A 461,373-nucleotide genomic window follows, 5' to 3' on the forward strand; every position below is an offset into this window, starting at 1 on the left:
CAGAAAAATTAATCCGTACTCCAGTCGGAATATAACCTGGGTTTGTGATCCTTTGAGCTTGGAGGGCAAAAAGAGGAAAAAAAGGTAACCCCAGACTTAAAGTAAAGATCAAAATGAAAAGGAATTTGGACATTCCGGTGCTATACCCTAATCTTCTGTGACACGAATTAGAACATATTATCCATTTTCAATGGTTTTTTTATCAAGAAAATTTTTTTTGAAGTTTTTTTGCATTTTCTTTTCTCCATAGATCACTAATTTATTTTCTGTACTTAGCACTCATAGCTCAACGGCTAGAGCATCGGTCTTCGGAACCGAGGGTTGGGGGTTCGAATCCCTCTGGGTGCACATTATTTTGCTTCTCTACAGGGTTTTTTTCTATCTTCTTCTCTTGAAATTTGAGATTTTTTATCTGTTCCTTCTTGTCTGGCAAACCATAGCAAGGCTGATTATCCGACCGATTCCGCCTCCATTCCAATCTCAGATTTGATCAATTTCTAGAGATAAGTCTTTCCCATCACAGTGCATTTCCTCCCATAGTTCACCAGCAGATAGTCGGCCGTATTGTAGTTGGTCGAAAAAGATTTGCTGATATTCAGCAGCTAAGAAGATCTCGAAATCAAGGAGCACTACTTGTGGTTAGAAGCAATGATTGACAAGGCACTTTAATTCGACTGAAGTAGCATTTGTAAGCTTTCTTGCAAGTAAAATCAAACTAGAGCTTTTCAAAGAGGGATATCGAAAGGATGCCTATTTTTGCTTTTGAGAAAAGAAATCTCCTCCATTTCCACTATAAATCATATATTTGTTCCAAGATTATGAAACATTTTCATAATCCATCATTTTCTTTATTCGGGGAATATGTCGTCCTCCCTCAAAAGGGGTTTCAAGAAAAATTTTTACAATTTTGAGAGCCATTTCTTCGGGGATAAGTCTTTCTCCAATAGCAATTGCATTGGCATCATTGTGGAGTCTGCCTAATTTTGCAGACTCTTCATTAAAACAATAGGCACACCGAATCCCTTTAACCTTGTTTGCAACCATGGCTTCACCGTTTCCTGAACCCCCAAAAACTATCGCTCTGTCAGCTTTACCTTGAGCAACAAGCAACGCTGCAGGTCTTATGTAATCAGGATAATCAACAGGGGGCTCAGGAGCAAATGTCCCACAGTCTATCACTTCAAGACAAGATTCTTCTAAAAACTTTTTGACCTTTTCCTTGTAATGAAACCCAGCATGATCAGATCCTAGCGCAATTTTCATAATTCTATCATGGGAAAATTACTGCAATTAAGTCAAGTCATTCCCATACTGTATGGAATATACCTTGCGAGTCGACTCTTTCATAAGTATGCGAACCGAAATAATCTCGTTGCAATTGAATGAGGTTTGCGGGTAATCTCCCACAACGAAAGCCATCAAAGTAGCTAAGTGTGGAAAGAAAAGCATAAATGGGAAGTTCAGAGCTAAGGGATAAAGAACAGAATTTTCTAAGAGAAGAAACAAGGTTTTTTTCTTTGATTTCTTGAGAGATAGAAGGATCTAACAAGAGGTTAGAAAGATTTGGGTTTTTGCTGAAAGCCATCCGGCTTTTTTCTAGGAACTTTGATCGGATTATACAGCCCCCCCTCCAGATTTTGGCAACTTTTTCCAACTCTATTCCAAATTCGTAATTTTTTGATGCTTCTCTCAATAGGGAAAATCCCTGGGCGTAAGTACAGATAATTCCTAAAAAAAGAGCCTTTTTCAGCTCTTGGGCAATCGATTGATGGACGGTCGGTTCTAAAACGGGAGGAGAAGAATGGGTGTCAAATTGATTATTAAATTCTTTACGCTCTTCAACTCGAGAAGAAAGATTTCTCATTACAACCGCAGCATCAATAGTAGGGGTAGGAATTTGTAGTTTGAGAGCTTCTTCTGATGTCCATGCACCGGTGCCAAGCTGCCTAGCGACATCTAAGACTTTATTTAACAAAAGATCATCGGTCTTATCATCCTTTTTCCTTAAAATAGGGACTGTTATTTCAATCAGGTATCCACTCAGTTCCTCTTTAGACCACTGTTCAAATAAATCTGAAATTTGTTTTTCATTCCATTGTAGAACCTTGTGTGCAAAATCATAACATTCTGCTATGAGTTCCATGATCCCGTATTCTATGCCGTTATGAACCATTTTGACATAATGGCCTGCAGAACCTCTCCCCATATAATCGACACAAGGTTCTCCATCAGCTTTTGCCGATATGGCTTCAAGCATAGGTTTTAATATTTCATAAGCTTCTCTATCTCCTCCAACCATCAAGCTTGGCCCGTGTCTTGCTCCACTTTCCCCTCCTGAAGTCCCCATTCCAATAAAGAAGATTTTTTTATCCTTAAGTTGTTTTTGACGTCTCTCTGTATCTTGGTAGAAAGAGTTGCCGCCATCTATAAGAATGTCGCCCTCTTTAAGAAGAGGGAGAAGTTCTTGAATAACCTGATCAACGGGCTGTCCGGCAGGGACAAAAAACAAAATTTTTTTTGGGCTTTCAAGAGAGTGGACAAATTCTTCAAGCGAATCAAAAGATGAAGCCACTCCTTGAGATTCTTCTTTTAGTGCTCTTACTTTTGAATTATCCCTGTCGTATCCGGAAATCTTATAACCATGATCAATGAGATTTAACCCAAGATTTCTGCCCATTACACCCAAGCCGATTATTCCCAGAGGATTTTTTTCCATTCCTTTTCTCGCTTGTTTTGGATAAAAAGTTTTTTCTTATATCTATAAAAAGACTCATGAAGTTTAAGTTGCGTTTAAAAGCCAAAATAGACTGGTTCTTTGTTTTTATGATTTAAATGAACGACTGCCTCAGCTTTGAAACGCTCCATGAACTTCTTTTGGAATACAGCCAGTAGACAGTCAGTTGCAAGAAAAGTCAAGATTTGATGAGATTTTCGAGTTGCGCTATTTCATCTCTAATTGTAGCTGCTTCTTCATAATTTTCTTGAGCGACTGCCTTTTTCAAATCTTCTTGAAGGCGCTTGATTTTAGACTGGTAAAACTGAGCTTTTGCAAACTTCTTTGGAGTTTTCCCCTTATGCACTACTCCTTTGTGCATATCTTTGAGTATGGTTTCAATGATTTCAGAAAAAGTTTGATAGCAAGCTGGACAGCCCAGTCGACCTGTTTTCTTGAAATCTGTTTGAGTAAATCCACATTGAGGACAACTCAGCTCTCCTTCGTGAGCGAGAGGTTTAGATGAATCTTCTCCTAGTAGCATATCCGTAAGGGAGAAGGCCATTGAATCGGATATGCCTTTTTCCTTGGCGCATTTTTCACAAAGATCGATCTTCTGCATTTTTTCGCCCACAATTTGGGTCAGATGAACAGTAGCTACTTCATTACAAAAAGCGCATTTCATAATAGTAGATAATATCTTAAAAATTGTTTATAAAAAAGAGACAAAAATTCAAATCTTCACTATAAACATACCTAAATTTAGAAGAGTTAAAAACTTTTCCTCTAACTCGGATAAATTTCAACACCCGTTCTTTGGGTAAGCTCCCTGAATTTTTTTATAAGCAAAAGAGTTATCTCCCCAGGTAATCTTTTACCGATTGATCTTCCATCGACTTCAATGACGGGAGCAATTTCAGCACCGGTTCCGGTAATAAAAACTTCTTCCGATGTCCAGATATCATAAAGTATCATTTCTTTTTCTTCCGTTTTTAGGCCAAGCTCTTTAGACAGTCTGAGTATTGTTTCCCGAGTTATACCAGGCAATAATCCGGCTGATAGGGGAGGAGTCATGACTGTCGAGTTTTTAATGATAAAGATGTTTTCAGAAGTACATTCGGTGATTTGGTCAAGTTGGTTAAGCATCAGCCCTTCATCGGCTCCAGAAAGGTTGGCTTCAATTTTTGCAAGAATTTTGTTGAGATAATTGAGGGATTTTATCGCTGGACTGACGGAAGAATGAGAAGGAATGCGAGTGGATACGGTTCTGATTTTTAAGCCTTGTTGATAAATTTTGGGATTGTAGAGAGAAATCTTGTCGGCGATAATAAAAATGGTGGGTTTGTGACAGTGTAAAGGATTAAGCCCAAGATCACCTACCCCCCGAGTAACCACGACTCGGATATAACCATCTTCTATTTCATTTTGCCTACATGTTTCAAGAATGGCTTCCGAGCATTCCTGAGGGGATAGAGGAATAGATAGGTTTATGGCTTTTGCGGAATAAAAAAGTCTTTCAATATGTCGTTCCAAGAGGAATACTCTTCGGTTATAAGCCCTTATTCCTTCAAATACTCCATCTCCATAGAGAAGTCCATGGTCGAAGACTGAAATTTTAGCTTCTTCTTTTGGATAAAAAAGACCATCAATATAAATTTTCATGACAACTTTCCTCGTTTAAATTTCTTGTTTAGAACGTTAGAGATTATTTCGCATAGCTGTTGGTTAGTTTGAAATATTACTTTCAATTTCAGTCAGTTTTCCATTGCTGAGCAGCAGTTGTTTATCTCCCAAACAAGCAATTTCTTTTTCATGAGTTACAAGAATGAGGGTTTTGTTTTTTTCTTTTTGAATGGAGAGCAGAAGATTAACAATCTGCTTTCCCGTTTCTTCATCAAGGTTGCCGGTAGGTTCATCAGCGAGGATTATCGAAGGATCGTTTCTTAAGGCTCGAGCTATAGCTACCCTTTGTTGTTCACCTCCTGAAAGCTCGTTTGGTCGATGATGAATTCTTTTTTCAAGGCCAACGGCTTCTAAAAGTTCGGTTGCCTTTTTCCTATCCCCTTTTCCAAGAATTAAAGCGGGAAGATCCACATTTTCCAACGCTGAAAGTTCAGGCAGTAAGTAATACGATTGGAAAACAAATCCAACGGTTTCCGCTCTCCATCTTGCGAGTGTCTTGGAAGAAAACTGGGATATATTTTGACCACGGAACAGGATTATACCCTTATCAGGTTTTTCCAAGCCTCCAAGAAGCTGAAGCAATGTCGTTTTCCCGGATCCTGATGCCCCTTGGATAGTTATAAAAAGACCTTCTTCGAATCGGACATAAAGCTTAGAAAAGACTTCAATACGACTCGATCCAAGAACATAAGACTTGTTGATCGCATGAGCTTCCAGGACATAATCATTCATAACGAAGAGCTTTAGACGGGGTCAGTTTGGCTGCATTCATTGCTGGAATCCATGCAGCCAACACACAAATACTCATAGCACCGAAGCTAATCCCAGCAATGAGAAGAGGATCTATTTCCATAGGTATTTTTGCGAAATGATACACATCAGCTGAAAAAAGGTCTATGCCTAAATGCCTACCAATAAAATCCCTGAAACTATTTCTATAATAAAGAGCCAGACTTGCTATAATGAGTCCTAAAAAAGTTCCACAGATCCCGACGATCAGTCCATGCAGAATAAAGATGGAAAGGACTTGATCGTCTCTGGCTCCAAGGGCTTTAAGAAGGCCGATCTCTTTGCTTTTCTGGACAGTAATGGTGATTAATGTGCTGCATAAACCAAAAGCGGCAACAATGATGATGAAAAAGAGGATGAAAGTCATGGCTATGCGTTCGATGGCTATGGCTGAAAAAAGGGGTTTATTCTGATCTATCCATGTTAGGGCTTCTATGGGGGGAAGAAGCCGGAGGTTTAGTCGTTCTTTGACTTTAGTTGCGGCAAGGGGATTTTTTATTCGGATAGAAATACCATGAACCCCGTTGCCAAGGCTATAGAGATATTGCGCATTGGCTAAGGAAGTTATAAAGTAGCTTGAATCATATTCATAGAGGCCTGTTCGAAAAATCCCTGTAATGGTAAATTCAGAAGGTAAAATAGTTGTTTGTTTGCCTTTTTGAAAGTTGTCTCTAAAAGCTTGAAAATGCCTGGGAGCATAAATAAGGACCTTGTCTCCCAAATAAGCGTCACTGTGTTTTGCCCATTCTTCTCCAACTATGACTGATTCTCCTTCCAAATCATAACTGCCAGCAATAAGAAACTTTTTTATCGGTATAACTTTTTCCTCCATATCAAGGTTTATTCCACGCAAAATCGGTGTCGTAATTCGACTTGCATATTCAACCATTACGGGTCCACTTACAAATGGAGCAGCGCCTGTCACAAGGGGGTCTTTTTCAGCTAAATCTATTAAGTTTTGAGGACGAGTAAGAATTTCCCCATTAGAAATAATTAAATGGGCATTGAATCCAATTATCTTCTTTTCAAGCTCATGGCTAAATCCAGCCATGACAGAAAGAACTATGACCAGTACGGCTACTCCAAGGCTAACTCCCAGTACGGACAGTAGGGTAATGACCGAAACAAAACTTCTTCTGGGTCTCAAATAACGAAGGGCTAGAAAAAGACTGAAAGGCAAAGGCATAGCTCCTTTTTTTTGTTATGAAAAAAAATATAGGATTGATTTATTTTTTCTCTAATCCTTTTCTAAGGACATTCGCTTTATTCAGCAATTCAAGAAGAGCTTTTTCATCTCCAGTTTGCAAAATTTCTAAGGCTTCTTCAAAATCCATGATGAATTTTTTCCCCGCTTCACATATGGATTGACGATTAGTCAGAAGGATCGATTTCCATAAATTTGGACAACCTGAAGCGATCCGAGTTATATCTCTGAACCCGGGTCCAGCTAGAGCCAAGCTTTTCAAGCTGACCGATTTCATGAGTACGGCTGATAAAAGATGAGGCAAATGGCTAATTTCAGAAACAAGGGCATCATGTTCTTCAGCTGAGAGGTTGATGGTTTTTGATCCAAGCTTTTCCCAGAGAGTTTTGACACAGTGGAGTGTTTCGGAACAAGCATGGAGTCCTGGAGTAAGGATAGTTATTGATCCATCAAATAGTTTGCTATTTGAAGACTCAAATCCAGACTTTTCACTTCCAGCCATGGGGTGACTGCCTATCCATTCTACTTTATCAGCTAAAATCGATTGGAATAATCTGATCACTTCCTTTTTTATGCTGGTAACATCGGTAACTATGGTTTCAGGTCCCAGATAATCCTTTATCTCAAGCAAGATAGATTCTAAGACTTCAAAAGGAACACAGAGAATGACTAGGTCTGATCCTTCAACAGAAAGGCCAAAATGATTATAAAGGTTAGCCTTTAATCCTGATTTTGTTAAAAGATTCAATTCATCATCCCTTGCTCCAATCGCAAGGTTTTTACATAGGGCTCTTTCTATGCAGGCTTTAGCAATTGAGCCTCCAATCAGTCCTGGTCCAATAACAGTGATTTTGTTTAAAGGGAAAAGCTTTGCTTTCACTTCGATTTTATGTTTTTGAGGGAATATAGAGCCACAGGAAGCTCTTCTAAAAGCCGTGAAAGCTGATCAGCCGTTCCAATTGTTATCCTTATCCATTCGGCTAATCCATAACTTTTCATGGGTCTGATGATAATTCCTTTTTTAAGGAGCTCATGGAAAATAAAATCTCCATCCCCCACATGAACAAGGATAAAGTTGGCACTTGAAGGAATAAAGCGTAGCCCTAACTGGCAAAAGGCCTCTTCTAGCCTTTTTTTGCCCTCTTCAGTGATTTTTAAAGTGGACAGCTTGTGCTGGTTGTCTTCTAGGCTAGCTCTGGCGGCTAGCTGGGCAAGACTGTTTGTATTAAAAGGCTGCCTAGCTCTTTCTAAGAAGCAGCAAACACTCTTTGAAGCCACCCCATAACCTATCCTTAAGCCTGCTAAGCCATACATCTTTGAAAAAGTGCGCAAGATAACAATGTTTTCTTTTTGTTTAACAAAGGAAAGGGTCTGAGGTGGGTCAGCAACAAAATCGATGTAAGCCTCGTCTAGGGCAACAACCACTTCACCCGGTACTTTATCTAAAAATTCGTACAATTCTTCGTTGGGAACTCTTGTCCCCGTAGGATTATTAGGATTGGCGATAAAAATAAGTTTGGTTTTGGGGCTGATTGCATTTAGAATCGCTTTAAGATCATGATTAAAAGCGCAGTCTTCGACTTCTTTAAAACGAACCCCAAAGAGTTCTGCCATCAATTTGTAGACTGCAAAGGCATATTTAGAAAAAAGGACTTCATCTTCATCACTCGTTGCGAACACATGGAACAGAAGCTCAATAATTTCGTTTGATCCGTTCCCTATAACAATATTTTCTACTCCAATATCCAGATGGCTAGCTAGAGCTTTTTTGAGGTAATAGCCGTTACCATCAGGATAAAGATGGATCTGGCGAAGATATTTTGTAAGGGCATTTAACGCAAGTGGGGATGGACCAAGAGGGTTTTCATTAGATGCTAGTTTTATAATTTGGGAAGGACTGAAACCATACTCTCTTGCAAGCTCCTCGATCGGTTTGCCTGGTTCATAAGGAACGAGCTTTTGAAGAGAAGGATTGATCTGAGATAGAATTTTGTTTGTCATTGTTTTGTGTGTTCCTCATCAAAAGATTGATTGCCCGTTTTTCTTCGTCATTGCTACATCATTTATTCTGAGTGAGATCAACAATATCTTTTCTCAACCGTTGAGAGAAAGTATACTTATTTAGCATGTTGAAGGATATTTCTCAAGAAGACTTCAACATTAACTCTTTTGGGAGTTCTGTTTTAGCTCTTGTATACGGAGTATTTCAAAGAGCTGTAGGGTAAATTTCTCGATCATGTTCAATGCTTGGCTAGGAGGAAGCCGGTCGACATCGGCAATTTGCCAAAAAAGACATCTCTTTTCCCATCCTGGATAAAGCTTTCTTAGGGCTTCCTTATGTTCCTCTTCTCGAAGAGCGATCCTTAAAGAAGCCTTTTCGAGGTCTTTAATAGTGAGCTGAATGGGATCTGTTCCAGCAAGATGTAATGGGATGTTTTTTCCAATGAGTGCTTCCTTGACATAAGGAGAAAGAAATCCAGGGACTTTCGATGCGGCTATTCCCCTTGAAAAGGCTTCCCATGGGAGAGAGCATCGAAGTGCATAGAAATTGAAAAGAGCTTGGGCAAAACGACTCCTATAAATATTTCCAGTACATATAAATAAAATTAATTTTTTTTGCATCGCTATTCTTATTAAAAAAGTTAAAAAAAAGAAGAAAAGATGACTCCTAAAAAGTATTCCTTCTTTTTTCTTGATAGAATAATTTTTTTTAATTTAGTTTAATTGGTATGGCGCAGACAAAAACACTGACTTTCAACTCCCCTATCGAAGGTGATGTTGTCGTTACTCGACTGGATGCAGCAATTAATTGGATGAGAAAAAATTCGTTATGGCCAATGCCTATGGGGTTAGCTTGCTGTGCCATCGAATTAATGGCATCGGCATGTGCACGATTTGATATTTCACGGTTTGGTGCAGAAGTCATGCGATTTTCTCCTAGACAGTGCGATGTTATGATTGTTGCAGGAACGGTGACCTATAAAATGGCTTATTCAGTAAAAAGAATATACGAGCAGATGCCTGATCCAAAGTGGGTAATATCGATGGGGGCGTGTGCATCAAGTGGGGGAATGTATAGGAGTTATTCTGTCCTGCAGGGTATCGATCAACTTATTCCTGTTGATGTCTATGTTTCTGGCTGTCCACCTCGACCAGAAGCTCTGCTTGATGCTTTGATCAAGCTTCAGGAAAAAATTGATAGGGAAGCTTCTTTACGTCATTTAAAACAGCCTACGGCATAAGAAATTTATAAGGGAAGGGGAACAATTGTTAATATTATGCCAGTTTTATCTTTACCTTTAGCAGAAGAATTACAGAAGGTTTTTAATATTAAGCTGTTGGAAGTTAAAGAGTTTAGGGGAGAGTGGACCCTGACGATTGATTTATCTGTCATTCAACAGGTTGCTAGGTATTTAAAAGAAGAAAAGGGGTTTGATCTTCTTCTCGATATTTCCGGAGTCGATCATTGGGGTGAAGAACCCAGGTTTGAAGTGGTATATCATTTTTATAATTTGCAAAAGGCCACTCTTTTAAGAATTAAGGGCAGGGTCACTGAATCCAATCCCATTGTCCCCACTCTGTCTTTTATCTATCCCACGGCTAATTGGCATGAAAGGGAAGCCTACGATATGTTTGGTATTATTTTCGAAGGACATCCCGATTTGCGTCGAATTCTGATGTGGGAGGGCTATCCTTATTTTCCTCTAAGAAAAGACTTTCCTGTAGAAGGGAAGGAAACGGATCAAAGTCCTGTTGCCTTTGCCAAGGCCGCTCCCTTGGATGGAGGACCTTTTGTAGCTCGTCCAGCAGCACTTAGCGTTGAGAGGGAGCCAAGGGCCATTGAAAATGAAGAACTTTTAGAGGAACTTGAAGAGTTGAAAGAACAAGAAAATCTGACTCTACCTTATAAAGAAAAGGAATAATATGGCTGAGAGTTTGACCAAAGAAGTTCGAATTGAAGTTCCAGATACAGCTGAGCTTCTAAGAAGGGCCGAAGAAGTTTCCGGAGCTCCTGAAGGGGAAAGACTTATTCTCAACATGGGACCTTCCCATCCGAGTACTCACGGTGTGTTTCAGCTTATACTTGAAATGGATGGGGAGATTATCACAAAGGCTATTCCTGAAGTTGGTTACTTGCACAGGGGGGATGAGAAGATAGCCGAAAATATGCAGTACAATCAATTTGTTCCGTATACCGACAGGTTGGACTATCTTGCCCCTCTTGCTAATAATGTGGTTTATGCTTGTGCTGTAGAAAAACTGTTGGGATGGGACATTCCTCCACGTGCGAAAGTAATCCGGGTTATTTGTGCTGAAATTGCAAGAATTTCCTCACACTTGATGGGGCTTGGGGCTTATGCCATGGATTGTGGAGCGGTCTCCGTATTCTTGTACACTTTTACGGAAAGAGAAAAAATCTATTCTCTAATTGAAGAACTTACGGGAGCTCGTTTTACAACAACTTATACTAGAATAGGGGGATTAACAAGAGACATTCCTCCAGGATGGACAGAAAAACTCAAGGATTTTATCAAACAATTCTTGCCCAAAATCGATGAAATTGAAGGGCTATTAACGAAAAACAAGATATTTGTAGACCGGACGCAAAATATTGGGATCATCACTAAAGAAGATGCGATCGACTATGGGCTGACTGGACCAAACTTGAGGGGCAGTGGAGTAGATCATGACTTAAGGAAAAAGAATCCTTATCTGGGGTATGAAAAATATGATTTTGAAGTTCCCCTAGGTAGTGTTGGAGATTGCTTTGATAGATATCTTGTGAGGATAGAGGAGATGAGGCAAAGTTGTAGGATATTAGAACAAGCCTTGGCCGATATTCCTACAGGACCTATCGCTGTGGATGAACCTAGAGGATATCTTCCTCCCAAGTCTTCGGTTTTAACGAAGATGGAAGAGCTCATACAACACTTTATTATTGTTACCCAGGGAGTCGATGCACCCCCCGGAGAAGTGTATTTTGGAGGGGAAAATCCCAAAGGGGAGCTGGGCTTTTATATTGTAAGTAAAGGAGGAGGTGTCCCTTACCGGTTAAAAATACATTCTCCTTCATTTGTAAATTTAAGCATATTGCCCAAAATCCTTCCTGGCCATCTTTTAAGCGATATCGTAGCCATTCTTGGAAGTCTAGATTTTGTGATGGGAGAATGCGACAGATAGAAAGAAGAAGGTTATTTTACTATTAAAAGGTTACTTTGCTTTCAGGAAGATAACAAAACAAAATGAATACGGTTGAGAAAGAACTACCCCAATTAGATCAAGAATTCATCGATGAGGTTAATAAAATAATAAGCCAATATCCAGTTTCCAAAAGGAGTGCTTCTCTGCCTTTACTTCATTTATGGCAGGAACACTTTGGCTATGTGTCTAAAGAGGCTGTGGAATGGATCGCCCAAAAATTGGAATTAGAACCCATAGCTGTTGAAGAAATTGCAACCTTTTATCCTATGATTCGTCATAGGCCACTTGGAAAATACCAATTTAAAGTATGTCGGACCCTTTCTTGTGCCTTGGCTGGGAGCTACCAGCTTTTCGAACATATCAAGAAAAGCTGCAATGCTTGTAATGAAGTGGATCATAATATTTATCAGAGCTCGGATGGTCAATTTTCGGTTGAATTTGTCGAATGTCTTGCCGCTTGTGGAAATGCTCCCGTAATGATGATCAATGAAGAGGAATGGATGAATGTCACCAAAGACAAAATTAATGAGATACTTCCGGAGTTAAGCAAGAAACAAAATTAAGAGGAGTTTTGCCCATGTCTTTTAAGCCTGAATATCGACTCATTCTTAAATATGCAGATGAACCTGGTTATACTGTAGATATAGATTGCTATTTGCGCCATGGTGGATACCAGGTTTTAAAAAAAGCCTTAACTTTGGATCCAGCATTTATAGTTCAAGAAGTCAAAAAGTCGGGTTTAAGAGGCAGGGGTGGAGCAGGATTTCCCACGGGTGTAAAATGGGGGTTCATCAATCATGAGAAAAACACAAAACCGGTTTATTTGCTTTGCAATGCCGATGAATCCGAACCGGGTACCTTTAAGGATAGGCAGATCATCTATAAAGATCCCCATCAGCTTATCGAGGGCATGATCATCAGTGCTTATGCTAACCGGGCACACCTGGGATATATATATATCAGGGGTGAATTTGCAAAAGGAGCTAAAATTTTAGAACAAGCGCTTGCTGAGGCTCGAGAAAGAAATTTTCTGGGTAAAAATATCCTCGGTAGCGGTTACGATTTGGAGATTTATGTTTTTCGAGGAGCCGGAGCTTATATATGTGGCGAAGAAACGGGGTTGATAGAATCTTTGGAAGGCAAAAGAGCTTATCCGAGAATAAAGCCCCCCTATTTTCCAGCTGTGTTAGGATTATATATGTGTCCAACCATCGTTAATAATGTGGAAACACTTTGCCATGTAAAACATATAGTAGATATGGGTGGAGAAGCCTTTGCGAAAATAGGAACGCCTAACAATACGGGAACAAGGATATGGTGTGTGAGTGGCGATGTAAATAGACCTGGATATTATGAGTATCCCTGTGGAGCGATCACTTTCGGTGAGCTTATTTACGAGGTATGCGGGGGCATTCGAAACGGCAACAAGCTTAAAGCGGTGATTCCAGGCGGTTCTTCGGCTAAAGTATTGCGAGCTGACATAAAGTATAAGATTCCAAGAAAAAAAGCCGATGGTTCAACTGAAATAGTGGAGATGGGTTTAGAGGATATTCCTTTGGATTTTGATACCGTAGCTGCCACAGGTTCTATGTCAGGATCAGGAGGTATCATAGTCATGGATGATACTCGTGACATGGTAGAGTGTTTAAGAAATATAGCTGAGTTTTATGCCCATGAGTCCTGCGGTCAGTGTACTCCTTGTAGGGAAGGTTCTCTGTGGATGAAAAAAATCCTGGATAGAATATGTAGGGGTAATGGCAGAAAAGAAGATAGCAAACTTCTTCTCGATGTGGCTAATCATATCGCAGGAAGAACGATTTGTGCTTTTGGAGAAGCCTGTTCTTGGCCCGTTCAGAGTTTTGTGGAGCTATTTGAAGAAGAATTTGTCGCAAAAGCAAAGAAAGAGGATTCGATGGAAATTTTAGAGCCTGTAGAGGGATGAATTTCTTGATAGGTTTAGGAGAGGGAAAAAAAGAATATAAGTTATGAGTGCTTTGATCAAAAATCCATTTAATCATGATTTGCCTGCTGCGGATACTCCTCTTGTTAATGTTCAACTTGATGGACAGTGGGTTAAGGTTCCCAAGGGACTAAATGTGATCGAGGTTGCCAAGCGCTTTGGCAAGTTTATCCCTCATTATTGTTATCATCCCAAACTTTCTATAGCAGGTAATTGTCGAATGTGCCTTTTCGAGATGGGTGTCCCTAAATTGGATGCTCAACGCAAGCCTGTTTTGGATGAGAAAGGCATGCCTGTGATTAGTTGGCTTCCTAGACCTCAAATCGCTTGCGCTACTCAGGCTACAGAAGGGATGGCTATCAAGACCAGCTCGGCGCTGACTACTGATTGTCAAGAGGGAGTGACAGAATTTCTGCTTATCAACCATCCTTTGGATTGTCCTATATGTGATCAGGCTGGGGAATGCCGGTTGCAGGAATATTCCTATGATTTTGGAAAAGGAAGAAGCCGCTTTGTTGAACAAAAAGTTAAGAAACCTAAACGGGTTGAGCTTGGACCCCGAATCATGCTCGATGATGAGAGATGCATTCTTTGTTCAAGGTGTATCCGTTTTGCCAGGGAAATAGCTAAACAAGATGTTATTGGTTTTGTTAACCGTGGGAGTTATTCGACATTGACTGTCTATCCGGATAGACCTTTTGACAGTAACTATTCACTGAACACTGTGGATATATGCCCGGTAGGAGCATTAACGAGTAAAGATTTCCGCTTTCAGATGAGGGTTTGGTTTTTAAGGGAAACCAAGAGTATATGTACGAGTTGTGCAACAGGTTGTAATGTGATTATCGGTAGCAGGGAAAATGTTGTTTACAGGCTAACTCCAAGAGTAAACGAAGAAGTGAATTCACATTGGATGTGTGACCAGGGAAGGTTAAATTTTCATTATATTCATAGCAAAAAAAGGGTTGTTGAACCGGCTTCTCATCTCAATGGCTCTTTGTTTCCCCTGGAGTGGAACGAAGCAGTAAGAACGGTTGCTCAAAGACTCAAGGAATTTTCTCCACGGCAGATCGCCTTTTTAGTCTCAGCAAGGCTTAGCTGTGAAGAACTTTATCTTGTGAAAAAGCTTATAGAACTTTTAGGAAAAGGCGAGGAAATATTTTCAGAAGTTGTTCCTAGAAAAGGAGTAGCTGATTCGTTGCTCAGAAGCGAAGATCTTAATCCCAATACGCTTGGAACCGTTTGTCTAGGAATTGGTAAAAGAGGAGAAAAGTTAGCTGAATTGCAGGAGAAGATTCGAACAAAAGAGATAAAATGTCTGTTTGCTATTCACGAAAATCCCGAGGAATGTGGAATACCAGAAGACCTTTTATCCTCTCTTTCATTTTACGTTTGGCAAGGGTTGATTCCAGGATCCGCTATCCATACTGCCCATATTCTTTTAGCGGGTGCGAGCTTTGCTGAAAAAAGTGGTACAATGATCAATGTTGCGGGAAGACTTCAAAAACTTCATAAAGCAATATTATGTCCTGGAAGGGCCAGGGAAGATTGGAGAATCTTGAGGGATCTGCTCTTGGTAGCGGGCTATAAAGATAAGTTTTTCGAAGAAATTGCTCAAGTCTATACGGAAATGTCCAAGGAGATTGAAGCCTTTGGAGGTATTTCCTGGATAGATATAGGGGATCAAGGAATCGATTTAAGTCAAAAATTCAAAGTTTAATTCTTTTATTACAACAAAGGCAAGCAGTTATGGATATTTCGATAACAGTTTTTATTGTCAGTACAGTTGTTAAAATTGCTCTGGTTGTGGCCGTTTTATTAGGAATAGTAGCTTATACGGTTTTAGCTGAGAGGAAAATTTGTGCTGCAATACAGGATAGAGTGGGACCTAATCGGGTCGGACTTCCTTTTTTAAAAAGCCATCTCTGGGGGTTAGGACAACCCATAGCAGACGCCTTTAAACTCATGCTTAAAGAACAATTCGTTCCTGGGGTCGTAAAAAAATTTTATTATTCCTTGGCTCCCTTTTTTGTAATCGTTCCTCCTTTAATAATAATCGGATTTATCCCCTTTGCTTCAATTGATCCGGTAACGATTTCTTCTTTAAAAATTGTTATTCCTCAACCTGGCGTTATTATCAATGCGGGAACAGGGGTTCTTTGGGCATTTGCCATCAGTTCACTGAGCGTTTATGGGATTGTTCTTGCGGGCTGGGCTTCTAATTCGAAATATGCTTTTCTGGGAGGTATACGTTCTACTGCCCAGATGATTTCTTACGAAGTCGCTTTGGGGTTCTCGATCATTCCGGTCTTTCTTTTGACGGGCAGTTTGAATTTTTCGGAAATCGTAAAATATCAGATTGAGCATGGCTGGTTACTTTTTCCTTTTTTAGGGAAACATCCTGATCTTCGACTTTTTGTTTTTTGGCCATTTCTTTTTATTTCTTTTTTGATATTCATGGTGTCTTTGTTTGCTGAAACTAACCGTGCTCCATTTGATCTCCCAGAAAGTGAACAAGAACTTGTTGCAGGGTATAATACCGAATATGGAGGCATGAAATTTGGTATGTTTTTTTTAGGAGAATATGCAGCGATGATAGCAGCAAGTTCTTTAATCATTACTTTATTTCTCGGGGGATGGAGCCTGCCTTTAGGGTTTTTATCAGAGGGTAAAAGTCTTGGAATTATCTTGCTTCAAGCCCTTGTGTTTTTGTTGAAAATACTTGTTTTTTTGTTTCTTTTCATATGGATTCGTTGGACCCTACCTCGTTTTAGGTACGATCAACTCATGAATCTTGGCTGGAAGATTTTTCTCCCCCTTGCTACTGTTAATATTGGCTGTGTAGCCATTCTTTTAGCTTTGATTAAAACCCCATAAATATTCCCTTATTTTGGATTTAAAGAAAAGATTGGAAAAGGAAAAGAGAACAAACGGAGATATTTTGTGTAAATTTTTAAGGTTTTAGAATATTTTTGTTTGATAGAGGCTAAAAACCTCATTTTTTTTCTTGAATTAAATGAGGTTTTTAGAAACTTTTGCTTTCGTTTTTTTTGTATTAAAAAAATTAAAAACTGGAGGATCTTTTAGAATTGGCTCCGAATGAGTTTATAAATAAACTTCCCGAAGTGGCTCCACTTACGCTTCTCGAAAGAGCATGGATAAGTGGATTTTTGGCCGGCATCATGGAATATACAAAGGCGGGAGCACCTCTTCCTTCTATTCCCAAATGGGCCCCTCTTTCAGAAACGGCTCGACAGTGGGCTGAACAGTTTATATCCAATTTGCTTGTCTTCCCTTCTTTTAAACAAGAAGAAAAGGAGCAAAGCTTATCTATTCCTCAAACAACAATTAGAATATTTTATGGAAGTCAGACAGGAAACGCCGAAGAACTGGCAAAGAGGATGGGAAGAAAGCTTCAATCCGTTAATTTTCCAGTAACGGTTATGGATCTTGCTGATTATAAAAAGGTCGATTTAACAAAAGAATCTTATGCTTTGTTTTGTGTGAGTACTTTTGGTGAAGGAGAACCTCCAGACAATGCTAGGGAGTTCTGGGAGTTTTTGTCGTCTCCTGAAGCTCCTCGATTGGAAAATCTTAAATATGCCCTTTTGGCTTTAGGGGATTCAGCCTATCCTGATTTTTGTCAAGCGGGAAAGAATATAGACAAGAGATTGGAAGAGTTGGGGGCTCAAAGAATCTTTCCCAGGATTGATTGCGATGTGGATTACGAAGAGTCGGCAACAAAATGGATAGAAAATGTTTTCGAAATATTACCACGCACTTTGCAGCTTCCCACGCAAGAGGATAGCCTCATTAGGGAATTAAAGGAGGAAAGTCCAAAAATTTTAACTTTTCAGCAAACGCTTTCTCCAAAAATACCACATCCTCCCCATACCAAACAAAACCCTTTTCCTTCCAGGGTATTAGAAAACAGACGATTAACCTTGATGGGGTCTGAGAAAGAGACCAGGCATATAGAACTTTCCCTTGAAGGATCGGAACTCTGTTATCTCCCTGGTGATGCGGTGGGAATATATCCAACCAATTGGCCTGTACTCGTTCAGGAAATTATAGAAACTTTAGGTTATACGGGAGAAGAAATCGTTCCTACTCCCAATGGAGAAAACGTTCCATTGCGAGAGGCTCTATATCGGTATTACGAGATAAATTCCATACTTGATGACTTTCCTAAAAAAGGGATTGGTGCTGTTGAACTGGTTAAAAACTTAAGATCCCTTTCTCCAAGATATTATTCTATTGCTTCCAGTCCAAAGGTTTATGAGATGGAAATCCATCTTACAGTCGTAGTTGTTAGATACATTCAGCATGGTCGTTGGAGAAGGGGGGTATGCTCAAACTTTCTTGCGGAAGCAACCCCTAAAGTGCCTATTCCTATCTTTATTCGTCCCAATCCTAATTTTCGTCTTCCTTCCGATCCCTCAACCCCTATAATTATGATTGGCCCAGGAACTGGGGTTGCTCCTTTTAGGGCTTTCCTTCAGGAGAGAGCGGCTACAGGGGCGAAAGGAAAAAATTGGCTTTTCTTTGGTGAACAGCACCGTTCTACAGATTTCTTTTATCAAGAGGAGTTAGAAAATTATCTTAAAGAGGGAATATTAACCCATCTCGATACGGCATTTTCACGTGATCAGTCCTATAAAATATATGTTCAGCATCGTATGCTGGAGAAAGCCCAAGATATTTGGTCATGGCTTCAGGAAGGAGCTTATATTTATGTATGTGGAGATGCTCATAGGATGGCTAAGGATGTTGATATTGCTCTTCATCAGATTTGCGAAACGGCGGGAGGGCTTTCTAAAGAAAAAGCTCAAGAGTATATCCAAAACTTGCGTTCTTCCAAAAGATATTTGCGGGATGTTTATTAAAAAATAAGCAAAAACAACTTCATTGCTTGCTTTGGTTCACGATAAGAGGAGGGTTAGGAAAAGCAAGATAGAGAGGGGGAAGATCCCATAAGCTCTGAAGCCTTGCATAATCAGGTGTAGAAAGGATAACGATTTTAGGCTTTGAAGGATAGGAGATCCATCGGATTAGATCGACTAACTTTTCTTTTTCCATGGCCACGCAACCCGAAGTAGGTGTGTGTTCTCCATATCTTTCATGGATAAATATGGCACTACCTAAGCCAGGCTTAGAGTCAGGATAGTTATGCTCTATGAAGATCATCCATTCTAAATGAGGATCTTCAATACGTAGTCTTTGTTTTTCAAACCATTCAGGGGGAGAAGAACTGTCTTTGATAGTAACGAGGTGGTTGTAATTATCGAGAGCGGGATCTTCGATCCAAGCATCGAGGGGACTCTTTTTGTGATACAAAGGCCATTGGGCTCCTGAAGGTAGCTCGTCGTCAATTCCCATAATTAGACCTAAATTGAAAATCCCTGCGGGGGTTTTCCCATCTCCTTCTTTTTTATGTTCTCCTTCCTGTGGTTCATGCAATCCCTTCCCCCAGGTCAAGCCGTTCTTGCCTATGAGAATAGGAATAAAGTCTGAATCAGGGTTCCACTGCCCTCCTTCTCCGATTCTTTGAAATAGTTTCATATAGCCTTCGCAAGCACTTGAAGAAGGAACAACAACAGTAATGAGTTGTTGTAAGGGTACTTTTTTCTGGAACATCTTTTCAATCTTATCGGCAAGATATAAAAGAAAAAGAGAAAAAATCAGGAATAATACTAAAAAGGTAGTGCCAAAAATTAAAGTCGAGCTTTTTGATTCGTTTTGCATAAGCTTTAGGTAATGAAAATCTTCAATGGGAGATATTGTCCTTGTGATGGAGTGAAGAAATGATCATAGCTTGACTTTGACTATTGTTTAGGTTTACACTTATAGAAAAGCCTGAGTAACTTATGCTTACAAAAATTGGGGGAGGCTTAGGGTCATTAGTTCTAGTTATATTATCTTATTTAACTCTATCTCAAACTTATCATTCCCATCAGTTGCAGAAGGCAAAAAACGAATTTTCTTCAGTTTTTGCTTCTTCTTTGACTTCTCTTCCTCAAGATTCTGAACAACAAAGTAGGATGAGTCAAGTTCAAGGTCTTTTATCTGATCCTACTCATGCATCTGAGTCTACTATTTTACAATTACAGATGGCCGCTTCCAATTCAAAAGGCTATGCCCAGTCCATCCGTAGAGTTGTTGATCAAATCCGGATGAAGCAAAATGAAATTGCTTCACGTTACCATGTTAACCCCGATGACATCATTGCCGTTCCTCAAGCTCTGAAGCTTGAACAACTGACAAGCACTGCTGATGGAGCTGATCAGTTTGCTCAGTTTGTCGAAGCCCAGATTCCTCTTGTTCAAAAAGCGATTAGTCAAGGCAGAAGGGGAGAAAATCAACCCTCTGCTAATGAGCAATCCGAAAAAAATGCATCTAATGGTGTGTTTCGGGGATCTACAGCTGCCTCTTATTCTTCTTATCCTCCTTCTTATAATCCCTACTGGTATCCTCCTTATTGGGCGTATCCTCCTTGGATTTATGGTCCTTATTGGTGGGCTCCCCTGTGGTACCCATGGTATGGGTGGGGTTGGGGATGGGGTCTAGGATTAGGCTTTGGTTTTTGGGGAGGAGGCTTTGGAGTAGGGTTTGGTTTTGGTTATCCTATATTGCCTGGAATTTCCTTAGGGTTCTTTTTTGGAAGACCTTGGTGGGGAGCTCCATGGTATTCTGTTAGCTCTTTTAATAGAACAACAATCATCAATAACAATACCTTTATCAATAGGAATATCATGTCTTCGACAAACAATTTCAGGAATTTTGGTTCAAATACTTCTTTTGCTAATGGATTCAATAGATTTGGAGGACAAAACACATGGGCTGCTCATAATTTTGGACAAACCAATAAAACGGGAGCTTTCCAAAGGAATTTTGGAACACAACCCTATAATTCTTTAAGAAATTATTCTTCTGGCTCGCATTTTTCTCAATCTCCACTCTCTTCATCGAGATCTGCGGCTTCAGCTTTTCACCAGGGAGCTTCTGTGGGAAAATGGGGTGGATCAACTCCTGGTCGATGGGGTGGGGTTCCTTTTCAAAGAGGGCCAGCTTTTCATGGTTATCCAGGATATAGAGGGCAAACTGGAGGTTTTCATGGTGGAGCCGGCTTTCATGGTGGTGGAGGGTTTCATGGCGGAGGTGGATTTCATGGTGGAGGGGGGTTCCATAGATGATAAGGCCAAAAAAGAATCCATTTTCATATTTAATACGGTATTTTTCCCTTTTTTTCGAAACAACATAAAACGGCTATTTTCCTCTTGTAAGCTCATTATCTTTTAGAGTTCAAACCCCGAAGCTTTTGCCATTAGCCATAAGAAAGAAAAGACAGAAATTGCCTTTAAATTGCAATAAAAGGATGGCTTTGCTTAAAGAAGCTAAGGGTAGTAGCGATTATCCCCATTCTCTATATTGCAAGGATAAATGAGAGTTTTATCGGGTTCGGTTATCTTTTTTTCTTTCGGATAAAGTAGTTTTATGAACCGGAATTGAAAATCCAAACCATAATGACCAGCTTTCTTTTTCAGCTCCTTTTTTTTGAGAGCAATGGGTGCAAGCTTTTGGCTCATTTTGTTTGTTTGGGTTAAAGTTGGCTAATGGAGTACTCTCTTCTATGTCAAGGTTGTGCGTTTTAGACATCGGCTTTTTTTTGTGAACTTTATCTTTGGCAGCTGAGATGATTTTTTTCGCTGTATTTGAAGTTTCAGCAATTTTTTGTTGAGATTGGGGCTCATTATTAAAGATGGGGTTTGGTTCGGTCTTTTTGCTTGGAGGATCTTCGGTGTGCTCGGTTTCGTTCTTTGAAAAATTTTTTTCAATGGGGTTGATTGTTTGTTCCTTGGCTTGCTCTATGGGTTCTTTTAATTTAAAGGGTTGGAAAAATTCGTATATTTCTTTAGCCCAACGGAATAGATTTGTAAGGCAAGAATGCAGAGAGCTGGCTCCTTCAGCAATTGTTTTCCAATTGATAAGCCCGTTGTCAAAGTCTATTTTTTTATTGATGTGCCAAAGAGGATGGAATTGAGCATTGAGATGGTAATTTCCGCCTTCAGTTGCTGTTATTTTAACCTGAAAATGTTTATAATCCATGGGTCTTCCTTTTTTATGTTATAAAAAAGGTGAGTCGATCAGACATGATGGATCAAAGATAATTTTTATAACGGATAAAAGAATACGATTTTAAGCTTAATTTTTTCAATGGATGTCGATTTGGATAGGGAACTGAAACTTTTTTCGAATTTAAAGACTAAACAGCCCATTTTCTTTTTGGTTGGATCTACGGGTATAGGAAAAACTGAGATTGCGCATCGCATTGCCGATGAATTAGGGCTGTCTCTATTGGCCCTGGATTCAATGCAGGTTTATAGAAAACTCGATATAGGAACAGCGAAACCCTCCACAAGCGAACAGATTCGTTATAGATATGGAGGGATAGATCTTGTTGATTGGAAAGAGTCTTTTAATGCCTTTCTCTATATCCAAGCAGTTCGTGATTATTTAAATAAAGAGTTAAACCATACTCATGGAGTTCTTGCGGTTGGCGGATGTGGGTTATATTTTAGGGCATTGACCAGTGGACTCTGTAATGCTCCTCCAGCCAATTTATACCTGAGAGCAGAACTCGAGAAATTGGATAGAAATGCGTTACTTGAAATGCTAATAAAGATAGATCCCTTGGCTGCATCTTCTATAGATTGTTCGAATCCAAGAAGAATAATACGGGCGATAGAAGTAAAAAAAAGTTCGGGTATTTCCTTAATCCAATGGCAACAACTGACTACTTCCCCTGTCATTTCTCCCTCTCTTGCTTTCTGGATAGATCGTCCTAAGCCAGAAGTAGAAACAAGACTGCGTAATAGAATTAGAAAAATGTTTGATGAGGGATGGGAAAAAGAGACTTTGATGTTACTTGAGGAAGGGGGGATAGAAGCGGTAGAAAAATGCAAGGCTATTGGGTATAAGCTAATAGGCCGTTTCTTGCTTCGAAAAGAAAAAAATAGAAAAGAACTTGAAGAGGAGATATGTCGACAACAACTGGCCTATGGGAAAAGACAAAAGACTTGGTTCAAAAAAGAGCCTTCTTTACGTTATTGCCTTTTAAAAAATAAAGAAGAGGAGTATCGTTTTATTAAAAGTTGTATAATAAAAATAAATTATTTTATTCAGGGAAATAGACAAAATGCTTTTCCGGAATAGAGGACAAGAAAAAAGAAACATTTTTAACTCTGGAGCATGATTTCTGCAATAGTAGAGAAAAAACAGGAAAGGGGAATGCTTGTTGGGCTGGATAGGGGTGAGAAAGATTTTGAAGAATCTCTTAAGGAATTAGACCAGTTAGCTTCTTCTGCAGGAGGAGTAATTATTGAAAAGCATATTCAGAAGCTGCCCTTTCCAACAGCTCCTTATTTCATTGGTAAAGGGAAAGCTCTTGAGTTTGCAGCTATTTGCAAACAAAAGGAATTATCTTTTGTGCTTTTCAATGAGGAGCTTTCTCCTATTCAATGTAGAAACTTAAATACCCTTTTTGGTTGTAAGGTATTAGATAGAACACAACTCATTTTAGATATATTTGCCCAAAGGGCTAAAACAAGGGAGGGAAAACTTCAAATAGAGTTAGCCCAACTTCTTTACCTTCTTCCCCGATTAACTCGGTTATGGACGCACCTCTCCCGTCAGACAGGAGGTATTGGCACACGTGGACCTGGAGAAACTCAGCTTGAAGTAGATAGGCGACGCATACAGGAAAGGATACATAGACTCAAAAAAGAACTGGAGGAAGTAAAAAAGACTCGGTTCATCCAGCGAAAGAGGAGACAAAAATTCCCTTGGCCTACAGCATGTCTTGTGGGCTATACCAATGCAGGGAAATCCACTTTGTTTAACCGTCTTACTCATTCTCATGTTTTAGTTGAGGATAAGCTTTTTGCCACTTTGGATCCTACAATAAGACTTTTTGAATTCTCTGGGGGTCAAAAAATATTTTTATCTGATACCGTGGGGTTTATTCAAAAATTACCCTATCATCTCATTGAATCTTTTAAAGCTACCTTGGAAGAAGTCAAAGAAGCTGACTTATTGATTCATCTTGTAGATGCTTCTCATCCCTTGGCTGAAAACCAGATTAACGAGGTGAACAAGGTGCTGGAACAGATAGGTGCAATCAATAAACCGATCATTTTGGTGTGGAATAAAATCGATTTGGTGTATTCAGATGGGTTAGTTAAAAGGAGGATGGAGGAGTATCCAGGGTGTGTTCCGATTTCGGCGGCAACAGGTGAAGGATGTGAAAACCTGTTGGTTAAAATAGAAGAGTGGTTAAAAACAAAAAGGCGGTTTTTTTCTTTAAAATTGCCTATGGATAGAACAGATATTGTTGCAAAATTACATCGCATGGGTTCTGGAATTGTAACCAATTATCAATCAGATGGGATATGGGTTAATGGTTGGATTCCTCATTCGATGTTTTCATCTTTAGAACAGTTTAATATAACCGTTGAAGGTTGACCGTATGGCTGAAAGGCATAAAGATCTTTTGGATCTTCATAGAGAAGTTTTAAACTGTGGAGTTACATTCATAGTCTATGATCCATCCAACAGCAATTGTTAGCGCTAAGGCAGAAATTGGCAAAAATGTATCTATTGGTCCATGGGTAACTGTTGAAGAAGGCTGTATTATTGGTGACGAATCCGAGATTAGAGCGCATGCAGTGATAATGACAGGCAGCACTATTGGACACAGGAACCAGATCGGGTATGGAGCCATTATTGGAGCTGAACCCCAGGATGTTTCTTTTAAGGGAGCTAGCTCTTTTGTGTCTATCGGTAATGATAATATTATCCGAGAATATGTGACTATCCACCGAGGTTCGGCTGAATCATCGATCACAAGAATTGGCAATGGTTGTTTTTTGATGGCAGGAAGTCATGTTGCACATAATTGCCTTTTGGAAGATGAAGTTGTGCTTGTCAATAATGTTCTGCTTGCTGGCTATGTTCATGTTGAAAGGAAAGCCTTTTTGGGAGGAGCAGCGGTTGTGCATCAGCGTGTAAGGATAGGGGAGTTAACCATGACTCGTGGACAGACCCGTATTGGCAAAGACCTCCCTCCTTATTTCATGGCTGTAGATACCAATGAAGTTTCTGGAATCAATAGAGTGGGCTTAAAAAGGGCAGGAATAACCGAAGAAATAAGAAGGAAAATTGAAAAGGCTTATAAGATTCTTTATTTTGAAGGCCTTAATGTCTCACAAGCTTTAGAAAAGATTGAAAAGATTAGCGATTGTCCAGAGATTAAAAAGCTTGTTGCTTTCATCCGCGCTACAAAAAGAGGAATCTGTTTAGCCAGAAGAAAAAATGCAAATGCGAATATCACTGAAGAATGAATTTTTAACAGGTTCTTTTATATGAGGGCTCTTGGTTTGAGAAACTTCTGGTTTGTCAGAAAATTACCTAGCCCGGTTCATTGGGTAGCTTTTTCTAAGTCTTACTTTGATTAGGACAGTGTTTTGAGGTTCTTTTAGAGCCAATTTTATCTTTTTTGTAGATAAGTCTTCTTTTTTAGGGTTTTGATTGGCTTAATAAAGAAGGAAAGAAACGTATAGGTTTAAAACTGAAGAATAGAATAACAGGGAAAAGGGAAGAGTCTTTCTCTGCCTTTTAAATGAGACAACTCGGCAAGAAACCCAAGTTCCATCAAGTTTCCACCGCATTTTTCTACAAGCAACGCTGCGGTATGTGCAGTATTGCCCGTGGCTAAAACATCATCGACAATCAATATACTTTCTCCTTTGTTTATGGCATCCTGGTGGATGGTAAGGGTTTCTTCACCATATTCGTTTTTGTAACTCAGTTCATAGGTTTTATAGGGTAATTTTCCTTTCTTACGAATGGGAATAATACCAACTCCAAGAGCATGAGCGAGCGCCCCTGCAAAAATAAATCCCCGGGCATCGATTGCAGCTATTTTATCGATCTTTTTCTTTTGATAACGAGAAATGAATATAGTCAATATCAGCCTGAAAAACTGTCCCTCTCCAATAACGGGTGTAATATCCTTGAACATTACACCGGGACGGGGAAAATCAGGAATAGTCCTAATTTTTTCCTTTAATCTTTCAATAGAGCTACTTAAAACAAAGGTCATCGAAAGGAACTTTTTCTCTTACTTTTAGTTTATTCAGTCTTTAAGGGTTGTTTACTCGAGAAACGGTTCTTTCCTTTTTCTTGTTTTTCTAGCTCTTTTCGAATTTTTCGTAAAGCAATATTTTGAAGTTGCCTGATTCTTTCACGGGTTACATGAAATTCCTTACCGATTTCTTCCAAAGTCATTTGTTCGTTTCCTTCCAAACCAAATCTGAGGCTTAATATTTTTCTCTCCCTCTCATCAAGCTTTGGGAGCAATTCCATGATGGTATTTTTGAGATTCTGATCAAGAACTGATTGGTCTGGACTTGTAGCAGACTCATCTTTAACGAGTTCCCCTAAAGAAGTCCCGTCTTCTTCTTCACCAACGGTAGCATCAAGGGAAGCCGGTCTTATTGCAATCGTTCTTAATTCGGCGACTTTAGTTGTGGACATGCCCAGTTCTTCAGCAAGTTCTTCATCGGTTGGATCTCTCCCAAGAATTTCAGAGAGCTGCATAGCCACCCTTCTCATCTTGGCTATCTTGTCTACCAGGTGAACAGGGAGTCGAATCGTCTTGCTTTGATTGGCTAATGCCCTTTTAATTGACTGTTTGATCCACCATGCCGCATATGTGCTGAGTTTTCCTCCTTTCGAAGGATCAAACCGGTCTACAGCCTTCATAAGACCAATGTTACCTTCAGAAATTAAGTCTGGAAGAGGAAGGCCGCTATTGGCATAGTCATGAGCAATTTTAACAACAAGACGTAAGTTGGCTTGGATCATTTGGCGCCTTGCCTCTTGATCGCCCTGTTGTATTCTTTTAGCCAATTCCACTTCTTTTTCCTTTGTTAGAAGCGGAATTTGACTTATTTCTCTTAAATAAAGTTTGAGAGCAGAATCGTTGTTATCCATTTCTTATTATTGATACGCTTAGAATTATCGAAAAGTTGAGAATGTAAATTTGAAAAAATTAGGGAATAACTTTCGTTATTTCACGGAAACAAATAAATATAAGACAAACAAGATAATTCGTTTTTACCTTAAAATATTAACTTTATAGAATGAATCAAGAAAAACTTTAAAAATTTTAATGGTTAAATTATACCTCCGGCAAATTTTTTAGCTTGTTCTACAAGAGCGGTACTGAGATATCTTTCACCCGTGCTTGCGGCTATAGCGACAATTAATTTTCCTTTGTTTTCTTTTCGTTTTGCAATTTCCAAAGCGGCAAAAACAGTAGCTCCGGAAGAAATGCCTACCAATATTCCCTCTTCAGAAGCAAGCCTTTGTGCCGTGGTGATTGCGTCTTGGTCAGAAACAGTAAACACTTCATCAATAATGTTGATATTCAAATTCTTGGGGACAAATCCTGCTCCAATGCCTTGAATTTTATGGGGTCCTGGTTTCAAGGGTTCTCCTCGAAGAGTTTGAGAAATAACTGGAGAGGCGGAAGGTTCTACGGCAACTGAATATAACGAAGGTTTTCTTTTTTTAATGACCTCGCTGACCCCAGTAATTGTTCCTCCTGTTCCCACTCCTGCAACAAAAATATCGACTTTGCCGTTTGTATCATTCCAAATTTCTTCAGCCGTAGTTTTCCTATGAATTTCAGGATTTGCAGGGTTTTCAAATTGTTGAGGGATCCAACTCCGATCGATCTTAGATGCAATTTCCATCGCTTTCTCTACTGCCCCTCTCATTCCTTGCTGTGCGGGAGTCAGTATGAGTCGAGCACCAAGAAGAGCTAAAAGAGTCCGTCGTTCTATGCTCATGCTTTCAGGCATGGTCAAAATGAGAGGATATCCTTTTGCTGCAGCCACAAAGGCAAGGGCAATGCCAGTATTGCCCGAAGTGGGTTCGATGATGGTCGTCTTCGAATCGATTTTCCCTTCTCTCTCTGCTTGTTCAATCATCGCAATACCAATGCGATCCTTAACGCTACTTAAGGGATTGAAAAACTCGCATTTTACAACCACTTCGGCTTCAAGGCCCAAAGTCATTTTGTTCAAGCGGACAAGGGGGGTTCTCCCAATCGTCTGGATAATAGAGGGGAAAATGAGCATAGAAATTCTCCACTAATATAATAGACTAGCTATAGTCAAGAAAAATTATAATCAAAAAGAAAATATTATCAATAGGCTCTTTTTCAATCGATTTATATTAAACAGAAAAATGAAAATAGCGTTGTTGAGTGACATTCATGGAAATCTAGAGGCTTTAGAATCGGTTCTTGAAGAGATATTAGATAAAAGAATAGATAAGATTATATGTCTTGGAGATATTGTTGGGTATGGAGCCGACCCTTCCTTTTGCTTGCAAAAAATAAGAGAGCATGCCGATACTATCTTGCAAGGTAATCATGATTATTACTGTTCTTTACCCCAATTGTCAGAAAATATTGTAAATAGACTTAATCCCATTGCTCTTGATGCTATAGAGTTCACAAGGAAAGTGCTTTCAGAAGATGAAAAACGTTTTTTAATCTCTCTTCCTTTGATCTGGGAAAATAAAGACTTAATGGCTACTCATTCCAATTTTTGTGATCCCCAAAGTTGGCAGTATGTTTTATCCAGCGAAGAAGCCAGTGAAAATTTTAAAGCGGGTTCTTTCCGTATTGGATTTCTGGGACATACCCACATTGTTTCTTTGTTTGTACAAAATGGGGCTTCTAGAGTCTTCCAATTCCACTTCAAAAGACTATTTCTTAAAAAAAATCTTCGTTTTTTACTTAATGTGGGTAGTGTGGGTCAACCTCGAGACGGTGACCCTAGAGCGGCATTCGTTGTTTATGATACTGAAAATGACGAGGCGCAGGTTTGCAGGATAGCTTATGATATTGAAAAATCGGCTCTGAAGATTAAGAATGCCGGTTTGCCTCTACAATTAGCTGAGAGGCTTAAATGGGGAGTGTGAAATCTTTCAGCCTATAGCGATAGACCACTAAAAGGTGAAAATATTGATTATCAAGTTGAGTTCATTTGGGGATATCATACAGTGTTTTCCTGTTGCTAGCGGACTGGCAAAAAAATTTCCTGCTGCTCAAATTGATTGGGTCGCCTATGAGAATTATAAGGAGTTGCTAAAATACCAACAGGCTATTCACCACATTCATACACTTCCTCATTATGCTTCGACAGGAATACTCTCGTCAATATCTTGCTTAACAAGGCTGCTCTACAAGATCAAAGAAGAAGACTACGATATTGTTTTGGATCTTCAGGGCCTTTTTCGAAGTGGGATAATTTGTGGGTTAAGTGGAGCGAAAAGGAAAATAGGATCATGGAATGCTCGAGAAGGCTCAATCTTTTTTTACAAAGAAAGAATCATGCCTCCTCCCCCTCCAGCTCAAGAAAGATATTTAGAATTTTTGCGTTATCTTGCGATAGAGCCTGATCCCTATGATTTTGGATTGCCGGTTTTTCCCCAAATCTTAAATATAAAAAACTATGTGGTCATCCATCCTTATTCTCGTTGGAGATCAAAAATATGGCCATGGAGAAATTACTTAGAGTTGACCGTAAGATTACCCCAATACCAGTTTGTTTTTATTGGGATAGGACCTTGGTTCCCGATTAATGCACCCAATTGTCTAGATTATCGAGGAGAAATTCCATTAAGTATGCTCATGGCAATCATTGGCAATGCCCAAGCAACGATTAGCGGAGATTCAGGTCCTGCGCATCTTTCAGCAGCTCTAGGATGTCCAACCCTAGTTTTGTTTGGCCCCACAGATGCTTCAGAAGCACGTCCCATTGGGAAAAAAGTTATCGTCGTACAAAGCGAGGCCTCTTGTTCTCCCTGTTGGCATAATATATGCTTAAACAAAAAATATCCAATGTGTTGTTTATCAGAGATATCGGTTGAAAAAATTATAAAAAAATTAATGATTCTAATTGAAAATTAATAATTACATGAATGATATGATATATTAATTTTACTTGACATGATAAATTATTTTAAAATATTTAGACTTTAAAAAGGTTATATTATGAAATCCTCTCATGTAGATCAATTCCCCAGGAAAAATAAGGAATGGACTGAAGCGGTGGTCATTGAAGAAATCAAAAAATGGCATGAGGCGGGTAAACCTCTATTTTCTCATTACATGAGGAAGCATTATCAAGAATTGCTCGCTGCAGCTGTTCGGTATTTTGGAAACTGGGGAAAGGCAGTTAATGCTGCGGGTCTTTCTTATGATGAGATTCGCCGTTATCGAGCATGGTCGAAAGAAAAGATTATCCAGATGATTCAGCAACTTTATCGTCAGGGTACCGATCTCTCTTTTAGAGCAATGATGCTTGGAGAATATGCACCGATGGTCTATGCGGCAATACGGCCAAATTACTTTGGAAGTTGGAAGAACGCTCTTCTTGCAGCAGGACTTGCTCCTGAGGATATTTATAGGTATAAAACTTGGAAAAATGAAAATATCCTGGAAGAGATTAGGAGATTGTATAATAAGGGAGCGGATTTAAGTTCCAAGCAGATGGAAAAAAATGCAAGCTCCTTGATTGCTATAGCGAGGCGGAGATTTGGCAGTTGGTCTGCTGCCATTGAACAAGCGGGGCTTAATTATGATGCCATCCGTAACCGTAAGAGATGGTCTAAGGAACTGATCATTCAAGGAATAAGATCTTTAAAAGATCAAGGGATACCTTTAACAAGTACACGGATTAGGGAAGTGGATCCCTCACTCTTTGCCGCAGCTTGTAAGAAAAGATTTTTTGGGAGTTGGAAAAAAGCAGTTCAAAGTGCTTTGGCTTAGTTAGTTGCTCTCTTTAAAAAAATGTTTCGTTTTTGCCTGACTGTGGAGTGAGCAAAAGAAGGTAAAACTCTTGCAATTTTGTTTTTATTGAGAAAATATTGCTTTTCCACAATAAAAGTTGAAAAGTATTTTTTACCTTCTTCTGTTTTTTTCATTTCTTTTTAATGCTTATTCTGCAGAAGTTTCACAGTCCGCAAAAATTCATCTGAAACTCAAAGTAGCTACCCGTAATGACCCTCCGTTTTCCTTTAGGGGTGGTGATGGAGAGTGGGAAGGAATAGCGGTAGATTTATGGAGGAAAATCACCACCGATTTAGCTATTCCCTTTGAATTTGTCGAGCAACCCCCGGATCAAGAAATTATGATCCGCAGTTTACTCAATCGAAAAGTAGATGTTATTGTTACCGGCATAGGTGTTGAAAATAATCTTTTACAGAAAATCGCTTTTAGTTATCCTTTTCTGTCTTCTGGTTTAGGAGTGGCTTATCGGTCAACCCCTGTTAGTTCCCTGCAAGCCATATACCGTTTTATGCTCAGTTCAGAGTTTTTTGCTGTGATTTGTGGCATAACTTTTTTAACTTTTATTGCGGGGTTTTTTGTCTGGATTTTTGAAAGGAAAAAAAATCCCCATTTTGGAGGTAGCTTTATTCATGGAATTGGAAACTCTTTTTGGTGGGCTGCGGTAACCATGACAACAATCGGCTATGGAGATAAAGTCCCAAGAACGGTGGGAGGAAGGACTGTTGCCATGGTTTGGATGTTTGTTGGCGTTGTGCTTCTCTCTTTTTTTACAGCATGGATTACGGCGGGGGTGGCTTTGGAAAAAGTTAGCTTGGATATAGTTAAGCTTAAAGATCTTTCACAGATTCGGGTGGCTACTGTTAAAGATTCATTAGGGAATTATTATCTAAGAAAAAGACATATTCGAGCTATACTCTTTAACGATTTGAGAGATGCCCTTGAAGCTGTCAAAGAGAAAAAAGCTGATGCAGTCCTATCCGAAGTCGAAGAGATGCGTTATCTTATTCAAAAAAGCTTTGGAGGAGAGTTGGAAGTTTCTGAAAAGACTTTTGCAAGAATAGATTATGCCTTTGCCTTTCGACACGGAGATGAACTTACCCAGAAAGTCAATGAATGGATTATTACACATCTCAATGAGTTGAAAAATTATGTGTCTGCCCTAAATCTAGGAAATAAAAGATAAGTAAGTGATATTTTTTCTTCTCATTTCCTTATTAAACACGATTCCTATAAGAAAGCCCTTGTCTTCTAAAATGAATGAGAAAAAAGCTAAAATGGATTTGTCTATCCTGGAATTTTTTGATTTTCTCCTCATCTTTCTAAACTTCGATACGCAGAGAAAACAATGCGAAATCTAATTTAAGAAGAGAAGAACGACTCGCCCTTGATAGGGTCTTTTTAAAAGAGTCGAATACAGGCAAGAACAATAATAAAGAAAAAACCATTCAAGACGATTCCAATGATGCAAGAAGGGCGCAAGTATTCTTTTGAAGAAAAGCTGATTCCACCAAAAAGAATGCCAAAAAAATTAGCAACCAGTCCAAGAAATGTAAAAAAACCGATCAATGCTGAACTAAATTCTGTTTCACTTCCACTAGCCCTAAGAATTAATTCACTAAAACCTATAACTATCCAATAAAGCAGGCTTACAATAGCTATGAGAAGACTTGTTCTTCGACTCCAATGGCCTAAATTGCCCAAGGATTTTTTTAAGGCTTCCTCCATGATAGTTACATAAACAAAATAAGATATTATGCAAGAGCATAAATCATTAAAAAAAATATTTTGTGAGATAAACCTTATAGATTAAGAGCAACCTCCTTCTTCAAATACTTCAGTAGAGATAGCTGCAAAATCCAATTCTGCTTTTCCATGATTTAATGCTGAAAGGAACCGTCTATAAACAATATCTAAAAAAGGCATTGGACTGAGATAGGATTGAACAAGATCTCGAACCAATGTAGCATCTTTAAATCCTAGTTTTAATGTAAATCCAGGCTCAGAAAAAGATTTTTGGCACAAGAGTTGACCATAATTTTCATATAAGGGAGAACGAAACAAAGCCTGGTTTACAGCAGAAAGCAACTCCTGGGGAGCAATTTGAGCCTTTTGTGCTATGCAAAAGCTTTCTGCTAAGGCTTCAACAACAGTCATGATCAAAAAATTTCCAAGAATTTTTACAATGTTAGCCTTGATGGTTTCCTCGCCAAGATTGGAATAGCCCCTTCCTAAAGCTTGAAAGATAGGATGGCATCGTCTTACAGCTTCAAGAGGTCCTGCGGTCACAATCCAGAGCTCTTTTTTAGCAGCAGCTTCAGGCCTGCCAAATACGGGGGCAGAAACCAGAATCTGATTTTTTGGAGCATGCAGGTTTTGAATAGCCACAATGGTGCGAGGGCTAACCGTACTCATGGAAAGATGGATTGCCCCTTCTTTTAAGCCATTAATTAGGCCATCGACTCTTCCAGTGACTTCTAACAACGCTTCGTCGTTAGCAACCATTGTGATGACGATATCGCAACCCTCTGCTGCCTCTCTGGGACTTGAACAGATTTTTGCACCCATGGAGACAAGGGGTTCTGCTTTATGATGGGTTCTGTTGTAAATCGAAAGTGCTTTCCCAGAAGTTAAGAGATTTTGTGCCATGGGAAATCCCATTTTTCCAATTCCAATAAATCCAATTTTCATGACGGATATTAAATTTTCATGTATGTTAAAAAAAAGTTAAGCATTAAATAAAATTCGTTTTTTTATTATATCTTTTTTTTTTAGCGTTATCTCTTTGGGAAAGAATGAATAAAAACTTTTTTATTTTTAAAATGACATGGTATTATATCTGCTTTGTGCTTCTCAAACATGAAACTTATTTTGGAATAGAGGGTTATTCTTTAAAAGATAAATTATTCGGGTTATGCTCTGGTTAGTCAAAGTTGCTCTTCGAAAACCCTATACGGTAGCCGTAATGGCGGCATTGATATTTGTATTGGGGCTTTTGACCATAGAAACCACCCCTACGGATATTTTTCCTGATATCGATATTCCTGTTGTCAATGTAGTGTGGTTTTATCAAGGGTTGACTCCTGAAGACATGACCAATTTCATTACTACTTTCAGTGAGTTTAACCTTTCCCAATACGTTGATAATGTGGCTCGAATGGAGTCGAGAACCTATTATGGGCTAAATGTGATTAGAATGTATTTTCAGCCTGGAGTTCCTATTGATCTTGCCGTATCTGAAGCGGTTTCCATTTGCCAGACGGTCATAAAGAGAATGCCTCTGGGGACAACCCCTCCCTATGTTTTGCGTTATTCTGCGGCTGAAGTTCCCGTCATTCAGCTTGCTGTAAGTGGGAAAACAAAATCGAATGCAGATCTTTTTGATTACACGTGGTATATCTTTAGGAGAGAGTTGGCAACGATAAGAGGTGCTACATTCCCCCCTCCTTGGGGAGGAACGGCTCGATTTATTCGAGTTGATGCTTATCCCGATCAACTTTTGGCAAGAGGAATTACCGCTCAAGAATTAATGGAAGTCATTAATAATCAAATTCTAGACTATGCTTCTGGTGATATCAAGATTGGGGATCGGGATTATTTGGTTACCGTGAATAATGTCCCTACCGATGTCAAGGAAATGAATGAGATACCTATAAAGAAAGTGAACGGACAGATCGTGTATATGCATGATCTTGGCTATGTGAGAGATGGTGGGGCGGTGCAATGGAATTTTGCTCGGTATAACGGAGTGCCTGCAGTTATTATGCCTCTTTTAAAGAATGGAATGGCATCAACATTGGAATTAGTAGCCAATTTGAGAAAACTTCTTCCTGTCGCTAAAGCTTCGGCTCCTGAAGGCATAGAAATCCAGGAGTTGATGGATCAATCGCTCTTTGTTCGTGCTTCTGTTGAAGGTGTAGTTAAGGAAGGTTTGATTGCTGCTGGTCTTACGGGGGTGATGATCCTTGTTTTTTTGGGCAGCTGGAGATCTACCTTAATTGTTTTGACTTCCATTCCATTGTGCATTCTTGTTGCTCTTTTTATTCTTAGTCGGATGGGCAATACCATTAACATTATGACGTTGGGCGGTCTTGCCCTTGCCGTAGGTATCCTTGTTGATGATGCGACGGTCGAAGTTGAAAATATCCATAGGAACCATGGAATGGGCAAGCCCCTTATCCAGGCTATTCTTGATGGAGCGCAGCAAATTGCCAATGCCGCATTCGTAGCAACTCTTTCAATATGTATCGTTTTTACATCTGTGATTTTCTTGGAGGGACCACCAAAGTATCTATTTACTCCTATGGCTTTGGGTGTCGTGTTTTCTATGCTTTTTTCCTACTTTCTATCAAGAACTCTTGTGCCCACCATGGCTAATATGCTTATTCGGCAAGAAGAAATTATCGAGCATAAAAGAAAAATAGAAGGGAAAGCCCCCTCCCGCTTTATGCAGTTTCATCACTGGTTTATGGATCGGTTTGAGCAGTTTAGAGACCATTACGGAGAACTTTTGCGTTGGTGCTTGCAACATAAAGGGACTGTTTTCCTGTTGTTTGGAATCTTAGGCTTGGCTTCATTCATTGCTTTACCGTTGGTTGGAGAAAATTTTTTCCCACCTGTAGATGCAGGAAAGTTTAGGCTACATGTCTTTGCTCCTCCTGGTACTAGGCTTGAAACAACAGAAAGAATTTTTAGTGAAATTGAAGAATATATCAAGAAAGACATTGTTCCTGAAGAGGAAATAGAGTCAATTGTTGATCTAGGAGGCCTCCCTTTTTGGTTTCCTGCGGGTATGGCATTTGGTGATTATATTAATGAAGGCACATTTGATGGAGAGATATTAGTATCACTTAAAGAAGATCATCATCCTACCTCGATCTATATAAAGAAAATAAGGGAAAAGTTGCCAAAACAATTCCCTGGTTGTGAGTTCTTTTTCCAGCCTCCCGACATGGTAAATCAAATTCTAAATTTTGGTTCCGCTGCTCCTATAGACATCCAAGTTGTAGGTAAGGATCCTGGAATTACTTCGAAATTTGCACAAGAAATACAGAAAAGAGTAAAAAAGATCAAGGGAGCTGCTGATGTTATTATATACCAGAAAAAACAACCCTATCTTCATTTAAAAATAGACCGGGTTCGAGCACTTGATTTTGGACTGAATCAACGAGAGATCGCTAATAACATTCTGAATCAATTAAGTTCAAGTTATGTTGTTGCTCCTAATTATTGGGCAGACCCCAAAACAACAATCAATTATCCTTTAGTCATTCAGACCCCTCAACATCTTATAGATAGTCACAACTCCCTGCTGAACATCAACTTGCATCCTATTAGGGAAACATACTCTGATCTTTTAGCCGCACGTGAAGAAACCCAGCTTTTAAGCAATGTCGTTACGGTTGAGCATAAGCAGAAAGCTGCTGTCATTAGCCATTATAATGTTAAACCTATTTATAATGTCTTCGTTAATGTCCAAGGTAGGGATTTAGGAGGAGTGGTTAGCGAAGTTCAGAAAATTGTAAACGATGTTAAAAAGAAACTGCCACCCGCTTATGAAATTCATATTCGTGGACAAGCTGAAAGTATGCAAAATGCTTTTGGTCGATTAGGTCTTGGAATTGTTTTCGCAATTCTTATGGTTTATTTTCTTTTAGTCGTCAATTTCCAAGGTTGGGTAGATCCTTTTATTATTCTTATGGCACTGCCTGCGGGATTTTGTGGAGTGATTTGGATGCTTTATCTTACGGGTACTACTTTTAGTGTACCTTCTCTTATGGGAATAATCATGACCGTTGGTGTAGCCACTTCGAATAGTATTTTGCTCATTACATTTGCTAATGAAGAGATGAGAAATGGAGCAGATGCGGTTACGGCCGCATGGATGGCGGGCAAGATAAGATTAAGGCCGGTTCTGATGACAGCGGGCGCAATGATTATTGGTATGTTACCCATGTCTTTAGGACTGGGTGAGGGTGGTGAACAAAATGCCCCTTTGGGAAGAGCGGTTATCGGGGGAATGATTTTTGCTACCGTTGGCACTCTCTTTTTTGTTCCTGTAGTATTCAGCATAATTCGGGGAAAGAAAGTATCTCATATAGCCTAGACAAATATTAAAATGCATTGAATATGAGTAATAAGGAGTTAAAGGTGGGTTCGAAAATAAAAACTATAAAAAATGGAATATGGGCTAGATTGCACCGCATTCTTGAAAGGAACAAAAGCGGGAACACGAGGGGCGGTATGAATAGCCGAAGGGAAATGAAAGAGATCTCCTCTTCTACAATTTCTCCTCCTCCACCCATTGAACCTCCACCTATTAAACCAAAAGAAAAGTTTAAACAAATCTTAAAGAAAATAAAAAAGGGACCAGCTTTTATTGCTTTATCTTTTGGAGCTATTCTTTTGGCCCTTTTGCTTATTGGGCTTATTCCCAGGATACATAATCAGCTTGTTCTTAAGAGGTTTGTCGCAATAGCCAATGAAATTCCTGTATCGGTTATAAAGCCAAAATTGGCCCCGCCTGTGACCGATTTGAGGCTTCCAGGAACAGCTAGAGGCTACTTTGAAACGCCTATATGGGCTAGAGTCAACGGATATATAAAAAATTGGTGGGTAGATATTGGTGATGAAGTAAAAGAGGGACAACTCATGGCTGTCATTGATGCACCAGATATTGATCGACAAGTCGTAGAAATGGAAGGTGTGCTCAAATCTGCCGAAGCTAACCTAGAAATTGCTCGGATATCGCTCGATAGATGGAAAGAACTGATAAAAACTCGCGCTGTATCTCAACAACAACTTGATGAAAGACAAGCGGCTTATGATGCAGCTCTTGCACGAGTCAATGCTTCAAGAGGTCAATATGAGCATTGGAAAGAACTCCAAAATTTTGAAAAAATATATGCTCCTTTCAGCGGTATTGTAACAGCGAGAAATATTGATATAGGAACGCTCGTTTCGTTGGGAAGTGATAAAGGAGTTAGAGAGCTTTATCGAATTTCAGTCACTGATGTGATGAGAGTCTATGTAGCCGTACCTCAGAATTATGCTCCACAAATTCAACTTGGAACATGGGCAGATATAACGGCCTCTGAATTTCCTGGAAAAATCTTTAAAGGATTAGTGGTAAGGACAGCCAAAGCGGTAGACCCCCTGTCCCGAACGCTGTTAACTGAAGTGGATGTAGGCAACCCTAAGGGAGAAATTATCGTTAATATGTATGTGGATGTTACCTTTCATTTACCTAGAAATCAAGAAACTTTCTTGGTACCTGTGAATGCTGTAATTGATAGGGCAGATGGCAATTATGTTCTTACTGTTGATGAGAATAATATAGTTCATTATAACAAGGTTGAGTTAGGCAAAGATTTAGGTCAATATATTGAAATACCTTTCGGTCTTTCTAAAGATCAAAAAATTGTGTTAAATCCACCTGAAATTCTTGAAGAAGGAAGTAAAGTAGTTGTTGTAGCTGACCTTTCTCAGCCCAAGCCAGATAAAAAAAGGGAAAAACAACTTTTACAAAAAGGCAAGCTTGCACATGAATGAAGAACGAGAACTCAACGCCAACCTGCATAAGGATTCTTCAATAGAGATTCAAGGGGGCGGAGTAACAGCTTCAGAAGTACCCGTTGAATTCTTAACTATAGAATCCCCAGGAAGAAATTGGATCTTCCCTTATTCGAGAATCCTTTTTGCCCATACAGATACCGAAGGGAGTAGGTTTTTTCTTAGGACCATAAGCCATGATATTTGGATAAATGGGCAAAATCTTAATAAAGCTATTTATTTGATCCAACAGGGAAAGTTGATGGATGTCAGAAAAGGGTACAATGAGAATGGAAAGGTGGATTCTATTGAAGTGATGGAGAATCCTGGGGGGATGTTTGCTTGAAAGCTCTCAAGGTTGACTATAGCCTTTCTAAGGGTTTTCTGCTTTAAAAGATGGGTTAATAACGACTTTTTTTTTGTAGCCTAGTTTAGTCAACCATGTCCTAATATAATTTGTGAAAATCAAGCTTACGGTCAGATTTGCATCAGATCAGCTCTAGAACTACCCTTATGGTCGGGAAAAGCGGGAAAGCTACCCGTGCCGTGTCGATCAACTCCTCATAGACACGGAAATAGTCAATGTCTAAAAGCAACTCAGAAAAGGCCTATCCAACTGCCCGTTCCCAGCGTCGGTCAGGAATTGGACGGCTTAGATCAGCAAAACGGTTCCTCTTGCTCAATTCAGGAATGTATGGAGGTTTTACCACCCTTGCTGTCAATAAAAAGGGATCCAGACTCAATGGACTTAAGGAGATGAATGCATCAGCTGACTAGAAAGGGCTTATCAGAGTGTTCGAATATGCTGAGGCCAGTTGCATCCACCGATTCGCATTGACGGTTATGCCTGGCTTAAGCCGAAAGCAGACGGCTGAAGCAAGTGTCATTCTGATCAGTAGCTTGGAAAAGACTCAAAGTTGTATGCTCCGCTCAAATAAAGTTTGGAGGCTTCTGCAAAAAGCCTCAATCTGGGCTTCCAAAGAATGTGGGCAAGGATATAAAATGGGTTTTGCTGAAGCCATTTCGACAAGCAAAAATAGACGGCAAAACCGGTTGGCCTAATGCCAACAAGGCTCTTGGCTAGTAAGGAAAGGGTTGTCTAAGGTTGGAGGAATGGCTATTTTATAGTGTTCTTTTTATTTGTTGATATGGACATGGCTCAAAAAGATCAAAAAAATCTTCACAGTATTAATCATAAAGAGAAGATAGCCGTTATAGGTGCAGGAGCCATTGGCCTATTTTATGGGGGACTTTTAGCAAAGTCAGGATATAATGTTCACTTTTTAATGAGGAAGGATCTGGATCTAGTAAAAGAAAGGGGACTTATTATTGAATGGGGGAAAGAAACATTCCATCTTTATCCTGTTCAAGCTTTCTCCTCGACACCTCAGATTGGCCCATGTAAATGGGTCATTATCGCTTTGAAAAGTTCTGCCAATGACGTTCTTCTTGAATTGTTACCTCCGTTACTTTCTCCTGAAACGGTTCTTGTTTGCTTTCAAAATGGAATTGATAATGAAAAGTGGCTTTATGAGAACTTCGGGCCAAGGGTAGTCATTGGAGGCATATTGTTTGTATGCATCAACCGTACCGGGCCAGGGAAGGTTACCAATTTTGGTTTTGGTAAAGTAGAACTTGGACAGTTTAATTCGTTGCCTGGTAAAGAAGTAAACGAGTTTGAATCCATGCTTCGTAACGCGGGCATTGAAACAGAAAAAGTCAACTCATTGGAAGAGGCTCGTTGGAAGAAACTGGTGTGGAATATTCCTTTTAATGGTTTATCTGTCGCTGCCGGGGGAATAGATGTGGCTGAAATTTTAGCTCGACCTGAACTTGAGCGTGCCACTCGAGAATTAATGGAGGAAATTATCAATGCGGCTAGAGCAATGGGATATGCCATTAACCATGATTTTATTGAATTACAACTCACAAAAACGAGGAAAATGGGTAATTATAAACCCTCAAGTCTATTTGATTATTTTGAAAAGAGGCCCTTAGAAATAGAGGCGATATGGGGTAGGCCTCTTAAGAAGGCCAGAGAAAAGGGGATCAATTTACCTAAGCTCCAGTTGCTTTATGCTCTTCTCGATTCGTTGAATAGCAGGATGTAATTCTTTCTAAGAGATCATTCAAAATTTATGTTTTTAAACAGAAATCAGTTTAAAAAAAGGATAAAACAATTAGTTTTTCTCTCTTTGGTTTTATTTCCGGCTTGTGGTTACATGAGAAAAACAGACAAGCCCAATCTTGATCTTTCCATTCATCCTTATCTAGACTATTATCCCGATAAAGATGTTCCTAACGAAGAGCTTCCCATCATATTAAGAGAAAGGAAAAAAGCTGTCTCTGTTTTGCCTCCTGTCCTTCAAATTGTAAATAGGGAACATAAGGAGCTGACAATCGAAAAAATTAGAGTTGATGGGTTGGAAACGGATTTTTTATGTCATCCAACCTATAACTTGGCTAATCCCTACAAAAAAATAAAGGTGTTACCTATGAAAATGGATTATGGGGATATATTAAAAGTATCGCTTATAGGATACAAAGGCAATATTGGCAAAATAGAAATCATTACTAATCAAGGGAAATGGGAATATTTCGTAGCTAAAAATAAATGAGGCATCCCATAATTGCAAGGGGGAGGTTTATGAATTAACCGCCCCCCTTTTTTTTAAACTGTTGATTCAACTTGGGATTGGGAAGAAGAATCAATGGGAGATCGTTTAGGAGTGAAGATCAACATTCCCTCCCTAGCATCGACCTCGACTATTGTAGATTCCGCAAATTTCCCTTTGAGTAACTCTTCGGCAATAGCATTTTCAACATATTTTTCTACTGCTCTTCTCAAAGGTCTTGCTCCATAAGCAGGCTCATATCCCTTTTCAATCAAGAAATCGATCGCCGCTTCAGTCAGTTGTATGCTCAATTTTTTACTTTTCAGTCTTTCTGCAACCTTATTAACCTCTAATTGCACGATTTTGACCATGTCTTCTTTACTCAAAGATCTGAAGACTATAATATCATCCACCCTATTTAAAAACTCGGGCTTGAAAGTCCTTTTTACCGTTTCCATCATTCTTTCTTTCATCTGCTCATAGGAAACTTCGTCTTGCTTGGCACGAAATCCAAGAACTCCGGGCTTGAGTCCCATTTCAGCACCCACATTAGAAGTCATGATAATGATGGTATTTCTGAAGTCTATTCTTCTACCTAAGCTATCTGTAACAATCCCATCTTCCAGAATTTGCAAGAGTATATTCCAGACATCTGGATGTGCTTTTTCAATCTCGTCAAAAAGAACCACCGAATACGGCCTACGACGGATTTTCTCGGTAAGCTGTCCTCCCTCCTCATAGCCAACATAACCGGGAGGAGAACCTATGAGTCGAGAAACATTAAACTTTTCCATGTATTCACTCATGTCGATCTGGATAAGGGCATCGGGGCTTCCGAATACATATTCGGCTAACGTCTTTGCCAGCATGGTTTTGCCCACCCCAGTTGGGCCGAGGAATATGAAAGAACCTATTGGTCTTTTAGGATCTTTCAGATCAGCTCTCGACCGTTGTAAGGCTCGACTCAAAGCCTCTATGGCCTCATCTTGTCCAATGACTCTTTTCCTTAACTCCGCACCCACATTAAGAAATTTACTCTGATCGTTCTCAGTGATTCGAGTAATAGGAATGCCCGTCCACTTGGAAACGATCTGCATCATGTCATCTTCAGTAATGGTCGTTTCTTTTTCGTCTCTACGCTTTTTCCACTCGGCAATTTTCTGTTCAAGTTTCTCTTTCAACTCCCTTTCTTTATCTCTTAAGGCCGCTGCCTTTTCGAAATTTTGAGCCTTTATACACTCATCTTTTTTGGCCCTGATTGAAGCGAGCTCGTTTTCGAGATCTTTCAGTTCGGCAGGCCTCATTGTAGCAGCTATTCTAGCCCTCGCACCCGCTTCATCCATAATATCGATAGCTTTATCGGGCAGAAACCTTCCGGTAAGATACCTGTCCGAAAGACGCACAGCGGTGTCAATGGCTTGATCGGTAAACTTGGCCTTGTGATGTAATTCATATTTGGCTTTAAGCCCATGGAGGATCTGGATAGTTTCTTCTACACTTGGCGCTTCTACAAGAACAGTTTGGAACCTTCTTTCCAAAGCGGCATCTTTTTCTATATATTTGCGATACTCAGAAAGGGTAGTCGCTCCAATGCATTGAAGTTCTCCTCTGGATAATGCAGGTTTAATGATATTAGAAGCATCCATAGCCCCTTCTGCTGATCCAGCTCCAACAATGGTATGGAGTTCATCTATAAAAAGGATAATGTTTTTTGCCTTCCGGATCTCCTCCATAACCGCTTTAATTCTCTCTTCAAACTGCCCCCTATACTTGGTTCCAGCAACCATCAAGGCAAGATCCAGAGTAATGATTTTTTTGTCTCTTAATAGATCGGGAACATTTTCATTGGCGATTTCTTGGGCAAGTCCTTCCACAATCGCAGTTTTGCCCACCCCTGCTTCCCCAATAAGCACAGGATTGTTTTTAGTCCTCCGGCAAAGGATCTGCATGACCCGCTCAATCTCATTTTTTCTCCCTATAACCGGATCAAGTTCTCCACGCCTGGCCAGTTCAGTTAAATCCCTACCGAATGCTTTTAATGCGGGAGTTTTAACCTCTTTTTTTGTGGCTGTTTCAGTTGTTCCAGCAAAAGCGGGTTCAGGATTTTCCTCTTCACCACTGGAAGAAAAATTGGGATCCAGCTCTTTCAAAATTTCATTTCTTACTCTTTCAAGATCGATATCAAGATTCTTCAAAATGGTCGCTGCTACCCCTTCTCCTTCACGGAGCAGCCCTAAAAGAATATGTTCAGTGCCCACATAACTATGGTTCAAAGCTTTCGCTTCTTTGCCCGCCAGAGCTAAGACTTTTTTTACCCGCGGTGTGTAGGGAATAGGTGTAATGGGTTTTCCTTCAGAAGGCACAGAAGATATCTTTTTTTCTATCTCGACACGTACCGTTTCTAGATCCACTCCAAGTTTTTGAAGAACATTAATGGCTACTCCTTGGGCCAGTTTAATTAGGCCAAGCAAAAGATGCTCAGTCCCTACATGATTATGCCCAAATCTTTCTGCCTCTTGCCTTGCAAGTGCCAGAACTTGTTGTGCTCTAGGAGTGAAGTTTGTCATTTGAGATAGCCTCCTGCGTTAATGATGAAATGGAAATTGTAAATGCCTAGTATCTGGAGAAGGAAAATTTTTAAATCTTTCTCTCAGAAAATCTGCCCTCAATTCATCTCTTTCTTCAGACGTTAGTTTTTTCTCATAAGCCATTTGCAAATGAGCCGGCTGAATCTTTATCAAACACTCATCAATTATCATTCTATTATTTTCAGGAAACATGCCTAAATCGATGCCAAGACGGACAACAGATAAAAGATTTAATGTCTCCTTAGAAGATATTATATACGAATTTTGCAGAATGCCAAATGCCCTACTTACCTGGTCCAAGATAAATTTTGGTTTTTCCTGTAAAAGTTTTTGTCTCGCATTTTCTTCATGCTGTATAATTTGAGTAATAACTTTGTGGAGTCTTTCCAGGATTTCTTCTTCACTTTCCCCAAGAGTCATTTGATTGGATATCTGAAACAAATTGCCCAAAGCCTCAGTTCCTTCTCCAAAAAGTCCACGCACAGCCAAACCAATTCGATTGACCGCTTTAACAATCTGACTGATCTGTTCACTTAAAACAAGGGCAGGCAGATGCATCATCGCAGATACCCTTAAACCAGTACCTACATTTGTAGGACAGGCTGTCAAATAACCAATTTTGGGGAAAAAAGCAAACTCGAGCTTTTCATCAAGTTCATCATCAATCTTTTCAGCAAGCTTCCAAGCTGCTTTGAGTTGTAAACCAGATTTAAAAGTCTGTATTCGAAGGTGATCCTCCTCATTAATCATTATGGAAACGGATCGAGAAGAATTAATGGCTACCCCACTTCCCGTGTTTTTTGCAGCATGTTCTCTGCTGATGAGATGCTCCTCGACAAGAACCTGTTTTTCCAGGGGAGAAAACCGATCCATTGAATCAATGATCGCTGCGGGCTTCATCTCGGCAAGAGAAGAGACTTCCGGAAGAGCGATAGATAATATTCTAATCCTTTCGTTTTTTCTTGCCCAACCTGGAAAGGGGAAACGGTTTAAATTTCTTGCAATACGTACTCTACTGGAGACAACTATCTTGTTATTACCTTCCCCAGACTGAAGCCACTCGCTCGGAGAGGAGATTAAAGAGTTTATTTTCACTTCACAATAAATTAATGAAAATATTGGAATTTCGCAATAACATCAACAACGTTTTATATCCATAGCAAGGGAAAAAGCTTATTTTTTCCCTGTTCTTATTGAGACCGAGGCACCGTGAGCGTCAAGAGATTCGATCCGGGCAAAGGTTTCTAATAAGGGAGAAACTCTTAGAAGACTCTTTTTTGAATATTCAACAACGCTCGTTTTCCTATAGAACTGGGAGGTGGTCAATCCGCTGAAAGACTTTGCTGCCCCGCCTGTAGGAAGAGTATGGCTGGGACCTGCCAGAAAATCACCCGCAGCAATTGCAGAGTATGGGCCAAGATATATCGCTCCACAATTTTTAAATTGATTTAGATATTTTTTGGCGGAGGGTATTTGCAAGCTGAGATGCTCGGGAGCAAAATCATTAATCAACTCTATGCCTTCTTCAATAGAGCGAACCTGAACAAAGTAGGAATGATTGCTGAGTACTTCTTTTAGAATTTGTTGCCTTTGCAAGGAAGGAAGCTGTCTTTTGATTGCATCGATGACAGATTGCAATAGAGAACTTTCAGGGCTGACAAATAGAGTTTTACTGGATGGACCATGTTCTGCCTGGGCAAGAAGATCTGCAGCAATGAAGTCTGCATTTGAAGGGCCTGCAGCAAATACCGCAACCTCGCTGGGTCCGGGTAACAGATCGATTGCAACAGCTCCTACAACCTGCCTTTTAGCTTCAACAACATAGGCATTGCCTGGTCCAAATATCTTTTCCACTTTGGGAATACTCTCCGTTCCATAGGCTAGTGCTCCTATAGCCTGAATTCCTCCTATACTATAGATTTCGGTAGCTCCCGAATAGGCAATTGCGAAATGAAGAACAGCATTAACAGGTGGGGGACTACAAACGACTATTTCTTTGACTCCGGCTGCCTTGGCAAAACACACTGTCATCAAAGCAGTGGAAACCAGGGGAGCTGTCCCTCCTGGAACATATACCCCTATTCTTCTAAAAGGATTATATAATTCTCCAACCCTAGCCCCTTCCTTATTGGTTATACTCCAGCTTTTGGGCCTATTTGCTCTTGCAAAAAGACTGATATTCTTTTTAGCCCAGCGAAGTGCATCAACGACCTCTTTTGAAGGTTGGGCTACTGTTTCGGTAATCCTGAATGACCCGGGGGGTATCGATTGTTTGTCGTAGAGTTCAGTGTATTTGCTTAGCGCTTTATCTCCAGTCTGAAGAATTTCTTCGAGAACTACCTTTACTTTTTGTTCGATTTCCTTCGGTGGGAGATAGACTCGACAAAGCGCTTTTTTTTCTTCCTCCCAATGTGGATCGCTGAAACGAAATATTTTAAAATCGATCATTCCCATTCAATGGTTGCGGGGGGTTTAGAAGAAATATCGTAAACAACCCGGTTAACGCCTTCAACTTCATTTATAATTTTGTTTGAAATTGTAGATAAAAGCTCTGGGGGTAACTTAACCCAGTCTGCAGTCATACCATCAACACTTTCTACCGCTCTTATTGCTACTGTATACTCATAGGTTCTTTTGTCTCCCATGACCCCAACAGATCTTACAGGCAAAAGAACAGCAAAAGCTTGCCATATTTTTTCATAAAAACCCGCCTTTTTTATTTCCTCGATAACTATTGCATCAGCTTGGCGCAGAATCCGTAGATTTTGTTCCTTAATTGGGGCAAGACAGCGTACGGCCAGACCTGGACCAGGAAAAGGATGACGATAGAGCAGTTCGTGAGGCAGTCCAAGAAGTGTACCTACTTTTCTGACTTCGTCTTTAAAGAGGTATCGGAGTGGTTCGATGAGCTTAAAAGGAATCTTTTTAGGTAATCCTCCAACATTGTGATGACTCTTGATTAAGGCTGCTCCTTTTCTTCCCGATCCTGCACTTTCAATAATATCTGGATAAAGCGTGCCCTGGGCCAAAAATTTAGCTTCACCAATATCCTGGGCAGCTTTTTCGAATACACGAATAAAAAGATTGCCAATAATCTTCCTTTTTCTTTCTGGATCAGCAACATTTTTAAGCCGGTCCAGGAATTGTTGGGAAGCATCAAAAAGGTGTATTTTTAAACCAAGACTTTGCTGCAAAAGTTTTATGATGGTCTCGGCTTCATTTTGACGGAGCAGGCCTGTATCGACAAAAAGAGGATAGAGTCTTTCTCCAACAGCTTTATGCACAAGAGCAGCGGTCACCGAGGAATCTACTCCTCCGCTTATACCCAAAATTACTCTTTCTTTTCCTACTTTTTGTCTTATTTCTTCAATGTTTTCTTCAATAAATGATCCTAGATTCCAGTTGGCTTCAGCATGACAGATTTCGAAAAGAAAATTTGCAAGAATCTTATCCCCATGCTCCGTATGGGTAACTTCCGGGTGAAACTGAAGACCATATATATTTTTCTTGAAATTGCAGGCAGCAGCATGAGGTTCGTCAGCTGTAAAAGCGATGACTTCAAAATCTTTTGGCAATATACTTACTCTATCTCCGTGACTATTCCAGACGGTGAAATGAGCGGGTAGACCTTCAAACAAGGCCGAATTTTTAATTATGGAAAGAGAAGAACGACCATATTCTCCTTTCCCTCCTTTTTCTACTTTTCCTCCAAAACAAGAGGCTATCCATTGATAACCGTAGCAGATTCCTAATATAGGGACGCCTATTTCAAATATTTTTTTGTCTATAGAAGGTGATTGTTCTTCAAGAATACTTGATGGTCCTCCCGAAAGGATAATACCGGAAGGAGATAGACCGAGCAATTCTTGATAAGAGCTTTCCCATGAAAGGATTATAGAGAATACTCCTAGATCCCTAATTCGACGAGCGATAAGTTGGGTATATTGTGAACCAAAATCGATGATTGCTATACATCCCTTTTCAGGAAGGAGTCTTGGTTTTCTCATTATTTATTCGTCTTAGTCTACTTTATCTAAGAAAAAGGGAGTTGTTATAGTTAATGATTTCCTTCAAAATAAGCATCTTGTCTTTTGGTCTATCTTTTAATTGATGAACTTCTTGTTTATAAAGTCGGGATAATTTTTATCGGCCCATCCCGACGGATTGGATCATTTGAAATAGCTTGCCTTCGGATTGGATACTGGGTGCAATAATGATTTCGGTTTCCTGAAACTGTCTTATATTCGCTGCTCCAACATTACCCATCGAAGTTGCAAGAGCACCAACAAGATTTTGAGAACCGTCATCAACAGTAGCTGGTCCATAAAGAATCTGGGAAAGGGGTCCAGAAATACCCATGCGGATTAAGGTTCCGCGAGGCAAATTGGCATGTGGAGTAGCCATCCCCCAATGACATCCTTTTCCTGGTGCTTCTTCTGCCCGAGCAAAAGCGGATCCAATCATGACCGCATCCGCTCCACAAGCTATAGCTTTACAAAGATCTCCTCCCCTGCGCATGCCCCCATCAGTAATTATAGGAACATAACGACCTGTTTTTTTAAAATAGCTATCCCTTGCTGCTGCAGCATCAACCGTAGCCGTCACCTGCGGTACTCCAATGCCAAGAACTCCCCTGGAGGTGCAAGCAGCTCCAGGGCCAACCCCGATTAAAACTCCGCATACCCCACAGTCCATCAGTTCAAGAACTACATTGTAGGTAACCGCATTGCCAACCAGAACAGGAATGCGCATCTTTTTACAGAATTCTTTTAAATCAAGAGTCTTATACTGAGAGGAAATATGTCTGACTGTGCTGACCGTAGATTGAACTACATAAAGGTCGGCTCCAGCTTCCTGTGCTATATATCCGTAGGTTTCGGCTTTCTGCGGTATGGAGGAAACAGCCGCAAGGGCATTTGCCTTTTTGAGTTCTTCAATTCTTAAAGCAATAAGTTTTTCTTGAACTGGAGCAGAGTAGATTTTTTGCAGCAATTCGGTGACCTTACTCTGATCGCATTTGATGATTTCCTCGATAACTTCTTGAGGCTTTTCGTAACGCGTCTGTATTCCTTCCAAGTTGATAACTCCAATGCCTCCAAGCCGGTTCATTTCGATACAAAATTTGGGATCAGTCACCCCATCCATCGCACTGGCAAGAATGGGAATTTTAAGTTTTAGAGTTTTGCCTGAAGGATGTGTAATTTCAAAGCTAGTGTCTACCTCTTCTGGATTGATTGTAATCTCTCCGGGAACCAAGGAAATTTCATCAAAACCATAACAGACTCTTGCTTTTCGATTCCTTCCTATCCACATACCCATTTTATGACCTCCGGTAATAAAAATTAAACTCCAATTTCAATATTTTGAATAGCATTACATTTTGGACAGCGTAATGTAATTTGTCCGGGTTCAATTTCAATTCTTTCTTTACAGAACCGACAAATAAAAATGCGCCGCTTCTCTAAGCGACGCCTCTTAAGATAATAAAAAAGCCATAAAATAAAAATAAAAGCAAGTGAAAGAGTTGAATAGAAAAAAAAAGATTCAGGTAAGGTAATGCGCATCATGGAACAACCCCCTTTTGACTTTCAAAATTATTACTATAGCTCCAGAATATTTTAATCTTTCCCCATATTTTTCTTCTATTCAGGGGGTCTGCAAAAAATCGAAGCTTACGAGCTTCAGTCACCGCCAAAAGATCCGCTTGCTCATTGCCACAACTCTCCTCAAGAAGGACATGATCGACTATTCCTTCTGGATCAACAGAAATAACGAGTGTTGTTGTTCGAGCCTCTGACAAAAGATTCGTGCTTATTTGGGGAAGTTTCCAAGAAGAAATAAGCCTAGATTTTAAGATTTCATCAAAGAGAGCGACTGATTGTTTAGCTATTTTGGGGAGAAACTTTGAAAAAGAGGGTCTTTCTTGAGGCAAAGGGAAGAAAATTTTTGCCGATTCATTAAGAGTAGGTTCTGTTGTTTTATAAAAAACAATTTCTTTTTCAATGGGAATGGATATAGGGCTTGGAGTAGTGTTATTTAAAGGGAAAGATAAGGGTTGGATCATCGTCAATCTTTTATTGGATGGTCTCTTGGGATGAATCAATGAAGCCGGATCCCTGTATTTTAAAAGAAAATTTATCCTATTTTTTAGAGAAGAATCGATAAGGGCAGAATGGGAAGAAAAGATATAAACCCTACTACGGGGAATAGGTTCAACTAAAGGGGGTACATAAGTGACCTTACAAAAGAGAAGAAAAAAAAGGTGAAAGAAAAAGGAAAAACCGATCCAAAATAAAACAGATGAACTCTTAATGTTAAGAAGCTGGGGAAAGTTTTTCCCTTCTAAATTAGTGTTCTCCATCGGGTTGGGTAGCGAGTAAGACTGAAAAGTTTTGAGCCAAAAAAAGATTAGTCAGTTCAATAATATAAGCTTGAGGAACTTCTTTGTCAGCCTTGATGATAACCATTTGGTTAGGATGTTGGGATGCTAAAAGAGGAACCATTTTTTTTAACTCTTCAAGACTTACTTCTTGATCGTTAATGTAAAAAAGAGCAGATCGTTTTGTTGTCAAGTCCGATGAAGAGTCTTTTTTCTCGGGTTCAAGGAAAACGGATACAATCAAGTTGCTTAAAGGAACACTGATTCCAAAAGGACTTTTAGGCAATTCAACGACTATCCCAGGGAGAGTGACAAATGAAGAACCCAGTAAAAAGAAAAAAAGCAGCAAAAGAACAACATTGACAAGAGGCACAGCGTTAATTGTGCCTGTCATAGGGTTCAGTCTTGGGCGTAATTTCATGATTCGGATCTACTTCCTCGAAAGCTTGGTTATTTTGCCACCTGTATTCAATAATGGAATGGATTAATTCTGTGGAAACTCTTTCAATGTCTCCAAGGATGCTAGAAATTCGAGTAACTAAAAAATTATAGGCGATTTGAGTCGGGATGGCAACAGATATCCCCGCTGCCGTACTGACCAATGCCATCCATATCCCGGAAGCTAAATCAGTTACAGACACGGCACCAGAAGCCCTGTTCATTGCCAAAAAAGCTTCAATCATCCCATTTACAGTTCCTAGAAGACCCAAAAGGGGACTGATTGATGCGATAGTCGATAGGATAGGCAGATGTGCTTCTAGCTTTGGGATTTCAAGTTGTGCTGCATTTTGTGCCGCTTCTCTTAATTCGGATATAGGTAGATAATGAAACAGTATGATTTGCCGGATGACTCTTCCTATTGGGCCATGGAAAGAAGAAGATCTGAGGAGAGCTTCATCGAAGTTGCCTTTGAAAATTAAATTTTTAATTCCAGAAACAATTTCTTCAACATGCAACTCAGATCTCCTGTAGGTAATAAGCCTTTCAAGAAATACGCCTAAGGCAATGATGCTGCAAAAAAGGATCGGCCACATGATTAGTCCCCCTTTATATACTATGTCAAAAAGAGACATAGCTTCGGGGACAACCCGCGGATTCTGTTTAGCGGCTAAAAAGAGTTGATCAAGGAAGAAGGGGACAGCATTCATTGGCTTTCATAATGATTTTTATTATCAAAGTTTTCATTCCCTACTTAATTCATCGCTTCAGATCAGAAAAAATCATCAGATTATCATGATATTTCCTTATAATTTTTACCAGATAAAAGACTTGGTTTGTGCTACAATGGTATTGTTTCTTAACACTGAAAATCTCCAGGCAAAAACAGTGCCATTAGTAAAATAAACATCCCCAATCACCTTGAAAATCGAATCGATAGCCCCATGAGCTTTCGGATAATAAATGGATTGTGACCATGTTTGTTCTTTCGTATTCAGTTGTCTATATTCGAACCTAGCCGTAAGAGCTTCCGCTTTCCCTCCTTTTTTCCATGCGAAGATATAAATTTGACCTGCTCGCGCACGAAAATCTGAAGGCGTGATTGCTCCCCAGTTCCAGTAAGCTCTTTCAAATATCAATGATTGCAAGCCTCCGGCTTTAAGTTTTTTATCATTAAGAATTTCCAATACTTTAATAATTTTAATATGTTTATCGGGAACATAGTTTTCTTGCCCATTTTTGGATTCAATTTCTTGTTCCCCAAAGCAAACAGAAGAATAGACAAAAAAACAAAGGAGCAGGCAAAGAAAGAAATATTTAAGCAGGCTAGAGAAAAGCATAGGAAAAGAAAAAAGTCAATTATTTCTTATGTTATAATGTTAGGAGGATCTGTCGATAATTTTTGTGCTTTTTCTTTGTTATATCCAAAACCATCGACAACGATACAAAACTCTCCTTTTAATTTTATTTCTTGAAGATGGGTCAATAGCTCTTTAGGTTTTCCTCTGAAAACTTCCTCAAATTTTTTTGTCATTTCTTTAGCAATACAAAGTGGACAATCCGGAATAATCGCTTGAGCATCTTCCAAGGAAGAGAGAAGCCGGTGTGGAGATTCGAAATATACAGAGCTATACGGCCTTGTCGTCGCTTCTATCCATTCGGCTCGTCTTGCTTTCGATTTAACCGGTAAAAATCCACCGAAGTAAAAAGGCGTTGTCCGAAATCCCGATAAAACTAGAGCTTGTAAAACAGCAGAAGGACCTGGGACAACTTCAAATGGAATCTGTTTTTCAATGCATTTTTTAATCAATCTTTCTCCAGGGTCAGAAATGCATGGCATTCCTGCTTCAGAGACCAGAGCAACCCTTTTCCCATTAAGAAGAGACTCCATAAGCTTCAAGGCTTTTCTCTCCTCATTTATTTTATTATAAGTAAAAAGAGGTTTTTTAATTTCCCATTTCTGCAGCAAAATATGGGTCTTTCGGGTATCTTCAGCAGCAACCAGATCAACTTCTTTTAAAGTTCTTAACGCCCTATGAGTTATATCTTCCAGGTTCCCTATGGGTGTGGCTACGACAAAAAGCCTACCGATAAGATCCGTATGGTTGTTTTTTAGCTTCACCATTATAAAACATTTTTTTTAAGAATACAGTTGTGTTTTGTAATATAATAAATGAAAAACTTTTCCTAAACTCTTTTATTCATGCATTTCCTTTGATGTTGCGGGGAAGAAAAGATAAAAATTTTATTTTTTTATTGTTTTTGTTTAATTCTTTAGATGAGAAGAGGGCTTGTGGCGGAACTGGCAGACGCGCTAGACTTAGGATCTAGTGGGTAACACCGTGCGGGTTCAAATCCCGCCAAGCCCATAGAATTTTCTTGCTTTATCCTATCTTTTGTGAGGCTTTAGTTGCTTAAAGAATAATAATATTGTTGAAAAAAATTAAATTCTTTTTCTTTTTCCTTTAGATAAGCTGCAACAAGCTTTCTACTCTCTCTGAGTAAATTTACTAGACTTGACGCTTTTGGCACAAACTTGTTCTATTGTCATTAATGAGCGAAAACGAAGAGCTTTATAAAGAAATACAAAGGCTGAGCCAAAAGCATTTTTCATCCTGTGCTTCTTTTTACCAAAAAGGTCATATCTTAACGAATCTCGAAGATCTAGAAAAGACATTTCAAGACATTCCGCTTCAGAAGGGGATGAAAGCCCTGGACATAGCTACTGGTAATGGGTATACAGCATTTTTTCTTGCTAGGCATGGACTTGAGGTTACAGCCTGTGATATCACTGAAAAAATGTTGGAAGGAGCAATGAAAGGGGCAGCTGCAGAAGGGCTTCATATCCAATTTCGTATCCATAGCGCAGAAAAACTGCCTTATCCTGATGGCTCTTTTGATTTGGTGACATGCAGGTATGCGGCTCATCATTTTGCCGATCAGAAAGCTTTTGTGAGGGAGTCTTCCAGGGTTCTTAAAAAAGATGGGCTTTTTGTTCTTATCGATGGAACAGTCCCCAATGGTGAACAGGAAGCCTATGATTGGTTGGATAAAGTCGAAAAGTTAAGGGATTTTAGTCATGTTGGATATAGATTTGAAAGCGAATGGAAATCGTATTGTCTTGAGTCGGGATTAGTACCTTTAAAAAGTCTTTTTATTCCCTTTAAACAGGATGATATTGAGTGGTATTTCCAATCTGGAGGGACTTCTGAGGAAAACCAAAAAAAAATATATGAAATGGTTAAGAAAGCTTCTCAAAATGCAAAGAGAGTTTTAAAAATCGGGTGGGAAGAGGGAAGACCGGTATGGTGGTGGATTAAACTCTGTCTGGTTGCCCGGAAAGCTTTTTAACATTAAGGAAAATTGGGAAGGATGTTTTTAAAAATTCTTCCAGGAACCTGTCTTTGAATCTCTTTTTCAATTCCTTTTTGTAATATTCCCTGAACAGCATTATTTAGGCGCGGAGAAAAATCTTCATGGAGATCATTGAGGGTTCCAGAAAGATGAATTTCTGTCCAAAAATATCCTCCTTCTCCAGGATTAAACAATTTCCCTCCTAATCCAGGGAGCCTAGGGATCCAGTCAGCTCGAATGCCGAGCATCAATATTCCTGAAACCTTTTGTCCAACCAGAGTAATCCATCCAGTCATTTTCATGGTCTCTTCAGATTGCCAATCAATGTTGTGCAGTTTAATGGTATTAGGCTCTAATGTTACGGCGTTGCGTGCTACGCTAAGGGGGATATCTTCAAGTCGATTAAGTTTTAAAAAAGAATCAAGGTTCGTAAGGAAAGGCACATGAACTAGTCTTCCTTGATCAATATAAAGTTCTCCTTCCCCATGATAAGTTTTCATAATATCATGAGAAGCATTGATACCAATGGTTCCGCGTAGATTTCCCTTTAGTTCATGTCTTAAAGGTTCATTCAAAACAGCTTCCAAAGGGATCTGGTTTAACGAAAGATCAATATGGGTGTTTTGAGTGGGCAGAAGCCCGATTGTCCCTTCTGTTGTTACAAGGGATTTGGGGAAGCCATTAAGATGTAACTTTCCCTTCGACAAGTCTATAGATGTCCTGTCCAAGAAGGCTTTGATTTCTTCTATAGCCAACTCAGGAAATGATTTAAGTAAAAGCAAGCCTTTGTTTCCGTTAATAAGCCATTTTTCTTTTTGGGAAACAATGTTCAACTCGATATCCTTTATTTCTCCTCCTCCTCCCATTGAAGTAGGCCATTTGAGATCGAGCGATCTGACCTGAATTTTCTCTAGCAAAACAGCTTCTTCCTTGTTCGAATAAGGGGAAGCTAAGGGAATTTTTTCTGTCTTCCTTTCCGCAGGAAGTTCAGGGGTTTGCAGATCGATTGATAAATTGCCAAGTTCAATGGAACGAACAATCCAAGGACGGCCCCAAATCCCAAGAGAACTTAATTGAACAGCGATGGGATGAATGGAGATAAGTTCAACCGGGGATTCTTTGCTGCCTTTTCCCTTGTAACCTTGGGTTTCCAAGCCAAATCCATAAAAGGAAAAAGGTTCAAACTGGCCAGAGATTGCTGTATATTTTTCTACAATTTTTGCTGCATAATCGGCAAAAGCTTTACTTTTTACGATGCCATTTACCCAGTAAATAAAACTAACGCTTATTAATATAAGAAGGGTGAACAAAATAAAAAAGAACAACAGGATAATGTGTTTTTTGCCTCCCTTCGACTTTTGTTTCATAAAATTATTGTTATCTAAACCATAAAATTTCAGCCGACTCTACGGGAAGAAAAGCTTCAGGATGATAAGGCCTGATCCGAGGTGTGAAATCTTCTGCAGGACGTTGAGTAGTTACGGTTAATTTATAAACAAATCCATTTAAAGCACCCACAAGGGGTTCTGCCCTTTCCATAATATTACAAAATTGGGGATGTTGGCCACTTTCATCAGCATAAAGTTCGACAGCTACCCAGTCTGGCTGAATTTCATCAAGGTAGACCTGAACGCTGAATTGGATCTGGCCTTCAGATTGGATATAATTGAAATTTCCAAAATGGAGTGAACTCCAATGCGTGGTAATTTTATTTTTCCAATTCTCAAGTTCTCGAGCAAGATATCCAGCTTTTGATTTTCTCTTCTCAATGGCATAGCAGAGGGGAATATAATAAATGTTTGCATATTCTCTGACCATGCGATTGGCGGAAAAATAGGGGGTCAGTCGGGATACACTTTCTCTGATTTTATTGACCCATTTTCTAGGAATACCCCTTTCATCTCTTTCATAAAAAGCAGGAATCACTTCATTTTCCAAAAGGTTGTAAAGTTGCTCAGCTTCATAAGCATCCCAAGCGGGATCAGCATCATGTTCTTTTCCATCTCCAAGAGCCCATCCCAAATCAGCCGAGTAGGCTTCAGCCCACCACCCATCAAGCTCAGAGATGTTCAGTCCTCCGTTTACAACCACTTTCATCCCACTTGTTCCGCTAGCTTCCCATGGTCTTCTGGGATTATTGATCCAGAGATCTATGCCTTGGACGAGATCCAAGGCAAGTCTCATGTCGTAATCTTCAACAAATACCACACGGTTATGCAGTTCCTTCCTTGAAACAAAGGCGGTCCATTCCCTAATCATCGCTTTGCCTATCTGGTCTTGAGGATGAGCTTTGCCTGCTACCACCAGTTGCACAGGCCTGTGAGGATCGGTCAGAATCCTTGCTAGCCTTTCTTTATCATGGAGAAGCAGAGTAGGTCTTTTATAGGATGCAAATCTTCTTGCAAAGCCGATAGTTAGAACATTCGGGTCAAACAAGCAGTTGCACTCTGACATGTCACTGGGATGCCTTCCCATCATGGCACAGTGACAGCGAATTCTTTTCCTGAGGGCTAAGATAAGATTCAAACGATTTTTTTTCCTCCATTCTAAAAGAGTACAGTCACTTGCAGAACGGAATTTTTCTTCAAGTTTTTCGGTAGGCTGTCTCCAGCGATCCTTGCCACATATACTGCCCCACAACTCATCGGTTTCTTGTGAATGCCAAGTGGGGACATGAACTCCATTTGTTACCGATCCAATGGGTATTTGCCCTACAGGCCAGCGAGGAAATAAGCCTCGAAAAATATTTTGACTGACTTTCTCATGAAGTTTGCTTACTCCATTGGTTGCTGCTGATCCCCTTAGGGCAAGATAAGCCATATTGAAAGGTTCTTCTTTACTCCTATATTGTTGGCCTAAGGCTAAAAGATCATCGGCAGATATTTTAACGTCTTGGCAAAAATCAGCAAAATATTTAAGGAACAAAGGGGGACTAAATCGATCAAATCCGGCTTCAACAGGGGTATGAGTAGTAAAAAGATTGCCTGCGCGGGTTAGCCAGAGTGCTGTCCAGAAAGAGTCTAAAGACATCTCTTGCATGCAACTCTTGGCTCTTTCTAGAATAGCGAATGCAGCATGACCTTCATTAAGATGGCAGATATTGCATTTTATACCCAACTTGGAAAGAAGTTTCCACCCCCCTATGCCTAAGGCAATTTCTTGCAAAATACGCATTTCATTATCCCCTCCATACAGGGTACCAGTTATCGTTCTATCCGATGGGATATTTGCAGGATCATTGCTATCAAGCAGATAAAGAAACACTCTGCCCACAATGACGTACCAGGGGCGTAAGGTGAGAACTCTTCCGGGCAACTGCACTTCTACGGAAAACCATTCTCCTGATTCATTTCTTAGTGGGAAAACGGGTAAGAGCGCAGGATCATTGTAGGGATAAAATTCAATTTGCTCACCCTTGGAATCAATAAGTTGACGAAAATAACCTTGTTGATAAAGAAGTCCAATACCGACAACCGGAAGACCAAGATCACTCGCAGCTTTCAAATAATCTCCGGCAAGGATTCCTAATCCTCCAGAATAGATGGGCAGTTCTTCGCCAAGTCCAAACTCCATGCTGAAATAAGCAATATTATCTTTAAAATGGGGAAAATTTTCTTCAAACCAGGTTTTATGTTCAAAATATTTCTTTCTTTCTTCTAACTGACATTTAAATAGGCTTTGGAATTCAGAATCTTGACTGAGATCTGTCATTTTCTCTTTAGATAAACTTTCAAGGATGAACCAGGGATTACTTGTTGCGTCCCAAAGCTTGGGATCTATTTTTCGCCAAAGCCTTCTTGATCCTGAAACAGTATGCCATAACATGTCTGAGGCAAGATCTTCTAAGCCTTTTAACTCTTCGGGAATTTCAGGAAAAAGGTAGCGTTGGGATATCATGGGCGATCTCCTTTTTTTGATTGCTATCCAAGAGAATCAGGAAAGAAAACATTGAAAAATTATGGTTTAGAATTTTACTATAAGCCACTTAATATAAAAACTTAAGAGAAACTTTAATGTTGCGAATTTTTTGAATAAGAGAACAGCAAAAATTATATGGAATTTTTAGGAAAAACAAACGTTACCCTCAAATACAAGGACAAAAAAAAATTTCTTTTATTGTTCCTTTCTCATAAGGCCCTCTTTTTTTCCCTCTTTTCTTTTCTTGTATTGTTTTTTTTAATTAAAGACAAATTTCATAAGATAGAAAGTCATTGGGAATTCTTCGTGGGATTGATCTGGTTTTTTAGCCTTGTTTTGTCCAATGCGTTTGTATCTGTCAAACATGCAGAAAAACTCGCACACCATTTTGGAGAACCCTATGGATCATTGATTCTAACCATTGCTGCCACTGCCATTGAATTTTCCTCTATTTGGGATGTCATGTCTACAAATGTGAAAAATTTAACTTTTCCACGTGATACCGTTTATTCGATCATAATGATTGTCTTGGGAGGAGTGGTGGGTATAACCCTGCTTGTTGGAGGCATCTATCATAAGGAACAGAAAATCAATCTGGAAGGATCAAAAGCTTTTCTTAGCGTTATTGTTCCAATGGCCGTTTTAATTTTGATTCTTCCTAATTTTACCCGTTCTAGTCCTGGGCCCACATTTTCAAAATTTCAAACCTTTTTCTATATCTTTGCTTGCCTTTTCCTTTATCTGATTTTTCTGGTTGTCCAAACGGTAAGTCATAGAAAATATTTTCTTTTGGATGATCTTGATGCCCTTAAAGAAGAAAGCAGAAAAGAAAAAAAGTTCGCTTTATATCATGGGATAATGCTTATTGTTTCGCTTCTAGGTGTGGTTTTTTTTGCTGAAAAATTATCTTTTTCTATCAATTATGCTATAGAAAATTTTAAAACTCCAAAAGTTGTTGGTGGCTTTATTGTCGCTTCGCTTGTGTTGCTTCCTGAATCCATGACAGCCATTAAAGCTGCTATTCATAACAGCCTTCAAAAATCGATGAATATCCTTTTAGGCTCGGTATGCGCGACCATCGGATTAACCCTTCCCTTGCTTCTGAGCATAGGTTTGTTAAACAACAGTTCAATAATACTGGGTCTTGGACAAGTAGAAGCTACCTTGCTGCTGTTGACTCTTCTTCTTTGTCAGATCACTTTCTCTGGAACAAAAACAAATATATTGCAGGGTGCAGCCCATCTCCTGCTCTTTTTATCATATTTTATTATGATGTTTGATTGAGTCTTAAAGAAAATTATTCTTCAGAGAATGCTAGCAGGGAATCTAGTCTCAATGAGTCGAATGATTTTGTGATTCTATTTCTTTTCTCAATAGATGAGCGGCCTCAACCATATTTTTCAGAGAGGGTATGACTTCTTCATAACTGCGAGTTTTAAGACCACAATCAGGATTTACCCATAAAGATTCCTTTGGGAAAACAGAAAGGGCTTTTCTCAGGATAGCAAGTATTTCTTCAGTGGTTGGGATCCTTGGAGAATGGATGTCCCAAACCCCCAGACCGATATCATTAGGATATCTGAACCGTACAAAAGAATCAATCAGTTCAAGGTTTGATCGAGAAGCTTCAAGGGATATGACATCGGCATCGAGTTTCGCAATGGCTTCAATAATGTCCCCAAATTCAGAGTAACACATATGCGTATGAATCTGGGTGGAATCTTCGACACAGCAGGAAGCGATGCGGAAGCATTCAATAGCCCACTGCAAGTAGTCATTCCAATCGATCTTACGCAAAGGCAACCCTTCTCTTAAAGCGGGTTCGTCGATCTGAATCACTCCCAGGCCATTTTGTTCAAGCTCCTTGACTTCATCCCTGATTGCCAAAGCGATCTGTTTTGCAGTTGTTTTTCTGGGCTGGTCGTCTCGTACAAAGCTCCATTGCAAAATGGTCACAGGTCCTGTAAGCATTCCTTTCATGGGTTTTGTTGTAATCGATTGGGCAAACTTGGACCATTTTATGGTCATCGGCATCTGCCTTGAAACATCCCCATAGATAATAGGAGGTTTAACACAGCGGGAACCATAACTTTGGACCCAACCATTTTCGGTGATGAGAAAACCTTTTAGCTTTTCACCGAAATATTCAACCATATCCGATCTCTCAAATTCACCATGGACTAAGACATCCAGGCCTATCTCTTCTTGCAATTGAACAACTTTCCTGATCTCTTCTTGAATGAACTGATCGTATTGTTCTTCTGCAATATGTCCAAGCCGATACTGAGAGCGTATTTTTCTTACTTCTGCCGTCTGAGGAAAAGAGCCAATAGTTGTAGTGGGAAAAAGTGGAAGACCAAGTTTTTTGGCTTGAAGTTCTTTTCTTTGTCGATAAGGACTTTTTCTAGAAAGATCTGTTTCTTTTAAGGCTGCTAGCCTTTCTTTAACAGATGGATCATGAATTAATCCACTTGTCTTTCTTTGTTCTATAGCTTTTTGGTTTTCTTTATATTGATCGTCATTCTGGTAATTTTCTCTCAAGGCAAGAGTGGCGAGTGTGCTCAGTTCTTCTATTTTTTCATCAGCAAAGGCAAGCCAATTCCTGATCTCTGCGTTTATCTTTTTTTCTTCCTTCAAAGATACAGGAACAAAGTGTAAAGAGCAGGAAGGGGCTAGCCAAAGAAGTTCAGCTGGAATGAACTCTAGAGTATGATGAATAATTTTGAGGGATTGCGAAAAATCATTTTTCCAAACATTTCTTCCATCGATGATTCCCAGGGAAAGAACCTTGTTTTTATCCCAACTTTGAAGCAAACCCTGGAGTTCATGACCGGCACGGGTGCAATCGTAATGGAGACCATCAATAGGAATAGAGCACACTATTTCTCTATTTTCTTTTAGGGCACCAAAATAAGTCGCCAAAAGAATTTTGAGTGAAGGGGCTGCCAGTTTGAGTCGTGGATAGATTTCATAAAAGGCTTTCTGCCATTCCGAAGAAATATCTAGAGTCAAAATGGGCTCATCAAGCTCAACCCAATCCGCTCCCAAACTATAAAATTCTTTCAGAATTTCTTCATAGATGGGAATGATTTTTGCGATCAGTTCATCATTCTTGATTGAAGGATCTTTTTTCTTGCCCAGGAAAAGAAATGAGATAGGCCCTAAAAGTATGGGTTTGGAGAGATAGCCAAGAAACTTTGCCTGTTTAAATTCTTCAAAAGGTTTTGTTGAAGATAAAGAAAAATGCTGATCTTTCTCAAATTCAGGAACGATGTAGTGGTAATTCGTATCGAACCACTTGGTCATTTCCATGGGATGAGGAAGAAGAGAAGGATCCTGGCCTTGCCGAGATTTTTCCATACCCCTAGCCATGGTAAAAAGAAGATCCAAGGAGACAGGGCCGTTACTCTTAAAGCGCTTTGGAACAGCACCGACAAGACATAAAGTATCTAGAACATGGTCATAGAAGCTGAAATCATTTGATGAAATAATGGATAATTGGGCCTTATGCTGCTTTTCCCAAGATTCTTTTTTGATGGATTCTGCTGTTTGTATAAGTTCGTGAAGCGAGCTTTTCCCTTTCCAATAAGACTCTAAAGCAAACTTAAGTTGCCGGCGAGAGCCAATTCGGGGATAACCTAGGATATGAGTATGAAGGCGATTATTGGAATTTGTCATAGATACTATCCGTTAAAATTAAGATAATTGAATGAAAAATATGAGGATAACCACCTTGTTTGTAAAGTACTGTATCGGAATTTTTTAAATATATTATTTTACCCTTTTGAGAAATCCTGTCATTTTAATTGAGAACGTGACATTGTTTCAGATTAAAAGTTTATTGTCTTCTTATCATCTTTCACCGAAAAAGAAATGGGGTCAGAATTTTCTTATTGATCAAAACTTGGCCAAATTGATCGTCAAGGAAACTCTTCAAGGATTGTCTTTACCAAAAGAAGTCTATGAAATTGGTCCTGGCCTAGGATCTTTGACTGAGTTCTTTTTGCAGGAAGATGTTTTTCTAAAAGCTATTGAAATAGACAGGGGCTTTTGTAAGGTCCTGTTCGATAGATATGGTGCTAACCATCGGTTTGAACTTATTGAAGCTAATGTTCTCGATTATCTTTTCCCACAGATTAAAAATGATAAAATCCTGGTAGGTAATCTGCCTTATAACATATCCAGTCTTTTGTTGGCCAAGCTTGCCCTTCTTTCTGAACCTTTTCCCAGAATGGTCTTCACGGTACAACATGAAGTTGCTTTAAGGCTAATGGCAAAAATAAAAACCAAAGATTTTGGAGCGTTATCTGTTCTTATGCAGAATTTTTTTAATATTCGAAGGATTAGAAAAATTCCCAAAGAAGTGTTTTATCCCGCTCCTAGAGTAGAATCAGCCATTCTCTTTCTTGAACCTAAAGATACGGCTTTAACCATGACTGAGCCCGACAAGTATGCCTTTTATGCTTTTGTAAGAAAATGTTTTTCTCAGCGAAGGAAAAAATTAGCCAAGAATATAGGCCTTTCTTTAGAAGAAAGACCAGAGGAAATTCCTCCTGGAGATTGGGTGATTCTATGGAAGGAATTAAAAAAATCCCGTATAGAGAAAAAAGTGGGTAGCTGTATAAACTAAACTTTATTTCCGTATTATTTTGTTTTCATATTAAAAGCACAAAACAAATATGCACAGGTTTTTTTATGAACGAAGATAAACCAGAAAAAAAAGATAATCCCCAGAAGAGAAAAGCGGTAGCAGCCGAAAATATTTATTTTTTTATTATCATGTTTTTGATCGGCCTACTTTTTGTATTCTTGATCTTTTCGGTAATAAACAAAAAAAGTTATATGTAAAAAAAACTTTTTATTTTGCTTAAATGACATTAACATAATGTCATGTCATCAAAAGAAGATCCAGCCAATCGTCGAAAGAAAACGATCTCTTCGGGAGATATTTATTTCTTTATTATAATGTTTGCAATAGGCCTTTTGTTTCTATTTCTTGCTTTTTCGGTTATCAGCAAAAGTACTGTCCATGTTCATGGATAAAAACTTCAAAGATAGTTTCTGGAGGCCTTAAACAAGAGATCTTTTGTGCTTTTTTTAAAGGGTAAAAGTCTCTTATAATATTTTTCCAATGGATCTGGCTGCATCGGTAGACATAGGCTCACATAGTTTTCATTTGCTCGTCGTTCAAGTGGAAAACGAATCGATCCGACCAATCGACAAAATTAGAGATCCCGTTTCTCTTGCAGCAGGTTTAGATGAGAACAGGTATCTAAGCCAAGAATCCATATCAAGAGCTGTAGATACTCTGCGTCGATTCGGAGAAAGGATAAGATTGATTCCTCCTCATCGAGTTAGAGCGGTGGGTACAAATACCCTTCGCATAGCAAAAAATAGAGAAGAATTTATCAAATGTGCAGAACCAGCCTTAGGTCATCAAATCGATATCATCTCTGGCCATGAAGAAGCTCGTCTTATCTATCTTGGGGTTGCTCATTGCATGGAAGATGATGCTCAAAAAAGGCTAGTTGTAGACATTGGGGGAGGGAGTACTGAACTTATATTAGGAGAAGGATTTTCAGCTCGTCGAGTAGAAAGTCTTTATATCGGGTGTGTGAGCTTATCTAAAGCTTTTTTCCCCGACGGATTCATTACCCCTTCTCGATTGAGAAATGCTGAAATTATGGCTTTACAAGAATTAGAACCGATAGCAAACACTTTCAAGAAACATGGTTGGCAGAGGACGATTGGATCCAGTGGTACGATTTTAGCTATTCAAGAAGCTGTACTGGCTGAGGGTTGGTCGAAGAGTGGTATTAGTGCTTTATCGTTGAAAAAATTAAGAAAACATCTTTTAGCTGCAGGCAGCCTAGAGCAGCTTTCACTTAAAGGAGTGGACTCTGACAGAAAGCAAGTTTTACTGGGTGGATTTGCTATCCTTTCAGCAATTTTTGAGTCTCTTTCTCTGGAGGTGATGGAAGTTTCGTCGGGTGCTCTTAGGGAAGGGGTAATCTATGATTTGTTGGGCAGGCTTTACCAAAAAGATATTAGGGAGAAAACGGTAAAAGAGCTCATGAACCGCTTCCAGGTTGATAAAGCTCAAGCAGAAAGGGTTCGTGCTGTGAGCTGCAGTCTTTATGAAAAAGTTAAAAAAGACTGGAAAATAGAAGGGGATTTTCAAAGAAGAATGATTATTTGGGCTTCACTCCTTCATGAAATAGGTCTGTTTGTTTCTTATAGTCAATATCACAAACATGGACAATACCTTTTAAATCACCTGGATATGCCAGGTTTTTCTCTTAGAGATCAACAATGGCTTTCTTTGCTTGTACGCTGCCATAGAAGAAAGTTTCCGCTTTCAGAGCTTCAATTGTTAAGGCCCGAAGATCGAGAGGCGCTAAGAAAGCTTGGAGTTTTATTAAGACTGGCTGTCTTGCTTAATAGAGTTCGCAGTGATGATGAAATCCCTCAGATAGATATAAAAGTGAACTCTAACCTCATTAAGCTGACATTTCCAGAAGGGTGGCTTCAAAACCACCCGCTGACTACAGCTGATTTAGCCACCGAAGCAAATTATTTGATCGGTGCGGGTTTTTTCTTGCAATATAGCTGACTTTTTTGGCTCAGTACCCTCCTTCATACCAACTTTTCCCGTCTTTAGCTATAAGCACTTGCGCCGATTCTGGTCCCCAGCTTCCAGCTGGATAATTAGGAAAATCAATCGGAGGAGTGTTCTCCCAGAATTCAAGAATAGGATCAACAATAGACCAAGCCGCTTGTGCCTGGTCAGCGCGCATGAATAAAGTTCCATCACCAATAATAACATCCCTCAGAAGGGTTTCGTAAGCTTCAGGAGAACCTTTCTTGAACGCCTCTTGGTACTTAAATTGAAGATTGACTGGGCTTAAACGAATAACGGGGCCGGGAATTTTTGCATGGAATACCAATGAGATACTCTCCTCGGGTTGGATATTCAGGATCATTCTGTTAGGTAACCATTGGTCAAGAGCCCGAGCTGGGAATGCTTGATGAGGAATGGGCTTTAAAGTGACGACTATTTGGGTAACCCTTTTGGCTAGCCTTTTACCGGTCCTCAAATAAAAAGGAACATTCTGCCAGCGCCAGTTATCAATAAAAAGCTTGATAGCGGCAAAAGTTTCAGTGGAAGAATCGGATTTAACCCCTGGTTCTTCCCTATAAGCGACGACTTCTTTACCTTTTATCCATCCCCTGCCGTATTGTCCCCGTACAGCAATCTGGTGGACCTCGTCCGGAATGATTTTTCTTACGGCATGAAGAACGTCTACTTTTTTATTGCGGATTTCATCAGAATCAAAGGAAACCGGGGGTTCCATCGCTATAAGGCAAAGAAGTTGGAGCATATGATTTTGCACCATATCCCGAAGGGCTCCAGCATGCTCATAGTACTCTCCTCGAAGTTCTACCCCGACTTCTTCGGCTACCGTAATTTGGACATGGTCGATGTAGCGACTATCCCAGATCGGTTCCCACCAAGCGTTAGCAAATCGCAGGGCAAGAATATTCTGGACGGTTTCTTTTCCAAGATAATGATCGATCCTAAAAATTTGAGATTCTTTAAACACTCTTCCAAGGCATTGGTCAAGCTCATTGGCGGACTTAAGATCATGGCCATAAGGCTTTTCAACAACAATTCGAGAATCTCCAGGAGCCAGAAATAACTGAGCGATGCCTATCTGGGAAACAACCGTTTTTATTAAGCTGGGAGAGACGGCTAGATAAAAAATCCAGTTAGGTTTTGTTTCCCACTTTGTTCCAATCTGTTCAAGGGTATGTTTTAATGATTCATAGAAAGCTGCTTCAGATAAATCGGCAATGAGATAAGATTCTATTTTTTCAGAAAAACATGACCACAGAGAACTATCATATTGGGGAGCAAACGTTTCAACTCCATTTCGAATATGTTCCCGATATTCTTCTAGGTTCATCGATTTCCTGTCTGCAGCGACTATGGCAAAATTCTCTGGAAGCCAATTTGATCTATACAAACTATAGAGTGCCGGGAAAAGCTTTCTCCAACTTAGATCTCCTGCTCCACCAAAAATGATGAAAATGGTCGCTGCGTTTTGATGGGATTTTTCATTGGTTAGGGTCGTTGTCATATTCTTAAATACCCAAAATTATTAAATAAGACACAGGGTTCGTTGTAGATTAGAGAAAAAACAACACTTATATGAACCCTCTTTAAAGATATAAAGTTGCAAAAAAAAACATCTTTGGTTTTTCTTTTAGGGTATCTTTTTAAGAACAACGGGTTTGCCAAATACTTTATGGTTCGGATCGATGAGTTCATCTCCTCGGATGATCAACTGAGCAAAAACTTTATCCGCTGTTCCGATTATAATTTTATTGTCCACAACTTTGTATTGTGCTTCCCATTCATCCTTTTCTTGGGGATTTGTAGCTGTTTTGGAACGACGTTCTCCCTTAACTTTACCCTCCTTGCTTAGGTAAAGAGTGATACAGGTCAGAGATCCATTTTCTTCATTCCAACATCCCGTATATTTGCCTTCAGGACTTGGAGATGAGGGTTGTCGAGAACAGTTAGCCGAAAAGAAAAGAGTCGTAGTCAATAAGGTCAAGGCTAAAAGAAGATGTTTCATATGATATTTCTATTTTGAATTTTTAAGCCTTTTATAAAAAATAGTTCCTGTAAAAGAGAGAAGAAAGTATTTCTTTTTTGTCTTCTCTTCTGTAGAAAAGTCCAGTAAAAAGAATAAATCACTCCATTATGCTTCGCATTTATTAGTCTTTCTTCTAATGGATAAGATTAACAATCTATAGAAGAACTCCACACTCCTTCTCCGCAGATTGAGGGCATATTTTTAGCAATTCTTCCTGAGTTTTCATTTCCTTCTTTTGATTCTAAACTTCTTTTGAAGCGCTGCTCAATACCCAATGAATGACGAAAAAGGACAATAATATGGACAATCAGAATTTCGTTAATGCTGAAAAAAAGGATGTTTCTCATCCTGTTCATCCCTCCTCTGTAGAAAGTGCGCAGGGAGAGCATCACAACCAAAACCATCATGAGGATTTGCCCTGGTACAGGAAGTACCTGTTTTCTACCGATCACAAGGTTATCGGTATACAGTACATGATTACTTCCTTGATCGTGGCGTTCTTTGGTTTTGGCCTAATGATTGTTATGAGATGGCAGCTTTCTTATCCAGGAAAGCCGATTCCTTTTTTTGGAAAAATTCTGGAAAATATCTTTGGAAATGAGATGTTTGCGGGTGGGGTAATGACCCCTCAAGGCTACAACTCTTTTGGAGCTATCCATGGAACAGTGATGATATTTATGGCTCTTGTTCCCGCTCTTTTTGCTGGGTTTGGAAATTTTGTTGTCCCTTTACAGTTAGGTGCTCCAGACATGGCTTTTCCTCGGCTCAACATGGCTAGTTTTTGGTGTTTTTTTGTAGGGGTAGTGATTATCATGGTGAGTTTTTTTGTTCCTGGAGGAGCAGCGAAATCGGGTTGGACTTCCTATCCTCCTCTTGCTGACTTGGCTGATTCCGGGCCGCATTTTCATCTTCTTTTTAACGGGCAAACCCTGTGGCTTTTAGGTATGGCTTTTAATATAACGGGTTCCTTGCTTGGAGTAATCAATATGATTACTACGATTTTTCAATTAAGGGTTCCCGGCTTAAGTTGGATGAGACTTCCTTTTTTCATTTGGGCTGAGTTGGTCACCGCTTTTCTCATGCTACTGGCTTTTCCTCCGCTGGAAGCAGCAGCGATCATGCAATTAATGGATAGGTTGGCGGGGACAAGTTTCTTTTCTCCAGACGGGTTAATCGTCAATGGACAACATGCCCATTATAGTGGGGGAGGATCTCCTTTATTATGGCAACATCTTTTCTGGTTTTTAGGTCATCCCGAAGTTTATGTTCAGATTTTACCTACAATGGGTATTGTTGCCGAAATTCTCGCTAATAATACTCGAAAACCCCTCTGGAGTTACAAGATCCTTGTCTACTCGGTTTTGACAATTGGTTTTGTGGGCATGATTGTCTGGGCCCATCACATGTATATGACGGGAATGGGACAAGCCATAAGCGCATTTTTTCAACTATTCACGACCATTATTTCCATCCCCTCTGTTCTCATTGGCACTGTTTTCCTCATGTCTCTTTGGGGAGCATCCATTCGGTTTAATCTGCCTATGTTGTTTGCCTTAGCCTGGCTTCCTTTGTTTGGCATCGGGGGGTTGACAGGCATTCCTTTAGGTTGGTCTACTTCGGATATGGTTTTGCATGACACTTATTATGTCATTGGTCATTTCCATTATATGATGGCTCCAACTTCAATTATGGCTCTATTTGCAGGAATATATTACTGGTATCCAAAGGCAACAGGTAGAGAGATGAATGTTTTATTGGGCAAACTTCATTTTTGGCCTACTTTTATAACCTTCAATGGAGTTTTTATCCCCATGTTGATTCAAGGTTTTGCAGGTGTGCATAGAAGATGGTATGATGGCGGTCAGGGATGGGAGATGGCCCAAGGAGTGTTGTGGCTTAATCATGTTATGTCCATTTCAGCATGGTTGCTCGCTATTGCCCAGATTCCGTTCATTATCAATTTCTTCTGGAGCCTGTTTTATGGAAAGAAGGTTCAATCGGACAATCCTTGGCAGGGAACAACTCTGGAATGGGCGACACCGACGCCTCCAGGACATGGAAATTTTCTGCAACCTCTTACCGTTTATAGAGGACCCTACGAGTATAGTGTTCCAGGGGCAGATAAAGATTATTCTCCTCAATGGGAACCCGATGTTAGGCCAAAAGTTCCCCAAGCTAAAGTAGAAAAAGTCTAAGCAGTATAACCGAGGAAAGCCACCAAGAGTTCAATCAGATTATTCAATACATGAGGAAAGTGAAAAATGTACAGGATACTGGTATATATTGCGTTGATATCATGAGAGGCAAAAGGTAAATAAGTTTAGGCATAATTCTAAACTCTATTTTTTTTGGCTCCTTGATGAAAGAAAGCTTGAAGTGAGTTGTTCTTTTTATCTAGCCTTTTCCCAATGAATTAGTCTTGTTTTTTCTTTTCGTCTTCGCATGGATTTAAACCCTAAAGCACACAACGAGTTGGTTTTTTACTGAATTGTTTTTGCAGAAAACGATACAGAAAAAAATTAAGTGGCATAGACTAAGTAATACAGTCCTTAGACGTTTATGAGCTGTCCAGGGGGAGGGATGACGAGGTTAATGTGTGGACTTTCTTCTTCTATTTTTTGCTTGAACCATTCGAGGGCAGTAGGATCCCCATGGACAAGAATACAAGTTCGGGGTTCCAGAAGTTGAATATAGGATAAAATGTCTTCCCTTTGGGCATGACTGGTAAGATCAAAATGATCTACTTCACAGAGGACAGGTTGAGGTTTGCTTGAGCTGTTGAGTACCACAAGATTTCCTCGCGGTGTAGCTAATAGTTGGCCAGCTGGGGACTCAGGGTCACAATAACCGACAAAAAATATGGAGTTTTTTTCGTTGGGTAGGAATTTTTGAGCTAAAATGTTAGAAATGGTATTTTCGTTCATCATTCCTGAAGTAACCAGATAAAGCTCTCCTTTGACGGGTTGGATTTTATGGGTTTTTTTCCCATTGACGACAATTGGTGCAATGGTATCCAGTATTTTGAAACCCGGGTATCTTCTTAATGATCTTGAAGAAAGCCTATCATATATTTCAGAAAAACTTCTACTTAACCCTCCAATGTAAATGGGACACTTTCTTAGTCTTCCCTTTTGTTGTTCAAAGAAAAGAGTAGTGATAATTTCTTGAGTTTTACCAAGTGCAAAAATAGGAATAAGGACTGATCCCCCTCTGTCGAAAGTATTTTCTATGCGATCGATAAGCCGTTGAATTTCAGTCTGCCTGGTTATACCCTTTTCCATCTCTTGAGCTCCTCGAGTCGACTCGATGATAAGCACATCTATACCATCTTGAGGGAAATCGGCTGGAAGCATAAGGGTTTGTTCCTTGAAACTCACATCTCCGGTATAAAAAATCCTCCTGCCTCGGTGGAATATACGTACACCTACGGCACCAAGGATATGACCGCTAGGGTAAAACCTAAAGGTAAGGGGTTCATGCTTGGGATTAGGATAACCATTTAATGACCATTCTTTATTGATATGACAAATTTGCCATCGCTCGGTCCCATGATCGATTTCCTTGTGAGTATATAGGGGATATTCAGGGATTTGAAGAGCAAGCCTTTGTTTAAGCATAACTTCGACCGAATTGTGAAGTAGGGGAAGGGTCAAGTGATAGGTGGGCTCGCTTAAAAAAACTTTTAGATTGGGATATTTTCTGAGGAATAAGGGTAGAGCTCCAGTATGGTCATGATGTGCATGGCTTATGATGAGGCAATCGACGGGATAATCTTCCAGGCTTTGAAAGTGAGGGGTAGCGAGTTCACCTTCAATTTTTGGATGAAGCCCAGCATCAAGAACTAAGTGGCCGTCGTCACCAAAATCTAAAAAATATGAATTAGCACCTATTTCTATGGAACGTGTTAAATTTATAAATTTCACTAAACTAAGCAAAAAGGCTGAATCAATTCTATTTTTGTGGTATTAACTTTGTAATTAATGTATTTCTGATCATAAATCAAGAGAAAATCAGTTCTACTTATAAAGTTTGATTGTCAGGGTAGTTGGAAAATGAAAGCTGTATTGTTAACCAGTCCTTCAGCCTTAGAAGCGAAGCCATTGAAGATAGCCAGTGTTGGCGATCCTCATCCCATGGATGACGAAGTGTTGGTTAAAATTGAAGCCTGTGGGGTCTGCCGATCTAATCTTCATATGATTGAAGGCGATTGGATGGAAAGAGGCATACCTGCAAAACTTCCTATTATTCCCGGACATGAAATTGTAGGTAGGGTGGTAGAAATAGGAAACCGGGTTAGCCATTTTAGGAAAGGAGATCGAGTAGGGCTTCAACCTCTCTGGTCTACATGTGGTAGATGCTCCTATTGTTGGACGGGAAAAGAGGAATTGTGTCAGCTAAAGGAAATCACCGGGGAAACAGTTGATGGCGGTTATGCAGAGTATGTAATTGGCAAAGAAGATCATTTATACCTTGTTCCTGAAGCAATTCCTGCCGTAGAAGCTGCTCCCTTATTCTGTCCAGGAATTACCGCTTATCATGCCATAAAAAAGGCAGGAGATATAATGGGTAAACGTGTAGCCATTTTTGGTATTGGAGGGGTTGGTCATATGGCTCTGCAGTTTGCTCGCATTGCGGGAGCCACAACCATTGCTATCTCTAGAAATCCAGAGCACTTGAGAGTGGCAAAGGATTTAGGAGCTGATGAGTGTATAAATGGAAATGATAAAAGCTCTTTGGAAAAATTAAAAAAAGAACAAGCGATTGATTGTGGGATTGTTTTTGCCCCTTCCAGTGCAGTGGCACAATTGGCTATGTCTTTAGTCAAAGCTGGTGGAAAGGTTATTGTGGGGGTTCAGGTTGAGTTGGGAAGCTTTTCTTTTGTCGAGGAAAAAGTGGTATTAGGGACAGTGATTGGTCCTAGAGAAGAAATGAAAGAAGTCCTGCAACTAGCGGCAGAGGGGAAAATCAAGCCAATATGTCAAGGCTTTTCTCTTGAGGATGCCCCTGAAGCTTTGATGAAGCTAAAGAAAGGGGAAATCGTCATGCGGGCTGTTCTTGTAGTATAACCCTGCTTGATCTGAGTGTTAGTAAAATTTTTTCAAGATATGTGTCATCTCCCAGCTATTTTTTTGCAGCATAGGGTTTTTTATCTCGATAAAGTTCTTGGTATTCCTTAAGAATTTTTCAAGATCTTCGGGAAGGGGGGAAAAGAATTGCTGTTTATTTCCCTTCCAAAAGAAAGAAAGGGTGGCAGCATGTAAAGCATGTCGGGGTAGGAGCAATACTTTTCTCATTTCTTCTGTCCAACCCCATTTTGTGAATTCTAGAAAAAATAAAGGGTTAGGTCCATAGAGTTTATCTCCTACCAGAGGATGTTTGATTGTGGAAAGATGGACCCTAATCTGATGAAGCTTTCCCGTAATCGGTTTTATCCATAACAAACTATATCCTCCTCCATACCCGATGGGATAAACTTCTGATATGGAGTTAGCCCCATGAGCAACTATTCCTTGACGAATAACGATTGAATTTCCATTCGATCCGCCCATGTAGCCGATAGGAGCTTCTATTTTCAAGAAATCAACCTTGAGCTCACCCCAGCAGATCGCTAGGTATCCCTTTTGAATAAGCCTTTTTTCCATCTGCCGTCCAAAATAAGAGGCAACAGCCTCATTTTTAGCTACGAGTAAAAGTCCACTTGTTTCACGGTCTAATCTATGGATGAGTCTGAAGGAGACATGGGGATGCTGATTTTGCAACCATTCCAAGATACTTGGATTTTTCTTTTTGTATGTGGGATGGGAAAGGAAAAAGGGGGGTTTGTCTAGGATGAGAAAATCCTCATTTTCAAATATGATCCGTGGGGGATAGGAAGGCTCATAAAAATTCATAAAAAAACTCAAGCTATTGTTTAATATATCTTTCTTTGCGTCAATAAAGAGAAAGGATGGATGAGACTTCCATTCCTATTTAGAGAATAGAAATGTTTAACCAAATTTTTATTGATCAGATAAACTTTTTAAGCAGATCGAAGGTATTCAGGATTAAATATTATTAAACATTGGCCAAGAATGATATTCTGGGCTAGCTAAATACCCATGGGTCTGTTCAGAGTTCTAGACCTGAAGCAATACCTCTCTTTAGATAGAGTTGGAGTTCTTATGACAACTACGGAAGAAGCTTACTCAACTATCTCGGCATTTTCTATTAAGTTAAACCCGTCTTTACTGACTACTTTGCCTTTGACAGTAATAGTTTGTTGAGCTTTAGAAACCAATTGCTGGTTTATGGGCTTGTGTTCTCCTACAATCAAGTAGAGTTTTCCATCTTCTCCCTTTAATCCCACAGGCAATCCAGAACCGATACAGGTTTTTGCACACTTTAAATGTTTTTCTCCTTCGGCCCCATGATCAATATAACAAACCATATCTAGTACTTTTCCTTTGATAACGGTCTTCTCTTCCTGTGCATAGGTAGAAAAGAAAGGATTGAAGGATACCAAAAGTGAGCAAATAAGGGAAAAAGCAATTTTTTTCATACTGTATAAAGCATAATATAATGCAGTGTAATTGACAATAATGTATGCAGAAAAATTCAACTGTATGATCCAGTCAATCCCTTATATAAGAATAGGGGTTTGATCATTTTTTCATAAAAATTTTTTTTATGTGCAATCGTGTTAGAGGGTAGTCAAATTTCACATTCCAACAAAGATTTTCCTATAGATCCGCCAATATGAATGAAGAAATAACAAGGAGGAGTGAAAAAGGAAAAGAATGTGTCGATACATTCAGATGTATCAAAGAAGAGGCACAAGATCGGCTGGAAGAGATCCCATGTTGATGAAGTGATCTTGGTTTTAGAAATATATTTGGTCCTGAGGGAAACTTGAAATAAATCAAGAAACATTGTTTGAAAAGCGCGCGTGGCTTGGTTCAGGCTTTAGCTATGGAAATAGCGCTGAAATCTTATAACGATATGATAGATGTTGCCTTACAATCTCTATGATCCAATATCGCTGTAATAAGAATTTCTTTTGAGCGCTGACTTATTCATTTTTCATCTCCAAGTTTATAGTAGAAGAGCTAGATCTCTTTCGAAGCTTGGTATTTTCAGCGAGGAGCTTGCCCAATTCACTTTATTGAGATTTCTACAGCTCATTTTGCCTTAAAGCTCCATGGATGATTTCTTTGGCATGGATTAGATCTGAGAGGCTGGGCTAAGCAGTAAACGTCCCTTTAAGAGGAGCAATCTTCGGGGATAATACACCCGGCAAGCAAAAAGGCCATTACCTGACCATGCGTTAGCAAAGGATAAGAACCATTGACATCCTCCCCGGCCTGAAGGCCGGAGATTCCTACGGCGCTCAGGGGTGGCATGGCGCCTCTCCTGGGTCGCTTCGGTGGGTTCCTGCTTCCGACCGCCAGCGCGGTTCGATCCACAGGCCATCCGGGCTGACGGCTTGCGCCATCCCGCTGCAAGCGTGCAGCGTGCCCTGCCCTTCGTCCCGCAACATTTGCATCCCACAAGAGAGGATGTTGATTGCACCGACCACATCGGCGTTGTCCTCGAAACCACATTCCACACACGCAAACCAGGCCTGCGTCTGGCGGTTGTCCGCCGAAACGTGTCCGCAGCACGGGCAGGCGCGGCTCGTATTCTGCGGCGGCACGGTGATCAGCCGGCCGCCCCGCCATGCCAGCTTGTAGTCCAGTTGGCGACCGAACTCGAACCAACCTTGATCCAGGATCGACTTGTTCAGGCCGGACATGGCCCGAACGTTTCGGCCTGGAGCCTCGACAGTGCCCGCCGCCGACCCGGACATGTTCCGTACCTGCAAGTCCTCGACGAAGACTACAGCGTGGTTTTTGCTGATCGCTGTCGAGGTCTTATGCAGGTAGTCGCGGCGGACATTGGCGATGCGTGCGTGGATGCGCCCAACTCTTGCTTTTGCCTTCCTCCAGTTGTTGCTGAATCTGACCCTGCGGCTCAATGACTGCTGCGCCTTGCCCAAGCGTTGCTCATGCCGCCTGAAGCTGTGGAGCGGGGCGTAGAACGTGCCATCCGAGAGCGTAGCGAAGCGGGCGATCCCCATGTCGATGCCAACCGTACCTCCTTGCGGGACGATCTGCTCCACCTCCCGCTCGGCCTGGATGCTCACGTACCACTTACCGCATGACTGGCTTACGGTGACGTTCTTGACTACACCGAGCAGCTCCCGGCTGTTGCGGTAGCGCAGCCAACCGAGCTTGGGCAGAAAGATGCGGTTGTTGTGCTGCTCCAGCTTGATCTGCTTCGGGTCGGGATAGCGGAAGCTATCCGACATGCCTTTCTTCCTGAAGCGTGGGAAACCAGCCCACTTGGCAAAGAAGTTGGCGTAGGCTCGCTCCAGGTCTTTGAGGGATTGTTGCAAGGGATGCACCGGAGCGTCCTTGAGCCATGCCGTTTCCGCGCTGTTGCGCCACTCGGTGAGCAGCTTGCACAACCCAGCGTAGCCAAGTTTTTTCTCGCCTCGCTCGTGGCGCTCCTTCTGCAACGCCAGCGCCCTGTTGTAAACGAACCGGCATGAGCCAGCGAAGCGGCACATTTGCCGCTCTTGCTGGCCGTTTGGCATCAATTCGTACTTGAAGGCTTGGCGGATAAGCATGGAAACATTATACTTAGCCTATGGCGCAAAATCAAGATATAAGACATGGACGGCACTGTGTCTTCAAGATGCACCTCCATTTGGTCTTCGTGACGAAATACCGCCGCAAAGTGTTCGACGACGACGCCATCAACCGGCTGCGCACGATCTTCGCCAAGGTCTGTGCCGACTTTGAGGCGCAACTCGTCGAAATGGACGGCGAGGACGATCACGTCCATCTGCTCGTGGAATATCCGCCCAAGGTCGCCGTCTCCAACCTCATGAACAGTCTCAAGGGCGTATCCAGCCGGCTGCTGCGCAAGGAGCGGCCCGACATTCAGAGCTGGTACTGGCGCGGTGTGCTGTGGTCGCCGTCGTACTTCGCCTCATCCTGCGGGGGCGCGCCGATTTCCATCGTGCGCCAGTACACCAGAGCAGCTGCAGACGCCACACTGGAACCAAGGACGGCTACGCCCTCCGCGCTATCCTTCCCCGCCCCAAGCGGCGGGGCAAGCCCGCGCACTTGGTCATTCATTGAAAAGGAATAACCGTTGCACTGGGGATAGGGAAAAGTTCATTGCAGTCAGAGATCATTCAAAAAAAATTATAATTTAATCACGATTACCACCTCAAGTAAGCAGAACGAGTATTCTTCATTTTCCCTTATTCAATGGTTTCAATGGGTGCAGAGGGAATAGAAAGAAGAAACATTTTTCCATAAGATCTAGAGAGTATTCTTGAATCGAGAATAGCTATAATTCCCCTATCTTCTTTACTTCTAATTAATCTACCTACTCCTTGCCTGAATTTTAAAACGGCTTCGGGAAGGGAGTAATGAAAAAAAGGATTAAAACCCAATTTTTCTAATTGTTCACTTTTAGCTTGGACTTGAGGATGATCTGGAGAAGAGAAGGGCAGTTTCGTGATAATCACATTTCTTAAAGACTCTCCAGGGACATCGATACCTTGCCAGAAACTATCCATTCCAAACAGTACGGCATGCCTAGCTTCTTTGAAAAGATTCAAAAGCCTGTGGCGAGATATTTTTCCATCTTGAACAAAAAGAGGATAACCTGCTTCGGTGAGCTTTTGACTGAGCACATTCACCATATTTGACAAGGTTTTGCGGTTTGTAAAAAGGACAAGAGCAGATCCTCCAGTTTGTCTTACTAATCTCTCTATCCAATAAGCAAGAGCTTGTTCATAGGGAGAGGTTTGCGAAGGATCAGGCATATTTTTAGGAATAACAATTTTCATCTGCTTGCCGTAATCAAAAGGCGACTGCAGGGAAAGAGAACGGCTATAGAGACCAACATGCTGCTGAAAATAGGAAAAACTATTTGCAACTTGTAAGGTAGCACTAGTCATGATTACCGAAATCTCTTTTTCGTAAAGCAAGGATTGAAGAAGAGGTCCTACATCCAAGGGCGTGGCCAGAAGCTGAACATTCCCATTAAGACTGGGAGGATCAGTAATTTCTATCCAATAAACATGATCTGGAATTTTCATTTCAAAAAAGTCAAGAAGAGCGCGCTTTTCAAGCGAAATTTTTTCGATACAGTTTTCTATCTCCTCTTTGATCTCTTTTTCTTGGACGTTTATGATTTCTGAAGATATTTCTTTTACAAGATTGTCTAAGGTTTCGGGCAGAGGGTTGGGTAGGGGCAAAGGGTTAATAATTCTTTGTTCCAAAACAGAATGTTGAATAGGGATTTCAGCAATGGACTGGAAAAACAAGCGAAGCTGTTCATAAGCTATTATATTTTTTTCTATCAGGTGTTTGTTTTTTAGGAAAAGAAGTAGTCCTTTGTGGGTAATCGGATTAAATAGGCGGAAAAGAAGGTTCTGCAACCGGTACTTAGAAACAGAAAATCCAAGCTGGCTTGAAGCTATTTTTTCAAGAGTGTGGGCCTCGTCAAAGACCACAAAACTTTCACCAAAAGGAGTTCCAATTTCTTTTTGAAACTCGGGATCAACATTTCTTCCAAGAAGAGAAAAATAAAAGGCATGGTTAACTATGGTCAAGTCCGACTGACTACTTTTCTCTCTAAATCTTTGGTAAAAACAACGGGGGTTATGTGCACAGCTTTTGCAGTTACATAATCCAGGTTCTGAACATATTTGACTCCAGAGCTGCAACGAAGGAAGAGGATCAAGTTCTTCAATGTCTCCCGTTTTGGTTCTTAGTGACCAATTGTATACATTCAGGATGTCCGTTGTTTCATGAGAGGGGAAAAGGTCCGAGCCATGTCGCATCACTTTCTCAAGCCTTTTGGGACAGATGTAGTTTTGACGTCCCTTAAGGAGCACGACAGAGAAGTCCTTGGCTAACATTTTTTTTAATAGAGGAATATCCTTGTGAAGGAGTTGATCCTGCAAGTTAAGAGTGTGAGTCGAAATGACGCCTCTTTGTGAAAAATTCTTACAGTAAAAGAGGGAAGAAACCAGATAAGCTAAGCTTTTGCCAGTACCTGTTGGTGCTTCAATAACCAGGTGTTGTTTTTTTTCAAGGCTACTGTAAATCTCTTCTGCCATTTGTTTTTGTTGAGGCCGATATTCATAGTGAGCTGCTTGAGACAAGGGACCAGCGGGAGAAAAAAAAGAAGAGATTAAAGAAGCTCCATCTTGCTTTCTTGGGTCATTAAATTTGCCGTTGGATAGGCTATTTTGACCATCGCTAGACATGACTTATCCCTTTGAAAACTGTCTATCCATAACTCCTTCTTTCTATATTTATCATAGAAGTGTCATATTTACCATTCCCAATGACAGTCAGATAGCCTTGTTTTGAGTTTTTCCATGATCTCTTTTTCTTCTTGCTCGTTTTTTGCGCTGTAGGTTACGCTCCATCTTAAGAAAGGCCCTGCATCATCCCAAGGTACGGTTGAAATAAGTTTTTCCTGGATTAACCATTGGGTGCAATCTTCGGCATTACGAAAAGTGATGTTTTTTCCCTTGGAGTTTACTGATTTTGGGGCTTCGGTATAGAGGAAAAAGGAAGCTTTAGGTTTTGTTGCCTTGAAGCCAATGTTACGGAGAGTTTCAACCATCAGATCCATTCTCCGGGAATATTTTTGAGCGATCCTTTCAGTGATTTCGCTGTGATCCAGACAATAGGCATAAGCATGTTGGATGGCAAGAAATTGCCCTGAATCCGTATGATCCTTGACATACCCATAAGCTTTGATGAGCTTGGGATTGCCAACGACAAAACCACAGCGCCATCCCGTCATGTTGAAATTTTTGCTTGCTGAATGGAGTTCAATCCCCACTTCTTTTGCTCCAGGTATTGATAAAAAGCTAAGTGGCTTGCCTTCGAAAACAAGTCCAGCATAAGCAAAGTCGTGAATGACAACGATTCTATGCTTTAAAGCAAAATCAACAACATCTTCAAAAAATCCCCTGCTGGCTACTGCCCCTGTAGGGTTATTGGGATAATTAAGAACCAAGACCTTAGTCTTAGAAAGAATGTTTTGGGGAACCGAATAAAGATCAGGTAAAAACTGGTTTTCTTTTTTCAGAGGAAGGTTATAAACTTTGCCTCCATAGTACTGGGCATGAGTGCCAAATACCGGATAACCGGGCACGGTCATGAGCACGTAATCCCCAGGGTCGATCAGAGCAGCAGGAAGAATGGATAAGGCAGCTTTAATCCCAATCGAATGAATAATTTCGGATTGTGGATCGACCTCAACTCCACAAATTCTTTTCATGTATCTGGCCGCTGCTTCTTTGAGAAGTTGACCTCCATTATCCGCATAAAAACGGTTTTCGGCTTTTGCTGCTTCCTTGGCTAGAACCATTACTGTTTCAGCAGTAGCGGGTTCATCGGGTTCTCCCACTCCAAAATCGAGAAGTTCAATATGAGGATTTTTTTCTTTTGCCGAGCGCTTGGCTCTCTTGATTTTTTCGAATTTGTATATTTGGGTTGTCTCTCCAAAAGAACTCCCCCCGATTCGTTGAGCAAAAAGAGACTGAATGTAATCGTTATTCATAGATCAGTTTATTTACTTTTTAATTTGATAATTAGTCTACAAGGAAAAATTCCTCTGATTTTTTATTGTTATGATTTTTGTCTTTTATAAAAGCTTTAAATCTTTCCGGCTGTCCCGAACCAAAGCCGATAGGCGGCATAAAATAGGAAGATAGACAAGAGTTTTTTGGCAAGAGTTGCTGGTATTTTTTGGATGAATATAACTCCAATAATGGCTCCAATAACACCAAAAATGAGAATGGTTCCAAAAATAGTCCAATCAATCTTTTGTAATAATCCATTAAGAGTACTTCCCGCTAAGGCAATAGGAATGATTAAAGCCAGTGATGTCCCCACAGCTATGTGATAAGGCACGCCAAAAAAAAGAATAAGAGCGGGTACGATAACAGCTCCGCCACCAATCCCAAAACAGCCGCTTGCAAAGCCAGAGACCAAGCCAAGTAAAATTAAACCTGCCATATTCATAATCCGTCCTTTTTTAGCTTTTCATTGTTAGAGGTTGTGGTCAGATGTTGTTGAAGCATATGATATTCTGAAATCTTTATCATTTCATGCTCCTTTATGCTTTTAAAGGGTAGAGTCAAATGATAAAGAAAATCAATTATCCCAGGAAAATTACCTTCGGGAAGGCTCTGGGAAACGTAAAAAAATGAAAGTTTTTCTAACCGTGCAAGAAACCAGAACAGATCAACAGGTTCAGTCAAATTTACCCTGGCCTCACAAACCGAAAAATCTTTCTTATGAACCTTAAGCCTGCCTGAAAGGAAGTTACAGACCTTTTCCATGCGAGTCCGGTAAGGGATATTTTTTCTAGGAACAAAATCTATAATATAATAGGATTGTCCATCAGGGGACGATTCTTCTCCAACAAGTTTGAGGTTGAACCGATGAACGGCCTGATGCAAGGAAAAAAGAGTCTCTATGGCTTCACGGGCAACTCGAGCTTCGGAAATAATCAATTTTCTTTCTTTGAGTGGATATTTCTCTAAATTCAGAGGACTACCCCCGGGACCTATAAAAAAATGGATATCTGTTGTTGAATAAGGATTCCATTTGTGATCCAGCTTTTCCAAGTGAACATCTTCTTTAAAAGAACAGTTATGAATAAGGCGGGCCATTTTTTCAGATTCATTGGCAATATGCTGAACGAGAGAATGGATATCAGGATAACAAAAAGCATGCCTATAGAACAAAAACCAAGAAAAACAGAAAAAGATATTTAGAAGGAAGCTTGATTGTTTTTTAAGAACCATCGAAATCTGTTGTCACCATCCCTATTTTTTTATTTTAAATCCTACTCGTTATAGGAACAAAGCAAGTGTTTTCATCGAAAAGTTAAGACAAAGACAAAGAGAGCTGTATTCTTTCAATTTTTTTTGCTTTTCCACTTTCCTCATCGATTTCAACAAATATACCATCAGTCCTTGGATTTTCCGTGGCTAAGATGAATTTTGTGGGTAATAAAGTGGTGTAACGATGAATGATTGGAGCAATTTCTCTTCCGATAACTGAATTATGAGCTCCACAAAAGCCTACATCGGTGATGTAAGCTGTGCCTCCAGGGAAAATGGTTTCATCAGCAGTTTGGACATGAGTATGAGTTCCCACAACAGCAGAAACCTCTCCGTCAAGATATCTGCCAAAAGCTATTTTCTCTGAAGTTGCTTCCGCATGAAAATCAACAAAAATACAAGGTGTTTCTTTTTTTAACTCGGTAACTATTTTTTTACATATAAGAAAAGGGTTTTCTGTTTGAGGTAACATAAATGTCCTACCCATTGCGCAGACTACAGCTAGTTTTTTGCCGTTTCCCTTGACAATAATATAACCTTCTCCAGGAGTTCCAGGGGGATAATTGATAGGACGTAGTAGTCTTGGTTCATCTTGAATGAAAGAAATGATCTCTTTTTGATCCCAGGCATGATCCCCAAGAGTAATCACATCAATACCAAGCCTGAGAAATTCATAGGTAATTTTTGGAGTTATACCATTTCCTCCAGCTGCATTTTCTCCATTTGCCAAGATGAAATCAGGTTGATAAAACGACCTAATTTTTGGAATAGACAGTCTTAAAGCTTCTCTTCCTACTTCTCCGACAACATCACCAAAAAATACAACTTTCAACTTGTTGTGAACCAATAAACTTTTTTATGGATGTTGAATAAGAAATCAACTCGATTGTAAAAGAATACGTTATTTTTGGGTATATGGGCAAATCGTTAATTTGCCCATATATAATTTTAAAAGAAGGACAAATCCAGAGATTTTATCCTCTACGTGATCTTCCCGAATTTTCTCTGTGTCTATGAGGTCTTTCTTCCCTAGGCTTCGCTTCGTTGACAACGATTTGCCGGCCGCTAACATTTGTTCCGTTAAGATTATTGATAGCTGCTTGGGCGGCTTGAGATGAATCCATTGTAACAAAAGCAAACCCTCTCGATTGTCCGGTCATTTTATCCACGATAAGATTAATCTCGTTAACTTGCCCATAGGGTTCAAAGATCTCTCGAAGATCGTTTTCGGAAATTCGAAAGGGAAGATTACCAACATAGAGTCTTGTTCTATTCATAAAACTAACATTTCTTTAAATAATTATTTCAAAACGGAGATCGGCATCTAACAACCCTGCTAGCACACTTTTCTCCCTCAGCTGTTCTTACTTGAAACCGATTAGACCGGAGACAAAGCAAAAAACAGTAATTAAAAAATCTCTTAATTAAAAGAAAAAGTCAAAAAATCTTTTTCTAAAAAAAAGGATGTTTATTGAGAAGGGCCGTTTTTTTAACCGATTATGCCGCTTTGTTTTTTCTTTGTTCCAGTATTGCAGCTCTAACTTCAGATAGAGTATTTTTGGATCCTAATTTTTCACTACGACTAGCAATGAAATTGGCGTATTCGGTCATAAATACTCTACCTGGGCCGCGGAAATCGAAATCTTCAGGATGATCCCTGAAATATTCTCTGTGAACGCGGGTCCAGACTAGCCTGCCATCGGTATCAATATTTATTTTGGTTACACCCAGTTTTGCAGCAGGTAAATATTCATCATCGTTAACCCCACAAGCACTGGGATCGAGTTTTCCTCCGGCAGCGTTGATCCGCATAATTTCGGATTGAGGGACACTTGAACTACCATGCATGACAAGAGGAAAACCAGGCAGTCTTTGTTGAATTTTTTCAAGAACATCGAAATGGATCGATTGTCTGCCTTTAAACTTGTAAGCACCGTGACTTGTCCCAATCGCACAGGCTAAAGAATCACAACCTGTAAGTTGAACAAATTCCTTCGCCTGATCGGGATCAGTCAGACAAGCATGACCTTCTTCAACTTTAATATCTTCTTCAACTCCTCCAAGCATACCCAGTTCTGCTTCTACGCTTACCCCTTTAGCATGAGCTCTCTCTACCACACGTCGTGTGATTTCAACATTCTTTTCGAAAGGTTCGTGAGAAGCATCGATCATCACCGAGCTATAGAAACCGGAATCTATACAATCATAACAGGTGGCCTCGTCTCCATGATCAAGATGAACAACAAATACAGCATCAGGATAAATCGTTTCTGCAGCTCTTATCATGGCTTCGAGCATTCTTTTGTCTGCATACTTTCGTGCACCGCGAGAAATTTGAATAACAAATGGTGATTGAGATTGGATAGCTCCACGGAAAAGACCATGAGTTTGTTCCATGTTATTGATGTTATATGCTCCTACTGCAAATCTTCCGTAAGCAACTTTAAATAGCTCTGCTGCTGTAACAATCATTCGATGCTCCTTTTTAAGTTTATATTAATTCTAAAATAATTATTTTTAAAAAAAATACCTTTTTTTGATCCTAAATCTTAATAAATGACTAAATTAAAACATACTATGCTAAGGTCTTTTCAAGAAGAAAAATGGTCAAAATCGACCCTTGTTTTAGCTGGTCACGGCTCTTTATATAATCCTGATGCTGCCTTACCTGTCTATATAAATGCTGAAAAAATTAGAAGAAAAAAATTATTCAAAAATGTTTATGAGACTTTCTGGAAAGAAGAACCTTCTTTCCATCAAACCCTTTTATCGATTCAGTCCCCTTTTATTTATGTTGTTCCTTTTTTTTTGAGCCATGGTTTTTTTACTGAAAAAGTGATCCCTGCGGAGATGGAATTAAATGGTGCCTATTCAAAAAAAGGTGAAAAAATAATAGGCTATTGTAAAGCAATAGGTGAAAATCCCAGGGTGGCAGACATTATCATTAAAACCGTCAACCAAACCCTAAATTTCCTGGATAAAGAAGGGTATGCACCAGAGGAAAGGGATCTTTTATTAGTCAGTCATGGAACAAGAAAGAATGCACAATCCAAAATGACGGCATACAGCCAACTTGAACTCATAAGAAAAAGCAATTTGTTTAGAGAATGTCATGTGTTATTCCTGGAAGAAGAACCTCGGATTTCTCGTTGGAAAGAATATGTAAAATCCAGATTTGTTTTTACCGTTCCTTTTTTCATTTCCGAAGGAGATCATTCCTATGTTGATGTCCCTAGACTGATGGGTTTAGAAGTTAAAAAGGGGCTAGCTTTTAGTCATAATCCTCAATATATTGATGGCTTTTATCTTTGTTATACAAAAGCGGTAGGAACACTGGATGAAATAGATCAAGTTGTAGTCGAGCAAGTTGCCCAATTCGATGAATGTTTTGGAATATTGGCAGAGATGGCTTGTTGAGAATCCTCCTCCGATACAAGTAGGTGAACTTCAGGTACTGGAAGGATACTGGATTTGCAATCGAAAGGATTCTTTCAATGATAAGTTAGTTCCCATTTCTTCTTTGCTTGATTTGAAACTGATGCTACGCATAGACTCAAAAGGCTTGTACCGACCGTTAAAAGGTAAAATTGGAATTATCCAAGGCTGGAAATTTGGACCTCTTGATACAGAGAATCTTTTTTGTGCCCTAGAGGGGATATACCCTTTTGCTTTAATGCATTGGATCGGTTACAAAGAAAAAACATATGTTCCTGTTCCTTTCGAAAGTACGATCAAAAGGCAAGTGGGCATGTACAAAATCATTGCAAGGGCAGATGATTCATTAATCGATCAGGTTGTACAAGAAACCTGTAGAATGCAATGTCTTCGTCAAAATCTTTGGTGGATAAAACAACCTCTGGAGCTAGCCGAACGTTCTTCAATTCCCTTGGTTTGTCTTGAAGCCTGTCCTTTTTTCTTGGAACAATGCAGGATAAAGGTTCTTCAAAAGAGACAGTCCAAGATGTTTTCTTAGGTTTCTTTTGTTAGCTTAGGGACAGGTGATTTGCTGCTGTCTTCCTATCCATTTAAGGATTTGTAAAGGACTTTGGATCTCCTCCCATTTTTTTCATACTTTAATTTTCTTTCTAGGGGAAGAATAGAAGGATCGGCTTCTTTAAACCCACCCTTTTGCATGAAATAGAGATAGGCTCTTGTGGATAAAAGGAAAAGTTGTTTAAATCCTTGTTCGGAAGAGAGTTTTTCAGCAAATCGAATCAATTTTCTTCCTATGCCTTGGTTTTCATAGTTTTTAGCAACCGATAGACATGCAAGTTCGGCTTGAGAAGTTTTGGGATAGGGATAAACAGCGATGCATCCCACGATCTGGTTGTCACGTTCAAAAACATAATAAAAAGGAAGATCTCTGGCGATATCAGTGCCTTTACGGGGCAAGATTTCGTCCGCTTCGATAGGTTCTTGGATAAGTTTCAAAATCGAACCAATATCTTTTCTGCGTGCCTGCCGTATAGATTCATATTGGTTGGCATAAATCATGGTGCCCACACCACTGTTTGAGAAAATTTCAGAAAGGAGTGCCTCATCCATTCGACCATCCAAAATATGAACCCGGTTTACCCCATTTTTGCATGCATGTATAGCATGTTCAAGTTTAGATCGAATGGGTTCAGCCATATCCTTTGAAAAGGTTTTATGGAATTCTAGGGCAGAGCTGACATCAAGCTCTCGAATAAGTTTTCCTTCACCATTGAGTATTCCTGGATAGGGAGTCAGATAAATAAGCTTTTCAGCCTGAAGTGACTCAGCTACAAATTGGGCAACCGAATCAGAGTTTATCCTGTAACTCTTACCCTCTCCATCGTAACCGATTGGTCCTATGACTGGAATAATATTTTTTTGTAATAAATATTCGATAAAGGAAACATCGATTTTTTTAATGCGTCCTGTAAGTTGATAATCTATGCCTCCTACTATACCAAAAGGGTGAGCAACAATAGCATTGGTAGCGCAAGCCCTTAGATCCGAAGTGGAGAGAGCCTCTAATATCTGGAATGTCACATTTGAAGAAGCCATTAGGCTTAATTCATAAGTTTTCTGGTCAGTTACTCCTATGCCTGTGGTATCCGAGAGTTGCGTGTTCAAAAGAATAGAGAGTTGCTTGAGCTGGTGAGCTATCCCGTGGACAAGAACCACTTTAATAGACACACTTCTCAAGACAGCTAAATCCAATACGATATTTGAAAAATTCTCGCAAGCCACGATGGCTCCATCAATGGCTATGACAAAAACCTTTTCCCTAAATTGAGGAATATAGGCTAGGATTCCTCTTAGATCAGATACGTTCATGAGATTAAAATATTAGTGCAACGACACATTTTTTTCTAAACTTCATCTCTTTATTCCATCCCAAAAAGAAGAAAGGGAAAAATTCAAAAAAGTTCATGAATAATTTTCTTTATGTATTAATTTACAGGCTAATTTAATGGCTGCGATTAGACTCCTTGGGTCGGCTTTATTTTTACCTGCAATATCAAGAGCTACGCCATGGTCTGGAGATGTCCTGATTAATGGCAATCCAAGGGTGACATTAACTCCTGAATAAAAGGATACGAGTTTGAAGGGAATTAATCCTTGATCGTGATAAGAGGCAACCACACCGTCGTATTTGCCAATTAGGGCTTCTCTGAACACGGAATCTGGAGAAATGGGTCCATAGATAGGAAAACCTTTTTCCCTGAGCTCATTGATGGCTGGAACAAAGATTTCATCCTCTTCATTGCCAAAATTCCCTTTTTCTCCGCAGTGAGGGTTGAGTCCTGCAACGGCTATTTTGAATTTCGATTTTTTCTTTATTTTTTTCAAAAATTCGAAAAGTAAAACCGATGCAAGCTGTATTTTGTTTTTGTTTATCGATTTGATCGCCTTAAATAGGCTAAGATGAGTGGATAATAACGATAGATTAATTTTTGAACTCGACATGGCCATGACCACGTTTTCAAGAGGTACACCCGTCTTTGAAGCAAAAAATTCGGTTTGGCCAGGGTAAGGAAAGCCTATCTGAAAGAGGTTTTCTTTATGAATCGGAGAGGTGACTATAGCTTGTATTTCTTTTTTTCTCCAAAGCTCATAAGCTTCTTCCAAAGCTTCCCATGCAGCGGAAGCTGAAAAAGGGGTAAGTTTTCCTGGTTCAAACTTTGCTTTTGGGCCTATCACTCTGTAGTCAAACCGCTTAGGGATTTTATTGCATTTCAAGGCCTTATCGACGATTTCAGGGCCTATTCCCGCAGGATCGCCCAGTGTAATTCCAATTGTGGGAATATGCAGCATCTCACTAGAAAATCTAACAATTGTAAAGCAAGTTTAAAACATTTTTATAAAAGCTTTCGCTTTTAAATTATCTATCCATTGTTGTTGCAGTTTTTGTCGTTGTTCTTGAATGAGAAGACCTTCAATTTGCGTTCGAACATCGGCAAGAGGCTTGAGTCTGCCTTTGCGCTTGTCCTCAAGCCTGATGATATAATAACCGTCAATCGTTTCTATAACTCCACTTGTTTGTCCTGGATACATGGAAAAAGCTGCATCTGCTATTTCAGGACGCAAACTGTCTTTTGTTACCCAACCTAAATCTCCACCATCCATTCTTTTTGGCCCTTCGGAGTAAGTCCTCGCCAACTCAGCGAAATCAGCTCCCAACTGAAGCTTGCTTAGGAGTTCAGTTGCCGTTTCTTTTGCCGGATCATATTCTTCCAATTGGCCATCGACTGTGGCGCGTTTATCCTTAAAAGAGGTTTTTTGTAAGAAAATAATCCTGAGTTTTACCTGAGGAGGCTCAAAAAATTGAGCAATGTGATCTTGGTAGTATTTCTCGATCTGGTATGGTGAAATGATTACAGGTTCAGAGACGTTTTTCATTCTCATGGCTTGAACAATGATCTGCTCCAAGAGCTGTTGTTTATATTGTTCTTCACTTACGCCGTTTGCCTGCAATGTCCTGATAAAGGCGATCCTATCCCCATCAAATTGTGTTCGGATAATGTCCCTGACCCGGGATTCAATGAAGGAGTCAGGAATAGCATATTTTTTGCTTTTAAAATCCTGAATAATCAGTTCTCTATCGATGAGTGCCCTCAAGGCACTTAGGCGTGCTTCTTTTATCCGGTCAACCAGTTCAGGTCCCTGGTATGTCTCTCTCAATACCGCTTCATTAGGCTCTACCTGTTTCCTCACTTGAGAAAAGGTGATGACCTTGTCATTAACAATAGCAGCAATACCATCGCTAGCCTGGCTTTGAGAGAACAAATTTTGTTTTAAAAAAAAGAAAAAAAAGAAAGTAAATAAAATTAAAAGGTTTCTAACCATTTTTTTATTTGTAGAATTTTATCCTTAGGTTCAGCTTCTATCAAGCGTGGGTATTTGCCTTGCTTTGTGAATAGAAATTCATTGTTTCTCATTAGCTTCAACTTTTCACCTTCGGTCTCGACTCTTTCTATACCTCTGCTTGCTGCTATGATGCGGATTTCGACAATTGAAAAGAGATACTCTACGGGTTCTGGCCATGTTCCAAACCTATCTTTCCAACTTAGCTTGATTTCTTCGAGTTCTTGAAGGCTCAATGCTTCTGCTAATTGCCTGTAGGCATGCAATCTGTCTTGTCTTTTTTCCATGTAGGAAAAAGGAATGTAAGCCAAAGCATGTCTTCCCCCGCCTGGTTCAGGAATCAAGAAATCAAGGGAGACTCGGCATTCATTTAAAGATGAGGTTTCTTTACCTTGAATTTTTCGAATGGCTTTTTTTAGCAGTTTGCAATAGAGTTCAAATCCTATCGAGGAAATGTGGCCACTTTGAGAGGTCCCTAAAAGGTTCCCAGCTCCTCGTATTTCCAGGTCCCTTAAAGCTATCTGGAAGCCAGCACCAAGTTGAGAGTGTTCTTGCATGGCCCTGATTCGTTTTTTGGCATCAGTTTGAATGAACAAATCTCGTGGGAGCAAAAGATAAGCGTAAGCCTTTTGATTTGATCTTCCTACCCTTCCCCTTAACTGATAGAGGTCTGCAAGTCCAAACAGATCAGCCCTGTCGATGATAATCGTGTTGGCATTGGGAATATCCAATCCGTTTTCTATTATGCTTGTGGCAAGCAAAACATCCGTTTTACCTTCTATGAATCTTTCCATAACCTCTTCAAGTTCATGTTTTTTCATTCTTCCATGTCCAATATCCAATTTGATAGAAGGCAAAAGAGCTTTTATACGAGATGCAACTTTTTCAATGGTTTTTATCCGATTGTGCAGAAAGTAAACTTGTCCCCCTCGATTTAATTCTCTTTCGATTGCTTGCCGGATGATTCTTTCATCATAAGGACCGACAATGGTCTCGATGGGATAACGATTGGGAGGAGGGGTTTCAATCAGACTCATGTCCCTGGCTCCGGCCATGGCTAAATAAAGGGTTCGAGGTATAGGTGTCGCTGAAAGCAATAATACGTCTATTAATCGAAATCTTTCTTTCCATTTTTCTTTTTGCAAAACACCAAATCGTTGTTCTTCATCAATGACAATCAGTCCCAAGTTCTTGAACTCCACATCAGTTGACAGAAGCCTGTGTGTTCCGACGACAACGTCTATGGTTCCATTTTTTAGCCCACAAAGCGTTTCTTTTTCTTCGCTGTTTTTAACAAAACGACAAAGCAAAGCTGTTCGTATCGGGTAATCAGCAAATCTTTCAGTAAGAGTATTGAAATGCTGCTTGGCAAGGACAGTAGTGGGAGCAAGAAAAACGGCTTGTTTGCCCCCCATTATCGCTTTAAATATTGCCCGAATCGCCACCTCTGTTTTGCCAAAACCGACATCGCCGCATATAAGCCTATCCATAGGCTTTTTGCTTTCCATATCTTGCTTTGTTTCTTCTATAGCCTTCAGTTGATCTGGAGTTTCTTCATAAATAAAGGCTTCTTCGAATTCCCTTTGCCAATGATCATCTTTAGGGAAAGCAAACCCTTCCAGAACTTCTCTTTCTGCGTTGATCTTGAGAAATCTTTCGGCAAGATCTGTAACCGCTTTTTGTGCAGCATTTTTAGCTCTTATCCATCTGGTTCCTCCTAGAGAGTCGAGCTTGGGCAGTTTTTTTGTGCCCCCAATGTATCGAGAAATAAGATAGGCTTGGTCTATGGGAACATAAAGCTTTGCTTTCTGATCAAACTCAAGTTCAACCATTTCAGAGTTAGTTCCATCCATGGTTTTGATGCCCATAAACTTGCAGATCCCATGTTGCAAGTGAACGACGATATCTCCTTCTTTCCATTGTTCAAAAATATCGCTGCTTGAAGGTTTTTGTTGATAATCCTTGTTTTCTTGACCATGCAGCAAAATTTTTTGGTTTTGATACCTTCCAAAAATTTCAGCATCCGTAAGAATTGCAAGCTTAGCTGCAGGCCATGAAAATCCTTTTAAAAGAGGACTCCTATAAAAGAGAATCTTTTCAGTAGGTATGCCTTGATTATTTAAAATTTCTTTGAGACGGGACTCTTCTCCTTCATTATTGACAAAAATAATCACTTCCCATTTTTTTTCTATCCACCTCCCAAGTTCAGTAAGGAAAAGTTGCCATCTTCTTTCTTGGTGGAACCAATCTCCTTTTGGACTCTCAAGGAAAAGATGACTTTCAAAATGAATGGGTACATCTGGAGCTGGAATTATAGGAGCTGTAGACCAGAACGTAAGAATGGTTTTAGGCAAATAATCATAGAGAGAGGATTTGCCTTTCTCTATTTCTTCAATATTGAAAAAGCAAACGAAGGATTCTGCAATTGGTTTGAAAGAACGTTGAGTGATAGGATTAAATTGTCTTAGAGAAACAATTCTATTGCCTTCCCATTCCGTTCTGAGTGGATAGAGACTATCCCAACAAAATATGTCTATGATCGCTCCACGTACCGTGAACTGACCTCTACAATCTACAGTATCGACTCTTTCATAACCTGCATCGATAAGCTTTTCCATCAAGATGCTTCTATCTAGCGTATCTCCGACTCGAATTGGCTGGCGTTTTTCTTTTAAAAGTCCTGGAGAAGGCAGGGCTTCGGCTATGGCCTGTTCGGTAGTAATAATGGCTCCAGATGAAAAATCCAAAAGCCGATAAGCTGTCCTTAATCTTTCGGCTAGCAATGTTGGATCCACCAAGACTCCTGTCGAAGCAGGCTCAATTTCGGGAAGGATAAGATAAGGTTGCCCCCAGCATTCTAAACCAAGAGCAAGTTCGTTGGTTTTTTTTATGTTTTCAGCGATCAGTAGCAGTGGTGTATGATACTCATGAAGAAAAGAAGCGAGGAGAAAAGATTGAGCGGATATGGGCAAGGAGTCGATACGCCAGTTGCTTTGCTCAAACAGGTGTTGATGATGTTGTTTTAACAAAGGGTGATCCAGCCATTTTTCGAAAGAAAAAGTCATTTCCTTGTTTCCTAGGCCAGAACAAAAATTTTCTTTATTCTCCTGCAAGTTTAAACTGGTAGCTGCCATGTTTTCGATCAAAACTGCATATAAAATCACCCCGCCTGGGAATTGTGTAAAAGCCTTTGTCTTCAATTTCAGAACCCAGATGGCAACAGGAAGATATGCACTCTTCGAATAGTGCGCAGAACTTAACTTCGATTGATTCAGGGCTAAATCGGTACTCTTCTATGAAAAATTGCACTGCTTCCGAGGGCCATCCCTCTTCGCAATATTGCTCTAAGGGAATAGCTGAAGAAATACCTTGGAGCCAATTCATGAATTTTTCCTTGAACAAAGGATCGTCTTCTTTGAAATCCATTAATTAAGCAGAAGGTTTTTAAAAATCATAAAAACCAAAAAAGTTACAATATCAAAAAGTTTTTTGCTAGGTTGCTAAAAGATTTCTTTTCTCACTTCGTTTTATGTGAAAATACCTAATAATTAAAACAATGGGAAATCAACTGCGTTTTTTATTGTTTTCTTTGCTTATCCTTGCTTTTTGGGGTTGCGTATACTCCCATTATCTCCCTGAGGAGGGATATATTTATGGGCTGAATCAGGGAAAAGGTGAAAAAAAGAATATAGATGGTCTGGATGTATGGATAGAAGGCAGGCCCAATCGTCCCTATCATGTATATGGAACTCTTTATGAAAAAAGAGGAAATGGTCCTTTTGAAAAAGGACCAACTCTTAAAGGAATAGTCAAAAAAGCAAAACAAATGGGAGCCGATGCCCTCATTGTTCTTGTAAAAGAAAGGCAATATGTAGGCGATAGTCTTTATGCGACAAAAGTAGGAAGTGGAACTACTGAAACAGTTTACTCCGCACTGCTTGTCCGATATCTTTCCAGAAACTATCAATAGATTAAAAATGAGTCAATAATTTATCCAGAGCATGCCAGGGAAGAAGAGCGCATTTTACTCTGATGGGAAAATGCCTTACCCCTTTAAGGCATGCTAATTCTTCGGGTAACTCTTCTTTGAGCTTTTCATTGCCCGTTAGGAAACCTTGCAAGTTTTCTTTGAGAGCCTTTATCTGTTCGATCTTTTTCTTTTTGGCAACTTCTGTCATCAAGGAAGCTGAAGCCATACAGATGGCACAGCCTTTGCCCTCAAAACAGATCGTTTCGATAATTTGATGCTGAGGATCGAGTTGAGCAAAAACTCTTATGCTATCTCCACAACTCGGATTTGTGCCTTCGGCCTCGACAAAATTTCCTTCCTTTGGCTTCCCAAAATTTCGAGGGTAACGGCTATGATCTAATATAATTTCCTGGTATAGTTCTTGTATATCCATAATCAAAAAGAATTAGTTGCAGGGTAATTTAAAAAACCGTAAACATTTTTCGGCAATCTCCATGAATTGATCCACTTCATTTTGGGTATTGTAAAAATAAAAGCTTGCTCGAACAGTAGAATCTATTCCCAGTTTCGATAACAGGGGTTTGTTACAATGGTGTCCCCCACGCAACGCGATGCCATAGCGGTCACAAAAGCTAATGAAATCATGAGGATGCAACCCTTTTATAGAGAAAGAAACAATGCCTGCTCTTCTCCCTTTGGGTCCTAAAGGAATTATGCAGGGTAGAGAAGAAATTTTACTGTAAGCATATGAACCTATTTGTTCATCGTGTAGGGCTATCTTATCCAGCCCAATTTGACAAAGATAATCTATTGCCGCTTTCAAGCCTATAGCTTCGGCAATGGGCAGAGTACCCGCTTCAAATTTATGAGGAGGATCTTTCCATCGACTGTCAGAAAAATCGGCTTCCAAAACCATGTTTCCGCCAAATTGGTAAGGAGGAATTTTTTCAAGCCATTCTTTTTTCCCATAAAGAACACCTATTCCGGTGGGCCCACACATTTTATGACCAGAGAAAGCCAAGAAATCACACCCTATTTTTTGAACATCTATCAGTCGATGTCCGGCACTTTGCGCTGCATCGACAACACTGATGACCCCATGTTTTCTGGCAATAGAACAAAGAGATTCGACCGGATTGATCACCCCTAAGGTGTTTGAAACATGAGTAAATGAGAAAACAGCTATGCGATTATGCGTAAAAATCTCTTCGAGTTTCTCCATTTGGAGACCACCTTCTTTATCCTTGATGGGAAGGTAAAACAGTCGTAGCCCTCTTTGTTTAGCCAATTGCTGCCAAGGGATGAGATTAGAATGATGTTCCATTTCAGTCAAAAGAATACCCTCAGCAGGTTTTAAAAGAGATCCTAAAGAGGAAGCGACAAGATTGAGCGATTCAGTCGTTCCTTTTGTAAAAACAATTTCTTCAGGACCTTGTGCATGAATGAAATGGGCGATTTTTTGCCTAGACTCTTCTAAAAGCTCTGTTGCTCTATTGCTGAGTTCATGAAGTCCTCTATGCACATTAGCATTGGAAGAAAGAAAAAAGTTTGAAAGGGCATCGATAACTTGTCGGGGCTTCTGAGTTGTTGCCGCATTGTCAAAATATACCAGTGGGTAACCATTAACCCGTTGAGAAAGAATAGGAAAGTCTTTTCTAAAAGTTTCAATGGGTTCCATTCTAAAACCTACCATTTAAAAGTCAAAGGCTCAAGGTTACTGTCATAAGCCTTGTCATTATTCGAAGTAAAATTGATTGAGGACTTTGAGTGCTTTCGCCCACAAGGGTAGTTTTTCAGCTGCCTCCAAGGAGGATTCAGGATTGGCAATCACCCTCTCGATGAGCAATCCGGAATGAGTGTCATATTTAGTGAATATCTCTTCAAAAGAAAACAAGTAATCGGTATAGGTTTTGAGATCCGCAAACCAATATAGGAAAAGGTTTGTCCCCAACAAGATCCGATTTTTCCGTTTTAGGGGCTTTCTAGAATAAAGACAAGCTTCTTTGCCATGGTTACTAAAACACCAATTTAAAGAAAAGCTCCCTTCAAACGGGAAATATTGGATAACCCTGCCAAACCGATAAAGAACCAGATGGTCTTTTTGAATCCAACCTACTGTTCCATCAGGTCCAAGTCTTGGAATGAAAGCATCTTCTGTGTCTTTTATTTTTTGGGTTTTCTCTTTTTGATCAACCAGGATAATTTCACCCTTTTTGGGGAAAACATTCACTAATGCAGGAGACAGAAGAAAATTTGTTTTTGTAGTTTCTATACCAACAGCTAGCGGAATATCCAGAGAGGAAAGGTCTTTTGGATCTGAAAACCTGACAGGCATGAAGTCGAAATGAGAAGTAAGCAACCATTCCCATTCTGGGGAAGTTTCAGTCAGTTCTGACTCCACAAGACGAATAATTCTTTCTTGGCTCTCCAGTTCAAAGGCTTCAATAACTCTGGATTTATCATCGTCTTCTGTTAACATACCGATACAGTCGACCATTTTGTTTTCCACTGGATCGAAATATTTGAACGGAACCACGCTTTTGATTTTGGGATATTGACCTTGAAAATAGTGAAAATAAATAGGGGTAGGATCATCGTCAGAATCTTTAACTTCGGCAGCTATAAGTCTTGTCGATTCTACTTTTTGAGCCGATCTTATATTTCCATTTTTTTCAAGCCAAAGAATCCATTTTCCAAAACGGAAAAGAAGAAAGTCCTGTGCATCTGGGCTTAAGGTTTTCCATTGCCCTTTATCTTCTGCAAAGCCTAAGGGAATATCGAGAAAGGAAGAATTTTCAACCAACAGATTTTTTTTGAACATTGAAGGCCAAAAATGTGGTTCAATGGTCGTAAGGATAGTTTGCAGATCAGAAGGAGATACCCATTGGATCGTATCGAAAAAAGCATTGACTTCACCAAAGAACCGGGACTGCGGTTTTGGATTGATCTTAAGATCAAAAAGGCCAATACTTGGTAAGGGCTTGATCAACAACTGCTGGCTATATTCTATTTTATCACTAGCCCGAGAAATATTGAAAAAAACAGTAAGAAAAAAAAGCAAAAAAAGGGTTTTCACAGCACTCTACTGACTTTTGTCATTCAAAAATGGATGTTCATTTAAAAAATTTTTTTAGCTTTTGGCGATTAAGACCTTTGATCATGTTTTATCCATCATTCTCCATGGATACAGCTTGATTAAGAATAAGGAAGAGGGAAAGTTTCTAGCAAATTTAAGTTTTAGCTCTTTGTCAAACATTTGCTGGTTTGCCATGAAAATGAACTATAAAGCCTAATAATTGAATGAATAAAGGAAAAACAGATCAAAAAAAGAAAGGTTTTAGGGAAAGCCGACTAGAGTGTTAAGCTGCCTTGGCTAATGAGTTTAAAAGTCTTCTGAGCGATAACTAACTCTTCGTTTGCTTTGATTATTTTTATTTTGGAAGGGGAATTTTCCTTCGAAATCGTTTCCTTATTGGATTCGTTTCTTAAAGGATCTAGCCGAATCCCTAAAAAATCAAGGTTTTCACAGATTCTCTTGCGGATCAGGGCGGAATGTTCCCCAATGCCTCCCGTAAAGACAAGAATATCCAGGCCATTCAAAATGGCAACCAATGCTCCAAGATGTTTTTTTGCTTGGTAAACAAACACTTCTATGGCTTGCTCGGCTTCTTTTGTTGTATCTTCGATAAGCTCTTTCATGTCAGAACTAATTCCGCTTATGCCTAATAGGCCTGAGCGGCTATTGAGCAGATTATAAACTTCAGATGCAGTCAAGCCTTTTTCTTTAACGAGATAAAGAACCGCTCCTGGATCGAGATCTCCACACCGGGTTTCCATAACTAATCCCGATAGAGGAGAAAATCCCATGGTGGTGTCGATACTTTGTCCATTATAGACCGCTGTCATGCTTGCTCCTCCACCCAAATGAGCAATAATGACTTTTCCCAAAGCCTTTTCTTTTTCCGTTTTTTTCAGTTCTTCCATGACATACTCGCAAGATAATCCATGAAAACCGTAACGCACTATGCCCATATCCCTAATTGGTTTTGGAAGAGCATACCAGCGTGCATAAAAGGGAATTGTTCTATGGAATGCGGTATCAAAACAACCGACGTTTTTGACATGGGGAATCTGTTTGCGGAAAGACTCTATGGCTAGGATTTGGCTTGGCAAATGTTCCGGAGCAAAAGCTACAAGTTCCTTTAAATTATCAACTGTTTCAGAAGTAATGAGCCTTGGTTCACTGTAAAGAAGACCCCCATGGACAATCCTGTGGCCTACAGCCAATAGGTTTTCATCAAATTTATTTTTTCCAAGAAATCCAAAGAGCTTGGCAATGGCCTCGTCATGATCTTTAAGTTGAAGACATTCCTCTATTACTGTTTGATCCTCTTGGTTCTTGAATCGGAAAAAACTTTGAGCAAGACCAATCCTTTCAATGTTACCTTTAAGGATAAAGGTTTGGTTTTCGCAGTCAAAAAGTCCGACTTTTAGACTTGTTGACCCGCTGTTGATAGTAAGGATAAGAGAATGATTTTTTTGCTGCATGGGCTAATTGGGGAGCAAAAATTTAACTCCTATTTAGGGAAACTGTCATCGTTGGATAAAAGACTTTCCTTTTCTTTCAGCTATAGCCGTATGAAACATCAAAAATTCGGCTATGTTTTCTTTTGTGAGCAGCCCAACTAGTATTCCCTGCTGGGTAACTGGAATAACCGAATAAGAAAGGGATTGAATTTTTGAGAACACCTCTTCGGCTTTATCCGATGCTTCAACAGTAGGAAAATCCCTAGTCATAACTTCGGATACGAGAGCTTCTTGGCCCCTTTGCATGAGCCCCATAAGGAGGTCCGACCGGTAGAGCATACCGACGAGCCTTTCGTTATCGACGACAGGAAAATCATGCTGCTGGGTGGATAAAGTCATTTCAACGGCTTTTGCCAGGGAATCGTAAGGAGATAACACATGAAATTCCCGCAACATGAGCTGATTGATGGATGTTTTACTCAAGGTGAACTTGACTTGGGCCATGTTGGTCTCCTGAGAAGCTCCAAACCATACAAACAGAGCGATCAAAATAAGGAAAGGATTGGAGAAAAGCCCGATAAAACCAAAGACCAAAGCGATTGTCTGGCCTACTGTAGCAGCAATCCGGGTAGCGTGTAAAAAATCCATTCTTATTCCGAGAAGTCCACGCAGAATTCTTCCTCCGTCCATGGGGAAAGCGGGGATAAGATTGAATCCAGCTAGAATGAGGTTAGTCCAAAAGAATTGAGCAAGGAGATTGCCCCGGATGAGGTCTAGCTGGCTAATATCGAATGGAACGCCACTGATAACGATAAGGATGTAGAAGACTAAAGCCAAAATCAAATTGACTGCTGGTCCAGCGATCGCCACAATTAGCTCTTGGATGGGGTCTTCGGGAATTTTTTCAAGCCTGGCTAAACCTCCTATAGGCAATAAAGTAATGTCTTTGGTATGAATTTTGAATAGCCGAGCAGCCCCAGCATGGCCAAGTTCATGTAGAACAATAATAAAAAAAAGGGCAAGGGTGAAAAGAACTCCCAGAACAGCGTCCTCTATTCTTCCTCTCTCTGAATAATGAACAATGGCGATCCAGCCAAGAAGAATGAAAAAAGTGAAATGAACGTAAATTTGAATTCCAAAGATCGATCCAATTTTCCAAGAAAATTTCATTAAATAGAATTTTTTTAATTATGATTTTTATTTGCAGAAAAATCATCAATTATCTGTCAAAACATTTCTTTTTATTAATTCAACCTAAAGACGCTGATGATTTCGATTAACCTTTGATACATATCAAAGGATCAAGTCGGGCTACAAGTTTAGCAAGATCAGCTTTGTGTGCAGCTTCCACAACATCGCTCACATCTTTGTATGCAAGAGGAGCTTCTTCAGCAACCCCACGTTCCGATACCGCTCTGATTATAATTCCTTTCTCTTCAAGGCTACGTATAATTTCTTTTCCTTTCCATTCCTTTAAAGCTTTCGATCTGCTCATAGCCCTTCCAGCACCATGTACTGCAGAAGAAAAGGCTAACCGTTCGCTCTGCGTTGTACCGACCAATATATATGAATGGGTCCCCATACTCCCACCAATGAGCACGGGTTGACCAACGGTCCTGTAATCTTCAGGAATTTCTTGCTGATTAGGACCATAAGCACGTGTCGCTCCTTTCCTGTGGACATAGAGTTCTTTTAATTGTCCATTAACTTTGTGTTTTTCTACTTTACAAGTATTATGGGACACGTCATAGAGAAGGGGCATTTCGATGCCTGGGAAGAAAAATAAAAAGACTTTTCTAATGAGATGGGTAATGATCTGCCTGTTGGCAAAAGCGCAATTTATACCTGCACGCATTGCTCCGAGATATCTTTTGCCTAGTTCAGAAGTAATAGGAGCGCAAGCCAGTTCCCTTTCTGGCAAGTCGATTTTTAACTTTTGAGCACAAACAACCATTTCTTTCAGGTAATCTGTTCCGATCTGGTGTCCTAATCCTCTTGAGCCGCAATGAATGCTGACTACGATATCCCCTTGTTGCAGTGAAAATACCTTGGCTATTGTCTCATCAAAAATCTTGCCGACAACCTGAACTTCAGCATAGTGATTCCCTGAACCGAGTGTGCCCATTTCTCTGGCTTGTCTTTCCTTGGCTAAGTTAGAAACCGCATGGGGATCGGCGCCAGGCATGCATCCTTCTTCTTCGATACGACTCAGATCCTTCTGTAGCCCATAACCATTTTCTATCGCCCATTTGGCTCCCCCTACAAGCATTTTATTCATTTGCTCCTTATCAAGATATATTTTCCCATGACTGCCTACACCAGCTGGGATCTCTTTGAAAAGGAGATCAGCAAGTTTATTTTTAATAGGCTGGATATCTTTTTCTTGTAGCCCTGTTAGAAGGGTTCTCACTCCACAAGAAATATCGAATCCTACACCTCCTGCCGAGATCACTCCTTCTTCCTCGGGGTCATAAGCAGCCACACCTCCTATAGGGAAACCGTAACCCCAGTGAGCATCAGGCATTACGAAAGAAGCTTTTACAATACCTGGAAGAGAAGCAACATTGGAAGCTTGTTCTGCAACTTTTTGGTCCATTGCCTGGATTATTTTTTCTGAGCCATAAATAATCACTGGAACGCGCATTTTCCCTTGGATAGGGATTTGCCAACAGTAATCGGAAATTTTTTCAAGCAAAGCCATTTCCATGTCTTCTCACCCCCTTATTAAAAATAAGCTTCCAAAGAGCAATTTTCAATTAGACGTCTACAATACACTGGGCTATCCATAGACCGTCTTTCCCTTGACCAAAGAAAAGTTCGCTGAATGTTGCTCCTTTAATCTCGACTGCCGGTGAATGTTTGTGTCTGTCAACAGTTTCTCCCCAAACAACTCCTTGAAGAGAGGGAAGGCTTAAGCAGATGTCAAACCTGCAAAAAAGCATGTTTTCGGTTGCCATTTTAAAGATGAGGCTATTTAACCAATCGTAGAGAATCAAGTCATAGCTATCTGCTTCACAGCAAATATTCAAAGCTCTTTGGGGTTCTATTTTTTGTGGGTCGGTAATGACAGAAATCAAAGCAAAAGAGACAGCTTCGAGAGCTTCCTTGGGGCTGTTGCCAAATCCCCTTATTCCGATATCAGCCATATGGGGAAATGTCTCCCACCGAAAAGCAGCAGAGTATACGAGACTAAAATTCATTAAAAAAAATGTAATCCAAGAATTTTTAACTTAACAGAATGTTTTTCTTTTCTTTGGGGTTTAAAATAAGTTTATTTTTCAAAAATGAAATAAACATTAACAGCCCAGAAAAATGACCAGAATAATCCCTTCTGAAATGTCTGAAAAGAAACCAAAAGGAGGACAACAAATTTCAGGAAGGGCAGCAGATCTTAGGCGTATTCATCTTTCTTTAAGAACATATCATTGGTTTGCAAAGATCCTGAAAAAAAATATTCATCATTTATCCCATGGGCTTTTAATTGGGGCCGAGGAGGGGTTTTTAGGGAGGTTTCTTTATAGTGATCCAATACTGCGAGAAAAAATCGAAATAACGGGCTTTGATACGACTCCACGGCCAATTAAATGGCCTCTTCCATGGAGATGGATCCAAGGAAAACTGCTCGAATTTGATGGCTGGGATCGATATTCTTTTATCCTTGTCAACTGGGTGTTGTATACTTACGATGATCTTAGTTTACAAAGGATAGGAGAAAAGATCCAGAGCAGTAAAAGCTCTCTGTTAGTCATTTCTGAGCCCTACAGGTCTTATTTCCACAGCTTAGAATTATGGTTTTTCAACAAGATAGGACTTATCCGTTACGATTATCCAGAAATTTCTCGTGCGGTGCGAGCAGGATTCCAAGGAAGGGAATTAATCCAGGCTTTGGAGCTGGAAAACTCCCAGTGGGAAATTTCTCTTAGTTCTCCTTTCTGGATATCTCAAAGGTTGGTTGCCAAACGCTTCTAACTGTTATGAAGCTTCTATCTTGGAGTCAAACCCACTCACCCTCAATCCAAGCTTGGGAACAAATGCCTCAATACAGTTTATTTAAAAATCTTCAGTTGGCAAAAAACCATGATTATAGATTCTGCTTAGGCTGCCACTGGAGGATAAGCGAACGGTTCGCTGCATCTTTGTGGTAGGCTCGTGTGCTTTTTCCAAAAAGCAGAGGATCAAGTGCTGACCCGATATCCAAGTAGATGTTCGTAGGGGCAATCTCCCAAAGAGCATGAATGAGTATCTTGCCTAGAGGACCTGCTGCAACTAAAAAAAGGGAGTTGTCAGATCGGGTAGCCATCCAGTCAAGATAACCCAAAATTTCATTTTTGTTTTTTACCCAAAATCTTACACAATCTCCCTGTATGGGGAAAATCTCTTTTACTCCAATTGTTTTATGAATCAAGCGAGGGTCAATTCTAGAGTTGCCTATAAAATAGACATCTTGTGGCCATTGTTGGATGCGTGGAAGACATTCTTTAAGGAAAAGATCGTGATTCGCATTAGCAAAAAGAGCAGCGAAGGTTATTTGAGTCAGAGGAGCTTGGATGTAACGCAGAACTTCCTTATGCATTTCTGGACTGGTATCCCATGAAGGGACACCATAAAAAAAACGTGAATCCTTTGAAAGAAGAGATTTTCTTAAATCAGCTCTGAATGAAAGGTGCTTTTTGGGATTATATTCCCATTCTCCTTTGCAGCCCACTTTTTGATTGGCAAGGATTAAAGCTTCTCCATCGTTATATCGACTAAAGGCAAAAGGCATTTTTTCATCTAAAAGAGCAAGCATGGTGAAGAAATCTTTCCTGAAATCCTGGATCATCATGGTTAATTTTTTTCTTGCTGTTTGGAGAAAAGGTGTGCCAAGGCTTGAGAACGGATCGCTTTGTATTTGCATTTTTTCTCGTTGAGCTTGGATGGGGTTAAGATCGCACTCCCTAAAGAAGAAAGAAGAAAGAGTTCCCAATGACTTTTAATCAGTTGGATAAGAGCGATTCGATCGATGGCTCTTTTTGAATAGTGTTTGTTATAGAAGATATATTCGGCCTGCAGCTTTCTTTCCCATAGCAACTGAGCAGAAATGTTCTCAGTGCTATGCCCGCCAATATGAAATGCTTGGATCTGGGGGCAATAGGCTAGAGAAAAACCCAGTTTGCGAATGCGTAGGCACAGATCCTGGTCTTCCCCGTAAAGGAAAAAGTCTTCATCAAACCCTCCAAGTTCTTCAAGGATCTCTTTTCGAATTGCAAGACATGCTCCCAGAAGTGCAGCGATTTTGCCTGGGTATACAGGCAGGGACGACATTGCCCATTTTTGGTTGGGATAAGTGAGACTCATGCTAGGTTGTATTTTTCCATCCGGATAATACAGGGAAGGACCTATAGCCCCTACTTTTTTTTCTTCTTCAAATAGATGGGCCATTTTTTTTAAAAAATAGGGATTTTTAATCATTACATCAGGATTAAGGAACAAAACAAACCGGCCTTTTGCTCGATCCAAGGGAAGATTGGCGGCTCGTGAAAAGCCCACGTTGATGGGATTGCAGATGACAGTGATTCGATCCGAGAACTCTTGAAGGATATCTTGTGTCCCATCCGTGGAGTTGTTATCCACGACAAAAATTTCAATTTGAGTTCCTTTTTGACTGAATAAAGCTTCTAAAGAGTTTTTGATTACTTTTTTGCTTTGAAAACTGACAATAATGATCGACCAGTCTATAAGGTTATTGATTATCGTCTTTTCCGTCATGATCTCAGATAAAAGCTCTTCCCATTGTCAATAAGGAGTAAAGAATTTATTTTTTAGATAATCATTTTAGCAAATTTTTATGGACATTGAACATATTTATTTCCATTTCCCCTTTTGTTCCACCGTTTGTCCTTATTGCGGATTTTATGCAACAAGAGGGGAAAGACAGGAAATTACTCTTTTGGTGGATGCCTTACTTAAAGAGATTGAAATTCAAGCCAATCAATTTCGACTAAATCCCAAGACCCTGTTTGTGGGAGGAGGTACTCCATCAATAGCTAAACCCGATGAGATAGACCGACTGCTTTCGGCTATTTCGAAGCAATATGTCAAAGAAATAACAATTGAAGCGAATCCTAGGACAGTGACTTTGGAAAAAGCGGCTCGATGGAAACAGTCTGGGATTAACCGGGTAAGCTTGGGAGTGCAATCCATGAATGAAAAAGAGCTTTTGATTCTAGGAAGAAGGCATAAACCAAGTGATGTTATCGAATCGGTAAACAAGCTTAGAGAAGTGGGCATAGAAAATATCAATTTCGATTTTATATTTGGCATTCCGGGGCAGAGTGTTGAGTCGTTAAAAAGAACATTGCAACTTGGCTTGGATCTTGGTCCAAAACATGTTTCTCTTTATGGTTTAACCTACGAGGAAGGTACCCCGTTTTATGAGGATATGAAAAAAGGGAAATACATCCCTGACGAAAGAAAAGAGATCGAAATGCTCAACTTTGCAGTTCAACTGTTAGCTGATCATGGATTTATTCGGTACGAGATTTCTAATTTTGCTCTTCCTGGCTATCAGTGTCTTCACAATCTGGCTTATTGGAAAGGAAAAGATTATTTAGGTATAGGACCGGCTGCCTTTTCTACCGTGGGTAACAGAAGATGGTGCAATGTGGCAGACCATACCAGATATGTAGAGGAGTTGCAAAAGAAGAGACTTCCTGTGGCTTCAATGGAAATTTTAGATGAAGAGTTGAAAAGAAAGGAGAAAATATTTTTAGCTCTTCGCACTGCAGAAGGTCTCCCTCTAAGTCAATGTAGTGAAAAGGAAAAAAAGAATATTGAATGGCTCATTAAAGAGGGTTTTGGACAAATTGAAGGAAGTCGCTTTATTTTGAATTTCCGTGGTTTTCTTGTTGCCGATAGTATATCGGTTTATTTTATATAAATTTTTTGAAATACCACTGACTTAAAAATCTTGTGATTTTGTGACTGCTTCCCATACCAAAATGTTAAAATATAATCTTTTTAAAAATTAAAGGTGATCTACTAAATTCTTTCTAGACCCAAAAAGAGAGTTATTGCAATCCTAAATTTTTTATATTCCTTCCCTTGGGCTTTTTTTTTAGGGATTTTTTGTTTTTTCTTGTTTTTTTATGTCTTTTCGATTGACGGGGACATAACCATAAGGGTCGAAACGGAAAATAATTTCTCCAGGTTTACCCATGTTTAACCGGTCACGTGCCATCCGTTCAATATAACCGGGATCATGCTTGAGAAGGTCTAGTTTACGACTCAACTCCTTATTTTTTAACTGTGCTTCAGCGTATTCCTTTGAGAGGAGTTCTTTTTTCTTTTCTAATTGATCGATCTTCCGGATGATGGGAATGAAAACAATGCAGAGCAGAACGAGAAAGGCGCAAAATATAAGGAACTTCGTCCATTGGACCAAGTAGAGCCAGATATTGAAGGTTTTTAATTTAATCATCTTATAAAATTTTAAAACTCTGTTCCATAAATCGCATTGTCAGCCAATACCTCTTCGATTCTTAGAAGTTGGTTATATTTGCTTAACCTGTCGGAACGACAAAAAGACCCTGTTTTGATCTGACCCGCATTCAAGGCGACAGCCAGATCAGCGATAAATGGATCTTCACTTTCCCCGGATCGATGACTTACCATGATCCGGTATCCATTTTTTTTAGCCAACTCTACTGTTTGAAAAGTTTCTGTCAACGTTCCGACTTGGTTCACTTTTATAAGGATGGCATTAGCTACTTTTTCTTCAATTCCTTTTTTAAGGAATTCTTTGTTAGTCACAAAAAGATCATCACCTACCAGTTGAAGGGTTCCCCCAAGCTGTTGGGTAAGTTGTTTCCAGCCTTCCCAGTCGTTTTCTGCCATTCCATCCTCGATAGAGATAAGAGGATATTTTTGTGAAAGTTCCCGGTAAAGTTCTACGAGGTGAGAAGGAGGTAATTTGATATTTTGAGATTTTTTAAAAACATAAATTTTTACGCCTTCTTCGTAGAGTTCCGTGGCTGCAGCATCGAGAGCGTAAAATATATCCTTGCCTGGTGAATAACCCGCTTTTTCTGTGGCTTCAAGGAGAAGATCTAAGGCTTGAGTGGCTGAAGAAATGGAGGGAGCAAACCCTCCTTCATCGCCTATTCCTGTCCCCAATCTTTTTTCATGAAGTATCGTCTTAAGGGTATGAAAAATTTCTACACCATATCTAAGCCCTTCTTTGAAGGAAGGAGCTCCTTTAGGAACGATCATAAATTCCTGGAAATCCAAAGGGGCATCGGAATGAACTCCCCCGTTTATGAGATTGGCAAAAGGAATAGGTAGAGTAATTGCTTGGGAACCTCCAAGATACTTGAAAAGGGGTACTCCTATAGCCTTGGCGGCAGCTCGAGCGACACAAAGAGAAACGGCTAAAATGGCATTAGCACCTAAAACCGACTTGTTTTTTGATCCGTCAAGCTCAATTAATATCCGATCGATTTCGGCTTGGTTGGCCGCATCTTTACCAACAAGCTCCGGAGCTATTCTTTTCTTGATATTGCCAACCGCATTCCAAACTTCCTTTCCTCCATAGCGGCTTTTGTTGTTATCTCTTAATTCAAGTGCTTCGTGGCTGCCCGTGCTTGCTCCGGATGGTACTATGGCTGTTGCACAGGTACCGTTTTCCAAATGAATCTCAGCTTCTACAGTAGGATTCCCCCTCGAATCCAGGACCTGTCTTGCAAGCACTTTGCGTATCAATGTATTAGTCATCTCAACCTTTGGATAACAGAAAATACAATCCTTTCAAGATGATATTATTAAAGTTTTTAAAATTCAAGGACTTAGTGAATGGAAACAGAATCGGACTGAGGTTTTCTTTTGTCTTTTGCAAGAAAGAAAGCCAAAGGAATAGAAAGAATACAGATCCAGCCCATAATCTGGAAAATTTCCATGTAAGCAAGAAGGTTCGCCTGGTTGATCAAGCTGGTGTAGAAAATCTTGAGGGATTGAGCAGTCCCGGTAACGGAGCCATGCATCATGCTGACATAGCCTTCGATTCCCGCAAACCTGTCCGTATAATTGGTACTATTGGGTACATAATATCCTGCCAGAATTGTCTGGTGAGCTTGAGCTAGTCTTTGGATAAAAGTTTGAACCATCGAAGTGCCTATACTGCCCCCGATGTTGCGAAAAAGGTTAAAGAGTCCCGTTGCAGCACCAATCTGTTCTTGTCTTAATGTGACGACGGCTGCCGTCGTCAGTGGAATGAAAACAAAGGGTGCACCCAGCCCATTGATGATATTAGGAATAACGATATTGATTTTAGCGATTTCAAGATTAAAAAAGCCGATTTGGAGAGAAGATATGGCGAGAAACAAAAATCCTATTGCGACAATAAGTCTCCCGCTGACGATACCAAGGAGCCTGCCCGCTACGAGGGCTCCCACCACAGCCCCTATGCCCCTTGGACTGATGGCTAGTCCACTCTGATAAGCTGTATAAGAGATCAAGGTTTGTAAAAAAAGGGGTAATCCAGAAAGAGTGGCATAAAGTACGACTCCAACCACGAAAACCTCAAAAACGGCAATGGAAAAGTTTTTGTCTTTAAAAATCTTTATATCGACTAAAGGATTATCTGTTTTAATTTCACGGTAAATAAAACAGACCATACCCAGAAGAGAAAGTCCACCCATCCACCTTAACCAAACCGCATCGAACCAGTTGTCCTCTTGGCCTTTGTCCAAAAGTACTTGGAGACAACCCAGCCATAAACAGAGAAAAGAAAAGCCGATAATATCCAATTTTCTTTTCGCGTTTCTTTGTATATAAGGAGGGTCTTCAACGGTGATTTTAGAGGCTATGATCGCCAAGATACCCACCGGTAGATTGATAAAAAAACACCATCTCCAGTTGAGGTTATCGGTTAGCCATCCTCCAAAAACAGGTCCTAATATTGGAGCAACTACGACTCCCAAGGCAAAAAGGCCCATGGCTTGTCCTCTTTTTTCAGGAGGAAAACTTTCAAGCAATATTGCCTGGGATATGGGTTGAAGACCTCCCCCACCAGCTCCTTGTAAAATTCTTGATAGAATCAAGATCCCTAGATTGGGTGCACTGCCGCAGATTGCAGAACTCAGGGTAAAGGTAGAGATACAAGCAATGAGCAACCTTTTTCTTCCAAAAGTTCTTCCAAGCCAGTCTGTCATAGGCAAGACGACTGCATTGGAAACGAGATAACTGGTAAGCACCCATGTAGCTTGGGAATTACTGGCCGCAAGTCCACCGGCTATGTAAGGAAGAGCCACGTTAAGTATTGTCGTGTCCAGCACTTCCATGAACGTGGCTAACATCACCGAAAGGGCGATGATCCAAGGGTTGTGCTTGGGCTTCCATTGAATTTCGTCTGTTGGCTGACCATCCATAGCGGAGAAGCTTTCAAAGATTATTCAGCTTTTATGACAATAGGAAACACTTTGAGTCTTGAAAGAGAACAGGTTCTATAAAAAACCAATGTTCCAACTAAAATTTCTCAAAAGAAGGGCATAGTAAAGAAAAAGCTTTCAAAATGACAATAAAAAAATTATTTTTTTTATAAATGGATTTAATCCTTGTACAAAATGCGGAAGCACTTCCAAAGGAGCAGAATCCAGATCGTCCTTTGACAGCACAAGGTATTAATACCGCTTCTCAGCTAGGAAACTTCTTGAAATCCATGGGGTTGAATCCAAAAAAAATTTATCATTCTCCAAAAGAAAGAAGCCAGCAAACTGCTGAAATCATTGGAAGGTTTTTTTCAAACAAAGTAAAATTACATCTTTTCAAAGGGCTTCTTCCTGGAGATTCAGTTTCTGATCTTCTCAAGGAAATTAAGAAAATAAAAGAGGATTCGATTATTGTTGGCCATGAACCCACACTTTCAAAACTTGCTGTAAGACTTCTTGTAAGAACAAAAATTTCTTCTTTCTTCCAGATGGAACCAGGTTGTTGTCTATGGTTAAGTTATGACAATGAGACCAAGGAATGGTCTCTGAGGGGGTTTTTTAGAAGCCAAAGCTTATCTGTCCTTTTCGATAATAGAGTAAATGGGAGAACAAAAAGATCTAAAATCCCCATAAACCAGAATACCCAAACCCTGTAGCTTTCCTTTTTAATTATACTTGGATCAAGATATACACGAAGCATTCAACTTGCAGAGCACTTTCCACAATCAGATAAGATAAAGGATCCTCAGTGCTAAACTGCACTATCCACAACTTTTCTTTTCTAAGCTATTCTCGAAATAGGTCATCAAGTTGGCAGGTAGTTCTTGAAGGGGCTTTTGGCTAACAGGCTGCAGGTCATCAATATTCAGTAGGGCTTTCAAAATGATCTCAACGAGCATGGGTAGGGGAGGATAGGAATATAGTTTGCCTTTGTAATACTAATCACGGCAGTCAATTGGAATGTTATTCTGGGTAAGGCTGCTGCAGGACTCACAAAGGGACTCTTGAACGTTTTGAACGGTATCATGGCCGTTAATTCTAATCGTCGGTGATGACAATAAGGCTTTTTCTTTTGCATCTTCTAAAGAGAAAACAACCGTTTCTTTGTATTCAAGTTCAATTCCTAAAATTTGAGCAACCGGCCTTAGGATTTCTATAGCCTTTTTTAATTTTTTAGCTGTGGGAATACAACGGTTACATCGACTAAGATCTATAGCTAGTAATTCAATAGATAATTTCTTGTTTGAAGCGATATTGTCATCTGCATTCCCACAAAACTCTTGGGTTTGGGTTGTTTTACAATCACAAAAGACAGCTGTGTTATCGTTGCAGTTCATGGGTTGCTCTTCTTTAAGGTAAAAGCCATTTTCCTGGATAGAGGTTGAAGGGGTGCAAAAATCTTTTTAACATTAATATGGTATTAATCCACTTTCTTGTCCATTTATTAGATCTGTAAAGATCGAAGGATTGAAAACAGAATCCCCGAGTCATAAATTAATGTATTTGGAGTTCAAGATTCAGATCAATTTGATGGTCCCTTCCTTTTTGCTCGTCGATTTGCTCAACCTTAAGCATTTCAAAAAGAAAATAAATAGTTAAGGTTTCAAAAAGGGGAAGAAGAAGGTGGTTTTTTATTTCTATCCGGTCCTGTTCGGTTTCTTACCCTTGTTTACTCGACACTCGAGCAATGTAGCGGAGATAGCCTGTTCCTGGATTGAGTTACCGGAGGTGTAAAAAAGTAATGGACAGGTTGTTCTGACTGGGGAAGTGAATATCTGGAAATATTTCTTAACTCTTAAAGCTAAAACTGGCTATATTTATTTCTAGATAATACTCATGCTAGAAAAAAATATGTCCAGTTGAGATCATATGATAGAAACGATCAAAACAATTATGCTAGATTTCCAGGAAACCCGGCTGGAGACCGGAGTGCCTCGGCGTTTGCGTATCGAAACCGTTCATGGCAAGGCTGCCGTCTGTATCGGCGTACGCCGGAGCGGCAAATCGACATACATGTTTCAGGTTATCCAGCGGCTGTTGGACAGTGGAGTTTCTCGGCAAAACATCTTGTATCTGAACTTTTTCGACGACCGCTTGCACAACCTGCGGCAGGATAGCCTTGGTTTGATCCCTGAGGCCTATTACTCCATCTACCCAGAGAAGAAAAATACTGAGACAGTCTACTGCTTTTTCGACGAGATTCAGGCTGTCCTCGGTTGGGAGCCATTCGTTGACCGTTTGTTGCGCACGGAAAAATGCGAAGTATATCTTACTGGTTCGTCGTCCAGGATGCTATCTAAGGAGATAGCGACTCAGATGCGCGGAAGAGCCCTCTCATGGGAGATATTTCCATTTTCGTTCAGGGAATTTCTAGATTCCAAGGGAATCGAGAGCGGGGGTGCGCTGACGACAAAAAAGAGGCTCCTCGTCCAAAAAGCTTTCGATGAATACTGGGAGACTGGCGGATTCCCCGAGGTCATTAGTCTAGGTCGGAACCTAAGGATCAAAACCCACCAGGAATATTTTCACGCCATCCTTTTTCGTGATTTGGTCGAACGCCACGACATTTCACACCCAAAGGCAGTGACTGATCTAGCGCACTGGCTTGTGGATAACACCGCATCACTTTACTCGGTCAACAATCTTACGGGTTATCTCAAGTCGTTAGGCCACAAGGCTCCGAAGTCCGCGGTGTCGGATTATCTGAAATGGTTCGAGGACGCTTATTTCCTGTTCACCGTGCGCATATTTGACCCGTCTTTGGCGCGTAGCAACACCAATCCGAAAAAGGTCTACTGCATTGATCACGCACTGGTCACTTCGGTGTCGTCCGGAATTCTGATCAACTCTGGACACCTTCTCGAAAACCTCATTTTCACCGCTCTCAGGCGCCTTCATCAGGAAATCTACTATTACAAGACCAAGAATGGCCGGGAGGTCGATTTCATCGTCCCAATACGCGGCCGGCCCAATATGCTGGTTCAGGTGTGCGAGTCTCTAGCAGAACCGCAGACAAGGAAACGGGAGATTGCGGCTTTGAGTGAGGCAATGAATGAGCTGGGTCTTAAAGTCGGAACTATCGTAACCCGGAAAGACGATGAGCGGATAAAGATCGGCGTGGGGACAATCGAAGTAATCCCAGCATGGAGGTTCCTTTTTGAACTACCGGACGTTTCGGAATAGTTGCATGAGATTTCTTATACTGATCAGTGACATGCTGAAACTTGGGTGATTGATGAACTGGACGATTAGTCAAGTCTGGTGCGGTTATCCATGGAGAGGACTTTGTTTTTTTTGCTATAGGAATTTCAATCGCTTCTCGGTCTGGAAGCTTCGGCTTCACGTCACACATTCTGGCTTGTCGAGAACTGAACAGAACGGAATCCTGACGCATTCCTGAAAAGCACGATCAAGATGATAAAGGCATACAGCTTGCTCGACCTGTTTTAATCCATTCTTAAATGGTCTGAATCGGTCCATGTTTCGGTCGACCTGGGAAAACCACAAAGACAAGGAGACATTCGAGCGACTCTTGCAGGACGACGTCGCTTTAAAAAATATGCTTTTATCCATTGGCACCGTGGAAATGTATTTCCTTGCTCTAAGATGATGCAATGGCCAATCACGGGTGGTGGTGGGAAAATATTTAATATCTCATCTGCCAAGAGATAGAAAACTCGGTCGTCGGAAATGGCTTTGGAGAGAGTCCAAATCCAATGCGGCAGGAGGATGACAGATGATTTGATGGACACAAGAAGGATATCCTGAGTTAGTGCTTGGCGCCCCACGCTGCAACGGAGAGATTAGCAATCCCGTCCACAATGACTACATATACCTCATGCATGGGTTGAAGTCGCATATCGGGCGACTACACGGCGGCATCCTTGCCCGATAGCCAAACACGGTATACAATCTGGATCCAGGGCGTTTGGATCTAGATGACACAGTAGAGCTCCTCATGCTTTCTGTGCCATACAAGTCACAGATCTTTGGGACAAGCGCTCCATCACTTGTACAGGAACTAATCCTCCGGTAATGAATTCACCCAGAAGTTCTTCAAGAACTTTCTTGTGCCGAGATCATGTTGTTTTGTTCTCATTCTTGTTACTCTTTGTAACCAGAGACTCCATTGCCGAAAAATGTTTCTCATCTTCTGATTTCATGAGATCCAACAAATCTTTCAAGACTTCTTGTGCTTCACTTAATATAGACAAATCGTGCTCTGGCTCTCCGATTTCTCCATAATGCGAGTGAGTATGTAGGAATCGCAGTATACGTGTCTTCTTGCAATCATTGAAGTTGATGGATTGAAATGCTGCCAAAGCTTACCCGCCTTCTTTGGATAACGGAAAGACAAGAATGCTTCCAAGAGCCGTCTCGAGATATTTGGCAACACATAATTTTGCTGTAGTTCTGTTTGGCGATTTCTCATAGCATTTCGATATATGTAGGCGAACAGATAGTGAGACTCGGATTCATAATTCTCAAGGAGGGGATCAAGCCACAGGAGCTTTGTACATCTGCTATCTTGCTCGACACCACAATCGAGCATGAAGAATCGCGCAGGTCATAAATTGACATCATTTTTTTTTGACCCTTAAGATCACTCGCTGGTCAGCTGTTCATCCTCACGCATAATTTTACGTTCTTTCGTCAGGTCCATAATTGCTCAAGCGGCTTTCTTATGATTCTGTAAGCCGTTCTGCTTGAGGAACTGCGGATTAAGCTCCTGTAAGGACAGTGGCTTCCTGATGGGCTTTGCTTGAGAGTTCGAGGCCTTCTCTTCGTTGCCGAGAACCAACTCCTGGCACCCGTCCACCAGGGCATCCTCGTCGTCCGGGGTGATAAGCCGCTTGAAGAAACCAGCGTCAGCCGGTCTTCCGGGCGGACCGTTGGGACGGTTGGAGCGGAGTAGGACGCGCTTCTGCCACCTGACCTCCCGTTCGGAAGCGCGATCGTGTAGAAAAGGCCCGTTCCCGGAATGCCCACCTTGGCCCGCTTGCCCCTCGGACCGATGGTGAACTTCGCCCCGCGCGGTCCGAACGAGAGGGACCCGCCCGACTTACTCAGGTCCAGGGTCACGCCTGGTGCGATCCTGATTCGTCTACAGAAGCTGAAGCTCATCTGGAACATCCTGTTATCCTTCGGGTGGATAAGGATCCTTGCCGTATGTGTGTTCCGTCTGGATCGTACCGCCCTGCTTGTGGATGATCACCTGTCCAAGCGCCTGCTTCTTCGCCAATTCCTTGGCAAGGGCTATGGCCTCGGTCTTCGTATCGTGGCTGCTGGACGCCCTTGACCCATTCTCTTCTTTGACGTTCCAGCCGCCGTCGGTCCGAGGGGTCACATGGTAAGTCTTACTCCTCGACATCGTCTCCATCCTCCTTTTGGCTATTCCGTGGACTTTGCGCACCAACGTTCGGTGACAGTCTGCCTTCCAAGGATTCCAATCCGTTTCCTCATCGTACACCGCGCGGGCCGAAGTACTCAATGCGTACCGTACCAGGTAGCTGTCCGACACACGCCTCGACTATGTCCTCTCGGGAGCTCTCGAGAGGAGAACGAAGTCGTCCAAGCGGTGTGAAGTCCAGCTGTAATACCCATCCACCACCTTGTGGATCGGTAGTGGTATCCACGATGACGTGAGATCCTGGTTCAGGTGGTGAGGCTGGGTCGAGCCAATCTACGTATACCGTCTGCCTGGATCGGCGCCATCGAACTCGATTACCTTGTCTGATCGTCTCGATGAAACGGAGCCATGTGGAGCGTCCTTCAGGCGTAAGCCAGTCTTCCTGTCCACTTCGGGCTTGGACTTCGTCGGATTCCAGCCAACCCAGCATCCCCATCCTATCTACGAAGTTGGCATCGGTCGACTCGACGGCCGCCTTGGCCATGTCCCTTGAGTTCAGCCCCGAACGAAGCAACGTTATCACCGACAGGTTGGCACTCCCTGCTTCAACGGCCATTGCAGCGAGCCCACGAATGTTATCTGCACCGTCATGTCCTATCGTGGTAGCGTGTACGCGCACGGCCTCCATTGCCCAGGCGAGTCGGTACATCACCGCGTCCTGAAGAAAGTCGACACCTTCCTCACCTCCAATGTCAACGACTTCTGCAGCCGATCTTCCGGAAATCCAGGCCTTGAGCGCATCCCGCCAAGCATCTGGCATCTTGGTGGGTCGAAACGGAACTGTTTGGAACACCATACCAGCGAATTGTACGATGGCGTCCGCTGCACTCGTCTCGTCGTTGCCATTGATCATAGTCTCTGCTGCAAGGAGTGCTCCAACCAGCTCTTCCATGTGCTCGTCCAAAAAACGACCACCTTGTAGACCGAGACCCGCAACTTGGTAGCCTCTCCGCTGTGCCGTTGTCGTGCGCGACCAGATCAACCTGGCCCTCGCTGCGAGGAATCGACGGATGAGATTCTGGATGCGGGCTTCCTGTCTTGCGATCTGCCGAGTAAAGAGAGAGCCATCGAGCACGACATCAAGCTGTCGCTCGAGTTCGTCAATGGCTGTCTCGATATCAAGGAGACCCAATATTGCCGCATCCAGCGACGCGACATCACGTTCCCATTCAGACTCAGAGACTTCGGTGCGCTCTCCCACGAGTTCCGAGTAATCCCAGGCTTCTCCGTGGCCAGTTACGTATTCGATGACCTCCTCAATCGAGACATCTGCAGCTCTTGCGATTCGCTCAAAAAGCAAAGCTGTAAGACGGAGCAACCCGCTTTCGATCTCGGAAGCCCTCGCCTGTGCTACGAGTTCTTCCCATTGTTGGTTCACCCACCTTCTCTTCCTTTGATTTCTCTCCCATACGACATGAAGCACCAATTCTTCTAAGTCCACGAACGCCCGTCCCGCACGGCCGGCCACGTTTGCGAACTTCACTGGTGAGATCTTCTCTCCCTGGGTACGCCATATTGATGGAACGAGAAGCACGCTTGCAGACAGGTTGAGTCCTTGAGCAAGGGTCGGTGATGCGATGGTCACACGACAATCTCCCGACTGCAGCAGCCGTTCGACCTCCGAGAGGAACTGACGAGGCAAACCTCCGTGGTGGATTGCGACACCGTATTCCAAGCACCGTACTGCCGGATGATTTGGCCCAAGCCACTCTTTTCCAGTGGCAATCACCTCACGGATACGCGGCGTGACATCTCCAAGCCGCGAAAGCACTCCTTGACGTCTACACTTGAGAATGAGTTTTCCGAGAGACTCCACCGAGTCTCTGCGAGCACAATAGATCATGACGTCCTTACCATGGCCAGTAAACTGCCATGCCGTCGCAAGTGTCAATTCGTTCTTGTTCTGGGGAAAGGTATTCCTCCTCATCAAACCTGACGGGGGAGGTTTGGCTTCAACGAATCGCGGGACATACGACTCCTCTTCCTCGACTCGGACCTGAAGCCGCGCAGCGCGACCCTCCCATTGGATCCATCCGAATCGCTGTCGGGTCGGTCGCCATTCGGAATGTACGGGTTCTCCGGGCCTATCACGTCGAATCCATGCCACTAAGTCGGTCATCTTCTCCGTCTCTGGGAACAATGCCGACATGCACACGATACGTCGATTACCTGCGTCGTCTCGCCGGAGGAGACGTTGCACCAGGGCCTCATACCGCACCTCCCGCTCCCCGGGCCCGAGCATGTGCCCTTCGTCGAGGACGATCAAACCGACGTCATCGATGATCGTCGGATGGTTTCGAAGAGCGAAGTCCAGTTTCTCGGGTGTCGATACGACGATCTCCTTCGTGCGTAGCGTGTCTGCGTCAGTGGCTTCGACCCCGGCCGATCCATACAAGGAAGATACGGGAAACCCCAGAGGAACGAAGGTATCGGAGAGAGGTCCCGTTCGACTTGAGCGGACAGCGCTCGCAATGAAGTCACGTACACGACACGTTTGCCAGACGCCAGAGCCCTGAGGATACAGAGCTCTGCAATTCGCGTTTTCCCAGCGCTGGTCGGCAGGGCGATGATCAGGTCGTCTGCGGGATCAATGGCGCGCTCGGCTGCCGTGATCTGTGATGGCCAGAGTTCGATTGCAGCTCGTCTGTTTCTGCGGAGGCGATGAATGTAATCTCTCCGCAGTCCGTTCCAGCGTTCATCTGGATGATCAGGAGGCAGCTTCGGGAGACGTTCATGGAGGCTGTGATCCCAGAGATCGTCGATGAGATGGGAAGCAAGGGTGAGAATCCACCAGTGAGAGATCACATGGAGATCGGCTGCAGCCGCCGCCCCCGCCAGTAGTAATTGCTTGGCTCGATCTGCAGATGCCGTGGTTCCGGTACGCAATGCGTGATCGAAAAACGCAAGGCCACGCATGAGCGATGTCGTCAGGATATCGTCGATCGCATCGTACTCATCGTAGTCGTCGTCGGTCTGCAGACGTTCTGCTACCGCAGCATCACGATGTACCTCGTCCTGCAACCATGTCGAGAGCTGTTCGTGGAGCTCGTCCAGCGAGCGCCGCATCAATCGCGCGAGAGCCAGCTCGGAGGGTGATGTATTTGTTTCGATGGTACCATCCGGCAGAATCGAATAGGCGCGAGCCGCATATTGAGCAAGATGAAAGGCTACGGCAGCGGTCACCCTATGAAAGCCGGAATCAGGCCGTCCTGGTCCCCCTTGGTGAACGGCACTCTCGATGGCTTCGCCTGCGCATAGGAAAGCTCGTTTGAGATGGGGACTGTTAGGGGAAACACCTCGCAGCCGGAGCGACATCGCAAGGACGGTGTGTCCGAAATCGAGGAGGTCTTCCGTCAGTGTCAAGGGGAAGCTAGGGGATCCAGGAGGAAGAGCACCGTTACGCCAGATGAGCCCGCGAGCCAATCCCTTGTCCAAGAGCCGATCGCGGAAACCTGGGTCGATCGCTTGCTGGATTCGGGATTCGAGTACTGTAACCGGCTCTGGCATCTACAGATCCTCGTATATCAGTTGGATGAAATCACCATAGTCATCGGTTCATCCTCCGCGGGAGCCGCAGGGGATGATATGCGTGGGCATCTCCAGCAGAAGCGGGGCTCACACCGCGGTAAGGATCGATACAGGTCGTTTGCGGATCTGCCCACAGACAGGCCTAGCGACATCCACAACGGTCTCCGCTTTGCGGCATTCCGCCATATGGTGGTTAGCATCACGCTGGTCTGCCGGTTGCGGCGCCGGCCTTCGCTGGGTTATCTTCCGGAGAGGAATTTGAAACGTCGGGTGGATACCCCGCCTGCAACCTTACTGTTAAACAAGACGGGCTGTGAAACGGAGAATCGGAGAGTTCGAAGAGGATATGCGTGGATTGTGCCTGCAACCGTGAGGGTTGTGCTTTGACCACACGTGCTTCATCTCGAACCGGAGAATCAAGGGGGATGTACGCGGGACCTCGCGGTAACCAATAACCGCCAGAATCAGTAAATTGAAATCTGGCTCCGGAGGTAGGATTCGAACCTACGACCAAACGGTTAACAGCCGTCCGCTCTACCACTGAGCTACTCCGGAATGTGTTTTTTATCCTTTATTTATTGTATTACCCCTTATAAAAGAGCTGATAACATAAAAAATAAAATTTTCTTCTAAAATTAACATAAAAAATGCTTGTTGTGCATTTTTTCCTTTAACCGCGGTGCAGTTACCCTTTTTCTTTTTCAATTCAAGGGTTGATAATTAAATTAAAAAAAAGGGAAACTTGCAATTCCAAAATAAAAATTTTTCCATCGTGAAAAAGGAAAGGCTAGATTTATTATTGGTAAAAAAAAATTTAGTAGGTTCAAGGCAAGAAGCACAGAGACTTATTCTTGCTGGCAAAGTGTCGGCAAGGGGCAAGCCTGGACTAGTTTTAAAGCCGAGTCAACTCTTTGATCCCAATCAGGATTTTGAAATCTCCGAAAGGGAAAAATATGTAAGCAGAGGTGGTTATAAGCTTGAGGTCTTGTTTCAAGCGCTTTCCATTGATCTTGATGGGAAGGTCTGCCTGGATGTAGGCTCTTCAACAGGGGGTTTTACAGATTGCATTCTGCAAAACGGAGCACGGGCTGTTTATTGTGTTGATGTTGGTAAAGGACTATTGCATTGGAAAATAAGATCCGATTTGCGAGTCAAAGTGATGGAAGGGATAAATGCAAGGTTTTTAAAAAAAGAAGATTTTGATACTCTATTTGATTTTATCAGTGTCGATGTCTCTTTCATTTCCCTAAGATTGATTCTTCCCCGGCTATTTCCATTGCTTCAACCTGGAGGCTTGATATGTGCTTTGATTAAGCCACAATTTGAAGCGGGTAAAAAAGATATACCCAAGAACGGGGTGATCAAAGACGAAACCGTAAGAAACCGAGTTATAGAGGAGCTGAAACTTTGGTTAGAGGAAAATTTTCCCATGAGAACCTCATTGGTTATTCCCTCTCCGGTGTTAGGTCAAGAGGGCAATCAGGAATATTTGTGGGTTATTGAAAGAAAAACGACCTGAACTTTTGTGGACAGTCAAAGACTTAGGTATTGGAATGGAAAACTCGTTCATTCATGTCAGGGGAGCCAAGGAACATAACCTAAAGAACATTTCTTTAAGCATTCCCAAAAACCGTTTTACAGTTGTCACTGGAGTAAGTGGATCAGGAAAATCTTCTCTAGCCTTTGATACACTCCATGCTGAAGCCCAGAGAAGATACATGGAAAGCCTTTCGGTCTATTCCAGACAATTTCTTGAACAGTTCGAAAAACCGGAAGTGGATGCTATTGATGGGATTATTCCCAGTATTGCCATTGAACAAAAAACATCCAAAGGTTCACCGCGTTCCACGGTTGCCACAATCACCAATATTTATGATTATTTAAAGCTTCTTTTTGCTTACATAGGCCAACCCCATCATCCTGTAACAGGCAAAAAACTCAAAAAATATACCATCGAGGAAATGGCTGAAAAGCTACTGTCGTTGCCCATGGGAACTTCGGTTATGCTTTTAGCCCCCCTTATAAAAAAGGCAAAAGAAGATTTTATCCCCTTGTTGGAACAGATGCAAAAAGAAGGATTTTTAAGGGCAAGAATAGGTGGCCAGCTAATAGAAATTGAAGAAGCAAGAAGCTATTCTGAAGAAAATGTGCACAAAGTTGAAGTAGTCGTTGACAGGATTCAGATTGAACCTGATGTTAAAAGCCGGCTTTACGATTCCTTGGAATTGGCTTTAAGGGTGGGCAAGGGGGTGGTATGTGCGGTCTTCAAAGATAATGATGGGAAAGAGACCGAACTGCAGATGAGTAATCTCCATTACGATCCAGAAACCGGTTATCTGTTTCAAGATCTTAGTCCAAAACATTTTTCTTATAATTCTCCTTTTGGAGCTTGTCCTTCCTGTCATGGTTTAGGGACAGAAGTTGATTTTGATCCTGATTTGATTATCCCAGATCCATCGGTGCCTTTGAAAGACAATCCTTTTGTTCCATGGGAGAAAATGGGGGGAGTATTTTTAAAAGTATTCCTTGAAGATTTGCTTGAACAAGCCTCGATTTATGGAGAATCCCCAGACAAAAGCTGGAAGGATTGTTCGGAGGAATTTAAAAAGACTATTCTCTACGGAACCACTTCTAATAAAAAAAAGAGCAAGAAACCTTTTGAAGGAGTAATTCCGGCACTACGTAGAATATTCAAGGAAAGCAGCTCTGCACTGCTTAAATCTCGGCTCAAGGACTTTCTTTTCTCGGTTCCCTGTAGAGTGTGCCAGGGGCAAAGACTTAATCCCGAAATTCTTTCAGTGACCATTGAGATCGAGGGTTGGCCAGCCTTCAACATATCCCAAGCCATGCTTTTGACTGCTTTCGACTCTTTGGACTGGGCTAAATCCTTATATAGCCTTCACAAAGAGGATAAGGGAGCGAGAGAAATCCTCTCTGGCCTAATAACTCGTCTTGAGAACCTTGTAGAACTTGGAGTGGGATATCTAGAGTTGAATCGACAAAGTTCCACTCTTTCAGGAGGAGAGTCCCAGAGAGTGAGACTTGCTTCGCTGCTTTCCGGTGAATTGACAGGCCTCCTTTATGTCCTGGATGAACCAAGTATTGGTCTCCATCCCCGGGATACAGCCAAGCTGATCAAGATGATTAAAAAACTGAAGGAACTGGGAAATACTATTCTTGTCGTCGAACATGATGAATACACTATAAGAGAGGCCGATTTCATTGTGGAACTAGGACCCGGAGCTGGAACCAAGGGGGGGGAACTCATCTATACGGGGCCTTTTGAAGAACTATTGAAATCCAAGAAGTCTTTGACAGGAGCATACTTGAGAGGAGAACTTTCCATTCCCGTTCCACCAAAACGAAGAAAACCCAGGGCAAAATGGATCCGTCTTTATGGAGTCAAGGAGCATAATTTAAAAAATATCGATGTTTCTATTCCCGTTGGCCTCTTTTGTTGCGTTACTGGGGTCAGTGGTTCAGGTAAGAGTACACTTGTTAACGATGTATTAGCCAAGATCTTCTTGAAACATCTTCAAGATCCTAAGATTGAACCGGGCTCTTTTGACCGGGTAGAGGGGCTTTCCTTGATAAAAAAAATTGTTGTCATCGATCAATCCCCCATAGCGCGTTCGATGCGGTCAAATCCTGCAAGTTACAGCGGGGTTTTAACTCTTATCAGAGAGCTTTTTGCAAAGCTTCCCAAGTCAAAAATATTGGGTTTTTCAGCTACCCGGTTTAGCTTTAATGTTCCGGGTGGTCGATGTGAACGCTGTAAAGGTGAAGGGGTTATCGAGGTGGAGATGGCTTTCCTTTCTCCTGTGTATGTCGTATGTGAAGCTTGCCAGGGCAAAAGATTTAACCGAGAGACTCTGGAAGTAACCTATCGAGGTAAAAATATAGCTGATATTCTCGATATGACTATAGAGGAGGGATGCGCTTTTTTCAGGAATATCCCTGAGCTGTTCGAAAAGCTTGAACTTATGGCTAACGTGGGACTTGGGTATTTAAAACTAGGCCAACCTTTCTCTACGCTTTCAGGGGGAGAAGCTCAAAGAATAAAACTTGCTGTGGAACTCTTGAAAGGATCAGAGGGCAAAACCCTTTATATCCTTGATGAACCGACCACAGGTCTTCATTTTGCGGATATAGATCTTTTGCTTAGGCTCTTGCACAATCTTGTGGATAGGGGTAATACAGTGGTTGTCATCGAACATAATCTTGAGGTTATCAAATCAGCGGATTATGTTATTGATTTAGGCCCAGAAGGCGGGAGCGGTGGGGGATATGTTGTTGTTGCAGGCAGTCCAGAAGAGGTTGCAGGGGAAAAAGCGAGCTGGACGGGAAAGTATCTCCAGCCTTTAGTTAAGCAAAATAGATCATAATGAGAAGAAAAATATTCTTTGTTTTTCTCTTTTTGAGTTTTTTTTCCTGCTTTTTTTTCAACAGTAGTTATGCCTTGAGTCCTGAAGAAGCCGCTTTCGAACAAATTCGAAATTCCATGGACGATACTCTATTGAGTCGTGCCATTGATTTATCCAAGGAATTTGAGAAAAATTATCCTCGTTCTTCTTATCTTCCATCAGTTTATATTATGCATGCCGAAGCCCTTTATTTTCGGGCTTGTTACGAAGAGCTGATCGCCTTGTTTGCCCAACAATCCCTAGCTCAATTTTCATTTGAAGAGTTGGGTAAAGTGGCTTTCTGGAAAGCGGAAGCGTACCGAGCATTGGGAAAATGGCCACAAGCTGTGGGCGAATATGAAGTAGCTGAAAAATATCTTCTGGATAGTTTTCTTCTGGAGAAAGTCTGGCTTAGAAAAGGCTTCTGCTTGTGGCAAGAGGGAAAGATACAGCAAGCTAAAGAACTGTTAAGTAAAGTCATCCACTCCAACAATTCCTCTGTGAGTGCTGAAGCTCTATTAGTTCTAGGTAAGCTTTCATTGAACCTGGGTAAAGAAAAGGAAGCTAAAGAGTATTTCCAATCTGTTATCGCTCGGAGTGCTTATTCGGCCTACGCCGTTGAAGCCAAGTACTGGATAGGGCTATTGCTTGAACATAGCTATCCCCAAGAAGCGGCCTCCTTTTTCGAATTTGTCGTGAATAATGCCAGCTTTTCCAGGGATATGACTGTTCAAGGGTTTCTTGAACTAGGTAAAACCTACATGGCCTTGGAGGAAACGGGCAAGGCGATGCTTTCTTTTGAAAAAGGGCTAAACCTATGTACAAAAGAAAATTTGCAACTTCTTTTTGTAAAATATTATCTGAAAGCCGCAATTTTACAGAATCGGCTTAATGAAGCCAGGCAGAAGCTGTTTTCTCTGTTTCCCATTGAAAAGGGATCAAGGATTGGAGCATGGATAAGGTTTATCGAGGCTGAAGAAGAAGCCAATAACGAACAATATGATTATGCATTGCTTCTGCTCGACAAGCTTCTTGCCGATGAAACCTTGTTAGGAACGGACAAACAAGTGGAGTATGCTCTTGGTAGGGTTTATTTTAACATGGGTTCAAAAGATGCAGCTGAAAAAAATTTTTTAAAAGCATTGACTTCCTCTGATCTTAAAGTGAGTGAATATGCTACGTTTTATCTTGGTCTTATCGAATATGACAAGTCGAAGTATGCTGAAAGTGCGGATAGGTTTCTTGAAGCTTTCAATAAACAGGGGGAACTTGAAGAGGAAGCCTTATACAATGTCCTTCTTTCGAAGGCAAAGATGCATAAAGTAGAGGATTTTCTCAAAGCTAAGGAAGCTTTTCTGTTGAAATATCCTTCCAGCCGTTTTATCTCCGAAATTTATTTGGTTGAGGCTGAATTGTGGGAAGAACTTGATCAATTCGATAATGCCATTGGGGTAATTGAAAAATCTCTTTCTGATTCTTCTATCAATCATGGCAAGGAGGAGTTGCTTTTCAAACTGGGAAAACTTTTTTTGAAGCGAGCGAAATATTCTGAAGCCCAGGAGGTTTTTTTGAGGCTTTGCAATACCTATCCCAATAGTAAACTTGTTCCGGAAGCGTTATATCTGGCTGTTTTTTCAGATTATCTCTCCGGAAAGATAGGCGTACATACGGCCAGGGAAAAAATGTTGGATTTATTGAAAAGATATCCTTCCGAAGCTATAGCCCCAAAAGCCCTGTTCTCGGCAGCTGAATATGCCTATAATGAAGCCGATTTTTATGGAGCTAGATGGCTTTTTGAAGAAGTACCCAAGGAGTATCCGAATAGCGATCTTGGAGACCAGGCTTATTATTGGGCTGCCAAAGCAGCCATTGAATGCAAGGATTTTTCTGGGGCTGTGCTCCTTCTTGAAAAAATACCCGAAAATTCTTCCATAAAATCTGAAGCTCGACTTTTACAAGGAAAAATATATTATGATCAAAGCCAATATGCGGCTGCAATTTCTCTTTTTGACGGGGTTTTAGATAAGGAAAAGACAGGGAAGCTTCACGTTTTGGCTCTTTTAAGGAAAGCGGACTCTCTTTTTGCTCAAGCAACGAAAGAAAAGAAATATTTCTTGGATGCCTGCAATATTTATTCAGCTGTGGCCAAAGACGAAACAGCTGACCTTGAAGAAAGGGATGAAGCCGCATTTAAATGCGCGATGTGTCTTCAAAAAACGGGAAGGGTTGATGATGCTTTAGCTTCTTATCTAGCGATACTGGATGGAAGGATTGGGGGTCATCTTAAAGGAGAAGCTGAAAAAGAAGGTCTTAGGGATGTTCAACAAACAGATTTCCCTGAGTTTTATTGGAGAATTAAAGCGGGGGTCGAGGCTGCTCTCATAAAAGAAGATCAGAAAGATTGGATAGGGGCTATTTCCATTTACCGCAAATTGGAGTCATTAGGGGGGCCCACACAGCAAGAGTTTCATGATACGATAAACCGGTTGAAGAAAGATCATTTTATAGCCGATGGGATTTAACTTTAGATTCGTGTTTCAATGATTCCCTCTGGCCTTGAATCCTCTTTAGGGAATCCATAAAAAATGGGGTTCACCAGATAGAGAAGGAACAACAAGAATTTCTGGGGAGAAACCGGCAGCACGGAGTATGTCTTTTCTTGAAAGCTTGACTGGCAGGCTTTCACATAAAGAAAAATATCCTACCGATTTTTTATCTTTCACCGTGTCGCGTACAATTTCATAATAGGTTTGAGGCAGTTCAGTTGTTTTGGAAAATTGTCCAATAAATTGATGTTGAGTAATAAAGAATTGAGCCAAGCTTTCTGTTCTTACTTTAATTTCTGGTTTCTGCAAGAGATTGGGATAGGCTGTAATAAAAAGAAGATAAAGAGAAGCAATCTCGATATATTTCTCGAAATCTATATAAATAATATTCTTCAAGGATTCTCGATCAAGGTTTTTGAGTTGAGGAAAAGAAGGATGATTTTCAGGAGGCAGGATATAAAAGAAATATTCCTCTTGGTTTATAGCCTTTTCAGAAGAACGTTGATTTTCCTTAAATGAACTTTCTTTTTCTGAATGTAAAGAAGGGATTTCAAAACTAAAGCTGAATTGCCTTAAACCAACCTGCCAACGGATACGAAAAAAAGACTCTTCAGTTTTAACTCCATTTATCCAGCAAACCGAACGAGCTGCGTGAGTCAAAAACCACGTTATGGGGCAACGAAAAGTTAACAATGCTGGATTAAGTTCTAAAGCTAATTTTACTTCTAGCATGACTTCCTCAAAATAACCAAGAGCTGTCAAATTGGGGTCTTTGAGTGAAGGTAAAATGCTTTCATATCCATACTTCAAGAAAAAACTGTAGGATAAAAGACCATCATAGTTATTGATGAGCTTTATTGCTTCAGCTTTCTTTTCTTTGCTCAACTTTTTTATCCTGTTGAGTCGGCCAATGCCTAGTTCTATAAGATGCTCTTTCTTTGGCTCTTCGACATAGAGAGGATGTAGATAGGTTGATATAAGAGGATCGGCTTTGAGACTATCCCATAGCTTATTACTCCCTGCGATTATAATCAATGTGCCAGGAAAACCGAACAGCTCTCCAATATTCTTTGACCAGGAGTCAAAATAAGATTTATCTAAAAGAGCATTTTCCCAGTGATCAAAAACGAGCAGAAAAGGTCGAATCCTAGAGGAGAGTACAAAAAAATCTCTTATTTTTGATTTGGCAAACGTTTCTCTATCTCCATGGAAAGGCTTATAGGGTATATCGAAAAAAGAGGGTTCAGGACTGATAAATGGTTCTCCCAGAAACCAGTTTTTACATATCTCTTTAATCCGTCTGTCCTGTCCAAGGATAGAAAATCCATAAATAATTTTAATCCAATCTCTTGGATCATCTTCTAGCGTTCCCCAGCTAACAAGCTCTTTTTCCAAGAAGGGGAGTACAAAGTGGAAATCCCTTTTAATCCATTCAACCCATTCGGGCACAACTTCCTCGGGGAGAAGAGAGGTTGGGTTTTTTTTTAAAAAAGCCAAAGCAGATCGGATTTTGCGGTATAAGTTTTTATTTTTTTGTGCTGCGCGACTGACGAGCTCTAGCAGAAGACCATAAGCTAGGGCATCAAGTTGAGAAGCTTGGCCAGGCCAGCAACCTGTTGCACCGGGCTTTTCTGGGAAGAGCAGCTCGTAGAACAGACATTGTTGCAGATGCTGGAAGAAACCTCTGCAATCGAAAAGGGGAGGAATGGAGACCAAAAACAAGTTTTGAGAAAAATAATGAAATAGCCGGCCTATAAGATGGCTTTTCCCGGAACCGGAACAAAAAGAATAGAGGACAAAAATCTTTTTTTCTCCCCCTTTAATCTGGGATGAAAGAAGAGGGACTATTTGGGAAAAAGGCTTTTGGCCTAACCCTTCAACTGAAGGTGCAATTTTTCGATGATCCACAACATGGGATCCAAAAAAGATATTCCAGTTGAGCGCACTTTCCTCTTTCTTATTGGAAAAGCCAATCATTTTTCATTTTTTTATCCAGTTAAAAAGAAAAAAGTTTTTTTCTTTTCTCGATTAATCTGTAGATGATGATTTTCTTCTAGATCCCTTAAAGGGTTCTTTCCTCTATCGGAATAAAGGGCATAGGTAAAGGCCCTACATACTCTGCGATGGGCCTGATCAGGCGGTTATTTGCTCTCTGTTCGAAAATATGAGCACACCATCCAGCAGTTCGAGAAATAACAAAAAGAGGAGTGAATAATAGAGTGGGAATGCCCAAGAAATGATAGGTGAGGGCGCTATAAAAGTCTACATTGGGATAGAGATGCTTCTCTTTAAACATGACTTCTTCTATTTTTTCTGCGATTGAAAATAAAACTTTATATTGAGGCTTAACAGATAGATTTTTAGCCCATTCCTTGATAATGTCTGAACGGGGGTCTCCATACTTGTATACTCTATGGCCAAAACCCATAATTTTTTCTTTTTTAGAAAGCATTGCTTTGACTCCCTGTTCAGCTTCTTCCACTGATTGAAATTTGCCAATCTGTTCCATGGCAGCTTCGTCTGCACCCCCATGCAAGGGCCCTCTGAGGGCACAAATTCCCCCTGTAATGGCGGAATAAAAATCAGAAAGGGTAGATGTGATGACTCTGCAGGTGAATGTTGAAGCGTTAAATTCATGTTCGGCATGAAGAATTAAAGCGACGTCCAACGCTCGTATTTGGTCAGCATTGGCAGGATGGCCATACAAAAGATGCAAAAGATGAGAGGCTATTGTTTTTTCGCTTTCTGATGTTGTTTCAATCGATCCTTTTCCTTTATGATACTGATACCAGTACAAAAGCATAGAAGGCAGTACAGCCAGCAGTCTTTTGGCAATATCTTCTTGGGTTCTACCGCCTTCTTCAGGTTCCAAGGTACCGAGCATGGAACAACCTGTTCTTAAAACATCCATTGGATTTGTTTCTTTAGGAATCAACTTAAGAACGGATTGGAGGGAAGAAGGGAGTTCTCTTAAAGAGGCAAGTTGGTCGATAAAGGTATTCAGTTGGCTTTTCGTCGGAAGTTTGTTGTAGAGCAAAAGAAAAACGACTTCTTCAAATGTGGCTTTTTTTGCCAGGTCATGGATAGAATACCCTCTGTAGGTCAAATCTAATCCCTCTTTACCCACTGTACTTATAGAAGTTTTACCGGCTATAATTCCCTCAAGTCCTCCTTTAATGGTTTCAGTCATAAATATTTTCCTTTCTTGTAAGCTATGTTTTTAAAATTAATGATGCCTTGTTTTTATTAAACATAAGTATCGCTTTTTCCTCTATACAGAAGAAAGGCTTATTTTTTATGAATTAAGGTTCTTTTCAAGGAATAAAGAATTGATTTGTATTGTAAAGAATGCTAATAAAATGTGCTGTCAATGCATAGAAGAGATTTTTTTAAAAAAGTTGTTTTTTCTTTTGCCGGTTTTGCTATAGGACAATCTTTACAACAGACTATTGCTCAACAGCTTCAAACAAATCCAACCGGAACTCCTCATCCCTTAACTAACCCAAAAAACCCCTTGGATATAGAGGTTCCTTTTGTTCATAATGGGCCTGGTTTTGGCCGAAGAGTTGCCATTACTTTTGACGATGGCCCTGTCCCAATAACAACTGAAATGGTTTTAAAGGCATTAGAGAGCAGAAAAATCCCCGCTACTTTTTTCATGTTGGGTGAACACGTTAAAGCTTACCCTTCCTTGGCTAGGGAAGTCCATTCTGCAGGTCATGAAATTGGCAATCATACATTTAATCATCCCCAACTTTCTAAATTGCCTGATGCCTTGGTAGAACAACAGATCCGTGTTACACAGGATCTTATTGTGGATGCTACAGGAACTCGTCCTGTCTGGTTGAGACCTCCTTATGGGGCATTTAAAAGATCTCAAGCGCATATTGCTTATAAATTAAAACTGGGAGTTGCTCTCTGGAATGTGGATACGAGAGACTGGACAAAACCTGGAATTCGAAAAATTCTTGAAATTATAGAAAAAGAAACCCGTCCTGGTTCAATCATTCTTTTGCATGATATTCATAAAGAGACGGCTCAAAATACAGGACGAATTCTAGATTTTCTCTTGGAAAAGGAATATGAATTTTCCACCATTTCTGGGTTCATAGGCAACCCCTACGTTCACGAAAGTGTCCCTTCTTGAAACCTTTGAGGTTGACTTTGGTTTATGTTCTCTTTTTAATCATATATCTATTTTTTTTCTTTTGGCTGGGTAGCTCAGTCGGTAGAGCAGCGGACTGAAAATCCGTGTGTCGGCGGTTCGATTCCGCCCCCAGCCACAGAAACGTCATAAACAGGATGGAGTCCAAGAATAGAGAAGCTTTATCTTTTTTTAAAGGGTTGATTATTTAGATGCTGGAGTCAAAAAAAGATAAGTTGCTTTGTAGGGAATGCTCACGGTTTGATCTGCCTTTTGAGGAGGATTTTTAGGCGGGAGTCCTCCCAAAGTATCAATGCGTAGCACATAATTTACCCGACTCAAAATTCCTTCTCCTTCATGAGATTTCACTTTCAAAAGGAGCCAGGGAATTGAGTTTTTTTGTTCCCACTTGCTTTCGGGAGGGGTCGAAGCGGTAATTTTGCTCCCATCATTGGCTTGCCATGTTGGTCCGGAATAATGGGAACCAATTTTTTTTCCGGATTTGCTTAAAAGGGTAGCTTTTGGGGACTTAAATGTCCATTCAAAGGAATTTTTTTCTCCCTTTTTAGGTTTGCTTACATAGATCTGGACTCCTTCTGCCTGAGCTACCCATAGAAGTAAACTATGAGAAGGGATGGTAAGACCTGGATTTTTTTGAGCAGCTAAAAGGGATAGGGGAGATAAAAATAAAGAAGCAATGAGTCCATACAAAAAAATCTTCATTTTATTTGATCAGATATTATCTGTTTAATTTTTTAACGAAATAATGCTTTATGATTCAATGAAAAAGAGAGTTGCACATGTCCAATATTCTAACTTGTCGGATTTGTGGCTGTACAGCAGACCATCCCCAGTACATTGCAAAAGAAACGATCATGGGGAGCTTTGAGCGGTTTTGTTATTTTAAATGCTTGGATTGTGGTTGTTTGCAAATTGTTTCCATTCCTAAGAACTTGGGAAAATATTACTCTTTGAACTATCACTCTAGAATATTAGAGCTTGGTAATCTTGAAAAAAAAGAAATTCTTTTTTTAAAAAAAAGGATTGCCCGCCTTATTCTTTTTTCAGGGAAAAGAGGGAAAATAACTCGGAATTTGTTTGGTAAGCTATTCCCAGGGTTTCTCTGGCAGTTTGGAGAACTAGGAATAAATCAAAAATCAAGAATTCTTGATTATGGATGTGGAAGGGCCCACTTTCTTTTAAGATTGTATGGTTGGGGATTTGAAAATCTTTTAGGCTTAGATCCATATATTCAGAACCCACAAAGGATAAAAGATAGCGTTGTTATAAAAAAAGGAGATTATACCCAGCTTAGCGGGTTTTTTGAACTGATTATATTAAATCACGTGATAGAACATCTCGAAGAGCCTCTTGGGGTTTTAAAAGCTTTGAGCAATCATCTTAGTGATAAGGGTACCCTGATTGTCAATACTCCCTTGGTAGATAGCTATGGATGGAGAAAGTTTGGGAACAGTTGGGCGATGTGGGATGCTCCTAGACATCTTCATCTCTTTACGGTCAAATCAATGGCTATAGCGGCGCAAAAGTGTGGGTTGAAGATAGTCAAGCTTGACTACGATGTGGGGAACAACATTTGGGAGACTTCCCGGCTTTTTTCTCTTAGCCCTGAAGCAGAGCGAATCGAGACTGTTTCTCAAAAGGAGCTAGAGAGGAGACAAAAAAAGATAAAGAAATTTTTAAAGATGCTCGATGCCCTTGGGGATAGTGATATGGCTTCTTTCTATTTAAGGAAGAGCTGATTGGTTCCTGAATAATTTTCAAAATTGTTTTAAAAAATGGTTTTTGAGTTTAATTTTTTTTATGCGTGTGGGAATAGCTTTGGGTTCAAACGATGGAGAAAGAAAAAGGCATATCGAAAAAGCCCTCAGCTTTTTAAAAAACTTGACGAAAAATAATCATTTTCTCTGTTCTTCGATCTGGGAGACAACACCTGTAGATTGTCCAGAAGGATCACAAAAGTTTCTAAATTGCGTAACAGAAATTGAGACAGATCTTTCTTCGAGGATCTTGCTTGGCTGTCTCCAAGAATATGAGCTTTCAGAGGGTCGATTACCACTAGCCAGCCGAAAAAAAAATGGACCGCGTCCGATTGATTTGGATATTTTATACTATGGTCATGAGATTATTGAGGAAAGAGACCTAACTATCCCTCATCCCCGAATGACTCAAAGGCTTTTTGTTCTGGGGCCTCTTGCAGAAATTAGGCCAGAGTTGATTCTTCCAGGTTATTCTAAGACTGTCAAGGATCTCTTCCATGAACTCAATAAAAATAACTCCTGATTGGGTAAGGAATAGAAAAAATACCGGTGAAAAAATCGCCGCTTTGACTGTCGTTGACTATCCTACGGCAAAAATTCTTGATGAAGCTCAGATACCCCTTCTTCTTGTTGGAGATTCGTTGGGTATGGTCACCTTAGGATACGAAGACACGACCAAAGTGAGTTTAAATGATATGCTCCATCATGTTCGGGCTGTGGCCCGAGCGAATGTAAAAGCCTTGGTGGTAGCAGATATTCCTTTTGGCTGGAACCGTGAAGCAGAGAAAGCCCTTTATTGTGCACGTAAACTTTATGAAGCGGGAGCTGAAGCCGTAAAGATTGAGGGGGGCAAAGAAGTGGGACAGATAGTAAAATTACTGATTTCTCAGGGAATTGCAGTCATGGGTCACATTGGGCTGATGCCTCAATTCCTTGGTCAACCCCCAAAATACAGGAAATATGGTATTGATGAAAAAGAAAAAAAGCAAATTATCGATGATGCCCTTTTCTTAAGTCGATTGGGGGTATTTGCAATAGTGCTTGAGGCTTTGGATGAAGCAGTTGCAGCGGAAGTTACCCGGCTTATCGAAGTGCCTACGATTGGTATTGGTTCAGGGAAATATTGTGACGGTCAAATTCTAGTTTTTCATGATCTCGTTGGACTTTTCCCATGGTTTCGGCCGAAATTTGTTCAACCCAAATTGAACATGGCTTTACTGATTAAAGAAGCGGCAATAGCTTATAAAAAAGAAGTCCAAAGCGGGCTCTAAAGGCCACCGAGTTCAATCAATGGGATGAGAACTCAGATAAAAATGCCTGATCAGCATTCTTTGTCCCTTGAAGCAAGGCAATCCCATAAGCCATGCGATTAACATCTTCGAGCAACCCACCAAGGGGAACAGCAAGCATATGGGCTTTCCAGACAAGAGTTTCGATCTTGCCTTGCAGCTCCAAAGGCCACATTTCTATAATTTCCATGCCATTGTAGTAGACTGAGCTGACGTAAAATTCACAGTTAATCTGTTGCCAACTTTGCTGAGTTTTAAATCCATAGCTAGAAGCCAAAGAAAGGGTAGCCATTCCATTAGCGTCAAAAAAGTTACAATAATAATTTTGGGGAGGTTGTTGGCTTGCCCAATTGCTGAGAAGAGAATCGATAAGAGGTTGGTAACGAGCATAAATTTTGGGATTGGCTTTGGCCAAGTTACTAATTTCATCAACAGGCTTGATGGGACTATTTCCATTTTCATACGGAGGAAGTTTGAATAGACCTGATTGAGAATAGCTCAAGAGTTTTGCTTGCAGATCATTTATGAAAAAGGTTTTAAGTGATTGAAGTGAGCTTTCATCTATTTTTCCTTTGAGGGGGGACAGTGTGGATTGAAGTTGTTTGATTTCTTCTATGCTCAGATTCAACACACTTTTGCCCGGCTTAGCTCGAAATGCCTCCACAAGAAGTTTCTTTACGGGAGCTTTTTTCAAGTCGAAAGGTAAGGAGTTAAAGGTAAAAGAGCTGGCTGATGTATTTTCTAAATGAGCAAGAACTTTAAGAGAAGGATGTTTGCTTGGATCCCAATGAAGAAAGGCATATGAGACGGCTTGAGGTTCAGCGGGAACGATAAAACAAGTTTCGATTAATAAGCTATGGCCTTTGCTATTTTTGTCATCAAAATTTCCTAATATGGTGTTATTAGATAAATTGGAGAGTGAAACATTGGGAATCGAGCTAAAGGAGCTCAGCTCATCGAAAGGGGAAGGGAAAAGAGAAATGGGACAAAAAGCAAAATAAATTAAAAAGAGAAGTCCAAAGCCGTTGATGTCTTTTTGGTTTTTAGAATTTTTCATTCGCTTTGAAAAAGGTTTGATTTAAGATTTTGCATTTGCGATAAGAATTCATTGCTATAGCAAAAACAGCCTTTTTTAAGTTCTTCTACGCTCAGTCGTTTCTATGAGCAGCTGATTATATAGATTTAACATATTTTTGGCCATCACTTTATAGGAGAATGTCAATTCTATTTTTTTATGGCATTCCCATTTTTTTTCTTCAGGAAGTGGCCCAGTAGCTGCTATATCGGCTAAAGCTTGGCATAAATCTGGAGTAGACCAGGGAGGGATCAGTTTGCCGACTTGGCAGGCTTGAAAAGCTTCGGGAATACCATCTATAGTCGTTGTGATAACGGGTTTGCCACAAGCGAAAGCTTCTAAAATAACCAAACCGAAAGCTTCGGTGGCAATAGCTGGATGTACAAGGCAGTCTAAAGCATTGATCCAATTTTCTATTTCAGAAGTGTGAGGAACAAGAAATACGCGACCTTCAAGTGACAACCTTTTTATCTTTTCTTCAAGAAGTTGTTGCATGTTACCCCTTCCGATGATGAGAAACCGACCATGAGGAAGAACGTTGCGAGAACAGTCAGCAGCTTCAAGAAAGTCTAACTGTCCCTTGCCTAGGGGAAAATCATAACTGCCGATCATGCCAAAAAGGAAATGTCGGGCTTCTATCCCCAATTTTTCTCTAAGATATAGCACCTTTCGTGGATAAAACCGTTGAGTATCAATGCCTCCATAAATAACTCTTATTTTTTTATGATCTCCCCTGATTGGCTCTCTTTTATGCCTCTCTTTAATTGGACAGAGAGGATCAAAATCCCCTTGAACAAGAACTTTTTTTGTAAACCGAGATACAGCGACCATGCAATCGCAACAGTTTAAAAGATAATGCTTGCTTAACCATGATCCAGGACTTTTGGCCATATGTCGGGTAAGAACAATTTTAGGTTTGGGGGTGGTCCAGGATGCACTGAGTATAGCTGGCCAATAGTCTCTGCCGTGATGGGCATGCAAAACCGAAATTTTACGACTTTTTATTATTTTCCAAAGCTTATAAAAGCCAGAGATCTTTTTTTCCCAATGCACACTTTCTATTCCATAAGATTTTAGCTGATCGAACAGTTCTGTATTTTGGGGGCAAGCGACAAGAACTGAAACTCCTAATTCCTGTAGTCCGCGTGCGAGTAAAATGACTTGATTATCTGTACCTCCTCCTTGGAGAACAGAGTCAATTAAAAGAATACGAGGTTCATTTTGCATTTTAATCCTTTGATAGTCCCATGTTGTCGGGCATACCTTTAAGATGCCATAATGCAATTTTAGAATTAGTTTTTAACCTAGTGTTTGAATATTTGCCGAAAGTGACCAGGTAAAGAAGACTTTCAAAGAAAAGGGATATAAAAAGCCGTAATAGAAGACCTATCCTGAGAATCCAATATTTAAAAGGATGGTGGATTTTGAAATATTTGTATCTTGATTTCCAATATTCAATGCGAGCTTCGGCTTGTTGTTTTTTAGCTGTTTTCCCTTGACCGTGCCATACTTTGACTTGGGGTAAAAAATAGATGAAGTAGCCTTTTTTTGTTGCTCTCAAACAAAAATCGGTTTCTTCAAAAAAGAAGAAATATCTTTCATCAAGTCCTTTCAGCTCATCCCAAATTTTTTTTCGAATAAGCAAAAAGGCCCCTATTACCGATTCAACAGCGAGGGGACGCTCAGTTTTGTATTCTTTACCTGGAAATTTTTTAGGAAAAAGTCTTCGCAGCATTGACTTGTTGCCTAATTCCGTTAGAAGGTTTGGAAAGTTAGCGATCGAATTTTGGAATGTCCCATCTTCATTGAGAAGCTGTGCTCCACAGACTGCACATGATGGATGATCTTCCATCCATTCCACGGCTTTTTGAATGGAATCTTTCTCTAGCCGGGCATCAGAGTTGAGCAATAGAAGATAATCGCCTTGAGAATACTGGGCAGCCTGATTTACGGCTTTGGAAAAGCCCAGATTGGTCGGAGAGCGGAGGTAAAGAACCCAAGGGAATTTTTTTTTTATCATTTTTTCTGTTCCATCTTTTGATCCATTATCAAAGACAATAACCCGTTTCTCATAAGGATCGCGGCTGTTTTCAATGGAAGTTAAAGCCTGTTCAAGCAGCAATTGAGTATTGAAACTGACAATAATTATCGATACATTCGCATTCATGGCAGGATTGCCTCAAGTCTCATCTCGGGTGGAGAATTCCTTTACCCACTTGTCTCATTATCGAAAGACTTACGGAGATAAAACTCCCATACTTATGTACCATCATATAGGAAGAAGTCCAAAAGATTCCAAGTTTCCTTCTCTGTGGGTTCCTAGCCTGCTTTTTGAAAGACAGCTTGGAGAGTTTTGGTCTGTGGAATGGCCTTCTATTTCCTTGGGAGAATTCGTTGCGGCCAGTTGTTCAGTTTGCAAAGGGGTAATTCTCAGTTTTGATGATGGCTATCAATCTGTGTTTACTCGCGGTCTACCTTTGCTTACAAAATTCAGAATGCGTGCCATTCTTTTTGTTGTGGTCAACTATATTGGAAAGTATAATGAATGGGATAGAGCTTTGGGAGAACCTCCTCAAAAGCTTATGGGTAAAGAAGAAATTAGAGACTGGATTGCTGCTGGACATGAAATTGGCAGCCATAGCCTTTCCCACCCCCATCTCCCTAAGCTTTCTTTTGATGAAGCTCGAAGAGAAATTGAGGATTCAAAAAAAATACTTGAAGATATTTTTTCTTTCCCTGTTCGACATTTTTCTTATCCGTATGGCGAATGGACTGCCCAATGCGCAGAAATAGCAGAAAAAGCGGGATATGAATCCGCATGCCAAATTGGAGAAGGGGTGAATTTTCCCGGAGAAAACCCCTTTTGTTTAAAAAGGTTAACGGCTAGAAGACCCAAAAGAAATTTAAGAACCCTTTTACAGATGCTCCTTCCTTATCGCCACACCGCTTAGTTTTCTTGCAAATGGATAAACTGCCTATAAGCCTGACCATGATAGCCAAGAATCAGGCTCATAATTTGCCAAGAAGTTTGGGAAGTGTAGCCCGGTGGGTAAGTGAAATCGTTGTGGTCATCAATGATTGTACGGATGAAACTGAAGCTGTAGCCAAAAGTTTTGGAGCACGGGTTGAAAAAAGGCCCTGGAGTTGTCGCAGGGATCAAAAAAACATCGCTCTTGAGCTGGCTTCCTACAATTGGGTTTTGGGATTGGATGCCGACGAAGTAGTTTCTGAGAACTTGAGACGGGACATTTTTAACTTTTTTTTAAAAGATCATCTTCATTATGTAGGAGCCACTTTCCCAAGGAAAACATGGTTGATGGACCGGTGGATTACCCATGGGGATTTTTATCCTGATTATAATTTAAGACTTTTTCGAAAAGATCGAGGCCGTTGGGGAGGAAGCCGGGAACATGACCGAGTTGTGGTAGAGGGAAAAGTTAAAAAGTTAAAAGGAGAATTGCTCCATTATTCTTTTCCGACTATCGATTATACAATCACTAAGCTTCCTGAATATGCTACATCTTTTGCCCAAGAAGCATTAACCAGAGGAAAAAGATGGAGCTGGGTTGACATCCTGTTTAGACCACCTTGGAGGTTTTTTAGGAGCTATATTTTGAAGGGAGGTTTTCTTGATGGGTTCCCTGGATTTTATGTTGCTTCGATGGCCGCCTTTTCTAATTTTTTTAGGTATAGCAAACTTTTTGAATTAACCCAAAAAGGTAAAGAGATTAAAAATATTCATAATAATCTTGAAAAGACAAGATAATCAAAAATCGAAGCGGTATTTAAAGCTGCTCTTTTTTTATAAAAGCCAAAAGCTGCCTGCTCATGTATTTGATTCTGTTTAAATCTGAAAATGAAAGTCCAAAAAAAAGGGGAAGCCGGTAATGGAAAGGCAGCTTTTTTTCCAATAGATTTTTATGTTCTTTGAAGTAATCCTCAGCTAATGAAAGATCTATAGATTTGTAGGCAAAAAGCTTTTTGAATCGGTTTTCTATGATGGCTTTTTTTCTTTCTTCGGTGAGTATTCCTTCTTTTTTTAAATATTCGATCATTTTTTCAAGTAGATTATCATGATCTCTGAGGATTTCTATAAATTGGTGATTAGCCCGGGTAGACGTATGACCTACACGGTAAATGGCTCCAGGAGTAGGGCAATAAACAAACTTCAATTTGTTGGTAATCGCTCGCATATAAAGGCTATAATCTTCACAGGGATGAAAGCTATCCCAGCCGCCGATTTTCAGAAGAGATTCTTTGCGCCATAGGTAGGATCCTGTCTGTGGCATATCCCAAGAAAGCCACAATGTTAAAGGGTCTTCTTTGGGGTCGGAACCAAGCAGTTTTTTCTGGATGGGTTTTCCGTTTTTCCAGATTTCAACATAAGTTGGTGAGTATAAAACATCGGCAGAATCGATCTTTTCTTTGGCCTCCTCCTGTTGTGTTTTTATTTTTCCTTCCAGCAAATAATCGTCATGATCGATGTACTGAATCCATTCACCAGTCGATTCGAAAAGAATTAAATTCCGGTTGTCTGCCGTGTCTTGAGGTTTGTTAAGCCGTATAAGCTTGATTTTATCTTTGTACTGGTTCAAAATAGAAGAAGTTCCATCTGTTGACCCCGCATCAACAACAATAATCTCTTTATTTTCCCAATCTTGACCTATAGCACTCTCTAGGGTTTGAAAGAGCCATTTTCCTGGATTATAAGTTGGAATACCAATGGTGATCTTTGGATTCAATTTTAGCTGGTTATTGTATTTTTTTTTATTTTATATTTTTTCGCTGTCAACATTTTTAGCTTGATGACCAACTGGTTATTTCTGTCTAAAAATGCTTTGGATTTTTTCAGTAACAGAAAATCCAAAAAGAGAATAGAGTACACTGTATCTCAAAGGGCCATCTACACAAAAAAGACCTAATGGCTTTTGTTTTCTTTCTAGGGCGACTGCTTCCTCAATTTTTCCTTCTTTTGCAAGCCACCGGGCGACAAGAAAATAGGCTTTCCCAATTTCTTTTTTAAGTTCTGGAACCAACTGGCCGTTTTGATTCAGCCACTGCACCATCCTGTCCATGCATCTTTTTTTTTGTTCAATAAACTCCATCGCTTGCTGATGAGCCATAGGCTTGTTCCTGTAATTCCAATATGCTCCAGCTATGGGAGTCAAAGAAAATTTTAAATTCGACTGGATTGCTCTTCCCACAAGTTCATAATCGTCATAGAGAGAGGCATAATCCGACCATCCCCCAATTTTTGCAACCGATGTTTTTTTCCAAAGATAACCGCCTGTTTGAGGCAGTTCGGATGAAAACCACAGGGAAAGGATGGGTCTACTCATAGCCTTGGCGGATGGCACGTATTTTTCTTTTCCTTCAGGCGAAACAGCGATGATTGGAGAATAAAATACATCAATCGTGTCAAGTTCGGCTGTCAAAGAAAAATGGTTGTTGATTTTATTCTGATCCAAATAGTCGTCGTGATCAAGCCATTGTATCCAAGAACCCTTGGCTCTATTCAATGCCTCGTTTCTAGCTTTTGCTCTCCCTTGGTTTTCTTTGAAAAAGACATGAGAAACAACTCCTCTATACTTTTCAATAATTTTAGCTGTCTGATCGGTAGAACCATCGTTAATGACAAGAATCTCTTTGTTTGGCCATGATTGATTGAGAGCACTCAGAATGGCCTTTTCAATCGTTTTCTCCCCGTTATAGGTTATGATGGCAATAGTAACAAGGGGCAGATGATTCATTTTCAAGAATGTAAATGAGAAAAAGGAGCCGAATCAACGAGAAGACTCACTATCTTGAGAGTCTTGAGCAGGTTGGGCAGTGGAGGAAGAAGTGGATGGATTGGGTGAGGAACTTGTTTCAGCTTCAACTGCACTTGGAAGTTTGGCTGACTGGGAAAGAGATTTGAGCTCTCGCATTCGGGAGCGCATCGCATCCATTTCCTGATGCATTTCTTTTCTTTGTTCAATGAGCCGGGTAACGATGAGAGTTAAATAATCGATTTTCTTTTCTTTTGGAGCTTTTTTGAGTTCTTTTAATAATCCATCCAACTCCTTATCTTGTTTATCTAGCATCCTCCTAAAACTTTCCTGCATTTCAGAGAGCAGAGCTTGTTGGTCTGAATCTAAAGACTTTTCAGGAGAACGGCTTTTCGGAGAGTAAAGTTGTGTGGAAGATTGCCCGATGAGAGGAGAAAGGGTCCCCATAAATACTATGAGAACCCAACGATAAAAGAGCTGTTTTTTTTTATTCCGTAGAAAAGACAAACCGTACCTATTCATGAAGAGTTTGTTAGATTGGCCCTTTATTATTCTCATTCATGATGTTCTTTATGATTCATCATCATTTTATGATGCATCGATTTCATCTCTTCATGCATCTGAATACGTTGATTGACCAACGTGTTCAAAAGGACTACAACTTTATCCAATTTCTGGTCTTTGGGAGCTTTGTTCATCTCGTTAGCGAGTTTTTTTAATTCCTCATCCTGTTTATCCATGAGCCGCTGCATTTTTTCATGCATTTGCCTGGCCATCTTATGCCGATAAGCCCTGTTATGATGAGGAGGGGAAGATGAAGAAGGAACTTCTCCCTGTGACTCGGTCGTATTTTGGGCAAAAAGGGGATTACACAGAAAACTTGCAGTAGCAAACAAAAGAACAAAGTTTTTTAACTTATTCAATTTCACTTGTTTCCTCCATGAGATTTCTTCTTGGCAAAGTTAAAACGAAATTATAAATAGAGTTTCTCTTTTTTAGAAAAAAAGGGCCAACCAGTCAAGTTTATCGATGTGGGAGTAGGAATAACCATCCCTAATTTTTTGAAAGGGTCTTTTGACGTAACTTTTCAATTTTATCGATAAACGGTTGAGGTCCTCCGGGCATGTAGCCAAAGCTGGAAATTTCTTCACCCTGTGGGGAAAGAAGAACCAAGGTGGGAAAAGAATCAACATTATATTGGTTGGCTAAATCTTCATTTTGTTTCTTTAATTCAGCGGGCTGTGTTTTATGTTGAGGAAAATCAACTTCGAGTAAAACTAGATTTTTTTGAGCATAATTTTTAAACTCGGACGTTGAGAATACTTCTTTATCTAGTTTTTGACACCAGGGACACCAGTCGGATCCTGTAAAATTCATCAATACCATCTTGTTTTCTTTTTTTGCTTCAGCGAGTGCTTGCGTATAGTTGGTTAGCCAACGGAGATTTTCAGCAGCAACAAGACAACGCAGAGGAAAAAAAACAAAAAAGAAAGCAAAGCAAAAATAAAAAATAAAAGAAAGGCGTCTGTTAAAAAAAGAAATATTGTGGATCATACATCATTAATTTTAAAAGTGTTACAAGGAAAAATCAATTGCTCTTTCTTTTAAAAACTTGATTTTTCCAACTCCGTTATCATTTTCATAAGTAGGAAAAACAGATAAAGAAACTTGTAATGAAAGAAAAAGCAGCTGATATTCATTCCATAGAAGAGGATTCGGTTTCCCAATCCATTCTCATCGTCGATGATGAAGAAGATGTTTATTACTCTTTTCAAAGATTTCTTGAGCAATTCCCTCTAAGGACATTTAATGCGCGGTCTGGGGAAGAGGCTTTGAAGTTTCTAAAAACTCAACCTGTAGATGTTATTATCATGGATATCAGGATGGGGAAAAAGAATGGGTTGGAAACCTTGAAAGAAATCAGGAAACTTTTCCCCCAGCAAGTCGTGGTCATCATGACCGCATATGGGACTTGTCAAACGGCGATTGAGGCGATGAAGTTGGGTGCCTACGATTATATATTAAAACCTTTCAATATCCAAGAGTTACAATCGATCATATATAAAGCCTTAGAAGCTTCGAAACTCACCAAAGAGGTTTCTTCTCAGATTACTGCTGCGAACTCTTTCGATAGCCGTGGCCTACAGATAATAGGGAAAAGCCAACCCATGCAGCAAGTCTATAAGCTCATTGGTCAGGTAGCGCCCACTAATGCTACAGTGTTGATTGTAGGGGAAAGCGGTTCAGGCAAAGAGCTTGTTGCAAGGGCCATTTATCAATATAGCCTTAGAGCCAACAAGCCTTTTATAGCAATAAATTGTGCAGCCATTCCTGAAAATCTTCTCGAAAGTGAACTTTTCGGTCATGAAAGAGGATCATTTACTGGGGCCATGGCTCAGCGTATCGGTAAATTTGAACAAGGGGATGGAGGAACGGTATTTTTGGATGAAATTGGGGAAATGCCGCTTTCAACTCAAGCTAAAATTCTTAGGGTGCTCCAGGAAGGTGAGTTTTCTAGACTGGGAAGCAACGAACCCATAAAAACAGATGTCCGCATTATTGCTGCAACCAATAAAGATCTTGCAGCAGCTGTAGGGAAAAGAGAGTTTAGAGCAGATCTCTTTTACCGGCTTAATGTTGTAAAAATTACGCTTCCTCCTTTACGTGAAAGAACTGAAGATATTCCTGATCTCGTAGATCATTTTCTGGCTAAGCATCGTCGTTATCTTCCCAACGCGCCCACTTGCATTTCTTCTCAAGCAATGAAGAGCCTTATGGCTTATCATTGGCCAGGAAATATAAGAGAACTGGAAAATGTGATCCAGAGAGCTATGGTTCTGGCTTCAAGTGCCACCATCCAGAGTTGTCATCTTCCAGAAGAAATTCAAGCTTCTGAAAAAAAGAAGTGTTTCAAGGATAAGCACAGTAAGGGCAGCCTGACAGGGGGATTAGATTCCCTCATACAGGAAATGGTTTGTTCGGAACTTAAAGAAAGCCGGCTTGAAACCTTGAAAACCCTATTACATAGGATTTATACGCATGTTCTTGAAGAGTGCGAGGGGGATGAATCCAAAGCCAAAAGAATATTAGGATTCCATCCCGGTTGGGTAAATGCCCTGAAATCCTGATCGGCTTTAAATCTTGTATTTTGTTCTATCATCTTTTTGGGTTGTTTCTTTTGGTAGGCACATCAAAGCAATAGAGTTGCTTTTTAGGATAACCTATTGATTACAAATAAAATATTTTTTTCTTTAGCAAGAAAGGCTTTTATTTAAATGGGTCGTTTCAAAGGGGAATGCAAAAGAGAGGATAGGCCTAGCTTGCACACGATGGACAGCGACCATAGAGAATGATCTCGTGTTCCTGGACTAGAAAACCTTTAGGAGCAAGCTTCTCGATCTGGTCAGTGCATTTTCCGAGTTCAAAGATTTGGTGACAGTTCCGACAATAGAAATGGTGATGATGCGCTCTTCCTGAAATTTCATAACGAGGGGCTTCACCAGGAATTTCTACGGTTACCACTTTTTTCTTTTCTTTAAGGGTTCGTAACAGTCGATAAACGGTAGCGATACCCAGAGAAGGAACGAACAAGGAAGCTCGAGTTTGAATTTCTGCCGGTGATAAGGGGCTATCCGCGCTGCTTAATACCTTAAATATAGCTTCTTTTTGTTTAGTTTTACGTACCATCGATGCACTCACTATGTTTTGGCTTTTCTTTTAAGTCAAGAAAGGATGGACTAAAACAGCTTGTTCAAAAAATCTAACTGATTACCCAGTTGACGGGAATTTGTTCCTTAATCCCCTCTGCATTATCATAATAAACCTTGCCATGTTGCATTCCATATTCATGAATGAGCTTAGTAATTTTTACATCATAGCAACAATATTCAGCAATATCCAACAGTTTTCCCTCTTTCCACCATTGTAAGGCTTGCAAACCATGTCCCGTTTTACCTATGCCTAATGTAGCTTTGGCCAGTTGATCAAGTTTTATGCGTCTAGAAATCTTTTTTTCGATATCTATGAGCAGATCCAAACAGGGAATGTCTGAAAGATTAAACACAGAGTAAGATTCAAGAACAGGGATATCAAATCCAACTATATTATAACCCACAATGCAATCGGATTGACGAAGCATCCTTAGAAGTTGATCCACTTCTTGTTCACTAAATATGAAATATTTGTTGTAAAAACTACTATAGATGACCCCTATAGATAGTCTCATCAGATGTTTTTTATGCCAGCCTCCTACTTCAAATGAGCTTTTTTGGGTTTCGATATCTAAATAAACGATATTTTTTGAAGAAGCATTCACAAGCCCTAGAGAATAACCAAAAACAATTCAATTATTGTTCTAGAATAGAAAAATATTCAAGAATAAGGAAATGATTAAACATTAAAAGCTATCTTTCATTGAATAGGAAAATCAACTGTTTTCCATCTTGAAGAAGCTTCTTTTTCTCTGGCTTTTATCGCTGAATAGATGATAGCTTGTTCTCCATATTTTATCCATGGACCAGGAGGGACAACACAATCATCAACTATTCTCCAATCGGTCAAGTCCATTCCTGTCAACCCTAAATAGTCTCTGACCGCTGGAGACACATCCAGACCCGCTTGATTATAGTCATGCGGTCTGTCAGGTCCAAAAACATAAGAAGCATGGTCACTTCTTAATGGACCTACATCTTCCCACTGGGCAAAAGCGACTTTACCCCTTCTGCTTCGTATCTCTACCCATTTCCCCTTGCATTGAGAGACAAATCGATTGGCAGCCGAGGGGACCTTATACCAGGGGACCCATTTTCGGGCTAAATCGGGATAAGCGACATCGTTAAAGGGAAGAGCAACATAAAATGGATTTAGAGTTGCTGCAAACCGCCGAGGAAGAAATCCAATCCTTTTGATGGGGTCATCTGCTCCCCCATAATTTTTTGCCCAATGCACATCCCATGCACTTGCCACTCCATTTGCAGCGCTAATTGCGGTGCGTCCTTCACCGATCCAAAAAACAGTGGTAACAATATTTCTGTGCCAAGGATAGGCATGATCACGATTTTCTGTTTTAAGATAGTCTTTATAAGAATAACTGAAAAGAGGTGAAGAAATAAACAGCATGAATATGAAGAAAAGATACTTTGTTTTACAATCCTTTAGCCTTCCTCTCCAATTCATGATCACCTCCTTCTGGATTAGTTTTGCTGTTTCGAGATAATGTTTGTAAAAATTTTACGAAGAACTGTCAATAATTATTTCTCTATAGGAAATAATTTCTTTTTATTCCTAATACCCTATTCAATACATTGTTTACTCTTTTGTCTTGTTGAAAAAAGTGGATTACTCTCCAAGGCCGCAGAATATCTTGAGTGTTTGAAATCGGCTATTTGCTTGACAGATATTCTAGCTGCACCTATCTTTTGCAATATTTGATTAAAGGCGATTTTTGTCTATACAATACTAATTTGGTGAGAGATAAGATAAAACTATCTTTAGAAAAATGTTGAAAAATTAACTTTAACAAACTAAAAACATGGTTGAACTAGAAGATCTTATAAAATCTGGTACCCATTTCGGGCATAAAAAGGATCGGTGGAATCCCAAGATGGCGCCCTTCCTTCTTGGTCTTAAAGGAGGAATTCATTTAATCGATCCCAAAAAAACGTTGGATTATTTAAAGAATGCTTGTGATTTTCTTCGAAAAGTATCCTTTGAAGGAGGAAAAGTTCTCTTTGTTGGTTGTAAACGGCAAGCACAGAAGGTTGTTGAAGAAGTGGCTCGTAAAAGCGGGTCATTTTACGTAAATTACCGGTGGCTTGGAGGAACGTTAACGAATCTAGTGACTATACGAAAGTCTATCAGTCGAATGAAGTGGATAGATCAACTCGAAGAAAATGGAACAATGGAGAAGCTGCCCAAAAAAGAAGTATCCAAACTGAGAAGAGAAAATATGAAGCTTCACAGAGGTCTTGATGGGATAAAGGATATGGAAAGACTCCCATCGGCAATAGTCATCATTGATGTTGTCAGAGAAGAAATAGCGGTATCTGAGGCAAAAAGGCTTGCTATACCCATAGTGGCTCTAGTGGATACCAATGGCAATCCGGAAAATATCGACTATCCTATTCCTGCGAATGATGATTCCATGAGATCTATAAAAACAATTCTTGAAGAAATCAATGCGGCGATAATAGAAGGGAAAAAAGAAGCGGGCTTGTCTTTACCCGAAGAGAGTGCTGAAAAGGCGGCTTTTTCTTCAAATTGACTTTCATGATTCATTAGAAAAAAATATCAGATTTTAGCTGGGGACTTTATTCTTCTCTATTCACCGTACCTAGATATTTAAGAAAATAGTAAGGAGGAAAAGAGTGAATTCTATATCTGCCAATCTAGTCAAGGAACTAAGGGAAAAAACAGGAGCGGGGATAATGGATTGTAAAAAAGCATTAGAAGCTGCGGGAGGCAATATAGATGAAGCTGAAAAATGGTTGAGGCAACAGGGGATGGTAAAAGCCCAGAAGAAATCCGATAGGCTCACTCCCGAAGGAGTAATCGCTTCTTATATTCATGCGGGAGATAAAATTGGAGTTCTCGTAGAAGTGAATTGTGAAACTGACTTTGTTGCGAGAACGCCTACATTCAAAGAGTTTGTAAAAGAAATAGCTATTCAAATTGCAGCGGCTAGCCCTAAGTATGTTGCCAAAGAGGATATCCCTAAAGAAATCTTTGAGTCGGAAAGACAAAAAATTATTGAAACCTTAAAGGGACAAAACAAAGAAGATCCGGATAAAATAGTTCAGGAAAAACTTGAAAAATTTATTGTTGATAATTGTCTGCTTGAACAACCCTTTGTAAAAGATCAGAGCATAACGATCCGTGATCTGATCTGTCAACGCATAGCTCAAATTGGCGAAAATATTGTTATCCGTCGGTTCGTGAGGTATCAACTAGGAGAAGAGATCGAAAAGTAAAAAAGAGATCTTTTCATTTATTCTCTAATGCATTCGATTGTTTTGGCTTTCTTTTGCAAAAAATAAATTTTTGAATCTTGATTTTTATATTTTCGTTCTTTAGGATTAATTCTTACTATTAAAAATAGTTTCTATTGGTTTGTCTTTTTTCATAAGTTTCGTACCCAGGACAATGTTCAATAAAATCTTAATTGCTAATCGTGGTGAAATAGCCCTGAGGATAATTCGGGCTTGTCGTGAGCTGGGTATTAAAACTCTTGCTGTCTATTCAGATGTTGATGAAAGATCTCTTCATGTTCAGCTTGCTGACGAAGCCATATGTATCGGGTCAGGGCCTTCTACAGAAAGTTATTTGCGGATGGATAGGATTATCAGTGCCGCCGAAATCGGAGATGTTGATGCCATTCATCCCGGGTATGGTTTTTTAGCCGAAAATCCTCATTTTGCCGAAATCTGTGCAAATTGTAATATTAAGTTTATTGGTCCTAAAGCGGCGACCCTAAAAAAAATGGGCGATAAAGCTATGGCCCGTTTCCATGCTCGCAAGGCAGGTGTACCTGTGGTTCCTGGCAGTGATGGGATTGTTGAATCAGAGAAGGAAGCTTTGAGGATTAGTCATCAGATAGGCTATCCTGTTGTGATTAAGGCGGTAGCGGGAGGAGGGGGTAGGGGAATGAGAATTGCTCATAATGATGTGAGCTTGGTCCAGGGATTTGTGGCGGCTAGGCTAGAAGCCGAGAAAGCCTTTGGAGATGGCAGTATATACATAGAAAAACTGATTGAAGATCCACGCCATGTGGAATTTCAGATTATTGCCGATACAAAGGGTAAAATCTTTCATGTAGGGGAAAGAGATTGTTCTATCCAACGAAGAAACCAAAAACTTATTGAAGAGTCTCCTTCACCCATTGTGGATCCCATTTTGAGGAAAAAAATGGGCAAGACAAGCATTCGGCTTGCAGAATCTATCGATTATGAGGGGGTTGGAACAATTGAATATCTCGTTGATAGATCCGGGAATTTTTATTTCATCGAGATGAACTGCAGGATTCAAGTCGAACATCCTGTAACCGAAGAAGTCTATGGTATCGATCTTGTCAAAGAACAGATCCTGATTGCCGCGGGGTATCCTTTAGGAAAAGAATGGGAAGAACTCGAACCCAAGAAACATGCTATCGAGTTTCGAATTAATGCCGAAGATGGGCTCCAAGGTTTTCGTCCTTGCGCAGGGAAAGTTGATTTTCTCCATTTTCCAGGAGGACCAGGGATACGAATCGACTCGCATCTTTATCAAGGAATAGAAATTTCACATTATTATGACTCTTTACTTGTAAAGCTAATTGCAACTGGAAATTCCAGAGAAGAAGCGATCATTCGAATGAGAAGGGCATTGGATGAAATCATGATTGAAGGCATAAAAACAACTATCCCGATTGGAAAATCGGTTTTCCAAAACTCCGATTTTAAGCGAGGGGAATATACGACTAATCTCATCAATAAGATTCTTGCAGCAAAAAAGTCTCTTGATGAAATTTGAAGAAGGATAATGAAACAGGGTGCCCTTTGGAAAAGATATCTTTTAAGCCAAGCTCGATTTTATGGAATTTTAGATCTCAGTTATGTCGATCCCTTGCATGCAGTAAACTTTGTACAAAAACTTGTTGAAGGGAAAGTCGATATCTTGCAGCTACGGGCAAAGACATTTAATAAAAAAGAACTATTAAAATTATCCCTTGAAATAAAACCTCTTTTGGCTGAAAAGGATATCCTTTTTATTATCAATGATCATCCCGATGTTGCCTTGGAAAGTAGAGCAGACGGTGTTCATTTAGGCCAAGAGGATATGCCGGTCCCTGAAGCAAGAACCCTGTTAGGCGATGATTTTTTAATTGGGAAATCTACCCATTCAGTTGAACAGGCAGAACAAGCTGCATCTGAGCAAACTGATTATATCGCTTTTGGTCCGATTTTCAAAACCCCTACTAAACCGGATTATTCTCCTGTGGGGTTGACATTTATCCCCTTGGTTAGAGAAAGAATTAAAAAACCGGTTTTTTTTATTGGAGGAATAAATAAAGAAAACATTTCAGAGGTGCTTTCTGCTGGGGCAGATAGGGTAGTTATGGTTTCTGCGTTATTAAAAGCAGCAGATATTCCAGCTTTCTGCCAGCAAATAAGAAACCTACTTTCTATAAAAGGTCTATGGGTATAGTTGTCTAGAAAAGTCGATAATGAAAGCAATTGTTGTATCCCAATTTGGAGCTCCCGAGGTTCTTGAGTACAAAGAAATCCCTCAACCAACCGTGCAAAAGGACTCGGTTTTAATAAGGGTCAAAGCTGCTGGCGTAAACCCAGTAGATACTTACATAAGGGCAGGGAGTTTTGGTTATCAAAATAACCTTCCTTTTATTCCAGGGATTGATGGAGCTGGGGTGGTTGAAGAGGTTGGAGAAGAAGTAACGAAATGTTATAAAGGGCAGAGAGTGTTTTTTCAGGGGGTTATGGGCAGTTATGCTGAATACATTGTCTGTCCCGAAAGTCATGTATTTGAACTTCCACAACATATCACTTTTGCTCAAGGTGCAGCAATCGGTAGTCCTTATGCAACTGCCTATCATGCTCTGTTTCAACTTGCAGCTGCTCAGGCTGGGCAATCTGTACTTGTCCATGGTGCAAGTGGGGGAGTGGGTATCGCTGCATTGCAATGGGCCAAAAGTTATGGACTCAATGTATTAGCAACAGCAGGATCTCCAAAAGGTAGGGAAATAATCATGAATATGGGGATCAAGGAGGTGTTTAACCATAACGAAGAAGGATATGTAGAACAGATTTTGTCATATACAAAAAATCAAGGATTAGAAATCATTCTTGAAATGCTTGCCAATAAAAACCTAGGAAAAGATCTTTCTTTAGTGGCTCGTTATGGAAAAATTGTTATTATTGGAAGCCGAGGTAGTATTGAAATTAATCCAAGAAATATTTTAAGAAAAGAAGCAAAACTAATAGGGGTTAACCTTTTTCTTGCCACTGCAGATCAAAGAAAATCGATTTTTTCAGCGATAGAAGCAGGATTAAAGAGTGGAATATTACTCCCTATTATTCGAACTGAAATCCCTTTAGAAAAAGCTTCTTTAGCTCATGAATTAATTATGCAGCCAGGAGCAGCGGGCAAGATTGTCCTGATTATGTAAATAATCCCTATCCTTTTATTTTCCCTATCTCCTTATAAATTTTCCATTTTCTTTGAATCATAGCCCTGCAGAAACTTAAATATTTTCATAGTGTAAAAAAAGCAAAAAAAAAGGGCTTCCCAAAGGAAGCCCTTAACATCGATTCAAATTTTACCAAAACACATACTTTGCACCTAATACTCCGATGTAATTAAGCATCTGCCCAAAGTGCATAGACTCGTTCCCCAATGCTGTTCCATAGCTAAGAATCGGGTTGTTCATGTAAAGAAACTTAAATTCAACAAACACACTCAATTCTTTTGTTAAATAATACTCAGAACCAGCAATAGGAGTGAATACAAAACCTCCATCAGTTGTACTTGCCCCATTAACGATACCACGGCCAGCTACACTTTGGCTGATATTACTAGCCGATAAATAATAACCACCAACACCCATACCGATATAAGGAACTAATTTCCAGGGTGTTACGAGTTTTAACAACCCATTGATGGTCATTATCCCCATGTTTAATTGCATTCCCGTACTGGTCGAGGATGCGGCAATGGATGTTGGGCCTGTTGCTGCACCTGTAAATCCAGATCCAGATTGAGAATTGCCGATATAAAATCCATCAAATTCAGCTGCCGGCATAAGGTACCAGCCTTTTCCAGCAAGATTATCTCCCAGTTCCCATCCTTTCCATTGATATCCAACTTTAACACCACCAACCCATTGCCAGTTTCCTCCCATTTGTCCATTTCCAAATAGGCCAGAACTAAAATTAGAATTGTAGTTATTGGTATCCATGTATCCCGCACCCCCATAGAGACCTGCATATAGACCTTCCTTTGGCCTAAAAGCTTCTTCCTTGGATACCTCTTTCTGCTCCTTCATTTCTTTGCTGGCTTCTTTCATTTCCTTGTCACCACCGGAGCTAGAAAGGTCCCCCGATGCATTCGACGCTGAAACCGAATTGTCTCCCTCTTCGATTCCTGCCCAAACGGGTTGCATAGCCCCAAATGCTAATAAGCTAATTGCCGGTATCAAATAACGGAGAGTTTTCCTCCTCTTCATAGTTTATCCTCCTTCTTTTTCATAATTTGAATAACATTTTCAATCATGTTATTATCCTGATTTGTATGTTTTTTCAAAAATTAAAATAATTGTCAAACAAATTTCCAAAATATTTCATTAAAATTTAAATTTTTTTATCTCTTAAACTCAAAGCAAACACTTACTTACCCTATTTCTTATCCATTAATCAACATTTTTTTTCAAAAGTTTTTATTATTTTGTATTTTTTTGTGGGTTTATCATCCCGGATTTAGGCAATTCTTTAAGAACTTGTAAACATCTTTGACAAACATGAGGAAATTGAGGATCTTCGTTTGTTTGTGCAAAAAGGCTAATTTTCCAGCACCGGGGACATTTTTTGCCCGAAGCTTTTTCGACAATAATAGCTGTTTTATCCGAAGGGATAATTTCAAGCTGAGAAACCAAAAAGACTTCAGTTAAAAGGGCTATATCCTGCTCGTTAAAATCAGTTGTATGAAGAAGTAATTTGGCCTCGAGATTTTTCCCAATCAGTTTTTGTTGCCGTGCTTTTTCTAGCTCTCTATTGGCAAGATCTCTGAGATCTAATATTTTTTCCCAACGGTAAAGAATTTTATCAGCCTCTTTCTGCTCTCTTTCTTCAGGAAAAAGTTCCAAGTGAATAGAGCTAGTTTTTCCAAAAGATCGCCATGCTTCTTCAGCGGTAAAAGGAATGACTGGGGCAAGAAGTTTAACTAGGCTTTCAAAGGTTCTATGCAATACAGTCTGGGCGGATCTCCTTGAAAGCCAATTTTGCCCATCGCAATACAACCTATCTTTAAGCACATCGATGTAGAAACTGGACAACTCAACCGAACAAAAACGAACCAAAGCTTGGTATACCTGTGAAAATTCATAATTTTGGTAAAAAGATTTCGTTTTTTTGACCAAGTTTGTCAGGCAAAGATCGAAATACCTGTCAATTTCCAAAAGCTGTTCTTCTGGCACCGAATGTTCTCGGGGATTGAAATCAAATAGATTGCCTAGAAGGATCCTTAAACTATTCCTAATCAGTCTATATGAATCTGACAACCGAGAAAAAATTTCCTTAGAAAAGGGGACATCTTCAGCGTATTCTTCGCTAGCTACCCAAAGCCGTAAGAGATCGGCCCCATAAGTCTTGATCTGTTCAGACAAGTCCCTAGCCCCTGAGGATTTGGACAGTTTTTTCCCATCCAGATCAACCACAAAACCATGGGTAAGAACAGATTTATAGGGAGCTTTTCCTCTGGATGCCATACTTAAAAGAAGGGAAGATTGAAACCAACCCCGATGCTGATCGCTACCCTCAAGGTAGAGATCGGCAGGATATTCCCCTCTAGGTAACAGGACTGTATAATGGCTTGAACCTGAATCTATCCATACATCGAGTGTATCTAGTCCCTTTTCAAGCTCTTCAGAAGCAGCTACATCAAGGAGTTTTATAAGCTCTTTGCTATTGAGACGAAACCACAAGTCTGTTCCTTGCTCTTCTACCATATCTGCAAAGCGTCTTATGACTTTCGAATCGAGAAGAGCCTCTCCATTTTTTTTGTAAAAAACAGGAATAGGAACTCCCCATGACCTCTGGCGGGAAATACACCAATCCTTGCGACTTTCGACGGCCCCTTTTATACGGTTTTCGCCTCGAGGAGGAATCCACTTAATAGCTTCTATTTCCTTGAGTGTTTGAGATTTAAAGGCTTCGATAGCAATAAACCATTGAGGCACTGATCTGAAGATGATAGGGGTTTTAGAACGCCAGCAAAAAGGATAGTCATGAACATAAGGATATTTTGCCCATAAAAACCCCTTTTCTTCAAGCATGGTGCAAAGGATAGAATTAGCCTCAAATACGTTTAACCCCACAATCTTTTCTATACCACATTCCTTTGTAAATTTTCCTTCATCGTCTACGGGGGAATAAATATCTAGCCCATGAAGCATTCCTAATTGATAGTCTTCCATCCCGTGCCCTGGAGCAATATGGACAACTCCACTACCCGTTTCTCCACTGACAAAATCAGCTGTATACACCCTTCCTTGCCTTGGAAGAAGGGGATGGTTGTAATGAAATCCCTCAAGAGAATGACCACTGGGAAAAGATAAAATCGGGGTGGAGTGGGTAAAACCAGGAATTGACTCTACAAGATTACTGCTGATAATAAACAGTTTTTCTCCAACCTGCCTGAGTTCATAAGAGAGATTGGGACTTACTGCTAGGGCTAAATTGGCGGGCAGAGTCCAGGGGGTAGTTGTCCAAGCAAGAAACGCAGTTCCTGGAGGTAGCCCCGATTTTTTGCACTGATCATCAACTATTGGAAATTCTACATAAATGGCGAGGTCTTCCTTTTTTTGGTATTCAATTTCGGCTTCGGCAAGAGCTGTTCGGCATCCAATGCTCCAGAAAACGGGCCGTAGTCCACGGTAAACTAATTTCTTTTCAACAAGCTCAGCAAAAAGTCTCAACTCATCTGCTTCGTAACGAGGGTTCATGGTGATATAGGGATCATCCCATGCTCCTAACATTCCTAACCGTCTGAATTGTTCTTTTTGGATTTCAATCCAACGGCCGGCATATTCCTTGCATTTCTTTCGAAGAGTTAGAGGATCAGAAGCCAAAGAAGGGTTTTCACTCATCACCTTGTGCTCTATGGGCAGACCATGGCAATCCCAACCTGGTATGTAAGGGCATTGGAAACCAAACATATTTTTGGATTTAAGCACTATGTCCTTAAGTATCTTGTTGAGACCACTTCCCATATGAGCTGTCCCATTTGCAAAAGGGGGGCCGTCATGGAGGACAAACTTTGGGCAGTTTTTTCTTTTTTCTAAAAGGGTGCTGTATACCTTTTCTTTTTCCCAAACCTCAATCCAACGAGGCTCCCTTTGGGGAAGTTCAGCTTTCATTGGAAAATCTGTTTTAGGTAATAAAACAGTTAACCGGTAATCCATGGAAAACTCCCTTTGTCTAAATTACAATTCACGCTTTGAAATATCCTCTATTAAAAGGAGGGACTTAAATTTTTTAAAAATCGAATATCGTTTTCAGAAAATAACCTTAGGTCCGGCACCTTGTGAGCAACCATCAAATATCTTTCAATACCAAATCCAAAGGCGAATCCCGAATAGACTTCTGGATCGATCCCTACATTTAAAAATACCTTGGGATGTACCATACCACAACCACATAACTCCAACCATTTTGGATCTTTGCCTTCAGGAGGACGCACTGCTCCATCGACTTCAAAACTGGGTTCTGTAAATGGAAAATAATGGGGTCTAAATCTAAATTGAAGATGACTTCCTAAAAGTTCTCTAAAAAAATATTCCAAGGTTCCCTTGAGATCGGCAAGGCTTATGCCTTTATCGACAACCAAGCCTTCGAGTTGATAGAAAACAATGGAATGGGTAGCATCGATTTCATCTCTGCGATAACATCTTCCTGGAGCGATCATACGGATAGGGAGTTGTTTTTTCTTCATAATCCGAATTTGAACAGGTGAAGTTTGAGGACGAAGCAGTAATTTTCCTGTAGAGTTATCTTTTAAGACAACCTTTTGTTTAATATAAAAGGTATCCTGTTCATTTCGTGCAGGGTGCCCTAAGGGAATATTCAGGGCGTCAAAATTGTTATACTCGCTTTCTATCTCTGGACCTTCTTCAAGGGTAAAACCAATTCTTTTGAAAATTTCAAAAATTTTTTTTAACGCGATAGAAATAGGATGGAGGGTCCCAGATTGCATGGGTCTACCCGGAAGGGTAGGATCAAAAAAAGAAAACAAAGAATGACTAGGGGAAAAGGGAGTCGAGGATTTGGAAAGAATTTCCTTTTCTTTTTCTTGTAAACTATTCCATAGCTTGGACTTAAGTTCGTTTAATTTTTGACCCCATTCCGGCCTTCTTTCCTTGGGCAATTGGCCAATTTTTTCAAACAGAGAAGGAACAAGTCCTTTTCGACCAAAATATTTAATTCGTATGGACTCGATCCCTTCTTTTGTTGATAGCGTTTTAATTTCTTCTGAAAAAGTTTTTTCTATAATATCCAATTCTTCATGCATCGGTTTTTTTCCGTATTGTTGGTTTTCTTCTTTAAAAAAAATAAAAAAATCAAGAAATAGAATGGGAACTTGCTGCTTGGGAAGCATTCTTCTCGGTCTTGGGAACCGATCCTTTTTCTTTATCCAGAATTTCAGGAGCCTTGGGACTGATTACAAACATTGTCAATATACCTATGCATATCATCAAAGAGCCAATCCATTTTAAAGGCCATCCCGGATCAAAGAGAACTTGGAGAGTACTTTCATTGAGATCTTGGGGATTCCAAGAAGATTGAGAAAATTTATAATTACGTCCCAAAACCGATCTCCATAGCCCTCCTGGAAAGGAGGCGGGATAATTCATGTGGGCTTTAGCTATAATACTTTTCCCCGTATTGGGATCTTCAAACTTAAGTGTACTGATAAAATCCGATGGAGAATCAGATCCCTCTGTCCGGGGTACTTCAAATTTTTCAAGAGTTACTCTGAAGGGCAGTTTTATGGTTTTAAATCCAAAACTGATCTGAAGAGCAATGTTGTTGAGGACAAAACTTTGTGGGTATCCTGAAAGGATCCAAAGGGCTTGGGTTTTGTCTTTGGTTTTTTTGTCTTCTATCCAACAGTGTAGTCCTGGAGGCAGAATTTGTGCGATAAAAGCTTCGGAGGACTGTTTTTTTTGAATTTCTCTTGTAAGGGTTGCTTGAGGCTCGAATTTGAGCAATGTTGCTGTCCAGTCACCCCATCCTAAAGGAAGAGATTGATCGGCTCCCATCTGACCCTCTTGATAGACTTTGCCACTGCGAATCAGTTGGTAATTGATTATTCCATCTGGAGAGTCCCATAACCTAAAGACTAAATTTTTCCTTTGATCATTTTGCCAATAGACGTGTACAAGAATAGCTGGATTGAGAGGTTCTCCAGAGAGGGAAGTGGGTTTGCCCTCTTTGATAGAAAAATTTGGCCAATATTCAGCAACCTCCATTTTTGCCTCTCCAGGAAGATCGATTGTCTTGTGGATGACTTCATTCAAGGGCCAAGCTCTCTTTTCACCATCTTGGTTAATGAATACCACAAAAAGAGCCTTATTCGGAAGGGCAGGGTTATCCCACAAAAGAAAGTATCGATAATTTGAACTTACTCCTTCATGTGCGTGGACAACTGATTGATCGGGAGCGTTGGCAAAAAGGACTGCTGATTCATGAAAAATTGTTTCTTCAGAGGCTTCAGGGTCTTTCATTTCAAGCCTTGCCATCCCAAAGAAGTCTTCATACCATCTAGAAGGATCATTTTTTAAAAGGACATATCGGAACGTTTGGTTAGCCCTTTTACTTTTCATTTCGATGAAAACTCCCGGCTTTCCTGAATTAGGGTCTTTTGTTAAGTATTCGGAAAGGAAGAGTTCATTGGCATAATCGTCAGCACAAAATTTTAACCCTGTTCCAGGTATGTTGAGGGAACGTGGAGCTTTTTTCGAAGGTTTCCAGAGTTCAGCAGGAAACCTAAATTCCTCGATTTCATTAAGAATGGGATTCTTTACTAGAACAACGGTGTCTTTAGTCGTTAACTTATCCTTTGGGGGATCCCCTACTTCAAGAGTGATGAATCCTTCAAAGCCTTTTTTAAGTCCTATTAATGCACCCATTAAAAGAATAATAATACCATAATGGGTGACAATAAATCCGATGTGTCGCTTCTTCCAGGGAATCCTTGTCAATGTCACAGCAAAGAGATTGATGCAAAGGAGTATAAGCCAACCAAAAAACCAGGGAGATTTGTAAATATAGAATTGCGCAACCTGGGTGTCCCATTTTGATTCTAAAATGGTGGCAATAGCACAACCCAAAGCTATAGAAAGCAAAAGGAGGATAGCCAGCTTAAGGGAACCTAAAATGTGAATGATTTTCCAAAAGAGTGAAGAATTTTTTCTTTCCTCAATCAGCTTTTTGCGTTCAGTTTCGGTTAAAGAGCTAAAAAGTCTCACAATTTTAGACAATAACAATAAAAATATTTAATAGAATTTACATTTAAAAAAAGAATTATTGAAAAAGATAGAGAATTAATTTTATAAGGAAAGGATTTTTTTTCAACCTGATTCGTCGATTTAATACAATGTGAAAATCAAAAATATATCTCCTGATCTAAAGATAGCAAGAGAAAGTAACCCCTCTGCCATTGAAGAGATCGCCAACAATTTATCCATTCCTCGGAATGCTCTAGAACTTTACGGGGCTTTTAAAGCAAAGCTATCTTGGGACTATTTGAAAGAGCTTTTTTCCCAACCAAAGCGGGGGAAACTGATTTTAGTTACCGCTACAACCCCTACACCTGCTGGCGAAGGAAAAACGACTACGGCAATAGGCCTTACTGACGGGTTAAACCGTTTAGGACAAAAAGCCATTCTATGTTTGCGTGAACCTTCAATGGGACCTGTATTTGGAGTCAAGGGAGCGGCTACAGGTTCAGGGCTTGCTCAACTTATTCCCAGGGAAGATATTAACCTTCATTTTACCGGGGATTTTGCGGCCGTTGCTGCTGCTCACAATCTTTTGGCTGCTTTGATCGATAATCATCTTTATCATGGAAATTTTTTGGGGATCGATCCTAGAAGGATTTCATGGGGAAGAGTGTTGGATATAAACGATAGGGCACTGCGAAGTATTTTAGTAGGATTAGAGAGTAAGAAGTCTTTCCAGAGATTTTCTTTCTTCGATATTGTTGCCGCATCTGAACTGATGGCGATTTTATGCCTGTCTCAATCTTATAACGATTTGAGACAAAGATTAGCCAATATCAGTGTTGGGAAGAGGTGGGATAACAAGAAAATTACTGCTGAAGATCTAGAAGCTGCGGGCGCTATGTCCGCCCTACTTGTTCATGCTTTTAAGCCTAATCTTGTGCAAACTTTGGAACATAATCCCGCTTTTGTGCATGGAGGACCTTTTGGTAATATCGCTCATGGATGCAGTTCAGTGGTTTCTTTGAATACGGCTCTGAGGCTTGGTGATTGGGTGGTTACGGAAGCCGGTTTTGGAAGTGATCTAGGGGGAGAAAAATTTGTCAATATTGTATGTAGACAAAGTGGCTTAAAACCTGATTGTGCTGTCATTGTCACAACGCTTAGGGCTTTAAAGTTTCATGGAGGAATGGACTTGGAATGTTTAAGCCAAAAAGATGTTGACTCTCTAGAGAAAGGATTCCCCAACCTTTTAAGGCATATTCAGATTGTTGAAGAAACCTTAGGCATTCCAGCCGTGGTTGCCTTAAACCGTTTTTTAACAGATAGCGAAGAGGAGATCAACTGGTTAGAAAAAATGCTAAGTTCTTTAAAACATCCTTTTGCCATCTGTGATCACTGGGCTCAAGGAGGAAGCGGTGCTGTCGAACTGGCTAAGAGGGTTATGGAGAGAAGCCAGCAAGCTCAACATGACTTTAATTTTACTTACAGGGATAATGATTCGATAATAGAGAAAATCGAAAAAATCGCTTTTAATATATATAAAGCAGGAAGTATCTCTTTGCATTCCCATGCACAAGAGGAAATCAATAACATTGAACAGGAAGGACTTGGTCAATTGCCCCTATGTATGGCTAAAACCCAATATTCCTTTTCTGTTGACCCTCAGTTAAAAGGGGCACCTCAAGGACACGATCTTTTCGTCAGGGATGTCAGGGTTGCCGCCGGTGCTAAGTATATCCTCGTTTTATGTGGAGAAATCTATACGATGCCCGGACTACCGAAGATTCCCGCTTCTGGCTCCATCGATATTGATTCAGATGGCAATATACTCGGAACAATCTGATCTTTTTAAAGGGGGTTTTTACAATCAATAATCGATCATAAATCAATAAAAGATAGCCTTGGTTTTCCTTTTGATAAAGACTGTTGCCCCTGAAAATCTTCCAATAATTAGATCCATAAAACCGTGGCTAACGTTTCTTCATCGGGGCGATACAAGGCTTATTTTTTTTTATTTTTCATCAAGGCTACTGAATCTCTCTATAGCTTGATCTAAGGATCCCGGTGCTCCGCTTTTTTCACAGTAAGATTGATTTGCACATAAAAATTAAAAAAATGATATTTTTAGAAAAGATGAGAAAATCATTTCTTCATAAAAGTCCTCTATTGAGGATGTTAAATTAATGATTAAAAATTAAAACTATAGCCTGTGATGTTCTTAGCTATAAGTTCTGTTTGCTTGGGGGCAGCAACATTTTCAGCCATAGCTATTGCTGGCCTTGGATTTGCTGTTTGGAGTTACTATAAAAAAAGAAAAAGGCTTGCTTTCCTTGTTTTCTTCTTTTCGGCTCTTTTATCCCTAATCGCCAATCTGTTTTGTTAACGGATTATCCCCCATCTTTTGCTAAAAGGCCAGTAAACGATAAACCCGGTGCCTACGATATTTTGCATAGGAACTGGACCCCAAAATCGGCTATCCAGGCTATCTGGACTGTTGTCTCCCATTGCCCATAGACTGAGGGGAGGAACAGTATAGGTTTCGTTTGGATCAACTAAATATTGTTGGTTGGCTAAAATGACATAGCCTTGATATCCATCTTGTTGCGACTCGATTTTAGCCATCATTGGATTGGGAGGAATGGTCGAACCATTGATGGATAAAAAGGGAGGCTTGATCTGGAGGATATCTCCGGAAATGCCTACGCATCTTTTGATGTAATACTGAGAACCTTCAATGCCTTGAAGCCGCAAATTCGACTCAATACCTTCTATTCCTGTAGTCTTAAATACAATGACCTCACCTCTTTGAGGGAAACGGAAATGATAAATGAGTTTGTTCACCAAGACTTGATCTCCTGTTTCTACCACGAAGTTTAGGACATTCTCCTTTGGTTCAAAGGCCATTCCTGGATGAATTCCAAGCTTATACTCCAACAAATGTGGACTTGTCCAAAGAATAGCACTTTCTCCACTCTCAAAAATGAGTCTTGAATATTCGAAGAACAGAAATTTTTTCCCTTCAATTTTCTCTAGAATACCTCCCCTTTTCAAAGAAAGGTTATGGTAGCTTTTCCCAAAAATACATAGCTCTAGGATTCTACGGAGAGGATGTGGAGGTTTTTCATTACTTGCAATGACTTGTATCCCGTAGAGTGTGGGTTTCATGGAATCTGTGGGTATCTTAAAGGGCTGTAGGAAATAAGCCCTAATGGCAAGGGCAACTACCAATGCTACAAAAAGGACTTCAATATTTTCTTTAAATCCAGCCCATTTAGATTGGATAAAAACAGATCGGTACAACTTTTCTCCTTCATCGAGAACAACCTCGAGATTTTGTTGACTGCCATTAATAGCCGATTCGAGTTTTTGAAGATAATCCAGGACTTTTTTTACCTCAATTTCATCAAGCAGGTCTTTTCGATAATTCAACTTCCTACGAAAATCCTTCAGGAACTGAAGAGCGATTTTCTTGTGTTTGGCTTTTTTATGATATCTGTTCTTTAGAAATAAAAAATTCATGACTGTTTAGTGTCCGTTTTTAGGATTTCCAGAAAGGCATCCTGGGGAATATCTACTTTTCCAAATGTCTTCATCCTCTTTTTCCCCTCTTTCTGTTTTTCTAATAGCTTTCTTTTTCTTGTAATATCTCCTCCATAGCATTTGGCTGTCACATTTTTGCCAATGGCCCCTATATCTTCTCTAGCCAAAATCTTGCCTCCAACGGCTGCCTGAAGAGCAATTTTGAATAAATGGCGTGGAATTCTTTCCTTCAATTTGTGGATAATTGACCGACCTCTGGACTCCGCTTTTGAAGAATGAACGATGCAACTCAAAGCCTCGATGGGTTCTCCATTAACCAGAATATCGAGTTTGACAAGATCGCTTATCCGATATTCATCAGGTGTGTAATCCATCGATCCGTACCCGTGGGTAATAGACTTAAGTTTGTCGTTGAAATCCACAAGAATCTCATTCAAAGGGAAATAACAATGCATGATAACCTTGTCATGACCGAGACTTTCGGTTGATTCACAACTGCCCCTCTTTTCTGAAATCAGTTGCATAACCTCGCCTATATTTTCTGAAGGAACAATAAGATAGCTTTTTACATAGGGTTCTGCAATATGGTCTATGTAGGAGGGATCAGGAAGCTTGGCGGGATTATCCACTTCGATCGTTTTGCCTGAACGCAAGCTGACTTTATAGATTACGCTGGGATAAGTCGTGATTATATCGACTCCATATTCTCTGCTTAACCTTTGTTGGACAATTTCCATATGGAGTAGCCCTAGGAAACCGCAGCGGAAACCAGATCCAAGAGCAACCGAACTTTCAGGGCTGATCGTAATAGCGGGATCATTTATTTGAAGTTTTTGGATGGCATTTTTGAGTTTTTCGAATTCAGAAGAATTCAAAGGATAAATTCCGCTAAAAACCATCGGCGATATTTCTTGAAATCCTGGCAGAGCGGTGGTGGTTCCTCCGGTTTCCCAAGTTAAGGTATCACCGATTTTTATCTCGGCAGTATTCTTGATGTTAGCGATAATATATCCTGAGTTGCCTTCATACAATGCTTCTTCTGGAACCATTTTCGGGCAAAAAACTCCCACTTCTTTTACTTCATAGGTTTTGTTTGAAGAGAGAAGAAGAATTTTATCCCCCTTTTTGACTTTCCCAGAAAACATGCGGACATAAAGAATGACCCCTTTGTAGGGATCATAGATGGAGTCGAAAATAAGAGCTCTCAAGATTTGATCAGGAAATGAAGGTGGAGGAGGAATTTTTTGTATGATGGCTTTAAAGATTTGGTCGATGCCTATACCTTCTTTTGCACTTGTAGCTATGGCCTCATCTGCAGGGATAGCGAGGCTGTCTTCGAGCTGTTTTTTGACAAGGGTTAAATTGGCTGTAGGAAGATCGATTTTATTGATAACAGGAATGAGAACAAGACGGTGTTTTTCAGCAAGAAACGCATTGGAAACGGTTTGTGCTTGAATTCCTTGAGTTGCATCGATCACCAAAAGGGCTCCTTCACAGGCCGAAAGGCTTCGTGAAACTTCGTAAGAAAAATCGACATGTCCTGGGGTATCAATGAGATTAAGCTGGTAATGTTCCTTTTCCTCAGGGAAATAATAGATCATGGTTACGGGATGCGCTTTAATTGTAATTCCTCTTTCCCTTTCAAGATCCATGGAATCAAGAATTTGTTCTTTCATTTTGTTTTCAGCTACAGTTCCCGTCATCTGCAAAAGCCGGTCTGAAAGGGTCGTTTTCCCATGATCGACATGGGCGATGATACAGAAATTTCTAATTCTTTCTCTGGGGAATTTTTCCATTTTTAACAGAGGCCAATCTTTTTACTTTTTGAAATGAAGAAAAGCCAAAAGAAAAAGATTTTTTACATAGACATCTTAATCGTTTTTCAACAAATCTTAGCTTTTCGTCATCAAATGAAAAAAATAGTATAAATAATAAACTGTAAAATAAGCTAAACAAAGGCTATTTGCTATTTTTCTTCCTTATTTTCTCATGACCTTTTCCCTTTACTAAAAAGTAATCGTAATGCTTAAATTAAAGGCAATGACGGAGCCAACAAGAAAAACCGAAACGGGAATCAGAGCAAAAAAGCTGCATTCCATTCTATTCATAGCCCAGTCTTAGTTTTCCAAGGGAGCCATGAACTCGGGACCAATGGGGCGAGGAATGGTCTGAGCAAGAATGGTATCTATCTGATCAAGATCTTCCTTATTTAAGTGCCATCCGGTAGAGCCTAAAGCTTCTTTAATCTGGGTTGGTCGACGTGCGCCCCAAAGCACAATTGAAACTCCAGGTTGTCCGAGCGCCCAGCCTGCTGCAAACTGCGCTAACGATTTTCCATATTTGGCAGCAATGGGTTTGAGTTTTTCAACGGCTTGGAGATAACAACGAAAATTTTCTCCTTGAAATTTGGGATCATAGTTCCTTAGATCCCCTTCTGGAAATGTTGTATGGGGATGAAATTTCCCCGTGAGCAGTCCACGACAGAGAACTCCATAGGTCAGGGTGGCTATACCCTGCTGCAGGCAGTAGGGTAGTAGGTCTTTTTCAATCGCTCTTTCAAACAAATTGTAAGGAGGTTGGAGGGTATGAAGTGGTCCTCCCTTCCTAAAGAGTTCTACTTGGTTTGGAGAAAAATTACTCACCCCTATAGCACGAATTTTGCCTTCTTCTTTGAGTTTTAGAAGCGCATAAGCTGTTTCTTCAAAAGGCACTTGAGCATCGGGCCAGTGTACTTGATAGAGATCTATGACTGGCAAGCCAAGTCTAGATAGACTGGCTTCTATTTCCTGCCTGATCCGAGCCGGTGAAGAATTTCTTCTTATTTCACCTCGTTCATTCCATTCCAGGCCGAATTTGGTTGCAATCACAAAAGGGAAGGAATTTCCAACAAGTTTGAGGGCTTTGCCTACTATTTCTTCAGCTCTACCGAATCCATAAATGGGTGCAGTATCAATGAGATTTATTCCCCACTCGATTGCTTTGATTATCGTTTGTATAGCCTCTTTTTCGTCAGCTCCTCCCCACATCCATCCTCCCATAACCCATGTCCCTAGGCCTATTCGAGAAACTTTTTTATCAATGGGATCTAATTGTATGTATTCCATATTTTTTTTAAATTGCCTATAACGACTTTATCTTTTAAGTAAAATCTTTTTTGTAAGCTTGTCCAAGGGTTGCAGCCAATACTTGTGGTTATCGGGAAAGAGCCTTTGATAATTCCTTTTTGAGCAGGGTTATTTCATGATCAGATATATTTTTAGGAACAGTAAAAAGCGGGCCGACAAAAATCGTACATTGAGTAAAAGGGAAAGGAATTTGAAATCTATCCCAGCTTCTGAGTTCTATTTTCTTTTCCAACTGGTAACTTACAGGGATAATAGGGAATCCGGAAAGTCTGCTGAGATGAATGACCCCTTCTTGGAAAGTGTAACAAGGTCCTCTTGGTCCATCTGGGGTAACCGCTATATCATAGCCTTTTTTCTTTGCCGCTTGTATAGCTGTTTTGAACGCAGAAACTCCTTTTTTTGAAGAAGATCCGGCTGCAGGAATGAGGTTGAACTCGCCAAGGAGTCGGCTGAGAAATTTCCCATCGTTACTGCTGCTTACAAGAGCAATAAGTTTTCTTTTTGGAAAATGTTTTCTGTAAAGATAAGGCATGAGCAGTATGCGGTTGTGCCAAAAAGAGAAGATAAGAGGGGTAGATGGGGGTGAGTCGACTATGCCTATGGGGTCATGAAGATCGTAAGAAATCGTGCAAGCCCAGCTTCGAATAAAAGCACTTGCCACTGCAGGTGAAAAGCTGCCTCTCATCCATTTTCTTGTTTCTGTTATCAAAGAAGAGATGGAAGATATCGAAGCCATAAAAAAGAACTTAAAAAATATTTTCTTTTAAATTGAAAACCTATTTTTTTTACATTTTCTATAATCCATCATGGGCTCCCTTCAAAGAAGTTTTCCTCTTCTGTTGGTTTGGGTATCTTAATGAGCTTTACCCTTCTAATTTTTTGTGGGCTGACATCTTCAACGACGATTTGGAATCCATCGATTGAGAAGAGTTCGGCTTTTTTGGGTTGTCGTTTTATCTGTTCAAAACACCATTCCGAAACAGTTTGTGTGGTATCCGTGGGCAAAGGCCAATTTGTTTCATTAACAAGATCCCTTAGAGGAAGATCCCCATCGACTATGGCATAATCCTTGGACAGTTCGTATATGGGTCCTTTTTCGATGTCAAATTCATCGCGGATATCACCAACCAGTTCTTCGAGCACATCTTCAAAACTGACCAAGCCGATAACCTTTTCATTTTTGTCCTTTACAATAGCTAGGTGCGTCCTTGCTTTGCGAAATTTTTCGAGCATTACAGGCAGGGGTGTAGAGGGGGAGAAGATGAGAGCAGGCCTGATTATGGCAGAAAGCTTTGTCTGGTCTCCAAGGGCTATGTATTGCCATAAAAGCTCTTGAAGAAGGACCATGCCGACAAGATTGTCAATCGTCTTATCGCATACGGGGAATCGGCTGTATCCAGACCTTTGAGCGATCTTAAGGTTTTCTTGAATGGATTCGTTAAGCCAGAGGACAACGACTCTTTCCTTAGGGATCATGACTTGTTGAGCGGTTGTATTTTTCAGCCGTAACGCCTTGATCATAATGCTGTTGATCAGTTCATCGAAGGGATGAGCATGCGGTGAATGCATGATGATCTGCTGGAGTTCTTCCATTGAGATTCCTTGACCGAAACGGGTGGGAGACTTGGGAGGTTCAAAACCAAGAAGTCTGAGGGCTAAATTAGCAGAAATATTGAGGAGGGCTATTGCGGGGTAAAAAAGGAGAAATGTTAAGGAAAGGATTGGACTGGTGAAAAGAATGATTCTTCGAGCATATTGGAGGGCCAGAAATTTAGGGGCAAGTTCTCCAAGGGCAATGGAAAAAAATGTGATCAAACAGAGAGCAAAAAAATAGGAAAGGGAATTGACGGTCAGTTCATGGGATAAGCCGGTCCTTAAAAGAAGTTCTTTTATCCATCCGGCAACAGTAGGTTCTGCTATCCATCCTAACCCCAAGCTTGAAAGAGTAATACCGATTTGCGTAGCGGATAGAAAAAGAGGAGGATTTTGGACAATTTTTAAAGCCAGAGGCAGACGCCAATCCTTTGCTTTTAAGAGGGGTTTTAGTTCAGTTATTCTTACTTTTACAATGGCGAATTCGGCAGCAACAAAAAACCCATTAGCAAGAATAAGAAGAATAATAAGAACAGGCTTCCAACTTATTTCAAACCAATTGTGCATTACCAGAATAAAATTTTAATAAAAACTGGATTAAGAAGTTCTTTTTAAGAAGAGCAACGAGCAGGAATTCAGTTTTATTGTTCACTTCTATTTTCTATCTAACACAATTTAGGAATAAAAAGGGAGAAAATAAAAATTCCCATTTGAATGCCTTTTTATTGTTTTCAGAACAACATAAAGATATATTTTTTTTTGATTTGTGACCAAGCTCATATCTAGCGATAATATTTTTTTATATGCATAGGCGGGATGACCTGAGCATCAAAGATTAAATCCTCTATTCTTCCAAAAGCTTGGTTGAGAATGAACAGTGGTTTTGCTGAAGAAAAGTTGTACAGAGAAGCACTCCAATTTCTTGGACAAACAAGAAAGATGGGGATGAAACTGGGTTTGCAAAACATAGAGAGGCTTGCCCAGGAAATGGGTAATCCGCATAAAAATTTGAATTTTATTCATATTGCTGGAACTAATGGTAAAGGATCAACAGCCGCTTTTATAGCTTCAGCAATGAAAGCCAGCGGGATAAAAACAGGCCTTTATAGTTCTCCTCATCTTATTTCAATAAGGGAAAGAATACAGGTTAATGGAAAATCCATTACCAAGTTACAATTTAGTCGTTGGATATCGGAAATTCAAGAAAAGATTCAAAATATCAGGCTGAATCAAAAGGAATTTGCATGCACTTTTTTTGAAATCCTTACAATGGTTGCTATTCTTGAATTTTCAAGATGTAAAGTTGATTGGGTAATATGGGAAACAGGATTGGGGGGTCGATTGGATGCGACCAATTTCATTGTTCCAAGACTTTCTGTCATTACCAATATCGACTATGACCATACCCAATATCTTGGAGACTCCCTGGAGTTGATAGCCGCTGAAAAAGCGGGGATTATAAAAAAAGGGGTACCTGTGGTAGTGGGAAATTTGAGAGGGGAAGCCTTGGAAGTGATCCGAAATCATGCAGCCAAAAACGAGGCACCCTTGGTGGAAGTCTGCCAAACCGTTTCCATGAGGACCATCAAATTGGATTATAAAGAACATTGGGTCGAAATTTCGGGCTATCCCTTTTGTTTAGGATTAAGAGGATCTCATCAGCTTGAAAATGCGGCTTGTGCATTTGTCTGTTTGCAGCTTCTTTTTTCTGGAGATAACCATTTATCCTTACAAAATATTCAACAAGGCTTTAAGACAGTTTGCTGGCCAGGCCGATTCCATCTCCTTTGGGAAAATCCTTTGTGTATTATTGATGGTGCACATAACGAGGCTGCTATTGATCGACTTGTGGCCAGTTGGGAAAAGATTTTTGGTAATGAACCTTATCATTTAGTTTTTGGAGTACTCAGGGATAAGAACTTTGCCTTAATGTCGAATATCTTGAAAAAAAAAGCCAAAGCGGTAACATTAATCAAACCCCCCACTTCAAGAGGATTAGATCCCTTGGAACTTGTTCCTTTTTTTGATGATCTCAAAATTCAGATCTGTTCTTCTTGGCATGACTTTAAGTTGTCTTTGGGTAAGACTTCTTTGCCTATCTTGGTCACCGGTTCTCTTTATTTGATTGGTCATATTCTGGTTGAAGAATACGGAGAAGAAGAAGAATATAGATGGAATGAACTCCTTGATGGATAAACCTTGATGAGTTTCATTTTCAAACCCAGAGTTAAAAAGAAAAAGCCTGCACTGTTTTTTGATCTTGTGGGCACCCTGTTGGATGTAGCCCAACCTGTTGGGGAAGTCTATTCAAAAATGCTTAAGGAGTATGGAATAGATAGCGATCCTAGGCTACTGCAAAAAAATTTTATGGTCATTTTCGAGGCCATGAAAAAAAGACCCAATGGATCAATTCCCAAAAATGGAGAGGATAAAGCGTTTTGGTTTGAACTGGTCAGTTCGGTGTTAAAAGAAAGCCGAATACAGCCAAGTTCCTTCTCAGTTAGGTCTTATTTCGAGGAGCTTTATTTTTATTATTCTAAAAAAGAGGCATGGCGACCCTACCCGGAAGTCGTAAGTGCTCTTGAAAAAATGTCCTCTTCAGGTTTTTCTTTATTTGTTGCCTCCAACTGGGACAACCGCGCTAGGAAGGTCCTCTCAGAATGGGGAATGACCCAATTTTTTAAAGATATATTCTTGTCCGCCGAGTTGGGGATAGCAAAGCCTTCTGCATTGTTTTATAACATCCTTCTTTTAAAAACGAAGAGATATCTCGATTCTTTCTTTTTCATAGAAGATGATCCCCAGATGAAACCTCCTTTTGACCTTGGCAATTATGTTTATGTTTTGAAAAGACCGGAAAAGAATCTTTTTGATTTTTTTTATGAAATTTCAAAAAATTTAATTGATTAATTTTTTTTCTTAATCAATAAGTTTTTAAAAAAAATTATTATAAAATTCGATGACACAACCTCCTCGTTCATATTCTACGATCGGTTTGAAAATATTGATGGGATCAAGTGGGCTTATTTTATTTCTTTTTCTTATAGTGCATATGTTGGGCAACTGGCAGGTCTTTCTTCCCCCTTATTATATGAATACGTATGCCTATTTTTTAAAATCGAAACCGGCTGTCCTCTGGTCCATTCGACTGTTTCTTCTTATGGCTCTGGTTGTTCATGTCATTAGCGCTATCAGATTATGGAAAATCAACCGTCAAGCTAGACCTCAGCCTTATGCTCTGTTACTACCCAATCAAGCAAGTTTTGAGTCTCGAACAATGATTTTTTCTGGACTTGTTATACTGTCTTTTATTTTGTTTCATCTTTACCATTTTACCTTTAAAGCCCCTCCATTTGGGTATTTTAAAAATTTTCTTTATCAATTTGAAAAATCGCAAGTATCGATTCCTGATGTTCGGGCGATGGTTATTGCCGGCTTTCAGAATCCTTGGGTTACTCTCTTTTATATTTTGTCTTTAACGATCTTGTATTTTCATCTAAGGCATGCCCTAGAAAGCTTTCTTAATTCTCTGGGTTTTGTGAACAGCAAATCTTTGCCATGGGAAAGAATCGTTGCCCATGCATTTGCTTTGGTTGTATATGGGGGGTTTCTTATAGTTCCTTTAGCTGTTTTTTTAAGATTGGTTCATTAAATGGTGATTTATTCAAATGCCAAACGCAGATGTTGATAACAAGGGGATAACCCTACCGGATGCAAGGATTCCTTCAGGTCCTTTGAGTGGGAAATGGCAGAAACTCAAGGATAACGTTGCTCTCGTTTCTCCACAAAATCGACCAAAATTCAAGGTTATTGTAGTAGGAACCGGTCTTGCGGGTTCCTCTGCTGCTTCCTCCTTGGGTGAGATGGGATATAATGTAGAAGTTTTCTGTATCCAAGATAGTCCAAGACGAGCCCATAGCGTAGCGGCACAAGGAGGAATAAATGCGGCAAAAAATTATCGTAACGATTGTGATAGCGTTTACAGACTTTTTTATGAAACCATAAAAGGTGGAGATTTTAGGGCTAGAGAAGCAAATGTGTATAGGCTTGCAGAGATTAGTGCAAAAATCATCGATCATTGCGTGGCTTTAGGTGTTCCTTTTGCCCGGGAATATGGGGGAATGTTGGCCAACAGATCATTTGGAGGAGTCCAGGTTTCACGAACTTTCTATGCAAGAGGAGCTACGGGCCAACAGTTGCTTCTTGCCGCTTATAGTTCTCTTAACAGGCAAGTTGCGCTCGGTACGGTCTCAATCCATCCTCGGATGGAAATACTAGACATTGTGATCATCGATGGCCATGCAAAAGGAGTTATTGCCAGGGATCTTGTATCTGGGAGGATAACTGCTCATAGTGCTGATGCTGTTGTTTTGGCCACAGGCGGATATGGGAATATCTATTATTTGTCGACAAATGGTCGCGGTTCGAATGCAACCGCTATTTGGCGAGCTTATAAAAGAGGTGCTGCTTTTGCCAACCCCTGTTTTACTCAAATCCATCCGACATGTATTCCTATCTCTGGAGATTACCAGTCGAAGTTGACATTGATGTCGGAGTCTCTTCGCAATGATGGCCGAATCTGGGTTCCTGCTCGCAAAGGAGAACAAAGATCCCCCTCCAACATTCCAGAGTCTGATCGAGATTATTTCCTCGAAAGACTTTATCCTGCTTATGGCAATCTTGTTCCTCGAGACATTGCTTCAAGGGCAATCAAGAGGATTTGCGACGAGGGTTACGGTGTTGGTCCAGGAGGGCTGGGGGTATATCTTGATTTTTCGGATACAATTAGAAAAAAGGGTGTCGACTATCTTAAGGAACGTTATGGCAATCTCTTTGATATATACAAAGAAATAACTGGCGAGAATGCTTATGTTTCTCCCATGAGAATATATCCAGCGGTTCATTATGTAATGGGGGGGTTATGGGTGGATTATCACTTGATGTCCACCATTCCTGGGTTGTTTGTCATTGGAGAAGCAAATTTTTCTGATCATGGGGCGAATAGACTTGGGGCTAGTGCCTTGATGCAAGGTCTTGCAGATGGTTTCTTTATATTGCCTAATACGATTTGTGACTATCTTGCCAAAGTTGGACCTCGAAAGATATCCACAGAGCGGACTGAATTCAGTTCCTTGGAAAGAGAACTGATAGAAAAAAACAAGAGACTTTTAGAAAACAAAGGCAAAAAAACAGTCAGTCAATTCCATAAGGAGTTAGGGAAAATTCTTTGGGATCATTGTGGGATGATGAGAAATGGTCCAGGGCTTAAAGAAGCGTTTACACAGATTTTAGAACTAAAAGAGCGGTTTATGAAAGAGGTTATGGTGGGAGGAGAACCAGAAGGACTGAATCAATCCTTAGAGTATGCTTTGAGGGTAGCTGATTATTTTGAACTGGCTGAGCTTATGTGCAGGGATGCTTTAAATAGGGAGGAGTCTTGTGGGTGTCATTTCCGGGAAGAATACCAGACTCCTGAAGGGGAGGGAATGCGTAATGACAAAGATTATGGCTATGTTGCTTTGTGGTTTCATGGAGGAAAAGAAGGAAATCCCATTTTAGTTAAAGAACCCCTAGTTTACGAAGAAATTCAATTTAGCACTCGCAGTTATAAATGAAAGTAAGACTGAAGATATGGCGTCAACCCTTTCAAAATAATAAAGAAGGGGGCTTTGCTTTTTATACTCTTGAAGAAGTTAACCCCAACATGTCTTTTCTCGAAATGCTCGATCAGTTGAATAATACCCTTATACTTAAAGGTGACGAACCCATAGCATTTGATTCAGATTGTAGAGAAGGGATTTGTGGGAGCTGCTCACTGATGATCAATGGGAAACCTCATGGACCGGGATATGGTATCACTACATGCCAACTTTACATGAGGCGATTCAAAGACAACGAAGAGATTATTGTTGAGCCCTTTAGAAGCCGAGCTTTCCCCGTTATCAAGGATCTGATTGTGGATCGCTCCGCTTTCGATAGAATCATGCAGGCTGGAGGATATATTTCTGTTTCTACTGGACAAGCTCCCGAGGCAAATACTATCCCTATCCCGCATCATGTCGCGGAAAAAGCTTTTGATGCCGCCCATTGTATAGGTTGTGGAGCATGTGTTGCCGTATGTAAAAATGGCTCAGCTTCTCTTTTTGTTGGGGCTAAAATAACCCATCTTTCTTTGTTGCCACAAGGTCAAGCAGAAAGAAGAAGAAGGATTCTCCAGATGGTTGAACAGGCTGATAAAGAGGGATTTGGAGCTTGTAGTTTTACAAGAGCTTGCGAGGCTGTCTGTCCCAAATCGATTTCTGTAGAAGTCATCTCTAAAATGCATCGTGAATACTTGATCAGTACTTTAATAAAGAGATTGGGTTGGATTTATTGATTGTTTTTATAAAAATGGGAATTTTTATTATTTTCTTTTTTGAAAAGGGAGAAAGTAAAAGAGGAACTCCCAAGAAAGTTGTCTTTTTTTGTCCATAAAGAATAGAAATAAGCAGCCAGTATCTGTTGAAAAAGGTTGTAGAGAATGATAGGTAAAAAGATATCGGGTTGGCTACTAAATACGATGTTTCCGACAACAAGTCCCATTCCATTGTTATTCATTCCCAAGGTATAGGTCATCGTGCGTTTTACTGGTTCCCCAAAGCCAACTATTTTCGATATCCCTAAGCCTGAAATAAATCTCAAAAGACATACAAGAAATGTAACTATGGCAATAAGGAGGAAAAAATCCATGTCAGGTTTATGGACGGCGGTTGGGAGTGAAGTGGTTGCATTGGAATAAATTAAAATGAGCAAGTTGATTTCATTGATGTGTTTGATCAAAGGAAAGAATTTTTTGTAGCGATAATCTCCAGCGACTAGTCTTGCCAGTACTCCCAAACAAGAGGGAAGAACGATATTTAAAACAAGAAATTGGCTATTGAGTTGGGAGTCAAGGTTACTAAAGAGAGTCTCTACCGATTTTCCAGCAATAAACGTGCAAAAATGAATGATCAGTGGAGTCAACAGTGGACTTAAAAGAGTCGAGAAGATAACCATTCCAAGACATAAAGAAAGGTTGGCATTGGAGTTTTGTACCCAAGCTAGAGTAGAGCCAGCAATAGGCATGGCTATAATCAACACAAGTCCTGTATAGAGGTTGTATCTTTCTATTGGATTGTGCCATGGCAAGGAAAAAAGCCAATACAGAGAGACCAAGCTTAAAGGAAGGATAAAATTAACAAGAATTCCTAAGATTAAGGGAAAAGGTTTGAAGAACTGTTCTTTCAGCTCGCTCAATTTTACTCCAAATCCTCCATTGAAAAGGAGTATGAAGAGTTGCAATAGCGGAAAATTTAGCGGCTCCTTAATACCTACAAAATCCAATTGCATAAAGCTGATGTTTCTTAAGAAAAGACCGATTTGTGGAAATAGTGCAGCTAGCAGGTAAGAAAGAATCAGACAGAAAAAAAATCTTTTGTGTATCCAGTCAAAAATTTTGCTTAGACCCATGACCAATAACCATTATTTTGAAGTATAATCGTTAAGTTTGGGGAAAGGTTTCTTTTAATTGGTCATAAAAAGGGTCATTAGCTGAACCTTCCGGTTATATAATCTTCTGTTGGCTTGTGACGGGGATTGGTAAAAAGTTTTTTTGTAGAATCCATTTCGATTAATTTTCCATCTAAAAAGAAAGCCGTAAAGTCAGAAGTTTTCCCCGCTTCTTGAAGGTTATGGGTGACCAGAATGATGGTATAATTTTTTTTAAGACTGACAATGAGCTCTTCGATCTGCCCTGTAGCTATGGGGTCAAGAGCAGAACAGGGTTCATCCATGAGCAATACTTCAGGCTGAACAGCGATAGCTCGTGCTATACATAATCGCTGCTGTTGACCTCCTGACAAGCTGGTTCCTGGAGCATCCAGTCTATCCTTGACTTCATCCCATAGGGCGGCCATCCTAAGAGATTGTTCGAGTCTTTCTTCTAGAAAAGCTCTGTTGCGTATTCCTGCAAGTTTTAATCCGATTAGAACATTTTCCTCTATGGACATTGTAGGGAAAGGGGTTGATTTTTGGAAAACCATGCCAACTCTTCTTCTGATCAAGGTAGGATCGACATCAGCTGAATAGATTTCCTTGCCCATGAGTTTAACCGATCCTTCGACTTTTACACCAGGGTTTAGTTCATGCATGCGGTTTAAACAACGTAAAAAGGTCGATTTTCCGCAACCGCTTGGTCCAATAATGGCCAGAACCTGATGCAGAGCAATATTCATGGAGATGTGAAAAAGAGACTGTTTTTTACCAAACCAGACATTTAAGTCATGGATTTCAAAAGCGAACGGTCCACCGGGATTGGGATCAGAGTTAGAAAAAGAAAAAGGATAGGAAAAAAAACTCTTGGTTGTCATGGTTAAGTGGTTTTTCTTAAAAGAACACGGAGAGAAAAATGGAGCAAGAATATCAATGAAAGAAGTATGAGAGCACTTGCCCAGGCTTCTTTATGCCATTGTTCATAGGGAGAAATGGCGTATTCGAATATGAGTAAGGGAAGTGCAGATACCGGTTCGTTAAGCCTGAAGGTCCAGTATTGGTTACCAAAGGCGGTAAAGAGCAATGGGGCGGTTTCTCCTGCAATTCGGGCAAGTGCGACAAGAATCCCAGATAAAATTCCCTGTTTTGCAGTTTCAAGCATGATGTAGCAGATGACTTTCCATTTTCTTATCCCCAAGGCTAAAGCAGCATCCCGAAGCTCCTTGGGAACAAGGAGGAGTGCATCTTCTGTTGTCCTACAGACTATAGGAACAAATATTAGACTTAAGGCGACTGCTGCGGCTATCGCTGAAAATCCGTGCATGGGAATAACGATCCAACTGTAAACTATTATTCCAATAACGATCGAAGGTGTACTGTTAAAAAAATCTGCAGAGAATCGAACAATTTTTTTTAGGGTATCATTCCCATATTCGCAGATAAAAATTCCGCTCAGAATCCCAATCGGAGTGCCTATAAAAAAAGTCAGTCCCATGAGAATCAGTGTTCCAATGATGGCATTAGCTATCCCTCCATCTTTTTCTCCAATTGGTTTAGGGAGCTGAGTGAAGAAATCAAAGTCAAGAGAAGAGGCTCCAGATTTAAAGAGAAAAACAAGAATGAAAAGAAAAGGAACGATAACGCATAAAGCTGAAAAAACGCAAAACAACTTAACGAAAATATCTTTGAGTTTTCTTAATAGATAAAATGTGTTCATGATAAAGAAGAGGTTGTATTCATTCTTTCTTTGCCCAGCAGCTTCGTTAAATCGAGTGGTTCTATTCCATGAATGAGAATTTGGGCTAGAATATTTACGACGATTGTTATTGCTCCAAGAATCAAGGCTATTTCGTAAAGTGCACTCAAATGGAGTTTAGATATTGATTCAGCAAATTCATTAGCGAGTACACTGGATAAGGTATAGGCTGGAGAAAACAAGGAAAGAGAAATTTCAGGTTTGTTCCCGATAACCATCGTTACGGCCATCGCTTCACCTATCGCCCTTCCAAGACCAAGGATAGCGGCTCCTAAAAGACCCCTTTTGATGAAAGGCAATATACCGATTCGAATTGATTCCCATTGAGTCGATCCCAGTGCGAATACCGCTTCCTTATATACAGGGGAGATCGATTTAATCATTTCTATAGCCATTGAGATCATTATGGGCAGAATCATAATCGTAATGATAAGACAACCCGATAGCATACTGACGCCATAAAAATCTCCCTGAAAGAGAGGCAAAAATCCTAAATTTCTTTTAAGAAAAGGGACGATGTATTTTTGCAACAAGGGAATAAGTTCAAAAATGGCCCATAGTCCCCAGATCACGCTGGGAACAGCAGACATGATCTGTATAAGCATGATGAGGGGTTTTTGAATCCATTGAGGAGAAAATTCAGTGAGAAAAAGAGCTGTTCCCAACCCTAGAAAAGAGGCAAGGATTAAAGAAAAACCAGCTGACATGGCTGTTCCATAAAGAAATGGCAAAGCTCCAAAGTAGCCTGAAACAGGATTCCAGTCATGATTAAATAAAAAATAGAGGCCGAACTTTGTAACGGTTGGAAGACAATTAATAAATAATTTTTGGGCTGCGAAGACAAGCAGGAAAGGAAGAGAAAAAGCGCAGAGATAAACTAAAATAACAAAAAAATAGTCCTGTAATTGCTGTTTTAATTTTCTCATGCAATTTTAAGAATGTTGCTTTTTTAGATTGGGCATCGAAAAGTTAAATTTCCTCCTGTTTTCATCTTTATTTATTTTTAATAGGCTATTGGGCAGAAGTCATTTTTTTTATTCCGATGAAAATTCACAACTCTCCATTTCCAAAAAAGATCTGAAAGGGGACTTTTCCCTGTTAATGATTCAAGAACGGTTAAAACTTTCTGTCTGAGAGGTTGGGGGAGAGGAGAATAATCTAAGGGAAGTGCATAAGCTTGTCCCTCAGTTAAGGCCCAAGACAAGAATTGGCAGAGATAATCGATTGTGAGCCTGTGCGGGGTGTGACTATTCAATAGTATCCATGTTAGCCCTGCAATGGGATATGCTCCGGGCTGAGAAGAATCCGTTAACGAAATGCGCAAATCATCGCTATCGAAAACTGCAGGAAATGATTGAACGACGCTTCTAATCGAAGGTAACACGTATTGGCCGCAGCGGTTTTTTATGGCAGCCATGGGGAAGTTATTTTGAACTGCATAAGCCAGTTCAAGATAACCGATAGATCCTTGAATCGTTTTGATTGCAGCGGCAACTCCGGCATTTCCTTTAGCTCCTATACCCATCGGCCATTGAACAGCGGTACCCTTCCCGGTATTTTTAGCCCAGCTTGGGCTGATCTTGGAGAGATACTCAGTAAAAATGTAGGTTGTTCCACTTCCATCGGATCTATGGATAATCACAATAGGAAGATTGGGTAGTGGGGATTGAGGATTTAATGCTGCGATCCGAGCATCGTTCCACCGGGAAATATTTCCTAGAAAAATGTCTCCAATAGTATCCTTGTCTAAATAAAGCGTGGTGATTTTAGGCAAATTAAAAGCGATGACTACAGCACCGGCTACGGTAGGAATATGGATTATTCTGTTTTGTTTGCCAGAAATCAAGATATCGGGGATAGGGCTATCGGAACCGGCAAAATCAATTGTTTGATTCAGTAATTGCTGTATGCCTCCACCCGAACCGATAGGTTGGTAATTGAAATGAATGGAGGGCTTAATTTTTGCATATTCGAAAAACCATTTCGAATAGAGAGGATAAGGAAAACTGCCCCCAGCACCGTTGAGTGTCAGATAATCATTGCTATGGGAGCTGACCAGTCCATTCATAAACAGCAAATAGGGAAGAATTAAAATTCCAAGAAAGATAGAAAGTTTTTGAAAAAAAGGCATCTTATTTATCCACTTTTGTGGATTTATTTGTTTTGTCTAATTACCTAGAAATAGTTTAGAACCATCGATAGCTATGAAATGCATTTATTATGACAATGTTTTCTTTGAAATCCAAATAAAAATTAGGATCGTCTTTGGGTTCAATGGATAACCCAAAAGGCTTGTTCTGTGGAGCTGTTCAAGTTTTTTAAATTTATTGGAAATAAGAATAGTCAATCGCTACGTGAATATGTAAAAGAAAAAAGTAAGGACAAAAGGGAATGTAAAAAAGTTTATCTATGATTAAGGAAAACAAGAAGGAAGATCTGTTGTTAGAAAAAAAAAGCCTATTGATTGTTGTAGAAGCAGATCCAGAAAAAAGCCCTCGTTTTGCCGAAGCTTTGAGAGTTGCAGCAGGATTAAGCATGCATCCCCGTTTGTCAGTGAACCTTGTTTTAAAAGCGGATATTTTAAACGATTTAAATGAAGGAAGGTCAGCTTTATGGGTGGATTCAGATATTATTGAGTCGTCTTGGATGGATTTAAAGGAAAATGGATGTCGTATTTTTTCGGCATCCCCTCAAGATGAACGGTTCGATTGTCTCATTCAGTTTGATTGTTAATATGCCTATGGAAATCGAAAATTATATTTTTCAGCAGCAGCAGGTAGTAGAATCAGCTCTTAGAAAATTTGTTACCGAGAAGTCAAAAAAGCCTCGCATTCTTCACGAAGCCATTGATTATTGCTTATTTTCCGGAGGAAAGAGATTAAGGCCCATTCTTTGTTTGGCCGGAGCACATACAGTCTGTCTAAAAAGTGATTGTGCACTTCCCCTGGCTTGTGCCGTTGAATGTATCCATACCTATTCTTTGGTCCATGATGATCTGCCCAGTATGGATAACGATGATTTCAGAAGGGGAAAACCCTCTCTTCATAAAATTTATGGCGAAGCGCTGGCTATTCTTACAGGCGATGCTTTGCTTGCCCTTGCCTTTGAAATAGCCAGTTTATGTTCTCCGGTAGGAAAGAATTATCCCGTTTCTCAAATGATCTGGGAGTTAGCAAGAACCGCTGGGAGCCGAGCATTAGTTGGAGGCCAAGCTGCTGACTTAGAAGCAGAAGGCAAAGAAATTGGATTAAATCAACTTCGATACATCCATTGCAGAAAAACTGCTGCATTAATTACTACTTCTTTGCGTTTAGGTGCAATGGCTGCAGATGCCGACAAGAAAACTTTGAACCTCATCACTCGATATGGGAGATCTTTAGGGCTCGCTTTCCAGATTATCGACGATATTCTTGATGTTACCCAAACGACCGAGGTCTTGGGGAAAAGTGCAGGAAAGGATCAAAAGGCTCAGAAAGCAACATATCCAAGAATAATGGGACTTGAATATTCCAAAAAAGCTGCAGAATTTTATACCCAAAAAGCCCTTTGCTATGCTTCTATGCTTGGGGAGAAAGGGAAACTGCTCTCTGATCTTGCTAACTTTTTGCTGACAAGGAAAAAATAAAATTTTATTCAGCTCCTCGAAAGCCAGCTGGTGTACACCGAAAACATGAAAAATGAACTTGAGAGTTTTGACTGAAAATCGCAACAATGAGAAATGAATGTAAAATTTCTATATCTTCAGAAAAGATTTTTCGTTCCAGTTGTGTTGATTTTCTCTTTTTTAGTTTTTGCCCCTTTTCTTAAAGCCGAGGATGATTTTTTTTCTGCAAAACCTTTTCAACCGACTGATGATGAAAAAATAACTACATTGCCCTCTGGATTAAAATATATCGATTATGTGGTCGGATCGGGCAATGCGGTTGCTCCAGGCAAAAGGGTTACCCTTAATTATGTGGGCAAGTTGGAGGACGGGAAGGTTTTTGATAGCTCTCTTGCGAGGGGAAAGCCTTTTAGCTTTGTACTTGGTGTAAGCCGTATGATCAAAGGATGGGAAGAAGGCGTGTCCACGATGAAAGAGGGAGGCAAAAGAAGACTTATTATTCCTCCAAGTTTAGGATATGGCACAGAAGGAGTAGAAGATATTATTCCTCCGAATGCCACGCTTATTTTTGATATAGAAGTCCTTAAAGTAGAATAGGAGTTTTATTTTTTCAATACTGTTGCTAAAAAAGGAGCCATTGGATCGTCCATGTCATTGAGTTTTTATTTTTCGTATTGACCAAAACGAAAAGAATCGTTATCCACAATTCCCATGCATTCAGGAATGCTTTTTTTAAAAAAGGACAGTCGAGAAGAAGATAAGTCTTTTCATTCTTCTCCACTCGTTTTAGTAGAAGAAAGCCTAAATCTTCCTCAAAGAGTAGAAGAAACGATAAAAAAAGCTCAAAGATATCTCCTGTCGATACAGAAGGAAGATGGGCATTGGGTGGGAGAGCTTTTTGTTGATGTAACTTTGGCTTGCGATTGCATTCATCTGATGCATTGGAGAGGAAAGATTGATCATAAAAAGCAAAACAGGTTAGTAAAGCATATTCTTGATAGGCAACTGCCTGATGGCGGATGGAACATTTATCCTGGAGGACCAAGCGAAGTCAATGCGACGGTGAAGGCTTACTTCGCCCTCAAGCTGGCCGGTTTCTCGGCAGATGAACCCTTAATGGCCAAGGCAAGATCGACTATTCTTAGACTTGGGGGTATACCCAAATGTATGACCTATACTAAGCTGGGTTTGGCTCTCTTGGGAGTTTACCCCTGGGATCGATTGCCTGTAATACCTCCTGAAATCATTCTCTTCCCGAATTGGTTCCCTTTCAATATTTATGAAATCTCGGCTTGGAGCCGAGCAATGCTTGTGCCTCTTTCTGTTATCCATCATTTCAAACCCACAAGACATCTGCCTGAAAAATACCAACTTCACGAGCTTTTCCCCTATGGAACCGAACATGGGAAATTTTCCTGGCTGAAAAAGGGCGCAAAATATTTATCTAAACAAGGATTATTCCTGGCCTGTGATAAGTTTTTGCAATACTGGGATAAATCCTCTTTGAAGCCTTTTAGAAAGCAGGCATTAAAGAAAGCCGAAAAATGGATTCTAGAAAGAATATCCACAGGATCAGATGGCCTTGGTGCGATTTTCCCGGCAATGCATTATGCGATCATGGCCTTGATCGCCTTAGGTTATACGGAAGATAATGCAATTCTTAAAAAAGCGATTTATGATTTCGAAGGTTTGGAAGTGGATGACAAGAAAAACGACGACTTAAGAATACAACCCTGTTTCTCCCCTGTATGGGATACTGCTGTCGGATTGGTTGCGTTGGCTGAGTCCGGGGTAGAAAAAAATGCAGCAGAATTAAAAAAAGCCGCCCATTGGCTCATAGAGCGAGAAATTAAAATAAAAGGTGATTGGTATGTGAGGAACCCCCATCCAGAACCGAGCGGATGGGCTTTTGAATATAACAATGTTTATTATCCAGATGTCGATGACACCCTTATGGTTCTTTTAGCGCTTCGATTGATTGATATTGATGATAAAATGAAAAAAGAGGAGCTCATCCAGAGGGCATTAAGATGGGTGATTAGTTTTCAGTGTAAAAATGGAGGCTGGGCTGCTTTCGACAAAGATGTCTATAAAAAGTGGCTTGAGGATATTCCTTTTGCCGATCACAATGCCATTCTTGATCCTCCTTGCTCGGATATAACGGCTAGGGCACTTGAACTCTTTGGGAAAATGGGCATCAAGAAAACAGAAAAATTTGTTCAAAAAGCCATTGCTTATCTTAAAGAGACCCAGGAAAGTGATGGATCATGGCTGGGAAGATGGGGAGTAAATTATATTTATGGCACCTGGCAGGCCTTGAGAGGGTTGCAGGCGATTGGGGAGAATATGAATCAGGAATGGATTTTAAGAGCTAGGGACTGGCTGGAGTCTTGCCAGAATGAAGATGGAGGTTGGGGAGAAACACCAGCTTCCTATGATAACTCCCAACTTAAAGGCAAAGGTCCAAGTACGGCTTCTCAGACAGCTTGGGCTGTTAGCGGAATTATGGCCTGTGGAGATATATTTCGTCCAAGTGTTATGCGGGGAATTAAGTGGCTATGTGACAGGCAGCTTTCTGACGGATCTTGGGCTGAGGAGTTCTTGACGGGAACCGGCTTTCCAGGCGTTTTTTACTTAAAGTATGATATGTATAGAAATGCTTGGCCGCTGCTCGTTATTGGAGAATATAAAAGACTTTATTTAAAAGCAAAAGAACAGGCTTCCTATTGGGTTGATGGAACTATCGGTCGTGTGAGGAAGAACGGAAAGCTTCCTGCGGTATGATAGCTCTTGGATTTGCTATCGAACACGAAGCTAAAGAGCTGTTGCGTCGTGTTTTTAGGGAGAAAAAGGAAGTAGAGGGACAACCCTGTTATCTAGGAGAATATGCACGCAAAGAAATATGTGCTACAGTACTAGGAATGGGGAAAAACAGGTCTGCACGAAGTGCAGAAATCTTGATTCGTAATTTTTCACCCTCTCTTTTTGTACTCGCGGGTTATTCGGGTGCATTAGTTCCAGGTATTAAAAAAGGGGAGGTGTGTGTAGTTGAAAATTATCTTTCTGAAGAACTTCGTCCTATTTTGATTGGACAAGGATTAGCTTTTTACAAAGCTGTTTGCTCAGATGTTATTGTTGCTGATCCCGAAAATAGGACAAAAATTGCAACTATTTCTTCTGCTCAGATCGTGGACATGGAAACCGAGGCGGTTTACAATGCTGCTAAGGCGCATAATATCCCTTTTTGTTCTATTCGTGTTATCAGTGATGAGTATGGAGAGAAGCTTCCTGTTGGAGCGATGCTCTCTTCATGGGATTCAGAAAGGGGTAAATCCAGGCCCTTGGCTTTACTGCGCTATCTTTTTATCCACCCGGAGGAAGCTTTCCCTTTTTTCCGATTCGTCCAAGCCTTACCTCTAGTTCGGACCAAGTTGACCAAGGCCGTTCTTACGCTTATTTATAATTTAGAAATATAAGGAATTCCACTATGAGTGAAAAAATAGATTCAGAGTTGGATATCAAATTAACTCCTTTGGCATTATCGAAAATAAGAACATTAGTTCCTCCCAGTTCTGGTAATGTTTTGAGGATCTCTGTGTATAAGGGTGGATGCGCAGGGTATGAATATCAATTAGAGATCTGCTTACCTAAGGAAAATGATATCCGGCTCAACTTTGAAGAAATTACCCTTGCTGTTGATCCAGAAAGTTGTCCCTTTTTATCAGGTTCAACCATCGATTACAAAGAAGGGTTAACACAAGGTGGTTTTAGAGTTATAAATCCTCGAGTCAAATCAACATGTGGATGCGGCTCATCATTTCAGATTTAAGCTTTTAGTTTTTCCTTTCTCTTAATAAATAAAGAATAAATAATTTTTTTTATTATGTCAGCGCGTAAAGCCTATCCTTTTGATGACATTGAACCTAAATGGCAACATTATTGGCTTGATAAAAGGCTTTTTCGTGCAGCAGATCCAGGGGAAGAAGGTTCGAACAAACCCAAATTTTATGTTTTGGACATGTTCCCTTATCCTTCAGGGAGCGGTCTTCATGTGGGTCACCTTGAGGGTTACACCGCATCGGATATCATCGCCCGCTACAAAAGAATGAAAGGGTTTAATGTCCTGCATCCCATGGGATGGGATGCTTTTGGACTTCCTGCCGAGCAGCATGCGATTTTAACAGGGACTCATCCAGCGATTACGACAAAACAAAATATCGCTAATTTCAAACGTCAGATTCAATCGATGGGTTTTTCTTATGATTGGAGCAGGGAAATCGATACAACCGATCCCGCTTATTATAAATGGACACAATGGATTTTTTTAAAACTATTTGAAAAGGGATTGGCATATGTCGCTGAAGCCCCCGTGTGGTATTGTCCAATGCTCAAAACGGTCCTTGCTAACGAAGAAATCATCCATACCCCGGAAGGTCCGAGATCTGAAAGAGGAAATCATCCTGTTATTAGGAAACTTTTTAGGCAATGGTTTCTGAAAATAACGGCTTATGCTGAAAAACTGTTGGAGGGATTAGAGACTGTTCAATGGCCCGAGTCGATTAAAGAGATGCAACGCCATTGGATTGGAAGGAGTGAAGGAGCATTAATCAAATTTGCTGTTGAAGGCAAGGAGTTGGAAATAGAAATCTTTACCACCAGGCCTGACACGTTATTTGGAGCTACGTTTTTGGTTCTGGCACCCGAACATCCCCTTGTTGAAGCGATAACGGCTGTTGAATATAGGAATGAAGTGGAGAATTATCGTGCGGCGGCCTTTTTGAAATCCGACTTGGAAAGAACTGAACTATCCAAGAATAAAACAGGAGTCTGGACAGGCGGATATGCGATTCATCCTGTAACGGGAGATAAATTACCTATTTGGATTTCGGACTATGTCCTTATGACTTATGGAACAGGAGCTATAATGGCTGTTCCCGCTCATGACTACAGAGACTATGAATTTGCAAAAACTTTTGGTCTTCCCATAAAAAAAGTGGTTGTACCTGAGAAGCAGACCGAAGAAATAGGCTCTGAATGCTTTACCGGTGAGGGCGTAGCTGTGCATTCTGGATTTATTTCGGGGCTTAGGACAGCTGAGGCAAAGAAAAAAATAATCGAGTGGCTTGAAGAAAAAAAACGGGGAAAAAAAGATATACAGTACAAACTAAGAGATTGGCTTTTCTCTCGCCAAAGATATTGGGGAGAACCCTTCCCGATAATATGGAAGGAAGGCAAGCCTCTGCCCGTTCCAGAGGAAGATCTGCCTGTTTTACTACCTGATCTTGATGATTTTACTCCTACCGATGAAGGTATTGCTCCTTTGTCGAGGAAAAAAGATTGGGTTGTATTGCCAGATGGAGGCAAAAGAGAAATTAATACTATGCCTCAGTGGGCAGGATCCTGTTGGTATTACTTAAGGTATTGTGATCCCTCGAATGAAAAATTGCCTTTTGCAGCTCAAAAAGAAAAATATTGGCTGAGTCCGCATGGAGTCGATTTATATATTGGCGGAGCAGAACATGCCGTTTTGCATCTTCTTTATGCCCGATTCTGGCACAAGGTTCTCTATGATATAGGCTTGGTATCCAGCCCTGAACCTTTTTATAAATTAGTCAATCAAGGGATCATTCTAGGAGAAGACAATCAAAAAATGGCAAAATCAAGAGGAAATGTGGTTAATCCAGATGCTATAATACAGGAGTTTGGAGCAGACACTTTACGTCTTTTCGAAATGTTTTTAGGTCCCCTACAACAGAGTAAGCCTTGGTCTTCCAAAGGACTTGAAGGTCCTTATCGATTCTTAGCAAGGGTTTGGAGATTATTTATGGATGAGGATGGAGAGGGCTTGTGGGTCCTTAAAAAGGATATTGTTGATGAAGAGCCGCCACTGCCCATTAAAAAGCTTCTTCATCAGACCGTGGCAGAAGTCACCCAGGATATAGAGAATTTTCAATTTCACACCGCCATTGCTAAGCTGATGACTTTTGTTAATGAGTTAACAAAAGAAAAAAAAAGGTGGAAAAGTGTTCTTGAAAAACTTCTGTTGCTCCTCTCTCCTTTTGCTCCCCATATCTGTGAGGAGCTGTGGCATAATATAGGTCATAAAGACTCTCTTGCTTACGAACCTTGGCCTGAATATGATCCAAAATTTTTGGAGGAAGAATGGGTAGAAATCATTGTTCAAATTGATGGAAAAGTTCGGGGACGGCTGAGAGCAAAGAAAGACGCTGATAAGGATGAGCTGACAACGAAGGCTACAGATATTCCTGCAATTGCTAAATGGCTTGAAAACCGGGTTTGTTCAAAAATAGTCTATGTCCCTAATAGGCTTATCAATTTTGTCCTTGAATGAGAATAGAAAGCTGCGCCTTTCAACTATAAATAGACTTTTAAATAGCTTCAGAGGCAGAAGAAAAATTAAAATCTTTGACTAACAAGGGGGGAACAACAGCAGGAAATTCGTCTATTTCACTCCCTATAGCAGAAAGTGGTTTCCCCATGGCTATAACATTTTGAAGCATTTTAATAGGACTTTGATTGAATCGAAAATTATTTAGCGCTTTACTTATTTTTCCTTTTTCAATGAGAAATGTTCCATCTCGCGTAAGACCCGTATAAATAAGCGATTGGGGATCCGCTTCCCTTATATACCAAAGCCTTGTAATTAAAATGGCTTTGTCGATGGATTGGATTAGTTCATCAAGAGATAGTGGACTCCCAGACATGATTATGTTGGAAGGTTCAGCAATGGGTTGTTTATTTTGCTTTTTTGCCCAAAATCTGGAATAAATAAGTTGACAAAGAACCCCATTCTGTATCCAAGGAGTTCTCAAGCAGGGAAGCCCCTCTGTGGAAAAAATGGATCCTGGTGTTCTTGGGTCAGAGGGATCAGAAATGATAGTTATATTATGGGGGAATAAAAGTTCTCCAATGCGATTACCTCCTCCAGGTTTAGAAAAAACGCTTCTTCCCTCGTCCGCCATCCGGCCATCCATGGAGAATAACATAAGTCCAACAAGATCCACTGCGGCCGAAGGTTCGAGAAGAACGGTATAATGGCCGGGATCCAGGGAAATTTTTTCCCTGCCTGCAATAGCTTTACGTATTGCAGATTCTATGAGTTTCTCTGGATTGATATCCGAGGGATGAAAAACAAGAGCGCCTGCCCAACCCGAACCTTTGCCATCATGAGTTCTGGCTGTAGCGGTCAGTTGTAGATTAGCAAATTTTTGATAGCCAAAAAGCCCGCTTGTATTAGCTATGGCTATAAAATATTTTTGCCATTTAACATAACAACTGATGTCTATACCCGAAGATTTCTCTCTGGAAAGCATATCCATGGCATGGGCAATCATCCTACCTAGGTCTTCTATTGAAAGATTCCCCATCTCTTCAGCGTAAGAAAAACTATGGGGATAGAATTGAGGCCCAAGAGGAGGAAGAAATTCAGGATCAGGAGGGGCAACCTTTGCAAGCCTTTCGCAATACCTTAATCCCTGTTCTATTTCCGCTTTTCTTAGCTGATTTAATGTGTAACTTGCAGTTCTATTGCCGAACGCTGAATTTAGCGTTAACTTCAAAGATTTTTCTGTGCCGTTAGTATTCAAGGAATTCTTGCTTATGCGGATATTTGTGGACAGCCCTCCTCTTGCCTCCAAAACCAAACTATCCGCTTTGGATAATGAAATGATGGATCCTAAAAGATCTTTTGTTTCAGTTTCAGTAAGAATCATGAATGCAAACGGATATTGAGGACATCGATGTTTCTAAATCGAGCGGGAACAGCGCCATGTGAAACGGGAGCTAATTGAGAAGGTTCCCCTTTGCCGCAGAAAAGGGTTCCGCAAAGCTGATATTCATCTTTGCCACAAATCCCGTCACAGGATTTCCAAAAAGATTGTGTGTTACCTTGATAAACAACATCCCGAAGCATTTGACCGATTTTTCCGTTTTTAATTTCATAAAAAAGCTGACCTCCAAATTGAAAATTATATCTTTGCTGATCTATGCTCCAACTCCCATCACCCATGATGTATAGGCCGTCATCTACTCCAGAGATAAGATCCTCTAAACGTTCATTTTTTTCACTTGGGATAAGAGAAATATTAGGCATCCGTTGGATGGGAAAATAATTATAATTTTGAGCATAACTGCAACCGTTAGATTTCTCTTTGCCGATCCATTGAGCTTGTCCGATAGACATTTGAAAGTTTTTAAGTATCCCTTTTTCGATAATGAAGAAATCCGCCCAACTTGAAGGTATGCCATCATCGTCGTAACCTGCAGTGGCAAGTCCACCAAGTTGGGAGCGATCTGCTCTTACAGAAACGATAGGGCTTGCAAAATCAAACCGATTTAATTGATCGGGTTTGAGAAATGAGGTTCCGGCATAGTTTGCTTCAAGGCCCATAATTCTATCCAGCTCTGTAGAATGACCTATGGTTTCATGAATGGTCAGCCAAAGGTTTGTAGGGTGGATAACGAGGTCTTTTTTGCCGGGGCGAACCGGTTTAGCATGCAGTTTTTCTTTTGCTTGATCTGTAGCTTCCTCTACTTCTTTAAGGAAAGCTTTTTTATCAACAACCTCCATACCCCCTGATCGGGGAGAGGCCAGGCTTGCCCTGGTCTCAAATTTCCCTTCCTTACTATCTACGACCGTGATGATAAACCGAGGGTACGTTCTCAAAAAAGTTTGTTCTATCCAGGACCCCAAGGAGGAAGCATATACTCGTAATTCTTTGTGAAAGAGCAAAAAAGATCGACAAAAATGTGCACCCGATTTAGCTGCTTTATCATTAAGATCAAGTAAAAAATGGGTTTTTTCTTCCAATGGCATTTCAAAAGGATCAACAACCACTTTTTGATGCCATGCTCCTTGTATAGAAGGTAGATTTTCTAATTCTACTCGCCTGGTGTTGAATTTTCTGCAATGTTTAGCTAGTTCTATAGCTTCTTTTGTCTTTTCTTCAGCTTCTTTAGATTCAAGAATATTTGAAGAGGCAAACCCCCAGGTTCCATCGAAAAGAACTCTTATGCCCATTCCGCAATCAAAACTTCCTCCTAGTTCTTCAATCCTATTTTCTCTGGATAGAATTCTCTCTTTTTGAGACCAAACTATGCGGATATCACAAAACTGACAACCGTAAATTCTAGCCGTATGCAGAGCGGTTTCAGCAATAAGTGTGGCCAACCTTTTGCTCTGTTCTCTTTCCCAGAATTCGATGGGCAGGGAAGCAGATAAAACAGGAGACATCTTTATGGTAAGCAAACTCCCCGCTAACTTTTTAATAAAATTTCTTCGATCGCAGTTCAATTGTGCTTAGGCTATATAAAAGCATAAGAACGGATATTCTCAAATCAAAAAGCTGTTTCTATGTACAAAGATATGACTTGTTTATGTTTGGTCAGCTGATTATAATTTCAATTTTATGCCTAATGAAACGACAGAATGGATTTCTAAAAATCGGGAAAGATTATTTTTTCTTCTAGAAAATCTTATTCGTATTCCTACCGTTAATCCTCCTGGAGAAAAATATTTAGAAATCGTGGAGTTTTTGGATAAAGAGTTTCGCCGTTTAGGATTGGATACGCAAATTATCGCTGTGCCAGATGAGATTGTTAAAAAGCAGCTGGGAACGGCTACCTATCCCAGATATAATTTTATAGCACGGTGGAATATAAAAGCGCAAAAAACTGTTCTTTTTAATTCTCATTTTGACGTTGTCCCTGTATCTGGAAAGTGGAGACACGATCCGTTTAAAGGTTATAGGGATGAAAAATGGATATTTGGTAGAGGCTCTGTGGACATGAAAGGACCACTAGCAGCCAGCATCTTTGCCATCGAGGCGATTAAGGAATTAAAAATCGATCCTGTTTTTAATGTGGAATATGCACTGGTTGCAGATGAAGAAATTGGAGGGGAGTTGGGTTCAGGATATATCATCAAAAATAAGTTTGTGGATCCAGATTTTGTTATCGTTTGTGAAGGAGGATTAGGAAAAAAAATTGGAATTGGGCATAATGGTATTCTCCAACTTAATATTACGGTATTAGGTAAAGCCTCACATACGGCTTATCAGGAAAAAGCTTTGAACTCTTTTCTGGAAATGGTGAATCTGGTTGAGTATCTTGAGGGTTTTTTTAAAAAGAAAATAGGAGAGGCCAAAAGAGTATTTATAACTCCATCTAGAGAAAAGCTCAGGCCAATTGTCAATATGGGTGGAGTGATCTCATCTGGAGCTGGAGCAAAAATAAATATTGTTTCGGCGCAATCTTCTTTTACTCTTGACCGACGATTGACACCATCTGAGAATTTGGAGGAAGTTGAAAAAGAGATTAGAGACGCGATAGGAAAATGGACAAAAAAAAGAGGCACCAAAGTAAGGATAGAAGTCATTCATAGGACTGAACCATGTGCTATTGGGTATCAATCAGCTTTTACGAAGTCTTTTAAACGAGCCGTAGAGAAAATAAAAGGGAAAAAGGCGGTTTTTACGATAAGCAAAGGAGCTACAGATATGCATTTCTTTGTTAAGGAGAAAAATTGTGAAGCTGTGGGTTATGGTGTTGATGGCAAAGATATTCATGCGATCGATGAGAAAGCATCCCTAGATGATCTTGTCAAAACAGCACAGGTTTACGCTGAGTTCCTTTGTTCTCCTTGTCCATAAGTTCTTCTAAGGTGCAAAATTGAGATATTTTAAAAAATGCTGAATTTGCACCCGTTGGGAATTGAACCCAAAGCCTTCGGCTCCGGAGGCCGACGCTCTATCCTATTGAGCTACGGGTGCATTTATGGGTGATAAAAAACTATAAGGACAAAATAGATAAAAAAAGAATATAAAAAGCAAGACTAGCGCAGGGGGCCTAATCTTTACTTTCGTCCATGGAAAGCCCTTCGGTTAATTCCTTTTCTTTAACACGACCCTTCCGCGCTAAATAATCTTCTACGAGCATGATTTGCTCTTTGCCTGCCCGTTGGATCATTTTCAAGAGTTGATCCATGATCGTTACTTCTTCCAGTTGTTCTTTCACAAACCATTGCAAAAAGTTATCAGAGGTGAAATCCTTTTCTTCTTTTGCTAGCCTAACTAACTCATGGATTTCCTTTGTGACATTAATTTCTCTTTCAAGAGATAACCTGATGGCTGATTCAGGATCTTTAAAAGAAGAATCTGCAGCCGGGATGGGGGGAATATTCACGGGTACATCGTTATCGATCAGAAACCGAATGAATTTTAATGCATGTTGTCTTTCCTCGTCGGCTTGTTGAAAGAAAAAAGAAGCCAGTTCGGGAAGAGCTTCTATTTCGAAATAAGAACCAATGGCTAAATATAAAATAAAAGCCTGGAATTCGCTGCCTATTTGTTTATATAGAGAGGGAATAATTTTTTGACTAATGATCATACTTAACATGTAATGAAATTGAGATAAAATAAAAGAAAAATCCTTTTTCTTTTTAGAGGGATGACTTATTTTGCCCTTTCAAGAAATTCCATTGTAAATTTCCTGTAACTTACACAACCACTACAAGAAGGATCATAAAGAGTAATGGGCTTGCCATAACTGGGTGCCTCCGCTAAGCGGACCGTCCTTGGTATAATGGTATCAAAAACAAGATCCGGAATATGTTTGCGCACATCCTCGACAACCTGCTTGCAGAGGTTGGTTCGACTATCATACATGGTCAAAAGAATGCCTAAAATACCCGGAGGGAAAGGGACCATTTTTTTGAGGTTTTCCAGCAGTTTAAACATTTTTGCTAATCCTTCTAAGGCATAGTATTCACACTGGATAGGAATGATGAGCCAATCCGCAGCAACCATGGAGTTAACCATGAGAAGTCCTAGGGCAGGGGGACAATCAAGAATAACATACTGATAGGATGTGTCTGCTAAGGAATCCCTGAAGATCTTTCTGAAAAAGGAAAAAGAATCAGATCCTTCTAATGTTTCGTTTTCCCAATTTGCAAGTTCCAAGTTTGACGGAATAAGATCGAGGTTCATATAGGGAGTTGAGATAATCTGGTCTTTAAGCGGTTTTTCTCCTGTTAAGACAGGGAAAAGGCTCTTTCCTGAATCAAGGGAAAAACCTATGCCACTGGTGGCATTAGATTGCGGATCTACATCAATGAGTAGGGTTGAAAATCCTTTTTCAGCAAGACAAGCAGAAAGGTTAATCGCGGTTGTAGTTTTTCCTACTCCTCCCTTCTGATTTGCAATTGAAATAAATTTCATGGGTATTTAACCCTAAGTAAAAAAACTAAATTATCAATTTGTTCATTTTGAGCTAGAATGAAAGTCTAATATTTTTAGTTTATCTTTCTTTCTGCAATGCAAGATCATACATAAGAATAGAGAGACTTGACATTTTTTATAATGTTTTAATATTAAATTCTCTTTTTCATGATCAAGGTTGAGAATCTAGTAAAAACCTATTCGGGTTATACAGCCCTTAACGGGATAAGTTTTGAAGTTAAAAAAGGAGAAATTGTCGGATTCCTTGGACCCAATGGGGCCGGGAAAACGACAACTATGCGTATCTTGTCGTGTTATCTTCCTCCAACGAGTGGAAAGGTTGAAGTTGCCGGCTACGATGTTCTCCAAAAGCCTCTTGAGATTAAAAAAAGAGTGGGCTATATGCCTGAAAACGTTCCACTTTATACCGATTTGAGAGTAATTGAATATTTAAAGTACAGGGCAAAACTGAAGGGAATTAGAGGCAAAGAACTGACCGAAAGAGTTCAATCAGTGCTGAAGCTTTGTCATATCGAAGAAGTGGCTTCAAGTATTATTGGAAATTTATCTAAAGGTTATCGTCAAAGGGTTGGCCTTGCCGATGCTCTTATTCATGATCCGGATCTTCTTATTTTGGATGAGCCAACTATAGGGCTTGATCCCAATCAGATTCGGTCCGTTAGAGAACTGATACGCAATTTAGGTCAACGCCATACGATCATTCTTTCATCTCATATTTTGAGCGAAGTGGAAGCAGTATGTACGAGAGTTTTGATCATAAACAAAGGCAAAATAGAGGCGGCAGATACTCCTGAAAACCTTTCGAAACTTGTTAGAGGTGGCAGTGTTGGAGCGCTTAGGCTGGAGATACTCTGTAAGCCTTCAATAGCTAAAGAAGAATTTGAACTTATTGGAGATGTCGATGAAGTGGAGATATTAGAAGAATATCCGGATGGATGGATAGTTATTCAACTTTGGCCTAAACTGGGCAGCGATATAAGGGATAAGGTTTACAATGTTATACAGAAAAAGGGTTGGAAACTCAGGGAGATGTCAAGGGTAAAAGCCACTCTGGAAGATATCTTTGTGGAATTGACACAGGATTAAAATCTTCACTGCATATTATGTCAAATGACAGTTTTAAATAACAGCTTGACGGTCGAGGAATCACTATGGCTCTTATGACTTTGCTTCAGAGAGAAATTAAAAGTTTCTTTGTCTCACCTATAGCCTATATCCTTCTTTTTTCCTGTTCCTTGATTAATGGAGCTAGCTTTGTTTTCTGGCTCAATTACATGACCATCAACAACATAAAGGAATTTACTCTTTTGCAAGCCTGTATGAATGCCTTTTTTTTCTGGTTTCTGCTTCTTGTACAGATACCTGTTTTGACCATGAGATCATTTTCAGAAGAATATAAACTAGGAACTATCGAGATGATACTGACGGCTCCGGTTAGGGAATGGGAGTTGGTTCTTTCAAAGTTTCTTGGATCTGTCTGTTTTTTTTCTATCCTTTGGCTACCTATGATTTTATACTTGGGTGTTTTACGTATAGTTTACGGTCATTCTTTAGGCATGAGTGTGGGCATGATTGTTCTGCCTTTTTTGATGTTGCTTCTCATTGGGATGTTTTTCATATCCATTGGAATATTTGTTTCTTCCCTTACAAAAAATCAGATTGTTGCTGCAATTCTTTCCTTCGCTTTTATTTTTCTTATCTTTTCGTTAAGTTTCCTCATTTATCTCGGAATTGCAGGGCAAACCCGGGAGATGATCTCTTATCTGTCTTTCCTGGACCAGATGGATACCTTTTCACGAGGTATCTTTGACTCACGGCCTGTGGTGTTGTTGCTTTCAACAACTTTCTTGTTCTTATTTCTGACGGAGAGAATTTTAGAATGGAGACGGTTGAGAGGATAACTCACGAACAGAATAATAGGAAGAAAAGAGAAAGGCGGATATGAAGGGAGTTATGGTTTCTCATCCATTAAGATTTCAACTTCGAATTAATAATATACTGACTATTCTGTTGATGTTTGCCATCGTGTGGATGGTTAATTATTTAGGATACAAATATTATTTTCGAAAAGATTTATCTAAAGGAGGATTATATACTCTTTCTTCTAAAACAATCAATCTTTTAAAGTCTTTACCAGAGCCTGTTAAAATAATCGTTAGTTTGACTAACTCAAAACTCCAATCCGATATCGATAATCTTCTTAAAGAATACAAATATTATGGTGGCAATAAAATAATTATAGAACATATAGATCCTGCCTTGAACCTTGAGAAAGCCGAAGCCTTAGCGAAAAGGTTAAAATTTGATCTTCAAGAAAATGTTGTTATTTTCGAATACAAAAATTTTCATAAGTTTGTCAGTGATAATCAACTGGTGGAATATGATAATTCAGTGGCCATGTTAGGCCAAGCTCCTTCGATTAAATCCTTCAAAGGAGAACAACAGTTTACTGCAGCTATCTTATCTGTCGTGGAGGGGAAACCTTCAAAAGTCTATTTCCTTACAGGTCATGGAGAACGAAATATAGATAATTACACTCAACCTGGAGGCTATGGGATTATTGCTGCTCAGATAAGAAAAGAAAATATGGAACCTCTTACTCTTAATTTGCTTGAAACGGGAGCTGTTCCCGATGATGCTTCGATTCTTGTTATTGCTGGGCCAAAAAATCCCCTTTCTTCTTCTGAAATTCAAGCTATAACCCGTTACTTGGATGCCAAGGGAAAGCTTATCGTTCTTGAAGGGGCCAATTCAAATTCGGGCTTGGAACCGTTACTTTCGACTTACGGAATAGTTTTTCAAAACGATAAAGTGGTTGCCATTGGCAGGCTTGTTGGCGGTATTGGTGGGGAAATGATTATCGACAAAGCAGCGGGCACCCATTTTGCTGATCATCCTGCGGTAAAAGCCATGATGGGGTATACATTGCAACTTCCTGATTGTCGTTCTATCAGCTTATCTAACGATCAATCCAATCCTAATGTCAAAAAGCTGACAGCTCTTGTAAAGACCCCTGAGGGGTTTTGGGGAGAAGTGAATTGGAAAAAGGAGGAAAAGCCTAAGTATGATCCAACTGAAGACATTGCAGGTCCTTTAATCCTTGCAGCGGTGTATGATGGAGGTGAGGTCCCAGCGAAAGAAGGGATTCATGTTTATGGGACAAGGATAGCCGCGGTTGGTTCATCGGCATTTCTTGCTAATCAATATATAAAGCCAGATGGTGTTGATTTTTTTATAAACTTGCTTAATTGGATGCTTCAAAAAGAAATGGCATTGGGTATTGCTCCAAAATCTGTTCAAGAATTTGGACTCAGTGTTCCAGCCTCTCAAAGACAAACTGTGGCTATGATTTGCCTAGTTACAATTCCCTTTGCTTTCTTGGTGATGGGTGTAGGTATGTATTTTTCAAGGAGAAGATGACCTAATGCTCGAGGTAAGATGAAAAATTTTCGCTCTACCCTACTTCTTTTTATTGTTACTGCTTTGTTGATCGTTTACATCTCTTTTTTCGATAAGCGAATAAAATCTACAGAGGAACGACAACGAACAGAGAACGAGCTTTTTCATGTAGAGTCAAGTGATATAAACTGGTTACAGATCAAATCCCCAACGGAAACTGTCATACTGGAGAAAAAGGATAATCAGTGGAAAATTACCTCTCCTCTACGCGTTGATGCCGATGAAAGAACGATTGATCGCTATTTGATTGATCTTCAGTACCTTGAAGTACGAAGAAAGATTTCCCAGAATGAGATTCCTAAAGAGGATATTTTAAAACAATGGGGGTTTTCTAATCCTTCTTTGGAAGTCAGTTTCAGGACATCGAAAGAGAAATACGATTTAATCATTGGAAGAAAAACGGCTGTCAGCGAGTTGGTTTATGCTAAGACTTCTATGGGTACAAATTCCCCGATTTATCTGATCAGCTCTAGTATTGCCGACTCCCTAAAGAAAGGATTGGATGATTTACGTAGCCGGGTTGTATTTCATTTCAACCCTTTTAATATAGAAAAATGTGGGATAAGACAACTCAGTGGTCCTTCTTTTTCAGATTATGTGGTACTAAAGAAAGGAAAGCAGTGGGAGCTTCAAAAGCCGGTTTTAGCAAGGGCCGATGGCACAAAATTAGAAGAATGGTTTAACGAACTTCTTTCTTTGCGCATAGACAAGTTTGTTTCTGATGACGGATCGAATCTAAACCAATATGGATTAGATAGTCCAAAGTATCAGATATGGATTGGACAGACGGGGAAAAAAGAGGAAGATAAGCTTCTCATCGGAAATAGTGTCTCTTCGAATTCGAAAGAAATATACGCGAAAATGGCTTCAAACAATTCTGTTTTTATCCTCCAAACAGATTTAATCACTAGAGTTGTGCAAAATTTTGTAGATATAAGGGACAAGCATGTATTTCCTGCATTTACTGAAGACCAGGTTGATAAGATAGGGTTCCAAGCCAAGAATTTGAAATTGTTTTATGTTAAAAAAGCCAACGAGTGGCAAGCTGAAGAAGCTGGAAGGGAGATGATGTTGGCTAATAAAAATAAGATTAAAGATTTCATAGAGTCCTTGCATAATTTGGAATCACATGAAATTAAGCAGGAACAGATGGAAAATAAAGGCTATGGGTTGGACAATCCCGAAGAGACAATAGAAATGGAGTTCAACCCGGGGATAACTTCGGATAAAGCCCAAAAAGTAGCTCTTTATCTAGGGAAAACCGAAAATGGATTTGTTTATGCTAAGAATTCAATTGAACCTTTTGTCTATACTCTCAAGGAAGATTTTATTAAAAACCTACCGAAAACACCATGGGATTGGAAAGATTTGTCAGTTATTCAATTAGATCCCCAAGAAATCACCCAATGGGATGTTTCCTCCGCTCTTCAATCCTTTTCTGTAAAAAGAAAAGAGGGGAAACTCGTATCTACAGGGATATCGGATATGGATGAGGAAAAACTCAAGGATTGCCTGGAGTTTCTTTCACATCTCAAAGCGGTAAGATGGTTAGGTCCTCCCACTCAAGGAATGGAACTCTCTAAACCTCAGGTAAAAATTACCATCCATGCCAAAAAGAACTATGTGCTGCTTATTGGACTCTCTTTACCGACAGGGGGTAGATCAGCCTTGATAGAAGGAGAACCATTGGCTTTTGAATTAGACGAATCGATTTACAAAATACTTGTATCCCCTAAAAGCACACCCAACCCTTCACAAGAAGCCCAGCCCCAAGCTTCGAGATAATTTTAGGGTTTGGAGTCCTGTGAAGAACAGGAGTTATTTAGCTCTTTTTCGGTTTCTTTAGCTTTTTGAATGTCCTGATATTTTTTTATGCTTTTAAAGATGATGCAATAGGCTACCACAGCAATAGGCAGACCAATGACAAGTGAGCCAATAAACATTGGCCATCCTATATGATAAAGTTCTTTCCAGCTTATCAATTGCCTCAGTTCAAGGTGTCTAAGTTTAGGTAGAGTCTTTTTGAGCTGATGAGTATCGGTGCCAAGCAATATTAACCCTATTTTGTATTCCAACCACATCAGTCCTGGGATAAAAGGTAAAATCACATCATGAGCAGCAACCCCTATTGCTGCAGCAACTTTACTTACCCGGATGACCCAAGCTGAAAGTATAGCTAGAATAGTTTTGAATCCCCAAAAAGGAGTAAATCCATAAAAGACACCTATCGCAAAACCCAGGGCAATGGAATGAGCGGAAACAGGTAATTTTTTAAGTGTACTATGACTTTTCTCGAAATGATGGATGAAAAATGAAAAACAACTCTTTTTTTGGGTCACTTGTTCAGAAATAGTTTTAGAAGACTTTTCCATATTAATAACTTAATAGCAACAAACACCGACAGGAAACATTAAGATTAGCCAAGCAAAAATAACAAGCAAAGAGTTTATTTTTTCTTTTGGACTACGCCATCGAGAAAAATTTCAATAAAATTATCTATGATCTCGTTTTCTTGGATCTGACGGTCATCAAGTTCGAAAAGAGTATTAACAACAAGGTAATGGGAGATAATTCCAATGAAAGCACTCGATATAAGGTATGGATTTAATCTCTTAAAAATATTCCTCTCGATCAGATGGGAAACATAATCTTCAAGCCTCTTGCGGATTTCTAAAACAAAACAGTTGCAGAACATTTTTGATAATTCGTGCCGTTCGAGAGCACTGAAATAAAGGAGTCGAAGAAAATCCGGGTCGTCTTTGACTGAGCTAAAGAACTGTATGGCTATATTTTTTAGAAATTTAGGGATACTTTCAGGATTTTGTTCAGGATGGGCAAGATTTTCGGTCAAAATATTCAGCTCCTCAATTTTCAATCGAATAATTTCTGAATAGAGGTCTTTTTTTGTTGGGTAATATCGATAGATTAAAGCCTCGTTCACATGAGCAGCTTGGGCAATCATTCGGGTTGTTGTACCCTCAAACCCTTTCTGAGCGAAAAGCCTTTTTGCTGCCGCTAATATTTTAATTTTTCCTGTTGGGATTTCTCGCGCCTTATCCATTGACAAGTGTATTAAGATAAGTAAGTAATCACATACTGATTTAGATCAAGCACTTATTTTAAAATAATTTAAAAATAGAGATTCGAAAAGAAAATAATGAACTCTAGTCTTTGGGATGGGTTACGAAGCCCAAACAATAGAGAACTAGCCTCAACGTTGACTGAAGATCAGAAACAAAAAGAAGGCAATTCAATAGAAATGCCTCCTGCTGAGAAAAAGGAAAAACCCAGAGGGTTTTTCACCTATCAGACTCTTTTCTATGGCTTGAGTTCAGGTTTAGCTTTTTTGCTCACTTATCTCTTTTTTGGTTATTTTTTATCTTTTGAAACAACCGATGATGCTTTTATTGCTGGACATATCATCCGCATTTCTCCCAAAGTTGCTGGTCATGTGGTAGGCTATTACATCGATGACAATATGGATGTAAAGAAAGGTCAACTTTTAATTGAGATCGATCCAAGAGATTATCAATCCCGGGTCGCGCTTGCTCAAGCCAATAGGGATTTGGCCGAAACAGAATGGAAAAGAATGAAAGAAATTCTTAGGTCTTCAGCTGTGTCACAGCTGCAGGTTGATGCGGCTTGGGCAATAAAACTATCAACAGAAGCCTATCTGCGGCTTAATGAGCTTCAGCTAGGATATACAAGAATCTATGCGCCTGAAGATGGAAGAATAACAATGAGGACTGTCGAAAAGGGTCAATATGTTGAAGTAGGCCAAACCCTTTTTGATATTGTTCCTCCGGAACTCTGGGTTGTTGCAAATTATAAGGAGACCCAGATTACGCATATGCGAGCAGGTCAACCTGTCAGGATTCGTATAGATGCTTACCCTCATCATAGATATAAAGGCCATGTTGACAGCATACAAAGGGGAAGTGGCGCACAATTCAGCCTTCTTCCTCCTGAAAACGCAACGGGTAATTATGTTAAAGTTGTACAGAGGGTGCCTGTTAAGATCCTGTTTGATGAGCCTCTTGATAAAGAGGAAATTGTTGGTCCAGGTTTTTCCGTGGTTCCTACCGTCGAAGTAAAAAAGTTTAAAGTGGATATTTTATGGTCTATTGCTCTATTCTGCGCCGGCTTTGGAGCAGGCATGCTTATGGCTTTTATCCTTAAGTGGAAAAAGAAAAAGCGATAGCTTTCTTCGATATTTTTTCTCATCAATGTGGTCATTTCGCTTGAATTCTCTTTTCTATAATCTTAGAAAGGATTCATGAAATTGAAGAAATAAAAGGGAAGATAATTGTTTAATAATCTTCTTTAGTTCCGTTTGTTTCTTAGAATCATGAAAATAAAAGCTTTTTTCTATTGAAAATAAAATATACAGAAGGGGATGTTAGCCTTTAGGCAAGATTTTTATCGAGTGCATCTGATCGATTGATGGCGTCATTAAAGAGAAGGTTTGGAAAAGGAAGGATAACAGAGGGTGTCGAATTTGTTTAAAAGGAACAGGAAAAATAATGTGGTTTTTTCGCTTTAATAAGGTCAACGAAGAGGAGATAGAACAAAGTTCTTTATCCTTTTTGAAATTATCTTCTCCGTTTCCATCATTTCCTTTGGCCTCTATCTTTTTTCTTTTGGTGCTTACTTTTTTTTATATCGAAGAGAGCCGCGGTCCAGTGATTTTTGACGATAATGAAGGATTATATGCGGGTGCGGCAAAAGAAATGATTCAAAGAAATGATTGGATTTTGCCTACCGTAAACGGAATTCCAAGGCTTCAAAAGCCTCCCTTGGTTTATTGGTGCATTCTTATATCCTACAAGATTTTCGGAATAAATGAGTTTGCTGCAAGATTTCCAGAAGCCCTTGCCACAATAATCTGGGTTATGGGTGTCTACATTCTTGGGTGTGTCATAGGAGGAGAAAAACTCGGTCTTTTAGCTAGCCTTATGCTGGCTAGTTCTTTTGGTTTTTATATTTTTACTCACATTTTGATGCCTGAACCCTTCTTTTCTGCTGCGGTTACCTATGCTTTCCTTTTTATCTATCTTGGGGTAAGAAGCGGGAAAAGAAGGTATTTTATTGCAGCTTGGATCGTTATGGCTTTAGGATCCCTTGCAAAGGGTCTGCATGCTGTTTTGTATCCTCTTTTATGCAGTGGGCTTTCCGTTTTATTTTTCCCAAAGATAAGGAAAAGATGGTTAAATTTGTTTTGGTGGCCGGGAATTGTTCTTTTTCTGCTGATTCTAATTCCATGGTATGTAACTATTGAGTTTCGACTTCCGGGATTCCTTCAGGAGCATTTTTTTAATGAACAATTTGGTCATGCTCTTAATCATCGGAACCCGCCGGATGCAGGAACTGTCCCTATAACACAGTTTTATCTTGAACACCTCATTTTTCTTCTTCCGTGGACTTTATACATTGGAGCCCTATGGGAGCTAAGAGATAGACCCTTGTTTGATTGGCAGAATGTTCTGCTGCTCAGTTGGATAGTTATAACCTTTTTGTCAGTAACCTTTTCTTCCCTTCAAGACTATTATGCGATGAGTTGCTGGGGCGCGATTGCTCTTATTCTAGCTAAACCCTTTTGTCTGGAAGATAATGATAAAACTATGTCTTTATATCTTAATCTTGCTTCACTGGTCATTGTTTTTTTAGGCTTAAGCGGGATTTTAGCCGCCCTCTTTATTGATCATAGTGCAGATTTTCATCCTATTTGGGCAAAACCGTTAGAAAAAAGAGATACTTTTCTGTCCGCCATTTTCGGGTTTTCTTTTAGTACATGGAAAAATTTTGTTCCTTTGTTATATAGAGCTTCATTGAGTTTTTTTATTGGGGGAATTGTAGCCTATTGGTTCTTTTCGAAGAAAGAGAGGTTTCTTGCAGGAGTATTTCTAGCCCTGACGATGATCTATCCGCTACATCAGGCCGGCCAAGGTTTTAGTTTCCTAAGTGATTATTTTTCTTCAATGAAGTTAGCAAAAAAAATTAATTGTTTTGTGACAAAGAATGATATGGTTATTTCCGACAGCGAGCCCAACTTTGCTTCGGGATTATTTTTTTATTTAAATCATTCTCCTATCTTGTGGGTACATGCTAACCCCAAAGCTGAGTTTGCTCAAAGAATTCTTAAACTAGGTCAGGAATATTATATTACAGAAAGCGATGTTGAACGTTATTGGAAGAGCGATCGAAAAGTTTTTTTGATTACCGAAGAGGTTTCGTTGCCTTCGTGGGCTCGTCTTTTTAAAGAAGATCCCTCTCAACTCGTTCCTATTGAAAAAAGTGGAACTCGAGTATTACTTGTCAACAAGGAGGTTAATTAAATTATTAGTATGATTTCTCAACAGGAATTTAATAAAGCCATAGAATTGTTTGAAGAAGAGGATCAAAAATGGAAAGAATATTACGAAAAGATGTCTTATACTCAAAAATTACAATTTACATTAGCCGTTGAAGATAAATGGACACATGAAATTCCGGGAGGAGAGAGACTAGAGGATGATCCAGAGGATTGATTTCATGTATATTTTAAAGCAAAGATTTTAAAAAAAATCCCTTTTATACACAGTGTTTTAATCTTTTTTATTTTCTCTATCCTTTAAAAAGGAGCCGATTAAATCATTTGCCCAATCCAGAATAGGGATTAGATGGATAGGAAGAAGTTTTTTTGCATCTTCGTAAGATGACCAGCGCCATTCATGATGTTCAGGCCTTCCAAGTTCTGGACTGGGTAGAAGTACGGGTTCTCCTTCTTTTAGTTGAGCAATAAAAAATTTTCCGATTTTACCTTTTGAATATACCTCTGTTTCTTTTGAGTTTTGATTAAAAGGAAATTCAAAATTTATCAGCCCTGTTTCTTCTTGAGTTTCTCGCAGTGCGGCCTGAAAATCAGACTCTCCATTTTGGACTGTTCCTTTAGGGAAATCCCAATTCCTGTAAGCCCTGAGGAGAAGGTAGAAAGGTTGGGCATTTATTTCCTTATAAATAACCAATCCCGCTGATCGGATGATTTTTTTCATTTTTTTTAGGGCTCTATTGTTACCTTCTCAAGACTGACCATTTCTATTTATGAAATGAAGAAAAATCACGTTCAAAGAACATTTTTTTAAGCTTTAGGAAGCATGGGAGTTCCATAATGTTGAGTACAAGAATAAAATGCAAGTTTTGGTTTTGATTGTAACTTATAGTTAAATTTCCAGTATTATTCGGTGACAAACAATTGTTTTGTTCCGTTATTAAGCAAGGATTGTATGCAAAAAAAGAAAGGATTGGATCAAGGATATCTTCTCATAGGAAAAAAGAATAGTTCAAGGGGAACCGTCTGGCGGGCAAAAGGATGAGAACGGTCAGTGATCACCGTATAATTGGATTGAAAAGAGCGGCCAACTACTTATAAGCTATTTCGTTCTTTATTGTTAATGAAATATTCTATTTCCTTGACTAGGACCATTCATTTTTTCAATCGAGTCAGTAGATTGCCAAAAATTTGGTTATCCAGCTAAATAATAAAAATAAAAGGAAAATTTTTTTGAATCTAAACCTTAAACGATAAGATACAGAAGAAAAAAGCAGAGAAAAGAGATGAGTCAAAAAGTTCAGTCTTCACAATTAAAAAAAGCTAGTCATTGGATATGTGGGAAACGTAGTTTGAAAATAAAACAGCAAGACTCTTTTTTTGCTTTTTCTATAGGAGGCAGAAATAAAATTTTATCAGCGATTATATTTCTTATTCCCGTCTGTCTTTTAGCTCAAACTGCACCTATTCCCCAAGTCAAAGATTTGCCTCCATTGCGCATAACAAAAGAACCTAATGCTGCTCAACCCATTCCAGAGCTTAAAGTTCCTATCGAAAAATTTTTTAATCAAATGCTTCAAGGAGACATTGAAAGGGCTTTTCAGGAACTTTTGGTGAATAGCCGACTTGCTTCCAGGCATGAAAACATAAACATGCTTATGGATAAAACAAGCCAGGCAATGTCCTACTATGGGAAAGCAGATTCTTTTGAAATCTATGATTCAAGATCCTTTGGAAGCCGACTTTATGTAATTACCTATTTATTAAATCTAGAACTGCAGCCGTTGCGCTGGAGATTTGTTTATTATAAACCTGATAAAGTATGGAAACTCATTGATATCAGAGTGGATGATTCCCTGGAGGACTTAATCAGTAAATAACTTTTTATCATGACGAACAGGCGATGTGATAGGCCCGGAGTTCCTTTTCATATTTTTTTGTTGGAGAGCCTGCATAACTACCTCTGGAACAAAGGCAGATATTTCACCTCCTAATCTACTAATTTCCTTGACGAGAGAAGAGCTCAGATAAATATGGTTATCTTCAGGCATAAGAAAAATAGTTTCAATTTCAGGCTTAAGCCTCCTATTCATCAAGGCGAGCTGGAATTCACTCTCGAAGTCAGATACTGCGCGTAAGCCTCGAATAATGGCACAGCAATTAAGTTCCTTTGCAAAATCAACCGTAAGCCCAGAATAAGGAAGGGCAGTGGCATTAGAGAATGGCAGGGTTTTTAAAGTCCTTTCTACCAGGTATATTCTTTCGTCCAGCTTAAATAATGTTTCTTTTGGAGTTTGACCGGAAACCCCTATGATGACCTCGTCAAATAGACGGACCGCTTTGGCTATAACATCGACATGTCCAAGGGTAATCGGATCGAAAGTTCCAGGATAAAGGACCCTTTTCATATTTTTGAATAAACTCTGCTAATATGGGCTCCAACAGAAGACAGTTTTTGATCAATTTTTTCATATCCCCTGTCTATGTGATAAACGCGATGAACTTCTGTGGTGTTTTCCGCGACCAGGCCTGCAAGAACAAGAGCAGCAGATGCCCTCAGATCAGAGGCCATAACGGGAGCTCCACTCAACCGTTCTATGCCATGTATAATGACTTCGCTTTGATAAAACTCAATGTTGGCTCCCAGCCGCTTGAGTTCACTAATGTGCATGAATCGGTTGGGAAATATATTTTCGACAACTTTGCTTGTTCCCTCCGCAATGGTTGCCATGGCACAGAATTGTGCCTGCATATCGGTTGGGAAACCTGGATAAGCCGCAGTCACAATTTCAAAAGCTCTCAAAGGGCCAGATCGTGATACTCTTAGACCGGTATTTTCTATTTCTATACTTACCCCACAGTCTTTAAGCTTTTCAAGGACACTTTTCATGTGTTGGACAGGAGCTTGTTCAAGAAGCAAATTGCCTTTTGTCATCGCTGCAGCTACAGCAAACGTTCCCGCCTCAATTCTATCAGTAATAATGGTGTATTCACAACCATGGAGTTCTTTTATTCCTTCAATAACTAACCGTTGGGTACCCATGCCACTAATTTTGGCTCCCATTGCAGAGAGAAAATGGGCTAAGTCTTCAACTTCAGGCTCACAGGCTGCTCCTTCAATTATTGTTGTTCCTTCAGCCTGACATGCAGCCATCATCACGTTATCCGTACCCAGAACCGTTGATCCATATTTTCCTTTCAAGTTAATCGATGTTCCCTGCAGTTTCCCTCCATGAGCTACGACATCTCCTTTGATAATCTCTATGTCAGCGCCTAGTTTCTGTAGCCCCATGATATGGAGATCGATAGGCCTGTCCCCAATTACGCATCCTCCCGGTAAAGAGACTCTTGCTTTTCCACAGCGGGCAATCAAAGGTCCAAGGATGCAAATGGAAGCTCTCATTTTCCGTACTAGATCGTAAGGGGCTGTTGAATTTACAATCTTGTTCTTTACCCTGACTGTACCTTTGTCGTAATGAACTTGGGCTCCAAGGAATTTTAGAATTTCTAACATGTAACGGATGTCGCTTAGGTTAGGAACCCGATGAATAACACATTCCTCTGGAGTCAACAACGTTGCTGCAAGAATAGGTAGAGCGGAATTTTTCGAACCACTAATGGTAATCTTTCCAGATAAAGGATTCCCGCCTTTAATAATGAATTTCTCCACAGCTTTTTCCTACTATAACTCTCTCCATTTGGGAAAGATCTTTTTTTACTTGGATAATAGAAAATTGATGATCAAGCAAAAATTGATTGACTTTTGAAAACTGTCCATCTCCAATTTCAAGGATAATATAGCGGCATCTGTTTTTTGCTTGAGATATTAATTTCTTAATAAGCTCTAATCCCTCGTTTCCTCCATCTAAAGCTAAAGCTGGTTCAAATTGTATTTCGGCAGAAAGTTGAGGAAGCATTTCAGTGGGGATATAAGGAAGATTAGCAACAATGAGCTCAAAAAAATCCACTGGAGGATTGTTTAACAGGTCATCTTGATAAAAGAAAAGATTGTTTAAATTCTTCCCATTTTTTTTTGCAATATCAATCGCTTCACTACTTATATCTGTTCCATAAAAAGATAGCCCTGGACAAAATTTTGCCAGTGTAACAACTATTGCCCCACTTCCAGTTCCTACGTCTAGGATTGGACCCCTAATTTTAGGCATCAGGTTTAAAGCAGCTTCCACGACATATTCGGTTTCAGGCCTGGGAATAAGCACAGCGGGGCTAACATGGATTTTTTCCCCATAGAACGAGCTATAGCCAAGGATATAACTAACGGGCTCTCCAGTAGCCCTCCTTTCTATCCTTTCCCAAATTCGATCAGCAGTCTGTGGGTCTATAGACAGCTTAGGTAATATATACAAAGAAAGCCTGTCAATATTGAGAGAGTCTGAAAAGATAAGTTCACAGGAGAGTCTTGGAGAGTCAATTTTTTTTTCTTTTAGGTATTCCAAGGCTTTCTTAAACAGTAAGCGGCTTTCCACCATCTTTTGATAATTCGAACCGATTGTCTTCTTCAGCTAGTTCATGGGCAATTCTCAACTCCATTTCTTTCTGAATGAGTTGATCGACTATCGGGTCAATATCTCCATCCATAAAAGATTGCAAGTTATAAAGAGTAACCGGTATTCTATGATCGGTAACGCGGCCTTGAGGAAAGTTATAAGTCCTAATTTTTTCAGTTCTTTCCCCACTACCAATCATGCTTTTTCTTTCTAGGGCACGCTTCTGGGCCTCTTCTTCTTGCTTTTTTGAAAGGAGCCTAGCTTTAAGAATTTTTAAGGCTTTTTCTTTGTTTTTTATTTGAGATCTTTCATCCTGGCATCTGACCATGATTCCTGAAGGGATATGGAAAATCTGTACAGCTGAATCGGTCGTATTAACTCCTTGCCCTCCTGGTCCGCTTGCTCTACAAACTTCTATTCGCAGATCTTCAGCTTTTAGATCTAATTCAACTTCCTCGGGTTCTAGAAGCACAGCAACGGTTGCTGTCGAAGTATGGATTCTTCCTTGTGATTCTGTTGCAGGAACCCTTTGTACTCTATGAACCCCAGATTCAAATCTCATTTTCTTAAAAGCATCTTTGCCTTGAATAGAAAAAATAATTTCTTTTACTCCACCTAGATCACTGGGGCTGAAATGAAGCAATTCGAGTTTCCACCCTTTTTTTTCGATATATTTACTATACATCCTATATAAATCGGCTGCGAAAAGAGCAGCTTCTTCGCCTCCTGTTCCCGCTCGTATTTCAATAATTACGTTTTTCGAATTTTTATTTTCTTCAGATGGAAAAAGGTTGGAGAGGATATCAATAGTCAGATCGTGTATTTTCTGTTCGAGTTTAATGATTTCTTGTTGGGCCAACTCTTGGATTTCTGGATCAACACTTTCTTTGATTAAACTTTCTACAGAGGACTTAGCATTCCTAATTTTTTCCAACTCTTTATAAAGATCAAGAGTTTCTTTGAGCCGAGTATGCTCTTTTGCCATCTCAATGGCTTTGGATGGATCAGTGTAGATCTCTTCTCTAGAGAGTTCTGTTTGAAGTTTGTCGAACTTTGTTTGGATTTTCTTGATGTACTGATCTAATTGCATGAACCCGAAAAAGAGGAAAGCTATTAAAAAAAGATATAAAAAGAGATATAAAGAAGAAGTTTATTTCGACTTCTTCTTTCTTTTTGATGATTCACCAATAAGAGAAACTTTACCAAAGCGTCTTGCAAATTTTTCGACTCTTCCCGCAGTATCGACAAATTTTTGCTGACCTGTAAATAAAGGATGGCATGAAGCACATATGCCAATTCGAATAGAGGGCTTTGTTGATTTAGTCGTATACACGGCACCACAGGCACAACTAATTGTGGTTTCTTGATATTTGGGATGAATGTCTTTTTTCATTAAAATCAAAGAAATATAATATTAATTTATACTTATTCAAATCTTTTTATTATTATACAGGCATTGTGCCCGCCAAAACCGAAGGAATTGTTCATGGCAATTTTTACTTTTTGTTCACGGGCTACATTCGGAACATAATCGAGATCGCATTGTGGATCGGGTTCTTCTAAATTTATTGTAGGGGGAATAACTCCCTCTTCCATTGTTTTTATACAGGCTATAAGTTCTACCGCTCCTGCTGCGCCTAAAAGATGACCTGTCATTGATTTTGTCGAACTTATCGGTATTGAATAAGCATGTTTACCCAAAGCTTGTTTAATGGCCATGGTTTCGCAAACATCTCCAGGGATAGTGCTAGTGGCATGAGCATTAATATAGTTGATTTCTTCGGGGTTAATTTGGGCTTTTTTTATAGCCATGACCATTGCACGGGTTGCTCCTTCCCCGGAAGGATCTGGGGCAGTAATATGGTGAGCATCAGCCGAAAGCCCATATCCAATTATTTCTGCATGAATAGGACCATTTCTCTTTTTAGCATGTTCCATCTCTTCTAGCACGACAACTCCAGCCCCTTCACTTAAAACAAAGCCATCACGGTTTTTATCAAAGGGCCGAGAAGCTCTTTGAGGATCGTTATTCCTAAGGCTTAAAGCCTTCATGTTTGAGAATCCAGCAAGTCCTAAAGGAACAATAGAGGCTTCAGAACCGCCAGCAATGATGATATCGGCATCCCCATCCATAATAATACGGTATGCCTCACCGATTGAATGAGCTGCAGAGGCACAAGCGGTGACAATTGAAAAATTGGGTCCTTTTAAATTATATTCAATGGCAATCATTCCTGATGCCATATTGGAAATCATCATGGGGATCATAAGAGGGCTGCATCGAGATGGTCCTTTAGTCAGAAGAACGCTATGCTGATCCTCTAATGTCTTTAAACCACCGATTCCTGAGCTAACAATGACCCCAATTTTTGTACTATCCTCCTTGTCAAAATCTATGCCACTGCTTTCAATGGCTTCTTTGCCGGCAGCCATGGCGAATTGAACAAAGCGGTCGGCTCTACGGGCGTCTTTAGGGTTTTTAAAGTATTTTGTAGGATTAAAATTGCGTACCTCTCCTCCGAATTTACAATCAAAATCAGCTGTATCAAAAGCGGTAATTATCCCTATACCACTTTTCCCATTTTTCAAACTATTCCAGAATTCCTGGACATTGTTTCCGTTGGGACTAATGATCCCCATCCCGCTAATGACCACTCTCCTTTTGCTCATAGATTACAGCCCGCTTTGTTGGCTTCCCTCCAATTTATTCACTTTCTTCTTCGAGATTTTCTTCAATATATCGAATTACATCCCCAACGGTTTGCAATTTTTCAGCTTCTTCATCTGGAACTTCAACATTGAATTCCTCTTCAAAAGCCATGACTAGTTCAACGGTATCTAGGGAGTCAGCGCCTAAATCCTCAATAAACCGTGCTTTAGAAGTAACCTGTTCGGGATTTACTCCAAGCTGTTCAACAATAATATTTTTTACTCTTTCTTCGATCGATTTTTTTTCTGCCATATTTTCCTCCACTATGAAAATTTTCCTCCAGTTTATGAGATATTCTTTTTAATCATCTAAAAAGTTTTTGCAATTTCGTATGTAAAGTTTATGCAAGTAATCCTCCATCAATGACAAAAGTTTGTCCAGTGATATAATCACCACCTGGACCCAACAAGAATGCTGCTAGTTTTGCTACTTCTTCGACTTTCCCAAATCTTCCTAAAGGAATTTCTTTGAGAATTTTTTCTTTTCTTTCAAGAGAAAGACCCTCAGTCATATCCGTCTCTATAAAACCCGGACAGATCGCATTGCAGGTTATGCCTTTGGGTCCAAGTTCCTTGGCTACTGTTCGAGTTAAGCCAATGAGTCCAGCCTTGGATGCAGAATAATTGGCCTGCCCAGGAATTCCGATTAATCCAGAAATAGAACTGATGTTCAAAATCCTGCCAAATCCTCTTGAAAGAAAGTGTTTTCCTACCCATTTTATTAGGAAAAAGGAAGCCTTCAAATTCGTGTTTAATACCTTATCCCAATCTTCCTCACTCATACGCAATAGCAATCTGTCTTCTGTTATCCCCGCATTATTAACCAAGAAATCTAATTGTCCAAATTCTTTCAAAATTTCATCGATAGTTTTTTTCAACTGAGAAATTGCAGAAATGTCAAGAGCATATCCTTTGGCATGAACTCCTAGATTTTTTAACATTTTTTCTGTTTGTTCTAAATGGGAAGGATTTTTACTTATAAAAGCAATAGAGGTTCCCTGTATAGCTAATTCTGTTGCTATAGCTTTCCCTATGCCTCGACTCGCTCCTGTAATGAGAGCAACCTTATCTTTTAAGCTCATATTTTAACTCACTCAATGCCTCCACTTTCGATATGCTCAGACAACGTGAATGGGGATTTATTTTTTTCAAGAAATTTCCAAAAATTTTTCTTGGAGAAATTTCAATAAAGAGTTCTATGCCCCAATCAAGCATAAAATGCAAACTTTCTTCCCAAAGAACAGCGCTACAAATCTGTTTGCTCAAAGTATAGCGGATTTCATCAACATTATGTGCTGTTGATGCATTTAGATTTGATATTACTGGTACTGAAGGCATCTTCAGCTCTATTTCTTTGAGGAAATCGTAGAACGCCTTTGATGCTCCAGTCATAAAAGAGCTATGGAAAGCTCCAGATACATCCAGGGGGATTATTTTTTTAATGTTTTCTTCACGGGCTATTTGAATAGCCTTTGAAATAGAATCATGAGAGCCGCTCAGAACCTGTTGATCGGGACTGTTGTAATTAGCCAGCTCGCATCCTGATTTAAAAGCGATTGATTCAGTTTGTTTTCTTGATGAACCAATGAGAGCAACCATTTTGCCAGGATTCTTTTCTGAGGATTCTTGGATGAGCTGGGCTCTTCGTTTAACAAGCTTAAGACCGGTTAGAAAATCAAAACTTCCGCCTGCTGCATAAGCTGTAAGTTCTCCAAGAGATAGCCCAGCCAACACCAATATATCTATGCCCTCTATTTCCTTACACAAAATTTTATATACAGCATATCCATAAACGAAAAGAGCGGGTTGACAGTAAAGAGTTTGGGTTAACTCCTTTTCTGGGCCGTAGAACGATAATTGGGTTAATGGGAAATTGAGTTCTTTTTCCGCTTCCAGGTACAAATCCTTAACAAGAGGGTAACATTCAAAAAAATCTTTACCCATCCCTACCTTTTGGGCTCCTTGTCCACAAAACAATAATCCAATCCGCATGATAGATGAAAAAATAGAGTACAGATGTTTTTGGTCAAATCTTATTGCTAGGAAATTATTGACTTACTCCTATTTTGGGACAGATGGGGTTAAGTTCGCAATGAGGGCAATCGGGATTTCTAGCTTTACATCTTTTTCTTCCGTGCCAGATCAGCTGATTACTAAATTCAGCCCATTGTTCTTTAGGGATACAGCGCATCAAGTCAACCTCTATCTTTTCTGGTTGTTTTTCTTTTGTCAATCCCAACCTGAAAGCCACTCGGCTAACATGGGTATCTACCACAACGCCCTCGTTTATTCCAAAGGCATTGCCTAGAACCACATTAGCGGTTTTCCGACCTACCCCAGGTAATTCGACAAGCATATTCATTTGGGAAGGGACTTTGCCATTAAATTTTGAACAAATAAGGCTACAAGCATTCTTAATATTTTTTGCTTTCGTTTTATAGAATCCAAGGCTATGGATCATCTCCTCTAATTCTTCTATAGGAGCAGAAGCGTAATCTTCAGCTGTTCGATATTTATGAAACAGCTTCTTGGTGACCAGATTAACCTGTTCATCGGTACATCGTGCAGAAAGAATGGTGGCAATAAGTAACTCTAAGGGGTTTGTATATAAAAGAGCAGGTTTTGAGTCAGGATATGTATTTTTTAGAATAGCCAGAATTTTTTCTATTCTTTCTTTTTCATTCAAATTGATTTGGCTATTAGCTAAAGAAACAGTGTCCTTTGAACGTAGCTGGTTTTTTTTCACAAGCCATCCTTATCTTATTGGGCAATCAGGTCGTATTCTTTAAACCCTATAATTTTAACTTCTGCAAAATGACCAGCAGGAAGAGAATAGGGAACATGAACAAGACAATCTATGTCTGGGGCATCCCATTCGGTTCGAGCTAAACCAGGAGCATCAACCAATACCTTTAGGGATCTTCCCACAAGCCCTTTGTTTTTTTCCTCAACGATTTGTTTTTGGAGTTCCATAATTTTCTTTGCCCGTCTTTTTTTTATGGCTTCAGGAATTTTGCCGATCATTTTTTCAGCTTTTGTTCCTTCTTCAGCAGAGTAAGGGAATACACCAAGCCTGTCAAATTTGAATGTAGAAATAAACGAATAGAGTTTTTGAAAGTCTTCTTCTGACTCTCCAGGAAATCCTACTATTAATGTTGTTCTTATAGCCGCATTTTTAACTTTACTGCGGATTTCTGAAAGAAGTTCTTGAATATAGGATTCTTCTGTTTTTCTCTGCATTCTCTGTAGGATAGGATCAGAAATATGCTGAATGGGAATATCTATATATTTTGTGATTTTTGAAGAGTTGCTAAACTTTTCTATTAAAGAGGTTGTCCAATGGGCGGGATGGGTATAAAGAAGCCGAATCCAGAAATCTCCATCAATGGCTTCCAAACTGTCTAATAAATCTACAAGCAGAGAGGATCTGTCAGGGGATAGATCCTGTCCATAGAAAGTCGTATCTTGAGAAATCAGGATGATTTCTTTGATCCCTCTCTGGATCATGGACTCTGCTTCTGCAACCACTGACTTTATTGATCGACTCCGATATCGACCTCTAATTTTTGGAATAATACAAAAGGTACATGGATGATTACATCCCTCGGCGATCTTTATATAGCCAAAGTGCAAGGGAGTGAGTTGAAACCGTGGATGATCAAAATCAGGAATAAATCGGGGAGATATATTTAATGAGGGATTTTTTTTACAGTCAGAATTTTTATCAAGCAGTTGTTTTAAATGGATGTCGATTTTAGGAACTTCATCAAGCCCCAAAAAGAGGTCTACTTCAGGGAGTAAAGTTGAAAGCTCTTCACCGTATCGTTGGAAAAGGCAGCCTGTGACCACTATTTTTTGTTTTTTGGCAACAGTGTCTCTTCTATGAATGGCACTGAGAATAGTGTCAATCGATTCCTTTTTAGCGGGTGATATAAAACCACAGGTATTGATTAACAAAATATCAGCGTGATGGGCAGAAGGGGTTAAAACAGCACCCGCTTCAAGCAGTTTTCCAAGCATGACCTCTGAATCAACGAGATTTTTAGAGCATCCCAAAGAGATCATTGCCACAATTGTACCAGAAAGATCAGCTTCCATAAAAACAAGGTTTATTTTTCAATAAGCTAAAAGAAAAGAGGGCAATAAAACAGAATCATAAGTGGATGGTTATCATGGGGTTGCGGGCAAGATAATGTCCTGTGGTGCTTCTCCAGCAGAAGCCACCGAGATACTTTTGCCATCTAAAATAAATTCAACCTGGGAAATATTTGAAGCACGAATCTGGAAACGGGGGCCGACAAATTCTTTTTGTTCCCCTTTATGGAGAACTCCAGAAAAAACCTGTTTAGGTTTGCCACCTTCAATGACTTGAATGAAAATCCAGGAATCTTTCCTGGCCTGTACAACCAGCTTATAATTTTTTTCTGCAAAAGAGACAGCAGGTTCATCCGAGTTGTCTTCATCGGCAGAATCAGCATCTGATTCAATTTCTCCTGATTTTGTTCTCGGATGATCTTCAAGATTAGGAACGGGTTCAGGACTGACGGGCAAGGCGCGCATAATCTTGACATTTTCAGTATTGGAGTTTGCTTGTTGGTCTACTGCAGTTGGGGGAGGAGCAGACGCAGAAGTAGATTGTTGTTGGGGCTTTTCTTCAACCTTGAGGGGATTGATAGGGGTTGCTCTTTTTACGGTCATGTTTTCTATCTGGGAAGGAGTGCCTTGGGCTCCTTCGGTTGGTTGCTCTTTAGTAACAGGCTCTAGAATGGAGGGTTTAAGTTCCGGGCTTTTCCTTATCTGTTCTTCTTGAGAGGCTATTTTCCCTGGTGCATGGCGGAAAGAGGTAACTTGATAAATCCTATATACCCCGATTCCACACATAAGAACAAAAAGAAGGAAAGCAAAGAAAAAGGCGATTTTTTGGGGAGTAAAAAAGGGTTCTTTTTGAACCGTTGAGTCGACATACTTTACAGGAAGAGTGATTAATAAGTTTTTGTCTTCTTCTCTAAAACCAAAAAGGTTATCCAGTTCATCCAATAGAGGTTTTTCATCCATCCCTAGAGTTCTAGCATAAATTCTAACAAATCCTCGAACTTGAGTTGAGGCTGGAATTTTATCGTATTGGTCTTGTTCTAATGCAGCAAGTTGTTCAGGAAGAATTTTTGTTATTTTTGATACGGTTTGCAAAGATAGGCCTTGGGCTTGCCTTGCAGCCTGCAGCCGTTGGCCTATGGTTTGTTTCATTCCCTGTTCCATAATTTTTGCTCCTCCTCATTAAATATGGGGAATAGGTCCATTAAGATCAGCAAGTATTTCTCGTGGCTTAGCACCATTTTCAGGACCCACAATACCCTTTTCTTCAAGAAGGTCCATTATCCAAGCAGCTCTATTATATCCCAACCTAAGTCTTCTTTGAAGGAGGGAGGTGCTAGCCCTTTTTTCTTGCCAAATGATTTCTAGACATTTCTGAACCAGTTCTCGATCGCTTTCGGAAAGCTTTATCTGTTGGTCTTCATTTTCGATAGCATCTTGGACTTGGGGCATGACAGCTGGAGGATACTCTTTTTTAATGTAATTGACCACTTTGTAAACTTCCTCTTCAGATACGTAAGCTCCTTGACCGCGTAATACTTTGGAAGTAGCGGGAGGAAGAAACAGAAAATCTCCTTTACCTACAAGATTCTCTGCACCGTTTTCGTCAAGAATCACCCGAGAATCAAGAGAACTGGCTACCTGAAAAGCAATTCGGGAAGGGATATTGGCTTTAATTACCCCTGTAATCACTTCCCTGCGTGGAGTTTGAGTGGCGACTATCAGATGAATCCCTGCGGCCCTAGCTTTTGCAGACAGCCTAGCTATGGCCACTTCCACTTCAGCAGGAGTAGTCTGCATCAAATCAGCAAGTTCGTCGATAACGACGACAATCCATGGCAGTTTTTCCTTAATTTCTTTCTTGTCTTCTCTTTCCATAGAGAGCAGCTCTAACTTTGCATTGTATGCTATGATATTGCGGCTACCTGCTTCTGCAAGTAAACTGTAACGCCTTTCCATTTCTTGAACCACCCACTTAAGCCCATTGATAACTTTTTTAGGATCTACGATTACCGGAACAATCAGATGAGCTATTCCATTATAGGCTTGGAGCTCGACTTGTTTGGGATCCACCAAAATAATCTTCAACTCTGAAGGACCAAATTTGTAGAGCAAGCTAAGGAGCATTGCATTAATACAAACAGATTTTCCAGAGCCTGTTGCTCCTGCAATAAGAAGGTGAGGCATTTCAAAAAGGTCAGTAATAAGAGGCTCCCCATAAACGTCTTTTCCCAAAGCAAGAGGAATCTTTGCTTTTGTATTAATCCAAGTAGAATTTTCCATTATATCTCGCAGATAAACTGGAATTTTCTTTGCGTTGGGCAGTTCAACCCCAACGCTATCTTTGCCAGGAATAGGGGCCAAAATGTTTACTCTTTCAGCACGCATGGCTCGAGCTATGTCTCTTTGAAGGTTCTTTATTCGATCTACTCTAATACCAGGCGCTGGATAAAGTTCGAAACGCGTGATCGTTGGTCCATAAGTGATTGAACCGGGACTGACTTCTATACCAAAACTGGATAAGGTTTCTATGAGCAGCTTTGCCTGATTGCGCAAATCAGCCTCAGGTACAATAACCCTGTCTAGAAATGGATTTTTGGGCAGAAGATCAAGAGGAGGAGCTGTATATTCAGAAGAATAAAAAACAGGTGGTTTTTTTTCAGATTTTAAACTCTCTTTCAAAGAAGAGTTTATGGGGAGAGGAGTAGATAACTCTTCTGGATTAGGTTGGAGAGGAGGAGTTTTCTCAGTTGAGAGGTTTTCAGGATTTTTAGAAGGTGTATCGACCAATGGTTTTTGTTCTTCTTTTTCTTTTTTTCTATTATTTAGCAAGTGAAGTTTTTCTAGAAGAGATGGTTTTTTTATAGAAGCTAGGGCATTTCCAGTACCCTTAAGATTAGTTAAGGAGAATAAATCCTTTTTTGTGTTGCAAACCTCTTCCGGGCGCAAAGGATTTATTGGCTGTTTTTTTAAAGCTTTTTGAATTTCCTTTTCTTCTTTTGTGAGTTTCTTATGTGCGATCTCTAGCTTTCCAGAAAGGCCTTTTTGTTGCAAAAGTTTTTCATGATAAGCTTCCCATTTGGTTTTAACATACAAGGCAAATCTGATTAAACTCCTAATAGGTTCAGTTTCATATAAAAGAACAAAAAAAAGAATGAGGAAGGTGATGAGCAAATAAAAACTGCCTGTTTTACCCAAAAATCGAACCAAGAAGTACCGATCAAGAATATCACCGATGAGACCTCCAGGAGTAAAAACTTCTGGATTATGCTCGGTCATTTTTATTAGGGATGGTTGGAGTTCTAATAGAGCAGCCAAAGATATAAGAAGAAGAACACTCAAGGGAAGTTTTTTCCACCAACGTACTCGGGCGTGGAGACTTACAGCCATTCCTGCAGTAATCAAAAGGATAGGGACGCAATAGGCTCCAAAACCAAAAAGAGTAAAAAGAAAAAAAGCGCAGTAAGCTCCAAGAGGACCTACAGCATTTGAGGTAACAGTTTTGGGTGGCCATTGGTTAAAAGCAACATCGGTAGCATGGAAAGAAGAAAGGCTTAGAATGAGCAAAATGGACAAACCAAAGAAGATGATGCTTAAGAGTTCGAAGAATAGTGAACGGCGGACTGTAAACATATTCTAAATTTCGAGATCAAAAATAAAATCATTTGAATGTGCTCATTTTTACAATATCAAAAAAATAATTAAAAAAAAGAAATCATTTTATTCTTGTCGAAGGTGTTGTTTTTTTAATAGAAAGACTCAATCCCATCATATTATTCTACTTATAAGAGAGTGGGCAAAATTCTTCAATTTTAAAAAGGAGGTCGATAATGGCTTATCAAATACCCCCGTTACCTTATCCTTTTGATGCACTCGAACCTTATATCAATACATTGACAATGGATTGTCATTATAATGGCCATCATAAAGCTTATGTGCAGAACTTAAACAAAGCTTTAGCAAATTATCCAGACCTTCAGCAAAAAAGGCCTGAAGACTTGCTTGTTTCTCTCCATACTCTTCCTGAGTCTATAAGGACAGCAGTCCGAAACAACGGTGGGGGCCATGTTAATCATTCTTTTTTCTGGAAAATAATGGCTCCAAAAGCTGGAGGCAAACCACAGGGTAAACTCTACGAGGATATCCTTTCTCATTTTGGAAGTTTTGAGTCTTTTCAAGAAAAATTTGAAGCTGCGGGTCTAGCTCGTTTTGGAAGCGGTTGGGTTTGGCTAGTGGTTAACAAAGAAGGAAAGCTTGAGATTCTTTCTACACCCAATCAAGATAATCCTCTTTCTGATGGACATCAGCCCTTTTTGGGCTGTGATGTTTGGGAACATGCCTATTATTTAAAATATCAATTTCGAAGAGGAGAGTGGCTGAAAGCTTTCTGGAACGTGGTTAATTGGACTGCGGTAGAGGAATTTTACTCTCAAGCTTTGAATAAAAATCTTTCTTTCTGTCCCTAGTTAAAAAGCTATTATTATATCACTCTCAACAATTAAATCAGCCAGAAGCCCAAGCCCTCCATAAGTCGCCTTTTCGATGATGGGTAGGCTTCTGGCTTGAGTGGCATAAGCACAGCCAAAAACAGCAATTCCTTTGAAAAGTGAAGTCAAGGAGTCTATTTCCTTAACCCCTTCATCGAGGCAGAAAACATAGATTTGATATCCTTTGTCTTGATAAAAATAAAGCTTTTCTAGAAATTGCTGAAACTTTGTGTCTTCTTTTGACACAGTAAGAATAAAGGTAAGGATTTTAGCCATTTCTTTAATGTTTTGATTAAAAATCTGTTTTCAAAAAAAATATAAAAATATAATAGATGAGGTTGAAAAAAGAACGGGGATGTTGGTGAATGGGGTTTTCCGCAAGGGAAAGGGTTGCTGGATGGGTAGAGAAGAGAGAGGGATAGATATTAACTCCTAGAAACACTTGCTAGAGCTCATTCGACCATGAAAGAGGGGAAGATAAGAAAAGGAGCTTTTTTCTCAACGGCTCAGCTCTTGGCCAATTCCGTTTGAGTGTAGCGGAATTGTTCAGGGTTATTTATAGCTGGGTGATGTGAAAATATTTTTCTAGGCATAGCTAAGGTTGGGGAGGCTTAACCAAGTGCGGAGTTGATTTCTGATTGTCGAAGGAGAAGCAACCGGCAAGAGGGGTTGACCCTTTAAAAGTTGGAACCGACCATTTCTCAAAGAGAGATAGCCCCTTTTTAGCAAGGCTCTGGAGAGATATGAGCACAAGCAAGAGCCCTAGAGAAGAAAAACGTTAGCCCGCTTGGATTCCCCGTTGCTTTAGCCATGGAGTAGTTCAGTATGTGACTTTGCAAAGGTTTTAATTTCAACTCGGCAACAAGCTGTTGTTGGAGTACCTATTTTGGATAAAAAAAGAGGAAGTGGAGTGAATAAATTTTTTTTGTTGATCATATTTATATTTTTTTTCCCTTGGTTGATTAAAGGTGAAGAATCTGTTAGGACAGTTACATTAGTAGGTAAACTGCCCTACCAGCGCCTTTTGGCTGAGGTGGTCTGGAAAAGTGAAGATCTGAGACGGGGTTTAATGTATAGAGAAAAATTACCAGAGGATAGGGGCATGCTTTTTGTGTTACCTTACGAACAAAAAGCTGTTTTTTGGATGAAAAATACCCGCATACCTTTATCCATTGCTTTCATGGACAAAACGGGTATGATCCTTGAAATTTATTCTATGAAACCTTTTGATTTAACTCCACTGCCTAGTCGTTCTTCATCGGTCAAGTTCGCATTAGAAGTCAATGAAGGATGGTTTCAAAGACACAAGATTACTGCTGGAGATCAACTTAATCCCTTGGATATATCTTGGGATAAACTTCTTAATTTATTAACCAGTAACTAAGCTTTATGAAAATATTTGCCGATTATCATATGCATCCTCAAGGGCACAAACTGCAGCCCTATACCCATCAATTGCTTGATCCATGGGCTGAAGCTTGTATCCAAAAAGAAATTGGCTATTTCTGCTTTACTGATCACGATAGATATAGAGAAGGCGTCGATTTTAGCCTCTTTAGAGAATGGAAACAGAAATATCCAGGTTTAAATATTGGCATAGGTATAGAAAGAGATAACGATCCGCTTACAGGTAAATCGGGGTTGGCTTGGGTAAGGGAAAATTGGGAAAATCTGGATTTTGTTCTTGGATCTGTTCATTTTATTGGGGATTGGCCTTTCGATAGGGTTGGTTACGAAGCAGGGTTTTCAAAAAGATCTATTGAAGAGATTTATCGAGATTATGTGGAAAATTTATGCAGTTTAATTGACGAAGGCTTTATTGATTCCGTGGCCCACTTAGATCTCATTAAAATATTTAATTATAAACCTGCCGGTAAAATCTTAGATTTCTTTCTACCGGTTTTAGAAAAGATAAAGGAAAAAAATTTATGCTTAGAGATTAATGTTGCTGGATTGCGCAAACCTGTAAAAGAGCAGTATCCATCTGAAGAAATTCTTTTTAAAGCGGTTGAACTCAAAATTCCTTTTTCTATAGGCTCTGATGCTCATTCCTGGGCAGAAGTAGGCAAAGGGTTTACCCAAATTACAGATCTTCTAATCAAGCTTGGAATTGAAGAGGTGGTTGTTTTTAGAGGACATTCTAGGCAAGCAATGCCTCTCAATGGGATGAAAGGTTAAGCTTTTATATAAAGAGTCTTATCCCTCTGGCTTTTCTCAGAAATAGTTCTTAATGCTTTGATAAGCAGAAGAAAAAAATCTGTATAGTGTAGTTTGGGTCTAAACTTTAGGGTGTTGTATCCTACCTTCTCTATTTTATCCAATATCCTTTTGCCTCCATGCCAGGTTAAGGCAATCTCTAGTTTCAGAGGAAAAGGCAGCGTATTAATCAAAGCTTTTCCCTTTTCAAAGAGATTAGATGTTCTTTGAACTTGAAAAGAAAGCAGCTCTTTAAAATTAGAGTTGAAGTTTCTTTTGAAAAGATCAGCTTCGGAAACTTTGAATTGTTCCATTTCCTGCCTAGGTAGATAAATCCTATTTTTCCCCAGATCTATGGAAATGTCTTGCCAAAAATTGGCAAGTTGAAGGGCAGTACAGATACAGTCAGAACAGAAAAACTGAAATTCAGCAGTTTGGTGATGGAGATAGAGAACTAACCTTCCAATGGGATTTGCACTTTTTTTGCAGTAATCGAGTACTTCTTCAAAATTTTCGTATCTATTTTTTAAGACATCCTGTCGAAAAGCATCCAGCAGGTCTGTGAAAAGTTTAATAGGAAGATCGAATTTTTGAATCGTATCATGAAGAGCTAGAAAGACAGGATTTTTATGGTTACATTTTGTATCCAGAAGATGAGACTGCCATCGATTGAGTTTATCGAGTCTTTCTTTTCTTTTTTGTTCATTTTCTATTTCATTTCCTTTTAAAAGATAGCCTTCGTCGGCGTAATCATCGGCTATCCGAGAAAAGGCATATATGGCATGAACATGGGGTGCAAGATCTTTTCCAACAAGCAAACCCACAGGAAAATTTTCATAATGGGAAGCGATCTTCTTGCAGTATAGGTAAGCTTCCTCAATATTCATAAAAAGATCCGATTGTTTTTTTAAAAATAAATTACACGGTTAATACCATTTTTTGATTTTTTTTGATTTAACGACAAGACTTTCTTCTCACAAGTCCTTAATTTTATATTTGAATAAAAAGCAATAATCGTAAAATGGATTTCATATTGTGGTCTATGAACTATTTTGGTCTAACTGGAGGAATAGGGTGCGGGAAAACAACTTTGTCTTGTTTTTTTATGAAAGAAGGATTTGAGATTATTGATACGGATATGATTAGCCAAGAACTCCTTCAACCGGGAAAAGAAAATTGGAAAAAAGTAGTTGACGAGTTTGGAAAAGAAATCTTAAATAAAGATAATACAATAAATCGTAGATTATTAGGTCAGCTAGTTTTTCAGAATCCTGAATTATTGGATAGATTAAACAAAATAACTCATCCATCGATACGCCAACAGTGGAAGAAAAAAGCGTCAGAAATTAAAGATAAAGATCCTGAAAAACAAATAATAGTTGTTATACCTCTTTTATTCGAAGAAAAGCTCGAAAAGGATTTTGATAAGATTCTATGTATTGGCTGTTCTCCATCGGTGCAGTACAAAAGACTTTTAGATAGGGGACTAAGTTTTCAAGAAATAAAGAACAGAATAGAAAGTCAGTGGTCTTTAGAAAAAAAAATGGAGTTAAGTGATTTTGTTTTTTGGAATGACGGATCCATTCAATTACTTTATGACCAGGGTCATATTTTTTTGAATAAGCTACAGTCTGATAAAACGGGCTCATCCTTTTTAGGGAAATGATTTGATTTTCAGAGTTGAGGGAAACTTAAAACCAATTTAATCGAGGATATGAACCTTTAAGTTGTTTTATTTAGTGTAATTTCCATAATTTAAAAATGAGATCACCAAAAAAAAATCATTTAGAGGGAGTTGCGATGAAATCGCAAGAAACTTTTGATCCGGGTAATGATTTGCCATCTTCAATGAAATCTGAGAATGAAGGAGCAAAGAATATCAGTGAATATCCTGAACATGAACAAAAAGAAGAAAATATGGAAATGAGAAAATCTGTCCAAGAAGGGATAACACAGTCCAAAAACAATGGAGTGGACGAACCCATGGCTATGGGACCTGCCTTGGATTTAAGCAAACTCCAACAATTATCTTTTTCTGATCTTCAAGTAAAAGCTGCAGAATATCAAATTGAAAACCCTGGGCTAATGAGGAAACATGAAGTGATTTTTGAAATCTTACGTAGAAATGCCCAAAAAAATGGCGCGATTTACGGGGGTGGCGTTTTAGAAATATTGCCTGAAGGATATGGTTTTCTGAGATCAGAGGCTTATAATTATTTCCCTTGCCAGGAAGATGTCTATGTGTCTCCGGCATTAATAAGAAAATTTGGTCTTAAGAAAGGAAACCTAGTTTCTGGACCAATCCGCCCACCTAAAGAAAAGGAAAGGTATTTCTCCCTCCTCCAAGTTGAAAAAATAGAGAACGAGGAACCTGAGAAAATTCGAGGAAGAATTATTTTCGATAATTTGACACCGATTTTCCCTAATCGGAGAATTTTCCTGGAGGGGAAAACGGGAGATCTTTCTATGCGGGTGATGGATCTGATAACCCCTATTGGTTTTGGTCAAAGGGGTTTAATCGTTGCTCCTCCCAGAACAGGCAAAACGGTTTTGATTCAAAAAATTGCTAATGCGATTACCGAAAATCATCCTGATGCCCACCTGATTGTGCTGCTTGTGGATGAGCGACCAGAAGAAGTCACTGACATGGAAAGATCGGTCAAAGGAGAAGTGATTAGTTCGACCTTTGATGAAACTCCTGAAAGGCATGTTCAGGTCGCCGAAATGGTTATAGAAAGAGCAAAGAGGATGGCTGAAAACAAGATAGATGTGGTTATATTGTTGGATTCTTTAACTAGACTTGCACGAGCCTACAATACCTTACAACCTCATAGTGGGAAAATCTTGACTGGGGGTGTGGACGCTAATGCACTTCAAAAGCCAAGAAGGTTTTTCGCCACAGCCAGGAATCTCGAAGAAGGGGGAAGTGTGACGATCATTGCCACAGCTTTGATTGATACAGGCTCGAAAATGGATGATGTCATCTTTGAGGAGTTCAAAGGAACGGGCAACATGGAGTTGCATCTTGATCGGGCACTTGTGGATAAGCGAATATATCCAGCAATTAATATACCAAAATCGGGAACAAGAAGAGAAGAACTACTCTATCATCCTGACGAGCTTATTCGCATTCATGTGCTTCGACGGGCATTATCTTCGATTCCTCCTATTGAAGCCATGGAACTTTTACTCGAAAGGTTAAAGAAAACAAAAAACAATGTTGAGTTTCTTCTTTCAATGAATTTGAAAGAATAGGTGGATTTTTTGAAATGTTCTTCTTACAATAGAAGCTGTGTAGCTTGCCCTATTCTTTTGTAGGGACTATTTCCGATTAAGACTTTGTTTCATTCTATCGGAGTTTTCATTGAAGATATTGGTTACAGGTGGGGCCGGTTATATTGGAAGCATTTGTGTTGAAATCCTCATAAATAAAGGATATCAAGTCGTTGTCTTCGATAATTTATCTGAAGGTCATATTCAGGCCGTTGATCCAAAAGCTTTATTTGTTAAAGGAGATATCGCTGATCGGGATCTTCTTTTTTCGGTTTTTGCTGCGGAAAAACCGCAGGCTGTTATTCATTTTGCTGCGAAAGCTCTTGTTTCGGAGTCGATGAAGTTCCCCTCTCTTTATTTTCAGAATAATGTGGCCTATGGGATAAATCTTTTAGATGCTCTCGTAAAATTTGGAGTTAAAAGAATCGTTTTTTCTTCTACCTGCTCAGTTTATGGTTCTGTGAACAAAATTCCAATTGATGAAAATGTTTCGGTCCGACCCGAAAATCCCTACGGAGAATCTAAGCTCCTCTTTGAAAAGATGCTTGAATGGTACCGGAAAATTCATGGAATTAGACCGGTCATTTTTAGATATTTTAATGCTGCAGGAGCAACCGGAAGTCATGGTGAGCACCACAGAATGGAGACTCATTTGATTCCTAGGATCTTACAAGTTGCTCTTGGTCTTGAACCAAAGATAGAGATTTATGGTCATGATTATCCCACAGATGATGGAACAGCTGTACGAGATTATATCCATGTCGTGGATTTGGTTGAAGCCCATATCAAGGCATTAGAAATTCCATTTGAAGGGGTTTATAATCTGGGAAATGCGAAGGGCTATTCGGTTCTTCAAATTATAGAGTTATCGAGAAATATTACTTCTAGACCCATTCCTGCGGTTTTTACTTCCCGTCGAGCCGGAGATCCGCCTATTCTTGTAGCCGATTTTAGCAAAGCCTTCAAAACTTTTGGCTGGAAGCCGAAAAACGATATGAGTTCGATCATCCATAGTGCTTGGTTATGGCACAAATCCCATCCTCAAGGCTATGGCTAAGAAAGTTCCCTTGTTTTAGGATCTAAGGTGTCTCTTAACCATTCACCAAAAACATTTAATGACCAAAGGGTTAAGCTTAGATATAAACCCGGAAAAAAAAGAAGCCACCAGGAGATTTTAACCGGATTTATAGCGTTTGCTCCATCTGACAATAAACTCCCAAGGCTAGAGGAAGGAGGTTCTACGCCTAATCCAAGAAAACTTAAGAATGATTCTTCCAAAATGACTGTGGGGATGGTCAAGGTTAAATAAACAACAACTAGTCCTGCTAAGTTAGGTAAAATATGTTTGAGAAGGATATTTAAGCTGTTTTGTCCTAGAACCTTGGAAGCCTGGACAAATAAAGATTCTTTTAAGACTAATACTCGGCTTCTGACGACCCTGGCCATCGTTAGCCATTCCACAAGCCCTAACCCAACTAAGAGCAGTATAATTCGAGAATAGGGCAGAAGATAATTAAAGTGAGCTTGATAAAGAAAAGTACGCAGGGGTTTTTCAAATAAAGCTATCAGAACGATGACAAATACCAGTACGGGTAAAGAATATAGAAGGTCAACGATTTGCATCATAAGCCTTTCAATTTTGCCTCCTGCATAAGCTGCTATTGCTCCATAGGAAACACCCAGGAAAAGACTGATCAGTGAGCCACTTAATCCAACAGTAAAAGAGATCCTGGCTCCAAATAAGATCCTTATGAATAGATCCCGTCCGTGGATATCTGTTCCAAATATATGGCGAAGGCTTGGAGGATGAAGAGTTTCGTTGGTAATCTGGGAAAGGGATTCAGGGTATAACCAAGGTCCTATTATAGCCAAAAGGACAAGAAAAAAAAAGATCAAGAACGATTTGAGCGGAAATCTTCCATTTCTTTTTCTTATTTTAAAACTATTCTTTTGTCGAAAAGAAGACATAGAATGTCAGCAACTAGATTAAAAGTAATAAGTAAAACAGAGTACACCAATGTAACTCCGCTTACGAGGAAAACATCTCGGTTAAGAACCCCATCTACAAAAAAAGAACCCATTCCGCTAATACCGAAAATTTGTTCAATAACGATGGATCCCGTCATGAGATTAGCGGCTAATGGACCGCAATAGGCAATTATAGGGGCAGCTGCAGCTTTCAAGGCATGAACAAAAACAATGGCCGACTCGTTTAATCCCTTTGCTTTAGCTGTGCGTATGTAGTCGGAATGAAGAACTTCAAGCATAGAGCTGCGGGTTAGCCGGGATACAACGCATCCATAAGGTATCCCAAGACATAAAGTGGGAAGAATGATTGTATTAAGAGAACCCCATCCCGCAGGAGGAAAAAGCTTTAGAAATATGGCAAAAATCAATACGGAAAAAGGGGCTATTACGAAATTGGGAATAGAAATTCCAGCAAGAGTAATGGCCTGGGTGATTTTATCTAAGGGACGGTTCCAGAAAAAAGCACTAAGAGAACCACTGACGATACCGAAAACAAGAGATAGAACAAAAGCGCATCCTCCCAGCATTATTGATACAGGTAATGTTTGAGCGATAATTTCGTTAACTGATCGGTTACGATATCGAGTAGAGAGCATTAAATCTCCATGAAGTAGACTAGAAAGATAATTCTCGTATTGTTCCAGCAGCGTTCCATTGAGTTTATAACGTGCCTCTAGTTCTCTTAAAATATTCGGCGGGATATTTCTTTCAGAACTAAAAGGATTCCCAGGGGAAAGTCTAACGAGGAAAAAGGTAAGAGTAACAACTCCTATTAATATAAAAAGAGAAGACAGAATTCTCCTTATGAGGTAAGTCCACATGGATTGAGCATAATGACTTTTTATGAATCAAAGATCGAGTTGTTTGAACATTGTTTATCGATCCAATCAATTATCTCTTTTTACAGTCATTATTTTTGTTGGTTCTCTTTGTCAAGTTCTTCTATAATTCTCAGTACTTTATCTCCTCGATAAAGTGAGTCATCGATTTTAAAGGTTAATCGAGGGGTAAATTTGCTTTGTAGCCTTTTACCTATCCATTTTTGCCATTCATTTCGATGCCTGTTCAGGATATCTAATAAATTTTCATCGGAAATTGAGGCATCGAAGATGCTGATAAATATCGAAGCTTCCTTCAGATCAGCAGTGGTTTCTACTGAAGATATGGTTAAAACCAGTCCTTCGAGTTCTACTTCACGTTGAAAGCAGAAAGAAAGTTCCCTACGGATAACCTCTGACACTCTGATCGCCCTCGAAGTCATGGCATTAATCAGAAAAAAAGATGATTAAAAATGTTATAAACTTTGAGCAATCTTCTCCAATTGATAACATTGGATGATGTCATCAATTTCATAATCATTGAAATTCCCAAGCCGGATTCCACACTCAAAACCCATTCTCACTTCAGATACTTCATCTTGAAATCGTTTAAGTGAAAGAATCTCTCCATCATAAATAGGCTGTTTACCCCGCAAAATGCGGGCAAGTCCTCCTCGGACCATTCTTCCTGATTGAACCATGCATCCAGCCACTTTATACTTGGACAAGTCAAAAACCTTTTTTATGATTGCTGTTCCGATAATGGACTCACGCAACTCTGGCTCAAGAAGCCCAGACATAGCTTCTTTAACTTGATCAACAAGTTCATAAATTATACTGAATAGCTTGATTTGAACTCCCTCTCTTTTAGCTAATGAAGCAGCTGCCGAGTCTGTTTTTGTATTAAATCCTATGACGATCCCTTTGGAAGCCTTAGCAAGAAGAATGTCAGATTCAGAGATTGAACCTACTCCAGCATGGATGATATCTAAATCCACTTTTTGGCTTGTAATTTTTTTCAGTTGATCGGTTAAAGCTTCTAAAGAACCTTGGACATCAGCTTTGAGTACAATATTTAAGGTTTTTTTTTGGCCTTCTTCAATGGCTTGAAAAATGTTTTCCAGGGTGACCTTGGGAACTAGGGATTCTTCTCGGGCCTTTTTAAGGGACTCCATTCTTTCTTGAACAATCTCCTTGACCTTCTTTTCGTCTTTTTCAACAACCAATTCTTCTCCAGGTAAAGGTGCCCCATTAAGGCCTAAAATTTTTACAGGCATTGAAGGAAAAGCTTCCTTAATGTTTTTTCCTCGATCATCGATGAGAGCGCGAACTTTTCCATAGTAAGGACCGCAGAGAACGAGGTCTCCAACTTTCAACCGTCCAGACTGAACAATAACCGTAGCCGTAGGGCCTCTTCCTTTTTCAATTTGAGACTCGATAACTCTAGCCTTAGCCTCCCCTTCATAATCAGCTTTCAACTCGAGGATTTCACCTTGAAGTAAAATCATGTCTAGAAGGTTATCAATGCCTATATTTTTAACGGCGGATACCTCACAAAATATAGTATCACCACCATATTCCTCTGGAACAAGGCCGATTTCTTGAAGTTGTGATTTCACTTTCAAAGGGTTGGCACCCGGAAGATCTATTTTGTTAATAGCGACAATGATGGGGACTTTAGCACTTCGAGCATGATTTATTGCTTCAAGGGTCTGAGGCATAACCCCATCATCAGCAGCAACAACAAGGACAACGATGTCCGTAATGGAAGCTCCGCGTGCGCGCATGGCTGTAAAAGCTTCATGCCCTGGAGTGTCAATAAATGTAACAGGTCGGCCTTCTTTGTTAATGGTATAAGCTCCAATGTGTTGAGTAATACCTCCCGCTTCACCTGCAGCAACTCGAGTTTGTCTTATCGCATCAAGCAAGGAAGTTTTTCCATGATCCACATGCCCCATGAAAGTCACCACAGGGGCTCGAGGTTTTATCTTGGATAAAGGTTGAACAGGAGGAGGAGGTTTAACCTTTAGTTTTGGAGGGGCTGATAAAATTGACTGGGGATGCCTTTCTTTTTTTTCTGTTTGGATGATTACGCCAAGTTTATTGCAGACATTGTGAATTACCGCTTCGTCAAGCAATTGAGTCATGGAAGCAAAAATATTCATTTCCATCAAATGATGGATAAGCTGAAAGGGTTTGATTCCGATTAAAGAAGCTAATTCTTTAACGGTGACAGGGCCTTTTATAAAAATTGTTTTTTCTAGGGCCTCCTTGTTAGAGGCAGCAGAAGGTTTTTCTATCGTCACTGCGGTTTTTGACTCTTTTTTAGTTGTTTGTTCTATTGAAGAAGGATGGGGAAGGGAGGTCTCCTTTTTTTCTTCTTTTTTAGCTTTATCTTTAATTTCATCAAGAACCGCAACCGATTTCGTTTTTTTTTCTTGAGAAGAAAGCGAAAAATCCACCTCTTTAGAGGCTTTTTTTGACTTATCTAAAGAAAGCCTGTTTGAAGAATTGTTATTGAAAGTTTTAAGTTCAGTTGATGGAGAAAGTTTTTTTGAATTCATGCACAATAAATTAAACGCGCTTTATATTCTGATTTCAATTTGTTTTTCCTACAAGATGAGCTGCTTCCTTTAGACGATGAATTAATTGAGGATCAAGTTCAGGAAGAGCGGACATAAGATCTTCTTCCTCGCTTTCCGCTACGGCTTCAGGATTTATGAACCCAGCCCGAACAATCTGCTCAGCTACACTTTGATCTATAGCTAAAGAAGAGGCCATTTCTTCTGCAGCTTTCGCAATCTTTTGGCTAAAGTTATCCACTACCGAAGAAGGCTCTTTGACGACATCGATATCCCAGCCCACAATTTTGGAAGCAAGCCATGTATTTTTTCCTTTCTTACCAAGAGCTATGGAATAATTTTCTTCATCGACGGTTACCTTTACACGATGATTTTCTCGATCCAATTCAACCTTTTTGACTCTTGCGGGTTTGAGAGCCTCGATGGTGAGTTCTTCAACATTTGGAGACCACTTAAACAGATCAATTTTTTCGCTATGAAGTTCTCTAACAATGTTCTTGACCCGTGCTCCACGCACACCAACACATGAACCCACAGGATCAATTTTAGGATTGTTAGTCCAAACAGCTATTTTTGTACGGAATCCAGGTTCCCTGGCAATAGCTTTTACTTCAACGATCTTGTCAGCAACTTCACTTACCTCTAGTTCAAGCAGACGGAGTATAAAATTGGGATGGCTACGGGAAAGGATAATCGTCGGCCCATGAGGTGTGTCTTCGACTGACAGGACATAAGCTTTTATCCTTTCTCCTACAACATATTCTTCGGTAGGTACTCTTTCTTTAAAAGGCATTATCCCCTCATATCTTCCTAAATCGATAATGATATCGGATCTTTCTATCCTTCGTATTGTCCCACTGACAATAGTGTTGATGCGGTCTTTGAATTCGGATAAGACCATTTTTCTTTCAATACCTTTTAAAGCCTGATTAATCGTTTGCTTAAAGACTTGAGCTGCAATGCGTCCAAAATCCTTGGGAGTAACTTCTACTTCGATAAAGTCGCCAACATTTACATTGGGATCGATTTCCCTCGCTTTTTTGATGGAAATTTGATCATGACTATTCTTGACTTTTTCTACCACTTCAAGTTTCGCCCGAACATTAATCCGTCCTGTTTTGGGATGAATCTCTACCCTAAGATCTCTGGCAGGGCCGATGCTTTTTTTTGCTGCTGCAAGCAAAGCCGACTGCATCGCTTCAATAAAAACCTGCCTGTTGATCCCTTTTTCCTTTTCCATGTATTCCATGATGGCTAGGACTTCCTGATTCATGGCTTTCTCCTTAATTTTTAAAGAAAAAAGTGGAAACCTTCTTGAGTTTCCACTTTTACATATCAATAAAAACAGTGGTATGATAATGTAGACTTATCGTTTTCTGTGGTCAAGATTTGATTTTCTTTCTTCTTTCTCTTTCTATAAAAATATATTTTGTGTTTAAAAATATATATTGTGATTGATAACATTCAAAAAAAACCTCTTTTTGATCTGGATTATCCTCTTGGTATTATAGCTGGCCGAGGGGTTTATCCTCTTTTGGTTGCCGAAGGAGCAAAAAAAGCGGGGATAGAAAAAATTTTTTCAGTTTGTTTTATTTCTGAAACAGATCCCAAGATGGAGTCCTTGTCAGCCTCGGTAGAGTGGATTCGGGTTGGACAGCTATCAAGAATGCTTCATTTTTTCAAAAAAAATGAGGTGAAAAAAGCGATAATGGCAGGAGGGATCGCTCCTTCTCATCTTTTTGAGTTAAGACCTGATATTAAAACTATTCTTCTAATAGCAAAACTCAAGGAAAGAAACGCTCATACCCTCTTTGGAGCTGTCGCTGGGGAACTTGAAAAAAATGGGGTTTTACTTTTAAAGGCAACAACATTTCTGGAAGATCAACTTGTCCCTTCTGGGCATTTTGGAGGACCACCAATTAAAAAGAGAATTTGGGGGGATGTTGAATTTGGTTTTAAAATGGCTAAAGAAATAGCCCGACTTGATATTGGTCAATCTGTCGTAGTTAAAAATGGAACAGTACTTTCCGTTGAAGCTTTTGAGGGAACAGATGAAACGATGAAAAGGGGTGGAGAGTTGGCTAAAGGAGGGGCTATGCTTGTAAAAGTCAGCAAACCCGATCAGGATTTCAGGTTTGATGTCCCTGTGATAGGCTTAAAAACAATTGAAACCGCTTCAAGAAATGGAATTGGAATCATTGTTTGTGAATCTTTAAAGACACTTGTTTTGGAAAAACAAAAAGTAATTGAGATGGCTAATTTGGAAAAGATAAGCCTTGTTGGATTTCCATAGGAATGTTTAGCAATGAACCCATTAAAAGTTGGAGTTATAGGTATAGGTCATATAGGAAAGCATCATGCTCGGCTGTATGCACAAATGGAAGATATAAATTACGTAGGTTGTTATGATATCGAAAAAACTGCTGCAGATGCTTTGTCTAAAAAAATAGGAGGAAAAGCTTTCGACTCTTTAGAAGATTTATTAAAAGAAGTAGATGCCGTTTCAATCGCTACCCCAACAGCTACTCATTTTGAAATTGGTCTACGATGCTTGGAGTCAGGTGTTCATGTTTTGATCGAAAAGCCAATAACAGCGAGTCTGGAAGAGGCAAAGGTTCTTGTAGCAAAAGCAAAGGACAAAAAGGTCGTTTTACAGGTGGGCCATGTTGAGCGATACAATCCCGCATTTAGGGCTCTTGAAGAATACTTAAGCTGCCCCCGCTTCATCGAATGCCACCGGCTTTGCCCCTATCCGGGACGAAATACAGAGTTGGGAGTGATACTGGATCTGATGATTCATGATTTAGAAGCTATTCTCCATTTAGTGCGTTCAGAGATACAATCTGTTGATGCGGTTGGCGTTTCTGTTTTAAGCCCTACTGAAGACATTGCCAATGCAAGAATCAAATTTAAAAATGGAGCTATAGCCAATGTAACGACCAGTCGCATCAGCCCAGAGAAAATGCGTAAGATTCGAATTTTTCAAGATGATGCTTATATTTCTTTAAATTATCTCGACCAAAAAGGGGAAATTTATAGAAAAAAGGATAGTCAGATCGAATGTTGCCCTATACCTATTCAAAAAGGAGAACCTCTATTTTTTGAGCTAAAATCTTTTATTGATTGCATCAACTCCAGGAACAGCCCACTTGTAGGAGGAAGCGAAGCGGTTGAAGCTTTGAAGCTTGCCATGCACATTACCGAGTTGGTCCACTTGGCTATTAGCAAATAGGAAAAATGACCCAGTTTAGGCAATCCAAAACCAAATTCCTGCTTGTCGCAGGAGAAACGAGCGGAGACATTTATGGAGCATTATTGATAGAAGCTCTTCGCAAGTTTTGTCCTGATGCAATATTTATGGGATTAGGTGGACCTCGAATGGCTGCTGCTGGGCAAATTCAACTTTACGATCTTTCTCAGTTAGCCGTTGTAGGACTTGTAGAAGTCTTCAAACATTTAGGAGAGATCAGAAAAATTTTTAAAGATCTTATCCATTGTGCGATCGTAGAAAAACCTGACTTCCTCATCTTAATCGATTATCCAGGGTTCAATTTGAGACTTGCATCTAAAATTCGAAAAGAATTACCTGCAACCAAAATTGTGTATTATATTAGCCCCCAGGTTTGGGCGTGGAATAGCCAAAGAGCTGAGAAATTCGATACATTTATCGATCTGATGTTAGTTATCTTTCCTTTTGAGAAACCATGGTATGAAAAACGGGTTCCTCGGCTTCATGTTGAATGGGTTGGCCATCCGCTAATGGATCGACTCCTTCCCAACAGATTGCCTGTATCCTCTTCGGGTTCTTATAAGATTGCCTTGCTTCCGGGCAGTAGGAAGGCAGAAATCATCAGGCATTTGCCAATACTTTATAAATCAGCTTGGAAAATGGTGATGCAAGGCAAAGATTATGAATTTGTATGGATTGCCCCTAATGAAGAGCTTGTTAAGTTGGGTTTGTCTTTGTTAGGACTGAAAACCTTGCCAGAATGGTTGAGGATACATATTGGCTATCCTCTTTCTCACATCTCTCGGTGCAGGTTGGCTATATTAGCCTCTGGTTCAATATCTCTGGAGTGTGCTTTGTTCGGAATTCCTCAGATAGTCATTTATAAGACCAACCCTTTGACCTATCAGGTTGGCAAAAGGCTTGTCAAAGTTCCTTATCTCAGCATTGTCAATGTCTTGGCCTCAGAACAGGTTGTGCCTGAATGCATCCAGGAGGAAGCCCAACCGGATCAAATTAGTTCTTTAGCGATAAAGTTAATTCATGACGAAGAACTGAGGATCGCAATGAAGAACAAAATGGAGGAAATTGTTAAAAAACTGGGACCAGCGGGTGCTAGCCAGAAAGCGGCAAAATTGATTTTAGCATTGTCTAAAGAAGAGAAAAAAGAAGAAAAACAACCCGTTACATCTTAGGAATCAAACCTGGTAACCGGGTAAGGAGTTCGGGTGGATCTGCAATTTGATCTTGTAGCTGTCCGCAATAGAAAATACGGATGATGTAACCATAAAACTTCTGGTTTTGAACAGGTCGTTCCAGTTTATAATTTATGCGTAGAATCTCTGTTTGATGAATGGTCCATGTAGGAAGGGGATTTTCAAAAGCGCTGGTGATCTTTGCATTTGATTGAAGAATTATGCCCTTGTCTATCTCATCATAGATATAAATTTGATAACGGATCTGTTTGGGATCTATCCGTATGGAAGGATCAGTCAAAAGAATAGGTATCCGTAGCGTAACTTCTTGACCCCATGGAGAATTGGATAAATTACTCTTCTCCACTCGAATTTTTTCTAGGCTTAACGTTTTGCCTATACCATAGCTACCTTTAAGAGAAGAAGGAATAAGGGATGGGGCTAAAGGATCTTTTTTAGTCTGGTTTTTTAGAGCTGAAATCTTTTGATGAGCTGTTTTATATAACAAATCTGATTTTTTGTCCAGATTAGCAATCTTGCTCCAATAGATATAAGCTCTTTCGCTGTCTTTTTGACGTTCAGCAAGTTGAGCTTGTCTCATAAGTACCTCAAAATTTTTAGGATCTACTTCTTCGGCACTGTTAAGTGCATCATGAGCAAGATTAAGATCCCCTTCTTTTTCAAAACGTTCAGCATCTTTAATAAAAGCATCGAGTTTTTCCTCTTTGCTTTCTTTGACTAAATTAGAAAAATCTTTTTTGAGTTCTTTATAGTGGATTGCAGGTAAATCAGGCGGTTTGGGAGAAAGAAATGTAGGTAATTGGAAAGATCGGTTAGAGGCTAGCCGATCTTTTTTGGAAACATGATCGAAAACATAATGTCTTAACCAAAATATGGATAGAAGAGAAAAGACCTGAATAAAAACAACTATGATAACAAGCCTAACCGCCCAAGCATATATGGGAGGTGATAGATGCTTGGAATTCCTTTCTTTGGAAGATTGCTTAACTGCAGACATGAATTGGGCCGAATTTTATGGATAAAACGAAAAAAAGGCAAGTATCTTTTCTTTTTTCAGTATTTTTATCCTTATAATCCTTTTTTTCTTAAGCTTGAAGAAAAATTATGACTTGATTTCTATATGTTGTCTATTTTAATCTATAAAAAACTTACCCAATATTGAGATAATGGAAAAAGCCATCCCTGAAGTCGGAGCACGCTCGCCTACTGATCAGGAGCTTATCCTGAGGATGAAATCTGGAGAATTAGAAGCTTTTGATGTTTTAGTCGAGCGATATCAAAAAAGATTGTACAGAGTTATTTATGGAGTTTTGCTCCACCATGAAGATACCAGTGATGTCTTAATGGAGACTTTTCTCAAGGCATATAAAAATATCGGTAGTTTTCGTATAGGTGCTTCTTTTTACACATGGATTTATCGGATAGCGATAAATACGGCTATTAGTTTTAAAAGGAAAACGAAATTTTCACCCCAACCCTTTCCTTATTTTCCCGATGACGAAGAAGGACAGTTAGAAAAAGAGTTTGTTGATTATCGCTCTGGAGAACAAGCTGTAAGGCAAATGGAAATAAAAGAGTTGGGTAAAATTTTAAATGACGCTTTATCCAAGCTTTCTGAAAAGCATAGGGCCGTAGTTGTTCTGTTTGATCTTGAGGAACTAAGTCATTCAGAAATTGCAAAAATTATGGGTTGTTCAGAAGGAACTATTCGCTCTAGGTTGTTTTATGCCCATAAACAACTACAAAAGATTTTGAAAAAAGATAATAACTTTATAACTTAAAACAAAGAGACAAGGAGAATAGTAATAATATTGGAGGCCTTGATATGGAGATGAAAAGTCAGGACAGTGTGGAGATGGAACTGCTAAAAAAAAGAATAAAAGAACATTTGGAACAGAATGTGGAAAAATATGTTTCAGCTGATTATTTCGAACATCTGCATAAAAGCCTTCATCGTCGACTCAGAGTAGAGATGATTAAAAACAAGACCTTTTTAGAAATAGTTTTTGAGAAAATGCAAGGGTTATTTGATTCCGAAAGAATGGTCGTGTTTCGAGTAGTTTTTGCAGGAATTTTTCTTTTTGTTAGTTTTTTAACTATCATGGATATAGGGTTTTCAAATCGATCTTCCAATCTCTCTTCTTCTCTAAGTACAAAATATTTGCTAACTACTCATAGGAGTGAGGAACCTAAACAACCTTCACAAACTCTTTCTCCTTCTTCTCCGTCTTTAGTGCCTCCAAAACAGTCCTTAGAAGTTGAATCGACTAAACTTTCCCCGGGTTTATCCGATTCTCAGGATCCTCAATCATTTATTCATGACAGCCTTACTCACTATGAAGCGATGGTGGCTTTTTAAGATTTTGTCCTTTAAGTTATCTTTGCTTTTTTTTTTCTTTTTAACATTAAGGGTTCCGGTTGTTTTAGGTTCTGAGAGCCTTTTCGATACAATTGGAAAAGAAGTCAATAGGATTTTTGAAAATAACAAATCGGCGGTGGTTCGTGTCCGTGTCGAGAAAAGAGGGGGAGCAAAGATTTATTGTTCAGGATTTTTCATAGATTCTCAAGGGACATTGATTACGGCTTCTGGCGGTGGTGGTCAGGCCAGCGATGCTCTTTTCTATGTGGATTATCAAAACCAATGGCATTTGGCCAGAACGCTAGGTGTTGATGAACGCAGTGGAGTAGCTGTTCTTCAGTTAATGGATGGGCAAAAACCTTTCCCCTATCTTAAACTGGCTAAAAATATTGATATTTCTACGGGTACGCCAATTGTGGGTATCGGTTTTCCTTATAATCTTCCCTCCTCTCCTTCTTTTGGCTTGATTGTAGGCAAAGAATGTGAATATTTGAACCATTTTTTCCCAACCACTCATTTGAGGGTCAACACAAGAATTAATCCTGGTCAGATTGGAGGCCCACTCATTAATTCAAAAGGTCTGGTTATTGGAATGATTTCTCTAAGTGTAAAAGATGAGGAATGGAGTTATGCCCTTCCAAGCAATGCGATTAAGAAGGTCGTTGATGATATCAATCATTTTGGAAAGGTGAGATATGGGTGGGTCGGAGTAGCCGTCACGAAACTGGGCAGAGAAGATACAGAGGGTAAGGTGGTTGTGGCTCGACTTTTCCCCAATACACCTGTTACAGGAAGTGGTTTACGTGAAGGAGATGTGGTCGTTTCGATTAATGGTAAGAAAATAGAGAACCTGTCGGATGTGATGGATGCATCGTTTTTCGTTTCCGTGGGTCAAAGAATTCCCGTAAGGGTGATTAGGGATGGCAAGCCTTTGCTTTTCGAATTTTTAGTTGGAGAAAGACCAATTGATACCCCTTCAGGTTCCACCATATTACCAAACAGTCCAGAGGAGTTGAAAAAAACATGGACAAATACTCTGCCTGTAAGCACAGCTCCTTTATCCTCTCCTATTGAAAAAACAACGAGTTCTCATTGATTTGGTTAGAATTTTTTCTATACTTGTTGATTTTGTTTAAAGGGGTATTTTTAAGAAATGGATCAAAAACCATCAATTGTTTCAGTTAAAGTACAGAGGAAAAAACAATCGGTATTTCCAGCAGGAGGGATTGGCGCGGTTTTTTTCTGGGTATCTTTAAGTGTTTTTTTGGGTGCAACTGCCATATATTTTTATGGTCAATATATTTCTTTAGAAAAGACCGTAAGAGTGCTTAAGGAGGAAGATGAGCTTTTAAAACAAGAAAATAACAAGCAAAGAGCCGTCGTCGATCAACTTCAAGCCGAGCTGGCTCAAACGGGTAGTTTATTAAGGAGCCAGGAAGAGCTTCTTGAGAAAACAACCCAGTCTCTTAAAGCTGTTGAATCAAAAAAAGGAGAGGAAGAGGCGGTTTCTGCTAAAGAAAACTTTTCAATTATAAACGAAATCGCTCAGAAATTAAAAATGACTTTTGCAGAACAAATTCAGCAGGGAGAGTCTTTTATTATAGAACAGCCGAAAAGTATAATCGTGCGATTCAATAAAAGTATACTCTTTGGTTATGGGGGTGTTAAAATTAGCAATATAGGTAGAACTCTTCTTAAAAAATTGATAACCGATATCAAACCTTTCTTGGATCATTCAAAAGACTTGCGAATCGAAGTTTGTTCATATACGGATAATGATCCACCTGCCCTAGAAGTCCAGAATTTTTATCCTACGAACTGGGAAATATCAGCCATTCGATCCGCCGCAGTGATTAGAACACTTATCCAATTAAGTCAACTTCCCGAAGATATTTTTTCGCTTGCTGCTGGGGGTGAAACCAAACCCATAGCGGATAACAATGTTCCGGAGGGGAAAGAAAAAAATAGAAGGGTAGAAATTATTATTTACCCTGAAATAAGACATTCAGATTTTAAAGCCACAGTCAAGCCCACTTCTTTAGAAAAAGAAAATCCAGCCAAACTTCAGGGTAGTGGAGAATAATTTATAAAGAGATTAAAGGAAATAACGCTTTCTCAATCAAAAAGTTTCAAAGGATAAAATCAATAAAAGGAAGAATACAATTTCAGTCGGGCTTCTTTTGCTTTCCTTCTTCTCCGATTGCAAGGTTTTTCAAATGCTTTTCTTAGCCTTGCTTCTCTAAGCGTTCCTTCGCGATCGAGTTTTCTTTTTAATCGCCGTAAAGCTTTATCAATGGATTCTCCCTTCTTTACTTTAACTTCTGTCATATGTTCCTTTCAGTAATCCATAACTTATCGTCATAAATAAACATTTTCAACATTCGTTATATTGAACAAAGCCATCTTAACATGGGGAAAATACTAAATGACAGATAAAACAAAAAAGGCAAGTGTTTTTGTAGTCGTTTTTTCGATTTATGCGGCAAAAAGGAATAAGATTTCCGTTTTTTTACCTTCCTTATTTGTTAGTAATCAAACTCTGGATCAAAAAAGAAGGATTGAAAAAAGCTATGGTTTTGATACTACCTTTAGGTCTTTTGGGAAACGGTTAGTCAATTGCTATTGCATTGCATTGAGTTTGGTATTAAGGCAAGGGCTCCTTGTACCTTTCCTTCCCTAAGTCTTTGAAGAGCGTTATTGGCCTCGCTTAAAGGAAAAGTTTGAACTTGTGTTTGTATTTTGAGTTGCGATGCTATTTTAAAAAATTCTTCTCCATCTTTTCTAGAAAGATTAGCCACAGAAACAATTTTTCTTTCTTCCCATAAAATTTTATAGGGAAAAGAGGGTATATCGCTCATGTATATTCCTGCACATACGACTGTCCCTCCTTTTTCTATGGCACGGAGGGCTTGTGGAACTAAGGATCCTACGGGGGCAAAAATAATGGCTACATCCAGGGGAACTGGAGGCAGAGTTGTGGAGTCCCCTGACCATACTGCGCCTAAAGAAAGTGAGAAATTCTGGCTTTCTATATCTCCAGGTTTTGAAAAAGCATAAATGGCTTTTTTTTGATAATTGGCAATCTGAATTAGAATGTGAGCAGCCGCTCCAAAGCCATAGAAACCTATTCGGTCAGATTTTTCTGCATGCTTGTAGGAGCGAAACCCAATTAATCCAGCACACAAAAGAGGGGCAGCTTCTTCGTCGGTATATAGTGAAGGAATAGGAAAGCAAAACCTTTCGTCAGCTTTTATCCATTCTGCATAGCCTCCATCCCGGGTATAACCTGTAAATTCAGGCTGATCGCACAAATTTTCTCTTCCTGAACTACAGAATTTACATTGACCGCAAGTTTTGCCTAACCAAGGAACTCCCACCCTTTCTCCAATTGAAAATTTAGTTGCACCTGGTCCCCGTTTTCTTACAATCCCAATGACTTCGTGTCCAGGAATAAGGTTGGGCTTGGGGTTGGGCAATTCCCCATCAACTACATGAAGATCTGTTCTACATATCCCACATACAAGTACTTCTAGAAGAATTTCACCTGGACCTGGTTCAGGGATGGGAACGTCCTTTAGAACTAATGGACTTTTGGGTCTTTCAAGGACCATTGCTTTCATTGAAAGTTGACTACAATGTATAATTCTTACAAGAAAGGATAAACAAGAGTAATTTACTCTTGCATTTTATACAATTATAACAAAAAATTACTCTTTTCAAATTTCGGAACGAATAAAAGACACAAAAAGGCGGATATGCGATTAGACATAATCATTGTAGCCGATCTTGGCCAGATTAAAGCATACAAGATTACAAAAGACGAACTTACAACTAACTCTCATGCTCAACTTATAGATGATCAGATCATTGAAATGGGTAGAAAAAAACTGAAGGACATTGATACCGACAAACAGGGGGAGTTTGCTGTAGTCAGTTATCCTTTAACCGGTGAAAGATCGGTAGGCGAAAGACATAATGAGAAACTTGAAATTCGAAGAAAATTGATTTGTGAATTATCTAAAACAATCAACCTGATTATTAAAAAATACAATCCTGCAGCTTGGGCATTATCAGCAGGTTCAGAAATTCTGCCAAGGATTATAGAAAAGCTTGATCCAGCGACAAAAAAAACTCTTTTAAAGACGATTCCAGCAGATTTAACTAAAATCGATAAAACCGAGATATTAGAACGATTTGGCATCAAATAAGGCCTATATTCTTTTTCTTAGAATAGAATGAAGTGCGTGTGAGTATCCTCTTCTGGGTAAAAGGATAATGCGTTTTTTTCTCTAAAAAATAGCTCCTAGGCTTTCTTGATAGATCCATAGTACCATTAATAGAGCGCGTTTAGTCCATGGAACAATCCAAATAGAATACAGCTTTCAGTGAGAAAGGGGATTTGCCCACACTGTGGTGAAAGCCATGACCGGGAAATGAATGTGGCTAGAAATCTTCTAGCTTATATGGCCTGGTTAGCCCAAACGGTCCTGAGGCGAGTTCTGCCAGATGTGAAACCTGTGGGGAGGAAGACTCTGGCGCAGGTTACAAGAGCTGCGTGAAACCGGCCTCGATGAAGCGGGAAGTCAGCTTCGTTCCTGTATGGGCAGTAATAGGCAAGGCTAGTGCAACGGCAATGACTCTGTTCGAATCCGTTTGTCTCTGGATTAAATTTTATTTTAACTGTATGACATTCAACAGCTAAAGGATGGGACTGGACTTTTATTGTAAAATAGAAAGAGCATGAGAAGTCCCAATTCGAGTGGCACCTGCTTCAATAAGATCGAGAGCAAATTGTTTAGAACGAATGCCACCAGAGGCTTTTATTCCAACTCCTGGGGGTAATATGGACTTGAGAAAATAGATATCTTTTATATCTACTCCTCGGGGACCATAACCAGTAGATGTTTTTATAAACTTTGCTCCTCCCTGGATAGCTGCATAAGTTGCTTTTTCTATCTCAGAGGGATTGAAATATCCAGTCTCAATTATCGCTTTTAGTACTTTTCCATTCGCTACCTCGCAAATAGCTTTGACTTCTTTTTCTATGATTTCCCAACGGTTAATGGAGATTGCCCAAAGGGGAAGAACAAGATCGAGTTCATCGGCTCCATCTTTAATAGCTTCGAAAGCCTCAAGTGTTTTCACTGCAGTCTTATTGGCACCTAGAGGAAAGCCAATCACAGTAGTTATTTTGACTGGACTGTTATGGAGTAATTGAGTAGCCACAGAAACCCAACAAGGCTGTATACAGACAGAATAAAAGCCGTATTTTTTAGCCTCTTCACAATGTTTAACGATGTCCTGATCTAAAGCATTTGGACGAAGCAAGGTAGAATCTATAAAAGTGGCCAGCGCCGCGGTCATAAAAGCCCCTTAGAGTTCGAGTATATCGGTATATTTTTGCCTTTTTTCCACATTTTCCAAGTAATCAAAGAATTCTTCAGCCGTTTCGAAAAGGTGTCCTTTTTCGATGTAAGAATCCGTAGTAAAGGGAGAAAAACCTTTGGGGAAGATCATATAACGGGTTTTCATATAATCTCGTGCATGCCCTAGTTCATCCATCATGCCCGCGGAAAGTGGAGGTCTCTCGGGATAAGGATGAATCGCAATGACAGCATGAACCTTGCCGACATACCAATGGAGATCCCGGTGGACTGTATAGGCATAAATCACTTCCTTATCGAGGGGAGAATCAAATTCTTGGGATATCTCCACTGTTTGGGGGTCTATAACGACCGCATAATAGCGAAGCTTGCGGATGATTTCATTAACAATTTTCCTCATATCTTCCGTAGCATGGGTCATCGAGTAGCTTGCATAGACAACCCAAGGTCTTGGGTAAGCAACTAGCTTATAAAGACTGTCGGGAGACTCATTGACGGAAATGACATAATGAGGAATATTCATGTATTTTGCCCAATCTTCAGATAAAGAAACTTCCTCGTTCATCCAGGATAGAATTTCATAAATGGTATGTTGTCGAGCCTTTAGGGCTTTAAGAAAAGGATCCTGGGAATCAATGGATTCAAGCTCTTTTTTGATTATCCACTCCGCTTCAATGAGTGTAACGATTACATCGGGTCCAATGAAGTCACGCAAAATCCTTTGGTCTTTAAATTTTCTATTTATTCTGTTCCATTCAATGGTTGCTGGAAGCCTTATTATAACGTCCTTATAGCCATTTTTCTGAATATCGAATCCAATTTTTTCGTATTCTCTTTCCCTGGTTAATTCGAAAACGTAATCGGTTGTTCCGAGAAGTCGTTCAAGGGGTTTTTTCCCACCTTTTGTGAATTCGTGAATGGCATCATAAACATGAATATTCCTGCCGTTGAGCTTGCCCAACTCAACGACTTTCTGGATAAAAGCCCGATCGCTCATTCCAGCGATCATTCCTGTAACTAAAACTTTCAACTTGATCCTAAAGCTCTAAGTTAAAAGAAAGTATTATTATTCGCTTTGTTTATTGAAAGAAGATACCAAAAATTACAAATTTGAAAAGTCTGTCTAGAAAAGTTGGGTCATGGAGCTTTATTTTTGCACAGATTATGCCCTAGGGCAGCTAGATCACGAGGAATCTCACCATTGTATTCATGTCATGCGACATAAAGTAGGTGATCTCATTGAAATATTTGACGGCAAGGGGAGCAGTTGGGTAGCGCAGATCCAAAAAATAGAGAATAACAGGGTTTTTGTTTCCTTGTTGAAAGAAAAAAGGCCGGATAGTCTTTCTAAAAAACCATTGTTTATTTTGATTCAAGCGGTGTTGAAGAACAAAGCCATGCAGTTTCTTCTGCAAAAAGTGACCGAGATAGGCGTTGATCAGATTATTCCGGTTATTTCGGGTCGTAGCTTATTTACAAAAGAAGAAAGAAAACAATTTAAAGAAAAGAAATGGAAAGATATCCTTATAGCTGCAGCTAAGCAGAGTCAACAGAGGAAATTGCCCGAACTTTTTGAAATCTCTTCCCTATCAGATGTTTTAGAAAGGGATTTTTCTTCGTCGTTGAAACTTGTGGCATTCCTTGGTAAAGAGTCAAAGTCTTTGAAAGAAATTGTTAAAAGCCATACCTCTGAGGATATTTCTTCTGTTGCTGTTCTGGTTGGTCCAGAGGGTGATTTAACGGATGAGGAAAAAAAATTTGCTTTGGATAGGGGTTTTATTCCTGTCAGTCTGGGGAATCAAATCCTTCGGTCTGAAACGGCTGCTCTTTTTTTATTGTCTATTCTCAATTATGAACTGAGGGTTTAAGAGATTTGATGTTTTAAGACTATAAAATTTGTATTAAAAAGTGATTATGGGAAAAAAAATTGTTGTTACAGGGGGAGCCGGTTTTATCGGTTCTAATCTTGTTTTAGAACTTTTAAATCAGCTTTCAGAGATTGAAGTGGTGGTTATAGATGATTTTTCAAGCGGTTCCTTCAAAAATATTCTTAATGCTCATTGTGACATTATTACCGAAAATCTTTATCGCTTCGATTGGTCAGATTATTTTTCTAAAAAAGAAATCGAAGTGGTTTTCCATTTAGCTTCCCTTACAGATACAACTATACTCGATGAGCGCAGGCAGATGCAAAATAACGTGGAAGCTTTTCGGTCCTTGCTCCGTTTTTTTTCAGGAACTTCTACAAAGATTATCTATGCTTCTTCTGCAGCGATCTACGGGATGCGTTCGGGAAAAAATCGCCTACAAGATGACCCTCAGCCAGCAAATCCATATGGGTTTTCCAAATTGCAGATGGAAAGAATTGCTACGGCTTACATGAAGGAAAATCCTCAAACCAGAATAACTGGGCTGAGGTATTTCAACGTATATGGTCCAAGGGAAGCTCATAAGAAAAGTGCTTCAAGTATGATTTTTCAATTAGCAAAACAGATTAAAGAGGGGAAAAACCCTAGACTTTTTTCTTATGGGGAACAGAAGAGGGATTTTGTTTATGTTGCTGATGTGGTTAGAGCAACCCTTTTAACGGCAATAAAGGATTGTCCTCTACCTTTATTCAATGTTGGAAGTGGTCATGCTCGATCTTTCAATGATATCGTTCATATCTTAAATCAAACATTAAAGACAGATGCTAAGCCTGAGTATTTCCCCTGTCCTTATTCTTTTTATCAATCGCATACTGAAGCTGACCTGGAGTTGACTCAGAAGCATCTGGGATATGTTTCAAAATATTCTTTAGAACAAGGGATTGCCGAATATTTCGACTCGGGGTGGCTCTTATAAATTCTATTTTAGATTCTTTAGCTATCCATCTTGATTTCGACTCCAGTTTTCTTCAATTTTGAATATATGGCATCTTTTATTTTCCCTGACCCCCAAGAAATGCAAAAAAGGCTTCAGGATTTCGTTAAATCTTTTGGAAATCCTTCTCCCCAGGTCTCTGAAACTGCAAAAGAGGATCAAAAAGAAAGATTCAAAGAAAAGATATTGCAATTTCAGTTTACTCCTAAGGATATTAAAGCCTACCTTGATCGGTTTGTTATTAAACAAGAGGAAGCTAAAAAAGTCCTTTCCGTAGCTGTTTGTGATCATTATAACCAAGTTAAAGAAGCCCTGATGGGCCGTGGCCCCACTCATTATGTCAAACAAAATGTGCTTCTTGTTGGTCCCAGTGGGGTGGGCAAGACTTATCTTATCCGATGTCTTGCAGATTGCATAGGTGTTCCCATGGTGAAAGCGGATGCCACCAAATTTTCTGAGACAGGTTATGTAGGGGCGGATGTTGAGGATCTTGTGAGGGAACTTATTCAGCAAGCAGAAGGAGATATAGAAATCGCTCAGTATGGGATTATCTATTTGGATGAAGTAGACAAGTTAGCTTCTTCTCATTTCATGGGTAGGGATGTCAGTGGCAGGGGGGTACAGTCCAACTTGTTAAAGCTGCTCGAAGAAACCGATGTCCCCATTAAAGCTGCCCATGATGTCCTTGGACAGATGCAGTCTCTTTTTGACTTTCAAAGAGGCAGTAAAGCACCTCGAAAGACCATCAATACACGCTATATTCTTTTTATCTTAAGCGGGGCTTTTGAAAAACTCTCTGAAATCGTTCAGAGAAGAATCCGTAGATCACATTTAGGCTTTCAACCCCATGGTCCTGAAGGAGTCCCCTCGGATATTATTGCAGAAGCCCAGACAGTGGATTTTGTTGAGTATGGACTTGAGCCAGAGTTTATCGGAAGATTGCCTGTTCGGGTCTTTTGTCAACCTTTGGGGAAAGAAGATCTTTTTCATGTCCTTCGAGATTCTGAAGGATCTATCCTTAAACAGTATAAAAGTTCCTTTGCTGCATACGGTATAGAGTTGAAGTTTACTGAGGAAGCTCTGCATCTTATTGCCGAAAAAGCCATAGAAGAAAAGACTGGGGCTAGGGGTCTTATGACCATTTGTGAAAAAGTTTTAAGGCCTTTTCGGTTTGAACTTCCGGGCAGCGGTGTTCGTGAACTAGAGATTGATAGCTTTACAGTTTTGGATCCAGAAAAAAGGCTTGGAGAGATTCTAAAAAAGATAGAGGAAAATAAAAAAAATAAGGAAAACGAACAGATCGAACAGTTTCTCCTTGAGTTTTATAAAGCCAACGAGATCCGAATTCATTTTCATCCCGATGCGATAGAGGCTCTTAAACAAGAAGCGCATGAAAAAGGGATTTCCGTTATCGATCTATGTAAGGAGAAATTTAAAAACTATAGTTTGGGTTTGAAATTAATTAAAAAAAATAATGGAACTAATGATTTTATATTGACTAAAGAAGATCTTCAATATCCCGAAGAAACTCTAAACCGTTGGATAGCCGCTTCTTATAAATCTGAAACTGCCTCACAAGGGCAATAAGATTTCTTCCTCCAGTAACCAAAGGGGACTAAAAAGTTCTCAATCCTCGGCAAGAAATGCGATGGAGGTAGAGTAGCCATGAAGGAAATTCATCCCGCATGTAGGCCCAATCTCGCCGTTAGCAAAAAAACCGGCTTGAGCGACCCCTGGGAAAAACTTTTGAATGCTTTGAGCATCAATAGAAGAAGTGCCAAAAAGGGTTTTCCCTCTTCCTGCACATATTGCTTGTAATACGGCCGAAGGGATTTTTCCACGAGATAGCCATTTTAATTTTTCATCTTCTAAGGATTTTTGAAGAGCAACAATAGCGGTGTGAGGATCCCTTAATTGATATTGGACTGTCTGTCCAACCCTTGGTAATGCTCCGATGGCAATGGCTCCTGTAGAAGGATCAGCACCCAAGATATTGCGGATGAGAAAATCTCCCTGTTTGAATTCTTCTAAGTATTCAGAAACAGCTAAGCCTATGAAAAGATGACCTTGAACAGCAAGCCGTTCTTGTTCTGTTAACGAGTCAAAGGCTTTGGCTAAGGCCTGGTAAGCAGTTTTTCTTCCCAGCGTATAGAGAATATTCTGGTCAGCATGGGTTATTGTATAGGGTTCTCCAATGGGTCGACAAGCTTGGGATACAATGACATCAAAGATGATATTTCCCGCAAAAGCTAAAAGAAGACATCCCGATACAGCTCTTCGATTATAATAGATAGAGCATTCATTTTCTTTGCCACTTGTCAAGCCTCCCCAGGCAGGGACATGAGGATAAGCTTGGGTTAATCCCTTCAAAAATTTTTCTATAGGAAAGTTTATTGGATCAGCAAATACACTGAAGCCCTTGATTTCAGGAGAATCGAAGGGGAAAAGGGAGTACCAATTTTCCTTTTGATCAAGAGTTTCAATCATCTGAGGGGAAAGTACTACACCTTGGCATTTTAAATTAGGGTTATGGATAAGGAGAAGCGAGAAAGAAGCTGTTCCTTCATTTTCTATGCCTTGACCAACAGTTCCAGAACTACCCACGACGACAAGATGCTGGAGATGGCCATAGATAGTAAGAATATCAGAAAGCTCTGCAAGGCTACTTGGATCTTGATCCAAGTAACCAGACCATGAAAAGGCAAACCCCAGCGTTGGTTCTCCGGATAGTTCCATGCGGAGTTTTGAAACCATCTGAATGATTCTCTTTTCTTCTAATGGACCGTTGTAAACACCACTTACAGCATGCATTGGGAGCTTAATTTATCATTAGCTTTTCTTAGCTCTTGTCAATAATGGGGAGAGGGAAAAATCATCTTTCCAACATTTTAAGGCAAGCTTAAAACTCTTAGAAGTCAATGTATAATTAAGATGACCAACGGGAAAAAGGTAAAGATGCTTGGTTTCCCATTTTTCTTTAATTTTTTCAAGAATCCATGGAGGGCTAATTTTATCGAAGAGGCCGCCTACAATAAGGATATTATTACCCTCAAGTTTGGGTTTTGATAAGCTTGGACAGGCGAGTCTAAGGTGAGGAGAGGTATTTAGGGGAGTAATGCCTTGTTGAGTCAATTTTTTTCTTATTTCTTTGCCAATCGGAGAGTGCCAGATGACATGATCAAGATGAAGCAAGGGCTCTACAAGAATTAATTTTTGCAATATTTCATGGATACAGGAAAGCTGGCTGATCGTCCATGCCCCATAACTTATTCCCCATGCTGCAATATGAGGTGATCCTGCCAAACTTAGACCCTTTGTAAAAATATAAAGGTCAATAACGGATTGTCGTAATATCTCCATGGTATATAAAAGATTAGGTTGAACGCAAGAGGAACTCGACAGGGTTAAAAAAGGAGCTTTTCGTTGAAAATGATAAGGCAAATGCATAATGGCTCCATTCCATCCTTTTTGGTTAAGCCACTTTATCCATTTGACGTAGCCTTTAAGTGAAAGAGATAAAAGTCCATGTACAATAATCATTGTGGGTGACCGGTCCCATCCTAGTTTGGAGGGAAACAGATCGAAAATGGCATAATTAGAATAACGGTCAGGTCCTCTAATAAAACTTGGGAAAACAATTTGGTTGTAACAATTAAGGCTGGAAGCTATGTAAGCGGATATTTTTTTTTCATACCCTGGGTCAGGACTATAATAATCCTCTAGAGATGACTTTTCCCAACTTTTGATATACTGCTCTAACTGAATGGAAAAATCGGAAGGCAAAGTATGAGGTTTTTGAAGACAGTTGAACAGGAAAATAGAAAGTGCATCGCTGAGGTGTGAAAAAAGTGTTCTCAAGGTTAGATTAATGAGTTGAATTCCAATTGAAAGGTAAGCCAATAACAGATATTTCGGATAGAATCAAGAACAGATCATGTAATTATGGATTGATTTAGTGCAATTGGTTGGTATTATTTTCTAGACAGAAAGTTGCCAAAGGAGATTTTATGTTAACAGCAAATTCGATTACAAAATCTGAGTCATCATCTTATACCTTGTTACCTAAGGTTCAGAAATTTCTGAAAACTCCAAAAAAGCTATTTATAGGTGGTCGATGGGTTGATGCGGTTTCAGGAAAAACTTTTCCGACTTATGATCCTGCCTCTGGAGAAGTCTTAGCTTATGTCGCTGAAGCCGACAAAGAAGACGTAGATAAAGCAGTAAAAGCAGCAAGAGAAGCTTTTGAAAACGGACCGTGGGCGAAAATGTCTCCTGCAGAACGAGCAAAGTTAATTTGGAAACTTGCTGATTTGATTGAAGAAAATCTTGAAGAGTTAGCTCAAATAGAATCTTTGGATAACGGAAAACCCATGGCCGTGGCCAAAGTTGCCGATCTTCCTTTATCCATTGATCTGTTTCGCTATATGGCGGGATGGGCTACAAAAATAGAAGGCAATACGATTCCTTTTTCTTTGGCCTCACCTGAAAAATTTGTAGCTTATACAAGGAGAGAGCCTATTGGAGTGGTTGGGCAGATTATCCCTTGGAACTTCCCTTTATTAATGGCTGCGTGGAAATTAGGACCTGCTCTTGCTACAGGATGTACGGTTATTCTTAAACCCGCAGAGCAGACTCCACTTTCGGCTTTATGGATAGGCGAACTCATCCAGCAAGCGGGATTTCCCGATGGAGTCGTCAATATTTTACCTGGTTTTGGAGAAACGGCCGGAGCTGCTATTGCGGCTCATGGGGATATTGACAAGGTTGCATTTACAGGTTCAACAGAGGTAGGTAAAATTATTGTTAAAGCGGCAACTTCAAATTTGAAAAAAGTTAGTCTTGAACTCGGAGGCAAATCTCCAAACATTGTGTTTTCTGACGCTGATTTGTCTGTTGCGATACCGGGTGCTGCATCCGCTATATTTTTTAATCATGGACAGTGTTGTTGTGCAGGAAGCAGACTTTATGTGGAGAAGAAAGCTTTTGATAAGGTCTTAGAGGGAATAACTGAAGAGGCAAAAAAAATCCGTCTTGGTCCTGGCCTTGATCCCTCAACAGAAATGGGACCTCTTGTATCTCAAGAACAGTATGATAGGGTATTTTCTTACATTCGCTCCGGATTAGATGAAGGAGCAACCGTAGTCACAGGCGGTAAACGCTTTGGAGAGAGAGGTTATTTCATAAGCCCTACGATATTTAGTGGGGTCAACTCCTCCATGAAAATTGTTAACGAAGAGATATTTGGACCTGTTGTTTGTGCTATTCCTTTTGAAGATACCGAAGAAATAGCCCCTGTAGCTAACCAGACGATATATGGACTTGCGGCAGGAATATGGACCAAAGATATTTCTAAAGCTCATCGGCTTGCAGCAAAGCTCAAGGCGGGGACAGTTTGGATTAATTGTTATAATGTGTTTGATGCCTCTTTGCCTTTCGGAGGTTACAAGCAATCGGGATGGGGTAGGGAAATGGGGCATGCGGTGCTAGATAACTACCTGGAAACAAAATCTGTCTGTATCCAAATTGATTAAGGATCCTCAAAAGGAAGGAGGGAAAAGAACTTCGGCTTCATCGGAGTAGTTAGCCTCCAGCGGAAGCTTCATCAATGTCTTTAAGAATTTCCGAAAGGCTTTGAACAGAGAGGTCTTCTTTGAAAAAAGAACTATCCAAAATGAGCGTATTAGCTCCTGCAATAACAGTCGAAGGGATTGTTTGAGCCGAAAGCCCTCCTTCCACAAGTATTTGAAAGTTCAGGTTATTCTTTTCACGGAATTCCCTGGCTTTTTTTATCTTTGAAAGCTTGTCGGGCTGGAAAGCATGGCTTTTGGGTGGAAAATTCGTAACAAGAATAAGAAGAGCTTGAAGTTGAGAAAGATATTTGATGCTTTTCTCGAAAATGGTCAATGGATTTAAAGCTAGTCCACAGCGACAACCCATGCCATGGATAAGATTAATTGTTTTTTTAATATCATGATGTGATTCCATGTGCACAATGAGCAAATCAGCTCCGGCTTCAACAAAATCTCTAGCGAAACGATCGGGTTGTTGAATGAGAAGATGCACTTCAATGGGTAGGTTAGTCATCGATCGCAAAGCAGCAATAAAATCTGGTCCGATAGAAAGGTTGGGCACAAAATGCCCATCGGTTACATCCACATGTATTGAATCACAATTGAATATTTCAGCTTTTTTAATCTCTTTTGGCAATTGGAAAGGATTTATTCCGATATTTATAGATAGACGAATTGGATGAGCCATAAACTTTCAAATTGAATCATTCTCTTTTCGTTCGATTAACTCGATTTCATACCCGTCAGGTCCATCAATAAACGCAAATTTTGTTCCAGAGCTCGTTATTGTTGGACCATCAGAAAACGGGTAACCCAGCTTTGAACTGTGAATGCCAAACTGTTCAAGATTATCGACCTCGAATGCAAGGTGGATTAAATCAGGGGGAACATCGACTTTTCCACTTTCTGGATAATAACAAAGTTCTATTTCTTCTTCGCTTCCAGCAATCCTGAGAAATGTAAGAACAGATCCCCTTGGGGATTTTGTCTGTCTGACCACGTTCATTCCAAGAACTTGAGTAAAAAATTTAATCGACTCTTCGAGATTGCTTATCCTAAGTCGGGTATGGAGGAGTCTTTTTGCCTTCATACTCATTTGTTCACCCATTTTATCATAACAACCTAATATCCTATTGAAATATTTAATTGTTTATCCAGTACATCATTTAAAAAATTCATAAGAATGTGAATCAACAATCACCCACTATTATTTCGTAAATGTATCAAAAAAGGGTTATAGGGAAAAAACGCCTTTTTTGAACGATCTTGTTGTAATATTTTTCAATTTTTAAAAGAGATAAAGGGAAAAAAATTTATTCTCTCACTTTTCTTTAAAACGATTCTTATTTAAAGGTTTTTTCTTTTGATTTTTTTTTATAAGCCCAGAATTTCTTCCTTACTCTTAATTTCTTTACAAAATGAGGCAATCCACAAAGCGGCCGTTTCTAGATCTCTTAAATGGAAAGCTTCCACAGGGCTATGCATGTATCTATTGGGGATTCCAATGGAGCAAGTGGGAATTCCTCCTCTTTGAATAAATAGAGCATCGGCATCAGTCCCTGAGCGTCTAGGATCAATACCGTGTTGATGATTAATAGACAATTTATGGGCTATTTTATTAAGATAACTGACCAGTCCAGGGTGGTTTACACTCCCATGACTTAAGATAGGACCTTTGCCAAGGTGGATGTCTCCGAATTTTTTCTTTTCAGCGATAGGAATATCTGTGGCATGGCCAACATCAAATACAAAAGCGATATCAGGATAGACCGAATAACCGATCATGCTTGCTCCATAGAGTCCATTTTCTTCCTGGATGGTTGAAGCGGCTATAATGCATGGACCAGAAATATTTTCTTCTGAGCATATTCTCAACACTTCCGCAGCCGTAAAAGCGCCGACCTTATCGTCACAGCCGCGGGAAACCCATATGTCATTTAAAAGGCAGAAGACTTCGCTCTCATAAAGGGCGAGATCTCCAACCTGGACATGCTCGAGTGCTTCTTGCTTTGTTGAGGCCCCAATATCTATAAAAAGTTCGTTCCATTTTGGAGTTTTTCCCTGCTCTTCCTTCTCTTGCATATGGATTGCCAGAGTTCCGATAACTCCGGGAACGGATTTGCCTTCGTGAAAAATGTTCACTTTTCTTCCCCTGGCAAGTTTGGGATCAGGCCCTCCAATCGGGGAAAAATAGAGGAAACCCGAATCGTCTATATACTGGATCTGAAAGGCGATTTCATCAATATGTCCATTGACTAGGATTTTGGGTTTGCCTTCTAAGTTTAGAGATGCTATGGCGTTGCCGTAGGCATCCACTTTTACTTGATGGGCATAGCGTTTTACATAATCAATCCACACTTTTTGACAAGCCGTTTCATATCCTGATGGACTGGGAGTTTTAAGCAAGGATAAAAGGAATTCAAAGGATTCTTTTTTCATCTTTATCATCCTAAATATTAAGATGATCAACTTAATTGTTAGAGACCTCTATGCAATATTTTCTATGGTTTTATTTTTTAGAACCAGAGATTGGAAATCTTCCCACTTTACTATAAAAGCTGGATTTTATCCACTCGATAATGAGGGGCAGAACGGAAACAAAGATGATTACATAAATACAAATTTTAATATTGTTTTTAATAATGGGTTGATTGCCCAAAAAAAACCCTAATCCAAGGAAAAGACTGATCCAACAAATCCCTCCTGAGATATTATAAAAAACAAACCGACCATAACTCATTGAGCCTACTCCGGCAACAAAAGGAGTGAATGTTCTAATAATAGGGATAAATCGAGATAAAAACACCGCTTTAGCTCCAAATTTAACGAAAAATTTTTCCGTCTTATGAATATGTTCTTTTTTAATCAAAAAGAATTTTTCTACCGAACAGATCATTTTGCCAAGCCTATGACCCACAAAATAGTTGATATTGTCACCTCCAATCGCTGCTAAGCTCAGAAAAACAAACAAATAATAGATATTAAGCCAACCTTCAGCAGCGAAGATCCCCAGTGTAAAAAGAAGAGAATCACCAGGAAGAAAAGGGGTAAAGATTAAGCCTGTTTCACAAAATATGAGGGCAAAAAGCAAAAGATAAATCCCCTCTTTATGAGTAATAATGATTTCCCTGAGATAATGATCCCAGTGAAAAATAAAGTCCAAGATAAAGGTCATTCGGCAAAATTAAAACAAAGTCGAGTTATTTTTTTTTAGGATTATTCCTTCATAAAATCCATAAAATATTTTGATTAACTGTTTATTTTCAATGGCTTGACAATAAATTATTCTCTTTTAAATTACAATTGAAAACTAAAAACATCAACAAGGAGGTGTTATGGCTGATCTACTATCCAAGAGGAGTCCTTTTCAACCAGCACTTTGGAATCCATTTAAGGAACTTGAAGAGATGCGGAGAAAAATGGCTTCTCTTTTTGAAAGGCCTTTAGAACTCCTGACTTCGGAAGAGATCGAACCTTTTGAATTGAGTGAATGGCGTCCCTTTACGGACATCACAGAGGATGACAAGGAGTTTTTAGTCAAAATGGATCTTCCTGGAATTAAAAAGGAAGAGGTTAAGGTATCGATACAAAATAATATCTTAACCGTCTCTGGCGAAAGGAAAGTGGAAAAGGAAGAAAAGGACAAAAAGAAAAGATATATCCGGGTCGAAAGGGCATATGGGGCATTCAGCAGAAGTTTTGAATTACCCGAGGGAGTTGAGGAAGATAAAATATCTGCAGAGTTTAAAGATGGGGTTTTGTATCTCCACATGCCTAAGGGAGAAAAGGCGCAGCCAAAGACTGTTGAAGTTAAAGTGAGCTGAAGAGTTGGACTTGGAGCGATTATTTAATGGAACCGGCATAAAGGGGGCAAAGCCGGTTCTTTTTTTTCTCATTTAGTTCTGATTGTGAGCCCAAAAAACGCAATTGTTGATAGAAAACCATTGACAGTTTTAAAACAATAATGATAGCAAATCCATTAAGGTTATTTATTGTTTAACGTTTTCTAGAAATGATATATTTCAAAAAGAAAAGAGAAAGTTTAGCTTGTCTGATATGTCTTATCTATTTGACTCTGTGTGTAGGGGTTTTTTCTTTGAGAGCAGAAATCGAAGATGAATATGCTGAAGAAAAACCTAATTTGGTCTCTTCTAACCGCAATACATCTGATCCTCAAATGGAAGGTGGGGATTCGGCAGTTTTAGCAGCAGTTCCTCAAAATGAGAACACCTTGCCCTCAGATAAAAGAGAGCTAGAAAAAAACCTCAAAGAAGAATACCAAAAAAAGGCTCCTTTTTCCTTGAAGACTGGTCTTTATGCGGGGGTATTTGGAGGAGGATCTTTTTCTGCTCCTGGAAATTACGGTTATTCATTGTATCCTTCACCCGTTGGTATAGCCACATTTAATCCTAGAGGAGGAATTGTGAATGGAGTGGGGGGGATCGAGATTGGATATGAGTTTCCCAAGGAAATGATGGGGACTACAGGAGATTTTTTTTGGTCTCCATCTGTGCAGTTTGATGGTTATTATATGGGAATGACGGCTGCTGCCTCGCAACTGAACCCGGTGGCGGGAAATATCGATTTTAAGGATAATTTTAACTCAGGGCTGTTTTTCATAGATGGTCTTCTTAGACTCTATACTCCGATTCTTGTTATTAACTTTGGAGTGGGTGTCGGAGGAGCTTACTTATGGGAATCGACCATATCTGGAATTGGAGGAAAAGGAAATTTTGCAGGAAAAAATTTATTTGGCAAAGGCATAGATACTTCTAATGGAGCTTTTGCTCTTCAGGGTATTGCTGGAGTCGAAAGGTGGATAACTGATCGGTTAAGTTTTATTGTTGAATACCGGTTTGTCTGGGTTGGAAGTTCGAACTTTTCGTATGCAGGCAATCCAGCTGTTTTTGGTCCATCAACAACGATCTCTACTCATTTTGATCAATTTGAAGCCAATCTTGTTCTTGGTGGGTTGAGATACAAATTTTGATCATTTTCCATGAAAAAGGCTTTAGGTTTTTTCTTTATATGCGTTTTTGTTGTTGCATTGGGTAGAGCTTTTGCTCTTCCCTTAATGGGCAAGCATTTTGATGCTAAGTATCCTTCGTTTCCTTATGGTTCAACAGATCCCTATGGGTATGCCTACTGTGTGGTTGCAACCAATTTGTATTATACCCCTGAAAAACCTTATGTGCGATCATTTCTACCCGTAGCGGAAAGCCCAACAAAAAGATTCAGTCAAAAGAAGACTTCTTCCCCTGGTAGATTAAAGAAACAGATTATTGTTCCCAAAAACAAACCTAACCGATAGTGCGAGAGAAAGAAAAAATGGCCAAAGTTTTATATATAGAAGCTTCTCCAAGAAAAGAGAGATCTTTTTCCATTGCAGCAACCAAGGCTTTTATTCAAAAATATAAAAAAATACATCCAGAGGATTCCATTGAATTATTGGATCTCTGGTCAAAAGATTTGCTGCGGTTCGATGGGTATATACTCGAAAGCAAATATGCTCTTTTGCATGGATTAGAACCAACGCCGGAACAGAAAAGGGCATGGAAAGCGGTGGAAGACCTAATTGTCCATTTTGTATCTTTTGATAAGTACATCTTTTCGTTGCCAATGTGGAATTTTTCTATTCCCTACCCACTGAAACATTATATAGATATCCTCGTTCAGCCTTCCTATACCTTTTCTTATAGCCCGCAGGAAGGTTACAAAGGACTTGTTCTAGGGAAAAGGGCTTGTCTTATTTGTGCTCGAGGAGGCCGTTATCCTGAGGGAACCGAATTCCAGAAATATGACTTTCAACTTCCTTATCTTAGACTTATTCTTGGGTTTATAGGCATAAACGACATTGTAACGGTGGTTGTCGAAGGGAGTCTTTTTGAAAAAAGAGAAGAACTTTTATCCAAAGCTATCCAGGAAGCTCAAAAAGCCGCTGAAATTTTTTAATTCTTTTTGGTAAATGAGGTTCAAGGGTTTGCTTTTTTGTTGATTCGGGGATCAGCGAGGAAGGAGGAAAATAAAGTCCTAGATAAGTCCTATCCCACCAGAGGCCTTTTTCTTTCTTCTCAGAGGCAGAGCTATATTCATAAATGTAGAGATGTGCACGGATGTATTTGGGTGGCGATGAAGGGAAAGGGTTTTCTTTGAAGAGATTGATGACATCTTTTTTCCCTTTGAGCAAGCAAGATAATAAAGAAACAAACCATGGATTTTCCCTGGGGGTACTGAGTGCGGCAAACCACATTTGCCAATCCATTCGAGGATGGAAAGGCGAAACAAATGATGGAGCTTTGTGGGGATCATCTGGCTTCCATCGAAACGGATATTCTTTCCATTCGATCCCATCCTTACTCCCTTCGATAATAATTTCGGGTCTTCTCGTTGTCATTACAGCAAAGGCTCCATAATTGTTTATTGAGCGGAAGGAAGCGATAAAATTTAAAATTCTTTTTATATCTTGAGGATAAGGAGGAAGAAAAGATTCTAAAAAAAACAAAGCACTTATTAAAAAAACAAAAAGGGAAAGAAAAGGAGAAAATTTTTTCTGAATTGAAGGGCAGCAAGTAGGAGTCAATCGAAGAAAAAAGGGAAAGATTTTTTTTATCCAATCATCGTCAAGCAGAGTAAGACCTAATGCCAGGGATAGCCAATTGAAAAAGGCATGATTTCCTGTAAAGATAATAAAAAGTTGTAAAAAAGAAAAAAGAATAAAGCTTATTCTTCTGCCTATTTTGCCCAAAAAAATAGCAAAGGGAACGACCAGTTCAATGAAGAGAACCATAAAAGTTGATACTTCATGGAAGGTCATCGGAAAATGATAGAAAAACCAAGCGGGAGGCGTAGGTAAGGGTTCTGTTTCGTAATGATATTTGAGAGCCGTTAATGCACGCCAAGTGGGATCATGGCTTTGGAGCTTAACAATGCCTGAGAGAAACATGAGTTTAAAGAGAAGCCAATGAAACATGAAGGTAGCCCAAGGAGGGAGAGCCGTCAAAGTAGAGAGTCGGCAAAAGAGATTCCATGGTGAAAAAAGAATAGAAAGCAAACCACATTCAAGGAGTAAACCATCCCATTGAAAATTAAAAAAGACTTGCCCTATGGATACATAAGAAAGATAAAGGATCCAAAGACATAAGCTTGAGACAGAAGGAGCGATATTAAAAAAAAGGAAGACCGAAAAAAGAAGACCCAGTATAGTTCCTAGCTTGAGAATGATGTCAGTTGGGGGAATAAACCAGAAAAGGGTAGGAACATAAAAAAATCTTTCCCAACCCGTTTGGTCATGAACAAAACGAAGAAATTGTGCAGCGGGAAGAATGCCTTCTGATCCGACTAATCCATGGATTTGCCAAGAAAGAGACAAAAAGGCGATGAAATAAATAAAGGAAAGAAATCTAAAAAATAGCCATAAAGCTAAGGGATTATCAATATTTTTAAACTGAATGTGTAGAATAGAAATTTTCAATCTTTAGGCCAATAATCACTGACTGTAATTGCTTCAAGAACATCTTCAGCAGTTTTCCATATGTTAGGGTGGAAATCCCGCCAGATCAATTTGCCTTCTTGAATTAAAAAAGAAACGCGTCTAGGTATGCCCAGAAAAAGGGGTATTGAAAAAGCTCTGCAGGCTTCCCCGTTGAGATCACTTAGCAAAGGAAAATTAAGATTATAGCTTTGGGAAAATTTTTTTTGCGTGCAAGGCTTATCCCTACTTATACCATAGACCTTTATATTTTTCTTCTGAAGATCTGTTAAGCGATTCCTAAGATGGCATGCTTGTATAGTACAAGCAGGAGTATTAGCTTTGGGGAAAAAATAGAGTAATGTTAATCCCCCTTTGCAAATTTCTCGAAGAGAAAGGGGATTGCCATCGACATCAAAAACTTTGGCTTCTGGTATGTCAGAGCCGATTTCAAGCCCGTTTTTTTTATTTTTGTTCATCATTGGGAAGAATAAGCTCATAGAACACTATTTTTTTTTATGTATAATTATCATGTTCAACAATTTTTTTTTGTTAAATTAAACAACAACAATTAGGAAAAGATCAGGAGCGATTTTGATGGAATTATGGCTTGAACAGTTGCACAACCTTTTTGCTGGTAAATTTTCGTTCCAAAAAGAAATTCTTGAAAAATATGCGAAGGATGCATGGCTCTATGCTCGTATTCCAGATGGGGTCTTTTTCCCGGAGTCTAAAGAAGATGTTATAGCCTTGATGCAATTTGCTCACTCAAAAGGTATATATGTCACAGCGAGGGGTGGAGGAAGAGGTTATGTGGGAGGAGCTGTTCCTGCAAAAGGGGGAGTTGTGATCTCTTTTGAAAAAATGAATAGGATTAAAGAAATTCATCTTGAAGATGCTGTTGCTGTGGTTGAGCCAGGTGTTATAACCGGAATACTTCAGGAAAAAGTCAAAGAGAGAGGGCTTTTTTACCCCCCAGATCCTGCTAGTGTTATGGAATGCACGATTGGAGGAAATGTAGCTACAAATGCTGGGGGACCTCGGTGCCTGAAGTATGGGGTTACAAGGAATTATGTTTTGGGTCTTGAGGTCGTTTTGGCCGATGGATCGATTACTAAAGTTGGGGGAAGGACAATTAAAAATAAAACGGGATTTGATTTGACTGGGCTTTTTGTGGGTTCTGAAGGATTGCTTGGCCTTGTTACAGAAATTACATTGCGACTGATAGCTAAGCCTCCGTTTAGAGCTGGGCTTTCAGCTTATTTTGAGCAAATGGAGGAGGCGATTTCATGCATAAACCATGTATTGTCTTCTGGGATTATGCCCTCGGCCTTGGAAATTGCTGATCGATTTACCCTTAAATGCGCCCGAGAGTTTACAAAGGAACAAATTCCTCTCTATGACGCCCATATCTTGTTAGAGGTGGATGGGAGCGAAGCAGCAGTCAATGCGGACATCGGGTTTTTTGAAAATCTGTTGAAGAATTTTTCTCCAAAGAGGTTATCTAAAGCATTTGGTGAAGAGGAATGTGAAAAGTTATGGCAAACGCGCCGTCTTTTTTCCATGTCTCTTAAAGCAAGTGGATTAACAAAACTCAACGAAGATGTCACAGTCCCTCGCAGTCGACTTATCGATTTGATCAACTTAGGGAAAGATCTTCAAAAAGAATTTAATTTAACGGTTGCTTGTTTTGGTCATGCTGGAGATGGGAATATTCATGTCAACCTGATGGTTGATTGGTTGCAAGAAGAGAAACGCAAGCAGGCCGAAGAAGCTTTAAATATTCTTTTCGATTCTGTATTGTCATGGAATGGTGCGATAACTGGAGAGCATGGCATAGGGATCGCCAAGTTGCCTTGGTGGCAAAAAGCGGTAAGTCAGCAATCAAGATTGCTCCATGAAAAAATTAAAAGGAGTTTGGATCCAAAAGGAATTTTAAATCCTGGAAAATTTGTTTAATTTTGTATAGCTTATAACTTTTAAATGCTTTATTTTTAAATTTTTACTATGTTTTTACAGGATAAAGCTGAGTAAAAATATGAATTTTGAAGACAACTTTTTATATGCTTTAGAAAATACACAAATTATTTTACCGCCTCGGCGTGTTGTTTCTACTTTTGGGACGACTCTTCTCAATTATCACCTTGTTACTGAAGATCTCGACAGGGTGGAAGTCTGTTTTGTGAGGGAAGGAAAACTGGAGGCCGAGAGACCCCGGATTATTACTTCACGGCAGTTTGCCAAGCTTTCATTGGAGGGTTTTGGTAAAGAAGCTCAAGAGTATGCCGAGTGGTTGCTAAAGAATGCTCAACAAGGGAATGTTTCTTTCTTGCGCTACGGATTTTTATTCAAGAAAGATGACATTCGTTTCAATGAAGTTAAAGGTTCTCCTGAAGAGGTGTGTGAAAGACTTAAAGAAGAGCTGCTTAAAGAAGGAGATCCTTTATCACTTCTTTTGAAAGGGGAAGAAGAACTTTGGGAAGTCTCCCTACTTAAGTTTCTGATCGATTGGGTGCGAATGTCTGTTGGGAAAAATATTTATGATTTTCGCCAAGAGGGTTTTATTTGATACATCCTTGGGCTACAAGCTCCACGGGTTGGGGGGCTGGCTGAGGATCGTACTGGCCCCGTACACGAGCCAGACTGGTCCGGTGCCGGAATGCGGACATGTAAACCAAGCGAATCGGCCGAGGCAAACGACATTCCGGTGCGAGAGGTGCGGGTATGAGGGTCATGCCAATACAGTGGGAGCGATGAACATATGAAGGGCTGGACTGGCCCGGATCGCCTGTTCTCCAGTGTAGCGCTGGGGAGTCGGTTGTTCGACCGATCCAAGGGGTGCAACTAGGTCTCTAGTGGCAGGAAGGAATCCTCCGCCTTCAGGCGGGGGAGGAGGTCAATCATTGACCACTTTTGGAACGTTCTATAATGAGAGTGACTCGGCCTACATTTGGAAAAGGAAATTTTGAAATTTTTATTTTTAGCCCTAAAATCAGGGGATTAGTTAACAGCTCTTCCGCAATCTCTTCAGCTAAAGATTCAATGAGATTTCTTGGTTTTGAGGAGGCAATCAGTTCTACCTTTTGTTTTATTACAGCATAGTCCAAGGTGTTAGAAAGATTATCGGTTAGCCGGGCTTCGTGGATAACCTGAAGGGCTAAATAAAGATCAAGCGATATAACAATCCGCTGTTTTTTTTTCCTTTCCTCTTCTGTTACTCCAATGAATGCTTCTACATTTATATCTTCTAGCCTTATTATGTCTCTAAGGGAGGTTAACTGATTTTGTTGATTTTTTTGTCTAAAAGCTAGGGCTAAGCCGTAATCGGGAGCTCGAAAAAAACTTTCCGGTAGCACTTCTTTTTTGATGGAGTGTTCGAGAAGTTGATAGCAAAATTCGTAAATGCCTTTCTCTTTACTTTCTCTGGAGCCTGCAACATTAAGAATTTCGATCGTATTTGAACTTAGAAATTCTTGGACCCTGATCTCTTTTTCTGGGGAATTTTCATGAATATGAAGCCAAGGTTTTCCAAAGTTTTCTGCAAATTTTTGGGTGGCCAGAGAGCCTTCGGTTAAGCTTGGATTTAAAGTGACAATCAAAGTGCCATCCGAATCCCATACATTCCATGCCGTTCTTGTTGTGTAACTTGTTGTAGGGGTTTCTGAAAGCTGATAACGTAAGGGAATGATTCCCGACTCTGAAAGCCTGCCTTTAGGACACCATCCTCCATGAGGTATGTCCTTTGCAATTGCCCAATCCAGAGCTGCTCTATCTGCCCCTGTTTGGCCACCAGATACGATTTTTCTTATCATTAAGGTTGATTTTTAAGTAAAAAAAGCATGAACATGAAGCAAAAAATCTGTAATAGTTTTTTCAGATGCCCAATCTAGCCGAACTTCCTGAATCAGAGTCAAAAATCAAGGTCTTTTTTTTCGATACGGATTCCTGTGGGGTTGTCCATAATATTGCTTATTTACGTTTTGTAGAGGTTGCCCGTTCAGAACTGGCCGAAAAGCTTGGATGGCCTTTGAAAGAAATGGAACGGACGGGTCTTGTGCCCGTGGTGGTAAAAACGGAGATCGATTATAAAGCCCCGGCTAGGCTAGGTGACGAGGTGCAAATCATTTCCAGGCTTAGTCGGGTAGAAAAAGTCCGGTTTCAGATCGAGTTTGAATTAAGGAAAGAAAATTCTGCGGGTCAACTGCTTGCCCTTTGCCGTCAGACTCTTGCTTGTGTTAAACTGCCGGAAGGCAAACCTGCTCCAATTCCTTTAAACTGGGCTCAAATTTATCCATGGCTTGTGGGCAGGAAAAAATAATCAAGTTGGTTTAATGAAAAGAGTGTCCTGTTGATAATGAGAAGCTGCTGGATAATCGAAGAAGAAAATAAGCACAGAAAGCTCAAGCCGGTTTGTCTCCCTTCCCTTCATCCTGGAAGAGCCGAATTAAAAATTGATGTTTATTATGCGGGTATCAATAGAGCTGATCTCCTCCAGTTGCAAGGTGTCTATCCCCAACCAGGACCAGCTGTTCCATATGAGATTCCAGGATTGGAGTTCTCTGGTATTATAAGCGAGGTGGGCTTAGAAGTACAATCTTGGAAAGAGGGCGATCAGGTGTTCGGATTAGTTATAGGTGGAGCCTTTTCATCGGAAATCATCGTTCATGAAAGAATGGCGTTGGCTGTTTCTGGAAAACTTTCTCTGATGGAGGCGGCAGCCATTCCAGAAACCTTTTTTACAGCATGGGATGGATTAGAGTATAGACTAAAAGCTAAAGAAAATGAAACTCTTTTGATTTCGGCAGCGGGAAGCGGTGTTGGTCTTTCTGCTTTGGCTTTGGCCAGGATAAAGAATTTAAAGCCCTTTTGTACAGTGAGGACTCCCTCCAAAAAAAATAGGCTGCTTGAGGTTGGAGCCTTAGATGTCGTTGTAGCTGAGGAACAAAATCTTGTTGAGTGGGCTTTATCCAGAACTGAGGGGAAGGGAATGGATATGATTTTTGACCTAGTAGGAGGGGCAAACTTTAGTCTTTATCTTTCCCTGGTTGCTGAAAGAGGTAGAATTTTGTGTCTTGGGCTTTTAGGAGGAACAAAGACAGAGATCTCCCTTGAGCTTTTACTTCGGAAAAGGTTAACCCTCGTTGGATCCACACTGCGTTCGAGACCCATAGAAGAGAAGATATGTTTAACTCAGGATTTCCGGAGAAAAATTCTTCCTTATTTTATTAATGGAGAACTAAAGCCAGTTATAGATCAAGTTTTCCCTTGGGATCAGTTACCTCAAGCTTTGAGTGTTTTGAAAGCTAATAAAAATTTTGGGAAACTATTGCTTAAAGTAAGATAAAATTGAATTTTTTAAGCTTAATTTCCATTAGATAACAAGTTGTAAAAAAAGTTGTTTTTATAAGGAACTTTTAACCGCTTTCAATAACATAGCTTATCAGTTCGAGATGAAATTTAATGGAATGATTTAAAGAGCAATAGAGTTATGGGCGACCGACGGGACTTGAACCCGCAACAGCCAGAGCCACAATCTGGTGCTCTACCGATTGAGCTACGGCCGCCATTTTTTTTAGGCTTAATTTATAATTATTATCTGTAGTTTTTTAGATTGCACTTAAAAACATGTATTAATAAAGAAAAAATTGTTCGCTTGTCGTATGTTCATCTTAATAGAGATCAACATTGAATGATTTTAAATTAAAAAGCTCTCCCGTTGAGCATAATGATTTGAACAATGAATATAGTTGATGTCCAGGGGATAAGAAAACTTGAAGAAGAGGAAATAGCGAGTGGTACTCCTGCTGAGGTTTTAATGGAAAGGGCAGGAAGAATGGCTGCTGCATTCGTTGAGGAGTATTGTTCTCGGCATCGTTCTCTTCTGGCTATAATTGGAAGAGGGAACAATGGGGGAGACGGTCTTGTTATAACAAGAGAATTATTAAAAAAAGGATGGGTTGTTTATGTTTATCTTACAGCGGAAAGAGCCAAGTTAGGACCTTTATGCAAAAAGAAGTTGGATGAATTGGTTCAGAATTTTCCTGACTTAGCCATTTTTGAATATCCAACTCCTGCTCCCTGGACTAAGGCTGATTATGTTTTGGACTCCATACTTGGCATTGGCATGAAAGGTGAGCTACAGGGCGAGCTGGCTAACCTTGTAATGGAACTTAATGAAAAGAGAAATCGGTGTTTTTTTGAAACGATTGCTGTGGATTGTCCTACAGGTCTTTGGGAAGGTTCCAAGCACAACTCTCTTGCTGTTGTCGCTGATTTAACGATTGCAATAGGATATGGTAAGGATTTTTTGTTTAGAGAGGAGCTTTCTCATTTCACGGGAAGAATCGAAATTATACCGATTTTTGAAAAATCTCCTTCTTATTCAGGTTTCGAGTCCTTAACAGGATGGGAGCTTGCTTGCCTATTCCCTTTTAGAAGCTATTATTCCCACAAGGGTAATTATGGCCGGGTAGTGATTTTTGGTGGATCCATAGGCTATACTGGAGCTCCTGTTATGGCTGCCCAGGCTGCACTACGCATAGGTTCAGGTCTTGTTTATATTGGGGTCCCGCAGGAAATCTATTCAATAGTCGCTACAAAAGTTTTTCCTGAATGTCTTGTTTTCCCTTTCGAGGATAAGCGACTATTTGATGCAGTGGTTTCTCAAGCATCGGTTGTCGCCATGGGGCCAGGGTTCGGATTAGAAAAGAAATCAGAGTTTTTTTTTAGAACCCTTATGCAGCTGGACAAGCCTTTAGTCATTGATGCCGATTGTTTGACCTTGCTTGCTCGTAATCCTGAGCTCTACGAGGAGATTAAAAAATGGGCTGTTTTAACACCCCATCCCGGTGAAATGAAAAGATTGTTAAGAAAAGAATTTTCAGCTGAAGAAAGAATGGAAATAGCTAAGTCTTTTGTCAAAGACAAAAAAATTACCTTGGTATTGAAAGGGGTAAGAACATTGGTTGCTCAAGAGGGCAAAGCTTTGTTTGTCAATACCAGTGGTAATCCTGGACTATCAACAGGTGGCTCAGGAGACAGCTTATTGGGTATTATTGCTGGACTTATCGCCCAGGGGTTTGATCCCTTTGATGCTGCACGGTGCGGGGTATGGATCCATGGTAAATCCGCTGACATAGCGGCAGAAAAAAGAAAAACTAAAGAAGGATTGTTACCCATGGATGTGGCTGAAAATATAAGTGCAGCTCTCTTATGGATGCGTTCGGATTTGCGTCGGGTACTGGATCAAAAAAGTTATTGGAATGAAATTCAAGCCTATTATGCAGCCAAATGAAAAGCTGAGTTTAACCTACCAAGCCTCTTTCTCTTAATAAACATCTTTGCGATAACGCTTTTGTTCCTTTGCCAGAACGATATTAATATAATGGGTAGCTTCTTGTTGAGCCATGCCACCAGCCTCTCTAGCTATATCGATGAGTGTTTGATGAACATCCTTGGCCATGCGTTTGGCATCACCGCAAACATAGACATATGCTCCATTTTGTAACCAATCCCAAAGCTCTTTTGCAGAAGCTTTCATTTTATGCTGCACATAAACTTTGTAGGATTGATCCCTAGAAAAAGCGGTATCTAACCGTGTTAAAACTCCTTGATTTAACCAATGAAGCAGTTCCTCTTTGTAAAGAAAATCAGTACTTTGATGTTGTTCACCAAAGAAAAGCCAATTTCTTCCCCTATGTCCAGCGACCATCCGGTGTTGGAGAAAGGCACGAAAAGGAGCTATCCCAGTTCCAGGCCCAATCATGATGATATCGGCTAAGGGATCTTCAGGAAGATGAAAATGTTTTGCAGGTTGGTTATAAACAGGGATTTCTTTGACTCCTTTTTTTACAAACCGACTTAGAAAGCCTGTAGCCAGTCCATACCTCATTCTTCCAGCAACCTTATAACTTACTACTGCAACTGTCAGATGCACTTCTTCTGGAAACAAAAGAGGTGAAGAAGCTATGGAATAAAGGCGAGGAACCATCCGGCCCAGTGAAGAGACAAGCTCATGGCTACTGAAGGAAACTCCAGGGAATTCTTCTAAAAAATCCAAGTAATCTTTTCCCCATAAATAAAACTCTAGTTCTTTTTCATTTTGTAAAATCTCTTCAAGCCTTGTTCTTGCTGAAGGGGAGGAAACTTTTTGCGCTAAAAGCTGTACAAATTTTTTGGTTACTCGTGTTAACACAACATGCTTTGAAAGGAACTCCTTAAGGGGAAGTTTTGTATTTTGAAAGACAACTTCTTCTTCAGGGTCGAGGGATAAACTTTCCAATATCTGATCAACAATAAAGGGAGGGTTAGAAGGGAAGATGCCTAGAGAGTCTCCAACCTGATAGTTCAGCCCACTGCCTTTAATATCGATAACGATATGCCGGGTCTCTTTTTCCGAACCTTCTTTTGTAAGCAAACTATTTTCAGATATAGAAGCAAGGTAAGGATTGGTTCTGCTGATCACATTATTTTTAACTTGTTCCATTTTAGGGTATATCATACATAAAATAAATTTAACAAATATCTATTTATTTTTTTAATCTTATCAATCTTTGTTTTCTTTTATGGCGATTTTGCAGTTTAAGCCAATCTACAAAAAAAAAATATGGGGTGGTGATCGCATCAAGCTCCTTTATTCGAAACAGGAAAGTCAAGAGATATCCCAAGTTGGAGAGGTTTGGGAACTGGTCGATAGGGAAGAAGAGCTGAGTGTCCTTGAATATCCCTATGGTTCCTTGCATAATCTCCACGAGCTTTGGATCAACAAAAAAAAGGAGATATTCGGAAAGAAATCTCCATCGGGATCTCGTTTTCCACTGATCGTTAAAATCTTGGATTGCCAGCTGCCAACGAGTATTCAAGTTCATCCTGATGCTGAAACAGCAAAGAGTTTTGGTTGGGAAAAGAAAACAGAGTTCTGGTTTTTCCTGGATGCCTGTCCAGGTTCTTTTGTTTATCTTGGATTTAAGGAGCAGATCTTTGCTGATCAATTAGCCGAAATCATAGGTAAAAAAGAAATAATTGCTTATATAAACAAAATTCCAACCTTGCGTTCTCATGGTCTTTTAGTGCGTTCAGGTCAGATCCATGCTATTGGAGGAGGTAACCTGATACTTGAAATCCAGGAAAATTCGGATACTACTTTTCGCATTTATGATTGGGAAAGAAAAAACAAAGAAGGATTGTCCCGGCCCATCCATAACCAAGAAGCCATGCTTTCATTATCGCTTTCCCCCTATAGCCCTAAACTGCTTTCTCCCGAAGAAATCTTCATTTTAGAAAATAACTTTGCTGTTAAAAGAATTGAACTTGGCTTTGAGCAAGCTTCCTTTCACCCAATGCATGGAGATTCTTTTATGTACCTCTTTGTTTGTGAAGGGAGGATACGCATTGAAAACAGTCTTTACAAAAAGGGCCAGGGCATCTTGGTCTCGGCAAATCATGGGCCACTGAAAATTATTGGGGTAGAGAACAAAAATGAAATCATCTCTGTTAGTTTTCCTTAAGGAGTAAACAATTCGCTCTTTTAAATAATCTTTTCTTGCTTCATCTAGACGACACCGTCGGTAAGCTTTATTTTTAGATTAACCCTAAAAGGGAAGAGAATAAATATTCAGATTATTTGGAGAAATCTGAGTCAATGATGCACAAAGAGTCAAAAAAGCTTCCAAAATTTTGGATTGGAACCTCGGGGTGGAATTATCAAGAATGGAAAGGGACTTTTTACCCCGAAGATTTATCTTCATCCCGTTGGTTTGATTATTACTGCAAGATATTCAATACAGTTGAAATCAATGCTACTTTTTATAGGACTTTCCCTCAATCGACTTATGAACGTTGGGCAAAAAATTCTCCCCAAGGCTTCCGTTTTGTGTTGAAAGTGCCTAGAATAATTAGCCATTTGCATCTTTTACAGAATGTCGGAGAGCTGATTTCCAATTTTTGTGAACTCTCTTCAGCACTGGGTGAAAAAAGAGGACTCTATCTACTGCAACTTTCTCCCAAATTCCCGCTAGACAAAAAGAGATTAGAACAGGCTTTAGATGCTTTTCCTGATCCTTCAAAAGTAGCTGTAGAATTTAGAACTAAAGGAGATGTATCTTTTCTTTTAGATCTTTTAAAAGAGAAAAAAGCTATCTACTGTATTGCTGACTCTCCTTTAGTCCGAATACGTCCTATCTTGACTTCGACAATCGGTTATATCCGGCTTCATGGCAGAAAACAGTGGTTCTATCATTTTTATACCCCTGATGAAATGAAAGAAATTCTGACTACGGTAAAAGAGCTTGTCGAAGAAGGAGCTGAAGAAATCTATATCTTTTTTAATAATACTGCAATGGGGTGGGCTGCGGAAAATGCTCTTACCGTTAAGAAATCCCTGGAGGGCTAACAATACATTTAGCCATAGGAGAGGATGCGATAAAATTCCTTCAACCTTTTCGTTATTTTGGATAAGAAGAAGGAAAAGAAAAAAGAGCAAGCAAAAGGGTAGAAAAGCAGAGTTCTTTGTTTTAAATTGTATTAAAAAATGCCTTATAGAATATTTTTGGATAGAAAAGAAGCGGGAATATTGTTAGCTGAAGAGCTTCTTGAGTATGGGGGCAAACCGGACGTCGTTGTATTGGCTTTGCCTCGAGGAGGTGTAGAAGTAGGCTTTGTTATTTCCAAGATTCTTAAACTGCCTTTAGACATTTTTGTGGTGAGAAAAATTGGCGTTCCATGGCAAGAGGAGCTTGCCATGGGAGCCATCGCTTCGGGTGGAATTCAAGTTTTAAACCAGGCGGTGATCAACTCTTTGAACATTGATGAAGAAACGATCAGGGAAGTAACGGCTCGAGAACTCCAGGAATTGCATAGAAGGGAAAATCTTTATCGGAGAGAACTTCCCCCTCTATTACTCGAGAATAAAAGAGTTATTTTGGTGGATGATGGCATAGCTACAGGTTCTACGATCCGAGCGGCGGTAGCGGCTATAAGAAAGCTTTCTCCAAAAGAAATTGTGGTTGCTGTTCCTGTTGCTCCGCCTCGTGCCTTTGAAGAAATGAAAAAAGTTGCCGATAAAGTGATCATATTAATGACTCCAGAAGAGTTTTTTGGTGTAGGTCAATGGTATGAAAATTTCAGTCAATTGTCTGATTGGGATGTTTGTTCACTGTTGAGGGAGTCTCGGAAGGAAACCCCTGGCAAGGGCCATGAAGTATTGACTAATTCAGGACTTTAATCGGCACGGGTTATGTTTGAAAAAAATTTAGATAGAAAATTTAAGGTTGTTTCTCCTTTTGAACCTTGTGGGGATCAGGGAAAAGCCATAGAAGAACTTTCTGAGGGGATTAAAGCGGGGAAAAAACATCAGGTGCTACTTGGTGTAACAGGTTCGGGAAAGACTTTTACCATTGCCAAATGCATTGAAAAAGTCCAAAAACCAACCCTGATCATTTGTCACAATAAAACCCTTGCTGCACAATTATATAGCGAATATAAGCAATTTTTCCCTGATGCTGCTGTTGAATATTTTGTATCCTATTTCGATTACTACCAGCCTGAAGCTTATATTCCTAGCACAGACACTTACATCGAGAAAGATTCGAGTGTCAATGTGGAAATAGAAAGATTAAGGCTTTCGGCGACAAACTCTTTGCTCACGCGCCGGGATGTTATCGTTGTTGCCAGTGTTTCCTGTATTTATGGTTTAGGTTCACCGGAGGACTACGAGAGTTTGTGTTGCCAAATAGAGGTTGGGCAAAGCATCTCAAGGAATCAATTTTTGGCACTGCTTGTAGAGATGCTTTATGAAAGAAACGATTTTCAGCTGACTCGAGGAAAATTTCGGGTAAGAGGGGATGTGGTTGAAATTTGTCATGTTTCTCCCGATCGAGGTCTGAGGATAGAATTTTTTGGAAATCGGATTGAACGGATCACGGAATTTGAACTGCAGACAGGAAGAAGTGTATGTCGTCTTCAGAAAGAGTTGATATTCCCAGCGAGTCACTTTGTAACAACGTCGGAAAAATTAAAAAGAGCCATTAGATCGATTCGACAGGAACTCGACGAACGTATAGCCGAACTTGAATCCAAGGGTAAACTGTTAGAGGCTCAAAGATTGAAGTTAAGGACGGAGAATGACTTGGAAATGCTTGAGGAACTGGGTTTTTGTAATGGGATTGAAAATTATAGTCGGCATTTGAGTGGACGAGCTGCGGGTTCTGCTCCCTATACTTTGCTTGATTTCTTCCCCCAAGATTTTTTGACCGTTATCGATGAAAGTCATGCAACCATTCCTCAGATTCAAGGTATGTATGAAGGAGATATGTCAAGGAAAAGGACTCTTGTGGAGCATGGTTTTAGACTGCCTTCAGCCTTAGACAATAGGCCTCTATCCTTTTCTGAGTTTGAAGCTAAAATTGGACAGCTGATTTATGTTTCTGCTACTCCTGGAGAATATGAATTGAGAAAGACAGAAGGGAGGGTCATCGAGCAAATTATCAGGCCTACTGGGTTATTAGATCCTGAAGTTGAAGTGCGCCCCCTTGAAGGTCAAATAGACGACGTGATCAAAGAGAGCTCTTTACGGATAAAAGAAGGCCAAAGAGTACTTGTGCTGACACTGACAAAGCAAACTGCTGAAGATTTATCAGATTATCTTAGAGAGTTAGGTTTCAAAGTTCGTTATCTTCATTCTGAGCTTGATGCGATTGAAAGGGTTGAGATATTACGTGAACTTAGGTCTGGAGGTTGTGATGTTCTAGTGGGCATAAATCTCTTAAGAGAGGGACTAGACCTGCCTGAAGTTTCACTAGTATGTATTCTTGATGCGGATAAGGAAGGATATTTAAGATCTGAAAAATCTCTTATTCAGATTGCTGGACGAGCTGCTCGTCATGAAAAGGGTAAAGTCATACTTTATGCAGACAACTTGACTCAATCGATTAAAAAGCTTATCGCCGTCACCAATTATCGAAGAAACAAACAGTTAAAGTATAACGAGCAACATGGCATAACACCAAAGAGTGTGAGAGCAAAGGAGTTGGTCAGTCTTCATGGGTTGATAAGAGCTGAAGAGAAAGAAGCCTTCACTTTTAAGGATATCCAGACTAAAAGTGATTATATGGAGTTGATAAAGGAACTGGGGGCTGCCATGATCGAAGCCTCTGCAAAACTGGAATTTGAAAAAGCAGCTCTTTTCCGTGATCAGATAGAAGAACTTAAAAGAAGGTTAAAAGAGGGAAAAGAACCGTCAGCGGATTTTTCTTTTATTCCTTTAGGAGAAAGGAAAACAAAACGAAAAAAGAAAGTATTGAGGGGAGGATAGTCTGGAGAGGTTTTGAAACGAGATCTATTTTAGATCGACTTTTATTTTTAACTTTAGGAAGATGTCTTAACTTCAAAAAGGCAAAGATATGGAATTTCTTGATGATCGGAACAGGACTCCTGTTTACAAAAGAATTCTTTTAAAACTCAGTGGTGAAGTCTTATCGGGTGAATCAGACCATTTAGATCTAGAAGTGGCACGTAAAATTGCCCAACAGATTGCTGAAATTTACAGTTTAGGGGTAGGAATTGGTATCGTGATTGGAGGGGGTAACATATGGAGAGGATCAATGGCTGCGGGTTCTGAATTTTTGGATAGACCTACGGCCGACTACATGGGGATGTTGGCTACAATAATCAATGGATTGGCCTTGCAAGGGGCTCTGGAGCATTTAGGTATTCCCACTCGGGTTCAAACAGCTATAGAAGTGAAAAATGTGGCTGAACCTTTTATTCGAAGAAGAGCAATCAGGCACTTAGAAAAGGGAAGAATCGTTATTTTTGTTGCCGGCACAGGTAATCCCTTTTTTTCTACAGATACAGCTGCCGCTTTAAGAGCCAGTGAAATTGAAGCACAGGTTATTCTCAAAGCAACAAAGGTTGAGGGGGTCTATGATAGTGATCCCAAAATTAACCCTAAAGCAAAACGATATGAACACTTGACCTACCTTGATGCGATCCAAAACAGGCTATTAATTATGGATTCAACAGCCTTTTCTTTGTGCATGGATAATCACATCCCTATTGTGGTCTTTGACATGTTTAAACCAGGTAATCTCAAAGCGGTTATTTTTGGAGATCCAGTTGGAACATTGGTCTCGGACCATGAGAAGAGTTTAATAAGAAGATAGAGTTTATTTTAATTCTTTATTATAATATTAAATTGTCGGAGTTTGAAAGGGGATGACTATGAGTGTAGAAGATGTTTTGTTAGAGGCAGAAGAGAAAATGGAAAAGGCTGTTGAGAAAACCCGTGTTGAGCTTGCTTCCTTGCGTTCTGGCAAAGCGAATCCAGAAATGATATCCAATATATCCGTAGAGGCTTATGAGACTCACATGAAATTAAGGGATCTTGCCGCCATTACAGCCCCGGATGTGAGTTTACTTATTGTTCAACCGTGGGATCTGACCCTTGTTGAACCAATACGTAAAGCGATAGAGGAATCAAAACTTGGCTTAAATCCTGCTGTAGATGCCAAAATGATAAGAATCCCTATTCCCCCTTTATCAGAAGAAAGAAGACTAGAGTTGATAAAGGTAGCTAGAAAGCTTTCTGAAGAGGGTAGAGTCGGTATTAGAGCGATTCGTCGTCATTGTATGGAAGAACTGAAAAAGCTAGAGAAGGATGCTCATCTCAGCGAGGATGAACTAGAGCGAGCGGAAAAAGAAATTCAAAAAATAACTGATGAGTATATAGAAAAGATTGATCACATTTTAGCAACAAAAGAAAAGGATCTCATGAAAGTGTAAAAGATTATGGCAGAAAAAAAGATTTTGATGATTGTTGGGGATTTTGCAGAAGATTATGAAGTCATGGTGCCTTTTCAATTCCTTTGTGCCATAGGGCATAAGGTGGATGTGGTCTGTCCTGGCAGAACAAAGGGCCAGAAGATAATCACTGCCATTCATGATTTTGAGGCAGAACAGACCTATTCAGAAAAAAGGGGACATTATTTTGTTCTTAATGCGGATTTTGAAAAAGTGGTCCCTCAAGAATATGACGGCCTGGTTCTTCCTGGAGGTCGAGCACCGGAATATTTGCGACTCTATCCAAAGGTGATTGAAATAATTCGTCATTTTTTTGAACAGAAAAAGCCAGTGGCAGCAATATGTCATGGTATCCAGTTGCTGACCGCATCAAAAGTACTATCTGGCTATCGTCTTACGGCTTATCCTGCTGTAGGACCGGAGGTTAATTTGAGTGGAGCTGAATATGTTTCCGTAGATTTTGAGGATGCAGTAATAGATCAAAACCTTGTTACGGCTCCTGGTTGGCCTGCTCATCCACGTTGGATGTCTCTTTTTTTATCTCTTTTAGGAACAAAAGTTTATCTTTAGCCAACAATCTATTCTTGTTTTAACCGGATCGGCGAGTAGTGTTCAAGCTCGATGTTAAGGTGGGAATAATGATCGGGGAGGGCTTCACTGGTGATTAGACATGAGGATATTTCTCCAACTGCTGGAGAAGTTTCTATGCCCGAACCACCCAGAGCAGCTACCCAAAAAAAACCGGCTTTCTCTGGATCAAAACCAATGACCGGAATTTGGTCTTTGACAAAAGAACGAAGCCCAGCCCATTTTCGATTTATCTTTTGAATTTTAAGCCGAGTTGCTTTTTCTATCCTTTTTTGAGCTAGCATGCAGTCGGATTCGTCGGGTTTGGCATCACAAGGTATTGATGGGGTTTGATCAGCTGGAGAAGCCAATATTTCATTGTGATGGGGTTTAAAATAAAACTCTTCACCGATCTCAATAACCATAGGCCAATGTATAATGGAATAATCTGGTGGTGGGTCAAAAGTAATTACGGTTCTTTTTTTAGGTACAATACCTAAGGGTTTTATTGAAGCCTGTTTTGCTACCTCATCTGCCCAAGCTCCCGCTGCATTGATAAGGACATTGCCGACATACAGTCCTTTTGCTCCTTCTACCCTCCAACCGATTTGTTGTTTTTCGATATGGCTTACAGGAGTATTGAAATAAATCTTCCCTCCATTTTGGATCACCCCTTTAAGGTAGCCTTGAAGCAACTCAGGTTGATGGATATCCTTTCCAGTGGTTTCTATGATCCCTCCTCCGTCTACAGATTCCTTTTTTAAAATCGGAACAAACTCAAGGGCCTCCTCAACCGAAATTTTCCTTAGAGAAAGTTCAGGGGATTGGTTTTTCAAAAACCATTTTTCTAAAAGTTCTTTTTTTTCTTTTCTTGCAATAAACAACGCCATTCTCGGAGTTGTGAGAGGATGTTGAAAAATTTCGGGAGGTGATTCAAAAAATTTTTTGCTTGCCCAAGTTAGGATTCTTACATGGGGAAGTCCATGACTACCTCGAAAAAAAACAGCCGATCTTCCCGTGGAATGATATCCAGCAGAAGACTCTTTTTCCAGGATAATGACTGAAAGGCCTTTTTGAGCAAGATGAAAGCCAACAGATGCTCCTGCAATGCCTGCTCCGATAATTATACAATCCGCTTTTTCCATAATGTTATTTTTAAAATAGAGAAAAGGAGATCAGAGAAAAACAGAAAAATTCTTTCGTAAGGTATTATCTTGTTTATAGATAAAGATCTTATAAAAATATAAGGGCAATAAGAAGGGGAGGAGATCTTGTTAAACTTAAATAAAATTTTAATTTTAGGTTTTATCTCTTTTTGTTGCTTTTATTATTCTACATTTTTTGTTTATGCTCGATCAAGCACCTTCTGGGTATCTGAACCGGTCGAACCCGCAGATGGAGTTATAGTATATGGTTGGGGATTTGCTCCCAAAGAAGAAATATTTCTTTGGGCATTACCCGATGAGGATCCCAAAACGGGTTATGTTCCTTTTTCTTTTTCCAAGGAAAAAAGGGTAACGGTTAGCCCGATGCAGGTTACTGAACAGTCTATAAAATTTGAGATCCCCGCAGTATTTCCCCCTGGAATATTTGGCGTGGAGATAGCCGAAAATCAATTTTTGATTAACCGACCCAGAATAGAATGGTGCCAGCCAAGTAGGCTTCTTCCCGGTTTAAAACAAGATGAGACTTATCCTGGATCGGAATTATGTATCATTGGACACAATATTCTTTTATCCCCAGAAGACGCTCAGAGAGTAAAGGTGATGGTGACAGCCAAGAAAAGCAACCAATCTCTTTTTTTGGAGGTCATTGAAGTCGAAAAATATTGCTGTCGGGTTAAGATTCCAGAAACCCTCTCAACCGGTGAATACGACTTGTTGATCCATAATGGTCATGGAGGCCAATCGGGATGGAGCGAACCTTTCTTGCTTAGGGTGGTTAACCCGGCCTCATGGCCTTCTAAGATTCTCAGTATTAGGGAGTATGGAGCAAAAGGTGATGGCAAAAGTGATGATTCAGAAGCTTTACGGAAAGTTCTCAAGGCTGCGGAGTCCAATGGAGGAGCCATAGTCTATATTCCGGCAGGAATATACAAGGTCAAAGGAAGTTTTTATATTCCTCCAAAAACATTACTGGAAGGGGATGGGGTGGATTTTTCATGGTTAAGCTGGCCTGAGAATGAACCTCATGGGGAAGAGGATTTTATTCCCGCAGCCTTTGTTTCTTCAGGACAGTTTGCATTGGAAGAGTTGTCGATAAGTGTCAGAAATGCTAAACGAGTTTTGGTTGATCGTTCTATTCTTAAGGATGAAGAAGTTCTGGGAAATGCAAAGGACTGGGAAGATCTATCCTCCCTTTTTAAAGGAGGACCCTCTGCTCCAACGGGTAGTGCATCAGATGTCTTTTTGCGCAATATCCGCATTCAGTTTTTCCCTTTCTATGGGTATCCCCAGGATGGTATCCTCAATAGTCCTCAATGGAAAATATTAAAATGGGGATTGGTCCCTTCTCCTGGACTTGGTTTTGCACTTGCACTTGGCAGCCTTGCAAATGTTGAAATTTCTGGATGTGAGATTATTGGTTGTAGGCAGAGAGCTGTGCATTTAAAAAACGGCCGCATAACACAAAATAGCTTTTATAACCCGATGGGGGCATTTTGTTTAACTGAAATCGGAGGAGAAAAGTTATTTGTTGAAGATAACTGGTTTTCTGATGAATCAGCTTTTTATAGGAGACTTTCTCCTTTGAGGTACATGTATGTTGCCCATAATCAATTTTCTGAGTTTGGTCGAGGAAATCGATTGGCTTTGTCTTGTAATCTTGGATTTCTCATGGGGAAGAAAAAAGAAAATACTTTAACAAGGCATCAACCTCTTAAAGCGACAGCGGTTGGCAATGAACTTATTCTTAAAGAAGGGACTTTTGCTAAAGATTCTTTGGTTAATCAACAACTCCTTATTGTCGAGGATCACAAAGAACCTATAGCAAGAAAGGTAATCGCAAACAACGAGCATAAAGTGTCAATCGATTCTGGAGCTTCTTTGTCCCAGGATAAAGAGCTTTCTGTCTATCTTCTTCCTTGGAGTAGTCCTTTTGTATGTTCTGTTGTGTCTTCGGAAAAGGCTGAAACCAAAGTTTCAGAAAAAAATCTTCTCCCTGGTCTTGTGGGTCTGGATGTCCTTGTGGTCTCAGGTAAGGGGGCCGGACAACTCCGCCAAGTAACTGCTCAAAATGCTAATACGATTAGCATTGATAGGCCATGGGATGTAGCCCCAGATTTTTCAAGTCTTTTGCTTTTTTATCAGTGGGAAGGTAGATCGATTTTTTTCGAAAATCAGGGGCAAGATTGTAGGTTTCTCTTTCCTTTGAGTCGATTTGGCTATGATGTCATTTTTGATGGAAATCAGGTGAAGAGATCTGGAGGAATGATTGCTGAAGGAGGATATTTTATACAATGGATTAATAATATCTTGGATGTAGCAGTGAATTATCCTGCCGTTAGGACTGAAGACCCTCTGGATTTGAGAATTAAAAGCTTGGATTTTGGAGCGCTAGGTTTTCTTATAGACAAGCAAATGGATTCTAATAAGGAGGCCCCTTTTGAAACAATCCGCGCAGCAGTGTTAAGATCAAATCGCCTTGCCTTTGGGCATCGTATTGTTGTAGGGGTTGACCATAATGGAGAGGGTATTTCCACTCAGGCTGTAGTGGGCAAAGATCTCCTTATAGATCATAATTGGTTTGAACATGGACTGAATGGTATAGAGATCGGTGAGGGTATCCGTCAAAGTATAGTCATGCGCAACCTGTATTTTGATATAAAAGAACCTTTAAGGATCAAAGAGAAAAAGGATATCTTTATAAAAGATTGATTTTTTTTGGATCAAAAGAATTTTTTGTATTTCTAATTTTAGAAATCGTAGAATATTTGTGGATAACTATTTTGTTTTTATTTTAGCTGGGGGAAGTGGAGAACGATTCTGGCCGGTGAGCCGGGCAGATGCTCCAAAGCATTTGATTACTTTTTTCGCAAATAAAACACTTCTCGAAGAAACCCTAGATAGGGTTAAGAATTTAGTTCCAGAGGATCATCTCTATATTTTGACCAACAGCAACCAACTTTCTCTCATTGAAAAAACGTTGCCCGATTTTCCACTTCGAAGAATTATTCCTGAACCTGAAAAAAAAGACACGGCTGCAGCCGTTACTTTGGCCACGGCCATAGCTGCAAAGGAGTCTGAGCAAGCCGTTATTGTTTTATTGCCTGCGGATAGCAAAATAGAAAATAAAGAAATATTTAGAAGACAAATTCTCTCTTCCTTAAGGTTTGCTCAGGATGAGAACTGTATTGTTACTTTTTCTATTCCACCCAAGTTTCCCGCTACCGAATTTGGTTACCTCAAGCTTGATAAATCAAGATATTGTGTAAAAAACAATGAAAAATTTTTCCCTGTTGTACAATTTGTGGAAAAACCAACTGCTGAACGTGCCCAAGGCTATATTGAGGAAGGAAATTATGGCTGGAATTCAGGAATGTTTGTATGGTCAGTCAAAACATTTTTAGAGGAAACACATAAATGGGTCTCTCCACTCTATCGATTTGTTCTTGATTATCTGAAAGATTCGTCTGGATGGGAAAAACAATTCAAAAGATTACCACAGATATCTATTGATTATGCTTTGATGGAAAAAACCGATAAAATATTTGCAATAGAAGCGGAATTTGACTGGGATGATTTAGGAAGTTGGATATCGGTGGCTGCGTATTTAGAGAATGATGAAAAGGGAAACAGGATAAAAGGAAAAGTTTGTTCATATGGCTCAGAGAAAAACATCGTTGTGTCCCATTCAAAATTGATTGCCCTATGTGGTGTAAAAGATACAGTCGTTATAGAATCCGATCATGCAATTCTTGTTTGCTCTAAAGAAAGCCTACAGGAATTAAAAAAACTGTATGCGCTTTTGCCTCCCGAACATAAATAAGGAATGATATTCGCTGGATTTATCAGCCAATATTCTTTCTTCTGGAGAAGAAAAATGGCTTCCCGTAAAAGGGGGGGCATAATGATGAAATAATGGGGAAAAAGCAAGCTGACTATTTTAAATAGTTTCTGTAGTTGGCCTAATCACTATTTCATTAATGTCGACGTGTAAAGGCTGAAGAAGAGCATAGAGGATAGCCGAGGCAACTTCTTCGGGCTTAAGCAAAGGAAAATGATCAAGCTCAGTAAGGAGTGATCTTTTAATTTCCTCATCTTCAATCGTGTCAAAAATCTCGGTTTGTACATAGCCTGTTTCCACAAGGCAAATTTTTATTTGATCATAGGAGGAAAGTTCCAATCTTAATCCTTCGGCTAGGGTCCGAATGGCTGCTGCTGAAGCTGAATATAGAGTTGAACCCGGGAAAACTTTTCGAGAAGCGATGCTGGAAACAAAGACGAGATGACCGTATTTTTGCTCAAGAAAGGTAGGCAGTATTGCTGCTATCCCATGAATGGCTCCTTTAAGGTTAATATCAATAGTATTGAGCCATTCGCCCACTCTCATTTTTCTCATCAGAGAAAGGGGCATTATTCCCGCACTATTAATAAAGATATCCACACCACCAAACTTTTTTTTAGCTCCCAAAACAAGATTTTCAACATCGTTGAGTTCTCTGACGTTAGTGCGGATCGCTAATGCAGCCGATCCAATCGATTCTATTTTTTGTACAAGATTATTCAACCGTTCTATCCTGCGAGCGCCCACTACGATGTTCGCTCCTTCACTGGCAAGGGCAAGAGCCGTGGCATAACCGATTCCACTTGAAGCTCCTATTATAATCGCTGTTTTTCTACTCAGTGATTTAGGAGTCATGATTTATCCATATTTTGATAACTAATTTATCATCAACAGATCTTCTATTCGACAAAAATTTTTTTACTTTCTCTCCCACTGAAAAGAAATCGTAACCTTGTTTTAAGAATATGTTTTTTTTGGATATAGTGTAAAATCGAAATCCAATTCAGCTGTGACATAAACAAAATCACGAGTATGTAAGATGGGTAGAAAATTGGAAAAAAGTCTTGGGCTTTTCATTTTGGTATTTTTCTGTTTGGTTTCGTGCAGTAAAAGACAACAACAGATCTGTCCGATTACTGAAAGAGATAAACAATTATTTAAGGAAAGATTGGAACAAAGGCCCTTTGTCAAAATTACTATCCTCTCTATTGAACCGAGTCGGAAATATCCTTGTGGAGTTGCTGTCCAATGGCGTACGGCAGTAACCGTTCTTACGAGATCTCCAGAGGGAAATGTTGTCAGTGGTTTTTGCGGTCATTTCGACATGAGTCAGGATTTTCCTCGGAATTCATTTGGAGAAATCGACGTTACGGCGCACATTTCTCCATTTTGGACAGATATGATTCATGAACTTCAAACATATTGGCTCATGAGCCAGCCCGTTAGGCAGATTCCACCTTCAAGGCCGATACCTCCACCCTAAGTTCTTCCAGCTGAAGGAAAAAAACAGAATTGCGAATGGAAAATAAATAAAAGAATAATTGGGAATGAAGGAGTTGTAAAAAGGGATTTTTTCTTTAAAGTTCCTCTTTTAAGTTTCATTTTTTCCTAGTCTCCATAAAATAGTTTTAGTTATGAGGTATTCATGGAAAAGAAGACGGATGAAAGTTCTGAAAAAAAAGAACAATTTTGGGGGATAGGAGAACTTATTGTTAGATTTGTAGAGCTCGTTGAAGCCGAGATCCATTATCTGCAGCATCGTGCATGGTCATTGGTATTCCTTTTTTTGGTCAGTCTTCTTTTCATCTCCTTTTCTCTTCTTTCTCTTTTTATAGGATTTCTTTATGGAATTTGGGGACTTTATCTGCTTTTCAGTGCTGGAGTAGGAAAAATTGGAGGAGCATTTCTCTGTGGTGCATTTATGACCCTACTTTCAGGATTTTTTCTATGGATAATAAGAAAAATAGCAAATCGAATCCTAAAGTAAGACTTGATGAAGCGCGGGCTCGCTTCATTGAATCGGTGAAGCGGGTCAGTGATAATCTTTCAAAGGAAAACACCCTTCTTATCAGCTTAATTGTAGGAATAGCTGTAGGTCTGCTTCTTTATTCCCTTCGATGGTTTCTTTCCAAAGTGACTCGGATGGGGTTCTTTTATTACATCTTGCAACAAGTATGGAAAATGGTATGGAAAAACATCCAAAAGGAGTTTACCAAGGATCAATCTACCGAGGGAAAAGCCAAAGATTCTGCTGATATTGAAAATCCTCCTTCAAAAAAATAAAGGGAAAGGGATCGTCAAGACCTATTATTCGATTTCTTTAAACATGACATAAACATCGGTAAAACCCTTTTTAGGGTGACGAAAAGCTTTGGGAACGGTCCCAACTATTTTAAAACCCAGTTTAAGCCATAGGTTAATTGCCGGGTAATTTGTGCTAACAACATAATTAAATTGTAGAGCGAGAAATTTTAATTCTTTTGCTTTTTTTATCGCATGCCATCCCATGCTTTCTCCAATGCCCTGCTTACGAAAGGGAGGGGCAACAAAAAAAGCGGCATTGGCGATATGATCACCTAGGCCTATAAAATTCGGTTTGAGAATGTAGCCCCCTGTGATTATATCTTCGACACAAGCACAGAATTTCCAAGAGGGTGTAGGGATATGCCAAAAGTGGATAAAATCTTCATAAGAAAAAGGAAGGCTGAAAGGATAGGAGTTTTGTTCTTCAATAACCATCTTGAAAAGAGAATATAAGAGGGGAAGATCTTTTGGGGTGGCTTCTCTAATGACAAGATTGTCCATGGAAAAAAAATAGAGAAAACGAATTAAATCGCTACTCTTTTAAACAAGAAAAAAATAAAATAAAATTTTTGAAACCTTCGGTTATTTTTAAAGGCATTTCTTGTCAGTGATATAAAATAGTTTAAAGCCAATGGATCTTTTGAAACCCTCAGAGAAGCAAAAACTTTCAAAAACCCTTAATGCTTTCGATCTTTTTCTTTTTGGAGTTGGTGCAATAATCGGTTCTGGAATTTTTGTTCTTACAGGAGTTGCTGCAGCCAGGGAAGCGGGTCCTGCTTTGAGTATTTCTTTTGTTTTTGCAGGAATCGTTTGTCTTTTTACAGCCTTTGCCTATGCGGAGTTTTCTTCTTTTGTTCATTCTGCTGGCAGCGCCTATACTTATGCATACAGGGCAATAGGTAGATTTGCGGGATGGATCACGGGATGGTGCTTGATCTTGGCTTATCTTCTTACCGGTGCGGTGGTTGCGATAGGTTGGTCAGCTTACATGGTCGATCTTCTGCGTGTATTGGGTCTTCCCTTTCCTTCAAAATTTGCTCATGCCCCTTACGAGGGTGGGATAATGAATATTCCTGCTATGGTAATAGTCTTTTTAATTGCTCTTTTACTAGCCAAAGGGGTCAAGGAAAGTGCCTGGTTTAATCATTTTATTGTGGGCTTGAAATTAGCGGTTATTTTCCTTTTTATTTTTGTGGCTAGCCGGCATATAAACTTGTCAAATTGGGTTCCTTTCATGCCTTTCGGATGGAAGGGTGTCATGGGAGGAGCTGCTTTCATTTTTTTTGCTTATCTTGGTTTTGATGCAGTATCTACAACAGCGGAAGAAGCTAAAAATCCAGGCAAAGATCTTCCTATTGGAATTATTGGTTCCCTGGTGTTCTGTACTTTCCTTTACATATTGGTTGGCTTGTTACTGACGGGGGTTATTCCCTACAAAAAATTAGATGTGAAAGATCCCGTTACTTATGCTTTGATACAAGTTGGCGAACGGTTCACGGCATCCATTGTCAGTGTAGGGGCTATAGGAGGCATTACATCAGCTCTTCTTGTGAATATGTATGGTCAGAGTAGGATTTTTTTTGCTATGTCTAGGGATCGGTTTTTGCCACCATTTTTGGAAAAACTTCATCCTAAGTTTAACACCCCTTACAGGATAATTTTAAGTTCGGGTCTAATCGTGGCTTTGCTTTCAGGATTTACCCCGATACATACGGTTGCAGAACTGACCAATGTTGGAGCATTGACCGCTTTCATCATGGTATCGGTATCCGTATTGGTTGTGAGGAAAAAAAATCCGGAACTGAACGCTCCCTTTAGGGCTCCGGGAATGCCTTGGACAGGCATTCTTTCGATTTTCAGTTGCTTTTTTTTGATTATCCATTTAAGCCTGACTACAATTCTAGCTTTTATAGGATGGCTTTTCATTGGATTCTTTCTGTATCTTTTTTATTGGGATAACCCTTCAAAGAAGAAACCGAAGCAATATTGATTTTTTTGGAACAAAAATTTTAAGAAGGAAGAAAACGGCTGTTTCCTTTTCTTACCAAGAATTTAAGTGTTTGATGGAAATTTTCTTACTTTGCTTCTTAACCGGTAAAATAAAACAATAAGCTCGATTTTAAGCCTTGAATGAACGGTCCATTATCCAATTCAAAGAACTGGGTAGAATAATAGGGCCTCTTATGGAGTTAAAGATTTTTGAAATTTAGGGGTTTTTAAATCCAAGTTTTGGGCGAGGGCTACTTTTGTTTTTGGGCTTGTGGCCAACGAAGATAAGAGTTCGATATTTCATTTCTATTCCTCTACCTGGAATGGAAATCTGGGCCAATTTTTCCTTCATCTTATGGATTATCTTTGTTTTGGTTTGTTGAGGAATGCCTCCTAAAAAATTACCAAAATCGCTCGCTTCGAAAAATTCTATAACTTCTGTCGGAGAATTTAAGTAATGGATATTTTCTTCAACAGTAAGGGAATCGACAGAATAACCGCATTGATTGGCTAATTGCAGGAGTTGTTCTTTAGAAATGTAATAAGGAGTAACAAGTTCCCCATAGGGAATTTTGCCCATTGTTTCTTTAATCGAGGTCATAAGAATAGCAAACACTGTTGAGTTCTGTTGTTTATCACCCATTGTTATCCCGAGTCGTCCACCGGGTTTAAGAATTCGAAATATTTCTTTGAGAACCGACTTTTTATCAGCAATCCAATGAAACACATAGTTGAGATAAACAACGTCGAAATGGTTAGAAGGAAAAGCGGAGAGATTATCGGAGCTTGCGACTTGAAAAGAGCAATATTTTATCCTTTTTTTTCGTGCTAGATCTATTCTGTAAGGCGAAGGGTCTATACCAACTACAATGCCTCGAGGTGCACAAAGTTGGGCAGAATAGGCAGTAAGTTCTCCAGTCCCGCATCCGATATCCAGGATTTTTTCTCCAGGTTTGATTTTCAAGAGTTGAATCAGTTTCATCCCTTGGCTGTATTGGGATAGGCTGAGTTTTTGATAAGATCGAGCTAAGGCAGCAGTATCTCTACTGACAGAAACGGCTGAAGAAGCATGAATTTCTATTGGCTCATCAAAAAAACATAAATAGAGGCAGAAGAGATAATAGAAAATTAGATTTGACTTTATGGTGATATTCATTGGGAAAGCAAGAAAGCTTTAAATTACACCTTATTTGAGAGAGAATCTTCAAAAACAAATGGGTCTTACTTTTGATTTTTTCAAATCGACATGAGGAAAATAATTACCAGCTATTAAGCCATTCATTGGGTACTAAATAAGAATCTCCATGGGATAAGAGTTTTATAAAAACGAGATTGATCAAGCAATGAGAAAAGCACATTTTAAACCATCAACCACATAGGAGAGTTTTGAAATGTGTGAACATTGTGGATGTAACGATAAGGAACATTCTGGAGCTCGTTTTTCTCATCATTTTCAACATGACCATCAATTTTTAGATAAGAATCCAAAGGATACCAGCAATGGAGAAAAGAGGAAAATTAGCTTAGAAATGGACCTTTTAGAAAAAAATGCTTTTTTTGCAAAACAAAATCGAGCTTTTTTTAAAAATAACAATCTTTTGGCCGTTAATATAATTTCTAGCCCAGGTTCTGGAAAGACTTCTTTGTTGACACGCACCTTGGAGAGCTTGCGGGAAAAGATTCCTTCTGTAGTCATTGAAGGGGATCAACAAACAGAACTCGATGCGGAAAAGATAAGACAAACAGGAACATTTGCTTTACAAATTCAAACAGGCAAGGGCTGTCACTTGGATGCCCATTTAATTGCTCATGCTTTGGAACAGTTGCCTGTGATTCGGGGGGGGATTGTTTGGATAGAGAATGTCGGTAATTTAATTTGTCCGGCCTTATTTGATTTAGGGGAAAGCAAAAGGGTTGTTCTGCTTTCTATAGCCGAAGGTGATGATAAACCTTTCAAATATCCCGAAGCTTTTTATGGAGCTGATCTTGTCATTCTAACCAAAATCGATCTGCTCCCCTACACAGAATTTTCTATTGAAAGATGCCAGGAGGGATTAAGACGAATAAGACCTGGAATTGAAGTATTGGAACTGTCCTCTAAAACGGGTGAAGGCTTTGGACAATGGTTCAAGTGGATAAATAATGAATTGGATAAACTCAGAGAGAAAAAATAAATAACGGTCTTGTCTAATATTGAAAAAAGAAAGATGTGTTTAACTTGTTGATTGTCTCCTTTGTAAGTGGACTTTTAGTGGGCATAGGACATGCCTTGAGCGGTCCCGATCACTTAGCCGCTCTTGCTCCCCTTACATTAGAAAAAAAAAGTGGATTTTGGAAGGTGGGATTGTATTGGGGATTAGGTCACAGTGGTGGCATTTGGATATTAGGGATAATGCTGTTTTTTTTGAGAAAGTTTTTTCCTATTATTCTCCTTTCTAACTGGGCAGAAAGAACGGTGGGATTGGTACTGATTGGAATAGGAATATGGGGAATAAGAAGAAGTTTCAGGGATCACCTCCATGTTCATTATCATGCTCATGACGGCTTGGAGCACTGTCATATCCATTTTCACAAGGAAAGAGTCGTGTCCTCTAAGGAGCATCTTGTTGAAGACCATCATCATGTCCATGCTCCTTTAGGAATAGGACTTCTTCATGGAATAGCGGGAAGTGGTCATTTTTTTTCCGCTTTGCCTGTTCTTTCTTTTCCTCGTTCATCCATGGCTATTACTTACATACTAGGCTTTGGGCTTGGAGCCATTTTAGGCATGGTTATTTTTGCTTTTCTTTTAGGAAAGATGATAAGGATAAAGGTTTTTTTTAACCGTGGAAAATGGTTAAGAAGGCTATTTGGCAGTTTAGCTATAGGTGTGGGACTGTTTTGGGTAATTGAAGGGGGAGTGTAATATCCTTTAAAAAATTACCTTTAAAAAACCTATTAATGTTAATCAGCTTTCATAAGAATGGACACAAAGGATCGATCTTTCAGTGCTTGGCATCTTCATTTAAGAGGCAAAGTCCAAGGAGTTGGTTTTCGTCCTTTTGTTTATCGTTTAGCCAAGGAAAAAAAACTTGGTGGTTGGGTAAGTAATGATACCGATGGAGTGCATATTTATGTAGAAGGAGAGAAAGAGAAACTGCAAGATTTTTATCTCTTTGTCATAACCCATTATCCTCCTATTGCTTTGGTTACAGAATCAAGTTATCAGGAAGTGCCTGTTCAAGGATATAAGGATTTTTTTATAAAAGAGAGTTTAAAAGAAGGAAGTAGTTCTGTTCTTCTTTTGCCTGATCTAGACGTTTGTGAACAATGCATTCAAGAGCTTCATTGTCCAACCGATCGAAGGTATGGTTATCCTTTTATTACCTGCACGCAATGTGGACCACGTTACTCGATTATCTTTGCTCTTCCCTATGATCGACAAAGAACGTCCATGGAACCATTTAAGATGTGTGAAGACTGTCAAAGGGAATATCAAAACCCTTTGGATAGAAGATTTTTTTCTCAAACCAATTCCTGTAAAAAATGTGGAATAGAGCTAAGCCTCAGCGACAATCTAAAAACGAACTTTTCTTATGGGGAACAAACAATTAATCAAGCAGCGGAGGCGATTTTAAAAGGAGAAATTGTTGCCGTAAAAGGAATTGGTGGATTTCTTCTGATAGCCGATGCGGGAAATGAACAAACATTGAAAAGATTGAGAGAAAAAAAGAAAAGACCTCATAAACCCTTCGCCTTAATGTTTTTGGATATACAATCCGTTAAAAAAGAGGTCGAACTGAGTGACGAAGATCAGAAATTGTTGAATTCAAGATCAAAACCGATTGTTATTTTGGATCGAAAAAAGGGAAACCATAGCTTGGTTAGCCAATTAGTTGCTCCTGGACAGGATACATTAGGAGTTATGCTTGCCTATAGCCCTCTGCATATTCTTTTGTTAGAACATGTAGGGAAACCCGTTGTAGCCACAAGTGCAAACATTTCAGGAAGTCCTATTCTTTCAATGGATCAAGAAATTTATACCCGGTTAGGGCACCTGGTAGATAAGGTTTTAAGCCACAATCGACAAATTATTGTAGCTCAGGATGACTCCGTGGTTATTTCGTCTCCATTTTATAAACAACCGATATTTTTGCGCAGGAGTCGATCTTATGCCCCTTTTTATGCTCATGAAAATTTGAGATTGGATAAGAAGATTTCCTTGTTAGCTCTGGGTGCTGATCAAAAAGGATGTTTTTCTCTATGTCATGAGGGAAACATTTATGTTTCTCAATATTTAGGAAGTTTACAAAATTTTGAATCCGAAGAAAATTATAAAAAGCAATTAAATTACTATTTTCTTCTTTTTAATCTAGATCTTAACTCTCTTGCCATAGATCTTCACCCAGCTTATCGATCTACTGAAATAGGATTATCTCTGGCGGCGGAAAGAAAAATAACTCCTTTTTATGTTCAACATCATAAGGCTCATTTTTGGGCTGTGTTAGCAGAAAACGATCTGATTTATGATCTTGAACCTATACTTGGAGTAATTTGGGATGGGACGGGTTTTGGAGAAGATGGAGCAATTTGGGGGGGAGAGTTTTTTCTTTATCAAAATGGAAAGATGAATCGGATAAAACATTTTAGCTATTATCCCCTTCTTTTGGGAGACAAAACCATCAAAGAGCCTAGGCTTTCTGCATTAGGTATTCTCTGGAAAGTCGGCAAAGAATCCCTTCTAAAAGAAAAGTTTTCTAGCTCAGAATGGCATACCTATCTAAAGCTGTTAAATCTGAAGCACTATTTTTTGTGTTCCAGTGTAGGAAGACTTTTTGATTGTGTTTGTTCAATGCTTGGGGGTTATGACCTTTCTACATTTGAAGGGCAGGCTGCGATGGAGGTTCAAAAGCTAGCCACAAGATATGCAAAGTCGTTTGGCTCTTTAGATTGTCTGCCATGGGAAAGATTTGCTTTCATAAAAAAATTAATTAGAACTCAACCTCAGATTTCTTTAAATGATTTTTTTGTTTGGTTTACAGAAGCAGTCAATAATCATTGGCCCAAAGAGCAACTCGCTTTTGGATTCCATTACTGGCTTTGTTGGATTATTATTCAAATTGCTTCTGCTTTTTGCGTCAAAAAGATAGCTGTTTCAGGGGGAGTTTTTCAAAATGCTCTTTTAGTAGATCTACTCCGATTTTTTTGTACAAAAGACTTTGAACTTTATTTTCATCGGCAACTTTCTCCCAATGACGAAAACATCTCTTTAGGTCAACTCATTGCTTTAGCTCATGAGAAAAAATTTCTCCAAAGAAATTATAAAAATACATGATGAGAGGGAATAAGAGATTTTTGCAACGGTTGACATAAAGAGTCAAAAAAAATACTTTTAACCAATGTGTCTTGCCATTCCAGGGAAGGTTATTGAAATCATTTCGACAAAAGACAGTTCACCATTTTTTCAGTTTGCAGTTGTTGAAATTTCCTCGGTAAGACGGAAAGTCAATATTGAACTTATTAAAGAGGAAGGAGTTTTACCCGGAGATTGGGTATTGGTTCATGTAGGGTTTGCTTTGGAAAAAATATCTTACCAAGAAGCTCAAGAACAGCTTCAAATGCTTTCTCTGCTTGGAGAAGAAAAGCAGTTCATTGAGGAGATCCAAGGTTATCGGTTAGGAAAAGAAAGAGAAGATGGACCGCAAGATAAAGAGCTTTAGCCGTTTAATTCAGCGCTTGTTTTAAATATCCGATGCAATTTGTAGATGAATTCCGCAATAAAGAGCTAATTCAAAAAACAGCTCAGGAAATCGCTCGTCGAGTAGACCCAAAGATTCAATATCGGATTATGGAAGTTTGTGGGGGGCATACCTTTTCGATTTACCGATTTGGGCTTCATGAACTTTTACCTCCAAATATTGAGCTTATTCATGGTCCTGGCTGTCCTGTTTGTGTTTTACCGATGGGTAGAATTGATGAGGGAATGTCCTTGGCTAACGATGACTCGGTGATTTTGACCGCTTTTGGAGACATGATGAGAGTGCCAGGCAAAAAGGGAAGCCCTTTAGAATTAAAAGCTAAAGGAAGGGACATTCGAATGATCTACTCTCCATTGGATAATTTGAAATTAGCCATAGAAAACAGGGATAAGAAAATAGTTTTTTTTGCCATTGGTTTTGAAACCACTGCTCCCTCTACAGCATTAACCTTAATACAAGCGAAGAAGTTAGGAATAAAAAATTTTTTCGTATTTTCCAACCATGTCCTCATTGTCCCTGCTATTAGAGCGATTCTCGATTCTCCAGACATGAGAATAGATGGTTTTATTGGACCTGGTCATGTTTCTACCGTTATTGGATGCCAGCCTTATGAATTTATTTCTAAAAATTATCGTAAGCCCATAGTGATTTCGGGATTTGAACCTTTGGATCTTTTGGAGTCTATCCTTAAAATTGTTCAACAACTTCAAGAAGGAAGAAATGAAGTAGAAAATCAATACAACCGTGTCGTGAGATGGGAAGGGAACCGGACTGCTTTAAAAGTTATACAAGAAGTTTTTGAGTTGCGTCCTTATTTTGAGTGGAGAGGCTTAGGGTTTATATCGCAGTCGGCTTTGAAAATAAATAAAAGCTATGCCCAGTGGGATGCTGAAGAACATTTTCAGTTAAATAGAATTGTTCTGACTGATCCGAAATCTTCTCAATGTGGGGAAGTGCTCAAGGGGGTGTTAAAACCTTATCAGTGCAAACTTTTTGGCAAAGTTTGTAATCCTGAGCACCCTGTAGGAGCCCTAATGGTTTCTTCTGAAGGAGCATGTGCCGCTTATTATCAACATACTGGCCGGAAGGAAGGGATCACTGATAGCCTTTAGAGCTTAATGGACGCAAAAGGTCGAAAGATAAATTTCAATGAAAAGGAAATAAGTGAGAGTTTAATGGATAATGAATAGCGAGCAATTGGGACAACAGATTGAGCTGGCGCATGGATCTGGGGGAAAATCAACGTATCGGTTAATCAGATCGGCTATTTTACCCGCCTTGAAGAATCCGATTTTGGAAAGTCTTTCTGATGCTGCCGTCGTCGATTATGGAGCAGGACGAATCGCTCTGACCACGGATAGTTTTGTTGTTCATCCATTAATGTTTTCTGGTGGGTCGATTGGCAAGCTGGCTATTAATGGCACGGTAAATGACTTGGCTGTATCGGGAGCCCAACCTCGGGCTATCCTTCTAAGCCTCATTGTTGAAGCAGGTCTTCCCATGGATGTGTTTTTAAGGGAAATTCAGGCTATCGCTGAGGCTTCAAGAATAGCTACTGTGCCCGTCATTGGTGGAGATACGAAAGTTGTTGAGCATGGTAAAGGCGATGGTTTATACATAACCACAACAGGGCTTGGGATTGTTGATCCCAAGGTTAATCTATCCCCACAGAGGATAAAGCCTGGTGATCAAGTCATTGTCTCTGGTCCAATTGGTGATCATGGAATTGCGATTCTACTCGCTAGAGGAGAAATTGAATTGGAAGCTAATTTAGGGTCTGACAGCCGACCCTTATGGCCACTGATTAAAGCAATGATTTCGGTTCATCCCGCTGCGGTCAAATGGATGAGGGATCCCACTCGGGGAGGGGTAGCCACGGCTCTCAACGAACTTTCCAGGGAGATAAAAATGGGAGTTGTCCTCTTTGAGGAGATGATCCCTTTGAGAGAAGAGGTTAGAGGAGCCTGTGAAATCCTTGGACTTGATCCTCTGCATATTGCTTGTGAAGGGCAGTTTGTAGCAATAGTTGAAAAAGATTTGCTTTTAGAGATATTAAAAGAACTTAGAAAAGTTCCTGGAGGAGAAGAGGCTACCCACATAGGTGAAATAAGGGAACAACCTGCTGGAGTAGTCTTGGCTGTGTCTTCTTATGGAGGCAGTCGGCGTGTTGACATGCTTATAGGAGATCCCCTTCCAAGAATATGTTAAAGATCCAAATGAACAAGGAGCTTTTATGGATCAACAAAAGCATTGAACAGAGAAATCAACTCTGCAGGGATTTTTTCCAGCAAGAAGCTTTTCGGCTGGCTCAGATGAGTCAAAAGATCGCTGAGCGGTTTTTGGATGGAGCAAAAATATTAGCTTTTGGCAAAGGACAGGCTGTTACAGATGCCCAACATATCGCTGTGGAATTTGTACATCCGGTCATTGTAGGTAAAAGAGCTCTTCCCGCTTTGGATATTTCAGTGGATTTTACCCATTGGCTAAAAGTTTTGTGTTCTTCAAAGGATATTGTATTTGGATTCTCTCCCCTGGAAGAAGATTCAGCAGTAAAAGAAGCCTTGCAATGGGCTTATTCAAGGGGAGCAATGACATTTTCTTTGCCAGGTAAAGATGGCAGCTATGCTCTTTGTTCACCGACTACAGATCCTTGGGTATTTCAAGAAATAGTCGAAATGCTTTATCACATGCTCTGGGAAACTGTACATCTTTTTTTTGAACATCGTGAGCTGGGCCTTGATCTTGAGCAGGCTTCGTTTCTTTATCCTTTTCTTGGACAAGAAAAACAGAAAACTGATCAACTCCTTGAACAGGTTGCTCAATCCATTATGGCTAAGGCAAAGGAAGTTGAGGTTTTAAGAAAAAAAATTGCTGATGAAGAATCAGAAAAAATTATCCAGGCCATTATTGAGGTTAAAGAAAGGCTAAAAAAAGGTGGGAAACTTATCCTTATAGGCAATGGGGGTTCAGCAACAGATGCTAACGATTTTCTTTTGGATTTGATTAATCCGCCTATTCCCAATGCTAATCCCATTCCAGCCATTTCATTGGCCATGGAATCAGCGGTTCTTTCAGCTTTAGCTAATGACATTGGGGTCGAAGTCCTCTTTTCTCGACAACTCCATGCCCATGCGAAACCGGATGATGTCGCTATTGTCCTATCCACGAGTGGAGGTTCCAAAAATGTGATCCATGCTCTTGAGGAAGCAAACAAAAGGGAACTATTGACCGTAGCTTTACTCGGTAATGAAGGCGGAGAAGTTGTCCGAAGACAGTTAGCCCATATTCCCATTGTTGTTCGTTCTGATTATATTCCTCGAATACAGGAAGTGCAGGCTACGATCTATCACCAGCTTTGCGAAGCTCTTGTTGATTCAGAGCCTATTTTGGAACTATTCGGGTCAAAAAGTTGTCCATTTACAGCAGAGTTGAGGGAAGAGCTGATTGGACAAAAAAAGAAATTCATCGAATATGATTGTGAGACCGACCTCGAAGCTTTACAAAAGCTTTTTGAAATCACCCAATCAAGAAGCGTGCCTGTTCTGGTAGAAAACAACAGGGTTATTTCTCTTGGATGGCAGGGAAGAAGTTGCATGATCTGATCTTTTTTTTCCCATAATACCCTTACCATCTACCCCAGAAGGCGTCGCAGTGCCCCCGCCTGCTGTAACCGCATGGTGGTTCAGGGGGTGGTGAAACGGACTTTTCCCTTGAAAAAGTTTTGAAAACTCTTTATAAGAGAGTCACGCTGCGTCGAAGCACGAAACTCAGGCCATAGCCGTCTAGTCTTGGCGGGAGTAGTTTATTCAATGGGTATAAAGAGTAACGATTTGAGTTTATCCTTTTAAGGGCTTGAACAGTTAGGTTGAATTCCAAATTCGATACTCTCCAATATGGAAAGATTGGTAAGCATTGGTGAAGCCGCCTCGGTGTTGGGCGTATCGATTACGACGCTGCGCCGCTGGGAGGCGACGGGCAGACTGGACACCGAACACACGGTGAGGCGGCCATCGCTGCTATGACCTGGCCAAGATCAAGCCTGAATTATTCTGTGCCAAGGCGGACGCTAGCGCCGGACTGTGGCCTATTCACGCCTGTCCAGCCACGGTTAGAAAGATGACCTGGAGCGGCGAAAACAAGTGCTAGAACTTTATTGTGACCGTCAGGGATGGACTTTTGAGGTCATTGCCAACCTGTGTTGGGCCATGAACTACCTCAAGAAGGGATTGAAGCGGCTGCTCAATGCCATCCTTGCAAGCCATGTTGACCGACTCGTCATCACGCATGAAGATCGGCTACTGTGCTTCGGCGCGGAACTGGTCTTTGCCATTTGCGAGGCAAAGAGTGTTGAAATGGCCATTTTCAACTAGGGCGAGAAGACGATTTTCGAGGAAGACTTAGCCAAGGACGTACTGGAGATCATCACAGTGTTCAGTGCTCGGCTCTGCGGCAACGTTCCTGCAAGAACTTGAAGCTGCTCGATGGCGTGAAGAAAGCGGTTGAGGAGACGCAGGCATGCTGATGACTTACATAATCGCCCTTGATCCCAACAACACGCAGGCAACCTACTTTGCCCGTGCCGCTGGCACTGCGCCGACAGCTTGGGTGCCATCAAGCGCGAGCTTTTCTCTTGTATGCAGAACGTCAGCAAATGCGCCCTGCAGATGGCGATCATTTAGCTAGTCGAAGCGTTCATGAACTTTTGGATCGGGTGGGCGAAAATCCCTAAGCCTAGGGGAAAAGGCCGCGCGGAAAACAAAGGCACGGTTGGGATGGATTTGGGCGTTGCGGCCCAGGCGACGCTCTTGACGGGAGAGACCCTCCTCGGCCCAAAGGACGAACACGGCCTTGCTCAAGCGTCTGCTCAGGCTCTTGTGCCGTCTTTCGCGCAACTGGGCGAAGGCGTGTATAAAGCAGACATAGCTTTACGCTCGCATCGCCAAACATCTGACAGGAGGCCCTGCACAAGCTTATATCCAGCCTCAGCCGGCGATTCCACACCATCGCCATCGAGGTGCTGAATGCGCGTGGGAGGGGCAGAAACCGCCCTCTGGCTCGATCTATTGCCAACATGGGCTTTTTCGAGTTCCGGCGACAGTTGGAATACAAGCCCGAACGGCACGGCGGCTTGGTGCTTGTGGCGGATCGGTTCTTCGCCAGTAGCTAAGAGGTGCTCCGCGTGCGGGTAGGCGATCGATGTGCTGCCGTTATCGACGCGGAAAGGGGCATGACCGGCTCGTGACACACGCCGGAGGTCAAGCCTGTAGAGAGAAAGGCTCTGGATTCAGTCACAAGGCCGAAGTAAAACCGGTCTCGATAAAGAAGGAAGTTAGCTCTGTTGCTGTTTGAGCTGGAATGAGTAAGTCTGATGAAACAGTTTTCTTTTTGGATATAGGTCGTTATATAAAAGTTAGACAAATATGTATGCGACCTTTATGGCTAGGGAGTTTTTTTATTGTTTCAGCTAAGAATTTCAACAAAGACTGTCAAAGAATGAGCTATAGAAAGTGTTGATAAGTTCATCCGAGCTATAGGCAAAAGATTACTTTAGGAACATTACCCTGAATTTTACCAATAATGAGAAGATTAGGGTGGGAAGATAGAAAAGCTTAAATTAAGACAAAAGATAAGAATGAGTTCTTTGAGCATTATTATGCCTATGTTTACTGAGAGTATTGATGGGATTTAGAAAAGAATGAATAATTTTTTAAAATCAAGCAATGCAAGATGGAAAAGATCAAAATTGGATTTTTCCAGCAAAGGATATTACAGATTTCTACCGAGAAATTAAAAATAGTATTGACATAGATAAGAAAAAAATCCAATGAAAGAGGAGTGAAAAAGATTGGCTCCATTCTTTCCTTGCTATCTCTTTTTGGCATAGTGGGGCTACATTGGATTTTAATTCTCTTTGTTGCCTATGGGAAGATGATCTCCCAATATTCCTCTAATTATGGAGTGGAGAGTGGAATAACAATGACTTTTGATGGCAAACATCCCTGCTCTATCTGTAAAAAAGTTTCAAAAGAACAATTTAAGGAAGCAAAGAAAATGGCATGGTCGAAGTCCTTGAAAAAGGCCTCTCCCATGATCACGCCTTCTCTAACTATTGTTGTAAAAAGAAACAACCTTTTTTTACAGACTCTCTATCAGATCCAGAAAAATCTCGATTCGGTTTGTCTTTTATCCCTTAGTCCTCCTCCTAAATCTTTTTCTTAATTGATAAAGCTAGGGCTAGATAAGGGAGTCATGAATTTCCTTGTCGTTTTCTTTCTTAGGTAATGTCAATTTTAAGGCTGACTTAGTTTTAGAGAAAGGAAAACCTAGCAATCCTCAATTTTAGTCCCGGGTAATCTTTTTACCCTCTGCAATATAAATTTTCAGTCCAACAAATCTTTCTAAGAAAGTTAAAGGACAAAAGGGTTATGAATAGAGAAGAATTTGAAAAGGTTTTTGAAGAACATTACAAGGATGCATACCGGTTTGCTTTGTCTCTTTGTAGAGATGTCGATCAAGCATGTGATTTAGTCCAGCAGGCTTTTATTCTTCTTTATACACATAAGGAAGCATTAAAGAATGGTTTGAAAGTGAAGAACTGGCTTTTTACCACTTTGTATCGGTTGTTTCTTCGTTTGAGAAAGAAAGAAGAACGCTATCAAAACATGGGTATCGAAGAGATGGAAAATTTTCTTATAGAAGAAAATAAAGGAGATCTAAGAGTTGACTGCCAGTATGTTGTGGACTGCCTGCTTCAACTTGAGGAGCCTTACCGAATCGCCTTGTTACTCTATTACATGGATGAACTGACTTATCTAGATATTGCCCAGATTCTAAAAGTGCCTATTGGAACTGTTATGTCTAGGATATTTCGTGGAAAGAAGCTTTTACGAGATTTAGTTCTTGCAAAAAGATCTAATAAAAAGAAAAATAGAAGATTAAAAGCAAAAGTCTAAACAAGGAAGTTCCAAATTGAAGAGGGTTATTCATAAAGCTTGGAATAAACAAAGAAATAATAAAATTTCTGCAATGGATAACTCATTGAGCTTTAAGACTCTAAGAAAGCCTGTTTTAAAAGAAGAAAAAGAGGACCCTCTGAATAAGATTATTAAGAAATCCATTCAACAGATTATCCCACCCGTATGCCTAAAAGAAAATGTCATTGAAGCTATAAAAGCATTTGAAGACTACACATACCGCTAGATTGATCCCTTTTGGTTTTAAATCTTCCTTGTAAAGAAAAAACAAAGCAAAAATTGTTACAATTGTTAAAAAATTGTTACAATTGTTAAATATTTTTGCTGTCTATTGACCGTTCCTATTTATTTTTGTAAACTATGCCCGCTCAGCAATTCTAAAATTTTTTCTCTTTCATGCTTAAAAGTTACCTTTTAATGTCCATTGGGTCTAAAGGAGGAACAGGGAAAACTACAGCTATGCTTCTTTTGGCTGATTGGCTGTTGTTGAAGGGCAAAAGTGTCCAGGTTATTGAAGCTGATCTGGAAAATTCAGGGAAAGCAGGGGGTATAAGCCACTGGTTTAGAGAGAGTCTTAAACTTGACATACGCAGTGCAAGAGAATGTGACATGGTTTTAGAAACGGCAGCAGAAAATGAGTTTACTCTTGTCGATCTTCCAGCTAATAGTGGAGTTGAAATCAAGGGGTGGTGGAAAGAGCTAATTACTCCTGAAGTGCTTACAGAAATGAAAGTAGAAGTAGTGGCCGTGGGTTCGATCACTCCTTATCCTGGGTCTACTGGAGGAATATTCGATTGGGCGACCGTTCTTCAGGATCATTGTAAATATCTCATTGCAAAAAATATGATGCATTCAAAAATTGCGCATTTCAGTGATTATTACGACTCTAAATCTGGGCAACAATTTAGAAAAAGTTATTTACCCTATGAAATTAAAATTTCTTCACTTTTGCAAGAGGCGATGCAACAATTGGTTAAAACTGGTTTAAGACCATCCCTTGCATTGGATGATAAATCTATTCCTCTTCTTCTGAGGCAACGGATAAGAAACTGGAGTCAAGCCGTTTTTGATCAACTTGATGCGTTGGATCTATTTTCCCCACTCCATAAAAAGGGAGATTTATCGGAAATTTAAGTTTAGATCAGAGTAAAAAGAAACAACGGCAACATGCAAGATTCAGCTGAGTTAAAATGCAGAAAAGAAAGCGATATGGCTTCTCGACTTGAAGAGTTGCGGGGTCACTACCTCAAGCTGATTAAAAAAACGCTGACGCGCCGGCTATGGCGTACCCATCTCAGCCCGGTTTTTCAGTCAAACTCCTTCTCAGCCAGGTTGGCTCGTTGGATCACAGACCGGATTCTCTCGCTACCACCCTTCGCAAATTGAGGCATGGTCCTTCTGAGACAACTCCCCGAGTCAGCTACCGAAGAGGGATCTTTTTGGCCAATCGATGGTCATACCATGGTAGGCTGGAAACGGCTTGAGAACGTGCAGGCTTGTGTCGAGACGATTTTAGCCGAAGGGATCGAAGGCGATCTGCTCGAGGCGGGGGTCTGGCGTGGTGGAGTTGCGATCTTCATGAAAGCGTTACTCTACGCCTATGGGGAAGACATGCGGCGGGTTATTGTCGCTGATTCCTTTGCTGGTTTTCCCAATCCAAGACTGGAAGATCGAGAAGACCGTCATTGGACTGTTAAGAATAGTGCAGCGGAAGCCTTTATGTCTGTTTCGGAGGAGGAGGTTCGGGACAACTTTTCCCGTTACGGGCTCCTCGATGACAAGGTGGTTTTCCTCAAGGGTTTTTTCCATGAAACCCTTCCGAATGCCCCGATTGAGAAGCTTGCGCTCCTTCGAGCTGATGCTGATATGTATCGCTCAACTATGGACATTCTAGAGTCCTTGTATGACAAGCTTTCTCCTGGTGGATTTTGCATTATTGACGATTATGCAATGAGTTCCTGTAAGGCTGCTGTTGATGAATTCCGCAAGCGGAGGAAAATTTCAGAACCTCTAATGGTGATTGACTGGACTGGTCGTTACTGGCGAAAGGGGCAAACTTAGCGACTACTCCACGAGAAATCAAGGAAATATGTGATAACTTTCTCTAGTAGTGAAAGTTACCCTCGTGACACTAAAATGGATATTCCATAAAAAGTCGATTACTGGAGTTCGATAGCTTAGGTTTGCAAAGTTTAAAATCTCTAATATTTTTTAAATCAAGTAAGAAAAGAAGGGGAGGGATATGAAATCGATACTTGGTTTTAGTCTTGCTTTTACGATGTTTTTATTGCCTATGACCCTTCTAGGCAAAGATACTCATTGTGGTTGTACGGAAAGAAAAATAGTCATTGTGAATAATGGAAAAGTTTTGAGCCCAACCGATCCTGAAGCTCTAAAGATATTAGAAAGGGTTAATCAAGAGATAGTTTCTTTGGAGGAATGGGAAAATGATCTTTGGGAAAGACTATCTCAGCTTGAATCTCTTTTTTTGGAAAAACAAAGAGAGCTATTTAAAATCCAGCAAGAGTTATTGAAAAATCTTAAAAAATCTACAGAACCTTTTTGGGAAGAACAAAAACCCAACCGAAAAACTTTGCCCCAACCCAAGAATAATCCGATTCCTTTTCCCCAAGGACAACCCATTTTAGTTTCTAGCGGTCGGTAATGGTTCGAATATTTTCTTTGTTTTAAGAAGTTCCTATTTCAGAGTTTTCCTATAAAGGGGGTATCTTTTCTTCTTCCATCCATTTATGATACTCAATTAAAGGAAGATCACTGGGACGCAAATACATTGACAAGCTTGAAGACATTGGAGGGAGTAACCATGGTCTTTGGCTTTCTATAACGCGTCTATCTTCCTCCATGATCTGAATCTGGATTTTTTCATAAATAGGATCACGCTCGGACAGCTTATCAAAATTTCGTGCAATTCTCCAAAATACCCTGCTTTCATGATAGCTTAATGGAGAAATAAGTTGAAGAAGAACCCATGCTTCTCCCTTGTCATTGGTTTTTCGTAAATGAATCCAATTGATTCCAGCAGCTATTGTATAATGAACCGTATTGGTATCTTCCTTTTTTGCAGTTTCTGCCCTACTAAATCCGGATGAAGGAGCCGTTGTTCTTTGGCAGATGGTAAAAGTAGAGAGGATAAATCCATTTTCCTTAGTGACTCGATGAGAGGGGGCTTCAACAATGTCAGGATGACCTATAGTCGAAGGATGGACCCATGCGAAATGGGTATCATCGAGCTGACCTAAAACAATTCTCTGAGGACTTGCTCGCCAATGGCTTTCTTTCCATTTTCCTTCGTCAAGTTGATGGAAATCGTTATTTTCAAACTCTTCGAAACGAGGAATAGGATACTTGGGGTTAGATACAAGGCTTACCCAAATCATACCCATGGATTCCTGGGTTAAATAAGAACGGATGCGAGCGTCTAAAGGAATTGGAAGGGAGCGTCGAGAAGGGATCTCTATACAGCGTCCCTCCTCGTTATAAAGCCAACCATGGTAAGGACATCTCAAGAAACTCTTTTTTTCAATTTTACCTCCGGAAAGAGCAGCACCTAGATGACGACAGAGATCATCAAAGCAGCTTACTTTCCCATTAAGACGTGCGAGTACAAGACGCCTGCCCAATAGCTGAATTCCAAGAGGTTTGTCTAATAAAAATGAAGAAGGACAAACCGGATGCCAAAATGTAGACATTGAGGAATAGTAGGCCTTAACAAGCGAAAAATTTTCTTCTAGAAAAAAAGTTTCATTTACCATAGTGAAAAATATTCTACTTTAGTAGCGATTCCAATAATGAGGGGGAGAAAAGAGTTTCTTACAGGTTTTATTTTCTTTCGAGGAACTTTTTCTTTATCTCAAGGTTATAGCAGCTAGAATACTTCATTTTTATTTGATCAAAAAAGGGTTATGTATGAAGAGTTGTTTGTGGAAAAGAAAAATATTATTGTGTGCTTTCTTGATTTTGTTTTCTCTTTCTTTAACCCATGCCTCAACTGAATATATTGCATATAAGCATCCAAAGATGAGGGTCGGGAATGGAGGTAAGGTAGTGAGGATAAAAAGGGTTGATGTATGGCTGAAAGGTAGTCCTGCCATGCGTTATTGGATCGATGGGGTTCTTATGGATGAACGGACTACAGAGAACTGGGCTAAGGTTGATAAAGAAAAAAAAGAGGCCATAAAGAAAGCTGTCGATAAAGCCCGAGATAAGCATGCCAATGGAGTCGTTCGACTCTACTCGAAAGTATTAAGGGAGAAAAGAACTGAGACCTATTATGACTCTCTGGGTATGGGTTATGGATATGGGATGTTGGGATATCCTTTTGGATTTGGAGATCCGTTTTGGGGACCAATGATGTATCCTGGTTTTGGGATGGGTTACGGAGGACCTGTTCAAAGTTCCACCCAACTCATCACTGTTTTTCATATTAGGTCAAAATTTGATATTATCCATTACAATACCTATTGATATTTCGTAGTGTTTTTTAGAAGTTTTTGGAAAAACCGAATGGGTTTGGTTATTTTCCAACTGAAGGAATTTTTTATCTTTTCGATTTCTTCTTCTTTTTCAGCCAATTGTTGAAGGAGTTTTTCCTCTACGAAATCGGGATTCGTTTCATTAGACCAAAAATTTCCTTTTTGATCCGGAAAGGATACAGCACCCTCCGAATCTTTTACCCCAGGGATAACTTGAGCTACTTTTCCGGCAACAATCGGTTTGCCAATAGAAGTTTCTTCTTCGGCTGATTTAGTTATCATACAAATGGAATTGACAAATTCTATTTTATAAATTTGACAAAGGGATTCATTTTCAATCCGAATGCCATAAACTTTTTCGAACCCCCTTATCAAATCATCCCTTTTCATAGCTACACCCCAATAGGGATGATGAATAATATCCACAAGTTTTTTGAGAAATCCGACTGTGGTATAAGGGTAGTAAAGACCTCCTTCGAACTCTTTCCAATAACTACAATGGAGATCTTCTACAATATAAATTCCATTATTTTCGAGATAAGGGAAATAGAGGGCAAAGTTTTTAATGACATCAGACGACTTGTGGGAACCATCGTCGATAATGAGGTTAAAGGTGGATGATTCTGAAATAATCTGTTTTTTTGTATCTTCTTGGCTTGCATCACCAATGATTACACGGATTCTGGGATCTGAAAAAATCAACTCTTTGCAACGAGAATTAATATCACAACCCACGATTTTTGCCGCTTTTTTAAAATATTGAGACCAAATCTCAAGAGATCCTCCATTTTGAACGCCTATTTCGAGTAAATTAATAGGCATATTCTTAAACTTAAGAAAAACGGAATCATAAAATTTGAGATATGAAATCCACTTATGAGCTATCTTTCCTTCGTGTTCTAAGTAAAGTTGGGTCAGTGTCTTGTGCATTCCAGGGAAAAAATTATAGCTTAAACTAAAAAAACCTTTTATGTATCGAAAGTGATTATAAAGGGATTGTGAAAAGAAGAAAGCTTATTTTACTGTGAGCCTACAACGATCACTTTAGAACCTTCGACTTTTGCTTCATCAGGTGGATTGAGAACTACCCTATCCTGTGGAGTAACCCCTTTTAATATTTCCACTTTATAACCATCGTTATTTCCCACTTCGACTTCTTTAAGATGGCAAATATTATTTTGATCTACCGTCGAAACATAGGGTTTAGCTTCTTTAAAAAACAATGTATTGACGGGTATTGTCCATGGAGCAATGCTTGGAACTTTGATCGATACGATAACATAGAGTCCAGGCAGGAGTTTCATATCGGAATTTTCCACGTCGACCTCCGTCAGTAGAGTCCTTGAAGCCGATTCAAGCCCATAAGATGTCCGCACTACTTTACCCGAGTAGATTTTTCCAGGTTGCTCGGGTACAATGACTTCAGCCGCCATGCCTTCATTGATCGAAAAAGAATAGGTCTGAGGGACAGCGATGTAAATCCTTAAAATGTCAATCTGAGCAATGCGATAGAGTTGTTTGTGGGCTCCTTGAACCGCTTCATTTTGTCCAGCAACAAGGGTTCCAATATCAATGTTTCTTGCTGTAATGACCCCATCGAAGGGTGCGGTGACCTTTTCGAAACTTTGCCACTGCAACAGTTTATCCAACTCAGCTACAGCTGCTTCATAACCCGTTCTTTGAACGTCATATTCCTGAGCTGAAACAGCTCGGGTAGAGGCAAGGTTTTTCCATCTTTCATAACTTATCCTTGCGATCTCTACTTTAGCTCGAGCATGTTCAACTTCCTTATCTACTTCTGGTGCATCAATTTCACAAAGAAGTTGTCCCGCTTTGACCTTGTCACCAATATCCACGTACCATTTTTTAATATAACCGTTTACCCTAGCCCAGATTGGGGTTTCATAGAAGCCTTGAGTTGTCCCAGGCAAGGCTAAAGAAGTAAACTCTTTTGTTTTTTCTGGATGGATTACCTTGACATAAACATTTTGGGATTCCTTCAGGGTGGCTTGAAGCTCAAACCAGTTTAAGATTCTTTGAAATAAAGACAAAATGAGAAGTAAAAAAAATAGTGTCCCTAAAATAAACAATGGTTTTTTTTCTTTTAAAGACTTTAAGGCACCAATGCTTTTCCCTTTAAAAAAGTGAATCACAGATTGGAAGAAAAAGAGAATTCCTTTTTTTTTTACAAAACGAGGATTATCCTCCTTTTCTTCTTTTTTCTCTATGTCTTTTTTAATTCTTTTAGTCATCGATTCACATTTTTATAATTTTCTCTGTCGAATAGTGGTAAACATTGCGGGGACGAAAAATAAAGTCCCAACTGTCCCTAAGAGTAATCCACCAATGACAGCTCGACCCAAAGGTGCGTATTGTTCACCTCCTTCAGTTAAACCTAATGACATAGGAAGCATGCCTATAATCATAGCCGAAGCCGTCATGATAATGGGTCTAAATCGGATGAGTCCAGACTCTATCGAAGCCTCAAGAGGATTTAGACCTTCTTTGACTCTCTGATTAGCAAAAGTGATGAGAAGTATACTATTTGATGTAATAACTCCTACAGACATGAGCATACCCATGAGTGAAGGAACATTAAAAGTGGTATGACTTAAAAGCAACATCCATAAGACACCGCATCCTCCAATAGGCAGCCCAGTAAGAATAATGAAAGGTTCTCTCCATGACTGGAAATTAACCACCATCAAAAGATAAACGAGTATTATGGCAAAAATAATTCCAAATCCTAGCTGCTGAAAAGCGCTGTTCATGCTTGTCAGTTGTCCAGTTAAGTTGATTCGATAGAGAGGAGGAAGTTTTTTCCTAATGGGCTCGAGTTTTTTTTCTATAGCGGAAGCGACTGACCCTAAATCTGTATCCTGGATATTACAAAGGATATCGAAAACAGGTTTCATAGTTGAATGGCTGACCATAGCTGGTTCTTTTGTATGAGTCAACTTGGCGACATTAGCTAAGAGCTCGGAATTTAAGACGTTGCCAAGAAGGGTTTGCGTTGATTCGACTGGAGGAGAAGTTCCCACCAAAAAAGGGGTAGTGATGGAGGTTAAAGGAAAATTCAATAAATCGTTGACAGAGTTAATCTTAATTTGTGGGCTGAAAGCAAGCAATGGATAATTAATTGTCGTTTTGGGATCTGGCCAGTAAGTAGGCTTGACCATATAACTTGTTGAAAGTTGATTTAACACATTATTAGCGATATGAATTTGAAAAAGACCCATCTCAACAGCTTTGACTTTATCCACTTCAAGATGAAGGGTGGGATAATCTATCCGTTGATGGATATGAGCGTCTACAATTCCAGGGATCCCCTTGATTTTGGAAAGAGATTCCGTAGCAAATTGCCAGGCAATCTTATCGTCAGTACCAATCACTTGAATGTCGATAGGTGCAGGAGTACCGAAGTTAAGAACTTGATTAACCATGTCTGCGGGTTGAAAAAAGAAAGTACAATCAGGAAATTCTTTTCTTAAAGTTGTTCTGATTTTTTTCATGTAGAATTCAGTAGGGCGGTGTTTTTCCTTTAAATTGATCATGATTTCCCCATCGAAAGAGGCTTGGTTCATGGAATCGGACATGGCAAGAGTGGCCATAAAATAGATGGGTAAGCCCATGTTATCCACAATGGTTTCGAGTTCAGTAGGGGGGATTATTTTTTTTATGGTCGCTTCGATTCGGGAAAAGTACTCCTCCGTTTTTTCAAGACGGGTTCCCGTAGGAGTGTACACATGCAAGCGCATGATTCCCGCATCGACTGTTGGGAAGAAATCCCTTCCAATAAAGGGAAGGATTAATAGGCTTCCTAAGATGAACAAAAGCACCCCACTATAAAATTTCTTTCTGTTGTTTAAAACAACCCTCAAGGTGTTAACATAGGAATGACGAAATCTTTCAAAGTTTCGATAAAAGGAACTCTGGAAGGGATAAAAAAAGGAGAAAAGCTTATCGATCCAGCTTTCTTTATGTTCTTGAGATTCCAATAAAAGAACCATTGTGGGGACAAGAGACCGTGATAATACATAAGAAAAAAGCAGAGCAAGAACAACGGCAAGAGCCATGGGTATAAAAAGGTATTTCGGTGGACCTTCTAGAAATATGACAGAAGTAAAGACTATAGAAATCGATAGTGTGGCAACGAGTGCTGGAAGAGCTATCTGTTGAGAGCCATCCATTATTGATTGCAAATTGGGTTTCCCTAACTCCTTATTTCTATGAATATTTTCGATAGCTACTGTTGCATCATCAACAAGTATGCCTACTGCTAGAGCAAGACCCCCAAGCGTCATCAAATTCAAGGTGTGGCCCAAGAGTTTAAGCAGAAATAAAGCGGTTAATATGCAAAGGGGAATTGAAGTGAGAACGATAAAAGTGCTTCTTGGGCTTCTTAGAAACAAAAGGATCATTAGTCCTGTAAGAAAGGCAGCTGTGCCAGCCTCAGAGACTACCCCTTTTATGGCTGCACGAACAAATACGGATTGATCGAAGAGTTCTTGAATTTTTTTGTCTGGGTTTGCTTTACGTATTTCGGGCAGGAGCGCTTTAATTTGATCAACAATTTGAATGGTCGAAGCTCCCATTGTTTTGAGTGTGGTCATGAGAATACCACGAACTCCATTTAATCTGACAACATTGACTTGAGGAACCCCTCCATCGTGCACTGTGCCAACATCCCGAAAATAAATTACCCGATCGTTGATATTTTTTCGCACATAAGCGAAGCTAGGATCATATACCCTTTTTATCGGAAAATCATTAATTTCAAAAAGGTTCTTTGGCACATTGTTCAAGGTTACAAAATAATCCCGATCCCCAATTTTTATATCCCCTGAAGGATAATTGAGCACTTGCCCATCAAGTGCATTCAATGCATCTTGGGCTGAAACTCCCCTAGCAAGGAGTTGATTGGGATCCAAATCTACGGTCATCCACCTAACTATTCCCCCCCATGGGGGAGGAAACATTGTCCCTTTAACCGACAATAGATCGCGGCGCAGTTGCCAGATGGTATAATCATAAAGAGCAGGTTCAGAAAGAGAAAAACTGGAAACAGCAATTTGTAAAACAGGAACAGATGAGGCATTAAACTTAAATATAAGAGGTGGGGTTGTCCCAGGAGGCATTCTTTTTATGATAGGTTGAAGAACGGCTGTGATTTCTGCAACTGCCATGGAAATATCTACGTAAGGTTGAAAATAAACTTTACTGACTGAAAAACCGAAATAAACATTTGAGTCTATCCGTTTTACACCATCGACAAAATTTGCAATCTGATAATCGCTAAATGTGGTTATGTAATTGGTCATATCAGTTGGAACTAGTCCCAGATATTGCCAAGTCACTACAACAACGGGAATATCAATTTCAGGAAATATATCGGTAGGGGTCGTTTTAATGCTAAAGAAACCGAGGAAAAAAATCAGAATGACCAATACGCCGATAGTATAAGTTTTTTTTAAGGCTAATTTGACCAACCACATAACTTTTGTCGGGAAAGCGGATTTTTAGTTTAAAAAAAAATAATTTATTAATTAAAATTATGTAAAAGAAAATGTTTAATGGTCAAATTAGTTTGATTCTATTATTTAATATTTTTGTTCTTTTTGAACTGACAAGTTGTGCTCCTTTTACGAACGTTAGAATGGAGAGTGTAAAAAAGCAGCCCACTTTTTTAGAACTCCTGGCAAAGCCGCAGAAATACAAAGGCCAGGAGGTTTGGCTTGGAGGAACGGTTGCGGCTTTGAATAAAAAAGGACAAAAAACCCTTATGGAAGTTATTGAACTTCCCTTAGATGATAATGGAAGGCCTCAGATCGATTATCCGTCAGGTGGAAAATTTATAGCCGAAGTATCACAGCAGATTGATCCCGATTTATTTACAATTGGGACACCTCTGACAATGATTGGAAATGTGATGGGAAAAGCTCCAGGACTACTTCCTGAAGGAGGGATTTTGTTACCCCTCATCCGGGTTAAAAGAATTATGCCATGGAAAGAAAAAATGTCTTATGGGAAAAATTCTTCGAATTGGTTTGATCAGCCTGAAGGAAATCTCCATGCATGGGGATGGGGTCCAGGATTGTACTGGTGGTAAATAAACATCTATTGTCGATCATTATTAGAAAAGATATAATAAAAGGGTTATTCCAAAATCTGTGGGTCATTGTAATTGCTCCTTTAAAATTTTAAAGAGGAGGATCTGATGCTTGGTTTTAATTACTCCCTTTTATATCCAGTTGCTCGGTTTGGTCTTATACTCTTGGCTTTTGCTCTTTTGTATTTTTTAAGTAGGCCTTTTAGTCGTTGGATAGAAAAAAAACTGAAAATAGAAGATGTAAGCAAGCCCCTAAACCTTTTAAAAGTGCTCTTTAGCAGCTTTTGGGTGCCCTTTTGGATAGCTTTTCTCTTTTCCCTTTCTATTATAGGAGCCATATTTTTAACTCTATTTGTAGAAGAAAAGTTTTCTCTAACCCTTTCTTTTATAGAGCTTTTCTGGGGGTTATCCATTGTCTGGTATGTTGCTTTTTTTGTTTTTTTATTCCGCCTTTCTAAGGCTAATTTAGCATTTGTCAAAAACAAGTTTGGGAACGATCAGCAGTTTTGGAACATCATCATTGGTCGACTTGCTCGAGTAATCTATGTGGTTATTCCTGTCATTGGTGTTGCCGGAGCGATAGAAATTTATCCTTTTCATTCTGAAATACGTAGAGTGCTTAATAAAATTCTTGAAATTTTGCTTATCGTTCTTTTGTCTTATGTCTTTTTCGAATTGGTGTCGGTTTCTGGAGAATTTATCATCTATAGATGGCGGAAAGCGGAAAACGATTTTACCCGAAGAAAGGTATATACTCAGGTTAAAGTTATCGAAAGAATACTCTATTTTTTTATCATTCTTTTTGCCGTCTCTTCGATATTAATGTTGTTTCCTGAAGTAAAACATATCGGGGCCAGTATGCTTGCTTCAGCTGGGGTTTTGGGCATCATTGTGGGTTTTGCTGCCCAGCATATATTTTCAAATATATTTGCTGGGATTCAACTGGCGATCACTCAGCCTATTAGGCTTGGCGATGTTGTGGTTGTCCAGGGATATTGGGGAACCATTGAAGAGATCACTTTGACCTATGTTGTGGTGCATATATGGGATCACCGCCGGTTGGTTTTACCTATTAGCTATTTTACTTCTAATCTTTTTGAAAATTGGACAAGGCATTCTTCTGAGCTTTTGGGAACAGTGCATATTTATGTCGATTATTCTATTCCTGTTGATTTTTTACGAGCCCATCTTAAGCAAATTCTTTCCGATTGTCCTCTTTGGGATAAGAAAGTAGCCGTGATTCAGGTTACCCATGCGACGGATAAGGCAATGGAGCTTCGGTGTCTTGTGAGTGCGGAAAACTCATCAAAACTTTGGGATCTTCGCTGTTTTGTCCGAGAAAAAATAATCGATTACCTTAGGCAAAACTATCCTCAAAGTTTACCCAAATACAGACTTGATTTTGTTAACGAAAAGGGCTTTAAGGAAAGCTCTTTATCTGCTTTATCTAAAGATTAAAAGCTTGAAATAAAAGCTTCAAGTTGTTTTTAAAGCTTTGCGTGAAAAATGCAGAAGAAAAGAATTGCAAAAAGAGGGAACAAGAGTTGATAGCTAACCAAGCTATTCCTAAGCCAAGGGCAAGGGAGGAAATTCATCGAGTAGTCACATTGCTCATAGAAAAATTAAACTTACCCCTAGGTTCAAAGGTTCTCGATGTTCCTATGGGGCCAGGCTCATTGAGTGTTTTTCTGCATCGCAATGGATATAAAGTTTATGGAGCGGACATCGATTTGAATCAATCTGCAACAATCGATCCTGCTATTGTTCGCAAGAGAGCCGATTTAAATCAATCTATTCCTTTTGAAGACGATTTTTTTGAGTTGGTTGTTTCTCTGGAAGGCATTGAGCATCTTGAAAATCCCTTTCAGTTTATCAGGGAAATTGCCAGGGTCCTGCGTAAGGGAGGCTATTTCATTCTTTCTACTCCAAATATTTGTAACCTTGAAGAGAGACTTAATTTTCTTTTCCGAGGTTGTTTTTATCGGTTTATTCCTCCAGAGGAGTTTAAAAAAAATGGAACCGGTTTTGATCATCAGAATCTGATGACTTGGGTCGAAATGAAACAAATTCTCCAATGGAATGGACTGGAACCTCTTTTTCTGGAAAAGGACAAGATCAAGTGGAGACAGATTTTTTTTCTTTGGCCCATCGCCCTTCTTGTCTGGCTATATGGCAAGTTTCAACCACTTTCCAGAAGAAAAAAATATTGCATGGATGACAACGAGTCTTTTCCCGTTATTTTTGGTGGAAGCAGTTTGATTATCGTTTCGAGAAAGGCCACCGAGGATTGAACATGAGTACATATGCCATTTACCATGCTGTCATCGAGAAAATTAAAAAAAAGGAACCTTTGACAGCTCAAACAAGGCTTTTAGATATTGGCAGTGGCAAAGGAGAGCTTATTCGGCAAGTAAGGGAAAAATGGAATCTGTTGACTTTTGCCTGTGATTATACGGACAAACTGATGGAGATTAGCGATCAGAAAGTAGAGGTAGTTGATCTTAATACAGGATCTTTACCTTATGCCGATAATTCTTTTGATATTGTCACCTGTACAGAAGTCATTGAGCACCTTGAAAATTACCGGGGTCTTTTTCGGGAAATCTATAGGGTATTAAAACCCCAAGGGTTGGTTATTTTATCCACTCCAAATCTACTGAACATCAAGTCTAGGCTCCGTTTTTTTTCTTTTGGGTTTTGGAATCTCTTTGGTCCCCTTCCTTTTGACCGGGTTCAGAGAGAAGACACCGATGGGCATATAAGCCCCATCCATTTTTTCTATATGGTTCATGGATTACACGAAGTGGGATTTTCTCACATAGAAATTTCTACCGATAAGTATCAACGATCTTCGATTTTGGCCCTCAGTTTGTTTTATCTGCCGATCAAATTTTTGGCTGCTCTCTCTTTTTTTAAGGAGAAGTCAAAGTACCAAACCATTCAAAAAGAGAATCTTCCTTACGTTAAACTCATCAATTCTCTTGATCTGATGCTTGGACGGACTGTTATTGCTACGGGTCTAAAACTATAGCCCTTGGACAAGAATATGGAACCCTTGCAGCTGGCGGTAGTCTCTATGGAATACGGGTTTGAAGGGGGAGCTGAAAAGTTTGTTTGGGAGATAACCGAAAGGATTAGTCATATTCCTTGGATAAGGGTTCATCTTTTAGCATCCCGGTGGAAAGAAGTCGGCCCTCAAATTGTTTGTCATAAAGTTCCCCTTGTGAGATTAAATCGGTATACGACTCGACTTTCTTTTTGCTGGAACGCTTACAACCTGATTCAGAAAGCCAATTTTGATCTTGTGCATAGCCATGATCTCGTCATGAATAGTGACGTTATTACCTTTGGTGTGCCTCATCTGTTTTGGGTAAAGGAAATACAAAAAAAAAGAACTTTATCTCTCTATAATCGGTTGATGTGTTTTCTTGAAAAAAAAACCCTTTATTCTCGAAATCTTTCTTGGATTTTGCCCAATTCAACACGTGCTCAAAAAGCTTTTGAACGGTATTATCCAGATCTTATCTCTAAAGTTAAGGTTCTAAATCCTGGTGTAGCCCCAGAGAGATTTATGGGTATGGATGATAAAGAGAAATGCAGAAAAAAAATATTAGATCAATTTGGATGGAATGATAGTGATCTTATCGGGATTTTTGTGGGTAATAATTGGAGGCTCAAAGGATTACTTCAAATTTGTCATGGGATTGCTGAGGCAAAAAGATGGGGAATGACGGTTAATCTTCTTGTCTTGGGGAGGGGAAATCCTGACGAGATAAGGTTATTTTTAAAGTCAAAAGGCATAGAAAATCAGGTTGGATTCATTGGTTTAATTTCTGAAGGGATTGAACAATTTTATAAGGCTGCAGATTTTCTTATCCTTCTTTCTCAATTTGAAAGCTTTGGCATGGTTGTTCTGGAAGCGATGGCCTCGGCTTTACCAGTGATCTTGTCAGCTGATGTGGGAGCATGGGATGTTGCGAAAGAAGGAGAGAATGCGCTAAAAATAGAAAATCCAGATGACCCAAAGGCTTTGGCAGCCGCATACAATCAGCTTGCACAGCCTGGGTTCAGAAGGCAACTCAGCTATAATGCGCTTGAAACTGCAAAAAAAAATGATTGGCAAAAAGCATTGAATGAAACTTTAAAGGTCTATTTTGCGGTTTTAGAAAAAAAGAACATTTTGCAGAAAGTTAAGGGAAAGGGAGATTGGCTAGATTAAATGGAGAACCGAGAAAAAGCAGAGAATTGTTCTTCAAGGTTTAAAAGGGCTTCAATAATCCCAAGAGAAGCCTCTTTGTTTGCTATGTAGCCTCCTTGAATGGCCACTTTTTCTTTTACTTCTTCTATGGCATTTGCTGGGCAAGCAAGGTAAGAAGCAATCTCTAGGTCGAGCATGGGAAGATCATTAAAGTGATCGCCGCATACCATGGAGTTTTGAGGGTTAATGTCTAAAAGGGACTGAATCTGTTTGAGAGCAGAACCTTTGTGGAAATTTTTGTGGGCAAACCGGAAATATACAAAATTCCGGTGGTAGGTAAGGGAAGGATAGTTTCGAAGTTTCTGATCAATATAAAAAGCAATCTGATCAGCTTCTTCTGAGCTTGAAGCTTCGATCTCTACGGGTGAGCAGGATGAACCATGGATTTTGGCTCCTGTATATTTGTTTAAATAACAGCTAAGCTCATCGAAAAAAAATCCCATTGAATCAAATAAAACAGCCTGCAGTGTCCTACAAGAAGAGTTCCATTCCTCTAGAGGATAAATATCGAAGTCATTAACCTTGTACACTTCTTTTTCATACAGTACAACCCAATCTGGACAAAAGGGGATTCGAAGCCTTTGCAATTCTCCAAGAAGACTCTCCCAGCTTCTTCCCGTATTAATGACCCATATGAAATTGTTCTTGATTTTTTTCTTGAGCAACAGATCGTAAAATTCATCTGCAATCTTTCTTTCCTTATCGACAGAAAGAAGAGTACCATCAAAATCGGTGCAAAAGAGAAACGGGGATAGCAATTTTAGAATCAGTTGTTGTTAAGGGTCTAATCTATAATATTTATTTGATTTTCTTTGCCAAATAAAAAAAGGAGATTGGTCATTCTTGAGAAAAGAACATAGGAATAAAGAGCTATCATCCTTGATCATCAAAAATGCGATAAATCTACTTTTTGATTATATTTTTTAAAAAAAACATTGATCTTCTATAATTAGTTAGAATACAAGCACTTCTTAAATTCAAAATTGTCACAATATCTCCATAAAGTTGTCATAATAAATTCACAAAAAGTTAAATGATTTTATGGTATTTTTCTTTAAACTGCATAACACGATTATCAAAACAAAGTCTACATTCTTTAGTTGAGAAGGGATGGGATTTTTCGATGATTTTAACAGAATAGGAAAGAGGTTTTTATATGATTGAGTTTTTTTTCAAGGGTGGACCAGTGATGTGGCCTATTTTAATCCTTGGTTTGGTCACACTGGCTGCTTTGTTAGAAAAAGCTATTTTTTTAATTTCTGAACAGAGTATACGTAACCCCAAGCTGGTTCAAAAAATTTTGGAGTTGGCTGAAAAGGGGATGTATGAGGAAGCGATAGCTGTTGGAGAAAAATCAAAGTATAATGTAGCTCAAGTGATTGTTGAAGGTCTTAGACATCGAAATAGTATGCCTGTGGATGCCATGATAGAGGCAGCCAGTGCCCAGATAGAAAAATATTCTCGCGGCTTGGTTGTTTTAGATACGGCGGTGACCCTTGGACCTCTTCTAGGCTTATTAGGAACAGTAACCGGAATGATGCATGCCTTTAGTATCGTGGGTACAGGAGAGATTGCTGGAAAACAAGCCGCAATCACGGGAGGGGTAGCCGAATCATTAATCGCGGTAAGTTTTGGTTTAGCCATAGCGATCTTAGCCATAATTCCTTTGAATTTTTTCAATGCCCGAGCAGAAAAAGTCAGAAGGGAGTTAGAAGGTTATTGTACGAGGCTTGAGTTGATATTGAAAAAGGCACCGAAGAAAAGCAGCAACAGGATGGATGTAGAAATGACTCATTAAAGAGCAATCAATTGGGGGAGTTTTGATTTATGAGAATGCGTATCCAGACAGAAAAACATCGACCTCGGTTAGAGATCATTCCGTTTATCGACGTCATGTTTTTTCTTTTGGCAACCTTTATGATCGTCTCTTTGACGATGTTAAAAAACGAGTCTATCCAAATAAAATTGCCTAAAAGTACCACTGCTGTAAGTCAAACTCCTCCCGATCAGATCACCGTAAAGGTACTGGAGGATGGAAATTATCTTTTTGATAAAGAAAAAGTTCTTTCTGAAGCTCTAACTGCAAAACTAAACCAAATAAAATCATCTAACGCCGATCCCAAGATTTTTGTAACAGGTGAACCTAACGCCTGTTTCGAATTAGTTGTAAAAATTATCGATGAGGCTCGCAAAATTGGAATAAACAAAATTGCTATTCAGACAACCAAGCCTCAACAACCACAAACTCAAAAAAGCGGGTTAGCCAATGGAACGTAACGATTATATTGGATATTTCATTTCAATTCTGATTCATGCTACTCTTCTTTTTGTTGTAGGGTACTTCTTTATTCAAAAAGTTGAATATGGGATTAGTGTGGGAGAGAGTAGTGTCGATGTTGACCTTATCAATACTCCTGAGGTTCCTGTCCCTCCTGAACCGGTTCCTCCTCCGCCTGTTCATGAGGAAATGGCTCTTCCTCAGGAAGCCCCAAAACCTATAGTCCAGCCACCACCAAAACCCAAGGCTATAAAACCCAAAGGGTTGCCTTCTACTACACCTCGACCTGCTGCTGGAAAGATGACCATGCCAGGATATTTAAGAAACCCAGCCCCAGTTTACCCTGCGGCAGCTAAAGCAGCTGGACATCAAGGATTGGTAATTTTACGAGTTCATGTTTCTTCGAATGGATACCCCACATCGGTCACGATTGGGAAATCCTCAGGTTATCCTGAATTAGATCAGGCTGCTGAAACTACGGTCAGAAAATATTGGAGGTTCAAACCCCCGACCATGTTAGGTATGCCTATAGATGTGGATGTTGACGTCCCCATCCGGTTTAAGATTAATTCCTAGTGTCGGCATAGTTTTTAAATCTTACGCTTTATTCAAGGCACTGAAAGTTGTATTTTTAGTGTTGTTTTCTTTTTCTTTTCTAGGAAAGTATCCTTTATATGGATTTTCCCAACCTGAAGGATTTTCTTTTCTTTTCATCCCAGGCTAACGTCATACCTGTGGTCAGGGAGATCATTGCTGATCTGGATACTCCTGTATCAGCCTATCTAAAGATTTCTCTTTCTTCACCTTATTCATTTCTTTTGGAATCAGCGGATCGAGGAAAGTTTGGAAGATATTCCTATCTAGGTGCGGATCCTTATTTCTTAATTAGCGCCTATGGTCGAAAGATCACCCTAAAATATCGTAATGGGAAAAAAGAGGAGTATTGGACGGATTCCCATCCGCTGGATGAATTAAAGAAAAAGATGGAGAATTATCGTACGATGCCTTTAGCACAACTTCCTGATTTTTCTGGGGGATGTGTTGGATATCTGGGATACGAAATGGTCCATTTTTTTGAGCCTTCTGTCCCCAGAGCGAGTAGAGATGATCTCAACGTTCCAGATCTCTGTTTTCTTTTGGCTGATACATTAATTATTTTTGATCATCAAGAAAGAAAAATGTTCTTGGTGGCTAATGCCATTATTGAAGATAACCCTTTTGAAGCCTACAAAGAAGCTAAACGCAAATTAGATGATCTTCAACGAGCTCTTTCTCAACCTTTTTATCATCCCCTTTTTTTAAATCAGCACAAAAGCGTAGATATCAGTCCGCAAGTCAATATGACCAAGGAAGAATACATAGTGATGACTGAAAAAATGCAGGAATATATTAGGGCGGGTGATATTTTCCAGGTTGTTCCTTCTCAAAGATGGCAAGTCCGTTGTGAAAAAAATCCTATCGATGTTTATAGAGCCCTGAGATTAATCAATCCTTCTCCTTATATGTTCTGTTTGAAATTAGGAGATTTTTCTTTGGTAGGTTCTTCCCCAGAGGTGCATGTGAGGTATGATAAGGGCAGAGTTTATGTCAGGCCTATTGCAGGAACAAGGCCTAGGGATCAATCCTCTCCGGAGGAAGAGGAAAAGATTATTGAGGAGTTAAAGAATGATCCTAAGGAAAAAGCCGAGCATATTATGCTTGTAGACCTGGCTAGAAATGACATTGGAAGGGTATGTTCTTTTAACACAGTCACGGTAAAGGAATTGATGGTCATAGAAAAATACAGTCATGTTATCCATTTGGTTTCTTCTGTTGAAGGGATTGTACGTGAGGGGATAACTCCATTCGATGTCCTTGAGGCTACTTTTCCTGCAGGAACCGTAACGGGTGCACCTAAAGTAAGGGCGATGCAGATTATCGCTCAACTTGAGCCCACTTGTAGAGGTCCCTATGCGGGAGTTGTGGGTTGTTTGAGTTTTTCGGGCTATTTGGATAGTTGCATAGCGATTAGAACTATTCTTATCAAAGAAGGGATTGCTTATCTTCAAGCCGGAGGGGGATTGGTAGCGGATAGTACTCCTCTGGGAGAATATCTTGAATCATCGAATAAAGCAAAAGCGGGTTTGAAAGCTCTTGCTATGGTAGAATCTTTCTTATAAGATAATCTTTTGGAAGCCTTATTCTTTTATGCTTCTTGTCATCGATAACTATGATTCTTTCACCTATAACCTTGTTCAATATTTTGGGGAGCTGGGTATAGAACCCACAGTTTTTAGGAACGATCAGATCAGCGTCGATGAGGTTGTTAAACTTTCCCCTGATTTTATTGTCATATCTCCTGGTCCCAAAGGGCCGGATGATGCGGGTATTTCTTGTGAACTGATCCATCGGTTAGGCCCTTTTGTTCCCATTCTAGGCGTTTGTCTTGGACATCAATGTATAGGTCAGATTTATGGAGCAAAAGTGGTTAGGGCAAGAAGGTTAATGCATGGGAAAACTTCTCCCATTTATCATAATGGAGAAGATCTGTTTGTTGGTTTGCCTAATCCTTTTGAGGCAACTCGGTATCATTCACTGATTGTTGAAAGGGATAGCATTCCTTCTTGTCTTAAAATTACTGCTTGGACAGAGGAAAATGAAGTAATGGGGCTTGCTCATACGCAGAATCCCGTTTTTGGGGTACAGTTTCATCCTGAATCTATATTGACCAAGGAAGGAAAAAGGCTTTTAAAAAATTTTCTGTCTCTTAAAGAACGAGTTTTTTAATCTTTTACCCGATAAAACCATGGATTTTCTTCTTTCTGATCCTACTTTTTCGATGGCTTGTAAACAATTTGATCGAGTAGCCCAATTTTTGGATCTTCCTGAAAAAACTCAAAAGATCATTAAATGGCCTCAAAGATCGCTTTCCGTGACTTTTCCTGTGAAAATGGATGATGGAAAAATAAAGATGTTTTCAGGCTATCGGGTTCAACATCATCTCGCTTTAGGACCGACTAAAGGGGGGATCAGATTTGATCCGGATGTAACTTTGGGAGAGATATCGGCTTTGGCTATGTGGATGAGCTGGAAATGCGCTTTAGTCGGATTGCCTTTTGGAGGAGCTAAAGGGGGTGTATGTTGCAACCCTATGGAAATGAGTAAAAAGGAACTTGAAGGATTGACCCGAAGATATACGCAAGAGTTGATCCCTTTTATTGGGCCGCAAAAAGATATTCCTGCACCAGACATAGGGACAAACGAGCAGATCATGGCTTGGATGATGGATACCTATTCCATGCAGGTTGGCTATCCTGTGCCTGTGGTGGTTACGGGAAAACCAGTGACTATTGGGGGATCTTTGGGAAGGAGAGAAGCAACGGGTAGGGGAGTCGCTTTTCTTGTCAAAAAAGCGATCGAGTTTTTAAAAATATCCGGTCCGCTGCGAATTATTGTGCAAGGTTTTGGCAATGTAGGAAGTGTATGTGCATATCAACTTGTCAAAGAAGGAGCTATACTTGTGGGGGTTTCAGATCTAACAGGGGCTCTTTATAATCCTAAGGGAATTGATTACTTGCGCCTGGTTGCCTATAAAGAAAAAACAGGGAAATTAGCTGGTTTTTCTGGAGCAGATGAAATGGATGGGGTTGAGTTGCTTTGCCAACATTGCGATGTTTTGATTCCCGCAGCTAAAGAAAGAGTGATTACTGAGGGTATTGCTGAAAAATTGCGGTGTCGGATCCTTGCTGAAGGGGCAAATGGTCCTACAACACCTGAAGCTGACAGTATTCTAGAACAGAGGGATGATATATTCATTATTCCTGATATTTTATGCAATTCAGGTGGAGTTATTGTGAGTTACTTTGAATGGGTACAAGATATGCAAAGTTATTTTTGGTCAGAAGCCGAAGTTTTCAATGCTCTATGTCGTATTTTATCTGGGGCATTAAATTCTGTAATGAAATTTTCTCATCAAAAAAAGGTATCTACAAGAATTGCAGCTCTTTCATTAGGTATTAAAAAGGTAGCTGAGGCAAAAGAGATGCGGGGGATATTCCCCTGAACGGGAAGGAGTAAACATTCAAGAGTTTTTTCTTATTTTTATTTGATCTTTTAACTAACTCTTTTCGATTGTATGCCTTTTTCTCATTAAAATTGTTCATCAATCTGAAATGTGCAAAAAGAGTAAAATAACATTATTCAGTTTCCTTTTGGTTGTATCATTATTGGCTCAAAGTCTATTTGGCTTTAGCGGTTTAGTGCAATCTGAAAGCAGTTCATCAATACTTGTTAAACCTGCTGGTGTAGAAAAAGAAAATCCTTCTCCTCAGCCGGCTGAACCCATTTTACGAGGCGCATTGGTAAAATTAACAGATTTTGGCTCAGACGATGTGGGTTATCTCTCAATTCCTGACCAGGAACCAAAGGGTGGAGTTGTTCTTGTTCCAGGAAAATGGGGAATGAGTCAAGGCATTAAATTTCTTGCCGATCGGTTTTCCAAGGAAGGTTACGTGGCTCTGGCTGTGGACCTTTTCAATGGAATAGTTCCTAAAGATAGCTCCTATGCGGCCGATCTTAGCCGATTTGTTAGGGAAGATTCAGCCCTAGGAGTGATATCGGCGGCTGTACGATTTCTTCACGAAAGCCCAAGGTTTCATACGGATAAGGTAGGGATAGTGGGATGGGATCTAGGGGGAGAATATACCTTTGAGGCAGCCTTAACCATAAAGGGAATAGAGGCGGCAATTATTTATTATGGAGAAGTGGACACCGAAAAAAAGAAACTGGCAAAGCTGCGGGTTCCTCTTTGTTATTTTTATGCTGAAAAGGATAAAACCATTTCTAAAGAAAAAATAATTCGTTTTGTCAATATGCTTGAAGAAGAAAAAAAGCCGCTCGCTTTTTATAGTTTTGATACCCAGGAAGGATTTGCCGATCCTTCAAGTTCAAATTACGATCCCACTAATGCTGAAGCCGCATGGCATATTTCAATCGATTTTTTGGAAAAGAAATTTAATTCTCCTAAAAAAGAGATGGGACTTTTAGAAAAGATTATTCACAGCAAAGATTAACTGGACTGAGAAATGTTTCCGGAGCCTCACACTTGGAGTTTAGTCATTAATGATCCATTTGATGGAGAATTCAACATGGCTCTTGACGAGGCCTATCTTGGTTTTGTTCCACGACCTTTATTGAGGATCTATAGGTTTGCAGAACCGATGCTCTCTATCGGTTATTTCCAAAAATGGAAAGAGATTATCCAGGACGAACCTTTTGTGCGTCGCTATACGGGTGGGGGTGCCGTTTATCATGGTAAAGATTGTATCTATGCTTTGGTAATCCCCAAAGATCATCATCTGGTTCACTTATCTGCCCAAGAATCGTATTATTCCATTCATAAGGCTCTAGATAGTGGAATGCGTCGGTTAGGTTTCAAAACAGAATTTTATGAAGATGAAAAAAAATATGATGGGAGCTTTTGTTTTTTGAAACCAGTCAAATATGATTTGATGTGGGGAAGCAAAAAAATTGCTGGAGCAGCACAAAGGAGAAATCGGCAAGGACTTCTGCATCAAGGCAGTATCGTTATTCCCGAAGAAATCTCTTTTGAAGATATAGCAGTGGCCATTGTTGAAGGTTTTGAAGAAACATTTAAAGTTGATTTTCATAAGGAAGATATTGATCCATCTGTATGGACTCGGGCGATAGAGCTAGAAGAAAGAAAATATAAAAGCATTGAGTGGAATTATATGCGCTGAGAAAACTCTCACAAGAACTTTTCAATAGGGCTCCATGGCATGTTGAAGGTTTCAGCAACAGCCCTGCAGCTAAGTTCTCCCTTTATAGTATTAATAGCGGTTTTGATTGAAGGGTTATATTGAGCAGCTGCAAGTCCATTATTTGCAAGAAGCTCGATCCAGTAGAAAGTAGCATTTGTTAAGGCAGCTGTTGCTGTTTTGGGAACAGTTGCAGGAATATTCGCTACTGCATAATGGATGACTCCGTCTTTGACAAAAGTAGGATTATCATGGGTAGTCGGTTTATCGACCGTCTCAATACAACCACCTTGATCAATGGATATATCCATGACGGCACTGCCGGGTTTCATTTTTTTGATCATCTGCCGTGTAATCACTTTGGGTGATTTAGCTCCAGGGTTAAGTACAGCTCCTATTAAGAGGTCAAAGGATTGTATCCTTTCTTCAACGGCGTAAGGAGTGGCCATAATCGTTTTAATTCTAGCACCAAAAAGATCATCCAGAAATCGTAGCCTTTTCAGATCACTATCAAATACGGTAACATCAGCTCCTAGTCCCAAAGCCATTTTCATTGCATTGCTCCCAACCGTTCCTCCTCCTACAATAGCTACTCGCGCGGGTTCTACTCCAGGTACCCCTCCTAGAAGAATTCCTGCTCCTCCGTGATTCTTTTCGAGGATCCGAGCTCCATGTTGGATTGCAACCCTGCCGGCAATTTCGCTCATCGGAATCAGAAGAGGTAAACTTCCATCGGGAAGCTGAAGAGTTTCATAGGCAAAAGAAGTGACCTCTTTTTGAAGGAGAATCTCGGTCAGTTGTCGGTTTGCTGCCAGATGCAAGAAAGCAAAAAGCATCATATTCTTCCTAAAATAATGATATTCCTCCTGTAGGGGCTCTTTAACTTTGATGACCAGTTCATTATTCCATGCCTCTTCTGTAGGTACGATCTGTGCACCAGCTCTACAATAATCTTCATTCGTATAGCCGCTGCCTTCTCCGGCATTTTTTTCTATGTATACAGAGTGTCCCAACTCAACAAGGCGTCTTGCTCCTGAAGGGCTAAGGGACACTCTATATTCACCTTGTTTTATTTCTTTAGGAACTCCAATGTGCATAATATCTATCGAGTGGACTGAATAGGGTTGATCAGATTAATTTTATTGTAAAAACTCATATAAAGGTAGATTTCGACAAATGATCGCCTTTAGATAAGGCTATGTCAAAAGGAGTTTTTACTGTACAGTCTTGTGAATGTGTATTAAAGAGATTTTTCTTTAGTTTATGATCGGCATATTAGTAGGAACAAATAGAGTCGGCAGTAAAAGTAGGCTTGTCGCAGCTCAGCTTGTACGGCTGTACGCCAAGCTTGATCAGAAAATAGAGGTGATTGATTTGGGAGCCTTGCCAAAAGAAGCATGGTCAGGAACGGTTTTTAAGAAACTTCCCCTTTCAATTCTACCTATGGTAAGACGAACAGTGGATTGCAAAGGTCTAGTTGTCGTCTATCCTGAATACAATGGCAGTATACCCGGTTCCTTAAAGCATTATATCGATATTCTTCCTTATCCAGAAGCTCTTGCAAGAAAACCGGTTTGTCTGGTGGGTGTGGCTCATGGAGCATTTGGAGCTTTGAGGGCGTCCATGCATCTTGAATCTATTCTCTTTTATAGAAGAGCAGCGATTTATCCTTTTCCTTTGTATTTACCCAAAGTCGATGAACTTCTTGATGGCAGATGTGGTATTAAAAGAGAAGATATCCAAAAGAAAATGCTTGAGCAATCGGTGGGTTTTTTGGAATTTGTGAGAAAAAGTGCTCTTTAAGATCTTCTTTTTGCATTCCTATCCTAAGAAAATTTTTTCTGTCCTAATCATCGGTAGTATTAACCAGATCCCTGTTTTTCTTACTTTTATAGGATGCTGGACTCCAGCTTTAAAGTTGCGAAGGCACTAAATTTTCTTAGATTTTAATTTATAAGTGCAGATTGGCTGTCTTCTTAACATAGTTTTGTAAGGATTGGACTAGAAGAAAACACAACGCATGCGATCTGTTTTCCTCTGCTGTGAAAGTATTTAATCATTGAAAGCTCAAGCCTTATTGAGTCGTTATGTTTTAGCATAGGATTAAATTTTTTTTCGATACGAAGACGAAACACTTTTGGGTTAAACTGAATTTTTTCAAAATTCGATAATCTTTAGTGTTTTCGATTTCAAAACTTTTTTGACATTGACTCCACTTTTAAAAGATGGTAATGATTAAATAAAAAATAAGAAATTGTATAATTTTGTGATTGATTTTGATTTATAATTTTCATGATTTGTAGTAGAAAGTATTTTCTTTTTAATAGCAAATTATCAAGACTGATTATTTCATCAATTTTTTTGGATTTTTCTCATCGATTAAGGTTAAGTTTCTTCTGTTTTCTATCCTATTTGTTTTTTCTAGTCTTTTCTTGTCGGCAATATAAGGATAAGCCCTTTGCCTTCAATTTCTTTTACCCTTATCTCAGCCCATGATTCATTCAGAAATTATTTCTTTTGAGAATGGTCGATTTGTTCATGAACTTTTTGCCAATGAAATAAAAAATGTACGTATCTTAGAAGAACGTTTTGGAGTAAAAGTCACAACAAGGGATGGATGGGTGCGTATTGATGGTGCCCCAGAGGGCGTCCAGAAAACAAAAAAAGTTTTTGATCAGTTGCAAGATGCTTTGGATAAAGGGTTAGAAATTGGCAAGAAGGATATTCATAATGCTATGGAGTTTGTTGAAAAAGAAAATGGGGTTGTTCTCAGTGATTTTCAGAGAGCAAAACTTGAAACTTCTTCCAGGAAACCACCTGTAGTTCCTAAAACTTTGAATCAGAAAAAATATATCCAGGCTATAAAAGAACATGAACTTGTTTTCGGGCTGGGTCCTGCAGGTACTGGAAAAACATTTCTTGCAGTTGCTGCTGCGGTAGCCGCTTTTCGAGCTGACGAAATCAAAAAGATCATCTTGACGCGTCCTGCTGTTGAGGCGGGCGAAGAACTTGGTTTCCTTCCAGGAGAGCTTGAGGATAAAATTTTCCCTTATTTGCGGCCCCTCTATGACGCTTTAGAAGAAATGCTTGATCCAGAGGAGTTAAAAAAAATGATTGATAAGGGGATAATAGAATTAGCTCCTCTTGCCTTCATGAGGGGAAGAACATTAAGTGGCAGTTTTATCATTCTTGACGAAGCTCAAAATACAACCACCGAACAGATGCTTATGTTTTTAACTCGTCTAGGCCAGAGGTCTCGCTGTGTAGTAACTGGAGATCCTACCCAGGTAGACCTTCCAAAGCATAGGAGTTCTGGTCTTTTCGAGGCGATTAACGCATTGAAGTCGGTATCGGGTATATATTTTTGCGAGTTTGGCGAAAAAGATGTCATTAGGCATAAACTTGTAAAAGATATTGTGGAAGCTTATAGAATACATAGGGCAAATTCTAAGAGTAATTTATGAAACCTCTATTGGAGCATCTTTTAGCCAGATTTAAAAGAGTGCAACAAGATAGAAAAAGAAGAATATTTGTTATCCCGAAATGGGAAAATCAACTCGAAACCAACGAGCCCATTCGCATTGCTATTTTTCTCTTTTTTATCTTCTTCTGTATCGTGTTAGGGCTTTTCGCCACTGGCCATGTTACTTATTCTCTGGTTTTCCTTTCCTTAATTTTGACAAGTTGTACAGCCATGGTTTTGAATTTGAGTCTACCTAAGATTTTTTATAGTAACTCAAAGCTTCTTTTGGTTTTTGCTGTGATCGCGATCAACTTATTGATTGCCAAGTCCGTCTATGTATGGTCAATCCATCAACCTGGGCTGGAATCAAGAGCGATCTATTTTTATGTATCGACCGCTGTAGCTCCCTTATTGGTTACGGCCTTGATTAACGTGAATGCGGGAGTTATCGTTGTTGTGCTTTCAAGTGTATTTATTTCCTTACTCGTTAATCCCAGCATACCCCTTTTAGCGAGCAATCTTCTTTCTGGAATTGTTGGGGTTTATTTTATTCAGAGGATCTGCCAAAGAAGAGATATTTTGAAGGCGGGTATCGCTGTTGGGCTTACAAGTCTAGTTTGTGCTGTGGGATTTGGAATAATCAATGGAGGAGATACTGACGTCCTCATTCAGCAAGCTTTTTTGAGCATTGGCATAGGGCTTTTTACAGCGGTACTGATAAACACTCTTTTGCCTCTTCTTGAAGAAATCTTTCAATTGAACACCGATTTTACATGGCTTGAATTATCTGATCTCAACCACACCTTACTCCGGAGGCTTGCTGCTGAAGCTCCGGGAACCTATCATCATAGTTTAATGGTTGCTAATATTGCCGAGGCGGCGGCAAATGCGATAGGTGAAAATGGCAGTCTATGCAGAGTAATGGCCTATTTTCACGATATTGGGAAGGTGATTAACCCTCAATATTTCGTTGAAAATCAGGGAGCCGATAATCCCCATTCCCGTCTAACTCCAGCAATGAGTGCTTTGGTGATTATTTCTCATGTAAAGGATGGAGTCGACCTCGCTTTGGAGCATCATTTGAGACGACCCGTTATTGATGCCATTCAGCAACATCATGGAACTTCTTTAGTCTACTATTTTTACAGAAAAGCTTTGCAGAATATTGAAGATTGTCGAATGGGAGTAAAAATTCTCAATATGGATGAAGGAGATCTGCCTGAAATTGACGAGTCTCGTTTTAGGTATCCAGGTCCCAAGCCTCAAACAAAAGAAATCGGTATTTTAATGCTTGCCGATTCCATTGAAAGTGCTTCGCGATGCTTGGAAAAACCTAGTCTTAAAGACATTGAACAACTTGTCGAAGATATTGTTTCTCAAAAATTGCATGATCATCAGCTTGATGAATGTCCATTGAGCATGAAAGAAATTACTGAAATAAAGAAAAGTTTTGTTTTTTCGTTGAAAACGATATTGCATACGCGCATTCATTATCCCAAGAATACCCAAAACGTTGAAAAATCGAGTGGTGGTGATTCAGAATCTTCAGAAAGAGGTCCTGTTGCCCTTATCCAGTCTAAGGAAGGGATGGAAATTAGCAGTGGAGTTCATTCCTAATCAGCTGCATTTACCTCAAAAAATTTACCTTGTTCTTTTGTCTTCTAAAACAATGGGAGAAATACATGGACTTTTTTTTAATGATCCCAGTCCAACGGATGTTATTAGTTTTGATTATGGTGAAATTTTGATTTGTCCCTTGGTTGCTGAAAGAGAAGCCCATAGCCGGTCTATTCCTGTCCTAAAAGAAGTTCTGCTTTATGGAATTCATGGCATGCTTCATCTTTGTGGGATGGATGATCGTAGAGAAGAAGAACGGAAACAGATGGAGGTGCAGCAGGAGTTCATTCTTAAGTCAATCTGGGAAAAGTTGGGATTTGCTTGATTTCATGGATAAAAGCCCCGGCCATATTGCATCAACCCTAGCGATCGCATATAGAAAATATCCTTTTTCTGAAACAAGCTCGATTATTTACTGGATAAGTCCTATAGGCTGTATAAAAACCCTTGCCAAAGGATCAAGAAGAGCTGGGACAGCTTCTTTTGCTCCAATAGATCTTTTTTATGAATGTGAGATTACTTTTTACATATCAAAAAAAAGCGATCTTTATTTGTTAAAAGAATATCGAATTGTCGATCCCATGCTTGCTTTGAGGAATAATTGGCCGACTTTTCTTTGTTCCAATTATTTCGCGGAATTAATTGCTCAAACAACTGAAGAAAGAACACCTATACCTGAAAGTTTTAACCTTCTTAAGAAAGCCCTTGGTTATATAAAAAAAACAGCTGTGAGTTTAAAGATTGTGGAGCTTTATGAAAAGCGGCTTTTATCAATCCATGGGCTAGAGGGAGGAGCAATAGATAAGCTCTATGCACAGGCCTCTTCGAGTGGAGCTAAAAAATTGTGGGAAACAAGAAAGAGATTAATGGATTGTCTCAAACCCTAAAAATCAAAACCTAAAAGATTGGTTAATCCTTTAAATTTGATCAGAATTATCTTGCTCTTGAGCGTTATTTTCTGGAGCTGCAGAGGAAGGAGTTGATTGGATTTCTTCTTTTGAAGCTAATAGCCTGCAGCGTTGGTAATCGATTTTACCCAAGGGTGTCTTGGGAAGAGAATTAAGAACAAGTACATGCTTGGGGATCCAAAGTCTTGAAAAACCTTGTGATACTAAACACTTTCTTATTTGCCAATTATAAACCTTTCGATTGATTAAAACGGCAAGTGTTTCACCTTTCTTAATGTCTGGAATACCGACGACCGCAATTTCAAAGTCTTCTCCCAATACTTCTTGTAATCCTTTTCTCAATCCTTCTTCGATAGTCCCATGAGGAACCATTTCACCTCCGATTTTAGAAAATCGACTGACCCTATCTTCAATGTATAGAAACCCATCGTTATCCAATGATCCCACATCTCCGCTGACATACCAACCATCTCGAAAGGAAGCGGCTGTCCTGAGCGGGTCATCGAGATAACCACCGAAGATGTTTGCCCCTTTAAAACTTAATATTCCCCGGGCTGAAAGAGTAAGTTCTTTTAGTGTTTCTTGGTCAAATATCCGGATGGATATTCCCGCTGCAAGTTGTCCGACGCTTCCCGGCCTGTTTCTTTGGTTATAGGTAGTTGAGCTCAGTGTCTGGAAAGGATCTATCACATTGGAACTAATGACGGGAGAGGCTTCTGTTGTCCCATATCCTTCACAAACAGGTATTCCAAACTTCGATTCGAAATCTGCTGCAAGTTGTCTTTGTAACTTTTCTGATCCCGTAATGACAATTTTGAGGCTGCGTAGTTTTTCGGGTGGTACTTTTTTAACATACTGACGGAGAAAAGTGGGTGTTGTGATCAGCAGTTCGATCTGATACTGCTCAATGAGGGTGGCTAATTTATCGATTTCTAGAGGATTAACATAGCTGACCGTCAGCGGCCCTCCTAATATCGGCCACCAGAGACAGGTTGTTGAACCGAAACTATGAAAAATAGGAAGGGCTCCCAACAATTTTTTAATCGGAATACTAGAGAGGATGGTTTTGATTTGTGCGATATTGGCCAAAATGTTTTTGTGAGATAACGGGACTCCTTTGGGTTCACCAAAGGAACCACTCGTAAAAAGCAAAATGGCTTCTTTGTTAGCTCCCCTTTTAGGAATGCCCCAGAGAGTGGCCACGGTCTTCGGAGGCAAAAGATCGGCAATAAAAATGTGAAAAAAGAAAGAAAGCTTAGAAAAAGATTTGAGAAAACTTTCCGTTTCAATCGTTCTTTTAGGCCATGGGAAATCTTGAAGTTTTTCCCTCAATATCTTTGCACTAAATAGAGTTTTGACTTTCGATTTCTCAATCGCAATGAGGTTCATTGCGGAACCCGCTGTCATATTAAAATTGACAGGAATCTTTCCCGCAAGAACAACGGCTAAATTGATAATTATTGCTCCTGCACCTATGGGCAACAGTACACCTATTCGAGGCTCGGTTATATTTTTAGAAATCCAAGAAGCAACTCTTAAGGCTATTCCCAGTAAGACTTTTCCTGTAAGGACCTTCTGGGAATGCCCATCGATGAATATGGGATTATTTTTTCTCTGCTTTAGATAATAAATAGCTTGCCAACCGATATTCTCTTCAATTTCGGGCCGTAACAACAGAGCTTGGGAAGAAAGATCATAAAAGCTTTTTCTTAACCAATCCCTCCAATCTTCATGGAGGGTTTTGGGAGCACCTACAATGACCCTACTTGTAGAAGGATAAGAAGAGTCAAGGGGGCTGAAAAAATTATTCCAGAAAGAATCGATCCAGACGGGGATCACCAAGGATTCGATATGTTCAATCATATCGAGAACAAATTGAGGAAAACTTGTAACGTTGCCTTCAGGAAGTTGGGTGAGCCGTAGGATGATACCGACTAAAGTATTCGATCTGAGTTTATCTTGTAGCCACCGGACAGCCTCTTCTTTGTTCGTTTTTTCTAGGAAAAGAAATCCCTTTTCGAGGACCTGTTCCTCTTTTACATCTTTCAGTTCTCCTACAGCGATGATCAGCTGTCTAGAAAGGCTTTTCTCGAATTGCTCCACATCTTGAAGTGTCGCCGTATAAATCAACAATAAAGCCCCTTGAGAGGAGGGGATCCATTCCCTACCGATCCAGTCCATTAGGTCATTCCTTGAAATTGAAGTCAACTCTAAGAGGTCATCAATTTATCCCTCCTCCTAGATAAATTCAATTGCATAATAATCTTTTTCAGAATATTTCTACGGGTGATCGCTTCCCATCTTCAATAGACCTCTGCTTTGCTCTTTCTTTGCCGAGGACCTTTTCGCGAAGCGCATATATTTCATGGTCGATGTGTTGAAACTGCTCTTGGGAATAAGGAAGTGGAGGAGCAAGATGCATTCTAAAATTTTCAACTCTTCGAGCCGCTTGTTCCTTCACCGATTCAGGCAGCGCACTTAAAATAGCGGCAGCTTCCCTAATCAGGTGGAAACGGTGGCAGAGTAAAAGGATATCGACACCGGCTTTCAAGGACAATTCGAGAGTTTCTTTTAAAGAATAATGATTAATGATAGCCCCCATATCGATGTCATCTGAAAGGAGAAGTTTGTCAAAATGCCATTCTTTCCTTATAATATCTATGATTGGAGAGGATAGAGATGCGGGTAGGCCACTTGGGTCTAAATGCAAGTTACGGATGTGGGCGATCATGAAACTGTCACATAAATTTTGAAGGGTTCTAAAGGGAATCCATTCAAAAGCTTCGAGTTCATTTTTCGATTTGAAAGACTGCGGTAATTCAAGATGAGGATCACATGGAGCAAAGCTATATCCAGGGAAATGTTTGCCGCAGCAAAGAATCCCTTGAGATTTTAAACCTTCTATGAATGCTCTAGCAAAGCGACATACCTCTTGAGGGTCTGATGAAAAAGATCTTCCTTTTAAAGAGTTATGTTCCCTCTCGGGAGTATCCATATCAAGAACGGGAGCGAGATTGAAATTAAGACCAAAAAGCCGTAACAATTGAGCAGTCAGTTCCCCGTGTGCTCTGATCAATTCTAAATCCGCTTTTTCTCCAAGTTCTTTTGCACCAGGAGGTTCACTACCAAAAGCTTTTAACCTAGACACCCTTCCTCCTTCTTGATCGATTGTAAAAATAGGCTCATGCCCAACAAGATCTCTTAATTGATCGACAAGATTTCTAAAAGAGAGGGGATTTTCCAAGTTTCTAGAAAAAAAAATGAATCCTGCAGGCTGTACTTCACGAATGACATTAACTTCATCCTTGGAAAGGCCAGTTGCAGGCAGTCCTACGATGAGAAATCTTCCCCCATCGCAGAGCGCATTGTCTGAAGAAAAATATCCGCTCATAACTCTCTTTGTATAGGGCTGTTCCGAAACTTTGTAGCTTATTTTCCTTTACATATCCACGCTAAGTTTAACTGAACTTCAATTTTAGCCAAAGGTTTTTTAAAGCGAAATAGCAATCCTCTGGGAAATACCTTGACCCCTCCTTCAATCATGACAATACTATTAATGCTCTGTAGAGCGAAAGGCAAAAAGGATCAAGGGATGCAGTTGCTTTGGAATGAATCCTCATCGCAGCCATGGAAAATTTGCTTCATTAAGTATTTCTTATATAAAAAGCTTATTTTTGTCGGTTGAAAAACATTAATTCAGTTTTATAAAAGCCATTCCTATTGTCGTGAAGAAACAACTGAAAGCTTATTTTTATGGACATGTTCAGGGTGTAGGCTTTCGAGCAACAACTTGGAGAGTTGCCCAGTTTTATAATATTGATGGCATTGTGCGCAACTTAAGGGATGGAAGAGTAGAGTTGATTGTGGAGGGAGAAGAACAGACTATAAAGGATTTTATTAGAGAACTGACCCATAGCCACATGAAGTCTTATATCTCTCATGTGGATTTTATTTGGGGAGAAGCTGAAGGCAAATATATTCATTTTCATATCGTTCGTTGATGTGCTATGTGTTTATAGAAATGGCGGAAAGAAAAGAATTTTTTTAGTCCATCCCCAGAAGGGGAAAGGCATCACTAAGGATACTTTTTCTACAATGCAAACGACTGAAGCTCTTGATTCATTCTATGAGACATACATTATCCATCTTAGTTGCTAACCGGTTTGGGGTTCTGACAAGGATCGCCGAGCTTTTTAGCGGGCGAGGTTTTAATATTGATACTCTTAATGTGGGGCCAACGCATGACGAATCCATTTCACGAATGACAATAGTCGTCAAAGGTGACGATCAGGTTCTGGACCAAGTAACCAAGCAGTTAAACAAGCTTATTGATGTCTTGGCGGTTCAGGATTTCAGGGATGGAGAATATATAGATAGAGAACTTGTGTTGGTTAAAGTGGCAACGGGAAACAAAAGCCGAGCTGAACTTATGCAAATATGTGATATTTTCCGTGCGAAAATTGTGGATGTAGAGCCCAAAAATATGACTATCGAAGTAACAGGCGATGAAAGCAAGATTTCAAAATTTATTTTTCTTATGCAGGATTTTGGAATAATTGATTTGAGTAGAACAGGTAAAATCGCCTTGCCAAGAATTTAGAAAACAGGGATAGCGGGTAGAACAAAACAAGTTTTTCATGCTGACTCAAAGAAAGGGGTTGACAAAGTAAGATAAACACCGAGGCTTTTTATTATTTATCATCACTTTGGAGAGAACAAAATGACTAAAACCGTATTCCTTGATCAAGATGCTGATTTGTCCTTTCTTAAGGATAAGACGATTGGAGTGATTGGGTTTGGTTCGCAAGGACATGCCCATGCTTTGAATTTAAAAGAGAGTGGGCTGAATGTCGTCATTGGTCTTTACCCACAGAGTAAATCTATAGAAGTGGCTAGAAAATATGGTTTTGAGATTTTAACTAATGATGAGCTGGCAAAGAAAGCTGATATTCTTTTTTTTGCTGCACCGGATCTGGCCATTCCTGAAATTTACCTGACCCATATTGTCCCCAATCTTTCTGCAGGAAAGATTCTTGTTTTTGCCCATGGTTTCGTTATTCATTACAAGCTTGTTGTTCCTCCGCCTGATGTAGACGTTATTCTTGTGGCTCCAAAAGGTCCTGGTCATATTGTCAGGAGGGAATATGTCCAGGGAAGAGGGGTTCCTTCATTGATCGCAGTTTTTCAGGATAAGAGCGGGAAGGCAAAAGATATCGCTTTGGCGTGGGCAAAGGGTATAGGTTCAACTCGAGTGGGTGTCATTGAGACGACTTTCAGGGAAGAAACGGAGACGGATCTTTTCGGTGAACAGGCTGTTTTGTGCGGTGGACTCACATCTTTGATTACTGCTGGCTTTGAAACATTAGTAAGCAGTGGATACTCTCCTGAAATGGCTTATTTCGAATGTCTTCATGAAATGAAACTGATTGTTGATTTAATCTATGAGTCGGGAATATCTGGAATGAGGTTTTCCATATCGGAAACCGCCAAATGGGGAGATCTGACTGTGGGTCCTAAAATCATTGATGGTCATGTTAGAGAGAGTATGAAAAAGGTTCTAGAAGATATTCAAAACGGACAATTTGCTCAGCAATGGATTGAAGAAGTCAAAGCGGGTAAACCGAATTACAAGAAATTACTTGAGGAAGGGGCTGCGCATCAAATTGAAAAAGTGGGTGCAGAAATCCGCGCCCTTTTCCCTTGGCTTAAGAAAAGGAATCTTCAAGGTGTACAAGCTGCTTATGAAAGCTGCTAAAGGACCAGTAAACAATTGGAAATGACGCAAAATCGGCTTATTATCTTTGATACCACCTTAAGGGATGGTGAACAATGCCCAGGAGCCAGTATGACTTCCAGGCAGAAACTGGAAGTAGCCAAGCAATTAGCGCGGCTGGGTGTCGATGTGATTGAGGCAGGGTTCCCGGTTATAAGCCAGGGCGACTTCGAATCGGTGCGTGAAATTGCAACCCAGGTCAAAGGACCCAAGATTTGTGGCCTTGCTAGGTGTTTGCCTAAGGATATAGAAGCTGCAGCTTCAGCATTGGAAGCTGCAGGAGAAGCAGCCAGGATCCATGTTTTTCTTGCTACCTCTCAAATCCACCGAAAATACAAACTCGCCAAGGATGAAGAGGAGATCATGCGCATCGCTGTGGAGGGTGTCCGTCTGGCGAAGCGCTATATTAATGATGTAGAATTTTCTGCCGAAGATGCTTCTAGAACTGAGCCTGAGTTTTTGGCTAGGATTATTCAGAAAGTTATAGAAGCGGGAGCGACAACCGTTAATATTCCAGATACCGTAGGCTATGCCGTTCCTGAAGAGTTCGCCTCCCTTATTCGATACCTGTTTGACCATGTTCAAAATATTGATAAAGCCGTTGTTAGTGTTCATTGTCATAATGACTTAGGGCTTGCTGTTTCCAACTCCTTGGCAGCGATAAAAGCCGGAGCTAGGCAAGTTGAAGGGACTATCAATGGTATTGGGGAAAGGGCAGGTAATGCTGCCCTCGAGGAAATCATTATGGCTTTACACACTCGTGCCGACGCTTTTGGCAAGATCGAGACAGGGATCCAACTGAAAGAAATTCTTAGAACTTCTAGGCTTGTATCCAGAATGTCTGGGCTTGCGGTTCAACGCAATAAAGCAGTGGTTGGAGAAAATGCTTTTGCTCACGCAGCGGGAATCCATCAAGATGGGATTTTGAAAAAAAGGGAGACTTATGAGATCATCGATCCAAAGATCATTGGTTGGGAGCAAAGCGAACTGCCTTTAACCAAGCATAGTGGCCGGGCTGCTTTGGAAAACCGGCTTAAGCTGCTTGGTTTTGAATTAGAAAAAGAGGAGATCGACAACATTTTCTCTCAATTTAAAGAAATTGGGGACAAGAAAAAGTTTGTCTACGACGATGACCTGATTTCTCTTGTTGAAGGTCAAATGACTAGGGTAAAGGAGACTTATGAGCTTGAATATGCAGCTGTAACAGTATGTAGCGGTGGTATTCCCATGGCAACGATAAAGCTTAGGCATGGAGAAGAAGTTTTTGTCGATGCAAGCACAGGGGATGGGGCTGTAGATGCAGCCATGAAAGCTGTGGATAGGATTACAGGTCAACATGGGCATCTGGTTGAGTATGAGGTAAAATCTGTGACGGAAGGAAAAGATGCCATTGGAGAAGTCACCGTTAAGGTCAATTTTGGCTCAAAACACTTGATTACGGCTAAAGCCGCTTCGACTGATGTCCTGGAAGCCAGTATAAAAGCTTATCTCAATGCCGTCAATAAGGCATTGCTCTTATAGATTGTCTCTTTTCACAGAAACATTCTGTTGGCTCTTCCTATTGGAAATGGAAAAAAGAGGGCTAAAAGGGAGTGGGTGGAATATCAAAGATTTCGGATTCTGGCCTTAAATAAGGGATGAAATGATCAAAATTCAAAAACAAAATGAACAAAATATAACCGATCACCAGAGCTAAAATTATGGACAAAGAAGTCGTATCGAGCTCTTTTTTAAATCGGGAAGTAACCCGATCGTAAGAATGATGATGCTCAAAGTTTTTATAATTATTGTCCATTAAAATAACCTTTAACATAAATAATAGAATAGCAAAAAATATTTTTATATTTTTATTGATTTTTTGATAATAAATTTATGAACAAAGAGTTATATTCTTTACATGGCTGTTGTCGATAAGTAGCTTAAGCTTATCGACTTGGCTCATGTTCTACTCAATCTACTCAGAGCTAAAGCTGGGGATTCTAAGAGCAAAATTATTCTTGTTTTTATGGGCTCTTGCTTGTGCTACAACGAAAACGGAAAGGTTTTTTATCTTTTCAAGGATTGGAAGGTCAAAATCAGGGATACTTATCGGAACTGATCATCTATCCGGTATTTCTGAGACCTGCACTAATCCCGTTTATGGTCAACTCGATCACCGATCTTATTTTTTCTATTTCAGATGGAGTGGTTGCTTGGCTGGCTCGATTGCGTCTAATCATCTCCACCTGTATGTAGTTAAGAGGATCAACATAAGGATTTCTTAGTTGAATCGATCTTTGAAGAATGGGCTCATTATCAAGGATCTTGTCCTGTTGGGTAATTTTAAGGATCGTATCGACTGTCTTTTTATATTCGGCTTCTATTATAGAGAATATTCTTTCGGTTAATGCCTTGTCTGAAGCCAATGTGCAATATAATCTGGCGATATCGAGATCTGTTTTTGCCAAGGAAAGTTGGGCATTGTCAATAACCGTTTGAAAGAATGGCCATTTTTCATACATCCTTTGAAGAACAGACAAGGCTTTTGGATTCCTTTCAATAGTTTTTTGCAAACTAGAACCAATACCATACCAGCCGGGAATGACAAAACGGGTTTGCATCCAAGAAAACACCCAGGGAATAGCTCTCAGATCTTCAAAGTTGTTTGATTGGAATCTGAATATAGGACGGGATGCAATTTTTAAAGAGCCGATTTCATTGATTGGGGTGACTTCTTGCCAGAACCGCAAGAAATTAGCTTCATTTTGGAGTAAATGGATATAGGTGGCATAACTCTCTTCGGCAATATATTCTATTACTTTTTGCCATGATTTGGGCAGGATACTTTTTTTTCTACTTTTATGGACAGCTAAAAGAACGCCATAAGTGGTTTGTTCAAGGATACGGAAAGCGATATCGAAATCATGGTAACGTGTAGAAAGGACCTCTCCTTGTTCGGTAATCATGATTTTGCCGTCTAAGAGTCCCTTAGGTTGAGCTAAAATAGCTTTTGCTGCAGGCCCTCCACCGCGAGCAATTGTTCCTCCTCTGCCATGGAATAAAATGAGGTTGATGCCATGGGATTGACAGACCTCATGAAGTTTTTCCTGGATATGATAAAGCCACCAATTTGAGGTCATATATCCACAATCTTTGTTGCTATCTGAATATCCCAGCATGATGATCTGTCTATTGGCCCGATCTTGGAGGTACTTTCTGTAAAAAGGATGAGAAAGAAGGTTGTTAACTGTTTGAGGAGAAGATTTCAAATCTGAAAGCGTTTCAAAAAGGGGAGCAATATCAATAGTGCAATGACATATTTTACACAAATAGAGGACTTCAAGAATATCGGATAGTCCAGAAGTCATGCTTATAAGATAACAACCACAAGCTTCATTTCCGAGGATAGCCATGGATCTAGAAAAGACAAGAATGGGTCCAAGAACTTCTTTAAGTTTATCCGATGCTCGGGGATAAAGAGAAGAAAGGGAAGGAAATGGTCCTTTTAATAGGTTGTTAAGGAGTTCAACTTTTTCTTTTTCTTTAAGTAAAGCATAAGAAGGCTCAGTGTAACCGATAAGTTGCAAAATTTCTTCAAGAGCTTCTTGATGAATGGAGGAATGTTGGCGGATATCCAGAGAAAAAATATGGAGACCGAACACTTCAAGTCTCTGCGTAAGGTTTTGAAATTCTCCTTCCAGAAGGATCCCTGTGTTTGCAGCATTAAAATTCTCTTTTAATGCATCGAGGACTTCGGTAATTGCCTTAAGGGTATTGTCGGGTTTAGGTTCATTGAAAAAGTCGAGTAAATCATTCTCAGAGATTGTGCTTATGGCCTTTTCCACTTCTTTTTTTAAAGCCAAGAGAACCAACCGATAAGGTTCGTTGGGGTATCTCTCGTATTCTTCACGGAGCGAAGGGAAAGATTTAAGCTTTTCAGCCAAAATCCGAATAATTCTTTTTGTAGGGGCAATACGTAGGCTGGATACCGAGAAGATTTCAGAAAGTCGTTCAAGACTTTGGGAAATTTTGCTCAGTGCAAGGTTGCGATGAAGAATAAAAGTAGCCGCTGTCGTCGAAGTCGTAACCTGGCAATTGCCATCCCGATCTCCGCCAATCCATGAACCAAAGGATATCCATTTGGATTTCAAGGTTACTCCAGGGTAATAAATGCCCAAGACTCTTTTAAGTTCGTTGTGGAGTTCGGGAATGACATCCCAGAGGGTATGCTCAAAGTACCAAAGTCCGGTTCGTACTTCGTCAAGGACTTGAGGATTCTTTGATCTTGATCTTTCGGTAAGCCATAAGGAAGCGATCAATCTTTCTATAGTAGAATGAACGGCTTGAGAAGGCTTGGAATTGAGGGATTCTCTTTTTAGGTAAGAAGAAATTTCACAAAGTTTGTTTAATATGGTTTTTCTTTTTATTTCTGTGGGGTGAGCTGTAAAGACAAGGACTATTTCCATTTTATCAAGGATTTGCTGAATCTCCTCCTTGCTAACTTTAGCTTTTTTCAACTCGAAAAAGGCCGATTCAATGGACTCCTTGGGAATAGCTTTTTTGGGATGATTGAGTTGATCTAACCGCCGTTTTGTTAAAATGCGAACCCTGTAGTTTTCTTCAGCCATGTTGACAAGTTCGAAGTAGCATGTAAAAGCCATAGCCATCCGGTAAGCCATCTCTGTATCCAATCCTTGCACGATTTCAGACAATCTTTGTGTTGCTTCTGCTTTTCCTTTCCGACTTTCCTTGGCCAGTTTTCTTATGTTCTCCTCAATGGATAAGGTTGTTTCACCTTCCAAGTTCGTGATCACTTTTCCTAAAGTATCACCCAGAAAATGGATAGTCTTAGAGAGTAGAGAAAAATCATGTTCTGGAGAGATATGAAAAACTACTTTCACTTGTTTTTTAATATTAACGCCATCTAAATGAAAAATCTTTGGCAAAAATTTCAACAACTTTTAAAATAGAATACGAATAGTTGCTTAAACTTCTTTCTTTAGCCTTGAGCTGGAAATTCGTTGCTTTTAATCTTTTCTTTTTTCTAGAAAGAAAGATTATAAAAGAAAAAGTTTTTCGATGGATTTAAAAAAGAAGGCTCTTTTATCAGCTGAGATAACGGACTGGATAGAAAGATATATCCGTTATCTTTCTGAAAAGAAATTTTCTTTATATACATTAAGAAATTATGAACAGGCCTTGAAAGAATTTTTTTCTTTTGGAAATTGGCAATCTTGTAACGAAGTGGGAACTGAAGAATGTCGCAATTATCTTTACTTTCTTTGTAAAAGACCGGATTTAGGACAAAGTACCATTCGGGTACGATTTGCTGCACTCCGTTCCTTTTTTAAATTTTATTATAAGGAACAAAATATAGTCAAAGATAATCCCATTTCCTCTATTTTATTGCCCAAGTTGAAACGTAATTTACCCCGATATCTAAGTTTGGAACAGGTTCATGCGTTGCTTGAAGCTCCTCGACAAAAGTGGGAAAAGGAAAAGGAAAAAGGAAAGAAATCCAGATGGAATGAGTGGCAGTGGAAAAGAGACCAAGCATGGTTGGAAACGCTTTATGGGGGAGGTATTCGAGTTGGAGAGCTCAGCACACTTAAAAGGAAAAATTTTTTCCCTTCAGATCTTGCCATTCTTGTGGAAGGGAAACGGAAAAAAGAAAGATATTGTATTCTTGGGGAAGTTGCCACCGCTTCAATTTGTGCATATTTGGAAAGCTGTCCTTTTGATTCTGAGTTTCTTTTTGTTTCTTCCCGGGGTAAAGCTCTTACACCTCGATTTTTCCAACTCGCTTTAAAAGAATATTTGATTATTTCAGGCTTGGACCAATCAATAAGTCCCCATAAATTAAGGCATACATTTGCCACCCACCTGTTGGAAGGAGGAGCGGATTTGAGAAGTATCCAGGAACTGTTAGGTCATGCTCATCTTTCTACCACTCAAATATATACAGCGGTCAGTGCAGAGCATTTGAAAGAGTCTTATTTTCGAGCTCATCCAAGAGCTTGAAAAAGGAAACTTATGCGTTCTTTTTTTATCCGACTCCTCTATTCTTTGCTTTTCTGCCTTTTTACCTTGTTCTGTTTACCTTATTATTACCTCAAATTACGAAGGAGAGGTAATCCTTTTGAAGGGATTGGTCAGCGCTTTGGTTTATATCCAAAGCATAAAATCCATGACAGTGTCGGAGTGGATATATGGATACATGGGGTGAGTGTTGGAGAAGTGATGATTGGCAAAGTGATTTTAAAAGAACTTTGGAAGCTTAATCCGGAAATTAAAGTGGCTTTTAGCACAACTACCTCAACAGGTTATAGAATGGCTTTATCTGAACCAAGAGAGAAATGTTCGGTATTCTATTTTCCGCTCGATTTCCCATGGGCAGTAAAAAGGACATTTTCTTTTTTGAATCCTAAGTTAGTTGTGCTGATCGAAACTGAAATTTGGCCAAATTTTATCGAAGAATCGAAGAAAAGAAAGGTTCCCATAATCCTTTGTAATGCGAGACTTTCGGAAAGGACTGAAAAATGGTATACATTTTTTTCTTGGTTCATGAAACCTTTTCTTAACGAGTTGAGCTTGATTCTGGTTACTCATGAGCTAGAAATTGAGAGATTTGTCAAAGTAGGATTTCCTCCTGAAAGGATATTTTGCTTGGGAAGCATGAAATTTGATGTGGCTAACTATAGAAGTGGTCAGGAAAAAACTTTGGAGTGGTGGCAAAAAATGGGTTGGGATCAAAGCCATTTAATTATTCTTGGGGGCAGTACGCATCGTGGAGAGGAAGAAATCCTGCTGAAAGAGTTTATCAGGCTTAAACAGCATTGGCCTAATCTGCGCTTAATCCTGGCTCCTCGCCACGCAGAAAGAGCCAAAGAAATTAAAAATCTTTGCCAGAAATATGGTTTTATGCCTGTGATGCGGTCTGATCTTGACAGAATAAACTCCCTCCAGCAATCGTCTGAAATTTTAATCATTAATACAACTGGGGAATTAAGGGCCCTCTATGAAAAGGCGGATCTTGTTTTCGTAGGCAAGAGTTTAACAGCCAAAGGTGGGCAAAATTTTATAGAAGCTGCTAAAGCGGGGAAAGCCATTATTGTTGGTCCGAACATGCAGAATTTTAAATTATTATTTAAACTTTTTGTAGACTGCGAAGCCCTTACGGTTGTCAAGGACGAAGCGGATTTATCTTCTAAGATAGAAGTTCTTCTTAAAGATGAAAAATTGAGGAAAATGATGGGAGAAAAAGCAAGGTCAGTGTTTATAAAGAACGTGGGGGTAGGAAGAAAAACAGCAGAAATTTTGTATAATTATTTGGAATATCAAAAGAAGGGTTCATTAAAATCCCTGTTGCAAAATGGTCTTCAAGAAACAGCAAAGGAAACAAAATATAATTAAAACGCTATGGAATTCTTTTTTTAACACGATATTTTTTTTAAAATGAGTTTAAGTTCATTCGTTCAGTTTAAGACCACTGGGGAAACAAAATCGATGCTACCGATTAAGGTAGAAGTCAAGAATTTGTCTTTTTCTTACGGAGATCGTCAGGCTTTAGACGGTGTTAGTTTTGAAGTAGAAGAAGGAACAATAGCGGGTATTCTGGGTCCTAATGGGAGTGGTAAAACCACTCTTTTTAGGATTCTGTCCACACTTCTGCCCTTGACTTCGGGTTCTGTGAAACTATCGGGGTTTTCTTATCCCCAAGAAGGCTCATCGGCTCGTTCTGTATTGGGTATTGTGTTTCAGTCTCCAAGCTTGGATAAAAAATTGACTGTTGAAGAAAATTTGTTGCACCAAGGTCATTTGTATAATCTGCGGGGAAAAGAGCTCCGGCAACGAATAGACGAATTGTTGGAGCTATTTCATCTGTCTGAAAGAAAAAAAGATCTTGTAGAAACCTTGTCGGGAGGGCTTCAAAGAAGGGTAGAAGTGGCAAAAGGGATATTACATCGACCAGAGATTTTGATTCTGGACGAACCGAGCACAGGCATAGATCCTGCCGCCCGCAGAGAGATTTGGAATTATCTTTTTACTTTACGTAATGAATTGCGCCTGACGATATTGGTTACCACTCATCTCATGGAAGAAGCTGAAAGATGCGACAAGGTTTTGATCCTCGATAAAGGAAAAGTGGTCTGTTGGGACAGTCCTGATCGGTTAAGATCATTAATTCCTGGTCTTATTCTTACTGTGCATTCTTCCTATATTGAGCTTTTAGAAAAGGAAATCTTGAGCTTGGGCAGAACTCCCATTAAAGTTAATGGAGCGCTTCATGTCGAATTGAGAAAGGGAGAGAATAATCAATCCCTTTTTGAATTTGCGGCCGATTTGTTGGAAAGATATCATCATCATATCTCGGCATTGACCATTTCCAAGCCATCCCTCGAAGATGTTTTCCTCCATTTGACTGGTCATCAATTTTTAATAGGAGAAAAAGACAATGCAACAGCCAGTTAGAAGAGTCGGAAACAATACATTGGCCATATATACCTTATGGAAAAGGGAGGTAGTCAGGTTTTTGCGTCAAAAAAACCGGATTGTTGGGGCCCTGGGTACTCCTCTGGTGTTCTGGCTTTTAATCGGATCAGGTGTCGGGAGGTCTTTCCAGTCACCTCACGGTCAAAACTATTTGATTTACTTTTTCCCGGGCATGATGCTCTTAATTCTTCTTTTTACCGCTATATTTTCTACCATATCTATTATCGAAGATAGAAGAGAAGGTTTTCTTCAAGCTGTTCTGTGTGCCCCCATTTCCCGTGGCTCGATCGTTGTCTCCAAGCTCCTAGGGGGAACGACGTTAGGATTGTTGCAATCGCTTTTGGTTTACTTTTTATCTTTACCTATGGGAATTCCTTTTAGTTTTGAAAGATTTTTAGGCATAGTTTTGAGCTTGGGTTTACTGGGAATGGCGATGACTGCTGTCGGTTATATCTTGGCATGGCCATTGGATTCTGTTCAAGGTTACCACGCTTTAATGAATCTTTTTCTCATGCCTTTATGGCTTTTGTCTGGGGCTTTGTTCCCTGCTGAAGGAGCCTACGGATGGATTAAAACGATGATTTATCTTAATCCTCTCTATTATGGCTTGGAGATACTGCGGTTTTGGTTGAGCCCTTATTCCACCCTTGAACAAGGAAAATTGATATTGTATTGTTTCATAACACTGCTTTTCTTTATTGCGGTAACCGCTGTAAGTATTTGGGTAACTGAAAAAGTTAAAGTTAGACATCCATGAGTTTACAACATCAAGAAAATCCTAAAAATCTCGTCAAGACACTTGTAGTGCTTTTTATATCCTTGGTGGCTGTTTCCTTTTTTCTCAATCTGACCTCAAGCTATTTCCAGGTTAAATATTGGAAAGAAAGGTCGAACATGCCTAAAATAAGGCAAATTCCTCCCTTTTCTTTGGTCAGATCGGATGGCGTGACGGTTACCGATCATGATTTGAAAGGGAAGGTGTGGGTGGCGGACTTGATTTATACCCATTGTCCTGGTCCCTGTTCTACGGAGTCCTTAAGGATGTCGCAGCTTCAGAGTATATTAGGAAAGATAGAAGGAGTTCGGTTGGTTTCCATTTCTATTGACCCCGAAATGGACAATGGCCAGATATTGAGAAAATACGCTGAAGGGTTCCATGCTGATCCAACATTCTGGTATTTTTTGACGGGCAGCTCTCAGAATATCAAGGATTTTGTAGTTAAAGGCCTAGCCCTGGGAATGGGAGAAAATCCTCAAGATAAAAGACAAACTGAAGGGAAGTTTTACCATTCCACCCAATTTGTTTTAATTGATCAAGAAGGTTTTATCCGAAAATATTATGATGGCTTGAGTCAAAAAACACCCAAAGAGCTTTCCATAGATATTCTCCTTTTATTGCAAAAAGATTCGAAAAATAATAAAGGAACATAAAAAAGATATACCGCAAAGAAAGAATAATGAGGAGATAGAATAACAGAACGGAGTTGTTTATCTTTGCCTATAGAAAGATTACAATGTCTATCAAAGATTTTCCAGCGATAAACGCCTCCTTGAATGCTCTTACTTTCTTATTCCTCCTGCTAGGTTATATAGCCATTAAACAAGGAAAGAAAGATGCACATAAACTTTGTATGATTACCGCTTTTACATTATCGATGGCTTTCCTAGCCTGTTATCTGACTTATCATTACTTTCACGGAGCAACCCCCTTCCCAAGACATGATTGGTCAAGGCCTCTTTATTTCACCATTTTAACTTCGCATACTATTCTGGCTATCATTAATCTTCCCGCTATTTTTTTGGCACTCTATTTTGCTTTTAGAAACCAATTTGATCGACACACTCGTATAACTAGGCTTTTATGGCCAAGTTGGGCATATGTGTCGATTACAGGGGTGTTGGTTTATTTCATGCTTTACCATTGGTTTGTCAAAGCTTAGAATGTCATTTCCTGTAAAATCAATCCTTGACAACTATTCAATATAATCGATCCATTATTCTAAAGTGGTTAATCACAAAAAGGTCAATGCCGTGAAAAATTGCTTTTGGAAATGTTTTTACGTAATTGTATTTTTTTCCTTCGTAACACCTTCCTTTGTGGGTTATTGTCAAGAAACTGAATTTACAAAAAGCGAGATTCAGCAAGCGGTCCAGAAGTATGTTTCTGAAAAATCCCATGATGGACTGTTCACCTTTCATGATTCGATTTCTGGCCAGGATCTTTCATTGGTCTTTGAAAAAGTCCGTATAGTGAGGTCCTTAGCAGGGTATGGCTATTTTGCTACAGCCCAGTTCCATGACCAGCTGGATTCGACTAAGCCTTATGAACTGGATTTTTGGTGGAAACCTAAAGGCAATGAACTTCTCCTCATGGATATAAGGGTATATAAATTTCCCAAAAAAGAAGGAGATAAATGGGTACTACAGACTCACTATCCAATAGCTTGGTGGTGGCTTCCCTCGACAGAGCATCCAGGAGAATATGAACAAAAAAGGGCTTGGGAAGTTAAGGCAGCGATTCATGAGTATGTTGCACAAAAAATGAAAGAAGGGGGTGGAGTTTTCCATCTGAAAGATCCCAAAACGGGAAAAGATCTTTCCTTGGAATTTGTTGAAATTCATAATCCTGTGAGAAGGATTCCAGGAAAACAGTATTTTGCTTGCACTGATTTTCGTGAAAAAGATGAACCTCAAAAATATTATGACATTGATTTTTGGTTTGATGAAAAACAGGGAAAACTCATAGTCAGTGACATCAAAATTCACAAAGAACCCGTTAAGGAAGGGGATCAGTGGATTCAAGTAGAGAGGTATTCTTTTGAAAAAGACCATCCTCAGACTGTTCCCTAGATCAACTTTTAGTTAACTCTTTGGATTTGTGGCAGAAAGAGGTAAAGCTATGTATCGAGAAACATTGCACCAAAAATGGATTACACAGGGCAAAATTGGAAGCGATTGGGTAGAAACTTTGGATAGCTTTGAGCTCATTAGTCCCATTGATGGAAGGGTGATTGGACTTGTTTCTGATTGTGGCCCAGAAGAAGCTCGTTGGGCTATAGACGAGTCTCAGAAGGCTTTTGAGTTGTGGAAAAATACAACAGCTGAATATCGTTCTGAACTCCTCCGTTCGTGGGCACAACTAATCGTAAAAGAAAAAACGACATTGGCTGAGATTATGGCCCTTGAAATGGGAAAACCCGTTAAAGAGGGTAGAAAGGAAATCGATTATGCTGCCAGTTTTGTGAACTGGTACGCAGAGGAAGCCAAAAGGATTTATGGAATGACGATTCCTCCTTCAGGATCTTCTAAAAAAATCATTGTTTCTCATGAACCCGTTGGACCGGTTCTTTGCATCACTCCTTGGAATTTTCCCTCCGCCATGGTTACAAGAAAAGCTGCCTCGGCTATGGCGGCCGGATGCACAGTTATTGTGAAGCCTTCCGAACATAGTCCTTTATCGGCTTTATACCTTGTTTCTCTTTGGGATAAAGTTGGAGGTCCCCCAGGGGTATTCCAGGTTCTTCCAACCTCAAGACCTGAAAAGCTATGTAAACCCTTTTTCGATGATTTTAGAATAAGAAAGGTATCTTTTACCGGAAGTGTTCCTGTAGGTAAAGCTCTTTATCAGGAAAGTGCTAAAACCTTGAAAGGAGTTCTTCTTGAATTAGGGGGTAATGCCCCGATGATTGTATTTGCTGATGCCAATCTGGATATAGCAGTAAGAGAAGCAATTCAAGCTAAGTTTAGAAATGCAGGTCAAGCCTGTATCGCTGTGAATAGGCTTTATGTTGAGAATAAAATTATCGGTAGTTTTTGCAACAAGCTTGTGGAAGAGACCAAAAAACTGAGAGTAGGTAATCCTTTGGACGAAGGAGTTGACATTGGGCCTTTGGTGAATGAGAAAGCACTTAAAAAGATAGACTCCTTGCTTTCAGATGCGCTATCCAAGGGAGCAGAAATAATCTACCGTGGAGAAGCCACCGGATTATATTTTGGTCCTACAATTGTTCGACTCAATGATACTCTTTTACAGATTGTTACCCATGAGATCTTCGGTCCTGTTTTGCCAGTTATACCCTTCGAATCTGAAAGTGAAGTAGTGAGCTGGGCTAATGGTACCCGTTATGGACTGGCAGCTTATATCATGACATCTGATCTTAGAAGAGCTTTTCGTCTTTCTCATGCATTGGAGTTTGGGATTGTGGGTATCAATGATGGTAGGCCTTCTTGCTGTCAAGCACCGTTTGGAGGGATTAAAGAATCGGGTATTGGACGGGAAGGGGGACAATGGGGAATAAAGGAATTTTTAGAAACGAAGTATTTATCTTTTAATCTCGAATAGGTTGCGTTTGTAAATCATTTAGATCAGGTTAGAGAAATAGAACAAGGCTTTTTTTTCTTTGAAATTTCGATTTGAACGACCGGCCGAATAAATTAAATCTTTATTACCTTCTAAAAAGCCATTCTTGTTAATCAGGAATTCTTTCTAAAGCCTCTATTCTCTCATCGAGTGGTGGATGAGTAGCCAGAAGGGCTAGAATACCTCCTGGTCTACCATTGATTTTAAAAGCGTTCAGTGCAGGAGAACGTTCATCAATAAAAGCCGACTCCCCTTCCATAATCTGCTTGAGTTTTTTGAGAGCAGAGATCATGGCTTCTTTGCCTGCAAGATGAGCTCCTCCAGCATCCGCGCGAAACTCTCTCATTCGAGAATACCAAGCGACGATGATCGAAGCTAAAAGACCAAGTACGATTTCAGAAATAAACATGCCTAAATAAAAGCCTATGCCTATAGACTCTCTCTCATCATTGCGGCTAAACAACCGATCAACAAAGAATCCTATAATGCGGGATAGAAAGACCACAAAAGTATTTACAACACCTTGTAACAAAGACATTGTGACCATATCCCCGTTGTTTATATGGGTGATTTCATGAGCAAGCACACCGGCAATCTGTTTTTTATTCATCTGCGACAGAATTCCTGTACTTACCGCCACAAGGGCGTTAGACCGGGAAGGGCCTGTGGCAAAGGCGTTTACTTCGGGGCTTTCGTAAATGCCTACTTCAGGCATTTTGATATTTGCTCGTTGGGCTAACTCGGAAACCGTTTCGATCAACCATCTTTCAGCTTCGTTTGAGGGCTCTTGTATAACGTGGATATTATAAGCCATTTTGGCCATCCACTTGGATAGGGCAAGAGAGATAAAACTACCCGTAAAACCGACGACCATGGAAAATAAAAAGAGGGTTTGATAATCTATTCCATATACATTTAGCCATCGGTCCAGGTGCAGTATGGAAATGACCAAAGTCAACAAAACGATTACAGCGATGTTTGTAAGCGTTAACAAGAAGATGCGTTTGAACATGCTATATATATAACGAGGGCTTTCAGAATTTGCAAGTGGGTCTGTAACCTAGAACTAAAGAGAACATGGGAAGTACCCGTTTCTTTTATCGGTTGTAACTTAAAAAAGGGTTGATAACTTCTTTGGTTTTTAAAGTCAGTTTTAAAAACGCCCTTTAATATCTTTTATGAAACTCAAGCTTATGGGAGAGGTTTAGAGCCGATGAGCCCTAAAACTGTCTAACAGCAGGAAAAAGAGCAACAAGCTGCTTCTTACCACTGGGATCAGTTAAACTCTCCAATCGGTTGTCAATGATGATCTGGCTGGATAAGTATAGGATTGCCTAGGACTTGAGATATGCTGAGTTTAACTGGCCAATATCATTTCTGTGGATCATCCCCTCGAACCGGGCTGTGCTTAACCTTCGATAAGCAAAAGCTATCCCTTTTTCAAGGGATTGTCCCCAACCCACTGCACAGAATACCCTGCCACCAGATGTAACCAGCTTGCCGTTTATTCTTTTTGTCCCTGAATGAAAAAGATGGCTATTAGATCTTTCTTCTTCTGTCAATTTTTTATCGTCTATAGTTATCTCTTTGCCCACTTCAAAGGTTTCAGGATATCCTTTAGAAGCTAACACGACTCCAACACAGTGAATGTCATTTTTAAATTGGATTTGTAATTCATCAAGTTTTCTATCTGCGATCGCATTTGCGATTTCCACCAAAGAAGTATCCAATGCGGGAATTATAACCTGGGCTTCTGGATCTCCTAATCTTACATTGAATTCCAAGACCATGGGGCCATCTCGGGTTATTATTAAACCTGCATAGAGAACTCCCTGGTAGTCGATAGCTTCTTGCTTAAGCGCTTCCATTAATGGGAAAATAATATTTTTCTCAATAGAGTTTTTGAGTCGCTCATCAAAAAGTGGACTTGGGAAAAATGCTCCCATTCCTCCAGTATTCAGACCTTTGTTTGAGTCTTCAATCCTTTTATAATCATGGACAGCGGCTAGTATTTTGTAGTTTTTGCCATCAAGGAGAAAGAAAAGGGAAAGTTCTATTCCTTCAAGAAATTCTTCAACAAGAATTTTTTTGCCTGCAGCACCAAAAAGCCTTTGGTTCATCAATTTTCGAATCGAATATTCAGCTTGTTCACGATCATGGGCAATGAGCACTCCTTTTCCAGAAGCAAGTCCATCTGCTTTGATGACTTGAGGGAATTTAAAACTTGCACTAAAAGAAATGGCATCCAATGGATTTTCAAAAATGTGTGCTTCTGCTGTTGGAATTTTATAATGAAGGAGAAATTCTTTTGTCCAAGCTTTGCTCCCTTCAAGCCTAGCTGCTCTTTTTTTAGGCCCCATAATTTTTAATCCAATTGATTTAAATTTATCGGCGATACCATCGCACAAAGGGGCTTCAGGGCCTACTACAGTGAGATCAGGCCGCTTTTCCCTTGCCCATTGAAAGAGGTTGTCTATATCGCAGACACTTATGGGAAGATTGTTGCAAAACTCCTCAGTTCCTCCATTTCCAGGAGCAACGAAAATTTCTTTTACCGCAGGATCTTTTTTTAAAGCCCAGCACAATGCATGTTCTCTACCCCCACCTCCGATTACAAGAATTTTCAAAGCCTTTCCTTTCTTTTATAGAGTTGATCATTGACAGGAATTGGTTTATACCTATAACAAAACCGAACCAAGCTCATTTTGTTATTTAATTATTCTGTGCTGCATTCCTCATTCGAAATAAACTCAACATTCTTTTTTTATTAATATCTTTTATAAAGCTGACTTTACTAAAAATCTAAATGGTTTGAAGTAAAAATCACGGGGCTTTTAAAACATAAATCCAGGGCTCTGAAGGTAAATCTGCTTGACCAATCAATAGTTCAGAACCATCAAGCATTCTTACGTTTTTCTTTCCCTCAAGATACTTCTCTAGAGGACGGATATCCATATCCCCGCTTAAATTGGTCTTAAAAGCAATGGGTATGATTATTCGAGCGCCAAGATCAGCTGTGATTTTATCGAGATCATCGTTGGAAAGGATTTCGTTGCCAATAGGAAGAAATAACACATCGACCTTCCCAAATTCGGCTAATTGATCCTTGTTAAGGGTATGGGCCAAGTCTCCAAGGTGAGCAAAAGTTACATGGTCAAGTTTAAAGACAAAAGCGGTGTTTTTCCCATGCAAAGAACCTTGGGATTTATCACGGAAAGTTTGAATCCCTTTGAAGATATGACCCCGGGCATTGTTTGGACCAATAGCTGTAATGCTTCGGAAAATCTGCGGGGTGCCATAAAGTTTTTCACCGGCTGATCTGTCCTCAGCCTCAGAACTGATGAGAACAACGTCTGCTTGGAGGTGATCCGGGAATCGGTATTTAACTGTCTCATCTCCATAAGGATCTATGGCTACCCGGACTCCCGTGGATGAAATTAAATAGACGAAGGCATGTCCATACCATCTGACAAGCACTTGTCTTTCATTTTGTCCCCAGCTATGAGAAAAGAAGCTGAAAAAGAAAAACAAAAATATAAAATCAAGCAGCAGTGATCTAAAAAAAGAGATGAAGTTAAGCTCTCGGATAAGCCCTTTCACTGTTTATTCCCAATTCATTCCCGGAGCCAACGGGGCTCGAACCCGCAACCCCTGCCGTGACAGGGCAGTGCTCTAACCAATTGAGCTATGGCTCCAAATCGAATAAAAAAAATGATCAAAATGAGGAAACGTAGAGTTAATAATGTCCATTTAATGGTTCTTTCTCAACTGAAAAATTTAGAACAGAGTAGGAATTCCTTCATTAAGAAAGCGAACAGAAGACAAAATCCCCTTCTTTTTCGCAGCCATGATCAGTCTGTAAGCAGGTTCATGAAGAGGTTCATAGCTCATTCGGTATGTGCCAAAGTGCATAGGGATCATGATTTTCCCTCCTAATTCTTGAAATGCTTGAACAGCTTTTTCGGGATTAATATGAACATCACGTCCAGAAGGAGGGTCATAGGAACCTATAGGCATCAATATTACTTCGGGGTTTAGCCTCTGACCGATTTCTGGGAATTTCTCGAAATAAGCGGTATCTCCGCAGTGATAGACCGATCTTCCATCAAACTTGATACAATATCCTCCATAACCACGATGAAAATCAGCTAATATTCGAGCACCCCAGTGTTTGGCAGGAGTAAATGTAATTTCTGTCCCTTCTATTTCTATTTTTTCCCACCAATTCATTTCTAAAATTTTTTCAAAACCTAATCCTTTAACCAGGCTTTTCACCCCCTTGGGAACTATAATAGGTTGTTTTTGAGCAATCATCTTGAGAGTCTTTTTGTTTAAATGATCGAAATGGGCATGGGTTACAAGCACAAGGTCAATCGAAGGCAAAGCATCCAAGGCAATTCCAGCCTTTTTTAGCCGCCTAATAATGAGCATCCAATTTGCCCAGTTGGGGTCGATCAAGATATTATGCTTGGGAGTTTGTAAAAGAAAAGAAGCGTGTCCTACCCACGTTAAGCAGATCTGCCCGGCACTGAGCTTTGGAAACCGTGGCCTATGTTCAATGCCTTCTCTTTTGCGGAAAAAGGAAGACATCAAAACTCTTAAAAAAGATCCTCTTTTGATTCTCCTGGGAATAATAGGTTCCATATATTTCGGGAGGTCATCGGTTTTTATTCTCCCTTTTTTATATAAAAAAATTTTCTACACGATCGGTTTTCTAAAAAAATTTAAAAGTTATGACTGTTTTGGGGAAGACTTTTTAGTCGGGACCTTTGGCTTCGGTGGAGGTGAGGATGAGGAAGAATGCACTCGATCAACCCGATAGAGTATTCTGGCTTTTGTCAAATCGTGAGGAGACATTTCGAGTTTTACCCTATCGCCATAAGTCAACCGCACAAAATTCTTTCTCATTTTTCCGGAAATATGAGCTAGAACCTGATGCTTGTTATCGAGCTCAACTCGAAACATCGTTCCAGGTAAAATAGCTACAATTGTTCCTTCCAACTCAATTGTATTGGCTGACGACATAGAAATATAAAGAAAGTTACAACCCTATCTTAGCTTTATGAAGAAAAAACAGATATGATTTCTTCATACCTAAAGCGTTTTCTGATATTTGGGAATGAGTATTATCACTGTCCCCAATTTTTTGTAAAAGATTAGACCGGTAACCGTTAGTCATCTGAATAATTACCGTAAATCTTACACCTATCATTTATAAATTATGGTATGGCATGGATAGAGATTGTCAAGGAAATTACAGATTAAAGATCTTTCTGTTTTAAGAAGAATAGGCAGAGCTCAAAATCTTACTTATCTTTGAGATGATTTAAAGAACGAGTTAAGAATTTTCGTTCTTTAATACGAGGATATTTTTGGGTTCTTGAAGAGCGAAAATATAGTCCTTAAGAACATTAAGAGTTTCGTTCATCACAAAATCATTTTTGGATGAACTATTCATACTATCGTCAAATTTTTCATCTAGAATTTTGGATTCATCCGGTGAAAAATCCGTTGAAGGGGTAGATTTTTCTAAGGTCGACGTGATGATTTTGGGTTCTTTGTGATTTTTAACCGTTTCGATATCATATTCATAAATCTTGTCATAGGGAGATTTTTGTTCTGCTCTTGCTGCTTCATAATTTTTCTTAAGCAAATTAAAGTCTTCCTTTTCTTTTTTTCTCTGCGCTTCGTTCAAGGAAACAAGCTTTTCGGACATCTTCTTTTTTAAGATCTCGATTTCCGAATTCAAATGAATAAAATCAGGGCTTGATGAAATGCGCTGTGCTGATCTTCGTTGTAACACAGGGAGAATGGATGACAGATCGTTATTTAATTTTTGAAAATTCATTGGGCTGATCTGATCGGCAGGAAGATAGTTAGGCAAAGAAGATTCACCGATTTCCAAGTAATCATCAAGGGAAGGAAACACGATATCAGAAGAAACCCCATGTTGTTGGGTCGTTAATCCCGTAATACGATAAAACTTTTGCACAGTGACCTTGAGTCTTCCTGGATCACCATGAAAATCCCAGGGCATAAAATCTGACAAAGAAATCAATGTTTGAACTGTTCCCTTTCCATGAGAGACTTGGTCCCCTACAATAATGGCTCTTCCATAATCTTGCAATGCGGCAGCTACAATTTCAGAAGCTGAGGCACTAAACCGACTGATAAGAACAACAAGAGGACCTCCATAACAATACCGATTGGTAGAAATGAGGAAAGGTTGGATTCTGCCACGAAAATCCTTAACTTGAACCACTGGACCGTCTTTAATAAATAGAGCCGTCATATTAACGGCTTCTTCTAACATTCCTCCTCCATTTTTCCTCAAATCAAGAACGAGGCCTGAAATTCTCTCCTTTTCTAATCTTTTAATTAAAAGGGCGACATCGTCACTGGATCGTTCATAAAAACCAGGTAATTGGATGACCCCATATCGTTCTGTTTTGCCCTCTTTGTTTGTTCTCTCATAAACAAAAGCCTTTGCCCGTTGTTCGTTAAGCTTTACCTCATCGCGGACAAGCGTTACGGATTTCCGGACGGAATCGTCTGGACTATCTGCGGGGATAACGATTAGAGTGACTTTTGTCCCTTTTTCTCCCCTAATCATCTCGACTACTTTATTGAGCTTCATGTCCACAACATCTACGGGTTCCCCATTCTCTTGTTGCACAGCAACAATTCTGTCGTTAGGTTTTAACCTTTTGTCAAGATCTGCAGGTCCCCCGGGGACAAGGCTGACGATTTTAGGGTAGCCCTCTTCAGATTTTAGGACAGCCCCAATTCCCGTTAATGAGAGTTTTATACTGTTGATTTCAAAATTCTTCGCTTCACTCGGTGATTGATAATCGGAATGGGGATCATAGGCATGGGTTAGAGCATTGAGAAAATAATCGAGAATTTCTTCTGAATCCGCCTCCCGCATTTCTTTCAACAGCCGAGCATATCTTTTGGCTATGGTCTTTTTGGTTTGTTCAGGCTTTTCATTAGCCAGCTTGCCTTGAAGAAGTTCAAATTTTATTCTTTTCCTCCAGAGGTCCTTGGCTTCCTCTTCGGTTTTGGGCCAAGGCATTTTTGATCTGTCAGTCTGGTAAAACTCATCTTTTGTGAAATCGTGAGGAATAGACAAAAGGCCTTCGATCAACACTTCTCTCTCGGTTAGTCTATTGATATATCGAGAGTAAATATCGAAAGCGGGGCTGAGATCCTCTTGGTAAATATAATCAAAAAGTTTTTTACCATACTTTTCGTTGAACTCGTCAACATCGGATTGAAGGAAAACCATATGACTAAAATCAAGAGCATCGAGGTAATCTTTGAGAAAAACTAAAGACAACTTTTCATCGGCGGGTTTTTGGGAAAAATGAGCTTGTTGGAGCAGCGATGCTACAGTCTTTGCTACTTTAGCACATTGGGACTCGGTTAAGTCGGCGTACAGTAAAGAGCTACTCAAAAAACCCGCTGAAAGGAAAAACCATGATAAAATGAACAAAAATTTGACTTTTAACTTCATAAATATTCTTCTCCAAAATAAGTCCTAATTTTTTCGGGAATCAATACTCGACCATCTTCTTTTTGATAATTTTCTAGAATTGCGGCTACAAGTCTAGGAAGGGCAGTCCCAGATCCATTTAGGGTATGACACAATATGTTTTTACCTGTGGAGGATTTATACCTGAGGTTCATTCTCCTTGATTGGAAACTCTCCAAATTACTCACCGAAGATATTTCTAGCCAACTTTGTATCGCTGGAGACCAGACTTCCAAATCATAACACTTGGCTGCACCAAATCCCATATCTTGAGAAGCGAGTAGAACGACCCTGTAACAAAGCTTTAAGGAACGTAATACATTTTCAGCATGGTTCACCATTTCTTCCAGGGCTTGGTAAGAGTTTTCCGGTTTTGTAATCTGGACAAGTTCAACCTTGTCGAATTGATGAAGCCGAAGGATCCCTCGCGTATCCTTTCCAGCGCTCCCTGCTTCCCTTCTAAAACAGGGTGTATAAGCCACATAACGCAAGGGCAAAGCACTTTCTGAAAGAATTTCTTCTCTATGTAGATTGGTTAAAGGGACTTCTCCAGTGGGGATAAGGTAGAAATTGTCCCGGTCTATCGAATACATTTCCTGGGCAAATTTAGGCAGATGACCTGTTCCCCTCATGCAATCCTCGTTTACCAAATAAGGAGGCCATACCTCTTTGTATCCATGCTGTTCTGTATGCAAGCTAAGCATAAATTGAATCAGCGCACGCTGCAGTTTCGCTCCGTTTCCCATAAAAAGAGAGAAACCACTGCCAGAAAGTTTTGCCCCCCTTTCGAGATCTAGTATTCCAAGTTCTTTGCCTATTTCCCAATGAGGTTTCAAGGGGAAGGTAGGCTGCAGGGGTTCTCCCCATGTTTTTACAACCTTGTTGGCTTCGGCTCCACCAATGGGAACAGAATCATGAGCTAGGTTAGGAAGAGAAAGCAGTATTCTATTGATATCGCCTTCGAGCTGGATCAATTCCTTTTCCATTTCCTCTATTCGATATCCTATTTTTTTTAACTCCAGGAATTGTCCTTCATCGACTTCCCCCTTGAGTTTTTTTAGACCAATTTCTTTGCTTTGCTTGTTTCTTAAGGCCCGGTATTTTTCTATTTCAGTCTGCAAGCCTCTTTTCTTGATATCTAGCTCAAAGACTTGATCAATGAGGGGTTCTAGCTCCTTAGCCCGGTGCGCTATCTTCTGCTTGGTCTGTTGTAAGTTATGCCTGATGAGATTAATATCTAGCATATGAGGTTGATTGGCTTAGGACTTTTTCAATCTCGACATTATAAAAGTAAAACTTTTATATTATAATAGTTTCAAAAGAAGCAATCGATAGAGAAAATATATTTAGGGTCTGGTTTTTGCCTAAGTAGGGGAGAAGGGAAAGAAGGTTCTGGTATGAGATTCTCATAATTTTCAATATAGACGATCTTTTTTTTTAATTAAAGAATGAGCCAAAAAAGTAGATGAGTTTAAATCAAATAGAGCTGATTTTTTTTCTTTAGTCAAAAAATGGTTTTTCTGTGGAATGTAGTATCAAAATCATAAAATATCTTCTCCTGTCTGAGCATTAACGATTTTAAATTCCTCGTAATTGATCCGAGGATCTGTTCTGAAATAAAGCTTGCCCTGCATTCTGCGCTCTAGATCAACAAGCAACTCTTCATCCTCGGATTTTAATCTGTCTAAAACAAAACTGTTTAAAAAAACTCTTAGTTCTTTTATTTCCGGATGGAGTCGGATGACCCTATTGATCGCTCTTTGGATTTCTATGCTCATTGTCTCAGGGGATTTCACCATTCCCCGGCCATGACAGTGGGGGCAGGGGATGTAGAGAGAGTGCCAGATACTCTCTTGGACTCTTTGCCGGGTCATTTCCACAAGCCCGAATGAAGATATGGGAAGAAGATTTATTTTTGCCCTGTCTTTTCTAACGCATTCTTTGAGTTTTTCGAAAACCATATGCTGTTCTCTACGAGATTTCATGTCAATAAAATCGATTACAACAAGTCCCCCTATGTTTCTGAGCCTAAGTTGACGGGATATTTCAATGGCTGCTTCGATATTGGTTTTAAGGATTGTATTATCTTGATCTTTCCCAACCTTGGCTTTCCCCGTGTTCACATCAATAGCAACCAGGGCCTCGGTTTCATCAATGATAATATAACCCCCACTGGGCAGCTCAACTTTACGCATGAAAGCCGTGTCTATCTGTTTTTCGATATTGAGCTTTTCAAAAAGAGGTATAGGTTCATTGTAATAAATGATTTTTTTTTGTGATCTTTTGGAGATCAATGAAACAAGATCCTTGATTCTCTTGACTTCGTTTTCATCGTCAATGTAGATCTTTTCCACGTCATCGGTCAGAAAATCCCGCACGGTTCTTTCTATTAGATCGGGCTCCATGTAGAGTAAAACAGGTGCAGGATATTCTTTCATTTTTTTCTCTATTGCATCCCATTTCTGCAAAAGCATCGCTAGATCCCTTACGAAATACCTTAGTTTTTGGCCTTCTCCCACAGTTCTTATGATAAGCCCCATCCCTTCAGGAATATTGAGTTCATTTAAAATTTTCCTCAGTCTTGCTCTTTCTTTAGGATCTTCAATTTTCCGGGAAATACCGAACTGCTCGTTATAAGGCATCAAGACGAGGTACCTTCCTGCAAGAGTGACGTTTGTTGTTACTCGTGGACCTTTTGTCCCAATAGGCCCCTTTGTGACTTGGACTATTACTTCGGAACCGGGAGGATAAATATTTGGAATATCTTCAGCTCGAATAGGACGCAGTTTTGATTTTGTTCCTTTTCTTTCAAAAAGCTCAACCCCGATGTCAAGGGCTGCAGGAATGGCATCCCAGAAATGCAGGAATGCATTTTTCCCGATGCCGATATCCACAAAAAGGGCTTTTAATCCTTGGTCAACATTGTTGACCCTTCCCTTATAGATGTTTGATGCGATCTCTTTTTGACTCCCTCTCTCGATCGCAAATTCTTCGAGAAGTCCTTCGTCAAGTAAGGCAACACGCCTTTCTAAAGGTTCACAGCTTATCGCTATTTCTTTGTTTGATTTCTTTTTGGGATGACGAACCAGTTGTTTGATACGATCGAAAATCATAACGAAAATCTCCATCTGCCTGACCTGCTGTATAAGAGAAGTCAAGGCCGGTTGTAGGTTTGTAAAGTTCCATGACTACCGGTGAACAAGAAAAGATAAGGTAGATTGAATAAAAGATGATTATTTTGGTTGCCGTCGAATCCATATGCTTTCTACAAGACCTAATCCAATTAAACAAATAATTAAAAAAGTTCCCCCATAACTGATAAAAGGCAAGGGGATTCCGGTAATGGGTACGACTTTTATGGTCATGCCTATGTTAACAAATATATGGGTAAAAAGCATTGCCGCTACCCCACCAGCAACAAGTGAACCCATTAAATCTCTTGCAAAAAAAGCAGCTCGCAAGCACAATAAGAGCACTATCCCTTCGCCCAAAATCACACAGCTGCCTCCAATAAATCCCCATTCTTCTCCAATGACCGAAAATATAAAATCGTTGTAAGCGATATTCTTCGGCAGAAACCCAAGCATATTTTGAGTCCCTTTAAGAAAACCTTTCCCCGAAAAACTTCCTGACCCAATGGCGATCAAAGATTGGTTGATTGTCCAGCCTGAACCCAACGGATCGAGGTTAGGATCAAAGAAAGTTCGAATACGGTTCATCTGGTATGGCTTTAAACCCGGAATATCCCAGCCCAAATGAGCAACTCCAATATAGGCATAGAGTAAAGCAGCCAATATAAAGAGGATGGGAATGAGTAAATAGCGTTTTTTAAGGCCCCCAATAAAAAGCAAGGCAAAGAGAATAGGGATAAATACTCCTGCTGAACCCAGGGCGGGTTGCTTAAGAATAAGGATCACCGGAATGATTGCAGCAATAGACAGTGTGGAAAAGGCTATAAGCTGTCTATTTTTGAATCGATCTATCCAAAAACTTCCAAAAAGAATAAATGCTAGTTTACTTAACTCAGCAGGTTCAATACCAAACCCTCCAAAACGAAGCCAGCTTTTGGCTCCATTAACCGTTTGACCTATCAGGAGTACAAGGATAAGGGGTGGAATGGTTAGCAGAAAAAAAATCCAACTCCATTTAACGATGAAATGATAATCCAAAAAAGAAACAATAAAAAAAATAACGAGTCCTATCAGTAGCCATAAAAACTGGGAAAAGGGTGCGTTCCGAAACTCTGCACTTGAACTTGAATAAGTAGCGCTGTAAACCACGGTGATACCGAATAGGGATAAAGCGAGCACGATAAGAAAAAGAAACCAGTTAAATTTAAAAAATTGATCAAAAAAACTGAATTGTTTCTGTTTCCTACTTGTTGGATTTTGTTCAGTAAAAGAATGGTTTTCCATAATCAGTTATCCGTATCCTCTTCTTCATGCTGGTTAGAGGAAGAAGGGGCAGGTTGGGAAGGTTCAGATTCATGTTTTGTAAATTCGGTCAGTCCGTTGAAGTTTCCAATGGCCGGTTTTAGATAAGTGAGTTCAGGGTTATGACCCTTTTCGATGTCAAAAATGCCTTGAAGAATCTTTTTTGCTATAGGAGCGGCGGTAGCGCCTCCACTCACACCTCCTTCTACCATGATACAGAAAGCATACCGAGGAGATTCGTAGGGAGCGAAACCTACAAACCAGGCGCGTGTGTCTTTATAGAGTTTGCCATTAAGTTTTTTAGTGGCTTGAGCTGAACCGGTTTTTCCCGCAATCTTTACCCCATCAATTTTAGCGTTCGCTCCCGTACCATCTTCAACCACTCCAAGCATAGCCGCTTTTACCGCTTCAAGGTCCTGAGGATTAACATCAAGTTGAGAGTGCACTCGAGGAGGGACAGAAATTTTGATTTCCCCATTATTATTAGCAACTCCTTGAACTATGCGAGGGTAATACAGGGTGCCTCCGTTAGCGATTGCAGCTACAAAAAGAGCCATTTGAATAGGAGTCACCTGTAGGAAACCTTGCCCAATGGAAATATTGGCCGTATGAGCGGTCGACCATCTTTCAAGAGGATATTTTTGTTTCATCCATTCGGGCCCTGGAAGAATTCCAGCCGATTCACCGGGCAAAGGAATGCCTGTAGGTTGACCAAATCCAGCTAAAGATGCCATCTGATCAATATTTTGGATTCCTGTTTTTATGCCTACTTGGTAGAAAAAGGTATTGCATGAATAGCGGATACCGTCATACAGAGTAATGTCGCCACGACCCGATTTCGTCCAGTCATGAAACAGATGATCCCCGATATAAATAGCCGCAGGGGAATTAATCACCGTTTTAGGGGTAATGGCCCCGGATTTCAAAGCGGCTAAAGCGATTAAGAGTTTAAAAGTCGATCCAGGAGGGTAGGAAGAAATCGCTCTGTTGACCAAGGGATTTGTAGGATCGGAGATAAGTTTTTGCCAGTTCTCTTGAGATATCTTTGGAATAAAATCGTTAGGGTCGAAGTTTGGGACCGAACTCATTGCCAGAATATCACCCGTATTAGGATCAACAATCACAGCTGCTGCTCTTCCTACCGTGCGAAGGGCAGTTTCTACAATGTATTGGATCCTTGTATCGAGACTTAAATAGACGTAATCACCCAATTGTGGGGCAATATAGCTTTCTTCATTGACCACATATCCCCGGTAATTGACACGGAGGATCCTGCCTCCAGGTTTGCCTTGAAGCTGTCCATCCATGTATTTTTCAATACCCCATTTGCCCACCATATCCAGCGAGATACCATCTGCTGCAACTCTTTCCTTATCATCGGGTGGGGCAACGTAGCCAAGGACATGTGATGCTAGAGCCCCGTAATTGTAATATCGAATGGGTTTAACTGAGATGGATATACCTGGGACCCCCAGGTTTTGTTCTTCGAATCGGGCTACCGTAGCATAATCGAGATCCGTTTTAACCGAATAAGGAACAGAGGGGCTTACAAAATAGTGCCTTTGGAGTTCCTTGGGGTCAAGTTTTACGGCTAATCGCAGAGCTTTGAGAATGGGAGCCAGATCAATCATCACAATTTTGTAAATATCCGGTTCTTTTCTCAGAACGACATTACCTCCCATTATTCTTTGTACCTCAATTCGAGGAATTTTTCCTTTATGCCTTCGAGGGAAATCCCTGACTAACTCGTCAAGATAAAGATCGATTTCAAACATCGCTCTGTTTTCGGCCAGTCCGATACCATTTTTATCTAAAATCGGTCCTCGGGCACCCGCTAAACGGAGGGAAATAGTTGTTTGATTTTTTAATTTGGAAGCATAAGACTTGCCTTCGTAGACCTGGATTACCCATAGCCTAGATAATAGTATCATCATGGAGCAAACAACCCCCACGACAAGGATGATAATTCTAAATCTCACAGAATGGCGTAAACTGGAGGGATGAGTCGTCATGTTAAGAATTTCTACATCCAATATTTCTAAGATAAATTATTATCCTTTTGTGAAAAAGAGGGAAAAAGTTCTTCTTTGGTTGTTGGAATATGGAGAAGAAAAAAGAAAAGATCCAGAATGAAATATAAAGGGACCGCTAATAAAGTAGACAAAAAAGGAATGGCAACGAGCTTTGTCCAAAATTCCATGGACCAATGCCACTGGTGGCTTTCAAGTTCATATAGAAGATAGTCAATGAGGGAATAGAAAAAAATTCCCACGGCTGCACAAAGAAAAATCATCCAGCGATTCCCTATTTTATCTAGATAGGGTTTAAGGAAACTAACAAAAAGAAAAAGAGAGGTCAGGCCAAGGGAAGTTGTTCCAAAAATGCCAGGCATAATGACATCCGAAAGAATCCCTACATAAAGAGCAAAACTGAATGCGTAAAAAAAAGGGACTTTGAGTGTAAAATAAATAACAAGAAGAGCGCTTAACTCAGGTTTTGAATTAAAAAATGATAAATCAGGAATGATCATTTGGCCGAAAACTGAAAGAAATCCAGTAATCAAAAATAAAACCAAAAGAGAAACCATGGTCTAAAGAACTTATTCGCGTTTTCCAATCAAAATAACAAACATTTCATTGAGTTGCATTAAATCAACTCCGGTATCAAGGATTGCTTCCCTGTAAAGTCCAAAGTTATGAGAAGCATCCAAAGGTTCAACCTGGACGACGCTTCCAATGTATAAACCTGGGGGAAAAACACCTCCAAGCCCACTGGTTAAAACCCTTTCTCCTACTCCTACCTGACTGTTCCTTGGCAGGTAAACCATACGCGAATAAGGTTTGTTTTCTTTGTTTGTTCCTGCACCAATAACAAGCCCTTGGTCCTTTGAGACTTCAGTCATCGCCGAAATTTTACAGTTTTCATTCGTCAAAAGAATAACTTCGGTTGTATGCCTTGCCACTATCCCTGTTTTTCCGACAACCCCTCTTGGAGTGACGACAGGTAAATCCGAGTAAAGCTCACTTTCATCTGCCCAACCCACATCAATCAGTATGTCGTTCCACCAATTTGTGGGATCCCTGCTTATTACCCTGCAGGCTAGTAGTCGGTACCTGGAAGAATGACGAAAAGAAAGCATCTCCTTTAACCGTTCGTTTTCTTGGCGCAGATGAGACAAATAGCTATTTTCCATCGCCAATTGTGCATTTTTTTGTTTGAGTTCTTTGAGTTCAATTTGCACTTGGTCCAATGTCTTAAGGCTCAAAGTATAGTCATCGATGGTTTTAACGATCTTGTCCCAAATCCAAATCACAGGGGAAAAGACTTCCAATCCGAACCGATGAATTGAATTTTGCCATGGCTTGGGTAGAACAAGTCCAATGAAAATCAAGAATAGAGCGCCTAAAAAAATGAAAATAGCCGCTCTATAATAAGCAATTTTTGAAAAGGCATTTTCGTCTTTTTCTTCAAATAAGGTAGAACTCTCTTTTTCTACCGAAGATTTGCGCATGTGAAAAAAAGGAAGTTTCAAGGAAAACTATCTCTTAATGCATTGCTGATTTTGCAATTTTATTGAGGTACTGATATTCTTCAAGTATTTTTCCTGTCCCTTCAGCCACAGCGCTCAAGGGATCTTCTGCAATGTATACAGGCAGAGCGGTTTCTTCCGCTAATAGCCTATCAATACCTCGCAAGAGGGCACCCCCACCAGCAAGTACTATTCCTCGCTCGACTAGGTCAGCTGAAAGTTCTGGAGGACATCTTTCCAGAGTAACCCGTACAGATTCGACGATAACCGAAATGGGATCCATCATCGCTTCTCTTACCTCCTGGGAAGTTATTGTCAAGGTTTTAGGTAACCCCGCAACCAAATCCCGACCTCTCACTTCCATGACTGTCTCTTTTTCCAAAGGATAAGCTGAACCGATTTTGATTTTAATTTCTTCTGCAGTCCTCTCCCCGATCATCAAATTATAAGCCCTTCTTAAATAGTTGACTATAGCTTCATCCATCTCGTCACCCGCTACCCGTACACTGCGGCTATAAACTATCCCAGAAAGGGATATAATGGCTACTTCCGTAGTCCCTCCTCCGATATCAATAATCATGTTGCCAGAAGCTTCATGTACCGGTAATCCTACTCCAATCGCGGCAGCCATAGGCTCCTCAACCAGAAACACCTCTCTGGCTCCAGCATGTTTTGCTGATTCCTGAACAGCCCTTCTTTCTACTTCGGTAATACCACTCGGAACGGCCACAACAACTCTTGGTCTACGAAGACGAAAATGGGTTTGTACCTTCTGAATAAAAGCCTTCAGCATGGACTCGGTCAAATGGAAGTCAGTAATGACTCCATCCTTTAAGGGCCTTACGGCCACGATGTTCCCGGGTGTCCTGCCAAGCATTCTTTTGGCTTCTTCACCCACTGCAAGAACATTCTTTGTCCCTTGATATACAGCCACAACCGTGGGTTCTCTCATAACGATCCCTTTTCCCCGAATATAAACAAGGGTATTGGCGGTCCCTAAATCAATCCCAATATCATTGCCGAAAAAGGAACTTAAGGAGCGAATGATAGAAAAGGTCTTCTGTCTGAACTGCTTACCTCCCTCTAGCAATCGGGGGTAATTTTTAGAGATCGCCTCTGAGGGTTGGGCAGCCGTATTCTGTTTTAAATTCATCTGTGAATAAAGTTAATGTTTTCTGGTTAAACCATAAAGAAAAAATATGCTTTTAGCTTGTAAAGGAGAGAAAAAAAAGGGAAGTATTAGAAAATAAGATCTTCATCACAAGCATATATTTGTTTAAGTGTGTTTAAAAAGAAAAGTAAATTCATTCTTTTTTAAATGTATAGATGAATTTTCCAATAGAAAAATCCTTGATCATCGTCGGTTCCATTTCAACTCGATATGGAATTAAATCTGCTTTTGAGAACCATCTTCCTATCGATCTTCTGGAATATCGCCTGGACTCAATCCTTTTAGAGCTGAGCTTAAAAGAGGCTATTGCTGAACTGCAGGGAGCCCTTTGTTGTCGCTCTCTTCCAGCTTTGCTTACGATCAGATCAAAAAAAGAAGGAGGCTTGATCGAATTGTCTGATTCTGAACGGTCAGATCTTTTTGAGAGATTTTATCCTTTTGTGGATAGCGTGGATTTGGAGTGGCAGCAATTATCCAAGATTTTTAAAGTTTATTCTCTTTATAAAAAAGGGGGGAAAAAAATTATTCTTTCTATCCACACTTTAGATCGTTTTTTAGATCTTGACGGCTTTGTTTCTTCCCTTCCTCAGATACAACAACTTGAACCCGACTTTGTAAAGCTGGCTGTTAGAATTGAAAACCTTTCTCAGCTTAAGGCCTTGACGAATCTGTTCTTTTCGTTTCCAGATATTCCATGGGCTTTAATGGGTATAGGTGACTATTCGACACTTTCTCGGGTGGTTTTATCGGCTTTGGGATCACGTCTTGTTTATGGCTATGTAGACAAGCCTGCGGCTCTTGGGCAACCTTCGGTGCTCGACTTAAAAGAAAGCTTTCAGAGACTAGGTATTATAAAAAAATAGAAGCAGTGAAAAAAGAAATGCTTTTAATTTAAAAAAAGATCTATAGGGACAAAGCTTTCGGGCAGAACAACAATTTCAGTTAAAGCATAGGCATTGATCGGAAAGGGAAAAAGGGACCACCATTCTTTACCTTCTTTTTTTATAACAACCCATAAGAAATATTGACCAGGACTAAACTTGGGATTTTGATCAAGCCTTCGCCATTCAAAATATCCTTCAGGACTTAAGGGTATTTTTTCCCTGACGCTATTTTGAGGTATCTTTTCAAGATCGTTTAAAAAACGTTCTTTTATTTTTCTCTCTGTTTCTTCTGCTTGTGCTAGTTCTCTTTCGTTGTTAGCATATTCTTGTTCCAGGGGTGTGATTTCGAGCTGGCTGTCCTGAATACGAGACTGAATGCGTAGTATTTGTTCTCGTAAGGCTTGGACTTTGGGTCCAACTTCAGCCTGAATTTCTTTGGTCTTGATTTTGAGTTCTTCTCTTTTCTTTTCATTTTCTTTTTCAAAGTTGTGCCAATTTTTTAATTCCTCTTCGGCCCATTGCCTTTCTTTGACAGGGTCTATTTCAGGGGGAGGATTGTACAAGGCAAGATTATAGGCATTGACCCAAGCTTCAGGAGAATTTGCTTCAGCCGATGAAATGTTGAAATCGATGCCTAATTGCAGGGCTTTTTGTTTAAAACGCTCTCTGAGTTCTTCAAGTTTTTTATCAAATTCTTGATCAAGGAGTGCACCCTCGGTTTTCCAGATTTGATCAACTTTTTCCTGATATTCTTTAGCGACAATTTGAATTTCTGTTTCAGCAACATGTTCCTGCTGTTTGAGTAACCTGATTCTTTCATTAAGAGCTGTAAGATCAGTTCTCGCTTTTTTGAGATTCTCCTTTTTGTTCTGGACTTCTTCCAAGCAGGGTCCAATCTCATTAAAATAATTGTCTTTTAATGCCTTAATGTCAGCTGAAAAATCGTGAACAATATAAATCTCTTTGGGCATGGATATCCCTTTGACCGCTATCCATCCATTAACCCGAGTTTCCCTGAAAGAGTAATAGGTACCCAATCCGGCAGTTATAGTCCCAATATAGAGAAAAGCTCGTAAAAGAAACCCCACCCATTTTCTCCGGGCAGAGAAAGTAGAAGTTTTTTTAGTCGGCGCAGCCGAAGTTGGGGAAGTTGAAGGGAGATTCTTAGGTGGGGGATGATTTTTTTTTATTGCTCGTTCAGCAATCGGATCTGGAAGGCTGTGGTGAGGATTAGCATTTTGTTTATTGCTGTTATTTTCTGCTTTGGGAAAAGAAATTCGGCCATTAGATGGGAAGGAAATTCCAGTAGATGAAGAAGGAAAGGTAGAATGTTGCAGAACACCTTGGGCTAGACCATCTTTTTTATGGTAACCTAGTTTGCGGGGAGGCGGATGTTTTTTGTTTTGACCAGAAAGATAGGGAGGAAGAGCATTTCTAGGACCTATTTTTTTGGATGATGTTTTCTTTTGACTATGACCGTCCAGCTGCTTTCCTTGGGGGGGAAAACTGAAAGGATATCCTGCTGGCTTTTGGGATAGTCCTTCAAAATCCATAGTTTTAACTTTTACGATTTAAAAATCACAATGGATAGCTGCCTATCAAAATTATCCAACCTTGGCCACCTGTAAACTTTTTCCATGAATATTCGATTTCCTCGTTGTTGTGTTCTTTTGTCGTTTTTTCTAACAGATAGAGCCTATTTTGTGGATTTTGGAGATCGTTCTCTAAGAAAATGATTTTTGCTTTTTGATTTTCTATCCATTTCTCGAACAGGCAATGGGAAATTGTGCTGCCTCCGATAAGAAGCACCGTTTTGTAAGCGACATTTTCCTTGGGAATCGATCTGTTTTGAAAAAAGAAAAAATGTTTTTCTATTTGAAGATGAGGAAAAAGAGAAGAAAGATCAATTTCACCGGCAAGCGAAAAAGAAAAAAAATGAAAGGGCAGAGCAGCCCTTTTTTCTTTAAGCCTATCTACAAGGTAAGGGGTTGAAAGAACAATAGTGTCTACTTCATGTTCCTTGTCTTTTTGAGTTTGATTTTCTTCATCCAGAGAAATGGGAATAAATGTACTGCTTGACCCAAATCTAAATAGGGAGGCAAGAAGACAGGGAAGAAAATGTTTTTGGGGGCATCCAATTCTTAACCCCCCTTGCTGGCAGCGGGAGGAAGAAAATATTTCCCGGTATATCCCTTCAAGGTTTTTGTCTTGCAATGGCCCAGGATTAATCTCTTTAAGATTTTTTAGATGTCGATCTTCTCTATAGGTATCGAGAATAGGATAACCATAAAACTTTTTTTTTTCGCCTATTTCCTGGGCGAGTTTCATTCTGAGATTGAGAAATTTTAAAATCTCTAGATCAATCTTTTCTAATTGGTTGCGGAAAGCCTCTATGCCCATAATAGGTAATGATTTAATCGAGAAGACCTACAGCTTGCCTAACTTTTCGTATGGTTTCCTGAGATATCAACCTTGCCCGGTAAGCCCCATCAGCAAGGACTTCATCCACATAGCCAGGATTACACTCCAATTCTTTATATCTTTCTCGAATAGGTTTAAAATAGGCATTTAGTTTTTCAAGCAGAAGTTTTTTATAATAAGCGTAGCCTTGACCTCCCTTTTTCATGCTTTCGATAAATTCTTCGTATTCCGAGGGCTGAGCAACTAATTTATATAAACTGGCAAGTATGGATCCCTGGATGGGTTTAGGAGCAGCAATGGGGGTAGAGTCTGTTTTTATGCTCATGACTTTTCGTTTGAATTCTTGCGGATCGCCAAAAATCTCCAAGGTATTGTTATAAGATTTGGACATTTTCTGGCCATCTATTCCAGGTATCACCGCCACTTCTTCCTGGATATCAGGTTCTGGTATACGAAAAACTTCTCCATAGGTGTTGTTAAATTTTTGAGCTATATCCCTTGCAATTTCAAGGTGCTGTTTTTGATCTTGGCCCACAGGGATGATTTCGGACTGATAAAGGAGGATATCGGCTGACATGAGTACAGGATAAGAAAAAAGAGCCAAAGTAGGGGAGAGGCCCTTCGCAATTTTATCCTTAAAGCTGTGGGATCTTTCAAGTAAACCAAATGGAGTTATGGAAGCTAGAATCCAGGCAAGCTCATGGACTTCTGGAATGGAACTTTGCCTAAAAAATATGGATTTGATAGGATCCAGTCCGCAAGCCAAAAAAGCCATCGCGATTTTTCTCACATATTGTCTTAAATTCTGCGGATCTTTTATGGATGTTAAAGCATGATAATCGGCTATGAAATAAAGCGTTTGGGCTTTATCCTGCCATTCAATCGCCCTCTTGATCATTCCAAAATAATTTCCAATGTGGAGATGGCCTGAGGGCTGAATTCCAGAAAGAACACGTTTCAACATAAACAATTTATTTTTGTAGTAGCTAGAAAAAAAGATCAGTTCAAATAAAGGGCTAAAATCGGCTTTGGAGATGTACTTTTTCTATAACATCCTTGAAATCGGCTTTTCTATATTCGATTTCTTGCATTAACCATTCAGGACTCATACAGAAGGCTCCCAAGGATTCTACCTGCCGTTTTTCTTCGAGATCAGCCGTGATGACTGTTACCGTCCTTTGGGCAACCGAATCGCTCACAAATTTTTCTATGACCCCATCAGCTGTTGATCCTTTGGGTGAAAAAACGATAGTAAAATCCTCTGGAACTTTAGGAATGGAAACTGGCTCTGGATTGTTGCCGTCAAAGACAACAACAACCTGATAAATATCGAGATCATGCAATAGAATAAGTTTTTCAATCAATAATTCTCTGGCCTTTCTCAAGCTTTGTCTTTTAGCTAGCCTAAGATCATTCCAGCAATAGATGACACTATAGCCGTCTATGACTAAAAGAGGAAGAAGTGATAATTTTTTAGCCATTCGTTGAGCCCATAGCTGAGTGGGGGGATCCCAAAAGTCTCATTTTCTCTTTTTTTCTCTTGTAATAACGTTTCCTTCTTTTCCTTTTTTCAATTTTATTCCATTGTTTGCTCATCTTTAAGAAGCCAAAAGTTTTTTCTTTTCCTTATGTTATATTTTAAATTACTCTATTCTTTCAAGTTCCGTTTTACGAGGAAACCTTGATTTTTGATTTATGAATAAATTGCATGATTATATAATATAATATTAAAAAAAAAGATAGATAGAATCTTATCGAAAAGTACAAAATAATGCCCCTCTATTTTGTATCTTTTTTATTGAGGTCTATCTGAAGATTTGAAAATAGCAATTTTTAATGTTTTTTCGACAAGTTTTTTGTATGCATAATGTTATGAATAATTCCCAAAGACTTTTCTTTTCTTTTATTTTAGCTACTTTTTGTTTTTTCTGCTTTCCCTTCGGGGAGTCGGTCAAAGCTTTGAATTGGTTTTCTCAAAGCAAAGAATTTAAATCTGGAGCTTTTCAGTTTCAGATTGATAATGCGCCTATTCAGAGACAGAACGTGGGTGTGGTGACCAGTTTTGCCCCTATTGTTAAAAAAGTGGCTCCGAGTGTAGTAGAGATCTTCACAACCCAAAAAGTTAAAGCTCCGGAGGGATGGATATTCCCTTTTTTCAATGATCCATTTTTTAGAAAGTTTTTTGGACCCCCAGATGGAGGCGAGGATCAGAATAACCCTAGAATGTTTCCTATGCCTAAGCCCAGGAAGCAAACAGGTTTAGGATCAGGGGTGATCATCTCTTCGGATGGATATATTGTGACCAATAATCATGTGGTGGATGTAGCCGAAGAGATTAAAGTTCTAGTGGGAGAACAAAAAAAGGAGTTTTCTGGAAAGGTTATTGGCAAAGATCCATTGACTGATATAGCCCTGGTAAAAATTGAAACTTCAGGTCTTCCTTCCATCGTTTTTACTGACAGTGATCTGGTGGAAGTGGGGGATGTTGTTCTGGCCATTGGTAATCCTTTTGCTCTTACACAGACGGTTACAATGGGCATTGTGAGTGGTAAAGGAAGAAAAGATATCGGTATAGAAGAATATGAAGATTTTATCCAAACCGATGCGGCGATAAATCCTGGGAATTCGGGAGGCGCCTTGGTTGACATCCAGGGGAGGTTAGTAGGGATAAACACCGCTATCGTTAGCCCAGGTAGAGTAGGGAACTTGGGTATCGGTTTTGCCGTACCTTCGAACATGGCTCGTTATGTGGTCGAGCAAATTTTAAAAAATGGTCGGGTTATTCGTGGTTTTCTTGGTGTGACCATATCGGAAGTAACCCCTGATCTGGCTCAAGCCTTTAAGCTTTCCGAAGCAACCGGAGCGTTAGTGGAGCAGGTCAGTCCGGGGACTCCTGCGGATCAAGCGGGAATGAAAGCTGGGGATGTTATACTTGAATATAATGGACAAAAAGTGACTGATCCTCGATCTTTAAGATTGGCTGTATCCCAGACTCCGCCAGGCTCGAGGGTAAACTTAAAAATTTGGCGTGATGGCAAGGAAAAGATTATCCAAGCTGTACTCAAGGAAAGAACGCCTGAGGAAGTTTCTACGAATGCTCCTAGACAACAGGAAGAAAATTCTACCTTTTTGTCGGGGGTGGAAATCTCCGATCTGAATAGGATGATGAGACAACAGTTTGAAATACCCCCCGATATCCAAGGAGTGGTCATTGTATCCGTTGACCCTGAGTCTCCTGCAGCAAGGCCGGGAAGAAACTCTTTGCAACCTGGTGATGTTATTCTAGAGGTCCAGCACCGACCCGTACGGACGGTTCAAGAGGCCTTGCAGGCCGTAAAAGGAACAACGGGCAATGTTCTCCTTAGGGTGTGGTCCAAAGGAGTGACTCATTTTGTTGTTGTTCCTCGAACCAACAAGTAATGGGTGGCTTTAGAAGACAAGGTGGGAAAAGAAACACCTTTATTTATAATAGAGTCATGTCAGTATGCATACCTCTTTAAATAAGAAGTATCATTAAAAGGGTATGATTCTTGTCGATGTAAGTAATACAGTAACAAAAATTGGACTTTTTGAGGACGGGAAAATAAGCCTATTAGATAAAATTCCGACCTCTCAAATCGGATTTGATTTTACCGAAAGGGTGGCGCAAAAGTTTCCCCTTGAAGATTTAATCCTCTGTAGTGTGGTGCCAAAGAACGATCTTTATTTCGAATGGCCTTTTCGAGGTAGGATATATAAAATAGATCCCTCAGTTCCCTTAGGGATCCCGATCGACTATCCTAATCCAGCAGAGATCGGAGCTGATAGACTTTCTAATGCTGTGGCTTTAGCTTTTTTGTATGGCTATCCTGCGGTAGCCATTGATTTTGGAACAGCAACAACTTTTGATATTGTAGATCAAAAAGGAGCTTTTTGTGGGGGGATAATTGCTCCAGGGTTAAATATGATGACTACTTATCTGCATGAAAAGACCGCTCTATTACCCTTAGTGGATTTGAAAGAACCTCTAAGAATTATTGCCCATTCTACGGAAGAAGCTGTGCGGGTTGGAGCTGTTCATGGCTACAGAGGAATGGTTAAGTATCTTTTAGAGAAAATTAAAGAAGAGCTTGGCTTTCCTCAGAAATTCATTGTTGTGGCTACCGGAGGTCAATGTCGACTGGTCTGTTCACAGCTTGGTAGCGTTGAATATATCGATGAGTTGCTGACTTTAAAAGGAATTCGGCTTATTGGAGAAAATTTGATAAAAATCCAAAAAAAAACACCACTTTTGATTTAAGGGTTATTCTTTTGTTGACCAGAAAACCCAGTGCTTGTGCTTGAGCTTGCCTGCCCTTGGCTTTGGCTTTAGACTAAGTGGCAGTATATTGTTCGGTACTGCTGCAATAGCAACGTTTGACCAAAATCGACTTTTTCGTCCTTCCGCGCAGAAATTGATTCTACGGTCACCGGTTCTCAAAAGACTAGGTTAAGCTGTTTAACTCTACAGCTGGGGCAAGCAAAAAGAAACGCTATCTTAAACGGATTGAGCACTTAGCCGATTGATGTTGGCTGGGTTGGATCAGCTAGGTCTATTCAGTGCGTTTTTAGCTTTATGCTGCAATGAGGATTTGCTTGACATAGCAAAGTTAGGAAGGATTAGGTAGTAGCTGAACCCTTCCAGGGATGTTATGGGTGAATGGATTGGAATAATCGATCTAGGAACGACAAATACCAAGTTTCTAGTTTTTGATCGGAAAGGTCATGTTGTTTATTCATCCTTTAAGGAACACGGTTGGTATTGTCCAGAGAAAGGTTGGATTGAACAGGATGCTCTTGAGATTTATCACAATACCCTTAAGCTTGTTGAAGAGGCCTTTAAAGAAAAACCGACCCTAAAAAGGCAGTTAGCTGCTTTAGGCATAACCAACCAGAGGGAAACAACCATACTTTGGGATAAAAATACCGGAGTTCCCGTTTTCCGGGCCATCGTTTGGCTGGATAGCCGCACAACTGATCTGGTCCGTGAATTTTCTCAATCGAAAGATGGGATTTACCGTTACCATAAAAAAACAGGATTGCCCTTATCGAATTATTTTAGCGGGCTCAAACTTTTATGGCTCCTTCAGAATATAGCTGAAGCAAGGAAAAAAGCAGCATCTGGAGAACTCCTTTTTGGAACTTTTGACTCTTTTTTGCTTTGGAAATTGTCTGGTGGACCACAAGGAGGACAACATCTCACCGATGTGACCAATGCTTCACGTACGCAGCTTTTCAATATCAATAGCTTGCAATGGGACAAAGAAATCTTGGAAGAAATGGATATTCCCTCTTCTTTATTACCTCAGGTCGTTCCTTGTGATACAATTCTTTCGGAGGCTAAGATAGGCATTTTAAAAGGTTTACCCCTAGCCGGTATTATTGGCGATCAACAGGCTTCTCTTATAGGACAAGGTTGTATAAACTTTGGAGAAGCAAAATGCACCTATGGTACAGGAGCTTTTCTTTTAGTCAATACGGCTAATCGTACTGTTTTTTCTCGGCTGGGACTGCTTACGACCATTGGCTATCGATTGAAGGGAAAAAAAGTATGTTATGCCTTAGAAGGGAGTACAGTTGCCGCTGGTTCAGCAGTGCGTTGGCTAAGGGAGTTGTTTAAACTAAAGGATGACAAAGATGTCGAACTGTTGGCCTCTAAAGTTAAAGACAATGGAGGAGTATATTTTGTTCCCGCTTTTAGTGGGCTGTTTTCTCCATACTGGGATCCTTCAGCTCGAGCTGCAATATTGGGTTTGACATGGGATTGTCAAGATAGTCATTTGGCCCGTGCGGTGTTGGAGGCTACGGCTTTTCAAGTTAAAGAGCTTTTTGATGCGATACAAAGGGAATGTGGAATGGAGATTGCCGAACTCAAAGTTGATGGAGGAATGGTTAAAAATGAGCTGCTTATGCAGTTTCAAGCGGATGTTATAAACAGGAAATTACAGGTAGCCCAAAACCAGGAGACCACAGCTTTAGGCGCAGCATTTGTTGCAGGTTTAGCCGTTGGATTATTCCATGACATCGAAGAAATACATTCATGGAGGCGGACAAGTAAAGAATGGTTGCCAAAAATGGAGCAACTAGATCGAGAAAGACTTCTTGGTTACTGGAAAAAAGCGGTTCATAAAGCTTCAAAATGGATTGAGTAAAAAATTCTCTAAATTCTTTGATTGTTTATGTTGGCACGTTTTCTAACTTTAATAAGAAGTATCTTGGCAAAGTGGCTCTGCGCTTTTTCGATCCGTCTACCAAGAATGCAGTACAAGGCACTGCAAGGTCTTACTCAAGGTTTTCCTGTTCAAGTGTATAAAGTTCCATAAGATTCGAGCAGTTCAAAAAATTGCCACCCTAATATATCGAACAACCTGGAATGAACACCTCTTCATGCCTGTTCATTAAGAAAATTGTTCGGATGATCGAGTAAAAAGCGGCTCTATAGGGGAGGGAAGGGGTTAAGGTTAACGATTCGCATTTTTTCCAGAGATGACAGCTTTTAGCTAGACCTGGAGCCACAACCGGGTCTTCTGGAGTTTGTGGAGAGCTGGCTATCGATAGCTGACCTAAGCCCATGTGAGTTGAAAGCTAAAGTGGTTTTAGGATATGTACAACGCATCTGCAGTCGCCATACAATACAATCGAGCAATGGAGTAGTAAGGATAAGAGGGTTCGCTCTCTCGTGGTTGGTCAATCCAGATGGATTGGTTTACAGTCCAGGAAGCTGAATTTCGAGGCAGTTGACTCTTTGGAATTACCCCAAATCACCCAAGAAAGGAAGTCGTCTATTTGGATTCTTTTTTAGGAATAAATAATTTTTTGCCTACTGTTAAGGGAGAGTGAGCGGAGAGATTGTTGGCTTTGCATATATCTTCGACGGTCACATTAACCCCACTTTTTCTGTAGGCATCGGCGATGCTCTCTAGGTTATCATTTTTTTGAATCACATAATAGTAACCTTTCTCGATTTTTTGTTCATTCCCATTTTGAACTATTCTTTTAACCGATGCTCCTTTTTCTTTTTTTGACCCGGTTAAAGCTGATTTTTCCATCGAAGTAGCTATCTTTATTTTTTCTATTTCTTTTTGAAGCGTAGAAACTTGGTCTTTGAGGCTTTTAATTTCTTCTTTAATGTTCTGAATATTCAAGGAATCCGTTTCTACGTTTTGTTGAAGCTGATCTAGGATATCGACGGCTTTTAAAAGTTTTTTCTTTTCTTCCTCTCTATCCAGTTTTTTTGCAATTTCAGGAGTTTCTGGATCCTGGCTCTCTTGACAAAAAAGAGGTTGAGTTAAGAAAAACAAAAAAAAGCTAAGAAAAGGCAGAGAAAACTGGAATACAAAAGATAGGGATGATTGCTTGAAAAGCAATCCTTTCAATCGCCAACAAAGAAAATGCATACTGTTAATCTCCTTTTAAAAGGTCGACGAGTTCCTTTTCCCCAATAATCGTTATCCCTAGTTTTTGAGCTTCTTGTAGTTTTGATCCTGGATCTGAACCGACAACTAAGAAATTTGTTTTTCTTGAAACGGTGTTGCTCACCCTTCCCCCTTTAGAGATTATTTTTTCAGCAACAGCTTCTCTGGGTTCAGAAAGAGTGCCCGTGATAACAAAGGTTTTGCCAGAAAGTGGACCTGAAGGAGTTTGCAGAAGCAAAGAAACAAAGTTTACACCATGTTTGCGTAGTTTTTCGATCCGCCTGCGGTTTTCTTCTTTTCGAAAATAGTTAACTATTGATCTGGCCATCACTTCACCAAAAAAAGGTATAGCTAGGAGTTCTTCTTCAGTGGCATGGGAAAGCCTATCCAGGGTTCCAAAATAACGGGCAAGGTCTTCGGAAGCCTTTTGGCCAATATGGGTTATTCCCAGGCCATAGATCAGCCGGGAGAGATCTCTTTTTTTGCTTTCTTCTATTCCTTTAAGAAGATTTTGGGCGGACTTCTTCCCCATACGGTCTAGTTTTACAAGGGATTGTTCATCAAGCTCGTAAAGATCTGCAATGTCTCTGACTATCCCTTTATCAACCAGTTGATCTACAAGCGACTCTCCCAATCCTTGGATATCCATGGCGTTGCGTTGGGCAAAATGTAAAATTCTTTCCTTTAATTGTGCAGGACAGTTTTCGTTACCGCAGCGCAGGAAAATTCCTTCCCAGAAAAGCTTTTCCCCACAACTAGGACAATGCTCTGGTGGGATAATTTCTTTTTCTGTACCTTGACGTTGGGAGGTATCAACCCCGACTACCTCGGGAATAACTTCTCCAGCCTTCTCAAGATAGACTAAATCACCAATTTTTACATCGAGTCTTTTAACCTGGTCAAAATTGTGGAGTGTAGCTCGACTGACCGTTGTTCCAGAGAGAAAAACAGGATCCATTTCAGCTACCGGAGTAATGATTCCACTTCTACCTACCTGGAAAATGACATTGTTCAGCCGTGTTTTTGCCCTTTCGGCTCCATATTTGTAAGCGAATGCCCAGCGAGGTGCTTTCGCTGTATATCCAAGGATAGAATAATAATCCCATTCATTTACTTTGATAGCCGCCCCATCGGTTGGATAGGGAAGTTCGTTGCGACAATCATTAAGTTTACATATCGCTTCGTAGACTTCGTTTTCATTTTTGCAAACCCAAAAAAGAATAGGAACAGGAAGACCTATTTTTTTAAGAAAATTTAACCATTCTTCTTGAGTTTTACATTTAAAGCCAACTAATTTGCCTGCCCCATAAAAAACGATTGCTAAAGGGCGCTCTGCTACTATTCTTGGATCAAGCTGTTTGAGAGAACCGGCCGTTGCATTCCTTGGATTTGCAAAAAGAACTTTACCCTCTTTTTCTCTCTGCGCATTGAGCCGTTCAAAATCTTTAGGAGACATGTATGCTTCTCCTCTAACTTCTAAGAGTTCAGGAGGATTTTCTAATTCCAATCTTAAGGGAAGGCTACGGATGGTTTTTAAGTTCTGAGTAATATCATCTCCAACAGTACCATTACCACGGGTTGCTCCTAAACTAAATAGGCCGTTTTTGTATTGGGCGCTGATCGATACGCCATCAATTTTAGGTTCAACAGTGTAACTCACTTTTTTCCCTGGAAGAGCCCGGCGTATTCTATCTAAAAAAGTAAAGAGTTCTTCTTTAGAATAAGTATTTTCGAGGCTGAGCATTGGAATCTCATGTGTAACTTGGGAAAAACCGCTCAGTGGAGATTCACCTATCCTTTGGGTTGGAGAGTCGGGAGTGATCAGTTCAGGATGGTTTTTTTCAAGGGTTTCCAGTTCATGATAAAGATTATCGTACTCCTGATCGGAAATAAGTGGGCGTGACTCCACATAATAAGCGTGGTCGTATTTTCGAATGAGTTTAACTAACTCATCATGTCTTTGCTTGATCTCTTGGGGAGTAAGTGACTCTAAGGAAGAGGGCTTTTTTCTATTCACTTTATCCAAAAAATAAATGTGAAATAGGATGCGATCAACATTTCTGTTTTAATAGAAACTGTTGAGAACCCTATTTCCTTAAACGACAAAATTCAAGTTTGGGTTACGGGATAGATAAGAGTTTTTGTATGTAAACTGTTTTTTTAAATCCCTTAGATCAGCTTTTGAACTTTCAAGCTCAAGTTGGTTTCTCTATCCATTTTTTACAATTTGTCTTTTGCTGACCGGTCAGCTCATTAAGAAAACTTCTTTTTATGAGTATTATTGTACTCTATTGCCCAGAGTATGTTCTAGCGGCTTTCGTTTTTGTTTCCACTCACAAAATCCGATCGATTGCTTTGGTCATCTCGATCAAGGAGTGTAAGTCAATACGATAAAACTATATTTGCCAATGAACACGAATCCCAAGATTTCGATACGGACTTCTTGAGTATTTTTTTTAAAGTACTAAGGCATTGTAAAGCTCAAGAGAATGACGTAGAAGATAAACTATGGGAAGATTATTAGGCATTGAAGGTGGAGGAACCTATACTCGGTGGATGGTTGTCAACGACCCGGAAGCAGAAGTCATTTGTGAAGGTAAGGAGGGGATAGGAAATTTTCATCTTTTGTCTTATGATCAACTCGTAGCTCTTTTCAGATCGATCAGGGAAAAAGCGGGAGAAAACATTGAACAAATAGGGGTCGGATTTGCGGGATGCCATTCCGAAAAAGAAAAAACTGTTCTTGAAGAAATTATACGAGATACTTGGCCAGGGTCTAAAAAAATTGTCGTTGCTGAAGATAGTCGTTCTGCTTATGCCCGAGCCTTTGAACCCGGTCAGCAAGGCATCTTAGTTATAGGAGGAACGGGTTCTAACGTAATCGGTTACAAAGAAGGGGTCTGGGAAAAAGCGGGAGGATGGGGTCAACTGGGTGATCCTGGAAGTGGTTATAGGATAGGTAGAGGAGGATTAGAAAGAATTTTTTTAGATTTTGATCTGACGAAGAAAAATTCAGCTCTTGCTCAGGCTTTTCTTAGTTATTGTTGTCTTAACGATCTTTCCGAGTTTCTTCGCTATGTACTGGCTCAATTTGGAAGAAAAGATTTTATTGCTTCTTTTGCTCCCATCGTTCTGGAAATGGCAGAAAAGGGGGATGAAAGCTCACTTGAAATAGTAAAAAAAGAAGCTTCATCTCTGGCGTGGCGAGTACAGATAGTAGCCGAAAGGTTGCAATTTATCCAACCCCAGGTAGCCTTGGTTGGAGGACTCTTTGAGAATTCCTCGTTTTATGTGCGGATTTTTGGGGAGGAGTTGAAGCGGTTTCTGCCTTTTTCTAGGTATTTTGTATGTAACAGCCCTGGGCCTTGGGGAGCTCTCCGATTACTCAAACTTTCTTCCAGTCCCTTATCCATAAAAAGTGAGAGTTTACTTCCCGATGAACAGCAAAGAAAAGCCCTTGACCAAGCTTTAACTGAAGAAAGAAACCCTCGTTCTTCATCCCTCGAAAAGAAAACAGTAGATGAACTAGTCGATCTGTTTATTTCTGAAGAGACTTTTGTCCAATCTGCATTGGAAAAATGCAGAAAAGAAATTACATCGGCCGTTTTGGCTGTCTGCTCAACATTGTCTCAAGGAGGAAGGCTTTTTTACGTTGGAGCAGGGACAAGCGGAAGGCTAGGGGTACTAGATGCCAGCGAAATGCCACCCACTTTTAATGTTTCTCCTGAAATTGTCCAAGCCATCATGGCGGGTGGATCTGAAGCGGTTCTACGAAGCATGGAAGGCATAGAAGACGATAGGGAAGAAGGTTATAAGAGTATATTGAACCGGGGTATAACCCAAAAGGACATTGTTTGTGGAATTAGTGCAAGTGGAAGAACCCCGTTTGTCATTGCAGCCCTCGAAGCGGCCCAAGAAAGAGGAGCTCAAACAATCTTAGTGAGTTGTAACCCTCGTAGACCTCCTTGCCCTTATGCGGACTTAACGATCGATTTGCCGACTGGGCCAGAAATCGTTGCGGGATCAACGAGATTAAAAGCGGGTACAGCAACAAAGATTGTCTTGAACATGCTCAGTACGATAGCAATGATTCGAACAGGAAAGGTCAAAGATAACCTGATGATCAATCTTCAACCCAAGAGCATGAAGCTGCGTTATCGTTCCTTGCGTATCCTTATGACCCTTTATGGTCTGGATGAAAAAACCGCTGTTAAATTATTGGGAAAAAAAGGATGGTTACTCTCTGCGGTCATTGCTGAAATGGAATCAGAAAAGGGATAACATAAGATCCGTTTTTAACTCTGCGTTTGCAAGGAAACGTTGGGTTTTAAGAGATTGTTAAACCCTTTTATGTTATTTCTCTTAATTTTTTTTCCAACAGATCATGAATAATCTGTGGATTAGCTTTTCCCTTTGTCTTTTTCATCACGTAGCCTTTCAAGGCGTTAAGGGCCGCTACTTTTCCTGCTCGGTAATCTGAGACGCTCTTGGGGTTAGCATCAATTGCTTCTTTACAGAGTGCTTCAAGCATGTCCACGCTGGTTATCTGGCCCAGTCCTTGTTCTTGGACGATCACTGAAGGTCTTTTCTTTTCGCTTACCATCACTTTGACCATCTCTTTTGCCTGTTTCATATGAACCTGACCTTGGTCAACAAGGTTGGACAATTCGCTAAAATATTCTGCAGGAAGCGGAATAGCTGTTTCGAAATCAGATACCAGGGCAAGATAATCGTTGATGAGAAAATTGGCTACAGCTACTTTATTGGAAGCGCTCTTTGCCGCTTTTTCAAAATAATCGGCAAGCTGCGGATCCGCAGCAAGAACGCTGGATTGATATTCGGAAAGCCCATAGGTTTCACAGAGTCTCTGTTTTTTCTGCTCAGGTAGTTCAGGGATCCTTTTTTTTGCTTCCTCTATCAATTCTCCTTCTGTAACCACGGTTAAAAGATCGGGATCAGGAAAATACCTGTAATCATGAGCGTATTCCTTTGTCCTCATCAGTATGGTTTGTCCTCTTTGATCATCCCAACGGAGCGTTTCTTGCTCGATCTTATTTCCCATAGATAAAACCTGAATCTGTCTTTGAATTTCGTATTTCAAAGCTTTGCGTACTGCACTAATGCTATTGAGATTTTTTATCTCGCATTTTGTTCCCCATTTTTCTTCTCCGACGGGTTTAACACTCACATTAACATCACATCGAAGCTGGCCTTTTTCCATGTCGCAATCGCTTACATTCCCGTACCGTAGTATCTGGCGGAGGGCAGAAAGATAAGCAAACGCTTCTTCAGGGCTACGGATATCGGCCTCAGATACAATCTCCATTAAAGGTGTTCCAGCACGGTTAAAATCTATCCCACTGTTTTCTTCGAAATGAAAGGATTTTCCAACGTCTTCTTCAAGATGAACCCTAACGATCCGGATTTTTTTTCGGATCTGGGCTTGAGGATCTTTTTGGGCATCCTTGGGAAAAGCTAAAGGGTAGAGTTGGATGTAGCCGCCTTTGCACAAGGGTTGGTCATATTGTGAGATCTGGTAATTTTTGGGCATATCGGGATAGAAATAATTTTTCCTGTCGAATTTGCCTCTAGGGGAGATTTCCGAACCAAGCATCAACCCTGTCTGGATCGTTAAGATAATGGCCTGTTTGTTAGGCGAAGGGAGTGCTCCAGGCAAGCCTAGGCACACCGGGCATACTCGGCTGTTGGGATCTGCTCCATATTCCACGGTACAGCCGCAAAAAAGTTTTGTCTGGGTTTTTAGCTGAACGTGAACTTCAAGTCCTATTATCGCTTCATAGTCCATAGCTTTATTCTATGTAGTTATATAAGGGCTACAAAAAAGTTAATCTAATCCTACCCATCGGTTTGTTCATCAAGAGGAGGGAGGGGAGGAGTCCACCCTGTTGTTTTTTGATAAATATAGCCTAGGGCCAAAATGACATCTTCTTTCCATGGAGGGCCAATCAGCTGAAATCCTATGGGAAGACCTTCTGTCGATCGGCCGCAGGGAACGGATAGGGCACAAATGCCGGCTAGATTAACAGCGATTGTGAATATATCGGCTAGATACATTTGTAAAGGATCGGCTGTTTTTTCTCCAATGCGAAAGGCACAAAAAGGTGAAGTAGGGGTTAAAAGAGCCTGACACTTTTTGAAAGCTAAAGAAAAATCCTGCTTTATCTTTTCCCTCACCTTAAGGGCTCGTAAATAATAGGCGTCATAGTAACCCGAACTTAAGACATAGGTTCCAAGCAGAATTCTCCTCTTGACTTCAGAGCCGAAACCTTCTCCCCTTGTTTTCCCGTAATAATCGAATAAATCAGTATAATTTTTGGCCCGTTTCCCGTATCGAATACCATCAAACCTGGCAAGATTAGCGGAGGCTTCAGCTGTAGCTAAAATATAATAGGTCGCAACCGCGTAAGGAGTATGAGCTAAAGAGACTTCTTCAATTTTTGCTCCCAAGGATTCGTAATGGGCAATAACCTTGGTAACGGCTTGTCGCACTTCATCATCAATGCCTTCTATGAAATACTCTTTGGGTATCCCCAGGACGAAGTCTTTGAGAGAAAGTTGTTCCAGCAGCTTGGAAAACGGTGGAACAGCAACTTTTTCGGAAGTGTTATCGAATGGATCGAATCCGGCGATCACTTCAAGTAAAAGGGCAGCATCTTCCACGGTTTTCGTTATCGGTCCGATTTGATCTAAACTGGAAGCGAAAGCCGTCAGGCCGTATCTTGACACTCTACCGTATGTGGGCTTGAGACCAACGCAACCGCAAAAAGAAGCCGGCTGGCGGATAGAGCCTCCTGTATCGCTTCCAAGAGCACAAATGGCTTCGTGGGAAGCTACAGCAGCTGCTGATCCCCCACTGCTTCCCCCCGGGACCCGATCAATATCCCATGGGTTTCGAGTTATCCCTAAGGAGGAATTTTCTGTAGAAGAGCCCATAGCAAACTCATCCATGTTCGTTCTTCCCACTAAAATGGCACCCATGTTTTTCAATTTTGCGACAACGGTACTGTCGTAAGGAGATAGGTAGCCTTCAAGAATACGGGATGCACACCGACAAGGTTCTCCGCGCACATTAATGTTGTCCTTAATGGCGATGGGAATACCCCCCAAGGGAAGGGTTATATCAGCCTTTTTAGCAGCTTCAATAGCTCTTTCGTGATTAAGATAGCTGTAAGCAAAAATCTTCGGATCGACTTCTGCAATTCTAGTCAGAAGGTTTTCGACTACTTCTACAGGACTAACTTCTTTTTGAGATAGAAGCTTTCTTAGCTTTTGAATTGAATATTCAAATAGTTTCACTCTATGATTTTCGGTACTATAAAAAGGTTATTAAAATGGCTTGGGGCATTACGAATCACTTCCTCAACGGTTAAACCCTTTGTGGGAATATCGTCTCGCAAGTTATTTTTAAACCCTTCTTCCTCTCCTTTTAAAATAACATCCTCAATATTCACCTCTTTGAGCTTTTCAATATATCCAAGAATGGAAGAGAACTGCTCGCCAAAAACTTTTCTTTCTTCAGCTTTTAAAGATATTCTTGCCAGGTCGGCAACGTAATCTATGTCTATTGAAAGCTTTTCCATGCTATAAGCAGTAAAAGATAATAAACCGAGTTTCAAGTATGAAAATAATATAAGGCTGTTCTTGATCCTTAACTGGCTTTAAAATAATTTTCCATCATCTTTTCCATTTCTTCTTATAATGATACCAAAGGGATGGATTAGACAGTAAAAAAAAATAAGGTTAGAGATATGTCAAACCTCAGTCAAAAAAAAGAGTATGCGATTAGTCCTAGGCGCAGTGAAGATTTCCCGGAGTGGTACCAACAGGTGATTGCGGCAGCCGATCTTGCGGAAAACTCCGAAGTTCGAGGGTGCATGATTATTAAACCTTGGGGTTATGCTTTATGGGAAAGAATTCAAAAACAGTTGGATCTGCGGATTAAACAAACGGGTCATAAGAATGTTTATTTCCCGCTGTTTATCCCTCTTGAATATCTTCAAAAGGAAGCTGAACACGTGGAAGGCTTTGCTAAGGAATGTGCAGTCGTTACACATCACAAACTGGAAAAAAGGGCTGACGGCAAGCTTTATCCGGCTTCTCCCCTTACTGAACCTTTGGTGATCAGGCCAACGTCAGAAACGATCATTGGTGCAGCCTTTTCAAGATGGATTCAATCTTATCGTGATCTACCCTTGCTGATCAATCAATGGGCAAATGTGGTCAGATGGGAAATGCGACCGAGGCTTTTCTTGAGAACAACTGAATTTCTTTGGCAAGAAGGCCATACAGCCCATGCCAATCCGGAAGAAGCTAGGCAGGAAGCCCTTTCTATTTTAAATCTCTATGAAGAGTTCATACGCAGTTACTTGGCCTTGCCTGTCGTTGTTGGGGAGAAACCTGAAAGCGAAAAGTTTCCTGGAGCAGATACAACCTATACTCTTGAAGCCATGGTACAAGACAGAAAGGCAGTACAGGTTGGAACCTCTCATTTCCTTGGCCAGAACTTTTCAAAAGCGAATAATATTCGATTTTTGGACAGGAATGGGAAAATGGAATTTGCCTGGACATCCAGCTGGGGAGTAAGCACAAGGCTTATCGGGACTTTAATTATGGCGCATGGGGATGACAATGGATTGGTCCTCCCTCCCACCCTTTCGCCTCTCCAAGTGGTCATACTACCGTTGATTAAAAAAGAGGAAGAGAAACCGACAATTTTGGAGTTTGCTGAAAAGCTCATCAACCAGATGGAAAGATTGGAGTTTGCGGGTGAAAAAATTAGGGTAGAAATAGATAAAAGAGAAATTGGGGGAGGCATAAAGTCCTGGGAATGGATCAAGAAAGGGGTCCCCTTACGAATAGAAATTGGTCCTCAAGAAATTTCTTCTGGAATACTGACCATCAAAAGGAGGGATAAAGAGGTCAAAGAAAAGGAAAAGCTTGAATTGCAGCAGTTTCTAGACAAACTTCCTTTTCTTCTTTCTGAAATTCAGCAAGGGATCTATTCACGGGCTGAAAGCTTTCTTAAAGACCATAGCCGGCTCATAGATACAAAAGAAGATTTTTACGAGTTTTTCTCCTCTTCTGATTCGTCGGATAAAGAAATTGGAGGGGGCTTTGCCTATGCCCATTGGGATGGCTCTAGGGAGATAGAAGAAAAACTTAAAGAAGACCTTAAGATCACCATTCGTTGTATTCCTTATAAATCTAGCTATGGGGATGAACCAGGAATCTGTCCTTTTTCCGGCAATCCAAGCAAAAGAAGAGTGATTTTTGCCAAGGCCTATTAACTAAAAATTTATGAAGGGCTATTGGCAGGAAAACTCCTGCTTTAGCCTCTTCTTGCTCAAGAATGAGCTTCTTTTTGAGCGGTGGTGGGATGCTTTTTTTCTTCTAATTTCTTAAGAACCATTTCTGCAGGACAAAACCCGCTAAAAGCGGATTGAAATAGATTCAAGCCAACAAATGCGGTAAGCAGAAGCCACCACTTGCTCAAGAAAGAAAGCCCCAAGCTGATCAATACCAGACTTCCTGCCAAAGCCCTTATTTTTCTTTCAATACTCATCTTTATCCTCCTTTCTAAAAACAATAATAAACGGAAGCGAAAGAAAAATCAACAGGATATTACATGCACTTACAGTAAATTATATTTATATTTTACTGTTTAGGTTTGGGCTTCGATGGGTGGGCTGAAGGGACTCTTTTTTTCTTCTGGTTTCTTTTTTTTCATCAGAAGGTAATAAAAGACTGGCACAGCCGTTCTTGAAAGGAGGGTGGAAGCGACTTCTCCAGCCATGAGGGATAAAGCCATCCCTTGAAATATTGGATCGAACAGTATGACTGAACTGCCCACAATAACAGAAGAGGCTGTAAGAAGCATTGGCCTGAAGCGAACAGCACCCGCTTCGATCACTGCCTCTTCGAGTCTATCGCCATGAGCCAGGCGCAGCTCTATAAAATCAACCAAAATGATCGCATTTCGGACGACTATTCCGGCCCCGGCTATCATTCCAATCATGGAAGTAGCGGTGAAGAACATCCCGGTAAGCCAATGAGCGGGCAAAATGCCCACAAGAGATAGGGGAATGGGGAGCATGACTGCCCATGGAGTCCTAAATGATTGGAACCAACCCACGACAAGGATGAAAATAAGAATTAAGACGATACCAAAAGCTGTACCCAAATCCCTGAATACTTCGTAGGTAACCTGCCATTCCCCGTCCCATTTTACCGCCCAGGAAAGGGGGTTGTAAGGTTGATGGGTAAAAAGAATTTCCAGTGGCTTACCGTCGGGGGCTGTGATTTTGTTTAGTTTTTTCTGGAAATCAATGATCGCATAAACCGGGCTACCCACCTCGTTGGTGACATCCGCAAGGACGTAGGACACGGGCATGAGGTTTTTGTGGTATAAAGAATGGTGCTGGTAGCCCATCACTTTGCTGACGAGGTTATCGATGGGGATGAGCCTCATGAACCTCGAAAGCAAAGAAATAGAAAGAAAAGAACTATCCTGTGATCTATCTTCTTTAGGTAACCTGACGACAATATCTACAGGCTCAGGTTCATCCTTTACATGAGCAAGGCCAGGGCTTTGTCCATGTAAAGCGGTTGTGATAGACTGGGAGATAAGCTCTGAAGAAAGACCATTCAAGGATGACTTGACAATATCAATATCGAGTCTTTCTAAAGGAAAATCCGCTTCTTCATAGGTGGCTATATCCGTAATGCCTGGCGTTTCTTTTAAAAGTTGTTCCAGTTTTAAAGCTAACTCTCTTCTTTCCTTTGTTTCAGGACCGTAGACTTCAAGGACGAGCGTGGAAAGGACGGGGGGACCAGGGGGAACTTCTGCAACTTGGGCATGAGCGCCCTCTGCTTGAGCGATTGTATTTATTTCTTTGCGTATACTTTCGGCAATGTCATGACTTTGTCTTTTTCTTTTATGTTTATCCACGAGATTAACTTGAAGGTCTCCTTGATAGGGATTTTCCCGCAAGAAATAATGCCTGACAAGACCGTTAAAATTATAGGGTGAGTGCGTGCCAGCCTGGATTTCAATGTTTTTAACTTCTTTGAGGTTTAAAGCCACTTTAGCCATTTTATCGAGTACGGCTTCCGTTTTTTCCACGGGAGTGCCTTCGGGCATATTGAGAATGACCTGGAATTCATTTTTGTTGTCGAAAGGCAGCATTTTGGCGCGAACGACCTTTAAGGGAATCAACGCGACTGATCCAAGCAAAAGAATGGTTAATAGCAGAAGGAAAAGAAAGCGTATAAAGGCATTGTATATGAGGGGAGCCATCATGGTTCTATAAATACGGGTGAGAAGATCTTCTCCCTTATCTTTTGTTTCTTTAATCCCTTTGAGCAGAAGATCGGCCGCCCATGGGGTAACAGACAAGGAAACGAGCATGGAAAAGATCATGGCAGCACTGGCTCCGATAGGAATTGGACGCATGTAAGGCCCCATGAGACCTCCGACAAAAGCCATCGGTAAAATAGCTGCGATGACCGCCATCGTGGCTAAAACAAGTGGGCTGACAATTTCTTCCATAGCTCCGATGGTTATAGTGAGTAGACTTTTGCCTCGATTTACAGCCAAATGAATGTGCCTGACGATGTTTTCGATACCCACTATAGGGTCGTCAACAAGAATACCGATTGTAAAAATAAGGGCGAAAAGAGTAACTCTATTGATCGTAAAACCGAAAATATAAAAGGTAAGCAGCGTTAGTGCCAGGGTTGTCGGAATAGCGATAATCACGACCAGTGCAGCCCTTAATCCTAAGGCAAACCAAATGAGCAAACTCACCCCGACTATGGCAATGCCCATATGCTTCAGCAACTCATTGGATTTATCCGCAGCGGTTTCCCCATAATTTCTCGTAATGACATAATGAACGTCGGAAGGAACTATTTTGCCTTCCAATTCCTTGATCGTCCCGAGTATTTTATTGGCTAAAAAAGTGGCATTAGATCCCTTTCTTTTCGCCAAGGATAGGGTAACGGCTGAGATTTTTCCCGAAAGTTTTTCCTTTTCATCCCAAGAAGGACCAGGGATGAGACTGACCTCTTTTTCTTCTTGATCAGGTCCATCGACAATTTGGGCTACATCCTTTAAGTAAACAACCTGCCCTTGACTGACACCGACGACAAGATTTTCTAGGTCTTCTTTTTTCTGGATAAAGGAATTGGGTTCAACATCGATGAGTTTGGGTTCAGACTCAATATGCCCTGCGGGCATTCTCACATTGGTTTGAAGGATCAGTTTATAGATTTCTTGGGGAGAAAGAAGTCTTTTGGCGATTTTCGAAGGATCGAAAAAAATCTGGAATTGTCTTTTTCTCCCTCCGATTAAAGTTGTTTCGGAAACATCTTGAAGGTGATTGATACTATCCCGGAGAGTGGCTACTATTTTCCTTAATTCAATGGGCGAACGTTCAAGGCTATAGAAAGTCAGGGCTAAAATAGGAACGTCATCTATGGATCTTGTTTTAATCAAAGGAGTGGTTGCTCCCGGGGGAAGGAAATCAAGGTTAGAATAGACCTTGGTGTAAAGCTTGATTAAGCTTTTTTCCATATCTTCTCCAACCTTGAATCGGACGATGAAAAGGGCACCGTTTGGGGCAGCCGTCGAATAGACATATTCAACACCGGATATTTGCCAGAAAACCCTTTCTCCATTGGTAACAATCCTTTTTTCGATTTCTTGAGGGCTGGCCCCTGGCATTGAAACAAAGACATCGAAAATGGGCACGATGATTTGAGGTTCTTCTTCTCGAGGAAGTTGGTAAAGGGCGAAACTCCCCAGAAGGATAGAAGCTAAAACCAAAAGAGGAGTAATCTTAGATTGAGCAAAGAACCCAATAAATTTTCCCGCCCACTGTCCACCATGTATTTTGGTTTCAGTTTCGTCCATGGTTAATTTTCACCTCCAAGTTCGCTTGCCAGTTTTTCAACCTGATAGTCATCAAGTTGGCCAGAAAGGAAATAAAGTTTAGCTTTTGAAGATTCGTAACGGGCAACGCTTTCAAGGTAACTGATTTCCACCTGCAAGCCATATACCCTGGCTTGGATAAGATCAGCAATGGTCTTTCTGCCTTCCCTATAAAGATCCCTTGTCATAAGGATAGACTGCGTGGCATCCATTAAAGAACGGTAAAGGATTTCTGAGTCTCTATAGGCACTTTCCAAGTCGGTAACGGCTTGAGCCAATTTCGTCTGGATAGTGTCTTTGAGAACATTTTCTTCGTGCCTAAGCTGTTCTTCCTCGGCTTTAGCTCTTTTTATTCTTGGATCACGGGAAGGATCAAAAAGAGCCATGGTTCCCAAGACACCCACGGTGTAACTTCTTCCTCCGGTCGTGAAATTATCACTGTCAAGCATTCCTGTAGCAAAACCGTTGACATTAGGCATGATGGAGTCTTTCTCTTTTTTTACTTCTGTATGCTGGACTTGGATCATGTGTCTTAAAGCGGCTAGATCGCTTCGATAGAGGATAGCTTCCTGGAACCAGGCATTGAGAGGCTTTGAAATTTTTTTCGGCCTGGGAAGGTTTTTGGGAATAGCAATTTCAGATTCTGCTGGAGTCCCAGCCAAGGTATTTAAGGTCACAAGCGCCACTCTTTTTCTTGATTGATACCCATTTTTGGATTGCTCAATGGAAGCGGCTAAGGACCTTCCCATGTAAAAATCTGCACCCAGGACAAGACCTTGCTCCATAAGCTGTAGAGCCTCGTTAAGATCGGTTTTTGAAGACTCGAGTTGGGACAAAGCTTTATAGAGTTCAGCATCGGCAAAAAGAAGACTTACCCAGGCATCGATTGTTAAAAAAGAGGCTTCCATCCGGGTGTATTTTTCTTCTTCTTCTTTGGCTTTGATGGCGTCTTTGGCTGCTTTCACCGAGTCGATGGTCTGCATGGCATCAAAGATAGGAAAAATGGCCAATAGCCCTGCATTTTGATTAGAAACTGTACCTGGATGGTTCAAGGTATTCACGTTGAAGTCTTGGGCCGTAAAATTCCTCTCTGTCATGTGCATCATAAAGCCAAGGATCGGGTTGTCTGAAGTAATCGTATCTGCCCATCCATAAAGCCTTGGGTAATAACCCGATTCGGCTAGCGCTTTTTGAGCGATCGCCTCAGAAAGTTTCGCATGTTTTTTCTTGAGTTCAGGATAATGAGCAAGAATTTTTTTCCAAACGGCAATGAAAACCGCCTTTCCCCCTTTACCGTGAAACCCGTCTGGAGAATGGAGAGATTGGGTTTTTTTGAAAGCTAATTCCACCTGTTCGGTTTGAGAAGGATACTCATTGTGCGGAGCCAAAACGGGTTGTTGCGAGGGTATGCTGGTTGGTGAACTGGGGGATGAGGGTTGAACTTTATCAGCTGGGGCATATGGGCCTGAAACATTGTCATTAAGGGGATTAGCTGATTCGGATCGAAGGATTGCTATCTCAAGCATAAATAAAAAAAAGAGCAGAGGAGCAATAGAAAGAAGTTTTTTGACCATGACCCGAACCTAACTTAAGAATTTTATTGTATTATCCTTATAAAAAGAATTCTTTGAAGTTATTTTTATAAGGATGAGGACAATTTTGGTATCGGTTCTTTCTTGAAAGGATATATAACAAACCATTTGCTGGGTGATGATAAAAGAAAAAAAAGGTAATGACAAGAGATTATAAGAAGAATATTAAATTGATTTTTTTCTAATAAAAAATTCATGTAAGCTTATTTTTATTGAAAAAAATTTTTTAATTTTTAGCATTGTTTGAATAGATCTTAGATTATAGAAAGGTCAGAATATCGTTTATTATTTATGAGTTATCATCGAATGACATTGAGTAAATTTTTGCTGGAACAGCGCAAGATGGGGCTTATTGATCCTGGTCTTGGTTCATTGATCAACGATATTGAAAGTGCCTGCAAGTATGTGGCTGCTGCTGTATCGAAAGGAAAGCTTGCCTCCCATGAAGTCAGCGTGGGGGTTAATGTCCAGGGAGAAGAACAGAAACCCCTTGATGTTATTGCCAACGAGATTTTCTTAAAAATCTGTGAACAGGGAGATCAGTTGCAGGGAATGGTTTCAGAGGAGATGGAAACTCCCTATATCATTCCTCCCGAGCATAGGCGAGGGAAATACCTACTCATTTACGATCCGCTCGATGGGTCTTCTAATTTGGATGTGAATCTTACAGTCGGCTCTATATTCTCTGTGTTGAGAGCTCCAGAAGGGGAGGAACAGTTGGAAGAAAAGCATTTTTTAAGACCGGGCAGAGAACAGGTAGCTGCGGGTTTTACCCTCTATGGTCCCAGTGTCATGTTTATTTTGACTTTGGGTAACGGGGTCAATGGATTTACCCTAGATCGTGAAGTGGGCATATTTACTTTGACTCATCCCAATATGCAGATTAGTCCCTCGACGAAAGAATTTGCAATCAATGCTTCCAACGAGAGATTCTGGGAACCTCCTGTCCGTCGCTACGTGGAAGAGTGTATAAAAGGCAAAACCGGTCCGAGAGGAAAGGATTTCAATATGCGCTGGATAGCTTCCATGGTTGCCGAAGTTTATCGAATACTGATCAGAGGGGGTCTTTTTATGTATCCTCGAGATACTAAAGATCTATCCAAACCGGGAAGACTGCGGTTGCTTTATGAAGCTAACCCCATGGGTTTTATTGTTGAGCAAGCCGGAGGACTGATTTCTACGGGAAGGGAATCTATTCTTGATGTAGTCCCTAAAAGCCTTCACCAGCGGATCGCTGTTATTCTCGGCTCTAAGGAGGAGGTAGAGCTGCTTAACCGTTACCACAAGGATTACGATAGTGGAAAACAAGAGGAGTTTGAGTCTCCCCTTTTTGCCACAAGATCACTGTTTCGAAACCTTTAACAAGAATTTTTTGGGCATATGTCTGCTAAACATCCGATCATTTCCATTACGGGTTCTTCAGGTGCAGGAACAACAACTGTAAAGGTGGCTTTTCAACATATTTTCAGAAGGGAAAAAATTAACGCTTTCATTATCGAAGGCGATGCCTTTCACAGGTATGACCGCCAAGAAATGAGGGCCAAAATGGAAGAAATGGAGAAGAAAGGTAATCCTCATTTTAGTCATTTTGGACCTGAAGCTAATCTTTTCGAAGAACTCGAAGCCCTTTTTAGAGAATATGGGCAAACGGGCAGAGGAAAATACAGGAAATATCTTCACAACGAAGAGGAAGCAGCCCAATATGGACAGCAGCCAGGCACTTTTACACCCTGGCAAGATATTCCTGAGGGGACAGATCTGCTTTTTTATGAAGGTCTTCATGGAGCACTGGTTACCGATAAAGTGAATGTTGTGCAGTACACGGACCTAGCGATCGGTATAGTTCCCATTATAAACCTTGAATGGATCCAGAAACTGCATCGAGATAAAAAGGAAAGAGGGTATGCCCATGAGGATGTCGTGCACACGATTTTGCGAAGAATGCCTGATTACGTGAACTATATCTGTCCTCAATTTTCACATACCGCAGTCAATTTCCAAAGGGTTCCCATAGTTGACACTTCCAATCCTTTCATTGCTCGCGATATCCCTTCTCCCGATGAAAGCATGCTTGTGATTCGGTTCCGCAATCCAAAGGGAATCGATTTCCCCTACCTGCTATCTATGCTCAAGGATTCCTTTATGTCACGGCCTAATACGATCGTTTGCCCGGGGTCGAAAATGCCATTGGCTATCGAACTTATATTCACCCCGATGATCTGGCAGCTGATGCATAGAAAAAGACTAAGTTCCTAATCCCCGGGATATTTAGAAATCCTTACAACAAGCTTGGTCAGTCTAGGTTACGCAATGGAGTTAAAAAAAACAAAGATTTCTTGGGCAATTGAGTTGATCGGGGTACAAACTATCAGTTGTAGAATCGGTGTCATTTCAAGCAGTTGGACAATGACCAAGTGCGCGGGCTTGCCCCGCCGCTTGGGGCGGGGAAGGATAGCGCGGACGGCGTAGCCGTCCTTGGTTTCAGTGTGGCGTCTGCAGCTGCCCTGGTGTAATGGCGCACGATGGAAATCGGCGCGCCCCCGCAGCTTGAAGCGAAGTACGACGGCGACCACAGCACACCGCGCCAGTACCAGCTCTGAATGTCGGGCCGCTCCTTGCGCAGCAGCCGGCTGGATACGCCCTTGAGACTGTTCACCAGATTGGAGACGGCGACCTTGGGTGGATATTCCACGAGCAGATGGACGTGATCGTCCTTGCCGTCCATTTCGACGAGTTGCGCCTCAAAGTCGGCACAGACCTTGGCGAAGATCGTGCGCAGCCGGTTGATGGCGTCGTCGTCGAACACTTTGCGGCGGTATTTCGTCACGAAGACCAAATGGAGGTGCATCTTGAAGACACAGTGCCGTCCATGTCTTATATCTTGATTTTGCACCATAGGCTAAGTATAATGTTTCCATGCTTATCCGCCAAGCCTTCAAGTACGAATTGATGCCAAACGGCCAGCAAGAGCGGCAAATGTGCCGCTTTGCTGGCTCATGCCGGTTCGTCTACAACAGGGCGCTGGCGTTGCAGAAGGAGCGCCACGAGCGAGGCGAGAAAAAACTTGGCTACGCTGGGTTGTGCAAGCTGCTCACCGAGTGGCGCAACAGCGCGGAGACGGCATGGCTCAAGGACGCTCCGGTGCATCCCTTGCAACAATCCCTCAAAGACCTGGAGCGAGCCTACGCCAACTTCTTTGCCAAGTGGGCTGGTTTCCCACGCTTCAGGAAGAAAGGCACGTCGGATAGCTTCCGCTACCCCGACCCGAAGCAGATCAAGCTGGAGCAGCACAACAACCGCATCTTTCTGCCCAAGCTCGGCTGGCTGCGCTACCGCAACAGCCGGGAGCTGCTCGGTGTAGTCAAGAACGTCACCGTAAGCCAGTCATGCGGTAAGTGGTACGTGAGCATCCAGGCCGAGCGGGAGGTGGAGCGTCCCATCCCGCAAGGGGGTACGGTTGGCATCGACATGGGGATCGCCCGCTTCGCTACGCTTTCGGATGGCACGTTCTACGCCCCGCTCCACAGCTTCAGACGGCATGAGCAACGCTTGGGCAAGGCGCAGCAGTCATTGAGCCGCAGGGTCAGATTCAGCAACAACTGGAGGAAGGCAAAAGCAAGAGTTGGGCGCATCCACGCACGCATCGCCAATGTCCGCCGCGACTTCCTGCATAAGACCTCGACCGCGATCAGCAAAAACCACGCTGTAGTCTTCGTCGAGGACCTGCAGGTACGGAACATGTCCGGGTCGGCGGCGGGCACTGTCGAGGCTCCAGGCCGAAACGTTCGGGCCATGTCCGGCCTGAACAAGTCGATCCTGGATCAAGGTTGGTTCGAGTTCGGTCGCCAACTGGACTACAAGCTGGCATGGCGGGGCGGCCGGCTGATCGCCGTGCCGCCGCAGAACACGAGCCGCGCCTGCCCGTGCTGCGGACACGTTTCGGCGGACAACCGCCAGACGCAGGCCTGGTTTGCGTGTGTGGAATGCGGTTTCGAGGACAACGCCGATGTGGTCGGTGCAATCAACATCCTCTCTTGTGGGATGCAAATGTTGCGGGACGAAGGGCAGGGCACGCTGCACGCTTGCAGCGGGATGGCGCAAGCCATCAGCCCGGATGGCCTGTGGATCGAACCGCGCTGGCGGTCGGAAGCAGGAACCCACCGAAGCGACCCAGGAGAGGCGCCATGCCACCCCTGAGCGCCGTAGGAATCTCCGGCCTTCAGGCCGGGGAGGATGTCAAAACTTTAGGCAGGGGAAAAGCTTTAGTTCAATTCCGTAATTGGGGATTTAATGGTTTTATTGCTTGGATCGTTTGGCTGCTTATTCATATAATCACACTGATCTCATTTAGAAATCGACTTTCTGTTTTGATCCAATGGGCTTGGGCTTATCTCCGTTTCAAACCTGGAGCAAGACTACTTTCGAAATGACCCGGTCACATAGCCAGATTGCTTACAAATTTAAGGTTATCTTGGAAAAAAATGGTTTAGGCACCAAAAGTGAGAACATAATAGAAAAACAGATTAAAACCTAGATCTTGATCGTTTTGATAGGCAAAGCTTTCCCTTTTTTGGCTACCTTCTCTTAAATGGCTACGAGAGGATATATAAGCAGAAATAGATCCCAACCATTTTATACTTAAGACTTCTTAATTTATTCTTAGGATGATTTAAAACCTCTTATAAAGTAGAAAATGCATTTCAAAAAAATACTATTAATATATTTTATTAATCAATTTTTTATTTTTAATGATATATTTTTCCTGAAAATTATAAATTCCAGAGTAAATAGGATTATTTCCTAAAATTATTCCCTCTTAAATGTCTGTTTATCTCATCATATTTTTTAATATTTTTTTATCTAAGAAGAAAAAATAATTAATTGATATTTTGATTCTTTCTCAAAAGAAACAAAGGATTGGTTCATATGATTTTTCACTTTCATCCTAAAAAAGAAGAAAAGATCGATTTTAAAAATAATAGAATAAATTTTTTGTTTATTCCCCTTTTTCTTTTTGTATGCCTGGACATGTTACAAAATTCCTTATTTTTAGATTCCCTACAAACAGCTGTAATTTATAACAAGCCTTATCGATTTACCCGAGACACTTTTACTGATAGAATTCCTTTTTGGAAACAAGATCTTTTGGAATATAAAGGAAAACCACATCTTAGCTATCTAGAAATAGGGGTCCATGAAGGAAGATCTGCTCTTTGGATGCTTGAAAATATATTAACAGATCCCACCTCGACTCTTATCATTATTGATGACTTTGGAGAGCACTCCTACGGTACATTTATTTCCAATGTTAATCTTTCTGGTGAAGCTTACAAGTTTAAGATTTTAAAAGGGTTGTCTACAGAGAAAATTAAGGAAGTACCCTTGAACTCCATCGATATAGCCTATATCGATGGATCAGGCAGAAGTGACATCATGTTAGCCGATCTGATTAATTCGTGGGATAGGGTAAAACTAGGAGGCTTAATTATTTGCAATCGTTATTCGATGACGAGGCATTTGAGATGGGCATTGAATGCACCACCAGAGGATTTGGGACCGGTTGGAGCCATAAATACTTTTTTGGATCGTTACAAATCCCGTCTTAAAGTTGTTAGATTTATGTCGAACTTTGTTATTGTTCGAAAAATGAGCGAATAAGACTCGTATTTCTCATTAATTATCTATTTATACATTGCCAACTCATAATAATCTTCCTTTTTCTCTGTATAAGAAAGCGGCAAGTCGGTAAGTGGTCAGATACGATTCAGTGAAAGCTTGGGGTAAGAAAATTTTAGCTATTGATGAATGAATTGTTGATTTAGGGGTGGGAGGCTTGAGTGGGTTAGATGAGCTATTACAAGACGCGCTCTTTTTCTTTACCCTAAGCTCTTCCTTGAGTGTTCAGCTGGCTTCCAATGGGTAGGCTACTGCTGCAAAAGATGTCAAAATCCTATAGGATATCTGATCTAAAAAAAACGGTTTTTATGCTCCAATACGAAAAAGAGATCAGTCCTCTGTGTCAGGGAAAAAAACAAGCGGCAATGCAGTAAGCCCCCAATAGATTAGGACTACGATCCACAGGGTAGCTGCAAAAGAAATCACAATGGGCCTTAATGTAGCAAAAAAATCAGCAGTAAGCCTTAACAAAAGAGAGAGCAAAACTCCAAGTGTGACGATGTCCAGTGGATAAAAGTAAGAAGACAAAAAGGAGGTTCTTCCAGAAAAACCAAAGACTACTCGAGAACCTACCATTATAATCATCAATCCTCCCCCACCCAGAAAAAAAAGATGAAGCCAGTCGGCCCTTTTTAGTAGAAAAAATGAACTTAAAATAAAACCTAATACACTGAAGAGTAGGGCAAGACGGAATCCTCTAGGCACGGTTCCCCTTTTTAATAGATTTATTTTCGTTGGAAAGGCTATCAATAAGTAGCCTATAATCGTACAAGCTCGAAGGATTCCTCCGGCAAAGAAGAGTCCCGCGGCTTCAAAAATAAAGCTTAATAAAAGAAAGAAAGCTGCTGTAGTGGCAAGGAAAGCCCGTTTTATCCATTGTTTTGAAAATTGCAGAGAAGTAGGAAAAATTTCTGGACTTTCTTTATCAAAGACTCGGGGTAAGAAATAAGCACTCACTCCAAGGATGGGGAAAAGTGGCAATCCTTGAAAGAGCAAAAGAAGGCTGAAATGATGAAGAAATAGACCGATGGACCGACCAGACTCTTCTATTGCTTGTAAAAATGTACCTAAAGTAGCCCCTGCAACGCCAAAGAATGGAAAAGAAAAACTGGGTGGAGGATTATCCTTGCGAAAAGGAAAACGGGAAACAAAGGCGAAAAGAAACAATAATAGGCTAAAACCAAAAGATAAATCCCCGGCAGCGAAAAAACCAAAAAAATGGAATGAATTGGACACAAAAAGAAACAATCCAATAAGAAATAAGAGGATAAAGCTCAATGGGGGAACTTCAAGAAGCCTGGGCAGAGAGGTACATAAAAAACCGATGACAAAAGAACCAACAAAACCTTCGATCATAATTCGTGGATGACTGAGAGCGGGAACAGAAGGCATCCAACCAAAAGTCGAAAGAGGCCAAAGTAACGTTCCAATAATCCCCCAAAATATTCCTAGTGGGAAAAAGAACCGGTATGGCTCTTTTATCCCCAATCGGAAATAATCCCTAAAGCTTAATGCTTTGGTTGGTTCATTCTTTAACCATTGTCTTTGCATTACTTTTAATATAGGTCCTTTAGACAAAACATTACCGCTGGACAGGACCTTCATGAGATATCGATGGGTTGGCTGAGCCTGTTACAATAAGCTCTCCTCCAAGACCCTTTTCTTGCCTTGAGAAAAAATGATCGATGATCGGGTATGTCCCGGGAACTTTCGGGACAAATTCGACAAAACCAGATCCTCCAGCGGGTACAAAGATTGAACAGGTATTTTCTCTCATCGGAGAGAGAGTACTTCCATCCGAAGAAACATGTTCTAACACAGCCCCAAGGAGATGAAGATTGGAAGAAAAGTTAGGACCAGCATTACCAAAATAAATTCTAATTTTTTCTCCTACCTTTGCATGAAGAGGATGATGTTTTAAAGCATTGACAGACCCGTTGAAGACGAAATACTCAGGGGATGAATGAAGTGTTTTAAGGGCATCGGACTCCTGATGGCCACTAGCTCCGAAAGACCCGGCAGTATAAATCTCTCCTTCCATGATATAGAATTCATGGTCAACTTTTGGCATGCCTTGGACTGGCTAAATCAGTATAAGACCATACATCCCGTTGGCTACATGTTGAGCTACCATGGGAGTACCGCAGTGATAGACAGGATTAAGGGCTTTAAAACTAAAAATTTTTTCCTGTCCGGGCATAGCTTGTGTCACGGCTGCCCCTCCAGCAAATCCCCATGCCGCATGGAAATCTATCGAATGAACCATCAGGTTTTTGGAATCGTTGATAAGATGAATTTCTAAAACGTCTCCAACCCGTGCTCTAAGAAATGGACCTGGAACTTTACCATCGAACGTCCAATACCGAAAGGAAGTGTGTTCGGCTAGCTTTCCTTCAATCTCAATTGCATGGAGAGTAATCTTCAGGACCTTTGGGGGCCTCTTTCCGATAGGAGGAGGGACATCTGCGGGATCTCGGCTAATATCAGGGATATTGTCAGAAGAAGAAACCTCGGCTCCATGGAGGTTTAAAAATTGAATCAGAAAAAATAAGACAATCGAAGCTAAATAGCTCTTCTTTTTTCTAAAAATGTTTTTCAGTACGAAATGATACATATTTTTTCTTACTTTGTTTCAAGAATATAAACATTTTTTTAAGTCAAGGTTCCAAATTTAGAATCTTTAATCTTTTCATGTTAAACAACTTTCAAATTATTCATTCTCTTGTAGCGCTGGATACTCTTCCTGGATCCCATTGTCTTGGTCAAAGAAAAAACAAAACTTTTCCCCTGTTTTCATGCTTTATCCAAAAAATAAACCTAACCGTCCCCCTGTTACAGCAACTGGCAAAAGCGCTGTGAAATGCCTTCTTCTGTACTCCATGGTTTTTTAATCTCCCGAAAATGCCTCATTGCAACAAAAGCTCGACTGACATCCTTCTTCTTGCCCATGGGCACGGATTCATGACATAATCACTGATTGCCAAACCCTGCATTGGCTATTGTTGCATACAATACTCTGCCTTTGATACTGGAGCGCCTGAGTACTTAAGCAGATCAACTCCTTACTAGGTATATGACGGCCACAATGGACTCACCCTACTACAGTAGGTAGCACTAACTCGATTGCCCTGAGGCCTGCGAAAGCAAGACTTGGAGTTTGCAGTGGTTGTCGCATTGTGGTTTGAGATAGCTCATTTTTCTTTTGGATTAGCCTCTCTGCAATTGCCGTAGACTTTCGCTTTACAGCTTATGTATAGGTTTTCTACCCTTGTTCCAATTCTAAAAAGCAAAGCGTGATATCCTAATCAGATTATTTTTTCCGTACTATGTCAATTCTAGTTGTTTAGCTACCCAAATTCACTTAATCCTGAATGGGCATCTGACGCTCTTCCCTCCGTTCCTTATCCTCAGCATTATGTTAAAATTGATGTAGATCAATTATTTTTCTCTTTCTTCCCATCATCTGTTGCATGAGGCTTTCTTTCACTATTTTTTTATACTAAGCAGATGAATACCGTTGGGCTTTCAAATAAAAACATACGGTTTTCTGATTATCTGGAACTAACGGGCCGCGAACCCTATCGGCTCCTTTTCCCTCTTGGACTGCTACTAGCTATCTTGGGTGTAAGCCTCTGGCCATTAAACCAGCTATCACTCTATTCTGTTAGTCCATCGATTGCTCATCCAAGAATCATGATTCAGGGGTTTGTCAATGCATTTATACTTGGATTTTTAGGAACAGCTTTCCCCAGGCTTCTTGAGTCTCGACCTCTGACAAAAAAGCAAAGTTGGCTGTTTGCTTGCCTCCTTTTGATTCTTTCAATAGCTCATGCGGCTGGATTCTTCATGGTTGGAGATCTGCTGTTTGTTCTCTGCTTAGTGAGCTTTGTGTTTTGTCTTTTTAGCCGCTTTACTGCAAGAAAAGCGAATCCTCCGCCCAATTTTATTCTTGTGGCTTTAGGAATTTTTTCTGGACTGAGCGGTGGATTGATCGAACTGTTCTCTTTTGTATCTAATCTTCCACCTCCATTGATTATATTGGGAAGAAGGCTTCTTTTCGAAGGATTTCCCCTTTTACCCATCCTAGGGGTAGGATCCTTTCTTTTGGTCCGATTTCTTAAATACCAGAAAGAAGAGGATTTCATCCAATCGGTTCGAAGTATTCGGGAGTGGAAGAAAAAAGCGATCCTTGCTTTTGTCATGGGTATCAGTTTCATTGGAAGTTTTCTTTTGGAATCCTTTCATTTTTATAGAACTGCTTCCTTTTTAAAATTATCAGTTTTCTTAGCTTACCTTGTTTTTCCTCTTCTGATGGATCCAAAAGCTTTGCCGCAAAAAAATACCATGGCTTTTTGGACAAGGTTTTCTGTTCTTGCTTTTCCTTTTGGATATATTCTTTTGCTTATGGATCCCAATCATGCTTTAGGTTGGTTGCATAACATCTTTATTCTTGGAGTTGGGCTTCTCATTTTTGTTGTCGCTACCCGGGTTATATTTGGCCACAGTGGGCAACAAGAAAAGTTTGCAGCAAAATTATTGTTTCTTTCCTGTTCAGCAATCATTTTTTTGGTTGCAACTATTCTTAGAATCGTCGCTGATTTTGACTATTCAAGTCGTCTTCTGGTTCTTTCCTTTTCTTCCCTTCTTTGGATTGGTGGCTGTGTTCTGTGGGCGTTGTTCGTTCTTCCCTCGGTCCTTATTCCAGATAGAGGCTAGCTTTTTTATTTAACGAAACTTAGCCTATAGAATTTATATATTTCCTTGGTCCTCTATAGAAGTACTTAATTAGCTACATTCTAAATTTGAAGTCTATTTCCAGGAAAACTAACTCTTGTTGTAGTTTTGATTAATTTTCACCTTGCCTTATACAAAGATTGCAGCCGTGTTGCTCTCGCCCCTAAAGGCAGTCGACATGAGACTTTGAAAAAGGTAGTTTGGCCATCCTAATGGCCGTTACGGCAGTAAGCCATCACTTCGTATGTTCTTTATACTCTATACTCTAAGCTTTACTCCAAGTGGACGCATTGAGCATGCTTGGATAAGTGAATCTTGTTCACCTAAGCAATAGCAACGAGGTGCAATCCGAAAAAAAATCTTCTTTAGGTAACATCCAGCTTAACTTACTACAGCAGTTACTGCCTCTTTTTTATATACTAGCAAGTAGGCTTTTCAAAGGGAAAGCTTAGAATAAGTTATTTACTTTCACCCCTCTTGCATCGTTTAATGATTTTATCAGCAAAACTGATACTTTCTTGAACTTTTTTAGACAGTCCTTCCATTTGATCTTTGTAGTCGCAGACGTTTCGCCATTTCCGCAACCTTCCCAAAGCAGAAGCAATAACTGGCATTTTTTCCTTTTTGAAGTACTGTCTAAGACGTTCATGATCCTCCCCTTTCCCGGTTGGTTGAAATCCAAGGCAGTCCTTAGCATAATTTCGTGCCAAGCAGAAGGCCGAGTAATATGCACGACTTACTGCAGAGCGGTAACTTGCTTCCTGTGAAAATATAGTGTCGTGTTTCCCAGAGAGGTACTTGGCTAGTTCTAAATACTCCCACCAGTCAAATGACATCTTTCTCAATCCTCATACTCCGTGTCCAACTGGATCCATCCTTTTTTGTCCACAAGATCATTCAAAAATTCTGATTCTGCTTTTTCTATCTTCTCAATGATAGATTCATTATATTCTTTGAGCCGAACGGACACCGAAATATATTTGTCATCAATCTCAGGGTCAAAATACACATCCATAAACAACCGGGCATTAGGGAAATACTTTTGAGCAGCGGCTACAGCCTTAGGAACAACTTCAATCAATTCGGGAAACTGGGCGAGATATTCTTTTATCTTTGCAATATTCCTTAAATGCACCCATTTCTCCAGTAATGCTATTAAATTTTCGACTTCTAACGTAATAGAACTGCGAGATGACTGATCTGCTGGAATAGAGGCGCTCCAGCTCAAAATGATACCATTATAGCCGCTAAGCTGCCTCAACATCATTTCCGTTTTAGACAAAGTTAAGGTATCAGACATTTTTAGACGCCTCCTAAAACAATTCTTAGCTTGTCTGTGATACATCCTTCAAAAACTTCTTCCACTCGATTGTGTGCTTCTTCAACCCAACTGAGTGCGGCAGATACTTCCAGACCGCGAGAACGAGCAAGGAAGTAATCAATATCGAGAAACACAGCGGTCATTTTTTCATTGCCAATACTTGGCATGAGTTGAACGCGGCAACGATCACGGTCTGCTTCGTAAGAGAACTCGCTTCCCACAATAAAAGAAGTCTTCTGCTTTGGTAATTTCTTGCCAATGAATGGATAGAACTCAAGATATTCCTCTAACATTGAGTCCTGAGTTGGAAATTCGATTTGGTTAATGTACCGGAGGCCGATTCGTTCTAACCCTCGGATCTCTACGACCTCTTGCAAGCTGCTCCAAGCCTTCTGAATACGCTGCTTAAACTGCTGCCAATTCGGATAAGGTTTCAGAATATTAACCACAAGTAAGTGGGGTCCAACCTGTATGAGTGTTTTCCTGTCTGGAGCAAATAAGAAGCTGCGCTCTGAGGTTCCTATTCGTTGCTGCAAGCTTTGAGGCCCCTTGGCCAACTCAAACTCCTGAATCATCCGTTGCTCTCGCTCTGGATAAGTATCTTTAACCTTTTCATAGAATAGCCCGGGTACAATAAGATCCCAATGAGTATCTTTAGTGAGTCGGAACTCACATAGGGCCTCAATTATGGGAGTGTTTTTGTAATTTTTCCCCATAGCTGGTTACTTTGCTTTGTTTTATTTTAAAAGGCTTAAATTTATTGCTCTTTCTATTTTTGACGTACCAAAGTCAATAATCAATACCGTTTCTACTACTTTTTTGCTTTCTACCAAAACGACTTGCGTTATTGGGAAGATTCTTGTTAATGATCTAAGAAATTTGATGGTTTGCTCATACTCTTATATACTTGCTTTTTAAAGATAGCCCTTTAACACGACCTTCGAAAGCATGGATAGATCTAATAGATATTTCTAGGAAATCATTATATTTTTCTTCTCTGGAGTTGTTGACATGTTTTTTGACATTTTATCACACATATTTTGAAATATTTTTAGACATTTTCCCGTAGTGTTACGTATTATTACGGATTCACTAAATTCGGCTTAGTTTTCTCTTCTGAAGTTGACTTATGGATTTTTACGAGGATTAGTCCCGGGCGGATTCGAACCGCCGACCCGCGCTTTAGGAAAGCGCTGCTCTATCCTTCTGAGCTACGGGACCTGCTTTTTTTATTAAAATATATCAAAAAATAACCTTATTTATTTATATAACCCAATAACGATGCTTTTGGCGAGGGATTTTCATCCTTTTAATTTAAAACCTAAAAGGAGGCTCTGCGCGGACTCTCCCTTGTTTTAAATAATGAGCATGGCATCTCCATAACTATAAAACCGGTAGCCCTTCTGAATGGCTTCTTTGTAAGCTTCCTTAAGGAGATCTGTTCCAGCGAAGGCGCAGGTCAAAAGGAACAAACTTGATTTTGGCAGATGAAAATTTGTGATCATAGCATGGGTATTTTTAAAGGAAAAAGGTGGAAAGATGAATAGATCGGTCCAACCAGATTGAGGTTCAAAATCTTTTATGGTTTCTAAAACGCGGACGACGGTTGTCCCTACTGCAACAACACGCCTTCCTGGTCTGAATTGTTCTTTGAGGCTTCCATCAATAGAATAGTATTCAGGTTCAAGTCTTCCAGAAGAAAGTTGTTCAACAGAAAGGGGTCGAAATGTAGCAGGACCAACGTGAAGGGTAATAAAAGCGGTAGAAAAATTTTCTAACATTTCTTTTGAAAAATGAAGTCCAGCTGTGGGGGCAGCAATGGATCCTAGCTGCTTAGCAAAGACGGTTTGGTAATATTCCCTGTCCTTTTGCTCGATTTCTGCACGGTTTTTCTTTTTCCTCAGCTTTCGAATATAAGGGGGTAAAGGGGGTAATCCGAGTGATTCCAAGTTTATCTCCTTTTCAAATTCCAAGATGTAATAACCGCCAGGCAGTTTATCTTTGATTATAACAGGGACATCACAAGGGTTAGTTTGTCCTGCACTTTTAAGATTAATAATCGAGTCCTTTTTGAGATATTTTCCCGGAGAAGCCATGACTTTCCAACGAAAAGGATCCAAGGCATTGATGAATAGGAAACTTACTTTTTCATCTGCTGATTTGAATAAGGCTGGAATGACCTTTGAGTTATTAAGAACCAGAAGATCTTCTTTTGATAGAAAAAGGGAAAGTTCAGAAAAACTATGGTGATAAAACCGTTTGGCTTTTCTATCTACAACCATTAATTTACAGGCTTCTCTCTGAATAAGAGGATCAAGAGCAATCAGTTCAGGGGGTAAATCAAAGGAATAATTGTCCAACCAATCCATCTTTTTGCGATAGGCTTAAAGGAATCTAAAAGAAAGTTTTATTTAAAAAAAGTGGTAAAAAAATCATTATCCCTAAATGTAATGAGAGGATATAATAAATTATTCTAGATAAAAAAATTTTTTTTGATTTGTTTTAAAATATAGTATATCTATAGAGAAAAAACAAATGCAATTTAGTTCATCACGTCAACAACGGCTTCCTCGTCATGAGGTAGTAAGTCAGTGGATAAGAAACGAGATTGATTCAGGCAGACTTAGCATTGGTGCCCAGTTGCCTTCAGAAAAAGAGCTTCAAAGGACTTTTAACATCAGTCGTATTACTGTTCGAAGAGCGCTTCAAACATTAGAATCTGAAGGGTTGATCTATCGGAAACAGGGGTTGGGATCTTTTGTTGCTGATTTTAGAGTTAGACATGGCTTGGTTCGGTTGACTGATTTTTCCGAAGATATTTCTGGTGCGGGGATTGAGCCTTCTTCAAAAGTTCTATTTTATGCTCAAGAAAATGCCTCAGAGGAAGTCGCTACTGCTTTAGGTATTGAGCCAAATAGCGTTTGTGTGCGATTGGATAGGTTAAGGTTGGGTAATGGTAAACCCATAGCTTTTGATAGAACATGGCTTCCTCTTTATTATGCCCGGCTTCTCGATGGAAGAGATCTTAGTAAAGAAACAATTTATCAAATTTTACAACGTGAATACAAGATTCCGGTAGTTCGTGGCCGGTATTTAATCGAAGCGGTTAATGCGGATAAGGAACTTGCAGGTTATTTGGAAATCAAAGAGAACCAGGCTGTTCTGTCCATTCACCGCACTTCTTTTACGGTATCTGACCAACCTATTTATGTGCAGAAACGGTTTTATCGCTGTGACAGGGTAATTTACGAACTGGAGTTGGAGAGGGATTCTTCCAAAAATTACCCCATTGCTTCAGCATTACCCCTACGACAATTTTCACCTCTTTTCGTGCAGTGGCCTAAAAATGGTCATAGACTTCAAAAATAGTTTGCTGGACAACTTCTCTATTAGTTTAGGATCAATGCGTTTTAAGTCGAATTTTTCGCCTGCAAAGAGAGCTGTTCTTGATGAAATTGTTGAGGTGTTGACTCTTCACAGCCAGGATTAATTCTTTGCCAATACTGGCTAAAAGATTCTTCAGGTCTTCTATTTTGAACAAAATCTTCCAGATACTCTCGGACAACTGAAGGAATATCGGCAAGTTCAACAACCCTTTTTTGTAAACTTGCAAGTCGATCGCCCGCTATCGATCCACCAACATAAAGCGCATAGCGGTTAGGGGCTCTCCCGACGAATGCGATATCTGCATTGTAAGGTCTTGAGCAACCGTTGGGACAACCACTCATCCGAATAAGGATTTCTTCTTTGCTTAGACCTAACTCAACAAGAATTTCTTCTATTTTATCCATGATCTGGGGAAAGACCCTTTCACTTTCCGCAAGGGCAAGACCGCAGGTAGGAAGAGCTACACAGGCATGAGCAACGTTCCGTGCAACGGTCTTCAAAGACACTGGAAAGAGACGGTTTTGTACAAGCAGGCGATTGATATGTTCTTTTTTATCTTCATCGATATCACATAAAAGAATGTTGGCATTAGGGGTCAGGCGAATCGAAGGTTGGTAATCTTGAATAAGATTCCGAAGAATACTTCTCAAAGGCAAAGAAGGAAAATCTCCGATGCGGCCATTTTCAACTCGTATGCCCAGAAAATATTTTCCATCTCCTTGAGAATGCCAACCCAGTCTATCGGAAACACTGGAGAAAGAAAAGGGTTTGGGCTCTTCGGGAACAAAGGAAAGCCGACTGCATACTTCTGAGCGAAACCAATCTATTCCCCGTTCGTCGATGAGATACTTGAGCCTTGCTCTTTTCCGATCTTCCCTATTGCCAAAATCTCTCTGGGTTTGGACTATAGCGATAGCCGTTTCAGATAACTTTTCCAGGGGTATAAAAAAGAGGGGAACAGCTAGTTTTGGGTATGTTTTGACTATCCCATGGGTCATTCCATGGCTTCCGCCAACCAAAACCGTAAAGCCCTCGATTTTATTAGCTGAAACATGGGTTACAAATCCAAGGTCTTGAGAATAAATATCCACATCATTATGGGGAGGAATGACAAAGCCGATTTTAAATTTCCGGGGAAGATAGACCTTCCCATATATTGGTTCCTCTTCAAGCTGGTTTTCATTTTCCAGCCCATATTCAACAGGAATACTGTTAATCCAGATTTCAGTGTAAGCCTTGCTTTTGGAAAGAAAAAGATTGCTAATAGACAACGCAATCTGTTGAATCTGATCATGCACGCCATCTTTTATTGGAGAAGGAGAAGCGACAACATTTCTCACTATATCTCCACAAGCTCCCCAGGTATGTATTCCTGAACCGATAATCGAAGAAATGCATCGACGCAATCCTCCAAAAACAACCCCATGAAGCTGAATCCCTTGCCTGGTTGTGATTCTCAAAGTACCATTGCCTACCGCATCACTCAACTTGTCCAATGAAAGATATTGGGAAGCACTTAAGGCTCCTCCAGGACACTTGGTCCGAACCATAAAGATCCATGCCTTGTCCAGTCCCTGCTTTTTTCTTTCGTTTCTTAAATCCCTGTTGTCCTGCTGATAACATCCATGGAATTTAAGGACTTGGGCATCCTCTTCTGAAAAATGGGTCTCCGATGCTTTTTTAAGAGTTTCTAAAATGGCTCCACGAAGAGATCGGCTCTTTTCCTTTATGTGTTCGATTGGAGATGGCATATATATTCCCTATAGATAATATAGGAAAATAATATAATTTTTTTAAAATAAAAGAAAAAAAAGCATTGGCAGGTATAAATTCTTTGAGTTTGGATAGCTCTAAAAAAGGATTACTCTTTAAAAAAATTTTGAAATGCTTGAGACTAAGCCTTTGCAAGGATAGTTTGGCAAGTTAAGACTTAGGATCAGATATAAAAATAAGATAGAGGCAGTTTTTCTCCTCTCTCAGGAAGCTAGAACCAAAGGAATTGGTCCTTGGAAATGGAAAATAATTTTTTTTGATATTAATTGAAAGGCTAAGAAGAAGGATAAGGCTTTTTTCTTTTATTCTATTAGTGTTCAGGGGAAGGATGACGGGCGATAAGCACTGAACAGCTTGCTTCTTCAGTCACCCGAGCAGCCGTGCTGCCTAGTGCTCTTCCTAGTGCACCTGAATAGCCACTATGACCAAGAATGATCAGGTCATAATGGTTTTCGTTTGCACAGTAGACTATTTCCAGGGCAGGATGTCCATACCTTTTGTAAAATTCGCTCACTTTCAGTCCCCATTTCTTTTCGGCTTCTTCAATGTCTTTTTTGATTTCTTTAAAAAAAGTCTTTTCTCCTTCTTCTTCCTCCTCGTGTTCAATGACCAACGTTATCGCGTAATAGGGGATGGGAGGAACGACCCAAATGATACCCACTTTACAATCAAGAGTTTTTGCTAAATAAAAACCTTCTTCAATAGCTAATTTTGCCCCTTTAGAACGGTCATAGGCAATAAGTATTTTTGAGTACATATTAGAGGTGAGTTCGTTATTTACTTTTATAGTTTATTTCACAATCATAGTTTAAAGAAAATAAAGAAAAAAACGGAGAAATTTTATGGCTGTTCCCTCGGTAATGCTTCCACTAGGCACAAAAGCTCCTGGGTTTAGTTTGCCTGATGCTCGAAGCGGAAAAATTTATTCTTTGGATGATTTCAAAGATTTTCCGGCTTTATTGGTTATGTTTATTTGCAACCACTGTCCTTATGTTAAACATATTCAACAACATTTAGTCCAGACTATTTCCAAGTATCAAAAAGAGGGATTAGCGGCGGTGGCTATTAATTCTAACGATGTCCAGCGATATCCCGATGACAGCCCGGAAAAAATGAAAGAGATAGCCATTAAGTATGGGTATCCTTTCCCTTATCTTTTTGATGAAACCCAAGAAACGGCTAAAGCCTATAGGGCAGCTTGTACGCCTGACTTCTTTCTTTTTGACGGGGAACGACTGCTAGTTTATAGAGGTCGTTATGATGAAAGCAGGCCAAATAGTGGAATAACCGTTACGGGTAGCGACCTTTGCCGTGCTATTGAAGCTGTCCTCAAAGGTGAAAAAGTTGATCCTGATCAGAAGCCAAGCATCGGCTGTAGTCTTAAATGGAAACCGGGTAATGAACCTTCATGGTGGAACTTTTAGGAGCCTTTTGGCTAATTTTGATGGGAGGTTTGAGTCAGAAACTTTTAGTCAATTTTTAAGTTTATTTTCCTTGCTTGATAATTTTTTTTGTCCATTTTTCAAAGAATTGCCCTTTGATTTTTTTTGGTTAACCGCCGTCTTTATTAGATCGTTTTTCTTTTCAGAATGATTCGATGCCCTCATAAGGGGTTGAACATAGACTTTGCCTTTGGGAAGATGACTGGGGTTATTCTTTTCCACGTTTTTTACAGCATGAGGATTAAGAATCGTTACCCGGTGGCCTTTGGAAGTCTCTACAAGCAAAGCCTGGCTAGAAATGGGAATCAATAGAAAGTAGACAAACAACGATGATTTTACACCCTTCATCTCTTAAGAAAACTTTTACGAAAATGAATTTTTTTTAGCAATGAAATATTGGGTTAGGGTAAACTTAAAGTTCTCTTCTTCCTGATAAAGCGTAACTAAGAGTGATGCTATCGGCATATTCAAGCCCGCTTCCTGCAGGAAGTCCCATCGCTAAGGAGGAGACCTTGATAGCTCTTTTTTTCAGAACCTGTCCTATGTATAACGCTGTGGCTTCGGCTTCTGCATCAGTCCCAAAGGCTAAAATAATTTCCTTTGGTTTTTCCTCATCCACGCGTTGAAGGAGCTGGGCAAGGGGGAGGTCTTCAGGGTCATGGCCTTCGAGAGGAGAGATCTTTTTCCCAAGGACATGATATAGCCCGCGAAAAGCTCCTGTTCTTTCAATTTTCAATACATCGATAGGATGAATAACAAGGCAAAAGCAGTGTTTATCCCGGGAATTATCCTGGCAAATCGAACAGAGCCGATCTTCGGCATAAAATCCACATCGTGGACAGAGCTTGATTTTTGTCCCTATTTCATTTAAAAATAAAACCAGCCTTTGCTTTGTTCCTTTCGTTTCCTCCAACAAATAGAGGGCTATTCTTTCGGCAGAACGGGGTCCAATGCCTGGCAGTTCTTTTAAAGATTGAATAAGGTTTTGGATTGAAGGAGGAAAATCGATCATTTTTGATTGCAACTCTTTTAGAACATTCCCGGAATGCCTAGATTCCCACCAAGCTTTTGAAACTGGCTTTGGGAAGCTTCCTTGGCTTTTTCTTGGGCAGCCTGAACCGCAACGACAATCAGATCTTCAATCATGTCATTATCTTTGGAATCGAGCAATTGGGGATCTACAGTGATTTTTAAAAGAACACCTTCTCCATTAACAACCGCTTTGACTTTGCCTCCCCCACTTTCACCTTCGAAAGAGAGTGCAGCTATCTGTTCTTGGATCTTTTTGGCTTCCTCTTGTAACTTTTGTGCTTGTTTGAGTATCTTGTTAATGTTCACGGGATTCCTTCGTCTTTTCGATTTTCTATGTTTGAAATCCTACCCTTGAACAGCTCAAGGGCATCTTTTATTAAAGGATCATTTTTAAGGGCAGTTTCGTCAATAGGGAAATTGTTGGATATATTTTTTTTGTTCTGAGTCGAGTAACTTTTTCTTTTACTTTGAGTTGAGCTTTCGGTTTTAGCGGGTTGGGTTGAATTGAAATGGAGAGGATAGAAGGAAAGCTTTTTATCAAAAACTTTTTTTACTTCTTGAGCCAGTAAATTTTGAAAGGGAGAGACCAGTTTTGAGAAATCTTGCTGCGTCATCTCATATTGAATGATGAGTTCCTCTGAACGAAGTTCATAAAAGTGAAGCTTCTCAGCAATAGGTTTAAATTCCGCCATTTCTTCAGAAACCGATTTAACGATCTTATTCCACTGTTCTATAGGAGATATTGAAGATTGAGGCTCAGCGGGTAAAACGACATCTTGCTCTTTTTTTTGGACATCGATTTCAGCAATGGGACTTGTTACAGATTGTTTTTCGGTGCTAGAAGAAGAGTGGTTATCTTTGTGGGCTGAAGGATTAACAGCTTGGGAAAGATTTTTCTCCTCTTGGGCAGCCAAGAGAGGAGAAGAAAGGGGCTCTTTTTCTTTGGTTAAACTTTCTTTAATCTCTCCAGATGTCCTCCATTGAGCTAAAAGTTCTTCTAAGCCAACTTTTTCTTTGAGCTGGGAAAGTTCAAGAATAGCGATTTCAAACAAAACTTCTTTGTGAAGGGCATAACGCAGCTTGTTTTCCCAGCCGTCTAGAGCATCAAGCAGGTTGATCACGAAAGGAACTGAAAGCTGTTTTGAAATGAATTGAACCCTATCCAGCTCTTCAGGGTCAAGCTCAAGCCTTACCGTTTCAACTGAAGCCATAAAAAGAGCGATATTATGAAGCAGGTTTCGGAATTCACGAACTAAAGAGATGGGATCTTTGCCTGATTCGAGAAGAGTATGAGCTTCTTTTAATGCTTGGAGGCTATCCCCCCTGTTGAGGTGGGACAGTAGACAACACAAAGAGTCTAATCCTACCAAACCAAACATTTCCTGAACGCAAGATTGATCAATCTTTTCTCCATAAAAACTGATTAATTGATCCAGGGCTACCTCGGCATCACGAAGAGCTCCTTCGCTTATATCAGCAATGACTTCAAGAGCTTTGCGATCCGCTTCGATGTTTTCCTGCAGGCATATTTTTTGAAGATGATCGACAATGAGCCTTCGAGGAATGCGTTTGAAATGAAATCTCTGGCATCTGGAAGTAACCGTAGAGGGAATCTTGTAGGGTTCGGTCGTGGCAAAAATGAATTTGACGTGTTCGGGAGGTTCTTCAAGAATTTTAAGAAGGGCGTTGAAGGCTGCCTGGGTGAGCATGTGGACTTCATCTATAATATATATTTTGTAACGGGATTGGACGGGAAGAGATTTAGCCGCTTCCCGAAGATCTCTGACTTGATCCACCCCATTGTTTGATGCCCCATCAATTTCAATGCAATCAAAAGACCGACCTGCATCGATATCCATGCAAATTGGATCTTCAGGATCAAAATCGGCATTGGGTCCACCCGTGCAGTTAAGGGATTTGGCCAGAATTCTGGCAATGGTTGTCTTGCCCGTTCCCCTAGGCCCGGAAAAAAGATAGGCATGAGCTACTCTTCCGAGCTGAATAGCGTTTTTTAATGTCCTGACTACATGCTCTTGCCCAACAACTTCGGAAAAGACTCTTGGACGATATTTCCTGCTAAAAACCTGATACATGTGCGTGTGTGAAAAGGCCAAGGACAGTAACAGGAAAGGTCAAGTTACCGTTGCTTCCTTTCGGACCTGGCGGGGTTAGCTCGCCTCTGCCTTTACTGTCCCTGGTTATTGAATATTATTCGAATTTCTTTCTCACTGCAAAGAAAGAAAATAAACTATTGTTCAAAATCCATCAGGCTTATTCATTCCAGCCCAAGGGTAGGGATAAACCCGCTCTTTTCCCATTGAAGCTTGAGCCATCTAGCTTTATCGATCCAATCCAAAGCTCTGTGCTTCACAGGCTAGGCTAATGGCCAACTTGGCTATAAACTCATCATAGCCTTAGGCCTGGTTTTAAGCTCAGTGTGCAATCTACACACAACCAGCTTTTTAGGGATTTTGAGGCTCGGAAGGAACCTCAGGTTGAATCTCGGTCTTCTGTTTTACCTCTTTTTCCACATTTGTAGCTTCTTTTTCTGCCGCCGTAGCCTCTTTTTTCTCTTCCTGCTGAATGGATTGAGTTGGAGAGGGAGCCTGGGGTTGATTTTGTTCTTCAGACTGGGAGGAAGGAGCCGGTGGGTTTTCTTCTTTTTGTTTTGGAGCTGAAAACTCTGGTGAAGGAGGAGCAGGTTCTGGAGAAGAAGACTCGGCCGAAGGAGCTTCTTCTTTTTTCTTGTCATTTCCTCCATCTCCGCTCTTGGCTGTAGGCTTACATCCAGCTAAAAATGAAAGGAACAACAGGGGTAACAAAAGTTTTTTCCAATGTCGATAATAACCATTGAGTTTTAAATACTTGTTTAATTTACGCATGAGATTCCCTTTTTGGGGTTAAATTTTGGCATCCATTTAATAAAAGTAAATATTAATATGTCAACTCCAGATCTTTGATGAATTGCATAAATAGTTGTTATTTATCAAAAGGGAGTGGAAAACTGCTGGTCAGTTCTAGAACCGATTGCCTTATTTTTTCAAGGGTTTGAGGATCATTGCGGTGTGTCAAAGCCTGGTGAATCCATGAAGCGATATCAAACATTTCGTTTTCTTTCATCCCACGAGTAGTTACAGCTGGAGAACCTATACGGATCCCTCCTCCTTGGTAGGGAGGTATTGTGTCAAAAGGTAAAGTATTTTTATTAACAGTAATCCCTACGCGATCGAGGATATCCTGTGCTTCTTTACCTGTGATACCCATAGGTCTCAAGTCAACAAGCATAAGATGATTTTCTGTTCCTCCAGCTATAAGGCGGTAACCATTTTTCTTCATGCCTTCTGCAAGGGCTTTCGCGTTTTTGAGCACCTGTTTCTGGTATTCAACAAACGAATCCTGGAGAGCTTCGTGAAAACATACCGCTTTAGCCGCAATGACATGAACAAGGGGACCGCCTTGAATACCTGGGAAAATTTGGCTGTCGATTTCCTTCGCATATTTTGCTTTACAGAAAATCACTCCTCCCCGTGGTCCACGTAATGTCTTATGTGTAGTTGTCGTAACGAAGTCCGCATAGGGGATTGGAGAAGGATGAAGGCCTGTGGCAACAAGTCCTGCTATATGAGCCATATCGACCATGAGATAGGCACCTACGGAGTCTGCGATAGCTTTTAATCTCGGGAAATCAATAATGACAGGATAAGCTGAAGCCCCAGCAACCAACATCCTAGGTCGATGCTCTTTTACCGCTGTTTCAAGGCTGTCGTAGTCGATTCTTTCATCTTTGGGACTGACTCCATAATGAATAACATTGTAGAACCTGCCCGAAAAATTCATTTTAAACCCGTGTGTCAGATGCCCTCCATGACTAAGGTCCATGCTCATGATGGTCTCGAAGGGCTTGAGCATCGCAAAGTAAACTGCCATATTAGCTTGGGAACCTGAATGGGGCTGAACATTAACATGCTCAGCTTTGAAAAGTTCCTTTGCCCTTTCTATGGCCAGCGATTCAATTTCGTCGACATTTTCGCATCCTCCATACCATCGGCGGCCTGGGTAACCTTCGGCATATTTGTTGGTCAGACAACTGCCCTGGGCTTCCATTACCGCAGGACTGGCAAAATTTTCAGAAGCGATCAGTTCCAGATTTTGTTTTTGTCTTTGTGCTTCTTTTTTAATCAAAAAAAAGATTTTTGGATCAACCAAAGATAAAGCCGTAGAAGATTGATAAGGAATGTGCATAGAAGGATAGGTTAATGGTTCGGTTTTTAAAGTATTTTGTTTATGAGACAACTTTTCATAAAAAGTTTCAAGCCAAGCTTCCAAAATTGGGGGAAGATCTTCTGCCCTGATATACCGGCTTCCCAGGCATAAAACATTACAGTTTAATTCATTTCTTGCAATCTGAATATCAGTTAAAGAAGAGACACGAACTGCCCGGATTTGAGGAATTTTATTGGCAGCGATTTCCATTTCTATGCCATGTTTAGAAAAGAGGATACCGGTAGAAAAAGGGGTTTCAAGAAGTTCAAGGGCCATTCTTTCGATTATTGCAGAGATATCCATGGGATTCTCGACCTCGATATCTTCCAAGGGAATCTGCCATCGGAAAAGGATAGCTCGACAAGCGTTTTTGAGCTCAGCTCCGTTCGGATCAGAGCCAAGAAATACACGAAGATTATTTCTATCCAGGCTTTTCCCTTCAGAAAGGGAGAATTCGGGTTGGGAAGGGGAAGAATTCAACACAAAAGATAAAATTTTGGGCATGACCTGTCTCATCTGATCCCGGCAAAGCTTGTAAAGTTCAATGGAGCCGCCTATGGGATCGGGAATTTCTCTTGCCATAATCGGTAAGTCCTGGGCAAATTCAAGAAGGAGAAATATCTTGTCTCCAGCATCGGGATAAAGGAGAAGAAGGGAGTCGAGATGAGAATAACTCATGCAAAAAATGAAATCAGCTTTCCTAATTAATTCTGAATTGACGGGCTTACTCCGTATGTGAGAGATGTCTATGCCTATTTCAGCCATCACTTCTATGGCATGTGGACTTGGAGGAAGGCCACTAACTGCTCCAATACCGGCAGAATCAACCTGGATATCCTTATTACCTTGGATCAAAGACTCAAAAAGCCCTTTAGCCATAGGACTCCTGCAGATGTTACCGGTACATACAAACAAAATATTTTTCATCCTTGGGTTTTTCTAAATCTTATTCTTTAGTTTCAACTCAATTGTTCTCAAAAAAAAATTTTCATCCCTTTCAATTACTTAGAAAAAGCGGATTAGAAAAATAGGTCTTTTAGAACTCAATGATTGACAAAAGAATCTTCCTTAGTTTATGATAAAAACTCAAATTCACTTTCAATCAAAGAAACATTGATAACTTAAAATTTCAAGAAACTTTCTTCTTATAAAAATCAAAAACCAGTTGACCCTAAAAAGCTAAAGGAGAATTGCCGTCTGTTTGCCGAAGATCTCGCCTCCTTTCATTGGAAAAGAAAATATTACTTTAAAAAATAGAGGAGTTGTTTAAGGGTTGACCGAAGTTCCTTCCTATGGACGATCTTGTCGATAAGACCTTTTTCTAACAGGAATTCTGCCGTTTGAAATCCTGGAGGAAGATCTTGTTGCGTTGTTTCTTTGATCACTCGACTTCCTGCAAACCCGATCATCGCTTTAGGTTCAGCAAGGATTATATCTCCCAGTGAAGCAAAGCTAGCGATGACCCCAGCCATAGTGGGATTGGTTAAGATAGATATATAAGGGATCCGGGCTTGGGATAGTCGGTGTAAGGCTGCAGCAGTTTTAGCCATCTGCATGAGACTGAACATTCCTTCATACATCCGTGCTCCTCCAGAAGCGCAAATAATGATGAGGGGAATTTTTGAGCTGAGTGATCTTTCAATTGCCCGGGTTATTTTCTCTCCAACAACACTGCCCATGCTTCCCCCAAGAAAACTGAAATCCATGACACAGAGTGAAATGGGGATAGATCCAAGGGTACAACTTCCACAGACAACCGCTTCATTCAGTGCAGTTTTATTACGGTAATAATCGAGCCGTTCTTGATAGCTTTTTTCCCCATCGAATCCGAGGATATCGATAGAATATAAATTCTGGTCGTGTTCGATGAAACTATCCCTGTCAGCAATATAGCCGATGCGTTCAGTAGCCTTGATGGGAAAATGGTGTTGACAGTACTGACAGACTGATTGATTCAGCTCCAGTTCTTTTGTATAGAGGAAACGGTTACAACCGGGGCATTTGGTCCATAATCCTTCTGGGATATCCAGCATTTTTTCTCCCGATGGAATTTGGGGCTTGTTTTCCTTGTTAATCATTTTTGAGCGCTTTTTTGTACAGTTTTCTCCATTTAGCTCCGGGCAATGGTCAAAACCGCTATTTCTTTTGCCCCACCCCAATTTTTAAGCATAACAGCACATTCGTGGACAGTTGCCGTTGTAGTAATAATGTCGTCTATAATTAACAGGTTTTTGCCCTTCAAGTCAAAACCCCTTTTCAGCTTAAAAGCTCCTTTAAGGTTTAGAGTTCTCTCCATGAATGTAAGGGCTGATTGTTGCTCGGTTGGTTTTATTCTTTTTAAAGCGGGAAGATAAGCCAGTTTTTGATGTTTGCTAAGAAATTGGGCCAGTTCTTCAGCAATGTTAAACCCTCTTTGCCTGAACTGGATGGGATGGATGGGAACCGGAACAACCCCATGACAAGGCCATCCTCCGATATATTTCCGGTAAGCTTTCTCCAACCATTCTTCGAGCAGGGGGATCAAATGATATTTTTGATCATATTTGACCCAATGGATCACTTTGCGGACAAGACCGCAGAAAACGAATCCCGATCTTGCAAAGAGAAAAGCCCTTGGATAAGCGATGCAATTATTACAGTAGTGGGAGTAAACTAACCCCTGTTGAAAGGGTTTAGAGCAACGGAAACAGAAGGGAGGATCGAGAGAAACGATGGGCAGATCGGGTAGTTCAGCTGGAGGATAGACTAGAGCAAGAAAACTCTGCGTTCCTTTTGCCATCTCCCAGAGGAATTTAACCAGAATATCCATAAAATGGTACAAAAGAAAGCCAGCAGCAGGGCTTCCTTAGGATCGCCTAACCATCGCTCGGGATCTATCCAGCATTGAATATGGACGAAAAAAACTATCCCGCCATGAACTCCGATTGCTCTCCATAAGTTTTTATCCTTTATATAAACAACTCCAAGAATCAGGCCAAGCAAAAACAACACCAATCCTTTTATAGAAAACCATTCGAGATCAAAGAAGGGTTTAACCATTGTCTGTAATAAAAGAAAACCACTATAGGGAAGAGGGGTGATGTCGGAAAAATTGTTGGGTTGGACGTTCAAAAAATGAGAAAAAGAATACAGGGCCGAACTCAAAAAAAGGGCGGGGATATCTCCAGTGGATCTCGAAATAACTCCTAAAAGGATACCTCTCATTAATATTTCTTCAATTATAGCGACTGAAGCCGCTTTGAATAAAATTTTGATAATTTCAGTTGGCAAAACAAACGTTGGACAGGGAAAAGTGGGTTTTTTCTCAAAAATTGCTGGTTCTATAGCCACAGAACCCACCGTAATGAGTATGGATAAGCCGATGCCATAAAAAAGGGCTTTAAAGAAAGGTTTTTTAAACCCTATGTCAGACCAGTGAAAAAGTCCTAGTTTTTTCCTGAAAATCAAAATCGAGCCCAGCAGCAAGACTTCAACAAGGCGGTGATACAAACGAAGGAAAGAAAAGTGTCCGAAGTAAGGACTGAGTAAAAAATAACTGATTGGACTTAAGGCTGCCGAGAGCAGGAAAGAAAAAAGAATAAGGATCAATAGAACAAACACCGATAATAGGGTAAAGACAAAAAGCAGCTGGATTAAAGTAAAAAGTAAAGATCCCTATTTTTTTATTCTCGATTTTTTTCAACCCATTGACCAATGGTTCGGTATCGAAGATAGCGGTTTTCTAACAGTTGTTGAGGATTGACATCCAACAAGGCGGTTAAGCTTGAAAGCAAGTGGTCTTTGAGCATTTTAGCCGCAGCATCCCAATCCCAGTGAGCACCACCAGGAGGTTCGGGAATAATCTGGTCAATGATATTAAACTGAAGCAGTTCCTGTGCCGTTAACTTCAGATAAGAAGCTGCCTGTGGAGCATATTTTTTGTCTTTCCACAAAATGGCTGCACACCCTTCGGGGGATATGACCGAATAGTAGGCATGTTCCATCATTAAAACCTTATCTGCAACCCCAATGCCCAATGCTCCACCACTTCCTCCTTCTCCGATCACAACCGAAATGATAGGGACAGTCAAACCGAACATTTCCATAAGATTATTGGCTATGGCTGCACCAACGTGTCTTTCTTCTGAACCGATACCTGGATAAGCTCCAGCGGTGTCTATAAATGTAATAATGGGAAGACGGAACTTTTCAGCCAGTTTCATCAGTCTCAAGGCCTTTCGATAACCTTCGGGCATAGGGCAACCAAAATTCCTTGATAGGTTTTCTTTTAATGTTCTGCCTTTCATCTGGCCAATAGCCATGACTTTTATGTCGTCAATGCTGACAAATCCCCCTATGATCGAAAGATCGTTTCTGAAGAGCCGGTCTCCATTAAGCTCGAAAAAGCCGGTTCCTATCCTATTGATATAGTCCAAAAAGTAGGGTCTTTTGGGGTGACGGGCAATCTGAACTTTCTGCCAAGGAGACAGGTTGGAATAAATAGCTTTTTGGGTTTGTTTCAGTTCTTCTTCAAGGATGCTCTGTTGCTTTTTTAATTCTTCAGCAGAAAGCGTTTTGTCGTTTTTTATGAACTCCAAGCGTTGCTGAAGATCGATTATAGGTTTTTCGAATTCTAGATAACCGTTAGACATAAAACTTAAAGTGTATCGGTTTTTTTAAGAATAAAAAAAATAAAAAGATCGCATTTTACAAAAAAGAGTCTATCACCAGTTTATATTGAAGCAAAGGCCTATGGAGCAAAAAGGACCATTTCGATTTGGAATCATTGTCAGTTCTTACAACAAGGAATATACAAGCCGGATGGTAGAATCCGCCCTGAGTGTATTGAAGGGAAACACGGTTGATGTCGTTTGGGTTCCCGGCTCTTTTGAAATCCCCCTTCAAGCTCAAAGATTAGCCAAGAAAAAGATCTATGACTGTATTCTCTGTTTTGGAATCGTATGGCAAGGAAAGACCGCTCATGCCACTGAAATACTTCGTGCTTGTACGGATGCTCTCATGAGGATTGGCCTTGAAAACGATGTTCCGGTTATCCATGAAATTCTGTCTGTTAGCAATGAATCCCAAGCCAAGGCCCGTACATCAGGCAGGCTTGATCGAGGCGCAGAAGGGGCTAGAACAGCACTCCAAATGGCCTCGTTGAATTATAATCATGATAATGGATCAAAAGAGTAATCCTCTCTGACCCTAAAAGGGATGACGGCTAGCTGGATACTAAAAAAATAAAGTTCTTAAAGTTATCGTGAAAAGTTCAGGATAAAAAAAGAAGAAAAGCAAGCTTAGGGACTTGTTCATTTTGGTTGTATGTCCAGCTTGGCTTTAATATGAGATAAAAACAACAAAAGAGATAGAAAAAATGACCACCCCTCTGTATATTTGAGCGGTCTATTTTTGATGTTCTTTTTATCCTTGTTGGAGAAGTTCAAAAGTTGGGAATATGATAAGCAGGCGAAAAATTAGAGAAAGGATAGTTCAGTTCCTTTACCAATGGGAGATGAGTAAAGGCATTGGGTTTGAAGAAATGCTTAGGCATTTCTGGGATTTTTCCCAATTCGATCAAAAAGAAGATAGGCAGCAAGTAGAACAATGGCTTAAGGCTATTGCCCAGCATAAAGAAGAGATTGAAAAAAAGATTAACAGTTATGTAAAGAACTGGAGTGTGGATAGACTTGCCCTGGTTGATAAATGTATTCTTATCATGGGCATCTATGAGATCTTTTATAGAAAAGACATTCCTCCAGCTGTGAGTATCAACGAGTCGGTTGAAATTGCAAAGAAATATAGCACGGAAGAATCGGGCAAATTTGTCAATGGCATTCTTGACTCGGTTCTCAAGGATTCGGGAAGGAAAGCTTGGGTGTCATGTCCTTAATAAGCTTAAATAGAAGAATATGTCTTTTTGGAGAAATTTAGTTGGAAAATTTGTTAGTCTTGTTGGACCCAAGGAGCAAATCGACTGGGAAGCTCTTTTGATTGAATCTGACATGGGAATAAATCTTTCCCAGAAACTCTATGCTCTATTGGATAAAGAGGGACTACTTGGAAAAGCTGAGCTAGCCGAAAGAAGGATTAAAAACGAACTCTTGCATATCCTTCAGAACCATAAGGCTCCTTTACCTGTAGGCAAGCCTGGGGTTATCCTCCTTGTGGGAGTCAATGGGGGGGGAAAGACGACTACAGCCGCAAAGCTTGCCTATAGGTTCAAAACCGAAGGCAAGAAGGTTTTTTTTGCTGCTTGTGATACCTTCAGAGCGGCGGCTACTGAACAGCTTAAAATCTGGGCAGAAAAGTTGGATGTTCCCATGGTTTCAGGAAAGGAAGGTGCAGATGCTGCCAGCGTTGCTTTTAGAGCTTTTGTTCAAGCCTCGGAGGCCCAGGCTGATTATTTGATTGTCGACACGGCGGGAAGACAAGCGAACAAGAAAAACTTGATGATGGAACTAGGAAAACTCAAAAGAACATTGGAAAAAGTTTCAGCTCAAACCCCTCTTTTTATTTTACTTGTTGTTGATGGGACTTCGGGCAGTAACATTCTGGTTCAAGCCAAAGAGTTCAACGAGGCTCTTGGTCTTTCGGGGATGATCATGACCAAGCTTGATAGTTCTTCTAAAGGTGGCATGGTGGCTGCTGTTAAATATGAACTGGGTATCCCGACCTATTTTATTGGTCGGGGTGAAAATCTTGAATCTTTAGAAGAGTTCAATCCGGAGGGATTTGTTGAAGAATTCTTTTCCTGAAGATCGTTATTGGATGAAGGAAGCCTTGAAATGCGCTCTTTTAGGGGAAGGATTGACAAATCCCAATCCTGCCGTTGGGGCTGTACTGGTCAAAAATGGAGAGCTCATCGGAAAGGGCTATCACAGCAGAGCAGGAGCGGCCCATGCGGAGATCGAGGCGATCGAAGATGCAAAAAAAAGAGGCATATCGGTTTGCGGATCAACCTTGTATGTTACTCTTGAACCCTGCAACAGTTGGGGAAAAACGCCCCCATGTACCCAGTACATTATTAGGGAAAAGATCGGTCGTGTAGTGGCTGGATCCCCTGATCCTAACCCCAAAAACAATCCGAGAGCTGTTGAAGTCCTGCCTTCTATGGGGATCAGTTTTTCATGGGAACTCCTTGATGAAGCCCTTTTTCTTAATCGGGGGTTTTATCATAGGGTTTTGACAGGAAAACCCTGGGTGATCGCCAAGATCGCTATGGCTATAGATGGTAGCCTTTCTGCAGGAGTGGGAGATGAAAGATGGATTTCAGGCCTTCCCGCACGCACCTTAGCCCATAAGCTAAGGATGGTTGCCGATGGCATCTTGATTGGAGCGCAGACGGCAAGAGTAGATAACCCCCAGTTAACCATACGGCTCGTAGACAAACGGTATAAAGTCCAACCGTGGAGGGTGATCCTTAGTCTTTCAGGAAAGTTACCCAGAGATTTAACCCTATTTAGAGATGCTTTTAAAGAAAGGACTTTGGTGTGTGTGAGGATGCCCATGGAGATGGTGCTCAAGGAGTTGGGCTCAAGAGAGGTGAGTATTTTACTCGTGGAAGGGGGAGCAGCCGTTCTGCACGAAATGCTTAAAGAAGGATGTGTTCATGAGATTTCTTTTTTCCTTTCAGCTGTAATCATCGGTAAACAACCCCTGGATGTTAACCCGTACAGTCCTGCCAACCTTTCTTTTCCTTTTGCATTAGTCAAGCCCTCATGGGAAAAATTGGGTGAGGACATTTATTGTCATGGACTTTTAGAAAAAGGATCCAAGTTTCTTGAAAGCATTCGGATAGAGTATGCCAGCAAAGGATAAAGTTTATGAGTGGTTTTGTAGATCGTCGTTGCGTTGGAACTCATTATAGGATAGGCAGGGTACTGCTTACCCAACAAAGTATACAGAAGAGAGTTGCCGAACTTTCCATAGAAATTCGGAAAGAATACCGCAAAAAACCTTTTATGATCTTGGGTCTTTTAAATGGAGCCCTTTTTTTTGTAGCTGATCTTTTGAGAAACTTACCTTTAAGAACAGAGGTCGAGTTCTTGCAAGTTAAAAGTTATTCTGGAACTTCTTCTCGAGGATATGTCCAAGGCCTGGAGTTGATAGATAAAACAAGGGTAGCCTCCAAGCATATTCTGGTCATCGATGATATCCTTGATACGGGCTTAACATTATCGACCGTAAGGGAGGAACTTTACAATGCGGGAGCAAGTGCTGTTGAATTTTGTGTGCTTCTGAGAAAAAAGAAAGAGGGTCAAAAAGCGATCGAACCGAAGTGGATAGGATTTGAAATTCCTGATGAATTTGTCGTGGGTTATGGCTTAGATTTTGAGGGGATGTTCAGAGCTTTGAAATCTATTCGTTCTTTTTCTGTTAATAAGGAGAATGGAGGACATATTGTGAGCAGTTAAAGAAAAGGTGCTTTTAGGTCCAGGGATGAACAGTGGCCGTTTAGGGGAGCAAAAAAAGAGGCCAGGATTGGCTACAATACATGCTGGATTTGGGTTCATGGTGAAGAGGGAAAAAAAGAGAAAGATTTAATCTTTTCTTTCCTGTTCTTTCTGAGGGGATTCTGTGAGGGAGCGCTTGGATGTAGACCAGAGTATGGGAGGGAACATCAGGGCAATAGTGCGGCCTAAAACAAGAACGATGACCGCAAGGCTCCATATCAAGACGTTCAGACCGGAGATCTTTTCATCAAGAAGTGAAAGCATCAATTCTCTAAGCACAAAGGCTGCTCCCGCCTCTAATAGAACATGAAGCCTGATACGATCGAATTGGAAATATTCAACAAAAGCACGCAAAAGCTCAAGGATAACGACTAGGGAAAGAATGCGGCCTACAAGATCTCTAAAGCTCCAGGCCGTTGCATTTTTTGTTAATCCAGGTGTAAGTTCCCAAACACTGCGCACTATTTCTACTCCTAAGCCGACAAGAAGAAGAAAAATGATCAGGTTAAAGGCCACAGCAACCGCCATACGAAAAAAATAGAGAAGAACCTTTTGCATCGTATCCTGTGTCTGTCAGTGATCTAAAAAGGTTTAAGGACCGGTCTATAAAAAAACTTTAACATACTTCAAAACTAAAAATCGTCAAATGTATAAAGCTAGCTTTCCAGATGGGCTTTGTGGGGGATGCTGATAAAAAACTGGCCTTTTTAGGGCTGCACTGAGACTTTGAGTAACCTTTTTTTATTAGTTTCTATCAAAACAATACAAGCGGAGAGAGATAGATATAAGCTTTAAAAAAAGGATCTAGGGTTTAATTTTTTTTGATTATCTTTTTATGGGAAAATGGAGGAACTAGGAGGAGTCCCAAACTTGTAAAGGCCAAGAGAACGATCCAATCTCCAAGTTTTTGATATGGAGTGGCTACGGGGTGATGCCAGTAAGCTTCTCCGAGCAGAATCCCCTTGCAATCTACCGCTTTGCCCTCTTTTTGGGTAAGCATCTGGGTTATTCTTCCTCTTTGGTCTATCCACACCGATATGCCCGTGTTTGTACATCTAAGCATAGGAATGTCTAATTCGACTGTCCGGAAAAGGGCATTTATCATGTGGAGGAAAGCTCCCGGGGAGTCTTTGAACCATCCATCGTTGGTAATATCAATAAGAAGATCGGGGTTCTGGGCTGTCATTTCCCGTACGTAGCTGGCAAGGGTGTCTTCAAAACAGATCAAAGGGGCGATTTTGAGTTGGGGTCTGTCAAGAAAGAAGAGGTTGTGTTCTGTGCCAGGAGAAAGATCGATCTGAAAAGGAACTAATTTACGCAAAAACGGAAAAATATGGGCAAAAGGGGTATATTCACCAAAAGGAACGAGGTGGTTTTTCGCATAAACTTGAGGATCTTCTCCAGCAGATTTGTATAAAACGGCCACATTGAACAGTTCGGTTGCGGAGGCTTTGAATGATCCGGCAAGAAAAGAAAAAGGATGAGCTTCTTGGAGTTTATGGATCGGTTCAAGAAGTTTGGGTGAAGCAAAGAAGTCGATGCCGAAAGGACTTTCCGGCCAACAAACAAGATCGGGCTTGAAGCTTAGGGTTTGTCGACTTAAAGTAATTTCTTCAAGGAAGGCTTCTTCAGGATCAACGGGAATGTATAAATCTTGAGGGATATTGGGTTGAATGGCTGCGAAACGGATTTTTAAGGCTTTGTCTTCGGCAGAGTCTTTGATTAACCGCTGTTCTCCATAAAAAAAACCGAGTCCAAAAAGAAGGATTGCCGTTAGGGCTTCAATTTTTGGTAAATAGAGTAATTTTGTAGTAAAATGGCTGAATACGGATCGGACCATAAAATAAAGAAGGGCATTAATAAAAGCGATGAACCAGGAAAGCAAGAATACCCCACCCAAACTACAGAGTTGGATAAGAAGAATGTTTTTGTAGGCGCTACTGCCTAGTTCATTCCAAGGAAAGCCGCTAAACAACCAACTTCTAAACCATTCAGAAATGATCCACAAGTTGGCAATTACGAGAGCATTGATTAGGTTATCCTTGGCCGAAGTGGATTGATAATTTACAAACGGAGGGCTTATTGCTAAGAGCCAAATTGCGGGATAAAGCGCTAGATAAGCAATGAGGGCAACTGTTCCGATAACAGTGACGAGCCCAATCCACCAGAATGATAAAGCAAAAAAAATGATTCCGAAAAAAAACCCACAGCCGAATCTTTTTACTGGGCTCTGCTTGTAAAAATCGCCGCTTGCAATGAGAGGAATAAGACTTATCCAGCAAAAAGAAGATGGGATTTTGGGATTAAAGCAAGAAGCTAAAAGAATGGCTGAAAGAGTTGGAGAAATAAAAAAGAAGAAAAGATCAGTTAGAATGGATTGTTTTGTTTTTTTTTCTTTTATTTTTAGATTGTCCATAGACTGATTAATCACTTAAGACCATAAAAAGAAGAAAATGAAAATAATGTTAAAGAATAGCCCTTTTCTTTTTAGCATATCTTCGAGAATGGAGGAGAAAAGGATAGAGAAAAAAGAGAACAACCTATGTTAAAAATTCTACGTACGCATTCATGGTTACTCATCATTGTACTTGCGGTCATTGGCATCTCTTTCTTATTATTTTTTAACATACCCGCTTTAAGCGGATTGAAAAATCCTTCGGTTGCTAAAATAGCAGGGAAAAGTATTTCACTAGAAACTTTTAGGCTAGCAAGGCAAGCCAGTTCCATAGAAATGGCACTGAGTGGACCCGCTCAAAACTATGGAGAAAATACACAGCTGGTACTCGATCAGATGGCCTGGACTAGGCTCATTTTTCTCCAGGCAGCAAAAGAGTTGCATTGTATCGTTCCAGAGGAAGAAGTTGTCCGGTTTATTCAAGGGCTTCCTTTTCTTCAAAAAGATGGGAAATACGATGCTTCGACTTATAAGCGGTTTGTCTCCTCTTTTTTAAATCCCCAGGGAATATCCGAGGAGAGGTTTCTGCAGGTTATGCATGAAGAACTGCTTATTGGAGAACTAAAAAAGGTTTTGGTAGCCCCTATTGAAGTTATACCCAAGGAAGTGGATGAGATATATACCATGACTTTCGGCCAAGTCCAGGTTTCTCTATTTCGGATGAACCTTCAAGAGTTTATGAAGGATATACAACTCAAAGCTGAGGAGATAGAAAAAGAATATAAAAATCATCCTAAAGATCCAGATTATTATACCCCTGAAAAACGAAAAGCCGGTTTTGTTTTTTTCCCCTTTCCTGAAAATATCCAAAATTTAAAGGGAAAAGAGCTAGAAGATGCCAAAAGGAAAATTTTAGAAGAAGCAGAAGATTTTGCCATAGAAGCCTCACGGCAGACGGAAACAGCCGAGATGAATATGGAAAAGCTAGCTAAAGAAAAAAATTTAACTTATCAAACGACCGAACCGTTTACATTAGATAAACCGCCGGTCACTGTTGTGGATCCTCCAAAATTTTCCAAAACCGTTTTTGAACTGTCTCTGGATAAAGCGGTCAGTGAACCGGTTGAAACTTCCAAGGGATATTATGTCATTGTTCTTTTGAACGTTGAGAAAGGCGTGTTACGCCCTTTCAATGAGCTAAAACCAGTAATTGAAGAAAAACTGAAGAGAAAGAAAGCTTTTGAAGCCTTGTTCCAAAAATCAGTGGGAGTTGAAAAAGACTTGAACAAGGCTCTTAAAGAGGGCAAGGATCTCGAGCAGATTGCAAGCAAAGAAGGGCTGATGGTTGAAAAGCCCCAGGCTTTTATTCCCGTTGATCCCCCAAAAGATTTGGAAGCAGCTAATGAAATCGGTTTTATATGCCAGTTACTCGAGCCTTTGCATTTAAGTCATTTTTTACCTACTCCTAGCGGAGGTGTTTTTGTTTATTTGAAGAGTAGGTCTGCTCCAACCTTACCCAATGAGATGGAAATCAAAGACAGACTCGAAAAGGATCTGCTCATCAGCAGAAGACAAGCTTTCCTTGAGGAATGGGTGCTGAATAGGAGTAAACTTCCTGGATATGCTCCTCCTGCCTCTCTTTTGCAACGATCTGCAGCTCAAGAAAACTAACCGGTTAAGAATGTCTTGAGAACAAACGTATCCCAAAAAGTGGAGCGATCCTGTAAAGGGAAAAAAGAGTGAATGCGGCTAGCGGACTAAAGATGGCAACAGCTGGGGGAATCCTCGAACCTTGACCTAAAATTTGAAAAAAATGGAAGATTAAGTAAAAAGCGATGAGAATAAACAGAGCGTTAAAAACTCCTGCCGTAGGATGCCTGCTGCTTAGTCTTCCTCCCTCGGCAAGCCCAATTAGAAGAAGAACAAGCATGGATAAAGGTTCAGCAACCAAAGTATAGAACTGGACTTGATAAGGAGCAAGCAGGGCTTTTTGGATACTACGGGGTTTATCGATCAATTTCCAGAGTTCGGAAGCATTAAGATCACGGGGTTTTTTCTCAAGGGCGACCATTTGTCTAGGAGGGGTATTCCAGGAAACCAAAGAGAGCGTATCGAAATAGGTGCTTTGGGAAAAATTGTTTGCAGAGTCATAATCAATGCGGTTAACCTCGTTGAGGGTCCAATGATTGTCTTTCCATATAGCCCTTCGTGCGAAATATTTTTTTAGATCTTTTCCTGAATTTTCTTGAACGACAACTTCTACATCTTCTCCTTGATTTTTGGTGAAATCAAGTTGTCGAAAATACCATACTCTTTTTTCAGCTTCTTCTTTATAAATTATTCCTCGAACAGCATGCACAGCGGCTTTGTTTCCTTTAATATCTTCCATTATTTGGTCTCTTTTGGCCTGAGAGTTGCCTCCTGGACCAAGTTGAAGGGCTGTAAGAGAAAGGGTCATCAGCACTCCGATAATCAAAAAAGGAGCAAATATTTTTTGTAGAGGAACCCCACAGGCTTGCATGGCTATGAACTCCCCATGTCTGTGCAGTTGCATGAGAAAGTAAAGTGAAGAAAAAAGAGAAGCCGGAGGAACAATCATGATGATAACGGCTGGAAAATAAGCCAGATAATAGTGAAAAATTTGACTGGCGGTAGCCTTGTTTTGAATGAAATCTTCGAGTGAACCAAAAAGATCGGCAATAATAACCAAGGAACAGAATGCGATGATTGTAAAAAGCAGGGGAAATAAAAAGCCCTTGAAAAGATAACGAAATAAAATCTTGTTCATTATTCAGCAGTCGAATATAGCATGTATGATGCTGCGGCCGTTATTTTTTGATAGAAAACATGGATAACATAGCTGTTAACTCAAGTCAAATTATTGGCAAGGAACTGGCTGAGCTCTGTGATTTAACAACCAAACTGCAAAAGACCACGAGCGTGCTTTTAAATATTGCAGAGCGCATACTGCACTGTTTTGAACAAGACAAAAAAATTCTTTGTGCGGGCAATGGCGGCAGTGCAGCTCAAGCAATGCATTTTGTTGAAGAGTTGGTCGGAAAATTCAGGAATGAAAGAAGACCTCTTGGTGCCCTATCGCTCGTTTCAGATGGGCCTACTCTCAGTTGCATCGCTAATGACTTTGGCTATGACGAGGTTTTTTCAAGACAGATAGAAGCTTTAGGGAATGTTGACGATCTGTTGATTTTATTCTCCACCAGTGGGGCTTCCCGCAATCTTGTTCGTGCCGTCCATACGGCAAAAAATCTTGGAATGTTTTCTGTTGCTTTTTTGGGTAAGGGGGGTGGAGAACTGGCTCACCAGGTTGATTTAGCTTGGATTGTTCCGAGTGAGAGTACTTCGAGAATTCAGGAAATGCATTGTTGGGCTACCCATGTACTCCTTGAAATCGTCGAAGAATGGGTAACGTTCCAGCAAAAAATCAAATAAGTTTTACTCTGAAAAGAGGTCTGTTAAAATCCACCGGTTTGCCATTTTCCGCTAATACCTCGGTAATAATCCCATGCAGCTCTGCTTTTATCTCGTTCATGACCTTCATTGCTTCAATAATACAAACTACGGTATCCTCGTGGACTTCCTGTCCAACCTCGACGTAAGGTTGAGCGTTAGGGGAAGGAGCCCTATAAAATATGCCTACCATGGGTGAACGGATTTCTGCTGTTTGAGAAGGGCTTAACAGTGAAGTCTCTTTGTCTTTGATTTCTACAATATGTTGGCTACTTCCTAAATAGTGAGGCGGAGGGTTGGGTAAGGGTGGGGGGTGAGGGGCAAAGTCCTTTCTTAGCCTGATTTTCGAATTTTCTTCTTCAATCTCGATTTCATTAAGATTGTTCCTGACCATCAGTTCGATAAGTTCGGTAATTTTAGCTATGTCCATAGATTTTTCCCATCTCTATCAATATCTTCCATTTTGAAGAAAATATCACTACAATCAATGCATTTCATCGACAAATCATGATTTTAAAAAACAAAAGAAAGAAAACCTGGCAACGGTCAAGCTTGTCAACCCCCTAGCTTCACCTTGGTTTCGGTCCATGTACTTTAAGGATTTGATTAATTTTTGTTAAATTTTTTAACGTTTTCTAGAGTCCTATTGCGCTTAGTACCTGGCTTTGCGTTAAAAGAAAAAATAATATTTTTTTAATTCCGGGTAATATTTCTAGGGAGAAAAGCGGCTTCTATGGCCAGGCTTTCTTCCATGCCATAATTGAGATCCTGGTTAAGTCTTTCTACACGGCGTATCTCTTCTATTAATTTTAAACAACTTTGAGCTGAAGCCCCTTTTTCCATTTCCGCTTGTATTTTATGCCAGCAAGCCAGTTCTACGAGTCGTAAAAACCGTTCCCTTTTTTCGAGTATTTCTAGGGCAACCCCTTCTTGGCTTTCTTTTTCTTGCTGGTCTTCTTCTTTTTTTTCGGATTCAATGGCAATTTTAGCCTTCTGGATAAAATCATTAAGAAAAGCGATTTTTTTTAGCCTTCCTATTTCTTCCTCTTCTTCGATTTCAAGCCATTTTTGAACCTCGGGCCAGATGTCTTGATCTTCAGGAGAAATTTCAAAAGGAAAGCCACTGACTGAAAGACATAAACATCGGGATAAAAGAGTAGGAAATAGAGCCATCGGTCGAGTTGAAGTTAAAATGATGGTCGTATTGAAAGGAGGCTCTTCGAGAGTTTTTAAAAAAGCATTAGCTGCTTCTCCTCCTCCAAAACACATGGATTCGGCTTGCAGGATGAGACAAACCTTCCTAGACTCTCGATAAGGTCTTAAATAGAGATCCCTGCAGACATCCTTGATTTGCTGAACGCTGATCCGTTTTAATTTTGTCTGGGGTTTAAGGAGGTAAAAATCGGGATGTTTTGAGGGATCAGAGCCGAGCAACTCTCTAGAGATTTCCATCCCCAAGTTCAACAATAAAGAAGAACTAACCCCGCTAATAAGATAGGCCGAGGCGATCCTTTGGTTCAAGATCGCTTTTTTAAAAAGCCCAAGACAATTTTCATAACTCAAAGACATTTTTGACTTTCTCCCATATCCGAGCAGAGATTGTTTGAGGACTAGATGTTCCTTCGATAATGTAAAAACGCTGAGGCTCTCTTTTAGCCAGATCAAGATAAGCTTGCCTTATCTGTTTTAGGGAATTTTCAAATTCATCTTGCAGCCGGTCCGTAGTTGTTTTTGAGCCATCCCTCTTTTTGATCCTTAACTGTGAGCACTGATAGGGAATATCTAAGAGGATGGTCAGGGAAGGTTTTATTCCTGATGAAGCTAGGGCATTTAATTGTTCAATAATTTTTAATGGGATACCGCGAACAATCCCCTGGTAGACCAGAGTTGAATCGGTGAACCGATCAGCAAGGATCCATGAGTTTTCAGCCATTCCAGGCTCGATGACTTGCTTGATCAGCTCCACTCTACTGGCTTCGAATAAAAACAGTTCTGCTAGTGGACTTAGGCTAAAGGAAGGGTGTTTGAGAATCTTGCGAAGCCGCTCTCCTAATTTTGTTGTTCCTGGCTCTCGGACGACAACGACTTTCTCTCCACGGTTTTCCAACCGTTTTTTGAGCAGCCGAATCTGTGTGGTCTTTCCACATCCTTCACTGCCTTCGAAGCTGATGAAACGCGTTTTTACTCTTTCCATGCTTTCTGTCCTTCGGGGGTATCCTGGACAATCCAACCCTTGTCTAGAAGTGCTTGTCTTAGCCTGTCGCTTGTCTGCCAATCCTTTTTTTTACGGGCCTCAGCCCTCATCGAAAGAAGGGATTGAATTTCTGGGGGTATTTCTACGTTGAGTTCTCCAACTCCTAAAAGAGAATCTACAAGCTGCCAGCTTTTATAGAGAGGAGGCAACTGCTTGCCCTCATCCATCATCCGATTGGTCAGTCTGATCCAATCGAACAGATGGCCAACGGCCTCGGTTATATTCAGATCGTCAGCTAAGGCTTCTAAAAACCGGCGATTAAACGATATTTGTTCGTCGGTTTCATGACCTAGAAATTGAGAAGGGGGGATATCTCGTTGCCTACTCAGCCATGAGTCTATTCTTTTAAGGGCTTCCCGAGACGATTCCATTCCATGCCAGCTGAAATTGAGGGTTTGTCGGTAATGGGAAGAGGTCAAAAGATGATACCGAAGTACCCTGGCACTGAAACCTTTGTTTAGAACATCTCGTAAAGTATAAATGTTGCCCAGTGATTTTGACATTTTTTCACCTTCAACAAGAACATGGGAAACGTGGAACCAGTGACGGACAAATTTAGTACCGGTCATGGATTCACTCTGGGCTATTTCGTTTTCGTGATGAGGGAAAATCAGGTCTACTCCACCGCAGTGAATATCAATTTGCTTTCCTAAATAACAAATGCTCATGGTTGAACATTCGATATGCCACCCCGGTCTACCTATTTCCCACGGAGAAATCCAGCCGACATCTCCATCTTCGGCTTTTTTCGCTTTCCAGAGTGCAAAGTCACCATAATTTTCTTTGACATATTCATCTGAAAAAACCTGTGTCCCAATCTTTAATTTCTCTTTATCTAAATGTGAAAGCTTTCCGTAGTCGGGGAAAGAGGAGATACGAAAATAAACCGAGCCATCCTGACCTATGTAAGCATGATCTTTTTCCAGGAGTTGGCGAATGAATTCGATCATTTTTTCAATATGTTCGGTAGCCCGCGGTTGAAAATGAGGCTTGAGCATATTGAGAGTCCGCATATCCTTTTCAAATTCATCAATATAACGTTGGGTATAGGCGGCTAAGGAAATGCCCGCTGCTCGCGAAGCAGCGATGGTTTTGTCATCCACATCGGTATAGTTCATTACGTGAGTGACTTTATATCCAAAAAGCTCAAGTGCCCGGCGTAAAAGATCAACGCAAAGAAACGTTCTGAAATTACCGATATGGGCAAGATTATAAACGGTTGGACCACAGGCATACAGGGTAATCTGTGGAGGATGAATTGGATTTATAGGTTCGATACTTCGAGAAAGAGTATTGAAAAGTTTAAATGGGGGAAGTGGGAATGAGAAATCCATCATGGCTTGGTACTTCAGTTTTGAGTTAAAGAGTTGCGTTGTTCAAGGCAAAATCATAAAGTTAGCTTTACAGGATTTTTTTCTTTTTTTTCCCTAACTGTAGTGAAAATTTCTTCGGCTGGGTAGCTTATGATTTCAGAAAGGGTAGGATGATAAAAAGGCATTTTTACAAGGTCTTCAACAGTTCCTTTGAAATACATACATTGGGATAGTTGATGGATCAACTCCGAGGCATGAGGCCCAATGATCGTTCCAAAGAGAATTTCTCCTGAAGAAGGATCAGCACAAATTTTTACGAAACCCTCTTCTTTACCTTCAATAATAGCTTTACCATGGTCCCTGAACATATACTTTGCACAGAGCACCTTGCGATTTGAAGGCAATAGCCCCACCATCGCGACTTCAGGATCGGTAAAAACAACCTCCATAGTTAAACGCCTTGATACAACATGTGTTGGAGACTTCCCTGCAAGGATTTCGAGTGCATTCTTTGCCGCGACTTCTCCTTCTTCTCTTGCAATGTGCACTATGCCAAAGTTGGCTGAGGCATCTCCAGCTATGAAGATATGAGGAATAGAGCTCTGCATTTTATCATTGATAGACAAAGGTTGCATTGAGGTATCAATGCCAATTTTTTCTAGCCCCAGTTTTTCGATGTTAGGTTTTCTTCCAAGAGCATAGAAAATTTCTTCAGAAAAGACTTCAGTCTTTTTCCCTTTGTGAAGAAAAGAAACTTTTTTTCTTCCCTTTTCTTTTGTTACGGCCTTGATTTGGGTATCGCTAAAAACCGTTATGCCTTCGGATAGAAAAGATTCTTTGAGACAATCAGAAACTTCCGGGTCGAACGATTTTAAAAGCCTGGGACTACGTTGAACAATCGTTGTTTTGCAACCGAGCCTGGAAAAAAACTGGGCGAACTCACATCCCACTGGACCTCCTCCTAAAACGGTCAAGCTTCCAGGAAGTTGGTTAAGCTCTAGTGCGGAGTCGCTTGTGAGGAATCCGGTTTGTTCTAACCCATCGATAGGCAGGATATCGATGAGTGAACCCGTAGCGATGATAAACGTTTTTGAAGAAATGACTCGTTCTTTAGAGTCAGCTTCTTTGATGAGCAGTTCATTGGGATTTATAAAGGAAGCGCTTCCACGATAAAAATCGACGGGCAGAGAAAGAATTTCTTCTTTCCTGTAACGGGCAAATTCTTCGATCAAGGTTTTTTTCCTCAACTGGATAGAAGGCATATCCGCAGAGACGCTTCCGACTTTTAATCCAAAACGGTTGGCTCTTCGGATTTCCCAGTAGCGGTTACTCGATTCGATAAAAGTTTTTGAAGGCATGCACCCTTTGAGAATACAGAGTCCACTCAGTTTTTCAGCCTTGTCAATCAAGGCGATAGAGATCGGTTCTTTAGAAGCCAACGATGCAGCAGCAAAACCTGCTGATCCTGCTCCTATAATGGTTAGCTCGTAATGTTTTTTCATTTAACTACTTAGTTCTTTAGCTCTTTTCACAAAGGTAAGCGCTTGCTTTATCGGATGGCTCGATGAAAGGGAAAATGGACAAGAAATCGGACAGGCTGGAAAAATTCGCAAAAAGATAATCAGGATAGAATTGTTTGAGTTGTTCCTGGCTATATCCACCTGTTGAAACGGCGATCGAAGAAAAACCAGCCGACTTGGCACATAATACGTCATGGGGAGTGTCGCCGATTACCCAGATATTTTTATTTTCGATGACCGATCCGGTTATTCCCTTAACCAGATCCGCGGCTAACTGGGCCAGATAATTGCGTGATTCATGCAGGTCACCAAAAATACCAAAAGAAAAATAAGTCCAAAGCCTGTAATAGGAGAGTTTAATCTGGGCAGCCTTTTTAAAGTTTCCTGTGAGAAGACCCATTTTAACCGTAGGGATCTGGTCCAAAGTTTTCAGTATGTCTAATATTCCTGGGCAAAGGGTTCCTTTATGATTTTTGGTCATCTCTTCTTGAAGAATTCTAAAATAATGATTCCTATAAAGAGAAAGGTTTTTCGAGCTGAAAGGAACAGCACATCTTTTTAAAACTTGCATTGCGATCATGAGGTCAGTTCTACCCCTATAATCTATTTCGTCTGGGGATAATTCTAGATTATAGAGTTCCTTGATGGTGCGAAAAATGGCTATTACCCCAGAGCCACCGGTCTGTATAAGGGTCCCATCAATATCCCATAGAAAGATATATTTTGTTTTCTTCATGAAAAGAACGCTTTAGGGAGGCAACAAAGCCCTGGCTTTAAAAGCCCATTATGGAATAACCACAATCGATATAAATGGTTTGGCCCGTAATGGCTCTTGAATCGTCTTTGGCAAGGAATAACGCGGCAGAAGCCACATCCGAGGCTTCGGTATTTTTCCCAAGGGGAGATTTTGATGCACATTCTTTTAAAAATTTTGTAAATCCAGTTATTCCCCGTGCAGCCAGGGTATTGATTGGACCAGGACTTAAGGCGTTGACCCGAATCCCATCCTTACCTAATTCATAGGCTAGGTACCGGACGGCAGATTCAAGGGCAGCCTTTGCCGGTCCCATGATTTTATAGTTTGAAATGACTTTTTCTGACCCGTAATAAGACAAAGTTAAAATACTGCCTCCATCCGAAAATAAAGCTTTGGCTTCCCTGGCAAGGGCTAGAAGGGAATAAACGCTGATTTCGAAAGTTTTTAAAAAATCCTGTCGGGAGGTTTCGTAGAAATTTTTTTCAAGGGCTTCCTTGGGTGCAAAAGCGATGGAGTGCAACAAAATATGTATTTTGGGAAAATGTTCCCTTGTTTTTGAAAAAAACTGGATGATCTGATCTTCATCGGTTACGTCGCAGGGATAAGCCAGAGGAGGATTCTCTCCACTAAGCTCAGAAAGAAGATCTTCAACCGATTTTTTCAGTCTCTCTCCCTGGTATCCAATGATCAAGTTTGCTCCGGCTTCATGCCACGCTTTGGCAATTGCCCAGGCAATACTCCACTTATTAGCGATACCAAATACAAGGGCATTCTTTCCTGATAAAGGCTTGTCCATCGTCATAGTGTTTTTAAATGAAGAAAACAGAATCAAAGATAAAGAGCAAATTTTAAATTAGCTCCAAAGATCTTCATTGATGAGAAAAGCTATAAATGGGCTAATATAAGGATTATCCCATTTTATAAAAAAATCTTCTTAAGGTTCATTTTTCTTAAAAAAACCGAAAAGATAGAAAAAAAGTAAGTCTTAAAAAGCAGATAAGTAGGTTATATTATAAAAACATCTTGTGGCTCTTTTTTATCAGCAAATAATTTGATGTTATAAATAGAAGATCTTCTTTTTTTATGTCGAATATTTCAATAGCTTTTACATACAAGCTCATTCAATACGTTTATAATTGTCAATTGCTTTATTTTTCTTTAAAAAAATCGATGAGTAATTGAATTATATAATGAGGATCCAAAAGGTTGAGCCACACAGCTCATAAAGAATGAAACGCATACTTATTCTTACCGCTGGCTTTGGCGAAGGTCATAATACAGCGGCTCGAAACATCCAGGAGGCAATCGAACATCTGGAGCCGGATAAAGCTCTTGTTGACCGCATCGATCTATTTGATTCCTGTTATGGAAAGTTCAGTGATCTTTTGCGTCAAGGGTATCTTACCGCCATTAATCGAGCCCCCATCATATGGAGGGGGATCTATTCTATTTTCGATCGGACAACTTTTATTGAAGATGTCCTTGTTGCCTTTGCTAAGATGAAGCAAGCCTTGGATTGGTTGTTAAGGGAAATGCAGCCTGATGTCGTATTATCTACCTATCCTTTTTATAATTTTTTAATCGATGAAATATTTAAAGATGGAAAGGAAAAAAATTTTGTTCAAATCACGGTTATAACCGACTCGATTACGGTCAACTCTTTTTGGTATAGGAGTTGGAGTGACTATTATATTGTACCTAATGCCGATACCGCTGCTATTTTGAAATCAGTGGGTATAGCTGAACATCGGATCCTTGAATATGGTTTTCCTGTCCAGCTTGAATTTTTGGAATCAACTCAAAATGGGCTTTCTTTAGAAGAAATAAATCGGCCAAAAATTTTATACATTATTAATTCGGGAAGAAAAAAGGCGGCCAAGATTATTGAACAGCTTCTTTTAAGGAAACATTGGCAGTCGACAATTGTTGTGGGTAAAGATCAAAAACTGTTCTATACCGTGGCTGATCAAGTCAAGGGATTTGAAGAACGCGTCGAGGTATTGGGCTGGACAAACAAGATCCCCGAGCTGTTGCTCAATCATCATGTCGTGATTAGCAAAGCGGGAGGAGCAACGGTCCAGGAAGCCATTGCAGCTTGTTGTCCCATGATTATTCCTCAAGTTGTGCCTGGACAAGAAGAAGGTAATTATGAACTATTGCGCAGGTATGAAGTAGCTTGTTTTGCTGAAAAACCTGCAGATATTGGACTTGCGCTTGAATATCTTTTCGAAAATGAGGCTCAAAAATGGAAACAGTTAAAGAATAATCTTAGAAAAATTAGCAAACCGGATAGTTCACTTAAAATCGCTCGTTTTGTCCTGGATCAATCGCTGCTTGAGACCGTTCCTTCAAGAGTCTTTCATTTCCCTGCGGGAAAGTTAACTGACATAAACTTTTCGGTGCTGAAATCACAAGGCTCTCAAGCCCTGTTATGTGATTTTCATATCCATTCAACCTATTCTGACGGAAGGCTCTCCATTAGCGAGATTGTTGATTTTTATGGACAGAGAGGATTTGATTGTATCTGTGTGACTGATCACCTTGTCGATAGGAAAAGATTGATTGGTAAATTTTGTGAACTCACAGGCCTCGTTCTGACCCCAACCAAAGTCGGTGAATATTTTGACACGATAGAGAAAGAAAAGAAAAGAGCATGGAAGAAGTATGGGATGATTCTTTTCTGTGGAATAGAATTTAACAAGGATGGGTATAGCCCTAAGACATCAGCCCATCTCTTAGGAATTGATCTGAAGAGCCCAATAGATCCCTGTTTATCGTTAAAAGAAATTATAGCTGAAATTCATAAACAAAACGCTTTAGCTGTAGCTTCCCATCCCCATGTTTTCCAGAGTGTTTGGGGGCCTAACACTCTTTTTTTGTGGGAAAACCAGCAAGAATATGCCCCGTTACTTGATGCTTGGGAAGTAGCCAATAGGTACGATCTTTTTTCTCCTGTCGGTCTTAAGAAACTGCCTTTTATTGCCAACAGTGATTTTCATAAACCTAAGCATATCTATTCCTGGAAAACAATCTTGCATTGCCCCAAGGATCCTGAAGAGATTAAAGAATGTATTCGATCCAATAGAAATGTGGCTATCACCCTTTACAGGGATCACAAGTTTGGTGCAATTTTCCAGAAGAATGTGTCGGAGTTAGAAATAGCTTAAAGATTGATGAATGGTTCGGAGTGTACCTATTGCAAGCTGAGTTGTGATCCTGTAGAAAATTTGCTCTTAAGGCTTTTGCTATCTGAAAAGGAGGAAAGGTTTTCGTTTCGAACTCTTTTGAGTGCTATAGGTTCCAATGAAAAAGAAATTTGGGATAGTCTTTGTTCCTTGGAATCCAAGGGATTTTTGATGAGTTATTCTCCTCTCCGAGGTTTTGCGATTACCGAACCTTTGCCCGATTTCTTTCATCCAGCAGAAGTTCAATTCATTCTCGAAAGAATGAACGGTTATATCAATTGGAGAGCAGAAATTTTTGAAGTTATCGATTCAACCAGTGACGAGGTTCTACGCAGGGGAAAAAGAGGGGAAAAAGAAGGACTTGTAGTCATCTCGGACAAGCAATTGCAGGGGAGGGGAAGACAGGGAAGATCGTGGGAGTCTTCTTCATCTCTTGGTCTTTATATGACATTGCTTTTAGAACCTCGCTTTCAGCCCATCATTCCTCAACAGTTTGCGATTATGAGTTCTCTTTCTGTGGTTGAAGCTTTAAAGGGTATGGGATTGGAGAATGTGGGTATAAAATGGCCTAACGATATTATGGTCGATTCAAGAAAGCTTGGAGGCATTCTTATTGAGACAGACTATGGGGCAGCTGGCAAGAGGTTTGTCGCCATCGGCATTGGTATAAATGTGAATCATAAAAAACATCAGTTTTCAAAACCATTGCAAAAAAAAGCGACATCCATTTACATGGAAACAGGCCAAACCCAAAGAAGGATAGAAGTTATGGCCGAGGTATTAAGAAGGATCGATCATAATTACAGGTTATCCTTTTCTGAAGTCAAAGAGAAATGGATAATGCAGATGGTTAACCTGGATCAAAAAATAGAAATTGAGGAGAGGGGACAGAAAATTAAAGGAAGGATACGGGGAGTTGCAGAAATGGGTTGGCTGATTGTTGAAAAAGAAGATGGGTCAATCCAGAAGGTTTTTTCGGCAGGAACCTTTTAGCTGTTAATAGCTGGATTTTAAAAATAAACAAAAAACCTATCCAAAAAAAGAAAAAATACTCTTTTTTAATTTCTAGAATGAGTTAGAATGAAACTATGGTTGCCAATCCCAAGAGATGGCCAGGTCCTGGTGGGGGAGATCCAGGAGGGAGATGGGATAAAGAAAACAAAGTAATAATTTTTATATTTTTATTTTTGTTTGGTCTTTACATGGCGGCTTTGTTTTTCCGAATATGGAGAGCATTCGGTTGGTGAAGGTCTAAAAAATCGATTTATAAGTAGCTTTTTTGAAATCGTTCCAGGGTTTTTTCAGAACTCAAAGTCAAAGGAGAACAGCTATATGATTCCATTAGAAGATAACTATACCGATGTTATTGGAAAAGCACAAAGGGGGCTTAATCTTTCCGATAGTTTGCTTGCGGAAAAAGCAAAAGTATCTGTTGAACAGCTTCGAAAAGTAAAGGAGGGAGAACCGATTGATGAAATTTTAGAAAAAATTGCTCCTGTTTTGGGTTTAGGAAAGAAAGCCCTTCTTGATCTAGCCAAAGGACTGTACTATCCCCAAGATCGGGGTATAATCCCGGGTTTATTTCATTTCAATACAAGATGGGAAGATATGACAGTAAACAGCTATCTTGTTTGGGATACAACCACAAAGGAGGCGGCGGTTTTTGATACGGGTGGAAATTGTACCGAAATGCTCGATGCAATCAAGGTCCATGGATTGCACGTAAAATATATCTTTCTTACCCATACCCATGCTGATCATATTGCCGAGCTGGGAAGGCTGAAACGAGCCGTCGGGGCTCCGGCCTATTGTTGTGAGCTCGAAATGATATCTGGAACTGAACCTTTTAGTCCAGGAAAGGAATTTCAACTGTCCCATCTTTCTATCCGATCATTTCTTACAAATGGTCATTCTCCAGGTGGAGTGTCTTATTATATTACCGGGGGAGAACATAAGTTTGTGATTGTCGGCGATTCGATTTTTGCAGGATCCATGGGAGGTGGAAACTATTCCTATTCCGATGCCCTGAAGAACAATAAAGAAAAAATTTTAACTTTACCCGACGACACGATCATTTGTCCTGGTCATGGTCCGCTGACTACGGTAGGTGAAGAAAAGATTCACAATCCATTTTTTGCTTTTAGTTAAAAGCTAAGATATGGAATTATGCATTGGATATTCGATAAGTTTTTCCTTAATGATAAGGTAAGGAAAAAAATAACCTAAAAAAAATTAAAAAGGAGGTAAAATGAAACTTGTTCCATTGATTGGTTCTGGTGTTGCCGGTCCACTAGGCGTTCTACATTTGCCAAGGATGTGGCTCAAATGTATTCTGGCAGCTAAGGGCATGCTTGCTGATGGTTATCCCGATCTGGGTAAAGGATTCGATGCGATGACCATGGCAGCACTCAATCTTACCGAAGAAGAAACAAGAAATTATATTAGGACTAATTTGCCCAGTTACATTGAGTTTGAAAACTGGATTGTCCAGAAAAACGGAGGTAAGATCGATGGGGCAAAGGTAGCTGCTCACAACAGGGCAGTGCTACAGTATCATCATGATGAAGAAACCAAAAAAGCCATTCTTTCAGAAGCTGGCTTGAAAGATGACGGATCATTGCCTGATGCCGTTAACCTCAATGCTATAGATGATTATACCTGTTTCCATAAGTGGTTGAAGTCCCAGTAATAGACTTAACCCTTTAAAGGCTAAGAGATTTTTTTCTCTTAGCCTTTTTTATTTTCTGTTTTATCCTATACTAATAATTCATTATCAGTTTGTCGACTGCTCATGCTTTTAAGAATGGCTGATTTAAAAGGATTTTGGCTCTTGGGAAGGACTGTGGTTATAGCCTTTTTGTTTTTCTTGCTCCTTATTCCTGGCTATGGGTTGGCTAAAATACAAGTTCTGACCTCTATTGCTCCACTGTACTGTTTTTGCGTAAATGTGGGGGGAGAATACGTGGAAGTTAAAAATCTGTTTATTGGGGGTGCAGACCCTCACGAAAGCTCGCTTTCGGCAAAACAACTTAAAGATATCCATTCCAGCGATCTGATTGTTATTAACGGACTTGGAATGGAACATTGGGTCGATCTTGCTCTGAGTGCAGAAGAAAAATCAAAGAAGTTGGTTGTTTCTACTCTAGGGATCTCTCCAATAACTGCAGCCGGCTACCACGTGGAGAAAGGACTAGCTCAACCTGAATATGCTTTTAATCCTCATGTTTGGCTAGATCCCAACTTGGCCAGCATTCAAGTGATGAATATCTCGAAAGCTTTATCCCTAAGAGATCCCCTACATAAAGAGATATTCGAAAGGAATGCAACACTTTACATTTCAAAATTAAAAGAAATCGATCAGTTATATCAACAGAAACTGGATAGTAACCGTTCTAAAAAAGCTTTTTTTTACAACGATGCTTTCATGTACTTGGCCAATCGCTATGGTATTGTGGTTGCAGGTATTGTTGAGGAGTGTGGTGAAAGGGGAGGACCCTCTCCTAGAAAGCTAGCAACCATTCTTGGAGTGATGAAAATCAAGAAAATCCCTTTTTTTTATACCCCCTTTTCCAATGCTTTTCTTGTTAAAGAGATTATAAGAGAAGGTCAGTCTAGGTCAGCAGAAATTGATGCCATGGAAGGAGCTGAGCTCCATCCTTTAATGTATGAAAAGGTTGCAAAGAAAAATCTCGCCATTTTTATGGATGTTTTTGGAGGGATAATCCTTTCGTTCAAAAGAAATTTTTAAGTCCAAGTCCCTATGCAAAAATGGGAAGTTAAAGAAACTCAATCAGCCTTTATAGTCCAACAAGGGGAAAAATTGCTTTTGAAAGCCGACGATTTAACGATCGCTTATACTGAAGAGTCGGCCTTGGAAGACATTTCAATGGAAATAGAAAAAGGGAAGATCATCGCCCTTATTGGTCCAAATGGAGCGGGCAAAACAACTCTTTTGAAATGCTTTGCGGGTATAATTAAACCGAAGAAAGGCAAAATATGGCGCAAGGAAGGACTTAGAGTAGGCTATTTAGCCCAAAGACCATCCGTTCCACGATACTTACCCGTAACGGTAGAAGAATTTGTTGCTTTAAGGTTGAGTTGTTTCCGGCTTTTTGATTGGCCATTTGAGAAAAAGCAAAGAGAGAAAAAGATCATTGAAATTTTGGAATCTTTTCATGCAGAAGGTCTTCTACATAAAAAGCTCAATGAACTTTCAGGTGGAGAAATGCAAAAGGTTATGATCGCATCTACGCTTGCCAAGAATCCGGGTTTATTGTTATTGGATGAACCCCTTACAGGGATAGATGCTGTAGGAGGATTTGAGTTTGACCAGTTGCTTCATGAACTAAAGGAAAAAAAAGAAATTGGCACCGTTTTGGTCAGTCATGATCTTCAGCTTGTTTCCCATATTGCTGATTGGGTCTATTTTTTAAATCACCGGATTCTTGTCCAAGGAAGACCTTCGGATGTCCTCCAGGAAAAAAAGCTTGCTGCTGTCTATAGCCTTATCCATACCAAGGGCTAAAGGAATTAACAAAAAGCATGGATATTTTTTCTTTTGATTTTTTTAGGCGTTCCTTGTTGGCAGCTCTTTTATCAGGACCAACATGTGCTCTTTTAGGAGTAATCACTACGTCTCGGGGACAGGCTTTTTTCAGTGACTCTCTTGCTCATTCTACCATTGCTGGATACGGACTTGGACTGCTTATTCAGCTTTTATTGAGTCAGCTCTTAGGAATAAGTTTTTCTTCCGTTTTTATTTCTTCTTTTATGTTTTTTTACTGTCTTGGAGTTTCTCTTCTTTTCATCTTGTTTTTAAACAAAACAAGGTTGGAATCGGATACGCTTCTTTCCCTTATTTTTACGGGCAGTGTAGCCTTAGGGATTCTTATTTTGACCAAGATGATCCGTTATCCTTTTCTTGAATCCCTACTTTTTGGGGATATCAATGCTTGTTCTTGGACGGATGTCCTTCTGCTTGGCCTGGTCAGTCTGAGTGCTTTTTTCTTCCTTTTTAAAAACATGCCTGGCCTTTTGCTTTTAATGATTGATGAAAACATGGCCGTTGCTGAAGGGGTGCAAGTCAAGAAATTAAATTATCAAACGGTCATTCTTATCGGAGGGATTATCGCTCTTAGTCTTAAACTTCTAGGAGCAATTCTTGTCAGTGCAATGATCGTCATTCCTGCAGCAACAGCCAAGTTGTTGGCCTGGAATTTTCGTTCCCTTCTTTTTTTGTCTCTTTTATATGGACTGTTAGGAGCGGTTGGAGGGGTCCTTTTATCCTATTACATTGATGCCATGACCGGGCCTACGATAGGTGGTTTTGAGATTTTGCTCCTATTGTTTTCCTTTTTTATAAAAAAGTTTTTCAAAAAGAAAGACTCTAAAAAACAGCTGGATTAAGAAAGTTTTTCTTCCAAGGCCTTTAATGTTTCTATCGCTTCCTTTAGGTTTTCAAAGAGAAACGAAGGTCGAGCTGCAAGGAGCTTGTTCTTGGAATTGTAACCCGTAAGAACCGCGGCAGAAAAAATACCTCCTGCATGGGCAGCTTCAATATCATGAACCATGTCCCCAAAAAAAATCGTTTTCTTGGGATCAATATTTTCTTTGACTATAATCTGTTTGATAGTCACTCTTTTATCTTCTATTTCCGTGTAAATGCGATCGAAATATTTTTCTATGTTAAGTCTTTTGGCCTGCTGAAAAAAATGCCCCCTATGAATGGTACTCAGAAGAATAACGGTGTAGCGGTTTTGCTTACAGAAATTCAAGAAATCAAGAGCGTAAGGCAGCAAAGGGATATTGACTTGTAATAGCCGAAAAAGAGAATGATAATGGGCATCCATTTCGGAGAAAGAAACTTCGGGCAAGTAGGATTTATAGAATTCTTTGAGAGGCAAAAAAAAGGTTTCTTTGAATTCCTCTACCGAAAGTTTGGGTTTGCCATAGAGAGAGAAAACAAAATTGGAAGCTCTGAGTACAAAGGGGAGATCATCAGCAAGGGTTCCTGACCAATCTAAAATAACAGTTTGGATTTTTTTCATAGCGTTGTTTCGTAAGGACTTTACAGGGGGTATTTAAAAGAGATTGATCCGATTGATGAACATTCTTAATCTTCCGTAGGATCGCTTGTTGAAAGCAAAAACTATCCTGGGCAGCTGAGCTATTTCAGGTTCATTGGACTCCTGAGCTAAGGCGGCAGAAACATGGAGAGTATCCGGTTTTGTCATGATATCTGAAAAATCGTTGCGCAAAGCTTCGAGCTCTTCGTCTCCAGGGGGCCGATAGACGCGAATAACAAGGTTTTCGCCAACAAATCGATAAGAATGAAAGTTGTGATAAAAAGAAAGAATCTCTTTTTGGGCTTCATAAAGGTTTTCGGTGAGGAGGAAAAGATGAAAATCTTCTTCCGAGATAAGCCCTCTTTTCAAAAGATTATTCGAAAGGAAATCAACAAAGTTTTTCCAGTATGTGCCCCCAGCCACATCAATGAAAACAAAAGGGACGAGGTTGGCTTTCCCTGTTTGAAGAAGGGTTAAAGTTTCAAAACATTCATCCATTGTACCGAATCCTCCAGGGAAAAGAGCGATAGCATGTGACTCTTTGACAAAATGAAGTTTACGATTAAAGAAATACCGAAAACTAATGAGCTTTGGATCCCCATCGATGACTTCGTTAGGCTTTTGTTCGAAAGGCAAACGGATATTCAGACCGAAACTTTTGTCCTTTCCGGCCCCCGACTGCGCAGCTCTCATGATTCCTTCCCCCCCGCCCGTAATCACCATAAATCCACTTTCAACCATGAGCTTTGCGAAATCTCTAGCAATAATCCATTCAGGACTTTGAGGTTGGATCCGGGCAGAACCAAAAATCGTTACTTTTTTAAAAGCCTTGTAGGGCTGAAAAATAGATTGAGCGTATCGAACTTCTTTCAGAGATTGATTGACCAGTCTGATATCCGCATAAGGAGGATTTAAAGAAGCAAAACGAACAATTGTGGCGATCATTTCGAAATATTCTCTGCGATTTTCTTCTATCCCAGTGGCTTGGAGAAATTCGTCTATCTTTTTGTCAATTTCGGGTTTACCTGTAGAATATGTAAAACTTTTTTTTGCTGTCACTTTATCTATAATGCCTCGAGAAAAAAGAATGGCAACATTAATAGAGAGATTGAATGAATCTTTACTTATTGGCGATGGAGCCTTAGGAACTTATCTTTATTCCTTGGGTGTTCCCCGAAACTATTGTATTGAGGAATTAAATCTTTCCCAACCCTACCTGGTAGAAAAAGCACTTAAGGATTATATTGATGCCGGATCCCAGATTATCAGGACCAATACCGCTGAAGCCAATCTTTATTATTTATCTTTTTTTAAGCTCGAAAACAAAATAAAAGAAATCATCGGCAAATCCATAGAGCTGGCAAGAAGAGCACTTGGTTCACGGGAAGGATGGATAGCGGGCACGGTAAGCCCCATATGGATAAAGCCTGCTGATCCCCCAATCGATCTATCGACAAGGCGCCATCTCTATGAGGAGCAGATTTCACTTTTATTGGAAGGGGGATGTGATCTTCTTTTTTTTGAAACATTTACCGATCTTTCCGATCTGCTTCTTGCCTTGGAACTTGCACGGAATAAAGGGGCACGCCTGATTTTTGCTTTTGTCGCTTCCTTTGAGGAAGGAAAGTTGGCAAGCGGGGAGTCTGTTGGAGAAGCCTTTTCAAAACTTAGGGAAGCGGGAGCATCTCTTGTAGGAATCAACGGGGCAACGGGAGTCCAGGCTTCCATACACTTGCTTGAAGAAATTGAAAAAAAAGAAAATGAATTACTGGGTGCCTATCCTAATGCAGGTAAACCTGAGTTTTACGAAGGCAAACTGACTTATTCTGCTAGTCCATCCTATTTTGGACAGAATGTCTTGAGATTTGTTGAAGAAGGGGTGTGTTTGCTCGGTGGAGATTATGGGACTGAACCTGTACATATTGCAGCAATGGCTCAAGCAGCCGTGGGGCTAAAACCAGTCAAGAGGAAAGCGCCAAAATTGAGACTGCGCTATGAAGTTTCAGAAAAGGAGACTTTGCCCCAGGTTGAAGAATCCTTACTCGAACGGTTAAATAAAAAACCGATTTTCCTTGTGGAATACGACTCTCCAAAGACGCTTACAATGGGAAAATTCATCGAGGGGGTTAAGGCGATCGAAAGAGCGGGTGCCGATGCCATTACTCTTGCAGACAACTCCCTGGCGATATTAAGGGTGAGCAATTTTGCCGCAGCCATTCACGTCAGGAGAGTTTCTAATCTGATTCCTGTCCTCCATGTTGCTTGTCGGGATCGAAATCTGCTCGGCTTGCAGTCCGAGTTAATGGGACTTGGAACACTTGGATTTAGGCATGTTTTGGCGCTCACCGGTGATCCTGCGAAGTCCGGTGATCATCCTGGAGCTACCTCTGTCTATGATCTTAACTCTATTGGATTGATCAGGTTGCTTAGCGGTTTGAATAGGGGAGTCAATGCTGCGGGAAAAGATTTAAAAGGTAAAACGGATTTCATAATTGGTTGTGCTTTTAATCCCAACACGGCGCAATTTGACGTGCAGGTAAGAAAACTTGAAGCGAAATTAGCGGCTGGGGCTAGTTTTGTCATGACTCAGCCCGTCTTTGATTTTGAACTTGTTAAAAAGATCTTCAGCTATCTTAAGCCTTTGGGAATTCCAGTATTTGTCGGTTTAATGCCTATTTTAAACTATAGGAATGCGGAGTTTCTTCACAATGAAGTTCCTGGAATATCCATTCCTGAAGAGATACGGAACAGGTTGCGGAAACTAGAGGGAGAAAAAGCAACAGAAACAGGGGTTGAATTTGCAAAAGCACTTGGAGAACAAATCCTTTCTCATTTTAACGCCCTTTATCTTATTACCCCTTTCTTTAGATATGATATTTCAGTCAGATTACTGGAATCACTCCATGCCAAAACGCCCGTTTAATGCTGGGAAGAGATAGCTGGAGGTCCATTGTGGTGTATGGAAATTTGTTCAATCCAGCGAATGCGTTCGAAAACCGAAGGGTGGCTTTCGTAAAATAAGGTATAGAGAGGGTCGGAATCATAGGTTAAATAATTTGTAGAAACTATCTTTTTCAAAGCCTCGATCAGGGGTTTAGCATCCCACTTTAATGCGGCAAAGGCATCTGATTCTTTCTCCGCTTTTCTAAGCATCCAGTTTTTTAAAGGTTCTAGGGGATAAAAGAAAATGGGCAAGAGGATAATCGCGAGTGCAAAAGTCGACGCTGGCCAGTTTGGATCAAGATCAAAGGCGGATATCCAGTTTTTGTGACTGTCGAAGATTCCAAGGAAAAAAAACAGGGCTAGTCCCCCTAGAAGGGTTACGAGCCGGCTTTTCCATAGATGCCCAAGCCGGAAATGAGCCAGTTCATGAAGAAGCACCGCGATCAGTTCTTCTTTTTTGAGCTGGGTGGTCAGGGTATCATAAAGAATAATCCGCCTATGCCTTCCGAATCCGGTCAAAAAAGCATTACTGTGAAGAGAACGGCTACTGCCTTCCATCACATAGATCTGTTGAATAGGAAATCCGTTTTTCTGAAAAATGTTTTCAATTTTAGATTTTAATTCTTTATCTTCGAAGGGTTTCAATCGGTAAAAAAGAGGGATAATCCATACAGGAAGAATCCATTCCACCAAAAATAAAGCCAAAATCCAAATTCCCCAGCAATAAAACCACCACAGAGAAAAATTTTCTTTCAGCCATAAGAACGAAAGAAAAAGAGGTAGAAGAAGGCATAGGGAAAGAATCCAATGACCAAGTTGATCAAAAAGAAATAAAATGGGGGTTGTCCGATTGAAACCGAATCGGGATTCTATCCCAAAAGTTCTCCATGCACTAAAAAGTACTCGTAATATATCTTCGATCCAGAGGATGGAAATCAATAAAAAGCAACTAGACCAGATGGGGGGAAAAGGAAAAAGTTTCCAGAAATCTTCAAAGGATTTTAATCCTCCAAAAGGGATCCAAAAGAGAAACAAGAGATAAGAAAAAAAGGAACGCAGTTGGCCAAGCTTGATTTTCTGACGGCTGTAGAGATAAGGACTACTCGAAGCTGCAAAAGAGGGATGATCAGAAGAAGAAGATAAAGAAGGAAGATTTTTTTTGAAAAGGAATTTGAGTTGTCTTGAACTCAGCCAGTAATCCCAGAGAAGTTCGACACTGGCTAGCAAAATCACTAATTCTCCAATGCCTTGCTGTGTTGTAAGCATTTCTTATTAATAATAAAGCAATTTTTTTACTACTCGTGATGATAAATATATTATAAGGTGAAAAAAAAATTAAAAAAGGAAGAGTTTATTTTGCTGTTTGCGAAGAGGCTTAAATTGATCAAAAAAATGGCAAGATAAGTTTGATACCCCCTTAGACTAAGAAAAGATGACCAAAAACAGGAGTTTTATTATCTTCTTTTTGTTATTTTGTGGACAATCTTTTTTATCAACTGTCTTGGCATCAGATCAGCAAAAAACAACAAGCCCTCCCCTCAAGCATGTCGAAAAGATTTTTGCCGTTGCTGAGTATGGGCCAAAGCTTCCTCCAGAAAATCTCCAGAACAACATCGACCGTTACATGGCAAAGGTTTCACAACTTTTTGATTATTATGTCCAGCGATCGGCGGCAAAAAAAAGGATAAGTCTATTACCGTTTACTTTTACTCCACTTCACGGCTTTGTTGCCTTAGGTTTTTATGTGAGTCCTTTAGGGGTGATTACTGAAAAAGTTTTTTTTCATGATTCCGGGGAGATGGCCGATTTGGTTGAAAATTGTTTGAGAGAAGCATTGGCGAAGATGGCGGTTTTAGATCCTCCTTCGAAAGACATCCAGGAACAGCTTGGATCAGGTTTTTGGAAGTTCTTTTGTTGTTGGTGGCCACCGCAATACGCCGGACTGAGCGACGATCTTGAGAACGCTACTCGGTATTTTAATAAAGGGGGAAATTTTGGTCCAGGAGCGGGTGGAGGCAGTCCTTTGGAATTCCATCAGAGGAAAAAATAGATTGTTGTGTATCAAGCTTTTTTCGACAAACCCGTGACAAAATCAGCATTTTTTTTCTTTTTTTATTTATTTTTCTTTTCAACTTTGCTCAGTGGTCATCCGGCCGAAAGTCTTCCACCAATGGATTCTCCACCAAGTACTGGACCCCAGAAATATCTTTATCCCCTTGTGGGAGATTGGATAAAAGGACCAGTCCGCGCACCCGCTTTTATTATTGAATACGTTGATTTTCAATGTCCTGTGTGTAAAAGATATAACGAGATCGTTAACAACTTATTGAAGGACTATCCGGGCAGACTTTCGGTAATCTTTCGCCATAAACCTTCAGAGGCCCATCCCTATGCCTTTATTGCTGCTTTGAGCGCTGAAGCTGCAGGAGCCGAAGGATGTTTCTGGCAAATGGCTAACAGTCTTTTTGAAAAGCAGGAGCAGTGGTCAAACTCCTCGGATCCACTAAAGCTTTTTAAAGAATACGCCATGGCTTTAAACATTCCAGAGGAGAAATTTATGAATAACTTGAGAAGACCAGAGTTAGGTAAAAAAATTTTCCAGGATATCCAAAGCTCCTTGGTTTTGGGTGCTACCCGAGTCCCCTCTTTTATATTAAGCGGGGAAAGAATTCCTAATCCCGAATCCTATGAGGATTTCAAGATCCTTGTCGAAGCTTCCCTGATAAAATCCAAGAAAACCCAGGTCCATGAGCATGCCGATTTCAGGGTAGTTTTAGAGGGCAAACCGGTTGATTTCAGTGCAGCTAAGTATCAATCTCGGTTTGGTCAAGAAATAGATCCTTACGTTCATTTGCATCATGGCAATGGACGAGTATTACACAAGCATAAAAAAGGGATAACCCTAGGTTATTTTTTCAAAACCTTGGGCATGGAATTAAACAAAAATCGTTTCGTTCTCGATACGGGAGAAAAGTACGAAGTCCGCGAGGGAAAAGTTCTTCTCCTCTTTGTCAATGGGAAAGAAGAGCCCTTGTTGGATAATTATGAACCCCAGGACTTGGATAAAATCCTCGTTTATTATGGGCCTTTTGATTATAAACTGATTTCAAAAGAGATTTCTCTTGTGAGTGACGAGGCCTGTATTTATTCATTAAAATGCCCACAGCGAGGAGTTCCTCCTGAAGAGGAATGTGTTGGTCAACTCGGCTCGGATTGCCAGTAGTAATGAAAAGCACTGATTCCCAATCACAAACAAACGATCAAGGGGTGGAAGTCACCTTCAGGTTTTATGCCAAGTTGAATGATTTTCTTCCGCCCTGGCAAAGGCAAAAAGAAATAAAAAAGAAATTCGGTAGACATACGACTTTGAAAGATGCCATTGAGTCTTTAGGCATTCCTCATACCGAGATAGCTCTGATTCTTGTAAACGGCTCTGCTGTCGGTTTTGACCACAAGGTTTCTGAATCTGCCCGTATTAGCGTCTATCCCCATTTTAAATCGATAGACATTGGAGGACTTTCTCCGCTTAGAATAGATAAATCTGACTTTTTTAAATTTGTTCTTGATGTTCATCTGGGAACATTGGCCCGTTACCTGCGAATGCTTGGTTTTGATGCCCTTTATAGCAATGACTTGGCTGATGAAAAGCTGGCAGAAATTTCTTTCGATCAACAGAGGATTTTATTGACCCGGGATCCTGGACTTTTAAAAAGAAAGAAAGTTGTCCATGGGTATTTTGTCCGTGCAACCGAGCCTCGTTTCCAGATCCTTGAGCTTATAAGGGAGTTTCAACTCAAGGACAAAATCTCCCCCTTTGGTCGGTGCATGCGCTGTAATGGCCTACTGAAACCCATCTCCAAAGAAGAAATAAATAGTGATATTCCTCCTCGAATAAAAGAAATGCATTCGGTTTTCCTTCAGTGTCAAAGCTGTGGTAGAATATATTGGAAAGGTAGCCATTACCATAAATTGATGCTCTTTATAGATTGGATTTTGACTCATTCCTATTGAGAGCTATCCAAAAGTATAGAGGGAATAATCGAAATAAAATATCAATTTTAATTGGGGTTTATTTCATTGACTGACTGAATGATAGTTAAGTAAAGAAAGTTATTTTTTTTTTTTTTTTTTTTTTTTTTTTTTTTTCTATACTTGGGAAGGCGGTGATTATTTTAAGTCTCTAATTGATAAAGGGAAAAAGTGAAAGAAAAAGATGCACCCTTGGATCCTTTGGAAATCTTTTCTCAAATAAAAAAATTATTACCTTTTTTCCGTTCTTTTCGTCGAGATAAAAACTCGGTTGATATCCTTAATCTTTTGAAAGACATAGCCAGGGCACTTCAGCTGGTCCGTAAAGGAGGAAAAAATCTTCTGTTTGATCTTACAAGCCTTTCACGAATTCAGATTGAAAGTTGTTTTAATCTCATTGGATTAGGTAAACTCTGTATATTTTATCCGCATCTTCAGGCTGTCTATGCCGCTCAACAAACCGCTTTCCCAGGGGTATGGTGGATGGAAAAAAAGGAAAGGCAAGAAAAGGTTTCCTCTCTCTATATAGAAGTGGGAAGGATTCCTGGTTTTGTATTTTTAGAGAATAAAGAAAGGATAAAAAACCCCGATCTGAAAACTGCCCTTTGTTCTTTGGGATCTTCCCGAATTAGTTTACAAGCTTTGGTCAGTTCTCTTGTGAGCTATACCTGTGAGCAGATAAGAGATAAAACCGAAAGAAAGATTCATTTAAATCTTCTTCCCTTGATGATGCAGGATATAAAAACCCTTCATTGCCTGTTACCCAAAACCGATTTTACTATCTACTCCCGGGAGAAACAGGCATGGATCTTTGGCACACCCTGGAAAAACATCTGGTGGTTTGAAGAAGTAGCCGACCCACAAGTTAATCAAAAAAGCATAGGGCTTCTTATCTGTGAATTTCCCTATTCTTTGTTTCCAGATTACTTGGAGCTGGACATAAGTGCTCGAAGGCTAGAGAAAATCGCTGCCTAAACAAGGTTCTCATTTATCTTCTTATCTGGGCGGATACACCGCCCGAGTCTTATATCTAGGTCTTAGAAGAACTGCTGGTTTTCTTTTGTTCCCATGCTTTTTTTTCCTTGGCCTTTTTCGTCTTCTCTGGTACCGATAAGGGACACCGGTTCGCTAGCCTAGAGAGAGGGTAGAGGGCAGGATCATGCTTCTGAAACATAACGGTTGTTGGCTGGAAAGCCCAAAAAGCTGTGTTAAACTGTTTTAAATGACTACGGCAATTGTCGGTTGTGGTAATTTACTGCGGAAAGATGACGGGCTGGGACCGGAGCTCATACGAAGGCTTATGGCTTTAAATCCTGCTCTTCCTGTAAAACTCATCGATTATGGAACAGCTGGTTTTGCGTTCCTTGACGAACTTGAAAGGAACGAGGAGTTGATCATTGTTGATGCAGTAAGCAGTGGCGCGGCTCCAGGCACTATTTTTAGAATAGAAAAAGAAGAACTTGAGCTGCTTATGAAAAAAAAGGAAGCCTATCCCGACCTTCATACCTTTCGGTGGGATGATGCTTTAAGTTGGGGAAAGTGGCTCTTAATGGAAAAGTTTCCAAAAAACATCAGGGTATATTTGGTCGAAGTCAAAGAAACTGGTTTTGGAATAGGACTTTCTGAGCCCGTAAACGAAGCCGTTGAGAAGTTAGTCGATAAATTTAAAAAAGAATTCTATAGAAGAACGGATCTGACTCCTATTTAACTATGCACGAGCTTTCCCTGTGTGAATCTCTTGTTAGCCTTCTTGAAGAAGAGGCCTACAAGGCTGGGTTTCATGCAGTTAAAAAAATTGTTTTGAAGGTCGGTCCATTAGCCTTGATCGAACCTGAAGCGATGAAATTTTCTTTTGAAGTAGTCTCAAAAGGTACTGTTGCAGAAGGAGCTGAGTTGTCAATAGAATGGATTGCTGTCAAAGCATATTGCTTAAGCTGTCAAAAAGAGGTTCTTGCCAAGAATATAGGAGATAGTTGTCCCTGTTGTGGAGCAGTTATGATTCTTTCCGAAGAGGGCAAAGAGATGAAAGTGGAAAGCATTGAAGTTGAATAATTTTGATTTCCCTCATCGGATTGATTGGTTTTGGCTTAATGGGAGCTAGAGATGACAAACCCAGGGGTTATTCTTTTTCTTTATCTTGTGAGCTTTTATGCTGTACAAAGCCAAAAAACTTGCTGCCCTTTTATCATTTTAGGCTTTCTTGGAGCAAATAGAGAAGACTTATAAAGACTTGCAAGTAATTCAGCTAGGGTTATCTAGGACAGGACTAGAGACTTAGCAGGATCATGGTTTCTTGTATTTAATTAATCATTAAGTTCATAACGTTGAAGTTATTGAAAAAATAGAATAGATATAAGAGCGGTAATCCTATGGCTGCTTTTATTCTTTATAGACTAACCCCGGGAAAGCATGAAATATCCTTCAATGATCCAAAATTTGACAAAAAATCTTCCAGTTAGATTAAAGGGGAATAGCTGGTAAAGCAACGATGGCTGGACAATAGTTCGTTGTAAAAGTGGATGAAAAAACTGATTGTACTTCCTTCTTTTTTTCTAGGCCTTTTGCTCATCTTCGTTCTCAGTGCTGCTTTCAAATACAAAACCGAAAGAAAAGCAGCCGAGACCAAGGAAAACAGCTCTCTTTTTTTCTCTAAAGTTATTAAAAAAGCAAAAGAACTGTCATATTTTCCTTATGTGAGCCCTTCTGCTGTTCCTGCTGTGCTTTCCAACCTCAGTTATGATCAGTGGTTTGGTATTAGTTTTAAAGACCAAAGAGGGATTTTCCCTGGAAAAAGCCGGTTTGTGATCAAGCCTTTTCCACTGGGCTATCTGTTCTGTCAGCCCGTCTTCATTCATCTGATTACACTCAGAGGGGAAGAAAAAAACTATGTTTTTGAGCCTTCGTTATTTGATTATAACAATGTGAATGTGGAGAATTTACCAAAAAACCTTGGATTTGCTGGTTTTAGGGTTTTTTTTGATACCTTTGAGAAAGAAAGGCTGGTTGAACTTTTTTCGATTGTCGGAGCCAGTTATTTTAGGAGTTTAGGATTAGGACAGGCTTGGGGACTTTCAGCGCGTGCCCTAGCCGTTAACACCACGGGCAGCAGCAAAGAAGAATTTCCTTACTACAGGGAATTCTGGATCGAAGAACCCAAAGAAGATGACCAAACCCTTTCTTTTTATGCAATCCTTGATGGAGAAAGTCTTACTGGAGCCTTTCATTTTATATTCAGCCCAGGAAAAACGAGTAAGGTGGAGATAGAAAATTACATTTTCTTAAGAAAAACGGTGGAAAAATTGGGAATCGCTCCCTTGACAAGCATGTTTCTTCAAGGCGAGAACAGTCCAGTGCTCTATAATCCTTTGCATCCAGAAGAACATGACTCCGATGGGCTTTCTATTCAGCTGGACACAGGCGAATGGATTTGGGGTCCTTTGCAGAATCCCCCCTATTTTTCTTCTCTTGAGTTTCCCATTCAGGGCAAACTCCTTGGTTTTGGGTTAATGCAGAGGGACAGAAACTTCGACCATTACAAATCGCTCCTTCTCCATTATGAATCCAGGCCGAGTGCTTGGATTGTCCCTGGCCAAGGATGGGAAGGGGGGCATATCGAGCTGGTCGAACTGCCCACCACAACAGAGACCAAAGATAATATTGTTGCCTATTATGTTTCCGATACCCCTGCTCTTTCACAGAAACAGTTTCACTATGCATATACGATTTTTTGGGGAAGAGAAGAGACTCCAAGCTCCGAAATTGGACGGGTGGTTTCCACTCGTTGCGCACAGCTTGATAGGACAATCAAAGAGTATATTGTTGATTTTTCTATTCCTGGCTTTTCTGAAGGAGTGAGCCCGCAACCTATTCTTTTGGTCGGTCAAGGAGCCAAGCTTCTGGAACTTAGAGTAGAAAAAAATGCTTATGTCAGTGGGTTTCGGTTAACTTTTAGGATCCAGAGACAAGAATCTGGTTCCATTCCCCTTAAAGCTTATCTTGAAGCCAAAGACTTTCCTTTGACCGAAACCTGGAATTATATCGATTTTCCTTAAGACAAGATGAAACATTGGATTCTGATCGCAGTTTATTCTGTGGCATTGCTTTTCTTTTTTTTCCCTCTGGTTTCTTCTGCTCAACCAACTGTATGGGAAGAGGTAAAAACAAAGGCTAGGGGACTAGCGAATTTTCCTTTTCGGGAACCGCGAAGTCGTATTCCTAGCTGGTTGGAAAAACTCTCCACCTCCCAATGGGAAGAGATCCATTTTGATGCCAATAACAGTCTTTGGAGAGCTGACAACCTCCCTTTTGAAATCCAGTTTTATCATTTGGGTTCTCTTTTCAGGATTCCAGTTACACTTTTTGAAGTGGTCCATGAGCAGGAAAGGAAAATTGAATTTGTAGAAAAATCATTTTTTTACGGTCCTTCTATCCAGAAAAAACCCATAGACAAAGACATCGATTTTGCGGGCTTTGCTGTTTACAGTTCAGATTGGCAAAAAAAAGAATATTGCATGATCACGAAATTTCTTGGTGCCTGTTTCTTTCAAGGCCTAACTTGCGGGCAAATCCCAGGAATCACAGCCAGAACAATAGCGATCAATACCGCTTTATCCGAGGGCGAAGAGTTCCCTTTTTTCAGGGAGTTTTGGCTTATAAAGCCTAAAAAAGAAGATTCGCAACTTGAGCTTTATGCGATTGTAGATTCTCCGAGTATAACTCAGGCCTGTCGGTTTGTTATTCTATTTGAAGGCTTCTCAACCGTTTGCAAAATCGACTCGCAACTTTTTTTCCGTGCTTCTCCAAAGAAAATTGGACTGGCTCCTCTTTCTGCCATGTTTGAATATGGGGAAAACGGTCCTAAACCCGCCTCTGATTTTAGGCCACAGGTCCATGAGGCTGACGGGTTGCTCATTCAATCTGCTCCTGATGATTGGTCGTGGAGTCCCCTGGAAAATCCTCCCCGGTTAGTGTTAAAGGAAATGACAAAGGGTCAGCTTTTAGGGTTTGGACTGGTTCAAAGGAACAACTCGTTTGATTCGTATCTGGATCTTCAAAGGAGGTTTCAGGATATGCCTTCGGCTTGGGTTCAGTTGAAGGAGGGATTTTCTGAAGCCGGCAAATTGGAGTTGGTTGAAATTCCACTCAAAGATGATCTGAACAAAAACATCATTCTGTATTGGACGCCGGCCAGAACTCCCTTTGCTGGTCAGTCGGCCAGTTTCAGTTATACGATTAGTTGGCTCAAAGGGGATGTACCTGCTGAAGGGAAACTGGGTAAAGTCGTTTCCTCAAGGATTGATCGATCGAAACGGGTGCAAGGTAAGACGGCATTTCTGGTTAGCTTTAAAGGGGAGTTATTGGAAGAAGAAGCTTTCGGACTTAACGCGGTGGTTCATGTGTTAGCTGGAGGGGAGCTTCTCTATGCAACGGTTGGATGGAATGACCGGGAAAAAATCGCACTGTTGGAGGCTCAAGTCCAGGAAAATGGAAAAGAGCCGTTGCGGATGGAAGGGTGGATCGAACGGAATGGAAGAAGACTGACGGAAAGGTGGATTGAGGATTTTACAAATGAATAATACCGAGTGGAAAGTTTTACTCAAAGAGAGGCTTTTTTTTTATGCGCGTCTTAGCGGTATGGAAGATGAGGTAGCCAAGAAGGCCTTGGAAGAGGCTTTTTGTTCTGCGGATAATCCTGAAGGAGTTTTTGATGCATTAAGGTTTGTCTTTTCGCAAGCAGGAAATGATCAATCCCTTCTGAGTCAATGGATCGAAAAAGAGTTGTCGCAGCTCTTTGATTTCAAAGGACATGGTTTTTGTTTCGATACGGCCTTTTCTAAGCCCTTAGTCACAGCGATGTTGCCGATCAAAAGAAAATCGATGACTGCTCGAATTTCTTTGGAACCTGATCGATTCCTGAAACTCGTCGGTTTTTTCAGCCGATTAAGAAGAAAAACCGCTTGATTGTTTTGGAAAACTCCCAATGTCAAACCAAAGTTCCTGGCAACAGGTTGCCTTAAAACGAAGGCTTTTATTGCTTATTCTTGTGATTTTCCCCACGCTCATAGCCACTGAGTTTATGGCGAATATTCTGCCCAACAAGGGGTTCAATCCCTTGGAACTCATCATTGTTCTTCTCTTTGGGATTCTTTTTGGTTGGATTTCTGTCGGGTTGTGGACAGCAGTAGTGGGTTTCTTCCTATTGGTGAAGAACAAAAAAAAAGATAAGGACTCATTCCTAAAGCGTGAAAAGTGGGGTATTCAAGCCGACACCCGGGTTGCAGTGGTAATGCCTGTGTATTGTGAAAAAGTTGAAAGGGTTTGTGCCGGGATCGAAGCCATTTACAAATCTATAGATGAAAAGGGAAAACTTTCTATTTTTGATTTTTTCATTCTAAGCGATTCAGACAATCCGGATAGCCAGGTTGATGAAGAAATCGGCTGGGCAAACCTTTGCAAAAAAATCAATGGACTCGGTAAAATTTTTTATAGGATAAGAAAAGTCCGGTTAAAAAAGAAAAGTGGGAATATTGCTGAGTTTTGCCGGCGTTGGGCAGCCTATTACAAATACTTGATCGTTCTCGATGCTGACAGTCTTATGGGAGCTCAAACTATTCTCAGACTTGTGGAAATCATGGAATCTAATCCAACTATTGGGTTGGTTCAAACGGTGCCTAAAGCAATGAGGGCTAGTTCCCTTTTTTCCCGGATAGAACAGTTTTCAAGTCATCTTTTAGGTTCTCTGTTTGCTGCGGGCATTCATTACTGGCAGCTTGGAGACGGTCAATATTGGGGGCATAACGCGATTATCCGGACTGAACCTTTTATGAAATATTGTGGATTACCAAAACTATCGGACAGCCTGCCTTTTGGAGGAGAAATCCTCAGCCATGATTTTGTCGAATCCGCCCTCTTAAGAAAATCAGGCTATTCGGTTTGGTTAGCGTATGAACTAGAAGATAGTTACGAAGAGTTGCCTCCCACCCTTCTTGATGAATTGAAAAGGGACAGGAGATGGTGTCAAGGTAATCTTCAACATTTGCGTCTTATTTTTTCTAAAGGCTTGTTTATCTTTAACCGGTTTCTTTTTCTTAACGGGGTGATGGCCTACGGTTCAGCGATACTCTGGGGAGGGTTTCTTTTGCTTTCGACAATCGAAAGCCTGATTCAGGTTTTAATCGTTCCTAACTACTTTCCTCAAGGGATGAGTCTTTTCCCAAGCTGGCCTGTTTTTCATGCGGACTGGGCAGCTCTGCTTTTCATGTTTACTCTACTTGTTTTATTTTTGCCAAAACTCTTAGGCGTACTGCTTGTAGTTTGGGCAAATGAACTTGAAAAATATGGGGGTATGAAAAACCTCTTGAAAAGTGTTCTTCTGGAAATTCTTTTTTCTACCATGATGGCTCCCCTAAAAGCCCTTTTCCATGGGACTTTTATCCTATCGGCCCTTTTGGGAAAGAAGATAAGCTGGGGAAAACAGATAAGGGAGGGAACTGAATTCTCCTGGAAAGAGGGCTTGTACCACTTTTATCCGCTAACCGTGACTGGCATGACTCTTGGGATCGGTACTTACCTTTTAAATCCCCCGAGTTTCTGGTGGCTTCTGCCCATTATTTTTTCTTTTTTGTTGTCCATACCCTTAGCCGTGCTATCAAGTAGGATATCCTTGGGCAGCATCGCAAAAGAAAAAGGGTTGTTTAGGGTTCCTGTCGAATCGGCTCCAAGTCCTGTGGTCGAAACCCTTGAAAAAGCATTAGACCAAAAGGCTATTTATCTTGAACGAAGACTTTCTCTTTCTGGTTTTAGATCCGCCGTTGTCGACCCTCTTGTCCATGCTCTTCATTTAGCCTCTATTGGATTGTCAAAATGCAAGAAGGAGTCTATGGAGATTACCAGCTGGAAAAAACAGTTAATTGAGCGATCGCTCCACCATGGGCCAGATTCCTTGTCCACTTTCGAAAAGAAAGCACTGTTGCGGGATCCCTCCAGTTTGAGCCTGCTTCATAAGAAAATATGGACGGCAGACCCTCCTGTTTGGGCTCTTTGGACAAAAAACATTGAATAGCAGTAGTTTTTTTCGTTTTCTATTCATGCATGCCTAGACATAGGCACAGCTTGATTGCCCTCTGAATACGGTCGGTAGAGGGAAGCAGAAAGATTGTTTAATTGGTTTCAAAAAGTTCGATGATTGTCGGGGGATTGATGAAGCCATGCTCCTCGACTTGGATCTTGATTTCTTTCCTTTTGAAAAAAGATATATGACCATAGGAAGATCATCGAATAGATTATTGTTAAATCCAACACATTCAGTTCTGACAATGAAAGGATTATAAAGATAATTGGCTAGTTTGGTCTTTACTGCGACTGGCTCATGATCCTCTAGGAAAAGAAGAAAAAGTGGGTAATATTGGGATGGAATCAGTGGAATGAGTTCTTGGCCTACAACTACTGATGAGTTGATCTTAGAACAAAAAAGATTGGCCACTTTGTCTTTTACTTGTTGGGAAAAACCTACAAAGCCCTTTATTAGTGCTGGGGTATTTGTTTGTTACGGCAGGAACGTAGCGGGTGCCGGTAAAAAAGATGATCAGGGATGGGCTTCCGCTGTTGCTCTTTTCCCAGGTGGTTCGGTAAAAGTCTTTCGTGTTTCAGGAAGAGCTACTTTCGATTACATTCCAGGCTTACTTGCTTTAAGGGATGGGCCGTTGTTAGAAAAGGCTGTTCTTGGACTTGAACTGCGTCCTGAAATTCTTTTTGTAAATGCGACCTCCAGAGATCATCCCTACAGAGCTGGCTTGGCTTTGCATTTGGGATATAAACTGGATGTTCCCACGGTAGGAATCACTAGGAACCCTTTGATAGCTGAAGGATCCCTGCCAGGAATAAAAAGAGGAAATAAATCTGAGCTTCGGGTTGGCAACGAAACTGTGGCTTTTTGGCTTAGAACACAGGACAACAAAGCTCCGCTTGTTGTGCATCCGGGTTATCGGCTTGACGGGGATAGCGCAATAGAAGTTGTCCTTTTCTATACTGAAAAATACAGGACTCCTGAACCCTTAAGACTAGCAAGAAAATCAGCCAGGCTATACCGGGCAGGAGTGGAAGACCAGGCAGTGTGATCCTGCTTTGTTGTATTTGGTCAACAAGTTCATGTTGTTAGCGTTAGAAAAAATACTATAATTAATAAAGAAGGAGTAATCGTATGCCCACTTTTATTATTCTTAGTAAATTAACCCCTGAAAGCATGAAAGAGCCTTCAGAAATCAAAAATTTGGCAAAGGTCGTTTCGGGAAAGATTAAAGAGGAATGCCCGGGGATTAAATGGAAAGAGAGTTATGCTACGCTTGGGGAGTTTGATATTGTGGATATCGTTGAGGCAAAAGATATTGCTGAGGTGGAAAAAGCGGCGATGATTCTCCGAGGATATGGCAAAGAGATCACCGAAACGATGTCAGCTGTTCCCTGGGATGAGTTTGTTTCTTCAATGGCAGCTCATAAGAAATAACTGCTGAAAGAATAGGTTTTTTTGAAAAGGTTTAAACGAAGGCTGTCTTTTTCTATTCGCGAACGACATCCGTGGGATACTTGTCTGTACGAAGGCCTACAAAGACAGGCTGGCGGATTTTTCCCTGTGCTGTCCATTCCCTGAATGCTACCTCGCAGACAATGGTCGGTTTTGTCCAATGGATAGCAAGAGATTCAGGTAATTGCAGGGAGGATAACTGACTAAGAGGGGATGATACGATTTCATGGTTTTTTAGAAGCGTATACAGCTCAAGGGCTATTTTTTCTGAAAATCCAGTTCCTACCCTGCCGGCATAACAAAGAATATGGTCTTGGTAATAGCCTAAAAGGAGAGCTCCAAAAGGCCTTAGCGATCCTTTGGGTTCAGTCCAACCTATAATGATAAACTCCTGGCGCTTTAAAAACTTGAATTTCAACCAGGATGAGGATCTTTTCCCCGATTCGTAGAGTGAATCTGCACGTTTTGCAATAACCCCTTCAAAATTGAGTTCTTTTATTTTGGCGAAGACCTTTTCTGGTTGTTCGGTAAAATGAGGAAGCAGCCGAATTGGGGAGGGGAGAGGATGAAAAAAGTGCTGAAGTAGTTCTTTTCTTGTTCGAAGAGGCAGACCACGCAGGTCACGCTTCCTTAAAGAGAGCAAATCGAAGAGATAAAAGATGGTCAATGAGTTTTCTCTAGCCGTTTGAAGAAGGCTAAAAGAAGGTTTACCCTGGGGATCAAGAGCAGCAATTTCTCCATCGATGATCCATGAAGGTTCTTTAGAAGAGCTTAAGGCTTTGAGTATGGCGGGAAACTTTTTGTTTTCCGATAACTTCCGACGAGAAAAAAGAATGATCTGTTGGTTATCAAATTTAACAGCAATGATCCTCATTCCATCGATTTTAGGCTCGTACATCCAACCGGGGTATGGAATCTGGCGGTATGCAGGTTGAGCCAGCATCGGCTCTAAAAACTGAGGTTCCAGTTTGGGTAAACCCAACAGATCCAATTTCATTGGGTTTTTTTCTTTCTTGTTTTACGCTCCTTTTTTAGTATGCTAGCGGTTGAGATTTGGGTCCTGCCGTTTCCCATTCTTAAACTTTCTTCGAGCAAAGAAATAAGGTCTTTTTGTTCTTTAGCCGCTCCTTTCCGAAGTTTTGTTTCTTTAGGAATTCCTTTAGTTCCTTTCTTTATTTTTTCTTTGATGATTTTTTCAATGGCTTTCGAGTATTCGTCTTGATAGCGGTTTGGATCCCAAGGTACAGACATTTTTTCAATCAATTCGACCGTTATTTTTTTCTCGCGTTCATCCAACTCAGCTTTTGGTGGGGCAGGCAGTTCCTTTGGATCAACGATTTCCCTTTGAAAATACATGAGCTCAAGTGTCAGAAATGAATTTTTAGGTTTTAATGCAGCTAAATGCTCCTTGTTGTGCAATACAATCTTGGCAATGGCGGTCTTGCCAGTTTTAACTAACCCGTAATGCAGCAGTTGGTAGGCTTTTTCTCCGCCTTTATCGGGGACTAAATAATAAGGTTTTTCGAAGTAAACCGGATCGATTTCAGCCAGTACAACAAAATCTAGGACTCTGACTGTATGAATGGCTTCCATATCGACCCGATCAAAGTCTTCATCTTTAAGAATTACAAATTTCCCTTTTTCATATTCATATCCACGAACTACTTGATCCCAGGGGACTTCTTTGTTATCCGCAACCGCTATCCGTTTGTTTGTGATGGGAGAAAGATCACTCTTACGGAGAAACTTGAATCGTAAAGGTTCGGTTTTTACGGCTGGATAAAGTTTTACTGGGATAGTGACAAGGCCAAAACTAATGGTCCCCTTCCACAGGGCTTTCATGAATTACAATAAATTCTTCTTATAGAAGAGGCAACAACCTGCTAAAATAAAAACCTTAAAAGGAGTTCTTGCAATTCTTCGAAAGCTGGATAAGGAAAAAAGAGACAACCGTTGCCGCGTGGTGCAATTGGTAGCACATCAGACTCTGGATCTGAGTGTTCTAGGTTCGAATCCTAGCGCGGCAGCCAATTTAAATGGGTTTGATGTCTATTGATGGAAAAGCAAAATTTACCTAAGAGCGGTTTTTTATCTTTGTCCAGCTCTATAATTGAAAAAGCTTTGTTTTATGCCCGTATGATCTTTGAATTTTTGCATCCGGATAGAAGGATCATCCTGGTTGGATCTTGTCGAAAAGTTGGTAACGCCTTTCTAATGACTTTGGTTTGCAGCTAAATCGGCTTATTTTCATAAACTCCATTATTTATGTTTTGAGTCAATTCGAGTCATAATTTTCCAGAGTTGATCCATTTCTTTGCCTAGCCCGTCTAGATCTGGAAAAATAACTGATTCAGTAATTCCACTATCTCTGAGCTCTATTTTTAATTCTTCACAGCATGAACTATCTATTTTTATTTTTTTAATGTAATCTTCGTGCATATTATTTTGAAACCACCAGGGATCCTTTCCAAATATTACCATTCGACTTCTTTGAGAACCTAGTCTAGAGGTTAGATGTGGAGATTGTAATAAAAGAGGGGGATTGGGAATATCGATTTCTTTAAGATCTTCTTCATCTGCTGGTAAATAGGCCTCTTCCCAAAGCTCTTCATTAATCTTTCTTCCAGGATGTTTTTTTGCAAAATCTTTCCATTTCGGTTGAACAATATTTTTAATTTCGTTACTTTTATCTGTCATTTCTCTAAGCTTATCATTAAAAGGATTAAGGATGTATATTATAGGATTTTGGGTGTCATCACTGGATTTATCTCTAATAGCAAAGTGAAGGGCAATCAACGCTCCATCGGTCCAATCGAGTAACCGGGTAGGTGCTCCATGGTTCTGCATTAGAACGTAGGTATCCCAATCAAAATACTCTTCTGAGTATTTATCTAGAAATTTAGGACACGTTCTCTGAAATTCATCGTATAAAACATATTCATATTCAAAAAAATCTAGATTAGTCCTGTTTTCCAGAGCGAGCCACTGCCTATAAATTTTTGGAACGAGGTAAGTCTTATACTCTTTATCTTCTCCTCTAAACCAGAGTTCTTCGTCGGGGTATAATTTCCACTCATTACGTATTTCTTTTACACTTGTTAGGAAACTAGCTAAGTCTTTAATAGGTTGAGTGGAGTCCATAAAAAAATACTTCCATTATGCTTATTTTCGATTGAGTGACTATTATTAGCTAATAGTTTTGCTATTATATACTCATATCACCTAAAATAACCTTTTCCCATTCTTTATCAGTGATTATGGGTGATTGAGCCCTTAAAAGGCCTTGTTGACCAAAATTACAAAGCAGGTCTCCATTGCCAAGAAGATTCTTTGCTCCAATATCATTAAGAATAAGATAAGATTCAGTGCCATTATTGACTCTAAAACAGATTATTCCAGTTAGGTTACCTTTGATTAGTCCTGAAACAACTTCTTTCCTAGGGCTTTGTGTGGAAATAATAATATGAATGCCAGCAGATCTCCCTTTTTGTGCAATTCTTTGAATACAACTTTCAATCTCACTTTTAGATTTACTTCTACTTTGGAGTCCTGAAATCATATCTGAGAATTCATCAATAACAATTATCCAATAAGGAATGTCTTCTCTTCCACTACAAAATCGGCTGTTAAGATCTTTAAAATTTTCTCTTTTTAGCTGATTATAGCGCTTGTCCATTTCTTTGACAGCGAGATTCAATAAATTTTGTGCTTCCTTATGATCATTTATACTTTCAAGTGGACCAAAATCTGTTCCTTTAAAATCAATTAAAAAAATTTTAGCTTTTGTTCTATATTTATAAAGAATGGTTGCCATAAGTGATTTTAAGAATTGACTCTTTCCGCTTCCAGTTGTTCCTGCAACAAGCAGATGAGAATAATTATTGTTTGTAAAATCCCCAATTATCCATTCAGAGTCTTTCAAAGCAATCGTCTTCCCAATAGGATATGCAAGATTTCCTTTTAAATGATCTAATGCCTCTCTCCAAAGCACATAATCTGTCTGAGCTTTAGGAATATCAATACTTACATATTCATTATATATACCTATTAATGGAGGAGAGTTAATCCCCAAATGCACCTGAATGTCTTTTTCTCTATTTCTAATACGAACTAATTTTTCTGTAACATCTTTGGTGATAAGAAATCGAATAAAGCGAGGTGAAATCTTCCATGAGCTAACTATGGCTTTAATATTATTTGTAGAGAAAAATTCATTCAATTTATTTTTATATTTTTCAGTGTCATTGATGGTGGGATTTAAAGGATCAAGAACAGGTTCGATTTCAGAAGGAAAAAAATTTTCTAGCTCATTTTTTCCAATTGTAAAAACTTTTCTTTGAGGCGTATAGTATTCTAATAATATTCGTTTTGGTATATAATTAGATTGCTTTAATATCCAGTAATAAAGAGCAACTTGAAGTTTGTCTATTCTAGTTGGAAATGATGATGCTTGATTATTTCCTATTTTATAATCAACTAATTCGATTATATTATCTTCTGTTTTACTTAATCGATCTATTCGTCCAACAATTTTTATTTTTGTTTTATCTTTTTTGGTATATATAGCCTTTATATCTTCTTCTATTTTCCAAAAAAGATGATCGAGTTTATTTGAATAGTGGTTTAATTGCTCAGCTAAACCCTGACAAAACTCTTGTAAAGCCGTTTTTAAAAAATCTTTTTCTTTTAGACTCTCCTTTACGATACTTTTCTTTAATTCCTCGATCCTCTTTAGCCATTTATTTAGCTCAACAGGACCATTTTGTTCCTTAACTTCTTTACTAAAAGCAGCAACAATTTGATGAAAATATTTTCCAAGTAATGGATTTTGCTGTGATCCAAGTCCAGTTGTTTCATTTTCAACTATTCTTTTTATAATTTCGCTTACAGATAAGGTAATTTCGCCATTAGGTTCTGATCCATTATTACCATTTCCATTTTTTTTTATTAATTTTATTAAGGAATCAAGCCACGAGGAAAGCTTCTCACTACTCAATTTTTCGACTTCTTCTTTCGAATAACGTATATCTCCAGAAAAAGCCTTGTGATAGAGCAAGGACAAAGCATAGAAAGTGGCCGTTTCTTCTTTATCAAGATTTACTATACGTAATGGACCAGATAGAGCTTTATTGATTTCTTCTTTAATTTTCCAAGTTTTTCCTGGAATTTCTTTTAATTCGGGCGTTCTAAGGAATACTCCTAAAAAACGATAATTTTTATCCTGATGAGTAGATAGATCTACTGTTTTCTTGGTAATCGCTAGCCACCGGTTCCAATTATTACTTTTTTCTAAGCCAAAATATATAACAGTTTTATATTGTTCGTTCTGCCAGCACAGAGCATAATAATCATCCTTTATTTGTTGAAATTTTTCTCCTCTTCCTATTAGACTAGCTCTTATAGCCTCACGAAAAAGATTAGCATCAAAAGTAACAGGTCCTGAAAGGATTTTCTTTTTTTCTTCGTTAAAAATCTCTTCTAGCGATGGAGGTCCATTATTATCAATTTTTTGTTTTGCCCATTCAAGGAAAGTCCTAATCCCAACTTTTGTTTGGTCTGAAAAATTCAAGGGGAGATCTTGATAAAGTTCTTTTGCCTTTTTTTCTTCAATTGGATATTTACTTAACCTTTGCTTAACAAGAGCGTGAGCCTGATCTAAATTTATTCCTTCAAGTTCTAATTCTTTTTCGTAAGAAATTCGATCAAGATCAGCTTTTTGCAGGTAATTTTTAAATTTTTGTGCCCAGTCGTAGGAATTAGCAGTAATGATTGTCAGATGATTATTGCATTCGTTAACAAGAGTGCTTACAACTGAACCAAGTTTTTGACACAATTGTTCAGATTCACCATAACGTTCGGTTTGATCAAAACAAAAAACAAAAGGACGAGTAAAGGCAGCTAGATTGCAAAATTGAATGACTCGATTTTCACATAAATCATTTTGAGTTTCAGCAGAATATTCAGCAGAATAATATCTTAAAGGATTAAGGTATTTTTTGGGCAGACTTATTTTTTCACCATCTGCTTCATCTAGTGTACCACCCCTTAACCATTCTATGCATAATTCCCTTTTGCTAAATTCAGGATTTGCAGAATACCAAAAAAAGACCCATAAGAGAGGAATTAGATCATAAAGCATTCCAGCCCTAATGCCTCTTTCATACAAAGCATGTTCAACACAACGATCTATTGATTTCCACCAATTTAATTGCATCCATTGAATCCACTCTTTAGAAGGATTTGAAAAATTGATATTATCATTTGGAGTATTTCTTAAAGCCTCAACCACTTTGACTTTATCAGAGATCCCTTTTACAAGTCCCTTTAAGACGAATTCTAGAAAATCAATTAAGCCAAACTCAATAAGGTCAGCCAAAAGATTGCCAATAACTCTACTTGTAAAAATCTCAAATTGTGTATAAGAACGATTAGAGTTTAGCATTACAAATTCTTCAGGCTGACAAAGTTCGTCAAGAATACGGTCAAAGATTCCTTGCCAAAATCGATAAGGATCAGCAATTGGTCTAATATAAATTAGGGTTCCTTTGCCTTTGAGTTCCTTAAATAATCTTCCAATTAGAAAGGTTTTACCATAACCTGCATTAGGCGAAGATAATAAATAGGCTTTGGGGAGTTTCCGTTCTTTACAAAGCTCATCAAATTTATTGAGAAGAAATTTTAAAGGCTTCTCATTCAATCCTGGGAGAGGATTATCAGGAAGGACTCTTGGATCTGTAACAATTTGTTGCTCAAAGGGGTTCATTATTTGGTTGTTCAAGTTTCACTCTTAAAAAACGTTTGCCTTGAAAGTGCAAAGCTGCCTCTTTTTCTTCTTTAGGTGCTAAAGCCCAATCGCCTTCAAAAAGATGGGCAAATCCCTTTTTGCTCTGTTCGAGAAGCAAGCGATGAAGCAGATTGAGATCAATGCCCGTTTTACTTTGTAGGGAGGCAATTGAAACATGAGAAAAGTTAGTATAAACCTGCTCCTTTCGTAATTGGATATAAGCATCATATATTTTTTTTGGATCTATGGAGGTTAAAGGGGGACCATCTTTTTCATTAGCTTTAAAAAGAGCCATTGGCAAATAGTACCGAATTTTGCCTATTCTTAGGGGAATGATAATCCGATCGGCAATTAAACAATCTAATGCTTCCTCAAAAAGAATTTCAGGACAATTTGAGCATTTTTTTTGAAGTTGAGCTTTTGAAATGGGCTTGTATTCAATCGGCTTTTCAGCTGTAGTGAAAATGGAATGTAAGGTCTTTTCTATTCGATCGGCGACCGTTTCGATATTAGGGGCATATCCAGGTGCATAATACCTTTTGGAAAGCTCAACGACTTTGTTTTCCTGGACAAGCTCAAGAAGTGCTTTTTGATCTTCTTTTTTATTCTTCTTTGAGAGAAGCTGGCTAAGTGTACGACCCTTTTCTTTTGCTCTAGCCAAAAGCTGGAGTAGTCGGTCTTTCCCCGTTAACGATTTTTTTGCCTCTTGTTTTGTAATCTTTCCCATTGACTCAACCCCAAAGATTCATTTTAAAACAATTAATTCTTAAGAAGTCAACAATATATTTTACATTTGATATAAACTAAAGTTTTGGATGATTTTTGGATGGATCTTTGACCATTGAAAGAGTCTTTACGAAGGATATATGTGGGAGACAGTTGAAAAGATCAAAGATCTTATGGATGCGATTTGTAAAATTGTTAAGAAAGTTAGTCGTGTAACTATAAGCAGTAAGAACTTTATTGAGAAATCGTTGGAACAGCAGGTAAGAAAACGAGTAACCAATTAAAATTTTGGAATCCTAACGTATAAGTCAAAAAGGCTTAATTTATTGTTGGCTCCAAATTTTAACTAAAGGGCCATTCAAACCATAAATGGGATCAGCTTTTGGTAATGGAACTTGTTGCAAATTACTTAACACAATAGGCAATTCTTTTGGATCGCCTCGTCGAAGATCCCAAGATCTGCCTTCTGGATAAGCACCCACAACCGTAAAACTTTGATTTGACCACATACGTGCATGGGAAAATCCCGCTGGAAGAATGACGACGTCACCAACACCGATTTCTATCGTTTTTCCAATAGGACCTCCCAGTCGTACCTTAGCGTGTCCATCTATTACTGCCAGGACTTCATGAGTTGTTGAATGAAAGTGATCAAAGGAATATATGCCATTAACCCAAGGACCTTTCCAATCATTTGAGTAAAAAAGCTCTTCGACCAAACTTGGATTGCCTTCAAGATTTTTTATCACGGCTTGATAAAGAAGAACAGGTAAGTGACTGTTGGGAAAACCTCCATGAGAAGGAATAATAAGGGTTATTGGTTCGACAAGATCCATTTTTTATAGCTTAACATGGTTAAGTAAAATTAAAAAGCAAGGGCTTTACTATAACTTCATCCCCAACGAGACACTGTCCATTCAAGTGAAGAGAAAAAGAGGTTTTATCGGGAATGGAGAGAAGATCATAAGGGAAGTCTTGGAGCTGTGTACAACATTAGTCATAGGCCAACGTTTCTAAGGATCCCATAGATTTATTTACAGGAAATTCAGTCTAGTCCAATGAGCTAAGACATCGATTTTCCCAATATTCAATAGGTTTTTTCCCGTAGCGATATTCACTTTCAGTTGTGACTGCTACTTTGGACATTTTTCTCCTAATCCAATATCATTTAGCAACATATAGGAATGGAGTAAGGGCTCTTTCTTTCATTTAGTAATTTGTAGCTTGTCCAAAGGAGATTTTCCTTCAGTTGTGCTGAAAGGGATTTGTAAGTTCCTTCAGGATTCGTAACTTGTCTAAAAATTTCGGCTCCTGCGATTCTAAAAGCAAAATCAATGTCAAATACCATTAATTGCTTATAATGATTTAAAGCATGTAAAAAATGTTCAGTTAAACCTAATAGTAGAAGATGAGCTAATAGCAAACCCAAGTCGATTTCTGCTCTTCCACAGATCATTGATTCGAAATTGACAATACCAACTCCGGTTTCCGTTCGGATCCATGAACTAGGCAAAAAGTTACCATGAATAAGAGTCGGTCCTTGATCTAAATACTGAAAAGCGGCATGTTTCATCGCTGAATAAAACTTCCAGTCTGCAAGAAACTTCCGTTTAAGCCCATAGATCGGTTCGTCATTTTTGGAATTTAGAGCCGTTTTTCTAGGTTTCATTGGGGTAACGAAAAGATTTCTCCAGTGATATTTTCGCATCGCCTGATTTTCGAATCTCACAATCAACTTTTTTTTGTAAAAGGCATGGTGAAGATAGGATAAAAACTCCAGAAGCAAATCTAGCTCTTCAATGGAAAAGGGCTCATCTTCACATACTGCCGAAAGATTTTTCTCCCCAATATCTGATAAAATAAGAAGGTAGTTTGAATTATCCACGAAAAGGAGTGATGGAACATAACTTTTGAGAAAGAAGTCCTTGGAACAGATCATATAAAATTCAGCTTCTTTAAATATGCGACTCAAAGGAGCCCGGCTAGAGGGACAACATTCGATCCAAGGCCTAGATTGTTTTAAAATGAAAGTTCGTTGTGATGTCGTCACTCTGATTGATTTGTCTATACAGGTCGTTGGACATGTCCTTAGGGATAGGATTGTTTCAGTAGGATCCAAAAAACGGATCGTTTTTAAGTAAGTTTCAATCTTGGGAAGCTGTTCTTCTAAAAAAAACAGATCCGGAAAGTTTTTTTCCCAATCATGAATATCCTTTGGAACCCTTTTATTCTTTTGATTTGAAACAAGTGGAGAGAAAATCATAAATCCCTATGCTTCCCTATAAGATGAAAGGACTTATCAACCCACTTTATTCCAGGCTATTGAAATCTTTTTTATGTATAGAGTTTGTGAAAATATGATGGTTATACGCCAGTGCTCGAAATTAAAAATCTTTTGGGAATCAAGCAGTTCTTAGCAGGAAATGGAAACATAAGGCCTAGAAATCAAATGAGAAGACCATTATTCATTGGTCATATTTGATTATGTTTTAAAGAACAACAAAGGAAACAAACTATAAAATTTTGGAAAAAGATTTCGTACAATGCGAGACTCATAATCAGTCATCATACCAAAGGATAGGTTGCAAAACCGACCTTCGTCATGTTTTTGGATAAAGCTCAAAAAACCGACAGAACAAAAAAAAGAACATTACTTGAGATAAGAAATGAGCTTATAGCGATTAGCTCTTTTCTATCGATCATCGTTTATTTGTTACTGCATTATGTCCTTAAGCTTGATCCCATTTTTCCTAACCTTCCTTTGTTTTTTAGCTATGGTATCGGTGGAATCCCGCTCATCATAGAGTTAGGGATTAAATTGTTCCGTCTTGAATTTGGCTCAGATCTACTGGCTGGAATCTCGATCGTTAGCTCTTTACTTCTTGGAGAATATCTTGCAGGGGTAATAGTGATTTTGATGCTGAGCGGAGGGCAGCTGTTAGAACGATTTGCTATAGGTCATGCATCTGCCGTGTTACAGGCCCTTGCTCGAAGAATGCCTACGGTTGCTCATCAAAAACTCGATGTGGCATTCAAAGACATCGATTTGAAAGAAGTAAAAGAAGGCATGGAACTTATCATTTATCCCCATGAAATCTGTCCCGCCGATGGCATTGTTATTGAAGGCAAAACGGTTATGGACGAAAGTTATTTGACTGGTGAGCCTTTCATGATTTCAAAAGCGGTGGGATCCACAGTTCTTTCTGGAGCCATCAATGGAAATGAAGCCATTAGCATACGCGTTCTCAAAAAACCTGAAGATTCAAGGTATGCAAAAATCATGGCTGTCATCAGAAAAACTGAAGAAGAAAAACCCCGAATTAGGCGACTGGCTGAACAGATTGGGGCTTATTACACTCCCTTGGCCATTTTCATAGCTATCGTGGCAGGGATAGTTTCTGGTCAACCTATTCGATTTCTCTCGGTCATGGTCATTGCAACCCCTTGCCCACTTCTTTTAGCGATTCCAGTGGCTATCATTGGCTCCATATCCTTATGTGCACGTCGATCGATTATTGTGAAAGATGGTCAAGCACTCGAACTGGTTGAAAAATGCAAAACGGCGATCTTCGATAAGACAGGTACATTAACTTATGGTAAACCAAAACTGCTAGAAGAATACTATTCTAGCCTTTTTGAACCGCGGTTTGTTTTTGATCTAGCTGCAAGTCTTGAGCGGTATTCCAAACATCCATTGGCAGCCGCAGTGCTACAGAAAGCTAAAGAAAAGAAAATCGATTGGAAGGAGCTTTCTGTTGTTTGTGAACCTCCTGGTCAAGGCCTTTATGGCCAATTTGGCAAAAGGAGCGTAAGGATCACGTCGCGGTCGAAGCTTCCGCCACACACCAAGGGATTAGAGCAGATACCTGAAGAACAAGGAGGATTGGAATGTATTGTATTGATTGATGAAATTTATGCAGCGACCTTTCGATTCCGGGATGCTCCAAGGGAAGAGAGCAAACCCTTTATTGTCCATCTATCATCTAAGCATGGTTTTAAAAAAGTGCTCATTGTTTCCGGTGACCGAGAATCTGAAGTCCGTTACCTGGCTCGACAGGTTGGCGTATCAACCATTTATGCCCAGTGTAGCCCGGAACGAAAAGTGGAAATTGTCAGAGCAGAAACCCAGAAAGCAAAAACGTTATTTGTGGGGGATGGTATAAATGATGCGCCGGCCATGATGGCAGCAACCGTAGGAATCGCTGTAGGATTGAATAGCGATGTGACGGCTGAGGCTGCAAAGATTGTGGTGATGGAAAACACGTTGAAAAAGGTTGATGAATTTCTTCATATAGGAAGAAGAATGAGGCTTATAGCCTTGCAGAGTGCCCTTGGCGGTATGGTACTAAGCTTTATTGGCATGGGGATAGCAGCGCTAGGAGGATTGGCTCCAGTTGAAGGAGCCATTTTTCAAGAAGTCATCGATACGATTTCAATTGTTAATGCGCTTCGAGCTGCTTTTCCACCTAGAATACTAAAAGATTTTTAAATATTAACTACCGATCTTTTTATTATTAGAACGAATTTTTCGGGGTGCTTTAAAGATGTATTTTTAAAATAATACCTAAAAGCAGCAGTCCTGCGAAGAGGAACTCAAAATAGCGAGTAAGCCGTCTATCCAGCGCTTCAATTTTAGCATCTAATTTGTCTATTCGAAGAGCTAATTGTATCTCAACTCGATCTACGGGATGAAAGGAACTGATTCTTTCGTTTTCTTTAACCAACTCTTCAGCGAGCGCTAAAGAGATCATTTCAGCTTGTCTTTGACTAAGTCCTGCTTCTTCCAGACGCTTGGACAATTTCAGGGGATCAAATGTAGAGGCCATTGCTTTATTCTCCTTTTTTTTGTTAATGCAAGAATATAGCCAGCAATCTTTTTTTAAAATTTTATTTAGCTTTCTATATTTTGGCTTGTTGTTTTTTAGGCAGTCAATCAAGCCTTATAAAAGAAGGTTTGATCGGTGGTAATCTCGTTGTTCTTTTTAGTCGACTTCGCTTTTTATTTTAAAACTTTATGAGCCCAAATATTTTCAAGAAATCAATTTTAGTTTGAGCAGTTCTTATTCTTTTTTACTCTATTGCTTTTATCTTTTCCTTAATCTCTTTCCTTGACTGTTTGTCAGTCCATTGAACAAGACTATTCAACTTTTTTTGCTCTTGCCTCGAAGAGAGAATGTATTAGGGCAATCAAAAAAGTATGTTTTAAAATTTGTATACAACAGTTCCCTGGACCCAAAATGGTAGACCTGGAACAATTGAGGTATAATCCAACTCTCTGGTTGGTGACATGCCTACCCCTGCGGGGAGCTAATATTTTTGGTTTGTAAAATTGAAAATGTTAAATCGTGTTTCCCACTTCGGACTAGAATAGAAAATCGAACTATTCATAACAAATTGTAAGGGAATCCTTGTCCGGTAGTCATATCCAAGATATTGATCTGACAGAACAAGAGCTCCAATGGTTAGGCCTAATCCAGAATCAAATTTATAGGTCATCATCCCACTAAAAACTTGATCTGGCCATCCGATCAAAGCGTATTTTTCAGGGGGAAAAGTCCCATTGTTGTTGAGAGGAAGCCCATAGATTTTTGCAAAATTAGTGGAATAAGTTTGTGCCATTTCCGGTCCTTCTGGAAAACCACTCCAATCTTCTACTCCTTGCTCAAGAAGATAGCCCATTCTTATCCAGAAATGTCTGTCAGGTTGAAAAGTTATATTTGCCTCTAGACCTTGAAAAGAAGCTGGGGTTGAAGGAAATTCAATATTTCCCAAAAAAGTGTCTTCTGAAAAACCCGATATTGCAAAATAACATTTGTCCCGAAGAAGATTGAGTTTGACTCCACCTTCGATGAGTTGGTTGAGGAGATGAAAAGCGGTGGCTGGAAAAATGGGAGAATATCCGCCTCCACCTGAAGCATTGGTAGTATATTGCCAGTTGTAATTAAAATAAAGACTTGTCCAGGAAGTCGGTCTATAAATAATAGCGGCATTGACAAGAGGATTCAGTTGCTTGGTATTCAATGATTGGAACAAAAAAGTTGGTGTGCCTGGAGGAGTTTGCGAGTGTACAAAATAACTATCTAGTCTTGTTCCGATAAAAAAGGTGATCTTTTTTTCTATGAGTTCCAGTTGGTGTTGATAAAAAGGAGAAAGCCGAAAGAATTGAGTTTGGTTAGTTTCGTCATTGAGGGGAATAAAAAAACCTCCTGCGGGAGAACCCGGTATAGGATAGAGACCAAAGTTGGCAAAGTTGTTCGACAAAAGAAAGTTAAATAA

Annotated in this window: 420 protein-coding genes, 9 tRNA genes, 1 other RNA gene and 5 pseudogenes (2 of these 435 running past the window's edge); 207 read left to right on the plus strand and 228 right to left on the minus strand. The window is 40.1% G+C overall.

Features of this window, described 5'->3' with window-relative positions; translation table 11 throughout:
- A protein-coding gene (locus IT6_RS07220; protein ID WP_206825797.1) for a hypothetical protein crosses the window boundary here: on the minus strand, nucleotides 1-133 show its start. Its footprint begins 2,672 nt before the window's first position; 133 of the gene's 2,805 nt are visible here — the first part of the coding sequence; the start codon lies at nucleotides 131-133; its stop codon lies off the left edge, out of view.
- A gap of 142 nt (nucleotides 134-275) precedes the next feature.
- Between IT6_RS07220 and IT6_RS07225 the strand changes: the two genes are divergently transcribed.
- A tRNA-Arg gene (locus tag IT6_RS07225) sits at nucleotides 276-348 on the plus strand.
- A gap of 468 nt (nucleotides 349-816) precedes the next feature.
- Here IT6_RS07225 and rpiB read toward each other — a convergent pair.
- The 9 genes from rpiB to IT6_RS07270 all read right to left on the minus strand — a co-directional run bounded on the left by rpiB (nucleotide 817) and on the right by IT6_RS07270 (nucleotide 9,011).
- The gene (gene rpiB, locus IT6_RS07230) at nucleotides 817-1,263 is read right to left on the minus strand and encodes a ribose 5-phosphate isomerase B (protein WP_134440274.1); all 447 of its coding nucleotides are present in this window, start codon (nucleotides 1,261-1,263) and stop codon (nucleotides 817-819) included.
- A gap of 37 nt (nucleotides 1,264-1,300) precedes the next feature.
- Nucleotides 1,301-2,716 carry an NADP-dependent phosphogluconate dehydrogenase gene (gene gndA, locus IT6_RS07235; RefSeq protein ID WP_206825799.1) on the minus strand — a complete coding sequence of 472 codons (1,416 nt, stop codon included), beginning with the start codon at nucleotides 2,714-2,716 and terminating at the stop codon, nucleotides 1,301-1,303.
- A 196-nt stretch (nucleotides 2,717-2,912) separates the two neighbouring features.
- Nucleotides 2,913-3,398: a UvrB/UvrC motif-containing protein gene (locus IT6_RS07240; RefSeq protein ID WP_134440276.1), complete on the minus strand. Its 486-nt coding sequence runs from the start codon at nucleotides 3,396-3,398 to the stop codon at nucleotides 2,913-2,915.
- A gap of 101 nt (nucleotides 3,399-3,499) precedes the next feature.
- Nucleotides 3,500-4,375, minus strand: a complete 876-nt coding sequence (gene ilvE, locus IT6_RS07245) for a branched-chain-amino-acid transaminase (RefSeq protein WP_206825800.1) — start codon at nucleotides 4,373-4,375, stop codon at nucleotides 3,500-3,502.
- A 63-nt stretch (nucleotides 4,376-4,438) separates the two neighbouring features.
- A complete protein-coding gene (locus IT6_RS07250) occupies nucleotides 4,439-5,128 on the minus strand; it encodes an ABC transporter ATP-binding protein (protein ID WP_206825801.1) in 690 nt (229 codons plus the stop codon).
- Nucleotides 5,121-6,371, minus strand: a complete 1,251-nt coding sequence (locus IT6_RS07255; RefSeq protein ID WP_134440279.1) for an ABC transporter permease — start codon at nucleotides 6,369-6,371, stop codon at nucleotides 5,121-5,123. Before IT6_RS07255 ends, IT6_RS07250 begins: the two co-directional genes overlap by 8 nt.
- Before the next feature lie 40 nt (nucleotides 6,372-6,411).
- A complete protein-coding gene (locus IT6_RS07260; protein WP_134440280.1) occupies nucleotides 6,412-7,269 on the minus strand; it encodes a prephenate dehydrogenase in 858 nt (285 codons plus the stop codon).
- Complete coding sequence (gene hisC, locus IT6_RS07265; RefSeq protein WP_206825802.1) at nucleotides 7,266-8,390, minus strand: histidinol-phosphate transaminase; 1,125 nt, start codon at nucleotides 8,388-8,390, stop codon at nucleotides 7,266-7,268. Before hisC ends, IT6_RS07260 begins: the two co-directional genes overlap by 4 nt.
- Nucleotides 8,391-8,549: 159 nt before the next feature.
- The gene (locus IT6_RS07270; RefSeq protein ID WP_206825803.1) at nucleotides 8,550-9,011 is read right to left on the minus strand and encodes an arsenate-mycothiol transferase ArsC; all 462 of its coding nucleotides are present in this window, start codon (nucleotides 9,009-9,011) and stop codon (nucleotides 8,550-8,552) included.
- 107 nt (nucleotides 9,012-9,118) lie between these two features.
- On the opposite strand from IT6_RS07270, the gene nuoB reads away from it, so the two are divergent.
- The 8 genes from nuoB to IT6_RS07310 all read left to right on the plus strand — a co-directional run bounded on the left by nuoB (nucleotide 9,119) and on the right by IT6_RS07310 (nucleotide 18,437).
- Nucleotides 9,119-9,631, plus strand: a complete 513-nt coding sequence (gene nuoB / locus IT6_RS07275; protein WP_134440283.1) for an NADH-quinone oxidoreductase subunit NuoB — start codon at nucleotides 9,119-9,121, stop codon at nucleotides 9,629-9,631.
- A 36-nt stretch (nucleotides 9,632-9,667) separates the two neighbouring features.
- A complete protein-coding gene (locus tag IT6_RS07280) occupies nucleotides 9,668-10,312 on the plus strand; it encodes an NADH-quinone oxidoreductase subunit C (protein WP_206825804.1) in 645 nt (214 codons plus the stop codon).
- Nucleotide 10,313: 1 nt separating this feature from the next.
- Nucleotides 10,314-11,570 carry an NADH dehydrogenase (quinone) subunit D gene (nuoD, locus tag IT6_RS07285; protein ID WP_206825806.1) on the plus strand — a complete coding sequence of 419 codons (1,257 nt, stop codon included), beginning with the start codon at nucleotides 10,314-10,316 and terminating at the stop codon, nucleotides 11,568-11,570.
- Between the two features lie 62 nt (nucleotides 11,571-11,632).
- Complete coding sequence (locus IT6_RS07290; RefSeq protein ID WP_134440286.1) at nucleotides 11,633-12,154, plus strand: NADH-quinone oxidoreductase subunit NuoE family protein; 522 nt, start codon at nucleotides 11,633-11,635, stop codon at nucleotides 12,152-12,154.
- Nucleotides 12,155-12,168: 14 nt separating this feature from the next.
- Nucleotides 12,169-13,533 (plus strand): NADH-quinone oxidoreductase subunit NuoF, encoded by a 1,365-nt coding sequence (gene nuoF / locus IT6_RS07295; RefSeq protein WP_206825808.1) that lies wholly within the window; start codon nucleotides 12,169-12,171, stop codon nucleotides 13,531-13,533.
- 43 nt (nucleotides 13,534-13,576) lie between these two features.
- Nucleotides 13,577-15,271 carry a molybdopterin-dependent oxidoreductase gene (locus IT6_RS07300; protein WP_134440288.1) on the plus strand — a complete coding sequence of 565 codons (1,695 nt, stop codon included), beginning with the start codon at nucleotides 13,577-13,579 and terminating at the stop codon, nucleotides 15,269-15,271.
- 29 nt (nucleotides 15,272-15,300) lie between these two features.
- On the plus strand, nucleotides 15,301-16,428 hold the full coding sequence (locus tag IT6_RS07305) for a complex I subunit 1/NuoH family protein (RefSeq protein WP_134440289.1): 1,128 nt from the start codon (nucleotides 15,301-15,303) through the stop codon (nucleotides 16,426-16,428).
- A gap of 248 nt (nucleotides 16,429-16,676) precedes the next feature.
- Nucleotides 16,677-18,437, plus strand: coding sequence for a diflavin oxidoreductase (locus IT6_RS07310; protein ID WP_242524144.1), 1,761 nt, complete (start codon nucleotides 16,677-16,679; stop codon nucleotides 18,435-18,437).
- Between the two features lie 19 nt (nucleotides 18,438-18,456).
- On the opposite strand, the gene IT6_RS07315 is transcribed toward IT6_RS07310, so the two are convergent.
- Nucleotides 18,457-19,296 (minus strand): L,D-transpeptidase family protein, encoded by an 840-nt coding sequence (locus IT6_RS07315; protein ID WP_206825810.1) that lies wholly within the window; start codon nucleotides 19,294-19,296, stop codon nucleotides 18,457-18,459.
- 122 nt (nucleotides 19,297-19,418) lie between these two features.
- Here IT6_RS07315 and IT6_RS07320 point away from each other — a divergent pair, with 122 nt between their 5' ends.
- Nucleotides 19,419-20,744: a hypothetical protein gene (locus tag IT6_RS07320; RefSeq protein ID WP_206825811.1), complete on the plus strand. Its 1,326-nt coding sequence runs from the start codon at nucleotides 19,419-19,421 to the stop codon at nucleotides 20,742-20,744.
- Nucleotides 20,745-21,000: 256 nt separating this feature from the next.
- Here IT6_RS07320 and IT6_RS07325 read toward each other — a convergent pair whose 3' ends face one another.
- On the minus strand, nucleotides 21,001-21,657 hold the full coding sequence (locus IT6_RS07325) for a hypothetical protein (RefSeq protein ID WP_206825812.1): 657 nt from the start codon (nucleotides 21,655-21,657) through the stop codon (nucleotides 21,001-21,003).
- Between the two features lie 108 nt (nucleotides 21,658-21,765).
- Between IT6_RS07325 and miaA the strand changes: the two genes are divergently transcribed.
- The 3 genes from miaA (at nucleotide 21,766) to lpxA (ending at nucleotide 24,950) form a co-directional block, all read left to right on the plus strand.
- The gene (gene miaA / locus IT6_RS07330; RefSeq protein ID WP_134440294.1) at nucleotides 21,766-22,764 is read left to right on the plus strand and encodes a tRNA (adenosine(37)-N6)-dimethylallyltransferase MiaA; all 999 of its coding nucleotides are present in this window, start codon (nucleotides 21,766-21,768) and stop codon (nucleotides 22,762-22,764) included.
- A 36-nt stretch (nucleotides 22,765-22,800) separates the two neighbouring features.
- A complete protein-coding gene (gene hflX, locus IT6_RS07335) occupies nucleotides 22,801-24,072 on the plus strand; it encodes a GTPase HflX (protein ID WP_206825821.1) in 1,272 nt (423 codons plus the stop codon).
- 77 nt (nucleotides 24,073-24,149) lie between these two features.
- On the plus strand, nucleotides 24,150-24,950 hold the full coding sequence (lpxA, locus tag IT6_RS07340; RefSeq protein WP_206825822.1) for an acyl-ACP--UDP-N-acetylglucosamine O-acyltransferase: 801 nt from the start codon (nucleotides 24,150-24,152) through the stop codon (nucleotides 24,948-24,950).
- Nucleotides 24,951-25,171: 221 nt separating this feature from the next.
- On the opposite strand, the gene IT6_RS07345 is transcribed toward lpxA, so the two are convergent.
- The 3 genes from IT6_RS07345 to cysK form a co-directional block, all read right to left on the minus strand.
- Nucleotides 25,172-25,711, minus strand: coding sequence for an adenine phosphoribosyltransferase (locus IT6_RS07345; protein ID WP_206825823.1), 540 nt, complete (start codon nucleotides 25,709-25,711; stop codon nucleotides 25,172-25,174).
- A 29-nt stretch (nucleotides 25,712-25,740) separates the two neighbouring features.
- A complete protein-coding gene (locus tag IT6_RS07350) occupies nucleotides 25,741-26,604 on the minus strand; it encodes a sigma-70 family RNA polymerase sigma factor (protein WP_134440298.1) in 864 nt (287 codons plus the stop codon).
- A gap of 182 nt (nucleotides 26,605-26,786) precedes the next feature.
- The gene (cysK, locus tag IT6_RS07355) at nucleotides 26,787-27,755 is read right to left on the minus strand and encodes a cysteine synthase A (protein WP_206825824.1); all 969 of its coding nucleotides are present in this window, start codon (nucleotides 27,753-27,755) and stop codon (nucleotides 26,787-26,789) included.
- 109 nt (nucleotides 27,756-27,864) lie between these two features.
- Here cysK and IT6_RS07360 point away from each other — a divergent pair, with 109 nt between their 5' ends.
- From IT6_RS07360 to IT6_RS07375, 4 genes are all read left to right on the plus strand, one after another.
- Complete coding sequence (locus tag IT6_RS07360; protein WP_206825825.1) at nucleotides 27,865-28,605, plus strand: metallophosphoesterase family protein; 741 nt, start codon at nucleotides 27,865-27,867, stop codon at nucleotides 28,603-28,605.
- 34 nt (nucleotides 28,606-28,639) lie between these two features.
- Entirely contained in the window at nucleotides 28,640-29,596 is a 957-nt protein-coding gene (locus IT6_RS07365; protein WP_206825826.1) for a glycosyltransferase family 9 protein, read from the plus strand.
- An 84-nt stretch (nucleotides 29,597-29,680) separates the two neighbouring features.
- Entirely contained in the window at nucleotides 29,681-30,457 is a 777-nt protein-coding gene (locus IT6_RS07370) for a homing endonuclease associated repeat-containing protein (protein WP_206825828.1), read from the plus strand.
- A 118-nt stretch (nucleotides 30,458-30,575) separates the two neighbouring features.
- Nucleotides 30,576-31,661: a transporter substrate-binding domain-containing protein gene (locus IT6_RS07375; protein ID WP_206825830.1), complete on the plus strand. Its 1,086-nt coding sequence runs from the start codon at nucleotides 30,576-30,578 to the stop codon at nucleotides 31,659-31,661.
- Nucleotides 31,662-31,876: 215 nt separating this feature from the next.
- On the opposite strand, the gene IT6_RS07380 is transcribed toward IT6_RS07375, so the two are convergent.
- Together IT6_RS07380 and IT6_RS07385 are read right to left on the minus strand one after the other, a co-directional pair.
- Nucleotides 31,877-32,203, minus strand: coding sequence for a hypothetical protein (locus tag IT6_RS07380; protein WP_134440304.1), 327 nt, complete (start codon nucleotides 32,201-32,203; stop codon nucleotides 31,877-31,879).
- 81 nt (nucleotides 32,204-32,284) lie between these two features.
- Nucleotides 32,285-33,166, minus strand: coding sequence for an NAD(P)-dependent oxidoreductase (locus IT6_RS07385; protein ID WP_206825832.1), 882 nt, complete (start codon nucleotides 33,164-33,166; stop codon nucleotides 32,285-32,287).
- A gap of 223 nt (nucleotides 33,167-33,389) precedes the next feature.
- On the opposite strand from IT6_RS07385, the gene IT6_RS07390 reads away from it, so the two are divergent.
- From IT6_RS07390 to IT6_RS07420, 7 genes are all read left to right on the plus strand, one after another.
- Nucleotides 33,390-36,581, plus strand: coding sequence for an efflux RND transporter permease subunit (locus IT6_RS07390; protein ID WP_134440306.1), 3,192 nt, complete (start codon nucleotides 33,390-33,392; stop codon nucleotides 36,579-36,581).
- A gap of 137 nt (nucleotides 36,582-36,718) precedes the next feature.
- Nucleotides 36,719-38,026 carry an efflux RND transporter periplasmic adaptor subunit gene (locus IT6_RS07395; RefSeq protein ID WP_242524145.1) on the plus strand — a complete coding sequence of 436 codons (1,308 nt, stop codon included), beginning with the start codon at nucleotides 36,719-36,721 and terminating at the stop codon, nucleotides 38,024-38,026.
- Entirely contained in the window at nucleotides 38,019-38,372 is a 354-nt protein-coding gene (locus IT6_RS07400) for a hypothetical protein (protein WP_166792869.1), read from the plus strand. The genes IT6_RS07395 and IT6_RS07400 overlap by 8 nt, the downstream gene beginning before the upstream one ends.
- 236 nt (nucleotides 38,373-38,608) lie before the next feature.
- Nucleotides 38,609-38,803, plus strand: a complete 195-nt coding sequence (locus tag IT6_RS07405; RefSeq protein ID WP_206825834.1) for a hypothetical protein — start codon at nucleotides 38,609-38,611, stop codon at nucleotides 38,801-38,803.
- Between the two features lie 15 nt (nucleotides 38,804-38,818).
- Nucleotides 38,819-39,088, plus strand: a complete 270-nt coding sequence (locus IT6_RS07410; RefSeq protein WP_134439058.1) for a hypothetical protein — start codon at nucleotides 38,819-38,821, stop codon at nucleotides 39,086-39,088.
- A 92-nt stretch (nucleotides 39,089-39,180) separates the two neighbouring features.
- A complete protein-coding gene (locus IT6_RS07415; RefSeq protein ID WP_206825837.1) occupies nucleotides 39,181-40,137 on the plus strand; it encodes a 2-dehydropantoate 2-reductase in 957 nt (318 codons plus the stop codon).
- A 27-nt stretch (nucleotides 40,138-40,164) separates the two neighbouring features.
- Nucleotides 40,165-40,644 carry a hypothetical protein gene (locus tag IT6_RS07420; RefSeq protein WP_206825838.1) on the plus strand — a complete coding sequence of 160 codons (480 nt, stop codon included), beginning with the start codon at nucleotides 40,165-40,167 and terminating at the stop codon, nucleotides 40,642-40,644.
- A gap of 53 nt (nucleotides 40,645-40,697) precedes the next feature.
- Here IT6_RS07420 and IT6_RS07425 read toward each other — a convergent pair whose 3' ends face one another.
- The 11 genes from IT6_RS07425 to rsmI form a co-directional block, all read right to left on the minus strand.
- A complete protein-coding gene (locus tag IT6_RS07425; protein WP_134439056.1) occupies nucleotides 40,698-43,208 on the minus strand; it encodes an ATP-dependent Clp protease ATP-binding subunit in 2,511 nt (836 codons plus the stop codon).
- An 18-nt stretch (nucleotides 43,209-43,226) separates the two neighbouring features.
- A complete protein-coding gene (locus IT6_RS07430; RefSeq protein ID WP_134439055.1) occupies nucleotides 43,227-44,324 on the minus strand; it encodes a protein arginine kinase in 1,098 nt (365 codons plus the stop codon).
- Between the two features lie 78 nt (nucleotides 44,325-44,402).
- Entirely contained in the window at nucleotides 44,403-45,677 is a 1,275-nt protein-coding gene (gene hisD / locus IT6_RS07435; protein ID WP_242524146.1) for a histidinol dehydrogenase, read from the minus strand.
- Complete coding sequence (gene guaA, locus IT6_RS07440) at nucleotides 45,674-47,236, minus strand: glutamine-hydrolyzing GMP synthase (protein ID WP_206825850.1); 1,563 nt, start codon at nucleotides 47,234-47,236, stop codon at nucleotides 45,674-45,676. The genes hisD and guaA overlap by 4 nt, the downstream gene beginning before the upstream one ends.
- 136 nt (nucleotides 47,237-47,372) lie before the next feature.
- A complete protein-coding gene (locus IT6_RS07445; RefSeq protein WP_134439052.1) occupies nucleotides 47,373-48,548 on the minus strand; it encodes a GuaB3 family IMP dehydrogenase-related protein in 1,176 nt (391 codons plus the stop codon).
- Between the two features lie 23 nt (nucleotides 48,549-48,571).
- Nucleotides 48,572-48,796, minus strand: a complete 225-nt coding sequence (locus tag IT6_RS07450) for a hypothetical protein (protein WP_134439051.1) — start codon at nucleotides 48,794-48,796, stop codon at nucleotides 48,572-48,574.
- Nucleotides 48,793-49,590, minus strand: a complete 798-nt coding sequence (locus IT6_RS07455) for a hypothetical protein (protein ID WP_134439050.1) — start codon at nucleotides 49,588-49,590, stop codon at nucleotides 48,793-48,795. The genes IT6_RS07450 and IT6_RS07455 overlap by 4 nt, the downstream gene beginning before the upstream one ends.
- The gene (locus IT6_RS07460) at nucleotides 49,577-50,002 is read right to left on the minus strand and encodes an ExbD/TolR family protein (RefSeq protein ID WP_242524148.1); all 426 of its coding nucleotides are present in this window, start codon (nucleotides 50,000-50,002) and stop codon (nucleotides 49,577-49,579) included. The genes IT6_RS07455 and IT6_RS07460 overlap by 14 nt, the downstream gene beginning before the upstream one ends.
- Nucleotides 49,986-50,756: a MotA/TolQ/ExbB proton channel family protein gene (locus tag IT6_RS07465; RefSeq protein ID WP_206825851.1), complete on the minus strand. Its 771-nt coding sequence runs from the start codon at nucleotides 50,754-50,756 to the stop codon at nucleotides 49,986-49,988. The genes IT6_RS07460 and IT6_RS07465 overlap by 17 nt, the downstream gene beginning before the upstream one ends.
- Before the next feature lie 105 nt (nucleotides 50,757-50,861).
- Nucleotides 50,862-51,386, minus strand: a complete 525-nt coding sequence (locus tag IT6_RS07470) for a hypothetical protein (RefSeq protein WP_134439047.1) — start codon at nucleotides 51,384-51,386, stop codon at nucleotides 50,862-50,864.
- Between the two features lie 26 nt (nucleotides 51,387-51,412).
- A complete protein-coding gene (gene rsmI / locus IT6_RS07475) occupies nucleotides 51,413-52,171 on the minus strand; it encodes a 16S rRNA (cytidine(1402)-2'-O)-methyltransferase (RefSeq protein WP_206825852.1) in 759 nt (252 codons plus the stop codon).
- Nucleotides 52,172-52,333: 162 nt separating this feature from the next.
- Here rsmI and IT6_RS07480 point away from each other — a divergent pair.
- Both IT6_RS07480 and IT6_RS07485 read left to right on the plus strand, forming a co-directional pair.
- Nucleotides 52,334-52,415: transfer RNA gene (locus tag IT6_RS07480), tRNA-Leu, on the plus strand.
- A 184-nt stretch (nucleotides 52,416-52,599) separates the two neighbouring features.
- Complete coding sequence (locus IT6_RS07485; protein ID WP_206825853.1) at nucleotides 52,600-53,397, plus strand: class I SAM-dependent methyltransferase; 798 nt, start codon at nucleotides 52,600-52,602, stop codon at nucleotides 53,395-53,397.
- A 2-nt stretch (nucleotides 53,398-53,399) separates the two neighbouring features.
- Here the strand turns inward: IT6_RS07485 and IT6_RS07490 are convergent, their stop codons facing one another.
- Nucleotides 53,400-54,767: a hypothetical protein gene (locus IT6_RS07490; protein ID WP_206825854.1), complete on the minus strand. Its 1,368-nt coding sequence runs from the start codon at nucleotides 54,765-54,767 to the stop codon at nucleotides 53,400-53,402.
- A gap of 10 nt (nucleotides 54,768-54,777) precedes the next feature.
- Nucleotides 54,778-57,297, minus strand: coding sequence for an alpha-glucan family phosphorylase (glgP, locus tag IT6_RS07495; protein ID WP_206825855.1), 2,520 nt, complete (start codon nucleotides 57,295-57,297; stop codon nucleotides 54,778-54,780).
- A 156-nt stretch (nucleotides 57,298-57,453) separates the two neighbouring features.
- Between glgP and IT6_RS07500 the strand changes: the two genes are divergently transcribed.
- A complete protein-coding gene (locus IT6_RS07500; RefSeq protein ID WP_206825856.1) occupies nucleotides 57,454-58,602 on the plus strand; it encodes a calcium:proton antiporter in 1,149 nt (382 codons plus the stop codon).
- Between the two features lie 48 nt (nucleotides 58,603-58,650).
- Here IT6_RS07500 and metE read toward each other — a convergent pair whose 3' ends face one another.
- The gene (metE, locus tag IT6_RS07505; RefSeq protein WP_206825858.1) at nucleotides 58,651-60,996 is read right to left on the minus strand and encodes a 5-methyltetrahydropteroyltriglutamate--homocysteine S-methyltransferase; all 2,346 of its coding nucleotides are present in this window, start codon (nucleotides 60,994-60,996) and stop codon (nucleotides 58,651-58,653) included.
- A gap of 136 nt (nucleotides 60,997-61,132) precedes the next feature.
- On the opposite strand from metE, the gene rsmA reads away from it, so the two are divergent.
- Together rsmA and IT6_RS07515 are read left to right on the plus strand one after the other, a co-directional pair.
- Nucleotides 61,133-61,948 (plus strand): 16S rRNA (adenine(1518)-N(6)/adenine(1519)-N(6))-dimethyltransferase RsmA, encoded by an 816-nt coding sequence (gene rsmA / locus IT6_RS07510; RefSeq protein ID WP_206825860.1) that lies wholly within the window; start codon nucleotides 61,133-61,135, stop codon nucleotides 61,946-61,948.
- Between the two features lie 501 nt (nucleotides 61,949-62,449).
- Complete coding sequence (locus tag IT6_RS07515; RefSeq protein ID WP_134439039.1) at nucleotides 62,450-63,931, plus strand: Ppx/GppA phosphatase family protein; 1,482 nt, start codon at nucleotides 62,450-62,452, stop codon at nucleotides 63,929-63,931.
- Nucleotides 63,932-63,941: 10 nt separating this feature from the next.
- Here the strand turns inward: IT6_RS07515 and zwf are convergent, their stop codons facing one another.
- Complete coding sequence (gene zwf, locus IT6_RS07520; protein WP_206825861.1) at nucleotides 63,942-65,459, minus strand: glucose-6-phosphate dehydrogenase; 1,518 nt, start codon at nucleotides 65,457-65,459, stop codon at nucleotides 63,942-63,944.
- A 126-nt stretch (nucleotides 65,460-65,585) separates the two neighbouring features.
- Nucleotides 65,586-65,960: a hypothetical protein gene (locus tag IT6_RS07525; protein WP_242524149.1), complete on the minus strand. Its 375-nt coding sequence runs from the start codon at nucleotides 65,958-65,960 to the stop codon at nucleotides 65,586-65,588.
- Nucleotides 65,961-66,280: 320 nt separating this feature from the next.
- Here IT6_RS07525 and IT6_RS07530 point away from each other — a divergent pair, with 320 nt between their 5' ends.
- Nucleotides 66,281-68,176, plus strand: coding sequence for a cytochrome c oxidase subunit I (locus tag IT6_RS07530; RefSeq protein ID WP_134439037.1), 1,896 nt, complete (start codon nucleotides 66,281-66,283; stop codon nucleotides 68,174-68,176).
- 354 nt (nucleotides 68,177-68,530) lie between these two features.
- On the opposite strand, the gene IT6_RS07535 is transcribed toward IT6_RS07530, so the two are convergent.
- Nucleotides 68,531-69,904, minus strand: coding sequence for an MBL fold metallo-hydrolase (locus IT6_RS07535; protein ID WP_134439059.1), 1,374 nt, complete (start codon nucleotides 69,902-69,904; stop codon nucleotides 68,531-68,533).
- 129 nt (nucleotides 69,905-70,033) lie between these two features.
- Between IT6_RS07535 and IT6_RS07540 the strand changes: the two genes are divergently transcribed.
- The gene (locus IT6_RS07540) at nucleotides 70,034-71,047 is read left to right on the plus strand and encodes an alcohol dehydrogenase catalytic domain-containing protein (protein WP_206825862.1); all 1,014 of its coding nucleotides are present in this window, start codon (nucleotides 70,034-70,036) and stop codon (nucleotides 71,045-71,047) included.
- A gap of 18 nt (nucleotides 71,048-71,065) precedes the next feature.
- Here the strand turns inward: IT6_RS07540 and IT6_RS07545 are convergent, their stop codons facing one another.
- From IT6_RS07545 to IT6_RS07560, 4 genes are all read right to left on the minus strand, one after another.
- The gene (locus IT6_RS07545; protein ID WP_134439035.1) at nucleotides 71,066-71,872 is read right to left on the minus strand and encodes an RluA family pseudouridine synthase; all 807 of its coding nucleotides are present in this window, start codon (nucleotides 71,870-71,872) and stop codon (nucleotides 71,066-71,068) included.
- Nucleotides 71,873-72,162: 290 nt separating this feature from the next.
- Nucleotides 72,163-72,519 (minus strand): hypothetical protein, encoded by a 357-nt coding sequence (locus IT6_RS07550; RefSeq protein WP_134439034.1) that lies wholly within the window; start codon nucleotides 72,517-72,519, stop codon nucleotides 72,163-72,165.
- Between the two features lie 700 nt (nucleotides 72,520-73,219).
- Nucleotides 73,220-73,360 carry a hypothetical protein gene (locus IT6_RS07555; protein WP_206825864.1) on the minus strand — a complete coding sequence of 47 codons (141 nt, stop codon included), beginning with the start codon at nucleotides 73,358-73,360 and terminating at the stop codon, nucleotides 73,220-73,222.
- A complete protein-coding gene (locus tag IT6_RS07560) occupies nucleotides 73,348-74,628 on the minus strand; it encodes an RNA-guided endonuclease InsQ/TnpB family protein (RefSeq protein ID WP_206825866.1) in 1,281 nt (426 codons plus the stop codon). Before IT6_RS07560 ends, IT6_RS07555 begins: the two co-directional genes overlap by 13 nt.
- A 20-nt stretch (nucleotides 74,629-74,648) precedes the next feature.
- Here IT6_RS07560 and tnpA (IT6_RS07565) point away from each other — a divergent pair.
- Nucleotides 74,649-75,060: pseudogene (gene tnpA / locus IT6_RS07565) on the plus strand (IS200/IS605 family transposase); the annotation flags it as partial.
- Between the two features lie 210 nt (nucleotides 75,061-75,270).
- Here the strand turns inward: tnpA (IT6_RS07565) and IT6_RS07570 are convergent.
- The 7 genes from IT6_RS07570 to IT6_RS07600 form a co-directional block, all read right to left on the minus strand.
- On the minus strand, nucleotides 75,271-77,292 hold the full coding sequence (locus IT6_RS07570) for an ATP-dependent DNA helicase (protein ID WP_206825868.1): 2,022 nt from the start codon (nucleotides 77,290-77,292) through the stop codon (nucleotides 75,271-75,273).
- A 68-nt stretch (nucleotides 77,293-77,360) separates the two neighbouring features.
- Nucleotides 77,361-78,602, minus strand: a complete 1,242-nt coding sequence (locus tag IT6_RS07575; RefSeq protein ID WP_134439506.1) for an LL-diaminopimelate aminotransferase — start codon at nucleotides 78,600-78,602, stop codon at nucleotides 77,361-77,363.
- Between the two features lie 95 nt (nucleotides 78,603-78,697).
- The gene (locus IT6_RS07580) at nucleotides 78,698-79,066 is read right to left on the minus strand and encodes a sulfite exporter TauE/SafE family protein (protein WP_134439507.1); all 369 of its coding nucleotides are present in this window, start codon (nucleotides 79,064-79,066) and stop codon (nucleotides 78,698-78,700) included.
- On the minus strand, nucleotides 79,063-79,854 hold the full coding sequence (locus IT6_RS07585) for a hypothetical protein (protein WP_206825870.1): 792 nt from the start codon (nucleotides 79,852-79,854) through the stop codon (nucleotides 79,063-79,065). The genes IT6_RS07580 and IT6_RS07585 overlap by 4 nt, the downstream gene beginning before the upstream one ends.
- 82 nt (nucleotides 79,855-79,936) lie before the next feature.
- Nucleotides 79,937-80,725: a TIGR00282 family metallophosphoesterase gene (locus tag IT6_RS07590; RefSeq protein ID WP_206825872.1), complete on the minus strand. Its 789-nt coding sequence runs from the start codon at nucleotides 80,723-80,725 to the stop codon at nucleotides 79,937-79,939.
- 142 nt (nucleotides 80,726-80,867) lie between these two features.
- A complete protein-coding gene (locus tag IT6_RS07595) occupies nucleotides 80,868-81,170 on the minus strand; it encodes an RNA recognition motif domain-containing protein (protein ID WP_134439509.1) in 303 nt (100 codons plus the stop codon).
- Between the two features lie 220 nt (nucleotides 81,171-81,390).
- Nucleotides 81,391-82,365: a class II fructose-bisphosphate aldolase gene (locus IT6_RS07600; RefSeq protein WP_206825874.1), complete on the minus strand. Its 975-nt coding sequence runs from the start codon at nucleotides 82,363-82,365 to the stop codon at nucleotides 81,391-81,393.
- Between the two features lie 105 nt (nucleotides 82,366-82,470).
- Between IT6_RS07600 and IT6_RS07605 the strand changes: the two genes are divergently transcribed.
- Both IT6_RS07605 and IT6_RS07610 read left to right on the plus strand, forming a co-directional pair.
- Nucleotides 82,471-83,310 carry a CbiX/SirB N-terminal domain-containing protein gene (locus IT6_RS07605; protein WP_206825876.1) on the plus strand — a complete coding sequence of 280 codons (840 nt, stop codon included), beginning with the start codon at nucleotides 82,471-82,473 and terminating at the stop codon, nucleotides 83,308-83,310.
- Entirely contained in the window at nucleotides 83,273-83,866 is a 594-nt protein-coding gene (locus IT6_RS07610; protein ID WP_206825877.1) for a DR2241 family protein, read from the plus strand. Before IT6_RS07605 ends, IT6_RS07610 begins: the two co-directional genes overlap by 38 nt.
- A 44-nt stretch (nucleotides 83,867-83,910) precedes the next feature.
- Here the strand turns inward: IT6_RS07610 and argA are convergent, their stop codons facing one another.
- The 5 genes from argA to IT6_RS07635 form a co-directional block, all read right to left on the minus strand.
- Nucleotides 83,911-85,197 (minus strand): amino-acid N-acetyltransferase, encoded by a 1,287-nt coding sequence (gene argA, locus IT6_RS07615; RefSeq protein WP_206825879.1) that lies wholly within the window; start codon nucleotides 85,195-85,197, stop codon nucleotides 83,911-83,913.
- A gap of 93 nt (nucleotides 85,198-85,290) precedes the next feature.
- The gene (gene pdxA, locus IT6_RS07620; protein ID WP_242524150.1) at nucleotides 85,291-86,178 is read right to left on the minus strand and encodes a 4-hydroxythreonine-4-phosphate dehydrogenase PdxA; all 888 of its coding nucleotides are present in this window, start codon (nucleotides 86,176-86,178) and stop codon (nucleotides 85,291-85,293) included.
- 33 nt (nucleotides 86,179-86,211) lie between these two features.
- Nucleotides 86,212-87,150 (minus strand): peptidylprolyl isomerase, encoded by a 939-nt coding sequence (locus tag IT6_RS07625; RefSeq protein ID WP_242524151.1) that lies wholly within the window; start codon nucleotides 87,148-87,150, stop codon nucleotides 86,212-86,214.
- Between the two features lie 41 nt (nucleotides 87,151-87,191).
- Nucleotides 87,192-90,293, minus strand: coding sequence for a transcription-repair coupling factor (gene mfd, locus IT6_RS07630; RefSeq protein ID WP_242524152.1), 3,102 nt, complete (start codon nucleotides 90,291-90,293; stop codon nucleotides 87,192-87,194).
- Nucleotides 90,294-90,327: 34 nt separating this feature from the next.
- Entirely contained in the window at nucleotides 90,328-90,654 is a 327-nt protein-coding gene (locus IT6_RS07635) for a hypothetical protein (RefSeq protein WP_206825884.1), read from the minus strand.
- Nucleotides 90,655-90,784: 130 nt separating this feature from the next.
- Between IT6_RS07635 and IT6_RS07640 the strand changes: the two genes are divergently transcribed.
- Nucleotides 90,785-91,198, plus strand: a complete 414-nt coding sequence (locus tag IT6_RS07640; protein ID WP_206825885.1) for a hypothetical protein — start codon at nucleotides 90,785-90,787, stop codon at nucleotides 91,196-91,198.
- A gap of 1 nt (nucleotide 91,199) precedes the next feature.
- Here IT6_RS07640 and sufU read toward each other — a convergent pair whose 3' ends face one another.
- The 7 genes from sufU to IT6_RS07675 all read right to left on the minus strand — a co-directional run bounded on the left by sufU (nucleotide 91,200) and on the right by IT6_RS07675 (nucleotide 98,925).
- Nucleotides 91,200-91,631 (minus strand): Fe-S cluster assembly sulfur transfer protein SufU, encoded by a 432-nt coding sequence (sufU, locus tag IT6_RS07645; RefSeq protein ID WP_134439517.1) that lies wholly within the window; start codon nucleotides 91,629-91,631, stop codon nucleotides 91,200-91,202.
- Between the two features lie 12 nt (nucleotides 91,632-91,643).
- The gene (locus IT6_RS07650) at nucleotides 91,644-92,876 is read right to left on the minus strand and encodes an aminotransferase class V-fold PLP-dependent enzyme (RefSeq protein ID WP_134439518.1); all 1,233 of its coding nucleotides are present in this window, start codon (nucleotides 92,874-92,876) and stop codon (nucleotides 91,644-91,646) included.
- Nucleotides 92,877-92,933: 57 nt separating this feature from the next.
- Nucleotides 92,934-94,274, minus strand: coding sequence for a hypothetical protein (locus IT6_RS07655; protein WP_206825886.1), 1,341 nt, complete (start codon nucleotides 94,272-94,274; stop codon nucleotides 92,934-92,936).
- Nucleotides 94,275-94,549: 275 nt separating this feature from the next.
- The gene (locus IT6_RS07660) at nucleotides 94,550-95,746 is read right to left on the minus strand and encodes an acetate/propionate family kinase (protein ID WP_206825888.1); all 1,197 of its coding nucleotides are present in this window, start codon (nucleotides 95,744-95,746) and stop codon (nucleotides 94,550-94,552) included.
- Nucleotides 95,747-95,791: 45 nt separating this feature from the next.
- Entirely contained in the window at nucleotides 95,792-96,895 is a 1,104-nt protein-coding gene (locus tag IT6_RS07665; protein ID WP_134439521.1) for a site-2 protease family protein, read from the minus strand.
- A gap of 106 nt (nucleotides 96,896-97,001) precedes the next feature.
- Nucleotides 97,002-98,432, minus strand: coding sequence for an RtcB family protein (locus tag IT6_RS07670; protein WP_206825889.1), 1,431 nt, complete (start codon nucleotides 98,430-98,432; stop codon nucleotides 97,002-97,004).
- 49 nt (nucleotides 98,433-98,481) lie between these two features.
- Nucleotides 98,482-98,925 carry an archease gene (locus IT6_RS07675; RefSeq protein ID WP_134439523.1) on the minus strand — a complete coding sequence of 148 codons (444 nt, stop codon included), beginning with the start codon at nucleotides 98,923-98,925 and terminating at the stop codon, nucleotides 98,482-98,484.
- 112 nt (nucleotides 98,926-99,037) lie between these two features.
- Between IT6_RS07675 and IT6_RS07680 the strand changes: the two genes are divergently transcribed.
- A complete protein-coding gene (locus IT6_RS07680) occupies nucleotides 99,038-99,694 on the plus strand; it encodes a hypothetical protein (RefSeq protein WP_206825890.1) in 657 nt (218 codons plus the stop codon).
- 112 nt (nucleotides 99,695-99,806) lie between these two features.
- Here the strand turns inward: IT6_RS07680 and IT6_RS07685 are convergent, their stop codons facing one another.
- Together IT6_RS07685 and IT6_RS07690 are read right to left on the minus strand one after the other, a co-directional pair.
- Nucleotides 99,807-100,550, minus strand: coding sequence for an acylphosphatase (locus tag IT6_RS07685; protein ID WP_206825892.1), 744 nt, complete (start codon nucleotides 100,548-100,550; stop codon nucleotides 99,807-99,809).
- Between the two features lie 2 nt (nucleotides 100,551-100,552).
- Nucleotides 100,553-101,473 (minus strand): glycosyltransferase family 2 protein, encoded by a 921-nt coding sequence (locus IT6_RS07690; protein ID WP_206825894.1) that lies wholly within the window; start codon nucleotides 101,471-101,473, stop codon nucleotides 100,553-100,555.
- 79 nt (nucleotides 101,474-101,552) lie between these two features.
- Here IT6_RS07690 and hemW point away from each other — a divergent pair, with 79 nt between their 5' ends.
- Entirely contained in the window at nucleotides 101,553-102,644 is a 1,092-nt protein-coding gene (gene hemW / locus IT6_RS07695; RefSeq protein WP_206825898.1) for a radical SAM family heme chaperone HemW, read from the plus strand.
- A 177-nt stretch (nucleotides 102,645-102,821) separates the two neighbouring features.
- Here the strand turns inward: hemW and IT6_RS07700 are convergent, their stop codons facing one another.
- From IT6_RS07700 to IT6_RS07710, 3 genes are all read right to left on the minus strand, one after another.
- The gene (locus tag IT6_RS07700) at nucleotides 102,822-103,184 is read right to left on the minus strand and encodes an FtsB family cell division protein (RefSeq protein WP_134439528.1); all 363 of its coding nucleotides are present in this window, start codon (nucleotides 103,182-103,184) and stop codon (nucleotides 102,822-102,824) included.
- A gap of 11 nt (nucleotides 103,185-103,195) precedes the next feature.
- Nucleotides 103,196-104,476, minus strand: a complete 1,281-nt coding sequence (gene eno / locus IT6_RS07705; protein WP_134439529.1) for a phosphopyruvate hydratase — start codon at nucleotides 104,474-104,476, stop codon at nucleotides 103,196-103,198.
- A 71-nt stretch (nucleotides 104,477-104,547) separates the two neighbouring features.
- A complete protein-coding gene (locus tag IT6_RS07710; RefSeq protein ID WP_206825901.1) occupies nucleotides 104,548-106,128 on the minus strand; it encodes a DHA2 family efflux MFS transporter permease subunit in 1,581 nt (526 codons plus the stop codon).
- Between the two features lie 173 nt (nucleotides 106,129-106,301).
- On the opposite strand from IT6_RS07710, the gene IT6_RS07715 reads away from it, so the two are divergent.
- Complete coding sequence (locus IT6_RS07715; RefSeq protein WP_206825904.1) at nucleotides 106,302-106,844, plus strand: SixA phosphatase family protein; 543 nt, start codon at nucleotides 106,302-106,304, stop codon at nucleotides 106,842-106,844.
- 282 nt (nucleotides 106,845-107,126) lie between these two features.
- Here the strand turns inward: IT6_RS07715 and IT6_RS07720 are convergent, their stop codons facing one another.
- Nucleotides 107,127-107,525: a DUF2703 domain-containing protein gene (locus tag IT6_RS07720; protein ID WP_206825905.1), complete on the minus strand. Its 399-nt coding sequence runs from the start codon at nucleotides 107,523-107,525 to the stop codon at nucleotides 107,127-107,129.
- Nucleotides 107,526-108,057: 532 nt separating this feature from the next.
- Here IT6_RS07720 and IT6_RS07725 point away from each other — a divergent pair.
- Nucleotides 108,058-109,371 carry an ATP-binding protein gene (locus IT6_RS07725; protein WP_206825906.1) on the plus strand — a complete coding sequence of 438 codons (1,314 nt, stop codon included), beginning with the start codon at nucleotides 108,058-108,060 and terminating at the stop codon, nucleotides 109,369-109,371.
- Between the two features lie 1,018 nt (nucleotides 109,372-110,389).
- Here IT6_RS07725 and IT6_RS10670 read toward each other — a convergent pair.
- From IT6_RS10670 to IT6_RS07745, 4 genes are all read right to left on the minus strand, one after another.
- A complete protein-coding gene (locus IT6_RS10670) occupies nucleotides 110,390-110,740 on the minus strand; it encodes an AAA family ATPase (RefSeq protein WP_206825907.1) in 351 nt (116 codons plus the stop codon).
- Between the two features lie 101 nt (nucleotides 110,741-110,841).
- Entirely contained in the window at nucleotides 110,842-111,321 is a 480-nt protein-coding gene (locus IT6_RS10675) for a DUF4236 domain-containing protein (RefSeq protein ID WP_206825908.1), read from the minus strand.
- Nucleotides 111,322-111,325: 4 nt separating this feature from the next.
- On the minus strand, nucleotides 111,326-111,568 hold the full coding sequence (locus IT6_RS07740; protein WP_206825909.1) for a DUF2188 domain-containing protein: 243 nt from the start codon (nucleotides 111,566-111,568) through the stop codon (nucleotides 111,326-111,328).
- A 79-nt stretch (nucleotides 111,569-111,647) separates the two neighbouring features.
- Nucleotides 111,648-113,183 (minus strand): hypothetical protein, encoded by a 1,536-nt coding sequence (locus IT6_RS07745; RefSeq protein WP_242524153.1) that lies wholly within the window; start codon nucleotides 113,181-113,183, stop codon nucleotides 111,648-111,650.
- Here IT6_RS07745 and IT6_RS10460 point away from each other — a divergent pair.
- Nucleotides 113,168-113,347 (plus strand): hypothetical protein, encoded by a 180-nt coding sequence (locus tag IT6_RS10460; protein WP_242524154.1) that lies wholly within the window; start codon nucleotides 113,168-113,170, stop codon nucleotides 113,345-113,347. The two genes, IT6_RS07745 and IT6_RS10460, sit on opposite strands and share 16 nt — an antisense overlap.
- 135 nt (nucleotides 113,348-113,482) lie before the next feature.
- Nucleotides 113,483-113,881 (plus strand): hypothetical protein, encoded by a 399-nt coding sequence (locus IT6_RS10465; protein ID WP_242524155.1) that lies wholly within the window; start codon nucleotides 113,483-113,485, stop codon nucleotides 113,879-113,881.
- Here IT6_RS10465 and IT6_RS10680 read toward each other — a convergent pair.
- The 3 genes and pseudogenes from IT6_RS10680 to IT6_RS07750 all read right to left on the minus strand — a co-directional run.
- Nucleotides 113,784-113,993 (minus strand): annotated as a pseudogene (locus IT6_RS10680) (DEAD/DEAH box helicase); the annotation flags it as partial. The gene IT6_RS10465 and the pseudogene IT6_RS10680 sit on opposite strands and share 98 nt — an antisense overlap.
- Before the next feature lie 86 nt (nucleotides 113,994-114,079).
- Nucleotides 114,080-115,105: pseudogene (locus IT6_RS10470) on the minus strand (DEAD/DEAH box helicase); the annotation flags it as partial.
- 501 nt (nucleotides 115,106-115,606) lie between these two features.
- Nucleotides 115,607-115,681, minus strand: a tRNA-Asn gene (locus IT6_RS07750).
- A 217-nt stretch (nucleotides 115,682-115,898) separates the two neighbouring features.
- Here IT6_RS07750 and IT6_RS07755 point away from each other — a divergent pair.
- Genes IT6_RS07755 through IT6_RS07765 form a run of 3 tightly spaced genes read left to right on the plus strand, consistent with a single transcriptional unit; the run spans nucleotide 115,899 to nucleotide 122,051 of the window.
- Entirely contained in the window at nucleotides 115,899-116,645 is a 747-nt protein-coding gene (locus tag IT6_RS07755) for a TlyA family RNA methyltransferase (RefSeq protein ID WP_206825913.1), read from the plus strand.
- Between the two features lie 34 nt (nucleotides 116,646-116,679).
- Nucleotides 116,680-119,511 carry an excinuclease ABC subunit UvrA gene (gene uvrA / locus IT6_RS07760; protein ID WP_206828595.1) on the plus strand — a complete coding sequence of 944 codons (2,832 nt, stop codon included), beginning with the start codon at nucleotides 116,680-116,682 and terminating at the stop codon, nucleotides 119,509-119,511.
- Complete coding sequence (locus IT6_RS07765; protein ID WP_206825914.1) at nucleotides 119,511-122,051, plus strand: tol-pal system YbgF family protein; 2,541 nt, start codon at nucleotides 119,511-119,513, stop codon at nucleotides 122,049-122,051. The genes uvrA and IT6_RS07765 overlap by 1 nt, the downstream gene beginning before the upstream one ends.
- A gap of 45 nt (nucleotides 122,052-122,096) precedes the next feature.
- Here the strand turns inward: IT6_RS07765 and IT6_RS07770 are convergent, their stop codons facing one another.
- Complete coding sequence (locus tag IT6_RS07770) at nucleotides 122,097-124,052, minus strand: ATP-binding protein (RefSeq protein ID WP_206825915.1); 1,956 nt, start codon at nucleotides 124,050-124,052, stop codon at nucleotides 122,097-122,099.
- A gap of 85 nt (nucleotides 124,053-124,137) precedes the next feature.
- Nucleotides 124,138-125,265, minus strand: coding sequence for a citrate synthase/methylcitrate synthase (locus IT6_RS07775; RefSeq protein ID WP_134439538.1), 1,128 nt, complete (start codon nucleotides 125,263-125,265; stop codon nucleotides 124,138-124,140).
- A 180-nt stretch (nucleotides 125,266-125,445) separates the two neighbouring features.
- Between IT6_RS07775 and IT6_RS07780 the strand changes: the two genes are divergently transcribed.
- Together IT6_RS07780 and IT6_RS07785 are read left to right on the plus strand one after the other, a co-directional pair.
- The gene (locus IT6_RS07780; protein WP_134439539.1) at nucleotides 125,446-126,222 is read left to right on the plus strand and encodes a polysaccharide deacetylase family protein; all 777 of its coding nucleotides are present in this window, start codon (nucleotides 125,446-125,448) and stop codon (nucleotides 126,220-126,222) included.
- A gap of 63 nt (nucleotides 126,223-126,285) precedes the next feature.
- Nucleotides 126,286-126,358, plus strand: a tRNA-Phe gene (locus tag IT6_RS07785).
- A 65-nt stretch (nucleotides 126,359-126,423) separates the two neighbouring features.
- On the opposite strand, the gene IT6_RS07790 is transcribed toward IT6_RS07785, so the two are convergent.
- The gene (locus tag IT6_RS07790) at nucleotides 126,424-126,942 is read right to left on the minus strand and encodes a DUF3455 domain-containing protein (RefSeq protein ID WP_206825916.1); all 519 of its coding nucleotides are present in this window, start codon (nucleotides 126,940-126,942) and stop codon (nucleotides 126,424-126,426) included.
- A gap of 77 nt (nucleotides 126,943-127,019) precedes the next feature.
- On the opposite strand from IT6_RS07790, the gene IT6_RS07795 reads away from it, so the two are divergent.
- The 3 genes from IT6_RS07795 to panB are packed head-to-tail and all read left to right on the plus strand — an operon-like array spanning nucleotide 127,020 to nucleotide 129,268.
- Complete coding sequence (locus tag IT6_RS07795; protein WP_206825919.1) at nucleotides 127,020-127,979, plus strand: class I SAM-dependent methyltransferase; 960 nt, start codon at nucleotides 127,020-127,022, stop codon at nucleotides 127,977-127,979.
- Between the two features lie 43 nt (nucleotides 127,980-128,022).
- Complete coding sequence (folK, locus tag IT6_RS07800; RefSeq protein ID WP_242524158.1) at nucleotides 128,023-128,520, plus strand: 2-amino-4-hydroxy-6-hydroxymethyldihydropteridine diphosphokinase; 498 nt, start codon at nucleotides 128,023-128,025, stop codon at nucleotides 128,518-128,520.
- Entirely contained in the window at nucleotides 128,495-129,268 is a 774-nt protein-coding gene (gene panB / locus IT6_RS07805; RefSeq protein WP_206825921.1) for a 3-methyl-2-oxobutanoate hydroxymethyltransferase, read from the plus strand. Before folK ends, panB begins: the two co-directional genes overlap by 26 nt.
- A gap of 16 nt (nucleotides 129,269-129,284) precedes the next feature.
- Here panB and IT6_RS07810 read toward each other — a convergent pair whose 3' ends face one another.
- From IT6_RS07810 to IT6_RS07820, 3 genes are all read right to left on the minus strand, one after another.
- Nucleotides 129,285-130,343, minus strand: a complete 1,059-nt coding sequence (locus tag IT6_RS07810) for a hypothetical protein (RefSeq protein WP_242524159.1) — start codon at nucleotides 130,341-130,343, stop codon at nucleotides 129,285-129,287.
- A 75-nt stretch (nucleotides 130,344-130,418) separates the two neighbouring features.
- On the minus strand, nucleotides 130,419-131,588 hold the full coding sequence (locus IT6_RS07815) for a glycosyltransferase family 4 protein (RefSeq protein ID WP_206825923.1): 1,170 nt from the start codon (nucleotides 131,586-131,588) through the stop codon (nucleotides 130,419-130,421).
- A 1-nt stretch (nucleotide 131,589) separates the two neighbouring features.
- Nucleotides 131,590-132,528, minus strand: a complete 939-nt coding sequence (locus IT6_RS07820; RefSeq protein ID WP_206825925.1) for a glycosyltransferase family 2 protein — start codon at nucleotides 132,526-132,528, stop codon at nucleotides 131,590-131,592.
- On the opposite strand from IT6_RS07820, the gene IT6_RS07825 reads away from it, so the two are divergent.
- Together IT6_RS07825 and IT6_RS07830 are read left to right on the plus strand one after the other, a co-directional pair.
- Entirely contained in the window at nucleotides 132,527-133,312 is a 786-nt protein-coding gene (locus IT6_RS07825; protein ID WP_206825926.1) for a polysaccharide deacetylase family protein, read from the plus strand. The two genes, IT6_RS07820 and IT6_RS07825, sit on opposite strands and share 2 nt — an antisense overlap.
- 38 nt (nucleotides 133,313-133,350) lie before the next feature.
- Nucleotides 133,351-134,127, plus strand: coding sequence for a glycosyltransferase family 2 protein (locus IT6_RS07830; protein WP_242524160.1), 777 nt, complete (start codon nucleotides 133,351-133,353; stop codon nucleotides 134,125-134,127).
- A 19-nt stretch (nucleotides 134,128-134,146) separates the two neighbouring features.
- Here IT6_RS07830 and IT6_RS07835 read toward each other — a convergent pair whose 3' ends face one another.
- The 5 genes from IT6_RS07835 to IT6_RS07855 form a co-directional block, all read right to left on the minus strand.
- Nucleotides 134,147-135,103 (minus strand): glycosyltransferase family 2 protein, encoded by a 957-nt coding sequence (locus IT6_RS07835; RefSeq protein ID WP_206825927.1) that lies wholly within the window; start codon nucleotides 135,101-135,103, stop codon nucleotides 134,147-134,149.
- A 75-nt stretch (nucleotides 135,104-135,178) separates the two neighbouring features.
- Nucleotides 135,179-136,111: a glycosyltransferase family 2 protein gene (locus tag IT6_RS07840; protein ID WP_134439548.1), complete on the minus strand. Its 933-nt coding sequence runs from the start codon at nucleotides 136,109-136,111 to the stop codon at nucleotides 135,179-135,181.
- Between the two features lie 33 nt (nucleotides 136,112-136,144).
- The gene (locus tag IT6_RS07845; protein WP_166792822.1) at nucleotides 136,145-136,651 is read right to left on the minus strand and encodes a hypothetical protein; all 507 of its coding nucleotides are present in this window, start codon (nucleotides 136,649-136,651) and stop codon (nucleotides 136,145-136,147) included.
- Nucleotides 136,652-136,683: 32 nt separating this feature from the next.
- A complete protein-coding gene (locus tag IT6_RS07850; RefSeq protein WP_206825928.1) occupies nucleotides 136,684-137,058 on the minus strand; it encodes a hypothetical protein in 375 nt (124 codons plus the stop codon).
- A 124-nt stretch (nucleotides 137,059-137,182) separates the two neighbouring features.
- Nucleotides 137,183-137,683, minus strand: a complete 501-nt coding sequence (locus tag IT6_RS07855) for a thioredoxin family protein (RefSeq protein ID WP_134439551.1) — start codon at nucleotides 137,681-137,683, stop codon at nucleotides 137,183-137,185.
- Nucleotides 137,684-137,802: 119 nt separating this feature from the next.
- Between IT6_RS07855 and IT6_RS07860 the strand changes: the two genes are divergently transcribed.
- The gene (locus tag IT6_RS07860) at nucleotides 137,803-139,257 is read left to right on the plus strand and encodes a sigma-54-dependent transcriptional regulator (RefSeq protein ID WP_206825929.1); all 1,455 of its coding nucleotides are present in this window, start codon (nucleotides 137,803-137,805) and stop codon (nucleotides 139,255-139,257) included.
- A gap of 187 nt (nucleotides 139,258-139,444) precedes the next feature.
- On the opposite strand, the gene IT6_RS07865 is transcribed toward IT6_RS07860, so the two are convergent.
- The 3 genes from IT6_RS07865 to IT6_RS07875 all read right to left on the minus strand — a co-directional run bounded on the left by IT6_RS07865 (nucleotide 139,445) and on the right by IT6_RS07875 (nucleotide 141,304).
- A complete protein-coding gene (locus IT6_RS07865) occupies nucleotides 139,445-139,816 on the minus strand; it encodes a Fur family transcriptional regulator (RefSeq protein WP_134439682.1) in 372 nt (123 codons plus the stop codon).
- 73 nt (nucleotides 139,817-139,889) lie between these two features.
- Nucleotides 139,890-140,444 carry a ribonuclease H-like domain-containing protein gene (locus tag IT6_RS07870; protein ID WP_134439553.1) on the minus strand — a complete coding sequence of 185 codons (555 nt, stop codon included), beginning with the start codon at nucleotides 140,442-140,444 and terminating at the stop codon, nucleotides 139,890-139,892.
- Nucleotides 140,445-140,539: 95 nt separating this feature from the next.
- Nucleotides 140,540-141,304: a hypothetical protein gene (locus tag IT6_RS07875; RefSeq protein ID WP_206825931.1), complete on the minus strand. Its 765-nt coding sequence runs from the start codon at nucleotides 141,302-141,304 to the stop codon at nucleotides 140,540-140,542.
- Nucleotides 141,305-141,659: 355 nt separating this feature from the next.
- On the opposite strand from IT6_RS07875, the gene rpsB reads away from it, so the two are divergent.
- The 5 genes from rpsB to IT6_RS07900 all read left to right on the plus strand — a co-directional run bounded on the left by rpsB (nucleotide 141,660) and on the right by IT6_RS07900 (nucleotide 146,288).
- Nucleotides 141,660-142,391, plus strand: a complete 732-nt coding sequence (rpsB, locus tag IT6_RS07880) for a 30S ribosomal protein S2 (protein ID WP_134439554.1) — start codon at nucleotides 141,660-141,662, stop codon at nucleotides 142,389-142,391.
- Nucleotides 142,392-142,554: 163 nt separating this feature from the next.
- Nucleotides 142,555-143,097: a translation elongation factor Ts gene (locus IT6_RS07885; protein ID WP_390881591.1), complete on the plus strand. Its 543-nt coding sequence runs from the start codon at nucleotides 142,555-142,557 to the stop codon at nucleotides 143,095-143,097.
- Nucleotides 143,098-143,269: 172 nt separating this feature from the next.
- Nucleotides 143,270-144,634 (plus strand): acetyl-CoA carboxylase biotin carboxylase subunit, encoded by a 1,365-nt coding sequence (gene accC / locus IT6_RS07890; protein ID WP_206825935.1) that lies wholly within the window; start codon nucleotides 143,270-143,272, stop codon nucleotides 144,632-144,634.
- Between the two features lie 9 nt (nucleotides 144,635-144,643).
- Complete coding sequence (gene thiE, locus IT6_RS07895; protein ID WP_134439557.1) at nucleotides 144,644-145,309, plus strand: thiamine phosphate synthase; 666 nt, start codon at nucleotides 144,644-144,646, stop codon at nucleotides 145,307-145,309.
- Nucleotides 145,310-145,328: 19 nt separating this feature from the next.
- Nucleotides 145,329-146,288 (plus strand): NADPH:quinone reductase, encoded by a 960-nt coding sequence (locus IT6_RS07900; protein WP_206825938.1) that lies wholly within the window; start codon nucleotides 145,329-145,331, stop codon nucleotides 146,286-146,288.
- A gap of 150 nt (nucleotides 146,289-146,438) precedes the next feature.
- Here IT6_RS07900 and IT6_RS07905 read toward each other — a convergent pair whose 3' ends face one another.
- From IT6_RS07905 to IT6_RS07920, 4 genes are all read right to left on the minus strand, one after another.
- A complete protein-coding gene (locus IT6_RS07905) occupies nucleotides 146,439-147,344 on the minus strand; it encodes a hypothetical protein (RefSeq protein WP_206825941.1) in 906 nt (301 codons plus the stop codon).
- A 213-nt stretch (nucleotides 147,345-147,557) separates the two neighbouring features.
- On the minus strand, nucleotides 147,558-150,296 hold the full coding sequence (gene ileS / locus IT6_RS07910; RefSeq protein ID WP_206825945.1) for an isoleucine--tRNA ligase: 2,739 nt from the start codon (nucleotides 150,294-150,296) through the stop codon (nucleotides 147,558-147,560).
- A gap of 50 nt (nucleotides 150,297-150,346) precedes the next feature.
- On the minus strand, nucleotides 150,347-151,402 hold the full coding sequence (gene pheS / locus IT6_RS07915; protein WP_134439684.1) for a phenylalanine--tRNA ligase subunit alpha: 1,056 nt from the start codon (nucleotides 151,400-151,402) through the stop codon (nucleotides 150,347-150,349).
- Nucleotides 151,403-151,451: 49 nt separating this feature from the next.
- Nucleotides 151,452-153,362 (minus strand): cytochrome C biogenesis protein ResB, encoded by a 1,911-nt coding sequence (locus tag IT6_RS07920; RefSeq protein ID WP_206825947.1) that lies wholly within the window; start codon nucleotides 153,360-153,362, stop codon nucleotides 151,452-151,454.
- Between the two features lie 130 nt (nucleotides 153,363-153,492).
- On the opposite strand from IT6_RS07920, the gene IT6_RS07925 reads away from it, so the two are divergent.
- Nucleotides 153,493-155,181, plus strand: a complete 1,689-nt coding sequence (locus IT6_RS07925) for a formate--tetrahydrofolate ligase (RefSeq protein WP_206825949.1) — start codon at nucleotides 153,493-153,495, stop codon at nucleotides 155,179-155,181.
- A 536-nt stretch (nucleotides 155,182-155,717) separates the two neighbouring features.
- On the opposite strand, the gene lepB is transcribed toward IT6_RS07925, so the two are convergent.
- The 5 genes from lepB to IT6_RS07950 all read right to left on the minus strand — a co-directional run bounded on the left by lepB (nucleotide 155,718) and on the right by IT6_RS07950 (nucleotide 162,163).
- A complete protein-coding gene (gene lepB, locus IT6_RS07930; protein WP_242524162.1) occupies nucleotides 155,718-156,767 on the minus strand; it encodes a signal peptidase I in 1,050 nt (349 codons plus the stop codon).
- Nucleotides 156,768-156,853: 86 nt separating this feature from the next.
- The gene (lepA, locus tag IT6_RS07935) at nucleotides 156,854-158,674 is read right to left on the minus strand and encodes a translation elongation factor 4 (RefSeq protein ID WP_242524163.1); all 1,821 of its coding nucleotides are present in this window, start codon (nucleotides 158,672-158,674) and stop codon (nucleotides 156,854-156,856) included.
- Nucleotides 158,675-158,995: 321 nt separating this feature from the next.
- Nucleotides 158,996-159,982 carry an aldo/keto reductase gene (locus IT6_RS07940; RefSeq protein WP_206825951.1) on the minus strand — a complete coding sequence of 329 codons (987 nt, stop codon included), beginning with the start codon at nucleotides 159,980-159,982 and terminating at the stop codon, nucleotides 158,996-158,998.
- An 88-nt stretch (nucleotides 159,983-160,070) separates the two neighbouring features.
- Nucleotides 160,071-160,739 (minus strand): lysophospholipid acyltransferase family protein, encoded by a 669-nt coding sequence (locus IT6_RS07945; RefSeq protein ID WP_206825953.1) that lies wholly within the window; start codon nucleotides 160,737-160,739, stop codon nucleotides 160,071-160,073.
- Between the two features lie 68 nt (nucleotides 160,740-160,807).
- Nucleotides 160,808-162,163, minus strand: a complete 1,356-nt coding sequence (locus IT6_RS07950; protein ID WP_206825955.1) for a hemolysin family protein — start codon at nucleotides 162,161-162,163, stop codon at nucleotides 160,808-160,810.
- A 303-nt stretch (nucleotides 162,164-162,466) separates the two neighbouring features.
- Here IT6_RS07950 and IT6_RS07955 point away from each other — a divergent pair, with 303 nt between their 5' ends.
- The 5 genes from IT6_RS07955 to IT6_RS07975 are packed head-to-tail and all read left to right on the plus strand — an operon-like array spanning nucleotide 162,467 to nucleotide 167,972.
- Nucleotides 162,467-163,792, plus strand: coding sequence for a bifunctional folylpolyglutamate synthase/dihydrofolate synthase (locus IT6_RS07955; protein WP_134439565.1), 1,326 nt, complete (start codon nucleotides 162,467-162,469; stop codon nucleotides 163,790-163,792).
- Between the two features lie 6 nt (nucleotides 163,793-163,798).
- Nucleotides 163,799-164,506: an HAD hydrolase-like protein gene (locus IT6_RS07960; RefSeq protein ID WP_206825957.1), complete on the plus strand. Its 708-nt coding sequence runs from the start codon at nucleotides 163,799-163,801 to the stop codon at nucleotides 164,504-164,506.
- A 49-nt stretch (nucleotides 164,507-164,555) separates the two neighbouring features.
- Nucleotides 164,556-165,248 (plus strand): succinate dehydrogenase cytochrome b subunit, encoded by a 693-nt coding sequence (locus IT6_RS07965; protein WP_206825959.1) that lies wholly within the window; start codon nucleotides 164,556-164,558, stop codon nucleotides 165,246-165,248.
- Nucleotides 165,249-165,264: 16 nt separating this feature from the next.
- Nucleotides 165,265-167,211, plus strand: a complete 1,947-nt coding sequence (locus tag IT6_RS07970; protein ID WP_206825961.1) for a fumarate reductase/succinate dehydrogenase flavoprotein subunit — start codon at nucleotides 165,265-165,267, stop codon at nucleotides 167,209-167,211.
- Nucleotides 167,208-167,972 (plus strand): succinate dehydrogenase/fumarate reductase iron-sulfur subunit, encoded by a 765-nt coding sequence (locus IT6_RS07975; RefSeq protein ID WP_134439569.1) that lies wholly within the window; start codon nucleotides 167,208-167,210, stop codon nucleotides 167,970-167,972. Before IT6_RS07970 ends, IT6_RS07975 begins: the two co-directional genes overlap by 4 nt.
- On the opposite strand, the gene IT6_RS07980 is transcribed toward IT6_RS07975, so the two are convergent.
- The 5 genes from IT6_RS07980 to pstS form a co-directional block, all read right to left on the minus strand.
- Entirely contained in the window at nucleotides 167,966-169,084 is a 1,119-nt protein-coding gene (locus IT6_RS07980) for a bile acid:sodium symporter family protein (protein WP_206825962.1), read from the minus strand. The genes IT6_RS07975 and IT6_RS07980 overlap by 7 nt on opposite strands.
- A 77-nt stretch (nucleotides 169,085-169,161) precedes the next feature.
- Nucleotides 169,162-169,983, minus strand: a complete 822-nt coding sequence (gene pstB, locus IT6_RS07985) for a phosphate ABC transporter ATP-binding protein PstB (RefSeq protein WP_242524164.1) — start codon at nucleotides 169,981-169,983, stop codon at nucleotides 169,162-169,164.
- 2 nt (nucleotides 169,984-169,985) lie between these two features.
- Nucleotides 169,986-170,822: a phosphate ABC transporter permease PstA gene (gene pstA / locus IT6_RS07990; RefSeq protein ID WP_134439571.1), complete on the minus strand. Its 837-nt coding sequence runs from the start codon at nucleotides 170,820-170,822 to the stop codon at nucleotides 169,986-169,988.
- Nucleotides 170,819-171,787: a phosphate ABC transporter permease subunit PstC gene (gene pstC, locus IT6_RS07995; RefSeq protein WP_206825963.1), complete on the minus strand. Its 969-nt coding sequence runs from the start codon at nucleotides 171,785-171,787 to the stop codon at nucleotides 170,819-170,821. The genes pstA and pstC overlap by 4 nt, the downstream gene beginning before the upstream one ends.
- Before the next feature lie 77 nt (nucleotides 171,788-171,864).
- A complete protein-coding gene (gene pstS / locus IT6_RS08000; RefSeq protein WP_206825964.1) occupies nucleotides 171,865-172,992 on the minus strand; it encodes a phosphate ABC transporter substrate-binding protein PstS in 1,128 nt (375 codons plus the stop codon).
- Nucleotides 172,993-173,270: 278 nt separating this feature from the next.
- On the opposite strand from pstS, the gene IT6_RS08005 reads away from it, so the two are divergent.
- The 7 genes from IT6_RS08005 (at nucleotide 173,271) to leuS (ending at nucleotide 180,817) form a co-directional block, all read left to right on the plus strand.
- A complete protein-coding gene (locus IT6_RS08005; protein WP_206825966.1) occupies nucleotides 173,271-173,594 on the plus strand; it encodes a hypothetical protein in 324 nt (107 codons plus the stop codon).
- The gene (locus tag IT6_RS08010) at nucleotides 173,557-174,486 is read left to right on the plus strand and encodes a polyprenyl synthetase family protein (RefSeq protein ID WP_242524165.1); all 930 of its coding nucleotides are present in this window, start codon (nucleotides 173,557-173,559) and stop codon (nucleotides 174,484-174,486) included. Before IT6_RS08005 ends, IT6_RS08010 begins: the two co-directional genes overlap by 38 nt.
- A 93-nt stretch (nucleotides 174,487-174,579) precedes the next feature.
- Entirely contained in the window at nucleotides 174,580-175,062 is a 483-nt protein-coding gene (locus tag IT6_RS08015) for an FKBP-type peptidyl-prolyl cis-trans isomerase (RefSeq protein WP_206825967.1), read from the plus strand.
- A gap of 126 nt (nucleotides 175,063-175,188) precedes the next feature.
- Nucleotides 175,189-177,249 (plus strand): squalene--hopene cyclase, encoded by a 2,061-nt coding sequence (gene shc / locus IT6_RS08020; RefSeq protein WP_242524166.1) that lies wholly within the window; start codon nucleotides 175,189-175,191, stop codon nucleotides 177,247-177,249.
- Nucleotides 177,246-177,941, plus strand: coding sequence for a phosphorylase family protein (locus IT6_RS08025; protein WP_206825971.1), 696 nt, complete (start codon nucleotides 177,246-177,248; stop codon nucleotides 177,939-177,941). The genes shc and IT6_RS08025 overlap by 4 nt, the downstream gene beginning before the upstream one ends.
- 11 nt (nucleotides 177,942-177,952) lie before the next feature.
- Nucleotides 177,953-178,294 carry a HesB/IscA family protein gene (locus IT6_RS08030; RefSeq protein ID WP_134439577.1) on the plus strand — a complete coding sequence of 114 codons (342 nt, stop codon included), beginning with the start codon at nucleotides 177,953-177,955 and terminating at the stop codon, nucleotides 178,292-178,294.
- Nucleotides 178,295-178,348: 54 nt separating this feature from the next.
- Entirely contained in the window at nucleotides 178,349-180,817 is a 2,469-nt protein-coding gene (gene leuS / locus IT6_RS08035; protein WP_206825973.1) for a leucine--tRNA ligase, read from the plus strand.
- Nucleotides 180,818-180,854: 37 nt separating this feature from the next.
- Here the strand turns inward: leuS and IT6_RS08040 are convergent, their stop codons facing one another.
- Together IT6_RS08040 and IT6_RS08045 are read right to left on the minus strand one after the other, a co-directional pair.
- Nucleotides 180,855-182,198, minus strand: a complete 1,344-nt coding sequence (locus tag IT6_RS08040) for a TldD/PmbA family protein (RefSeq protein ID WP_206825975.1) — start codon at nucleotides 182,196-182,198, stop codon at nucleotides 180,855-180,857.
- Nucleotides 182,195-183,718 (minus strand): TldD/PmbA family protein, encoded by a 1,524-nt coding sequence (locus tag IT6_RS08045; protein ID WP_242524167.1) that lies wholly within the window; start codon nucleotides 183,716-183,718, stop codon nucleotides 182,195-182,197. The genes IT6_RS08040 and IT6_RS08045 overlap by 4 nt, the downstream gene beginning before the upstream one ends.
- A gap of 175 nt (nucleotides 183,719-183,893) precedes the next feature.
- Between IT6_RS08045 and IT6_RS08050 the strand changes: the two genes are divergently transcribed.
- Nucleotides 183,894-185,135, plus strand: a complete 1,242-nt coding sequence (locus IT6_RS08050; protein WP_134439581.1) for a M20 family metallopeptidase — start codon at nucleotides 183,894-183,896, stop codon at nucleotides 185,133-185,135.
- 46 nt (nucleotides 185,136-185,181) lie between these two features.
- Here the strand turns inward: IT6_RS08050 and IT6_RS08055 are convergent.
- The 3 genes from IT6_RS08055 to IT6_RS08065 form a co-directional block, all read right to left on the minus strand.
- Nucleotides 185,182-185,255: transfer RNA gene (locus IT6_RS08055), tRNA-Arg, on the minus strand.
- A gap of 76 nt (nucleotides 185,256-185,331) precedes the next feature.
- On the minus strand, nucleotides 185,332-185,871 hold the full coding sequence (locus IT6_RS08060; RefSeq protein ID WP_242524168.1) for a ferritin: 540 nt from the start codon (nucleotides 185,869-185,871) through the stop codon (nucleotides 185,332-185,334).
- 65 nt (nucleotides 185,872-185,936) lie between these two features.
- On the minus strand, nucleotides 185,937-186,701 hold the full coding sequence (locus IT6_RS08065; RefSeq protein ID WP_206825978.1) for a ParA family protein: 765 nt from the start codon (nucleotides 186,699-186,701) through the stop codon (nucleotides 185,937-185,939).
- Nucleotides 186,702-186,869: 168 nt separating this feature from the next.
- Between IT6_RS08065 and IT6_RS08070 the strand changes: the two genes are divergently transcribed.
- From IT6_RS08070 to IT6_RS08085, 4 genes are all read left to right on the plus strand, one after another.
- Complete coding sequence (locus IT6_RS08070; protein ID WP_134439584.1) at nucleotides 186,870-187,808, plus strand: ABC transporter ATP-binding protein; 939 nt, start codon at nucleotides 186,870-186,872, stop codon at nucleotides 187,806-187,808.
- A gap of 74 nt (nucleotides 187,809-187,882) precedes the next feature.
- On the plus strand, nucleotides 187,883-188,623 hold the full coding sequence (locus tag IT6_RS08075; protein ID WP_242524169.1) for an ABC transporter permease: 741 nt from the start codon (nucleotides 187,883-187,885) through the stop codon (nucleotides 188,621-188,623).
- A 52-nt stretch (nucleotides 188,624-188,675) separates the two neighbouring features.
- Complete coding sequence (locus IT6_RS08080; protein WP_242524170.1) at nucleotides 188,676-190,142, plus strand: GldG family protein; 1,467 nt, start codon at nucleotides 188,676-188,678, stop codon at nucleotides 190,140-190,142.
- An 18-nt stretch (nucleotides 190,143-190,160) separates the two neighbouring features.
- Nucleotides 190,161-191,966, plus strand: a complete 1,806-nt coding sequence (locus IT6_RS08085; protein WP_206825980.1) for a DUF4340 domain-containing protein — start codon at nucleotides 190,161-190,163, stop codon at nucleotides 191,964-191,966.
- Nucleotides 191,967-191,968: 2 nt separating this feature from the next.
- Here IT6_RS08085 and IT6_RS08090 read toward each other — a convergent pair whose 3' ends face one another.
- A complete protein-coding gene (locus IT6_RS08090) occupies nucleotides 191,969-192,553 on the minus strand; it encodes a DUF2062 domain-containing protein (protein ID WP_206825983.1) in 585 nt (194 codons plus the stop codon).
- Nucleotides 192,554-192,627: 74 nt separating this feature from the next.
- Complete coding sequence (locus tag IT6_RS08095) at nucleotides 192,628-193,242, minus strand: TetR/AcrR family transcriptional regulator (protein WP_166792827.1); 615 nt, start codon at nucleotides 193,240-193,242, stop codon at nucleotides 192,628-192,630.
- A 96-nt stretch (nucleotides 193,243-193,338) separates the two neighbouring features.
- Between IT6_RS08095 and IT6_RS08100 the strand changes: the two genes are divergently transcribed.
- From IT6_RS08100 to IT6_RS08110, 3 genes are all read left to right on the plus strand, one after another.
- Complete coding sequence (locus tag IT6_RS08100) at nucleotides 193,339-194,382, plus strand: HlyD family secretion protein (RefSeq protein WP_206825984.1); 1,044 nt, start codon at nucleotides 193,339-193,341, stop codon at nucleotides 194,380-194,382.
- A 322-nt stretch (nucleotides 194,383-194,704) separates the two neighbouring features.
- Nucleotides 194,705-196,516 (plus strand): ArnT family glycosyltransferase, encoded by a 1,812-nt coding sequence (locus IT6_RS08105; RefSeq protein ID WP_206825986.1) that lies wholly within the window; start codon nucleotides 194,705-194,707, stop codon nucleotides 196,514-196,516.
- Nucleotides 196,517-196,525: 9 nt separating this feature from the next.
- Nucleotides 196,526-196,708: a hypothetical protein gene (locus IT6_RS08110; RefSeq protein ID WP_134439592.1), complete on the plus strand. Its 183-nt coding sequence runs from the start codon at nucleotides 196,526-196,528 to the stop codon at nucleotides 196,706-196,708.
- A 57-nt stretch (nucleotides 196,709-196,765) separates the two neighbouring features.
- Here IT6_RS08110 and IT6_RS08115 read toward each other — a convergent pair whose 3' ends face one another.
- Nucleotides 196,766-197,212, minus strand: coding sequence for an NUDIX domain-containing protein (locus IT6_RS08115; protein ID WP_134439593.1), 447 nt, complete (start codon nucleotides 197,210-197,212; stop codon nucleotides 196,766-196,768).
- Between the two features lie 562 nt (nucleotides 197,213-197,774).
- On the opposite strand from IT6_RS08115, the gene IT6_RS08120 reads away from it, so the two are divergent.
- Nucleotides 197,775-198,368, plus strand: coding sequence for a hypothetical protein (locus tag IT6_RS08120; protein ID WP_206825988.1), 594 nt, complete (start codon nucleotides 197,775-197,777; stop codon nucleotides 198,366-198,368).
- Here the strand turns inward: IT6_RS08120 and coaD are convergent.
- From coaD to IT6_RS08185, 13 genes are all read right to left on the minus strand, one after another.
- Nucleotides 198,354-198,896: a pantetheine-phosphate adenylyltransferase gene (gene coaD, locus IT6_RS08125; protein ID WP_134439594.1), complete on the minus strand. Its 543-nt coding sequence runs from the start codon at nucleotides 198,894-198,896 to the stop codon at nucleotides 198,354-198,356. The two genes, IT6_RS08120 and coaD, sit on opposite strands and share 15 nt — an antisense overlap.
- Complete coding sequence (murA, locus tag IT6_RS08130; protein WP_206825990.1) at nucleotides 198,893-200,158, minus strand: UDP-N-acetylglucosamine 1-carboxyvinyltransferase; 1,266 nt, start codon at nucleotides 200,156-200,158, stop codon at nucleotides 198,893-198,895. Before murA ends, coaD begins: the two co-directional genes overlap by 4 nt.
- Nucleotides 200,139-200,978 carry a peptide chain release factor N(5)-glutamine methyltransferase gene (gene prmC, locus IT6_RS08135; RefSeq protein ID WP_134439596.1) on the minus strand — a complete coding sequence of 280 codons (840 nt, stop codon included), beginning with the start codon at nucleotides 200,976-200,978 and terminating at the stop codon, nucleotides 200,139-200,141. Before prmC ends, murA begins: the two co-directional genes overlap by 20 nt.
- Nucleotides 200,953-202,086 carry a peptide chain release factor 1 gene (gene prfA, locus IT6_RS08140; protein ID WP_206825991.1) on the minus strand — a complete coding sequence of 378 codons (1,134 nt, stop codon included), beginning with the start codon at nucleotides 202,084-202,086 and terminating at the stop codon, nucleotides 200,953-200,955. The genes prmC and prfA overlap by 26 nt, the downstream gene beginning before the upstream one ends.
- 60 nt (nucleotides 202,087-202,146) lie before the next feature.
- A complete protein-coding gene (rpmE, locus tag IT6_RS08145) occupies nucleotides 202,147-202,389 on the minus strand; it encodes a 50S ribosomal protein L31 (protein WP_134439598.1) in 243 nt (80 codons plus the stop codon).
- Nucleotides 202,390-202,421: 32 nt separating this feature from the next.
- Nucleotides 202,422-203,666, minus strand: a complete 1,245-nt coding sequence (fabF, locus tag IT6_RS08150; protein WP_134439599.1) for a beta-ketoacyl-ACP synthase II — start codon at nucleotides 203,664-203,666, stop codon at nucleotides 202,422-202,424.
- A gap of 34 nt (nucleotides 203,667-203,700) precedes the next feature.
- Entirely contained in the window at nucleotides 203,701-203,958 is a 258-nt protein-coding gene (locus IT6_RS08155; RefSeq protein WP_134439600.1) for an acyl carrier protein, read from the minus strand.
- Between the two features lie 88 nt (nucleotides 203,959-204,046).
- The gene (gene fabG, locus IT6_RS08160; protein WP_134439601.1) at nucleotides 204,047-204,787 is read right to left on the minus strand and encodes a 3-oxoacyl-[acyl-carrier-protein] reductase; all 741 of its coding nucleotides are present in this window, start codon (nucleotides 204,785-204,787) and stop codon (nucleotides 204,047-204,049) included.
- Nucleotides 204,771-205,649, minus strand: coding sequence for an ACP S-malonyltransferase (locus IT6_RS08165; protein ID WP_242524171.1), 879 nt, complete (start codon nucleotides 205,647-205,649; stop codon nucleotides 204,771-204,773). The genes fabG and IT6_RS08165 overlap by 17 nt, the downstream gene beginning before the upstream one ends.
- A gap of 103 nt (nucleotides 205,650-205,752) precedes the next feature.
- The gene (gene nth / locus IT6_RS08170) at nucleotides 205,753-206,451 is read right to left on the minus strand and encodes an endonuclease III (RefSeq protein WP_206825993.1); all 699 of its coding nucleotides are present in this window, start codon (nucleotides 206,449-206,451) and stop codon (nucleotides 205,753-205,755) included.
- Between the two features lie 14 nt (nucleotides 206,452-206,465).
- A complete protein-coding gene (gene rimO, locus IT6_RS08175) occupies nucleotides 206,466-207,803 on the minus strand; it encodes a 30S ribosomal protein S12 methylthiotransferase RimO (protein ID WP_206826001.1) in 1,338 nt (445 codons plus the stop codon).
- A gap of 72 nt (nucleotides 207,804-207,875) precedes the next feature.
- Nucleotides 207,876-208,949 carry a helix-turn-helix domain-containing protein gene (locus tag IT6_RS08180; protein WP_242524172.1) on the minus strand — a complete coding sequence of 358 codons (1,074 nt, stop codon included), beginning with the start codon at nucleotides 208,947-208,949 and terminating at the stop codon, nucleotides 207,876-207,878.
- Nucleotides 208,950-208,979: 30 nt separating this feature from the next.
- A complete protein-coding gene (locus tag IT6_RS08185) occupies nucleotides 208,980-211,430 on the minus strand; it encodes an FtsK/SpoIIIE family DNA translocase (RefSeq protein ID WP_206826004.1) in 2,451 nt (816 codons plus the stop codon).
- 197 nt (nucleotides 211,431-211,627) lie between these two features.
- Here IT6_RS08185 and IT6_RS08190 point away from each other — a divergent pair, with 197 nt between their 5' ends.
- On the plus strand, nucleotides 211,628-212,263 hold the full coding sequence (locus IT6_RS08190) for a superoxide dismutase (protein ID WP_134439606.1): 636 nt from the start codon (nucleotides 211,628-211,630) through the stop codon (nucleotides 212,261-212,263).
- Here IT6_RS08190 and IT6_RS08195 read toward each other — a convergent pair whose 3' ends face one another.
- The gene (locus tag IT6_RS08195; protein WP_134439607.1) at nucleotides 212,264-212,560 is read right to left on the minus strand and encodes a hypothetical protein; all 297 of its coding nucleotides are present in this window, start codon (nucleotides 212,558-212,560) and stop codon (nucleotides 212,264-212,266) included.
- 634 nt (nucleotides 212,561-213,194) lie between these two features.
- On the opposite strand from IT6_RS08195, the gene IT6_RS08200 reads away from it, so the two are divergent.
- Entirely contained in the window at nucleotides 213,195-213,668 is a 474-nt protein-coding gene (locus IT6_RS08200; protein WP_134439608.1) for a DUF192 domain-containing protein, read from the plus strand.
- Between the two features lie 5 nt (nucleotides 213,669-213,673).
- On the plus strand, nucleotides 213,674-214,462 hold the full coding sequence (locus tag IT6_RS08205; RefSeq protein WP_206826005.1) for a histidinol-phosphatase HisJ family protein: 789 nt from the start codon (nucleotides 213,674-213,676) through the stop codon (nucleotides 214,460-214,462).
- Here IT6_RS08205 and hpnC read toward each other — a convergent pair.
- Complete coding sequence (hpnC, locus tag IT6_RS08210) at nucleotides 214,459-215,367, minus strand: squalene synthase HpnC (protein ID WP_134439610.1); 909 nt, start codon at nucleotides 215,365-215,367, stop codon at nucleotides 214,459-214,461. The two genes, IT6_RS08205 and hpnC, sit on opposite strands and share 4 nt — an antisense overlap.
- Nucleotides 215,368-215,585: 218 nt before the next feature.
- Between hpnC and coaE the strand changes: the two genes are divergently transcribed.
- From coaE to galE, 3 genes are all read left to right on the plus strand, one after another.
- Nucleotides 215,586-216,146: a dephospho-CoA kinase gene (gene coaE, locus IT6_RS08215; RefSeq protein ID WP_242524173.1), complete on the plus strand. Its 561-nt coding sequence runs from the start codon at nucleotides 215,586-215,588 to the stop codon at nucleotides 216,144-216,146.
- 134 nt (nucleotides 216,147-216,280) lie between these two features.
- Nucleotides 216,281-217,735, plus strand: a complete 1,455-nt coding sequence (gene rho, locus IT6_RS08220; protein WP_134439611.1) for a transcription termination factor Rho — start codon at nucleotides 216,281-216,283, stop codon at nucleotides 217,733-217,735.
- A gap of 109 nt (nucleotides 217,736-217,844) precedes the next feature.
- On the plus strand, nucleotides 217,845-218,810 hold the full coding sequence (gene galE, locus IT6_RS08225) for a UDP-glucose 4-epimerase GalE (protein WP_206826014.1): 966 nt from the start codon (nucleotides 217,845-217,847) through the stop codon (nucleotides 218,808-218,810).
- Here the strand turns inward: galE and IT6_RS08230 are convergent.
- The 5 genes from IT6_RS08230 to nusA form a co-directional block, all read right to left on the minus strand.
- Complete coding sequence (locus IT6_RS08230) at nucleotides 218,807-219,649, minus strand: ABC transporter permease (RefSeq protein WP_242524175.1); 843 nt, start codon at nucleotides 219,647-219,649, stop codon at nucleotides 218,807-218,809. The two genes, galE and IT6_RS08230, sit on opposite strands and share 4 nt — an antisense overlap.
- A gap of 35 nt (nucleotides 219,650-219,684) precedes the next feature.
- The gene (locus IT6_RS08235; RefSeq protein WP_166792828.1) at nucleotides 219,685-220,602 is read right to left on the minus strand and encodes an ABC transporter permease; all 918 of its coding nucleotides are present in this window, start codon (nucleotides 220,600-220,602) and stop codon (nucleotides 219,685-219,687) included.
- 89 nt (nucleotides 220,603-220,691) lie between these two features.
- Nucleotides 220,692-221,042: a 30S ribosome-binding factor RbfA gene (gene rbfA / locus IT6_RS08240; protein ID WP_134439614.1), complete on the minus strand. Its 351-nt coding sequence runs from the start codon at nucleotides 221,040-221,042 to the stop codon at nucleotides 220,692-220,694.
- 33 nt (nucleotides 221,043-221,075) lie between these two features.
- Complete coding sequence (gene infB / locus IT6_RS08245) at nucleotides 221,076-223,163, minus strand: translation initiation factor IF-2 (protein WP_206826016.1); 2,088 nt, start codon at nucleotides 223,161-223,163, stop codon at nucleotides 221,076-221,078.
- Nucleotides 223,164-223,197: 34 nt separating this feature from the next.
- Nucleotides 223,198-224,454, minus strand: a complete 1,257-nt coding sequence (gene nusA, locus IT6_RS08250; protein WP_242524176.1) for a transcription termination factor NusA — start codon at nucleotides 224,452-224,454, stop codon at nucleotides 223,198-223,200.
- Between the two features lie 177 nt (nucleotides 224,455-224,631).
- On the opposite strand from nusA, the gene IT6_RS08255 reads away from it, so the two are divergent.
- The 3 genes from IT6_RS08255 to lpxB are packed head-to-tail and all read left to right on the plus strand — an operon-like array spanning nucleotide 224,632 to nucleotide 227,603.
- Complete coding sequence (locus IT6_RS08255; RefSeq protein ID WP_134439617.1) at nucleotides 224,632-225,474, plus strand: LpxI family protein; 843 nt, start codon at nucleotides 224,632-224,634, stop codon at nucleotides 225,472-225,474.
- Nucleotides 225,475-225,486: 12 nt separating this feature from the next.
- Complete coding sequence (locus IT6_RS08260; protein ID WP_134439618.1) at nucleotides 225,487-226,413, plus strand: Gfo/Idh/MocA family protein; 927 nt, start codon at nucleotides 225,487-225,489, stop codon at nucleotides 226,411-226,413.
- A 5-nt stretch (nucleotides 226,414-226,418) separates the two neighbouring features.
- Nucleotides 226,419-227,603 (plus strand): lipid-A-disaccharide synthase, encoded by a 1,185-nt coding sequence (gene lpxB, locus IT6_RS08265; RefSeq protein ID WP_206826020.1) that lies wholly within the window; start codon nucleotides 226,419-226,421, stop codon nucleotides 227,601-227,603.
- On the opposite strand, the gene IT6_RS08270 is transcribed toward lpxB, so the two are convergent.
- The gene (locus IT6_RS08270) at nucleotides 227,593-228,621 is read right to left on the minus strand and encodes a tetratricopeptide repeat protein (RefSeq protein WP_206826022.1); all 1,029 of its coding nucleotides are present in this window, start codon (nucleotides 228,619-228,621) and stop codon (nucleotides 227,593-227,595) included. The genes lpxB and IT6_RS08270 overlap by 11 nt on opposite strands.
- Before the next feature lie 169 nt (nucleotides 228,622-228,790).
- Between IT6_RS08270 and IT6_RS08275 the strand changes: the two genes are divergently transcribed.
- Genes IT6_RS08275 through IT6_RS08290 form a run of 4 tightly spaced genes read left to right on the plus strand, consistent with a single transcriptional unit; the run spans nucleotide 228,791 to nucleotide 232,066 of the window.
- Nucleotides 228,791-229,405, plus strand: a complete 615-nt coding sequence (locus tag IT6_RS08275) for an RNA polymerase sigma factor (RefSeq protein WP_134439621.1) — start codon at nucleotides 228,791-228,793, stop codon at nucleotides 229,403-229,405.
- A 50-nt stretch (nucleotides 229,406-229,455) separates the two neighbouring features.
- Nucleotides 229,456-229,983 (plus strand): hypothetical protein, encoded by a 528-nt coding sequence (locus IT6_RS08280; protein ID WP_206826023.1) that lies wholly within the window; start codon nucleotides 229,456-229,458, stop codon nucleotides 229,981-229,983.
- Nucleotides 229,961-231,079 (plus strand): S1C family serine protease, encoded by a 1,119-nt coding sequence (locus IT6_RS08285; protein WP_134439623.1) that lies wholly within the window; start codon nucleotides 229,961-229,963, stop codon nucleotides 231,077-231,079. The genes IT6_RS08280 and IT6_RS08285 overlap by 23 nt, the downstream gene beginning before the upstream one ends.
- A 57-nt stretch (nucleotides 231,080-231,136) precedes the next feature.
- On the plus strand, nucleotides 231,137-232,066 hold the full coding sequence (locus IT6_RS08290; protein WP_206826024.1) for an OmpA/MotB family protein: 930 nt from the start codon (nucleotides 231,137-231,139) through the stop codon (nucleotides 232,064-232,066).
- Between the two features lie 59 nt (nucleotides 232,067-232,125).
- On the opposite strand, the gene rpsU is transcribed toward IT6_RS08290, so the two are convergent.
- Nucleotides 232,126-232,311, minus strand: a complete 186-nt coding sequence (gene rpsU, locus IT6_RS08295; RefSeq protein WP_134439625.1) for a 30S ribosomal protein S21 — start codon at nucleotides 232,309-232,311, stop codon at nucleotides 232,126-232,128.
- A 284-nt stretch (nucleotides 232,312-232,595) separates the two neighbouring features.
- On the minus strand, nucleotides 232,596-233,603 hold the full coding sequence (locus IT6_RS08300; RefSeq protein WP_134439626.1) for a zinc-dependent alcohol dehydrogenase family protein: 1,008 nt from the start codon (nucleotides 233,601-233,603) through the stop codon (nucleotides 232,596-232,598).
- 135 nt (nucleotides 233,604-233,738) lie between these two features.
- Here IT6_RS08300 and IT6_RS08305 point away from each other — a divergent pair, with 135 nt between their 5' ends.
- Nucleotides 233,739-234,191 (plus strand): host attachment protein, encoded by a 453-nt coding sequence (locus tag IT6_RS08305; protein WP_134439627.1) that lies wholly within the window; start codon nucleotides 233,739-233,741, stop codon nucleotides 234,189-234,191.
- Nucleotides 234,192-234,702: 511 nt separating this feature from the next.
- Here IT6_RS08305 and deoC read toward each other — a convergent pair.
- Both deoC and IT6_RS08315 read right to left on the minus strand, forming a co-directional pair.
- Nucleotides 234,703-235,347, minus strand: a complete 645-nt coding sequence (deoC, locus tag IT6_RS08310) for a deoxyribose-phosphate aldolase (RefSeq protein WP_206826025.1) — start codon at nucleotides 235,345-235,347, stop codon at nucleotides 234,703-234,705.
- A 9-nt stretch (nucleotides 235,348-235,356) separates the two neighbouring features.
- A complete protein-coding gene (locus IT6_RS08315; protein WP_134439629.1) occupies nucleotides 235,357-236,397 on the minus strand; it encodes a hypothetical protein in 1,041 nt (346 codons plus the stop codon).
- A 109-nt stretch (nucleotides 236,398-236,506) separates the two neighbouring features.
- Here IT6_RS08315 and IT6_RS08320 point away from each other — a divergent pair, with 109 nt between their 5' ends.
- The 3 genes from IT6_RS08320 (at nucleotide 236,507) to IT6_RS08330 (ending at nucleotide 239,816) form a co-directional block, all read left to right on the plus strand.
- Nucleotides 236,507-237,235, plus strand: coding sequence for an RsmE family RNA methyltransferase (locus tag IT6_RS08320; protein ID WP_134439630.1), 729 nt, complete (start codon nucleotides 236,507-236,509; stop codon nucleotides 237,233-237,235).
- 46 nt (nucleotides 237,236-237,281) lie between these two features.
- The gene (rfaD, locus tag IT6_RS08325) at nucleotides 237,282-238,211 is read left to right on the plus strand and encodes an ADP-glyceromanno-heptose 6-epimerase (protein ID WP_206826026.1); all 930 of its coding nucleotides are present in this window, start codon (nucleotides 237,282-237,284) and stop codon (nucleotides 238,209-238,211) included.
- 99 nt (nucleotides 238,212-238,310) lie between these two features.
- Nucleotides 238,311-239,816, plus strand: coding sequence for an AAA family ATPase (locus IT6_RS08330; RefSeq protein ID WP_242524178.1), 1,506 nt, complete (start codon nucleotides 238,311-238,313; stop codon nucleotides 239,814-239,816).
- 39 nt (nucleotides 239,817-239,855) lie between these two features.
- On the opposite strand, the gene IT6_RS08335 is transcribed toward IT6_RS08330, so the two are convergent.
- On the minus strand, nucleotides 239,856-241,040 hold the full coding sequence (locus tag IT6_RS08335) for an FIST signal transduction protein (RefSeq protein WP_134439633.1): 1,185 nt from the start codon (nucleotides 241,038-241,040) through the stop codon (nucleotides 239,856-239,858).
- Nucleotides 241,041-241,058: 18 nt separating this feature from the next.
- The gene (locus IT6_RS08340) at nucleotides 241,059-242,129 is read right to left on the minus strand and encodes an alpha/beta hydrolase (protein WP_242524179.1); all 1,071 of its coding nucleotides are present in this window, start codon (nucleotides 242,127-242,129) and stop codon (nucleotides 241,059-241,061) included.
- Between the two features lie 107 nt (nucleotides 242,130-242,236).
- Here IT6_RS08340 and IT6_RS08345 point away from each other — a divergent pair, with 107 nt between their 5' ends.
- Nucleotides 242,237-243,760 (plus strand): aldehyde dehydrogenase family protein, encoded by a 1,524-nt coding sequence (locus IT6_RS08345; RefSeq protein ID WP_134439634.1) that lies wholly within the window; start codon nucleotides 242,237-242,239, stop codon nucleotides 243,758-243,760.
- 49 nt (nucleotides 243,761-243,809) lie between these two features.
- Here IT6_RS08345 and IT6_RS08350 read toward each other — a convergent pair whose 3' ends face one another.
- From IT6_RS08350 to IT6_RS08365, 4 genes are all read right to left on the minus strand, one after another.
- The gene (locus IT6_RS08350; RefSeq protein WP_134439635.1) at nucleotides 243,810-244,487 is read right to left on the minus strand and encodes a ribulose-phosphate 3-epimerase; all 678 of its coding nucleotides are present in this window, start codon (nucleotides 244,485-244,487) and stop codon (nucleotides 243,810-243,812) included.
- Nucleotides 244,488-244,493: 6 nt separating this feature from the next.
- A complete protein-coding gene (locus tag IT6_RS08355) occupies nucleotides 244,494-244,895 on the minus strand; it encodes a VOC family protein (protein WP_134439636.1) in 402 nt (133 codons plus the stop codon).
- A 278-nt stretch (nucleotides 244,896-245,173) separates the two neighbouring features.
- Nucleotides 245,174-246,238 (minus strand): M20/M25/M40 family metallo-hydrolase, encoded by a 1,065-nt coding sequence (locus IT6_RS08360; protein ID WP_206826029.1) that lies wholly within the window; start codon nucleotides 246,236-246,238, stop codon nucleotides 245,174-245,176.
- 70 nt (nucleotides 246,239-246,308) lie between these two features.
- The gene (locus IT6_RS08365) at nucleotides 246,309-246,974 is read right to left on the minus strand and encodes a VTT domain-containing protein (RefSeq protein WP_134439638.1); all 666 of its coding nucleotides are present in this window, start codon (nucleotides 246,972-246,974) and stop codon (nucleotides 246,309-246,311) included.
- Between the two features lie 160 nt (nucleotides 246,975-247,134).
- Between IT6_RS08365 and IT6_RS08370 the strand changes: the two genes are divergently transcribed.
- From IT6_RS08370 to IT6_RS08385, 4 genes are all read left to right on the plus strand, one after another.
- Entirely contained in the window at nucleotides 247,135-247,623 is a 489-nt protein-coding gene (locus IT6_RS08370) for an Hsp20/alpha crystallin family protein (RefSeq protein WP_206826030.1), read from the plus strand.
- A 188-nt stretch (nucleotides 247,624-247,811) separates the two neighbouring features.
- Entirely contained in the window at nucleotides 247,812-248,789 is a 978-nt protein-coding gene (locus IT6_RS08375) for an outer membrane protein (protein WP_134439640.1), read from the plus strand.
- A 9-nt stretch (nucleotides 248,790-248,798) separates the two neighbouring features.
- Complete coding sequence (locus IT6_RS08380; protein WP_206826032.1) at nucleotides 248,799-249,110, plus strand: hypothetical protein; 312 nt, start codon at nucleotides 248,799-248,801, stop codon at nucleotides 249,108-249,110.
- 17 nt (nucleotides 249,111-249,127) lie between these two features.
- Nucleotides 249,128-249,751, plus strand: a complete 624-nt coding sequence (locus tag IT6_RS08385; protein ID WP_206826035.1) for an FMN-dependent NADH-azoreductase — start codon at nucleotides 249,128-249,130, stop codon at nucleotides 249,749-249,751.
- On the opposite strand, the gene IT6_RS08390 is transcribed toward IT6_RS08385, so the two are convergent.
- A complete protein-coding gene (locus tag IT6_RS08390) occupies nucleotides 249,714-251,270 on the minus strand; it encodes a lipase maturation factor family protein (RefSeq protein ID WP_206826037.1) in 1,557 nt (518 codons plus the stop codon). The two genes, IT6_RS08385 and IT6_RS08390, sit on opposite strands and share 38 nt — an antisense overlap.
- Nucleotides 251,267-251,749, minus strand: a complete 483-nt coding sequence (locus tag IT6_RS08395; protein WP_242524181.1) for a peroxiredoxin — start codon at nucleotides 251,747-251,749, stop codon at nucleotides 251,267-251,269. Before IT6_RS08395 ends, IT6_RS08390 begins: the two co-directional genes overlap by 4 nt.
- Nucleotides 251,750-251,864: 115 nt before the next feature.
- Here IT6_RS08395 and IT6_RS08400 point away from each other — a divergent pair, with 115 nt between their 5' ends.
- The 3 genes from IT6_RS08400 to IT6_RS10685 all read left to right on the plus strand — a co-directional run bounded on the left by IT6_RS08400 (nucleotide 251,865) and on the right by IT6_RS10685 (nucleotide 254,032).
- Entirely contained in the window at nucleotides 251,865-253,226 is a 1,362-nt protein-coding gene (locus tag IT6_RS08400; RefSeq protein ID WP_206826045.1) for an FAD-binding oxidoreductase, read from the plus strand.
- A gap of 79 nt (nucleotides 253,227-253,305) precedes the next feature.
- On the plus strand, nucleotides 253,306-253,836 hold the full coding sequence (locus IT6_RS08405) for a hypothetical protein (protein WP_134439645.1): 531 nt from the start codon (nucleotides 253,306-253,308) through the stop codon (nucleotides 253,834-253,836).
- Nucleotides 253,808-254,032 (plus strand): zinc ribbon domain-containing protein, encoded by a 225-nt coding sequence (locus IT6_RS10685; RefSeq protein WP_206826047.1) that lies wholly within the window; start codon nucleotides 253,808-253,810, stop codon nucleotides 254,030-254,032. Before IT6_RS08405 ends, IT6_RS10685 begins: the two co-directional genes overlap by 29 nt.
- Nucleotides 254,033-254,167: 135 nt before the next feature.
- Here IT6_RS10685 and IT6_RS08415 read toward each other — a convergent pair whose 3' ends face one another.
- Complete coding sequence (locus tag IT6_RS08415) at nucleotides 254,168-255,079, minus strand: YpsA SLOG family protein (protein WP_134439646.1); 912 nt, start codon at nucleotides 255,077-255,079, stop codon at nucleotides 254,168-254,170.
- Nucleotides 255,080-255,144: 65 nt separating this feature from the next.
- On the opposite strand from IT6_RS08415, the gene IT6_RS08420 reads away from it, so the two are divergent.
- Nucleotides 255,145-255,585 (plus strand): acyl-CoA thioesterase, encoded by a 441-nt coding sequence (locus IT6_RS08420; protein ID WP_206826049.1) that lies wholly within the window; start codon nucleotides 255,145-255,147, stop codon nucleotides 255,583-255,585.
- A gap of 36 nt (nucleotides 255,586-255,621) precedes the next feature.
- Complete coding sequence (locus tag IT6_RS08425; protein ID WP_134439648.1) at nucleotides 255,622-256,611, plus strand: NAD(P)H-quinone oxidoreductase; 990 nt, start codon at nucleotides 255,622-255,624, stop codon at nucleotides 256,609-256,611.
- A gap of 147 nt (nucleotides 256,612-256,758) precedes the next feature.
- Here the strand turns inward: IT6_RS08425 and IT6_RS08430 are convergent.
- A tRNA-His gene (locus tag IT6_RS08430) sits at nucleotides 256,759-256,831 on the minus strand.
- 173 nt (nucleotides 256,832-257,004) lie between these two features.
- Between IT6_RS08430 and IT6_RS08435 the strand changes: the two genes are divergently transcribed.
- On the plus strand, nucleotides 257,005-258,561 hold the full coding sequence (locus IT6_RS08435) for an NAD(P)H-hydrate dehydratase (RefSeq protein WP_134439649.1): 1,557 nt from the start codon (nucleotides 257,005-257,007) through the stop codon (nucleotides 258,559-258,561).
- 33 nt (nucleotides 258,562-258,594) lie between these two features.
- Here IT6_RS08435 and IT6_RS08440 read toward each other — a convergent pair whose 3' ends face one another.
- Nucleotides 258,595-259,752: a sulfite reductase subunit alpha gene (locus tag IT6_RS08440; RefSeq protein WP_242524182.1), complete on the minus strand. Its 1,158-nt coding sequence runs from the start codon at nucleotides 259,750-259,752 to the stop codon at nucleotides 258,595-258,597.
- A 79-nt stretch (nucleotides 259,753-259,831) separates the two neighbouring features.
- On the opposite strand from IT6_RS08440, the gene IT6_RS08445 reads away from it, so the two are divergent.
- The 7 genes from IT6_RS08445 to IT6_RS08475 all read left to right on the plus strand — a co-directional run bounded on the left by IT6_RS08445 (nucleotide 259,832) and on the right by IT6_RS08475 (nucleotide 266,633).
- Nucleotides 259,832-260,773: a type I phosphomannose isomerase catalytic subunit gene (locus IT6_RS08445; RefSeq protein WP_206826051.1), complete on the plus strand. Its 942-nt coding sequence runs from the start codon at nucleotides 259,832-259,834 to the stop codon at nucleotides 260,771-260,773.
- Nucleotides 260,774-260,907: 134 nt separating this feature from the next.
- The gene (locus tag IT6_RS08450) at nucleotides 260,908-261,657 is read left to right on the plus strand and encodes a DUF72 domain-containing protein (protein WP_206826053.1); all 750 of its coding nucleotides are present in this window, start codon (nucleotides 260,908-260,910) and stop codon (nucleotides 261,655-261,657) included.
- A gap of 138 nt (nucleotides 261,658-261,795) precedes the next feature.
- Nucleotides 261,796-262,488 (plus strand): phosphoribosyltransferase, encoded by a 693-nt coding sequence (locus IT6_RS08455; RefSeq protein WP_206826054.1) that lies wholly within the window; start codon nucleotides 261,796-261,798, stop codon nucleotides 262,486-262,488.
- Nucleotides 262,489-262,500: 12 nt separating this feature from the next.
- A complete protein-coding gene (uvrB, locus tag IT6_RS08460; protein ID WP_134439654.1) occupies nucleotides 262,501-264,576 on the plus strand; it encodes an excinuclease ABC subunit UvrB in 2,076 nt (691 codons plus the stop codon).
- Between the two features lie 88 nt (nucleotides 264,577-264,664).
- Nucleotides 264,665-265,426: a UMP kinase gene (pyrH, locus tag IT6_RS08465; RefSeq protein WP_134439655.1), complete on the plus strand. Its 762-nt coding sequence runs from the start codon at nucleotides 264,665-264,667 to the stop codon at nucleotides 265,424-265,426.
- A gap of 58 nt (nucleotides 265,427-265,484) precedes the next feature.
- Nucleotides 265,485-266,045, plus strand: coding sequence for a ribosome recycling factor (gene frr, locus IT6_RS08470; protein WP_134439656.1), 561 nt, complete (start codon nucleotides 265,485-265,487; stop codon nucleotides 266,043-266,045).
- Between the two features lie 6 nt (nucleotides 266,046-266,051).
- On the plus strand, nucleotides 266,052-266,633 hold the full coding sequence (locus IT6_RS08475) for a DJ-1/PfpI family protein (RefSeq protein WP_206826055.1): 582 nt from the start codon (nucleotides 266,052-266,054) through the stop codon (nucleotides 266,631-266,633).
- 8 nt (nucleotides 266,634-266,641) lie between these two features.
- On the opposite strand, the gene IT6_RS08480 is transcribed toward IT6_RS08475, so the two are convergent.
- The gene (locus IT6_RS08480; protein WP_206826056.1) at nucleotides 266,642-267,775 is read right to left on the minus strand and encodes an NAD(P)/FAD-dependent oxidoreductase; all 1,134 of its coding nucleotides are present in this window, start codon (nucleotides 267,773-267,775) and stop codon (nucleotides 266,642-266,644) included.
- A 126-nt stretch (nucleotides 267,776-267,901) separates the two neighbouring features.
- Between IT6_RS08480 and IT6_RS08485 the strand changes: the two genes are divergently transcribed.
- On the plus strand, nucleotides 267,902-270,505 hold the full coding sequence (locus tag IT6_RS08485) for a glycoside hydrolase family 55 protein (RefSeq protein WP_242524183.1): 2,604 nt from the start codon (nucleotides 267,902-267,904) through the stop codon (nucleotides 270,503-270,505).
- A gap of 58 nt (nucleotides 270,506-270,563) precedes the next feature.
- Nucleotides 270,564-271,616: a mannose-1-phosphate guanylyltransferase gene (locus tag IT6_RS08490; RefSeq protein WP_206826057.1), complete on the plus strand. Its 1,053-nt coding sequence runs from the start codon at nucleotides 270,564-270,566 to the stop codon at nucleotides 271,614-271,616.
- 117 nt (nucleotides 271,617-271,733) lie between these two features.
- On the opposite strand, the gene IT6_RS08495 is transcribed toward IT6_RS08490, so the two are convergent.
- Nucleotides 271,734-272,489 (minus strand): SDR family oxidoreductase, encoded by a 756-nt coding sequence (locus IT6_RS08495; protein WP_134439660.1) that lies wholly within the window; start codon nucleotides 272,487-272,489, stop codon nucleotides 271,734-271,736.
- A gap of 184 nt (nucleotides 272,490-272,673) precedes the next feature.
- Between IT6_RS08495 and IT6_RS08500 the strand changes: the two genes are divergently transcribed.
- The 3 genes from IT6_RS08500 to IT6_RS08510 all read left to right on the plus strand — a co-directional run bounded on the left by IT6_RS08500 (nucleotide 272,674) and on the right by IT6_RS08510 (nucleotide 273,917).
- Nucleotides 272,674-273,117, plus strand: coding sequence for a hypothetical protein (locus IT6_RS08500; protein WP_206826059.1), 444 nt, complete (start codon nucleotides 272,674-272,676; stop codon nucleotides 273,115-273,117).
- A 162-nt stretch (nucleotides 273,118-273,279) separates the two neighbouring features.
- Nucleotides 273,280-273,621 carry a hypothetical protein gene (locus IT6_RS08505; RefSeq protein ID WP_134439662.1) on the plus strand — a complete coding sequence of 114 codons (342 nt, stop codon included), beginning with the start codon at nucleotides 273,280-273,282 and terminating at the stop codon, nucleotides 273,619-273,621.
- Nucleotides 273,582-273,917, plus strand: coding sequence for a 6TM ABC transporter family protein (locus IT6_RS08510; RefSeq protein ID WP_206826061.1), 336 nt, complete (start codon nucleotides 273,582-273,584; stop codon nucleotides 273,915-273,917). The genes IT6_RS08505 and IT6_RS08510 overlap by 40 nt, the downstream gene beginning before the upstream one ends.
- Nucleotides 273,918-273,941: 24 nt before the next feature.
- On the opposite strand, the gene IT6_RS08515 is transcribed toward IT6_RS08510, so the two are convergent.
- Complete coding sequence (locus IT6_RS08515; RefSeq protein ID WP_206826063.1) at nucleotides 273,942-274,439, minus strand: GNAT family N-acetyltransferase; 498 nt, start codon at nucleotides 274,437-274,439, stop codon at nucleotides 273,942-273,944.
- A 130-nt stretch (nucleotides 274,440-274,569) separates the two neighbouring features.
- Between IT6_RS08515 and IT6_RS08520 the strand changes: the two genes are divergently transcribed.
- Nucleotides 274,570-275,928: an amino acid permease gene (locus IT6_RS08520; protein ID WP_206826064.1), complete on the plus strand. Its 1,359-nt coding sequence runs from the start codon at nucleotides 274,570-274,572 to the stop codon at nucleotides 275,926-275,928.
- 216 nt (nucleotides 275,929-276,144) lie between these two features.
- Here IT6_RS08520 and IT6_RS08525 read toward each other — a convergent pair whose 3' ends face one another.
- Nucleotides 276,145-277,083: a class I SAM-dependent methyltransferase gene (locus IT6_RS08525; protein WP_134439666.1), complete on the minus strand. Its 939-nt coding sequence runs from the start codon at nucleotides 277,081-277,083 to the stop codon at nucleotides 276,145-276,147.
- A gap of 235 nt (nucleotides 277,084-277,318) precedes the next feature.
- Between IT6_RS08525 and hypB the strand changes: the two genes are divergently transcribed.
- The 7 genes from hypB (at nucleotide 277,319) to IT6_RS08560 (ending at nucleotide 285,267) form a co-directional block, all read left to right on the plus strand.
- Nucleotides 277,319-278,101 (plus strand): hydrogenase nickel incorporation protein HypB, encoded by a 783-nt coding sequence (hypB, locus tag IT6_RS08530; RefSeq protein ID WP_206826067.1) that lies wholly within the window; start codon nucleotides 277,319-277,321, stop codon nucleotides 278,099-278,101.
- A gap of 35 nt (nucleotides 278,102-278,136) precedes the next feature.
- On the plus strand, nucleotides 278,137-278,832 hold the full coding sequence (locus IT6_RS08535) for a sulfite exporter TauE/SafE family protein (RefSeq protein ID WP_134439668.1): 696 nt from the start codon (nucleotides 278,137-278,139) through the stop codon (nucleotides 278,830-278,832).
- A 57-nt stretch (nucleotides 278,833-278,889) separates the two neighbouring features.
- Nucleotides 278,890-281,241, plus strand: a complete 2,352-nt coding sequence (gene hypF, locus IT6_RS08540) for a carbamoyltransferase HypF (protein WP_206826070.1) — start codon at nucleotides 278,890-278,892, stop codon at nucleotides 281,239-281,241.
- Between the two features lie 64 nt (nucleotides 281,242-281,305).
- Nucleotides 281,306-281,626 carry a HypC/HybG/HupF family hydrogenase formation chaperone gene (locus tag IT6_RS08545; RefSeq protein ID WP_134439670.1) on the plus strand — a complete coding sequence of 107 codons (321 nt, stop codon included), beginning with the start codon at nucleotides 281,306-281,308 and terminating at the stop codon, nucleotides 281,624-281,626.
- A gap of 32 nt (nucleotides 281,627-281,658) precedes the next feature.
- Nucleotides 281,659-282,777 carry a hydrogenase formation protein HypD gene (gene hypD / locus IT6_RS08550; RefSeq protein WP_206826075.1) on the plus strand — a complete coding sequence of 373 codons (1,119 nt, stop codon included), beginning with the start codon at nucleotides 281,659-281,661 and terminating at the stop codon, nucleotides 282,775-282,777.
- Nucleotides 282,778-282,847: 70 nt separating this feature from the next.
- On the plus strand, nucleotides 282,848-283,873 hold the full coding sequence (gene hypE / locus IT6_RS08555; RefSeq protein WP_206826076.1) for a hydrogenase expression/formation protein HypE: 1,026 nt from the start codon (nucleotides 282,848-282,850) through the stop codon (nucleotides 283,871-283,873).
- Nucleotides 283,867-285,267: an SIS domain-containing protein gene (locus IT6_RS08560; protein ID WP_206826077.1), complete on the plus strand. Its 1,401-nt coding sequence runs from the start codon at nucleotides 283,867-283,869 to the stop codon at nucleotides 285,265-285,267. The genes hypE and IT6_RS08560 overlap by 7 nt, the downstream gene beginning before the upstream one ends.
- A 242-nt stretch (nucleotides 285,268-285,509) precedes the next feature.
- Here IT6_RS08560 and IT6_RS10475 read toward each other — a convergent pair whose 3' ends face one another.
- Nucleotides 285,510-285,662 (minus strand): hypothetical protein, encoded by a 153-nt coding sequence (locus IT6_RS10475; protein ID WP_242524375.1) that lies wholly within the window; start codon nucleotides 285,660-285,662, stop codon nucleotides 285,510-285,512.
- Here IT6_RS10475 and IT6_RS08565 point away from each other — a divergent pair.
- The 6 genes and pseudogenes from IT6_RS08565 to IT6_RS08590 all read left to right on the plus strand — a co-directional run bounded on the left by IT6_RS08565 (nucleotide 285,595) and on the right by IT6_RS08590 (nucleotide 291,304).
- Nucleotides 285,595-286,187: pseudogene (locus IT6_RS08565) on the plus strand (IS607 family transposase). The gene IT6_RS10475 and the pseudogene IT6_RS08565 sit on opposite strands and share 68 nt — an antisense overlap.
- A 1,313-nt stretch (nucleotides 286,188-287,500) precedes the next feature.
- On the plus strand, nucleotides 287,501-287,884 hold the full coding sequence (locus IT6_RS08570; protein WP_134439673.1) for a hypothetical protein: 384 nt from the start codon (nucleotides 287,501-287,503) through the stop codon (nucleotides 287,882-287,884).
- 206 nt (nucleotides 287,885-288,090) lie between these two features.
- Nucleotides 288,091-288,618, plus strand: a complete 528-nt coding sequence (locus IT6_RS08575) for an RNA polymerase sigma factor (RefSeq protein WP_206826079.1) — start codon at nucleotides 288,091-288,093, stop codon at nucleotides 288,616-288,618.
- A 438-nt stretch (nucleotides 288,619-289,056) separates the two neighbouring features.
- The gene (locus IT6_RS08580) at nucleotides 289,057-289,773 is read left to right on the plus strand and encodes a nucleotide-binding protein (protein ID WP_242524184.1); all 717 of its coding nucleotides are present in this window, start codon (nucleotides 289,057-289,059) and stop codon (nucleotides 289,771-289,773) included.
- Nucleotides 289,774-290,028: 255 nt separating this feature from the next.
- Complete coding sequence (locus IT6_RS08585; RefSeq protein ID WP_206826082.1) at nucleotides 290,029-290,700, plus strand: TylF/MycF/NovP-related O-methyltransferase; 672 nt, start codon at nucleotides 290,029-290,031, stop codon at nucleotides 290,698-290,700.
- A gap of 181 nt (nucleotides 290,701-290,881) precedes the next feature.
- Nucleotides 290,882-291,304, plus strand: coding sequence for a hypothetical protein (locus IT6_RS08590; RefSeq protein ID WP_134439240.1), 423 nt, complete (start codon nucleotides 290,882-290,884; stop codon nucleotides 291,302-291,304).
- A 49-nt stretch (nucleotides 291,305-291,353) separates the two neighbouring features.
- Here the strand turns inward: IT6_RS08590 and IT6_RS08595 are convergent, their stop codons facing one another.
- Complete coding sequence (locus tag IT6_RS08595; RefSeq protein ID WP_242524185.1) at nucleotides 291,354-292,349, minus strand: aromatic ring-hydroxylating oxygenase subunit alpha; 996 nt, start codon at nucleotides 292,347-292,349, stop codon at nucleotides 291,354-291,356.
- Nucleotides 292,350-292,566: 217 nt separating this feature from the next.
- Between IT6_RS08595 and IT6_RS08600 the strand changes: the two genes are divergently transcribed.
- Nucleotides 292,567-293,124: a hypothetical protein gene (locus IT6_RS08600; protein WP_206826084.1), complete on the plus strand. Its 558-nt coding sequence runs from the start codon at nucleotides 292,567-292,569 to the stop codon at nucleotides 293,122-293,124.
- Here IT6_RS08600 and IT6_RS08605 read toward each other — a convergent pair.
- The 3 genes from IT6_RS08605 to IT6_RS08615 form a co-directional block, all read right to left on the minus strand.
- Complete coding sequence (locus IT6_RS08605; protein WP_242524186.1) at nucleotides 293,118-293,954, minus strand: class I SAM-dependent methyltransferase; 837 nt, start codon at nucleotides 293,952-293,954, stop codon at nucleotides 293,118-293,120. The genes IT6_RS08600 and IT6_RS08605 overlap by 7 nt on opposite strands.
- A 197-nt stretch (nucleotides 293,955-294,151) precedes the next feature.
- Complete coding sequence (locus tag IT6_RS08610; protein ID WP_206826087.1) at nucleotides 294,152-295,384, minus strand: efflux RND transporter periplasmic adaptor subunit; 1,233 nt, start codon at nucleotides 295,382-295,384, stop codon at nucleotides 294,152-294,154.
- Nucleotides 295,385-295,396: 12 nt separating this feature from the next.
- Nucleotides 295,397-298,627, minus strand: a complete 3,231-nt coding sequence (locus tag IT6_RS08615) for an efflux RND transporter permease subunit (protein WP_206826089.1) — start codon at nucleotides 298,625-298,627, stop codon at nucleotides 295,397-295,399.
- 71 nt (nucleotides 298,628-298,698) lie between these two features.
- Between IT6_RS08615 and IT6_RS08620 the strand changes: the two genes are divergently transcribed.
- The 5 genes from IT6_RS08620 (at nucleotide 298,699) to IT6_RS08640 (ending at nucleotide 303,460) form a co-directional block, all read left to right on the plus strand.
- A complete protein-coding gene (locus tag IT6_RS08620) occupies nucleotides 298,699-299,241 on the plus strand; it encodes a Slp family lipoprotein (protein WP_206826090.1) in 543 nt (180 codons plus the stop codon).
- Between the two features lie 108 nt (nucleotides 299,242-299,349).
- The gene (locus IT6_RS08625) at nucleotides 299,350-300,699 is read left to right on the plus strand and encodes a mechanosensitive ion channel family protein (protein ID WP_206826092.1); all 1,350 of its coding nucleotides are present in this window, start codon (nucleotides 299,350-299,352) and stop codon (nucleotides 300,697-300,699) included.
- Between the two features lie 41 nt (nucleotides 300,700-300,740).
- Complete coding sequence (locus tag IT6_RS08630) at nucleotides 300,741-301,532, plus strand: class I SAM-dependent methyltransferase (RefSeq protein ID WP_242524187.1); 792 nt, start codon at nucleotides 300,741-300,743, stop codon at nucleotides 301,530-301,532.
- A gap of 2 nt (nucleotides 301,533-301,534) precedes the next feature.
- Nucleotides 301,535-302,272 carry a class I SAM-dependent methyltransferase gene (locus IT6_RS08635; RefSeq protein ID WP_134439248.1) on the plus strand — a complete coding sequence of 246 codons (738 nt, stop codon included), beginning with the start codon at nucleotides 301,535-301,537 and terminating at the stop codon, nucleotides 302,270-302,272.
- Between the two features lie 15 nt (nucleotides 302,273-302,287).
- A complete protein-coding gene (locus tag IT6_RS08640) occupies nucleotides 302,288-303,460 on the plus strand; it encodes a glycosyltransferase family 4 protein (protein ID WP_206826093.1) in 1,173 nt (390 codons plus the stop codon).
- Here the strand turns inward: IT6_RS08640 and IT6_RS08645 are convergent.
- A complete protein-coding gene (locus tag IT6_RS08645) occupies nucleotides 303,457-304,257 on the minus strand; it encodes an HAD family hydrolase (RefSeq protein ID WP_134439250.1) in 801 nt (266 codons plus the stop codon). The two genes, IT6_RS08640 and IT6_RS08645, sit on opposite strands and share 4 nt — an antisense overlap.
- 398 nt (nucleotides 304,258-304,655) lie before the next feature.
- Here IT6_RS08645 and IT6_RS08650 point away from each other — a divergent pair, with 398 nt between their 5' ends.
- From IT6_RS08650 to IT6_RS08685, 8 genes are all read left to right on the plus strand, one after another.
- A complete protein-coding gene (locus IT6_RS08650; protein ID WP_206826094.1) occupies nucleotides 304,656-305,297 on the plus strand; it encodes a MotA/TolQ/ExbB proton channel family protein in 642 nt (213 codons plus the stop codon).
- Between the two features lie 35 nt (nucleotides 305,298-305,332).
- Nucleotides 305,333-305,776 carry an ExbD/TolR family protein gene (locus IT6_RS08655; RefSeq protein WP_242524188.1) on the plus strand — a complete coding sequence of 148 codons (444 nt, stop codon included), beginning with the start codon at nucleotides 305,333-305,335 and terminating at the stop codon, nucleotides 305,774-305,776.
- Nucleotides 305,766-306,353: an energy transducer TonB gene (locus tag IT6_RS08660; protein WP_134439253.1), complete on the plus strand. Its 588-nt coding sequence runs from the start codon at nucleotides 305,766-305,768 to the stop codon at nucleotides 306,351-306,353. Before IT6_RS08655 ends, IT6_RS08660 begins: the two co-directional genes overlap by 11 nt.
- Before the next feature lie 98 nt (nucleotides 306,354-306,451).
- Nucleotides 306,452-307,936, plus strand: a complete 1,485-nt coding sequence (gene trpE, locus IT6_RS08665) for an anthranilate synthase component I (RefSeq protein WP_134439254.1) — start codon at nucleotides 306,452-306,454, stop codon at nucleotides 307,934-307,936.
- Nucleotides 307,937-307,964: 28 nt separating this feature from the next.
- Nucleotides 307,965-308,543 carry an anthranilate synthase component II gene (locus IT6_RS08670; RefSeq protein ID WP_134439255.1) on the plus strand — a complete coding sequence of 193 codons (579 nt, stop codon included), beginning with the start codon at nucleotides 307,965-307,967 and terminating at the stop codon, nucleotides 308,541-308,543.
- A gap of 19 nt (nucleotides 308,544-308,562) precedes the next feature.
- Nucleotides 308,563-309,819, plus strand: a complete 1,257-nt coding sequence (locus tag IT6_RS08675) for a Glu/Leu/Phe/Val family dehydrogenase (protein WP_242524189.1) — start codon at nucleotides 308,563-308,565, stop codon at nucleotides 309,817-309,819.
- Nucleotides 309,820-310,015: 196 nt separating this feature from the next.
- Nucleotides 310,016-310,828, plus strand: a complete 813-nt coding sequence (locus IT6_RS08680) for a dienelactone hydrolase family protein (RefSeq protein ID WP_242524190.1) — start codon at nucleotides 310,016-310,018, stop codon at nucleotides 310,826-310,828.
- 12 nt (nucleotides 310,829-310,840) lie between these two features.
- Nucleotides 310,841-311,515, plus strand: coding sequence for a lipoate--protein ligase family protein (locus IT6_RS08685; protein WP_206826095.1), 675 nt, complete (start codon nucleotides 310,841-310,843; stop codon nucleotides 311,513-311,515).
- Nucleotides 311,516-311,523: 8 nt separating this feature from the next.
- Here IT6_RS08685 and ald read toward each other — a convergent pair whose 3' ends face one another.
- Nucleotides 311,524-312,630 (minus strand): alanine dehydrogenase, encoded by a 1,107-nt coding sequence (ald, locus tag IT6_RS08690; protein ID WP_206826096.1) that lies wholly within the window; start codon nucleotides 312,628-312,630, stop codon nucleotides 311,524-311,526.
- 166 nt (nucleotides 312,631-312,796) lie between these two features.
- Between ald and IT6_RS08695 the strand changes: the two genes are divergently transcribed.
- From IT6_RS08695 to recO, 5 genes are all read left to right on the plus strand, one after another.
- The gene (locus IT6_RS08695; protein ID WP_134439259.1) at nucleotides 312,797-313,336 is read left to right on the plus strand and encodes an NADPH-dependent FMN reductase; all 540 of its coding nucleotides are present in this window, start codon (nucleotides 312,797-312,799) and stop codon (nucleotides 313,334-313,336) included.
- A gap of 689 nt (nucleotides 313,337-314,025) precedes the next feature.
- Nucleotides 314,026-314,997 (plus strand): PhoH family protein, encoded by a 972-nt coding sequence (locus IT6_RS08700; RefSeq protein ID WP_206826097.1) that lies wholly within the window; start codon nucleotides 314,026-314,028, stop codon nucleotides 314,995-314,997.
- Complete coding sequence (locus tag IT6_RS08705; protein ID WP_206826099.1) at nucleotides 314,994-316,613, plus strand: HD family phosphohydrolase; 1,620 nt, start codon at nucleotides 314,994-314,996, stop codon at nucleotides 316,611-316,613. Before IT6_RS08700 ends, IT6_RS08705 begins: the two co-directional genes overlap by 4 nt.
- Nucleotides 316,614-316,650: 37 nt before the next feature.
- Entirely contained in the window at nucleotides 316,651-316,938 is a 288-nt protein-coding gene (gene ybeY / locus IT6_RS08710; RefSeq protein ID WP_242524192.1) for an rRNA maturation RNase YbeY, read from the plus strand.
- A gap of 4 nt (nucleotides 316,939-316,942) precedes the next feature.
- Nucleotides 316,943-317,500, plus strand: coding sequence for a DNA repair protein RecO (recO, locus tag IT6_RS08715; protein ID WP_134439263.1), 558 nt, complete (start codon nucleotides 316,943-316,945; stop codon nucleotides 317,498-317,500).
- A 30-nt stretch (nucleotides 317,501-317,530) separates the two neighbouring features.
- Here the strand turns inward: recO and IT6_RS08720 are convergent, their stop codons facing one another.
- Together IT6_RS08720 and IT6_RS08725 are read right to left on the minus strand one after the other, a co-directional pair.
- Nucleotides 317,531-319,702 carry an AMP-binding protein gene (locus tag IT6_RS08720; protein ID WP_206826101.1) on the minus strand — a complete coding sequence of 724 codons (2,172 nt, stop codon included), beginning with the start codon at nucleotides 319,700-319,702 and terminating at the stop codon, nucleotides 317,531-317,533.
- An 88-nt stretch (nucleotides 319,703-319,790) separates the two neighbouring features.
- Entirely contained in the window at nucleotides 319,791-320,912 is a 1,122-nt protein-coding gene (locus IT6_RS08725; RefSeq protein ID WP_134439265.1) for a glycoside hydrolase family 3 N-terminal domain-containing protein, read from the minus strand.
- Between the two features lie 334 nt (nucleotides 320,913-321,246).
- Between IT6_RS08725 and IT6_RS08730 the strand changes: the two genes are divergently transcribed.
- The 4 genes from IT6_RS08730 to IT6_RS08745 all read left to right on the plus strand — a co-directional run bounded on the left by IT6_RS08730 (nucleotide 321,247) and on the right by IT6_RS08745 (nucleotide 324,815).
- The gene (locus tag IT6_RS08730) at nucleotides 321,247-321,522 is read left to right on the plus strand and encodes an acylphosphatase (RefSeq protein ID WP_134439266.1); all 276 of its coding nucleotides are present in this window, start codon (nucleotides 321,247-321,249) and stop codon (nucleotides 321,520-321,522) included.
- Nucleotides 321,523-321,647: 125 nt separating this feature from the next.
- Nucleotides 321,648-322,121, plus strand: a complete 474-nt coding sequence (ilvN, locus tag IT6_RS08735; protein ID WP_134439267.1) for an acetolactate synthase small subunit — start codon at nucleotides 321,648-321,650, stop codon at nucleotides 322,119-322,121.
- Between the two features lie 120 nt (nucleotides 322,122-322,241).
- Nucleotides 322,242-323,276: a ketol-acid reductoisomerase gene (gene ilvC, locus IT6_RS08740; RefSeq protein WP_206826103.1), complete on the plus strand. Its 1,035-nt coding sequence runs from the start codon at nucleotides 322,242-322,244 to the stop codon at nucleotides 323,274-323,276.
- A gap of 21 nt (nucleotides 323,277-323,297) precedes the next feature.
- Entirely contained in the window at nucleotides 323,298-324,815 is a 1,518-nt protein-coding gene (locus tag IT6_RS08745) for a 2-isopropylmalate synthase (RefSeq protein ID WP_242524193.1), read from the plus strand.
- 61 nt (nucleotides 324,816-324,876) lie between these two features.
- Here IT6_RS08745 and IT6_RS08750 read toward each other — a convergent pair whose 3' ends face one another.
- Entirely contained in the window at nucleotides 324,877-325,089 is a 213-nt protein-coding gene (locus tag IT6_RS08750; RefSeq protein WP_242524194.1) for a hypothetical protein, read from the minus strand.
- A gap of 307 nt (nucleotides 325,090-325,396) precedes the next feature.
- Nucleotides 325,397-328,174 carry a phosphoenolpyruvate carboxylase gene (ppc, locus tag IT6_RS08755; RefSeq protein WP_242524195.1) on the minus strand — a complete coding sequence of 926 codons (2,778 nt, stop codon included), beginning with the start codon at nucleotides 328,172-328,174 and terminating at the stop codon, nucleotides 325,397-325,399.
- A 178-nt stretch (nucleotides 328,175-328,352) separates the two neighbouring features.
- Here ppc and IT6_RS08760 point away from each other — a divergent pair, with 178 nt between their 5' ends.
- The 8 genes from IT6_RS08760 to IT6_RS08795 all read left to right on the plus strand — a co-directional run bounded on the left by IT6_RS08760 (nucleotide 328,353) and on the right by IT6_RS08795 (nucleotide 336,108).
- Nucleotides 328,353-329,294, plus strand: coding sequence for a tyrosine-type recombinase/integrase (locus IT6_RS08760; RefSeq protein WP_134439271.1), 942 nt, complete (start codon nucleotides 328,353-328,355; stop codon nucleotides 329,292-329,294).
- A gap of 12 nt (nucleotides 329,295-329,306) precedes the next feature.
- Nucleotides 329,307-330,686 (plus strand): 3-deoxy-D-manno-octulosonic acid transferase, encoded by a 1,380-nt coding sequence (locus tag IT6_RS08765; protein WP_206826107.1) that lies wholly within the window; start codon nucleotides 329,307-329,309, stop codon nucleotides 330,684-330,686.
- A gap of 42 nt (nucleotides 330,687-330,728) precedes the next feature.
- Nucleotides 330,729-331,745: an ABC transporter ATP-binding protein gene (locus IT6_RS08770; protein WP_134439273.1), complete on the plus strand. Its 1,017-nt coding sequence runs from the start codon at nucleotides 330,729-330,731 to the stop codon at nucleotides 331,743-331,745.
- Entirely contained in the window at nucleotides 331,729-332,523 is a 795-nt protein-coding gene (locus IT6_RS08775; RefSeq protein WP_134439274.1) for an ABC transporter permease, read from the plus strand. Before IT6_RS08770 ends, IT6_RS08775 begins: the two co-directional genes overlap by 17 nt.
- Complete coding sequence (locus IT6_RS08780) at nucleotides 332,520-333,197, plus strand: SCO family protein (protein ID WP_134439275.1); 678 nt, start codon at nucleotides 332,520-332,522, stop codon at nucleotides 333,195-333,197. The genes IT6_RS08775 and IT6_RS08780 overlap by 4 nt, the downstream gene beginning before the upstream one ends.
- Nucleotides 333,198-333,280: 83 nt before the next feature.
- Entirely contained in the window at nucleotides 333,281-333,706 is a 426-nt protein-coding gene (locus IT6_RS08785; RefSeq protein ID WP_134439276.1) for a DUF420 domain-containing protein, read from the plus strand.
- Between the two features lie 91 nt (nucleotides 333,707-333,797).
- Entirely contained in the window at nucleotides 333,798-334,616 is an 819-nt protein-coding gene (locus IT6_RS08790) for a hypothetical protein (protein ID WP_242524196.1), read from the plus strand.
- Between the two features lie 49 nt (nucleotides 334,617-334,665).
- Nucleotides 334,666-336,108, plus strand: a complete 1,443-nt coding sequence (locus tag IT6_RS08795) for an NAD-dependent succinate-semialdehyde dehydrogenase (RefSeq protein ID WP_134439277.1) — start codon at nucleotides 334,666-334,668, stop codon at nucleotides 336,106-336,108.
- A 127-nt stretch (nucleotides 336,109-336,235) separates the two neighbouring features.
- Here IT6_RS08795 and htpX read toward each other — a convergent pair whose 3' ends face one another.
- The 14 genes from htpX to IT6_RS08865 form a co-directional block, all read right to left on the minus strand.
- Complete coding sequence (gene htpX / locus IT6_RS08800; RefSeq protein WP_134439278.1) at nucleotides 336,236-337,138, minus strand: protease HtpX; 903 nt, start codon at nucleotides 337,136-337,138, stop codon at nucleotides 336,236-336,238.
- Nucleotides 337,139-337,460: 322 nt separating this feature from the next.
- Entirely contained in the window at nucleotides 337,461-338,753 is a 1,293-nt protein-coding gene (gene purD / locus IT6_RS08805; protein ID WP_206826109.1) for a phosphoribosylamine--glycine ligase, read from the minus strand.
- A gap of 196 nt (nucleotides 338,754-338,949) precedes the next feature.
- The gene (locus IT6_RS08810) at nucleotides 338,950-339,603 is read right to left on the minus strand and encodes an MBL fold metallo-hydrolase (protein ID WP_206826112.1); all 654 of its coding nucleotides are present in this window, start codon (nucleotides 339,601-339,603) and stop codon (nucleotides 338,950-338,952) included.
- Between the two features lie 144 nt (nucleotides 339,604-339,747).
- A tRNA-Asp gene (locus tag IT6_RS08815) sits at nucleotides 339,748-339,821 on the minus strand.
- A gap of 82 nt (nucleotides 339,822-339,903) precedes the next feature.
- Nucleotides 339,904-340,716, minus strand: a complete 813-nt coding sequence (locus IT6_RS08820) for an MBL fold metallo-hydrolase (RefSeq protein WP_242524197.1) — start codon at nucleotides 340,714-340,716, stop codon at nucleotides 339,904-339,906.
- Nucleotides 340,717-340,857: 141 nt separating this feature from the next.
- Nucleotides 340,858-341,151, minus strand: a complete 294-nt coding sequence (infA, locus tag IT6_RS08825; RefSeq protein WP_134439282.1) for a translation initiation factor IF-1 — start codon at nucleotides 341,149-341,151, stop codon at nucleotides 340,858-340,860.
- A gap of 313 nt (nucleotides 341,152-341,464) precedes the next feature.
- Nucleotides 341,465-343,642, minus strand: a complete 2,178-nt coding sequence (locus IT6_RS08830; RefSeq protein ID WP_134439283.1) for a carboxy terminal-processing peptidase — start codon at nucleotides 343,640-343,642, stop codon at nucleotides 341,465-341,467.
- Nucleotides 343,639-344,904, minus strand: a complete 1,266-nt coding sequence (serS, locus tag IT6_RS08835) for a serine--tRNA ligase (RefSeq protein WP_134439284.1) — start codon at nucleotides 344,902-344,904, stop codon at nucleotides 343,639-343,641. Before serS ends, IT6_RS08830 begins: the two co-directional genes overlap by 4 nt.
- A gap of 297 nt (nucleotides 344,905-345,201) precedes the next feature.
- Complete coding sequence (locus IT6_RS08840) at nucleotides 345,202-346,773, minus strand: Rne/Rng family ribonuclease (RefSeq protein WP_206826113.1); 1,572 nt, start codon at nucleotides 346,771-346,773, stop codon at nucleotides 345,202-345,204.
- Between the two features lie 120 nt (nucleotides 346,774-346,893).
- Nucleotides 346,894-348,075 (minus strand): FtsW/RodA/SpoVE family cell cycle protein, encoded by a 1,182-nt coding sequence (locus tag IT6_RS08845; protein WP_206826115.1) that lies wholly within the window; start codon nucleotides 348,073-348,075, stop codon nucleotides 346,894-346,896.
- 2 nt (nucleotides 348,076-348,077) lie between these two features.
- A complete protein-coding gene (gene mrdA, locus IT6_RS08850) occupies nucleotides 348,078-350,126 on the minus strand; it encodes a penicillin-binding protein 2 (protein WP_242524198.1) in 2,049 nt (682 codons plus the stop codon).
- A 5-nt stretch (nucleotides 350,127-350,131) separates the two neighbouring features.
- Nucleotides 350,132-350,680 (minus strand): hypothetical protein, encoded by a 549-nt coding sequence (locus IT6_RS08855; RefSeq protein ID WP_134439286.1) that lies wholly within the window; start codon nucleotides 350,678-350,680, stop codon nucleotides 350,132-350,134.
- Nucleotides 350,681-350,692: 12 nt separating this feature from the next.
- On the minus strand, nucleotides 350,693-351,604 hold the full coding sequence (mreC, locus tag IT6_RS08860; RefSeq protein ID WP_134439287.1) for a rod shape-determining protein MreC: 912 nt from the start codon (nucleotides 351,602-351,604) through the stop codon (nucleotides 350,693-350,695).
- Between the two features lie 34 nt (nucleotides 351,605-351,638).
- Complete coding sequence (locus IT6_RS08865; RefSeq protein WP_242524199.1) at nucleotides 351,639-352,775, minus strand: rod shape-determining protein; 1,137 nt, start codon at nucleotides 352,773-352,775, stop codon at nucleotides 351,639-351,641.
- A 173-nt stretch (nucleotides 352,776-352,948) separates the two neighbouring features.
- Here IT6_RS08865 and IT6_RS08870 point away from each other — a divergent pair, with 173 nt between their 5' ends.
- On the plus strand, nucleotides 352,949-353,656 hold the full coding sequence (locus IT6_RS08870) for a type I 3-dehydroquinate dehydratase (RefSeq protein WP_206826122.1): 708 nt from the start codon (nucleotides 352,949-352,951) through the stop codon (nucleotides 353,654-353,656).
- A gap of 23 nt (nucleotides 353,657-353,679) precedes the next feature.
- Here the strand turns inward: IT6_RS08870 and IT6_RS08875 are convergent, their stop codons facing one another.
- From IT6_RS08875 to IT6_RS08890, 4 genes are all read right to left on the minus strand, one after another.
- The gene (locus IT6_RS08875) at nucleotides 353,680-355,230 is read right to left on the minus strand and encodes a hypothetical protein (protein ID WP_206826123.1); all 1,551 of its coding nucleotides are present in this window, start codon (nucleotides 355,228-355,230) and stop codon (nucleotides 353,680-353,682) included.
- Nucleotides 355,231-355,255: 25 nt separating this feature from the next.
- Entirely contained in the window at nucleotides 355,256-356,005 is a 750-nt protein-coding gene (locus IT6_RS08880) for a chorismate mutase (RefSeq protein ID WP_242524200.1), read from the minus strand.
- Between the two features lie 85 nt (nucleotides 356,006-356,090).
- Nucleotides 356,091-357,062, minus strand: a complete 972-nt coding sequence (gene trpS / locus IT6_RS08885) for a tryptophan--tRNA ligase (RefSeq protein WP_134439291.1) — start codon at nucleotides 357,060-357,062, stop codon at nucleotides 356,091-356,093.
- Nucleotides 357,063-357,114: 52 nt separating this feature from the next.
- Nucleotides 357,115-357,579: an NYN domain-containing protein gene (locus IT6_RS08890; RefSeq protein WP_134439292.1), complete on the minus strand. Its 465-nt coding sequence runs from the start codon at nucleotides 357,577-357,579 to the stop codon at nucleotides 357,115-357,117.
- Between the two features lie 391 nt (nucleotides 357,580-357,970).
- Between IT6_RS08890 and IT6_RS08895 the strand changes: the two genes are divergently transcribed.
- The 3 genes from IT6_RS08895 to glpK all read left to right on the plus strand — a co-directional run bounded on the left by IT6_RS08895 (nucleotide 357,971) and on the right by glpK (nucleotide 362,268).
- Nucleotides 357,971-359,518, plus strand: coding sequence for a DegQ family serine endoprotease (locus IT6_RS08895; RefSeq protein WP_134439293.1), 1,548 nt, complete (start codon nucleotides 357,971-357,973; stop codon nucleotides 359,516-359,518).
- A 103-nt stretch (nucleotides 359,519-359,621) separates the two neighbouring features.
- Nucleotides 359,622-360,377: a type III pantothenate kinase gene (locus IT6_RS08900; RefSeq protein WP_134439294.1), complete on the plus strand. Its 756-nt coding sequence runs from the start codon at nucleotides 359,622-359,624 to the stop codon at nucleotides 360,375-360,377.
- Nucleotides 360,378-360,768: 391 nt separating this feature from the next.
- A complete protein-coding gene (gene glpK / locus IT6_RS08905; RefSeq protein ID WP_206826138.1) occupies nucleotides 360,769-362,268 on the plus strand; it encodes a glycerol kinase GlpK in 1,500 nt (499 codons plus the stop codon).
- A gap of 199 nt (nucleotides 362,269-362,467) precedes the next feature.
- Here the strand turns inward: glpK and IT6_RS08910 are convergent, their stop codons facing one another.
- From IT6_RS08910 to ligA, 3 genes are all read right to left on the minus strand, one after another.
- Nucleotides 362,468-362,689: a hypothetical protein gene (locus tag IT6_RS08910; protein ID WP_134439296.1), complete on the minus strand. Its 222-nt coding sequence runs from the start codon at nucleotides 362,687-362,689 to the stop codon at nucleotides 362,468-362,470.
- A gap of 209 nt (nucleotides 362,690-362,898) precedes the next feature.
- Nucleotides 362,899-363,513 (minus strand): LysM peptidoglycan-binding domain-containing protein, encoded by a 615-nt coding sequence (locus IT6_RS08915; RefSeq protein WP_206826141.1) that lies wholly within the window; start codon nucleotides 363,511-363,513, stop codon nucleotides 362,899-362,901.
- Nucleotides 363,514-363,517: 4 nt separating this feature from the next.
- Nucleotides 363,518-365,548 carry an NAD-dependent DNA ligase LigA gene (gene ligA, locus IT6_RS08920; protein ID WP_242524201.1) on the minus strand — a complete coding sequence of 677 codons (2,031 nt, stop codon included), beginning with the start codon at nucleotides 365,546-365,548 and terminating at the stop codon, nucleotides 363,518-363,520.
- Nucleotides 365,549-366,039: 491 nt separating this feature from the next.
- Here ligA and IT6_RS08925 point away from each other — a divergent pair, with 491 nt between their 5' ends.
- Nucleotides 366,040-367,812 (plus strand): N-acetylmuramic acid 6-phosphate etherase, encoded by a 1,773-nt coding sequence (locus IT6_RS08925; RefSeq protein WP_206826144.1) that lies wholly within the window; start codon nucleotides 366,040-366,042, stop codon nucleotides 367,810-367,812.
- A gap of 67 nt (nucleotides 367,813-367,879) precedes the next feature.
- Here IT6_RS08925 and gatB read toward each other — a convergent pair whose 3' ends face one another.
- Genes gatB through gatC form a run of 3 tightly spaced genes read right to left on the minus strand, consistent with a single transcriptional unit; the run spans nucleotide 367,880 to nucleotide 371,132 of the window.
- Nucleotides 367,880-369,337 (minus strand): Asp-tRNA(Asn)/Glu-tRNA(Gln) amidotransferase subunit GatB, encoded by a 1,458-nt coding sequence (gene gatB, locus IT6_RS08930; protein WP_134439300.1) that lies wholly within the window; start codon nucleotides 369,335-369,337, stop codon nucleotides 367,880-367,882.
- A gap of 50 nt (nucleotides 369,338-369,387) precedes the next feature.
- Entirely contained in the window at nucleotides 369,388-370,848 is a 1,461-nt protein-coding gene (gene gatA, locus IT6_RS08935; RefSeq protein WP_206826147.1) for an Asp-tRNA(Asn)/Glu-tRNA(Gln) amidotransferase subunit GatA, read from the minus strand.
- Nucleotides 370,845-371,132, minus strand: a complete 288-nt coding sequence (gene gatC, locus IT6_RS08940) for an Asp-tRNA(Asn)/Glu-tRNA(Gln) amidotransferase subunit GatC (protein ID WP_206826148.1) — start codon at nucleotides 371,130-371,132, stop codon at nucleotides 370,845-370,847. The genes gatA and gatC overlap by 4 nt, the downstream gene beginning before the upstream one ends.
- Before the next feature lie 168 nt (nucleotides 371,133-371,300).
- Between gatC and proS the strand changes: the two genes are divergently transcribed.
- Entirely contained in the window at nucleotides 371,301-372,839 is a 1,539-nt protein-coding gene (gene proS / locus IT6_RS08945; RefSeq protein WP_206826150.1) for a proline--tRNA ligase, read from the plus strand.
- Nucleotides 372,840-372,895: 56 nt separating this feature from the next.
- Here proS and IT6_RS08950 read toward each other — a convergent pair whose 3' ends face one another.
- The 3 genes from IT6_RS08950 to IT6_RS08960 form a co-directional block, all read right to left on the minus strand.
- On the minus strand, nucleotides 372,896-373,114 hold the full coding sequence (locus tag IT6_RS08950; protein WP_206826151.1) for a YgaP family membrane protein: 219 nt from the start codon (nucleotides 373,112-373,114) through the stop codon (nucleotides 372,896-372,898).
- A gap of 99 nt (nucleotides 373,115-373,213) precedes the next feature.
- Complete coding sequence (locus tag IT6_RS08955) at nucleotides 373,214-376,465, minus strand: efflux RND transporter permease subunit (protein ID WP_206826152.1); 3,252 nt, start codon at nucleotides 376,463-376,465, stop codon at nucleotides 373,214-373,216.
- Between the two features lie 2 nt (nucleotides 376,466-376,467).
- The gene (locus IT6_RS08960; protein WP_242524202.1) at nucleotides 376,468-378,057 is read right to left on the minus strand and encodes a TolC family protein; all 1,590 of its coding nucleotides are present in this window, start codon (nucleotides 378,055-378,057) and stop codon (nucleotides 376,468-376,470) included.
- A 309-nt stretch (nucleotides 378,058-378,366) separates the two neighbouring features.
- On the opposite strand from IT6_RS08960, the gene IT6_RS08965 reads away from it, so the two are divergent.
- Entirely contained in the window at nucleotides 378,367-379,437 is a 1,071-nt protein-coding gene (locus tag IT6_RS08965; protein WP_134439306.1) for a class 1 fructose-bisphosphatase, read from the plus strand.
- Nucleotides 379,438-379,455: 18 nt separating this feature from the next.
- Complete coding sequence (locus IT6_RS08970) at nucleotides 379,456-380,331, plus strand: phosphoribulokinase (protein ID WP_206826153.1); 876 nt, start codon at nucleotides 379,456-379,458, stop codon at nucleotides 380,329-380,331.
- A gap of 225 nt (nucleotides 380,332-380,556) precedes the next feature.
- On the opposite strand, the pseudogene tnpA (IT6_RS08975) reads toward IT6_RS08970, so the two are convergent.
- A pseudogene (tnpA, locus tag IT6_RS08975) lies at nucleotides 380,557-380,971 on the minus strand (IS200/IS605 family transposase).
- Nucleotides 380,972-380,991: 20 nt separating this feature from the next.
- On the opposite strand from tnpA (IT6_RS08975), the gene IT6_RS08980 reads away from it, so the two are divergent.
- From IT6_RS08980 to IT6_RS08990, 3 genes are all read left to right on the plus strand, one after another.
- On the plus strand, nucleotides 380,992-382,272 hold the full coding sequence (locus tag IT6_RS08980) for an RNA-guided endonuclease InsQ/TnpB family protein (protein WP_206826154.1): 1,281 nt from the start codon (nucleotides 380,992-380,994) through the stop codon (nucleotides 382,270-382,272).
- A complete protein-coding gene (locus IT6_RS08985) occupies nucleotides 382,260-382,505 on the plus strand; it encodes a hypothetical protein (RefSeq protein WP_206826155.1) in 246 nt (81 codons plus the stop codon). The genes IT6_RS08980 and IT6_RS08985 overlap by 13 nt, the downstream gene beginning before the upstream one ends.
- A 496-nt stretch (nucleotides 382,506-383,001) precedes the next feature.
- Nucleotides 383,002-383,733 (plus strand): class I SAM-dependent methyltransferase, encoded by a 732-nt coding sequence (locus tag IT6_RS08990; RefSeq protein ID WP_206826162.1) that lies wholly within the window; start codon nucleotides 383,002-383,004, stop codon nucleotides 383,731-383,733.
- Nucleotides 383,734-384,081: 348 nt separating this feature from the next.
- Here IT6_RS08990 and IT6_RS08995 read toward each other — a convergent pair whose 3' ends face one another.
- From IT6_RS08995 to IT6_RS09005, 3 genes are read right to left on the minus strand one after another with little or no spacing between them, the layout of a single operon-like run.
- Nucleotides 384,082-385,302: an NnrS family protein gene (locus IT6_RS08995; protein ID WP_206826169.1), complete on the minus strand. Its 1,221-nt coding sequence runs from the start codon at nucleotides 385,300-385,302 to the stop codon at nucleotides 384,082-384,084.
- A 31-nt stretch (nucleotides 385,303-385,333) separates the two neighbouring features.
- Nucleotides 385,334-385,822, minus strand: coding sequence for a cupredoxin domain-containing protein (locus IT6_RS09000; RefSeq protein ID WP_206826170.1), 489 nt, complete (start codon nucleotides 385,820-385,822; stop codon nucleotides 385,334-385,336).
- A 12-nt stretch (nucleotides 385,823-385,834) separates the two neighbouring features.
- Nucleotides 385,835-386,365 carry a multicopper oxidase domain-containing protein gene (locus tag IT6_RS09005; protein ID WP_206826171.1) on the minus strand — a complete coding sequence of 177 codons (531 nt, stop codon included), beginning with the start codon at nucleotides 386,363-386,365 and terminating at the stop codon, nucleotides 385,835-385,837.
- A gap of 893 nt (nucleotides 386,366-387,258) precedes the next feature.
- On the opposite strand from IT6_RS09005, the gene IT6_RS09010 reads away from it, so the two are divergent.
- Complete coding sequence (locus IT6_RS09010; protein WP_206826173.1) at nucleotides 387,259-388,467, plus strand: NnrS family protein; 1,209 nt, start codon at nucleotides 387,259-387,261, stop codon at nucleotides 388,465-388,467.
- 476 nt (nucleotides 388,468-388,943) lie between these two features.
- Here the strand turns inward: IT6_RS09010 and IT6_RS09015 are convergent, their stop codons facing one another.
- The 5 genes from IT6_RS09015 to queA all read right to left on the minus strand — a co-directional run bounded on the left by IT6_RS09015 (nucleotide 388,944) and on the right by queA (nucleotide 392,175).
- The gene (locus IT6_RS09015) at nucleotides 388,944-389,321 is read right to left on the minus strand and encodes a hypothetical protein (RefSeq protein ID WP_206826174.1); all 378 of its coding nucleotides are present in this window, start codon (nucleotides 389,319-389,321) and stop codon (nucleotides 388,944-388,946) included.
- Between the two features lie 5 nt (nucleotides 389,322-389,326).
- Complete coding sequence (locus IT6_RS09020) at nucleotides 389,327-389,785, minus strand: hypothetical protein (protein WP_206826175.1); 459 nt, start codon at nucleotides 389,783-389,785, stop codon at nucleotides 389,327-389,329.
- 2 nt (nucleotides 389,786-389,787) lie between these two features.
- Entirely contained in the window at nucleotides 389,788-390,522 is a 735-nt protein-coding gene (locus tag IT6_RS09025) for a TIGR04255 family protein (protein WP_134439316.1), read from the minus strand.
- A gap of 431 nt (nucleotides 390,523-390,953) precedes the next feature.
- Nucleotides 390,954-391,027 (minus strand) — tRNA-Arg (locus tag IT6_RS09030).
- Nucleotides 391,028-391,161: 134 nt separating this feature from the next.
- Nucleotides 391,162-392,175 carry a tRNA preQ1(34) S-adenosylmethionine ribosyltransferase-isomerase QueA gene (queA, locus tag IT6_RS09035; RefSeq protein WP_206826176.1) on the minus strand — a complete coding sequence of 338 codons (1,014 nt, stop codon included), beginning with the start codon at nucleotides 392,173-392,175 and terminating at the stop codon, nucleotides 391,162-391,164.
- Nucleotides 392,176-392,341: 166 nt separating this feature from the next.
- Between queA and IT6_RS09040 the strand changes: the two genes are divergently transcribed.
- Nucleotides 392,342-393,175, plus strand: coding sequence for a GntR family transcriptional regulator (locus IT6_RS09040; protein ID WP_134439318.1), 834 nt, complete (start codon nucleotides 392,342-392,344; stop codon nucleotides 393,173-393,175).
- 41 nt (nucleotides 393,176-393,216) lie between these two features.
- Here IT6_RS09040 and IT6_RS09045 read toward each other — a convergent pair whose 3' ends face one another.
- Together IT6_RS09045 and IT6_RS09050 are read right to left on the minus strand one after the other, a co-directional pair.
- Nucleotides 393,217-394,944, minus strand: coding sequence for an NADPH-dependent assimilatory sulfite reductase hemoprotein subunit (locus tag IT6_RS09045; protein WP_134439319.1), 1,728 nt, complete (start codon nucleotides 394,942-394,944; stop codon nucleotides 393,217-393,219).
- 332 nt (nucleotides 394,945-395,276) lie between these two features.
- Nucleotides 395,277-395,723 (minus strand): universal stress protein, encoded by a 447-nt coding sequence (locus tag IT6_RS09050; protein ID WP_134439320.1) that lies wholly within the window; start codon nucleotides 395,721-395,723, stop codon nucleotides 395,277-395,279.
- Nucleotides 395,724-395,808: 85 nt separating this feature from the next.
- Between IT6_RS09050 and IT6_RS09055 the strand changes: the two genes are divergently transcribed.
- Nucleotides 395,809-396,390, plus strand: coding sequence for a thioredoxin family protein (locus IT6_RS09055; RefSeq protein ID WP_134439321.1), 582 nt, complete (start codon nucleotides 395,809-395,811; stop codon nucleotides 396,388-396,390).
- A gap of 48 nt (nucleotides 396,391-396,438) precedes the next feature.
- Here the strand turns inward: IT6_RS09055 and IT6_RS09060 are convergent, their stop codons facing one another.
- The 11 genes from IT6_RS09060 to IT6_RS09110 form a co-directional block, all read right to left on the minus strand.
- Complete coding sequence (locus IT6_RS09060; RefSeq protein ID WP_206826179.1) at nucleotides 396,439-396,756, minus strand: hypothetical protein; 318 nt, start codon at nucleotides 396,754-396,756, stop codon at nucleotides 396,439-396,441.
- Between the two features lie 64 nt (nucleotides 396,757-396,820).
- Entirely contained in the window at nucleotides 396,821-397,420 is a 600-nt protein-coding gene (recR, locus tag IT6_RS09065) for a recombination mediator RecR (RefSeq protein WP_206826181.1), read from the minus strand.
- Nucleotides 397,421-397,437: 17 nt separating this feature from the next.
- Nucleotides 397,438-397,746 (minus strand): YbaB/EbfC family nucleoid-associated protein, encoded by a 309-nt coding sequence (locus IT6_RS09070; RefSeq protein WP_134439324.1) that lies wholly within the window; start codon nucleotides 397,744-397,746, stop codon nucleotides 397,438-397,440.
- Nucleotides 397,743-399,533, minus strand: a complete 1,791-nt coding sequence (dnaX, locus tag IT6_RS09075) for a DNA polymerase III subunit gamma/tau (protein ID WP_206826183.1) — start codon at nucleotides 399,531-399,533, stop codon at nucleotides 397,743-397,745. Before dnaX ends, IT6_RS09070 begins: the two co-directional genes overlap by 4 nt.
- A 12-nt stretch (nucleotides 399,534-399,545) precedes the next feature.
- Nucleotides 399,546-399,640: signal recognition particle sRNA small type (gene ffs, locus IT6_RS09080), an RNA gene on the minus strand.
- A 262-nt stretch (nucleotides 399,641-399,902) separates the two neighbouring features.
- Entirely contained in the window at nucleotides 399,903-400,322 is a 420-nt protein-coding gene (locus tag IT6_RS09085) for a hypothetical protein (protein ID WP_134439326.1), read from the minus strand.
- Between the two features lie 97 nt (nucleotides 400,323-400,419).
- Nucleotides 400,420-402,630 (minus strand): serine hydroxymethyltransferase, encoded by a 2,211-nt coding sequence (locus tag IT6_RS10535; RefSeq protein ID WP_206826184.1) that lies wholly within the window; start codon nucleotides 402,628-402,630, stop codon nucleotides 400,420-400,422.
- Between the two features lie 314 nt (nucleotides 402,631-402,944).
- On the minus strand, nucleotides 402,945-403,781 hold the full coding sequence (gene accD, locus IT6_RS09095; protein ID WP_206826185.1) for an acetyl-CoA carboxylase, carboxyltransferase subunit beta: 837 nt from the start codon (nucleotides 403,779-403,781) through the stop codon (nucleotides 402,945-402,947).
- Between the two features lie 32 nt (nucleotides 403,782-403,813).
- Nucleotides 403,814-404,482, minus strand: coding sequence for a ComF family protein (locus IT6_RS09100; RefSeq protein WP_242524203.1), 669 nt, complete (start codon nucleotides 404,480-404,482; stop codon nucleotides 403,814-403,816).
- Complete coding sequence (locus IT6_RS09105; protein ID WP_134439330.1) at nucleotides 404,449-405,303, minus strand: CPBP family intramembrane glutamic endopeptidase; 855 nt, start codon at nucleotides 405,301-405,303, stop codon at nucleotides 404,449-404,451. The genes IT6_RS09100 and IT6_RS09105 overlap by 34 nt, the downstream gene beginning before the upstream one ends.
- Nucleotides 405,304-405,365: 62 nt before the next feature.
- Nucleotides 405,366-406,334, minus strand: coding sequence for an acetyl-CoA carboxylase carboxyltransferase subunit alpha (locus IT6_RS09110; protein WP_206826187.1), 969 nt, complete (start codon nucleotides 406,332-406,334; stop codon nucleotides 405,366-405,368).
- Nucleotides 406,335-406,434: 100 nt separating this feature from the next.
- Here IT6_RS09110 and ribH point away from each other — a divergent pair, with 100 nt between their 5' ends.
- The 5 genes from ribH (at nucleotide 406,435) to hpt (ending at nucleotide 410,099) form a co-directional block, all read left to right on the plus strand.
- Entirely contained in the window at nucleotides 406,435-406,878 is a 444-nt protein-coding gene (gene ribH / locus IT6_RS09115; protein ID WP_134439332.1) for a 6,7-dimethyl-8-ribityllumazine synthase, read from the plus strand.
- 262 nt (nucleotides 406,879-407,140) lie between these two features.
- Nucleotides 407,141-407,575 (plus strand): transcription antitermination factor NusB, encoded by a 435-nt coding sequence (gene nusB / locus IT6_RS09120; RefSeq protein WP_206826188.1) that lies wholly within the window; start codon nucleotides 407,141-407,143, stop codon nucleotides 407,573-407,575.
- 19 nt (nucleotides 407,576-407,594) lie between these two features.
- Nucleotides 407,595-408,440, plus strand: a complete 846-nt coding sequence (ftsY, locus tag IT6_RS09125; RefSeq protein WP_206826189.1) for a signal recognition particle-docking protein FtsY — start codon at nucleotides 407,595-407,597, stop codon at nucleotides 408,438-408,440.
- Entirely contained in the window at nucleotides 408,421-409,503 is a 1,083-nt protein-coding gene (gene ribD, locus IT6_RS09130) for a bifunctional diaminohydroxyphosphoribosylaminopyrimidine deaminase/5-amino-6-(5-phosphoribosylamino)uracil reductase RibD (RefSeq protein WP_242524204.1), read from the plus strand. Before ftsY ends, ribD begins: the two co-directional genes overlap by 20 nt.
- 5 nt (nucleotides 409,504-409,508) lie before the next feature.
- The gene (hpt, locus tag IT6_RS09135; RefSeq protein WP_134439335.1) at nucleotides 409,509-410,099 is read left to right on the plus strand and encodes a hypoxanthine phosphoribosyltransferase; all 591 of its coding nucleotides are present in this window, start codon (nucleotides 409,509-409,511) and stop codon (nucleotides 410,097-410,099) included.
- A 126-nt stretch (nucleotides 410,100-410,225) separates the two neighbouring features.
- Here the strand turns inward: hpt and IT6_RS09140 are convergent, their stop codons facing one another.
- Complete coding sequence (locus tag IT6_RS09140; protein ID WP_134439346.1) at nucleotides 410,226-410,696, minus strand: phosphate-starvation-inducible PsiE family protein; 471 nt, start codon at nucleotides 410,694-410,696, stop codon at nucleotides 410,226-410,228.
- A gap of 253 nt (nucleotides 410,697-410,949) precedes the next feature.
- A complete protein-coding gene (lnt, locus tag IT6_RS09145; RefSeq protein ID WP_206826191.1) occupies nucleotides 410,950-412,554 on the minus strand; it encodes an apolipoprotein N-acyltransferase in 1,605 nt (534 codons plus the stop codon).
- A gap of 126 nt (nucleotides 412,555-412,680) precedes the next feature.
- On the opposite strand from lnt, the gene IT6_RS09150 reads away from it, so the two are divergent.
- Nucleotides 412,681-414,204, plus strand: coding sequence for a peptidylprolyl isomerase (locus tag IT6_RS09150; protein ID WP_206826193.1), 1,524 nt, complete (start codon nucleotides 412,681-412,683; stop codon nucleotides 414,202-414,204).
- A gap of 4 nt (nucleotides 414,205-414,208) precedes the next feature.
- Here IT6_RS09150 and IT6_RS09155 read toward each other — a convergent pair whose 3' ends face one another.
- Nucleotides 414,209-415,321: an LptF/LptG family permease gene (locus IT6_RS09155; protein WP_134439844.1), complete on the minus strand. Its 1,113-nt coding sequence runs from the start codon at nucleotides 415,319-415,321 to the stop codon at nucleotides 414,209-414,211.
- A 59-nt stretch (nucleotides 415,322-415,380) separates the two neighbouring features.
- On the opposite strand from IT6_RS09155, the gene IT6_RS09160 reads away from it, so the two are divergent.
- The gene (locus tag IT6_RS09160; RefSeq protein ID WP_134439845.1) at nucleotides 415,381-415,983 is read left to right on the plus strand and encodes a D-sedoheptulose-7-phosphate isomerase; all 603 of its coding nucleotides are present in this window, start codon (nucleotides 415,381-415,383) and stop codon (nucleotides 415,981-415,983) included.
- Here the strand turns inward: IT6_RS09160 and accB are convergent.
- From accB to IT6_RS09195, 7 genes are all read right to left on the minus strand, one after another.
- On the minus strand, nucleotides 415,976-416,431 hold the full coding sequence (gene accB, locus IT6_RS09165; RefSeq protein WP_134439846.1) for an acetyl-CoA carboxylase biotin carboxyl carrier protein: 456 nt from the start codon (nucleotides 416,429-416,431) through the stop codon (nucleotides 415,976-415,978). The two genes, IT6_RS09160 and accB, sit on opposite strands and share 8 nt — an antisense overlap.
- 263 nt (nucleotides 416,432-416,694) lie before the next feature.
- Nucleotides 416,695-417,570, minus strand: coding sequence for a DNA replication protein (locus IT6_RS09170; RefSeq protein ID WP_206826195.1), 876 nt, complete (start codon nucleotides 417,568-417,570; stop codon nucleotides 416,695-416,697).
- The gene (gene tmk, locus IT6_RS09175) at nucleotides 417,554-418,195 is read right to left on the minus strand and encodes a dTMP kinase (RefSeq protein ID WP_206826196.1); all 642 of its coding nucleotides are present in this window, start codon (nucleotides 418,193-418,195) and stop codon (nucleotides 417,554-417,556) included. The genes IT6_RS09170 and tmk overlap by 17 nt, the downstream gene beginning before the upstream one ends.
- Nucleotides 418,183-419,592 carry a cysteine--tRNA ligase gene (gene cysS, locus IT6_RS09180; RefSeq protein WP_206826197.1) on the minus strand — a complete coding sequence of 470 codons (1,410 nt, stop codon included), beginning with the start codon at nucleotides 419,590-419,592 and terminating at the stop codon, nucleotides 418,183-418,185. Before cysS ends, tmk begins: the two co-directional genes overlap by 13 nt.
- A gap of 50 nt (nucleotides 419,593-419,642) precedes the next feature.
- Nucleotides 419,643-421,070, minus strand: coding sequence for a dihydrolipoyl dehydrogenase family protein (locus IT6_RS09185; protein WP_206826198.1), 1,428 nt, complete (start codon nucleotides 421,068-421,070; stop codon nucleotides 419,643-419,645).
- Nucleotides 421,071-421,086: 16 nt separating this feature from the next.
- The gene (locus IT6_RS09190) at nucleotides 421,087-421,824 is read right to left on the minus strand and encodes an HAD family hydrolase (protein WP_206826202.1); all 738 of its coding nucleotides are present in this window, start codon (nucleotides 421,822-421,824) and stop codon (nucleotides 421,087-421,089) included.
- A gap of 37 nt (nucleotides 421,825-421,861) precedes the next feature.
- Nucleotides 421,862-422,641, minus strand: a complete 780-nt coding sequence (locus tag IT6_RS09195) for an enoyl-ACP reductase FabI (RefSeq protein WP_206826204.1) — start codon at nucleotides 422,639-422,641, stop codon at nucleotides 421,862-421,864.
- A 433-nt stretch (nucleotides 422,642-423,074) separates the two neighbouring features.
- Between IT6_RS09195 and IT6_RS09200 the strand changes: the two genes are divergently transcribed.
- The 7 genes from IT6_RS09200 to IT6_RS09230 all read left to right on the plus strand — a co-directional run bounded on the left by IT6_RS09200 (nucleotide 423,075) and on the right by IT6_RS09230 (nucleotide 430,436).
- Nucleotides 423,075-425,012 carry an MGDG synthase family glycosyltransferase gene (locus IT6_RS09200; protein ID WP_134439122.1) on the plus strand — a complete coding sequence of 646 codons (1,938 nt, stop codon included), beginning with the start codon at nucleotides 423,075-423,077 and terminating at the stop codon, nucleotides 425,010-425,012.
- A gap of 6 nt (nucleotides 425,013-425,018) precedes the next feature.
- Nucleotides 425,019-426,023 (plus strand): biotin--[acetyl-CoA-carboxylase] ligase, encoded by a 1,005-nt coding sequence (locus tag IT6_RS09205; RefSeq protein ID WP_134439121.1) that lies wholly within the window; start codon nucleotides 425,019-425,021, stop codon nucleotides 426,021-426,023.
- 339 nt (nucleotides 426,024-426,362) lie between these two features.
- Entirely contained in the window at nucleotides 426,363-427,178 is an 816-nt protein-coding gene (locus IT6_RS09210; protein WP_134439120.1) for an MBL fold metallo-hydrolase, read from the plus strand.
- 100 nt (nucleotides 427,179-427,278) lie between these two features.
- Nucleotides 427,279-427,719: a DUF5069 domain-containing protein gene (locus IT6_RS09215; protein WP_134439119.1), complete on the plus strand. Its 441-nt coding sequence runs from the start codon at nucleotides 427,279-427,281 to the stop codon at nucleotides 427,717-427,719.
- Between the two features lie 114 nt (nucleotides 427,720-427,833).
- Entirely contained in the window at nucleotides 427,834-428,778 is a 945-nt protein-coding gene (locus IT6_RS09220) for a metal ABC transporter substrate-binding protein (protein ID WP_206826207.1), read from the plus strand.
- 12 nt (nucleotides 428,779-428,790) lie between these two features.
- On the plus strand, nucleotides 428,791-429,555 hold the full coding sequence (locus tag IT6_RS09225; RefSeq protein WP_206826215.1) for a metal ABC transporter ATP-binding protein: 765 nt from the start codon (nucleotides 428,791-428,793) through the stop codon (nucleotides 429,553-429,555).
- Nucleotides 429,556-429,572: 17 nt separating this feature from the next.
- Complete coding sequence (locus tag IT6_RS09230; protein WP_206826218.1) at nucleotides 429,573-430,436, plus strand: metal ABC transporter permease; 864 nt, start codon at nucleotides 429,573-429,575, stop codon at nucleotides 430,434-430,436.
- Here the strand turns inward: IT6_RS09230 and IT6_RS09235 are convergent.
- Nucleotides 430,433-431,077 (minus strand): HAD family hydrolase, encoded by a 645-nt coding sequence (locus IT6_RS09235; protein WP_134439115.1) that lies wholly within the window; start codon nucleotides 431,075-431,077, stop codon nucleotides 430,433-430,435. The genes IT6_RS09230 and IT6_RS09235 overlap by 4 nt on opposite strands.
- Nucleotides 431,078-431,110: 33 nt before the next feature.
- Nucleotides 431,111-432,154, minus strand: a complete 1,044-nt coding sequence (locus IT6_RS09240) for an LOG family protein (RefSeq protein ID WP_242524205.1) — start codon at nucleotides 432,152-432,154, stop codon at nucleotides 431,111-431,113.
- Nucleotides 432,155-432,182: 28 nt separating this feature from the next.
- Here IT6_RS09240 and IT6_RS09245 point away from each other — a divergent pair, with 28 nt between their 5' ends.
- Nucleotides 432,183-434,018: a bifunctional homocysteine S-methyltransferase/methylenetetrahydrofolate reductase gene (locus IT6_RS09245; protein ID WP_242524206.1), complete on the plus strand. Its 1,836-nt coding sequence runs from the start codon at nucleotides 432,183-432,185 to the stop codon at nucleotides 434,016-434,018.
- Here the strand turns inward: IT6_RS09245 and IT6_RS09250 are convergent.
- Entirely contained in the window at nucleotides 434,015-435,304 is a 1,290-nt protein-coding gene (locus IT6_RS09250; RefSeq protein WP_206826220.1) for a M48 family metallopeptidase, read from the minus strand. The genes IT6_RS09245 and IT6_RS09250 overlap by 4 nt on opposite strands.
- Before the next feature lie 166 nt (nucleotides 435,305-435,470).
- On the opposite strand from IT6_RS09250, the gene IT6_RS09255 reads away from it, so the two are divergent.
- From IT6_RS09255 to IT6_RS09310, 12 genes are all read left to right on the plus strand, one after another.
- Nucleotides 435,471-436,088 carry a hypothetical protein gene (locus IT6_RS09255; protein WP_206826222.1) on the plus strand — a complete coding sequence of 206 codons (618 nt, stop codon included), beginning with the start codon at nucleotides 435,471-435,473 and terminating at the stop codon, nucleotides 436,086-436,088.
- A 120-nt stretch (nucleotides 436,089-436,208) separates the two neighbouring features.
- A complete protein-coding gene (locus IT6_RS09260; protein ID WP_206826224.1) occupies nucleotides 436,209-437,261 on the plus strand; it encodes a DsbA family protein in 1,053 nt (350 codons plus the stop codon).
- 2 nt (nucleotides 437,262-437,263) lie between these two features.
- Complete coding sequence (locus tag IT6_RS09265) at nucleotides 437,264-438,049, plus strand: Mut7-C ubiquitin/RNAse domain-containing protein (protein WP_206826226.1); 786 nt, start codon at nucleotides 437,264-437,266, stop codon at nucleotides 438,047-438,049.
- A 189-nt stretch (nucleotides 438,050-438,238) separates the two neighbouring features.
- Nucleotides 438,239-439,042, plus strand: coding sequence for a hydrogenase expression/formation C-terminal domain-containing protein (locus IT6_RS09270; protein WP_206826228.1), 804 nt, complete (start codon nucleotides 438,239-438,241; stop codon nucleotides 439,040-439,042).
- A 247-nt stretch (nucleotides 439,043-439,289) separates the two neighbouring features.
- The gene (locus tag IT6_RS09275) at nucleotides 439,290-439,775 is read left to right on the plus strand and encodes a hydrogenase maturation protease (protein ID WP_134439109.1); all 486 of its coding nucleotides are present in this window, start codon (nucleotides 439,290-439,292) and stop codon (nucleotides 439,773-439,775) included.
- A 2-nt stretch (nucleotides 439,776-439,777) separates the two neighbouring features.
- Nucleotides 439,778-440,119 (plus strand): hydrogenase maturation nickel metallochaperone HypA, encoded by a 342-nt coding sequence (gene hypA / locus IT6_RS09280; protein ID WP_134439108.1) that lies wholly within the window; start codon nucleotides 439,778-439,780, stop codon nucleotides 440,117-440,119.
- A 467-nt stretch (nucleotides 440,120-440,586) separates the two neighbouring features.
- Nucleotides 440,587-442,119: a glucan biosynthesis protein D gene (locus tag IT6_RS09285; RefSeq protein WP_206826230.1), complete on the plus strand. Its 1,533-nt coding sequence runs from the start codon at nucleotides 440,587-440,589 to the stop codon at nucleotides 442,117-442,119.
- 6 nt (nucleotides 442,120-442,125) lie between these two features.
- Nucleotides 442,126-443,643, plus strand: coding sequence for a glucan biosynthesis protein (locus IT6_RS09290; RefSeq protein WP_206826231.1), 1,518 nt, complete (start codon nucleotides 442,126-442,128; stop codon nucleotides 443,641-443,643).
- Entirely contained in the window at nucleotides 443,636-444,028 is a 393-nt protein-coding gene (locus IT6_RS09295) for a hypothetical protein (RefSeq protein WP_206826232.1), read from the plus strand. Before IT6_RS09290 ends, IT6_RS09295 begins: the two co-directional genes overlap by 8 nt.
- A gap of 19 nt (nucleotides 444,029-444,047) precedes the next feature.
- Nucleotides 444,048-446,129, plus strand: a complete 2,082-nt coding sequence (mdoH, locus tag IT6_RS09300; RefSeq protein ID WP_206826233.1) for a glucans biosynthesis glucosyltransferase MdoH — start codon at nucleotides 444,048-444,050, stop codon at nucleotides 446,127-446,129.
- Between the two features lie 361 nt (nucleotides 446,130-446,490).
- Entirely contained in the window at nucleotides 446,491-447,183 is a 693-nt protein-coding gene (locus IT6_RS09305) for an endonuclease V (RefSeq protein ID WP_206826234.1), read from the plus strand.
- An 83-nt stretch (nucleotides 447,184-447,266) separates the two neighbouring features.
- Nucleotides 447,267-447,569 (plus strand): GYD domain-containing protein, encoded by a 303-nt coding sequence (locus tag IT6_RS09310; protein WP_206826235.1) that lies wholly within the window; start codon nucleotides 447,267-447,269, stop codon nucleotides 447,567-447,569.
- 52 nt (nucleotides 447,570-447,621) lie between these two features.
- On the opposite strand, the gene ligD is transcribed toward IT6_RS09310, so the two are convergent.
- Nucleotides 447,622-448,584 (minus strand): non-homologous end-joining DNA ligase, encoded by a 963-nt coding sequence (ligD, locus tag IT6_RS09315; RefSeq protein WP_206826236.1) that lies wholly within the window; start codon nucleotides 448,582-448,584, stop codon nucleotides 447,622-447,624.
- Nucleotides 448,581-449,429 (minus strand): non-homologous end joining protein Ku, encoded by an 849-nt coding sequence (gene ku, locus IT6_RS09320; protein WP_206826241.1) that lies wholly within the window; start codon nucleotides 449,427-449,429, stop codon nucleotides 448,581-448,583. The genes ligD and ku overlap by 4 nt, the downstream gene beginning before the upstream one ends.
- Before the next feature lie 112 nt (nucleotides 449,430-449,541).
- Here ku and IT6_RS09325 point away from each other — a divergent pair.
- Nucleotides 449,542-449,617 (plus strand) — tRNA-Gln (locus tag IT6_RS09325).
- Nucleotides 449,618-449,846: 229 nt separating this feature from the next.
- On the opposite strand, the gene IT6_RS09330 is transcribed toward IT6_RS09325, so the two are convergent.
- The 5 genes from IT6_RS09330 to IT6_RS09350 all read right to left on the minus strand — a co-directional run bounded on the left by IT6_RS09330 (nucleotide 449,847) and on the right by IT6_RS09350 (nucleotide 457,360).
- Nucleotides 449,847-450,728 carry an FRG domain-containing protein gene (locus IT6_RS09330; RefSeq protein ID WP_206826243.1) on the minus strand — a complete coding sequence of 294 codons (882 nt, stop codon included), beginning with the start codon at nucleotides 450,726-450,728 and terminating at the stop codon, nucleotides 449,847-449,849.
- A 64-nt stretch (nucleotides 450,729-450,792) separates the two neighbouring features.
- Complete coding sequence (locus IT6_RS09335) at nucleotides 450,793-454,350, minus strand: FtsK/SpoIIIE domain-containing protein (RefSeq protein ID WP_206826246.1); 3,558 nt, start codon at nucleotides 454,348-454,350, stop codon at nucleotides 450,793-450,795.
- Nucleotides 454,337-455,098 carry a hypothetical protein gene (locus IT6_RS09340; RefSeq protein WP_206826248.1) on the minus strand — a complete coding sequence of 254 codons (762 nt, stop codon included), beginning with the start codon at nucleotides 455,096-455,098 and terminating at the stop codon, nucleotides 454,337-454,339. Before IT6_RS09340 ends, IT6_RS09335 begins: the two co-directional genes overlap by 14 nt.
- Before the next feature lie 322 nt (nucleotides 455,099-455,420).
- Nucleotides 455,421-455,933, minus strand: a complete 513-nt coding sequence (locus IT6_RS09345; protein WP_206826250.1) for a hypothetical protein — start codon at nucleotides 455,931-455,933, stop codon at nucleotides 455,421-455,423.
- 332 nt (nucleotides 455,934-456,265) lie between these two features.
- Nucleotides 456,266-457,360 (minus strand): methylthioribose kinase, encoded by a 1,095-nt coding sequence (locus tag IT6_RS09350; RefSeq protein ID WP_206826252.1) that lies wholly within the window; start codon nucleotides 457,358-457,360, stop codon nucleotides 456,266-456,268.
- Between the two features lie 339 nt (nucleotides 457,361-457,699).
- Here IT6_RS09350 and IT6_RS09355 point away from each other — a divergent pair, with 339 nt between their 5' ends.
- Nucleotides 457,700-459,586, plus strand: coding sequence for a heavy metal translocating P-type ATPase (locus IT6_RS09355; RefSeq protein ID WP_206826254.1), 1,887 nt, complete (start codon nucleotides 457,700-457,702; stop codon nucleotides 459,584-459,586).
- 49 nt (nucleotides 459,587-459,635) lie between these two features.
- Here IT6_RS09355 and IT6_RS09360 read toward each other — a convergent pair whose 3' ends face one another.
- Together IT6_RS09360 and IT6_RS09365 are read right to left on the minus strand one after the other, a co-directional pair.
- Nucleotides 459,636-459,923 (minus strand): DUF1640 domain-containing protein, encoded by a 288-nt coding sequence (locus tag IT6_RS09360; RefSeq protein ID WP_134439092.1) that lies wholly within the window; start codon nucleotides 459,921-459,923, stop codon nucleotides 459,636-459,638.
- A gap of 481 nt (nucleotides 459,924-460,404) precedes the next feature.
- Nucleotides 460,405-461,373: the 3' portion of a TonB-dependent receptor gene (locus IT6_RS09365; protein WP_242524207.1), read on the minus strand. It continues 1,251 nt past the right edge of the window; the window shows 969 of its 2,220 coding nt (coding positions 1,252-2,220); its start codon lies beyond the right edge, outside the window; its stop codon occupies nucleotides 460,405-460,407.

It is taken from the genome of Methylacidiphilum caldifontis, assembly GCF_017310505.1.
In the GTDB taxonomy this organism is placed as follows: domain Bacteria; phylum Verrucomicrobiota; class Verrucomicrobiia; order Methylacidiphilales; family Methylacidiphilaceae; genus Methylacidiphilum; species Methylacidiphilum caldifontis.

What these genes read in the sequence shown, in the direction of transcription:
- IT6_RS07945 (WP_206825953.1), bottom strand. Translation starts at nt 160,739, where the DNA reads ATGGCTTCGATATCTTCCATCTCTTCTTTGATAACAGAAACAAGAAAA.
- IT6_RS08195 (WP_134439607.1), bottom strand. Translation starts at nt 212,560, where the DNA reads ATGGCTAAAATCCTTACCTTTATTCTTACTGTGTCAAAAGAAGACACA.
- IT6_RS07315 (WP_206825810.1), bottom strand. Translation starts at nt 19,296, where the DNA reads ATGCAAAACGAATCAAAAAGCTCGACTTTAATTTTTGGCACTACCTTT.
- IT6_RS09110 (WP_206826187.1), bottom strand. Translation starts at nt 406,334, where the DNA reads ATGTCTAACGGTTATCTAGAATTCGAAAAACCTATAATCGATCTTCAG.
- gndA (WP_206825799.1), bottom strand. Translation starts at nt 2,716, where the DNA reads ATGGAAAAAAATCCTCTGGGAATAATCGGCTTGGGTGTAATGGGCAGA.
- prfA (WP_206825991.1), bottom strand. Translation starts at nt 202,086, where the DNA reads ATGCAATTAGATCAGTACATCAAGAAAATCCAAACAAAGTTCGACAAA.
- IT6_RS07720 (WP_206825905.1), bottom strand. Translation starts at nt 107,525, where the DNA reads ATGAACTGCAACGATAACACAGCTGTCTTTTGTGATTGTAAAACAACC.
- IT6_RS07555 (WP_206825864.1), bottom strand. Translation starts at nt 73,360, where the DNA reads ATGCCACCCCTGAGCGCCGTAGGAATCTCCGGCCTTCAGGCCGGGGAG.
- IT6_RS09335 (WP_206826246.1), bottom strand. Translation starts at nt 454,350, where the DNA reads ATGAACCCCTTTGAGCAACAAATTGTTACAGATCCAAGAGTCCTTCCT.
- infA (WP_134439282.1), bottom strand. Translation starts at nt 341,151, where the DNA reads ATGTCGTCAGCCAATACAATTGAGTTGGAAGGAACAATTGTAGCTATT.
- IT6_RS07900 (WP_206825938.1), top strand. Translation starts at nt 145,329, where the DNA reads ATGAAAGCAATTGTTGTATCCCAATTTGGAGCTCCCGAGGTTCTTGAG.
- IT6_RS07955 (WP_134439565.1), top strand. Translation starts at nt 162,467, where the DNA reads ATGAACAGTGGTTTTGCTGAAGAAAAGTTGTACAGAGAAGCACTCCAA.
- IT6_RS08165 (WP_242524171.1), bottom strand. Translation starts at nt 205,649, where the DNA reads ATGGGTAAAGATTTTTTTGAATGTTACCCTCTTGTTAAGGATTTGTAC.
- IT6_RS07815 (WP_206825923.1), bottom strand. Translation starts at nt 131,588, where the DNA reads ATGCAAAATGAACCTCGTATTCTTTTAATTGACTCTGTTCTCCAAGGA.
- IT6_RS07280 (WP_206825804.1), top strand. Translation starts at nt 9,668, where the DNA reads ATGCCAGTTTTATCTTTACCTTTAGCAGAAGAATTACAGAAGGTTTTT.
- IT6_RS08830 (WP_134439283.1), bottom strand. Translation starts at nt 343,642, where the DNA reads ATGAAGTTAAAAGTCAAATTTTTGTTCATTTTATCATGGTTTTTCCTT.
- pstC (WP_206825963.1), bottom strand. Translation starts at nt 171,787, where the DNA reads ATGAGAAAATTAAAACAGCAATTACAGGACTATTTTTTTGTTATTTTA.
- IT6_RS08865 (WP_242524199.1), bottom strand. Translation starts at nt 352,775, where the DNA reads ATGAATTTAAAACAGAATACGGCTGCCCAACCCTCAGAGGCGATCTCT.
- IT6_RS08880 (WP_242524200.1), bottom strand. Translation starts at nt 356,005, where the DNA reads ATGAAACTCGCCCAGGAAATAGGCGAAAAAAAAAAGTTTTATGGTTAT.
- IT6_RS08090 (WP_206825983.1), bottom strand. Translation starts at nt 192,553, where the DNA reads ATGGAAAAGTCTTCTAAAACTATTTCTGAACAAGTGACCCAAAAAAAG.
- IT6_RS08980 (WP_206826154.1), top strand. Translation starts at nt 380,992, where the DNA reads ATGCTTATCCGCCAAGCCTTCAAGTACGAATTGATGCCAAACGGCCAG.
- IT6_RS09200 (WP_134439122.1), top strand. Translation starts at nt 423,075, where the DNA reads ATGAAACGCATACTTATTCTTACCGCTGGCTTTGGCGAAGGTCATAAT.
- hpnC (WP_134439610.1), bottom strand. Translation starts at nt 215,367, where the DNA reads ATGAATATTGAGGAAGCTTACCTATACTGCAAGAAGATCGCTTCCCAT.
- ilvE (WP_206825800.1), bottom strand. Translation starts at nt 4,375, where the DNA reads ATGAAAATTTATATTGATGGTCTTTTTTATCCAAAAGAAGAAGCTAAA.
- IT6_RS07545 (WP_134439035.1), bottom strand. Translation starts at nt 71,872, where the DNA reads ATGAATTTTTATGAGCCTTCCTATCCCCCACGGATCATATTTGAAAAT.
- IT6_RS07715 (WP_206825904.1), top strand. Translation starts at nt 106,302, where the DNA reads ATGGATTTAATCCTTGTACAAAATGCGGAAGCACTTCCAAAGGAGCAG.
- IT6_RS09210 (WP_134439120.1), top strand. Translation starts at nt 426,363, where the DNA reads ATGATTCCATTAGAAGATAACTATACCGATGTTATTGGAAAAGCACAA.
- IT6_RS07840 (WP_134439548.1), bottom strand. Translation starts at nt 136,111, where the DNA reads ATGAATCATCTGCCCCTTGTTACTATTGCCATCATAACCTATAACGGG.
- IT6_RS08040 (WP_206825975.1), bottom strand. Translation starts at nt 182,198, where the DNA reads ATGATTCTTACTGAAACTGAAACAAAAGATCTTTTAGGATCCATCATT.
- IT6_RS08950 (WP_206826151.1), bottom strand. Translation starts at nt 373,114, where the DNA reads ATGAGTATTGAAAGAAAAATAAGGGCTTTGGCAGGAAGTCTGGTATTG.
- IT6_RS07395 (WP_242524145.1), top strand. Translation starts at nt 36,719, where the DNA reads ATGAATAGCCGAAGGGAAATGAAAGAGATCTCCTCTTCTACAATTTCT.
- mdoH (WP_206826233.1), top strand. Translation starts at nt 444,048, where the DNA reads ATGTCAAACCAAAGTTCCTGGCAACAGGTTGCCTTAAAACGAAGGCTT.
- IT6_RS07600 (WP_206825874.1), bottom strand. Translation starts at nt 82,365, where the DNA reads ATGATTGTTACAGCAGCAGAGCTATTTAAAGTTGCTTACGGAAGATTT.
- IT6_RS08845 (WP_206826115.1), bottom strand. Translation starts at nt 348,075, where the DNA reads ATGGAAAACCATTCTTTTACTGAACAAAATCCAACAAGTAGGAAACAG.
- IT6_RS07500 (WP_206825856.1), top strand. Translation starts at nt 57,454, where the DNA reads ATGGAATTTTTAGGAAAAACAAACGTTACCCTCAAATACAAGGACAAA.
- IT6_RS08345 (WP_134439634.1), top strand. Translation starts at nt 242,237, where the DNA reads ATGTTAACAGCAAATTCGATTACAAAATCTGAGTCATCATCTTATACC.
- pdxA (WP_242524150.1), bottom strand. Translation starts at nt 86,178, where the DNA reads ATGCTGCATATTCCCACAATTGGAATTACACTGGGCGATCCTGCGGGA.
- frr (WP_134439656.1), top strand. Translation starts at nt 265,485, where the DNA reads ATGAGTGTAGAAGATGTTTTGTTAGAGGCAGAAGAGAAAATGGAAAAG.
- IT6_RS08725 (WP_134439265.1), bottom strand. Translation starts at nt 320,912, where the DNA reads ATGAGCGGATATTTTTCTTCAGACAATGCGCTCTGCGATGGGGGAAGA.
- IT6_RS07980 (WP_206825962.1), bottom strand. Translation starts at nt 169,084, where the DNA reads ATGGGTCTAAGCAAAATTTTTGACTGGATACACAAAAGATTTTTTTTC.
- hflX (WP_206825821.1), top strand. Translation starts at nt 22,801, where the DNA reads ATGATTTCTGCAATAGTAGAGAAAAAACAGGAAAGGGGAATGCTTGTT.
- IT6_RS07965 (WP_206825959.1), top strand. Translation starts at nt 164,556, where the DNA reads ATGACACAACCTCCTCGTTCATATTCTACGATCGGTTTGAAAATATTG.
- prmC (WP_134439596.1), bottom strand. Translation starts at nt 200,978, where the DNA reads ATGGTGGAAAGCCGCTTACTGTTTAAGAAAGCCTTGGAATACCTAAAA.
- IT6_RS07970 (WP_206825961.1), top strand. Translation starts at nt 165,265, where the DNA reads ATGCCAAACGCAGATGTTGATAACAAGGGGATAACCCTACCGGATGCA.
- mfd (WP_242524152.1), bottom strand. Translation starts at nt 90,293, where the DNA reads ATGACTTTTTCTTTCGAAAAATGGCTGGATCACCCTTTGTTAAAACAA.
- IT6_RS07370 (WP_206825828.1), top strand. Translation starts at nt 29,681, where the DNA reads ATGAAATCCTCTCATGTAGATCAATTCCCCAGGAAAAATAAGGAATGG.
- IT6_RS07470 (WP_134439047.1), bottom strand. Translation starts at nt 51,386, where the DNA reads ATGCTTTTCTCTAGCCTGCTTAAATATTTCTTTCTTTGCCTGCTCCTT.
- IT6_RS07855 (WP_134439551.1), bottom strand. Translation starts at nt 137,683, where the DNA reads ATGATCCACAATATTTCTTTTTTTAACAGACGCCTTTCTTTTATTTTT.
- IT6_RS07380 (WP_134440304.1), bottom strand. Translation starts at nt 32,203, where the DNA reads ATGGAGGAAGCCTTAAAAAAATCCTTGGGCAATTTAGGCCATTGGAGT.
- deoC (WP_206826025.1), bottom strand. Translation starts at nt 235,347, where the DNA reads ATGACCGCGGCGCTGGCCACTTTTATAGATTCTACCTTGCTTCGTCCA.
- IT6_RS09310 (WP_206826235.1), top strand. Translation starts at nt 447,267, where the DNA reads ATGCCCACTTTTATTATTCTTAGTAAATTAACCCCTGAAAGCATGAAA.
- IT6_RS08380 (WP_206826032.1), top strand. Translation starts at nt 248,799, where the DNA reads ATGAAAAAGGCTTTAGGTTTTTTCTTTATATGCGTTTTTGTTGTTGCA.
- IT6_RS08675 (WP_242524189.1), top strand. Translation starts at nt 308,563, where the DNA reads ATGGATTTTCTTCTTTCTGATCCTACTTTTTCGATGGCTTGTAAACAA.
- IT6_RS08995 (WP_206826169.1), bottom strand. Translation starts at nt 385,302, where the DNA reads ATGCAAAGACAATGGTTAAAGAATGAACCAACCAAAGCATTAAGCTTT.
- IT6_RS09100 (WP_242524203.1), bottom strand. Translation starts at nt 404,482, where the DNA reads ATGGCAAAAGGAACGCAGAGTTTTCTTGCTCTAGTCTATCCTCCAGCT.
- IT6_RS08300 (WP_134439626.1), bottom strand. Translation starts at nt 233,603, where the DNA reads ATGAAAGCAATGGTCCTTGAAAGACCCAAAAGTCCATTAGTTCTAAAG.
- IT6_RS07290 (WP_134440286.1), top strand. Translation starts at nt 11,633, where the DNA reads ATGAATACGGTTGAGAAAGAACTACCCCAATTAGATCAAGAATTCATC.
- IT6_RS07700 (WP_134439528.1), bottom strand. Translation starts at nt 103,184, where the DNA reads ATGATTAAATTAAAAACCTTCAATATCTGGCTCTACTTGGTCCAATGG.
- IT6_RS07780 (WP_134439539.1), top strand. Translation starts at nt 125,446, where the DNA reads ATGCATAGAAGAGATTTTTTTAAAAAAGTTGTTTTTTCTTTTGCCGGT.
- miaA (WP_134440294.1), top strand. Translation starts at nt 21,766, where the DNA reads ATGGATGTCGATTTGGATAGGGAACTGAAACTTTTTTCGAATTTAAAG.
- IT6_RS07810 (WP_242524159.1), bottom strand. Translation starts at nt 130,343, where the DNA reads ATGAAAAATTCTAAAAACCAAAAAGACATCAACGGCTTTGGACTTCTC.
- IT6_RS07670 (WP_206825889.1), bottom strand. Translation starts at nt 98,432, where the DNA reads ATGGAAATGGCTTTGCTTGAAAAAATTTCCGATTACTGTTGGCAAATC.
- rsmI (WP_206825852.1), bottom strand. Translation starts at nt 52,171, where the DNA reads ATGGTGAAGCTAAAAAACAACCATACGGATCTTATCGGTAGGCTTTTT.
- IT6_RS08955 (WP_206826152.1), bottom strand. Translation starts at nt 376,465, where the DNA reads ATGGACGAAACTGAAACCAAAATACATGGTGGACAGTGGGCGGGAAAA.
- IT6_RS07905 (WP_206825941.1), bottom strand. Translation starts at nt 147,344, where the DNA reads ATGAAGAGGAGGAAAACTCTCCGTTATTTGATACCGGCAATTAGCTTA.
- IT6_RS09295 (WP_206826232.1), top strand. Translation starts at nt 443,636, where the DNA reads ATGAATAATACCGAGTGGAAAGTTTTACTCAAAGAGAGGCTTTTTTTT.
- gatC (WP_206826148.1), bottom strand. Translation starts at nt 371,132, where the DNA reads ATGGAAAAGCTTTCAATAGACATAGATTACGTTGCCGACCTGGCAAGA.
- IT6_RS09275 (WP_134439109.1), top strand. Translation starts at nt 439,290, where the DNA reads ATGACTACGGCAATTGTCGGTTGTGGTAATTTACTGCGGAAAGATGAC.
- cysK (WP_206825824.1), bottom strand. Translation starts at nt 27,755, where the DNA reads ATGCTCATTTTCCCCTCTATTATCCAGACGATTGGGAGAACCCCCCTT.
- IT6_RS07940 (WP_206825951.1), bottom strand. Translation starts at nt 159,982, where the DNA reads ATGGAATACATACAATTAGATCCCATTGATAAAAAAGTTTCTCGAATA.
- accD (WP_206826185.1), bottom strand. Translation starts at nt 403,781, where the DNA reads ATGATTAACAAGGAAAACAAGCCCCAAATTCCATCGGGAGAAAAAATG.
- IT6_RS07250 (WP_206825801.1), bottom strand. Translation starts at nt 5,128, where the DNA reads ATGAATGATTATGTCCTGGAAGCTCATGCGATCAACAAGTCTTATGTT.
- hypB (WP_206826067.1), top strand. Translation starts at nt 277,319, where the DNA reads ATGTGTGAACATTGTGGATGTAACGATAAGGAACATTCTGGAGCTCGT.
- IT6_RS08720 (WP_206826101.1), bottom strand. Translation starts at nt 319,702, where the DNA reads ATGGACTGGATCGGTAGGGAATGGATCCCCTCCTCTCAAGGGGCTTTA.
- uvrA (WP_206828595.1), top strand. Translation starts at nt 116,680, where the DNA reads ATGGAAAACTCGTTCATTCATGTCAGGGGAGCCAAGGAACATAACCTA.
- hpt (WP_134439335.1), top strand. Translation starts at nt 409,509, where the DNA reads ATGAGTGGTTTTGTAGATCGTCGTTGCGTTGGAACTCATTATAGGATA.
- argA (WP_206825879.1), bottom strand. Translation starts at nt 85,197, where the DNA reads ATGAACGTATCTGATCTAAGAGGAATCCTAGCCTATATTCCTCAATTT.
- IT6_RS08235 (WP_166792828.1), bottom strand. Translation starts at nt 220,602, where the DNA reads ATGTGGACTTACCTCATAAGGAGAATTCTGTCTTCTCTTTTTATATTA.
- IT6_RS08575 (WP_206826079.1), top strand. Translation starts at nt 288,091, where the DNA reads ATGAATAGAGAAGAATTTGAAAAGGTTTTTGAAGAACATTACAAGGAT.
- eno (WP_134439529.1), bottom strand. Translation starts at nt 104,476, where the DNA reads ATGACTAATACATTGATACGCAAAGTGCTTGCAAGACAGGTCCTGGAT.
- hisC (WP_206825802.1), bottom strand. Translation starts at nt 8,390, where the DNA reads ATGACAAACAAAATTCTATCTCAGATCAATCCTTCTCTTCAAAAGCTC.
- IT6_RS09005 (WP_206826171.1), bottom strand. Translation starts at nt 386,365, where the DNA reads ATGTATCATTTCGTACTGAAAAACATTTTTAGAAAAAAGAAGAGCTAT.
- hemW (WP_206825898.1), top strand. Translation starts at nt 101,553, where the DNA reads ATGGACATTGAACATATTTATTTCCATTTCCCCTTTTGTTCCACCGTT.
- IT6_RS07675 (WP_134439523.1), bottom strand. Translation starts at nt 98,925, where the DNA reads ATGAATTTTAGTCTCGTATACTCTGCTGCTTTTCGGTGGGAGACATTT.
- IT6_RS08635 (WP_134439248.1), top strand. Translation starts at nt 301,535, where the DNA reads ATGAGTACATATGCCATTTACCATGCTGTCATCGAGAAAATTAAAAAA.
- IT6_RS07305 (WP_134440289.1), top strand. Translation starts at nt 15,301, where the DNA reads ATGGATATTTCGATAACAGTTTTTATTGTCAGTACAGTTGTTAAAATT.
- IT6_RS08750 (WP_242524194.1), bottom strand. Translation starts at nt 325,089, where the DNA reads ATGGACAATAATTATAAAAACTTTGAGCATCATCATTCTTACGATCGG.
- IT6_RS07830 (WP_242524160.1), top strand. Translation starts at nt 133,351, where the DNA reads ATGATAGCCAAGAATCAGGCTCATAATTTGCCAAGAAGTTTGGGAAGT.
- IT6_RS10685 (WP_206826047.1), top strand. Translation starts at nt 253,808, where the DNA reads ATGATTTTCGCCAAGAGGGTTTTATTTGATACATCCTTGGGCTACAAG.
- pstS (WP_206825964.1), bottom strand. Translation starts at nt 172,992, where the DNA reads ATGCCTTTTTTTCAAAAACTTTCTATCTTTCTTGGAATTTTAATTCTT.
- IT6_RS08785 (WP_134439276.1), top strand. Translation starts at nt 333,281, where the DNA reads ATGTCTATCAAAGATTTTCCAGCGATAAACGCCTCCTTGAATGCTCTT.
- IT6_RS08965 (WP_134439306.1), top strand. Translation starts at nt 378,367, where the DNA reads ATGAGTTATCATCGAATGACATTGAGTAAATTTTTGCTGGAACAGCGC.
- IT6_RS08670 (WP_134439255.1), top strand. Translation starts at nt 307,965, where the DNA reads ATGCTTCTTGTCATCGATAACTATGATTCTTTCACCTATAACCTTGTT.
- IT6_RS09350 (WP_206826252.1), bottom strand. Translation starts at nt 457,360, where the DNA reads ATGATTTTCTCTCCACTTGTTTCAAATCAAAAGAATAAAAGGGTTCCA.
- lpxA (WP_206825822.1), top strand. Translation starts at nt 24,150, where the DNA reads ATGATCCATCCAACAGCAATTGTTAGCGCTAAGGCAGAAATTGGCAAA.
- sufU (WP_134439517.1), bottom strand. Translation starts at nt 91,631, where the DNA reads ATGGATATACAAGAACTATACCAGGAAATTATATTAGATCATAGCCGT.
- uvrB (WP_134439654.1), top strand. Translation starts at nt 262,501, where the DNA reads ATGTTTGAAAAAAATTTAGATAGAAAATTTAAGGTTGTTTCTCCTTTT.
- IT6_RS08560 (WP_206826077.1), top strand. Translation starts at nt 283,867, where the DNA reads ATGTTAAAGATCCAAATGAACAAGGAGCTTTTATGGATCAACAAAAGC.
- IT6_RS08615 (WP_206826089.1), bottom strand. Translation starts at nt 298,627, where the DNA reads ATGTGGTTGGTCAAATTAGCCTTAAAAAAAACTTATACTATCGGCGTA.
- IT6_RS07640 (WP_206825885.1), top strand. Translation starts at nt 90,785, where the DNA reads ATGGGAAATCAACTGCGTTTTTTATTGTTTTCTTTGCTTATCCTTGCT.
- IT6_RS07740 (WP_206825909.1), bottom strand. Translation starts at nt 111,568, where the DNA reads ATGGAGACGATGTCGAGGAGTAAGACTTACCATGTGACCCCTCGGACC.
- IT6_RS07860 (WP_206825929.1), top strand. Translation starts at nt 137,803, where the DNA reads ATGAAAGAAAAAGCAGCTGATATTCATTCCATAGAAGAGGATTCGGTT.
- zwf (WP_206825861.1), bottom strand. Translation starts at nt 65,459, where the DNA reads ATGACAACGACCCTAACCAATGAAAAATCCCATCAAAACGCAGCGACC.
- IT6_RS08320 (WP_134439630.1), top strand. Translation starts at nt 236,507, where the DNA reads ATGGAGCTTTATTTTTGCACAGATTATGCCCTAGGGCAGCTAGATCAC.
- IT6_RS08290 (WP_206826024.1), top strand. Translation starts at nt 231,137, where the DNA reads ATGGATCAAAAACCATCAATTGTTTCAGTTAAAGTACAGAGGAAAAAA.
- nuoF (WP_206825808.1), top strand. Translation starts at nt 12,169, where the DNA reads ATGTCTTTTAAGCCTGAATATCGACTCATTCTTAAATATGCAGATGAA.
- fabF (WP_134439599.1), bottom strand. Translation starts at nt 203,666, where the DNA reads ATGAGCAAAAGGAGAGTGGTCATTAGCGGGATGGGGATCATTAGTCCC.
- IT6_RS08660 (WP_134439253.1), top strand. Translation starts at nt 305,766, where the DNA reads ATGGAACGTAACGATTATATTGGATATTTCATTTCAATTCTGATTCAT.
- IT6_RS08495 (WP_134439660.1), bottom strand. Translation starts at nt 272,489, where the DNA reads ATGACTCCTAAATCACTGAGTAGAAAAACAGCGATTATAATAGGAGCT.
- IT6_RS07635 (WP_206825884.1), bottom strand. Translation starts at nt 90,654, where the DNA reads ATGGATTTCAAAGAAGACGATCCTTTGTTCAAGGAAAAATTCATGAAT.
- mreC (WP_134439287.1), bottom strand. Translation starts at nt 351,604, where the DNA reads ATGCGCAAATCTTCGGTAGAAAAAGAGAGTTCTACCTTATTTGAAGAA.
- IT6_RS09215 (WP_134439119.1), top strand. Translation starts at nt 427,279, where the DNA reads ATGAAACTTGTTCCATTGATTGGTTCTGGTGTTGCCGGTCCACTAGGC.
- ribH (WP_134439332.1), top strand. Translation starts at nt 406,435, where the DNA reads ATGGAGCAAAAAGGACCATTTCGATTTGGAATCATTGTCAGTTCTTAC.
- metE (WP_206825858.1), bottom strand. Translation starts at nt 60,996, where the DNA reads ATGACAAATTCCAATAATCGCCTTCATACTCATATCCTAGGTTATCCC.
- IT6_RS08070 (WP_134439584.1), top strand. Translation starts at nt 186,870, where the DNA reads ATGATCAAGGTTGAGAATCTAGTAAAAACCTATTCGGGTTATACAGCC.
- IT6_RS08820 (WP_242524197.1), bottom strand. Translation starts at nt 340,716, where the DNA reads ATGTCTTCCTTTTTCCGCAAAAGAGAAGGCATTGAACATAGGCCACGG.
- IT6_RS08350 (WP_134439635.1), bottom strand. Translation starts at nt 244,487, where the DNA reads ATGGCTCATCCAATTCGTCTATCTATAAATATCGGAATAAATCCTTTC.
- IT6_RS08060 (WP_242524168.1), bottom strand. Translation starts at nt 185,871, where the DNA reads ATGATCATTAGTCAAAAAATTATTCCCTCTCTATATAAACAAATAGGC.
- IT6_RS09195 (WP_206826204.1), bottom strand. Translation starts at nt 422,641, where the DNA reads ATGGACAAGCCTTTATCAGGAAAGAATGCCCTTGTATTTGGTATCGCT.
- IT6_RS08685 (WP_206826095.1), top strand. Translation starts at nt 310,841, where the DNA reads ATGTTTCCGGAGCCTCACACTTGGAGTTTAGTCATTAATGATCCATTT.
- IT6_RS07595 (WP_134439509.1), bottom strand. Translation starts at nt 81,170, where the DNA reads ATGAATAGAACAAGACTCTATGTTGGTAATCTTCCCTTTCGAATTTCC.
- IT6_RS08700 (WP_206826097.1), top strand. Translation starts at nt 314,026, where the DNA reads ATGATTCATTCAGAAATTATTTCTTTTGAGAATGGTCGATTTGTTCAT.
- IT6_RS08475 (WP_206826055.1), top strand. Translation starts at nt 266,052, where the DNA reads ATGGCAGAAAAAAAGATTTTGATGATTGTTGGGGATTTTGCAGAAGAT.
- IT6_RS07450 (WP_134439051.1), bottom strand. Translation starts at nt 48,796, where the DNA reads ATGATGCGCATTACCTTACCTGAATCTTTTTTTTTCTATTCAACTCTT.
- proS (WP_206826150.1), top strand. Translation starts at nt 371,301, where the DNA reads ATGTCAAACCTCAGTCAAAAAAAAGAGTATGCGATTAGTCCTAGGCGC.
- IT6_RS08110 (WP_134439592.1), top strand. Translation starts at nt 196,526, where the DNA reads ATGATTTCTCAACAGGAATTTAATAAAGCCATAGAATTGTTTGAAGAA.
- IT6_RS09250 (WP_206826220.1), bottom strand. Translation starts at nt 435,304, where the DNA reads ATGCTTACAACACAGCAAGGCATTGGAGAATTAGTGATTTTGCTAGCC.
- IT6_RS08870 (WP_206826122.1), top strand. Translation starts at nt 352,949, where the DNA reads ATGAATTTTCCAATAGAAAAATCCTTGATCATCGTCGGTTCCATTTCA.
- hypD (WP_206826075.1), top strand. Translation starts at nt 281,659, where the DNA reads ATGCAATTTGTAGATGAATTCCGCAATAAAGAGCTAATTCAAAAAACA.
- fabG (WP_134439601.1), bottom strand. Translation starts at nt 204,787, where the DNA reads ATGAGCTTAAAAGATAAGGTTGCTCTCATTACAGGAGCGAGTCGAGGC.
- IT6_RS08030 (WP_134439577.1), top strand. Translation starts at nt 177,953, where the DNA reads ATGAGTGAAAAAATAGATTCAGAGTTGGATATCAAATTAACTCCTTTG.
- IT6_RS07575 (WP_134439506.1), bottom strand. Translation starts at nt 78,602, where the DNA reads ATGAATAACGATTACATTCAGTCTCTTTTTGCTCAACGAATCGGGGGG.
- glgP (WP_206825855.1), bottom strand. Translation starts at nt 57,297, where the DNA reads ATGATATCCCAACGCTACCTTTTTCCTGAAATTCCCGAAGAGTTAAAA.
- IT6_RS07360 (WP_206825825.1), top strand. Translation starts at nt 27,865, where the DNA reads ATGAAAATAGCGTTGTTGAGTGACATTCATGGAAATCTAGAGGCTTTA.
- IT6_RS09140 (WP_134439346.1), bottom strand. Translation starts at nt 410,696, where the DNA reads ATGCAAAAGGTTCTTCTCTATTTTTTTCGTATGGCGGTTGCTGTGGCC.
- rpsU (WP_134439625.1), bottom strand. Translation starts at nt 232,311, where the DNA reads ATGACAGAAGTTAAAGTAAAGAAGGGAGAATCCATTGATAAAGCTTTA.
- IT6_RS09230 (WP_206826218.1), top strand. Translation starts at nt 429,573, where the DNA reads ATGGATATTTTTTCTTTTGATTTTTTTAGGCGTTCCTTGTTGGCAGCT.
- IT6_RS09220 (WP_206826207.1), top strand. Translation starts at nt 427,834, where the DNA reads ATGGCTGATTTAAAAGGATTTTGGCTCTTGGGAAGGACTGTGGTTATA.
- IT6_RS07445 (WP_134439052.1), bottom strand. Translation starts at nt 48,548, where the DNA reads ATGGGTATGTGGATAGGAAGGAATCGAAAAGCAAGAGTCTGTTATGGT.
- IT6_RS08605 (WP_242524186.1), bottom strand. Translation starts at nt 293,954, where the DNA reads ATGCCTATTAATTTACTCGAAATAGGCGTTCAAAATGGAGGATCTCTT.
- IT6_RS08520 (WP_206826064.1), top strand. Translation starts at nt 274,570, where the DNA reads ATGGATCTTTTGAAACCCTCAGAGAAGCAAAAACTTTCAAAAACCCTT.
- IT6_RS09340 (WP_206826248.1), bottom strand. Translation starts at nt 455,098, where the DNA reads ATGGGAAAGATTACAAAACAAGAGGCAAAAAAATCGTTAACGGGGAAA.
- IT6_RS09160 (WP_134439845.1), top strand. Translation starts at nt 415,381, where the DNA reads ATGGATAACATAGCTGTTAACTCAAGTCAAATTATTGGCAAGGAACTG.
- IT6_RS07415 (WP_206825837.1), top strand. Translation starts at nt 39,181, where the DNA reads ATGGCTCAAAAAGATCAAAAAAATCTTCACAGTATTAATCATAAAGAG.
- dnaX (WP_206826183.1), bottom strand. Translation starts at nt 399,533, where the DNA reads ATGTATCAGGTTTTTAGCAGGAAATATCGTCCAAGAGTCTTTTCCGAA.
- IT6_RS07560 (WP_206825866.1), bottom strand. Translation starts at nt 74,628, where the DNA reads ATGCTTATCCGCCAAGCCTTCAAGTACGAATTGATGCCAAACGGCCAG.
- IT6_RS08025 (WP_206825971.1), top strand. Translation starts at nt 177,246, where the DNA reads ATGATAGCTCTTGGATTTGCTATCGAACACGAAGCTAAAGAGCTGTTG.
- IT6_RS08010 (WP_242524165.1), top strand. Translation starts at nt 173,557, where the DNA reads ATGAACGGTTCGATTGTCTCATTCAGTTTGATTGTTAATATGCCTATG.
- IT6_RS08770 (WP_134439273.1), top strand. Translation starts at nt 330,729, where the DNA reads ATGAGTTTAAGTTCATTCGTTCAGTTTAAGACCACTGGGGAAACAAAA.
- IT6_RS10535 (WP_206826184.1), bottom strand. Translation starts at nt 402,630, where the DNA reads ATGAAAAATATTTTGTTTGTATGTACCGGTAACATCTGCAGGAGTCCT.
- IT6_RS08925 (WP_206826144.1), top strand. Translation starts at nt 366,040, where the DNA reads ATGGGAAGATTATTAGGCATTGAAGGTGGAGGAACCTATACTCGGTGG.
- IT6_RS08780 (WP_134439275.1), top strand. Translation starts at nt 332,520, where the DNA reads ATGAGTTTACAACATCAAGAAAATCCTAAAAATCTCGTCAAGACACTT.
- IT6_RS09155 (WP_134439844.1), bottom strand. Translation starts at nt 415,321, where the DNA reads ATGAACAAGATTTTATTTCGTTATCTTTTCAAGGGCTTTTTATTTCCC.
- IT6_RS09260 (WP_206826224.1), top strand. Translation starts at nt 436,209, where the DNA reads ATGGATTCTCCACCAAGTACTGGACCCCAGAAATATCTTTATCCCCTT.
- IT6_RS08375 (WP_134439640.1), top strand. Translation starts at nt 247,812, where the DNA reads ATGATATATTTCAAAAAGAAAAGAGAAAGTTTAGCTTGTCTGATATGT.
- rho (WP_134439611.1), top strand. Translation starts at nt 216,281, where the DNA reads ATGAAATCGCAAGAAACTTTTGATCCGGGTAATGATTTGCCATCTTCA.
- IT6_RS09050 (WP_134439320.1), bottom strand. Translation starts at nt 395,723, where the DNA reads ATGTACTCAAAAATACTTATTGCCTATGACCGTTCTAAAGGGGCAAAA.
- nuoB (WP_134440283.1), top strand. Translation starts at nt 9,119, where the DNA reads ATGGCGCAGACAAAAACACTGACTTTCAACTCCCCTATCGAAGGTGAT.
- IT6_RS07790 (WP_206825916.1), bottom strand. Translation starts at nt 126,942, where the DNA reads ATGAAGATTTTTTTGTATGGACTCATTGCTTCTTTATTTTTATCTCCC.
- IT6_RS07585 (WP_206825870.1), bottom strand. Translation starts at nt 79,854, where the DNA reads ATGGTTCTTAAAAAACAATCAAGCTTCCTTCTAAATATCTTTTTCTGT.
- cysS (WP_206826197.1), bottom strand. Translation starts at nt 419,592, where the DNA reads ATGATGGATTTCTCATTCCCACTTCCCCCATTTAAACTTTTCAATACT.
- pyrH (WP_134439655.1), top strand. Translation starts at nt 264,665, where the DNA reads ATGGAATTTCTTGATGATCGGAACAGGACTCCTGTTTACAAAAGAATT.
- IT6_RS07885 (WP_390881591.1), top strand. Translation starts at nt 142,555, where the DNA reads ATGGATTGTAAAAAAGCATTAGAAGCTGCGGGAGGCAATATAGATGAA.
- IT6_RS10675 (WP_206825908.1), bottom strand. Translation starts at nt 111,321, where the DNA reads ATGTTCCAGATGAGCTTCAGCTTCTGTAGACGAATCAGGATCGCACCA.
- IT6_RS08305 (WP_134439627.1), top strand. Translation starts at nt 233,739, where the DNA reads ATGCGATTAGACATAATCATTGTAGCCGATCTTGGCCAGATTAAAGCA.
- IT6_RS08760 (WP_134439271.1), top strand. Translation starts at nt 328,353, where the DNA reads ATGGATTTAAAAAAGAAGGCTCTTTTATCAGCTGAGATAACGGACTGG.
- IT6_RS07345 (WP_206825823.1), bottom strand. Translation starts at nt 25,711, where the DNA reads ATGACCTTTGTTTTAAGTAGCTCTATTGAAAGATTAAAGGAAAAAATT.
- IT6_RS07650 (WP_134439518.1), bottom strand. Translation starts at nt 92,876, where the DNA reads ATGGAACCCATTGAAACTTTTAGAAAAGACTTTCCTATTCTTTCTCAA.
- IT6_RS08900 (WP_134439294.1), top strand. Translation starts at nt 359,622, where the DNA reads ATGATTCTTGTCGATGTAAGTAATACAGTAACAAAAATTGGACTTTTT.
- IT6_RS07405 (WP_206825834.1), top strand. Translation starts at nt 38,609, where the DNA reads ATGTCTAAAAGCAACTCAGAAAAGGCCTATCCAACTGCCCGTTCCCAG.
- IT6_RS08480 (WP_206826056.1), bottom strand. Translation starts at nt 267,775, where the DNA reads ATGGAAAAAGCGGATTGTATAATTATCGGAGCAGGCATTGCAGGAGCA.
- IT6_RS07580 (WP_134439507.1), bottom strand. Translation starts at nt 79,066, where the DNA reads ATGAATATGGCAGGTTTAATTTTACTTGGCTTGGTCTCTGGCTTTGCA.
- ald (WP_206826096.1), bottom strand. Translation starts at nt 312,630, where the DNA reads ATGCACATTGGAGTTCCTAAAGAAATAAAACAAGGTGAATATAGAGTG.
- IT6_RS08875 (WP_206826123.1), bottom strand. Translation starts at nt 355,230, where the DNA reads ATGGATTTTGAAGGACTATCCCAAAAGCCAGCAGGATATCCTTTCAGT.
- IT6_RS07390 (WP_134440306.1), top strand. Translation starts at nt 33,390, where the DNA reads ATGCTCTGGTTAGTCAAAGTTGCTCTTCGAAAACCCTATACGGTAGCC.
- IT6_RS07515 (WP_134439039.1), top strand. Translation starts at nt 62,450, where the DNA reads ATGGATCTGGCTGCATCGGTAGACATAGGCTCACATAGTTTTCATTTG.
- IT6_RS08370 (WP_206826030.1), top strand. Translation starts at nt 247,135, where the DNA reads ATGGCTGATCTACTATCCAAGAGGAGTCCTTTTCAACCAGCACTTTGG.
- IT6_RS08610 (WP_206826087.1), bottom strand. Translation starts at nt 295,384, where the DNA reads ATGACTAAAAGAATTAAAAAAGACATAGAGAAAAAAGAAGAAAAGGAG.
- IT6_RS07240 (WP_134440276.1), bottom strand. Translation starts at nt 3,398, where the DNA reads ATGAAATGCGCTTTTTGTAATGAAGTAGCTACTGTTCATCTGACCCAA.
- IT6_RS09020 (WP_206826175.1), bottom strand. Translation starts at nt 389,785, where the DNA reads ATGTCTGATACCTTAACTTTGTCTAAAACGGAAATGATGTTGAGGCAG.
- pstB (WP_242524164.1), bottom strand. Translation starts at nt 169,983, where the DNA reads ATGACAACCAAGAGTTTTTTTTCCTATCCTTTTTCTTTTTCTAACTCT.
- IT6_RS07570 (WP_206825868.1), bottom strand. Translation starts at nt 77,292, where the DNA reads ATGTCTAGCGATGGTCAAAATAGCCTATCCAACGGCAAATTTAATGAC.
- IT6_RS08115 (WP_134439593.1), bottom strand. Translation starts at nt 197,212, where the DNA reads ATGAAAAAAATCATCCGATCAGCGGGATTGGTTATTTATAAGGAAATA.
- IT6_RS08890 (WP_134439292.1), bottom strand. Translation starts at nt 357,579, where the DNA reads ATGGCTAAAAAATTATCACTTCTTCCTCTTTTAGTCATAGACGGCTAT.
- trpS (WP_134439291.1), bottom strand. Translation starts at nt 357,062, where the DNA reads ATGTTGAAACGTGTTCTTTCTGGAATTCAGCCCTCAGGCCATCTCCAC.
- IT6_RS08625 (WP_206826092.1), top strand. Translation starts at nt 299,350, where the DNA reads ATGCTTGGTTTTAATTACTCCCTTTTATATCCAGTTGCTCGGTTTGGT.
- shc (WP_242524166.1), top strand. Translation starts at nt 175,189, where the DNA reads ATGCTTTTTTTAAAAAAGGACAGTCGAGAAGAAGATAAGTCTTTTCAT.
- IT6_RS09085 (WP_134439326.1), bottom strand. Translation starts at nt 400,322, where the DNA reads ATGCGTAAATTAAACAAGTATTTAAAACTCAATGGTTATTATCGACAT.
- IT6_RS08155 (WP_134439600.1), bottom strand. Translation starts at nt 203,958, where the DNA reads ATGGCAGAAAAAAAATCGATCGAAGAAAGAGTAAAAAATATTATTGTT.
- nuoD (WP_206825806.1), top strand. Translation starts at nt 10,314, where the DNA reads ATGGCTGAGAGTTTGACCAAAGAAGTTCGAATTGAAGTTCCAGATACA.
- accC (WP_206825935.1), top strand. Translation starts at nt 143,270, where the DNA reads ATGTTCAATAAAATCTTAATTGCTAATCGTGGTGAAATAGCCCTGAGG.
- IT6_RS07320 (WP_206825811.1), top strand. Translation starts at nt 19,419, where the DNA reads ATGCTTACAAAAATTGGGGGAGGCTTAGGGTCATTAGTTCTAGTTATA.
- IT6_RS07665 (WP_134439521.1), bottom strand. Translation starts at nt 96,895, where the DNA reads ATGAAATTTTCTTGGAAAATTGGATCGATCTTTGGAATTCAAATTTAC.
- IT6_RS09345 (WP_206826250.1), bottom strand. Translation starts at nt 455,933, where the DNA reads ATGGATCTTGTCGAACCAATAACCCTTATTATTCCTTCTCATGGAGGT.
- IT6_RS07845 (WP_166792822.1), bottom strand. Translation starts at nt 136,651, where the DNA reads ATGAATAGGTACGGTTTGTCTTTTCTACGGAATAAAAAAAAACAGCTC.
- ligD (WP_206826236.1), bottom strand. Translation starts at nt 448,584, where the DNA reads ATGAAATTGGATCTGTTGGGTTTACCCAAACTGGAACCTCAGTTTTTA.
- IT6_RS08360 (WP_206826029.1), bottom strand. Translation starts at nt 246,238, where the DNA reads ATGAAAAAAGAATCCTTTGAATTCCTTTTATCCTTGCTTAAAACTCCC.
- IT6_RS08270 (WP_206826022.1), bottom strand. Translation starts at nt 228,621, where the DNA reads ATGTCTGCAGTTAAGCAATCTTCCAAAGAAAGGAATTCCAAGCATCTA.
- coaE (WP_242524173.1), top strand. Translation starts at nt 215,586, where the DNA reads ATGAAAGAAGGATTTGAGATTATTGATACGGATATGATTAGCCAAGAA.
- IT6_RS07485 (WP_206825853.1), top strand. Translation starts at nt 52,600, where the DNA reads ATGAGCGAAAACGAAGAGCTTTATAAAGAAATACAAAGGCTGAGCCAA.
- IT6_RS08500 (WP_206826059.1), top strand. Translation starts at nt 272,674, where the DNA reads ATGGGTAGAAAATTGGAAAAAAGTCTTGGGCTTTTCATTTTGGTATTT.
- IT6_RS07455 (WP_134439050.1), bottom strand. Translation starts at nt 49,590, where the DNA reads ATGGAGAACACTAATTTAGAAGGGAAAAACTTTCCCCAGCTTCTTAAC.
- IT6_RS08260 (WP_134439618.1), top strand. Translation starts at nt 225,487, where the DNA reads ATGAACCCATTAAAAGTTGGAGTTATAGGTATAGGTCATATAGGAAAG.
- IT6_RS07610 (WP_206825877.1), top strand. Translation starts at nt 83,273, where the DNA reads ATGAATGTTTTGGAATATTGGCAGAGATGGCTTGTTGAGAATCCTCCT.
- IT6_RS09045 (WP_134439319.1), bottom strand. Translation starts at nt 394,944, where the DNA reads ATGCCATCTCCAATCGAACACATAAAGGAAAAGAGCCGATCTCTTCGT.
- IT6_RS09305 (WP_206826234.1), top strand. Translation starts at nt 446,491, where the DNA reads ATGAGTTCTTGGCCTACAACTACTGATGAGTTGATCTTAGAACAAAAA.
- IT6_RS09235 (WP_134439115.1), bottom strand. Translation starts at nt 431,077, where the DNA reads ATGAAAAAAATCCAAACTGTTATTTTAGATTGGTCAGGAACCCTTGCT.
- IT6_RS09255 (WP_206826222.1), top strand. Translation starts at nt 435,471, where the DNA reads ATGACCAAAAACAGGAGTTTTATTATCTTCTTTTTGTTATTTTGTGGA.
- IT6_RS07770 (WP_206825915.1), bottom strand. Translation starts at nt 124,052, where the DNA reads ATGATTGGCTTTTCCAATAAGAAAGAGGAAAGTGCGCTCAACTGGAAT.
- IT6_RS08775 (WP_134439274.1), top strand. Translation starts at nt 331,729, where the DNA reads ATGCAACAGCCAGTTAGAAGAGTCGGAAACAATACATTGGCCATATAT.
- IT6_RS07385 (WP_206825832.1), bottom strand. Translation starts at nt 33,166, where the DNA reads ATGAAAATTGGATTTATTGGAATTGGAAAAATGGGATTTCCCATGGCA.
- IT6_RS08335 (WP_134439633.1), bottom strand. Translation starts at nt 241,040, where the DNA reads ATGCATGCTGTAAGTGGTGTTTACAACGGTCCATTAGAAGAAAAGAGA.
- IT6_RS07765 (WP_206825914.1), top strand. Translation starts at nt 119,511, where the DNA reads ATGAGAAGAAAAATATTCTTTGTTTTTCTCTTTTTGAGTTTTTTTTCC.
- IT6_RS08285 (WP_134439623.1), top strand. Translation starts at nt 229,961, where the DNA reads ATGAAGCGATGGTGGCTTTTTAAGATTTTGTCCTTTAAGTTATCTTTG.
- IT6_RS07725 (WP_206825906.1), top strand. Translation starts at nt 108,058, where the DNA reads ATGATAGAAACGATCAAAACAATTATGCTAGATTTCCAGGAAACCCGG.
- rimO (WP_206826001.1), bottom strand. Translation starts at nt 207,803, where the DNA reads ATGGAAGCTGATCTTTCTGGTACAATTGTGGCAATGATCTCTTTGGGA.
- IT6_RS08985 (WP_206826155.1), top strand. Translation starts at nt 382,260, where the DNA reads ATGCCACCCCTGAGCGCCGTAGGAATCTCCGGCCTTCAGGCCGGGGAG.
- IT6_RS08045 (WP_242524167.1), bottom strand. Translation starts at nt 183,718, where the DNA reads ATGTCTCCTGTTTTATCTGCTTCCCTGCCCATCGAATTCTGGGAAAGA.
- IT6_RS08355 (WP_134439636.1), bottom strand. Translation starts at nt 244,895, where the DNA reads ATGAGTATGAAGGCAAAAAGACTCCTCCATACCCGACTTAGGATAAGC.
- IT6_RS10670 (WP_206825907.1), bottom strand. Translation starts at nt 110,740, where the DNA reads ATGCTCGATTGTGGTGTCGAGCAAGATAGCAGATGTACAAAGCTCCTG.
- IT6_RS08395 (WP_242524181.1), bottom strand. Translation starts at nt 251,749, where the DNA reads ATGATGAACAAAAATAAAAAAAACGGGCTTGAAATCGGCTCTGACATA.
- pstA (WP_134439571.1), bottom strand. Translation starts at nt 170,822, where the DNA reads ATGAACACATTTTATCTATTAAGAAAACTCAAAGATATTTTCGTTAAG.
- hypE (WP_206826076.1), top strand. Translation starts at nt 282,848, where the DNA reads ATGAATAGCGAGCAATTGGGACAACAGATTGAGCTGGCGCATGGATCT.
- IT6_RS08100 (WP_206825984.1), top strand. Translation starts at nt 193,339, where the DNA reads ATGAACTCTAGTCTTTGGGATGGGTTACGAAGCCCAAACAATAGAGAA.
- IT6_RS09150 (WP_206826193.1), top strand. Translation starts at nt 412,681, where the DNA reads ATGTTAAAAATTCTACGTACGCATTCATGGTTACTCATCATTGTACTT.
- IT6_RS09245 (WP_242524206.1), top strand. Translation starts at nt 432,183, where the DNA reads ATGGCAACATTAATAGAGAGATTGAATGAATCTTTACTTATTGGCGAT.
- IT6_RS08120 (WP_206825988.1), top strand. Translation starts at nt 197,775, where the DNA reads ATGAGTCAAAAAGTTCAGTCTTCACAATTAAAAAAAGCTAGTCATTGG.
- tmk (WP_206826196.1), bottom strand. Translation starts at nt 418,195, where the DNA reads ATGGAAAGAGTAAAAACGCGTTTCATCAGCTTCGAAGGCAGTGAAGGA.
- rpmE (WP_134439598.1), bottom strand. Translation starts at nt 202,389, where the DNA reads ATGAAAAAAGACATTCATCCCAAATATCAAGAAACCACAATTAGTTGT.
- htpX (WP_134439278.1), bottom strand. Translation starts at nt 337,138, where the DNA reads ATGTTCAAACGCATCTTCTTGTTAACGCTTACAAACATCGCTGTAATC.
- IT6_RS09060 (WP_206826179.1), bottom strand. Translation starts at nt 396,756, where the DNA reads ATGAAGGGTGTAAAATCATCGTTGTTTGTCTACTTTCTATTGATTCCC.
- IT6_RS08895 (WP_134439293.1), top strand. Translation starts at nt 357,971, where the DNA reads ATGAATAATTCCCAAAGACTTTTCTTTTCTTTTATTTTAGCTACTTTT.
- IT6_RS08915 (WP_206826141.1), bottom strand. Translation starts at nt 363,513, where the DNA reads ATGCATTTTCTTTGTTGGCGATTGAAAGGATTGCTTTTCAAGCAATCA.
- IT6_RS07875 (WP_206825931.1), bottom strand. Translation starts at nt 141,304, where the DNA reads ATGAATTGGAGAGGAAGGCTAAAGGATTGTAAAACAAAGTATCTTTTC.
- IT6_RS08095 (WP_166792827.1), bottom strand. Translation starts at nt 193,242, where the DNA reads ATGGATAAGGCGCGAGAAATCCCAACAGGAAAAATTAAAATATTAGCG.
- IT6_RS07325 (WP_206825812.1), bottom strand. Translation starts at nt 21,657, where the DNA reads ATGGATTATAAACATTTTCAGGTTAAAATAACAGCAACTGAAGGCGGA.
- infB (WP_206826016.1), bottom strand. Translation starts at nt 223,163, where the DNA reads ATGAATTCAAAAAAACTTTCTCCATCAACTGAACTTAAAACTTTCAAT.
- IT6_RS09205 (WP_134439121.1), top strand. Translation starts at nt 425,019, where the DNA reads ATGAATGGTTCGGAGTGTACCTATTGCAAGCTGAGTTGTGATCCTGTA.
- lnt (WP_206826191.1), bottom strand. Translation starts at nt 412,554, where the DNA reads ATGGACAATCTAAAAATAAAAGAAAAAAAAACAAAACAATCCATTCTA.
- IT6_RS08085 (WP_206825980.1), top strand. Translation starts at nt 190,161, where the DNA reads ATGAAAAATTTTCGCTCTACCCTACTTCTTTTTATTGTTACTGCTTTG.
- IT6_RS08640 (WP_206826093.1), top strand. Translation starts at nt 302,288, where the DNA reads ATGGAACCCTTGCAGCTGGCGGTAGTCTCTATGGAATACGGGTTTGAA.
- IT6_RS08400 (WP_206826045.1), top strand. Translation starts at nt 251,865, where the DNA reads ATGGAATTATGGCTTGAACAGTTGCACAACCTTTTTGCTGGTAAATTT.
- IT6_RS08205 (WP_206826005.1), top strand. Translation starts at nt 213,674, where the DNA reads ATGAAAATATTTGCCGATTATCATATGCATCCTCAAGGGCACAAACTG.
- lepA (WP_242524163.1), bottom strand. Translation starts at nt 158,674, where the DNA reads ATGGAAAAATTCCCCAGAGAAAGAATTAGAAATTTCTGTATCATCGCC.
- IT6_RS07690 (WP_206825894.1), bottom strand. Translation starts at nt 101,473, where the DNA reads ATGACGGAAAAGACGATAATCAATAACCTTATAGACTGGTCGATCATT.
- gatB (WP_134439300.1), bottom strand. Translation starts at nt 369,337, where the DNA reads ATGGACTATGAAGCGATAATAGGACTTGAAGTTCACGTTCAGCTAAAA.
- coaD (WP_134439594.1), bottom strand. Translation starts at nt 198,896, where the DNA reads ATGAAAAGGGTCCTTTATCCTGGAACTTTCGATCCGATTACCCTTGGA.
- IT6_RS08065 (WP_206825978.1), bottom strand. Translation starts at nt 186,701, where the DNA reads ATGAAATTTATTTCAATTGCAAATCAGAAGGGAGGAGTAGGAAAAACT.
- IT6_RS08970 (WP_206826153.1), top strand. Translation starts at nt 379,456, where the DNA reads ATGTCTGCTAAACATCCGATCATTTCCATTACGGGTTCTTCAGGTGCA.
- IT6_RS08405 (WP_134439645.1), top strand. Translation starts at nt 253,306, where the DNA reads ATGAATTTTGAAGACAACTTTTTATATGCTTTAGAAAATACACAAATT.
- IT6_RS07605 (WP_206825876.1), top strand. Translation starts at nt 82,471, where the DNA reads ATGCTAAGGTCTTTTCAAGAAGAAAAATGGTCAAAATCGACCCTTGTT.
- IT6_RS07685 (WP_206825892.1), bottom strand. Translation starts at nt 100,550, where the DNA reads ATGATGATCCAGGATTTCAGGAAAGATTTCTTCACCATGCTTGCTCTT.
- IT6_RS08515 (WP_206826063.1), bottom strand. Translation starts at nt 274,439, where the DNA reads ATGGACAATCTTGTCATTAGAGAAGCCACCCCAAAAGATCTTCCCCTC.
- IT6_RS08765 (WP_206826107.1), top strand. Translation starts at nt 329,307, where the DNA reads ATGCGTTCTTTTTTTATCCGACTCCTCTATTCTTTGCTTTTCTGCCTT.
- IT6_RS08745 (WP_242524193.1), top strand. Translation starts at nt 323,298, where the DNA reads ATGACGCAAAATCGGCTTATTATCTTTGATACCACCTTAAGGGATGGT.
- ftsY (WP_206826189.1), top strand. Translation starts at nt 407,595, where the DNA reads ATGTCTTTTTGGAGAAATTTAGTTGGAAAATTTGTTAGTCTTGTTGGA.
- IT6_RS08080 (WP_242524170.1), top strand. Translation starts at nt 188,676, where the DNA reads ATGGTTTCTCATCCATTAAGATTTCAACTTCGAATTAATAATATACTG.
- IT6_RS08580 (WP_242524184.1), top strand. Translation starts at nt 289,057, where the DNA reads ATGTCCATTGGGTCTAAAGGAGGAACAGGGAAAACTACAGCTATGCTT.
- rbfA (WP_134439614.1), bottom strand. Translation starts at nt 221,042, where the DNA reads ATGACTTCGAGGGCGATCAGAGTGTCAGAGGTTATCCGTAGGGAACTT.
- IT6_RS07420 (WP_206825838.1), top strand. Translation starts at nt 40,165, where the DNA reads ATGTTTTTAAACAGAAATCAGTTTAAAAAAAGGATAAAACAATTAGTT.
- thiE (WP_134439557.1), top strand. Translation starts at nt 144,644, where the DNA reads ATGAAACAGGGTGCCCTTTGGAAAAGATATCTTTTAAGCCAAGCTCGA.
- IT6_RS09355 (WP_206826254.1), top strand. Translation starts at nt 457,700, where the DNA reads ATGTTTTTGGATAAAGCTCAAAAAACCGACAGAACAAAAAAAAGAACA.
- ku (WP_206826241.1), bottom strand. Translation starts at nt 449,429, where the DNA reads ATGAAAGCCCTGTGGAAGGGGACCATTAGTTTTGGCCTTGTCACTATC.
- accB (WP_134439846.1), bottom strand. Translation starts at nt 416,431, where the DNA reads ATGGACATAGCTAAAATTACCGAACTTATCGAACTGATGGTCAGGAAC.
- IT6_RS07540 (WP_206825862.1), top strand. Translation starts at nt 70,034, where the DNA reads ATGAAAGCTGTATTGTTAACCAGTCCTTCAGCCTTAGAAGCGAAGCCA.
- IT6_RS09360 (WP_134439092.1), bottom strand. Translation starts at nt 459,923, where the DNA reads ATGGCCTCTACATTTGATCCCCTGAAATTGTCCAAGCGTCTGGAAGAA.
- ilvC (WP_206826103.1), top strand. Translation starts at nt 322,242, where the DNA reads ATGACTAAAACCGTATTCCTTGATCAAGATGCTGATTTGTCCTTTCTT.
- IT6_RS08420 (WP_206826049.1), top strand. Translation starts at nt 255,145, where the DNA reads ATGCCCAATCTAGCCGAACTTCCTGAATCAGAGTCAAAAATCAAGGTC.
- IT6_RS08585 (WP_206826082.1), top strand. Translation starts at nt 290,029, where the DNA reads ATGGTCCTTCTGAGACAACTCCCCGAGTCAGCTACCGAAGAGGGATCT.
- guaA (WP_206825850.1), bottom strand. Translation starts at nt 47,236, where the DNA reads ATGAGAAAACCAAGACTCCTTCCTGAAAAGGGATGTATAGCAATCATC.
- ileS (WP_206825945.1), bottom strand. Translation starts at nt 150,296, where the DNA reads ATGGATTACCGGTTAACTGTTTTATTACCTAAAACAGATTTTCCAATG.
- IT6_RS08910 (WP_134439296.1), bottom strand. Translation starts at nt 362,689, where the DNA reads ATGGGCTTAGGTCAGCTATCGATAGCCAGCTCTCCACAAACTCCAGAA.
- IT6_RS08190 (WP_134439606.1), top strand. Translation starts at nt 211,628, where the DNA reads ATGGCTTATCAAATACCCCCGTTACCTTATCCTTTTGATGCACTCGAA.
- IT6_RS08185 (WP_206826004.1), bottom strand. Translation starts at nt 211,430, where the DNA reads ATGTTTACAGTCCGCCGTTCACTATTCTTCGAACTCTTAAGCATCATC.
- IT6_RS08365 (WP_134439638.1), bottom strand. Translation starts at nt 246,974, where the DNA reads ATGACCTTTATCTTGGACTTTATTTTTCACTGGGATCATTATCTCAGG.
- rpiB (WP_134440274.1), bottom strand. Translation starts at nt 1,263, where the DNA reads ATGAAAATTGCGCTAGGATCTGATCATGCTGGGTTTCATTACAAGGAA.
- IT6_RS09010 (WP_206826173.1), top strand. Translation starts at nt 387,259, where the DNA reads ATGAATACCGTTGGGCTTTCAAATAAAAACATACGGTTTTCTGATTAT.
- IT6_RS07710 (WP_206825901.1), bottom strand. Translation starts at nt 106,128, where the DNA reads ATGGATGGTCAGCCAACAGACGAAATTCAATGGAAGCCCAAGCACAAC.
- IT6_RS07270 (WP_206825803.1), bottom strand. Translation starts at nt 9,011, where the DNA reads ATGCAAAAAAAATTAATTTTATTTATATGTACTGGAAATATTTATAGG.
- leuS (WP_206825973.1), top strand. Translation starts at nt 178,349, where the DNA reads ATGTCAGCGCGTAAAGCCTATCCTTTTGATGACATTGAACCTAAATGG.
- queA (WP_206826176.1), bottom strand. Translation starts at nt 392,175, where the DNA reads ATGGATTGGTTGGACAATTATTCCTTTGATTTACCCCCTGAACTGATT.
- IT6_RS07820 (WP_206825925.1), bottom strand. Translation starts at nt 132,528, where the DNA reads ATGAATGCGAATGTATCGATAATTATTGTCAGTTTCAATACTCAATTG.
- recO (WP_134439263.1), top strand. Translation starts at nt 316,943, where the DNA reads ATGGATAAAAGCCCCGGCCATATTGCATCAACCCTAGCGATCGCATAT.
- IT6_RS09025 (WP_134439316.1), bottom strand. Translation starts at nt 390,522, where the DNA reads ATGGGGAAAAATTACAAAAACACTCCCATAATTGAGGCCCTATGTGAG.
- IT6_RS07825 (WP_206825926.1), top strand. Translation starts at nt 132,527, where the DNA reads ATGGCAGGATTGCCTCAAGTCTCATCTCGGGTGGAGAATTCCTTTACC.
- IT6_RS09285 (WP_206826230.1), top strand. Translation starts at nt 440,587, where the DNA reads ATGAAAAAACTGATTGTACTTCCTTCTTTTTTTCTAGGCCTTTTGCTC.
- IT6_RS08415 (WP_134439646.1), bottom strand. Translation starts at nt 255,079, where the DNA reads ATGATAAGAAAAATCGTATCTGGTGGCCAAACAGGGGCAGATAGAGCA.
- lpxB (WP_206826020.1), top strand. Translation starts at nt 226,419, where the DNA reads ATGACCCAGTTTAGGCAATCCAAAACCAAATTCCTGCTTGTCGCAGGA.
- IT6_RS08280 (WP_206826023.1), top strand. Translation starts at nt 229,456, where the DNA reads ATGAAAAGTCAGGACAGTGTGGAGATGGAACTGCTAAAAAAAAGAATA.
- IT6_RS08960 (WP_242524202.1), bottom strand. Translation starts at nt 378,057, where the DNA reads ATGGTCAAAAAACTTCTTTCTATTGCTCCTCTGCTCTTTTTTTTATTT.
- IT6_RS08440 (WP_242524182.1), bottom strand. Translation starts at nt 259,752, where the DNA reads ATGGAACAAGTTAAAAATAATGTGATCAGCAGAACCAATCCTTACCTT.
- IT6_RS08840 (WP_206826113.1), bottom strand. Translation starts at nt 346,773, where the DNA reads ATGATTTTCGATCGTATCAAACAACTGGTTCGTCATCCCAAAAAGAAA.
- IT6_RS08445 (WP_206826051.1), top strand. Translation starts at nt 259,832, where the DNA reads ATGGCGATTTTGCAGTTTAAGCCAATCTACAAAAAAAAAATATGGGGT.
- IT6_RS07400 (WP_166792869.1), top strand. Translation starts at nt 38,019, where the DNA reads ATGAATGAAGAACGAGAACTCAACGCCAACCTGCATAAGGATTCTTCA.
- IT6_RS07795 (WP_206825919.1), top strand. Translation starts at nt 127,020, where the DNA reads ATGTCCAATATTCTAACTTGTCGGATTTGTGGCTGTACAGCAGACCAT.
- IT6_RS08105 (WP_206825986.1), top strand. Translation starts at nt 194,705, where the DNA reads ATGTGGTTTTTTCGCTTTAATAAGGTCAACGAAGAGGAGATAGAACAA.
- trpE (WP_134439254.1), top strand. Translation starts at nt 306,452, where the DNA reads ATGGATTTTCCCAACCTGAAGGATTTTCTTTTCTTTTCATCCCAGGCT.
- pheS (WP_134439684.1), bottom strand. Translation starts at nt 151,402, where the DNA reads ATGCATGAAGAATTGGATATTATAGAAAAAACTTTTTCAGAAGAAATT.
- IT6_RS09015 (WP_206826174.1), bottom strand. Translation starts at nt 389,321, where the DNA reads ATGTCATTTGACTGGTGGGAGTATTTAGAACTAGCCAAGTACCTCTCT.
- IT6_RS08590 (WP_134439240.1), top strand. Translation starts at nt 290,882, where the DNA reads ATGAAATCGATACTTGGTTTTAGTCTTGCTTTTACGATGTTTTTATTG.
- IT6_RS08505 (WP_134439662.1), top strand. Translation starts at nt 273,280, where the DNA reads ATGGAAAAGAAGACGGATGAAAGTTCTGAAAAAAAAGAACAATTTTGG.
- IT6_RS08795 (WP_134439277.1), top strand. Translation starts at nt 334,666, where the DNA reads ATGTATCGAGAAACATTGCACCAAAAATGGATTACACAGGGCAAAATT.
- IT6_RS09170 (WP_206826195.1), bottom strand. Translation starts at nt 417,570, where the DNA reads ATGTCTTTGAGTTATGAAAATTGTCTTGGGCTTTTTAAAAAAGCGATC.
- IT6_RS09185 (WP_206826198.1), bottom strand. Translation starts at nt 421,070, where the DNA reads ATGAAAAAACATTACGAGCTAACCATTATAGGAGCAGGATCAGCAGGT.
- IT6_RS09055 (WP_134439321.1), top strand. Translation starts at nt 395,809, where the DNA reads ATGGCTGTTCCCTCGGTAATGCTTCCACTAGGCACAAAAGCTCCTGGG.
- IT6_RS07530 (WP_134439037.1), top strand. Translation starts at nt 66,281, where the DNA reads ATGGACAATCAGAATTTCGTTAATGCTGAAAAAAAGGATGTTTCTCAT.
- IT6_RS08435 (WP_134439649.1), top strand. Translation starts at nt 257,005, where the DNA reads ATGAATATAGTTGATGTCCAGGGGATAAGAAAACTTGAAGAAGAGGAA.
- hisD (WP_242524146.1), bottom strand. Translation starts at nt 45,677, where the DNA reads ATGATCGATTTTAAAATATTTCGTTTCAGCGATCCACATTGGGAGGAA.
- glpK (WP_206826138.1), top strand. Translation starts at nt 360,769, where the DNA reads ATGGGTGAATGGATTGGAATAATCGATCTAGGAACGACAAATACCAAG.
- IT6_RS07300 (WP_134440288.1), top strand. Translation starts at nt 13,577, where the DNA reads ATGAGTGCTTTGATCAAAAATCCATTTAATCATGATTTGCCTGCTGCG.
- recR (WP_206826181.1), bottom strand. Translation starts at nt 397,420, where the DNA reads ATGATCGATTTTCCTCCTTCAATCCAAAACCTTATTCAATCTTTAAAA.
- IT6_RS09000 (WP_206826170.1), bottom strand. Translation starts at nt 385,822, where the DNA reads ATGCCAAAAGTTGACCATGAATTCTATATCATGGAAGGAGAGATTTAT.
- IT6_RS07680 (WP_206825890.1), top strand. Translation starts at nt 99,038, where the DNA reads ATGACCAGAATAATCCCTTCTGAAATGTCTGAAAAGAAACCAAAAGGA.
- IT6_RS09190 (WP_206826202.1), bottom strand. Translation starts at nt 421,824, where the DNA reads ATGAAGAAAACAAAATATATCTTTCTATGGGATATTGATGGGACCCTT.
- IT6_RS07490 (WP_206825854.1), bottom strand. Translation starts at nt 54,767, where the DNA reads ATGAAACAAAAGTCGAAGGGAGGCAAAAAACACATTATCCTGTTGTTC.
- ilvN (WP_134439267.1), top strand. Translation starts at nt 321,648, where the DNA reads ATGAGACATACATTATCCATCTTAGTTGCTAACCGGTTTGGGGTTCTG.
- IT6_RS07525 (WP_242524149.1), bottom strand. Translation starts at nt 65,960, where the DNA reads ATGAAACATCTTCTTTTAGCCTTGACCTTATTGACTACGACTCTTTTC.
- IT6_RS08620 (WP_206826090.1), top strand. Translation starts at nt 298,699, where the DNA reads ATGTTTAATGGTCAAATTAGTTTGATTCTATTATTTAATATTTTTGTT.
- IT6_RS09265 (WP_206826226.1), top strand. Translation starts at nt 437,264, where the DNA reads ATGAAAAGCACTGATTCCCAATCACAAACAAACGATCAAGGGGTGGAA.
- IT6_RS08705 (WP_206826099.1), top strand. Translation starts at nt 314,994, where the DNA reads ATGAAACCTCTATTGGAGCATCTTTTAGCCAGATTTAAAAGAGTGCAA.
- IT6_RS07465 (WP_206825851.1), bottom strand. Translation starts at nt 50,756, where the DNA reads ATGAATGCTGTCCCCTTCTTCCTTGATCAACTCTTTTTAGCCGCTAAA.
- IT6_RS07425 (WP_134439056.1), bottom strand. Translation starts at nt 43,208, where the DNA reads ATGACAAACTTCACTCCTAGAGCACAACAAGTTCTGGCACTTGCAAGG.
- IT6_RS07960 (WP_206825957.1), top strand. Translation starts at nt 163,799, where the DNA reads ATGAGTTTCATTTTCAAACCCAGAGTTAAAAAGAAAAAGCCTGCACTG.
- panB (WP_206825921.1), top strand. Translation starts at nt 128,495, where the DNA reads ATGAACTCAATAAAAATAACTCCTGATTGGGTAAGGAATAGAAAAAAT.
- serS (WP_134439284.1), bottom strand. Translation starts at nt 344,904, where the DNA reads ATGCTAGATATTAATCTCATCAGGCATAACTTACAACAGACCAAGCAG.
- IT6_RS07550 (WP_134439034.1), bottom strand. Translation starts at nt 72,519, where the DNA reads ATGAAAAAAATTGCTTTTTCCCTTATTTGCTCACTTTTGGTATCCTTC.
- IT6_RS08545 (WP_134439670.1), top strand. Translation starts at nt 281,306, where the DNA reads ATGTGTCTTGCCATTCCAGGGAAGGTTATTGAAATCATTTCGACAAAA.
- IT6_RS07775 (WP_134439538.1), bottom strand. Translation starts at nt 125,265, where the DNA reads ATGACTGAAACCATTAAAGGAGGACTTGAGGGAATTATAGCCGGTAAA.
- IT6_RS08650 (WP_206826094.1), top strand. Translation starts at nt 304,656, where the DNA reads ATGATTGAGTTTTTTTTCAAGGGTGGACCAGTGATGTGGCCTATTTTA.
- IT6_RS08525 (WP_134439666.1), bottom strand. Translation starts at nt 277,083, where the DNA reads ATGAATATCACCATAAAGTCAAATCTAATTTTCTATTATCTCTTCTGC.
- IT6_RS09225 (WP_206826215.1), top strand. Translation starts at nt 428,791, where the DNA reads ATGCAAAAATGGGAAGTTAAAGAAACTCAATCAGCCTTTATAGTCCAA.
- IT6_RS08655 (WP_242524188.1), top strand. Translation starts at nt 305,333, where the DNA reads ATGCGTATCCAGACAGAAAAACATCGACCTCGGTTAGAGATCATTCCG.
- IT6_RS08275 (WP_134439621.1), top strand. Translation starts at nt 228,791, where the DNA reads ATGGAAAAAGCCATCCCTGAAGTCGGAGCACGCTCGCCTACTGATCAG.
- IT6_RS08600 (WP_206826084.1), top strand. Translation starts at nt 292,567, where the DNA reads ATGAAGAGTTGTTTGTGGAAAAGAAAAATATTATTGTGTGCTTTCTTG.
- rfaD (WP_206826026.1), top strand. Translation starts at nt 237,282, where the DNA reads ATGGGAAAAAAAATTGTTGTTACAGGGGGAGCCGGTTTTATCGGTTCT.
- IT6_RS08330 (WP_242524178.1), top strand. Translation starts at nt 238,311, where the DNA reads ATGCAAAAAAGGCTTCAGGATTTCGTTAAATCTTTTGGAAATCCTTCT.
- IT6_RS07950 (WP_206825955.1), bottom strand. Translation starts at nt 162,163, where the DNA reads ATGCACAATTGGTTTGAAATAAGTTGGAAGCCTGTTCTTATTATTCTT.
- IT6_RS09290 (WP_206826231.1), top strand. Translation starts at nt 442,126, where the DNA reads ATGAAACATTGGATTCTGATCGCAGTTTATTCTGTGGCATTGCTTTTC.
- IT6_RS07350 (WP_134440298.1), bottom strand. Translation starts at nt 26,604, where the DNA reads ATGGATAACAACGATTCTGCTCTCAAACTTTATTTAAGAGAAATAAGT.
- IT6_RS07975 (WP_134439569.1), top strand. Translation starts at nt 167,208, where the DNA reads ATGAAAGTAAGACTGAAGATATGGCGTCAACCCTTTCAAAATAATAAA.
- IT6_RS08005 (WP_206825966.1), top strand. Translation starts at nt 173,271, where the DNA reads ATGATTAAGGAAAACAAGAAGGAAGATCTGTTGTTAGAAAAAAAAAGC.
- IT6_RS08050 (WP_134439581.1), top strand. Translation starts at nt 183,894, where the DNA reads ATGCCTAATGAAACGACAGAATGGATTTCTAAAAATCGGGAAAGATTA.
- IT6_RS08015 (WP_206825967.1), top strand. Translation starts at nt 174,580, where the DNA reads ATGAATGTAAAATTTCTATATCTTCAGAAAAGATTTTTCGTTCCAGTT.
- IT6_RS08180 (WP_242524172.1), bottom strand. Translation starts at nt 208,949, where the DNA reads ATGAAACAAACCATAGGCCAACGGCTGCAGGCTGCAAGGCAAGCCCAA.
- nusB (WP_206826188.1), top strand. Translation starts at nt 407,141, where the DNA reads ATGATAAGCAGGCGAAAAATTAGAGAAAGGATAGTTCAGTTCCTTTAC.
- IT6_RS07255 (WP_134440279.1), bottom strand. Translation starts at nt 6,371, where the DNA reads ATGCCTTTGCCTTTCAGTCTTTTTCTAGCCCTTCGTTATTTGAGACCC.
- rpsB (WP_134439554.1), top strand. Translation starts at nt 141,660, where the DNA reads ATGGTTGAACTAGAAGATCTTATAAAATCTGGTACCCATTTCGGGCAT.
- IT6_RS07660 (WP_206825888.1), bottom strand. Translation starts at nt 95,746, where the DNA reads ATGCAGCAAAAAAATCATTCTCTTATCCTTACTATCAACAGCGGGTCA.
- hypA (WP_134439108.1), top strand. Translation starts at nt 439,778, where the DNA reads ATGCACGAGCTTTCCCTGTGTGAATCTCTTGTTAGCCTTCTTGAAGAA.
- IT6_RS08695 (WP_134439259.1), top strand. Translation starts at nt 312,797, where the DNA reads ATGATCGGCATATTAGTAGGAACAAATAGAGTCGGCAGTAAAAGTAGG.
- IT6_RS08385 (WP_206826035.1), top strand. Translation starts at nt 249,128, where the DNA reads ATGGCCAAAGTTTTATATATAGAAGCTTCTCCAAGAAAAGAGAGATCT.
- IT6_RS08855 (WP_134439286.1), bottom strand. Translation starts at nt 350,680, where the DNA reads ATGGTTTCTCTTTTGGTTTTATTTTTGATTACTGGATTTCTTTCAGTT.
- nusA (WP_242524176.1), bottom strand. Translation starts at nt 224,454, where the DNA reads ATGAATCAGGAAGTCCTAGCCATCATGGAATACATGGAAAAGGAAAAA.
- IT6_RS09040 (WP_134439318.1), top strand. Translation starts at nt 392,342, where the DNA reads ATGCAATTTAGTTCATCACGTCAACAACGGCTTCCTCGTCATGAGGTA.
- IT6_RS07460 (WP_242524148.1), bottom strand. Translation starts at nt 50,002, where the DNA reads ATGACAGGCACAATTAACGCTGTGCCTCTTGTCAATGTTGTTCTTTTG.
- IT6_RS07865 (WP_134439682.1), bottom strand. Translation starts at nt 139,816, where the DNA reads ATGGTACGTAAAACTAAACAAAAAGAAGCTATATTTAAGGTATTAAGC.
- IT6_RS09330 (WP_206826243.1), bottom strand. Translation starts at nt 450,728, where the DNA reads ATGGACTCCACTCAACCTATTAAAGACTTAGCTAGTTTCCTAACAAGT.
- IT6_RS08990 (WP_206826162.1), top strand. Translation starts at nt 383,002, where the DNA reads ATGATTTTTCACTTTCATCCTAAAAAAGAAGAAAAGATCGATTTTAAA.
- IT6_RS08075 (WP_242524169.1), top strand. Translation starts at nt 187,883, where the DNA reads ATGACTTTGCTTCAGAGAGAAATTAAAAGTTTCTTTGTCTCACCTATA.
- IT6_RS08510 (WP_206826061.1), top strand. Translation starts at nt 273,582, where the DNA reads ATGGATAATAAGAAAAATAGCAAATCGAATCCTAAAGTAAGACTTGAT.
- IT6_RS08455 (WP_206826054.1), top strand. Translation starts at nt 261,796, where the DNA reads ATGCCTTATAGAATATTTTTGGATAGAAAAGAAGCGGGAATATTGTTA.
- IT6_RS08595 (WP_242524185.1), bottom strand. Translation starts at nt 292,349, where the DNA reads ATGTCTACATTTTGGCATCCGGTTTGTCCTTCTTCATTTTTATTAGAC.
- IT6_RS08425 (WP_134439648.1), top strand. Translation starts at nt 255,622, where the DNA reads ATGAGAAGCTGCTGGATAATCGAAGAAGAAAATAAGCACAGAAAGCTC.
- hypF (WP_206826070.1), top strand. Translation starts at nt 278,890, where the DNA reads ATGGACACAAAGGATCGATCTTTCAGTGCTTGGCATCTTCATTTAAGA.
- IT6_RS08450 (WP_206826053.1), top strand. Translation starts at nt 260,908, where the DNA reads ATGATGCACAAAGAGTCAAAAAAGCTTCCAAAATTTTGGATTGGAACC.